Origin of the sequence: Pseudomonas sp. P9_35 (assembly GCF_034008205.1) — a bacterium.
Lineage (GTDB): Bacteria > Pseudomonadota > Gammaproteobacteria > Pseudomonadales > Pseudomonadaceae > Aquipseudomonas > Aquipseudomonas kilonensis.
Genome location: NZ_CP125373.1, coordinates 2,854,720 through 3,316,092 on the forward strand (window position 1 = coordinate 2,854,720; position 461,373 = coordinate 3,316,092).

Below are 461,373 nucleotides of genomic sequence, written 5' to 3' on the forward strand. Positions count from 1 at the left end.
TCTGTCACGCAGGTGCGCCCCAGGGTCTGCGGGCAGACGTACCAGGCGTTGGCCGGCTCGCTGCCCGGTGGTGCGGTGTTGGCGCTGATCTGGGCTTCGCTGAGCACCTCTTGCACCAAATGGCCGGGTTGGCTTTGCGACCAGTACAGGGCAAAGCGACCTTTTTCATTGCCGGCCAGATCGCGTTGGCCAGTGAAAGCGGCATCTTCACCGACCAGCGCGTCGGGCAGCAGCACCACGTAGAAACCGAGGACTTTTTCGCGGTTCTGAAGGGCTTGGCGGGTTGCGGCGATCAGGTCCCGGCGCAGTTGCCCTGGCGTCAGTCGCCCGTTCCACGCTTGGGCGCGCAGTTGCAAGACTTGCTGGGCAAAGCCCTCCCCATAGATCGCCGTTTCGCTGAAAAAGCGTTCCACCCGCTGACCATGGGCCAGGCCCTGTGCCTGCAAACCTTCCAGGGCCGAGCGCCCGAGCAGTTGACTGCTTTGCTGCTTGAGCAGCGTTGCGCCTTGTTGGTTCTGATACAGGGAGGCACCGGTCAGTGCGCCGACGACGGCGAGCAAGCACAGGCCACTCAAGAGCGTGATCCGCCATTGGATAGAGAGACGAGCGAAGAACATGCTGAAGTTTCCTGCGCTTAGGGGCTTTTATTGTTTTGGGCCCAGCGCTGTCTGAGCGGTGGGCGAGGTTATCTTGCGGCAGGAGGAATTTTCCCGTTATCCCGAATCGGCAGCCGTTGTGCGCCCGGTAGGAGCTGTCGAGCGAAGCGAGGCTGCGATCTTTTGATCTTGATCTTTTCGCTTGAGACTCAATGGTGCTGAAAAGATCGCAGCCTCGCTTCGCTCGACAGCTCCTACAGCGCCAGTCAGGTCCAGCGGGAGTAATCCCTCGCTGGGCTGACCTGTTTTGGGGCGCGGCTTTGGATGCTGCCGTTTTGGGATAGCGAAGAGTTTTGGCAACGGCCTAGCATCGAATCCAGCGTGCAAGCAGAACAATAAGCTTTTGGAAGTCGGCGAAGCTGGCGTCTGCGATCCAGCAACAACTGCCTCATACAATAAGGTCAAGAACAATGAGCGTATCTTTCCCGATCAGCAGTTCGACGGAGTTGAAGCGCGGCGCCTTGGGTGTCGGTTTCATCATCTTCTTTGTGATTTCGGCGGCGAGCCCCTTGAGCGTCATCGCCGGCGGTTTCCCCATTGGCATCATGCTGGGCAACGGCGCTGGCACACCGGCATTGCTGATCCTGGCCTTGCTGGTGTTACTGGCGTTCTCGGCGGGCTACACCGCCATGTCCCGGCACATGACCAATGCCGGCGGTTTCTATGCATTCACTGCTCGCGGTTTGGGTGGCTTGGCCGGCGGCGCGGCGGGGGTGCTGGCGATGTTTGCCTACAACATCCTGCAAGTCGGGTTGTATGGCATGTTCGGCGGCGTGGTCAGCGGCACGATGGCCAGCGTCTTTGGCCTGGACTTGCCCTGGTGGACCTATTCGCTCCTGGCGATGGCGAGCATCGCGATTCTTGGCTATCGCAAGATCGACCTGTCGGCCCGGGTGCTGTCGGTGGTGGTGATTGCCGAGTACCTGGCGATCCTGACGCTGGATTTCGCCATTCTCAAGACCGGTGGCGATAGCGGCATCAATCTCGATTCGTTCGATCGCAGCCATGTGTTCAGCGGCACGCCGTCCATCGGCTTGCTGTTCTGCTTCGCCGCGTTCATCGGCTTCGAGGCCACCACCATCTACGGCGAGGAGGCGAGGAACCCGCACCGCACGATTCCCATCGCCACCTACAGCTCGGTGCTGTTGATCGGTGGTTTCTATGCCCTGTCGGTGTGGGCGATGGTGATTGGTGTCGGGGCCGACAAGATCGTGCCGACCCTGCAGGCGCTCCAGGATCCAACGACGTTCATCTACGGCATGTCCGATCACTTTGTCGGCCCGCACCTGACCCAGATCATCCGCGTGCTGTTCATGGTCAGCATCTACGCCGGGCTGCTGGCGTTCCACAACGCCGCGGCACGTTATTTCTATGCCATCGGCCGCGACGGTTTGCTGCACAGCCGGTTGGGCACCACCCATCGCGTTCACCAGAGTCCGCACATGGGCTCGGTCCTGCAAAGCCTGATCGCGGCGGTGGTGGTGCTGATCTTTGCTGCGCTGGACGCCGATCCGATCCTTCAGCTGTTCGCCTGGTTTTCCAACCTGGCCACGCTGTGCGTAATCCTGCTCATGGCGCTGACCTCAGCGGCGGTGTTTGTCTATTTTCGCGCTCACCCGGAGCTGAAGCTGGGGCTCTGGCGCGGTCGGATTCTTCCGGTCTTTTCGTGCCTGGCATTGCTGGCGGTCCTGGCCCTTGCGGTGATTCATTTCGACGTGCTGACCGGCGCCAGCCAGCTCCTGTCCTATGGCCTATGCGCGGTGATTCCCGCCGCGCTGATCGTCGGCGTGTTCCTCGCCGCTCGATTGCGCAAGGCATCCCCCGAGCGATTCATGGCGCTGGGAAGCCACAAGCTCTAAGGCGCCAGGCACAACGTCAATCCACCCAGAAAACAAGTCCGCTGTCGTTCGGGACGATTCGTCAGCGCGTGAAAGGAAGGTTCTATGCACGATTATCAAATGCTCATCAATGGGGTTCGGGTCGACGGTGAAAACGGGCACTTTGATGTGCTCAATCCGGCGACCGGCAAGGTGTTCGCTCGATGCGCGGCCGGTTCCCTGGCCCAGCTGGACCTCGCTGTCGAAGCGGCGCAATCGGCCTTTGTCGAGTGGCGACACAGCACCCATGAAGATCGCCGCCAGCGCCTGCTGAGCATCGCTACCGATCTCGAACAGGAAGCCGATGCCTTGGCCCCGCTCATTGTCCTGGAACAGGGCAAGCCGCTGGAATTGGCGTTCTCCGAAGTGATGGGCGCGGTGGCCTGGACGCGCTATGCCGCCGAGCAGCAGATTCCCGTGGAGTTGGTGGAAGAAACCCCGACCCAGCGTATTGAACTGCACCGCAAGCCGTTGGGTGTGGTCGCGTCGATCACGCCTTGGAATTGGCCGTTCATGATCGCTGTCTGGCACATCATGCCGGCGTTGCGGGCCGGTAACTGCGTGATCAGCAAACCGTCGAGCCTGACCCCCTTGAGCACCCTGCGCCTGGTGGAAATCATCGCTCGCCACGTGCCTCGGGGCGTGATCAATAGCGTGACCGGTGAACAAGGGTTCGGCAGTGCGATCACCGCCCACGCCGGGATCCAGAAGATTGTCTTCACCGGCTCCACCGCCACCGGCCAGAGCGTAATGCGCGGCGCCGCCGGCAACCTCAAGCGCCTGACCCTGGAGCTGGGCGGCAACGATGCCGCCATCGTGCTGCCAGGCACCTCGGTCGAGGCGGTCGCCGAAGATATTTTCCAGGCCGCATTTCTGAACATGGGGCAGACCTGCGCCGCCCTCAAGCGCTTGTACATCCACCAATCCCAGTACGAGGCCTTTGCCGAGGCCCTGACCCTGATCGCCCGGCGTCAGGTGGTGGGTGACGGCCTGGCGCCCGGGGTCACGTTTGGCCCGGTGCAGAACCTCGAACAGTTGAAGCTGGTTGAGGAACTGGTGGCCGATGCCCGTGCCCAGGGGGCGCGTGTGTTGTGCGGCGGTGCTCGTCTGGACCGCCCGGGCTTTTTCTATCCGCCGACGCTGGTTGCCGATGTGACCGATGGGCAGCGCCTGGTGGATGAGGAGCAGTTCGGGCCGGTGTTGCCGCTGATTGCCTACCAGGATGTCGAGGATGTCCTGCGTCGCGCCAATGCGGGCGACATGGGCCTGGGTGGATCGGTCTGGGGACGCGACAGCGAGCAGGCACAGGCCCTGGCCAGTCGCCTGGAATGTGGCATGGCCTGGGTCAACTGCCATGCGCAGATCCAGCCGAATACGCCGTTTGGCGGCAGCAAGATGTCCGGGTTCGGCGTTGAGTTCGGCCTTGAAGGGTTGCTGGAGTTCACCGGCCAGCAACTGCTGTACGTACGCAAGCGTGAAACAGAGTGAGGAGTGCAACCATGTACGAGCAATACAAGACAGCACAAAAAAAATTCTGGCACCCGATGAGTTCTTCGGCGCCGGCGAACCGCTCCAAGACGTTGATCATCGCCCGTGGCGACGGTAACTACATCACCGATATCGAAGGCCATCGCATGCTCGATGGTGTCGGCGGCTTGTGGAACGTGAACGTGGGCCATAATCGGGCTTCAGTGAAGGCGGCCATTGCCGCGCAGCTGGACGAACTGGCTTATTACCAGACCTTCGACGGCATCGCCCATCCTCGGGTGTTCGACCTGGCCGAGCGGCTGACGTCGATGTTCGCCCAGGAAAACATGACCCGAGTGTTGTTCAGCTCAGGCGGTTCCGACGCGGTCGAGACGGCCCTGAAAATGGCCCGCCAATACTGGATCGCCAGCGGCGAGCCAGGGCGCACGCGCTTTCTCTCATTGCGCAATGGTTACCATGGCGTGCACGTGGGGGGGACCTCGGTGGGCGGCAACGGCGTGTATCACTACAACCACGGGCCGCTGCTGGCTGGCTGTCATCTGCTCGACACGCCGTGGCTGTACCGCAACCCCTGGGACTGCCGCGATCCGGAAGAACTGACCGCTCACTGCATTCGTCAGTTGGAAGACCAGATCGCGCTGCTCGGCCCGCAGACCATTGCTGCGCTGATCGCCGAACCGGTGCAAGGCGCCGGCGGCGTGATCGTGCCGCCGGCGTACTACTGGAAGAGGCTGCGCGAAGTCTGCGACCGCCACGGCATCCTGTTGATCGCCGATGAAGTGGTGACGGGTTTCGGCCGCACCGGCTGCATGCTCGGCAGTCGTGGCTGGGGTGTCGCCCCCGACGTACTGTGCCTGGCCAAGGGCATCACCGCCGGTTACATCCCCATGGGGGCCACGGTCTTCAACCAGCGCATGGTCGATGCCATCGAGAATGGCCCGGGCTTCAGCAACGTCATCATGCACGGCTACACCTACAGCGGGCACCCGACTGCCTGCGCGGCGGCCCTGGCGGTGCTGGACATCGTCGAGGCCGAGGATTTGTCAGGCAACGCCGGGAAGGTCGGTGCCCAGTTGCTGGAACAACTGCAACCGCTGACCGAGCGTTATGCAGTGGTGGGCGAAGTGCGCGGCAAGGGCCTGATGATCGCCGTGGACCTGGTGGCGGACAAGGCCACGCGCGAGCCGCTTGACCCTGCTACGGGCCTGGCCTCGCGCATTGCCGAGCAGGCGCGCCTGGCCGGCGTATTGATGCGCCCGATAGGCAACAAAATCGTGATGTCGCCGCCGCTGACCCTCACCTCTGACGAGGCGACCATGATGGTCGGTGCGTTGGACAGCGCGCTCGCCGACTGCCGTTAGCCCAGCCAGCCGGCGCCGCCTGCGGTGCCGGCTCCTGAATATAAAAACAGCCTATCAAGGGCGCACCAAAAGGAGCTCTAGCCATGCGGAACCTATCGCGTATGGGAATTTTCGGCAGTGGCCTTGCCTGTACGCTGGCGCTCTGCGCTGCGAGTCAGGTCCAGGCCTATGAGTTGTATGCCGATGACGACACTCACCTCAACGCCGACATGCTGGCCGTGTTCGGTCTTTTCAACAGTCGCAAGAATTACGACGGCCGGCCAGGTGGTTCAACCTGGCGCGAAGGCTTCATCAAGTATGGCGTCAGCGCAGACCAGGGCCTGGCCGGCCATGGCACCGCCTACGGGGCGTTCAGCCTGGTCAGTTCCGCCACCTGGGGCGATGGCGACGCGGCCGGCAATACGCTGGGCAGCGAGCGCACGACGAAGATTGAAGACGCTTACCTGGGCTGGCGTTCCGCCGATCTGTTTCCCGTGCTGGGGCAGGACGGCGTCGATATTTCCGGCGGCCGCCAGGTGGTCAAGCTGGGCAGGGGATTCTTGATCAACGATGACGGGCCGAACCTGGGCAAAGGGCCTGCCGATGGTCGCTTGAATCGCGGTGGCGCCTATTACCTGGCTGCCCGGCACGCGTTCGATCAAACCGCCGTATTACGTCTGGGCGGGCAGGATGGGCTGCATGGCAGTGTGGTGTGGCTCAAGTCCGATAACCGCGCCCAGGCCGAAACCGAACTGGCCGCCGGCACGCTCGATTACACCGCCAAGGCGGGCACGTTGGGGCTGACCTGGATACATGGCCTCGACGTGAACGAGCAGTGGGCCAGCGATTTCCAGAAGCAACGCAAGGGCATGGACGTCTACAGCATTCGTGGTGAAGGTGACGCGGGCATCGAGAACGCCAGCCTGGCATTCGAATACGCCTGGCAGGACAAGGACGCCGGCCCGCAGAACGCCTGGTACGCCGAGGCCGGCTACACCTTTGCCGATCTCGCCTGGGCCCCGAAGCTGACGTATCGCTACACCCGTTATTCGCAAAAGTGGGACTCGCTGTTCACCGGGCTCAGCACGGGCTACGGCACCTGGTTCCAGGGCGAAGTCGCGGGCAATTATGCCGGGCCCTTCAACAGCAACACGGGCATTCATCATGTCGGCCTGACAGCCAAACCGTTGGAAAATCTGACCCTGGGTGCGCTGTACTTTGATTTCAACACGGTACGCAAAGATAGCGCCCTGAACCTGGATGCCCGCGAGCTGGATCTGTATGCCGAGTGGGCGGTGAACGAGCACTTGATCATCACGCCGTTGATAGGCCTCTACAAGCCGGATCGGGATGCAACGACCGGGGGCAATCAAGTGGCGGGCAATGGCACTAACGTGTACAGCCAGGTGACGGTGGCCGTGCCGTTCTGAAGCAGGGGCTGTTCGATAAACCCTGTGGCGAGGGAGCTTGCGCCCGCTGGACTGCGCAGCAGGCCTAAAAAGAGGGGCCGCTGCGCGACCCAGCGGGAGCAAGCTCCCTCGCCACAGGTTCAGTGTTTTTCTTAAGTTATCGGTATGGCGCAACATCGCTTTCTAGTTGGTAGCAGGCGGATTCTGCATCCGCTCGGCAATCCGCCGGGTGGTGTCCATCACCATTTCAACCACGGTTTCCTGGCGCAGCAGTTTGAAGCTGTCGGTGCTGCCGACGGCTGAAAGGCTGCCTACCACCTCGTCGAGCCCGGGGTTGATGATCGGCGCCGCGATACCGGTGAGCCCCAGGTTGAGTTCATCGTGGGTCAGGCAATAGCCGTCCTTGCGGATCTTTTTCGCCGCTTTGGAAAAGCTTGCCCAGTCATAGCCGTTGTCGGGGTCGTTGGCCATGTGTTCTTCGAACAGGCGTTGCAGGCGCCGTCCCTTTTGGAAGGCGATCAGCACCTTGGATTGCGCACCGCGAAAAAACGGCAGCGGCTGGCCGCGACCGAATGCGAACTGGTAGGTGTCATTGGGTTCGGCGATGTAGGTGTTGATGATGTGGCCGTCATAGAAAACGCTGGCGAACACCGCCAGGCCAGTGGCCTCGGACAGCTGGTGCATCAACTCGCGACCCGCCACGAGGATCGGGTCGTACTGACGCATCATCCAGTCGAGCTCGATGATCCGCGGCCCCAGGCCGTAGCTGCCGGCATCCACCCGGACCAGCAGGCCGGCATCACACAAATCCTTGACGTAGCGGTACACGGTCGCCCGTGACAGGCCCATGCGCTCGGCGATGGTGTCGGGGTCGATCTTCAGCGTTGCCGGGTCGAACAGGTCCAGCACACTCAGCATTTTGCTCAGACTGCTCATTTCGCTCCTAAAGGGGGGAATGGCGCGTAGGTGGTCGTTGGGTGAGCACTATAGGTAGGTGCGCCGATGATGAAAAGCCCGCTCGCTCGGCGAACAGGGCGTTGCCACGATACGCCAGTGCTTGAGAAAAACATACGGATTGAAGGCGTTATTCTCATCATAAATTTGCATAAATCTCAAAATAAGAGCTTTTGTGAGTAAAAAGTACTTGAGTGGAGGGTTCTTCTATGTGATAAATCTCAGCCACTGCAAACGCTCGATCAAGAGGGTTGGAAATGAATGGTGCGCAACTGATAGTGAAAGCGGCGGTGGCGAGCGGTATCGAATACTGCTTCGCCAATCCCGGAACGACTGAAATTCCCCTGGTGGCAGCCATGGCCAGTGCGCCAGCCCTCAAGCCGGTGTTGTCCTTGTTCGAAGGGGTGTGCACCGGTGCCGCGGACGGCTACGGCCGGATTGCCGGCAAGCCGGCGATGACCCTGACTCACCTGGGACCAGGCTTTGCCAATGGCATTGCCAACCTGCACAACGCGCGTCGCGCCAACACCCCGATCGTCAACGTCATCGGCGATCACGCGTCCTGGCACGTCAATTACGATCCGCCGTTGGCCAGTGATATCCAGGCGTTGGCCGGCAGCGTTTCCATGTGGGTACGTACCTCGCGCACGGCATCGGGCGTTGGTGAAGATTTTCAAGAGGCAGTGCGTGCCGCCTGGCAAGCCAATGGACAGATCGCCAGCCTGATTCTGCCGATGGACCTGCAAGCCAACACGGTGCAGCACGAGAAAGCCTTCACCGCATTGCAGGCCCCGGTTCGGCGTTTTGCCGGTGACCGGATCGAGGCGGTCGCCCAGGCACTGCGTGATGGCCAGCGCCTGGTGTTTATCGTCGGCGACCAAGGCTTGTCGGTCGCCGGGCTCGAAGCGGCGGGGCGCCTGGCCCAGTTGCCGGGCGTGCGCCTGTTCGCCGAAACCTTTCCGCGCCTGAGCTATCGCGGCGGTGGTTTGCCTGACCTGGATCGCCTGCCTTACTTCCCCGAAGTGGCCATCGAGATCCTTGACCAGTACGACGCGGTGGTGTGCGCCGGCGTGCCGGACCCGATCAGTTATTTCGGCTACGAAGGCATCGCTTCTCGCCTGGCCGAACGTGAACGCCTGCTCTGCCTGGCACAAGTAGGGGACGATGTTGCCGGCGCGCTCACTGCGCTCGCCGATGCGCTTGAAGCGCCGGCTTATGTGCCAACGCCAACCGGCATCGAGCTGCCGCCAAGCGAAGCTACGTTGACCCCGCAATCCGTGGGGCAGGTGCTGGCTGCGTCGCTGCCCGACGACTGCATCGTTTCGGTGGAAGGCGGGACGTGCGGCTATCCATTCTTCACCGCTTCGGCCCATGCCGCACGGCATCGGGTCTTGACCAACACCGGTGGGGCCATCGGCCAGGGCATCCCGGTGGGCTTTGGCGCCGCCATGGCCGAGCGTGGCAACAAGGTGTTCTGCCTGCAATCGGACGGCAGTGCCCAGTACACCATCCAGACCTTGTGGAGCATCGCCCGCGAGCAACTGCCCGTGGTGATCCTGATCGCGGCCAACCATCGCTACGCCATTTTGCAGAACGAGCTGCGCCGCTTCGGCATGACCGAGTTGGGCCCCGAGGCCCTGAGCCTGACGGTACTGGACCGTCCACGCATCGATTGGAAGGCCTTGGCCAAGGGCTACGGCTTGCCGGCCAGCACTGTGCACACCAACGGTGAGTTGCAGCGCGCCCTGGCCAACGCCAAGGCCGATGGCGGTCCTTGCCTGATTGAAATGGCACTGTGAAGGAGCGGATATGAACCCGATTCAATTGTTACCTGCCGTCGAGAAGTTCCTGTCCCAGCCCGGGCGCCTGTTTATCGGCGGGACCTGGCAGGACGCCGCCGACGGCCGTCGGTTTGCCGTGGAAAACCCGGCCACTGAGCACATCCTGGCGCAAGTCGCCGAAGGTGGCGAACGCGACGTGGATGCCGCCGTCGCTGCCGCCCGCGCGGCCTTCACCGGGCCCTGGGCGCAGCACTCACCGGCCCAGCGCGGGTTGTTGCTGTTTCGCCTGGCGGAACTGCTCGACCAGCATCGCGAAGAACTGGCGCAACTGATCACCCTGGAAAACGGCAAGCCGATCGGCGCGGCCCGGGGCGAAGCGGCCAGTGCGGCCAATATCATTCGTTATTTCGCTGGCTGGCCGACCAAGATCGAAGGCAGCACGCTGCCGGTATCGCCGTCCAGCGGCGCACCGATGCTCAACTACACCTTGCGTGAGCCGGTGGGCGTCTGCGCCTTGATCGTACCGTGGAACTTCCCGCTGACCATGTGCGTGTGGAAGCTTGGTCCGGCGTTGGCGACCGGTTGCGTCGCGGTGCTCAAGCCCGCCGAGCAGACGCCCCTGGTTGCGATTCGCCTGGTGCAGTTGATCGAGGCCGCCGGTTTCCCGGCCGGGGTGGTCAATCTGCTCACCGGTCTTGGTGCGCATACCGGCGCACCGCTGGCCCAGCACCCGGACGTGGACAAGATCGCCTTCACCGGTTCGACCCAGGTAGGGCGGCTGATCGCCCAGGCGGCCACCGGCAACATGAAGAAGGTCTCGTTGGAGCTGGGTGGCAAGTCCCCCAACATCATTCTTCCGGACGCCGATATCGTCCGTGCCGCCAAGGGCGCCGCCGACGGTATTTTCTACAACCAGGGGCAGGTCTGCACCGCCGGATCGCGTCTGTACGTGCACGCCAGCGTCCTCGATCAAGTGCTTGAGGAACTCCAGCGCCACGCCGCCGCCCACGTGTTGGGGCCAGGCCTGGATCCGGCCAGCAGCATGGGCCCGCTGGTCTCGGCCCGGCAATTGGGCACGGTGCGTGGCTACCTGCAACGGGGCCAGGAAGAAGGCGCCGAGCTGATCTGCGGCGGTGATCGGCCGGCCCACCTGGAGCGCGGCCACTTCATCCGGCCCAGCGTGTTTCTCGACCGTGCCGAGCGCGCCTGTGTCGCCCGGGAGGAAATCTTCGGGCCGGTGCTGACCGTCATGAGCTGGACCGAGATCGATGAACTGGTGCTGCGCGCCAATGACTCGCCCTACGGCCTGGCCGCCGGTCTCTGGACCCGTGACTTGCGTTCCGCCCATCGCGTGGCCGCCCAGTTGAAGGCCGGCTCGGTGTGGATCAACTGCTGGAACGTCGTCGACCCGGCCTCGCCATTTGGTGGCTACAAGCAATCCGGCTGGGGCCGGGAAATGAGTAAGAACGTGATCGATGCCTACACCGAAACCAAAAGTGTCTTCGTCGATCTCGCCTGAGCCGAACAATCACAAGAGGAACTGCTATGGATCTGGAATTACAAGGCCGCGTGGCGATCGTCACCGGCGGTGGCATGGGCATCGGCAAGGAAGTCGCGCGCTTTCTGTCCCAGGAAGGTTGCAAGGTGGTGATCTGCGCGCGGCGCATGGAGTTTCTCCAGCAAGCCGCCGAGGAAATCACCGCAGAGACCGGCAACGAAGTGCTGCCGCTGTTCTGTGACACCAACCAGATGTCGGCGGTGTCGGACATGGTCGAGGCTGCGCACAAGCACTTTGGCCGCATCGACATCCTGGTCAACGGTGCCGCGGCCCCGTCCGGTGTGGTGCGCAACGACATCGAGCATGCCGGCGACGATGAATTGCTCTCGGACCTCAACACCAAGGTGATCGGCTATTTCCGTTGCGCCAAAGCCGTGACCCCACACATGAAGGCCGGCGGCTTCGGTCGCATCATCAATATAGGTGGCCTGACCGGGCGTGGCAGCAAGGTCCTCTCGGGCATGCGCAACCTGGCCATCGCCCACATGACCAAGACACTTTCCGACCAACTGGGCCCTTCCGGCATCACCGTCAACCTGATCCACCCCGGCGTCGTGGACACCCCGCACATCCAGGAGCTCTACGAGCGCGAAGGGATCAAGCAGGGCAAGACGCCCGAGCAGGTGGAGCAGGGCTACATCGACGCGACGCCGATCCGCCGCACCTTGGCGCCCATCGAAATGGGCTGGCTGATCGGTTTCCTCGCATCCCCCAAGGCCGGTGCGGTGACCGGAGAATCGATTGGCATCGACGGCGGCTTGACCCGTGGCATCTTCATTTGAGGAGCAGCAGTGATGAGTAACGGAACCCTTTTGGTCGCCACCGTAGGGCAAGCGGTGATCCGCAGCGCCGACGATGGCCGTACCTGGCACCGCCTGGGCCTGGGCCAGGACCTGGAATTCGACGCGATCACCCGCTCCCTGAGTTTCCATCCGGGGACGCCTGAGGTGATCTACGCCGGCACCGATGTCGGCCTGTGCATCAGCCGTGATACCGGCGGCCATTGGCAGCGGGTGGATTCGCCATTCAACGGCCAGACCGTCTGGAAGGTGGCCGTGGACCCGCAGGATGCACAGCGTATTTTCGTCGGCACCGGTGCGCCGTCGCGCGCCGTGCTATGGCGCACCCACGACGGTGGCCAGAACTGGGAACGTGCCCCGGTGGAGATCCCGGAGTTCTGCGACGGCGTCAGTCGTCCGCGCTTGCTGGCCTTCGCCTACGACCCGACCGATCGCAACCAGCTCTGGTTCGGTCTGGAAGAGGGCGGGTTGTTCCACAGCCGTGACGGTGGCGATAGCTGGACCCGTGTCGATGACCGCCTGCTGTGGGACTACAACTCGGATGTGCACAACATCGTGGTCCTGCCCAACCATGGGCAAAAGGTCATCGTGGTGGTGTGCGTCAACGCCGTTTACCGCAGCCTCGACGAGGGGCAGACCTGGACCGGCATCGTCGCCCGGGAAACCTTCGGCCTGTACTACGTGCGCGCCATGAATGCCGCATTGGGCAGCGAGGATACGCTCTACCTGAGCATTTCCGACGGCACCCCTGGCACGACCAGCAAGGTGCTGGTGTCCCGGGATGCCGCCGTCAGTTGGGAAGTGCTGCCGCTGCCGCAACAACCCAACTCCTGTGTCTGGGCGATTGCCTTGAACCCCGCCGACCCTCGCCAGATCGTCGCCGGCACCAAGTACGGGCATCTGTTCACCTCCGAGAACGGCGGTGACGGCTGGCAGAAGCAGTGGCGTGAATTCAGTGAAATCGCTGATGTGCTCTGGACGCCCGCCGTGGCGCAAATCAAGTCCGGGCATCAATCCATCATCAAGAAGAACTGAGGTATCGCGCGATGAAAGTCGAAGTCGTTCGTACTCACCTGTCGCTCTCCGTGAGTGACCCTGAAGTGTCGGCGCGTTGGTACGCCGACGTGCTGGGCATGCACGAAAGCGCCCGGGGTGAAAGCTGGATCATGATGGCCTTCGGTGCCAAGCACCACGACATCGCGTTGCTGCGCGCAGCACCCGGGGCCCACCAGGGCGGCCTGGGGCTGCAGCACTACGGGCTGGAGATCGCGGGCGACATGACCACCCTGCGCAAGCTCTACGGCATGTTGCTGAAGAAGGGCGTCGAGGTGGTGAAGATCACCGACCACGAGATCGGCAACGGCGTGTATTTCAACGACCCCGATGGCAATCGCCTGGAATTCTTCCTCGAGTCCGAACACGACGATGCACGCGGCAAGGCCCGCTTCAAGGCCGCTGGAGCGCCCAGCCGGCATTTCGATCTCGACCCACTTTGAAAGAGACTGCTCTTATGAAAACCGCAAATTTCGCCAGTTACCACATCCGCAAATGGTACACCTTCGTCGAGGAAACCCTGGCCAACGAAACGGGCCAGTTGGCCGATGGTGAGCCGCTGTTCAAGTACGCCATTGGCGCCGTGATCGCCAACCCTTATGCCGGCCGTTTCAGTGAAAGCCTGGCCGAGCTGATAGAGCCGTCGCCCTTGCTGGGCCAGGAGTTTGGTCGGCGCATCCGGGTACTGGCGGGCCAGCACAAGATCGTCAGCTACGGCAAGGCGTGCCTGGTGGGCAGCCAGGGCGAGTACGAGCATGGCAATGCATTGTTGACCAACCCGGCGGCGGATCCGATCCGCGTCGCGTTGGGCGGCGGCAAGTCCTGGGTGCCTTCCACGGGCAAGCGTGGCGGGCCTGGCGTGACCATCGATGTGCCGCTGGCCCACAAGGATGCGCTGTATGTCCGTTCGCACTACGACAGCATTTCGTTGTCGTTCGGTGATGGTCCGGCGGCCGACGAATTGATCATCATCTGGGCCTTCGCCACGCGTGGGCGCTTGCATGCGCGCCTGGGTGGCCTTGAGGCTGCCGACGTCAAGGGTAATGACGGCCTGTATTGAGGTACGGATCGTGGGAAGCGAACGAATGTCTGCAAACAGCCAGTTCTTCACCAATCGATCGGGGCTGCGCCTGCATTACCTGTCCTGGGGCAACCCATCGGGCATTGCGGTGGTGCTGCTCCACGGGTTGCGCTCCTATGCCCAGACCTGGGATGGCCTGGTCAATGCTTTGGGCGAGCGGTACTGCTGCTATGCCCTTGACCAGCGTGGTCGTGGCCACAGTGACTGGGCGGATGCCGCCAGTTACCGGACCGAGGCCTATGTCAACGATCTTGAAGATCTGGTGGCGCATCTGGAGCTGCGGCGTTTCGTCCTGGTGGGGCATTCCCTTGGCGGCACCAATGCACTGGAGTATGCGCGGCTCAATCCGGGACGACTGCAAGCGTTGGTGATCGAGGACATCGGCCCTGGTTCTTCGGTCAGCGGTGACGGCGCCGAGCGGATTCGGCGCGAGATGAGCCAGACACCGCTGTTGTTTCCTGACTGGGAGAGCGCCGCCCAGTTCTGGCTGCAAGCGCGACCTGGCCTCTCTCAGGAGGGGCTGGCTTCCAGGTTGATGTATTCCATGAAGGAAACGCTGGCTGGAATCGAATGGCGTCACGACCAACAAGGTATCGCCCAGGCGCGCCTGAGTATTACCCCGACTGACCTGTGGCCGGCGGTACGGGCGCTGGATTGCCCGACGCTGTTCATTCGTGGCGCCCGTTCCGATTTCCTGCCCCAGGCGACCCTCGACTCGATCACGCAGGCCAATAAGTGGGTGCGCACAGAGGAAATCGCCGACGCCAGCCATTACGTCCATGATGACCAGAGCGAAATGTTCAACCTTGTCGTCATGGACTATTTGTATGACCAGTGCCTACAACCACAACAACAAAGCGGTGAATAGCGATGAAGCAGGAGAAAACCCAGGTTGTCATCGTGGGCGGCGGCCCGAACGGGATCACGGCCGCTCATTACATGGGGCTGTACGGCATCGACTGCATCGTCCTTGAGTTGGCTGACGGCGTCCTGCCGTATCCGCGCGCGGTGGGCATGGATGACGAGGCGCTGCGTGTGTTGCAGGGCATCGGCATCGCCGAACTGGCCGCGCGCGACATGATCTGCAACGTGCCCCTGCGCTACTACAATGCGCGAGGCGTGTGTTTTGCCGAGGTCAAGCCGAGCACGGCGAACTATGGCTGGCCGATGCGCAACATCTTCATGCAACAGTTGCTGGAAACGACATTGCGCGAGCAACTGGGCAAGCACGCCAGTGTCGAGTTGCGCCAGGGCCATGAAATGCTCGATCTGGAGCAGGATGCCGAGGGCGTGACCTTGCAGGTGCGCGATGCCCGGGGCGAGCTCTATCAATTGCAGGCGCAGTATGTGATCGGCGCCGATGGCGGACGTTCCAGCGTGCGCAAGAAACTCGGTATCGAACTGCTGGGGCTGACCCATCCGCGCAAATGGGTGGTGATCGACACGGCCAACGACACCCTGGATGCACCGTATACCGCCCTGCATGCCGACCCTCAGCGACCCTTCGTCTGCATCTACCTGCCGTATCAGCAGCGGCGCTGGGAGTTCATGCTCCTGGAGGGCGAAGACGAGACTCGGATGTGCGAAGAGGCGACGATCCGGGACTTGATCCGCGGGCATATCGGCGATGCGGTCGATCAACTGGAAATCATCCGGATTCGCGCCTACACCCATAACTCTCGGGTCGCGGCCCGCTTTGTCCAGGGCCGTGTGGCATTGGTGGGCGATGCGGCGCATATTTCCCCGCCCTGGGCCGGGCAGGGGCTCAACTCCGGCCTGCGTGATGTCGCCAACGTCACCTGGAAGCTCGCCGCGATCCTCCAAGGGCGAGCGTCGCCGGCGATTCTTGCCAGTTACGATCAGGAGCGCCGTGGGCATGCGACCGACCTCATTGCGTTGGCCGACAACATGGGCGCCGTCCTGGGGCTGACCAACCCGTTGATGGCCGGTGTGCGGGACTGGTTGTTCCAGGCCGTCAACAGCGTCGACAACCTGCGCTCGCACTTGCTGGAGTTCAAGTTCAAACCCAAGGCAACCATCACCAAAGGCCTGGTTCATCAGGAGCGCGCCGAGCTGCATGAGGATGATCTGGTCGGGCAATTGTTCATCCAGCCATCTGTCGAGGACGCCCAGGGTCAGCGCCGGCGTCTGGACGATGTGCTGGGGCATTCTTATGCGGTGCTGGGCTATCGGGTCAACCCGAGCGAACAGCTCAGTGAAGAAACCGCCGCTTGGTGGGCGCGCTGGGAGACGCGTTTCATCCAGATCAATCGCTCGCGCAGTGGCGTGGGGCGCAACCAACCCTTGTCCGCCAGCGGCGCCATTTGCGTCGAGGACGTCGATAACCGCTTGGGCGAATGGTTTGCCAAGGTGCGTGACTGCGTGGTGGTGGTGCGGCCGGATCGGTTCGTTGCCGCGATCACCACACCCGAGCGGCTCGAAGGCGTGCTGCGCAAATTGGCGGAGCAGCTCTCATGAGGCGCGAAGACGATCTTCTGGTCCGGCTTCAGGATGCCGCGCAGGCCGTCCACGCCTTGCCTTCGTTGGAGTCTCAGGCCGTCGTCCTGCAGGAGGGCTACACCTTGCAACGCGAGGCGCTGCGTCGGCGCCAGGCCGCTGGTGAGCGGTTGACCGGATGGAAAGTGGCTTTCGCCGGCCGCGCCGCCCAGGACCGTTTCGGTATCGATGAACCGGTGTTGGGCGCGCTGACCGATGCCATGGCAGTGGAACCCGGCAGCACGGTGCCCCTGGCACGGCTGATCCAGCCCAAGCTGGAAATCGAACTGGCGTTTGTCCTGGGGCGTACGCTGGTGTCAGGTTTCTACAGTGACGAGGACATCCTCGCCGCCGTTTCCGAGGTCGCGCCAGCATTCGAAATTGCCGATTGTCGCTGGCAGGGCTGGCGTTTCGGCGTCGGGGCGTTTCTTGCCGACAATGCCGCCGCAGGGCTGTATTGCCTCGGGGCGAGGGTGGGGTTCGATCCGGATCGACTGCCCGAAGTGAACTATCGCCTGGCGCATGACGGCGTGCCCTGCGGTGAAGGTAACGTCCTGGCGCGCGAGGATACCCCTCTGGCGAATCTGTGTTGGCTGGTCCGGCGGCTGCTGGCCGACGGGCAGCGCGTTGAAGCGGGGCAGGTGGTGCTGTCCGGGGCGTTGTTGGCGCCGATGGACGTCAGGGCAGGTGAATATCGTTTGCACATGCTTGGCACGGAACTGGCTTTGGTTTTCCGGCGATAAACACTGTTCACCGTAGGAGCTGCCGAAGGCTGCGATCTTTTGATCTTTTGATCTTTTGATCTTTCGCTTGAGATTCAAGTGTCTGGGGAAAGATCGCAGCCTCGTTGCACTCGACAGCTCCTACACAGCGTCCGACACAGCATCGGCACAGCGTCTGGCACAGCTTTTATACAGCACCGGGTAATAAGCACAGCACCACCGAGGAACAATGATCATGTTCGCCGAAGTCCGTACCTTCAATGATCCTCAGCAACATGCCGGTTCGATCCTGGGCTGGCAACAGGTCTATGACCAACTCGGGCGTGGCTGCCTTTCCAGCGAACTGCGGCAAGTGTGCGCCGAGCGTTTCCAGATCTTCCAGGAGGTGCTGGATAAACGTGTGGTGCAGCGCGGTTGCGCGCCAAAAGGGCGCTTGTGCATTGCCATGTCGCTGGGCGGTGCGCCGGTGGTCCAGGGGCACCAGGTGGGCGCCCACAGTGTCGTGCTGTTGCGCGATGGCGAGGATTTCGTCTTGCACGCCCCGGAAGGCATGCACTTCTTCGCGGCTAATGTCGACACGGTGCGGTTCGCCAAGCTGGCGGCCTACGAGCTGTCGAGCGAGCAGCTCAAGCGTCTGAAAAGCGTGTCCCAGGTCAGCGTGGATGAGGCGGTGCTGCGCCGGGTGCAGCAAAGGATCCACCCACTGTTTCGTCACCTTTTGGAACAGGCGGACGCGATCAATCCGGCTTCGGAAAAAATCCTCGAGGATGTCCTGCTCAACGCCTTTCTCGATCTGTTCAGCCACGCTTCGGATGAGGTGCGTGGCCGGCGCGGCAATTTTGCCGTCAGTGCCTATCTGGTCAAGCGTTGCCAGGAGCTGGTCGTCGCCAGCGCCGATGTGCCCTTGAGCATCCTCGATTTGTGCGAACAATTGCGGGTCAGCCGCAGGACCCTGCAGAACAGTTTCCAGGCGGTCACCGGAATGCGTCCGGTGGAGTACCTGCGTAACCTGCGGCTCAATGCCGTGCGCCGGCGTTTGATCACGACCCGTGCGGCGGCACTGAACGTCAGTGAAATCGCCGTGGCGATGGGTTTTTTCCACCTGAGTCATTTTGCAGCCCATTACCGGGCGTTGTTTGGCGAGTCACCCTCGGATACGCCTCGGGCGCCGGCATGATGGGCTGCCGCCTGCAGTGTTACCGAAGCGTCATCCTGCACACATAAAGGGCAGCCACTGAGCTGTTTGGTAGCACAGGTGTGCGGCTCAGCCTATGGCCAGGCTTAAAGGCCAGCCGTCGTTTTCCCCGGCAAATCTCTTCAAATCAAACGCTTGCACGATTATGCGTGAGCTTGGCACGTATTCTGCTTTTTTTGAATTCATGGATAATTGGATACAAAAATGCAGAAGGTGCTGCCATGCAATTTGCCCCGACTTACGCTGAACGCCCACCGATGACTGCCGAGGAGGAGGCCTACAACTTCCTGCTCGATGCGATTTGTGGCGGTCGGTTACGCAAAGGCGACCGGCTGATTGCCGAGGACATCGCCAACGAAATCGGCATGAGCCGAATGCCGGTGCGCGAAGCCTTTCGTCGTCTGGATGCCCAGGGCCTGGTGACCCTGCGACCCAATCGCGGGGCGATTGTCAGCGGCCTGGACATCGATGAGTTGCACGAAGTCTTCGAGATGCGCAGCGCCCTGGAAGGCCTGGCAGTTCGTGTCGCGACAGCCAGGATTGGCGAGCGCCAGTTGGCTGCCTTGGAGCGACTGCTGGACGAGATGGACGATTACCGCGAGGAAAGTGCCGAGTGGGTCAGCCGCCATCGCGCGTTCCATGAATACCTGTGCAGCCTCAGCGGTCGCCCGCGATTGCTCAAGCAGATCAGCGCGCTCTATTCCCTGATCGAAGCGCCCATGCGCCTGTGGCTGCAGCATGTGGAAAAGCCCCTGAGTGCGCGCCAGGAGCACATGCTGATCCTCGACGCCCTGCGTGCGGGCGATGCCGAGAAGGCCGAGGCGGTGGTGCGTGCGCACATCGAAGGCACCGTTCCTGAATTGATCGAGTTCCTGCAATCGAAAAAATAACGAGAGCAGGTTTCGAATCTGCCCGTGTTCTGACTTTGAGTACTGCCGTCATTTACTGAACTGGAGTGTCTGGTCATGCATAAGCCTCGCCTGTTGGTTGCCGCTTTATCCTTGGGTTTCTGTGCACAGTGGGCGGTTGCCGCGCCCGTTGTCCCGGAGCGTTTGCTCAAGGTCGATAAACTCGTCTACTGCTCGGGCATGGATTCGCCACCGCTGGTGTCCTTCGATGAAGCGCAGAAACCCAAGGGACTGACCGTGGACCTGGGTCTGGAGATCGCCAAGCGCCTGGGCGACAAGAAGGTGGAGTGGCGGGTCATTCCCTTTTCCGGATTGCTCCCCGCGTTGCTGGCCCGCCAGTGCGACATGATCGTCGACCAGTTGTTTGATAAACCCGAGCGCCGCGAGGTGATCGACATCGTCAACTACATGTATTCCAGCCAGGCGGTGGTGGTGCCCAAGGGCAATCCAAAGGGCCTCAAGACACTGCCGGATCTCTCCGGAGACAAGGTCGCCGTACTTAACGGTTCCACCATCAAGACCCTGCTCGACGCCGAGAACGAGACCCTGGCCAAGGCCGGCAAGCCGGCGATGAAACTGGTGGTCTACAACACCGACACCGATGCCTTCCAGGCCCTGCGCATCAAACAGGTCGACGCCTACGGCACCACCGTGGAAACCGCCGGCTATTACGCCACCATGGCGCCCGACCTGTTCGAGGAAGGAGTGCCGGCCTTCAGCCGGATTCTCACCGGCCTGGGCATTCGCAAGGACGATCCGCAACTGACTGCGGCTGTGCAGCAGGTCATCGGCGATATGCGCAGCGATGGCAGCTACAGCCAACTGCTGGGCAAATGGCATGTCGCCAGTGACACGCTTGATTGAGGTGAACCACCGATGAATTTCAATTGGGATGTGTTCTGGCAGTACCTGTTGCAGCCCAGTGGGGTGTACCTCACCGGGCTCTGGCTGACCTGCCTGATCAGTGTGCTGGCGATGCTGCTGGGCTGTGCCCTCGGGCTGGCCGCCGCGCTGTTGCGGTTGTCGAAGAACCCGTTGCTGCATTTGCCGGTACGTTTTTACGTATGGCTGATGCGCGGTACACCGTTGCTGGTGCAGATCGTCTTTCTCTACACCGCGCTGGCCGCTGGCGGGATTTTCCGCTTCGAAGACATCGACCTGTTTGGCCTGGTGATCCCCGGCAATATCCAGGCGGCGATCATTGCCCTGGGCCTCAACGAGGGGGCCTACATGGCCGAGATCATCCGCGCCGGCATCGGTGCGGTGGACAAGGGCCAATACGAGGCCGGGCGCTCGCTGGGCATGACCTTCGCCAAACTGATGCGCCGCATTGTGCTGCCCCAGGCGTTCCGGGTCATCGTGCCGCCGCTGGGCAACGAGTTCAACGTGATGCTCAAGAACACCACGCTGGTCAGCGTGATCGGCGTACAGGAGTTGTTGCTCAGTACCCAGATGGTCACGTCGGCGACGTTCCGGGTGTTCGAACTGTATCTGGTGGTGGCGATCTACTTCCTGTTGCTGACCACGTTGTGGGGCTTTTTCCAGCGCTGGCTGGAGGCCCGTTTCGGTCAGTCGGACCGGCCCTCGTCACCGCCGCCGGCTTCGACGCGGATGTTCGGTCGCAGCACCCTGAACCTGCTGAGGGCACGTTAACCATGGCGCATAAAAGCGAAGAGCTGATTATCGAGGCGCTGGATGTCCACAAGTCCTTCGGCGAGCTGCAGATTCTCAAGGGCATCTCCCTGCAAGTGCGGCGCGGCGAAGTGGTGGTGCTGATCGGCGCTTCGGGCTCCGGCAAGACCACCTTCATCCGCTGCATCAACTTGCTGGAGGACATCCAGGGCGGGCGGATCCGCGTCAACGGCCGGGCCATGGGCTATCGCGAGCGGGCCGATGGCAGCCTGGTGCGTGAGTCTGAGCGCAACATCGCCCGTCAACGGCGGGACATCGGCATGGTCTTCCAGCGCTTCAACCTGTTTCCTCACATGACGGCCCTGGAGAACATCATCGAGGCGCCGATCCAGGTGCTTGGCGTGACTCGCACCGCTGCGCTGGAGCAGGCCCGCGGCCTGCTGGAGCGGGTCGGCCTGGCGGACAAGGCCGATCACTACCCGTCGATGCTTTCCGGTGGCCAGCAACAGCGGGTGGCGATTGCCCGGGCCCTGGCGATGAAACCCCAGGCCATGCTGTTCGACGAACCCACCAGCGCCCTCGACCCGGAGACTGTCGGCGAGGTGTTGCAAGTGATGAAAGAGTTGGCCGAGGAGGGGATGACCATGGTCGTGGTGACCCATGAAATGGGCTTTGCCCGGGAAGTGGCCGACCGGGTGGTGGTCCTGGACCAGGGCGAGCTCATCGAGCAGGGGCCGCCGGAGCAGATTTTCTGTCACCCCATTCATCCTCGTACCCGGGCTTTTCTCAGTCGCGTGTTATGACCTTTCCCGGCCACTGAATTCCTGTATCGAAGAGCCTTCACCATGCTGAAATTTTCTGCCCACGAATATCCTTATCCGTCGCAACGCCAAAGTGTTTTCGCCCGTCGAGGCATGGTCGCCGCGTCCCAGCCCCTGGCTGCCCAGGCGGGCATCGAGATCATGCAAAAGGGCGGCAATGCCATCGACGCCGCCATCGCCACGGCAGCCGCACTGACCGTGGTCGAACCCACCGGCTGTGGCATTGGCGGTGACGCCTTCGCGCTGGTCTGGTGCAAGGGCCAGTTGCACGGCCTCAACGGCAACGGCCATGCACCGGCTGCCTTGAGCATCGAGGCGGTCAAGGCCGCTGGCCATGAGCAGATGCCGCTCTATGGCTGGACACCGGTGACCGTCCCGGGCTGCCCGTCGGCCTGGGCCGAGTTGTCCCGACGCTTTGGCAAGCTGCCCTTTGCCGAACTACTGCAACCGGCGATCAGCCTGGCCCGGGATGGCTTTGCGCTGTCGCCGGTGGTTGCCCATCAATGGCAGGTCGCGGTGAACGAGTTCACGCCCCATCGTGATGCCGTCCTCGAGGCCTGGTTCGAGACTTTCCTGATCGAAGGCCGGGCACCACGGGCCGGGGAAGTTTTTCGCAACCCGGCCCAGGCGCGCACCCTCCAGGAATTGGCCGATACCCGCTGCGAGAGCCTGTATCGCGGTGCGTTGGCCGAGCGCCTGGACGCCCATTCCCGGGCCAGCGGCGGCTATCTGCGTGCCTCGGACCTCAAGGATTATCGCGCCCAGTGGGTGGACCCCATCCACGTCAATTACCGAGGCGTGGATGTCTGGGAAATCCCGCCGAGCGGGCAGGGCCTGGTGGCCTTGATGGCGTTGAAGATATTGGAAGGCTTCGACTTCGATCACCGTGACAGCCAACAGACCTGGCATCGCCAACTGGAAGCGATGAAGTTGGCCTACAGCGACGGCCTGCACTACATCACCGATCCTTTGCACATGCGTGTGGCGGTGGCTGACCTGCTCAGCGATGACTACAGCGCCCACCGTCGTCGGCAGATCGGCGAACAGGCCCAACCGCCCGCGCCCGGCGACCCCCACGCCAGCGGCACGGTGTACCTGGCGACCGCGGATGGGGAGGGCAACATGGTCTCGTTCATCCAGAGCAACTACCACGGGTTTGGCTCCGGCGTGGTGCTGCCCGACAGCGGTATTGCCTTGCAGAACCGTGGGCAGGAATTCAGCCTCGATCCGACCCACGCCAACTGCCTGGCCCCAGGCAAGAAGACCTTCCACACCATCATTCCCGGTTTCCTCACCCGCAATGGCGAGGCGCTCGGCCCCTTCGGCGTGATGGGCGGCTACATGCAGCCCCAGGGGCATGTGCAGATGGTCATGAACCTGGTGGATTTCGGCCTGAACCCGCAAGCGGCGCTGGACGCACCGCGCTGGCAATGGCTGGGGGGGATGAAGGTCGGGATCGAGCACGGGGCCTCACGGGACCTGGCCAATGCCTTGGCGCGACGGGGGCATGAGGTTCAGATCGCCAGCGACCTGACCGACTATGGCCGCGGCCAGATCATTCTGCGCGACCCGGCCAGCGGGGTGCTGTGTGGTGGTACCGAACCTCGGGCGGATTCGCACATTGCTGTGTGGTGATGAACGGTTTCACTCAGCGGCCACTCCTGAGTGGACCTCGATGACGACCTTGCCCTTCGATCGCCCTTGTTCGACATAGCTCAGGGCATCGGCCGTCGCATCGAAGGAGAAGGACCGATCAATCACCGGCTTGATGCTGCCGGCCTCGACGAGCGTGCTGATCTCACGCAATTGAGCACCGCTGGCACGCATGAACACGAAGGCGTAGCTCACACCTTTTCGGCGGGCCTTGCGGCGTATACCGCTGCTCAACAGGCCCATGATCAGTCTCAGCACCCAGGAAAATCCCTGGGCCTGGGCGAACTGTGGGGTGGGTGGTCCGGAGATGGAAATGAGCTGGCCGCCAGGTTTGAGGATCTTCAGCGATTTCTCCAGCTCATCGGCGCCGAGGCTGTTCAACACGACGTCGTAGTCCTGCAGAACGCTTGAGAAATCCTGTTGCTTGTAATCGATGACAACGTCCGCACCCAGGGCTTTGACCCACGGCACATTGGCGGTGCTGGTGCTGGTCGCAACGAAGGCGCCGAGGTGCTTTGCAAGCTGGATGGCGAGGGTGCCGACGCCACCTGAACCGGCCTGGATGAAGACCTTTTGGCCTTGCTTCAGTCGGGCGGTTTCAACCAGTACCTGCCAGGCGGTCAGGGCGACCAAGGGCAGGGCGGCGGCTTCTTCCATGCTGATGTTTGCCGGTTTTACGGCCAGGGCATTTTCGTTCACTGAAATCTGCTCGGCGAAGGTGCCGATGTGCCCATCCGGGGCGCGGGCATAGACTTCATCGCCCGGCTTGAATTGCTCGACACGGGATCCCACGCGGACCACGACCCCGGCCACGTCATGCCCCAATACCAAGGGAAACGAGTAGGGCAGGATCAGCTTGAACTCGCCTTTGCGAATCTTTGAATCCAGGAGGTTGACGCTGGCGGCGTGCACGCGGACCAGAACGTCGTGGTCAGCCACTTCAGGAGCCGGTACCTCGCCAATACGTCCAGCGTGCGTGCCGTAGCGGTCGATTAAAAATGCCTTCATGGTGCTTTGTTCTCATAAGGGGGGCAACAGGCTGGTCAGGTGTCCTGAAATGCCGGCGCTGTCCTTCGCGCCGGCGTCCGCTAGACGATGATCACGCCGGGTCTTGATAGCGCTCGGCAACATGGGACTGCCGGATTTGCCCGAGCAGGCCTTGACGTGCGGCCTGCAAGGCATCCCAGCGAGCCTCTTCATGCAGGGGCGGGATGGTCACTGGCTCGCGACGATCAAAACCGACCAGCGCGGCATCGACCAGATCACCGACTTCCATGATTTCATTCAGGGTGTTGATATCGATGCCCGCGCGTTCCCAGATCTCGGTACGGGTGGCCGCTGGCAGGACGGCTTGTACGTAGACGCCTTTCGGGGAGAGTTCCAGGCTGAGTCCCTGGGAGAGAAACAGCACGAACGCCTTGGTCGCGCCGTAGACCGACATACCGAACTCCGGCGCCAGGCCCACGACGGAGCCGATGTTGATAATCGCGCCGTCACCCGCTTTGACCAGGCGTGGGGCGATGGCGCTGGCCAGCCGAACCAGCGCGGTGGTATTGAGCGCCACGAGGTGCGCGACGCTGTCGGTCGACTGTTCGATGAAGGTGCCGGATTGGGCGGCACCGGCGTTATTGACCAGGATGCCGATGTTGGCGTCATCGCGCAGCCGGGCTTCGACGGTTGTCAGGTCGTCGATCTGGGTCAGGTCGGCCTGGAGAATATCGACGGCAACGTTGTGTTCGCTGCGCAGCTTGGCGGCCAGCGCTTCCAGGCGCACGCTGTCGCGGGCCACCAGGACGAGGTCGTGTCCGCGTTGCGCAAAGCGCTGGGCATAGACAGCGCCAATGCCGGTGGAGGCGCCAGTGATGAGAACGGTTGTGCGAGTGTCCATGGAGATTCTCTTCTTCAAGGTATTGATGAGCGAGTCGCGCGCTGTTGTTCAGGCGCGCAGTCGGGTCTGGCCGGTGTTACTGCGCGCTGGATTCAGCGAGCGTTGGATAATCGATGTAGCCCGTCGCACCACCACCGTAGAGGGTAGCGGGATTGAATGCCGACAAAGGCGAAGCGGTTCTGAGCCGCTCCACCAGGTCCGGATTGCCGATGAACGGCCGGCCGAAGGCGATCAGGTCAGCCTTGTCTTCGACGAGTCGTGAGGTAGCCAGGTCCAGGTCGTAGCCGTTGTTGGCGATGTAGGTGTTTTTGAAGCGCTGGCGCAAGGCAGCAAAGTCGAAGGGCGCAACGTCGCGCGGCCCACCGGTCGCGCCTTCCACCACGTGCAGGTACACGATGTCGAGGGCGTTGAGCTGGTCGACCAGGTAGTCGAACTGGGCCTGTGGCGCGCTGCTGGACACACCATTGGCCGGCGAGACCGGCGAGATGCGCAGGCCGGTGCGGTGGGCGCCGACTTCGTCCACCACTGCCGCAGTCACTTCCAGCAGCAGGCGCGCACGATTTTCAATCGAGCCGCCGTAGGCATCGGTGCGCACGTTGGCGCCGTCCTTGATGAACTGGTCCAACAGGTAGCCGTTCGCGCCGTGGATCTCCACGCCATCAAATCCCGCAGCAATGGCGTTCGCCGCTGCCTGGCGAAAATCGTTGACGATCCCCGGCAACTCGCTGATGTCCAGCGCTCGCGGTTCGGAAACGTCCTCGAAACTGTTGTTGACGAATACCTTGGTTGCCGGACGCAGAGCGGAGGGGGCCACTGGCGCGGCGCCGTTCGCTTGCAGGTCGACGTGGGAAACGCGGCCGACATGCCACAGCTGCAGGAAAATCCGCCCGCCTTTGGCATGCACGGCCTCGGTGACCGTGCGCCAGCCGTCGATCTGCGCCTGGGTGTAGATCCCGGGTGTGTCCTGATAGCCCTGTCCTTGCTGGGAAATCTGTGAAGCCTCGGAGATCAGCAGGCCGGCCGACGCTCGCTGGCTGTAGTAAGTGGCAGCGAACTCGCTCGGTACAAAACCTTGCCCCGCACGGTTACGTGTCAGCGGCGCCAGGACCACTCGGTTGGAAAGCGTGAGATCACCCAACGTGTAGGGCGTGAACAGGATCTGGTCGGTCATGACGTCTTGTTTCCGTAGGTTTGGATTAAGGGAGAGCGTGCAGCCTGGCGAGGTGAGCACGGCTTTTCATTAGGATGATGATCGAAATCTAAACTGTCAACGAATTTGATTATGCTCGACATCTATGTATGATGTGGGCATGATTTTCGAGCAGCACGAGGGAGTGGAAAATGAGGGTGACCAAGGCCCAGGCCCAGGCAAACCGGGAGCACATCGTCGAGACGGCCTCTGTCTTGTTTCGCGAGCGCGGCTTTGACGGCGTGGGTGTGGCGGACTTGATGGCGGCCGCCGGCTTCACCCATGGCGGGTTCTACAAGCATTTCGGCTCCAAGGCCGACCTGATGGCCGAAGCGGCAGCGAGCAGCCTTGCGCAGTCGCTGACCGACAATGCGGGCATCGACGTGGCTGCTTTCGTCGATCTTTACGTGTCCAGGGATCACCGCGACGGCCGGGGTGGCGGTTGCACCATGGCGGCACTGTGTGGCGACGCTGCCCGTCAATCGCCCGAACTGAAGGCTACCTTTGCCAACGGTATCGAAAACACGCTGGCCGCGCTCGAAAGCCGATACGAGGCCGGACAAGACGCGCCGCAGGAAGCACCGCAGGAAGCGATCAGGGCAAAAATGCTCGACATGTTGGCGCATGCCGTCGGGGCGATCATGTTGTCACGGGCTTGCCCGGACGATTCCGCACTGGCCGATGAAATCCTCGAGGTGTGCCGCGTTCGGATCATCGCGGCGCTGCCGCCGTCGCCCGCGAAACAGCCTGAGTGATCATAATGCTGTTCACTTAAGAAAAACGGTGCACGCGTGGCCAGAGATTGCTCCCGCTGGGTCGTAGGAGCTGTGTAGGAGCTGTGTAGGAGCTGTCGAGTGCAACGAGGCTGCGATCTTTCCCCATACACTTGAATCTCAAGCGAAAGATCAAAAGATCAAAAGATCAAAAGATCGCAGGCTTCGCCAGCTCCTACAGAGCCGAGCGGGAGCAAGCCCCCTCGCCTCGGGTTTGTCGGCGGTCTATAGCGACGCCCTGACCACCAGCGGGCAATCCACCGGCTGGGCGCCCGATACCTCGAGATTCTCGATCAGGTGCCGGGCCGCCTGGCGACCGATCTCGTAGTACGGCAGTTGTACGGTGGTCAGTGGCGGGATGAACAGTTCGGCGATGCCGATCATGTTGTCATAGCCGAGCACCGCGACATCGTCGGGAATTTTCAGGCCGCGACCCAGCAACAACTGATAGGCGCAAAAGGCGATGCGGTCGTTGCCGCAGACCAGGACGTCGAATTGCGGACGGCCGTCAACGATATGCCGGTCGAGAATGGCAGCGGTTTCATCATAGGCGTCGTGATCGGAAAGGTCGTACTGCAGGAGTGCTTCAGGTGCCAGCCCGACGGCTTGACAGGCGCGTTGCAAGCCTTGCTGGCGCAGGCCCCAGGCAAGACTCTTCCTCGGCAAATTGATACACAGCGGGCGCCGATAGCCTTGGCTCAACGCATGCTGCATGGCTCGATGCTGCCCGGCTTCATCATCCGGCACATAACTGACCAGGTGGCTGTCATCGGCCAGGCAATTGGCGAGCACCAGCGGTTTGCTCTTGAGTCGTTCGGGAATGCTCACCTGGCGCAATCCCATGGCACTGAAAATCAACCCGTCGGGGCGGTGCGACAGCATCAGGTCGATGTTCTGGTCGGTGGGCGGGTTGCTCAACAGGTTGAGGATGAAGACGTTCCAGCCTGCCTGCTGCGCGGTCTGTTCGATGGACAGCAGCAACTCGACGGCAAACGGCGTGGTCGCGGTGTCCAGTGCGAACACACCGATGGTGCGCGCCTGCAGGTTGTCGCCGCGCATCCTGCGCGCCGACAGGCTCGGTACGAATTGCAGTTCCTCAATGGCGCGACGTACCCGCTGAAGGGTTTCGGGGCTCAGTTTTTCCGGCGTGTTGAGCGCGCGCGAAACCGTCATCAGGGATACGCCGGCCAGCTGTGCAACGTCTTTCACGGAAGTCATGCGAAGTGCGGCCAGTCAGGTTGACGCAGAATCATGACACAGGCCTTGGGCTTCTCGCGACTCGAATGACGGTACTCACAGCCAGCCCGAGTCCAGAGGCCAAGCCTTGGGAATGGCGACGCGCCCGCCAGTCCCGTTCGCCAACAGTTTCACCCCGAGGCTGTCGGGCCGCGGATAGAGGCGGCTGCTGAAGCTGAAGCGGCCGTTTTCCTCAAACACCTCGATGGACGAGCGATCGAGAAATACCCGCAGGTGCAGTTGTGTTTGCGTCGGCTCGATCGACACGCTGCGCTGACCGCTCACTTGCGCACCCGAGCGGCTGCGATCGAGCACCAGGCGTTGTAGTGACGCGTCGTAATAAAGCAGGGTTTGTTCCTGCTCATCGGCGCTGCAGCGCAAGGCGACTCCCAGGTGGCCTTCGGTGCAGCCGAGCAGATCCAGATGCACATGGATTTCGAGCCTGTCGCCTTTCACTTGCGGCACCCAGCAGCTGCCCGACTCGCCCCACGGTGCGATGCTCGGCAGCGGCGCCTGGCGCAGCGCTGTCAGTTCCCGTGCCGGAAACACGCCAAGGCGATCGCCCTGCAGTTCAAGCTCGCGGGGCAAGCCGAGCATGCCGCACCAGTGATGGGCCTGGCTCGGCATCGGGCTTTCCCACATGTCCAGCCAGGCCCACACCAGGCGCCGACCATCGGCGGCCTCCAACGTTTGCGCGGCATAGAAATCGTGACCGTTATCCAGTTCGATGAACGGCCCGCCGGTGAAGTGCCATTCGCTGTCGAGCCGGCCAATGCGATAACCGGTCTGGTACTTGTTGAGGCGTTCGTAACCTTCGGGTTGCATGCCCTGGGGGGAATACAGCAGCACGTCGCGCCCGTCGAGGCGAAACAGGTCCGGGCATTCCCACATGTAGCCATCGCCCTCATTGCCACTGGACACGTAGTCGAGGAACTCCCAGGTGTGCAGGTCGGTGGAGCGGTACAGCGGCAGCAGCGGCTTGTCGCCCAGGCGCGCGCCAGCAATCAGGTACCAATAACCGTCCTCCTGCCAGACCTTGGGGTCGCGAAAGTGCATGATCGTTTCTTGCGGCGCGTTCTCGATGACGGCGCCATGCTTGACGAACCGGATGCCGTCGTCACTGGTGGCCAGGCACTGGACCTGGCGGATAAAGCGCTCGTCACCCACTTCTCCCAGCCAGGTGTGCCCGGTGTAGATCAGCGCCAAGGTGTCGCCACACACCACCGCGCTACCGGAAAAACAGCCGTGGCGGTCAAAGTCATCGCCTGGCGCCAGGGCAAGGGGCAGATGCTGCCAATGGACCAGGTCGGCGCTCTTGGCGTGGCCCCAATACATCGGACCCCATTTGGCATCGAAAGGGTGGTGTTGGTAGAACACGTGATATTCGCCACGGAAAAACACCACCCCGTTAGGGTCGTTCATCCAGCCCGCGACAGGCGCCAGATGATAGTCAGGGCGATAATCGCCGATGAGACGAGACTGACCTTCATTCAGCGCCTGCTGCGCACGTTCAAAGGGGGAGGGCATGGGTGTGTTCATGGCATTTACAGACACAGTCATAGGGCGCCTGCTTTTGGCGAGCGCTGCGGGACGTCCTCCGGGAGGACTTCAATAACAGCAGGATGGCGTCTCAAGGCCGTGCCATCCGCGTCGAACAGATGCATGCTGCCGAACGCCAGTTGCAGTTCAACCCGATCGCCCACTCGCCATCCGGCGTTGACTTCGCAGCGACAGATCAAGGGTTCATCCTCGCCTGACTCCAGGTGCACGTAGGTTTCGCTGCCCAGGTATTCGACCCCGACCACGACGACCCCAGCGCTGCCTTGCGCCGCTTTGAGCGACACGTGTTCCGGGCGAATTCCCAGGGTCAATGGGCTGTTCGCCGCCAGGTGGGTGCTGTCGAAAGGAAGGGGCGTCATGCCCAATAGAGGGCTGTCGATCTGGCTGGTTTCACCTGGGGTGTGCAGGCGTGCCGGCAGAAAGTTCATCTTGGGCGAACCGAGGAAACCGGCGACAAAGCGGCTGGCCGGGTGCTCATAGAGTTCGCGTGGCGAGCCGACCTGCTCGATGCGGCCGCCATTGAGCACGACAATCTTGTCGGCCAGGGTCATCGCTTCAACCTGGTCGTGGGTCACGTAGATCATGGTCGAGCCCAGTCGCCCGTGCAGCCGGGCGATTTCGTTGCGCATCTGCACGCGCAGGGAGGCGTCGAGGTTGGACAGCGGCTCGTCGAACAACAAAATGTCCGGTTCCCGCGCCATGGCCCGGCCCATGGCCACCCGCTGGCGCTGTCCACCCGACAGTTCCCGTGGCTTGCGTTGCAGTAGCTTGTCCAACTGCAGGATTTGTGCGGTTTTCAGCACTCGCTCGCGCAGGGTGGTTTTTTCGGTCTTGGCCAGTTTGAGGCCAAAGCTGATGTTGTCGTAGACGCTCATGTGCGGGTACAGCGCATAGGACTGGAACACCATGCCGACGCCACGCTCGCGCGGCTCCAGGTCATTGACCCGGCGTCCGTCGATCAGCAGGTCGCCGTCGCAGATCGAATCCAGTCCGGCGATCAGTCGCAGCAAGGTCGACTTTCCGCAGCCCGAAGGGCCGACGAAAACCACGAATTCACCTGCCGAGATTTCCAGGCTGACGTCGCGAAGAATGCGTGCGCCGCCCAATTGTTTGTTCACGTTGTCCAGCTTCAACTTGATCACGATGCTGTTCCTTTCTTATCTGTGTTGGGCCTCAACCCTTTAACGCACCGGCAGTGAGGCCGGAAACGATGCGGCGCTGGAAGATCAGCACCAGAATCACCAATGGGACCGTGACCAGCACCGACGCCGCCATCAACAAGCCCCAAGGCAATTCATGAGGGCTGCCGCCGGAAATCAGCGCGATGGCGACCGGGACCGTGCGTTGCGAGTCGGTCAGGGTGAAGGTCAGGGCAAACAGGAACTCGTTCCAGGCGGCGATGAAGGCCAAGAGCCCCGTGGTGACCAGTGCCGGCCAGAGCAGCGGCAACAGCACGCGGGTCAGCGTGACCCAGGGTGACGCACCGTCCATGATCGCGGCCTCTTCCAGCTCATGAGGCAGTTGCCCCATGAAGGTGGTCAGCACCCAGACGGTGAAGGGCAGGGTGAAAATCGTGTAGCTCAGGATCAACGCCCAGGATGTGTTGTACAGGCCCAGGGCACGGATCACTTCGAACAATCCCGACAGCACCGCGACTTGTGGAAACATCGAGACGCCCAGGACCATCATCAACACCACGCCGCGTCCGCGAAACTTCACGCGGCCCAGGGCATAGGCGGCGGTCAGACTGAGGAACAACGCCAGCGCGACCACGCTCAGCGCGACCACCAGCGAGTTGCCGATGGCCCGCAGGAACGAGGCCTGGTTCAGCACGGCGGCATAGTTGGAGAAGTCGGGGTTGTCGATCCAGTAGCTCACCTGGAACAAGGCGCTGGACGGCTTCAGCGACGTGACGATGGCGTAGTAGAACGGGAAGACCGCATACAGCAGCAAGATCCCGATCAGGCACCAGAACCCGGCGCGCAGCAGGGCTTTTTTCAGTAGGCGCGGGCTCATGAGCGAACCTCCAGCTGACGGCGTCCGAGGTACAGGTAAGCCATGGCGATGACCGCCACGACCAGGAACAGCAAGGTCGAAGCGGCGCTGCCGTAACCGACGTCCTGGAATTCCACCAAGTGCTGGCGGGCATAGACCGACATGCTCATGGTGCTCGATGAGTTCGAGGTCAGCACATAGATGACGTCGAACACCCGCAAGGAATCGAGGATGCGAAAGATCGCCGCCACCAGCAATGCCGGCATCAGCAGCGGCAGCGTGACCCACCAGAACACTTTCACCGGGTGAATGCCATCGACCCTGGCGGCTTCGTAGCAGTCGCTGGGCAACATCTGCAAGGCCGCCAGCATCAGCAGCGTGACGAAAGGCACGGTCTTCCAGACGTCGACGACGATCACTGCCCACATCGACAGGTCCGCGTCGGCTGTCCAGGCCAGGGGCGCATCGATCAGGCCGAGGCCGAGCATCATGTGATTGATGATGCCGAACTGGTCGTTGAGCATCCATGACCAGATTTTCGCCGAGACGATGGTCGGGATCGCCCAGGGAATCAGGATCAACGCCCGCACCAGCGCGCGTCCGGTGAACTTGACGTTCAGCAGCAACGCCACCATCAGCCCCAGTACGATTTCCAATCCCACCGACACCACGGTGAAATGCAAGGTGTTGCGCACCGCATTCCACCACTGTGGATCGACGAGGATGCCCGACCAGCCAGCACTGCTGTGAAACAGATAGTTGCTCAAGCCGACAAAGCTTGCATCGCCCGTGTCGGCCAGGCTGGCGTCGGTCAGGCTGAACCAGAATGTGCGCAGCAGCGGCCAGGCCGCCACCAGGGCCAGGCACAGCAGCATCGGGCTCAGGAACAGCCAGGCGGCGCGAACGCGACGGCGTTGTACCGGCGTTTCCCGAGTGAGCAGGTGCTCGTCGTCGCCGGGGGCGAGTGTAGTGGAGACAGACATGGTGATTTCCTTCCTTGTGGCTTACCAGTTCCTGCGTTTGATGCGCGTGAGTTCGCTTTCCAGTTCGGCCAGCGCCTGGTCGACCGGCCGTTCGTCCGCCAGCACGCCGTGCACTTGATCGAAGAACGCATTGGAGACCCGTGGATAGCGGTCGGCGGTGATTGAAGCAGGGCGCATGACCCCATCATTGAGGATGCTGCGCAGTTGGCTGTAGTACGGCATGGCCGCGAGCAGCTCGGGATCCTGATACAGCGATTCGATCACCGGGTTGTAGGCACCCACCAGGGCGCGATGTTTCTGCTGTTGGGCGCTGCTCAGGTAGCTCACCAGTTCTGCGGCGAGCTTGGGGTTGGCGCTGTAGCGCGACACCGCCAGGCCCCAGCCGCCGAGAGTGGACGCATGGGTGCCCGTCTCGCCGCCGCGGGGCAGGGGAGCGACGCCGACCTTGTCCTTCACGACGCTGTCCTGGCTTTGCACCAGGGCCCAGACATAAGGCCAGTTACGCATGAACAATGCATTGCCCGACTGGAAGACGCCGCGTCCTTCTTCCTCGGTGTAGTTGAGTACGCCACGCGGGGAGATGTCTCCCACCCAGCTTTTGGCCAGGGTCAATGCGGCCCTTGAGGCCTGGCTGTTGACCACGATGTCGCCTTGCGGATTGACCAGCCCGCCTTGCGGCTGGCTGCTGATCCACTCCAGTGCGTTACACGTCAGGCCTTCGTAGGCGCGCCCTTGGAATACATAACCCCACGCATTGGCGTTCCCTGCATCGCGTTCGCCCTGCTGGACAGTCTTGGCGGTAGCCGTCATTTCTTCCCAGGTCTGGGGCACGGGCTTGTTGTACTTCTCGAGCAGGTCCTTGCGGTAGTACAGCAGCCCCGAGTCGGTGAACCACGGCATGGTCACCAGGCGCCCGTTTACCGTGGCGTTGTCCACCTGGGCCTGGAAGTAACCCTGGGTCGCGTTGGCAGGAAGCACCTCGCGCAGGTCCATCAAGTGTTTGGCAAGCATCCCCGGCCACACCATGTCGATCTGGATGATGTCGATGTCGCTGGATTGCGCACTGAGGATCTGTTGGTAGAACGACAACCGTTCGGTTGCCGAGTTAGGTGTGGAAACCACTTCGACGCTGTTGCCGGTCTGCTTCGACCACGCCTCGACGGCCTCCTTGCACAGTTGCAATTCAGCACCCACGGCACCGCAGGAAATCGTCAGGCTGGCGGCTGTGGAGAGGGATGGAAACCCGACGCACAGGCCGAGCAGTGCTGCTGGAAGGATCGATTTGAGCTGTTTCATAAAGCCCTCTTTATTTTTGTTTTTAGAAAAGTTAACGTTAACATCGCCAAATGTAGCAGTGTATTTGCGATGAGGCATCCTTTTTTTCCTTTGGTTTGACAATTCGGAACCTGGGCGAAAAAGGTCGGTCGCGGCAGCAGAACAATAAAAACAAAACAGGGAAAATCCATATGCAGAAAGCATCAAGCTGGCTACTCGCAGGCGTACTCGGCGCCGCGGCGACCACTTCTCAGGCCGCGACTCTGGAAGAGCGCATGGCCGCGTTCGAGGCGCGTGCCAGCGCAGCGGAAAAACGCGCCGCCGCCGCCGAACAGCAAACCCAGGCACTCGCCAGGGAATTGCAGCAACTCAAACTCGCCACGCCCACCATGCAACCGGTGGCGTCCGCCGCTACGGTCCCCACGCTCGATGCTCGCTTGGCAAAACTCGAAGCCAGCCAGCAAAGCACAGAGAAGCAGGGCAGTGGCGCACATCTTACCGACGGCTTCAGCTTCAAGGGCTATGCCCGCTCCGGGTTGCTGATCAATGATGCGTTGGGCGGTGGTCGTGGCGGTCCGTACACCACTCCAGCCGGTTCTGTGGGGGGCGCTGTCGGGCGACTCGGCAACGAGGACGACACCTACATGCGTATCGACCTGTCGAAAGAGCAGTACGCGCAGAACGGCACCCACTCCAAGTTCACGGTGTCCATCGCCGATGGTGTGGAGAGCTCCAACGACTGGACCGCCGATGAAAGCAACCTGAACGTGCGCCAGGTGTTTACCGAACTCGATCACCTCGCGGCATTCAAAGGCAACTCGATGTTCGAAAACTCCACCCTGTGGGCCGGCAAGCGCTTCGACAGGGACAATTTCGACATCCACTGGCTGGACTCCGACGTTGTCTATCTGGCCGGCACCGGTGGCGGTATCTACGATATACAGATGAACAAGAACTGGCGCTCGAACTACTCCTTGATCGGTCGCAACTACGGGGATTTCAGTGAGGGCGGCGTCAATGCCGATGTGGAAAGCTACATCCTGACGTCCAACCAGTTTTTCGACGGTGGCCAGTGGCAGTGGATGTTCAACGCCATCGGCTCGAAGAAAAACGACTTTGCGACCCGTACCAATGAGGCGGGGCTGACGCCGGCCGATTCCGGCTTGCACAGCATGATCGCCAATCACCAGAAAAACTTCTTCGGCCGCGAAGGCTTCTTCAAGACGGCGCTGCTCTATGGGCAGGGGTTGGGGGCTGAGGTCAAGAACGTCGGCTCGGATGGCGAGCTGATTGACGACGCCCGCGCTGTGCGCCTGGCGCTGTACGGCGAAACGCCCCTGGCGTCCGACTGGCGCATTGGCCCGAGCCTGCTGGCTGAGCAAAGCAAGGACCGCTACGTCAAGGGCGACGATTACCGTTGGATGACCCTGAACGTGCGGTTGGCCAATGAAATCAACAGCAATTTCGAGATGGCCTACGAGATGAGCTGGCAAACCATGAAGCTGGACCCCAAGGGCTACCTGCAACGCAATGCGGTCGACGGCAACTTCTGGAAGTTCACGGTCGCCCCGACCTTCAAGCCCGACCTGGGCGATCTGCTCACGCGTCCTGAGCTACGCCTGTTCGCCAGCGTCATGAACTGGTCGTCGGACCTGGACCGGTATAGCACCACGGACTCCTTCGGCAAGACTGACTTCAACGCCGGCGGTGTCTGGCAGTACGGCATCCAGATGGAAACCTGGTTCTGATGCTGGCCAGTTGAAGCCTGAGATGGTGGGGTGTCAGTCGACATGGATTTTGTTGACCGGGTACATATCCGTTGCTGCGGTAACGGCTACTTAGGGGGCCGCCCTTGCGGCGGCTCACTTTTTTTCAGACGCCAAAAAAGTAAGCAAAAAAGGCTTGCCCCACCACTCGGTGCCTCGCCTAGGCTCGGCATTCCTGAACGAAGGCATTGCTCCGTGGGCCGCCGCGAAGGGCCATCCATGGCCCAGCGCGGCTATCCCGGCATCCATGCCGGGATGCCCACTCCACAATGCCTGTGTTCGGCCATCGTGGTTAACGGGGCCTCCAGATCAAAAGCAAAAGCGAGGCGGCCTGACAGCCGACCTGGCTCTTTTCGGTCGTACACCCATCCGAGCTGTGGGAGCAAAGCTTGCTCGCGAGGCGGCCTGACAGCCGACCTATCTCTCCTGCCGTACCCCGCACACAATGGTCCTGCGCTGAATGCAAAGCTCATGAACACCCAAGCCCCCTGTGTCGAGGGAGCTTGCTCCCGCTCGGCTGCGAAGCAGTCGTGAACCGGCGGGTGCGGTGTGTCTGATGCTGCGCATTCGGCAGGTTTTGGGGCCGCTTCGCGGCCCAGCGGGAGCAAGCTCCCTCGCCACGGGGTTGTCGACGGCCATTACTGCGCATGCCAGCCCAACTGGCTTGAGATCTGTTGGGTGGCTTGCATCAGTTGCTTGACGTAGTCCAGCTTCAACTCTTCCCTGAAGCGAAAACAGGGAAATGAAACGCTCATCCCGCCGATCACATGGCCAAAACGGTCGCGGATCGGTGCGGCCAGGCAACGCATGTTGTCTTCGAACTCTTCATGGTCCTCGGCATAGCCTTGCTGGCGAACGGTCTCCAGTTCTTGCAGATACGCCTCGGCGCTGGTCAGGGTATTGGCCGTACGGCGCTCGAAACTTTCCAGCTCCAGATGAGCGAGCAATTCGTCTTCTTCAAGCCAGGCCATCAGCACCTTGCCGATGCCAGTGCAGTACAACGGCGCCCGCCGGCCGATCCGCGAGTACATGCGCAGGTTGTACTTGGAGTCGATCTTGTGCACGTAGACGATGCTGCCTTCGTCGAGAATCCCCAGGTGGACGGTCTCGCCGGTCAGCTCGTTGATCCGTCGCATGCCCGGCTCCGCTTCCCGGACGATGTCCAGGTGGGGCAAGGCCTGGGCCCCCAGTTCAAACAGCCGGACGCTGAGGCGATAGCGATCCTCGGCGTCCTGCACCACATACCCACGTGCCTTGAGCGACTGCAAGAAGCGATAGACCGTCGCCTTGGACATGTCCAGCTTGTTGGCGATTTCCGAGACGCCGCTTTCTTCCGGATGCTCGGCCAGTGCCTCGAGCACGGCCATGGTCCGGCCCACCGCCGACACCAGATCGTTGTTTGGAATGACGCTGTTGTCCATGAAGGCTCCAACGTGAAAGTAAAACCCAAGGATATACGCAAGCAGAACAAAACGCTGTTTCATTTTTGCTTGACGAGGCGGCAAATCTGACTAGACTCGGGCCTTGAGATAAAAATGAAACGCCGTTTTAAAAACAAGAAAGGCGCGTTGATTATGGATGTAACGCTTAACCATGGCCCAGAGACCCGCTTCGCCCGCCCGCTGAAGGTGGCGTTGGTGGGGGAATGCATGATCGAGATGCGCGGTGAACCGGGTGCCGCGATCATGCAGACCTTCGGTGGCGATACGCTCAACACCGCGGTCTACCTGGCCCGATTGAATTTGCGTGGCGCAGTGGCCGTGGACTACATGACGGCCGTGGGCAGCGATGCATTCAGCGTTGCCATGCGCCGGTCCTGGCTGGATGAAGGGATAGGTGATGCCCATGTCCGCGTGATCGAAGACGCGCTGCCGGGGCTGTATTTCATCCAGACCGATCCCCACGGCGAGCGGCGTTTCCTCTACTGGCGCGGGGAAGCGGCGGCGCGGCGCATGTTCGAGGGCCCCGAGGCAGAGGCCATGCTCGATGCGCTGGCCGATTACGACTACGTCTACCTGAGCGGCATCAGCCTGGCGATCCTCACGCCAGAAGGGCGCCAACGCCTGATCCAGGCCTTGCTCCTGGCGCGCCGAGCCGGCACGCGCATCGTCTTCGACAACAACTACCGCCCCCACCTTTGGCCCGATCCTGAAACGGCCCGGCAGGCCTACCGCGACCTGTTGCAGCTGACCGACCTGGCCCTGGTCACCTGGGAAGATGACGCGGCCCTGTTCGGCTATCCCGACACGCAGGCCTTGTTCAATGCCTACGCCCATGCGGGAATCCGCGAAGTGGCCCTCAAGCGCGGCGCCGCCAGCTGCTTGATCCAGTGCCCGACAGGGCGTTTCGAAGTACCCGCGCAAACCGTTACCCATGTCATCGACACCACCGCTGCCGGTGATTCGTTCAACGCCGCCTACCTGGCCTGCCGCCTGCGCGGCGGCGATCCAGAGCAAGCCGCCCGCTGGGGCCATCGCCTGGCTGCCCAGGTCGTCCAGTACCGGGGGGCGCTGATTCCCCTGGCGGCGATGCCGAACATGGGCACGTCCTCACTCCCTTCTGTTGCACAGGTCTGACTTTATGAAAATTGTTGAAGCGCGCGTCATCGTGACCTGTCCGGGTCGCAACCTGGTTACCTTGAAAATCGTCACCGATGAAGGCCTCTACGGCATTGGCGATGCGACGTTGAATGGCCGCGAACTGGCGGTGGTCGCGTATCTGGAGGAGCACGTGCTGCCTGCGCTGATCGGTCGCGACGCCCACCGCATCGAGGACATCTGGCAGTACCTGTATCGCGGTGCGTACTGGCGCCGGGGGCCGGTGACCATGACCGCCATTGCCGCCGTCGACGTGGCGCTCTGGGACATCAAGGCCAAGGCCGCGAACATGCCGTTGTACCAGTTGCTCGGTGGCAAGAGCCGCGAGCGGGTGATGGTCTATGGGCACGCCACCGGCAAGGACATCGAAGGGTGCCTGGACGAAGTCGCCCGTCACGTCGAGCTGGGCTATAAAGCCGTGCGTGTGCAATGCGGTGTGCCCGGCATTGCCACCACCTACGGCGTCGCCAAGCGCAGTGGCGAGCGCTACGAGCCGGCCGACAGCGACCTGCCCGCCGAACACGTCTGGGACACCGCCAAATACCTCAACTACGTTCCCAAGCTATTCGCCGCCGTGCGCGAACGCTTTGGCGACGACCTGCATATCCTCCACGACGTGCACCATCGCCTGACGCCTATCGAAGCCGGGCGTCTGGGCAAGGCCGTGGAGCCGTACAACCTGTTCTGGCTGGAAGACTGTACGCCGGCCGAAAACCAGCAGAGCTTTCGCCTGATTCGCCAGCACACCACCACACCGTTGGCCGTTGGCGAGGTGTTCAACTCCATCCATGACTGCCGCGAGTTGATCCAGGAACAATTGATCGACTACATCCGCACGACGCTGGTGCATGCCGGCGGCATTACCCACGTGCGGCGTATTGCCGATTTCGCCGCGCTGTTCCAGGTGCGGACCGGCTTTCACGGCGCCACCGACCTGTCGCCGGTGTGCATGGGCGCGGCCCTGCATTTCGATACCTGGGTGCCCAACTTCGGCATTCAGGAACACATGCCTCACGAAGACCGCATCGATGAAGTCTTTCCCCACGCCTATCGCTTCGAGGATGGCCACTTCACGCCGGGCGAAACACCGGGGCATGGCGTCGACATCGATGAAGACCTTGCCCGCCAATACCCCTACAAGCGCGCCAGCCTGCCGGTCAACCGTCTTGAAGACGGCACGCTGTGGCATTGGTGAAACGGTTTTAACCCTTTGAGCAAACGGGGCGAATGTCCCGTCAGGAGTGACCCGATGAAAGCGTTCCAGGTAAGAGCACCCTTCGAGTTCGGGCTGGCCCAGGTCGACCGACCGCAGATCGCCCATGGCGAGGTCCAGGTCGATGTGGCTTACGCCGGCATCTGTGGCTCGGACATGCACATCATTCATGGGCAGAACGCATTCGTGCGTTTCCCCCGTGTCACCGGCCATGAGTTCTCCGGGGTAGTCCGGCAAGTCGGCGAGGGCGTCGACCACCTGCAAGTGGGTGACCGGGTGTGCGTCGATCCGGTGATCAGTTGCGGCACCTGTTACCCCTGTCGGATTGGCCGACCGAATGTCTGCACCCGACTGCAAGTGATCGGCGTGCATCGCGACGGCGGCTTCAGCGAGCAGGTTTGCGTACCGGCCGAGAACGCCCACCGCTTGCCCGATTCGATGTCCCTCAGCCACGGCGCCCTGGTTGAGCCATATTCCATTGCCCTGAACGTGCTCGATCGCATGCAGCCCCATCCGGGCGACAGCGTGTTGATCTACGGTGCCGGGGTGATCGGCCTGACCCTGGTGCAGATGGCCCGGGCGCTGGGATTGACCGACATCACCGTGACCGATGTCATCGACAGCCGCCTGGAGACGGCGCGGGCCCTGGGTGCCAGCCGAACCCTCAACGGCCAGCAAGTCGACGTCGAGGCCACGATGCGTGAATTGACCCAGGGTGAAGGCGTGCCGCTGATTGTCGACGCTGCCTGCATCCCGGCCTTGATGCCGCAGATGGTGCGCCTGGCTTCGCCGGCCGGGCGCATCGGGTTGCTGGGCTTCAATGCCACGCCCAGTGATCTGGTGCAGTTGGAAATGATCAAGAAGGAACTCACGTTGGTGGGCTCGCGGCTCAATAACCGCAAGTTCCCGCGGGTGATCGAACTGATCGCCAATGGCAAGTTGCAGGTCCAGGACCTGATCAGCCATCGCGTCAGCTTCGACGAAATGCCCGGCGCCATCGACCTGATCGAAAAACATCCCGAGCAAACCCGAAAAGTGCTGGTGGAACTGACGAACGCCCATCCCTGAGCCGTCTGTACCCCCGGTTTCATCGTGCCTGTCATGGGCACCCTCACCGAATAAACACAACAAGCGGGAGGTTCCACCATGTTTGGTCAAGGACGTAGCTTAATCATCATCATGCTGTTCCTGGCCGGGGTCATCAATTACCTCGACCGCTCGGCATTGTCTGTGGCGGCGCCTTTCATCCAGAAGGACTACGGTCTGAGTACGGGTGAGATGGGCATGATCTTCAGTAGTTTTTTCGTCGGTTATGCTGCTTTCAACTTCATCGGCGGCTGGGCTGCCGACCGTTACGGCGCCAAGACCACGTTGCTGTTGGCGATGGTGCTGTGGTCGCTGTTCAGCGGTCTCACCGTGTTGACGGTGGGCTTCGCTTCGCTGGTGCTCATTCGCATCCTGTTCGGCATGGGTGAAGGACCGCTGAGTGTCACCACCAGCAAGATGGTGAACAACTGGTACACCCCCAAGCGCCGGGCGCGGGCGATTGGTACGTCGATGTCCGGCACGCCGCTGGGTGGGGCGATTTCCGGCCCGGTGGTGGGCTTTATCGCCGTCACCTACGGCTGGAAGATGTCGTTCATCATCATCATGGTAATCGGTCTGGTCTGGGCCGCGGTATGGTTCAAGTTCGTCAAGGAAAGGCCAGAAGGCGAGGGCGCCGAGGAGATTCTGCGGGCCGAGGGGCAAAGCGAGTTGGCGGCACAACCGGTGTTCCCACTGCGCTTCTACCTCAAGCAGCCAACGGTGCTGTTCACCTCCCTGGCGTTCTTTTCCTATAACTACACCTTGTTCTTCTTCCTGACCTGGTTCCCCAGCTACCTGACCATGGCCCACGGCCTGAACGTCAAGGACATGAGCATCGCCACGGTCATTCCCTGGGTGCTGGGTTTCCTCGGCCTGGCTTTGGGCGGTTTCATCTCCGACTTTGTGTTCAAGAAAACCGGAAAGATGATGTTCTCCCGCAAAGTGGTGCTGGTGACCTGCCTGCTGGCCTGCGCCGTTTGCATCGCCTGTGCGGGGATGGTCAAGACCCTGTATCCGGCGGTCATCCTCGTCGCTTTGGCGGTGTTCTTCCTATACCTCACCGGCGCCATCTACTGGGCGATCATCCAGGACACCGTCCCGGCGGCGCGGGTGGGCGGCGTCAGCGGTTTCATGCACTTTTTGGCGAACACCTCGGGCATTGTCGGCCCGACCCTGACGGGTTTCCTGGTGCAGTTCACCGGCTCGTTCACCAGTGCATTCCTGCTGGCGGGGCTGCTGACCGTGATCGGTGCCGTGTGTGTGGCGCGCTACGTGAAACCGCTGTCGGTGGCCGATACCGGCAAGGCGGCGGAACAAAACCCGCAACCCGCTTCGGCCCTGGGCCATCCCTGAACAGAAGGAGTGAGTCGATGCCTGTTGTGAAACGTGTACCTTGCACCGGGACTGCAACGCAGATCGGTATCGTGCACCTGGGCCTGGGCGCGTTTCACCGCGCGCACCAGGCGGTCTACCTGCAACGCCATCTCAATCGCCATGGCGAAAGTGACTGGGGATTGTGCAGTGCCAACCTGCGCTCCAATCGCACCTTGGTCGAGCAAATGCGCGAGCAGGACGGCCGCTACCATGTGGCCGAGTACCGCGACCGTGAGCAGGTGACGCTGCGTGAAATCGGGGTGTTGCGCCAGGCTTTGTATGTGGGCGAGGGCGGTCAAGAGCTGGAGCATTTGCTGCAACGCATGGCCGCGCCGCAAACGCGGATCGTCACGCTCACTGTCACAGAAAAGGGCTACTGCCTGAGCCCTTCCTCCGGGCAGTTGCGCCGCGAAGATCCGACGATTGCCCATGACATCGCGCATCCACAAACGCCGCGCTCGGCCCCCGGCATTGTCCTTGAAGCCCTGCGCCGCCGTCGCGCGGCAGGCATCCCGGCCTTCACAGTATTGTGCTGCGACAACATGCCCGATAACGGCCAGCGCACCCGCCAGGCGGTCAGCGCCTTGGCCGCATTGCAGGATGAGGCGTTGGCGCAGTGGGTCGAGCAGCAGGTGGCGTTTCCCAGCTGCATGGTCGATCGCATCGTGCCGGCCATGGACGACGAGTCCTTCCGCCGGTTGGAGCAACAACTGGACTGCCACGACCGTGCGGCAGTGGTCTGTGAAAGCTTCAGCCAGTGGGTGATCGAGGATCACTTTCCCCTCGGCCGCCCGGACTGGGAAGTGGAAGGCGTGCAGATGGTCGACGACGTGCGTCCGTTTGAAACGATGAAGCTGCGCATGCTCAATGGCAGCCATTCATTGCTGGCCTACGTGGGGCTGCTGGCCGGCCATGAGTCGGTCTTCGAAGCCGTCAGCGACGTGAAGCTGGCGCGCCTCATCGAACGCTACATGGCCGAGGAGGCCGCACCCACCCTGGACATGCCGGCCGGCATCGATCTTTCGATGTATGCCCACGACCTGCGGGCGCGCTTTGCCAACGACAGCTTGCAACATCGCTTGCGCCAGATCGCCATGGACGGCTCGCAGAAACTGCCGCAACGCTGGTTGCTCGGCGCGCAGCAATTGCTCGACCAAGGGCGCAGCATTGACTGTACCGCCCTGGGCATTGCGGCCTGGATTCACTACTGCACGCAGCCGTTGCCTGGTCAGTCGATGCACGTGATCGACGACCCGCTGAGCGCAACCTTTGCCGATCTTGCGGGACGTTTCGAAGGCGCATCGCGGGTGAATGCTTTCCTCGACCTGGATGAGGTCTTCCCGCCGCAGCTGGCGGCTCGCGCAGAGTTTCGCGATGCCGTGCACCGTGCCTATCGCACCCTGGTCCGCGATGGTGTGGACAGCCTGTTGCCCCCCCTTGCCGCACCCAACTGATAACAAGGAGAAGAACATGGAACAGACATGGCGTTGGTTTGGCCCCAAAGACCCGATCTCCCTGGCGGACGTTCGCCAAACCGGTGCGACCGGCATCGTCACCGCGCTGCACGAAATCCCCAATGGTCAGGTTTGGCCAGTGGAGGCCATCGCGGCGCGCAAGCAGATGATCGAAGCGGCCGGCTTGAGCTGGTCGGTGGTGGAAAGCATTCCGGTGCACGAAGACATCAAGCGCGGCTGTGGACGGCGCGACGAGTACATCGCCAACTACCAGCAAAGCGTGCGCAACCTGGCGAGCTGCGGCATCGATATCGTCTGCTACAACTTCATGCCGGTGCTGGACTGGACCCGTACCGACCTGGCCTATGAACTGGCGGATGGTGGCTGGGCATTGCGTTTCGATCAGACCGCATTCGCCGCCTTCGATCTGTTCATCCTCCAGCGCCCCGCTGCGCAGGCCGAATACAGCGCCGAAGATATCCAGCAGGCCAGGGCCTACTTCGAACAACTGACGCCGGCCCGCCGCGAAGCTTTGGTCAACACCTTGATCGCAGGCTTGCCCGGTGCCGAGGAACACTACAGCCTGGACAACTTCCGTGACTTGCTGCGTACCTACGCCGACATCGACGAGGCCACGTTGCGCGTACACCTGGGGTATTTCCTGCGCGCGGTGATCCCCGTCGCGGAGGAGGTGGGTGTGCGCATGGCGATCCACCCGGACGACCCGCCCCGGGCGCTGCTCGGCTTGCCCCGCATCCTCTCCACTGCCGAAGACGCCCAGTGGCTGCTGGACGCAGCTCCAAGCCCGGCCAATGGCCTGACGTTCTGCACCGGCTCCTATGGCGTGCGTGAAGACAACGACCTGGTGGCGATGGCCAAGCACTTTGCGCCGTTCATCTACTTCACCCATCTGCGCTCAACCCGCCGGGAAACCGACCCACGCAGCTTCCATGAAGCCCATCACCTGGACGGCGACGTCGACATGGTCGGCGTCATCGCTGCCCTGGTGGCTGAAGAGCACCGACGTGAGCGCGAAGGCGGCCCGCGCTTGCCGCTGCGTCCCGACCATGGGCATCAACTGCTGGACGACCAACAGCGCAAAAGCAATCCCGGCTACTCACTGATCGGCCGTCTCAAGGGCCTGGCGGAAATCCGCGGCGTGGAGCTGGCTGTGCGTCGACAACTGAGTCAAGTAGCGCACTAACCCCGTGGCGAGGGAGCTTGCTCCCGCTGGGCTCTGTAGGAGCTGGCGAAGCCTGCGATCTTTTGATCTTGATCTTTCGCTGGAGATTCAAGTGTCAGGGGAAAGATCGCAGCCTCGTTGCACTCGACAGCTCCTACACAGCTCCTACGGGGCGCAACCCAGCGGGAGCAAGCTCCCTCGCCACAAAAGCCAAACCGCAGGCTTAGTCGCGGTTGTCTTCCGGTTCCAGCGCTTGCAGCCAACGGTTCTCCGAGCGGCTCAGATGCTGGCGCATCGAGGTTTGGGCGCCGAGCACATCCTTGTTGGCTACGGCGTGCAGGATCGCCTCATGCTCGATGACCGCAGCTTCCCACGTCAGGGCGTTCTCCGAGTGTTTGCTCAGGTGAGCCGAAATCGGGTTGTGTCGTTCATCAAAGAGTGCAGTGATGATCCGGACCAGGGCGGAGTTGCCGCTCATCTTGGCCAGGCGCTGATGGAATCGACGGTCATCCTCCAGCGGAGGCAGGCCATTGGCAATGCTCGCGCGCATGGCATCGATACATTCCTGCAGATAGCGGTAGTCGCTTTTCTTGCCGTGCAAACACGCCAGGATCACCGTTTCACCTTCGATCAAGGCGCGCGCCTGCATCAGTTCCGACGGGCTCTCGCCCAAGGTCATGCTCGGGTTTTTTCCGTCCTTGGGCTTGGCGCGCACATACACGCCGGAGCCCATCTTGATCTCGATGTCACCGTCTATTTCCAAGGCAATCAGCGCCTCGCGCAGCGACGGCCTGGAAACCCCCAGCAGTTGGGTCAGGTCACGCTCGGGGGGAAGCCTGGAGCCTGCCTTGAAATCCCCTTGGGCGATGTAGTTGCGCAGTTGATCGGCGATTTTCTGGTACGGCTTGCGCTCGGCGGCGTTGATCGGTGAGACCATGGGAGGGCGTCCATCGGAGAGTCCGCAAAGGCTACCATAGGCGCTTGATGGTGTTCATTTATGTGGGAGCGAGCTTGCTCGCGAAGGCGGTGGGTCAGCTTGCATCAATGCTGAATGTACCGCCGCTTTCGCGAGCAAGCTCGCTCCCACAGGGGAAGGGTTGCAGTGACTCCGTCATTCACATCACCGCGCCGATTTGCCAGGGCAGGAACTCGTTATCGCCCAAGCCGTTTTCCTCGCTGCAAGTGCGGTGTCCGGACGCCGTCTCCAGCATCAGTCGGAACAACCGCTCACCCGCCTGCGCCACCGACTCCAGGCCATCGACAATGCCACCAGCGTTGAAGTCCATGTCCAGTTCCATGCGTTGGAACAGGCGAGTATTGGTGGCGATCTTCAAGGAGGGCGTGGGTTTGCAGCCGTAGGTCGAGCCACGGCCCGTGGTGAAGCAGATGAGATTCGCGCCACCCGCCACCTGGCCGGTCGCGGACACCGGGTCATAGCCGGGCGTGTCCATGAACACCAGGCCTCGGGCATCGACCGTTTCAGCGTATTGGTAAACACCCATCAGCCCGGTCGCACCGGCTTTCGCCACGGCGCCCAGGGATTTTTCCAGGATGGTGGTGATGCCCCCGGCCTTGTTGCCCGGCGAAGGGTTGTTGTTCATATCACCGTCGTTGTGGCGCACGTAAGCTTCCCACCAGTGGATCCGCTCCATCAATTTTTCCGCGATTTCGGCAGACGCCGCGCGGGCCGTCAGCAAGTGTTCGGCCCCATAGATTTCCGGCGTTTCCGAAAGAATCGCGGTGCCGCCATGCTGCACCAACAGGTCCACGGCCGCGCCGAGTGCCGGATTGGCCGTAATGCCCGAGTAACCATCCGAGCCGCCGCATTGCAAGCCGACGCATAAGTGGCTGGCGGCGACGGTCGACCGTTGGTATTGGTTGATGACAGGCAGCATCGCTTCAATATGGGCGATGCCACGGCGCACGGCTTCGCGAGTACCGCCTTCCTCCTGAATGATCAGGCTGGCCTTGAGCACAGCGCGGCGATCCCCCAGTTCATTCATCAACGGGGTCAGTTGGTTGACTTCGCACCCCAGGCCGATCAACAGCACGCCGGCGAAGTTGGCGTGATCGGCATAGCCGCGCAAGGTGCGCTTGAGGATGTCGATGCCTTCACCCTTGGCGCCCATGCCACAGCCGCTGCCGTGGGTGATCGCAACGACGCCATCGACATTGGGGAAGTCTTTCAGGCTTTCCGGAGAAAATGCGTTGGCGATGTGCTTGCAGACGGTTGCCGAGCAGTTGACGCTGGAAATGACACCGATGTAATTGCGTGTACCGACGCGCCCATCCTCACGGACGTAGCCTTCGAACGTAGCGGGATCATTGCTCAACGAGGTGGGCACATAGACGTTCCGTACACGGTGTTCGGCATTGGTGGCGGGCATGTCCAGGTTGTGCACGTGGACGTAATCGCCGGGCTCGATGTCCCGGGTTGCCTGGCCAATGGTCTGCCCGTACTTGAGCAGCCGTTGGCCGGCCAACACCGTGCGCAGGGCGATCTTGTGGCCGGACGGAACCGGCTGCCGGGCGGTCAGGGTGATGCCGTCGGCACTCACGTGCTGACCTTCGGCGATATCGCCCCGGGCCACTGCGACATCATCACCCGGTGCCAGCACAAGCAAAGAAGAAGGCGGGTTCATGCGACGTCCTCCGATTCCTAGCACTCGATGATGGCTTTGACGACGCCCTGGCTGGGGTCGAGCAATGTGGCGAACGAATCGGCCACGTCGCCCAGCGTCAGTCGGTGGGTGTTCAGGGCCGCATCCGGAATCAATCCGTCGCGCAGGCATCGCTCGACGTGGCGGAAGTCTTCCTGGGTGGCGTTGCGGCTGCCCATCAGCGTGGCTTCGCGCTTGTGGAATTCAGGGTCGGAGAAGGTGATGGAGTCCCGCACCACCGAAATCATCACATAGGTACCGCCGTGGGCGATGAACTCGAACCCGCGTTCCATGGCCCGTGCGTTACCGGTGGCATCGAATACCACGTCGAAAAAATCACCCCCTGTCAGTTCAGCCAGGGTCTGCTTGTCGCCTTCGCCGATGTGCACGGCGGCGTGGATATCCAAGTGTTGCTTGCAGAACGCAAGACGATCCTCACGGGTATCCAGGACGGTGACTTGTGCTCCACGCAGGCTGGCGAAGATTGCCGCCGCCATGCCGATCGGGCCGGTGCCGACCACCAGCGCGCGTTTATCCGCCTGGACATTTGAGCGCCGCACCGCGTGCGCGCCGATGGACAGGAACTCGATCATCGCCGCCTGATCAAGGGAAACACCCACAGCCTTGTGCACGAATTCGTGGGGAACGCTCAGGTACTCAGTGAACGCGCCATCGCAATGAACGCCCAGCACTTGAATGCGGGTGCAGCAGTTGGTCTTGCCCTGGCGGCAGGCGATACATGTCCCGCAGGAGAGGTAGGGCATCACATAGACAACATCACCGATGGCGAGGTCGCTGGCGCTGTCCGTCTCGTCGACTACCCCAGAGAACTCGTGGCCCATGACGCGCGGATACTCGAGGTACGGCTGATTGCCGGTGAAGATGTGCAGATCGGTGCCGCAGACCCCGACGCGCTTGACCCGGATGAGGATCTCCCCCGGTTTCCTGAGGGGCTTTTCACGTTCGATGGCGGTTAACGAGCCGGGTTCGTTACAGATGACAGTCAGCATGTCGATGCTCCTTGGCTGGCGTGCAGGCAGTGGCTGCCTGCAGGCGGGAGGAGGGTTATGAGCGCACGGCTGCCGGGACCGGGGCTCTCTTTTTTGTTGTAGGCGGGCAGTGACCTGCACCGATGACCTTGCTCCGAAACTACAGGCCGGAAAAAATATTGGCAAGACCAATTAATAAAAAAATAGATTGGACTGACCAAATGTAATCTGAGCGTCGCCCGGCACTGCATCATTGAGTGAACCCAGGCCCATTCCGGCAGGTCACTCGTGTGTCAGGAACAAAAACAGGATGGACCCTCTGATGCGATCTATTGACCTCGCCAGCCTCTCTTTTGCCGCGCTGCTGTGCGTGGCGTGCTCAAGTCAACCGCCCGCAACATGGAGCTACGCAGACGCCCAAGGACGGGCCAATCTCCCCCCCGACCAGGCCTATCCCGAGCTCTTTGAAGCGGTGCAACGCGAGCAGGTGTTCACTGACCAGAAGCATTTCGTGGACGCACTGCCCAACCGTGATCCAGCGCAGATCCGCGCCGATTACCTGGTCCGACGTAACCGCGATGGCTTCGATATCAAGGCTTTCGTGAAAGACAACTTCATCGAATCCGGCGAAGCCGAAAGCCCGGCTCCCAAGCCCGGCGCTCCGATCGAGGCACACATCGACAGCCTCTGGCCGGTACTGAGTCGATCCTACAGCCAGGTGCCGGCCTACAGCAGCTTGTTGCCCCTGCCGCAGCCCTATGTGGTGCCCGGCGGACGTTTTCGCGAGATGTATTACTGGGATTCGTATTTCACCATGCTGGGGCTTGAGCAGAGCGGTGATAAGGCCCAGGTCCGGCAGATGACCGACAACTTTGCCTACATGATCGACACCTACGGCCACATTCCCAACGGCAATCGCACCTACTACTTGAGCCGGTCGCAGCCGCCATTTTTTGCTTACATGGTGGAGTTACAGGCGCGTATCGAGGGCGACCAGTCCTATGGACGATACCTGCCGCAGTTGCAGAAGGAGTATGCCTATTGGATGGAGGGCGCCAAGTCACTCAAGCCCGGCACGGCTGAGCGGCACGTGGTCAAGCTCGCCGATGGCAGTGTGCTCAACCGCTATTGGGATGCCAGCCCGACGCCTCGAGAGGAATCGTGGTTGCAAGATGTCCGCACTGCCGAGCAGGCGCCGGACCGGGCCAGGGAAGAGGTCTGGCGAGACCTGCGCGCTGGCGCCGAAAGTGGCTGGGACTTCAGCTCGCGCTGGTTGGACGATGGCCAGAACCTGGCGAGTATTCGCACCACGGCCATCGTGCCCGTGGATCTGAATAGCCTGATCTATCATCTGGAAAACACCATCGCCAAAGCCTGCGAGACGGTGCAGAACAACCCCTGCGTCCAGGCTTACGGCCGGCGCGCCGAACAGCGCCAGCGGGCCATCGAGAAGCACTTGTGGAATGCCGACAAAGGTTTCTACGTGGACTACGACTGGCAACGCAACCAGCCACGCCAGCAGCTTACGGCCGCGACGCTATTCCCGCTGTATACGGGGCTGGCGTCTGTCGAGCATGCCAATCGCACTGCCGATGCGGTACGTGACGGCCTGTTGCGCCCCGGCGGCATCGCCACCACCCAGGTCAGTAATGGCCAGCAATGGGACGAGCCCAATGGCTGGGCACCGTTGCAATGGGTCGCGGTGGAGGGGCTGGACCGCTACCAGCACACCGCCCTGGCGCAGCAAATTGGCAGCCGCTTCTTGCAGCAGGTCGAGAACCTTTACCGCAGGGAAAACAAGCTGGTGGAGAAATACGATCTGTCCGGGCGCGGAGACGGCGGGGGAGGCGGCGAATATGAACTGCAGGACGGCTTCGGCTGGACAAATGGGGTGACGCTAAAGCTGCTGGGTAAATATGGCGAAGCTTCCCCAGGGCTTGTGGGTGAGTAAATGCCAACGGCCCCTGTGGGAGCGAACGCTGTGTAGGAGCTGTCGAGTGCAACGAGGCTGCGATCTTTCCACTGCCAATTGAGTCTGAAGGGAAAGATCAAGGTCAAAAGATCGCAGGCTTCGCCAGCTCCTACAGAGCCCAGCGGGGCGGTGCGACGTTTCGTAAAATCCCCTCGCCACAGCGAGCCGTTGTGGCCTGGCTATTCATGCACCGTCACCCGATTGCGCCCGGTCTTCTTCGACGTATACAGCGCCTGATCCGCCCTGGCGATCAGGTCGGCGTGGTCGTTCGAGGGCTGGCTCAGGTCGGCCACGCCCAGGCTGATGGTGAAACGGATGGTCTGGTCGTTGTACACCACCTCCAGCGCCTCCACGGAGTGCCGCATGCGTTCGGCGAAAGTGAGTGCACCGCTGCTGTCGGTATCTGAAAGCACCACGCCAAACTCTTCACCGCCATAGCGCCCGACCACATCGGAGTCGCGCGCATGTTCGAGCAGCAGCCTGGCGACTTGCTCGATGACCTTGTCGCCGGCCTGGTGACCGTAGGTGTCGTTGACCCGCTTGAAGTGATCGATATCGAGCATCACCAGGCTCAACGCATGGCCGTAGCGCTGGTGCCGGGCGTAGGCGGCTTTCAGGTTGGCCTCCCAATGCCCGCGGTTGTACAGCCCCGTCAGTCGATCAGTGCTGGAGAGTTGTTGCAACTGCGCGTTGGCGGCCTGGAGCTGATGCCGGTTGGCGGCGACGTCGGTGACGTCATAGATCACCAGGCAGATGTGCTTGATGGTGTTGTCAGGCGAGCGTAGCGGCAGCAGCGTGGTGTTCTGGTACATGAACGCTTCCTGGCCGGTGATCGGCTGGTAGCTCTTGAACCGAATCAGGTACGGGCGCTGCTCCCAGACCGTGAACGCTGGCGTGCCCAGGGTCGCGACACTTTCCACCTTGCGGCTGAACCACTGGCGATCGATTTCAGGGAACAGGCTGAAAAAATGCTGATTGTGGGCATCCTTGGGCTGCACCCCGGAGCGGTTCTCCATGAAGGTGTTCCAGACCTGCACGCGGTACTCGCGGTCGAGCACCACGACACCGACGTCGATGCTCTGAACGATGGCCAGCAACCAGTGAAATTCGTTCAGATCGATGGGATCGTTCATGGCTCAGCTCATCAGGTAGGCGAGTTTGTGGGTCAACCGTTCGATGGAGTCTTCCGTGAACAGCAGCAACAGGTCGAAGCGAATATCGTGTCCTTCCAGGCTGTAGCTGATTTCCACCGCCAGGGTCTTTTTCCAGTGCTTGCGGTTGACCTGGATCAGGTCCTCGATGGCCGCGTGCTGGCCGAGGATCTGCGGATGGCCCTGGGAAAACACCACATCGATCTGTTCGGCAATGCTGCTCAGGCACGCACCGATCAAGACACTGGAAAGGTCCAGCAACATTTCCAGGTCCGAATAATCGGCGCTCTCGCGCTGCATCAGTTGCGCGATGTCGGCGATTTCCGAGTCATGGAATATCAGCAGGGCTTCACCGGCGATGCCGCTGCCAATGAAACCCTGGCAGATGGCCGTGAGTTGCTGGGAGCTGCCGACGTCGTTGAGCGCCATATGCAGTTCCCCGACCTCGAGGATGTTCACGTTCGGCACCGGCAACTGCACGAAGACCCCCAATACCTTGGCGATCAGGGCCGCTGCCCGGCCGATGGCCACGTTGACCGTCTCGCGGAACACATCGTGAAAACTGATGGCCGTGTTCGTGGCCGAACGATTCTGCAGCGGCACCTGGCTGGCTTGGGCCATTAGCCCCAGCCGCTCCAGTGTCTGGCGCAGGTCGTTTTCGTCGAACGGTTTTTTCAGGAACGCCAGCGCGCCCAGCTCAAGCACGCGGCGCACCGCCTCGTCCTGGACGTCACCGGAAATCACGATGACTTGCGCCTTCAAGCCCTCGGCGCGCAAGGCGCTCAACACCTGGTAGCCATCCATTTCCGGCATGGTCAGGTCGAGCAGCACCACTTGCCCCAGGCCCTGGCGTATGGCGTCCATCGCCTGGCGCCCGTTGACCGCCTCGGTGACCGAAACCGGCCAGTCTGCAGGCAGCGCGCGCAACACCTGTTTGCGCGCCATGTTGGAGTCGTCACACACAACCAGGGGAATCAACGGCACAGGGGCATCCATTGGCGTTCAATGGTAGGGGAGGTCCTACGTACATCATTCATAGGCTGGCAGGGGCCCTTTGATTAACGAACAGGATTTATCAGGCATTGCGTCCTGCATGAAAGGCTTGCAGGGCACTGTTGTATTAAAAACTGGACCAATAAGTCAGGGGAGTCAACTGCACTTCGTCATTACAACCAGCGCAAAGCCACGGTCGGCGTGCCGATTGGTATTGGCAGGCACAGTTTGTGGTCTATAGTTTTCTGCAGGTCCGGAACCCTTCAGTGCCGGCGGCCAGGAACCACGGACGCCTCGCAGCGTTGCCGCGTCGGATACCCGCAGGCCGTCAGCAGTGAACAACGCAGGGAGCACACCATGGCGATCCAACGGGCGAGTGTACTGACGTCGGCCCAGGATGTCGCCCCTCGTGACAACACCTTGTCCGATGCGACAAGCGATCTGTTTCGGCGCCGCTTCGACCAGGTCAAGGAAGCCTACATTCTGTTCCCGCTGTTGGCGGTTCTCCTGCTATCGGTCATCTGGGCGGGCACCCTGTACCTGCTCAAGGTCGAACAGACCCGCGCGCAGCAGGGCATCGCCGAGGCGAGCCTGGAAATCGGCGCCACCTACGAAGCGCAGATCCTGCGGGCGGTGCGTGAAATCGACCAGACCCTCAAGCTCGTCAAGTACACCTACGAGTCCGAGCGCGAGGCAAACCCGCTGCCCAAGCTCAAGGCACGCGCCTTGCTGCCTTCACCTTATTTGTTTGATGTCAGCGTGGTTGATGCCAGTGGTCTGGTCGTGGCCAGTACCCAGTCGAGCGAGGTCGGAGACCGGCTCGCCAAGGATGAGCTGCAAACGGTGGAGCGTGACACTGCATTGTCGATCAGCCGCCCGTGGAAAAGCCCGGCGAAGGGGGAGTGGAAGTTGCGTTTCAGCCGGCGGCTCGACACGGGGGCTGGCGCATTCGCCGGGATCGCCATGGTTGAAGTCGATGCGGCCTATTTCGTCAGCAGTTATGACACCTCGAAGCTTGGCAATCAGGGCTTGCTCGGCCTGCTGGGCATCGACGGCGTCTTTCGGGCACGGCGCAGCGGGGAAGCGATATCGGCCGGCGATGAGGTTGATTACGCCGCCGTGGTGCCGGACACCGAAAACACTGACGCCGTACGCTTGATCAACGGAATGGACGGCGTGCGGCGCTACACCAGCGCCCGTCAGCTCTACGATTTTCCGCTGGCGGTGATCGTTGGGTTGTCCGAAGAAGAACAACTGGCCACAGTGACGCGACAAGCGCAGACCTACCTCTGGCGCACGGCCGGCGGCAGCCTGTTGCTGGTGTTGTTGGCGGGGCTGCTTGCCCGGATGAGCTGGCAGCTGGTGCAAAGCCGTCTGCGCGCAGGCGAAGCGAAAATTGCCTACGCCGAAAATGTCGAGTATCTGGCCTATCACGACGGCCTTACGGCGTTGCCCAATCGCAGTCTGTTCAGCATTCTGTTGAGCCAGAGCATCGGCGAGGCAAGTCGTTATCATCGGCAACTGGCGGTGCTGTTCCTTGACCTCGACCGCTTCAAGCAAGTCAACGATACGCTTGGGCACGATGCCGGCGATCAATTGCTCAAGGAGGTCGCGCTGCGACTCATGGCGTGTCTGCGCACCAGCGATACGGTCGCCCGATTGGGCGGCGACGAATTCGTGATCCTGCTGCCAGAGCTGTCCGATGACAAGGACGTGGCAACCACCGCCCAGAAGATCCTTGGCGCCGTTGCCCGGCCTTTCAACCTCCAGGGTCAGGAGTTCCGGGTGACCGCCAGCGTCGGCATCAGTGTCTTCCCACAGGATGGCCTGGACGAGCAGACGCTCAAGAAAAACGCCGATATCGCGATGTACCAGGCCAAGCAATGCGGCAAGAACAACTTCCAGTTCTACTCCGCGAAGCTGAACGCGGACTCACTGGAACGGATGACGCTGGAGCTGAGCTTGCGCCACGCGCTGGAGCGCCACGAGTTCCAGCTTCACTACCAGGCCAAGCGAGATATCGGCAGTGGTCGCATTACCGGCATGGAAGCGCTCCTGCGCTGGAATCATCCGGACCTGGGTATCGTGGCACCGATGCAATTCATCCCGGTAGCGGAAGAGACCGGTTTGATCGTGCCGATCGGCAAGTGGGTGCTCAAGACCGCCTGCCAGCAAAACGTGGCGTGGCAGCAACAGGGATTGCCGCACCTGGGGGTCGCCGTGAACCTCACGGCACGGCAGTTTGCCGATGAGAACCTGCTTGCGGACCTGGCTGAGATATTGGCCGAAACCGGTATGGATGCACGTCTGCTGGAGCTGGAAATCGCCGAGAGCCTGCTCATGCAGGACGTCAAAAGAGCGTTGAGCGTGTTGACCGGGCTCAAACACTTGAAGGTCCGCATCGCCGTCGATGATTTCGGCATTGGCTATTCTTCGCTCTCTGCCCTCGAACAGTTTCCGCTCGACGTCATCAAGATCGACCGCTCGTGTATCTGCGATACCAGCAGCGTGTCGGAAGACAAAGCCTTGACCGAAGCCATTATTGCCATGGGCCGGACCCTCAGCCTGACCGTGGTGGCCCAAGGTGTGGAAACCAAGGAGCAGGCCGATTTCCTGCGCGACAATGCCTGCGACGAATTCCAGGGGTTCTACTTCAACAAACCGGTTCCTGCCGATCAGTTCAAGGTGTTGCTACAAGCCCAGGCGGCTGGCACGGATCTCGATAACTAAGGCCCGCGCTTATTGCGGGTCAAGCGGCAGTGCCCTGACGCTGCCGTCTACCTCCCGGGCATCGATATAGCCAATGGTGCCGGGGTTCTCTGCAATACGCTTCTTGACCTCCGCACTGCTTGAAACAGCCTGGGGCGGTTGGCCTCTGCCGGTAAAGATGATTTTCGACCAGTGCGCCTTGAGCTGGGCGGCGGACTTGCTTGTGAACGTTGTGTAGAACTCGTCGCGGGTCGGCGAATCTTCCGTCAGGTCAATGGGAGTTGCCTGTCCGCCGTCGGGGAAACGGCTGGTCTTGCCGAGGAAAATATCCGCCACCTGATTGCGCGCGAGCGCTTTCACCGGGCTGGACGTGGCGACGACCACGACCACGTCGGCCTTGACGGCGGCGCTGGCTGCGCACAGGGCGAGCCCCGCTACGGTGAATCCGATGAGCCTCACAAACCCCATGGCCCGCTCCATCAGAATACAAAATCGACAGCTAGGCTGATGACGTTGAGCGAGCCCCCCGACGTGAAGTCCGGTTGGGGATTGATCAACGGACCGACCGAGTTGCCCTTGAAACGTGTGTGATCGTATTGCAGTTTGGCGTCCATGTTCTTGGTGAAATCCCAGCGCACGCCAAGGGACACGGTCTGCTGGCCTTCGTTTGAGCCCAGGACAGAGTTGAGTGCACCGTTGAGCTGCTCGGCAACCCCCGCCAGGGCCGGTGGCAGGGCCGAAGCCGTCAGGCCCGGGCTGGAGACTTCTGTTTCGGTCTTGGACCGAGCGTAGGTGACATAGGGGGTGAACGCTGCAACGCGGTACCCGCCGCTGATGTACCAGCCACTGGTCCTGCCCAGGCCGGAACGGCTATCCAGACGTCCCCATTCGCTCATGACGAACCAATCGCCCGGATCATAGCTGGCGCCTACTCCAAAGAATTCGACGGGCGTGTCATCGGAGTCGTAGCGATCGGCGATGGCGATGCCTTCTGCACCGAACTCCCTGAACGTATCGAAGAGTGAATTGAACGGCTCCAGTGTCAGGTCGGCTTTCATGAAGGTGATGCGCGTGGTCAGGACGCCGAACTCGGTGGTGTTGGTGACCCCCCAGAAATTTCTCGTCAGTGCCTTGCCGGCGCCGTCAGGCTGACGGGTGTCGTTCTGGCCGTAGTGCGCCTGCACGGTATTGGTGATTTCATCGACACGAAACCGGTAGCTGCCATCGATGCCGTCGCTGCTGGAAATCGGCATCAGGCTGTAGACCTCCATGGGCGCCCGCACCCAGGGCAGGGTGTAGCCCACTTTTCGAGTGTCGGAGACCAGGAAAGTCGGCAATACGGTACGGCCAATGCGTGCGTTGAAGTCCGGCGTGAACTGGTACTTGATGTTGGCCCACTCGACAAAGGGGCGGTAGCTGTTGTCGTAGCGCTGCTCTGAAATGACCTGCACCACGGCCGACAGCTGCGGGGTGAACGTGGCGGTCAGTTGGGCACCGATCAGGCTGTCGACATCGGCGCTCCAGTTCCGTGAATGACCGGCGCCATTGGGTTTGAAGATACTGGAGGTGAAGTCGGCTCTTTTTTCGCTGGAATGGACGATCCCCACCGTGCCGAAACTGCTTAACGAGAACATATCGGCGGCGTCGGCGCTGGCGCCGCCGGCATACAGCGTCATGACGGCCAGGGCCAGTGTCTTGGGTCTTGTCGCCATAGGGTCAACGTGACCTCGTTGCATGGATCGCCATTCGTCTGTTCCTTGTAACGTTGGCTGAAGCTGCGCGCTACCACCCACCGAAGCGTAGTCTAGATCGCCAATTTGAGCGTAAAGGTTGCCCCTGTTCCCGGGCCATCGCTGTGGGCTTCCAGTGAACCGCCCATCTCCATGGCCGCCAGGACGCAGCTGTGCAAACCAAAACCATGGCCATCCTTGCGCGTGGTAAAGCCATGGGCAAAGATTCGCGTCAGGTTCTCGGGCGCGATGCCTTCGCCATTGTCGATGACCTTGATCACCAGGGTGTCTGCCTGGGGCATCTCACTCTGAAGGATGATTTGATGAGCAAGCTCCGGCTTCTCATCCATCGCCCTGCTGGCGTTTTTTATCAGATTGACCAGGATCAGCAGCACCCGGTGCTTGTCCAGCAGCAGCAAGGGCGTTTCGGCAAAGTTTCGTACCACGGTTATCTGGCGCGCCGCGATGATGCTGGCGTTCATGCGCAAGGCATCCTCGATCAGTTCCTTTATCTGCACGGTTTCGGCAATGGTAGAGGTGCCCGCATACGATTGCTGGGCGGAAACGATTTCCTTGATGTGGTCAACGCTTTTAGTCAGCTGGCCAAGTTCCTCGGTCATGCTCTGTTGCTCGACCGCTAGCGCGTCCACCAGTTGGTTCAGGTAGCCGGGCAGCAGCTTGCCTTTTTCGTCGTGGGAGATGAAGTCGCCGAGGTCCTCGGCATGCTCGTTCATCATTTGCACCGCCTTGCCGAGCCCCAAGGCCTTGCTGGTACGCAGCTTGCGGGTGACCATGTCGGCGGAGATATTCACGCTGTTGAGCACATTGCCCACGTTGTGCAGGACGTTGGTGGCTATTTCGGCCATGCCGGCCTGGCGGGCGGCCGCGGCCAGTTGCGTCTGCGCTTCGGCGGCGCGCAAACGGCTCTGCGCCAGTTGCCAGCTCATCCGGGCGAGCAGGCTCACCAACAACACCAGCACCAGGCTGCCGCCCGCGGCGCGCCAGAGATAGGTACGCGCTTGCTGGTTCACCGCAGCCAGTTGCTCTTGCTCGGACAAGCCGACAATCACCGCCAACGGAAAGTCGTAGAGCTGGCGGGCACTGGTGTAGCGCCGCACCCCGTCCCATCCGTTGACCGAGAGCACGGCGTCGGTGTTTTCGGCGTCTGGCACCACGGCGCTGTAATCGACCGTATCGCCGGCCAGTACCGTTTCCCCGGTGCGCCGTACGCGGAAGATGCCGTCGGTGCCAAGGAGCCCGAGCGCACCCTGGTCGCCGAGTTTCGAGGCGTCGTAGCTGCTGACGAAGTAGGCGGCATCGACTTCGACCCTGGCGATCCCGGAAAGCCCGCCATCCGCGGCGTCGAGTCGCCGACTGAAGCGCAGGCGCCATTCCCCGGTGACAGGGCTTTTCCATGGGTGGCTGATGGACAGCGAGTCACCATGGCGCAGCGTTTGTTGCTCATCCGGGTCCGCGATATTTTCCCGCTCGTTGACCCGCGTGCTTGCCACGAGCCTGCCGTCCGGGCTGACCACACTGACGTCAAACACCAAGGCCGGCGGCAACAAGGCCCGCTCCTGGAGCCGGCGCAAGGGGTTAGGCTCACCTTCAGCTTCGTAGGTGTATTTGACCAGTTTGAGGGTTTGATCGATTTCGTGAATGGCGCGCAACATTTGCGCTTCGTAGGTGGCGCCCATCTCCATACTTGCCGTCGCGGCGCTCTGCTGCGCGCGGACATGTTCAACCTTGATCAGGTACAGGGTCGCGGTCCAGATGGCCAGCAACAGAAGCGCGGCCAGCAACGGGAACAGAATGTAGGCTTCCTTGGCCTGTTCGATGCCGAACCGAAACACGCCGGCCTCGGTATCGCCATCAATCTCTGCATGATGGGCAGGGCCAGGGGCCAACCTCAGTGTCTCAGGCCGCTGGATCGGCATGGTGTGCTCCCTGCATTATTCACTACCGAAGGCTGGTGGGCATCCGACACGGTTACGGCTCGAGGGGGTGTTGCTCCTATGGCCCGAGCGAAACTCTGGATCTGTCAGGAACTATAGACCACAAACTCTGCATACCAATGGGCGAGCAGGGATCTGTCCACGGAGCAAGGGGAACACGTCGACCCCGTGGCGAGGGAGCTTGCTCCCGCTGGGCTGCGCAGCAGCCCCATAGCCGGCCACGAAGGTGTATCAGGAAGCTGTCATCAGCTTCATGGGGGGGCGCTTCGCACCCCAGCGGGAGCAAGCTCCCTCGCCACAGGAGCACTTTTGCATGCGCTATTGCGTAGGCGCGGAATGCGGGCTCACACCGCTTGCCTGACCTTGCGCTGCACCCACTGCGCCTCGTCCCGCAATTCAAGGACTTGCCAATGGAAGTGCTCCAGGGAGGCGCTGTGCCCGACACTGATCAGGATCGTGTCCGGCAGCGTTTGCTTTAGCAGTTGATAGCAGCGCGCTTCGTTTGCCGCATCCAGCGCCGAGCTGCTCTCGTCGAGAAACAGCACCGTAGGGCGGGTCAGCAGGGCCCTGACGAATGCACAGCGTTGCTGTTCGCCGACGCTGAGGGTCTGCGCCCAGTCCCGTTCCTGCTCCAGTTGATCGGCCAGGTGTTGCAGGCCGACTTGCTCCATGATCTGGCGCAGCGCCGCATCTTCTTCGCGGCGGGGCGGTTTGGGGTACCACAGCGCCTCGCGCAGGTTGCCCAACGGCAGGTAGGGTTTTTGCGAAAGTGTCAGGGCGCGCTCACGGTCATAGCAACTTGAACCGCGAGCGTGATGCCAAAGCCCGGTAATCGTGCGGATCAGCGTCGATTTGCCATAGCCGGACGGCGCGCTGATCATCAGGCTGTCGCCAGGCTTGAGGGAAAGGTTGAAGCCTTTGAACAAGGGCCGGCCGTTTGGCAGCCAGATGTCCAGGTCCTTGATGTCGAGGCCGCTGGCCTGTTGCTCGTGCCTGACCTGGGACTTGACCTCGACGTTATCCAGGCGCTCCTGGAAACCGACCAGCCGGTCGATCACCGACTTCCATTCCGACAGTTCCGGAAATACCTCCACAAGATAGGCAATGGCTGCGTGTACTTCACCGAAGGCGGCGCTGATCTGTGTCAGCCGGCCGAGGGGGAATGCGCCCGCGAAGAACTGTGGTGCCATGATGAACATGGGGATGACCGTGGCGCTGCGCAAATAGAGGGTTGAGTAGCCCATGATCAGTTTCTGTTTTTTCACCAACGCCCAGAAGTTCTCCAGCGCCGCTTCCAGACGCAGGTTGAACCGTTGTTTTTCTGCGGCTTCTCCACGGTATTGGGCCACTGAGTCGGCGTTTTCCCGCAGGCGGATGAGCGAGAAACGAAAATCTGCTTCACGCCGTTGTTGCATGAAATTGAGGCTGGGCAGCGCACGTCCCAGCCAGAATGCGACACCGGTTCCTGCGATTGCGTACACCAGGGCCACCCACACCAGTAGCCCTGGGATGACGAATGACTCGCCGTTGAATGGCACGCTGACGAGGCTGGAGGCCTGCCAGAGGATGTGCAGGAAAGAAAACAGTGACACCACCGACGTCAGCAGCCCCAAGCTCAACTTGAGGGATTTTATGATGAAGAGGTCAATGTCTTCGGCGATCCGTTGATCCGGGTTGTCGACGTCGGTCTCGCTCAGTTTCAGCTTATGGTAGCGCTGGTTGTCCAGCCACTGATCGAGCATGTTGCGCGTCGCCCAACGACGCCAGCGCAGCGTCAGCTTCTGTTGGAAGTGAAACGCACCGACGGTAAACGCGGCGGTGCCGATCTGCAGCAGGATGAACTGCAGGCTGCCGATCAGAAAACCGTGGTAATCCAGGGCCTGCAAGGCGTTATAGAAATGCAGGTTCCAGAAATTCGTCAGGATGTTGATACCGACCATGCACAGGGTCATCAGCACAGTGGCGAACAACAGCAGCAGGGCCGGATACTTTTCCTCGGATGTCCAGAAAGGCCGTGCGAGACGCCAGAAATTGCGGAGTGTATGCATGTGGTCTTGGTGAGCCCGGTCGCTGACGACGTTGAGTTTGCAGGGGAGGGAGGATAGGATCAGCCAATGCTAATCGTTTGCATTAATTAGGGAAAGCCACGGGAGCCCTGTTATCGAATTTCCAGAATGGCTTAACCAGGCCTGGCCGCCAATAACACGGGTCATTCGGCAAGCACCTGGCGATCAACCGTCTATTGGGTTAAGTCATGTTGCCGACCCTGCCGTGCTGAAACCGTTGCTGTCTCGATTTGCCCTGCAATATCCGGGGGTGAATCGCGCGGCTGTGGTTTCGCAGTGGTCGATGAACTACATGAGCATTGCCCTGCCGGCCGCCCTGGCGTGCGTGCTCACGCGTCAGGGCGCGATCGATTTCTGGGGCGATAAGGCGGTGTTGTTTCATGCTGAGGGCGAGCCCATGGCGTTGGGCTTGAATGCCCGGCTGATGGCGCTGTCCGCCGAGGGGCGTGCCGACTACTGGAGTCGGCTGATTCATGAGCACCTGGCGCCGTTGTTCGTAGCCTTGGCTGCCGCCGGTGGCCTGGCACCGAAAATACTGTGGGCCAACATGGTCGCCATCTGGGACGGTGCTTTCGCCAGGATGGACCCCGACCTCTCAAGAGCGGGGTTCGCCGAGGCGCACCAGTGGCTGGAGCAGGTCACGGTGAACGACGGTCGCCTGAGGCTGCGAGGCCTGCAGCGCATGGTGGAATCACCCGCGCCGCTGATTTGCCCCCGTCTGCCACTGCGCAAGCATTGTTGCCTGCATTACCAGTTGCACGAAGCGGTTGAGGGCCAGATGCCGGTGCTCTGTGAGTCCTGCCCCAAGCTGCACCGCCTGCCTGTGGATGTGCAGGTCAGTTACCTGCACTCCATCTATCAGGACGACTAGCCATGGGGCCGATCAACCGTTCCGATCCAGGACAGTGAGAAGCCCCATCAGGCGCAGGCGGCTTGGGTTTCGACTTGGGTAAGACGGCCGTTCTCGACTTTCAATACCCGGTCGGCCTGGGAGAAGTAGGCGTCATCGTGCGTGATCACAATCACGGTCTTGCCCCGGGCCTTGAGCTCCGGCAACAACTCCATGTAGAACACCCGCTTGAAGGCCGGGTCCTGGTCGGCCGCCCACTCGTCGAACAGGTAAAACGGTTTGTCGTCCAGATACGCTGAGACCAGCGCCAGTCGTTTGCGCTGGCCGGTGGAGAGCTCCACCGTGGAGAAGCGATCATCGACGATGCTGACCTTGTGCCCCAGGCCCAGCGCCTTGACGTAGCGTGTCGCATCGGCCGTGCGCTGTTCGGCACCCGGGCCATCATCGCCCAGCAAGTGTTCAAACAAATGGAAGTCGGCAAACACGGCAGCAAAGTGCTGGCGGTATTGTTCACGGTTGTCGTCGTCCACCTCCACACCGTTGAGTACGACGCAGCCGGATTCCGGCGCATACAACCCGAGCAGCAGCATGGACAGCGTCGTCTTGCCGCTGCCGTTGCCGCCGACGACAAACACCAGCTCGCCCTGTTCCAACGTCAGATCGATTGGCCCGAGCAGGAAAGGGTGATCCTCATGTTCGCCCGGATAGCGGTGACAGACGCCATTAAGCAGCAGGCGCGTCGGTCCCTGGCTGGCAAACGCGTTACCGACCGGTGCAGCCATCTGGGCTTCGGTGCTCAGTTCGGCATCCAGTTGGCGAATGCGGCTCAGGGCGATACTGGCCTGGCGCAGAGAGGGCAGCGCAATCATCAGGTCGGAGATCGGTCGCACCAGATAGAGCAACGTCACCGTGAAACTGGTGAGCACGGTGATTGACTGCGGCAGCCAGAACGGCACGACAAACAGCAGTACACCCAGGTTGAGGTAAAACAGCAGGGTGCCAAGGTTGGCCACCACTGAATACCCGGCCATGCCGCGCAAAAATCGCACCCGGAACTCATCGGCGCCTGGACGAATGACGCGCTCGACGAACGCTTCGCCACGGGCATTGCTCAATTGCAGTTCCTTGCTGCCTTCGATCAGGCTGCGAAAGTGCTGGTAAAGCACGTCTTTCTGTTGTCGCACCCGTTCCAGGTGGCTCAGCGGTCCGCGTTCGGCCAGGTGGAACGCGATCAGGCCGACCAGCAGGAACAGCGCCAGGATCAGCAGCAGTGACCACGACAGCCAGGCCAGGTAGGCGAAACACGCCAACGTCACCACGGCGTTGACGAACAGCAGCGGCACCCACTCGAACGCAGCGGTGAAGGTGTGCACGTCTTCAGTCAGGATCACCAACAAGCGGTGCTTACCCATGGTTTGCAGGCGCTTGAGCGGGGTGGCGAGCAGTTTGCGCGACAAGTCGATGCGCATCTGGAAGATGGCGCTTTGGGTCAGATGCAGCAACGACAGTTCCGAGCAGAGTTTGCACAGCAACATGCCCGCACACAGCCCGAAGAACCCAAGGGCCAGTTCCGGCAACTGATGCGGGTTGGCCAACCCACGGTTGATCAGGATCACCAGCCCTGCGCTCGCCAGGCCGCCCAGGGCGCCGCTGATGGAAGCCAATGCCAGCAGGCGTGCCGATTGGCGGTAAAGATAAAGAATCAGGTTCATGCGACGGTTTCCGTCGAGGCCACAGCCAGCGACTTGTTGAGTTGTTCATGGAAGGCAGACTGCCCGAGGAGCGTGTCGTGATCGGCAGCGACCTGATGATGACAGGTTCGCTGGCTGATGGCGTCCCACTGCGCAGGCAGGCTCGGGCGCTCGACCAGGGTCTGTTCGGCCCACCACAGGTGCAGGGTCGCCTGCACGGTGGGCACTGAATAGCCGTTGACCCAACGACGTGCGTCGGCCATCACGTCCAAGACCTGCTCAACGTACGCCAACGGCGCATTGAGGCTCAGGCCGTTGGCAAGTGTCCATTGCAGCAGGGCGAAACGCAATTGCGCCACGCGATCGAGCTTGGCCGTGGCCGCGCGCAATTGTGTCAACGGTTCCGGGGCGAGCGTGGCCAGGCGCTGGCGGCTGTCGCTGCTCAATTCTCGCTGCACGGTGGCATACAACGCATCCCAGGCCAGCGCTTCGTCCTCGGCGTGGAACGTGCTGTCGAACAACCCCAGCCATTCGACCGTTTGCCCAAGTGCTTCCAATTGTCGAGTCAGCTCCAGCGCAAGCAATCCCCCCATGGACCACCCGCCCAGGCGATACGGACCCTGCGCCTGAATCTGGCGGATCTGCGGCACATAGGCGCTGGCCAATGCGACGAGGTCCTGGTCGCGTAACGACTCGGGCAACGCGATGCCGTAAACCGGCATCGCCTGCGACAAGCCGGCGACCATCGGCAAATAGTGATGAACCCCGCCCGCCGGCTGATGCAGGCAGAACAGGGGGGGCTGGCCTGCCACGCCGGGCTGCAAGGCGATGACGGCTGAGCGGTCGTGCGGCTGGGCGATCTGCTCGGCAAGCTGGATCAGCGTCGGGTGCTGGAAGATCACGTTGACCGGCACTTCGATGCCGAGCAGGGCGCGCAGCCTGGCGGTCATGCGCACCACCAGCAACGAATGGCCGCCGAGGGCGAAGAAGTCGTCGTGGCGACCGATGATCTCGACCTCCAGCAGCTCTTGCCAGACCGCCGCGAGCACCTGTTCGACATGCCCCTCGGGCGCGGCATAAACCGCGACGCGGTGGTTCGGCTGCCGGGCCAGCAAGGCGCGATGATCGACCTTGCCGTTGGCGGTGCGTGGCAGTTGCGTCAGCCACTGGATATCGGCGGGGATCATGTGTGCCGGCAACAGCGTCGCCAGGGATTCGCGCACGAGACCGGCCTGAAGCTCGTTAGCCGACTCGACGAAAGCGCGCAAGCTGGGTTCGGCTTGGGTCGTATCCAGCAAGACCACCGCCAGCCTGGCGCCACTGACCTTGCACAGTGCGGTTTCGATTTCGCCGAGTTCGATACGGTAGCCGCGCAATTTGATCTGCGAGTCGGTACGTCCGAGGAACACCAATTGCCCGTCCAGATCCCGCCAGGCGAAGTCGCCGGTGCGGTACAGGCGTTGGCCATGGAGTGCCGGATGGTTGGCCTGGATAAACTTCTCGGCGGTCATCTGTGGCAGCCCCAGATACCCTTCGGATAATCCAGGCCCGGCGATATGGATCTCGCCCTTGAGCCCCCGGGCAACAGGCGCGCCGTCGCTGTCGAGCAAATACACCCGGGTATGGGCAATCGCTCGGCCGATGGGCACGGGGCTCGTACCCCTCTCAGGTTGGCAGAGGGCGACGGTGCTCCACACCGAGGCTTCGGTCGGGCCGTACTCGTTGTACAACTGCGCGCCGGGGTGGCGGCGATAGTGATTGTTCACCAGTGCCGGCGGGCAGCTTTCGCCGGCGACAATCGCCGTGTTCAGCGGGCTCGGGCTATCGCCCAACTCGTCCAGCAACAACGCATACAACGAAGGCAACGCCAGCAGGTGCGACACAGTGTGGCTGCGGATCAACCGGGCCAGCTGCAGCGGATCTTTCTGCTCGGTTTCACTGGCCAGGTGCAGGCAACCGCCCTGGGCCAGGCTCCAGAACAGCCCGGCGATGGAGCTGTCGAAGGCGAACGACGACAGCAGCAGGAAACGTTGCACGGGGTGTGGGTAGCCCGACAGCCGCGCCGCCAGCGAATGCAGGGCGTTGGCATGACTGATGAGCACGCCCTTGGGCTGGCCGGTACTGCCCGAGGTGTAGATCAAGTAGGCCGGTTGATCCCGTGCGACCTGCGGCTCGTCCTGTGGCGGCACCGCCGACATCGCCTGATCGATGGCCAGCGCACTCGGTTGCCAGTCTGTCGGCAGGTCTTGCACGCGGGCGCGGTGGGTCAGCACCAGGCGTGCCTGGCTGTCACGCAGAATATGTTCGATGCGCTCGGTGGGGTAGCTCGGGTCGATCGGTACGTAGCAGGCACCGGCGCGCAGAATCGCCACCAGTGCCACCACCGCATCGATGTCGCGCGGCAGGAAATGCGCAATCCGCGCACCAGGCGCCAGGCCTTGGGCGAGCAGTTGCTGGGTCAGGGCGCGGGCGCGCTGATCCAGCTCGGCGTAGCTCAAGGTGCCGCTGGGCCCGCTCACGGCCGGGCGCTGGGCCCGGTCGGTGGCGTCGAGGGTGAAGCAGGCGGCCAGGTTGGGCAGCGCGAAGATGGCGGCATACCGCTGTTCTTGCCCCGGACTCTGGGGGGGCGAAGCCGCCAGCGCGCCGGTGACACGCTGCTGCTCGGCGGCGCTGCAGGTCGTCAATTGGTCCAGCCGGGCAGAGGGCTCATGCAGGCTGTGCTCGATCACACTCAGCAATTGTTCGGCGAGGATTTCGACGTGGGCCGACGTGTAGAGCGCGGCGTCGAAGTGCAGCGACAATCCATTGGATGACGACGGCTGATATTGCAACAGCAGCGCGCAGCCGGCACTGGCACTGGTTGCCTGTTCGATCCGCCAGCCGGCATCGTTCAGGGCACTGTCGGGCGTTGCCGCGAGTTCGCGAAAACCGACACCCGTCAGCGATGGCGCGTGGCTCAAGTGGCTCGGGTAGCTGTCGCGGGCATCGTTGAGCAGGCCAACGCGTTCGCTCAGTTGTCGACACAGTGCGGCAAACGACAACCCGGACGAGGTATCGAGTGTCAGTGGCAGCGGTTCGCAGAACAGACCGAGGGCATCGCCCAGTACGTCAGGCCGTACCTGGTTTTCGTAGGCGAGCGTCAGGCGTTCGGCTTCGCTGTAGCGTTGCCACACGGTGACCCAGGCGCCGAGCACGAAAATGCCAGGGCTGACGCCGAGGTCGTTCGCTTGCCGTTCAAGGCGCTGCCGGGTCGAGTCGTCGAACTGTAGTTGCATGTGCTCAGGGGCGACAGCGGCGCCGGATGCCGGGTTCTGCCGATGCCAAGGTAACGGCACGTCCGTGATCACGGCGTTGAACTGCTCATCCCAGAATCGGCGGCCTTGCTCGTCCACCGACTCCAGGCGCCAGGCCGCGTAGTCGGCGTATTGCAGCGGTGGCTCCTGGGGTGTGGCGTGCAGATAGCCCAGCGCCCATTCTTCGCCGAGATACCCCAGGCTGGTGCTGTCCAGGTGCAAGGCCGGCAAGTGCAACGTGGCCGACTGAGCGTCCACGTGCAGTTCGATGCCCAGCGCCTGCCAATCAGCGGCGCAATCGTCGATCACCTGCATCGGCAGCAACAGCCCCGGCAGTTGCGGGTAGCGGGTGCGCAGGATCTCGTGGCGTTGCAGCAGCGTCGATAAACTGTTGGTCAGCCGTGCACCGTCCAACGGTGTTTCACTGGCAATACGCAGCGTGGCTCGCTGCGCTGTCGCCGAGGCCAGGCTAGTTTGCTGCAAGCGCCACAGATGGGCCTGTTGCGGTGACAGTTCGAAACCTTCAAACGACGTGTCTTCGTGAGACTGAGTCATGCTGAGACCTGTACAAAAAGGTGGGGAATGAGCGCGAGGGACACTGAGTCGATGGCAATCATTGCTCGGCGTCCTTCACGACATTGCGACGACGGGCCTGGCCCAGGGTGCTCTGACGTGCGCTACCGGCTTCACGCAGCGCGGCCTGCGCCTGTTCCCGGCGGGTCTGTTGCAGTTGATTGAGTGGCAGCAGCAACTGGGCGACGTCGGTGTCGGCGTTCAGGCTCAGTTGCTCCAGCAGGCACACGAACAGGCTGTCGAACAGTTCGATGCAGTCACGGGTATAACGGCCGGTGTCGTAGTCGTACACCACCAGCAGTCCTGCGCCGTCATCCACGACGTTGATCAGCAGGTCCACATCCGAGGCCTGTGGCTCCAGTTCCCGTTCACTGATCGCCAACCCCGGCAGATGCAGGTCCTGCTGACGGGTGTTCTGCACCACCAGTTTGACCTGGAAGAACGGCGTGTACCGCGCGTCTCGCTGTGGCAGCAGATCAGCCACCAGCGCGTCGAACGGCAAGTCCTGATGGGCAAAGGCATCCAGCGCCACGCGTCGAGCATCGCCCAGCAATTGGGCAAACGTCTGCTGCGGCGTGACCCGGCAACGCAGCACCAATTGATTGACGAAGAAGCCGACCATGTCTTCGGTCTGCTGTTGATGGCGGTTGGCGATGTCGGTGCCGACCAACAGGTCTTCCCGTCCGGTTTGCTGATGCAGCACGACATTCAGCGCGCTGTGCAGCACCATGAACGGCGAGGCGTCGCGAGCTTTCGCCAGGTCGTTGACGGCCTGGGCCAACGATGCCGGCAGGCGACTGCGATGCCGCGCGCACCCGCCAAGGTCGCGGGTCTGGGCGCCCGGTAACAACAGCGGTGCCGGGCTGGCTTGCAGTTGTTGACGCCAGTAGGCCAATTGTTGCTGCCAGACCGGGCCCGGCAGATGCTTGCGTTGCCACACGGCGAAGTCGGCGTATTGCAGCGGCGGAGTGTCGATGCGGTTTGCCGGGCTGCCAAAACCGACATAGTCGCTGGCCAGTTGATCGACCAATTGCGCAATGGACCAGGCGTCCACGGCAATGTGGTGCAGGGCAATGGCCAGCACATGGGTCTGCGTGTCCAATTGCAGCAATCGTGCGCGAATCAACGGCGCTTGGGTCAGGTCGAACGGCTGGCCGAAGACCTCGGACAAGTGCACCTGGATCGCCGGCTCACGCTCTTGCGCGGGTACCTGTTGCAGATCGGTGACCGGCAGCGCGAATGCCTGCGCCGTTTCGATCCGCTGCCAAGGCTCACCTTGATCGCTGTGCACGGTGCTGCGCAGCACTTCATGACGGGCGACCAATTGCTCGAAGGCCAGGCGCAGGGCTTCGACATTCAGCGTCCCGGTCAACGTCAGTGCGAACGGAATGTTGAAACCGCTGGAGCCAGGGTTCAACTGTTCGAGGAACCACAAACGTTGCTGGGCAAACGACAACGGCAGGGCCTGCGAGCGATCCGCCCGGATGATGGTCGGCAGGGCCAATGGCGCTGTCTGCAAGCGCGCGCTGTCGATGGCACGGGCCAGGTTTTCCAATACCGGGTGATCGAAGACTGCGCGCAGCGGCAGGTCCACCGCGAGCTGGCTGCGAATGCGCGAAACCACCAAGGTCGCCAGCAAGGAGTGCCCGCCGAGGGCAAAGAAGTTGTCGTCGGCACCGATCGCCGGCACGTTGAGGATTTGCGCCCAGATCGCGCCCAGTTGCTGCTCGGTATCGCTGCTCAGTGGACGTTGTTCGATCAGGTGGCTGTCCAGCGTTCGAGACGTCAGTTCCTTGCGGTCGACTTTGCCGTTGGCGTTCAACGGCAAAGTCTCCAGCTGTTGCCAATGGGCCGGCACCATGTAGGACGGCAGGCGTTGGGCCAACCATTCGCGCAGTACTGCCACCGGGGTGTCGTCGCCTGTCCAGTACGCGACCAGTTGCAGATCGCCGCGCTGGTCGGCATTGACGATCACAGCCACGGCCTGCACGGCGGGATGACGACCCAGGTGATCTTCGATTTCCCCCAGTTCGATACGGTGGCCACGGATCTTCACTTGCTGATCGCGGCGACCGAGGAACTCGATCACCCCATCTGCGCGCCAGCGCCCCAGGTCACCCGTGCGGTAGAAACGGGCCTCGGGTTCGAACGGGTGCGCGACGAACGCGGCCCGGGTTTTCTCCGGGTCGTTGAGGTAGCCGCGACCGACCCCCACGCCACCGACGCAGATTTCCCCCGGCACGCCCACCGGCACCGGACGCAGTTGCGCGTCAACCAGGTACAGATGATTGTTGGCGGTAGGCCGGCCAATCGGCATGGCATTGCCATCTTCGTCCGGTACGCGGGTCAGCGGGTGGAACGCCACATCGTCGGAGCACTCCGCGGGGCCATAGGCGTTCATCAACGGCACATGGGCAAAACGGCCCAGCCATGCTTGGGCCAGGGCCGGGGGCAGGGCTTCGCCGGTTGGCAGCAACCAGCGCAGTGCCGGCAGTTGCGTGTCGGCACCCGCGAGGTCGAGCAGGGCGCGGATCATCGTCGGCACGGCTTCGAGCACCGACAGCTGTTGGGTTTCCAGGGCCGCCAGCAGGCGCTCGGGATCATGGGCAATCATGTCCGGCAGGATGTGCACGGTGGCGCCGAGAATCGGTGCGGCGAGGAACTGCCAGACCGAAATGTCGAACGCCGGGGAGGCGGTCTGGGCAATTCGGTCGGCGCTCGACAGACCCAGCGTCGGCACCTTGCCGAAGATGTTGTTGAGCATGCCCCGTTGTTCGATCATCGCGCCTTTGGGGGTGCCCGTGGAACCTGACGTGAAGATCACATAGGCCAGGTCGTCAGGGCTGCCTGCCATTTGCAATGGCGTCGCATCATCACCCAGCCAGAGCGCTTCGGTGCGCAAGCGTCGCGGTGTTGCGGTACACGCGGCCAGTGCCGGGTCGATGACCGAATCGGCGCTGTCGCTGGTCAACAGGATCGTCGCCCCGGACAGTTCGAGAATTTCACCCAGGCGTTGGGGGGGATGCTTGATGTCCAGCGGCAAGTAGGCGGCACCGGCCTTGAGCACGGCGATCATCATGCTCAGCAGCGGCAGGCCGCGTTCGCCGGCCAGGGCCACCAGGGTGTCACGACCGGCGCCGGTTTCCACCAGTGCCCGGGCCAGGCGATTGGCGCGCTGGTCCAGCTCGGTGTAGCTCAGGCTCTCGGCGCCACACACGGCCGCGATGCGCTGTGGATGCGCGGCCACCTGGCGGGCGAACAGCTCGGCGTAGGTTTGCTCCAGCGGGAAGTCGAGTTCGCTGCGGTTCCAGTCCACCAGCAAGGTCTGGCGTTCCTCCGGCGTCAGCAACGACAGCGACGCCAGTGGTGCGTCAGGCCGGGCAACCATTTGCGTCAGTAGCTGGCGCAAGTGGCCGAGCATGCGTTGCACGGTCTCGGTGTCGAACCTTGCGGCGTCGTAAGTCAAGCGAATGCCCAGGCGATCGCCGGGGTAAAGCACCACCGTCATTGGATAGTTGGTGTGCACCCGGTCTTCGTAGATGTCGACGTTGAAGTCGACCTGGCGATCCGACAGGCCGGCGTCGAACGGCGCGTTTTCGAACACCACCAGGCTGTCGAACAGCGAGCGACCATGCTCGATTTCACTCCAGCGCTGAATATCCACCAGCGGTGCGTGTTCGTAGGCACGCAGCTCGACGTTGTGTGCGAACAGCGCTTGCAGCCAGGGCACCACGGTGTGTTCATCGTCAACCTTGACCCGCAACGGCAGGCTGTTGATAAACAGGCCGACGATGTCTTCCACGCCGGGCAGGTCGGTTGGACGGCCCGACACCGTGACGCCGAACAAGACGTCATCGCTGCCACTGTAGCGCGATAGAAGCAGGGCCCACGCGCCTTGGATCCACGTGTTGGGCGTGAGTTGGTGCTGTTGGCACAACGCGGTCAAGGCGCGGGTGTCGGCAATCGACAAGGTGACGTCAAGGTTGGCGACGGTCTCGACCGCTTGCTCGGTCGTGGCCGGGCGATCCACCACCAGCGGTGTCGGCGCGCTGAAACCGGCCAGTTCGCGGGTCCAGAATTGTTCGGTGATGGACGTGTCCTGGCATTGCAACCAATGGACGTAGTTGCTGAACGACGGCAGCAACGGACGCGCCACCGGCTGGCCGAGTACGCGCGCCTGGTAGTGGGCGAACAGGTCGGCCATCAACAGGCCGAAGCACCAGGCGTCGGTCAGGATGTGGTGGAAGCTGCGCACGATCAGGAACTCCCGGTCAGCCACCTGGAACACCCGCAGGAACGTCAACGGTGGCCGGCGCATGTCGAAGCCCTGACGGCATTCAGCGTCCAGCACAGCGTCGAGTTGACGCTGGCGGCTCGCCTCGTCGAGGTGACGCCAGTCGTACCAGACGAAGGCCGGATCGGTGTCGTGGTAAACGCATTGCAGCGCAGCCTTGCCGTCCTGCCACCAGAAACCGGTGCGCAGCATCGGATGTCGGGCCAATTGTTGTGCCCAGGCGTATTCGATGGCGCTGCGGTCCAGCTCACCGTCCCAACGATAACGTTGCTGCATCAGGTAAATGCCGCTGTTGGGACGCAGCAGGGTGTGCAGCAACATGCCTTCCTGCATCGGCGACAGGGGCAGCAAGTCGTCGATGCCGGCCCAATCGAAGTTCGAGCCCAAGGCGCTGAGCTCGTGTCCGGCTGCGCGACACAACGGGAAGGCGTGGGCACCGGGAATGGCTTGCTCGGCGTCGGCAGCCAGGATGGCCAGACGCTGCTCCAAGACCTCGGCCCAGCGCTCTGCGCCGGCGCCACGGCAATCGATGTGCAGTTGACCGTGTCGGAGGCTGACGGACAGGGTCAAGCCAGGCGCATCGATCGACGCGCTGCCGGCGATGACGTCGCCCAACGGCCCCTCAAGGGTCTGCCACTCGCCGGCCATGACGATATGCACGGTCGGCTGTGGCAGGCTCAGCAGCGGTTCGCGCAAGTAGTCGTTGTCGGCCAAGTAACGCAACACGCCGTAGTCATCACCGGTGTCCGGGGCGGTGGCCAGTTGTGCGTCAACCTGCGCAAGCATTTGTGCGGCGCTGGCCGTCGGCGTCAGGCTCAGGCGCAGGGGAACGGCGTGGCTCAGCGCGCCGATGACCGTGGCCGGATCGAAATCGGTGCGGCTCAAGGCGCTGGTGAGCGGTAAACGAGCGCGCTCGCAGCGACCGCGATCCAGGCTTAGCCAGACGTCCTGGCTGGCACTTTGTTGTGCCAGTTCCGCTGCGACGGCGGTAGCTACCAGTGATGCCCACGGCGCGTGGCTGCGGCGTTGCAGCACATTCAGACGGGCGCTGAGAGACGACGAAATCCGCACGCGGCGCTCAGTGGCCGGCCCCTGCGGTTGCGGGGCGGACGGCAGGGCTTCACCAGCGTATTGCAGCCAGTATTCCCACGCCGGCTCCAAGCCGTCTTCATCCTTGGCGCGGGTAGTTTGGTATTCAGCCCATTCATCCAGATTGCCACCGTGACGCGGCAATTCGATTGCACGGTCGTACTGCGCTTGCGCCACGGCCAGCGCCAGGTCCGTCATCAGCAAAGCCCATGAACTGGCGTCCAGGCGCAAGGCATGCGCCACCAACAGCACGGCGTCGCCCTGTTCGCAAAGGCAGGCATGCCAGCCTTCGCCGGCGGCGTGGTCCAGCCTGGCCAGGGTGGTTTCAGCCAGCTCGGCCAATGCGTTGGAATCGCCAGTGTTCAACGACTGGCGACTGGCGCTGACCGGCTTAGGTGTAGCCGGCAGGGTTTGCACCCAGGTGCCGTCAGCCTGTGGGACCAGGCCCACTTGCAGCGCCCGGTGCTGTTGTTGCAGGGCCAACACGGCACGGCTCAATACCTCGACGCTGATCGGCGCATTCAAGGCCACACAGCGCCAGTCCGCCGCCAGCGGGCCGGCTTCGAGGCGGGCATGCTGACCCGCTGTCAGCGGCACATTGCGCGCCACGCTGCTGGTCTCGCGGCTGTAGTTCGTGCCTTGGCTGATCACCGCGGAGATTTCGGCGATGGTGCGGTTTTCGAACAACTGCTTGGGCGTCAGCTTCATGCCGCGCTGGTGGGCGCGAGCGATGATCTGCAGGTTGAGAATCGAATCACCGCCCAGGGCAAAGAAGTTGTCGTGGATACCGACGCGCTCGACCCGCAGCACATCCTGCCAGATCTCGACAAAGGCGCTTTCCACCGCATCCCGTGGGGCTTCGTAGGTGTCCTGACGGGTCGGGGCGTCGGGCAAGGGCAAGCGGGCAATGTCCGGTTTGCCGTTGGCGTTCAGCGGGATGGCATCCAGCGCGATGAAGTCCGCTGGCACCATGTAATCCGGCACGCGCAGCGCCAGGTCATGGCGCAGCTTGTCGGCAGACATGGAGGTACTGGCCACCAACCAGGCGACCAGGCGTGGCGTCTCGTTGGCCGGCTGCACCACATGCACCAGCACTTGCTGGATGTTGCTCGACAGGCGTTTGATCTGTGCTTCGACTTCGCCCAATTCAATGCGGTAGCCGCGCAGCTTGATCTGGTTGTCGACGCGCCCAAGGAATGCCAGCTCGCCAGTCTCTAGCCAACGCACACGGTCGCCAGTGCGGTAAGCGCGGGGCAGGTCGGCGACGGCCGTGAAGCGCGCAGCGGTTTGCGCTGGATCGCCGAGGTAGTCGATGGCCAGGCCTTCGCCGCCCACCCACAGTTCCCCCGGCACACCGACAGGCACTGGGTGACCGTGGTTGTCGAGTACCCGCAGTTGCCGGTTCGGCTGCGGGCGGCCCAGCGGTTGCACACCGGCCAGAGGCTGGTCGATGCGCGACAGGCAAATGCCCACTGCGCTTTCGGTCGGGCCGTAGTGGTTGTAGACCGCGAGGTCCGGACGCAGCGCCCGGAGGGTGTCCAGCAATGTGCCTTGCAGCGCTTCGCCACCCAGCAACAAGGCGCGGCGCGGGAGCAGATCGGCGTCGGGACGAGCGGCGAGCAGACCGTGCAAGTGATTGGGGGTGAGCTTGACCAGATCCGGGGTGAACTCGGCAAAACACTGCGCCAGTGCGTTCGGGTCGGCACGTGTGTCGTCGTCCACCAGCAACAGGCTGCCACCGCTGACCAGCGCGCCGAACAACTGGGTGTACCCAAGGTCCGCCGCCAGGGTCGAGAGCAGCGCATGGCGCCAGGGTTGTTTCGCCTCGGCGCAACCCAGTTCGGCCAGAATGCCGGTGATATAAGCGACGATAGCCCGATGAGACAGGCGCACGCCTTTCGGCGTACCGGTGGAGCCGGAGGTGTAGATCACATAGGCGCAGGCCTGTTGATCCGCCGCTGGCAGGTCGATGCCGGTGGCGCGGGCCGAGGCCTCGATCACCTGCACGCAGGCGCTTTCGAAGGCCGGTGTCCCGATGATGAAGTCCACGTCGGCACTGGCGATCAGTGCACTCAGGCGCGAGGCCGGTTGGCCCAGGTCCAGCGGCAGGAAGCAACCACCGGCCTGCATCACCGCCAGCAGCGAGATGACCGCGTCGTTGTTGCGGGGCAGGGCCAGCGCGACTCGATCACCCTGTTGCAGGCCCCGCTGGCGCAAGGCGTTGGCCAATCCGGTCGATGCTTCAAGCAGTTCGCCGTAACTCAAGGCGCCGTTGGCGTCGCGCACGGCTTCGCGCTCGGGATGACGGCGGGCCTGGATGGCGATCAGTGCGTGCAGCGGCGCATCAGGCAATGGGAGGGGCGCACCGTTGCCCCAGTGGCGGGTCAGCTGCAGCTCTTGCACCGGGCACAGTGGCACGTCGGCCAGGGGCCGATTCGCGTCAAGGCTCAGTTCCTCGACGAGCACGGCCAATTGCTGCAACAGGCGCGCGCCGGCCGCGTCGGACAAGCGTTTGCGTTGATGCACCAGGTGCAGTTGCAAGCAGTCGCTTTCCATCGACGCGATCAGCGACATCGGGTAGTTGTTGCGCCCGCCCGTGTGGCGCAAGGGCGCGGCGTGTTCGGCGTCCGGTAGACCGAACAGGCCATCGTCGATTTGATCCAGCTCCCGGGGGAATGGGAAATTTTCGAATACGATGATCGCTTCGAACAATTCGCCACCCGGCGGCAGCGCGGTCAATGCCCGCAGACTGGCGAGTGGGGTGTGTTCGTGCTCGCGCATCTCGGCGTTCCAGTCCTGGATGCCCGCCAGCCATTGACCCACGGTCGGTGCATCGTCCCAACGAACGCGCAGTGGCAAGGTGTTGATGAACAGGCCGACCATGCGCTCGACACCGCTCAGACGCTGTGGGCGCCCGGCCACGGTGACGCCGATCAGGCTTTCATCAGAGCCATTGTGACGACCCAGCAGGTAAGCGTAAGCCGCTTGCAGCAAGGTGTTGACGGTCAGGTTGTGGTTCCGGGCGAAGCCGGCCAGGCGAGCGGTGGTTGCGGCATCCAGCCTCAGGGAATGCTCGGTGCAGGGCAGGCGAGCGTCTACCGGGTCGGCGACCAGGCCGCGCGGGTCCGATTCGGGCACGCGGGTGGTGTTGGCGAAGTCTGCCAGGCGGCTGTGCCAGAAGTCGTCTGACGAAGGGCGTTCACTGAGGTAAGCCACGTAATCCTGGAACGGTCGCACCGTTTCCAGTGACGCGTGCTGGCCACGCCGTGCCGCACGATACAGATCACGCCAGTCCGCGAGCAGCGAGCCGACGCTCCAACCGTCGAGCAACAGGTGATGGTGCGTCCAGACCAGCGACCACTGTGCTTGGCCGTTTACATCGTCCAGTCGTGCCAGGGTCAGGCGCATCAACGGGGCGGCACCCAGTTCGAACGCCTGTGCGTGATCTTCTGCCGCGAGGGCTGCCAGCCCTTGCGAGTGACCGCGTAGATCGACTTCACGAAGGGGCAGGTCGACTTCCTTGAGGATGACCTGATAGGCGTCGTCCAGCTCCTCCCAGAGAAACGCCGTGCGCAACACTGCGTGGCGTTGCATCAGGGCCACCCAGGCCAGGCGGAACGCAGCGAGGTCGAGCTCACCGGCCAGGCCGATGTTCATCTGCTGGTAATAAACCCGGGATTCGGGCGCATAGGCCTCGTGGTACAGCAGGCCTTTTTGCAGCGGGGTCAGCGAATAGATATTTTCGATTTGGTCATGCATGGCGGCGGTGTTCAATCCAGAAAAACGAGGAGACACGTGCGCCGCGAACGGCGCACTGCTAAGTCAAATAGAGGTCGTGCCGGGGCTCACTTCTTCGGCCCCAGGCGTTTGAGCAAGGTGTCGAGGGTCGCCTGGTTCATGCCTTTGGCCAGCGGGAAGTCCGCAGGCATCAGCGAACCGGCCTGCGGGTCGAGGCAGTGTTCGACCAGCGCCTGCAAACGTTCCAGCAGGCGAGCGGGCAAACGGCTGTCGGCATTCGGCGTGACGCTGTGCCATTCGACACGCAACACGCCGTCCTCCAGCCAGGCAACCACTTCTCGGGCATGGGTCACTCGGTTCACCGGGGCCACGTCCGGCGGCGGGGTCAGGCTGCTGGCGCGCAACCAGCCCGCTGGCGTTTGCTCATGCCCCAGGTAGTTGAACAGCACATCACCGTGGCTGGCCGGTAACTCGCCGCGCTGGCGCAGCAAGCCGTAGCCGAGGCCCAGGCCAGGTACGTCACGCAAGGCTTGCTTGGCGTTGCGCACCTGATCGCCCGCGGCGCCGCTGGCATTCACTCGCAGTGGGTAAAGGGTGGTGAACCAGCCGACGGTGCGGCCGACGTCCAGCCCGGCAAACGGTGCGTCACGCCCGTGGCGCTCCAGGTCCACGACGATGTCGCTGCGCTGTTCGGCCTCGGCCAGGGTCGCGGCGAGGGCGGCGATCAGCAGTTCTTCCGGTTGGGTGCGGTAAGCCGCCTGGGATTCGGTCAGCCATTGGTGCGTGCGGCTGGCATCCCAGCGAGCCGACAGGGTCTGGCGTTCGGCGACCGTGGCCATGGGCGGCTGGTTTGCGCCGATCTGGGCACTCCAGTAGCGATGCTCGGCAGCGACCTTGGCGGCATGGGCTTGCAGGTGCTCGCTCCATTGACGATACGAGGTGGTTTTCGCCGGCAACGTCGGGCTCTCGCCACGCTCCAGTGCCGGGTACAACTGCTGGAAGTCTTCCAGCAGCGGCGTCCAGGACAGCGCATCGACCACCAGGTGATGGGCCACCAGGTACAGGCGCTGCGGGGTGCCTTCCAGCAGCGCCGCGGCAAACAGCGGGCCGTGTTGCAGGTCCAGGTTCTGGGCGACTTGCAGCAGTTGTTCCGGGTGCTCGCAGCAGGTCAACTGGGCCGCAGCCAGCGGCGCGATGTGCGCCTGCCATTGGCCGTCGACGTCGGTGAAACGCAGGCGCAGGGCGTCGTGGTGGGCGACCAGCCGATCCAGCGTGGCTTGCACGATGGCCGGCTCCAGGCGACGGTCGCTGTCGGCCAGCACCGATTGGTTCCAGTGCGCGGCCTGGACCTGTTGCTGGTCGAAGAACCACTGGTGCAATGGCATCAGCGGCATCGGTCCGGTCACGTCACCTTGTTCGGCCTGGGTCAGCAGCGCCGTGGTCACATGGGCCAGGGCCGCCGGGGTCGGCGAACGGAACAAGTCCCGTGGGGTGAGCGAATAGCCCTGTTCACGCAAGCGCGAGATCAGTTTCAGGCCAAGGATCGAGTCACCGCCCAAGGCGAAGAAACTGTCCGAGGTGCCGACTTCACGGCCGCCGGTCAAGGTGTCGCCGAGCAGTTCGCCGAACAACTGGCAGAGCAGGCGTTCCAGGTCGGTGCGCGGTGCCGCGTAGTCTTTCTGGGTGTTTGGCAAAGGCAGGGCGGCCAGGGCCTTGCGGTCGATCTTGCCGTTGGTGCTCAGGGGCAGGGCCGGGATTTGCACCCATACCGCCGGCACCATGTAGGCCGGCAGCTCGGCCGCGAGCTGGGTGTCGAGGTCCGGTTGCGCGGTGCTACTGCTGTAGAACGCCACCAGGCGGTTGTCGATGACCAGGGTACAGGCACCTGTGATGGCCGGCAGGTTCAGCAGGGCTGCGTCGATTTCCCCCAGCTCGATGCGCTGGCCGCGCAGTTTCACCTGATGGTCGAGACGTCCCAGGTATTCGATGTTGCCATCGGCCAGGAAGCGGCAGCGGTCGCCGGTACGATACAGGCGATCACCGGCCACGAACGGGCTGGCGAGGAAGCGTTCCTCGCTCAGGTCCGGACGTTTCAGGTAACCCCGGGCCACACCGACGCCGCCGATGTACAGCTCGCCGATGCTGCCAATCGGCAACGGTTGCAGGGCTTCGTCGAGGATGTACAAGCGCAGGTTGGCGATGGGTTTGCCGATCGGCACGATTGCATTGTCCGCCGAGCAGCGCCAGACCGAGACGTCGATGGCCGCTTCGGTCGGGCCGTACAGGTTGACCAGCGCCGCCGGGTGTTGGCCCATGAAGCGTCGCACCAGGTCCACCGGCAAGGCTTCGCCACTGGCGAACACCTGGCGCAGGCTCTGGCAGTCGACCAGGCTCGGCTCTTCGACAAAGGCCCGCAGCATCGACGGTACGAAGTGCAACGTCGTGACCCGTTCCTGCTGGATCAACTGGCTGAGGTAGGCCGGGTCGCGATGACCGTCGGGACGGGCAACCACCAGGGTCGCGCCAGTGATCAGCGGCCAGAAGAACTCCCACACCGACACGTCGAAGCTGTACGGGGTCTTCTGCAAGACGCGGTCGTTCGGGCCAATCGGGAAGGCGTCCTGCATCCAATGCAGACGGTTCATCAAGGCGCCGTGTTCGTTCATCACGCCTTTGGGTTGGCCGGTGGAACCGGAGGTGTAGAGCACGTAGGCCAGGTCGTGGGCCTCGACGCTGATCGGCTCGAAGGCTTCAGCGTTGGGCAACGCATCCAGCGTCCAGGCGTCATGCCCGGCTGGCAGGCGCGACAGCCATTGCCCTTGGGTCAAGGTGACCCGGGCGTCGGCGTCTTCGATCAGGAACGCCAGGCGCGCGGCAGGCAACTCCGGATCCAGCGGCAGCCACGCGGCGCCGGCATGGACGATGCCGAGCAAGGCCACGACCATCTCCACCGAGCGCTCCATGCACACCGGCACGATGCTGTCGGTGCCCACGCCGGCGGCACGCAGGGCGCGGGCAACGGTTTGTGCCCGTTGGTCCAGCTCGGCATAAGTCAGGCGCTGGCCTTCGAACACCAGTGCCGGGGCGTTGGGGCTCAGGGCGGCTTGTTGGCTCAGGGCGGTGTGCAGGTTGGTTGGGCCGCTGTAGTGGCGGTCGGTGGCGTTCCAGCGGTCCAGTTGCTGCTGATCCTGCTGTTGCGGGAACAGTTCGACCAGAGTGCGTCCAGGGCTTGCCACCAGGGCGTCAAGCAGCGCGCACCACTGCGCGCTCCAGCGGTGCATCGTCGCTTCGTCGTACAAGGCCGATTGGTATTCCAGCGCCAGCGTCATGTCGCTGCCGTCGTCCTGGATTTCCCAGCTCTGTTCAAACTTGGCGTCGATCACCGGCAGCATCTGTTCTTCGACGTTCAGCCCAGGCCATTGGCTGCTGTCCACCCGGCCATAGTTGAGGGAGAACAGCACCTGGAACAACGGCGTACGGTTCAAGTCGCGGTTTTGCGCGACGGCGCCGACCAGGGTGGCGAAGGGCAGGTCAGCATGGGCTTGGGCTGCACGCAGGTCGGCCTCGAGGCTGGCCAGCAGTTGCTCGGCCGGGGCCCGTTGGTCGACGTCGCTGCGGATCACCAGGGTGTTGACCAGGCAGGCCAGCAATGTCTGGGTTTGTGCGTGGTCACGCTGGTCCGCCGGGGTGCCGAGGCGAATCTCCCGCTGGCCGCTGTAGCGGGCCAGCAGCGCGCTCAGGGCCGTGGCCAGCACCACATAAGTGGTGGTGCCGCGCTGACGGGCGAACTGCCGGATGGCTTCGGCGCGCTGGGTGCCGAGGCGCACGTTCAGTTGCCGGGCGCGACGATCGGCTTCGGCGCCGCGTGGATGGTCGAGGGGCAGGTCGAGCTGATAGTCGTCCTGGCCCAGGTGGTTTTTCCAGTAGTCCAGGCTGTCACTGCGCCGCGCCTGGGTGTCCGGGTGCTGTTGCCACAGGGCGAAATCGACGTAGTCGATCTCCAGCGGCGTCCAGGCGGGCGACTGCCCGTTCAGGCCGGCGGCGTAGGCCTGGGTCAGTTCGTCGATGAGCAACTGCATGGCCCAGCCGTCGGTGGCGCTGTGGTGCAGGCACACCAGCAACCGGTGTTCGTCGCTGCCCTGGCGTTGCAGCAGGTGCGCACGCCAAGGCGCGGCGGCGGCCAGGTCGAACGGTGTCATCAGCTCGTCCTGGGCATTGGCGCAGGTCGCGGCCCAGTCCTGGGTTGCAACGCCAGTGACCGCGAGCGCCGGCCCGTGGTCGTCGATCAGCAATTGCGGCTCGCCGTCGACTTCGACGATACGGCTGCGCAGCACCAGGTGGCGCTGGCTGACCTGCGCAAAGGCCTCGCGCAAGACCTCGACCTGCAGCTCGCCGCGCAAGGTCAGGGCGAATGGCATGTGGTACTCGCGGGACTCCGGCACCAGGCGGCTGAGCATCCAGAACCGGCGTTGAGCCAGGCCCAGGGGCAATTGCGCCGGGCGCGGTTGCGCGCTGATCGACTCACCGGGCATGGCCGCGCGCAGATGCTCGGCCAAGGCCGCTACCGTCGGTTGGGCGAACACCAGCGGCAAGGGCAGGGAAACCCCAAGGCGCTCACGGACCCGGCTGACCAGGCGGGTAGCCAGCAAGGAATGGCCGCCGAGTTGGAAAAAGTTGTCCTCGATGCCAACTTGCGAACCACCCAGCACTTCGCTGAACAGTTCGCAGAGCACGGTTTCAGTGACATTGCGCGGCGCGGTGCGCGGCTGGTCGCTTTGGCTTTGTGGCAGCGGCGTGGCGGCCAATGCCTTGCGGTCGAGCTTGCCGTTGCTGTTGAGCGGCAGGTTATCGATCTGCACCAAGAGGCTTGGCTGCATGTGTGCAGGCAGGCTGTCGTTCAAGTAGGCCCGAAGGGTCGCCTCATCGGCGTCACCGCACCAGAAACTCACCAGGCCCTGGTCGAGCAACAAGGTGGCGGCATCGCGAACACCGGCCTGGGCCAGCAACGCAACATCGATTTCCCCCAGCTCGATGCGCTGGCCGCGCAGTTTCACCTGATGGTCGAGACGTCCCAGGTATTCGATGTTGCCATCGGCCAGGAAGCGGCAGCGGTCGCCGGTACGATACAGGCGATCACCGGCCACGAACGGGCTGGCGAGGAAGCGTTCCTCGGTCAGGTCCGGACGTTTCAGGTAACCCCGGGCCACACCGACGCCGCCGATGTACAGCTCGCCGATGCTGCCAATCGGCAACGGCTGCAGGGCTTCGTCGAGGATGTACAAGCGCAGGTTGGCGATGGGCTTGCCGATCGGCACGATCACATCGTCCGCCGAACAACGCCAGACCGAGACGTCAATGGCCGCCTCGGTCGGGCCGTACAGGTTGACCAGCGCGGCTGGGTGTTGGCCCATGAAGCGTCGCACCAGGTCCACCGGCAAGGCTTCGCCACTGGCGAACACTTGGCGCAGGCTCTGGCAGTCGACCAGGCTCGGCTCTTCGACAAAGGCCCGCAGCATCGACGGTACGAAGTGCAACGTCGTGACCCGTTCCTGCTGGATCAACTGGCTGAGGTAGGCCGGGTCGCGATGACCGTCCGGACGAGCGACCACCAGGGTCGCGCCGGCGATCAGCGGCCAGAAGAACTCCCACACCGACACGTCGAAGCTGTACGGGGTCTTTTGCAGCACACGGTCGTTCGGGCCAATCGGGAAGGCGTCCTGCATCCAATGCAGACGGTTCATCAAGGCGCCGTGTTCGTTCATCACGCCTTTGGGTTGGCCGGTGGAACCGGAGGTGTAGAGCACGTAGGCCAGGTCGTGGGCCTCAACACTGATCGGCTCGAAGGCTTCAGCGTTTGGCAATGCCTCCAGCGTCCAGGCGTCATGCCCGGCTGGCAGGCGCGATAGCCATTGTGCTTGGGTCAAGGTGACCCGGGCGTCGGCGTCTTCGATCAGGAACGCCAGGCGCACGGCAGGCAACGCTGGGTCCAGCGGCAGCCACGCGGCGCCGGCATGGACGATGCCGAGCAAGGCCACGACCATCTCCACCGAACGTTCCATGCACACCGGCACGATGCTGTCGGTGCCCACGCCGGCGGCGCGCAGGGCGCGGGCGACGGCTTGTGCTCGTTGGTCCAGCTCGGCATAAGTCAGGCGCTGGCCTTCGAACACCAGCGCCGGGGCGTTGGGGCTCAGGGCGGCTTGTTGGCTCAGGGCGGTGTGCAGGTTGGTTGGGCCGCTGTAGTGGCGGTCGGTGGCGTTCCACTCGATCAACTGGCGATGACGCTCTACCGCCGGCAACGGTGTCCAATCCCTGAGGCGGGTTTGTGGCGCTTCGAGCATGGCCTCCAGCAGTTGTTGCCACTGTTCCAGCCAACGCCGGGCGGTGGTTTCGCTGAACAGCGCGGCGCGGTATTCCAGCAACACCGACAGCACCTCGCCGTCATGCACTTCCCAGTTCAGGTCGTACTTGGTGGCCTGGGCGGTCACGGCGCGTTCGCTGACTTGCAACTGCGGCCATGGCTGGCTCGACGAATCGGCGTTCTGCATGGCGAACAGCACTTGGAACAGCGGCGTCTGACCGAGGCTGCGCGAAGGTTTCAAATGCTCGACGACCTGGTCGAACGGCACGTCCTGATGCTGCTGGGCATCCAGCACACGGTTGCGCACCTGGCCCAGCAAACCTTCGAAATCCAACGCCGGATCAAGGTCGGCACGCATGACCACGGTGTTGACGAAGCAGCCGATCAGCGGCTGCAGCTCAGCGAATGGACGCTGGGCCACCGGGCTGCCAACGCGCACATCGCGCTGGTTGGCGTAGCGGCCCAACAGCAACTGCGCAGCGCCGAGCATGAGCATGTACAGCGTGGCACCACGCTGTTGGGCGAACTGCCGCAGGCGTTCCACCAGGGCAGGCGGCAATTGCAGTTGCACCGCGCCGGCCGCCGGGGCGAGCTGGTTTGGCCGGCCCTGTTCGGTTGGCAGGTCCAGCAGGTAGTCGCCGTCCTCCAGTTGGTTGCGCCAGTATTCCAGTTGGCTGCTGAACGCGGTCTGTTGAGCGGGTTCGCGCTGCCAGAGGGCGTAATCGGGGTATTGCAGCGCCAGCCCTGGCAGTGCCGCCGGGGTGCCCTGGCACTGGGCGGTGTAGAGCTGTCGCAGTTCATCCAGCAGGTTCTGGCTGGAGGCGTCGTCGGTGGCGCAGTGGTGCACGCTGAGCAACAGCAGCGACTGTGCAGCGCCGCTGCGTTGCAGCAGCATGGCACGGACCGGCACTTCGGCGGCGAGGTCGAAGCGGCGGCCGGTTTCTGCGTGGATCGCCGCGTCGGTCAGTTGTTGCCATTGCTCGTCGCTGGTCGCTTGCAGTGCCGTTACCTGCACACTGATATCGACCTGCGGTTCGATCACCAGCGCCAACTCGCCGTCGCTATCGCGCACGATGCGGCTGCGCAGGATCTCGTGGCGTTGGACCACGCTGTTCAGGGCCGTGCGTAGGGCCTGGACGTTGAGTTCGCCGTCCAGTTGCACGGCGCTGACCACGTTGTACTCGCCGCCGCCGGTGCTCAGTTGTTCAAGGAACCACAAGCGTTGCTGTTCGAACGACAGCGGTAGGCGCGGCGGACGCGCTGCCGGGACAAAGGTCGCCGCCGGGGCGTGCAGGGGATCGCCCAGCAGCGCGGCCAAGGCGTCGAGGGTCGGGTGTTCGAACACCGCCCGCAACGGCGGCACGCTGGCGAACTGTTGGCGCAGGCGGGCAAACAGCGTCGCCGCCAGCAGCGAGTGGCCGCCGAGGTAGAAGAAATGGCTGTCTCGGCCGATCTGCGACGACGGCATCTTCAGCAGTTCGGCCCACAAGGCCGCCAGTTGCTGTTCGGCGGCGCTGCGGGGCGGATCGAGGGCGTCTGGCGCGGCTTGGATGTCCGGGGCCGGTAAGGCCTTGCGGTTGAGTTTGCCGTTGTCGGTCAGCGGCAGTTCATCGAGCAGCACGAATGCCGAGGGCACCATGTAGTCGGGCAGGCCGGCGCCAATGGTTTTGCGCCAGGCGTGGATGTCGGCTTGCTGGTCGCACGTCACGTAGGCGACCAGGCGCTTGTCGCCGGGCACGTCTTCCCGGGCCAGTACCACGGCCTGGCGCACACCCGGTTGGGCGCCGATCAAGGTTTCTATTTCCCCCAGTTCGACACGGAAACCACGGATCTTCACTTGATGATCCATGCGTCCCAGGTATTCGAGCTGGCCGTCGGGCAACCAGCGCACCAGGTCGCCGGACTTGTACATCCGTGCCCCGGCCACCGCTGAGAACGGGTCTTCGATGAACACCTTCGCGGTCTGTTCGGCGCGGTTGAGGTAACCCAGGGTCACGCCGGCACCGCCGATGTGCAGTTCCCCCGGGACGCCCACCGGCATCGGGTTGAGGAAGGCGTCGAGCACGTAGGTGCGCACGTTGGCGATAGGCCGGCCGATGATCGGCCGCAGCGGGAAGTCATCCACCGCGCAACCGGTGGCATCCACCGTGCATTCGGTCGGGCCGTAGGTGTTGAAGAAGCGGCTGCCGGCAATCGACGGCAGGCGTTGCCACAGCTGTGCGTCCACCGCATCGCCACCGAACAGCACGAAGCGCGGCAGGTACACCTCGCCACGCCGAACGCCGTCGCTTTCAAGCAGAGCCTTGAGCTGTGCCGGGGTGCATTCGAAGGCGTCCAGGCGGGTGTCGCGGAAGAAACCGGCCAGGGCCTCGGGGTCGTAGCGCACGTCTTCCGGGGTCAGGTACAGGCTGTGGCCGTCGAGCAACAGGATCAGCTCGGCCACCGAACTGTCGAAGGCGAACGAGTAGTTGAAGCTGGTGCGCATCGGCTGGTCGGTGTAGCGGCGATACAAGCCATGGATACGCGCCCAGGCCAGGTTGACCACCGAACCGTTGGTCACCAGGGTGCCCTTGGGCTTACCGGTCGAACCGGAGGTGTACATGATGTAGGCCAGGTCTTGCGGCCCGGCGAGCGGGGCCGGGTTGCTGTCCGGCTGGTTGGCGAACGGGGCCGCGTCGCTGTCCAGGCGCAAGCGCGGCAGTTCGGCGCCCAGCTGTTCCAACAGGCCTTGCTGGCCGAGGAACAGTGCCGGTCGGGCGTCCTCGAGCATGTACGCCAGGCGATCCACCGGGTAGGTCGGGTCCAGCGGCACATAGGCGCCACCGGACTTGAGGATGCCCAGCAGGCCGACCAGCAGTTCCAGCGAACGCTCGACACACAGCGCCACCGGGCTGTTGGCGCCGACGCCGCGGCTGCGCAGGTAATGCGCGACCTGGTTGGCGCGTCGGTTGAGTTCGCCGTAGCTCAGGCTGCGGCCTTCGAAGCACAGGGCGTCACGTTCCGGGGTGCGTTCGGCCTGTTGTTCGAACAACTGGGCGAAGGTCAGGTGCGTCGGCACCGCCATCTCGGTGCGGTTCCACTCGACCACGGTGCGTTGCCATTCCGCTTCCATCAGCAGCGGCAAGGCCGCGACCGGACGCTGTGGCTCGGCGAGCATGTGTTCGAGCAGGTGTTCCAGGCGTGCCAGGGTCTGGCGGGCGCTGTCGGCGACGAACAGGTCGAGGGCGAACATCAGCTCCAGCTGGATCGGCGCATTGGCCGGGCACAGCACGTGCAGGTCCAGGTCGCATTCGGAGTGCCGCAGCGGCGTGTCCAGGGCTTCGAATGCCAGCCCGGGGAAGCGCAACCGCGACTCCATGGCCAGTTGCTGGGCGACCATCACCTGGTACAGCGGCGCATGGCTGAGGCTGCGTGGCAGTTGCAGGCTGTCCACCAGTTGCTCGAAGGGCAGGTCCTGGTGCAGCAGGCCACTGCGCAGACGTTCGGCCACCTGTTTGACCAGGGCGGTGAAGCCGGCTTGCGGCTCGAAGTCCGCACGGATCGCCAGGTTGTTCAACAAAATGCCCAGCAGGCCTTCGGTGCCAGGCTGTTCACGGTGGGTGACCGGGGTGCCGACCAGCACCGTGGCATCGCCGCTCAAACGGTGCATCAGCACGGCGAAGCCGGCGAACAGGACGGTGAACGGCGTGGTGCCGAGGCGACTGGCAAAGGCCTGTACCCGGGCGCTGAGGTCGGCGCTGAGTTCACGCTGCACGATCCCGGCGCGGTAGCTTTGCACCGAGGGCCGGGGATGATCGGTGGGCAAGGCCAGCAACGGGCTGGCATCGCTGTCGCGCCGGTCCAGGGTGGTGGTCCAGTAGTCGAGTTGGCGCTTGAGTTCGGCGCCTTGCAGGTGTTCGCGTTGCCAGAGGGCGAAGTCGGCGTATTGCAGCGCCAGGGCCGGCAGTTCGGCGGGAGCGCCGTTGCAACGGGCTTCATAACCCAGGGCCAGCTCGCGCAGGGCTATGGTGGCTGACCAGGCGTCCGAGACCAGGTGATGCAGGGCGATGCCGAGCACGTGCTCGCCCGGCGCCAGGCGCAGCAAGCGCGCACGCAGCAGCGGTGGGCAGGTCAGGTCGAACGGCTGCTCGAAGGTGTCTTGCAGGGCATTGAACTGCGCGCCGGCGCGAGCGGTGGCGGTCAGCCCCGACAAGTCTTCGAAGGGCAGCGCGATGTCCAGCGCTGGGCTGATGCGCTGGCACGGCACGCCGTCGGTGCTGTGGATGCCGGTGCGCAGGATTTCGTGGCGTACCAGCAGGTCGTTCAGGCTGGCGTGCAGCGCCTCGACATTGAGTTCACCCTTGAGGTGCAGGGCGAACGGGATGTTGAACAGGGTGGTGCCCGGCGTCAGTTGCTCGATGAACCACAGGCGTTGTTGCGAGAACGACAGCGGCAGCAACGTCGGGCGTGGCTGGGCCTTGGGCACGCTGATCGCGCTGGCTTGCGGTGCGGCGGCCTGGGCCTGGCGAGTGGCGATGGCCACGGCCAGCAAGGCCACGGTCGGCTGTTCGAACAGTACCCGCAACGGCAGGTCGAGCTTGAATTGAGTGCGCAGGCGGGCAACGATCTGGGTCGCCAGCAGCGAGTGTCCGCCGAGGGTGAAAAAGTTGTCTTCCACGCCCACCGTGTCGCGCCCCAGGACCTCGGCCCAGATGGATGCCACGGCGGTTTCCAGCGCGTTGCGCGGGGCGATGCTTTGCTGGGTGTCGGCCTGCCAGTCCAGCTCCCGGGCGGCCAGGGTCTTGCGATCGACCTTGCCGTTATTGTTCAGGGGCAGTTTGTCCAGGCAGACGAAGGCCGCCGGCACCATGTACGGCGGCAGTTGCGTGCGCAGGTGTTCGCTCAGGCCGTCGCTGCCCTGGGTCTCGTCATGGGCCGACCAGTACGCCACCAGCCAGGCTTCGCCGACGGTGTTTTCCCGCAGCAGGACGGCGGCTTCGCGTACGTTGGGGTGCTGGGCGAGACGGTGTTCGATTTCCGTCAGTTCGATCCGGTGCCCGCGCAGTTTTACCTGCTGGTCGCGGCGGCCGAGGTATTCGATCACCCCGTCTGCACGCCAGCGTCCCAGGTCACCGGTGCGGTACAGGCGACCCTCAAATTGAGGGTGGTCGATAAAGGCTTCAACGGTGCGCTGCGGGTCGTGCAGATAACCGCGGCCAACGCCGACGCCGCCGACACAGATTTCCCCGGCCACGCCCACCGGCACCGGACGCAGGGCTTCGTCCAGCACATACAGGCGGTTGTTGGCCGTCGGTTGGCCGATGGGCATGTGGCTGACCTCGGCCCCCGGTGCTGTGAAGATCGGCTGGAAGGCCACGTCGTCGGCGCATTCGGCCGGCCCGTAGGCGTTCATCAGGGCGATGTCGGGGAACCGTGCGAACCAGTCGCGGGCCACGGTCGGCGGCAGGGCTTCGCCGGTAGGCAACACCCAGCGCAGGTCCGGCAGTTGCAAGTCGCACGGGCACAGCGCGAGCAAGGTGCGCATCAGGCTCGGGACGATTTCCAGCACGTTCAGGCGCTCGCTGGCGAGCACTTGCAACAGGCGTTGCGGGTCGTGGGCGACTTCATCCGGAAGAATGTGCACCGTGGCACCGAGCACCGGCGCGGCGAGGAACTGCCACACCGAAATGTCGAACGCCACCGAGGCGGTCTGGGGAATCCGGTCGGTGGCGCTGAGCCCCAGGGCCGGTACTTTGCCGAAGATGTTGTTGAGCATGCCGCGCTGTTCGATCATCACGCCCTTCGGCGTGCCGGTCGAACCCGAGGTGAACAGCACGTAGGCCAGGCTGTCGGGGTTTGCGAGCACCGGCAGTGGCGCGTCGTTGCCGGACGTCCAGCAGGCTTCGGCGAACAGCGCCTCGGGTGCCTGGTCGAGGCCGCTGAGCAGTTGATCGAGCAGGCCGCTGCAGGCTTCGCTGGCGACCAGGAGCGGGGCGCGGGACAGCCCGAGGATTTCCCGCAGGCGCTCGGGCGGGTGATTGACTTCAAGGGGCAGCATCGCCGCACCGGCCTTGAACACGGCCAGCATCATGGTCAACAGCGCCAGGCCACGGGGGGCCACCAGCGCAACCAGTTGGTCTTCACCGGCCCCGGCCTCGCGCAGGGCGTGGGCCAGGCGTGTGGAGCGCAGATCCAGCTCGGCGTAGGTCAGCGACTCCCCGTCGCAGGTCGCGGCGACCTGATCACCGCGCTGGGCGACCTGGGCGGCAAACAGCTCGGCGTAGCTTTGCTCCAGCGGAAAATCGTGGGGGTTGAGTGCCCATTCGCCCAGCAACTGCTGGCGTTCGTCGGCGGCCAGCAGCTCAAAGCTGGCCAACGGTGCCTCGGGGGCGGCGAGCATGCTGCGCACCAGGCTGGCGATGTGGCCCAGCAGGCGTTGCACGGTGGCGGCTTCGAAACGTTCGCGGTCATAGGACACGCGGATGCCCAGTTGTTCGCCCGGCAGGATCACCACGGTCAAGCCGTAGTGGGTGTGCACGCTGTGGTCCATGCCTTCGAGGCTGAACTGGAAGCCGCCTTCGAGAATCTGTTCGTCGATGGGCGCGTTTTCGAACACCAGGATGCTGTCGAACAGGGTTTCGCCCCGGGGGAAATCGCTCCAGCCCTGGATGTCGGTCAACGGTGTGTGCTCGAAGTCGCGCATGTCGACATTGAGCTTTTGCAGGTCGCCCAGCCAACTGCCGAGCGCGGCGTTCGGGTCCACCGAAACCCGCAGCGGCAGGGTGTTGATGAACAGGCCGATCATTTCCGCAACGCCGGTCAGGTCGGCCGGACGCCCAGCCACGGTGACGCCGAAGACCACGTCCCGCTGCCCGCTGTAACGTGACAGCAGCAGCGACCAGACGCCCTGGAAGAACGTGTTCGGGGTGATCCGGCGACTGCGGCAGAACGCCGCCAGTGCCTGGGTTTGCTGTTCGTCGAGGTGGATCAGTTGGTCGTCCACCAGCACCGCATCGGTGTAGCGGTCGCGGGTCACGCCGTTGTCCACGGTCAGTGGCGTGGGGGCATTGAGACCTTGCAGCTGGCCGCGCCAGAACTGTTCGGCCTTGCCCGCATCCTGGCGTTGCAGCCACTGGATGTAATCGCGAAACGGCCGCGGGCGTTTCAGCTCCGGCGTGCGGTCGTTGCACAGTGCTTCGTAGACTTTGAGGAAGTCCACGGTCACCAGGGAAATGCACCAGGCGTCCATCAGGATGTGGTGGAAGCTGCGAATGAACTCGTAGGACTCATCGCCCAGGCGCACCAACCGGAAGCGAATCAGCGGAGGCTTGGACAGGTTGAAGCCGACTTTCTGCTCGTCTTCCAGCAGCGTACGGATCCGCGCTTCCTGCTCATGGGGGGCGAGTCCGCGCAGGTCGAGGGTGTCCAGCGGCACCTTGACCTGGCGATGGATCACCTGCACCGGTTGCTTCTGGCTTTTCCACTGGAAACTGGCGCGCAGGGAAGGGTGCAGCGCCACCACCTGGCGCCACGATTCGAGGAACGCCCCTTCATCGATGGCCCCGCCGATGCGGTAGCGATCCTGCATCAGGTACACACCGGAGTCTTCGTGCAGCAGGGAGTGGAACAGCATCCCTTGTTGCAGCGGCGACAGCGGGTAAATGTCTTCGATCGGGTTGCCGGTGGTTTTTTCGGTGGTCATTGAAAGCGTCCTGCGTAAAAAGGGGCAACGGTGATGGCGGGGCGACGGGACGAGCCGCTCACAGGTCGGCCTCGTCCAGTTCGGCCATCAGCGCTTGCATTTCGTCATCGGACAGGCCCGAGGCGCTGAACTCGGTGCTGTCGGCTTGCGGCTCGGCGGCGCTCGGCGCCAGCGGTTGCGCGACCTCGGCCATGGCCGCGATGGTCTGGCGTTCGAAGACTTGCTTGGCCGACAGCGCGATGCCTTGCTCGTGAGCCTGGGCCACCACTTGCAGGCTCAGGATCGAGTCGCCGCCGATGGCGAAAAAGTTGTCGGTGACGCTCACCGTCGAGAGCTTCAAGACCTTGGCGACGATGGCTTGCAGGGCGGTTTCCATGGCGTTGCGCGGCGCCACGTGGGCGCTTTCGTCGAACGAGTCGGGGTCGGGCAATTGGCGGGTGTCGAGCTTGCCGTTGGGCGTGCGCGGAAAGCTCGCCAGGGTCAGCACCAGGGTCGGCACCATGTATGACGGCAGGCGCTCGCCGAGGAAACGCTTGATCGCTTCCGAATCCGGTGCGTAGCCGTGGGCGGCCAGGATGTAGGCGAGCAGGCGCTTGCCGGCGGCGTGTTCCTGGACGATCACCGCGGCTTCGCGCACGTCGCTGTGGCTGCACAACTGGCGTTCGATTTCACCCAGCTCGATGCGGTAGCCGCGCACCTTGACCTGATGGTCCTTGCGCCCCAGGAACGCCAGGCGCCCGTCGGCCAACCAGCACGCCAGGTCGCCCGTACGGTAGGCGCGGGTGCCGTCGGCCAGGGTGACGAAGGCCTTGGCGGTTTCTTCGGGTTTGTGGCGATAGCCGCGGGCCAGGGTCGGGCCGGCGAGGACGATTTCCCCTGGCTCGCCGATGCCGCAGGCGCTGTCGAATTCGTTCAGCAGGCGCAGGTCCATGCCGGTGATGGGACGGCCTATGCTGACGTTGCGGTTGGGCTCCAGCACCTCATAGGTGGCCCAGACGGTGGCTTCGGTAGGACCGTATTCGTTCACCAGCCGGGCGTGGGGCAAGGTCTTGCTGTGTTGCGCGATCAGCGATGGCGGGCAGGCTTCACCGGCGACGATCCAGCAGGCGAGGCTGTCGGTGCCTGGGCTGCGCTGCAATTGATCGAGCAGGGCTTGGTACAGCGATGGCAGCGACAGACCGTGGCTGACCTGATGCTGGGCAATCAGTTGCGCCAGGCGGGACATTTCCAGCTCTTCCCCTGGGGCGGGCAAGACCAGGCGTCCGCCTTGGGCCAGGGTCCAGAAAATCCCGGCGACCGAGCTGTCGAAGGCGAACGACGACAGCAGCAGGTAGGCGCGCACCGGGGTGTCATAGGTGGTCATGCGCACCTGGGTCGAGAAGCTCAGTGCGCCGTGGCTGATTTCCACGGCTTTCGGCGCACCGGTAGAGCCCGAGGTGTAGATCAAGTAGGCGAGGTCGTTCGCGTCCGGCAACGGCAGCGCCGGCCAATCGCCAAGGTCCGGCGCTGCCAGGTCATCCAGCACGAAACGTTGCAGGTTGGCCGGCACGCTGTCGGCCAGTTCGGCGCTGACCACGATGTGGGCAATGGCGCTGTCGGCGAGCATGTAGGCGCGGCGGTCGGCTGGGTAGGTCGGGTCGATTGGTACGTAGGCGCCACCGGCTTTCAACACGGCGAGCATGGCGACAATGGCCGCGTTGCTGCGGGCGAACAGGATGCCGACGGGCACGCCAGGACCGATCCCGGCGGCGACCAGTCGATGGGCCAATTGCGTGGCGCAGGCGTCGAGGCGGCTGTAGCTCAGGTCACCGTCCTGGTCGCTGAGGGCGATGGCGTCCGGTTGCTGGCGAACCTGGCGGGCAATCAATTCCACCAGCGTCACCGGTTCGACGGCCGGCACGCTCGTGCTGGTGCCGATCAACTGCGATTGCAGCGTTCCACCCAGGGGCAGTTGGGCCCAGGCCCGTTGCGGTTCCGCCACGGCGCCTTGCAGCAGTTGCAGCCATTGCTCGGCGAGGCAGCCGGCGGCTTCGGCGCTGAGGAGGTGGCGGTCGTAAACCAGCTGCGCGTGCAGGCTGTCGGGCAACTGGCGTACGTTCAGGCACGCCTTCAGCGGGTTCATCACCGCGCTGGCATGGCGCTCCAGGGCATCGCCCGAGCGCCAGGCAAAGGCATAGCCGGCGTTGAGGTGGCCGGTGTAATAGTCTTGCCAGCCGACTGCCCGTTCCAGGGTGGCGGCCACTTGCGAGCTTTGCTCCAGCAGGGTTGCCTGGGCATCCAGTTCGATGCTCACGGGCAGGCACTGCTCGAACAGGCCCAGGGTGCTTTCCAGTTCCGCGCCGCGACTTTCATGGATCAGGGTGAGCGGCACCTGTTGCTGGCCGGCCAATCGTCCCAGTACCGCAGCCCACGCCGCCAGCAGCAGCTCCGGGGTCAGGGTCGGGTGACGGGCGAGGGCGCTCGGCAGGCTCAGGTCCAGTCGGGTCGGCGCGAACCCGCCATCGAGGGCCACTTCGAGCGGCAGCTGCAAGGTGGCCTGTTCGGTTTCGCCCGAGGGTTTCCAGAAACTCACGCCCGGATGGTCCGGCGTGTCTTCAACCAGGCTCCAGCGCCATTCGGCGTAGTCGGCGTACTGCAAGGTCTCGGCCAGGTCCGTGGCGATGTCTTGCTGCAATGCACCGGCCAGCCACTTCAGGCTGGCGAGGTCGAAGTGGCTGCTGGCCGCCGCCAGGTCCAGGACCGCTTGTTCATCAGACAGGCGCACCAGGGTCACCCATAGTGGCGTCGTCCAATCGCGGGGCTGGTCGGCGAGCCGGGCCAGCGTGGCGTCCTGGTCGGCACGGCTGTGCTGGCGCAGGTCCTGGAGATTCACCGCCAGCGGAGCGGTTTCGTCGATCACCTGCACCGGGTGGCGCAGGCCGGGCACGGGCATCAGGCGCGTGCGCAGGATTTCACTGCCGGCCACCAGGGCTTGCAAGCGGTTGTTCAGTGCAGCGACGTCCAGCGGCTGTGACAGCGACCATTGCAAATGGCAGCTGAACGGGTGCTCCGCCGCGCCGTTGATGTGGGGGTAAACCGATGCCTGTTGCGGCGAAATACGAAAACCTTGAAGTCCGCTCATGTTCATCTCGACTGGAAAAGGGCTTGAGCCTGGATCACCGCACAGACGTCGGGGCTTGCTGGACACGTGTCAGGCAAGCCTCCTGCGAACGGCGGGTGGCCCCGTTGAATGTCAGACGGCAACGTCGCTCGACAGCAGGGCTTCAGCCATGCCGGTCATGATGGCGCGCTTGCCGGTAAAGGGTTCGCGACCGTGCACGGCGAGCATGTTGTCGATGAACAACACGTCCCCCTGTTGCCAACTGAACCGCACCAGCGAGTCGAGGTAGGCTGTACGCAGCGATTCCAGGACCTGCGGCTCGATGGGTTCGCCGTCGCCATAAAAGGTGTTGGTGGGCAGGTCGAGGTCGTTGAAGTTGCTTTGCAGCGAATCGCGGATTCGCTCAGGCAGGGTGCTGATGTGGAAGAACGTGGCGTGGTTGAACCAGACCTCTTCGCCGGTGCGCGGGTGGCGCACCACGGCCGGCCCGCGTTGGCGGGTGCGCAGGCGATTGTTGTCTTTCCACTCCACTTCGATGCCAACGCTGGCGCAGTAGGCCTCCACTTCGCCGCGGTCTTCGGACTGGAACACGGTCTGCCAGGGCAGGCCGAAACCGTCGCCGTAGTTGCGCACGTACAGCACGCCTTTTTCCCGGAACCGCGCTTCGATCTGCGGGCTGATCCTGGCCTTCACGGCGCGGGTCGAACCAATCGGTGTTTCACCACCGGTCTCGGACGGCAGTTGGCAATAGAAGAACAGCCGCAGTGGAAAGCGCGGCGAATAGGAGTGCTCGTTGTGGGGGAAAATCATCTGGTCGGCCGGGTAGTCGGTCGAGGTGTAGATGTTGCCGCCGACCCGTGTCCGGGGCGAGGCGCGGAACATGTATTCCAGAGCGCCGGGAGAGAGGGCGGCGATCACCTGGTCGAACTGCTCGACGGACGCGACGTTGAAGCCGCGAAACAGCAGGGCGCCGTACTGCAGCAGTTTCTGTTCCAGCGACTCGCGTTCCCGGGCGGCCCAGGCGATCAGGTCGACGCCACTGACCGCCGGTTCGATCACCAGGGGCAGGGCGTGGTCCGGGCTGAGCAGGCGCTCGGTGACCAACTGTTGTTCCGAGACGCTCATGGCTTTGCGACGCACGGCGCCAAGGGCGCGTGGCGATGGGGGCACGATAGACATAATTGGCATCCGACTCGGTTAAAGGGACAAGGAGCGACGTTTGGCTTGCATCATCTGGCTGCGACCGGCCAGCGCCTGTGACTGTTGTCGCTCACGGGCAAAGGCCTGGTCCCAGGTGTCGATGCGCTCGGCCAATGCCGGCAGCGGCTCGTCCAACAGGGTGTGTAGCTGTTCCAGCAGGCCCGTCCACAGGTGTTGCAGGCGCAGGGCACGCTGCTGGTCGAAGTATTCGCCGCGATACTTGAGGGTCGCGGCGAGGCCTTCGCTGCCGTGCACGAGGTCGAGCACCAGGTGGAAATCTCCCGGTGCCTGGGCCACGTCCAGCGCGGACAGTTGCGCGCCGGCGATGGCGGTCGGGGTCACCCGTGACGGTTGATAGTTGAGCTTGACCTGGAACAGCGGCGAGTGACCGGGGCGGCGTTGCGGCGCGAGGGCCGAGACCACCAGGTCGAAAGGCAGGCCTTGATGGGCATAGGCCAGGCGTGCCTCATCGCGAACCCGCTCAAGGAAACCGGCCAGGGTCGGTTCGCCACGCAAGTCGCAACGCAGGGTCAGCTGGTTGACGAAGAAGCCGATGACGTCGCTGTGCTCGGCCAGTGGCCGGCCGCTGACGTCGGTGCCCAACAGGAATTGCTGCTGGCCGCCCAGTTGCTTGAGCACCAGTTGGTAGCTGGCCTGCAACAGCATGAACAAGGTCATGCCTTGCTCGCGGGCCAACTCAGCCAAGCGCTCGCAGCGGGCCTGGGGCACGCTGAAGTCCAGGCTGTGTTCGCCCGGGGCCTGGCCGTTGCCACCGAGTTCCAAGGTTTGCGGCATGTCGGCCAGGTGTCCGCGCCAGAAGTCCTGCTCGGTGGCGATCCGTTGTTCGCTCCAGTACCGGGCTTCCCATTGGGCGAAATCGAGGTATTGCCCCGGCAGCCCCACGTCCGTCGAGCCAGCCAGTTCCGCCAGCAGCACTTGCGCCGAACGCCCATCGAAGGCGATGTGGTGCAGGGTCAGCAGCAGGTCATGCTGTTGCTCATGTCGGCTAAGCAACTGCGCTCGCAGCAGCGGGCCGGCTTGTAAATCGACAGGGGTGGCGTGCTCGTGGGCCAGGTGCTCGCTCAGCGCCCGCTGTTGCTGCGCTTCATTCTGTTCACGCAGATCATGATGGATCAGTGCTACCGCTGTGGCCGGCAACACCTGTTGCTGCGGGCCATCGACACCGTCGCGGTACACCGTGCGCAACACGCCATGCCGCTCGACCAGCGTGTTCAAGCGCAGGGCCAGCGTCTCGATGTCCAACGGCCCTTGCAGGCGCAGATGCAGCACTAGGTTGTGGCGGGTGTCGTCCGGGTTCAGTTGGCGCAGGAACCACAGGCGACGCTGGGCGAACGACTGATGGCCCTGGCTGAGATTAGCCTGCTCGGTCGAGGCTTCGGCCGTGGGCGCCGGTTCATTCAGGAAACCTTGCAGGGCCAGCGCCCATTGCCCGAGGGTGGTGTCCCCGAACAGGCTTTGGGTATCGAGGTTCCAGCCCTGGTCCCGGTGCAGGCGCGCAGCAAAGTCGGCCACGCCGATGGAGTCCAGGCCCTGGCCGATCAAGCTGCGTTCGAAGTGGGCCGACAAATACGGGTTGACCGCGTGCAGCGTCTGTTCCAGCCATTGGCGGCAGGCGACCTGGGCCTGTTGCGGCGTTTCGGCCACCAGGTGCTTGAACTGGGCGAGGTCAAGGGTCTCTCCGTTCGAGGCATGCTGGCCACCGCTCTGGGCGATGATGCTCAACGTGCCCGCGGCCAGTTGTTTGCGTGCGCCTTGACGGGCGATCTTGCCGCTGGTGGTCATCGGGATGGTGCCGGCTTGCACCAGCACAATCTGGTCGATGCCGCAGTCGGCGGCTTCGCGCACGGCGTTTTGCATCGACGCGAACAGCGCCGGATGATGCGCCGGGTCGACGAACTTGCGCTGCGGCTCGGCGACGATCACCAGTTTCTCGCGGCCCAGGGCCGGGTCCATTTCCGAGAAGGCCGCGATGCGGCCGGTGCGGATGCCTGGCTCGGCGTCGGTAATGGCGAATTCGATGTCGTGGGGATAGAGGTTGCGTCCGTTGAGAATCAGCAGGTCCTTGAGGCGTCCGCAGATCACCACCTGGCCTTCGTGCATGAAACCCAGGTCGCCGGAGCGCAGGTAATGCTCCGATGAACCGACAATCCGTGCTTCAAAGGCTTCGCGAGTGGCCTCGGGGTTCTTCCAATAGGACTCGGCGTTGCTCGGGCCCTTGAGCCAGACTTCGCCGATGCGGTCTGCGGCGCAGCGCTCAAAGGTGTGCGGGTCGACGATGGCGATGCTATGCAGGGCTTGCGGGTAACCGCAGGCGACGAACTCCACGGCGGCGGCATCGGCCATCGCCAGGGCCACGCGACCGGTTTCCAGCACGGCCTTGTCCAAGCGCAGCACCACCGGCAGCGCATCGGCCGGCGTGGCGCTGACGCACAGGGTCGCTTCGGCCTGGCCGTAACCGGGGCTGATGGCCAACGGATTGAGGCCACACGCGGCAAAGCGCTGGGCGAACGCTTCCAGAGTGCCAGGATGGATCGGTTCGGCGCCGTTGATCGCGTGTTTCCAGGCGCTCAGGTCGAGCTGCGCGATCAGGTTGTCGCTGACCACTCGGTTGCACAGGGCATAGGCGAAGTTGGGGGCGAAACTGGCGGTGGCGCGGTAGCGACTCAGCGCCTGCAACCAGGTCGACGGCGCATTGACGAAGGTCTGGGACGCCATCAGGTAGCACGGCATGCCGCTGTAGAGCGGGGCCAGCATGCCGCCGATCAGGCCCATGTCGTGGTACAGCGGCAGCCAGTTGACCATGGCGCCGTGCTCATCGAACGCGTAGGCCTGGCGCATCAGCTCGACGTTGGCGATCAGGTTGCGTTGACGCACCTCGACGCCTTTTGGCGAGCCGGTAGAGCCCGAGGTGTATTGCAGGAAGGCCACGGTCGAACCGTCGATGACCGGGCGTTGCCACTGGCTGGCCGGTGGCGTGCCCAGGTCCTGGACGGTCAGCACATCGACGCGGCCCTCCACCAGTTCCAGCAAGCCTTCGCAATAGTCTGCCGGTGCAAGAATCAGCGCCGGTTCGGCATCCACCACCACGTTGCGGACGCGATCGAGGTGGCGCGGCTTGCGCGACGGCGGTGGAAACAACGGCACGGCAATCAGCCCCGCATAGAGGCAGGCGCAGAAGGCGCGGGCGTAGTCGAGGCTGCTGGGCAGCATCAACAGCACCCGATCACCCGGTGCATAACGCGCTTGCAGCGCGGCCGCCAGGGATTGGGATTGCTCGTGCAGTTGGGCAAAGGTCAGGGTTTCGCCGATCTCTACGCCGTCCGGCAGAAAATGCAGGGCGGCACGCTGAGGGAAGTGCTGGGCGTTGGCTTCCAGCACGTCGATCCAGTGTTCGAATGAAAACATGTGCAATTCACGCCATGGCCACGATGACTTTGCGGTCACCGGTGAAAGGATTGCGACCGTGTGCAACCAGTCGGTTGTCGAGCATCAGGATATCGCCGGGCTGCCAGGGGAAACTGATGGCAGTCTCGCGGTAGACCTCGCGCACGGTGTCGAGCATGTCGTCGGCAATCGGCGAACCGTCGCCGAAATAGACATGGCGCGGCAGGTTCTCTTCACCCACCGCCGCCAGCAGGCTGGCGCGTACGCTAGGTTCGATGGCCGAGACATGGAACAGGTGCGCCTGGTTGAACCAGACCCACTCTCCAGTCTCGGGATGCTGCTGCACGGCGGCGCAACGCTGGCGGGTGCGCAGGTCGCCATCGGCTTTCCATTCCCACTCGATGTCGTTGTCCTGGCAGTAGCGTTCGACCTGGGCGCGGTCCTGGGTGTTGAAGACTTTCTCCCAGGGCAGGTCCAGGGCGCCACTGTAGTTGCGCACGTAGAGCAACTCGCGGCTGGCGAACAGCTCGCGAATCTCGGCAGGCATGCGCTGGTAGATCAGGCGGCTATCGGCAATCGGGGTCTCGCCGCCGGTTTCACTGGCCTTGATGCAGTGGAACCAGATGCGCGAAGGCCAGGGACGGGTGTAGGCCTGTTCGTTGTGCAGCGGGATGAATTGATGGGCCGGATACTCGGTGGAGCTATAGACCCCGGCGAAGACTTTGCTGCGCGGTGTGGAGCCGAATTCGTAACTGGCCAGCGGTGCACCGAAGCTGGCAGCGAAGCGCTTGAAATCAATGGGCGTGGCGACGGTGAAACCGCGAAACAACACGCCGCCAACGGTACTCAGGAGATGGGCCAGGCTGTCGCGGATCGAAGTGTCCAGATCGTGGATCGACTGCCCCGATGTCCCCTGCACCAGCACGGGTAGCGACTGGGCGCTTGCATCCGTGGGCGCCATTGAAAAAAGCTCGGAACGCCCGTTCAGGTGTTCGATTGAGGTCATCCTTGTGCATCCTCTTTTGTCTTCTTCGACCAGTCACAAGACCATGAAAGCAGGGCAGCGGTCAGTGTTGTAGGACTTGTCTGTAATGTATGTAAGGCAATACAAGACGACATACTAGGTACAAATGAGATGGATTATCAATACTATTTATTTAAATTTTTTTTTGGATTAGACTCCGCTCCGCTGGCGCCAAGCAGCCTTCGGCCAGTTAAAAAAACCTAAAAATATCTGTCGCAGGGGAGCGGGGCGTGAATTTCAAAAAGAACACAATTGCGTTGGCTGTAGGGTCGGCCATCGGCCTGAGCAACGGCGCATGGGCGGCTGAAGAAACCGGCAAGATGGAGATCGCTCCGATCACCGTGACGGGTGAAAAAATCGACCGCACCCTCGAGAAGACCCAGTCCAGCGTCGTGGTCGTTACCGACAAGAACCTGCGTGAACACGGCGACAAGGACCTGGTGGATGTGTTTGCCCGCACGCCCGGCGTCTTTAGCCAGGCCGGCAATGAGAACTGGGGTATTCGTGGCGTGCCGGTGTCCGGTTTTGACGACCAGGGCCCGGCGACTCTCAACGGTGCGGTATCGGTGTATGTCGACGGCGCCGTGCAGCCAAACCGTGCGCTGACCCTCAGCCCGGTTCCGCTCTGGGATGCCGAGCAGGTCGAGGTTTTCCTTGGCCCGCAATCCACCACCCAGGGCCGTAACTCCCTGGCCGGTGCGGTGGTTATCCAGACCAAAAACCCAACCTTCGAACCGAGCTTCTCGGCGCAGACCAACGTGGGCAACTACGGTGAGCATGGTGCGGCCGTGGCGGGTGGCGGGGCCATTGTGGATGACAAGATCGCCGGCCGTATCGCCGTGGATTATTCCGACGGTGACGGCTACATCCGCAACACCACGCTCGATAAAGACGCCAACCCGCATCGCACCAGCAACGCCCGCGGTAAATTGCTGATCCTGCCCAATGACGACACTGACGTCTTGCTGACTTATGCCCATAACGAACATCGCCAGGGCGACCGCTCGACGATGCGCGGCACCGATGGCAAACCGAGCTATTACGACATCGCGTCCAACACCGAGGCCTTCGACAACCTCAAGCAGGACACCCTCAGCGCCAAGGTGGACTACCGGCTGAACGATGCCTGGTCGTTGACGAGCATGACTGCCAATACCAGTACGGACTACAGCGCCCGTCTGGACTTTGACCAGACAGCCGTGGACGACCAAGTCGTTTTGCGTAAACAGGATGGCAACCTGTTCAGTCAGGAACTGCGTTTGAATTACGCGTCCGACACCGTCAAGAGTTTCGTCGGTGCCTACTATGGGCGTAACACCAACGACTTCCATGACCGCTTGTTGTTCGATGGCGCGCTGTTCGGCACGGTCAAGGGCGATACCACGATCGAGAACAAGGCAGTGTTCGGTGAAGTCAACTGGACGTTCGCACCGCGCTGGACCTTGATCACCGGCCTGCGTTATGACCACGAGACGAACGACACCGACGTCGAGCAGGATGATTTCTCCGAGCCGGCCAAAGTCAGCAAGTCTTTTGATGCCGTACTGCCGAAACTCGGCATCGACTACGAACTGGCCACCGACCAATACCTCGGCTTCATGGTGCAGAAGGGCTATCGCGGTGGCGGCGTCAACCTGCGCTCCGGCAGCGGTCACCAGGCCTACGACCCGGAATACACCACCAACTACGAGTTGTCCTACCGCGGTTCGTTCTTCGACAAGACCCTGCGTACCCGCGCCAACCTGTACTACACGGATTGGAAAGACCAGCAGGTCAGTGTTCGGCGCAACGGCAGCAACTTCATTGATGTCTTCAACGCTGGTCGCAGTGATATCAAGGGACTGGAAGTTTTCGTCGAAAAAGACGTTACCGAACAGCTGACCTTGAACGTCGGCGGGGCCATCACCGATGGCAAATATAAGGACTTCGTTGCTGACAATGGTCAGGACAGGAGCGGCGAGTCACTACTTTACTCGCCTAAGTACAAGATGTCGGTGGGTGGTGTCTATCGCTTCGATGACCGTCTGATATTCGGCACGGACGTTGTCTACCAGAGCGCCGCGCCAACGGAATACGAGTTCGATGCCAGCGGCAAGGTCACCGGCGAGCGCCGGAGCGACAACTACGTGCTGGTGAACTTCAACACCGAGTACAAAGTCACCAAGAACGTCGCGGTGTCCGCCTACGTGAAGAACGCGTTCGACAAGGAATACGTCACCAACAACCGCAACGACACCATCATTGACGTCGGCGCACCGCGCACGGTGGGGATGATCCTGCGCTACGACATGTAACCCATGGGCGCGGGGAGGCAATCTCCCCGCGTCTGCTCTGCAACGTTTCGGATGTTTGTTTCCAGGCTGTTCGTTCCCTTCCAAACCCAGCCTCCATGGAGGAAATCATGAGTGCTTTTTCGAATGTCACAGCAGGTGGCGCGCAACAGCTACGCCTGTTGCACACCGGTCTGTCGAGTCCTTACTGTCTCGATTCGACGCCGTTGCTGGAACGTCAGCAACAGCAGGAGTCCAACGCCCGCAGTTACCCGCGACGCATTCCCCTGGTGCTTGAAAGGGCCCATGGCATTTATGTGCAGGACAGCCGAGGGCAAGTGTTCGTCGATTGCCTGGCCGGTGCCGGGACCCTGGCGCTGGGGCACAACCACCCGGTGATCATCGAAGCCATCACCCAGGTCATGGCGGCCGGTGTGCCGATGCATACCCTGGATCTCATGACCCCTGTGAAGGATGCATTCGTCCAAGAGATTTTCGCTTGCCTGCCCAGCGAGTTCGCTCGCCATGCACGCATCCAGTTCTGCGGCCCGAGCGGGGCCGATGCGGTCGAGGCCGCGCTCAAGTTGACCCGTACCGCCACCGGGCGGCATTCGGTCCTGGCGTTCGAAGGGGCCTATCACGGGATGACCCTGGGCACGCTGGCCATCAGCGGCAACCTGTCGCCGAAAAATGCCCTCGGCGCGCTGATGCCCGGCGTGCAGCGCCTGCCGTTTCCCCACGATTATCGTTGCCCGTTCGGGGTGGCCGGCGATCAGGCGGTCACCTTGAACGTGCGCTACCTGGAACACTTGCTCAACGACCCGGAAAGCGGGGTGACCGCACCGGCGGCAATGATCCTGGAGCCGATCCAGGGCGAGGGTGGGGTGATTGCCGCGCCGGACCGCTGGCTGCAGGAGTTGCGCCGGTTGACCCAGGCCCACGGCATTCCGCTGATCGTCGACGAGATCCAGTGCGGCATTGCCCGCAGTGGACGGATGTTCGGCTTCGAGCAATCGGGCATCACGCCGGATGTCATCACCCTGTCCAAAGCCATCGGCGGCGGGTTGCCGCTGTCGGTCATGGTCTACCATGAGTCGCTGGACGTCTGGCAGCCGGGTGCCCACGCCGGCACATTCCGCGGCAATCAACTGGCGATGGCGGCGGGTACTGCGACCTTGCGTTTTATTCGTGATCAAGGCCTGGTCCAGCACGCTGAAACGGTGGGCGCCCACCTGCAGAAACAATTGCAGGCGCTGCAAAACGAGTTCGCCTGGATCGGCGACGTGCGTGGACGCGGCCTGATGCTCGGCATGGAAATCGTCGACCCGCACGGCACCCCAGACGTACAGGGCCATCCGCCGGTGGACACCGCCCGGGCCAAGGCGTTTCAGCAGGCTTGCCTGAAGCACGGCTTGATCGTTGAACTGGGCGGACGCCACGGCGCGACCGTACGCTTCCTGCCGCCGCTGATCATCACCGAACAGGAAATCGATTTCGTCGCGAAAATCCTGTTCCAGGCTGCGAGCACAATCAACGAGCACCCCGCAGGCTGATCATCCAGGTCCGGACCAGCATCCGGACCCAACACCAAACCCTGTGGGAGCGAGCTTGCTCGCGAAGGCGCCGGCCCATCCAACATCACCACAAGCTGACCCACCGCTATCGCGAGCAAGCTCGCTCCCACAAGGGATTACGGGTGCCCACAGCATCCGGCCCCAACACCAAACCCTGTGGGAGCGAGCCTGCTCGCGAAGACGCCGGCCCATCCAACATCACCACAAGCTGACCCACCGCTATCGCGAGCAAGCTTGAACTGGTCAAGTAAATCCGGACACCAGTTACGGTGTTTATGCTGCTTTTTGCTCCATGGCTATTGGCGATAGGTAGTCGTTGTAGCTGTGGAGCCTGGTGCGGTTGTAGTACATGAAGAAGCGCACCATATCGGTTTGTGCTTCCTCGCTCGTGCTGTAACCGTTGCGAGGGACCCATTCTGACTTCAGGGTGCCGAAAAAACGTTCTGTTGGAGCATTGTCCCAGCACTGCCCGCGATGACTCATGCTTTGCAAAATGCCATTGCGCATCAACTCTTCTTGAAACTTGCGGCTGGTGTACTGACAGCCCTGATCCGAATGAAACATCAATCCAGGTGGGCATGTTCGAAGCTCTATCGCCATGCGTAACGCCTTGCTGACCAGGTTGGCGTCATTGACCAGCGAAAATGCCCAACCAATGACCCGGCGAGCAAACAAGTCGATCACGATGGCCAGATGAACCCAGCGTTTACCCACCATCAAGCTTGTAACGTCGCCACACCAGACCTGATTGACCACGGTCGGCTTGAAATTACGCTTGAGCAGATTGGGTGCGACAAATGCTTCAACTCCTTTGGACCTGAATGGATGAGGCTGGCGTTGTTTACTGACAATGTTGGCTTCCCTCATCAGTGTTCTAACAAGGCTTCTGCCGACCGCTATGTTTTGGGCCTTCAGATGCTTGCTGATCGTTCTGGACCCCATGGCTTCCCGGCTTTCGCTGTGCAGTTCAACCACCTTCCCCTTGAGTTCTTCGCGCTCGATCTTAGGCCGCGAGAGCCGCTGTAGCCATTCGTAAAAGCTGCTGCGCTTCACATCGAAAACGCGACACAGGATGGCGGTCGGGAATGACTCTCTTAGCTCCGCGATCATCGAAAACGATCGGGATCCGACATCAAGAGAGCGGTAGCCTTTTTTAAGATTTCGGCTTCCATTTCCATGCGTTTGATCTTGGCTTTCAGATCCTGAATCTGCCGTTGATCCTCAGTAATGGCCTTGGTGCCTTGAACTGGCTGACCTTTTTGTTCCTTGCGAACCTGGTCCACCCACCGTCGTAACGCGGTAGCACTGATGTCCAGCGACGCGCAGACTTCCTGTACTGAACAGTTGTCATCAATCACCATGCTGGCCGCACGATGTTTGAACTCGCGGGAAAAGACTCTTCTTTCTTTCATGGAACCTCCAAATTGGCGAAATCATATCGCCCTTAAGAGGTGTCCGGAATTATTAGGCCAGTTCAGCTCGCTCCCACAAGGGACTACGGGTGCCCACAGCATCCGGACTCAACACCAAACCCTGTGGGAGCGAGCTTGCTCGCGAAGGCGCCGGCACATCCAACATCACCACAAGCAGACCCACCGCTATCGCGAGCAAGCTCGCTCCCACAAGGGATTACGGCTGCCCGCAGCATCTGGACTCAGCACCAAACCCTGTGGGAGCGGGCTTGCTCGCGAAGGCGCCGGCCCATCCAACATCACCACAAGCAGACCCACCGCTATCGCGAGCAAGCTCGCTCCCACAAGGGATTACGGGTGCCCACAGCATCCGGACTCAACACCAAACCCTGTGGGAGCGAGCTTGCTCGCGAAGGCGCCGGCACATCCAACATCGATGCAAGCTGACCCACCGCTATCGCGAGCAGGCTCGCTCCCACAAGGGATTACGGGTGCCCATAGCATCCGGATTCAACACCAAACCCTGCAACAGTTGCTCAAGCACTGGCGTGAGTCAGCCCCGTCAAGGTGTCCGCGATGGCCTTCGTGCGTTGTGCGGTGCCTTCGGTGGTGCGGCTCGAGTCTTCCAGGGCATCGAGCATCTCGCGCAGGGCGCTGACGGCGACGGACTGGTCTTCGATCTGTTGGGCGACGCCTTGGATCTCCGTCGAGAGCAAGTCAATGTCCACGCCGATTTCCGCAGCATTTTTGCGGGTGATTTCCGCGAGCTTGCGGACCTCATCAGCCACCACCGCAAACCCTCTGCCCATCTCACCGGCACGCGCTGCTTCGATGGCGGCGTTGAGGGCCAACAGGTTGGTCTGTCCGGCGATTTGCTGGATGACCTGTACGATCGACTGAATGCGCAAGCTTGAACTGGCAAGCGCACGGGCGCCGACCACCGCTTCACCCGCTTGGGTGGCAAGCTGTTCGACGGTCGTACCGGCCTGCTCGGCGACGCTGTTTTGCCGGTCGATCGTGCCCGTGAGGTCATCCATCGACAAGTGCAGTTCGCCAGAGTAGTGCTTGATTTGCGTCGCCATCTGCGCCTGCTGCTGGCTGGCCTGGGCCAATACCTGCCCCAGATCGGTCAGGCCGTCGAACACCGGCAGGATGGTGTTGTCCAGGCCGCGAGTGTCCAAGGCACTGCTGAAATCATTCATCTTGAACGCCATGATCTGCTTGACCACGACATGGTTCAGGCCGGCCAGCTTCTTGATCTGGCGGCGCAGGAAAAACGCCTTGAACTCGCCATAGTGGGCGATGAAGTTGTCGACGTACTCATCGACAAAATTGGCGCCCTTGGTGACTCTGAAGAAGAAAATCGCCGTAAGGGTCTGGTTAAGGTTCAAGCCGAGGATTTCACCAAACGTCGAGAACCCGGCCAGAGGCACATCGCCGAAAATGCCGGCCATGCTACCCAGGTCGCTGCTGTTGTTGAGTCGCCGCAGGATGCAATCGTTGAGAATGGCGGCCACCGGACGGCCGCCTTTGCCCTTGAGGAATTTCTCGTAGTCGAGTCGGGTCGCCTCGCGAAGGGGCGTGCGCTTGACCATCACCAGCTCTTCGCCGGGCGCCACGTCGCAGAACAGCTGGATGATCTGCTGCTGATAGTCGATACGGGCAATGGAGCGCACGAACAGCTCATCGCCCACACGGATGGCGAATGAATGATCGGCCAGCTTCTTTTCCAGTGCCTGCGCACTGCACTCGAATGCATCGCACAGCGCCTGGACCATGCTCTTGATGTTGCCACGGCTGTCGATGACCTGGTCGATGGTGCGGTCTTCGACCGACGCGGTCAGCACGCTGAACGTCAGCCCGGCAGGTTGGAAGTTCTGGCTCTTGAACACCCCGAAGCGCACATCCGCCGCGGTTTTCAGGAAGACAATCTGCGCGTGGTTCTGATAACTGCGCTGCCCATCACTGATCAGGGTCTTTTTGAAATCCGTCTTGCCACCGGCCGAGCCGCCGACGAACAGGCAGGGGAAACGTCCCGATTCATAGAGCGCCTCCATAAAGAACGACTCGGAAGCCGAAAGACCATCGAACACCACGTAGGCCAGGGTATCGCGATGATCAATGGGTGTGCTTACTTGCGCCTGCTTGATGTTAGCCACCAACCTGGCGATTCGCTCACGCATGGCCAAGCGCTTGCCGCCACCGCGAATGTCCTCGCACTCCAGCGGCACCATCACCACCTCGGCCGACACAATCACACTGGCGTCAAACAGCTGCAGCACCACTCGATCCCAGGTATCGCCGGTCTGGCAGTACAGCGTGTTCGCGCCGTTGCACAGTTCGCCCGACGTCGTGCACAGGCTGATGGCGCTGTGGGCGAAGTGCTTCTTGACCTTGGCGGCGATCTGGTCGATGTCCAGGTGTGGGGAGATGAACCCGGTGATCAATACCGGCGTGATGCGCACGCTGGCCAGCGCCTGATCAAGTTCAGCAGAGGTGCAGACCACGCTTATCGCGCCTTGAGTCTGGGCGCGGGCCTTGTTGAATAGATTCAGTAGGTTCATGGCTGGACTCGGTTGAGCGCGACGTGACGCGTACGCGGTATGCGTGCGGAGTCCCTTCTCTGTAGCGGTCACGGCTGGGGGCTTGTATGGGCGTGAGCTTGTGCTATTTGCGGGGGCGGCCCATAGGGGCTTTTGGTTGGGGTTTACTACGTCTGTTGGTTAGCGACTTTCGTATAGGTCCAGGGGAGGTCTATAAAAAAAATCAGCTCCATGACGCCTGGACGGCAAACCGACACCCGCTATGCTATCGACGATGGCGTCTTGCCATTTTCCACGCCCACCCCAACCAACCCCAGGCGCGAGACGAGAACCTGCCCGTCATCGCCCTTTGCAGAGACAATCCATGAATACATACAAAGCCGTGTCCGGAGTGGCCTGGGGTGTTTTGTTGGGTTGCATCGGCCAGGCCAACGCTTTTCAGCTTTCGCCGGATGGCACCTTGGCTGAGCGGGAGATGGCCAAGAAATACGGGGTTTCCTATAAGGCGACGGTGCCTTTCGCCAGTTTTGCGCTGCACAATTTTTCCGATCCTGCCCATGAGGCGCTGACGCAGAAGATCTATGGGTGCGACGGGGATTGGCAGGAGTGCAGCAACCCCAACCTGGAGAATGCCGGTGCCTACATCATTGCCGGGGTTCGCTGGAACGATGATCCGGTGTTCATGCCGGGCGCGGAAGATGCCAAGACCAAGGGCTGCGATGGGCGTTATTCGGTTGGTTTTATCTCGCAGACGCGGTGCTGGGTAAATCTCTTCGAGAAAGCCGAGAGCAAAAGCGCTTCTGATCCGATGGCGTTCATGGGCGCGGGGAACTACATCTCTCGTTCGCATTTTGGCGACCTGCAGTTCTTGCATTCCATGGCTTCCCAAGAGGGCGCCACGCCAGAGCAGACCAAGCGTGAAATCATGATGTGGGCCGAGTTCGCCTGGGGTGTTGCCGATGGGACCTATCCCATCAATACCTATTTGAAAGACATCAAGATCGAAGGCTGGGAGCAGCATTTCAATAACGGGCAGACCGTGCAGGATCTTTTTGCCGTGGGGCGTCCATGGCTGCGGGCAAATGTGAACCAGGTGGCGTTTGGCAGCTTGCTTCACCTTGTCCAGGACAGCTTTGCCGGTGGGCATGCGCAGCGACGCGAAGAGGTGCTGGGTGACAAGTGCATGGGCGGTGCCGAGGCTGTGCTGGGGCGAATCGAGGAGTTTCATTCTTACGCCCGGCAGGATCATGCCAAGCACAAGGCCGATGACGCCAGTTCAGTCGCCAGGATCATGCTGATGGCCCATGAACCGGACGTCGTGGATGCGGGCAAGAAGCTGAGAGGGTTTATCGCCGATCACAGGAAATGGGCGGATGTCAGGCCTTATCTGGATGAGTGTGTTTTTGCGCTGGCCAATGAAACGACTCCGGCGTCGGCGGGTGATGGATATAAGCTGGAGACCAGCCGCTGAGCACCTGACGAAAAACTGGTGGGAGCGAGCTTGCTCGCGATAGCGGTGTGTCAGGCAACTTCGATGTTGATGGTCATGACGCTATCGCGAGCAAGCTCGCTCCCACACTGGGTTAGCAGTGGGACCTCGGCTTTTCGACTTGCACAGCACTCTGTGGGAGCGAGCTTGCTCGCGATAGCGGTGTGTCAGGCGACTTCGATGTCGACGGTCATGACGCCTTCGCGAGCAAGCTCGCCCCCACAGTAGCCGCAGAACGATGTGCCTTACTTACCCGCCGGCCGTTCGTTGACATTCGGCCTTCCTCGACCATCATTAAGTGCCTCCAGAGTCATCATTCCTCCAGAGGCACGATCATGGCGCAAACGGACATTCTCATTGTGGGGGCCGGCCCTACTGGATTGGTCCTGGCTTTGTGGCTCACCCGGCAGGGGCTTGCTGTCAGGATTGTCGACAAGAGCAGCGGGCCGGGGGAAACCTCGCGTGCCATGGCCGTCCAGGCCCGCACACTTGAGCTGTATCGCCAGCTTGGCATGGCCGGTGCGGTCATCGACGCTGGGTACAAGACCCCGGCCATGAACATGTGGGCCCGGGGGAAACGCAAGGCGCGGATTCCCCTGGTGGACGCTGGCGGGGATGTATCGCCTTATCCTTTTGTCCTCATATACCCCCAGGATCGTCATGAGCGGCTGTTGGTCGAGCAGCTTCAGTCCCTGGGCGTCGAAGTCGAGCGGCAGACCGAACTGCTGTCCTTCGAGGACCGTGGCGATCACGTTACCGCGCGCTTGAAACACGCCGATGGTCGCGAAGAAACGCTGACGACCGCTTACCTCGCAGGTTGCGATGGCGCGCGGTCGCTCGTGCGTCATCAGGTGGGAAGCGGCTTCGAGGGCGGCACCTACAAGCAGTTGTTTTACGTGGCAGACGTGTCTGCCAGCGGTTTCGAGCCTGCGGAGGAGGCCCATATCGCCTTTGATAAATCCGAATTCGTGTTGGCGTTTTTCTATGGCGAAACTGGCCAATATCGCCTGATCGGTACGGTTCGCGATGAACGCGCAGAGCATCCAGAGACGCTCACGTTCGAGGACGTTGGCCATGACGCCATCAACGGCCTGAACATCAGGATCAATGGCGTGAATTGGTTTTCCACCTACCGGGTCCATCATCGCGTCACGGATCAGTTCCGCTGGGGCAGGGCGTTTTTGCTGGGGGATGCTGCGCACGTCCACAGCCCGGCCGGTGGACAGGGCATGAACACCGGCATCCTCGACGCGATCAATCTGGCCTGGAAACTGGCGGCGGTCGTGAAGGGACAGGCACCAGACGCGTTACTCGACAGCTACCAGGTCGAACGCCAGGCGTTTGCGCAAAAGCTTGTGGAAACGACGGACCGGCTGTTCACCTTTGCAACCGCCCAAGGCAATTTTGCCGACTTCGTGCGCACGCGCATCGCACCGCTTTTTGCGAGTGTTGCCTACAAAAGCGAGAACGTGCGTGAGTACCTGTTCCGGATGGTGTCCCAAACCACCTTGAATTATCACGAGAGCCCGTTGAGTGCCGGCAAGGCGGGTGACGTGCTGGGCGGTGACCGTTTGCCCTGGGTACCGGTGCCAGGCGCTGACAACTACGAACCGCTCGCATCCATCGGCTGGCAGGTGCATGTCTACGGCGAGGCCGGGGCGGAGCTGAAAGCCTGGAGCAGCCAGCACCAGATCCCTCTGCACACGTTCACCTGGCGGGATGAGCATCATAAAGCCGGGTTGTGTCGGGACGCCGCCTATCTGCTGCGTCCCGATACCTACGTCGCCCTGGCGGATCCCCAAGCGTCTGCGGCAACGTTGAGCCGCTATTTCAGCGACCGGGGCCTGACGCTGCCGGCTTGAGCGCGTCAGGTGTGGCGATCGGCCCTCAGCCCAAATCCCCAGCCTCATGCCGCTCCGGCACTTGGCTCGCCTCATCCCCCCACGTACGGTTGACCCGCTGCCCGCGCTGGACGGCGGGGCGCTTGGCAATGTCTTCGGCCCAGCGCTGCACATGGGTGTATTCGTGGGCACTCAGGAATTCGGCGGCGCCGTACACGTTGTTGCGCACCAGTTGGCCATACCAGGGCCAGACCGCGATGTCGGCGATGGTGTAGTCATCGCCCACCAGGTATTGGCTTTCGCCGAGGCGGCGATCCAGGACGTCGAGTTGACGCTTGGCCTCCATGGTGAAGCGATTGATCGGGTATTCGAATTTTTCCGGTGCATAGGCGTAGAAATGCCCGAAGCCGCCACCCAGGTACGGGGCAGAGCCCATCTGCCAGAACAGCCAGTTCAGTGTTTCGGTGCGGCCTGCCAGGTCGGTGGGCAGGAGGGCGCCGAATTTTTCCGCCAGGTAGAGCAGGATCGAACCGGATTCGAAGACACGGATGGCAGGCTCCACGCTGCGGTCCAGCAGGGCCGGGATCTTGGAGTTGGGGTTGACCTCGACAAAACCGCTGGAGAACTGGTCACCTTCGCTGATGCGGATCAGCCAGGCGTCGTATTCCGCGCCCGTATGACCCAACGCCAGCAGTTCCTCCAGCAGGATGGTCACCTTCACGCCATTGGGCGTGGCCAGGGAATAGAGCTGCAACGGGTGCTTGCCAATCGGCAAGGTTTTTTCGTGAGTCGGCCCGGCGATAGGGCGGTTGATGCTGGCGAACTGGCCGCCAGACGGGGCGTCGTTTTTCCAGACCTTGGGCGGAACGTAGGACGCTTGGCTCATCGGGACATACCTCATCGTTTGCTTGTGGTGTGATCCCCCAGAGTCTACCGCTGTTCGTTCATGATCCGCGCCACTTCACCGGAAGCCTTGAGCTGCTCGAAAGCGCGCTGGGCCTTGGCGACGACTTCGTCAGGTGTGCTCAGGCTGAACGCCAGGTGGACCTTGTGGGGTTGCTCGTCGAGGGTATAGACCTCTTCCAGCGAAGTGAAATCCACTTGGGCATCCTTGCTCATCAGGCGCGCGGTGTTCTCCGGCAGCGGCAGCATTTGGATCTGGTGATTCAGCAGCTTTTGAAAGTTGTCGTGGTTGTTGGCCGAGATGACCAGCCGGGTAAACCCACGCTGTTGCAGGTAAATCTGCTTGGCGTCATTTCGCACCACGCCGATGCTGTACTGCTTGGCATCCTCAAGGTTGTTGACGGCGATGCCCTCACTGTCTCGCATCTTGTAGAGCCGGCTCGCCACCCGGTGTATTTCACCGACCCATTTGAACAATTGCTCGCGGGCCGGGGTGCGGTCCAGCGGGAAAATCAACACGTTAGGCTCGTGCAGCGCCTTTTCGTAGGCCCGGGCCCACGGGTACAGCGACAGGCTGTAGTCGGTGAGCTGGGCGTTTTTCAGCGTTTCTTCGGCGATGCGACTGCCCGGCCCGACGACCTTGTCATCACGCTGGTAGGCATAGAGGGAATCTTCGGTCACGACTTCGATCGTCTCGGCGTGGCTTTGCAGGCTGATCGAGGTGAGAAGCAGGCACGAGCAGAGTATCAGGCGATAGTGCATATACAGACCTCATGGCACGCGATGGTTTACAGGGCGACGCAATCGCGTCCCTTGTGTTTGGCCCGGTACAGCGCCTGGTCGGCGCGTTGCAGCAGTTGATCGAAATGGTCCATGGTCTCCGGGTCCAGCTCGGCGACGCCGATGCTCACGGTGACAAACGACGAGACCTTGGAACCGCTGTGGGGCAGTTCACGTTCCGCCAGGCTTGCACGGAAACGTTGGGCGGCCTCGCAGGCCTGGGCGGCATCGACGTTGGGCAGGACCACGACGAACTCTTCGCCGCCGACGCGCGCGGTCAGTTCGCCAGAGCGGCCGAACACGCTGCGCAGGGTCTCGGCGATCTCTTTCAAGCACAAGTCGCCCTGCATGTGGCCGTAGGTGTCGTTGTAGATCTTGAAGAAATCGACATCGCACATGAGCACGGCCAGCGGGGTCTTGTGGCGGATCGCCCGGCGAAACTCGATGTCCTTCAATTCGTCGAAATAGCGACGGTTGGCCAGCCCCGTCAAATCGTCGTGACGTGACAGGGCTTCGAGGGCCTGGTTGGCCGCCTTCAATTCTGCGGTGCGGGCCTCGACCAGTTCGGCCATTTGGTCGCGGCTGGCGGCAAGCACCAGCTCGTCCGAATGCTGGCGTTCCAGATGGGCGCGCAGATTGTCCTGGAGTGTATTGACCTGGTGTTCGAGCAGGCTCAGTTCGTCCTGGCGCTGCACCGCCCGTTGCAGCTTGAGGTGCCGCTTGAGGGTTTGCGGCGCCAGTTCGCCCAGGTGCCGGGCGATGTGCACCACATGCACGGTCACCAGCCGGTTGAACACGGTCATGATCAACCCGGCCAGCAGCAAGGACTGGATGAGCTGGGTGATGACGATGCTGCGTGCTTCGCCCCAGAGGCGCTCCCACAGCAGGTTATTGTCGCCTTCGATGGTCAGCTCGCCGACTTTTTCATGGGCCCCGGCATAGGGTTGTGCGATGAGTTGGCGATGCAGCACCGGCACCACGCCCGATTGACCGACGGGGTATCGATTGAGCTCGATGACTTCAGGCGCTTGCCCGGGGCGCAGGATGTTCAACACCAGGCGTCCCACGGGCGCTGCCATGGCGACGCTGGCGATTTGCTGGTCGAGGGATTCACGGTCCAGTTCCCAAATGGCATGGGCCAGGGTGTTCTGGAACACTTGGTCGATCAGGGCCAGCTCCGAATTCATCTCCGCCAGGTTGTTTTCCCAGGCCATCCAGGTGCGCCAGGTGACCATCACCAGGGTAAAGAGCAGGCAGAACAACAGCGTTGCCAGTACCAGGCGACGTCCCAGGGAGCTGAACGCCTTGGCCTGTGGTTGTAAGGAGGACGCCCTACGGAAATTGGCATCCATGTCATAACCATTTGCGCAGGATGGCATCGTAGACGCCATTGCGCCGGATGGTCTCCAGGCCCGCACGGAACTTCGCCACCGTATCGGCCGGCGTCTTGCGGCTGAATGCCATGCTCAAGCCGTCGGTGCTGCTTAGCTCGGGCAGCGCCAGCGAGCGGATCAGCAACTTGTCCGGGTCTTCGCCATTCTGGCGCGTCAGGTACAGCGCGTTGAGCTCATTGGAAATCCACAGCTCCACGTGATCGACCTTGAGCTTGCGGTAGTTGTGTTCGTACTTGGTGCTCGACTGCAGTTCTTCGCCGATGCGAAAGCCCTTCGAGACCAGGTATTGCTCACCCACGTCCTGATTGACCGTGGCGATCTGGTGCCCATGGGCATCGGCCAGCGAGTTGAGTTTCACCGGCCGGTCCGCCAGCGAGTAGATGTACCACTGCGTCGGGCCGATGCTGCCGACCCACTGGAAAAGCGGTTCGCGTGCAGGCGTGCGGACGATCGAGTAGATCAACACGTTGCTTTCATTGAGCGCCAGTTCGTAGGCCCGGGCCCACGGCATGGAATGGATAGGCGCGTCCATGCCGACCTCCTTGAGCACGGCCTGGACCACCTCGGTGCTCATGCCGGTCATTCGGCCGTTCTGCGTCATGTTGTAGGGCGGTAGCTCCTCCGTCACGATGCGCAGCGGCGCCTCTGCCGCACAAGCGCTTGCAGCGAGGAACATCAGGACGCCCCACATCAGCAGGCGATTCAGCGGCCAATCCATTGATCATTACCCTATGCAACTGGCAGAACCCGGAGGTCTGGGAGCTATTATTGTATAGGGTTATCGGCTGGGCTGGGGCCTGCTTGAGTCCGGCCTGTCGAAACTGCCAGCCCAGCCGAAGGATCAACCGTTCAACAACGTCATCGTTTGCGCCTGGTATCGGTCGCCCGCCACGGCACCTTCGCCTGCGAAAATCCCGTCCAGCTGGGCCAATTCACCAGCGCTCAACACCACTGAAGAAGCTGCCACGTTGCTTTCCAGGTACTTGCGCTGCTTGGTGCCCGGGATCGGGATGACATGGTCACCCTGGGCCAATACCCAGGCCAAGGCCAATTGCGCAGCGCTGATGCCCTTGTCCAAGGCCAATGCCTTGACCCGCTCTACCAGCACCAGGTTGCGATTGAAGTTGTCGGCCTGGAAGCGCGGGTTGAAGCGGCGATAGTCATCGGCGGCGAAGTCCTCCGGTGATTTCAGCTCGCCGGTCAAAAAGCCCCGGCCCAAGGGACTGTAGGCGACGAATGCAATGCCCAGTCGCTGGCAAGTCGCGAGCACGCCATTGTGTTCAGGCTCACGGGACCACAGCGAGTATTCGCTTTGCACCGCTGCCAGGGGATGCACGGCGTGGGCTCGCTGGATGGTCTCGGCGCTGGCTTCCGAGATCCCGATGTGGCGGACCTTGCCGGCCTTGACCAGCTCGGCCATGGCGCCGATGGTTTCTTCGACGGGCACTTCAGGATCGATGCGGTGCTGGTAGTAGAGGTCGAGGTAATCGGTATCGAGACGCTTGAGGCTGCCGTCGACAGATTGCCGGACGTAGTCGGGGCGACCATTGACGCCGCGGGCATGGGGATCGCTGCTGCGCACCAGGCCGAACTTGCTCGCCAGGTACAGGTTTTCACGCTTGCCACGCAGGGCCCGTCCGAGCAGTTCTTCGTTGGTATGCGGTCCGTACATGTCGGCGGTGTCGAACAGCGTCACGCCCAGTTCCACGGCGCGGTGGAGCGTGGCAATCGCTTCGCGCTCGTTCACACCCGTGGTGTAGAAATCCGACATGCCCATGCAGCCCAGGCCGATGGAGGAAACGTGAGGGCCGCGATGGCCGAGTTGGCGAGTCTTCATGCTGATAGCTCCTGGAAATGAACGACCTGTGCAGTCTCTATCAAGCGGTTTCCTGGATAAATCCATGATTATTGGTTTAACTATTCGTGATATCTAAATAGTGAGGCGCGAGATTGGACCGATTACAGGCCATGCAGGTGTTCCGGCGCATCGTTGAACTGGGCGGTTTTGGCAAGGCGGCCGATGACCTTGGGCTGCCCCGGGCCACTGTCAGCCTGCTGATCCAGCAGTTGGAAGCCCATCTGGGCGTGCAACTGTTGCAACGCACCACCCGACAGGTGCGCGCAACGCTGGATGGGCAAGCGTATTACCAGCGCAGCGGCCAGTTGCTGGACGACCTTGATGACCTGGAAAGTTCGTTATCGGCGCAACGCAGCCAGCCGCGCGGCACCTTGAAAGTGGACATGCCCATCGCCTTTGGTTGCACCTGGATCGTGCCGCGCCTGCCGGATTTCTATCGCCGCTACCCGGCGTTGCAACTGGACATCGGTTTTCATGACCGCCAGGTCCATCTGCAGCGCGAGGGCGTGGATTGTGCAATCCGCGCCGGCAATGTCGTCGACCAGGCGCTGGTGGCGCGGCCCATTGTGCGCCTGCATCAACTGACGTGCGCCAGCCCTGGCTATCTGGCCCGCGCCAGCACGCCCGGGCGGTTGGAGGATTTGACGGCGCACCGGGCCATAGGGTTTGCGTCTGGCAATGGACGGTTCTTCCCGTTCGAATTCGAGGTGGCGGGGCGGGTGCGTGAAATGCAATTGCCCAGTGACTTGAACGTCAACAATGCCGACGCCTATGTGACGGCCTGTGAAGCGGGATTCGGCCTGATCCAGGTGCCGCGCTATCACGTGCAACGGCAATTGGCCGAAGGCCGGTTGGTTCAGGTACTTGAGGATTACAACGTGCCAACGTGGCCGATCTCAGCGGTGTACCCGCCCCATCGACAGTTGTCGCCCAGGGTGCGGGTGTTTATCGACTGGGTGATCGAGCTGTTGCAGGGAGAGGCGGATGCCCAGCAGACGCTGATGGAGAGGGTGTAGGCCGAGCTGTTGATCGTTCCCACGCTCCGCGTGGGAATGCCTCTACGGACGCTCCGCGTTCGGCTTTTGAGTGGACGCAGAGCGTCCATGGCTGCATTCCCACGCAGAGCGTGGGAACGATCAATGTGGGAGCGAGCTTGCTCGCGATAGGGCCCTATCAGCCAATAGGACCTCAAGCCTTGACCCAGCGCTGGCGACTCCAGCTGCTCAACGTATCGACCGCGAAAACCAGTAGCAACATCGCCAGGATCACCGTGCTGCCTTGGGCTTCCTGGAACAGGCTGAGGCTGACGTAGAGCATTTGCCCCAGGCCCCCGGCGCCGACGAAACCGAGCACGCTGGCCATGCGGATATTGTTTTCCCAGCGGTACAGGACATACGCCAGTAGCTGGGGCAGGAGGTTGGGCAGCGTGCCGTAGCAGAACGCCAATACCGCATTGCCACCTTGCAGGCGGATGGCGTCGGCCGGTTCGGACGGGGTATTTTCCAGGGCTTCGGCGAACAGCCGGCCGAGCACGCCCGTGGTGTGCAGGGCCAAGGCCAGGGTGCCGGCATTGGGGCCGAGCCCGGCGGCCAGGACCATCAGCGCCGCCCACACCAGTTCTGGAACCGCGCGCAAGGCATTGAGTACCAGCCGCGAAGCGCTCTGCAGGGGCCAGCCGAAGCGCCCGGCCGCAGGCAAGGCCAACAGCAGGCCGAAGACCGCTGCGAGCAGGGTGCCAAGGGCCGACATGGCGAGGGTTTCCAGGGCGCCGTGGCCGATCGCCTTCAGGTGGCCCAGGCTCAGGTCCGGGCTGAGAAAGCGCTGCGCATAAGCGCCCATTCGGTGCAGGTTGCCGCTGTCGCCGAGCTCGCCCAGGTCGATGCCCAGGTAGACGAACGAGGCGACGACTGCCGCACCGATGCCCAGGACAATGACCGCGTTGATCAGGCGATTCATGCCAGCCTCCAGCGCAGCAGGCGGCTGAGTTGATCGGCGAGCAGCACCAGCATCAGGAACGTCAGCAGCAGGCTGGCCACTTCACCGCCAGCGAACATTCGCAGCGACAGGTCCATTTGTTGGCCCAGGCCTCCGGCACCGACGAAGCCCATCACCACCGAGGCGCGGATGGCGCACTCCCAGCGATAAACCGTGTATGACAACAGTTCCGCCGCGACATTGGGCAGGATCCCGTAGCAGAAAGCGGCGAGCCGGCTGCTGCCCGATTGCAGGAGCGCATGGGCCGGACGTTGGTCGACTGACTCGTAGATTTCCGCGTAGACCTTGCCCAACATGCCGCTGTAGGTAATGGCGATCGCCAGTACGCCGGCCGTGGGGCCGAGGCCGACGGCACGGACGAAGAGCAAGGCCCAGACGATTTCCGGGACGCTGCGCAGGAAGATCAGCAGGCCGCGCACCGGCCAGCGCAGCAGTTGACCCCAATAGCCCGGGTGCCCGGCACGGGAGGCCGCCGACAGCGACAGGGCGCGGCTGGCCAGCAGGCTCGCGGGCACCGCCAACAGCAGCGCCAAGGCCATGCCGGCCGTGGCGATCGCCAGCGTCTGCAAGGTGGCCTGCCACAGCAGCTCGACAAATTCGTCGCCATGGGCTGGAGGCCAGAAGGCCGCTACAAACCGGCCCATTTCGCTCTGGCTGTCGCTCGCCACCAGCACGCGAAGGTCCAGTTCGCTGAACTGGATGCCCGGCCACAGCAGGACGAGGGCCAGCAGAGTGAGCAGCAGGCGCGGGCGGGTAGCGGGGTCTCGGGTATCGCGTGTCAGCATCGGGGGATCTGCACGCTCAAGGACGAGGGGGGCGTCGGCGAAGACTGTAGCTGTTCGTTGGCGTAGAGCGTGTCGAGCAACTGACGGTCCACGGCTTCGGTTGGCAGGTCGAACAGGATCTGTCCATCGCGCAGGCCAATGACCCGGGAAAAGTGTGCCAAGGCCAGTTCCACCGCGTGCAGGCTGGCGACCAGGGTCACGTCGTGCTCCCGAGCATGGCGGCACAGCACCGAAAGCGTGTGCTGGGCCAATACCGGGTCCATGGCCGAAACCGGCTCGTCGGCCAGCAGCACCTCTGGCGCCTGGTACAACACCCGGGCAATGCCTACGCGTTGCAGCTGTCCGCCCGACAGCTGCTGGCATTGCGCGAACAATTTGTCGCCCAGGTCCAGCCGGGCCAACGCCGCCCTGGCGCCTGGAATATCCAGCGGATGCAGCAGGTTCAACAGGCTTTTGCCGATACCCCACTGACCGAGCTTTCCCGCCAGGACCGCGGTGACCACGCGTTGACGTGGCGGCAGCGGCGGCGATTGGTGGATCAGGCCGATGCGCGCACGCAGGCGCTGACGCTGGCGGGCAGACAGCTGCCAGGCGCGCTCACCGAGCAACTGCAGCTCGCCGCTACCGGGGCGCAGGGCGGTGGCCAGCAGGTTGAGCAGGCTCGACTTGCCCGCGCCCGATGGGCCGATGATGGCGACCTGCTCGCCGGTGCCGATGTGCAGGTCGATGCCCCGCAGCGCCTGGACGCCGTTGGCATGGGTAACGCTGACCTGGGTCAGTTGCAGGGTCATTTGAGCAGTTCGGCGGCGCGTGCGGCTTCCTCGATGCCCTTGTAGTTCTCAGGCTTGGTTTCGATGAAGCGGCTGGCGGCCTGCAGATCGAGGATTTCCTTGTCCTTCGGGTTGGCCGGATCGAGTGCCAGGAAGGCTGCCTTTATCTTGGCCGCCAACGCTGGGTCGAGGGTACCGCGCACCGTCCAGTTGTAGTCGAAGTAGGCTGGGGTGGTGGCGAAGACCTTGACCTTGGTCGTGTCGACCTTGCCGGCAGCGACCAGTTTTTCCCAGACACTGGCATTCAGCACGCCAGCGTCGACCTTGCCGGCCTGGACCCAGGCGACGGTGGCATCATGGGCGCCCGAGTAGCCCACGCGACTGAAGTAGCTTTCAGGCTTGATGCCGTCCTTGAGCATGAAATAGCGTGGCATGAGGCTACCGGACGTCGACGACACCGAACCGAAGGCAAAGGTCTTGCCCTTGAGGTCGGCGAGGGATTTGACGGCCGGGTCGGCGGTGATGAATTTACTGGTGAACTGGGCGTCCTGTTCGCGCTGGACCAGGGGGATGGCGTTGCCGGTTTTCAGGCGTGCCTGCACGAAGGTGAAGCCGCCCAGCCAGGCCATGTCGATCCGGTCGGTGGCCAGCGCTTCGACCACGGCGGGGTAGTCGCTGACGGGTACGAACTCGACTTTCATGCCGGTTTGCTGTTCCAGATAGGCACCCAGCGGCTTGAACTTGCGCAGCAGCTCGGTCGGGGCCTCATCGGGAATCGCACTGACTTTCAAGGTGTCGGCGGCCTGGGCCAGCAGGCTGCTAAGAGACAGGGCAACGCCGACGGCCAATGCCAGGGAACGCTTGAGCATGGAGGATCTCCGATACATGAAGGCAAGGAATGGTGAAGCATCACGCCCACGTGGATGGCGGTACGCCGCTCTGTGAGGGTAGACGAAGGAGAGGGATGTTAACCGTTTCTGGCCTTGAACTCACTCATTCACCCGTGGCGAGGGAGCTTGCTCCCGCTGGCCTCTGTAGGAGCTGCCGAAGGCTGCGATCTTTGATCTTTCGCTTGATACTCAACCGGCTTTGAAAAGATCGCAGCCTCGCTTCGCTCGGCAGCTCCTACAGCGCAGCCGAGCGGGAGCAAGCTCCCTCGCCACAGGTTCTGGGTTGTCTGGGTTGAGGCTATCGCGAGCAAGCTCGCTCCCACAGGGGGGGTGAGGCGGGCGGGAGAACCGGGGCCTCGTCGGGTGAGGCCTCGGCGAATGAGAGGTCAGAACAGCTTGGTGAACAACCAGTAGAGGCTGCCGGAAAGGATGATGGCAGCAGGCAGCGTCAGTACCCAGGCCATCACCAGGTTACGGATGGTGCGCATCTGCAAGCCAGAGCCGTTGGCGACCATGGTGCCGGCCACGCCGGAGGACAACACATGGGTCGTGGACACTGGCAAGCCGAACATATCGGCGGCGCCGATGGTCAGCATGGCGACGGTTTCGGCCGAGGCCCCTTGGGCATAGGTCAGGTGGGTCTTGCCGATTTTCTCACCCACCGTCACCACGATGCGCTTCCAGCCGACCATGGTGCCCAGGCCGAGGGCGATGGCCACGGCGATTTTCACCCACAGCGGAATGAACCGCGTGGAGTTGTCGATCTGCTGCTTGAACAGCTGCAGCTTGGCGGTGGTGTCGGCGTCGAAGTTGCCGACTTTGTTCTTGTCCATCAGGCGAATGGTTTCGCTGGTCAGGTACATATCGTTACGCACGTTGCCCACGGCTTCTGCGGGTACCCGGGCCAGCGAACCGTAGCCCTTGACCTCGGTACCGATGCTGCCCGCCAAGGCGGCAAGGGCCGGCACCAATTGTGGCGTCGCTTCCTTGCTGCCTACATAGGCAGAAAGGATCGCTCGCGGATTTGCCGGGGCCGGTAACGGTGAGCCTTTGACCAAGGCTTGTTGAGTGACTTCGGCCACGGCGGCGAATTGCAGTGCCTGGTCGGCCGGCATGGTGCGGTTCAGCGCATACGCCATCGGCAGGGTGCCGACCAGAATCAGCATGATCAGGCCCATGCCTTTCTGGCCGTCGTTGGAGCCGTGGGCGAATGACACGCCGGTGCAGGTCAGGATCAGCATGCCGCGAATCCACCAGGGCGGCGGCGTATTGCCTTCCGGGGCCTTGTACAACGAGCGGTTCTTGACGAAGGCCCGCAGCGCCAGCAGCAGCAACGCAGCGCAACCGAAGCCCACCAGCGGTGACAACAGCAACGCATAGCCGATCTTGGTCGCCTGGGCCCAGTCCACACCGCTGGTGCCGTCACGCCCGTGCATCAGCGCATTGGCGACACCCACGCCGATGATCGAGCCGATCAGCGTGTGGGACGACGACGCCGGCAAGCCCAGCCACCAGGTGCCCAGGTTCCACAGGATGGCGGCGATCAGCAGGGCGAAGATCATCGCGAAGCCGGCAGAGGAGCCGACTTGCAGGATCAGTTCCACCGGCAGCAGGGCGATGATGCCGAAGGCCACGGCGCCGCTGGAGAGCAGCACCCCGAGGAAGTTGAAGAAGCCCGACCAGGCCACGGCGAAGTTCGGCGCCATGGAGTTGGTATAAATGACGGTGGCCACGGCGTTGGCGGTGTCGTGGAAACCGTTGACGAATTCGAAGCCAAGGGCAATCAGCAGCGCTACGCCCAACAGCAGGAACGGCGTCCAGGTGGTCACCACGGTGCCGAGTTCGTTCATGTCGTGCATCAGGCTGTAGGCGGTAAACAGCAAACCGCTGCCCAGTACGGCGAAAAACACCACCAGGGTGATGACGCTCGGCTTGCGGTTGAGTTGCGGTCTTGAACTGGGGGCGATGGCACTCGATGAGTCCATGACCAGGGTCTGGTTTGTCATGATGAAATCCGATTCAGTGAGCGGTGGAAGGGAGAGGCTCGGTGCCGGGCGTCCCTGCCTGGCTGGCCTTAATAGACCCGGGGCACGATGAGCTCCGGTGGCGTCGGACTGCGGGAGTAGTCTTGTTGTCGCACCCGCTGCGGCAGTTCGATGGCCGGCAGTTCCACCTCTTCATAGGGCATTTGCCCAAGCAGGTGATGGATGCAGTTGAGCCGGGCTTTTTTCTTGTCGTCGGCGTGCACCACCCACCAGGGGGCCTCGCTGATGTGCGTGCGTTCGAGCATGATTTCCTTGGCCTTGGTATAGGCCTCCCAGCGCCGACGGGACTCCAGGTCCATGGGGCTGAGCTTCCATTGCTTGAGCGGGTCATGGATGCGACTGAGAAAGCGCAGGTGCTGTTCCTGGTCGGAAATGGAGAACCAGTACTTGATCAACTGGATGCCGGAGCGGGCGAGCATCCGCTCGAATTCCGGCACGGTACGGAAGAACTCTTCGTACTGGTCGGCGGTGCAGAACCCCATGACTTGTTCGACGCCGGCGCGGTTGTACCAGCTGCGGTCGAACAGCACGATTTCACCTGCCGCCGGCAGATGCGAAACGTAGCGCTGGAAATACCATTGAGTCCGTTCGCGGTCGTTGGGAGCGGGCAGGGCGGCGACGCGGCAGACCCGCGGATTGAGTCGCTGGGTGATGCGCTTGATCACGCCACCCTTGCCGGCGGCGTCGCGTCCTTCGAACAGGATCACGACCTTGTGCCCGGTCTTGACCACCCAGCTTTGCAGCTTCACCAATTCGCCTTGCAGGCGGAACAGTTCGCTGAAATACCGTCGGCGGATTTCCTTCTCGCTGCTATCCGGGGCGTGTTCATCGAACAAGGCGTTCAGGTCATACCCGTCTTCGGATAACTCCAGCTCCAGTTCTTCGTCACTGTGATCGAGCAGTTCGCGGTGGATGCGCTGTACCAAGGTGTCCTGGGTTGAAAGCATGATGGAAAACTCGGTCGTGGAGGCGCCATCCACGCTAGTTGCATTTTGTTACATAGTAGTGACGGTCATCTGTGCTTCATGGGCCCGTCGTAGGCTAAAACAGGGAGTGTCATCCAGGTGTCATCGAAGCCATGGCAGGATCCTCGCAAACCATCGTGGGAAGTCCGGCAGCGCTTGTGCCTGCTGGCTGATGAATCAAGGAACACCGCTATGAAAGGCGACGCCCCCCTGTTCGCGGCCATTGACTTGGGCTCTAACGCCTTCCGCTTGATGATCGGCCAGTCGGTCAGGCGCAATCGACAGTTGGTGATTCAGGAAGTGAAGACCCTGCGTGAGCCGGTCCGATTGGCCGAGGGCCTGCAGGCCGGGGCTTTGGACGAGCTGGCGCTGGATCGGGGCTGGCAGGCGCTCGCCCGATTCGGCAAGAAACTGCGTGGCTTTGAAGCTGGAAGGGTGCGGGCGGTGGCGACCAGTGCCGTACGCGAAGCGGCGAATGCCCAACTGTTCCTGGCCAGTGCCGAGCGGCACCTGGGGTTTCGGATCGACGTGCTGTCCGGGCATGAAGAAGCCCGGCTGGTGTATGCCGGTGTTGCCCATACGGTGCCCGGTGTCGAGCACACGCGGCTGGTGGTGGACATCGGCGGCGGCTCGACCGAACTGATCCTGGGGCAGGGCGCTCAACCGCTGCTGACGGAAAGCATCGCCATCGGCAGTGGCACCTTTGGCGCGCGTTACTTTCGGGGCGGATGCATCACCGCCCAGGCGCTATTGGAGGCGGAGCGAGTGGCTGTCCTGCAGTTTGAAAAAGTCGCGGCAGGTTATCGCGCCCAGGGCTGGCAGCAGGCGATCGGTTCTTCCGGTACGGCGCGGATGTTGGCCAAAGTGCTCAAGGCCAATGGTTTCAACGATGCTGGGCAAGGCGGCATTACCTACGGTGGATTGTTGCGTCTGTCGCTGCGGTTGCTGGAAGTCGGCCATGTCGACCAGCTCAGGTTGGCCGGCTTGCAAAGCCATCGCCTGGGCATCCTGCCCGGTGGCCTGGCGATCATGCTGGCGGCATTCAAGGTCTTTGGTATCTCGCAGATGATTGCTTCCGAGCCGGGCCTGAGGTTCGGCGTTCTGCATGGCCTGATGCATCAGCACTGATCACGGACGGTTGTTGCCCATTGCCGTCCATCAGCAACGGCTCGATTTCGAGCATCGACGCCTCTTCGGCGACCCCTTCTTTATCCGATCATCCTGCATTTCATCGCCTGGGCAGTCGGTACGTCCGGTTATCGCAAAGCGTGGGCCTGGATCAGGGTGATTGCGTGAACGGGGCTTTTCGCTCTTTCGATATGCAGTGAGTGAAGGCACAATGCGCATCCTTTTTTGGCTCGCCTTGCCCGGAGGCCTCGAAAATGATCAAAACGCCGTACTACCTCATCGACAAACAAAAGCTGCTGGCGAACATGCAGAAGATCGCCTATGTGCGTGAGCAGTCCGGGGCCAAGGCCTTGCTGGCGCTCAAGTGCTTCGCCACCTGGTCGGTGTTCGACCTGATGCAGCAGTACATGGACGGCACCACGTCGTCGTCGCTCTATGAGCTCAAGCTCGGCCGGCAGAAGTTCGCTGGCGAGACCCATGCCTACAGCGTCGCCTGGGCTGACGATGAGATCGAGGAGATGCTCGCCAACTGCGACAAGATCATCTTCAACTCCATCGGCCAGTTGCAGCGCTACACCGAGGCGTCGGCCGGCAAGGTCCGCGGCCTGCGGGTCAATCCGCAAGTGAGCAGCTCCGATTACCTGCTGGCCGACCCGGCGCGACCGTTCAGCCGCCTGGGCGAATGGGATCCGGTGAAAATCGAGCAAGTCATCGAGCATATCTCCGGCTTCATGTTCCACAACAACTGCGAGAACGGCGATTTCGGTTTGTTCGACCAGATGCTGGGCACTATCGAAGAGCGCTTTGGTCACTTGCTGCATAAGGTCGAGTGGGTCAGCCTCGGTGGTGGCATTCACTTCACCGGCGAGGGCTACGCCCTGGACGCCTTCTGCGCACGGCTCAAGGCCTTCTCGCAAAAATATGGCGTGCAGGTCTACCTGGAGCCGGGCGAGGCCGCGATCACCCAGAGTGCATCGCTGGAAGTCACCGTGCTCGACACGCTCTACAACGGCAAGCACCTGGCCGTGGTGGACAGCTCCATCGAGGCGCACATGCTCGATCTGCTGATCTATCGCCTGGACGCCAAGCTGGCACCGAGCGAGGGCGAACACACCTACATGGTGTGCGGCAAGTCCTGCCTGGCCGGAGACATTTTCGGCGAGTACCAATTCGATCGTCCGCTGTCCATCGGCGATCGGCTGTCGTTCATCGACGCAGCGGGCTACACCATGGTCAAGAAAAACTGGTTCAACGGCCTGAAAATGCCGTCCATCGTAGTGAAGCAGCTCGACGGCAGCGTCGAGGTGGTTCGCGAGTTTGTCTACGACGACTATCTGTCCAGCCTGTCTTGAGCTGGCGGAAGGAGAAATGAAGAAATTGAAGAAGAACGTACTTATCATTGGTGCAGGAGGTGTCGCCAAGGTGGTGGCCCACAAGTGCGCGCAGCACAACGACGAACTCGGTCGTATTGCTATCGCGTCGCGCAACATCTCCAAATGCCAGGCCATCATCGACAGCGTCAAGGCCAAGGGTAGCCTCAAGCAACCCGCCGACATCAAGGCCTTTGCACTGAACGCTCTGGATGTCGAAGCGACCAAGTCGCTGATTCGCGAAACCGAGTCGCAGATCGTCATCAACGTCGGCTCTGCCTTTCTCAACATGTCGGTGCTGCGTGCCTGCATCGATACCGGCGTGGCCTACCTGGACACCGCCATCCACGAAGAGCCGGGCAAGGTCTGCGAAACGCCGCCCTGGTACGGCAACTACGAGTGGAACCACCTCCAGGAGTGCCAGGAAAAGAACATCACCGCCATTCTCGGTGTGGGCTTCGACCCGGGTGTGGTCAATGCCTATGCGGCACTGGCGCAGCAACAGCATTTCGACCGCATTGATTCGATCGATATTCTCGACGTCAATGCCGGCTCCCATGGCAAATATTTCGCCACCAATTTCGACCCGGAAATCAATTTCCGCGAATTTACCGGACAGGTGTGGAGCTGGCAGGACAGCCAGTGGACCAGCAACACCATGTTCGAGGTCAAGCGCACCGACGACCTGCCGGTCGTGGGCTCGCAGAACCTGTACCTGACCGGCCACGACGAAGTGCACTCGCTGTCGAAGAACCTCGACGTGCCCAACGTGCGTTTCTGGATGAGCTTCGGCGAGCACTACATCAACGTGTTCACCGTACTGAAGAACCTCGGCCTGCTCTCCGAGCAACCGGTCAAGACTGCTGAAGGCCTGGAAGTCGTGCCGCTGAAAGTGGTCAAGGCCGTGCTGCCTGATCCGAGTTCGCTGGCGCCGGGCTACACCGGCAAGACCTGCATCGGCGACCTGGTCAAGGGCGTCAAGGATGGCCAGCCGCGCGAGATGTTCATCTACAACGTGGCCGACCACGAGGACGCCTACGCCGAAACCGACAGCCAGGGTATTTCCTATACCGCAGGCGTGCCACCCGTGGCCGCAGCCTTGCTGGTAGCCCGTGGCGAGTGGGATGTGCAGCGCATGGTCAACGTCGAGGAGCTGCCTGCCGAGGCGTTCCTCGAGGCGCTGGATGTGATGGGCTTGCCGACGCGCATCAAGGACGAACATGGAGACCGTCCCTGGAACCAGAACGCCTGAAGGACGCCAGGCAGGTTCCGTTCCGACTCCCCGATAGGAACTGCAGAATCCCTCTGAATTCTGCAGGCGATTGAACCAGGAGACTCACCGTCGCGTGAATACCTGGCAATCCGTGGAAGTCTTGAAGAAATGCTCCGTATCGAAAGGTACGGAGCATTTTTCGTTTAGGGTCCCCATCAAAATGAACCCTGTGGCGAGGGAGCTTGCTCCCGCTGGGGCGCGCAGCGGCCCTGAAGCTTGGCCCTGTGGCGTTTCAGGCAGACCGCATTGAGCTTTTTGGGGCTGCTGCGCAGCCCAGCGGGAGCAAGCTCCCTCGCCACGGAGTTGTGTTTGGCTGCGGAAGGAGTGAATCATTCAACTCCCCCGCATGAACCAAACTGTGGCGAGGGGATTTAGCGAAACGTCGCGCCGCCCCGCTGGGGCGCGCAGCGGCCCTGAAGCTTGGCCCTGTGCGTTCCAGGCAGACCGCATTGAGCTTTTTGGGGCTGCTGCGCCGCCCAGCGGGGATGAATCCCCTCGCCACAAAAACCTTTCGGATTTCCCCATCTATCTGTTCTCTCGGACGCATCTGTGTCGCTTTTTGTGGCGAGGGAGCTTGCTCCCGCTGGGCTGCGCAGCGGCCCCAACACAAGACCGCTCAAGCAGAAATCCTCGCCATGAACCATCACTCGACCTTACGATTGCGCTTCAGCCCCGGGAGAAGCAATCAGTGACACCATTCAGGATTCGCGAGCTGGAGAATACCGACGTCGAAGCGTTGCTGGCCTTCGAGATCCAAAACCGTGAATGGTTCGAGTCGCATATCGACGCCCGCGCCCCAGCCTTTTATTCACGGACGGGCGTCACCGATCACATTGAAAGCTATCTGGCCGATTTTGCCGAGGGCGCCTGGCACCCGTTTGTGATCGAAGATTCCAGCGGGAGAATCATCGGGCGAGCGAACCTGAAAAGCATCCACTCACCACTCGGTTGCGCCGAGGTGGGCTATCGCATTGATCAACGTGTTTGTGGGCAGGGGCTGGCAACGCAGGCCCTGAAACACCTGATCGAAGTGGCACGGATGCGTTGGGAGCTTACGCAACTGGTGGCTTATGTCTATGAGAGCAACGTCGGCTCAAGGAAGGTCCTTGAACGGTGCGGGTTTGTGCCTGACGCGCTGTGGGGTAGCGAGGAAATCGAAGGTGGAGGCCGCTTTGTGCTGTCGATCTAGAAATTTGATTCACGCAGGGCAGTGTTAGGTCAGCGTGATGATAAATCGACGCCTGGCCAAGGCCAGGCGCCAATCCATCCAGCGCTTACATCCAGTACCGCAAACCGAGCATCAAGGACTGGGCGTTGTATTCGGTTTCCACATCAGCCGGGGGCAGGCCCTGGATCTTGCCGAAGTTCGCTTCGCCGGTCTTGAAGTAGCGATAATCCAGGGACATGGACCAATGCTCGCTGAGCTCGTAAGCGACGCCGGCGCCGAGCTGCCAGGCCGTGACGGTGTCGCGATGGGTGCCGCCGAACTCGACGCCGCCCGCTTCCAGGCCCTTGATGGTCAGCACCGCGTAGCCCAGGCCACCGCCTACATAAGGTGTGAAGCGGCTGAAGGGGGCAGGCAGGTTCGAGATGTCATACCAGAGGTTGGCCATGAGGCTGCTGGCTTCCTCTTCGCCTTTGCCCTCGATGCTGCTTCCGCCCTCGTAGATCCGGTTATTGAACTGGTCCATGGTGTTGCGGCGGTAGCTCAGCTCCAACTCGGGTCGTAGCCCGACCGGGAACCGCCAGCCCATTGCCAGCCCGGTGGCGTAGCCCGAGTGCAGCGGTTGATTGTATTCCATCTCGACGAATTCGTTGTTGTTCTGGGTCAGGTCCTGATTAGAGACCCAGTTCAGGCCACCCATGCCACTGACATAGGGGCCGAGGTTGTCGGCGAAACTCGATGCTGGGGCAATGGCCCCCAGGCCAACGATTGCCATGAGCAGATACTGGGTGTCTTTCTGTAGGTTCATGCTAGATCCGAAATGTACTGTTATCGATAAGTAAGCAAAGCGAGTCCGGGAAGGCGCGTTCTGCACGCGTGCTTCCGGGAGGCATTCACACGAGGTGCAAAGGCGTCGCGGTTTTCTCGTGTCCTGGGGCGCCGATGGCCCGCTGTTCAGCCAGCTTGCACAGGTTGTCCAGTGCCGTGGTCATCGCTGCGGTCAACGCTTTGCGCAGCAGTGCGCGATACAGGAAACTCAACGGCCCGGAAATTTTCGCGCTATGGATGACATGGGTTTCATCGGGAGAAATCCTGCGCATCTGATGATCGAATTCGAGGTCGATCCACAGCAGCCGTGCACTGTTGCGATAGCTTTCGTGCAGGCTCACGGCTTCCAGTTTCAGTGGCATGTTCAAGCCGTTCTTGAGGACACATTTGCCGTGTGTCCCCGCCTGGAAAGGACCATCGAGTTGACACCGGCGAACGTCGGTATCCCATAGCGGCGCTTCTGCAAAATTGCTCCAGATCTTCCAGATTTCAGAAGGGGGCGATTTGACTATGACTTGCACTTTGACATCGTTCACGGCGACACCTTGGTTGTGGGGGGCACGGTCATGCTGGAGGGCAGATCCATTCAATGCTCAGGCCGCCGGTGCGGATTGACTCAGCACCTGGGCGGTAATGCTCGCTTGACCGATTTTTTCGCCCCGGTTGAACAGGTCGATATAGATGCGGTTGGTCTTGAAGGCCTGGAGCGCCGCATCAAAGCCGGCTTGCGGCGCCAATGACAGCGGGCTGTTCCTGGGGATGGGGCGATCCAGGGTGAAGCTCAAGGCCAGCAGATTCATCGGGGTATTGAGTGGAATCCGCAGATGGCTGTGGGCGATCTGCATGTAGCACTGGCGAGCGACTTCGAGGAAATACACCATCGAATAGTGCTCGGGATCACCGGCCTGGAAGAAGTGTTCCTGCGGCAGTTTCAACGTGTCCACGCTCAGGCCCTGGGCGACGCTGCTCATCTCGCTGACGATGACGTTCTCCTCCCTGGCCTTGTGCAACAGGGCCTTGTTACGGCAGGGCGTGGCGGTGAATTCGCTGGCTGGCAATGTCTCGAACGCCGAGCTGTAGCCCATCCCCAGGACGCAGGTGCACATCACTTTTCCACCTTGCATGACCTTGGCATTGAACACCTGGTGATCCTGGCCTTGCTCTACATGCAGATCGATCACGCCCTGCTTCTGCACGTATTGCTGGAACTTGATCGTCAGGCTCTTGATGTAGGCGACCCGTCCGCTCAGAGGCGGCATCGCCAGTTCGATCAGTTGCAGCACGCCCTCGAGCAGCAAAATGCCCGGGACGTGATCCAGGGGATGATCGAAGAAGTACGGGTGCGCTTCATCCACCACGAGCTGGGCGTACAGCGACTGTGGGCTGCGCTGGGCGTTGGCGATCACGATATGTTCCGCGCTGCGCTGCCAGTGCGTCGGGCGCTGGGTTGTGTCGCCACGGTGCAGGGCGAACAGGCTTTCCATGGCGCGAACTCGCACGCGAAGCCCGGAGAGCAAGGTGCTGGTGAGCATGTCGCTGAGTTGCTGCACGTCGACGCCATCGTTCTGCGGTTCGCGAACCACGCTGACAGGCCGGGCTGGCGTGATGACCTGCTGCAGTTCGTGGGATGACGAATGGGCAAAGCGCAACATGAAGGGATGCTTGATGGGCGAGCTGGCTTCGGCCGCCGCCGGGCTCCATTGGCGAAGCTTTTCGGTAAACAGCCACATCACCGTCTTGCCGGCGTCGCGCACCTCGATCACTGAATGGGTCGCGCCCTTCAACATCACCGCCAACAGGGTCTCGATGCCACTGGCTTCAGCCAGGAAGCCGGTCATCTCCTGCAGTGATCCGCTGGCAGGCGTCGCAGCAGGCTGCAACTCACAGACGTCAACGTTCGAATAGTCGCTCGGCGCTTTGCCCAGCCGTTGGCAAGCTTCTTCCAACGAGCCGGCAGCGTGGGCGAGGACCGCCGCGCGGATCACCAGCAAGGGTTTGTCAGCGGCATCCGGTTGATAGCGACGCAGCGCGATCAGCCCCAGTCCTTCACCTTGCGTGATTGTGCTGCTCCGGGCGCGCTCGACCTCGATTTCACCGCTGACAAAACGCCCTGCGCCGAGCAGCAGCGTGGTGATGCCGTCGTTGAACCATTGCGGCGAGGCCAGCAAGGTTTGCCAGAACAGTCCGGCCGTGCCGACCAGGGTCTGATGGAAACCCTTGAAGTCAAAAATCTGCGCCGGGTAGCCGGACAACATGTTCGGCAGCATGGTTGCCACGTCCGTCACCTCGACGCCCGGTGCCGTACCTTGCGCCCGGGAGTAGAAGGTGTGGGCGCTGCTGTAGGCATTGCTGAAGCGCTCGCCGCCCATGTTGCAGCACATGACCATCGCTGTGCCGGGCGAACCGGCCACGCCTGGCAAGCGTCGCAGCAGATGATTGACGCGATCGGTGATCAACAGCTTGAACGGGTCGACATGAGCCAATGGCTTGGGACCCATGCCAAAGCCATCGATATCGATGACGTGGTCTTGTGCGAGGAATTTGCCCAGCAACGGTTGGCCGGGCGCCGGGGTGTAATCAACGAAGCGCCCATAAGGGAACATGACCGAGGGGGCGGCGGGTTGATCGAGTTGCTGCTGGAATGACTGCAAGGAACGGTGGCTGCCCAGCGCTGCTTCAGCCTCGACAATGGCAAGGTCGAGCATGACCACGCCACTGGCGCTCGCCGGGGGCGTGGCAGGGCGGTCGGCGGGAATGTATTCGTCCACCACCAGGTGCGCGTTGGCGCCGCCGAAACCAAAGCTGGAGATGCCAATGCGGATTGCAGACTGACGCTGCTCCAGCGGGTGTACCTGCTGGGTGGCGAGTCGCAGGCAGGTCTCGTCGACCTTCGTGCTGGGGCTGTAACCGGGCTGCGGGGGGATGCCTTTATGGCGCAGTATCATCAACGCCTTGGCGAGCGAAGCACCACCGGCAGCGGCCAGGGGATGGCCGATGACCGACTTGATCGAACCGATGGTGATTTTCTTGCCGTCCGGACGATGGGGGGCAAAGAAGCTGTTCAGCGAGGCCAGCTCCGTTGCGTCCCCCAGCGGTGTACCGGTGCCGTGGGTCTCGATGTAGTCCACATCGCGTGGATCGAGGCCGCGATAGGCACGTTGGTAGGCCGAGTACTGGGCCTGTTTGCCTGGCGCGAACACCGAGCCTTCGGCGCCGTCGGCGGACATGCCCAAGGCGCGCAGCACGCCCAGGGGACGGCGCTGCGCCGTCAGGGCCTGGGCAACCGGTTCGACCAGAAAGGCCACCGCACATTCGCCCGGCACGATGCCGTCGGCGTCCTGGCCGAACGCTTCCATCCGCGCGCGGGCGGAAAAAGCCGTCAATTGCGAGAAACCCAGGAACAGCGCGGGTGGCAGCACGGTGTTGAGGGCCATGACAATCGCGTTGTCCGCCTGGCCACTGTTGACCAGCGCCTGGGCCATATCCAGGGCATAGGGGAACGAACTGCACGCGGTGTCTACTGATAACGCCGGCCCGCCCAAGGCAAAGGCCGCCGCCAGTTCCGCTACTTGTTCGCCCGGTGTAAAACCCTGCGGTGTGTCGGTTTTTCCGGACATGCCGGTGACGAAATAGCTCTCGTCACTCCAGGAGGTCGCGACCACCAGCGCGGTGCGCTCCCTGTTCAGCGCCGAGCCTTGTCCAGCGAGTTGGGTGAGCAGCGCCTGGAGCACTTTCTTGCCGATGGCGACCTGTCGTCCTTCGTGCCGTGATGGGGTCGAGGCGTCGTCGGTCAGACAAAAAGCGCTGTCCAGGTAGATGCGATCCTTTTCCCCGGTCGTGCTTGAATAGATCGACGCCTTGTCCAGTTCCCAGCGTGCCGGCATGGATTCGATCGGTGCGATCTGTCCTTGCGAGAGCAACTGCCAAAGCGCATCCGTGGACGGCGCCCCCGGAAACTCGCCCGCCATCGCGCTGAAGCAAAAATCGCCCGTTGTTGTTACTGCGCCACTCATACCCTGTCTCCCTGATCGCAAAAAAGCTGGGTGACCTGTTCGATCACCCGGATTCCATTCCTGTCGCTCGTTACCGGTCAGCTCAGCCTGGCGAGCAACGACAGGGCATCTTGGGGCGTGCGACGGGACATCAGCGCTTCACCGGCAAACTCGCTGGCAGAGCACTGTTGCGCCATGGATTGGCAGAGCGCCTCGCGGGCAAAGCCGTTGAGGCCCAGTTGTGCGAATGGCGTCTGGATATCGATTGACTGCGCGGTGTCCGGGATCAACGGAGACAGGGCGTTGAGCAGCAGGTTTTCTTCCTGCCCTTGAGTGTCCGTCGTGGCCGGTGAAGGCTCGTCGCCAGGCACCGCCTGCGGCTGGGGATCGGCCAGGGCGGCTTGAATCAGGGCGATGGTTGCCTGCGGGAACTTGGCGTTGGCCAGTTCGGAACTGTGGGCCTTGAGCTGAGGCCACATGGCGACTACCGACTCCAGGAAGTCCAGCTGCACCAGCGAATCCAGGCCCAGGCTTTCATAGCTTTGTGTCGGGTCGATCTGCTCGACCGTAAAGCCGGTGATGGTCGCCAATTGCTCGAATACCCACGCTTGGACGTCCACCGCTGGCGCCTGCGGATCGGCTTCAAGCCGCGCCAGCAAAGCGGTTGGGGTAGGGGCATCGAAGAGCTGCGAGGTCAGGTCTTTCTTTTCCGGGAAGTGCTGGGCCAGGGATTCGAAAATATCGACCAGCCCCAGCGAATCGATCCCCAGGCTCTCGAAGCTCTGATCGAAGTCGATCTGTTGTGCCTGGAAGCCGGTGACCTTGCTGATTTCCGCACGCAACCATTGCCCGTAGCTGAGTGCATTTGTCTCTTCGACGGCTGCGGCGGCTTCGACGACAGGCGTCGACGCCAGTATGGTCGGGTTCGAATGAACCGGTTCCAGCACGGGAACACTCTTGTTGACGGCAGCTTCGGTCCCATTGGCATAAACGCCTTCAAGGACTTGTTGATGAGCATTGAAATAATGCGCAGTGACCGTTTCAGCCTGTTCCAGGAGTCGCAGTAATATCGACTCTTTGGCGATATTGGATTCGCACAGTGAATCAATAATCTTTTCGGAAAGAGAGAAATAGCTATGGGCTATTCTCCCATTGGACACAATGAATTCCTGTACAACATCGTTAAGTTGCAAGCGCATAAAGTTCTCCTAACCAAGTCGGTCGACATTTCTTTAAGTAAGAAAGATCAAAAATCATGGCCCAGGGCAGGGCCTTGTTTATATCAAATCATCAAACTGGCAGTAGCCATGGAGCGACTTAAAGTTGGAGTTCCACTGCTTCGGTCTCGCAAGACATTGTTTTTCTGGCGCCCTTGAGTAACCCGGACCTTACATTCAGATACGTCATCAGCGTTATTGCATCGGCGCCGAGGAAAGCGATATAGCCGTCAGGGCGAATCAGCATCATCGTGCCTTCCTTGGCGTGATAACGCTTATGCAGTCGCCAATCGGGGTCCAGCAACGTCGAGTGCCAAGCCGGCAGGCCGGCGCTGCTCAGGGCGTCGATCACGCAGTAGGCCTTGATGCCTGGGTAGTCCTTTTCCACCGACTTGGCCAGCGTGTAGTAGCCTGGCAACAACGGCGAAAACTGATCGGCCGCGCTGAAAATCAACAGCGTGAATGTCCCGTGGAACAAGTCGATCAAGCGTTTTGCTGGCATCCCTTGCAGTTGCCACAGTTCGACATCGGGCGCCAGTTGCCCGGCGCGAGGCGGTGCGGTCTGGAACTCGGGTTTTTTTCCTTTCTTGCTCCAGTTCTTGCGCTGCTTCTTCGTCAGCGATTCTTGAATGTAGTCACTTTTCTCATAGTGATATTGATGACCGGAAATCATCGATGGCAGTTTGCGCTGGGCCTTTTTGCGGTTGCTCAACAGCGGCAGGACGTTGTCGCGAAGCCACACCAGGGCGCGACGCTGGACTGTAATCAGCCCCGTCAGCCGGTGTGCGGTGTTCTCGACTTCCAGGGCAACCGGGTAGCGCTCTTCGTTGTAGCTGTCGAGCAAGGACGGATTCGCCAGGCCCTGATCGACATAGGCCATTTTCCAGGCCAGGTTGTAGGCCTCGGAAACCCCCAGGTTCATCCATTGGCCACCGATGGGGCTGCCGATATGCGCCGAGTCCCCCAGCAGAAACACGGAGCCTTGTTGCATCGATTGCACGCGGCGATGCTGGAAGGAGGCGATGGTGGTCGATGAAATGTTGGACAGCGTCATCTTTTGCCCGCGCCCTTCGCACAAGCGCTGGAAGTTTTCCAGGCTCAAGGATGGGCGCTCGCCTTCTGGCGGCAGGTTGTAGGGCATTTCGATGAACAACCGATAACGCGATTGAGCACTGATCGGTGCAACGGCTACATAACCGTCCTGCGCACCCAGGAAGAATGCGCCCTCATCCTTGCTTCCGGACCACTCGATATCGGCATCGGCGAGCATGAAGAAGCGGTCGTAGGACGAGCCTTCGAAGGTCATGTCCAGGCGTTTTCTGATGTTGCTGCGAGCACCGTCGCACGCGGCCACCCAACGACTGGTGAAGTGTTCGTCGGTGCCGTCGGCATGCTTGAGCGTCATGCTCACCGAGCCCGGCAGGTTTTCGATGTCCACCAGTTCGGTATTCCACTCCACCTCGGCACCCAGCGCCTTGAGCCGCTCCAGGAGAATTTTCTCCGTTTGCGGCTGTGGCAGGCTCAGCAGCAGGGGATAGGGCGCGTCCAGGTAGGAGAAGTTGTAGTTCAGTACCCGCTTGGCATTCGACTGCACCGAAAACTGGTTGATCGTGAAGCCGTCGCTGATGGCTTGCTCGGCAACGCCCAGGTCCCGAAAGATTTCCAGGGTCCGGGAATGGATGGCCATCGCCTTGGTCGCCGTCGAGGGACCGGCGTTCCTTTCAATGATGCGGAACGACACGCCCCATTTCTTCAACAGGATTGCCAGGGACAGGCCAACAGGACCGGCACCGACGATCATGACGGTCGGGGCGCTGCCAGGTCGCTTGAAATGCTTGGGGGCCAACGTGCTCAGAGTGTTCATCGATCAGTACCAGTTTCTGTAGAAGGGAGAGTTGGCAATGCTGAGCAGGGCATCGTCGCCTGATGAATCGCCGTAGGCATAAATGTAAAAATCATCAAGGTTGCTCAAGCAGCCCTTGAGCCGCGTGACTTTCTCTCGCTCTACACAGTTGGTACCGGATATTCCGCCGGTCAGCTTGTTCTTTGCCGTTGCCAGGCGTGTGCCGCACACATAGTCAAAACCTGCGGCCTGGCCCCAGGGGATCAGGTAGTTCTCCGGCGAATTGCTCACCAGTGCGGTGACGTGCCCCATGGACTGATGCCATTGCAGCCGCCGCATCGCCTCGGGCCTGAGCCAGAGCGGCAGCAGCTCGCTGATGAAATACTTGGCGTGCTCGCGCTCTTGCTCCACCGACAGGCCGCCCAGGTAGCAGGCAATGAACGCCAGCCGTGCTTGCATCAGCGGGGTGATGCCGATGATCACGCTGAGCATCTTGGGCAGCAGGGGAATGATCCGCAGCCAGAACGAGCGGGTGCCCACGATAAAGCGCATGTAGCGCCAGAACGTGTGCCGGTCGGTCAATGTGCCGTCGAAGTCGAAAACGGCCAGGACCGGTTGTGTGCTATTAGCGTGCATGTGCCTTTTCCTTGAGAGAAGTAATCTCGATGGTCTTGGGCAGCTTGAAGCCCGATAAGTAGCGCGAAAGCAGGGTGGACAGCGCGTTCTGGGTCAGCTCACCGGTCCCTTCGACGCACAGGTGCAGCACGTTGACTTCCTTGTGGTCCGGGACGATATAAGCCTTGGCGCGCACCACGTCGGGGTGCTTGAGGGCGACGGATTCGATTTCCACCAGGTCGACCATCTGCGCCTTGATCTTCGAAATTCGCAGGCGTTGGCAATAGAAAAACACATGCCCATCGTCGTCCTGCCAGACCAGGTCACCGCTGTGGAACCAGCCATCGCGGAAGAACCGCGCATTGGTGTCCTCGGCATCGTTATAGCCGTCGATCACCATCGAGCCGCGTATAAGCAATTCGCCGATACGCCCAGGCGCTACGTCCTGGCCCTGGGCATCGACGATGCGCAGTTCCACACCGCTGATCGGCTGGCCCATGGCGCCACGGTGGACCGTGCCAATCGAACTCTGGACGATCACGGGCATGCTTTCGGTCAATCCATAGCCCTGCAGCACCGGATTGCAGCCCAGCAACCTCCCCAGTTTCTCGGCTTCATCGGCCGGCAGATGGCTGCCACCCGAGTAAATCATCAGTTGCGGGTGCAGCGGCAACAGCGCGCCTTTGCGCTTGGCCAGGCGTGTATTGAAGTAGCGAATGACGTCGGGCACCAGGCAGGCGAAGGTGACCTGATGCTCGGACAGGACTTCAGCCAGGTCTCGATTGAGCAGGGTGTTGGTCATCAGCAGGGTGGCGCCAATGCTCAAGGGAAACACCATCATCACGGACAGGCCGAAGATGGCATACAGCGGCAGCGTCACCAGATGAACGGATCCAACGCCTTGCAGATGAAAGTGCTCATGCAGCCCGTCGCTTGATTGCGTCAGGTCGAGATAACGGTGAGAAACCGCCAGGGGCCTGCCGATGCCACGATAGGTGAATTGTACCGAGACGATCGGATTGCCCTCGGGCAACACCAAGGGTTCGATCTGGCAAGGTAGTTGAGAGAGGGTCGTTGCGTTGGCGGGCAGGGACGATGACGGCTCGCTCCCACCATCCAGCACCAGGGAGTGCCTGACACCGTTGTCAGCCTGGAATACCTCACTGTGTTGCACCCATAGCGCTTCGGTCGTGACCACGAGCGTCGGCCTGGCGAGGCTGACGACATTGGCCATTTCGAAGGGGGTCAACTTGTAGTTGAGGATGACCGGAATGGCACCTCGCCCGATGATCGCCAAGTAGTAAGCGATGAATGCCACCCCATTGGGCAGCACCAGCGCTACTTTGTCGCCAGGCAATACACCAAGCGCTGTAAGAGCGCCATTGCATTGTTCAGCCTTGATGTGCAACTCTCGGTAAGTAACGGTATCTTCTTCCGTGTCCAGATGCCGAATAGCAACTTGCTCGGGGAACGATTCCGAAAAACCGACAAAGCGATGCAGAAAACCTTCTTTAGATGAAGGGCTTTTCATTTACCAACCTCTCTCAATCCTTGGGTATATGGCTAGTCAAAAAAAGTACTACAGAGGCAGGCTATATATGAATTGTTTCAATTAAGCATCTGTGTAGTTGTTAATCCGATACCAATCCAGGGTATCGGTCAGGGTTTCAGCAACAGGGCGGAACTTGCACTCCAACTCCCGTGAACTTTTGTTATGGCTGAAATGAGTACGGCCCTGTTCTTGCTCCATGAGCTTGACCGTGGAGGTACTGATGAGCACCGGTTTTTTGGTGATCCGGTAGTAACCTTCATAGATAAGCGCGATGACTCGCAGCATGAACAGAGGCACTTTTCGCTCTGGGGCTTTTATGCCACTGACGCTGGACAGCGCCTGGAAAATGCTCTTCATGTCCATGTGATTGCCGGCCGCCAGGTAGCGCTCGCCGGACCTGCCACGGGTGATGGCTGCGATTTGATGCTCGGCCACATCCCGGGCATCGACAACGGAAAAGCTGCCGGGAAGTACACCGGGCAATTTTTGTCCGACAAAGTCGAGCAGGAACTGTCCTGAGGAAGTAGGGCCGATATCGCCGGGGCCGAACATCCACCCGGGCAGGACCATGGCGATAAACATGTCCGGGTGCTGGGCCAGGAATTGCTGGACCTTCTGTTCGGACAATATTTTGCTCAAGTAGTAATCGTCAGCCTCCAGTTCACTGCGAGACATGGTTTCATCGATTACTTGATCCCGATTGCCCTTCAATACGGCAATGGAAGAGGTGTGGACTGCACGACGGATACCGGCGTCATAAGCGGCTTGCAACAAGCGCTCGGTGCCGGTCACATTGGTGTCATACAGTTTTTGCCAATGTTTCCCGCCTTTGTAACTGTCGCGGAAATAGGCCGCCGTATGAAACAGGGCATCACAGCCTTGCAGGGCGTGGGCGAAGGCCTCGACATTGAGCATGTCGCCTTCGACAAACTCCACGGGCAGGCTGCCGAACTGTTTCCTGGCTTTCTCTACGGAACGAACCAACGCTTTTACTTTGATGTTCCGCTTTAACAGCGCACGAACGACATTATTCCCGAGCAGGCCAGTAGCGCCTGTAACGAAGGCATATTCCATTAAAATCCCGCTCCTGTGAGGTGACCTGGCATTGCATCGAGAGTGGTGTCACTGACTCGATGCGCTGATCAGGCGTTGGGCTCCACCAACGGCGCAAGTAAAAACCATTCGGTATCTGAAAATCAAGTGGTATTTCGTCGGATCGACGAGCTGATGGCTCTGCATCGGGCTTCGCGCACGTTTTTTCAGGCTCCGGTGCATGGTCGAGGGCAGGAAAATTTCCGGTTTGGCCGCTCAAAGGGACGGCAAGGACTCATCAAGGAGAGCGAAACGAAGACTGTGATTCACTCCTGTCCCGGCAAAAACGGTGGCCGGCAGCCCATCTAGGGTGCCTTTGCGGCTGTTCCAACTACGTGGCACATACATGGCATTTTTTGAAAGTTAAAATGTAAATGATTGAACAGGGCGCGTATAAGATATGATGGCGAAAACGGGTTCCGTACAGTGAGTAATCGATTCGTTGCATTCAGTTACACATAGCTATCTTGTTTGGCCAAAGGAGCCGAGGGCGTGATTAAAAAGAGACTAGGTCGAGAAGAGAGCCAGCAAGTAACAAGAGACAAATTGTTCGACACAGCCACTGAGCTGATGATCCGAAAGGGCTTTCATGCCGCCAGTGTCAACGTTATCGCCGAAGAGGCGGGCTTTTCCAAAGGCGCCTTTTTCTCAAATTTTTCAAGTAAATCGGACTTGCTGCTGCAATTGACTCAACGCTTCAAGCGAGTTGAGATCGACCGACTGAGTACGACCCTGGCATCGGGATATTCGGCGGAGCAGTTGAGCCACGGCTTGAATGCCTATATCGATACGCTGAAGAACAATACCCGCTGTGCGATCCTCGATGCCGAGTTGCAATTGATCGCCTTGCGCGATGAAGAATTCTCGCCGCATTACTACGACTTGCATGAGGAAAACAGCGAGGCCTTGGGCAAGTTGATTACCATCATATTCAATCACGCTGGCAAGAAGCCGCCGCTGGCCTACGCCGCGCTTGCCAAGACCTTCACCGCCCTGGCGGAAGGCCTGATATTGCAAGGGCATAAAGACCCGGCTATTGAAATCAAGCTGGTGTTGAACTCGCTCATCCAGACTGCAGAACCCCTGTAGTCCTCCGCTCTCCTTGCTGATAGGCCCGCGACGGGTGTCCAGCATCTGGTTCGCTAATACCGCTGCCTGGATCGACGGTCCCATGAATCGATATTGACCGTACAACCGTCATCGCGAGCAAGCTCGCTCCCACAATGGTCCAGCGCTGAATGCAACGTTCATACCCCCCCCCAGATCCCCTGTGGGAGCGAGCTTGCTCGCGAAAGCGGTGGGTCAGCTTGCATCAATATTGACTGTGCCACCGTCATCGCGAGCAAGCTCGCTCCCACAATGGTCCAGCGCTGAATTCAATGTTCATAAACACCCCGGATCCCCTGTGGGAGCGAGCCTGCTCGCGATTGCGGTGGTCCAGCTGGCAGCGATGTTGGGTTAGGGCCAAACCTGATTTTTTTAACTGCTCGGATTCGATTTGAAAACACCGCTGAGGATGAAGGCATAGCGTTCCGGGCGGATGAAAAACGTCGTGCGGTCGCAGCAGCGGCCGTCGGCAAAATAGGACGTGCGCTCCATGACCAGCAGCGCGGCGCCGCGTTTGACCTGCAACGCGCTGGCCAGGCTTTTGTCGGCTTCCTGCGCACGGATCGCCAGGTCGGCACGGGTGACCGCCAGGCCGGTAATCGACTCGAGAATGGAGTAGATCGGCTGATGTTCGACTTCAGCCCAGGCCACGCTGGCCAGCGCTGCCGGTAAGTGGCTGCGTCCCAACGCGATGGGTTCGTCATCGACGAAGTGCAGCCGCTCCAGGAGCAGGCAGTCGTCTGCTTCCTCAAACAAACCCCGCAGGGTCTCTGGAACGGGCTGCAGGGCATGGCTGACCACCTGCATGCTCGGTTGCAGCCCTTGCAGCAACAACGCCTCATGAAAACTGCGCAACGCATCCAGGCCGTGGCGTACCTGCTTGGCCGCCACGAAGGTGCCTTTGCCTTGTTTGCGCTCCACCACGCCGTCGTCGCTGAGCTTGCCCACCGCCAGGCGAACCGTGACGCGGCTCACCCCGAACCGTTCGCCCAACTGTGCCTCGGACGGCAGCTTGCCGCTGGGTTCGTAGTCGCCACGTTGGATTTCCTCCAACAACTGATGAGCGATCTGTTCGTAGAGCGAGGTGGTGCTGTCGCGAAGAATGGACGTGGACACAGTCAGCTTCCATGGCCTTGAGCGGGGCAGGGTGCCTTCACTTCTAAGGTTATAAAAATAGGTTATTGGGACTACTTGTATTAATACGTATTATGTCAGGCATTCCCATTGTAAACGACCTGACGACACTTGCCATGCTCAAAACCTTTCCTTACGCACAGCCGCAAGCCGATGCCCTGAGGGTCGATGACATCAGCTTCAGTTACCCCAATGGGCACCCCGTGTTTTTCGCTTTCAGCCTGAATGCCAAGCCTGGCGAGTTCGTCGCGATCCTGGGGCCATCGGGTTGTGGCAAAACCACCTTGCTGAACTTGTTGTCGGGGTTCGTGCAACCGCAAAGCGGCCGTATCACGATCAACCAGACAGCGGTACGTCCGGAGCGTTCGGAATTGGGCTATGTGTTCCAGGCACCGCAACTGTTTCCCTGGTTGAGCGCGTTGGAAAACGTCCGTTTCGGTCTGCGGATGAGTGCCCGCACCGACGCATCCCAGCAGCGCGCCCAGGCGTTGCAGTACCTGCGCCTGGTCGGTCTGGAGAATGCGGCGCATCGGCTGCCGCACCAGCTGTCCGGCGGCATGCAACAGCGCGTTTCCCTGGCCAGGACCCTGGCACTGGAGCCTAGCGTGTTGCTGATGGACGAACCGTTCGCCGCGCTCGATGCGATCAGCCGCAACAGCATGAACGAAGAGACGTTGCGCATCTGGGCCGAACTGGGCCAGACGGTGTTGTTCATCACCCACGACATCGACGAAGCGGTGTTCCTGGCCGATCGGGTCGTTGTGCTCAACATCGCGCCGGGCGGTATTCATAGCGAGCTGGAGATCCACCTGCCGCGCCCCCGCAGCAACCTGCAAACCCGCCGCCTGCCGGCCTTCCTGGATTACCGCAATGAACTGATGACGCGCATTGCCCAGGTGATGGACGCGTCCCAGGCCATTGCTCACCCCACCCCTCGACTTGAGCTGACAGCATGATCAAACGTTCGCTGCTTGCCTTTACATTGTCTGCTGCCACGTTGGCAGGCAGCGCATTCACCGTGGCGGGCGAGGAGAAACCCTTGCGTGTGGGGTACGTCTTCGCCATGGCCAACGCCCCGGCGCTGATCGCCGACAAACAGGGTTACTACCGCGAGGAAGGCTTGAACATCGACCTCAAGGCGTTGGGCGATGGCCCGGTGATCCAGCAGGCACTGGCCGCCGGTGAACTGGATGTGGCCTACGTCGGTACGCCGCCGGTGTACCAGTGGTTTTCTCGCGGTCTGCAAAGCCGGATCCTGGCGAAGGTCAACTACGGTCAGGCTGCAGTGATTGTCGACGCCAAGAGTCCGATCACCAGCCTGGATGCGCTCAAGGGGAAGAAACTGGCCGGGGTCAAGAAGGGCAGCGGCATGGATGTGCTGCTGCGCGGTTATGTCCTGAAGGAGAAGGCCGGGCTCGATCCTGACAAGGACCTGGACATCATCGACATGCCGCCGGGCAACATGAACGCGGCCCTGGAACGCGGTGTCGTCGACGCGGCATTTTCCTGGGAGCCCTTCGTCAGCCAATCGGTGTTGCGTGGCTCGAGCCGGATCCTGCTGGACGTCAACCAGGCGCTGCCCCAGTACCCGTGGTACGTGGTGATCGCCCTGCCGAAAACCTTGCAGGAGCGCCCGGATGATGTGGTGAAGCTGCTGCGGGCCCATCGCAAGGCCATCGCCTTCCTCAATGAGCATCCCGCCGAGTCCAACCGGCTCATCGCCGAGGCCTTCAAGCTTGAAGCGGTGCAAGGCACTGACGGCAAGACCATCGCCCCGGACGCCATCGTCGCCCAGGCCCGTACCCGGCTGGGCTGGTCGGCGGATTTACAGGCGTCGGACATCCAGTTCATCCAACGCCTGATGGATTACTCCCACGACCTGGGCTTTATCGAGACCACGCTCAAGACTGATCAGATCGTGGATACCTCCTACCTCGAAAAAGCCGCGCACTGAGTCCGTCATGTCCTTGCCAAAACCGAATTGGGGATGGGCGTCGCTGCCATTCCTGCTGTTGATCTGGATCGCCCTGGCGGGCCGCTTTCCCAGCTACATCCTGCCGCAGCCCTGGGACGTTGCCCGCGAGGCGGTGCGCTGGCTGGGCGACCGTTCGTTGTGGCAACACCTGCGGGCCAGTGTGCTTGAAGAGGTGGGCGGCTTTTGCGCGGCGGTGATCGTTGCGATTGCCCTGGGCACTGGCGCTGGCCTGTCCTCGCGTTTTCGCGACTTTATCTCGCCGCTCAACAGCCTGTTCATGGCCATCCCGCCGATTGCCTGGGCGCCGCTGATCATGATCATTTTCGGCCTGGGTTATGTGTCCATCGTGCTGGTGATTTTCATTGCTGCGATGTTCCCCATGGCGGTGACCATCCAGGAGGGCGTGCAGAGTATTCGCGGCGGTGAAGTCCGCGCGGCACGCACCTTGGGTGCCAACGCCTGGCAACTGTTGGCCCACGTCTACCTGCCGGCCTCGTTGCCGTTCGTGACCGCCGCCTTGCGCATTGGCTTCAGCCAGGGCTGGCGGGCACTGGTCGCGGCGGAAATGATCGGCGCCTCCCAGGGCATCGGCTGGATGGTCTCCACAGGCGGCCAGATCGGCAACAGCAGCCAGGTGCTGCTGGGCATTGTCGTGATCGGCCTGATTGCCTGGCTGATGGAGAGCTTTGTATTCCGGCGCATCGAGCGTCACTACCAGAAATGGCGCGTGCAATAAGCGCTGCCTGCTTGTCTTCGTCCCCCTTTCAAACCTTCAGTGGACCACTGCACGAGGTGTCATGTGAGTAACGTTTTCGATCCCCGCGAAGCCGGGCATTACATCGCCCCGCAAGGCCTGTACGAGCGCAACAAGAAACGTCCGTTCCTGGGCAGCGTCCACTGTGACCGTGACACGCTGGTCGCCGGGCAGTGGGATGAGATCACCCTAGTCTACGAGGTCGGTGGCAGCGGCCTGGCCGACGGTGCCTGGCTCAAGCTGGCCTTCAAGTTCTACTCCGACTGGGCCTTGTTCCAGACCTCGAACCCGGCTGGCCCCAACTACGTCAGCGCCGAATACCAGGCCGGTGAACGGGTGCCCGGCCAGAGCCAGGCCACGGTGCAGCACTTGAAAGTGCGCTTCGACCAGAAGGGCCATGAACGGCCGTTCCAGAAAGCGATCATCATCGACATCATCGACGGTTACCTGAACCCCGGCGACAAAGTCATCATTCGTCTGGGCGACCGACGCCAGGGCGGGGCGGGGACGCGGGTGCAGAGTTTCGTCGAGAAGGACTTCCGTTTCCGTCTGTTCATCGACCCGTTGGGCAGCTCGAAATTTGCCGAGGTGCCGGGTGATCCCTTGCTGGACATCGTGCCGGGACCGGCGCGGAGCGTGCAGTTGATCATGCCTCGATTGGTCAGTGCCGGTGAGGCGTTCGATGTCCTGTTGCGGGTGGACGATGCCTGGGGCAACACCTGCCGAAACTTGCCGCTCAACGGTGTCTTGACCCTTGTGGATCCTGAAGGCAACGAGCGCCAACAGCTGTTCACGTTGGCGGCCGAAGGTTGGGCCACGGCCCGGCTCGAGGGGCTTGATCTTGGGGCCGTGGGCGAGTGGCGTTTGTCCGCCAAGGTGGCAGAGCCTTTTATCGACGGCGCCCAGGCCTTTGTTACCGTCGACCCGGCCGGTACAGCGTTGCGCCCGCTCTACGCCGACCTGCATGTGCATTCCGATGACACGGTGGGCACCAACGACACCCTCTATAACCTCAGCTACGGTCGCGATGTCGCCGGGCTCGATGTACTTGGCTACACCGCCAACGACTTCAATATCACCGAGCAACGCTGGGACCAGGCGGTCAAGCTGATCCACGAACTCAACGAACCGGGGCGATTTGTTTGTTATCCCGGCACCGAATGGTGCGGCAATTCTTGCGCCGGCGGCGACCGCAACGTGGTGTTCCTGCATGACCGCAAGCCCGAGTTCCCCTTCGACAACCAGGGGCGGCTGGTGCGCTCCTTCGAATGGAACGAGTTCACCGCCGGCACCATCAAGCCGGGCGCCTGGCCGGTGGACGAGTTGTACGCCGCCTATGCCAAGGACCCCGAAGGCCATCTGATGATGCCCCACGTCGGCGGGCGCCGTTGCAACCTCGACTGGCATCACCCGGAGCTCGAGCGGCTGATCGAGGTCGGTTCGGCCTGGGGCCAGTTCCATTGGGTCTACGCCGAAGCGCTGCAGCGTGGTTATCGGGTGGGCGCCGCGGCGAACAGCGATGAACACCAGGGCCGCTGCGGTGGCGGCGTGCCGGCCACGGCGGTGTTCGGTTCCCGTGGCGGGCTGACCGGCGTTGTCGCCGAGGCTTTCGACCGCGCCAGTGTTGGCAAGGCCTTGCGCGCCCGCCGCACGTTTGCCACGACAGGCGAACGTTCGTTCGCCAGCTTGCGTCAGGGCAGGCACTTCATGGGTGAAGTCTTCACTGCTGATTCGAATGCAACCTTGGACTATCGACTGCTGGGCGAGGCGGGCTGGGAGCAGGTCGATCTGTTCGATGGCGACAAGCTGATCTGGTCGCGCAACCTGCATCAGGAGCTGGGTTTTAGCACGCAACGCATTCGCCTGCGCCTGGGGGGCGCACGGATCAAGGACCGTTATCGCGGCGCCTACTGGACCGGCGAAATCCGCATCACGGGCGCGGTCATCAATGGCTTCCGCGCGTTGGGCCTCGACCATCCCGAGCAGACCGTATGGCGCAAGGATGCGACGGTCCTGGCATTTCGCACCGACACCAACGGCGATACCGACAGCATCGAAATCGACCTGTCGCAACTGGCCGGCGCGACGCTGCAGGTCCACAGTCGTATCGACAACTACGTCAAGGTCGGCGACCCGTCCGAACCGCAACCTTACGTACACGCGCCGACGGTGTTGATGGCGCTGTCCGGCGAACAATTGTTGGCGCAATCGCAAGTGGTCGAAGAGTTGCCGGGCGCGGAGTTGAAGGTGTCCCTGGAACGGGTGACCGCCGCAGCGCTGCCCCGTGAGTTGCAAGGGACAATCGAACTTGCCCGGTTGGGTCTTGAGCCAGGTCGTGAACACCCGTTGTTCATCTGCGCCCGCCAGCGGGATCAATCACGGGTCTGGACCTCGGCACTGTTCCTGACTCTGTAGGAGCTGTGTTGAGCTGTGTAGGAGCTGTCGAGTGCAACGAGGCTGCGATCTTTCCCCAGCCACTTGAATCTCAAGCGAAAGATCAAGATCAAAAGATCGCAGGCTTCGCCAGCTCCTACAGGGCCCAGCGGGGGCGACCCCTGGCCACGTTTCGCGCAAAACCCCGACAGTCCCAGCAAGCCTGAGGAAGCCCGGCAATCGCCGTTGCTGCCCCCGGCCGGTGTTTTTGTCAGAGCTGCACTCGACGAAGTCTGCCGCGTAACGGCACCGCGCTTCCATCTGGCGTAGGCAGTGGCCGCCCGACCAGCCCCATGCCTTCGCTGACCAGTACCGCGTCGGGTAACAGGCACAGGTTGGAAGGGGTATCCAGGTCGCGGGCGAGCACGGTGACCTGGGCGGTTTGCAAGTCGCAGCTCAGCAGCCGCCCACTGAACCGGGTAAAGCCGCCATGCAGGGGTTCGCCGTTCCAGTCAGGGAGTAGCGGTTGTTGCAGGCGCTCGCAGAGTTCCAGCACCAGCAGCTGGCCGTTGGGGCGCAGCGCCAGCCCGGTGGGCAGTTGCAGGCCGCGAATCAGGATGTCGATCCTGGCGCTGGCAGGCCAGACCCGGATCACCTGGCCGGCCTTCTCGGCGAAGTCGATGCCCTTGCGGCTCGGGTCGCCGTGCAGCTCGCCCGAGAACAGGCTGATCAGCACGGCGTCTGTCGCCGGTTCGTACACCAGGGTCACGGGAACGGCTTCCTGGCCTTGATCCAGTTCGGGCAGTTGGGCCAGCACGCGCTCTTCCTGGCCTGTGACGAACTCCACCAACTGATTGGTATCGGGCTTGACGGCCAGCCAACTGCGGCGGGTCGGGTGGTAGCACAGCGCATTCAGGTTGCCACGGCTATGAAAGACCGGTTCGGGCGGTGTGAATTGCAGGTCCAGCAGTTTGGAACCGGCGACGTAATCGGTCTGGCTGACCAGACAGCGTCCATCACCACAGGCGATGTCCGACACCCCCATGATTTCATCGCGCAGCATGCGCGCCTGCATGTTCATGGCGCGAAACCCTTGCGCCAGGGTTTCGCGGGGCAGGTAGGTGCCGGGCCGCTGCGGATCCGGTCGCAGTCGACTGATACGACCGCTGAAGGGTTGGTCGGGCAACCCCGAGCCTGCTTCGGTCAGCAGCAGGCTGCCATCGGCTTGCAGGCAAAGGCCGCGAGGGTTCAGCAAGTCCTCGGCGACCAGGGTGCTGGGGCGCAGGCTTTCCCCAGGGTGTGCGGGGATCTGAAGGGGAACGGGCATAGGCTCTCTCCGTGAATGAGAAGGGGATACGGTCATTGCGGCGGCTGCCACGGTTCACCGGTGAGATAGGCCCGCAGCAACGCCCGTTGGCAGGGCGACATCGAGCGCACCACGGGCATGAACAGCGTGGTGCCTTTGTAGACGTCCGAGGTGCGGGCGAGGATGGGGTTCTTGGCGCCCATGACGGCGTCGGGCTGATTCAGCGGGATATAGCGCGACATGGCGGGGAACGCGAGGTAGTGAAAGCGCAGCACGTTGGGGTACATCAGCGGCCAGGTGATGGTGGTGCCCTGGGGAATACCGAAGTCGGTCTGGGCGTACTTGCGAAAGTTGGTGAAGTAAGCGCTGCTGTCGAGGCCATTGGCCGTGCAGGTCAGGGCGACGAAACCGGCCTGGGCGGCGCTGCCCGGCTTGACGGTGACGGGAAAGCTGACAGACAGCTCGCCACTGCCGACGGTCAACGAATCAGGGAAGTCGAGGAAGTCCCAATATTGTGGTTGATCGTAGACAGCGGGAGCCGCCGCTTGCAGGCCGATTTCGGTCGTACTGGGGACCGCCCCGCCCAGGTACCTGACCTGCAGGGTGATCGACAGGCCGTTGGGGTAGTCCTCCAGGTACACGTTGCGCTGGTCGGCATAGATCCGATAGGTCGACTCGGTGGCTTGCAACGTGGTGCCGGCGACCTTGCCCGGTGCGTTGATCGCCAAGGCAGAGGTGCGTACTGCCTGTAGCTGGTCGGCGGTCAGGGGCAGGTCGACGATGCCGCCATACACGTAGTAGTCGAATAAAAAGCGGCTGGTCGGCTCCAGGGTCGTCAGGGTGGTGGCGCCGGCGCTGATGGTCACGGTGCCGTAATCGGCGTTGGGGCCGATCGGGCTGGTGATGTCGTCCCTGACGGCGCGGAAGGTTTCCTTCGGAATGACGTTCACCATGTCGATGCTCAGGTAACCGGTGTTGTCCAGGTCGGCATAGCCGGCATTGCCGGTACTCTGGTTGACCAGTTGCCGGCCCGGCTGGCAGTTCAGCGGCTCGTCGGCGAAGGCCGGGGCCAGTGTGCCGATGACCCGGCCGATGCTCGGGTTGGGCGTGTACTTGCCGGCGGCGTAGTCGGCGTCCAGTTGTTCGGTGGTCATCGTCGGGCACATTTCGAACATGACGAAACGCAGGACGATGCCTGTCGCGCCCGGTGCCTGGATGATCGAGCGCAGGCCGCTGCTGTTCTGGTTCCAACTGACAATGCTGCTCAAGGGGAAGGTCAGTTGAAACGTGCCGCTGGCGTGGAAAGAACCCGGCGCGTCCATTTTTTTCGGCAGCAGCACACGTCCCGCCACGTCGAAACTGCTGCACACGGTATTGCTGCGGATCAGCAATTGGATGTTGTCGTTGCCACCGATTTGCAGGCCGCCGACGAAGATTTGGGTGGTCGTCGAGGCGGTGGGGTCCAGGTCCACCATCATCGGGCCGGAAACGGGCCCCTGGCCGGTCACCGGGTCCACCGAACCGAGCAAATAGACGGCCTGGCCCACCAGGTCGCCGGTGGTGTTGATGCTGCCGGGGATGCCCTGGGAGCTGATCAGGGCGTTCTGCATGTCGACGACATGCTGCCCGTAGTGATTCCAGCCACCGGCGGTGTAGTAGTCGCCGGTGGGGGCATTGATCATGTTGTTCAACTGGTCGTCGGAGTAGGACTCGGCGCTCGGTGCCAGGGTCGAGGTAGTCAGGTCGAAGAGCGGCCAGTCATCGTTGCCATCGTAAGGAATGGTCGGGGAGTTGTTCGGCAGGCTGACGTCTGTGCGGATACCGCCCCAGAAGTTCAGCCGTGGTCCGTTCAGGATACTCATGAGTTATTCCTCGTCCTTGATGGTTTTGCCGACAGGCGAATTGGCGAATTTGAACAGGTAGGAGTAGTCGGATTTGTAGGGACTCTTGACCGGTGTCGCCATGGAGTGGCAATTCATGCAACTGCTGTTGGGCTGGATGTAGCTTTCCATGGTTACGTTGGCCGAAAGGGCGGGGGTCGGCTGGCCCAGCGGGTTGCTGGGGTTGTCCGGCATCAGCGGGCGCTGGGTGGTGATGAGTTGGTAGTACTTCAATACGCTGCGTTGCAGGTCCGGGTCGCTGCGGTAACGGGCGTTGACCTCGTTGGTGATCTCGGCGATCGGCGTGAAGCGGTTCAACGGGTTCGGGGTCTGGAAGGTGGTGCCAGGCTTGGGCACGCAGACCAGGTGCGCGCCCTGGGTCTGCCAGTCGCAGGGCGACTGGTTGAGCGTGGCTGCCGGGGCGCTGGCGTTGAAGTAGGAATAGGCCGTGCCGGAGGTCGGCTGGTCGACCCATACACCGTTCACCCGTGTTTTGGGCGGAACGTTGTCGATCTGCTCGAAGGTCGACCAGATCCACTGCGCATAGCCGTTCACCTTGGTGATGACGTGCAGCCCCACCAGGCCCAGGTAGGCCTCGGTGACGCCGGTGCGCTGGCCTTGGTCGTCGAACGTGGCCACGCGCGCAAGCATGGTCAGGTAGCGGCTGGCATTGTCATTGGGGGTGAGGATGCGCCAGCTCGATTTGACCTCGATGACCCCATAGGGAAAGTTGATGTTGTTGGCTTTGGAAACCACATCGGCGTTATAGAACTGGTTGGCGACGATGTAGTTGTAGGAGGTCTCGTTGGCCGAGATATCGTAGTAGGTCGGGTTGCCGGCCTGGTCGATCAGCCAACCGCCGACGGCCTGGTCGACGGCATTCACCTGGGAGCTGTTCTTCAGCGCGGCGATGTTGATGATGCCCAGGCTCTTGGCAAGCTGCGGGGTGTTCCAGGGACCTGGATCGGCCCCCCGTGGCAGGAAGGTTTCTTCCACGGTCTTGTAGGTCTGCCAGACGGTGTAGCCAGGGTCTCCCGGTTGTTTGCTGCAATCGGGATCACCGCGCTGCCCCGCCTGGGCGGGCCAGTTCACGGCGATGAACAGCTGCCAGCTGTATTGATCGAACAGGTCCTGGCTGGCGTTGGCCGCTGGCGCGGTGCTGGGGGGCTGGCAATTCAGGCTGGTGGCCTGCGCCTGTTGCAAGGCTTGCTCCTGGGATTGCTCCAAGGCCTGGGCTGGAAGGTTCGCCAAGCCCAGTAGTACCACGGTGAGGCGGATTGAAATGTTCATGGCGATCCTTCGTCATTGGTCAGGGTTTGCGCTGCATGAGCTTGTTCCACTGCGCTTTTTGCCCGTTACTCTGTGAAGCCGGTGGCTCGAACAATTGGCAGGGCGGTGGGTTCGCCGGGCACATCGCGGCCACTTGCGCCCAGGTCTGGGCAGGGTCCGGTTTGGCGATGCGGAAGTTGGTGTAGTTCTGGCTGACGATGGGGGCATTGGCGACGCTGGTGTCACCGGAAAAAAAGAACGATTGGGGCTGCCGGTAGGGCGGTTGCCCCGACATCTTTTTGTAGAAGGCATAGCCGAACAGGATCGGACCCTGCGGCGATTGAAGGTCCAGCGCGTAGGCCTGCACGCTACCGTCGAGGTTTTTGCTGCGCTCGGCGCTGTAGGGCAGGTGCTGGATGAAGTCTTGCCGCGGCGGATGATTCATCGGCGAAAACATGCAGCAGGCCGGCATGTCCTTGGGGCGATCCTGCGGGTAGGTCAGGAAGTAGGCCTTGTTGCCCAGGGACACGAAGGAGCAGGTGTAGTTGTTGTTCTTGATCGGGAAGATCGGCAGGCAGTACTTCTCATAGTGCTCCATCATCGCACCGAAACCGTCGCCATCGGCCGGGATATAGGCCGTGTCGTAATAGCTGGTCCCTCGAGAGACGGTGTAGTCCGCCGGGGTCAGGGTGGAGGGCGGATTGCTGTAGGGCGGCGGGTTTTTTTCATAGTTGTGCATCACCCGGTACATGGTCCAATCGCTGATCCAGAACGCCGGGAAAAACGGATCGGAAGGATCGTCCGGGGCACGCTTGGCGATGCAGTTGCCGTTCTGTTCGTTGCAGCCCTCGGTGTTGTGCACGCCCATGGTGAAGTACACGGCACCGCTGTCCTGGGCGAACAGAGGCGGGCTGAACAGCAGGATCAACAGCAACAACCGGTTCAAGAGACTGGTTTTCATAGGTCATTCCTTTGAAAAGTACCGAGTGACACTGTGGGGGGCTGTGGGAGCTGAGCTTGCTCGCGATGAACGATAACGCGGTCATTAGAAAGACCGAGGTGCCTTCATCGCGAGCAAGCTCAGCTCCCACACAAGCTCGCTCCCACAGTGCTTTATCCTCCTTGGGTGAACAGCATTACGGTCAGAGGTTGTCGTAATCGCTCATCTTGAGTTGTTGTGGCGGATAGTTGCGCTTCACCAGTTTCTGGGCCCACAGCTCCAATACCGCGCGGCGGCTCTGGGACATGTCACGGGTGATGGGCATCGAGAGCGTGCTTTCCTCCTGGTAGGGCTTGCTGATCAGCACAATCAACTGGTCGATGGCGCCCTCGACGCGCGCCTGGGAGTTGAGCGGCATGTACTTGTTCATGATGGGGTACAGGTAATAGAAGGTCTGCAGGATGCGTGGGTAGAGGAAGCCCTCCCACAGCTGCGTGGCGGCGTTCTGATCCTTGTAGACAGTGTTCCAGTAGTTGATGAAGTCCCTTTGCAGCTGCATGTCCAAGGGCAGGACGCGGAGCGGGGCGAGGAAGTCGATGTAGGCTTGGGGCAGCGGGAAGCTGAAGGGAATGACCGGATCGCTGGTGCCGTCCTTGACGAAAAAACGCAAGGTCGGAAAGCCCGGGGCCACAGCCCTGAAGCTCACCTGGGCGATGCCGTTGGCGTCGGTGGTGGTGGTGACATAAGAGTAATCCACCGGCGTGGCGTGGACATCGTCGCTCAGGGTTCCGGTGGCGTAGACGCCGGCATCGAATGCCAGGCAAGGGTGCAAGTCGATCGTGACCGGTTTGCCGTCGCCCTGCAGGAATTGCTGATAACCGATCGGGTCTCCACTGGACAGGTCAGTATTGCGCAGCGCGGTCAGTCGGCGGCCGCTGCCTTCGGCCAGATAGTTTTGTACGGGCGGCGCGTTATTGAAATTCGGCAGATTGGCCTTGTTCAGGTTGGGGTTGCCTGGGTGGTCGAAGAACAGCGTGAAATTGGCCGCGTTGCTGGAGGCCAGGTAGTAGTCGCTGGTGGTCACCATGTAGGGGTTGCCATATTCCGCCACCCACAGCGTGGTATTGGCCGCCGGCTGACCATTTTTCTGCACCATGATGGTCAGTGTCTTGTGGTCGCCCACGTCGATGAAACTGCCGCTCTCCACCACTTCGGCGGTCCAGGTCTGTTGGGTGGCGGCGATCACCGGTGTCGGGGCGGCTGTGGGCTTCAGTCGCAGCTCCAATGGATGACCTGGTTGTAGTTTCGTCAGGTCCGCGTCGCTGAGGGGGAAGTCCTGCAGGCCGGAGCGTTTGTCGAAGGCTGCCTGGTTATATCGGTCGAAACCGAAGTCCACGACCGGCGTGAATTGATCACCTTCGCGTACACCCAGTTGATAGTCGCCGGCCTGGAATTTTTCGGCGGTCAGGATGGGGGCATCGGGCTCTACCGGATAGAACGGGAACGTGTTGGCCAGATCCAGCGACAGGGTGTTGCCGGTAATCTGCACCGAAGTCACGCCCAGTGTGGCGTTTTGGGGAGCCCCGCCTGGTTGAACAACAGATACGGCCTTCGCGGGCACCAGGCGCAGGCCGGCGGGGGCGGTCGGGTATTCGTCGGCGAACCAGAGGCCCAGGGTCGCGGCGGTGCGGCTGTAGGCGGGGTTGAAGAAAATGCCGGAAACGTTGTCCAGGCCTTTCTGATACATCGCTTGCAGACGAGCCGTATCCGAGGGGGCATTGGAACGGGTGTTGACGTACGGGAAGTCGTTGAAAACACCGTTCCTGTCGTAGCAGGTCAGGTAGGTGGAGAACCTGAACATCAGGCCCTTCGCCCCTTGCAGCTTCATCTGCTGCTGGAGGTTACTCAGCAGCGCCGAATCGCCGATGACCCATTCCAGGTTTTCCTGGGGAAAGCAGGACTGCCAGGTGGTGGTGACATACACCAGGCCACCGAAGGCGCCCCAATTGAAATTCAGGAACCGGTCCATCATCCGATACTGGCGATTGAGGGTCAGGCCACAGGTGGTATCCCCCAGCATCAGCTTGTCGAAATACAACGCGGTGAAGGTGTTCTGCCACGGGCTGACGTCCACGAAGCGCGCGGCAGTCGGAGCGTTGCTGCCAAAGGGATTGCCGAGCAGCTGGTAGTCCCTGCCAACCAACGCATCCTCGGTGATGTAGGTGTTGGCCTGCAGCTCGCCAGCGATGATCGTTGAGCGAGTACCTTTGTAGCTCACCGTGCCGCAGGCGTTGTCGCCAAACAGATCCCATTCGGCGGGCATGTACGGGTAGGTTTTCGGGTTGGCATTGGTCGGTACCTGCAGCATATAGGCCGGCAGCTCTGCCATTGTCAGGGGCTTGATGGCCCAGGGCATCAGTAGGGTGGGGGCGTTCGCGGCGTTGATGTCGAAGTGGCTCATGAACGGCCAGTTGATGTCCGCGTTGACCGCGTCATACAGCGGATACACGTCATTGTTATTGGCCGTTGGCGGGTTCCAGAACATATGGCCGTTGAGGTAGATACGGGGGAAATTCAATACGCTCATGTCATGCTCCTTAGCGTTGCCACTGGGCGCGTTTCAGCGACCAGACAAAGTCCAGTTTTTTGTAGCCATCGAATGCCGAGGGCGGCAGCGGGGTGGTGGGATAGACGATGCCGCCCCCCTGGTTCAGAGCGAAATTGAAGTAGCCTTTGTCGTTCGAGTAAGCGGCGGTGCCGTGGCAGGCCAGGCAGGACGAGGTGTTCTGGAACGCCGATTCCAGTTGTGAGTTGGCCAGTACCTGGGTGATGGGTTGGAACTCGACCCCGATCAACTCGTACTTCGACAGGTTCCGGTTGTTGGCCTGGAAGCTGGCATTCACCGGCTTGGCGGCCGGAGTCGGCCCCGTGGTGTTGGTCATCGGCGCAGGCGGGGCGGCATTGGTGACGGTGTATTTACTGTTGTTGATGTTTTCGAAGGTGGTCCAGACCCAGTCGGCATTCAGTTTGTTGACGACATGCAGGCCGCTCAATGCCACATAGCCGACCTGGTAAGTACCGTCGTCCTGCCGGTAGTAGGCCTGGGCAATGTAGTAGCCGTCGTTCACCAGGGTTTGTCGGTAGGTCGTGTCCGTGCCGATCCACAGCCACGCGGCTTTCAACTCCCAGGCGGTGGGGGGGAAGTCCAGGTCGTTGGCCAGGGCGGCCTGGCCATTCATGTTGTAGACCTGCTTCTTCACGACGTAATCGAACGTGTCCTTGCCCATCAGCAACTGAAAGCGTACCGGATGGCCTTGTTGGGGATCGGGCACGGCACCGCCCATTTGCAGGATCAGGCCATCGACCTGTTGGGTGGCATTGATGTTATGGAAGGATCGGGACAGGTCCATGCCTTGTGCCTTGGCTTGCGTCACCACCGCGTCCGGGAGCGGCGCGGAGCTGTCATAGGTGCCCGGTGGAGCGCCGTTGGGCAGGTAGACCTGGTCCGAGGGCTTCATCATCTCCCACACGAGATTGCTGCTTTGCGCGGTACTGGGTTGGTTCAAGCAGACGAACCAGTTCCAGGCCATGGTCTCGGGGCTCTGGGCAAACGCGGTCCGAGTCTGGTTGATGTCTGCTCCAAACTGCAGGAAGTTGCTGCAATCGAAGTTGTTGGTGTCCTGTGCCTGGGCCAAACCGGCCAGGGCACTGAGAACAGTTATGGAAATGGCTCGCCGCATGGAAGCTCCTTGGCATTCGCCGTATCGGCATGAGGGTGCCCCCGGAAGTGTTCCAGGAGCAGTTGCTTCACCGCCGTGGCCGCAAGGTGCGGCGGCAACGACAGATCACAATTGGTGATGAGCAGCGGGCCGGTCTTCTCGCTCGCGGGCAGCCGGCCATGGCTGCCGCGGACCAGGCGGGTGTCCAGCGGAATCAGGTCCATGTAGTAGCGAAAGCCGAGCTTTTTCTGGAGCAGGCGGCGCGCCACTTTCAATTTCGGGAAGCGAATGGCCGGGTCGATGAACAGCTCGAGCGGGTCGTAACCTGGCTTGCGATGAATGTCCACGGTGCGGGCAAAGTCGGGAGCCTTGCGCTCGTCGAACCAGTAGTAGTAATCGAACCAGTAACCGGGCGCGGCCACGGCCACCAGCTCGCCGCTGCGCGGATGGTCCAGTTGCCAGGCCTGTTGTTCGGTTCTATCCAGTACCCGTTCGATGCCGGCCTGGCGTTGCAACAGCGCCTTGACGCGGGGGATGTCGCGCGCTTGCTTCACGTAGATGTGCGCGACCTGATGATCGGCCACGGCAAACGCTGCACTGGCGCCGGGATCGAGCAACTCCCAGGTCAGCGATTGGCGTACCTGCAACAAGCCCTCGGCACGTAACAACCGGTTGATGGAAACGGATTGGGTGACGGCTTCGATCCCGTATTCGGACAGCAGCATCACCGCAGCGCCTTGGGCTTGGGCAAAGTCCAGCAGACGCCCGACTTCGCTGTCGATGGCCCGTACCTCGTCGGCAATCGCCGGGTGATCGGGCCCCAGGCGTTGCAGGCTGTAGTCGAGGTGGGGCAGGTAGATCAATTGCAGGTCGGGACGGTTGAGCTGGAATTCGGCGATGGCACAATCGACGATCCAGCGACTTGAGGCGATGCCGGCCGCCGGTCCCCAGAAGCTCGGAAAGGGAAACTCGCCAATCTGCTGTTCGATACGCTCATGCAACGAGGCCGGCGCCGAATACAGGCCGAACATCTTGCGGCCATCAGCCGGGTAATGCGGCCGTGGGGTAATGGCGGCGTCCACGTCGGCATACATGTTGTACCACCAGAACAACTGGCTGCAGCGAAACCCGGGGTACTGACGCTTGAGGGTCTGCCAGACCTTTTCCCCCTGGATCAGTGCATTGGGTTGCAGCCAGAAACGTACCTCGGCCTGATCGCGAAAATACCAGCCGTTGCCGACGATGCCGTGTTCCGATGGTGGTTGTCCGGTGAGGATCGAGGCCTGCACGGTCGAGGTGACCGCCGGGAACACCGGCTGCAGCGTGGCCATCTTGGCCGTTTTCAACAGGGCATTGATGCAGGGCGTCGCGGCACCCAGCAGCGCGGGCGTCAGGCCGACCACGTTGATCAGCAGCAGCGGCTGGCGCGCAGGATCAGAGCGCATGGGCATGGGCCTCCAGCGCTTGAGGTTGCAGCAAGCGGCGCTGTAGCAATTGATCCTCGACCCAATGCAACTCCGCCGCGATGCCCTGGAGTTGGGCGTGCTCGGTCGTGGGCCGCAATTGGCTGGGCAGGACGCCCCAGCTGTAGGTTTCCACTTCCAGTACGGGGCGAAAATCCTCGTGGTCGGCCAAAAAGTCGAACGTCTGCGACAGGGCAACCTGGCTGCCGCTGAGTTCGGGCAGCAGCAACTGCTCGCTGAACAGCGGAATGTGGAAGTGAATCCTCAGTTCGGGATGAGAGACGCGGTTCTGCTCACAATCATCCAGGGCCGCGGGGAGGTCGGCCCAGGCCGATAGCTGATCGTGCCCAGCGCGGGCCTTCACTTGATGCAGGTAGGTGGGCTCGGCAAAACCGCTCAATGTCTTGAGCACCTGTTCGCGCCGATGCTCGTCCTCAGGCAGGCGACAAATCAGCGCATTGGATAACTGGATCTTGCCGATGGGGACCCGGGCCTGACGCAATCGGTCCAGTGATTGATAGCAGTCTTCGAACATCACGGCCTGGTGGCAAACGTCAAAGCACAGCGCCAGGTGTTCATGGTGCGGGTCCGTGGCTTGCCAGTGGCGGAAGAAGGCGATGGCCTGGTCGGTGTTTTCCAGCACGCAATCGGGCTCCATCTCCAGGCAGACCACGATCTTCTTGCCCGTTTCCCGTTGCAGCCGGGCCAGCCCGGCAGTGAGCTCGCGCAGTTGCTGCTCGGCACATTGCTGTAGCGTCGGGCTCCAGTGGGCGGCATAGCCCAGCGGCAGGCTGGAGATCACCCCCTGGGCACAGTCCGCTGGCAGGGCCTGGGCGAGAAATCGAGCCAGGTCCAGGCTGTACGCCAGCCGCTGCGGATCGGCCCAGCTGGGCAGGTAGACGTCGGCTTTCACCGCGCCCTGGTGAAATTGGCCGTAGGGAAACCCATTGAGTGAGGTCAGGCGTAGCCCGCTGCGTTGCAGCAGGTCGAGGAAATCCGCACGGGTCGGCGCTTGTTGCAGTTCGGCGGCGGCGAGGGCGCTGATCCACAATCCACTGTCCTGCGTGTCGAGCCCGCGCAGTGTGCGTACGGTGTGGAAATGCCGTTCGACGGAAGCGCGCAGCCCGCCCAGGTCATGGGTCGGGTGCACGTTGCTGCAATAGCCGATCTGCGTGGCCGTCCAACCCGTGCGGGCACTCATTTGATCACCGGTTCCTGGCCCCGCAGGGCGGAGTTGTCCTGCCATTGCCGTCGCTGATCGATGGGCAGGGGCGTGCTGACCAGGGCTTTGTCCAACTGGCCGCTCTGGGCAAAAAAGTCCACCGGGTTGTGGAACAGCACTTGTTCGACCTGGGCTTCACTGAAACCTGCGGCCAACATTGCCTGGCCGGTCTTGGGCACCTTGAGCGGGTCGCTGATGCCCCAGTCGGCGGCGCTGTTGACCACCATTTTTTCCGTGCCGTACTGCTGCAGCAGCGCGACCATGCGCTGTTCCGACATCTTGGTGTTGGGGTAGATGGAGTGGCCGCGCCAGCAGTCGCTGTCCAGCACCAGGGGCAGGGTCAGTTCGTTGAGGTGGTCAATGATCACCAGGTGTTCGGCAATGCCGACCTCGCGAATGACCGCGAGCGTGCGTTTGGTGCCGCCGATCTTGTCACGGTGCGGGGTGTGCACCAGCACCGGCAGATTGAATTGCTTGGCCAGCTCCAGTTGCGCGGCGAGAAAGCGATCCTCTTCCGGGGTGATGTCGTCGTAGCCGATTTCACCCACCGCCACCACGCCGTCTTTCACCAGGTAGCGCGGCAGAATCTCCAGCACCTCATTGGCCACCGACAGGTCATTGGCCTCCTTGGGGTTCAGGCCAATGGTGCAGAAATGATGGATGCCAAACATGCTGGCGCGAAAACGCTCCCAGCCCAACAACGTGTCGAAGTAGTCGATGAAACTGCCGACACTGGTCCTGGCCTGGCCCTGCCAGAAGGCCGGCTCGATCACCCCGGTAATGCCGGCGGCCGCCATGTTCTGGTAATCGTCGGTGGTGCGGCTGACCATGTGGATATGCGGGTCGAAGTACTTGAGCATGGTGAATCCTCGTCAAAAAAAGGGGGCGGTGGGGAATCAGTTCGGCGAAACGCCGCCCAGGTGCTCGTGCCATTGCGCCGGCAAGCGTCGTTGCTGGCCCAGGCCGGCCAGGCGCTGGCGTTGCGCCGGGCTCAGCAGGGCGAAGGCAATCACGTGGGGCAGTCCGGCGGACACCGTTCGTTCGGCGGCGAGTTGTTCGTCCAGCAGGTCGAGGGCCAACTGGTTGAGGGTGACGCTGTGTCGTTGCGTCAGGCCGATCAGGCGTCGTACGTCGAGGCCCATGCCCAGCGCTTTCAACACCAGTTGGTTGAAGGCCTGTTCGTTGTAGTGATGCGACGGGTAGGCAGTGTCCAGGGCGAGGGCGGCGAACACCTGGCTGTTGCTGGTGCGCCCGGCCTGGCGTGCAAGCTCCACGCACGCCCCGCGGCTATCGAGCCAATCAAGGGCTTTCAAGGTGGCGACCTTTTCCTGGTCGTCGCCCCACAGGAACAACTGGTGCAGCAGGGCGACTTGCCCGGCGGCGGGCTGCTGTTCCAGCACCTGGGCCAGCAGCAACGCCCGCGCCATTTGGACGTTACTCCAGCCGTCGATATCGGGCAGTGCTCGCTCCTTGAGGTTGCGCTTGCACTGGCTGCTCAAGAGCGCCGAGGTATTGGCGTCCGGGCGCTGGGCAAGTTGCTCCTGTGCCTGGCGCCACCATTGCCGCTCGGGTTCTTCGAGCTGACGAATGAAATTTTGCCGTTGTTCGTTCAGGCAGTCGTGGCGCATGTCGAGGGCCGCCGATGCCGCTGCAGTAACGTCCGTGTTCATGTTGGTTTGATCCAGCGCTGGAAATGAGGAAGCAGGAAAAACACCAGGACACATAACAGGCTGCCCAAGGGCTGGTTAGCCACGGCCAGCACCAGGGCATCGAACAGCGGCAGGGCTGCCAGGCCGGCGCCGATAAAGGCGCGGACCTGCCGTTGCCGAGGGTTGGCCAGGTTGTGCCAGTAATGCCAGCCCAACCAGCCAAGCCATAACAGCAGCACCGGCCAGAACCAGGCGCTGCCTGCGTAGATCGCCAAGGCCAGTGGGCTCAGCATCAGGAGCAGGGGGAGACGGCTGATCAGTTGGTTGCGGTGTTCCTGGCGAGCCAGGTAGGTCAGGCCGCTGATGTAGACACCGAGCAAAATGGCGCAGAGCCAGATCGGTCCCGGTGGCAGCGCCAGGCTGGCCGCTGCGGTGAGGTAGAGCGCCGAGCGGCAGGCGCCCATCAGCCAGACGCTGTGGGCGTATTTCTTGTGCAGCAGGTTGTAACCGAGAATGCAGCCCACCAACAGGGTGGCGCTTCCCAGCAGCCAGTGCGGCTGCTCGATCATCCGGCTCAGGCCCAGCAGCGAGGCCGCGGCCAGCAGCAGCAACAACGCAGTGGCCAGTCGCACTTGCTGGCGGCTGACCAGGCCCAGGGTAATGGGGCGGGGGTTGTGGTGTTGCTGGTCCCAGTCGGCGTCCAACAGGTCATTCAACAACATGCCGGCCAGGTACAGCAGCGACAGTGCCGCCAGCAGCAGGAGCCACACCAGGGAAGACGGCGGTGCCAGGGCCCCGGCGCTGCTGGCGAGCAGGGCGGCGGCCAAGGTGTTGGTCCATACCGTGGGCAGGTTGGAGACACGGCCGAGGGTCAGCCAGGTCTTGAGGTTCGGCGCCGTCTGGTTCATTGCGCACAGCTCTGGTTCAGGGGCAGGGCAAGCTCGACCTGGGTTGCCAGCCGCTGCAACGCCTGCTCCATTCGCGCGGTATCGATTTCATGCAAGTCCACCGACTCGCCGATCCGGCTGAGCATGGGAATGGAGAGTTGCCCGCCCAAATGCTGGCGGAACTCCTCCAACCCCAGCAAAACCTGCGAGCGCCCCAGTGGATCTTTCAAGGTCAGTTCCGGCGGGTTCAGGCAGAAGCCGAGCTTGAGCAGCAGGTTCAGCACCCGTTCGGTGTCGCTGTCGCTCAACAACCCCAGGGCATTGGCATAAAGCCCATCCAAGGCCATGCCCACCGCGACGGCTTCACCATGGCGCAGTCGATGCTGACTGAGATTTTCCAGTTTGTGAGCGGCCCAGTGGCCGTAGTCCAAGGGCCGCCCGTTACCGCGTTCGAAGGGGTCGCCGGCACCGGTGATGTGCGCCAGATGCAATTCGGCGCAGCGACGGATCGCATAGCGGCTGGCCCCATGTTCGAAGTGGGCGAGGGCGTCGGCCTGTTGCTCCATCCACTGGAAGAACGCCTGGTCCTTGATCAGCGCCACCTTGACCGCCTCGGCCAGCCCGGCGATCTGGTCGCGTCGGGTCAGGCTGGTCAGCAATTGAAAGTCGTTGATGACTGCGGTGGCGGGATAGAAGGCGCCCAGCAGGTTCTTCTGGCCGAAGGCGTTGATGCCGTTTTTTACACCGATGCCGGCGTCGTTTTGGGCGAGCACGGTGCTGGGGATGCGAATCAGGCGAATGCCGCGGTGGAAGGTGGCGCAGGCGTAGCCCACCGCATCCAGCACCGCGCCGCCACCGAGGGCCAGCACATGGCAATGCCGGTCCAGGCCATGTTTCAGCATGTCGGTGTACAGCCGCTGCAACACCTGTGAATCCTTGCTCGACTCGCCGGCCGGGACCGCGATCGGCGGCGCTTGCAGATGCAGGTCTGGAAAATGGCTGGCGAAGTAGGCGTTGATCTGTTCCAGCAGGTGCGGGGCGCTGTGCAGCAGTTGTTCATCGGCGAATATCAATACCGTGACCGGGCCCCTGTGGCCGGCTATGAGCTGACGGTGCAGGCAGGGATTGAGCGGGTCGAATACATGATCGGTGAACACCACCGGGTAGTCGTAGCTGACCTTGAAGCGCCCGTGCAACGGTTGCTCCGCGTCGTGCCGGCGAAGGCTCTTGAACAGGCTGTACCCAGCGATGAACAGCCCGGGCAATACCGTGCTGGCGAGCAGGGTCACCAACAGCGCGTTCTGCTCGACGAGAAAGGTGCCAATGGCGCTGTAGGCCAATGCGAGGCCGGCGTTGGCCAGGGTGGTGACCAGGATGAACGCGCGCAGCGGGTAGCGTTGCATACCGGCGGCGACGACCGACGTTTCCGCCAATACCGGGACCCCGCGCAGGCAGATCAACGACAGTGTGCCCAACCGGTACGCCAGTTGCCCCGGCTGGCGCTGATGCAGGCCGAGGCGGCCGGACAACAGACGCAAATAGCCGGCTCCCAGGGCATAGCCCAGCCCGGCGCCCAGGCACAGACCGACGAAAATCGCCAGGTAACCCCCCACGCTGCCGAGCATGGCCACGGCCAGCAGCGCGACCATGCTCGACGGCACTGGCAGCACCACGTCCAGCGCCAGCAGGGCGATCAGCAGCAACGCCAGGTAGAGTTTCTGCGCGGGCGTCGAGGGCTGGTACAGGTTGAGATGGGTCAGGAAGTCCTGGATCTGTTGTTCGAACAACAGGAAGCTGGCGATCACCAGGGCTGAAAAGCAAACCAATGACAGCCAGAAATGTCCGGCTGCTCCTTTTTGCGAGAGCAAACGATACCCACGGCCATGCTTCATCAAGCATCCCTCTTGTTGTTATTGACTGATTCCGTGTCAGTAATTGAAAGCAACGCCAAGTGTGTGTTTTAGGCCAATAGACGCTCTCGCCCGAGGGGCTGTTATGGGTGGTGGGTGATGTGGTCGGAGACAGGTTTGAATCTAGACGGCCCGGGTGTTTTTGCAAGGCGATCTGATGGCAATTTGATTTAGGGTGCCACTTCGCGTTTCAGGTACCCGTACCCGCGGCTTGTCCCGCCCGTTCAGGGCCTCGAGTACCCGCGCAACTGCGCCGGACTGACGCCAAGGCGTTGCTTGAACAGCGTGGTCATGTGCGCCTGGGAGTTGAAGCCGCAAGTGTGGGCGATATCGGTCAGGCGGGCGGTTGAATCGCGCATCAGCGCCCGTGCCTTGGCCAGGCGCCGGTCGATCAGGTAGCTGTGTGGGCTCTTGCCGGTGGCATTCTTGAATGCCCGCATGAAATACCCTTCGGACAAGCCAAGCAGGCCGGCCATTTCCTTGACCCCCAGCGGACCGTCGAGACCGGCATCGATGAACTCGTCGAGCAGGCGCATTCGCCCGCCGGTGATGGACCCTTGTACGGGAGCCGAAAACGTCTTGTGCGCCTTCACCCGTTCAGCCAATCCCAGCGTCCAGGCCTCCCAGTCATCCTCTGCGGTGGCATGCAGCAATGCGCTGCGCATTCTCAGGGCGAGGGTGATGGCCTGCGGGTCCATACGATTGTTGAACGCCTGTTCCCCCGGCAACGCCATACCGTCGGTGCGCACGACCCGCAGGTATTCACCGCCCCTGGGGGATTCGGAGAACACGTCGCATTCGGCGGGGACGAATGCCAGGCCGTTGGGGATCGCTTCGAAGGGCTGTACGCGGTCGCTGCCGATGGCGTGCAGGCCGCGCTGGCTGTCGAAGGCAAAGCCGATCGCCGACTGGGTGGCGACATAGCGGGTGGCGTAGGCGCAGCCGGGCAGCAATTCGATCGCCCACGGTCCTGCCTCGATGCGACGGACCGGTTCGGACTGGGGCGGCTGTTGGCGGTTTCGAGGGTTCATGAACAGCATAGTAGTGAAGAGAGGACCAGAAAGTCAGGTCAGTTTTCTGAAAGCCCGTCGGTGGTGCCCTGATTAGACTGGGCAAAACCCGGAGGCCCATCATGCACACACTGACTCGCGACGATATCGAACAAGCTGCCCGTCACTTATACGAAGTCATGCCCGCCACCGCCCAGTACGCCTGGCCCTTGTTGGCTGAACGGCTGGGTTGCACGGTGTGGGTCAAGCACGAGAATCACACCCCGACGGGGGCCTTCAAGGTACGCGGCGGCCTGACCTTCGTGCGCTGGCTCAAGCGCGAGCATCCCGAGGCAAAAGGCATCGTCACGGCGACTCGCGGCAACCACGGCCAGAGCCTGGCGTTGGCGGCCACTGCCTTGGGTTTGAAGGCGTTGATCGTCGTGCCGCACGGTAACTCGGCGGAGAAGAACAACGCCATGCGCGGTTTTGGCGGTGAGGTGGTCGAATATGGCCGCGATTTCGATGAGGCCCGTGAAGAGGCCGCTCGCCTGGCCCAAGCGCATGGCCTCTTCCTGGTGCCGCCGTTCCATCCCGAGTTGGTCAAGGGCGTGGCGACCTATGGGCTTGAGCTGTTCAACGCGGTGCCGGACCTGGACACCGTCTATGTGCCGATAGGCTGTGGCTCGGGGATCTGCGCGGTCATCGCCGCCCGCGATGCCTTGGGCCTGAAGACCCACGTGGTGGGCGTGGTGTCCACCGAGGCCGTCGCGGCGAAGTTGTCGTTTGAAGCGGGCAGGCTATGCGAGACCGCTTCGGCGAATACCTTTGCCGACGGCCTGGCGGTGCGCAGACCCGTTCCCGAGGCCTTTGCCATCTATGGGGCCGGGGCGGCGCGAATCGTAGCGGTCAGCGATGCTGAAATTGCCGGGGCCATGCGGGCGTATTACACCGACACCCATAACCTCGCTGAAGGTGCCGGCGCGGCCGCCTTGGCAGCGCTGATGCAGGAGCGTGAAGCGATGCGGGGGAAAAGGGTGGCGGTGATTCTGTCCGGTGGGAATATCGACCGGCCGGTGTACGCGAATCTGATTGGCTGAATCCAGGCTTGCCGTTGTGGCAGGCGTTTCCATGCGACAAGTTTAGATCGATTATTTCTTACGGTTATTTATATAGGTTTGGATGGCATATCCATGACCGGAGAATCGAAGCTGTCGTGGGGGAAGCGTCTGCAATGAAAGCGCAGGGCATGCAGCAGCAGACGACTCTGCGCGCGTCACTCCGGTAAGCCTGCTTGAACGTTCATTCCTGCTGTTCGACCGTCATCTTGTCGGGCCGGGGCCAATCCTTAGAATCCGCCCCATCAGCCTCTTCCGACTCTCGAACCTACAGGGAACACCACCATGATGAATGCCATGCAGATGCCGATGAACGCCAACATGCCGATGATGCCAATGATGGGCATGCCGATGATGATGGCGACCATGACCTGCGAAATGATGGATGACGGCATGCTGTGCAAAATGATGCCCGCTGCCGGCATGGACATGGCCATGTTCAAGAACAGCGCCGACATGATGCAGATGATGATGAACTGCGGCATGCCAATGATGATGCACTGCGGCAACATGAGCATGATGTGTATGTCCCCGGCGAGCATGGCCATGCCGATGGCGAGCATGATGATGCCAATGCCGATGATGGGCATGCCGATGCCGTCGATGAAGTGTGTGATGGAATGTACGGTGATGGCTGACTGCATGATGTGCAAAGTCATGCCGATGGCCGGCATGAACATGGACATGATGAAAAGCTGCTGCGCCTTGATGATGAAGATGATGAACGACTGCAGCATGCCGATGATGATGAGCTGCAACGGTATGCCGATGATGTGCTGCACCTGCTGATTCGTTGCTACGGTCCGTTTGCGGAGTTGGTATTTCGTTTTGAGGTATGTGTCAGGGGCGGTGTGTATATCCGTTGCTGCGGTAACGGCGGCTAATGGTTCCGCTCTTACAGCGGCTCACTTTTGAGAAGCTCGGGAGCCGGCCCAGTCAAAAGTAAGCAAAACGCTTCTGCCCCACCACTCGGCACCTCGCCTAGGCTCGGTGTGCCCTCACTCCGGCATTGCTCCGTGGGTCGCCGCGAAGGGCCATCCATGGCCCAGCGCGGCTACCTCGGCATCCATGCCGAGGTGCCCACTGCGCAACGCCTGCGTTCGGCCATCGTGGTTAACGGGGCGCCCGAGATCAACGTCCACCCCGAGGCGGCCTTATAGCCGACCTGGCTCTCCCGGTCATACCCCCGTCAGTTCTGTGGGAGCAAAGCTTGCTCGCGATGAGGCCGGCACATTCAACATCTTCATCGACTGAACCACCGCCATCGCGAGCAAGCTCGCTCCCACATTGGATCTTCAGCAGACTGAGCTGGTCTAATAGTCCCGGACACCTCAATAGGTGAAACTACACCTATTGAGGAATATTCCATGACCAAGAAGTACAGAAAATTCGACGCCGCTTTCAAGCTAAGAGTCTGCAAGATGATTGTTGACCAGGGCCTGAGCGTGAACTCCGTTTGTACCGATTTAGACTTGAGTGACACGGCCGTGCGCCGCTGGGTCCAGCAGTACCAAGCCGAGCAGTTAGGTGGTACAGGGATTGGCAAACCGTTAACCAGCGAGCAACAGCGTATTCGTCAGCTTGAGCAGCAGATCCGCGAGCTGAAGACGGACAACGACATATTAAAAAAAGCTACGGCCTTCTTTGCCCGCGAATTGAAGTGATCCACCAATTGGTTCACCAAATGCAATGCAAGGCCTACCCGCTAATACGTATCTGCCGGGTTTTGCGGATCAGCCGTTCGGGGTTCTATGAAGCTCGTCAGCGGTCTTTTAAGCCAAAAGCTGTCTGTCCGATTGCAGCTCGGGTCAAAGCTACGTTCATGACCAATGAGCACTGTTATGGCAGTCGTCGGGTGATGAAAGCGCTGCGTAGCGATGGTGTATCCATTGGGCGGCACAAGGTCCGTCGGCTGATGAAACAACAGGATTTACGCCCGATCTGGAAGCGCAAGTTCGTTCATACCACCGACAGTAATCATAATTTCCCGGTAGCTGAGAACCTGCTCAACCGCCAGTTCAATCCCGAGCAGATCAACCAATCATGGGTTGCTGACATCACTTATATTCGCACCCGAAGCGGCTGGCTGTACTTGGCGGCTGTCATGGATTTGTATTCACGCAAGATCGTGGGCTGGGCCATGGCACCGCATATGCGCGCAGAGTTGGTGTGCGGCGCTATGCAACTGGCCATCACACAGAGACAGCCTGAACCGGGTCTGATCGCGCACTCAGATCGGGGCAGCCAGTATGCAGGCGTTACTTACCAAACCTTGCTGACACGACATGGCTTGCGCTGCAGCATGAGCCGCAAGGGCAACTGCTGGGACAACGCAGTCATGGAGCGTTTCTTCTTGAACCTGAAGATGGAGCGCGTTTGGAGGAAAGACTATGCCAACCATGATGAAGCAATCAAGGACGTCACGGATTACATTGTGCGGTTCTACAATGAACGACGAATGCATTCATCGTTAGACTATTTGCCGCCCAATCAGTACGAGCGGCAAACAGCCTGAAAACACCGATTGAGGTGTCCGGAAAAAGTTGACCACCTCAGACACAATATTCGTGTACACCCGAAGTCCCTTTGTGGGAGCGAGCTTGCTCGCGATGAGGCCGGCACATCCAACATCATCATCGACTGAACCACCGCCATCGCGAGCAGGCTCGCTCCCACATTGGATCTTCAGCAGACACAATATTCGTGTACACCCGAAGTCCCTTTGTGGGAGCGAGCTTGCTCGCGATGAGGCCGGCACATCCAACATCATCATCGACTGAACCACCGCCATCGCGAGCAGGCTCGCTCCCACATTGGATCTTCAGCAGACACAATATTCGTGTACACCCGAAGTCCCTTTGTGGGAGCAAAGCTTGCTCGCGATGAGGCCGGCACATTCAACATCATCATCGACTGAACCACCGCCATCGCGAGCAGGCTCGCTCCCACATTGGATCTTCAGCAGACACAATATTCGTGTACACCCGAAGTCCCTTTGTGGGAGCAAAGCTTGCTCGCGATGAGGCCGGCCCATTCAACATCTTCATCGACTGTGACACCGCCTTCGCGAGCAAGCCCGCTCCCACAGGAGGAACGCGGTCACCCAGAGCCAGGTCGGCTATCAGGCCGCCTCGCGGTGGACGTTGATCTGGGGCGCCCCGTTAACCACGATGGCTGAACGAAGGTGTTGCGCAGTGGGCACCTCGGCATGGATGCCGAGGTAGCCGCGCTGGGCCATGGATGGCCCTTCGCGGCGGCCCACGGAGCAATACCTTCGTTCAGGCATGCCGAGCCTAAGCGAGGCACCGAGTGGTGGGGCAAAGCGCTTTTGGTTACTTTTGGCTGGTCCGGCTCCCGGCTCTTCCAAAAGTGACCCGCTGTAAGAGCGGAACCGTCAGTGGCCGTTACCGCAGCAACGGATATACACACCACCCTGCCTTTCAGTCCAGGCGTTCCGGATAGGTAACCACCAGATACGCCACCGCTTCACTGTCGGCCGGGTTGCGATAGCGGTGAGGCTGGTCGGCATAGAACAGAATCGAATCGCCCGTGGAGAGCAGGTAGCGCTCGTCGTTGACGCTGATCTCCAGCACACCTTGGGACACCACCAGGTTTTCCTGGACGCCGGGCCCGTGCCCTTCGGACTGGTCCTCGCCCAAGGGGCTCAGGCGCAGCTCGTAGAATTCCGACTGGCGTGCCACATCGAACGGAAACAAGGCGCGGCTGACGAACGCACCATTGGCGCTGACCAGGCGTTTGCTCTGGCTGGCCGACAGCACCGCCACCCCTTCGAAAGCCCGGTGTTCCAGGAACGCGGCGACCGACACCTTCAAGCCCTTGGCGATTTTGCACAGCACCTTGATGGACGGCACGCTGCGTCCGGATTCGATCTGCGCCAGCATGGCCCGGCTTACCCCGCACTGGCGGGCGAGGGCGTCGAGGGACAGGTGTCGTTTGCCGCGCAGGCGTTGCAGGTTCTGCGCAACCCGTTCGCAGATCGGATCCTCATCCAAGGCTTCCAGGTGATTGAGGTCCACTTCGGGTTCATCGGTACTCGCCAAAAAGCGCGAGGGTTCCTGGGCGCTCACGCCTGGTACGTCCTGGTCGGCTGGGACGCCTGGATCCACTGGAACGCCTGGTAACCGGCATTACGCGCGTACATTTCCCACATGGCCCGGGCCAGTTGCTGGGCCTGCTTGCGTTTGCGGAATTGGACGAAGTCGATAACGTTGTCAGTCGGTTTCATAAGGCACTTCACTGTCGTGACCAATGGGACGGGATGAGCTGAGAGTACGTGGTTATGTTTATAACCATAAATACTGATTGTTTATTTATTAATGCTATTGTGTTCTTAGCGAGACGCCTGATCAAATCACGTGGGCGCGGTGCAATTCGGTCAGGGCCAGCGCCTTGAGTCGGGCCAGCAACGGGTCGCGCCGGTCACGCGGGTGGTCCAGTTGCACCGCCAATTCTTGGCGAATGCGGCTGGGGCGGTCATCCATCACCAACACCCGGTCGCTCAGGTACAGCGCCTCGTCGATATCATGTGTCACCAGCAACAGGGCGATGGCGTGCCGCTCGGCCAGTTGCAGCAACAGGTCCTGCAGTTTCATCCGGGTGAAGGCATCCACGGCGCTGAAGGGCTCGTCCAGCAACAGCACCTGTGGTCGCGAGTACAGGCCGCGGGCAATCGCCACCCGTTGCGCCATACCGCCGGACAACGCCTTGGGCAAGGCATCGGCAAAACCCGTGAGGCCGACTTCCTCGATCAACTGCGCGACCCAGGCCTGGTCGTAATGGTCGTCATCGCTGAAGCCTATGTTCTGCTGCACCGTCAGCCAGGGCATCAACCGCGGTTCCTGGAACACAAAGGCCAATTGTTCGGTGTGGCTGAGCAGTTGCCCTTCAAAGTCCTTTTCCAGGCCGGCGACGATGCGCAGCAAGGTGCTTTTGCCGCAGCCGCTGGGGCCCAACAGGCTCACGGTTTCCCCTGGCTGCAATTGCAGGTGGATGTGATTGAGCACGGTGGTGGCGGCGAAGGTCTTGCGCTCGACGTGGATCTCCAGCAGGGCTTGGGTCATGGCTCACTCCTCGGTGCCGTTAAAGGTGTCGCGCCAGGCCAGGAAGCGTTTCTCCAGGCCGGCAAGCAGGCCGTCGCTGAGCTTGCCCAGCAGGGGGAGCACGATGATCGCCGCCAGCACAATGTCTGGGCGCGAGGTTTCGCGGCCATCGCTGAGCAGGTAGCCCAGGCCTTTGGTCGCGGCGATCAGTTCGGCGGCTACCAGGAACATCCAGGCCAGGCTCATGCCGCTGCGCAAGCCGGTGAACAGGCCGGGCAGGGCGGCCGGCAGGAGAATCCGGCGCACCAGACGGCGGCGGCTGAAGCCGTACATGTGGCCGACCTCCACCAGTTTGCGGTCGATGTTGCGAATCGCCGCCACGCCATTGAGGTAAACGGGAAAGAACGCGCCGATGGCGATCAGTACCACTTTCGAGGTTTCGTCGATGCCCAGCCACAGCAGGAGCAATGGCACCCAGGCCAGGCTGGGGATCGAGCGCAGGCCGGCGAAGGTCGGCTCCAGATAGGCTTCGGCTTCCCGGCTCAGGCCAACCCAGGCGGCGAAGATCAAGGCCAGGCCAGCGCCGATGGCAAAGCCCAGCAACACCCGCAAGAGGCTGGCGCTGATGTGTTTCCACAGCGCACCTTCGGCCAGGTCGCCGAGGGTCAGGGCAATCTCGCTGGGGGCCGGCATCTGGTAGGCGGGCAGCCAACCGATGCGCACGATGATTTCCAGGAACACGATGATCAGCACCGGCAGGGCCAACCCCTTGAGGCGCAGCCGCCAATGGTCGGGATTGAACAGCGGCGCTTTGCCTGGTGTGGACAGAGCCAGGCGCGGGCTGGAGAGGTCTTTGCTGTTGCTGCTCATGGCGGTTCTCCGGCAACGCCGAATCCGCGCCAGGCGCGGATCGGTTGTCGCTTGGGCAAGGGGTTATTGGCGGGCCACGGCCTGCTGGCGGCCGGTGTCGAGCAATTGATCGATCACCTGGTCGACATTAACCCCGCGACGTACCAACTCTTCGGAGACCAGGATCGGCGCGGCAGCCTTGGAGGCCAGCACATCCTTGGCACTCAACTGCGGACTGCCCAGATCGGTGCGCGACAGTTGCAGCTTGGCCACTTCCAGCGGCAGGCCGGATTCGTCGGCCAATAATTCAGCCAGTTCTTGCGGATGCTCCACCGACCACGCCCGGGCCTGTTCGTAGGCCGCGAGCACGGTGTTGATGGTCTGCGGATGCTCCTGGGCATATTTCTCCGTGACGCTGACCACGCCGTAGCTGTTGAAGGCGGGGTTGCGATACAGCAGGCGCGATCCGGCCTGCACTTCGCTGGCGGCCATGTGCGGGTCAAGACCGGCCCAGGCATCGACGTCGCCTTTTTCCAGGGCGGTGCGTCCGTCCGGGTGCTGCAGGTGCACCAGCTCCACATCGTCTTTTTTCAGCCCGGCCTGTTGCAGGCTGCGCAGGGTGAACAGATAAGGGTCGGTGCCTTTGGTGGCGGCGATTTTCTTGCCCTTGAGGTCGGCGATCGTCTGGTACGGCGAATCCTTGCGCACCACCAGGGCGGTCCATTCGGCGCGGCTGTAGACATACACCGACTTGATGGGGCTGCCGTTTGCCCGGCTCAGCACCGCGGCGAGGCTGGCAGACGAAGCGAAGTCGACGCCGCCACTGTTGAGGTATTCCAGGGAACGGTTGCTGCCCTGGCTCAGGACCCAGCTGACCTTGGTCTGGGGCAGGGCTTTTTCCAGATAACCGAAGTGCTTGAGCACCAGGCTGACCGGTGAGTAATAGGCGTAGTCCAGGTGCACTTCGGCCGGAGGGCTTTCTGCGGCCAGGACCAGGGACGGCAGGCCCAGCGCCAGGGCGCAGGCGCTGATCAAGTATCTGGCGCGGGCCAGGGAGAAGCGGACGTCGGGTTTCATGGAACAGCTCCAGACAAGGCGGCGAGAAGGCAATGTTCTTATTTCCGAAAGATCGGACAGCGGAAGAAAATACCGCCTGAAAGGAATATTGCAGGCTCTGTGCCATAGCCGGCGAAAGGGCGTTTTTCGGGGGGGCGCCATGGGGCAAAGGCTTCAAGGCGATGTTGCCCAGCCAACAGTCTGTTGCGGCACTGTTGCGCCCTGGACACTGGCTGCTTGTGACTATGAGCTTATGCGTTAAAAGAATTTCGAATGTGAATTACAAGAGCGTTATGTTCTATGAAACTCATTCAGGAATGTCTTCATGAAGTTCGCCCGATCCCTGCGCCGTCTGTTCCTCAGCACATTGTTCGCCGCCCCTTTGGCCCAGGCTAGCGAGCCCTTGGTACTGCACGTCGGCGACCAGAATTATTACAACGTACGGGCTTCGGTGGAGGCTTCGGGTGTGCTTGAGGGCGCACCTTACCAAGTCGACTGGAAACACTTCCAGGCCGCCGCGCCCCTGGCCGAGGCGCTGAGTACCGGCGACCTGGACCTGGGTTTTCTCGGTGATTCGGGTTTTCTGTTCCTGGCTGCCAAACAGGCACCGGTGAAATTGATCGGTGTCTCGCGGCAGAACCCGGACACTATCGCGCTGTTGGTGCCCAAGGACTCACCGGTCAAGACCATCGCCGACCTCAAGGGCAAGAAGGTCGCCTATTGGCCGGGCGCCTGGAGCCAGCAACTGACCTTGCGCGCCCTGGAACAGGCCGGTTTGCCAGAGAACCATGTGGCATTCATCAAGCTGATGCCGATCGACGCGGCGGCGGCCTTGCCCCAGGGCAGCATCGATGCGTTTCCGGTGTGGGAGCCCTACATCTCGCAACAGATCCTGTTCTCCGGCGCCCGGCCGATCCTGACGGCGAAAAACCTCATGCCCGGCCTCAGCGCCATTGCCGCTTCGACGCCGGCCATCGACAGTAAGCGTGAAGCCATCGCCGACTTCCTCGGGCGTGTGAAACAAGCCCGCGCCTGGGTCGACAACCACACCGACCAATACGCGGACCTGTGGGCGAAAAAGGCCAATCTCGACCAGAACGTCTCGCGTCATTGGTTGCGCCAGGCACACATGAGCGTCGGTCCGGTGGACCAACAGGCTGCCGCCGACCTGCAAAGCACGGCGGACTTCCTGTTCAAGGTCAAGGCGCTGCCGGCACCGCTGGCCACTGCGGGGATTATCGACACGTCCTTCAACCAGGCCTTGAGCGAATAAACCGAGCCCCGTCCGCAGGCCTTTGTGGGAGCGAGCCTGCTCGCGATAGCGGAGGGTCAGCTTGCAAGGATGTTTAATGTGCCGCCGCCATCGCGAGCAAGCTCAGCTCCCACAGTTTTCCGGGGTGATCGTGAAATTCGAGCCACACCCCGAATCCCGGTGGGAGCGAGCTTGCTCGCGATAGCGGAGGGTCAGCTTGCAAGGATGTTGAATGTGCCGCCGCCATCGCGAGCAAGCTCAGCTCCCACAGTTTTCCGGGGTGATCATGGAATTCGAGCTCCACCCCGAATCCCGGTGGGAGCGAGCCTGCTCGCGATAGCGGAGGGTCAGCTTGCAAGGATGTTGAATGTGCCGCCGCTATCGCGAGCAAGCTCAGCTCCCACAGTTTTCCGGGGTGATCATGAAATTCGAGCTACACCCCGAATCCCCTGTGGGAGCGGCTTGCTCGCGATAGCGGAGGGTCAGCTTGCAAGGATGTTGAATGTGCCGCCGCCATCTCGCGAGCAAGCTCAGCTCCCACAGTTTTCCGGGGTGATCATGAAATTCGAGCTACACCCCGAATCCCCTGTGGGAGCGAGCCTGCTCGCGATAGCGGAGGGTCAGCTTGCAAGGATGTTGAATGTGCCGCCGCCATCGCGAGCAAGCTCAGCTCCCACAGTTTTCCGGGGTGATCATGAAATTCGAGCCACACCCCGAATCCCGGTGGGAGCGAGCTTGCTCGCGATAGCGGAGGGTCAGCTTGCAAGGATGTTGAATGTGCCGCCGCCATCGCGAGCAAGCTCAGCTCCCACAGTTTTCCGGGGTGATCATGAAATTCGAGCCACACCCCGAATCCCGGTGGGAGCGAGCTTGCTCGCGATAGCGGAGGGTCAGCTTGCAAGGATGTTGAATGTGCCGCCGATGGCTACGCCGCCTCCGCCGCCATGGCCGCTCGGACGCTGGGGCGTGCGGCGATTCGCGCCATGAACGCCGCCAGCGTCGGCCAGTCCTCGATCTGGATCTTGAACAACGGCAGCCAGTTCAGGACGGTAAACAAATAGCCGTCGGCCAGGCCAAAGGTGCCCATCAGGTAATCCTGTTGTTCAAGGACCTGGCTGAGGTAATCCAGGCGCCTGAACAGTTTTGCTCTGAAGATGGCCTTGGTCGGCTCTGCAATATCGGCGTTGAACAGCGGGGCACATCCGCTGTGAATCTCGGAGGCAATGAAGTTCAACCATTCCTGCAGGCGAACCCGCTCCCAGGTGCCATTGGCCGGCGCCAGCGTGTTTGCGGGGACCAGGTCGGCCAGGTACTGGACGATGGCGGGTCCCTCGGTCAGGACATCACCGTTATCCAGCACCAAGGCTGCCACGTAGCCCTTGGGGTTGATGGTCAGGAAATCGAGCCCATCGGCAGTTCGCTTGGTCTTGTTGTCGACCCGAATCAATTCAAAGGGCAAGCCCAGTTCCCGCAACACGATGTGCGGGGACAATGAGCAGGTCATGGGGGCGAAGTACAGTTTCATGGTTTCCTCAAGGTCGGGGGACGTGCCGCCAGAATCCGCGAGGGCCGGAACATTTTCAAAGGACATCTTCAGTGCTAGCGTATGACAAAATCTCATGAGCAAGCCAAACCCAATGGCCACAAGAATCCCTTCCCTAAATGGCCTTAAAGCATTCGAGTCGGCCGCTCGGCACATGAGTTTTACCAAGGCTGCGCAAGAGCTGAACGTCACTCAAACAGCCATCAGCCATCAAATTCGCCGGCTCGAAGAGGAACTGGGCGTGCGCCTGTTCTTGCGGCTCAAGGACGGCCTGGCCCTGACAGACGAAGGCCATGCCTATTTTCCAGGCGTTCGTGCGGCGTTCCATGAGTTGCGCTATTGCACCGAGACGTTGCTGGAGAGCCGCAACAACAGCGTCCTGACGATCAGTACCCTGGTTTCATTTGCCTCCAAATGGTTGTTGCCGCGACTGGCGTCATTCCAGCAGGCGTTTCCCAACATTGACGTGCGCGTTACGGCATCCACCGAACGGGTGGATTTTCGTAAGGGCGGCGTCGATGCGGCCATTCGTTACGGTTCCGGGGACTGGAAGGGGTTGCGGGCCGACTGGCTGATGGCCGATGAGATCTTTCCGGTGTGCAGCCCCAGGCTGCTGCAAGGTCCGAAAGCCCTGGGGAATCCGGGCGATCTGGCCCGGCACACCTTATTGCAGGTCAGTGGAGTGACTCACAACGACTGGAGTGCCTGGTTGAGTGCCGCCGGCCAACCGAAAGAACTGGCCGAAGGCAGCCGGTTGACATTCGACCTTGCCATGATGGCCGTTCAGGCTGCGGTTGACGGTCTGGGTGTCTGTATCGGGCGTTCCACCTTTGTCGAGGATGACCTGAAGGCCGGGCGATTGGTTGCCCCCTTTGATCTGCGATTGAAGTCTGATCTCGGCTTTTATTTCGTCAGCCCGCATGAAACAGCCGACGCTCCAAAAGTGCAGGCTTTTAGAACCTGGTTGATGGATTCAATGGGTTTTGGCGCCAAAACATAATTACAGCGTACCGTTCAGCCCCCAGCCAGCGAGCCGATATGAACAGAAGGTCCGCTTACTTTCAGGGTTCATCGAGGGTACGTCATGTTTAATAAAACACTAAAAAATGAACTCACGGCTAGGACGGCCGAATTGGCAACATACAAAGGACTGGTCGGCTCCCTGGAGCGGTCGATGGCTGTCATCGAGTTCAGCCCCGACGGCAAGGTCCTTCGGGCGAACGAGAATTTCCTCGCCACGATGGGCTACCGTGCGGATCAATTGGCCGGTCTGTCCCATCGGGATTTCTGCACGCCTGCGCTGGTGGGCAGCGCCGAGTACCGTGAATTCTGGAACCAGTTGCGCGCCGGTCAATTCGTTTCCGGCACGTTTCAGCGCCGCAGCGCGCAAGGGCAGAACGTGTGGCTGGAAGCCAGCTATAACCCGGTAGTGGACGAGCAAGGCCGCGTCGTGAAGGTGGTCAAGTACGCACTCGATGTCACCGCCAAGGTTGCCGCCGAGGCAGAAACTCGTGGTCGGCTGGCGGCACTTGATCGTGCCATGGCGGTGATCGAGTTCGACTTGGGCGGCAACATCCTGACTGCCAACGACAACTTCATGAATGTCATGAATTACTCGCTGGCAGAGCTCAAGGGCAAGCACCACCGGATGTTTTGCGAAGCGAGCCTGGTAGGTAGCTCGGAGTACAGTGATTTCTGGCGGCGTCTCAATGCGGGTGAGTTTTTCAGCGGCCAGTTCAAGCGCCTCGGCAAAAACGGCAAAGTCGTCTGGCTGGAAGCCAGCTACAACCCGGTCTACGACGCCGAAGGCAAGTTGTGCAAGATCGTGAAGTTCGCCAGTGACATCACTGAACGGGTGGAGAAATTCGAAGAGGATTCGCGTGGCGCTTCCCGTGCGTACCATATCTCCGCCGAGACCGAGCGAGTGGCCGAACAGGGCGCCCAGGTGATCCACCAGACTGCCAAGGAGATGCGCGAGATCGCCGACAACATTGGCTCTTCCGCGCGTCTGGTTGGGCAGTTGGGGGCGCGTTCGGAAGAGATCACGGCCATCGTCAACACCATTCGCGGCATTGCCGACCAGACCAACCTGTTGGCCCTCAACGCGGCCATCGAGGCCGCGCGGGCCGGAGACCAGGGGAGGGGATTCGCGGTGGTGGCCGACGAGGTCCGGCAACTGGCCGGGCGCACCAGTCGCTCCACCTCGGAGATTGCCGAAATGATCGGCATGATTCTCTCCGAGACCCGCGAAGCCGTCGCCAGCATGAACGTGACCCATGAAGGCGCATTGCGCGGCGTCACCCTGGCAGACCAGGCCGGCTCGGTCATCGTGCAGATCCGGAACGGGACCACGGATGCCCTCGATGCGGTGAGCATGTTTGCGTCCAAGCTCGACGAGTCCGAGGTGATTCCCAAGACGGCTATCGGCTGGGTGGGTTGAGGTGAGTTGAGTCCTCGCCCTTGCGACCGCCGGAGTTGCGGGCGACCTTGCTCGAGCTGACCAAGAACTTTGCCAGCGTCAGGACCTGACCTCCGTTCGGGCCATTCCTCGTGCTTCCACCGTTCCATTTTATGAAACGGTGGATTGCAGTTTGTGCGTATTCCAGCGCCGCCGCTTTGGGCAGAAGATAACCCCCAGCCACTTGCACAGCCGTGCAAACGATGGCGGAGAATCCCCAACCGTAGCGCACTGGCGCAGGCGTTCAGGCTGCGAGCGCGAGGAGTAGCTGATGGACGAAGCCTTGCAAGCAAAAAACTCGCCCTGGCACGAAGGAGAGCTGGCCTTGCAGCGCTCCGTCGGGGCAGTCGACATGATGGCCGGTGTCGGTCAACGGCAACTGGCGCGTACCTGGATGCCGGACCAGCATCGGGAGTTCTACGCCCAACTGCCTTTCGTGGTGCTGGGGGCGGTGGATCGGCAAGGCGATGTCTGGGCGACCCTGCGCGCGGGGCAACCGGGCTTCATGAACTCGCCCGATCCGCAGACCCTGCACATTAACCTCGAGCCTGAGCCTGACGACCCGGCCCAGGCGGGCATGGGCGAGGGCGATGCCATCGGGATGCTGGGGATCGAGTTGCACACCCGCAGACGCAACCGCATGAACGGTGTCGTGCGTCGTCAGCTCGACCCGGGGCTCGAGATTTCAGTGAGCCAGGCGTATGGCAACTGCCCTCGCTACATCAACCTGCGCCAGTACCACTTTGTCGACGCGCAGGCCGTTGCGCCGCGTCAACTGACCGTGTCCGACCCGCTGGTGCGGCGCCTGGTGACGGCGGCCGATTCGTTCTATATCGCCACCTACGTAGTACGTGATGGCGAGCGGCAGGTCGATGCTTCCCACCGTGGCGGCAAGCCGGGGTTTGTGCGCATGGATGAAGACGGATCGCTGACCATCCCGGACTTTTCCGGCAACCTGTTTTTCAACACACTGGGCAACATCCTGCTCAATCCACGGGCCGGGCTGGTGTTCGTCGATTTCCAGACGGGCGATCTGCTGCAAATGAGCGGCTCGGCGCAAGTGCTGTTGGACGACCCCGAGATCAGCGCGTTCCAGGGGGCCGAGCGGCTGTTGCGCTTTACCCCGCAACGCATCGTGTATCGCCCGGCGGCCATTGCGCTGCGCTGGAAAGACCAGGACGAAGGCGACTCGCCCAATTCAATGATGACCGGCAGTTGGGAGCAGGCCGCCGAGCGCTTGCAGGCCGAGGCGCTGCGTAGCCGCTGGCGTGCATTGCGGGTCGCGCGGGTGGTGGATGAGAGCCCCGACATTCGTTCGTTCTACTTGCAGGCGAGCGATGGCTTGGGTTTGCCCCGGTTTGAAGCCGGGCAACATTTGCCGGTGCGGATCTTGTTGGAAGGGCAGAACGCGCCATCGATCCGGACCTACAGCGTATCCAGTGCGCCGTCGGATGATTTCCTGCGTATCAGCGTCAAGCGCGATGGCTCGGTGTCGTCCCACTTGCATGATCAGGTGCAGGCGCTGCACGAGATTGAGGCGCGGGCGCCCCAGGGCCACTTCACCGTCCAGGCCACCGAGCGGCGTCCGTTGGTCTTGCTGGCAGCCGGGGTAGGCATCACGCCGCTGTTGTCGATGTTGCGCGAGGTGGTTTACCAGGGCCTACGCATCAGCCGCATGCGCCCGGTCTGGCTGGTGCAAAGCGCTCGTTCGGTGGCCGACCTGGCTTTCCGTGACGAGATCGACGAACTGGCCGCCCGTGCCGGCGACAAGCTGGAGGTTCTGCGCATGGTCAGCCAGCCGCCCACTGATGGAGGGGGCGCTGAGGGCTATAACCTGGCGGGCAGGATCGATGTGGAACTGCTCAAGAAGCTGCTGCCGCTCAACGACTACGACTTCTATTTGTGCGGGCCGGGCAGCTTTACCCAGGCGCTGTACGACGGGTTGCGTAAACTGCGCATCCCTGATGATCGCATCCACGCGGAAACCTTCGGGCCCTCGACGCTTGTGCGGGATCTCGAAGTGAGCATGCCGGGGCCAGAGCAAGTGCCGGCCGCGAATGAAGCGGTGAAGGTCTTGTTCGCCAGCTCTGGCAAGGAGGCACGTTGGGAGCCGGGCAGCGGGACGTTGCTGGAGCTGGCCGAAGCGCGCGGCCTTAATCCGGAATTCAGTTGCCGCGGCGGTTCCTGCGGCACCTGCAAAACTCGCTTGAGCCGCGGCCAGGTGCATTACCTGAGCCAGCCGGCCGAACCGGTTGGCGACGGTGAGGTGCTGATCTGTTGCGCGGTGCCGGCCCAGGGGAGCGAGCCGTTGGTGCTTGAGGTCTAGATCCCTCGACGCACCCGTCCTGGCGCCTCACCGTAGATTTCCTTGAATTTCTTGCTGAACGCAGCCTGGGATTGGTAGCCGACCTGCACGGCGATATCGCTCAGCCCCAGGTGCGAGTGGCTGAGCAGGCTGAAGGCCAACTCCATGCGTACTTGCGTCAACAGCACCCACGGCGAGACGCCGGCCACCTTGACGAATGCGCGCATGAAATTGGCCCGGGACATGCTCGCGATGTCCGCCAGGCCTTGAATGGTCCAGTCGTGGGCAGGGTCCGCCAACATGGCCTGCCAGGCCCGACCCAGACGTTTATCGCCGAGCAGGGCCAGCGAGCTGCTGTCCTGCCCCTGGCTGGCCAGATGCGCACGCAGAATCAGGGTGAACAGCGCCTGTGACAGGGCATCAAGCAAGAAGCGCGCGCCGACCTTGTCCCCATCCGCTTCTGCGCGCATGACTTCCACCAGCGCCGGCAACGGCCCATTGGCCGGTAATGCGCCGCTGGGAATCACCAGGTATTCGGGCAAGGCACCGAACAGCAACGAAGCCCGGTTGAAGTGAAAGCCCCCACAAAGCATGTCCAGCTCCGCGCTGGCGCCGCCAACGCGATGAATCGGCAAGGTGCCCCCGGTCACGACCCGGGGTGAGATCGGCGTTACCGTTTTGCCAGGGCTGTGCATGACGTGAGGGGCACCGCGCGGCAACAGCAGGATGTCACCGGCACGCATGGGCAAGCGCTGCCCATCGGCAAGCTCGACGCGGCATTCGCCGGCCAGCACGATGTGATAGGGCGCTGTGCCCAGGGCTTGCTGTCCGTGATCCAGGGCCCAGTCACCCTGGAACTGACAGCGCAGGTCCAGGCTGCCGCGCACGTTGGCCAGGCTGATGAGTTTATCGATCGCATTCATTTGAGCGTTTCGCCAAAAAACCTGAGCGCATTGAGCAAACCCGAGTGGCGCCAGGGTGAAAAACTGAGGGCGTCAAAACAGTACACCCAACCCACTCAGGAGTTAATGCCATGTTCAATAACTGGTCCGAATTGTTGCCCACCATTCAGAAAGCCTTTGGCGCGCTGGGCCGCAGCAACCCGAAAATGGTCAAGGCCTATATGGCGCTAGGGGAGGCTGCCAGTGAAAACAATGTACTCGATGCCAAGACCCGCGAGCTGATCTCGATCGCCATCGCCGTCACCACCCGCTGCGACGGTTGCATCGCCGCCCACACGGACGCGGCGATCAAGGCCGGCGCGAGTCGCGAGGAGGTCGCGGCGGCCCTGGCAACTGCGATTTCGTTGAATGCGGGGGCGGCCTATATCTACTCGCTGCGGTCGCTTGAGGCGTATGACATGCTGAAAGCGCCGGTGTGATTTGTATGGGGGCATATCCGTTGCTGCGGTAATGGCGGCTGGCGGTTCCGCTCTTACAGCGGGTCACTTTCGAAAAGCCCGGAAGCCGGCCCAGTCGAAAGTAACCAAAGCGCTTTTGCCCCACCACTTGGTGCCTCGCCTAGGCTCGGCATCCATGCCGGGATGCTTACTGCGCAATACCTAGCGTGGTTTAACGGGGCGCCCGAGATCAACGTCCACCACGAGGCGGCCTGGTAGCCGACCTGGTTCTTGATGGGGACCGCGTTCCTCCTGTGGGAGCGGGCTTGAACTGGCCTAATAATTCCGGACACCTCTTAAGGGCGATATGATTTCGCCAATTTGGAGGTTCCATGAAAGAAAGAAGAGTCTTTTCCCGCGAGTTCAAACATCGTGCGGCCAGCATGGTGATTGATGACAACTGTTCAGTACAGGAAGTCTGCGCGTCGCTGGACATCAGTGCTACCGCGTTACGACGGTGGGTGGACCAGGTTCGCAAGGAACAAAAAGGTCAGCCAGTTCAAGGCACCAAGGCCATTACTGAGGATCAACGGCAGATTCAGGATCTGAAAGCCAAGATCAAACGCATGGAAATGGAAGCCGAAATCTTAAAAAAGGCTACCGCTCTCTTGATGTCGGATCCCGATCGTTTTCGATGATCGCGGAGCTAAGAGAGTCATTCCCGACCGCCATCCTGTGTCGCGTTTTCGATGTGAAGCGCAGCAGCTTTTACGAATGGCTACAGCGGCTCTCGCGGCCTAAGATCGAGCGCGAAGAACTCAAGGGGAAGGTGGTTGAACTGCACAGCGAAAGCCGGGAAGCCATGGGGTCCAGAACGATCAGCAAGCATCTGAAGGCCCAAAACATAGCGGTCGGCAGAAGCCTTGTTAGAACACTGATGAGGGAAGCCAACATTGTCAGTAAACAACGCCAGCCTCATCCATTCAGGTCCAAAGGAGTTGAAGCATTTGTCGCACCCAATCTGCTCAAGCGTAATTTCAAGCCGACCGTGGTCAATCAGGTCTGGTGTGGCGACGTTACAAGCTTGATGGTGGGTAAACGCTGGGTTCATCTGGCCATCGTGATCGACTTGTTTGCTCGCCGGGTCATTGGTTGGGCATTTTCGCTGGTCAATGACGCCAACCTGGTCAGCAAGGCGTTACGCATGGCGATAGAGCTTCGAACATGCCCACCTGGATTGATGTTTCATTCGGATCAGGGCTGTCAGTACACCAGCCGCAAGTTTCAAGAAGAGTTGATGCGCAATGGCATTTTGCAAAGCATGAGTCATCGCGGGCAGTGCTGGGACAATGCTCCAACAGAACGTTTTTTCGGCACCCTGAAGTCAGAATGGGTCCCTCGCAACGGTTACAGCACGAGCGAGGAAGCACAAACCGATATGGTGCGCTTCTTCATGTACTACAACCGCACCAGGCTCCACAGCTACAACGACTACCTATCGCCAATAGCCATGGAGCAAAAAGCAGCATAAACACCGTAACTGGTGTCCGGATTTACTTGACCAGTTCAGCTTGCTCGCGAAGACGGTGTGTCAGTTTACGGTGATGTTGGATGTGCCGGCCTCATCGCGAGCAAGCTCGCTCCCACAGGTTTTTGTGTCGTGTGCAGATGCTATGAACACCCGCAAATCTATGTGGGAGCGGGCTTGCTCGCGAAGACGGTGTGTCAGTTTACGGTGATGTTGGATGTGCCGGCCTCATCGCGAGCAGGCTCGCTCCCACAGGTTTTTGTGTCGAATGCAGATGCTATGAACACCCGCAAATCTATGTGGGAGCGGGCTTGCTCGCGAAGACGGTGTGTCAGTTTACGGTGATGTTGGATGTGCCGGCCTCATCGCGAGCAGGCTCGCTCCCACAGGTTTTTGTGTCGTGTGCAGATGCTATGAACACCCGCAAATCTATGTGGGAGCGAGCTTGCTCGCGAAAGCGGTGTATCAGTTTGCAGTGATGTTGAATGTGCCGACGCCTTCGCGAGCAGGCTCGCTCCCACAGGAGAAACGCGGCCCCCATCAAGAACCAGGTCGGCTACTAGGCCGCCTTCGGGCACACCGAGCCTAGGCGAGGTGCCGAGTGGTGGGGCAAAGCGTTTTTGGTTACTTTTGGCTGGTCCGGCTCCCGGCTCTTCCAAAAGTGACCCGCTGTAAGAGCGGAACCGCCAGCCGCCATTACCGCAGCAACGGATATGCACACCAAAAAAAACACCCCTCTCGGAACGGAATATCAAAACCTCGGTAAGCCTTTTTTGTTCAGTCAGCTGCGATTGTTTCCGATTACGCAATCAAGTCATGTAATTCCTGGGCATTCTCTAAAAACCGTCCGCCAGTGAAACTGATCCCAGAAGCGATTGACCGTTTCGGGTCGTCGCAGCGTTCTCCATCCATCGGGAGATTCCCATGATCGACACGACTTGCACCGGCAACCTTCGGCCCGATACCTCCGTTGCGACTTACCAGGAGCACGAAAGCGGATTCCTGTTGCCCCAATTGATGGGCGCCTTGGCAAGCGAGTCCGTAGGTTTCGTCTCGAACGACCTGTGTCAGCCGCGCGCGCACGGCACTTTGCTGGCGAAGGCTGGCGCCTTGGTGATGCGGGTGCTGAAGCTAACGCCGATCGGCTAACGCAGAGCCCGTGGCTAGGCAGAAAACGAAAGCGGGCCATGCATTACGATTGACTAAGTCGACACCGAATCATGGCAGCAGACGCAAAGCTTGTTGCCATCGAGATCTCGAAAGTAGGCACCGTAATAATCAGGGTGGTAGTGGGGTCTCAAGCCGGGTTCTCCCTCACACGTCCCGCCCAGTGCCAGCGCCGTCGCGTAGCTGTTCCTCACGGCTTCCCGGCTGGGGGCAAGCAGAGCCACCATTTGTCCGTTGCCGGGTTGGTGCACCTTGCCGTCAAAGGGTTTTCCAATCACGAAGATCGGGCGCGGTGAATGCTCGGCAATCCAGCCCGCCCAGCCTTTGTGGGCGTCGCTGAATTTCAATGTCAGGCCCAGCCCGGCCATGACCTTTGAATAGAACCCGAAGGCGCGATCAAAATCGGCGATACCTAGAAAAACATGCGAGATCATGATGACTACCGTTTTGCCGTGGGCGCGAGGGTTGTTTGAAATTCCAGCCTACGCTGCCACAGGAATCATCGCGCTGCCAAGTCCGGGCGTCACACGGTGATGAGGCCGTGGACCTGCTTTCCCGTGCCATGCAACAGTGTTTCCGGCTGTAGAACCGGTCTAGGGACTGCTGCGCAGCCCAGCGGGAGCAAGCTCCGTCGCCACGGGGTTGCGCCCGTACTCAAAAATGAAGTCGAGCGCTGCTTTTGTGGCGAGGGAGCTTGCTCCCGCTGGGCTGCGTAGCAGCCCCAAACCAAACCCGCCAAACGATCAAGCCGACAGCGGCGGCGTCCGCGGCGGGACCAGGCGTTTTGAACCGATTGATTCAAACGCCGAAGCCAGTCGCAACAACGCCGAATCGTCATAGGCGCGGCCAGCGAACGTCAGCCCGACGGGCATGCCGATGTCCGCCATGACGCCCATCGGCACCGTGACGGTGGGCACGCCCAGATGGCGGATGGCGAGGTTGCCGTTGGCGACCCAGACGCCGTTGCTCCAGGCGATATCGGCAGACACCGGGTTGATGTCCGCATCGGCCGGCCCGACGTCAGCGACGGTCGGGAAGATCACCGCGTCCAGGCCCAGCCGCGCCATCCAGTCTTCCAGATCGATTCGACGTGTCTCTTCAAGCCCACGCAGGCCGTCGGGCAGGGTCGGGATCTGCTCCCACGGCGTGATGCCGCGCTGGGCCATCTTCACGTACTCATCCATGCCAGCGGCCAGATCATCCTCTCGGTTGGGCAGGGTGCCCGAGTCGTGGGGGAAGATCTTCGGTCCGTCGACGTCGGCCAGGCGATTCAACTTCGGATCGCCGTTGGCCCGCAGGAAATCATCGAATGCCCAGGCCGACAGGTCCCACAACTCATGGTGCAGGAACTCTTTGGAAACCAGGCCGCGGGTGAATACCGTGGGTGCGCCAGGACGATCGCCCTCGCAGTTGGACACCAGAGGGAAATCCACCTCGACCACTTCGGCGCCACAGGCCTCAAGCGCCTTGCGCGCTTGCTCCCAGAGCTCGATCACCGAAGCGCGGGTGATGATTCGCTGCCCCGTCGGGCCGCCGATGCCGGGGGCTTCGGCCGTGCCTGCTTCAGGGTCGGCGTTGATGTACATCCGAGGAACGCCGAACCGAACGCCTGCCAGCGCACTTGGGGTGCTGGCAAGGCTCGGATACGAGGCTGGACGAACCGAGTCGACGCTCGGAATCGGCACCCAGGGTTGCAGGCGCCACAGGTCGCCACGGGTGTCCGGGTCCTCGGCGACCACCACGTCCAGCACTTCGAGCAGGTCGGCCATGGTCCTGGCGTAGGGCACGACGACGTCCATCGTCGGCGTCAACGGCCAGTTGCCACGCACCGAGATCACTCCGCGCGACGGCGTATACGCGCACAAGCCATTGTTCGACGCCGGACCGCGTCCACTCGACCAGGTTTCTTCGGCAAGGCCGAACGCCGCGAAACTGGCGGCAGTTGCCGTGCCCGCACCGTTCGAAGAGCCCGAGGCAAACGGCGCGGTGAGGTAGTCGCCGTTGTACGGGCTCTCGGCACGGCCATACACCCCGCGCTGCATGCCGCCGTTGGCCATGGGCGGCATGTTGGTCTTGCCCAGGCAGATCGCCCCGGCGGCGCGAAGCCGTTCGATGGTGAACGCATCGCGATAAGCAACCAGGTCCTTGAACGCCGGGCTGCCGGAAGCGGCAGTGAGCCCCTTGACCAGGTAACTGTCCTTGGCCGTATAGGGGATGCCGTCAAGCGGCCCCAGGGTCTGGCCGCTGGCCCGACGGGCATCGCAGGCCTGGGCCTCTTTCAATGCATCGGGGTTGCGCACCACCACCGCGTTGAGGGCAGTGGGCGTATCGGGGCCGTCGTAGGCATCGATCCTGGCGAGGTAGGCCTGGACAAGCGCCACCGCGGTCGTCTGGCCCGACTCCAGCGCAGCGCGCAATTGGGCAATGGAGGCTTCGGTGATTTCGATCATGCTGTTAGCGCCGCGGCAGAGGGATTGCGGGGTGTTCGGGTCCATTGAAGTTGCTCCTGAGACTTCAGGTCATCTCAAAGTGGATATTTATCGGACTTGCGCACTGTACTACGGAATAGCGATCAAGGGCAGTTCAGGTTTGACCAGACTACCTTTCGTACGAGCCAAAATTTTCCACCTTCAGACTTCGTTAAGAAACGGCCTCGATACTTTCTCCCAATAGCCCGAGGGAGAACGTTGACCCATGCCCGATTTCGACTGGAACATCCATCTGCCGCTGGCCTTCGGTGACGCCGGCCCGCCGGTTCGCCACTTGCACCGGGCGTTGCCGGGACAAGCTCGGCGAGCTGAGTTCGAAGCGTTCATCCAGCAGCGTTTTCGCCAGGTTCACGGTGCCGATATTCGTCACTTCATGCCGGAGCTGTTCGGGCTCGACGATGTCCACGGCACGCTCTGCGCAGCCGCTGGCGTGCGACGCGCCGCCCAGGGGCCGCTGTTCCTCGAACATTATCTGGACAGCCCCATCGAGCCCTTGATCAGTGCCGCCGCCGATCGTCCGGTGGACCGCGCCGGCATCATCGAGGTTGGCAACCTGGCCGCCAGCGACACGGGCAGCGCCCGGCTGAGCATCATCGCGATCACTTATCTGTTGGCCATGGGCGGCCTGGAGTGGGTCGCGTTCACCGGCAACATCGGCCTGGTCAACAGCTTCCATCGCCTGGGCCTCAAGCCTGTGACGCTGTGCCCGGCCGACCCGCAGCGCCTCGGCGAGGACCGTCATCTCTGGGGCCGCTACTACGAAAGCCAGCCGTGGGTTCATGTCGGAAACATCCGCGCCGGTTTCATTCATCTGCGCAATACCGGCCTGTTCAATCGCCTGGGACTGCCAACGGACCTCGGAGAAACCAGCCATGTCGCCTGAAATGGAACGTTTCAAGCGCACCCTGCGTGGTCATGCCGAGCGCAGGGGCCACGCCGTGGCACTGTGGGGCGACGGCTCGCAACTCGACTACGCGACACTTTATTCCGAAGTGGTGTACCGCCAGCAACGCCTGCGTGATGAACACATCAGTGTTGTCGCCCTGGCCCTGGACAACGGCATCGAAGCGATGCTCTGGGACCTTGCCGCACTGTTCGAAGGGCTGACCTGCGTCATCCTGCCCGGTTTTTTCAGCCAGGCTCAACGTCGGCACTGCCTGGAACAGAGCCAGGCCGAGCGAGTGATTGCCGAGCCCGCGTTCGAAGCGCAACTGCAAGCTGCCGGGTACCAGCACAGTGGCGAGTTCTGGCGACGGCACTTCGACGGACCGAGCCGTTTGCCGGCAGGCACCGCCAAGCTGACGTTCACCTCCGGCACCACCGGCACGCCGAAGGGCGTCTGCCTGAGCGCCGACAGCCTGTTGCGGGTGGCCCGTGAACTGGAGCAGGCCAGCCAACCGGTCGAGGCCAGGCATCACCTGGCGTTACTACCCCTGGCGATTCTGCTGGAAAACCTTGGCTGCTATGCGGCGTTGTATGCCGGTGCCATGCTGAGCCTGCCCAGCCAGAAGACCCTCGGCATCCAGGGCGCCAGTGGGGTCGACCCGACGCGGCTGCTGGGATGCCTGGCCGAGCGTCGGGCGCAGAGCCTGATCCTGGTTCCGCAGCTGCTGTTGATGTTGGTCATGGCTGCCGAACAGAAGCTGTTCCACCCGCACATCGTGCGATTCGCCGCCGTTGGCGGGGCACGGGTGTCCCACGATTTGTTGCAGCGTGCCCAGCGTGTTGGCCTGCCGGTGTTTGAAGGTTATGGGCTGTCGGAATGCGCCTCGGTGGTCTGCCTCAATCGGCCACAGGCTCATCGCGCCGGCAGTGTCGGCCAGCCGCTGCCCCATGTGGAGATCCGCTTGGCCGATGACGGCGAAGTCCTGGTCAAGGGCTCGACGCTGCTCGGTTACCTGGGTGAGCCACCGCACGCCAGCGAATGGTGGCCCAGCGGCGACCTGGGTGAGTTCGACGAAGACGGTTTCCTTTACCTGCGCGGTCGCAAGAAGCACCAGTTCGTGACCAGTTTCGGTCGCAACGTGAACCCCGAATGGGTTGAAGCCGAGCTCACCCAGGGCGGTGACATTGCCCAGGCCTTCGTTTATGGCGAAGCCATGCCGCACAACCATGCGCTGCTCTGGCCCGCCCGGGCCGACTGCACGGATCAAACCCTGGAGCTGGCCGTGGCCAAGGCCAACGACACGCTGCCCGACTACGCGCGGGTCCATCACTGGACGCGCCTGGACCAACCCTTCAGTGCTGCCAACGACATGCTCACCGCCAATGGCCGGCCACGCCGGGAGGCCATCGTCGAGCATTACCGCGCGCAGCTCACTTCATCTGTCTTGTCCGAGGAATCCCCATCATGAGTTTTTTTGACACGTTGCAAGAAGCCACCCAGCAAGAGCGCCAGACCCTGTTCAATCTGCCGATCATCCGCGACGCCCTCAACGGCCAGGTCAGCCTGGCCAGTTACCGGGGGTTCCTGATCCAGGCGTATTACCACGTGCGCCACACCGTACCGTTGATGATGGCTTGCGGGGCGCGCCTGCCAACGCACCTGGAATGGCTGCGCAAGGCCGTGTGCGAATACATCGACGAAGAGTACGGCCACGAGCAATGGGTGCTGGATGACATTGCCGTGTGCGGTGGCGATAAGGAAGCGGTGCGCAACGGTCAGCCTTCGTTGCCCATTGAGCTGATGGTCAGTTACCTCTACGACTTGATCGCCCGAGGCAACCCGGTGGGCCTGTTCGGCATGGTCAATGTGCTGGAAGGCACCAGTATCGCCCTGGCGACCCATGCCGCCGACAGCATCCGCCAGCGCCTGGAATTGCCGCCCACGGCGTTCAGCTACCTCAGCTCCCATGGTTCGCTCGACATTGAGCATATGCAGACCTATCGCGGCCTGATGAACCGGCTGGAGGATCCGGCGGACCAGGCTGCGGTGATCCATGCCTCCAAGGTGGTGTACCGGTTGTACACCGACATGTTCCGCGGCCTGCCGCGTGACGGGGAGCATGAACATGCACCTGTGTGATGCGCGTGTCGTGCTGACTGGCGCCAGTGGCGGAATCGGCCAGGCCATCGCCGCCGCGCTGTGCGCCAGTGGTGCGCGAGTGCTGGCCGTGGCCAGGCATCGCGAAGCCTTGCAGCCGTTGCTGGAGCGTTATCCGCAACACTTGAGCTGGGTCGAAGCCGACCTGACCTTCCTTGCCGACCGGCGCAAAGTGCTGGTCGCCGCCGAGGCCCTGGGCGGCATCAACCTGTTGATCAATGCCGCCGGCATGAACCACTTCGCCATGCTCGAACAACTCGACGACAGCGAGATCAACGCCATGTTGGCGCTGAACATCAGCGCGCCGATCTGCCTGACCAAGCTGCTTTTGCCACTGCTCAAGCAAGCTGACAGTGCGATGGTGGTCAACGTCGGCTCGACCTATGGCTCGATCGGCTACCCGGGCTATGCCAGCTACTGCGCCAGCAAGTTTGCCTTGCGCGGTTTTTCCGAAGCCTTGCGCCGAGAGTTGGCCGATACCCGTGTCGGGGTGCTCTACGTAGCGCCCCGGGCCACCCGTACCTCGATGAACAGCCCAGCGGCGGATGCGCTCAACCAAGCCCTCAAGGCCAACGTCGACGACCCGCAAACCGTGGCGGCGGCGGTGATCCACGCGATTATCGGCGACCGACGCGAGTTGTATCTGGGCTGGCCCGAACGCTTTTTCGTCGGCCTCAACAGCCTGCTGCCCAACCTGGTGGACCGTGGCCTGCGCAAGCAATTGCCACTGGTACGCCGTCTCAGTCACAAACCCGAAAACGAGCATCCCAAGCCATGAAAAAAATCCTCGCTTGCCTGTTGATCGGCACCCTGAGCCAAAGCGTCTGGGCGTTGGAGGCGGCCGACCAGCAACGTCTCAGCGACATCCAGCAGAGTTGGGCCCATATTCAATATGAAGTGCCCGAAGGCCAACGCGCCGATGCATTCGAAAAACTCGCCGTCCAGGCATCGGCGTTCAAGCAGGAGCGCCAATCGGTGGCCGAAGCATGGATCTGGTCTGGCATCGTCAACAGCAGTTGGGCCGGTGCCAAGGGTGGGATCGGTGCACTGGGCAAGGTCAAGGATGCCAAGGGCGACCTGGAAAAAGCCCTGACCCTGGACCCCAAGGCCCTGCAAGGCTCGGCCTACACCAGCCTCGGCGCACTCTACGACCGGGTGCCGGGCTGGCCCCTGGGTTTCGGCGACTCCGACAAGGCCGAGCAATTGCTCCAGCAGGCGTTGCAACTCAACCCGAACGGTATCGACAGCCTGTACTTTTGGGGCGATCACCTCTACCGTCAGAAGCGCTATAGCGAAGCCAAGGCAGCGCTGCAAAAAGCCTTGCTGGCAGCACCGCGGCCGGGTCGGGAAACGGCCGATGCCGGGCGCCGCAAGGAGATCGACGCATTACTGGTGGATGTGAACAAGAAGCTGAACTGACAGGAGAGGATGTGCGTTTATTACTGATCGAGGATGACGTGGCCCTGGGGGAGGGCATCCATCAGGCCCTGAGTCGCGAAGGTTATACCGTCGACTGGGTGCAGGACGGCAGCAGCGCCTTGCATTCGTTGCTCAGTGAAACCTTCGACCTGGCGGTGCTCGACCTGGGGCTGCCACGCATGGACGGCTTGCAAGTGTTGCGGCGCTTGCGTGACAGTGGCTCCAACCTGCCGGTGCTGATCCTCACTGCCCGCGATGCCACCGAGGATCGCATCGCCGGGTTGGACGCCGGGGCCGACGATTATCTGGTCAAGCCCTTCGATCTGGCGGAACTCAAGGCCCGGCTACGGGCCTTGTTGCGCCGCAGCGCCGGCCGCGCCCAGGCGTTGATCGAACATGCCGGCATCAGCCTGAACCCTGGCACCCAGCAAGTCAGTTACCAGGGCAAGCCGGTGGCGCTGACACCCAAGGAATATCAGCTGCTCCATGAACTGCTCTCGCCGCCGGGCCGCGTCATGACCCGCGATCATCTGATGCAGTTGCTCTACGGTTGGAGCGAGGAGGCCGAGAGCAACACGCTGGAAGTGCACATCCATCACCTGCGCAAGAAATTCTCCACCGACCTGATCCGCACCATTCGCGGTGTCGGTTACCTGGTGGAGGAGCGCCGATGAGTTCGATCCGGCGTCGTACCCTCACGTTGATTCTCGGCCTGCTGTTCCTTGGCCTGTTGATCATCACCGTATTCAACCTGCATGACAGCAACCACGAAATCGCCGAGGTCTACGATGCCCAGTTGGCGCAGAATGCCCGGCTGTTGCAGGGCGTGATGCGCATGCCGATGGCGAGCAAGGAGCACGCCGAGCTGTATCAGGCGTTCAATTCGGCGCTGGGGCAAGCGGTTCCCAGGGGCGATGGCCATCCCTATGAAAGCAAGATTGCTTTCCAAGTCTGGAACTCACAAGGTTCGGTGTTGGTTCATACCTCCAGCGCACCGTCGTTCACCTCACCGCCGGGTGCGCCCGGTTTCAGTGAGGTCGTGGACCAGAAGAACCGTAAGTGGCGAGCGTTCGTCCTGGACGACGCGCAATACGGTTTGAAGATCTGGGTGGGGGAGCGTGACGACGTGCGTGCCGACCTGGTCGACCGCATTGTTCGTCACACCGTCGTACCCAATCTGATCGGCAGCGTGGTGCTTGCTGCAGTGATCTGGCTGGCCATCGGCTGGGGGCTCAAGCCCCTGGTCGATATGGCGGCGAAGTTGCGGGCCAGGCATCCCGGCTCACTGGAACCCCTGCAAATGATGCCGCTCCCTACGGAGCTTGAGCCCATGCAGGCGGCCCTCAACCGCGTCTTGGCGCAGATCCAGGAGGTGATGGGCCGTGAGCGGCGTTTCATTGCCGACGCCGCCCATGAGATGCGTACGCCCTTGGCCGTTCTGCGGGTGCATGCACAGAACCTGATGGAGGCGGGGAGCGAGCAAAGCCGTCGCGAGTCCCTGGAACACCTGATCGCTGGCGTCGATCGCACCACGCGTTTGGTCAATCAACTGCTGACCATGGCGCGGCTCGAACCGCAGGCAGGTGTTCCGACGCCTGCGGTCATCGACCTGCCCACCACGGTTCGTGCGAGCCTGGTTCAACTGACGCCCTGGTTGTTGAGCAAGGGGCTCGAGCCGGTGCTGGATGTCAGCGACGACATCGGCCCGGTTCGAATCGACCCGGTGGCCATCGACATCGCCTTGAACAACCTGGTGACCAACGCGGCCAATTTTTCCCCGGCCAACGGCACGATCACCGTACGCCTGGCCAGGAAGGGCGATCACTACGAGCTGTCAGTCGAAGACCAGGGGCCGGGTATCGACGAGGCCGAGCGTGAGCGGCTCTTCGAACGGTTCTACAGCCGCGGCAATGACCAGGGGGCGGGGTTGGGGCTGACGATCGTGCGCACCATCGCGGATCGTCTGGGAGGGCGCATTCGCTTGGAAAATCGCACCGAGGGTGGGCTGTGCGCGACCTTGGAAATAGGGCGCTTTTAAATGACGTTCCCGGCGCTTGCTCCCGCTGGGCTGCGGTGTAGGAGCTGCCGAAGGCTGCGATCTTTTGATCTTTCGCTTGGGACTCAAGTGTCATGGGAAAGATCGCAGCCTCGCTTCGCTCGGCAGCTCCTACAAGCGGGAGCAAGCTCCCTCGCCACGGATTTATCTACTTTCTTACTGTGAGCGGGGCATAACGGTGAATTCACGATCAGCGGTTGCGCCGGGTTTCCAGCGCGGTGAACAACAACATGCCCGCCAACATGGCCAGCATGAACACAAAGGCTTGCCAGTGCCCGGTCAGCAGGATGGCCACGGCAGGGCCTGGGCAGATACCGGCGATGCCCCAGCCGATACCAAACACCAGGCTGCCACCGATCAGGCGTGGGTCCAGTTCTCGCTTGACCGGCAACTGCATGGGGCTGCCCAGCAGCGACTGAGTCTGTTGGCGCGCCCAGGCCAGGGGGGCGATGGCGGTGCCAATCGCCCCGATCATCACCAACGCCAGGGAGGGATCCCAGGCGCCGGCCAGGTCCAGGAAACCCAACACTTTTTTCGGGTTGGTCATGCCTGCCAGGAGCAGTCCTAAGCCAAAGAGCAGGCCAGCGATGAATGCCGTCAGTTTGCGCATGTTCAAATCCCCATCACGTGACGCAGGACAAATACCGTAGTGAAACCACTGAGCATGAAACACGCCGTGGCGACCATCGAGCGCGGTGAAAGGCGCGATAGGCCACACACGCCATGGCCACTGGTGCAGCCCGAACCGTAGCGAGTGCCGACACCCACCAACAGGCCCGCGACAGTGAGGCCGAACCAGCCGTTCTGGAACTCGATCGTCGGCAAGCTGGCAAACACGCCCCATAACAGCGGCGCGACGAGCAGGCCCAGGAGAAACAGGGCCTTCTCGCCCAGCCCTTCGCTGCCACGCTGCAGCAGGCTGCCGATCAGCCCACTGATGCCGGCGATCCGGCCGTTGGCAACCACGAACAGGCTGGCCGCCAAGCCAATCAACATGCCGCCGGCCAGGGATGACCACGGCGTAAAGTTGAGCCAGTCAATATTCATCAGCGTTCTCCGCCACACATCGATGATTTTCCACCCGGTTTTTCAACCCAGGACCTTTACCAGCAGGGCGATCGCTACCAGCGTCGACACCAGGGCGAAGCCTCTTTGCAGATAGGGTTCCGGCAACCTGGCGGCGACCAGGCGTCCGCCGAGCATGCCGACGATGGCCCCGATGGAAAAGGGTAGCGCTATTGGCCATTGCAGGTGGCCCATCGCCGAACTCGCCAGCACCCCTGACATGGAAACCAAAGCGATGACGGTCAGCGACGTGGCGAGCACCGACTGCGTAGTCAAATTGGTGTACCGCTGGAGCGCCGGAACCATGACGAAACCACCGCCCACGCCGAGCAGCCCGGAAAGCACCCCGGCGACCATGCCCGAAGCCGTGAGCGCCCACGCGCAAGGGCCGGTCCAATTCAGCTTGCCGCGATTTTCGTCCAGGACACAGGGCGGCGGTTTGCGCGTGGTGGATGCCTTTGCCCAGGCATGAGAGGGCAGTGATTTTTGCAATGCCCGGAACGCCACGTACATCAGCAACAAGGCAAACAGGATCGTCAACGGACGGTTGGGCGTGCGCTGCGCCAACCAAAGGCCCAGCGGCGAGCATATGACCCCCGCACTGGCCGTCACCAGTGCAGCCTTGTAGCGCACGATGCCGTTGCGCAGGCCCATCACGGCGCCCAGGGTGGCGGCCAGGCCCACCGCAAGCAAACCAATGGGCCCGGCTTCGGCCATGCTCAAACCCACGCCAAAAACCAGGAACGGGACGGCAAGTATGCCGCCGCCGGCACCGGTCAGCGCCAGGATCACGCCCACCGTAAAGCCCAGTACCAGGACTGTGATCATCTCGGTCCCCTGGCGGTGAGGTTTGATTTCATAGGTCCGCCAATTCAGGTTTCGCCAGCCATTCGCGGCCCTTGAGCATGGCTTTCCAGTACAGCGGAGGAAGAATTCGCTCTTTAAGTAGCCAGGCGAGTCTTGAAGGCCGAGTACCGTCGATCAGCCAGGACGGGAAGCTGGGGGCGAGCTTGCCGCCGTAGGTGAATTCAGCGAGAACGACCTTGCCCCGTTCCACGGTCAGCGGGCAGGAACCGTAGCCGTCGTAATGGGCGCTACCCTTGGCCTTGCCCATGGCCGCCAGCACATTGTGGGCGACCACGGGTGCCTGCTTGCGCGCCGCCGCTGCGGTTTTTGCGTTGCTGGTATTGGTCGCATCGCCCAATGCGTGAATATTCGCCCAGGTCTTATGCCGCAAGCTGTCGGGATCGACATCGATCCAGCCCGCCCCATCGGCCAGAGGGCTTACGCGGATAAAATCCGGCGCAACCTGCGGAGGTACCACATGCAGCAGGTCGAAGTCGTGCGTCACCAGGTGAGTACTGCCATCGGCCTTGACGCAGCTGAAGGTCGCAGTCTGTGCCGGTCCATCGACAGACGTCAGCGTACTGCCGAAATTCAGATCGATTCCATAGGCGTGGACGTACTCCATCAGGGCCGGCACGTAGTCGGGAACGCCGAACAGGACTGTCCCGGCGCTGCAGAAGTCGATCTCGATATCGCCGAGTACCTCTTGGCGTCTCCAGTGGTCGGCGCACAGGTACATCGCTTTTTGAGGGGCCCCGGCGCATTTGATCGGCATGGGGGGCTGCGTGAAAATCGCCCGGCCACTGCGCAGTTGCTGCACCTGTTCCCAAGTGTAGGGGGCCAGGTGGTACAGATAGTTCGAGGTGACGCCGTTGCGCCCCAGTGTCTGCGGTAAGCCTTCTATGGCATGCCAATCCAGTTTGAGGCCCGGGCACACGATCAACTGCTCGTAGCGGACCACGCGGCATCCATCGAGAATAATGGCATCGTTTTCAGGTTCGAAAGCAGCGACAGCCGCTTTGATCCAATGCACGCCCCGGGGAATGGTCGCGCCCATCGTGTGGGCCGTTTTGTGCGCGTCGAAGACGCCACCGCCGACGAGGGTCCAGCCGGGTTGGTAATAATGCACATCCGCCGGGTCGATAATGGCAATGTCCAGGCCCGGCTCGCGGGCCAACAGGCTTGAAGCTGCCGCGATGCCCGCCGCGCCGCCGCCGACAATGACCACCGCATGCCGGGCTTCGGCGACGCCAACGGGCGTGCGTCCCTCGTTGGCAATTCTGCGAATGACGCCTTTCACGTCGAAGCCGGCTTTGCTGGCTGTTTCGACAATCCGTGGCAAGGGCTGCTGGCCGGCCTGGGACAGTGCCCACATCGTGGTCGAGCGCATGCCGGAGCGGCAATACGCCAACACGGGCTTGGGCAAGGACTCGAACAATTTGCCGAAGGCAACGCCCTGTTCATCGGTCACCTTGCCGGACTCTGCAGCGAGGTAGTGCGCTTCGATGCCCATTGCTTGTGCCGCACGCTGGATGTCGGCAAACAAAGGTTGATCGCTGCCTTCACCATCAGGGCGGTTACAGATGATGGCGCGAAAGCCGCCGGTTTTGATCTCACTCATTTGGTCGGGATGGATCTGCCCTGATATCGAGAGGCCGGACGCAAGGTGGCGGATGTCCATGACTGTCTCCGTGATGACTGTTTTCTTATGGGTGCGGGGGCGTCAGAGCCGATTGAGCGGGATTTTCAGGTAGCGCGTGCCGTTCGATTCCGGCTCCGGGAAATGCCCGGCCCGCATGTTGACCTGGACCGATGGCAGGATGAGCGTCGGCATGTCCAGCGAGGCATCGCGCTGGGTGCGCATCGTCACGAATGCTTCTTCACTGATGCCGTTACGGACGTGGACATTGTCGGCACGTTGCTCGGCGACGGTGCTGGAAAATTGCACCTCGCGGCCTCCGGGTTGGTAATCGTGACAGGTGTAGAGGAGGGTGTTGGCTGGCAGGCTCAAGACCTTGTTGATGGATCGGAACAAGGTATGCGCGTTGCCACCGGGGAAGTCACACCGTGCGGTACCGTAGTCGGGCATGAACAAGGTGTCGCCAACGAATGCCGCCGTTTCCTGGCCGTGGCTGATGACATACGTCATGCAGGCGGGGGTGTGGCCCGGTGTGTGGAGCGCACGGCATTGCAGCGTTCCGACGGTGAACGACTCGTCATTGACGAACAGATGGTCGAACTGACTGCCATCGCGGGGCATCTCCCCACCGGTGTTGAACAGCGTGCCAAAGACTTCTTGCACGGCGGTGATCTGGCTGCCGATCCCTATCGTGCCGCCGAGTTTTTCCTTCAGGTACGGGGCGGCGGTGAGGTGGTCGGCATGAACGTGGGTTTCAAGAATCCATTCGACCTTCGCCCCCAGTTCGATCACCCGGGTCATCAGCTTGTCGGCCGAGGTGGTTGTGGTACGGCCTGATTCGGGATCGTAATCCAGGACGCTGTCGATCAATGCGCACTGGCGGGTCGTTTCGTCCAGCACCAGGTAGCTGACAGTGTGGGTCTCAGGATCGAAAAATCCTTCGACGTAGGGTTTTACGGTCATGAACGGTCTCCTTCGGGCTCTCATCGAGCTGCTTGAAGAACAGACACAGCAATAATGCTGCCATGTGGATGTGGTGTCTGTTTTTATGGCTAACCATATGATTTTATGGGTTTAAATTGATAAGTATCGATCGGGCATTTTCCGCGGTCCCGACAATTAAACTGCCATTGGCAGTGTTTATTGGCATAGTGGCAGTGTCACCCTTGCTGAATGAATCACTGGAGCCGCGATGACACACAGCCTGCCGCCCACCCAAGACCTGCTTGCGCATCCAGACCAGGTGCAGTCCCTGGTCTCGTTTCTGGAGCACGAGCCCCAGCCGATGATCGTCCTCGATCCCGATTACAACATCCTGGCGGCGAACACGGCTTACCTGCGTCAGTTTGGCAGCGCCGACAAACCTTTCATTGGCCACAAGTGTTATCGGATTTCCCACCACTACGATGTGCCTTGTGACCAGGCCGGTGAGCACTGTCCGATGAAAAAGGCCAGGGAGATGCGCAGCCCGGATCGGGTCTTGCACATTCATCACACACCGCGCGGGCCCGAACACGTCGACGTGGAGCTGCGCCCGATCCTGAATGAGCATGGCGTCATCACCGCTTATGTGGAACGTCTTACCCAGGTGCGTAGCGCATCGGCCCGGCCCAGTAACGAGGGGCTGGTGGGCAGTTCGCCGGCCTTTAATCAGGCGCTGTTGGAACTGCAGCGGGTAGCGCCCTCGACGTTACCGGTCCTGTTGCTGGGAGAGTCCGGCACCGGCAAGGAGCTGTTTGCCCGCGCCGTCCATGAAACCAGTGAACGGGCCGCGGGGCCTTTTGTGGTGGTCGATTGCTCCGGGCTGACCGAAACCTTGTTCGAGAGTGAACTGTTCGGCCACGAGAAGGGCGCATTTACCGGCGCCACCCTGCGCAAGGTGGGCCTGGTAGAGACGGCCCAGGGCGGTACGCTGTTTCTCGATGAGATAGGCGACGTTCCCCTGGCCATGCAGGTGAAACTGTTGCGACTGATCGAGTCTGGAACCTATCGCCGTGTCGGCAGTGTGGAAACCCTGCACGCGGATTTCAGGTTGGTGGCCGCGACCCATAAGCCGTTGGAGAAAATGCTCGAGAAAGGCGAGTTCAGGCAAGATCTGTACTACCGCATCAGCGTTTTTCCCATCCATCTGCCGCCCTTGCGGCATCGCCTTGAAGACATCGGCCTGTTGGTGGATTCGTTCCTGCAACGTTCCGGGATCGGTAAGCGTCGGCTGACCATCGATCCCGAAGCGCTGATGCAATTGCAGCGTTTTTCCTGGCCGGGCAATATCCGCGAGCTGCGCAATGTCCTGGAAAGGGCTGCGCTGTTTGCCGATGACGGTGTCATTCACGCCTTGCATCTGCCCGCGACGCCCGTGGCGTTGTCCGCCCCAGCCTTGACGCCTGCGCCCGATAGCAGGGACCTTGGACAGCTCGTGGCCACTTTCAAAGGCACCCGCCGCGAACTGGCCAGGCACCTGGGCGTGAGTGAACGCACGTTATACAGGCGGTTGAAGGAGCAGGGCCTGGCCTGATCGCCGGGAGACAGAGCTAGCGAGCTTGCGTGCCCATTTGTTTCCAACCCATCATCGGGCCTGCCTTCAACCCATCTGCTGCGGCGCAATCACCCACACGCTGCAGGGCATCTTGTACAGCAGGCCTTCGACGGTGCTGCCGATCAGCTTGTCCAGGCTGCCGTAGCGCACGCGGCCCATGACGATGACATCAATGTCATTGGACGCGGCGTAGCTCGCCAACACTTTGGCCGGGTCACCCATGATCATGCGTCGCTGGTCCGGGGCGATGCCATTGCGTTCGGCCAGTGCATCGAAGGCCGCGCCTTGGGACTCGTAGAGCTGACGGGCCAGGGTCGAGGAGAAGAACATCGAACCGTTGCCAAAACCGTATTCAGCGGCGGTAATGGACGAAAGGTCATAGGCGTAGATGACTTCCAGCGTCGCGTCGCAGCTGCTGGCCAGCTTGTTGGCTTCGCTCAGGATCCGGTCATTGAGGCCTTCGTAGCGTCCGTCCTGATGGAACGGGTCGATGGCGGCCAGAATCTTGCGCGGGCGGGCGTGGGTGACCTTGTTGACGAAGTGCAGCGGAACTTCGCATTCGCGCAGCAGATGCACGTCCAGCGGCGTGAACATCAGTCGGGAAAACCACGACTCAGGGTCCACCGACTTGATCAGCGCATCCATCGGCGCTTCCTTGAGGTGGACCAGGATTTCCTGCAAGGGGCGCTCGACCCACGTCACTTCCGTCGTGACCTCGATACCGAGGTTGCGCAGGGGCCTGGCCTGTTCCTCCAGCCACTGCCGATGGCGCTCGATGTAGCCCAGGCGCATCTGCTCCAGTGCCTGCTCGTTGACCAGGCCGGCCGTGGCCAGGCCTTCGAGGTAGTCAAACGCGACAATATGCAGCGCCGCGCCTTCGGCCCTGGCCAGTGCGGCGGCCCGGTCGAACGCCGGGCTGTGTTCCATCAGTGGCGAGACGACCAGCATCAAGCGTGATTGCGTAGACATGACAAACCTCCCGGGCAAGGACCTGTTGGCGCCGGGCGATGTTTCGCGCGGCGTGGTGTCTGTCATCGATCATGAGCGTCATGGAGCCCGGTAACTTGATTTGCATCAAACACGCTGCAAAGCGTTGCATCGAAGACGGCAGCGGCGAGGCAATCGCGCTATGTTTGAGCATGATCAGTCGCCCCAGGGCGCCAGAGAGCCGTAACCATGACTGAAACCCTGGCCTTCGCCAATGCCGCCGCCGCGCTGGGAATCGGCCTGCTGGTGGGGCTTGAGCGCGAACGGCGCAAAGGCGAGGGCGACCGGCGCGACTTCGCCGGCCTGCGCACCTTCGCCATCACGTCCGTGCTCGGCTACCTGGCGGTCCAGGCGGGCGGTCCCTTGTTGCTGGGGGGCATGACCCTTGCCCTGGGCGCCTTGGTCACCGTGGCCTATTGGCGAAACCTCGATAAGGACCCGGGGATTACCAGCGAGGTGGCCTTGTTCGCGGTATTGGCACTGGGCGCTCTCTGTGCGAGCGCCCCGGGCCTGGCGACCTCGATTGGGGTGGTGATGGCCGGGCTGCTCGCCAGCCGTCAGGCGTTGCACCACTTTGCCCGCAACCAATTGACGGCCACCGAGATGCGCGATGGCCTGGTGCTGTTGATCGCCGCGCTGGTCGTGCTACCGCTGGCGCCGGATCGCTTCCTCGGGCCTTATGACGCCATCAACCTGCGCAACCTGGGCACGCTCACCGTTATGCTGATGGCCGTGGGGGCGCTGGGGCATGTCGCGGTTAGGACCCTGGGGACCCGCTACGGCTACGCCCTCAGTGCGATTGCCTCAGGATTCGCCTCCGCCACAGTGACGGTCGCGACCATGGGTGGTATCGCGGCCAAGGAGCCGATCAATCTCAAGGTGGTGAGCGCCGCGGCGGTGTTATCCAACCTGGCGACGGTGGTTCAAATGGGCCTGATTCTCGCGGCCGTGGACCCCGCGCTGCTGCGTTGGATGTGGGGGCCGTTGGTGTGCGGGATGCTGATGGTATTGCTCTATGCCGGCGTGCTGATGTTTCCCCAGCCAAGGGCGCGGGCCGATGAAACCATCAAGCACGGCGGCGCCTTCAGCCTCAAGCTGGCGGTGACGATGGTCCTGGCGATGACCGCTATCACCGTCCTCTCGTCGGCAATGCTCGATGCGTTTGGCCAGGCCGGGGTGACCGTCACCGCGATTTTCAGTGGCTTGCTCGACGCCCATGCCTCGACAGCCTCCATCGCTTCCCTGGCCAAGGGCGGGTTGTTGCCCTTCGACGGCGTCGCCGTGCCGGTCCTGATGGCGCTGAGCAGCAACTCCCTGAGCAAGTGCGTGGTAGCGTGGCTCAGTGGCGGGCGAAGGTTCGCCGGGTATGTGATTCCCGGCCAGGTGCTGGTCACGCTGGCGATGTGGGCGGGGCTGTTGCTCCCGAGTTTGTCAGCCTGAATGAATGATGGCTGTTTGATGAAGATCAAGTCCTGTTTCTGGCAGGCGTCCATTCTGGAACCCTCAATCCTTTAAGTGGCTGTCGCCACGTGCCGAGGTGTTCCATGTCTCAGACTCAACGTTTGTTGCTAGTGGCGCCCGACGCCATGATCCGTACGCCGGCGTTCGACCGGGCCACCGAGTTGGCCCTGGCGCTGGACCTGCCCCTGCACATCGTGGCGTTCGACTACCTGGAGGTGCTCTCGGTGGCCGGTCTGTTCGCCCCGGACCAGGTCAAGCAAGCGCGTGAGGGCTATCTGCAAACCCATCGGCATTGGCTGTGGCAACAGGCCGAACTGGCGCGCCGGCACGGCGTCGAGGTGACCAGCGAGGTGGTTTGGAGCAAGGATGCCTTCCAAGCCTTGCAGCAATACGTCAAGGAGATGCCGATGGCGTTGATCATCAAGGACGCGCAGCCGGAACCGGCGATGAAGCGGGTGTTTTTCACGCCCCTGGACTGGCGCTTGCTGCGCGACTGCCCGGTGCCAGTGCATCTGGTCACGGATTCGCGTAACCCCCGGCCTCGGCGGGTCCTGGCGATTGTCGATGTGCTGCGCAGCGAGGAGCAGGACCTGGTATTCAACGACCAGATCGTCGACGCCGCAGTCAAACTGGCCGAGCAATGCAACGCCCAGGTCGAGTTGGTGCACGCCTTCGATTGGACGGCCGTCTACGCCTCGGACATGGGCATTGGTGCGCTGCCCTTGGCCACCGGGCTCTATGAAGCGTTGGGCCAGGCACAACATGAGGTGTTCGAGTCCCTGGCCGAGCGGCATGGGGTCGCACCGCAGCAGCGCCACTTCATCGAAGGGGCGCCGCTGAACAGCATTTGCACGTTCGCCACCGATCACCAGATCGATGTCATCGTCATGGGTACCACGGCACATCGTGGCCTGGACAAGCGCCTGGGCACCACCGCCGAGTTACTGCTGCAACGGGCGCCTTGCAGCGTGTTGGCGATCAAGCCGCAAGTGTGATTGGAGCAACGCTGCGCGAGGCCATGTCAAGGCCTCGCGCAGCGTCCGGAGCTAAAGGTAGAGCCGGTGGATGACCTGCCGGGTGTCATCAGGATCGCTGTGGGTTTCAAAACCCAGGCTATGGGCCAAGTCCCGCATCGGGGCATTGCTGGCGGCATCGACGGAGTACATCTGGCGGTAGCCGTTTTTACGCGCGGTGTCGATCAGGTGCTCCATCAACAACGTCCCCAGCCCCAGGTGTTGCCAAGGGTCAGCGACGGTCACCGCAGACTCGCATTCGTGTTCCTGGGTCGCGCAATAGCGACTGACCCCGATCTCGATCAACTCGCCGTTGTCATGGACCAGGGCGATGTAGGCCATGCGCGTCTTGCAGTCGACATCCATCAACTGATCGAGCAGCGCCGCGCCCGGCTCATTGATCTGCGCCAGGAAGCGCATGTGCCGGGACTCCGGTGACAGGCGCATGATGAAGTCGTATTCGCGCTGGCGATCCTGGTCCCTGAGCGGGCGGATCAAGACATGCCGGCCGTCCTTGAGTGCCTGGATCCAGTGCTTGCCACTGATGCTGGCATACAGGGCAGCGGCGCGTTCGTTGTGGTCTTTGACAGTGAGCATGGTGCGATCCTCCCTCGGATGTGCACGTGCGGTGCGATAAAAAGCTGCGCATTCGATACTGTTCTACGCCCGCCACGGCGATCGATTCTGATCTGGATCAGTGCCCGCGTATTCGTCCGTCGATTGTCCTGCCTTTGATTCAGATCAAACCGTCCGGGGCCTTGATGGGCGCACGCTGAAGATCGCGTCGGAAAAGGCCGATGCAAGGTTCTGGATTTCGTGTGGGCAATCCGATGGAGGTGTGCGATGGGGCAATACCAGCGTCTGCTATTGATCGTCGAACCTGATCTGCACCCCTGCGCAGCGATGCGCAGGGCCTGTGCCCTGGCCCGGGCCAGCGGCGCGGCGCTGCATTTGTGCGCGTTCGTCCAGCCACCGGCGCGCACCCACTTATGGGGTGAAAAAACCGATGAAGCGGGTGTGCAGCGCTATTTGCACCGCTACCGTCGCTGGATGGTGGAGGAGGCGGAGCTGCTCAAGGAGGAAGGCCTGGATGTGACGACTCACGTGGTGTGGACGCTCCATCCGTTGCTGGACATCCTGCGCTACGTCGAGCAGTTCCAGCCTGACCTGCTGATCAAGGACGTCACCCTCGAACCGTTGCTCAAACGCGTGTTTGCAACACCCCTTGACTGTCATCTGTTGCGCGACTGTCCGGTGCCGGTGCACCTGGTCAACCAGGCGGTGCACGGCTTGCCGCGCCGGGTCGTGGCGGCGGTGGACCCCTCGGACCCCGAGGCCAATGCGTTGAACGAGCGCATCGTCCAGACGGCCACCGCGCTGGCCCGGCAATGCGACGCCTCGTTGCATCTGTTGTACGCCTGCGACCTGTCGCCGGCCTTCAATGGCGAAGCCTCGTTGCTGGCCGGGGCTTGGGATGATGACTTTGCCGACGCCCTGCGCGAATCGCTGCATGCGGCGTTTATCAGCCTGGCCGAGCGCTGTGGCGTACCGGCGGAACGTCGGCACTTTGTCGTTGGCCTGCCGGTGCCGGTCATTCAGGAGTTCATCGACGAATTCGAGGCCGACGTGGTGGTGATGGGCACTGTGCACCGCGCCGGTCTTGAGCGTTTGATTGGCAGCACGACAGAACGCGCCTTGTACTCGGTGCCGGGCAGTGTGCTGGCGGTCAAGGGATGAGTACCGCCACGTTGCGCGGTCCGGTGCTCCAGGGCTTGGTTTGCCTGGGCTGAGGGAGGGCAGATTGCAGACTCGCACCTACAGGGGATTTTCTGTGATGGGGGGGGCCGCCCCCGCCGGACTTGTGCTCACCACGACCCCATGTGGGAGCGAGCTTGCTCGCGAAGGCGGCGGCCCAGCCGAATCAAAGCCAACTGACCCGCCGCTATCGCGAGCAAGCTCGCTCCCACAGGGGATTTTCGGATTGAAAAATGGGGGGAGTAATAGGAGAAAAAAAAAAAATATAAATATTTAAATTTTTTGTAGCCGCCGGACTTGTGCTCACCACGACTCCATGTGGGAGCGAGATTGCTCGCGAAGGGGCCGGCAGCTTCAACGATGCATCACAGTTCCGCATGACGATGGCAACCGGCGACTTTTTGCTTGAGGCCGGGCAAGTCCAGAATGGTGACATTGCGCCCATGCATGTCTACCAGTTCTTCCTGGCGCAGGTGGGCGATGCCCCTGCAGATGGTTTCCAGGCGCAGACCCAGGTAGGAGCCGATGGCCTCGCGGCTCATGCGCAGGACAAATTCCCTGGAGGAATAACCACGCATGTTAAGCCGTTGGGAGAGGTTCAATAGAAAAGCCGCCAGGCGTTCGTCGGCGTTCATGTTGCCGAGCATCAACAACATGCTGTGGTCGCGCACGATTTCCCGGCTCAGGAGCTTGTTCAGGTTGTGCTGCAACGACGGTAAGTCGTGGGCCAGTTTTTCCAGGAGGTTGAAAGGCAGCGGGCAGACTTCGCTGTCTTCCAGGGCAATGGCATTACAGGCGTAGTGATCGGTACTGATAGCGTCCAGGCCAAGCATTTCGCCTTGCATCTGGAAACCGGTGACCTGTTCGCGACCGTCTACCGAAAGGACGCTGGTCTTGAAGAAACCCAATCTCACGGCATACAACGAGCGCAGCGGGTCGCCGGTGCGATACAGCGCTGCGCCTTTCTTGACCTTCACCCGCTGGGCGATCAGCGTGTCGAGGCGCTCGACTTCACCGCCCGTCAGGCCAATGGGCAGGCACAGTTCAAGCACGCTGCAGTTCGAGCAAGCAGCCTTGAGGGAGTGCACGTGTAGAAGTCGGGCTTCGGGCTCGAGCACAGGGATGAACTCCTTTGAGTGAACCAAGCATAGAAGAACTATCCCATTGCGCCTTTTTTTCTCGGCTAAAGCCATACCCTCGGTCGATTCGTCGTCAAGCTGGGGCAGTAAATGGGTTATTTCGCTAGGTGTCAGCTTTATGCGGGAAGTTCGCTCCACAATGTTTCTGTATTTTTGAAGCCGTATTGTTTTGCCGTGATTCGTTCAATGATCTTTTCGCTTGAGGTCGGCTCACTCAAGTCGATGATCGAGGGGGTGACGTAGGTGTTTAAAGAGGTGGAGAAGAAGGTATTTACTTTTGGGTTCAATAACGAACATGGGTTCTGCTCAGTGACCACGCCGATAGCGCCGCCGCTGAGGCGAACGATGGAGCCAACCGGATAAATACCGACTGACTTCACAAAGGCCTGGAATACCGTTTTATCGAAATGTCGATTCCATCCCGACATTTTTTGAATGGCAATGGCGGGGGACCAGGCTTCGTTGTAGGGGCGATCCGATGTGACTGCGTCATAGACATCGCAAATGGCCGCCATGCGGGAAAAGAGGCTTATCTGCTCACCGATCAACCGATCTGGATAGCCAGACCCGTCCACTTTTTCGTGATGATGCAGGCACACGTCAATCACCGCTTCGCACAGTGGTGTCGAGGTTCGCAATATTTGCGCGCCTAGCCGCGGGTGTTGACGAATGACTGCGAATTCATCATCGGTCAGTTTTCCCGGCTTGTTAATAATGATACCGGGAATGGCCATCTTGCCAATGTCATGCAATAAACCCGCAAGTCCAGCTTGATGAACAAGCTCTTCAGGAAAATCCAGTTGTTGAGCCACGGCAATCATCAGGGCGCTGACGGCGACTGAATGCATATACGTGTATTCTGTCGCCGTTTTAAGTCGGGCCAGGCTGATGAAAGCACTTGGGTGACGCATGATTGAACGGGCTATATCTTCGACGAGTTTATCCGCTTGGTCGATGGAAATGGCACGCCCCATTCGTGCATCACTGAACATCGCAACGACTGCCGACTTCGATTGGAGACAGAGTTTCCTCGCCGTGATCAACTCTTCGTTCAGCGTCGTAGAACTCACCTGGATATTGGCAATATTTGCCTTATCGATCGAGGTGCAATTTCCATCATTTACCTGCGGGTCCAGGGAATGGGAGGCGTGCGAGGTGTCTTGATGAGGGAGTTGACCGTTCCAATAGGGGGACTCGGAACGTGAGCGACAGGGCTCGATAGTGCTATTTATGCAACGTTCGTCGGTTTCTTTATCGTTCGACATGGCCTTTACTCTTTTGGAGTCGCGGCGTCCCTTTTACTCAGGACGTCCTTGGCTTTGTTTTCAGCATTCCCGGAGTGGCGCTTGCTTGAGCATAGGGGAGTATGCGCCGTTATGATTGATATCACAGTGATGTCATTGTAATCCGCTTTGTATAGGTCTGTACCTGTTTTGTACAAGGTTGCCAGGCGCGGATCGCGCCAACCTTTGGGCAATGAGGGCCGTCAAAGAAGTCGCAGCGCTGCCACCGGGCGCTTGATCGGTAGGAACGGTGCAAATCTTTCAGGGGTCAGGGTTTCCCTTTCCAATAGCAGACGGACCCCGGTGTCCACCAAGAAGTGGATGCCCGACTGGAGTCGGCGGCAAATAACGCCGCAACGGCAAGGCTCCGGGCCACTCGGATGCCGGACAAGGCCACGCGCAAGTAATCAGCGGATGAAGGAGGCATTTCTATCAGGAACAGTGGACGTCAGAATAATACGAACTGCCATCACCACCCCCACCAGCACGCCAGCAAGACCTGACGCTTCTAGAAGCGTTGGCAACCGGTGATGAAACAACACGCCCAGCAGTGTGGCAAATAGTGATTCCAGGGCTATCAACTGCCCGGAAAGCACCATGGGAAGGCGACGGGACGCTGCGTTCCATGCCCAGGCCCCGATGACTGACGACATCAGCGCAATCACAAGACCCCAGGTATACAAGTGTCCCGCCAGGGAAACACTGAAACCCACGCTTGGCAGCTTGAGAAGATCAAACGCTTGCGCCGCCGGTAACAAGCACAAGGTGCCGATCCCTGCGCCGACCATCATGAGGCCGGTCCAGGCCCCCGAAGCGCTGGCCGACAGGTTGACCAAGGCGCCCTGGTTCAACCAACTGAATACGAGCCACAAGAGCACCGCACCGATCGAGAAAAACACACCCGTCAACCATGAACCGTCGTCGCTCAGGGGCTGCTGGATGCTGCTGATGTTCGACAGCAATAGCCCTCCCGTTAAAAAAGCCAGGGGTATCGCCAGCCTTCGCCATGGAAGGGTTTTGTGGGTGGCATTGCCGAGCAGTGCTTGCAAGACCGGCACCATGCCAATAAACGCCGGGGTCAGTACCGGCCCGGCAAACATGACGCCTGCGGCAATGCAACTGCTGTAACCGAGGTACCCGATGACTCCCAGGCTTGCGCCAAGCAGCAGTTGGCTGCGGCGCAGGTGCCGAAGCTGGGTTCGATAGCCCACCACGACAGCCATACCCAGCGCCCCGGCGATCAGGAACCGTATGATCATCAGATCGTGGATCGTGTAGGCACCGACGACGTAAGGCGCAATGAAATTCAACGCCCAGCTCAGTGTCGCGACGACGGCAAGGCTCACGCCGGCGAGGGTGTTCGAGTAGGCATTGGGCATTCATGCATATCCTTAAGGCATTGAGCTCATGTTGCACAGCGTCGCAGCTATGCTACAAACGAGTTCTCGCCCTGGATGCATTACCTCTGATTATGAATACCCTTGGGAAATCATTGCCGCCGCTTGCCAGCTTGTTGCCCTTCGAAGCGGCTGCGCGCCTGGAGAGTTTTTCCAAGGCCGCCGAGGAACTGCACATCACCCAAGCGGCGATCAGTCGGCAGATCCGTGGGCTCGAAGAGGACCTGGGGCTGAAGCTTTTCTGCCGTCGTAACCGCGCCGTCTTCCTGACCCCACAAGGGCGTGAGTTGGGACGTGTGGTGAGTAACGCGTTGCAAAGTATCAGTGCCAGTGCTGTCAGCCTTCGTCAATCGCCAGGTAAAAATCGCGTCGTTTTGCTGTGCCAATTATGCGAAGCGTTCTACTGGTTGATGCCGCGGCTCTCGACGTTCCACCAGCGATACCCGGAAATCGAGATCCAGGTGGCCACATCCACCGGGCCGCTGACTGAGTTCAATGAGCATTTTGACGTGGCCCTGCAAAGCACAGGACGGCCCAGCGGCGTCCATGGCTTGATGTTTACCGCCGCTGATGAAGTGTTTCCCGTATGCAGTCCTCATTACCTGCGTACCCACGAAGTGTTGCAAGTCCGTGACCTGAAGTCCCACACCCTTTTGCACTATCACGCTACGCCGCCTCATTGGATGCAGTGGGGTGCCTGGTTCCAGGCGTTTGGACTGTCGCTCGACGACGCTCCCAAGGGCTCGGTGTTCGATAGCTATCCCTTGATGCTCCAGGCGGCGGTCGAGGGGCATGGCATCGCGTTGGGGTGGCGGCGCACCGCCCAAGGGCTGCTTGAGAGCGGTGCGTTGGTGAGACCTTGCGTAGAAAGCGTCCCTTTGCCTGATGCGATATCGGTATTCAGCCGGCCGGGCGGGGAAGGTCGGGTTGAGGTGGGCGCACTGCTCGACTGGCTTGAAGGTGAATTGGGAAGTGATAGCCAGGCCGGCTTCGGCCAGTCGCGGTTAAACCGGTGAAGCCACCATGACGGATAAAGTTTTGGGTATCCATTGTGGCAGGGTCAGAACGGCCCCAGCTTGAGGGGGTACTGGATGACGATATACAGCCGGTCGATGTCATCGCCGCCCTGACTGCTATTGGCGCGATGGGTGACGTGGGACAGTTGCAGCGACAGGTCCTTGGCCGAGCCTGACTGCACGATGTAGTGCAGGTCCAGGTCGCGCTCCCAATGGCGTCCGCCAGCGCCTTGTTGCGGACTGTAAGTACCGGTGTCGCTATCGAACGGGTTGTAGGCACCGCCTTGGGGAGCATGGCTGCCGTCGATCCCGCGTCCAGTCACATAGCGGGCCATGAAGCTCAGGCCGGGGACGCCCAAGGTGCCCAGGTCAAGGTCGTAGCGCGCTTGCCATGAGCGCTCGCCCGGGCCGTTGAAGTCGGCATATTTGATCGAGTTGGCCAGGTAGATGGAGTCGCCGCCGACGAAATCGAAGGGCGTGTCGCCGTTGATTTTCTGATAGGCCAGGGTGAACGCCTGGGCATTGAGCCGGTATTTGCCACTCAGGCTATAGGCCGTGGTGTCGATGGTCCCGGCGTTGGCCTTGCCATAGTCGCGGGTGTGATACAGGTTGCCGTCAAGGAACAGTTCGCCAAGGGTGGCATGCAGGTTGGCATAGTACTGGCGCCAGGTATCGCTCAGTTCGGAGGCGTAGAGCGCGCCGCCCAGGGCTTGGCCGGTGAACAGGTCGGCGCCGATGAAGTCGATGGCGCCGTGGCGCGTCGTCGCCCCATACCCGGAAAAGTCACCCTTGCTGGTCGAGGCGTCCTGATTCTTGAACGCACTGAAGTGGCCCGCCTGCAGGTCGATCCCTTCGAACTCGCGGCTGGAGAGCAGCAGGCCGCTGGCGTATTCGGGTTGCAGGCGCTTGTCTGCGGTGTCGAATACCGGGCTCTGCACGGTCATTTCGCCGACCGCCAGGGTGGTGCGTGAGGTGTTGAGTTTCAGCGCGCCGCCCGCACTGTAGTAGTGGTCCTCGCTTCGCCCGTTCTCATCCAGCGGCAATAATCCCGTTCCGGAGTGCCCCTTGCCGCCGTCCAGTTTCCACCCCAGGAACGCGTGGGCATCAATGCCTATGCCGATCGTGCCGGGGGTGAAGCCGGACTCGAACGAGGCGATGAAGCCCTGGGCCCATTCCTGTTTGTAGCTTTTGCCTGCCGGGGTTGGGGTGCGATAGTCATTGTTGAGGTAGAAGTTGCGGCTGAGGACTTGCAGCGTCGCCCCGTCGAGAAAGCCAGGCGTGCTTTGCGCGAGTTCCGCTGCCATTGCCGGTGCGGCGCTGCCGTTGAGCAGGGCAAGCAGCCAGAGCGGTTTCAGGGCGGCGGTTGAGGGGTGTGGTGCAGGCAACATGCTTCATTTCCATGTGAAATTGGGCGGGCGAAGGAGGGCTTTCGCGCCAGGAAGACAAGAGCTTCATTCTTGGGCGTGGGACGCGCGCGCGCGAGTTAAACGTTGTTAATTGCGTTCAGCTGTTTTGGCCCTATCGCGAGCAAGCTTTGCTCCCACAGGGGCAGCGTTCAGGTGCAACACCGGACGCTGCACTCACTCAGCACATGACTGCAAGGTTTGCGCTGTGAGGTGGGTGCATGATGACCTCCGGCTGGTGCGTGAGTGGTCGTTCTTCTGACTCAACACCCGAGCGTCGGCGTCAGCGCGTTTGGACCTGAGCCTGCAACTGTCCGCCGACTATGGATATTTCCTTGAACTGCAAACCGTCGCGCACGACGAACAATGCGTCCATCCCGCGTTCTTGTGCCAGGTGGGGGCCTTGGGTTTCGCCCAGTACCATCAGCGCTGTGGCCCAGGCGTCGGCGAGCATGCATGAAGTCGACACCACCGTGACGGCTGCGAGCGGGTTGCACAGGGGGGCGCCGGTGGCTGGGTTCATCGTGTGGGCGTAGGACTGCCCCCTGACGTCGACCCAATGTCGGTAATCCCCGGAGGTGGCGATGGCGGCGTCGCTGAGTTCCATCACCCCCATGACCTCACGCACGCCTCGACGGGGCTTTTCCATGGCCACGACCCAAGGCTGCCCATCAGGTTTGCTGCCGCGCGCGCGCATCTCGCCGTCGATGCCTACCAGGTAGCGTGTGATGCCAAACCTGTCCAGGCAACGGGCCAGCTCATCGACACCAAAACCTTTGGCAATGCCGTTCAAGTTGAGGTTAAGCGGTGCCTGTTTGCGCACCTGGTTGCGTTGTGAATCAACGACCAGCGCTGCACAAGTCGAGCGTCGAGTGGGCGCAGGCAATCTATCGAGCGCCGGTTCGGTGATGGACAGCTCGCCGGGACCGAAGCCCCAGGCGTCCACCAGATCACCAACGGCGATGTCGAAGGCGCCGCCCGATTGCTGGCTGACGCGCAGCGCAGCAGACAATACCGTGGTCAGTTCCTCGGGCAGCGCTATCCATTCCTGCAACGGTGCGTTGTTGAGGCGATTGAGATCCGAATCGGCTTTCCAGGTCGACATTTGCTGGTCCACCCGGCCCACGGCATGCGCCAGGCTGTGACTGATCGGGTGGGTGTCGAGTTCGGTTTCGGCATAGAACAGGGCGGTATAGCGCGTGCCCATGGTTTCGCCGCTCAGGCTGTAGCGTTGCAATTCAGTAGACGTCTTCACGATAGCGTCCTTGTGCCTTGAGGGTCTGCACATTCAGGTTCAGCGGTGCCAGTACTTCGTCCAGGGCCAGCATCACCCCCTTGGCCATCTCGCGACCGCCGCATACCAATACCTGGGCGCCTTTTTCGATCAGCCGACGCAACATCAGGGCGTCGCTGATCAGCCGGTCTTGCACGTAGGAACGGTCCATGACCTGGGAAAAGGCCGCGTGCAACGCCGTCAGGCGCCGGTCAGCCAGGTAATGGTTGAGCTCGGTTTCGTAGAGGAAGTCCGAGGCCGGGTTACGCCCACCCCAATACAAATGCATGGGGTGGTGGGCCTTGTTGTTCCGGATAAAACCGGCTAGCGGGCCGATGCCGGTACCGGCGCCGATCAGGATCACTGGGTGCGCGCCCGACGCTGGGCGAAATTGTGGGTTCGTTTGGATAAAGGCGTCGATGGTCGCCCCGATCTCCACGCTGTGAAGGAATGATGAGCACAGACCGCCTTTGTGTTTGCGTACGCAGATCTCCAGCACGCCGTCCTGTGAGCTGCTGGCCAGCGAATAGAACCGAGGGAGAGGGTTGTCAGGGGGCAGGATGCCGACCAGATCACCGGCTTCAAAGGCCGGTAATGTCCCTGAGGCTTTGAACCGCAGCACGTGGGTGGGCGCGCCGACTTGTTCACCATAGGCAATGCGCTCGACCAGGATCAGTTGATGGGGGCGGGGCGGCTGTGCGGTGTGGATCAGCGTCAGGTCTTGCCCCAGCACCTCACCCACGGCGTGGCCCCAGCGAGCAAATTCCTGGGATGACTGGCGGTTTATGGTTTCCAGTCCGATCAACGGCGTGCCACTAGCCTGCAACAAGGCTTCCTGTACCTGATGGGCAAACTGACAGAACTGCGCAAACAGCCGGTCGCCAAAACCCAGCACGGCAAACGGCTGGCCAGGTTTCAGGCCGGCTTCGGCCAGCCGTGCCAGGAACTGCGAAGCCGAGGCCGGGGCATTGCCGTCACCGTGGGTCGCGGTGAGGATGAACACGCGTTGAGCGTTGCCGTAGTCGTTGGCGTATTGATTCATTGCCGCGCTGTGAACGTGATGGCCGGCTTGATGCAAGGCTTCATGCAAGGTGTTGGCAAAGCCCCAGGTGCTGTTGGTTTCGCTGCCGACCAGGATAACGGTGTCGGCGGATTGCGCTGCGCTGTTGTGGCGGATATTCGGCCCGGCCTGGCGGCGACGCCACCAGATCAGGATGCCGGTGATGCTCATCACTGGCACGCCGAGGGCACAGAGGCCCAGCAACAGGCCCAGCCACCAGAGCCCTTCACCGGTGTGCAACTGATAGATCAACTCGTAGACGTTGCGCATCGAGTCGTGAGCTTGATAGGACAACAGGGCGCCGCTGACCGGGTCCACGTAGCCGTCGCCCTGGGCCGTGCGCAGGGAAAACACGTCTTGCGGATTATTCGGGCTGGGATAGACGAGCTCGCGCAGATCAGTCAGATCGGTGGCCTGCAAAGCTTGCAGGCTCGCCACGGGCGAGGCCGAGCCTGCGCTGATGTGGTCGGGGAATGCCGGCTCGCTCTGACTGCCATCGGCGATGAAGTCGAAGGTCGTGGCGCACATATAGAGCCCGCTCAGTGCCGATAACAGCAGCCCAAGCAACGCTAGACGACCGACCTCAGCGTGCCAGCGCTGGCTGAAGTTGCCCCGCAATGGCCGCAGCAGGTTGCGCCAGCCGCCGACCCGCCGGACCAGCAACAGCGCCCCGGACACCAACAGCATCAGCATGACCAGCGCGCCGGCCCCCGCGACCCCATGGCCCGGCGAACCCAGGAACAGCGAGCGGTGCAGGTCTTTCATCCAGCGAGAGAAGGTGCCGGGCTCGTACGGTGCCAAGCCTTGACCGGTCAGTGGGTCGACTTCTTCGGCACGGACCTGGCCGTCACGGTTGTAGTAGACGATGACCGTGCCGGACGCCGTACGCTGGATCTGCTCCACCGCTGGAAAGTGCTCGGCGACGCGTCCCGCCAACTGGGCGACATTGACCTGCCCGAGCGCAGTGGACGTGTTGTTCAGGCGTTCAAGGGCCGGATCGACAGACAATATCGCGCCGCTGACGGCCAGTAGCATGACCAGCAGGGCGGCGATCAGACCGGGCAGGGAGTGGAGCTGGCGAAGCATGTTCGGCCTCCGCAAATGGCAGGTGCTACAGGTCGTAGGTAAAGGATTCGACGAAGGTATTGCCCGTCGCTGGCTTGCCTGCGCCTTGCGAAGTCAGGGCCACGCTGACGTCTGCCCGGGCATCACGCTTATCCTCGACGGCGCTATCGATGCGAATCTGATACCCGGCATCGATCAGGGTGTCTGCCAGCTCGACGCTGACTTTGAGGGTGTCGCCGCTGCCAACGCTGGCGCCGCTGACGCCGTCGTACTCGCTGGGGCTCATCTTGCTTCCACGGGCCCAGTCGGCCAGGTGCTTGTAGTACTTGGCCTTTTTGCCGGCCACCCAGAGGGTTTTCTGGTACTGGCCGCTGGCGTCGGTGACGTAGATCGCCAGGTACGCATCGTTGCCGCTGTAGCGCTTGAGCTGGGTCGTGAGGGTTATTTCACGGGCTTGAGCCAGCCCCGGCAGGATGATGGCGCCGGCGAGGCAGGTTGTGGCGATGATTTTTTTCATGGGAGGTGTCCTTTTGATCGTTGGGGCGAGAGCCTGGACCTGCTTGCTGACAGCAACCTGAATGGCAGGATCAACGCGTCGAAATGTCACGGTGCGGGAGCAGGGGCGAGGTAGGCGCTGGCATCGTCATCGTCCCGGAAGTAGATCTCGAGCTTGCGCAGGTGCAGCGACGCCGGGGCGTAGCGGGCTTCGATGACATTGCCCTGGCGGTCCAGGCCCTTGAGCTTGTAGCAGCCGTCGTCGACCTTGATGCGCTGCACCGTCCAGCCGTACCGCTGTTCCACCTGCAGGCGCAGGGTTTCCCGTGGCTGCCAGTCGTTGACTGGTTCGCCGCAGTCGTCATCGGCCAAGGCGTAACCGTTGGCCAGCACACTTATCAGCGCAGTGCTGGCGATAAAACCTGATTTCATGATCTGTCTCCCGCCGGGGGCTTCGTTGTGGGCATACCCTACGGTGCATTCCTGACAGCCAGCTGAATCTTCAGATTCACGTCAGGTAAGGCCGCTAAGGTGCGGCACACCACGATTACAGGAGCTGCCCGATGCGGGTTTTATTGGTTGAGGACTCGCCAAGATTGGGGGATGCGGTGCGCGAACAGATCGCCGATGACGGCCATGCCGTTGACTGGGTGCAGAACCTTGCCCAAGCACGCAGCAGCGTAAGCACGACCGCTTATGACCTGATCCTGCTTGACTTGATGTTGCCGGACGGCCGAGGGCTGGATTTCCTGCGTCAGCGGCGCAGCGCAGGTGACGCGACGGCGGTGATCATCCTGACGGCCCAGGACCAGATCTCTGATCGAATCGCCGGCCTCAATGCCGGCGCCGACGATTACCTGGTCAAACCCTTTGATCTGTTTGAACTGTCGGCCCGTGTGGCTGCGGTGGCTCGTCGTTACAGCGGTAACCCCAATCCCCAGATCAGGCTCGGTGAGCTGCACGTCGACATGACGGCCCGTACGTTGCATCGGGCCGGCATGGCCGTGGACCTCACTGCTCGGGAATGGGCGCTGTTGGAGGCATTCATCCAGCGTCCAGGCGCGCTGCTGTCCAAGGGGCAACTCGAAGATCGGCTGTACGCCTTCGGCGCCGAAATCGAAAGCAACACGATCGAGGTCTATATCAGTCGATTGCGAAAGAAACTTGGGCGCGACCTGATCGAGACCGTGCGGGGCATGGGTTACCGGATGGTGTCGGCATGAAGACGACCTTCAGTCTGCAAAAGCGTCTGGGCCTGGGACTGACGCTGGGCATGACGTTGCTCTGGCTGGTGGCGACAGTCGGCACTTGGCGCGGGGTACGACATGAGTTGAACGAGGCCTTTGACAGCGCACTGGAGGAGACCGCCCAACGCATCTTGCCCCTGGCCGTGCTGGAAATCAGCAACCGGGAAAACCCGGGCGAGGCGCAACAGGTTGCCACCCTGAAGATGCACAAGGAGCACCTGAGCTATCTGGTTCGCGATGCCGGGGGCAAGGTCCTGATGCAGTCCCACGATGCCAACCCGAAGGTATTCAGCAAACATCCGATTGAAGGTTTCTCCACGACTGGAAAGTACCGTCTGTATGGCGCCAGTGCGCTGCGTGAGACGGTATTCATCGAAGTCGCCGAGCCGTTGCGCCATCGCCGCGAGGCCGCACGACAGGCCTTGTTTACCTTGTTGTGGCCGTTATTGGCGCTGGTCCCCATCAGCCTGTTGGGGACCTGGCTATTGGTGCGCATGAGCCTGGGCAGCGTGCTGGCCTATCGTTACGCGGTAGAGGCCCGCGGCGTGGGTGATCTGTCGCCGATCAAGGTGTCGCGCCTGCCGGCAGAAATCAACCCCTTGGCGGATGCGGTAAACCGCCTGCTGGAGCGCTTGCGCAAGGCCCTGGAGGCCGAACGCAGCTTCACTGCCAATAGCGCACATGAGCTGCGTACACCCTTGGCCGCAACATTGGCGCAAGTCCAGCGGCTGTACCAGGAGGCCCCTGAAGGTCCGTTGCGTTTGCGTGCAAAAAAGATCGAAAGCGCTTTGCGCGAATTGGCCCGGTTATCGGAAAAACTCATGCAATTGGCCAAGGCTGAAGGGGGCGGACTGCTCTCGCAAGCGCCCCAGGACCTGGTCCCATTATTGGCTCACGTGGTGGATGAGTGGCGGCACAACAACACCTGTCAGATCGCGCTGCAACTTCCTGCCCAGGCGCATGTGTATTCGACTGTCGACCCGGACGCCTTCGGCATTCTGTTGCGCAATCTGATCGAGAACGCATTGAAGTACGGTGCGATGGATCAACCCATCGAAGTCACCCTCACGGACCAGGCACTGCTGCGGGTGATCAATGCCGGACCGGTGGTGCCGGTAGCCGTCCTGCAGCACCTGACCGAACGTTTCGTGCGCGGCCAGAGCGAAATCAGTGGGTCGGGATTGGGGTTGGCGATCGTCAAGACGATCGTGCAGGGGATCAATGGGCGCATCGAACTGTTGTCTCCGGCAAAAGATCGGCAGGAGGGGTTCGAGGTTCGGGTCTGGCTACCGCTTGCCACTGTTGCCGCCGGCCATTCGTCAGCCAGCTAGCCCGGGCATTCTTGACAAGCAATCGACCTTGAGCAAATACTCGCACCCATATTCATATATATGACTAGATAACAAGGTGAATAGGGTCAATGAAATCTCTCTCCAGTGATGCCCGTCTGCCGCTGTATCAACGTTTACGCGACCAATTGGCTGAACAGATCGCCAATAATCGCTGGCGTCCGGGGGAGGCGATCCCTACTGAGGCGGCACTTTCAGCCGAATACCAGTTGTCTACCGGCACGGTGCGCAAGGCCATCGATGCGCTGGTCAGCGAGGGCGTCCTGGAGCGCCAGCAGGGGCGCGGAACCTTCATTCGCCGGCCGCAATTTCAATCGTCGTTGTTCCGTTTTTTCCGCTTTCAAAGCGCTTCAGGCGAACGCCGGGTTCCCGAGAGCCGGATCCTGTCCGTGGAGCCGGTGTCCGCGCCTTCGGCGGTGGCCCAGGCGCTGGGGCTGCCGGCGGATGCGCCGGTGATTCGCATCGTGCGGGTGCGTTTGTTGGAAGTAGCGCCGGTGCTCGCCGAAGAAATCTGGCTGCCCCGCAACCGTTTCCAACCCTTGCTCGAGATCGACCTGAGTCAAAAAGGACCGCTGCTTTATCCCATCTATGAAGAAACCTGCGGTCAGGTGGTCGCCTATGCCGAAGAAACCCTCACCGCCGAATCGGTGAATGAGGTGTACGCGCGATTGCTGCAAGTACCGGTCAACAGCCCGGTGGTGGTGATCGAGCGTCTGGCGCGGGACTACGCCGGCAATCCCCTGGAGTGGCGACGCTCGCGCGGGCATGCCGAGCATTTCCGCTACCGCGTGGAAATCCGCTGACCCCACCGGGCTAGCGGCGAGTCGGTCGCCGCAGCCCTTATCGTTTTGTTTGCCATGACTGGCCCTGTAGCGGCGCGGTTCGCTCTCGGCTGCCTTTCGTTCCACCCATAAGGATAAAAATCATGTTCAGTTGGTATCGCCAAGTCACTGCGCGGGAGCGCAAAACGTTCTGGGCCTGTTTCGGCGGATGGTCGCTCGATGCGCTGGAAGTACAGATGTTCGGCCTGGCGATACCGGCGTTGATCGCCGCGTTTGCCCTGACCAAGGGCGATGCCGGGCTGGTCAGCGGCGTGACCCTGGTCACTTCGGCCATTGGCGGCTGGGTCGGCGGGACGCTGTCGGACCGTTACGGGCGGGTGCGCACGCTGCAGTGGATGATCTTGTGGTTTTCCTTCTTTACCTTCCTGTCGGCGTTCGTCACCGGCTTCCACTCGTTGTTGATCGTCAAGGCGCTACAGGGCTTCGGGATCGGCGGGGAATGGGCCGCCGGTGCGGTATTGATGGCCGAGACCATCAACCCCAAGTACCGCGGCAAGGTCATGGGCACGGTACAAAGCGCCTGGGCGGTGGGTTGGGGGCTGGCGGTCGGCGTCTTTACCTTGATCTACTCCCTCGTGCCGCAAGACATGGCCTGGCGGGTGATGTTCATCGTCGGCCTGCTGCCGTCGTTCCTGATCATCTGGGTGCGCCGCAACGTTGAAGAGCCCGACAGTTTCCAGCGTCTGAAAAAAGAAAACGTCATCCCGCAGAGTTTCTTCAAATCCCTGGGCGGTATCTTTCGCCCCGAGCTGATCCGCGTGACCCTGTTTGGCGGGCTGTTGGGTTTGGGGGCGCACGGTGGTTACCACGCGGTGATGACCTGGCTGCCGACCTTCCTCAAGACCGAACGCAACCTGTCGGTGCTCAACTCCGGCGGCTACCTGGCGGTGATCATCTTCGCCTTCTGGTGCGGCTGCGTGGTCAGTGGCTTGTTGATCGATCGCATTGGCCGTCGCAAGAACATCGTGTTGTTCGCGCTGTGCTGCGTGGTGACCGTGCAGTGTTATGTGTTCCTGCCGTTGAGCAACACCCAGATGCTGTTCCTGGGGTTTCCGCTCGGCTTCTTTGCAGCGGGCATTCCGGCGAGCCTCGGGGCGTTTTTCAACGAGCTGTACCCGGCGGATGTCCGCGGCGCCGGCGTGGGGTTCTGCTACAACTTTGGCCGGGTGCTCTCGGCGGTGTTCCCGTTCCTGGTCGGTCACATGAGCGATTCGATGTCCTTGGGCTCGGCCATTGGCATCGACGCCGGGATTGCCTACGGCGTGGCGGTGATCGCGGCGCTTTGCCTGCCGGAAACCCGCGGTCGCAGCCTGGAAGCCACTGCTGCATCGGCCTCTGTGGTTGAGCGTGATAGCCAGGGCGCCCGGGCCTGATTTTCCTTATTTTCGATAGATGAAACCCATGGTTGATACCCGTACTACGCCGATCACCGGCATTGACTGTCACGCCCACGTATTCAGCCGCGGGCTGGAACTCGCGGCTATCCGGCGCTACACACCCGACTATGACGCCACGCTCGCCCAGTACCTGGGCCATCTGCACGCCCACGGCTTGAGTCATGGCGTGTTGGTGCAGCCGAGTTTTCTCGGCACGGATAACCGCTATTTGCTGGCCGCGCTACGGCAAGCGCCAGAGCGTTTGCGCGGGGTCGCGGTGGTGGCGCGAGACGTCAGCCGGGCCGAGCTGGACGACATGGCCCGCTTGGGCGTGGTCGGTGTTCGCTTAAATTTGATGGGCGAGGCCTTGCCTGATTTTCGCGACCCTACCTGGAAAGGCTTTCTGGGCCACATCGCAGAGCTGGATTGGCATGTCGAGTTGCATGCCAACCTGGCGGACTTGCCGGGGCTGATGGGACAACTGTTGCCATTGGGCATCAAACTGGTGGTCGATCACTTCGGTCGCCCGGATGCGCGTTTGGGGCTGGATCAACCTGGCTTTGCCCAATTGATGGAACTGGGGCAGGGCGGACAGGTGTGGATGAAGGTGTCCGGCATCTATCGATTGGGCGCAACGGCCCCGCGGAACCTTGAGTTCGCCCGCGCCTCGTTGACGTTGCTGGAACACCACTTCGGCCCCGAGCGCCTGGTGTGGGGCAGCGACTGGCCGCACACGCAGCATGAAGAACATGTCGGTTTCGAAACGGTGATGGGGCAGTTGCGCGCATTGGAATGTGCGGCGCCACTTAAGCGGGCGTTAATGGTCCAGGCACCCCAGGCACTGTTCAAGTTTTGAGGCGCGAGGCTGTGACGTCGATTTTTCCTGAACTCGCCCGGTGAATAGGGATCTAGACTCCATTGATGCCCTGTGAAAGGTTTCAGCCAGGCGGTTTGAGGATGACTGATGTCGAACATTGAAGAGCTTTCCAGGGAAACGCGTACACCAAGCGAGTACGAAAGCTTGATCGCGATGGGGACGAGCGCACTCGATGCCATCCCCAGTGCGGTGTACCTCTGTGATCGCCAGGGGTGGCTCGTCAGGTACAACAGCGAGGCGGCCGAGCTGTGGGGAAGGGCGCCGGCACTTGGAGAGAGCGGTGACCGTTTCTGCGGCGCTCATCGACTGTTCCTGACCGACGGCACACCGCTGGCATTCGAACACTGCCCAACAGCGTTGGCGCTCAATACCGGCATTGCCTCGCGCAATCAGGAAGTGCTCATCGAGCGCCCGGATGGCTCGCGGTTCGTGGCGCTGATGAACATCCGCGCCCTCAGGGATTGCCGAGGCGTCATTCAAGGGGTGATCAACTGCTTCCAGGACGTCTCGGCGCACCACGCCATGGCCGAAGAGCTTCGCCGCAAGAGCGCCGACCTGGAAGACTTTTTCGAGAACAGCGCGGTGGGCCTGCATATCGTCAGCGGCGAAGGCATCATCCTGCGCGCCAACAAGGCAGAGCTGACGCTGCTGGGCTATTCGGCCGACGAGTACATTGGCCGCCACATCACCGATTTTCATGTCGACGAGCCGGTCATTGGCGACATCCTCACCAAGCTGGGCAGCGGCGACTGCCTGGAAAGCTATCCGGCGCGACTGAGGGCAAAGGACGGCTCGATCAAGCATGTCATGATCACTTCCAATGGCCGGTTCGAAGACGGAAAACTCTTCAATACGCGCTGTTTCACCATCGACAGGAGCGGTGTCCATGCGGCCGAGGCGGCGCGCCAGGACAGCGATGACCGGCTTTCGGCGACCTATGAAGCGGTGACCATCGGGATTTCCGAGGCCGATATCGACGGTCGCTTGCTCCGCGTCAACGACGCCCTGTGCAACATGCTGGGCCGGTCGCGGGAAGAGCTCCTGTCGATGACATTCCTGGACTATACCCACCCCGATTGCATCCCGCAGGACGCGGGGTTGTACGCCCGTCAGGTGGCCGGTGAGCTGGATAACTACGTGCTGCGCAAGCGCGCCCTGAAGCCAGATGGCGAGGTGGTTTACCTCGACATCCACAGTTCCTCGGTGAGGGACGCCAGCGGTACGTTTCGTTATGGCGTGCGAGTGTTGCAGGACGTCACGCTGGCGCGGCGGATGGAAAACCAGGTCCGCGAGAGCGAACGGCACATGCGCAATCTTCTCGAGGCGTTGCCTGCCGCGGTGTACACCACCGACGCCGATGGCCGCATCACCTTCTACAATCGCGCAGCTGTCGAACTGTCCGGGCGCACCCCTCGGCTGGGCGACCAGTGGTGCGTGACCTGGAAACTGTTCAACACGGACGGCAGTTTCCTGCCCCACGACCAATGCCCGATGGCGGTGGCCCTGAAGGAAAACCGGCCGATTCGCGGCGTCGAGGCCGTTGCAGAGCGGCCGGACGGTAGCCGTGTTCCGTTCACGCCTTATCCCACGCCTTTGCATGATGCCGATGGAAACCTGGTGGGCGCCATCAACATGCTGGTCGACATCTCCGAGCGAAAGCAGGCGGAATATCGACAGAAGACGCTGATCGATGAACTCAATCACCGGGTCAAGAACACCCTGGCCACGGTGCAATCGCTGGCAGCCCAGACGGCGCGCAATGCCGAGGATGCGAAAGACGGCTACAGGCGTTTCGAGGCGAGGCTCCTGGCGTTGTCGCGGGCACACGATCTCTTGACGAAACGGCATTGGGGGCAGACGCCGCTCGATACCCTGGCCCACGAAGTGCTGATGCCGGTGTTTGGGCATGAGCCTGGCCGCATCGTGATTGAAGGCCCTTCTGCAGACGTCGGCACTCGCGTGGCGCTCAACCTTACGATGATCCTCAATGAATTGGCGATCAACGCGTTGAAATATGGGGCGATGTCGGTCGAGACCGGGACGCTTGCCGTCACTTGGCACCTGCAAGCCCAGGCGGACGGAACGTTGCTGACCCTCGACTGGCGCGAACAAGGAGGACCACCGGTATCACCGCCGGAACGGGAAGGGCTGGGTTCGCGCTTGATGCAGCGCTGCATCGAGCGCGACTTGGCTGGCAAGTTCGACCTCACCTACGCTCCGCAAGGCGTTTGCTGCCGCTTTTCGTTCCTGATTGGGGTGACCGGGGCATGAGCCCATTTGCTGGCGTCAGGGTGCTGGTCGTCGAGGACGAAGGCGCGGTTGCGCTGTTGATCGAGGACATGCTGGAGGAGTTCGGCTGCGAAGTGGTGGCCTCAGTCGCCCGGCTCGCTGCAGCACGTGACAAGGCCGGCTCGGTGCAGGTTGATCTCGCGATCCTGGACGTCAACCTGGCTGGCGAGCGCGTTTTTCCGGTGGCCGACATTCTTCGCGGTCGCCGTATTCCCTTCCTGTTCAGCACCGGATATGGCGCCAGCGGACTGCCGGCCGAATACGCCGGCTGCCCGGTCCTGCACAAGCCATTTTCGCAAAGTGAGTTGCAGCAGAAAATTGCCGTTACGCTGATGGGGGCTCGCGAAAGCGCCTTGTCTGCCAGCACCGATGTCGACTGACCCGCCGCCATCGCGAGCAGGCTCGCTCCCACATTGGATCAGCGGTGGAGCTTGATTGAGTGACCACCGCAAGTCCCCTGTGGGAGCGAGCTTGCTCGCGAAAGCGGTGGTTCAATCAACTACGATGCCGACAGGTCCGCCGCCATCGCGAGCAAGCTCGCTCCCACAATGGATCTTGGGTGTGACCACGATCTGAATCAATCCAGCATCCCCCTGTGGGAGCGAGCTTGCTCGCGATGGCGGCCCGACATTCAGCACCGATCCCCACTGATCCAACACCCTCCTCAGCAAGCCCAGTCCCGGTGTTCAAGCAGCCCTCGACAAGACGTTGCCCCTGGACTGTGCTAAATCTCTTACCGGCAACCCACCTCTTCAAACCCATTCAAGGAGTGATCATGAGTCTCCACGGTCATTACGATCCGCAGAACATCTTTGCGCTGATCCTTCGCGGCGATGCGCCGTGCTACAAGATTTACGAAGACGCCGATGTATTGGCCTTCCTGGATCTCTTCCCCCAATCGCGCGGCCATGTCCTGGTCATCCCCAAGGCCTCCCAGGCGCGAAATATCCTCGAGGTCGAGCCCGCCGTCCTGGGCGCGATGATGTCTGCCGTGCAGCGCCTGACGCGGATCATCGTGGACGAATTGCAGCCGGATGGGGTCCAGGTCGCGCAGTTCAATGGTGCTGTGGCCGGGCAGACGGTCTACCACATTCACATGCACATCATTCCTCGTTGGGACGGTGAGGCGCCCGGTGTGCATGGCAGGGGCAAGGCGGATCCCGAGGAGCTGGAAATACTCCAGGCGCGTCTGGTCGAGCGCATTCGCTCGCAAGCCTGACGCTGGGCAAGCACTCATCAGGGGCAACGGCGCATCAGTTCCCGTGCCCCTGGCTGTTGCGGATCAACTCATATGCCCGACGCACCAATGGGTTGACGGTATTCGGCCGAATCCACAGGTGATAAGTCACGTCCGGCAGCCGCGGTAAACCATCGTTTTCGCCCAATACCCGCATGTCCGGACCGAGCATTTCCATGCTGCGGGGCGTGACGCCCAAACCCGCCCGGGTCGCGGCCTTGATGCCGATCAGGTTCGAGGCCAGGTAGGCCTGGCGCCAGGGAATATTGGCGCGTTCGAGTGCCTCGAGGGCATAGCGGCGATAGATGCTGGGCTCGTCCACCAGGATCAGCGGCAACGGCTCGCCGGGGTTGTGAAGGTACTGGGCCGAACAGATCCACCACACCGGCGAGGTGCGCAAGGCGAAGCCTTCAAGGCTCGGGTCCTGGCGGGTGGAAATGATCATGTCGACCTTGCCGCGATGCAGGTCATCCATCAGGAACGGGCTGCGCCCGACATCGATTTCCAGGCGCAGGCGCGGTGCCGAGCGGGCGATGTGGCTGAGGATCGGCGGCAGGATGGTGTCGGCGATGTCGTGGGGCGAACCGATGCGCAGCACGCCGCTGAGGCTGCTTTCACGCAGGGAACTGAGAGCGTCATCGTTGAGCGACAGCATCTGCCGCGCATGCCGCAGCAATTGCTGGCCCGCTTCGGTGAGTTGTTTTTGTCGCCCGCGCTTTTCGAACAGGCTCACCCCTACCTGCTGCTCCAGGCGTTGCATGTGCTGGGTTACCGACGATTGAGTGCGGGACAGTTGGGCGCCTGCTTCGGCAAAGCTGTGGTGATCGACCACGGCGATGAAGGTGCGCAGCAATTCGAGATCGAGGGTCGACATTGGAGGTGGCTTCATATCAAGGGTGCAAACCTAAACATTACAGATTTTTATGCATCGAGGGGAGGTCTACGGCTCATGGTTTGCTGTGGGCCAGTAAAACAGCGGTTATACGTTTTTTGCCTGGAAACAAAACCCTGAGAGTTATAACGATATTAGATATTTGAATTTCCTTTGCCTCTAAGCGCTACCTAGGATGCCCACTCATCAGGCCGGGAGACGCCGGCCATCCATGAGGGGAAATCCATGTTGCTCGAGCGCTCACCCGTAAAACGATTGCTGCCTGTCATGCTGGGCGCCTTGATCGCATTGTCGGCCGTCAATATCGCCCGGGCCGATGCCACCCTGGACAAGATCGAGCAACGCCACGAACTGGTGGTCGGAGTGCTGCTGTCCGGTGGCCCCTTTGGCGGCATCGACCCCGCCAGCCAGAAACCACGCGGGTTTAACGTCGACCTCGCCCAGGAATTGGGCCGGCAACTGGGCGCCGAGGTACAACTGGTACCGGTATTGCCCGCCAACCGCGTGCAGTTCCTGCAGCAGGGCAAAGTCGATGTGCTGATTGCCAATATGGAATGGACCGCCGAGCGCGGTGAAATCCTCGGGTTCGTGCCCACGCCGTTCTACCGCGTCGGAGGCACCGCAGCGGTACTCAAGGACAGCACGATCAGCCGCTGGGAAGACCTGAAGAATCAACCGGTGTGCACCTCCCAGGGCAGCAGCTACATCAAGCCGCTCACTGAGTTGGGCGCCCAGATCAAGGCCTTCAAGAGCTCCTCGGAATCACTCCTGGCACTGCGTGGCAACAACTGCATTGCGGCGGTGCACGACGCCACGCTGATCAATCCACTGATTGCCGACAACGCCGAATGGCAGGGCTACCGCGCGCTGAGCCCGGAGCTGAACCCGGCCCCCTCGGTGATCTGGACGCGCAAAGGCGAAAGCGATACCCAGGCCAGGCTCGATCCAATCATCAAACAGTTGCACCGCAGCGGTTGGCTGATCGACGCCCAGACCCGTAACCGCATCACCCCGGCGTCGCCGGCCCTGGTGGAGTTGCAGAAACAGTTCCAGGCCAACGGCGCCTGAGGGGCGTCCCGCCTGCCTTTTCTCTCAACGACCGACGCTCAAGGTAATCGCCCATGACTTCATTTTTCACCCCACGAACCCTGGTGAGCCTGTGCCTGGCGTGGTCCGTCGGCTGCGCTGCGAGCCTGGCCCAGGCGGATGCCACGCTGGACCGGATCGAGCAACGCCATGCCATCAGCGTCGGGGTGATGCTCAGTGGTGCGCCGTTCGGCACCATTGACCCCAAGACCGGCGAGCACCTGGGCTACAACGTCGAGTTGGCCCAGGGCATCGGCAAGGCGCTGGGCGTGGAGGCCCAGACGGTGTCGGTGCTGGCGCCGAACCGCGTGCAATTCCTGCAACAGGGCAAGGTCGACATCCTGATCGCCAACATGCAGTTCACTGAAGAGCGTGGCGAGATTCTCGATTACGTGCCGACGCCTTATGAAGAGGTCGGTGGCGCGGCGTTGATTCGCAAGGGCTCCGGCATCAGCCAGTGGGCCGACCTCAAAGGCAAACCGGTGTGCGTGTCCCAGGGCAGCAACTTCATCAAGCCCTTGCAGGAAACCTACGGCGCACAGATCAAGGCGTTTCGCAGCCAGTCCGAGTCGCTGTTGTCGTTGCGCGGCAATGGCTGCGTGGCAGCGGTGCATGTGAGCCCGACCCTGCATGCGCTGTTGAGCGAAGCTGAATGGGCAGGCTATGAAATTCCGCTGCCGGGGGATCTGATCCCGTCGAATTCGGTGATCTGGCTGCGCAAGGGCGAGCACGATACCCAGGCAAAACTCGATGCCATCGTGCGCGAGTGGCATCGCAGCGGCTGGTTGATCGAACTGGGCGAGCGCACCGGTATGGCGCCGTCCCAGGCCCTGCGTGATCTGCATGCCAAGTACAGCAATGCCGCCCCCTTGGCCGCGCAACCATGAGCCAGTCGTTGTTTGTGGCATTGCAGGCACTGGTCGGCACCAGGCATGTGCAGAGCAGCGAAGACGCCGCGCCGTACCTGACCGACAAGCAGGGTCGTTACGTCGGCCAGGTGATTGCCGCCGTACACCCGGCCAGCACCGAAGAGGTCGCTGCGGTAGTCCGGGCTTGCGCTGCGGCCGATACGCCCGTGGTGGTGCAGGGCGGCAACACCGGACTGATGGGCGGCGCCACCCCGGACGCCAGCGGCCGCGCCGTGTTGCTGTTGCTCGACCGAATGAATCGGGTTCGCGCCGTGGACACCGACAACGACACCCTGACCGTCGAGGCGGGCTGCATCCTGCAAGCCGTCCAGGACGTTGCCCGCGAAGCCGGACGTCTGTTTCCCTTGAGCCTCGGCGCCGAAGGCAGTTGCACCCTCGGCGGCAACCTGGGCACCAACGCTGGCGGCACCGCGGTGCTGCGCTATGGCAATACCCGCGAACTGACCCTGGGCCTGGAAGTCGTGACTGCCCAAGGTGAGATCTGGAACGGCCTGCGCGGCTTGCGCAAGGACAACACCGGCTACGACCTGCGGGACCTGTTCATCGGCAGCGAAGGCACCCTCGGCATTATCACCGCTGCGACCCTGAAGCTGTTTCCACTGCCCAAGGCCCAGGCTACCGCGCTACTGGCGTTCGACTCGTTGGAGCAGGCAGTGGCCTTGCTGTCCCACGCCCGCGCCGGTTTTGGTGCCAGCCTGACGGCGTTCGAGTTGCTCAGTGCCGAGTGCCTTGCGCTATTGCACGAGCAGTTTCCCGACGGGCCGCGACCTTTCTCTGGCACTCGCTGGCCTTGGTTCGCGCTGTTGGAACTGTCCGATAACCACAGCGAAAGCCATGCACGGGAAGTCTTCGAGCAGGTGCTGGGTGAGGCCTTCGAGCAGCAGCTGCTGGCCGATGCGCTGATCGCTGAAAACCTCGTCCAGAGCCAGGCGTTCTGGCAGTTGCGCGAAAACATGAGCGATGCGCAAAAGCGCGCCGGTCGAAACATGAAACATGACATCTCGGTGCCGATTTCCCAGGTCGTGGCGTTCGTTGCCCATACCGATGCGCTGCTGCAAGAGCATTTCCCCGGCGTGCGGCACTACACCTTCGGACACCTGGGCGACGGCAACCTGCATTACAACGTTGCCCATCCGCTGGACTCCACGGTTGATGCGCACATGGCCCATTACCCGGCGCTCAGCCAGCTAGTCCACGACAGCGCCCATGCCCACGGTGGCTCGATCAGTGCCGAACACGGTATCGGCCAGCGCAAGGTGAATGTACTGGGGCGCTACAAAAGTGCGGTGGAACTGGATCTGATGCGTCGGATCAAGCAGGCGCTGGATCCGCGCAACCTGCTCAACCCGGGCAAGGTCCTGGAGAACATGCGGCCATGACCCTTTACCTGTCCAAGCGCGTGCAACGGGTCTCGTTGTCAGCCAATGCCGCCGCCAAGTCCCGGGCCACGGCCTTGCGCGAGGCCGGTCGCGACGTCCTCGACCTGACCACCGGCGAGCCGGATTTCGATACGCCAGCGCACATCAAGCAGGCCGCCTATGCCGCCATTGCCGCTGGCGCCACCAAGTACACGCCGACGCCGGGCGTGAAGGCCTTGCGTGTGGCCGTGCAACGCAAGCTGCGCACGGAAAACCAGTTGGGCTATCCGCTGGAGTCCATCGTGATTGCCAACGGTGCGAAACAGATCATCTTCAATGCCTTCGCCGCCACCCTCGATGACGGCGACGAAGTGTTGGTGCCGACGCCGTACTGGCCGTCCTTCCCGGACAGCGTGCGCTTCAACGGTGGTGAGCCGGTGTTCATCGAGTGCGGGTTGGAGCAGGGCTGCAAGCTCACGCCGCAACAGCTTGAGCAACACATCGGCGAGCGCACGCGCTGGCTGGTCCTCAACAGCCCCGGCAACCCCAGTGGCGCGGTGTACAGCGAGGCCGAACTGCAAGGCTTGGCCCAGGTGTTGCGGCGCCATCCCCACGTGCTGATTCTGCTGGATGAACTCTACGAGCACATTCGTTTCGACGGGCGTGCGGCCCAGAGCCTGCTCAACGTCGCGCCGGATTTGCAAGCACGCTGCCTGCTGGTGGGCGGGGTGTCGAAGACCTATGCCATGACCGGCTGGCGCGTCGGTTTCGGTGCCGGGCCGCAGGCGCTGACCGATGCCATGAGCGTGGTGCAATCGCAATCCACCTCCGGGGCCTCCTCGGTCGGCCAGGCGGCGGCGTTGGCGGCGTTCGAGGGTGGGCTGGATTTCCTCCCGGAACAGGTCGCGGCCTATCGTCAGCGCCGTGATGTGCTGGTGAGCGCATTACGCAATATCGAGGGCCTTGAAGTCCTCGAGCCTCAAGGCGGTTTTTTCGTGTTTGTGTGCTGTGCCGGGTTGTTGGGGCGCTATCGCCCGGACGGTCAGCGGCTGGAGCACGATGCCGATGTCGTTGCGTACCTGCTGGACGAGGGTGTCGCTGGCGTCGCGGGCAGTGCCTATGGCTTGTCGCCGTGGTTTCGCCTGTCCATCGCCACGGCGACCGAAACCGTCGCCGAAGCGGGCCGTCGTATTGCTTTCGCCTGCGGGCAATTGAGGGGCGAGCCATGAGCCATTGGCTGGAACAATTCGTCCATTGGAGCGCCGGGCTCGGCCTCAACTACAACTTTTTGCTCGATGCCTATCAGCGCGGCACATTGGAGCAGGGCGCGTTGACCACGGTGCAGTTGTGCCTGCTGACCATCGTCGGCAGCCTGCTGGCGGGGGTCGGTCTGGCGGCGCTGTTGACCTCAGGCAAGTCCTGGCTCGCCAGGCCTGCGCGGGTGTTTGTCGAAGTCACTCGCAACACGCCGACCTTGGTGCAGCTGTATTGCGCCTTCCTGGTGCTGAACATGTTGCTGACCGAGGCCGTCGGTGCGGCCAACCCGCTGACACCCTTCGCCTGGGTGGTGATCGTGATCTCGCTGCACAAGGGTGCGTTCCATGCCGAGGCGCTGCGGGCCGGTATTGAAGCGGTGCCCGCGGTGACTCTGGAGGCGGCGAGTTCGCTAGCCTTCAACAACCGCCAATTGTTATGGAACGTGCAACTGCCCCTGGCCTTGCGTTTTGCCTTGCCGTCGCTGATCAACAACCTGATCGACCTGGTGAAGATGACCGCGGTGGCCTCGGCTATCGCCGTGGGCGACATCACCTACGCGGCCATCATGATCTGGACCCAGAGCGATAACGTGCTGGAGCTGATGATCCTGATCCTGGGGTTTTTCGGCCTGTTGAGTTTCACCGTCAATTGCGTGGGGCGCTACCTCGAAGCGCGCCTGAGGATGCCCGGCTATGGCCATTGATTCGTCCGTTATCGCGCCGCTGACTTGGCCGCGTCGACATTTCGGTAAAGTACTGCTGGGGGTGGGGGCGCTGTCCTGGCTGGTATATTTCGCCCCGCACAGCCCGGTGCTCAAGGCGTTACTGCAATGGTCGCCGGCCTTGGCCGCAGGGTTCGGCCAGAACATTCTCATCAGCCTGCTGGCCATTGGGCTGGGTTCTGTCGCGGGGCTGTTGGTCGGCGCGATGGTGCTGTCGCCCCTGCGCCTGCTGCGCTGGCCGGCGCGGATCTGGGTGCAGATATTCCGCAACGCGCCCTGGCTGGTGCTGATCTATTTCACCACGTATGTGTTCCCGTTCGAGATTCGTATCGGCAGTGCCTATGTCGCGTTCCCCGATTGGGTCAAGGTCACCCTCGGCCTGGCCTTGCCGGCCAGCGCCAATGTCGCGGAAGTCTTCCGTGGTGCTATCGCCTCGATCCCCAGCACCCAATGGGAGGCAGCGCGGTCCCTGGCGTTCACCCGTGGGCAGATTTTCCGCTCGATCATCCTGCCGCAGTGCTTCAAGCGCATGTTGCCGCCATGGATGAACCTCTACGCGGTGATCACCATGGGCACCGCGCTGGCGTCCCTGGTGGGCGTGCATGACGTGATCGACACCGCGCAGATCGCCAGCAACACCGTGAACCTGACCGGCTTCACCGTGGTGATCTACCTGAGCCTGCTGGTGCTGTTCTTTGCCTATTGCTACCCGATTTCCCGTCTTACCCAATACCTGGAGCGACGTTATGCCTTCTATTGAAACCGTCGCCGAACCCCTGGTCAGCCTGCGCGACCTGCACCTGTCGTTCGGCAGCAACCCGGTGCTCAAGGGCATTGACCTGGATGTGCGCCGTGGCGAGGCCGTGTCGATCATCGGCCCGTCCGGCTCGGGCAAGTCGACGATCCTGCGCTGCATCACCGGCCTGTTGCAGCCCCAGCGGGGCAGTATCCGCGTCGGTGCCACCGAGGTTCACGCGCTGGCTCAGGAAGCCCAGCGTATCGAACTGCGCAAGCGCGTCGGGTTTGTGTTCCAGCAGTACAACCTGTTCCCGCATCTGTCGGTCTTGGAGAACCTGGTGATTGCGCCGCGTAAGGTCCTGGGCCGCAATCGGGCCGCCGCCGAAAAAGACGCTCGTGTCTTGCTCGCCAAGGTGCGCATGGAGCACAAGGCTGACGCCTACCCGGGGCAGCTCTCGGGTGGCCAGCAACAACGGGTGGCGATTGCCCGCGCCCTGGCGATGCGTCCGGAGCTGATCCTGTTCGATGAAGTGACCTCGGCCCTGGATCCGGAAACCGTTGGCGAGGTGCTGACGGTGATTCGCGAGCTGACCGAAGAGGGCATGACCTGCGTACTGGTCACCCATGAAATGCGCTTCGCCGAGGAGATCAGCGATGTCGTCTATTTCACCGAAAACGGCGTGATCGTCGAGCACGGTAGCGCCGCGCGGATTTTCCAGCACCCCACCAGCGAGCGCACCCGGGAGTTTCTGCGTCATGCCTTGGGTGACCCGGGGCGACGGCCGCCCATCGCCGATGATCCTTACCTGTTGAGCAACCTGAGTCGCTACAGCCTGTCCGTCTGACTTTTTGTAAAAAATGGAGCCCGCCTCATGAGTATTTTCAACCGCCCAGATGTCATCGAAGACTTCCTGCAGAAAGTGCGCGTCATCCACCAGCGCGGTGTCGACCGCGCCGCGCTGACGGAGATCGTCGCCCTGCTGGAAGGCCTGGCCGAGCGCCGCGACCTGTTCAACTTCGACACCTTCCCCGCACCAGTGCCGGGGCAGGGCAGTACTGCGTTTCGCTATCGCCTCAATGACGACGGCGACACCCCGACGCTGTATCTGAACTCGCTGTTGCCGGGCAAAAGCACGCTGCCTCACAACCACGAAACCTGGGCGATCATCAGCGCCGTCGAAGGCCAGGAAATCAACTACGTCTACACCCGCGACGATGAAGGTCGCGAACCTGGCTACACCACGTTGCACCTGGAAAAAGAAGTGGTGGTGCAGCCCGGTACGTCCATCGCGTTCCTGGGTGACGACCTGCATGGCATTCGGGTCGCAGGCGAGCAACCGACCCTGCATTTCCATCTCTATGGCTTGCCACTGGAATCGCTCAACGGCCGTTACGGCGTCGAAACCGACGGGCGCATCCTCAATTACAACGCCTCGCAAATGGCGCCGTCGATCAAGGCCTACGCCCACTGACGTCACCTCGCGTTCCAGTCATTCCATTTTTCCAGCGGGACTCCCATGAGCCAGACCCTAACGCCCCAGCAGTTGCAGCAGTGGTTGTTCGACGGGCAGGAAATCGCCCTGTTTGATGTGCGCGAGCACGGCCAGTATGGCGAAGCCCATCTGTTTTTCGGGGTGAACCTGCCCTATAGCCGTTTGGAGTTGGAAGCGCGGCGGCTGGCGCCGAACCGCCAAGTGCGGTTGGTGCTCCATGACCAGGATGGCGCAGGCCTGGCGGCACGTGCGGCGCAACGCCTGCAAGCGTTGGGCTACGCCAATGTGCACATCCTGGAAGGCGGCGCCGATGGTTGGCAGGCCGCCGGCTATCAGCTGTTTGCCGGTGTGCACGTGCCGTCCAAGGCCTTTGGCGAACAGGTGGAGGCAGTCCGGCACACGCCTCACGTCAGCGCGCGCCAACTGGCGCAATGGCAGGCCCAGGGTGAACCGCTGGTGATACTCGACGGCCGACCGTTGGAGGAGTATCGCAAGATGACCATTCCCGGTTCGATCTGTTGCCCCAATGGCGAACTGGGCTACCGCGTGCACGACCTGGTGCCGGACGAGCAGACGCCGATCGTGGTCAATTGCGCCGGCCGGACCCGCAGCATCATCGGCGCCCAGACGCTGATCGACCTGGGCTTGAAAAACCCGATCTATGCCTTGGAAAACGGTACGCAAGGCTGGGACCTGGAGGATCTGCAACTGGAGCATGGCAGCGAGCGTCGCTATGCCGACCAGGTGTCGAGCAGCACGCTGCCGGGGCAGCGTTTGGCGGCGACACGACTGGCCGAACGGGCCGGTGTGCCTACCGTCGAGGCTGCCCAGGTCGAGCAGTGGGCAGCGGACACGGGGCGCAGTCTGTTTCTCTGCGACGTGCGCACCGCCGAGGAGTTTGCCGCCGGCACGCTGCCGGGAGCGCAACACACGCCGGGCGGACAGTTGATTCAATCCACCGACCTGTATGTTGGCGTGCGTCAGGCGCGGGTGGTGTTGTTTGACAACGACGGCGTTCGCGCACCGATCATCGCCAGTTGGCTGCGGCAGTTGGGGCATGAGGCTTTTGTCTTGTCGGGTGGGTTGAGCAGTGGCTTGGCACTACCGGTTCCAGCAATCGTCACACCCGAAGAACTGCCGCTGATCAGCGTACGGGCCTTGGCCGATGCCCTGAAGGATGACGCGGTGACATTGATCGACCTGCGTTCGAGCAGGGCGTATCGCAAGGGGCATATTGCCGGGGCGCGCTGGTCGATCCGGCCGCTATTGGCCCGTGCGGTGGCGGGGGAGCAGCGGCCGCTGGTGTTGGTGGCCGATGATCCCCGACTCGCGGCCCTGGCGGCCCTGGAGTTGCCTCACGCTGAGGTCCGTTTGCTGGACGGTGGTCCAGATGCCTGGCGCTCGGCGGGCCTTGCGCTGCAAGAAGGCGCCGCCACATTGCCGGATGCACAGTGCATCGATTTCCTGTTCTTCACTCACGACCGCCACGCTGGCAACAAGGACGCGGCGCGCCAATACCTGGCTTGGGAAATCGGCTTGTTGGCGCAAATGAACGACGAGGAAATCGCCAGCCTCAAGCCACTGCACGGAACGCTTCAAAGCACCGTCGAAGAGCGACTGCGCACCCGTCTGGTCCATGGCGCGCGCACCGGAAAGGGCGCCGGTGCCAGGGCCGTCAACGTACCGGTCAGCCGCCTGAGCACGGTGCTGTTCGACAACCTGGCACAGATGCGTGACGCCCGCTCCCGGCGCGACAGCGAGCGAGTCCTGAGTTATGGCGCCCGGGGCAATCCGACGGCCTTCGCCCTGGAAGACCTCGTCACTGAGCTGGAAGGTGGCTATCGCACTCGGCTGTTTGGCACCGGGTTGGCTGCCGTGGCGCAAACCTTCCTGGCCTACCTGCGGCCTGGCGATCATGTGCTGATCACCGATGCGGTGTATGCCCCGGTACGGCGTGTGGCCCGGGACTTCCTCGAAGCCTTCGGCATACAAGTCGGCTACTTCGCCCCCGATGGCAGCGACCTGCCCGGACGGCTGCAAGCCAACACTAAAATGGTCTACACCGAAGTGCCCGGTTCATTGCTGTACGAGCTCTGCGACTTGCCAGCTATCGCCGCACTGTGCAAGCCGCGGGGCATCCTGCTGGCAGTGGACAATACCTGGGGTTCGGGCGTGCTGTACCGGCCGCTGACATTGGGCGCCGACATCTCGATCATGGCCCTGACCAAATACCTGAGCGGACACAGCGACGTGGTCATGGGCAGTGTGTGCACTCGGCAGCAGGCTTGGCCGGCACTGGCGGCCATGAGCGACACCTTCGGCAACACCGTCAGCCCCGACGACGCTTACCTGGTCCTGCGCGGCGCCCGCACCCTCGCGCCACGGCTGGACACGCATGAGCGCCAGGCACTGGAAATCGCCCGTTGGCTGCAGGCGCAGCCGCAGGTGAAACGGGTCTTCCATCCGGCACTGCCCGAGCATCCCCGTCATGCGCTGTGGCAGCGGGATTTCAAGGGTAGCAATGGGTTGCTTTCCTTTGAACTACGCGAAAATGACGACGCCTACCTGGAGCGATTCATCGACGCATTGCAGGTGTTCGGGTTGGGTGCATCCTGGGGTGGGTTCGAGAGTTTGGTGACTGTCGCTGATACCAAGGACCGGAACAGTGCCGAGGATCGGGCGTTGAATCCTGTGGTGCGCTTGCATGTGGGGTTGGAGGATGTCGATGTGTTGGTTGAGGACCTGCGGCGGGGGTTTGCACAGGCTGCTGCCAGTGCAACGATGACTTGAAGCACCGTGGTGGTAAGGCATCCAACATCGATTGCGAACTGACCCACCGCCATCGCGAAAAGGGGAATGGGGGTGGGGAGCAAGCTCGCTCCCACAGGGATTTCGGGTGGATAGGGAAAATGGCGGTTGTCCCGGGACCCTGTGTGGGAGCGAGCTTGCTCGCGATGGCGGCAATACATCCAACCTCAATGCCCACTGACCCAGCGCTTTCGCGAGCAAGGTTGTGCACCCCACCACAAAACCTATCAACAATGGGCTACCAAATCCCTGGCCAACCGCTACCATTGCGCGCTGATCTCCCAATACCCCCGGACCTCACTTTCATGAAATTGCGCCTGCTGACCGCCGCCTTGTTTTTCACCTGCACCCTGGCTCACGCCGCTGAATCGAAACCCGTTCCGAAAGCCCTGGAAGTACAGATCGGGCACTTGGTAGCGCTCATCAAGGACAGCTATGCCACCGGCTATCCTGAAGCGACGCTGGTGCAGACGCTGGACACCGGCGAGGACAGCCAGGTCACCCTTGCGGTCTTTACCGTCGAGGGTTTCGGTATGGGCAACAACTACAGCCAATACCTGGCGGCCTTTACGCCCGAAGAGAACGAGGAGGGCGTGCCGCATTACAGTCTGTTGGACGTGATGCGCATCGGTGGCGACAGCTGGCGTGCCATCGACAAACTGGATGCCAAGCTGGTCAGCGATCCGACCGGTGAGCAGACCCTGATCGACATTCCCGTGATGGAGAATACCGACGAGGACGCGCCGAACTTCCCAAGCAAAGCCGCGGTGATTCACCTGTCGCTGGACGGATCACAGGCAGTGCGGTTGGTTGAGATCAAGTAAGTCGGATTTATGTGATTGCGATATGAGTGCTATGTAATTGGCATGGTTTATCGATTAATGCAGCAAGGTTAATTTGTTTCTCTACGTATCAATCGAGAGGAAAGCCAAATGACTCTGCGTTCAACCGGTAGCCTTTGTTTTGCGCTATGCGCGGCGGCGCCTTTTGTCGACGCCGCCAGTACAGAAAGCACCAGCGAGTCCCGGACTTCGCAACAGATCAGTCGGGCCGGCAGCCAAGCGTCGGCCGCAGGTCCGGCGGATTATTTCACCGGGCGAGTGCGGGTCGATCCTCTGTTCCCGGCAACCAATGAAATCAATGCCTCCGGCGCCTACGTCAGCTTCGAACCGGGCGCGCGTTCGGCCTGGCACACCCATCCCGCTGGGCAGCGCTTGGTGGTGGTTTCCGGTGTCGGCCTGACGCAGGAATGGGGCAAGCCCGTGCAGCAGATCCGCCCGGGCGACGTGATAGTCTGCCCACCAGGCATCAAGCATTGGCATGGCGCCGCGCCGACGAGCGCCATGACCCACCTGGCCGTGACCGGTACGGTGGAGGGCAAAAACGTGGAGTGGCTGGAGAAGGTCAGCGAAGAACAGTACGGTGCCGCTGGAACGGCTACGCCATCGGCCAAGCCGGAGGCCATGGCGGTTTCGCAAACCCTGTCGGCCCAGCAGCAAGCCATCCCGTTGATTGCCGCCGCCATGGCGACGAGCAACATGCCAAGCCTCAATACGGCCTTGAATCGAGGGCTGGATGCGGGCCTCACCGTCAGCGAGGCGAAGGAAGTCCTGGTGCAGCTTTACGCCTACAGCGGCTTTCCCCGCAGCCTCAACGCCCTCGGCGAATTGATGAAAGTGGTGGAGGCGCGCAAGCAACGCGGCGTCCAGGACAACCCGGGGCGCGAGCCCGCTCGCCTGATTCCTACCGGCGATGCGCTGCTGGCGGCGGGCAGGGCCAATCAGACGCGCATTGCCGGTGCGCCCGTCCAGGGACCGTTGTTCGACTTCGTCCCGGTCATCAACCAGTACTTGCAGACGCACCTGTTTGGCGACATTTTCGAGCGTGACAACCTGGACTGGCAAAGCCGTGAGCTGGCGACAGTCGCCGCGCTGGCGGTCACCCCCGGCGTGGAGTCACAACTGCGCTCGCACATGGCCGCCAGCCTGCGCGTCGGCTTGAGCGCTGCGCAACTGCGGCAACTGATCCAGCTACTGGGCGAGCAGGGCGACGCCGCCGCGGCCAAGCGCGCCGCTGAAGCGTTGGACACCGTCCAGGCCAGTCAACCCTCGTAGCGCAAGGCTTCGCGCAGCAGCGTGAAGGCCGGTGAGCTTTGGCGGCGACTGGGGTAGTAGAGGTGGTAGCCGGAAAACGGCTCGCACCAATCTTCCAGCACCCGAATCAACCGGCCTTGCGCGACAGCGTCCTGCACCAGGTCCTCCGGCATGAAGGCCAGTCCCAAGCCTTGAAGCGCGGCCTCCAGGCGCATCGCGATGGTGTTGAACACCAACTGGCCTTCCACCCGGACTTTCAGCTCCTGTCCGTTTTTCTCGAACTCCCAGACGTAGAGGCCGCCATGGGTCGGCATGCGCAGGTTGATGCAATTGTGCGCCGTGAGGTCATCTGGAATGACCGGCTTGGCATGCCGGGCGAAATACGCGGGCGAGCCCACCACCGCCATGCGCATGTCAGGGCCGATACGCAGGGCAATCATGTCCTTGGCCACCTGCGGACCCAGCCGCACACCGGCGTCGAAACCCTCCGCGACGATATCGGTAAAGCCGTAGTCGACGATGATTTCGATGTTGAGGTCGGGATGATCAGGTAGCAGCCTGGCAAGAACGGATTGCAGGATCGTGATCGCGGAGTGCTCACCGGCAGTGATGCGCAACTTACCCGCCGGCTTATCACGAAACTCACTGAGCATCGCCATCTCGTTATCGATCTCTTCGAACCGCGGCGCGACCACCCGCAGTAGGTGTTCACCGGCTTCGGTCGGGGCGACACTGCGAGTGGTGCGCGACAACAACCTGACCCCCAGCCGCTCCTCCAACTGACGCATCGCCCGGCTCAGCGCCGGTTGCGACATGCCCAGCTTGGCCGCTGCGCGGGTGAAGCTGCGCTCCTGGGCGACGGCGGCGAAGATGGCGAGTTGGTCGTAGCGTTCGGTGGTCATTGATCCGTCTCAGGTATGAGCAGGGAGGGATTATGGCATCTGCCGGATTAATTGGCTGAGCCATGGTTGTGGTCTTCCAATCACATCGCACCCGTCGCGCAGCGCAGCGTTTCGGTGGTGGAAGGGTTGTACGAGCTTCTCGTAGGAATCGACGGAACGAATATTTCCCATTGACTTGCAGGACATTTCCTAGAAAATTCCAGCCTCTTGCGCCTGCTGATTTCGGTGCCTAGTCTTTGTCCACCGCTGCCATTCAGCGGTCGGGTTTAGCAGCTCGGAATCACGTTAGGCGCACGGCAACTGCCTTCAGTGCGGGCATTTTTATTGCTCGAATTCTTATGGCGGCTGTGCGCAGGGCATCCTCGGGTGCGCCGGTTTCCTAACGTACCGGTCTGCTAACCTGCGCACGGCTGCCACCCTCTCGTTTAGCAGCGAACGTGGCGGCTCCCACTTACGTTAGGAGCATTCCATGGACAAACTCATCCCCGACCCACCCGTTCCACCGCTGCACCTGGACATCGCGGCCGACGCCAACGCCGAACGTGTCATCGATTCCTATCTGAACCCCAAACCCGCCCAGCCTGACAAGAAGCCACCTCCGGACCAGCTATTCACCGTCGTGGAGGGCGTCGATGCTGAAAGCCTGTTGGCCAACCTCAGCGAAACGTTAGCCTCCGCCAATGCCATGGCCGGCGATTTGGCGTTCGATCTGGAGGATTCTCGACGGCATGTTGCACTAGGGCTGCAACAATTGATTGAACTAGGTCTGCTATTGGCAAACCGGGCGCTGGATGTCATCGACCCTAGATAAGCGTCCGGTGGAATAGATTCCATTTTTCCCAAGATGGATCGGGTCGGAAGCGAAGGGCTGCTTCCGACCCTAAGCAGACGGTACCCACTTAGTGTCAGCTAAGCTGAAAATTTGCCGCTCAGAAGAACTGCCAAGCTCTCCGAAGATAAGCTCCACTTTAGTTGTTGGCTTTTGTAGAAAATCCAGGTTTTGGATATGCGGAAGGATGACGGCCAATAGCTGTTTTGCATCCAAGCCTCGAAATATAGCCTCACAGCCGCCGCCATCGATTGCCATGTCATCGCTATCGAATTGACCTACGCCACTCCGAGCAAGCTGTGGCTTGAGTTCTTCAATAACGTTGCACCACGGGACAATGTCCTCGATGGAATGAGTGAAATGAAGGATCAGATGTTGCATCGGTTATTCCTGAAGTTCTGATGGTGATAGGAGCGCTGGTTTTTTTCTTTCCTTTAAAGTTTCGCCGATGGAAACTCCTATTTCGAGGAATTTCATCCTTCATAGCGAGGCTTGCTTAAGCCTAGCTTGATTCCTCAATCACGGGCTGGCTGCTTTCGAACTGAAGACGCCCATGCGACTCACATCATGCAGCTAAGCAACGGCTGACTCCGGCAGCTATCGGCCAATAGCGGTCCTTGGTTGCGCGCGCGCGGTACGCGAATCGACCCGAAGGAGCTCTCAAGTGGCGATACAGTCGAATCGCACCTACCATGAGCCACTAGAATCAGTAGATTGGTTTCCGCTAGACAAGGAGGGTCGAAGTGCATCTTGTGCGTGTTCGCGTCCGGAACTTCAGAGGCATCGCCTACGGTGAGGTCCACCTCAATGGACACACTGCTTTTATTGGTGACAACAACGCCGGCAAGTCCACATTGCTGGAAGCGGTGGACCTGGTACTTGGCCCGGAGCGCCTGAGTCGCCGTCCTGTAATTGATGAGCACGATTTCTATGCAGGTACGTACGTAGATCCGGCCAAGAACGAGGTCGTCCCAATCCAGATCGAGGTTATTGTCGCTGGACTCTCTGATGAGCAGCTGCGGCATTTCCGCGACCATATCGAGTGGTGGGATTCACAGGCAAAGACATTGCTTGTGGGGGCACCCCCAGAGGGAACAGACGCCCCCCATGTTGGTGCAGCAATACGCGTCTTCTTCAACGGCTGGTATGACGTAGAAGAGGACGACTTCGCTGGGGATACCTTTTACGCCACTCCCGAAATGCCGGATGGCTCCTACCTGCGGTTCTCTGCGCCCGACAAACGAAAGTGCGGTTTTCTTTATCTTCGCACCCTACGAACCGGCGCCCGCGCACTCAGCCTAGAGCGAGGCTCTTTGTTGGACGTAATCCTTCGGCTGAAGGAGACACGACTGACAATGTGGGAAGACTTGCTCGACCAACTGAGGGCATTGCCAGTTGGAGAGACCGAGGATATCGGCGAGTTACTTGTCGCAGTCCAGGATGCAGTACGGCACTACGTACCATCCGACTGGGCAGAGCAACCCCACATGCGGGTTTCGGACCTCACCCGCGACATGCTCCGTCGAACCCTGACTGTCTTCATGGGCACTGGCGCAAAAAGGCCGGACGGCTCTGTCTACTCCGCCCCATATCAGCACCAAGGCACTGGCACGATTAACACGCTGGTATTGGCTCTGCTGTCTATCATCGCCGAACTCAAGCAAAGCGTGATCTTCGCGATGGAAGAGCCAGAGATCGCGCTTCCGCCGCACACCCAGAAACGAATTATCAATTCACTACGCCAGAAGTCGGCACAGGCCATCTTCACCTCCCACTCACCCTACGTGCTGGAGGAGTTCGATCCTGCCCAGGTGGTGGTTCTCAAGCGCACGGCCGGTGTTATGACCGGAGTCCCTGCAACATACCCACCAGCAGTCAAGCCCAAGGCTTATCGCACAGAGTTTAAAGCTCGGTTCTGCGAAGCTCTACTTGCCCGCTACGTACTTGTGCTTGAGGGCCGTACGGAGTTCGACGCATTGCCTGCCGCCGCCCGCCGGCTCGCCGAGCTGGATCCCACGCGATTCAAATCTCTCGAAAACCTTGGAGTGGCTATCGTCGATGCTCGCGGCGAGACCAATGTCGCTCCTCTGGGTGCATTCTTCCGGTCTCTCGGCAAGATCGTGTTCGCGGTGTTCGACAAGCAATCACAGGAGGCGCTCGCAACCATCACTGCCTCGGTCGATCATGCCTATGAGTCCGCGACTAAGGGCTTCGAAAACCTTGTGTTGTATGGCGTGTCTGAGGTCGCACTCCGCAGCTATGCTGCTGTTGTAGTTGCTGGCGGCGATTGGCCGCAGCATCTCGCGGCAAGGGCGCCAACGCCCGCAACGCCGCTGGCCGATCTGCAGGCGGCTCTGTCGAGCTATTTCAGCTGGGCCAAGGGTGGTGGCGACGCCGGCGACTTGCTCGCCTCCTGCCCAACCGCCAATGACATGCCTGAATACGTGAGAACCGCGCTGGCAGCCATCAAGAACGTCATTGAGCCACCTCCGCTGCCTCCACTACCTCCCCAGCTAGCCGGCGTGCCCCCTCTCCCAGAAGCGGCAGCCAAGTCGCCGCAATTGGCAGCCGCCTATGGGAAGTTCCAACCGTCCCCGACCCAGCCTCTGTCATGACGGAAGTGTGGAGCGATCAGAAGCGCGACTTTCTGGAGTGCGCCAGGCACGCCCTGGCGCTAGGTGGCCCTGGTGCCGGCAAAACACACGTCGCGCTGGTCAAAGCTCGCAATGAGATTTGCTCAGGAATACTCAAGCCAGGCCAGAAGGTCCTCTTCTTGAGCTTCGCCAGACCGACCGTAGCGCGCATCATCGAAAAGGCTTCTGAGCTGATTTCTCGCGAGGATCTGAAGCAACTAGAGGTCAGCACGTACCACGGTTTCGCATGGAGCATTCTCCGAAGCCATGCCTATCTGTTGAATGGCAGACCGAACCTGCAGCTTCTACCACCGCCCGAAGCAGCAGCGCATTTGGCAGATATCGATAAGGCCCAGCACGAAAATGAGAAGCGACGCCTTTTCGAACAGGAGGGTCGCCTGCATTTCGACTTGTTCGCAAGCTTGGCCAGCGAACTGCTGAGCCGCAGTGATCGGTTAGGCGCCATCTTCTCCGACACCTATCCCATCATCATCCTCGACGAGTTTCAGGACACAAACAGTGATGAATGGACGCTAATCCAGCAGCTTGGAAAGCGCAGTCGCCTCATTGCACTGGCCGACCCCGAACAGCGGATCTATGAGTTTCGAGGTGCTGATCCCAGGCGGGTTGTAGACTTTCTGGAGAACTTCGGCGCCGCCCATTTCGATTTCGCGGGTGAAAATCATCGCAGCAGCGGTACCGATATCACGGCCTATGGGAATGACCTGCTCACTGGCGCAAACAAGGGCAAGGCCTACCAGCAGGTCAAAATCACGCGTTACGACTTCATGTATGGCAAGAGCCTGCACTTCACCGCCAAGGCCGCGGTGTTCTCGGCGTTGGATCGCCTCAAAAAAGTACCTGACAAATCGATCGCGATCCTGGTGCCATCCAGGCGGCTGATGCTCGAGTTTTCTGACTACCTTTCTTCTGCAGCTGATGGTCTGCCAGCGCTACATCACGATGTCGCAATGGATGCTGAACCGCCGGCTCTAGCCGCTGGCGTTATCGCCACGTTACTGGCGGGAGGTACCGCTGGCGATGTGGCGAGCCGCATGCTCGGCGCACTTCACTCACACATTCGCGGACGGCGCGGGGGCAGGCCTACCCCACAGACCGAGCTTGACCTGGCGGGTGCTCTTAGCGGGTTCCTTTCCTCGGGAAAGATCCGCGGTTCCAAGCGCCTGTTGATTGTCAGCGAAGTTCAGCGCATCTCAGAATTGCGGCGGCAACTGCAATTAACGGGCGACCCTGAGGAAGACTGGTTACACCTGCGCGGCCTATTGGCATCGTCCACTGCGGAAGCCTTGAAGCAAGTAGCAACAGATGCTCGCTACCTACGACTGCTGCACCGAGGCTCAGTATTGCGAACCAATTTGGGTGCGTTGTGGCGTGCCCAGGGAGAGTACATGGGTGCTGAAGAGGCAGTCCGGAGTGCCTTGATGCAGGAGCATTTCGCTGCAGCTCAAAAGGACTGGCGTGGCATCCATCTGATGACCATACATAAGTCCAAAGGGAAGGAGTTCGACGAGGTCATCATCTACGACGGCCTTTACCAGCGCATTGCCAAAGCCCCGCAGGATCCAAAAATCTGCGCCCAGGATCTTTTAGTACTGCGGGTGGGCGTGACTCGGGCGATACGTCGGACCACCATTGTGACTCCGAAGCGCGATCCCTGCCCTTTACTGTGAATCAAGACTTCCCCTGCTTACACTCTCCCCGCTAATCCGGCCGCAGCTGAAAGCGGTCGTAGGCGCGCCTATCTGAAGAGGTAAAGAGCTCCTCAGTCCCAAAAGAATGGTTCACGTTAGTCCGTTTTTGGCCGAAAGCTGCCCGTTGTGAAGGACAGCTGACGACCCAAAACACCCACGTGCAGATCACCCCAGGCCATCCACGCTCACACCTGATCCATCGCCTCGCTCACCCACCGATCTTCACCCAGGAACCCACCACTCTGATGGTGCCACAGCCGCGCATAAATGCCGTTCTTGGCGAGCAATTCAGCGTGGGTACCCTGTTCAATAATGCGCCCATCATCCATGACAATCAGTCGATCCATCGCCGCAATTGTCGACAGCCGATGGGCGATGGCGATGACAGTTTTGCCCTGCATCATTTCATCGAGGCTTTCCTGGATGGCCACTTCGACTTCCGAATCCAGCGCGCTGGTCGCCTCGTCGAGGAGTAGGATCGGAGCGTTCTTGAGCATCACTCGAGCAATCGCGATGCGCTGGCGCTGGCCGCCCGACAGCTTGATGCCGCGCTCGCCCACCAGGGTGTCGTAGCCGGAGTGACCTTGGCGGTCGCTCAGTTGGCTGATGAACTCATCGGCCTGGGCATTGGCCGCGGCACGGCGGATTTGCGCGTCGCTTGCATCGGGGCGGCCGTAGGCGATGTTGTCTCGAATGGAGCGATGCAGCAGGGATGTATCCTGGGTGACCATGCCGATGGCGCTGCGCAGGCTGTCCTGCGTCACGTGCGCAATGTCTTGCCCGTCAATGCGAATCTGCCCGCTGTCGACGTCATAGAAACGCAGCAGCAAGTTGATGAGTGTGGATTTGCCCGCGCCGGAGCGGCCCACCAGGCCGATTTTTTCGCCCGGGCGAATGTTCAGGCTCAAGCCATCGAGCACCTGGCGTTCACCGTTGTAGTTGAAGCTCACCTTGTCGAAGGTGACCGCTCCGCCAGAGGTCACCAGCACCCCGGCGTCCGGCGCATCCTGCACCTTGGGGCCGCGGGTCAGGGTGGCCATGCCGTCCTGCACGGTGCCGATGCTCTCGAACAGCGAGGTCATTTGCCACATGATCCAATGCGACATGCCGTTGATACGCAGCGCCATGGCAGTGATCGCCGCCACGGCACCGGCGCCGACTTCGCCCTGGTGCCACAGCCAAAGCGCATAACCGCCTGCGGCCATGATCAAGCCCACCACCAACGCTTGGTTGACGATCTCGAATTGGCTGACCAGGCGCATCTGGCGAAAGCCGGTCTGTTTGAAATCCTCCATGGCCGCGCGCGCGAAGTGCGCTTCACGATTGGAATGGGAGAACAGCTTCACGGTCGTGATGTTGGTGTAGGCGTCCGAGATACGTCCGGTCATCGAAGAGCGGGCATGGGCCTGTTCCTGTCCGACTTTCCCCAAGCGGGGCACGAAGTAGAGCATCGCCAGCCCGAACAACACGATCCAGGCCAGGAAAGGCAGCATCAGCTTCAGGGCGAAGCCGCCGGCCAGTGCGATGATCGCGATGAAATACACGCCGATCCCGGGTGCGATCTCGATCAGGGTGAACAGCACGTCGCGCACGGCCAGCGCCGTCTGCATCACCTTGGTGGTGACCCGGCCGGAGAACTCATCGGAAAAAAACGACAGGCTTTGCCGCAGCATCAGGCGGTGGAAGTCCCAACGCAGGCGCAACGGCAAATTGATCGCCAGTACCTGGTGCTGCACCATGGTTCGCAACGCCACCAGCCCGATGCTGGCCACCATGACGATGCCCATGCCCCACAGCACGCGACTTTCCTGCGCCGCCGCCTCACCACCGGCTTGCCAGGTCGAGAGCAGATCCACGACCTGACCGAGAAAAGAAAACAGCCAGGCTTCGTAGATCGACACACCGGCGCTGAGCAGCGCAAACGCAAGGATGTAGCCGCGGGCGCCCCGTGTGCACGCCCACAGAAACCGAGCCAGGCCTTCGGGTGGCGGCGGTACCTCGTCGGGCGGGAAGGGGTCGAGTCTTTGTTCAAATACGCGAAGCATGGTGGTCTCCGAAACGATCATTCTGCCATTTAACGGCGGCTTTGAGGCTTATGTGGCGCTGTGGTCGAATTGACCACCTTCAGGGATTGGAGCTCATCCGGCCCCGGATCGCCATGCGCAGACAACCCCAGGCAATGAATCCGATGATCAACACCTCGGCCATGCCCACCAGCAGGTTGAATGAAAAGGTGAGCGGTTGCTCGGCCCAGTAGAAGGTGGTCGTGCCCGTTCGAAAGCCGCCGACGCGCAGCCGCCCGGTAAACAGCGCGGGCACCAATGCGATGACGTGAGTCAGCTCCAGGACTGCCAGGAAAACACCCAGTAGAACGAGTAGGGCGCGTGCGGGCGTGCCGAGTTTTTCGGTGGCCTCATGGGAACGCGTGAGCCCCTTGGCTTTGCGCTGCCTGGCTTCCCTCACCGCTTTACCGCTGGTTGGGGCTGGAGCAGGCCTATAGGTTGCCTTCTTCACACCCGCCGCCGAGCCCACCACGACTTCGGTGGGCACTGCCACGTTCAGGTAGTCGGCCAGCTCACGCAGCCATACGTTGGTGCGTTGATTTCCCGGCACTACCGGAACGTTGTCGGTCGTCAGGCGGTGCTCGGTGCCATCGCGCATCACCAGCCACAGCTGGGTGTAGGCCGGCTCGGCATCTTGGCGGCGGCGAAGTTCGAGGCATTTGGGGGGATCGATTCTAAAGACCGAATGCACACGCTCGCGGCGCCCAAAAAAGTTTCGGGTGCGGCGCTTGCCTTCACCGTCGCGTCGCGATAACAGCAAGGTCTCGTGGATGCCGGTGTACACCATCAGGAGCAGGCCGAGGGCCGGAATCAGCAGCAGCCCGAGCACGATCAGCAGTGAAGTCAACGGATCCAGGTCAGTCAGGGGCGAGCCTTCATCAGCGATCACAAACACGGCGAACGCCACCGGCAAGATGAAGGCCAGCGCGCCTGTCAGCAGCACGAAGGCGCTCTGCACCCGGTTGCGCGAGTGGATGTGCAGGTCATCCTGTGCGGTGCGCTCGAAGCGATGTCCAAACAACATGCAGACCTCCTGGTGCGCCGCTTTTAGATCGATCAAGGGGACGTGACAATCGGTTGCACGTCGCAGGCCTGGATCGTGTTTTACGCCGCGCAGAATACCTCATGCCCAGACAAAATCACTCCGCACTCAACTCCCACAACACATCCAGCACATGTTGCGTAGGCCGTTCGATGTCCCGACTGCGGTGGGCAATACCCAGTTGACGCCACAATAAGGGTTTTAATGGGCGCATGACGATTCTGTTATCGAGCAATGGCGTGGCCGCTTCATGGGGCAACAACGTCGCACCATATCCTGCCGCCACCAGGCTTTTTATCGCGTCGTTGTAGTTCAGTTGGATACGCGGCGCAGGCTGCTGCCCATCACTGGCGAACCACTCCGCCGTCAAGCGCGAAAGACGGGTGGTGGCGTCATTCAGAATCAACGGCTGAGCGGCCAACCAAGCGGGGGTCACAACCTCCGGGCATTCCCAGCGAGCCGGCAGGAACGCCATGACCGGGTCCCGTCGCCACGGCTCGATCCGCAAACCCTTCACCGGGGACTGCGGCAGCGCGACCAAACCAACCTCCAAAGCGCCCTCGGCAAGTTTCTTCAAGGTTTCCTGGGAGGTCAGCACCGCGACTTGTACATCGATCGCGGGGTGGCGTTGGCTCAAAGACTCCAACGCATGCGGCAGCAACTGTGCGATGGCCCCTGTGGAGGCGCCTAGCCGCACACGCCCGGCCAATCCTTGAACCTGACGTTCGACGTCTTCAAGTGCCTGCTCTGCGTCTGCCAATAGGCGCCGCGCGCGTTCCACCAATGTGTTCCCTATCGCTGAAGGTTGAACGCGCCCGCGCGTGCGCGACAACAGCTTGCCGCCCACGCGCGCCTCCAGGTCGGCGATATGCAGACTGACGGTGGGCGGCGCAAGGTGCAGCGCACGGGCCGCTTCGGCAAACGATCCCAGGTCGGCAATCGCTACCAAGGTGCGCAGACGGTCCAGGCTGATTTCGCGCATGAGGATTTCCTTGTTCAGAAAAACTGAATTTCATCGTTTATAAATTCAACTTTTCCTATCTTAGAGCGTCGCTGAAGATTGGGCTCCTGATTTCCAATGTCCGAGAGCATTCCATGGCAAGTTCCCTTGTATTCATCGATGGCGACCAAGGCACCACCGGGCTGCAAATCCACCAACGTCTGCGCGAGCGCAGCGATCTGCGGCTTTTCACACTCAGCCCCGAACATCGCAAGGATCCGCAACGTCGCGCCGAAGCCATCAACCACTGCGACATCGCCATTCTGTGCTTGCCCGACCAAGCCGCACGCGACGCGGTAGCGACCCTCGAAAACTCCGCCGTTCGGGTGATCGATGCGAGTTCGGCGCACCGCACCCATGCAGACTGGACCTATGGATTCGCAGAGATGAATCCGCAACAAGCCCAGCGCATCGCCGCTGCGCGGCGGGTCAGCAATCCCGGTTGCTATCCAACGGGGGCGATCGGGTTGCTGCGCCCATTGCTGGAGGCCGGATTGGTGCCCAGGGATTACCCGCTGAACATTCATGCCGTGTCGGGTTACTCCGGAAAAGGACGGGCCGGTGTGGAGGAGCATGAGGGCGCGGGCGCAGCAGAGGCGTCGGCGTTTCAGGTCTATGGGCTGGGGCTGGCACACAAGCATATTCCGGAGATTCAGCAGCAAAGCGGGCTGACGGAGCGGCCGATGTTCGTGCCGGCCTATGGCGCTTTTCGGCAGGGGATCGTGCTGACCATACCCTTGCAAACCCGGTTGTTGGCGCCAGGCGTGAGCGCGGTGCAGTTGCATGGGTGTTTGATGCAGCACTACGCCGATGCGCGGCATGTACAGGTGATGTCGATGCAAGAAGCGAAAGCGTTGACGTCCCTTGATCCTCAAGCGCTTAACGGAACTGATGATTTGCGCTTGTCGGTGTTTGAGAATGATGAGACCGGGCAGGTTTTGTTGGCTGCGGTGTTTGACAATCTTGGGAAGGGCGCCGCTGGCGCGGCGGTGCAGAATCTGAACTTGATGCTTGCAGGCGCATGACCGAGCAAATCAGCCCGATGCCCTGACTTCAATGGGTAGCGGGAATATTCTGTTTGGGCATGAAGAATCGAGCAAATAGCTCAGATTGCGACTTGATATTTAATTTTGCGTAAATGTTGCGGCGGTGGACTTTTATGGTCTCCGCCGAGAGGGACAGCTTTCCGGCTATTTCCTTATTGGAGAAGCCGCTGAGCAATAAGCGGAGTACGTCACTCTCGCGTGCTGTTATTTGGGTGCCAAGCTGATTGACCGTTTCTGGCCACAGAGGCGGTTCAGCCGGAGTCTTCTCTACGTCAATTTCGAAACCCATGCGCTGATGCATCAATGCAGTCACCCACGGCTTGATGATATCCAGCATGGTTATTTGTTCTTGGCTAAAGCGGACTTTGCTGCCGATGGAAATGCATAACGTTCTGTCGGGGTCGAGTTGGACATTGTACTGCGCCTCATCCATGGAGATGTATTGTGCAAAATACTTGTGGTAGTACTCGGTTTCAAGAAAGTATTCCGGTGCAATATCCAATAGGTGGAAGAAGCCACTTTGTGGGTTTTCTCGATTGGCTATATAAAACGGGTCCAGCAAATAAAGACCTTTCACGTAGCGATGAACGAATGCGTCGACTTCTTCCGCATCGGCTACTTCAGGAAGGCTGACGACCTGCACGTGTTGATTGCTGAAAATCAATACAACCCAATTATCGATTTGTACATATTCATTTAAGGTGCGAACAAGTGAACTCCAGAAATCTGGACGATTCAGCTGCATGATCAGCTTCCCAATCGATCGATGCCAAGCCAGGCTGTGGAGGTCAAACGGCATTTTCTACCCCTTTAGGGTTAGGGATTCGCAGGTCAAGGGTAAGTATTCGTAGGTATTTACTATTCGGTAACACCCGGTATATTCGCTGCCAGGGTTAACGATGGCCATGAGGGCATATCGTCTTGACAAGGATGTTGCATGAGAAAGTCACATTTGCGAACCATTTTTTCCGCCTCGCTTCTCTGTGCAGGGATAAGCACATCAGTAGCGGCTGTAGAGCCCGGGATGTATCTGTATAACTGGTTCGGGTTGCTTGCGCCGGAGACGCCAAAGGAGTTTGAACAGGAAACTGGCACGAGCGTGCATATGGATGCGTTCGACAGCGCCGAAATCATGCAGAGCAAGGTCATGGCTGGGCGCACCGGGTATGACGTGGTTGTGGCGACCTCCAATGTGTTGCCCAGCCTGATCCAGGCGGGAGTCCTCCAGCCGTTGGATCGTAGTCAACTGAGTAACTTTTCACACATCGATCCTGAGCTCCTGGCCCAGCTCGCGGTCAATGACCCTGGTAACCGCTACGCCGTACCTTATCTATGGGGCACTACCGGCATTGGTTATGACGTTGACAAAGTCAGGGGCGCGTTGGGTGATAGTGCTCCGGTGAATAGCTGGGACCTGATCTTCAAAGAAGAAAACATTAGTAAGCTACAGTCGTGTGGTGTGGCAATGCTTGATTCTCCAAGTGAGATCATTTCCATTGCCTTGAATTACCTGGGACTCCCTAGCAACAGCAAGAACCCGGATGATTACCAGAAAGCCCAAGCCTTGCTGTTGAAAATTCGTCCTTACGTTCTCTATTTCGACTCCTCCAGAATCGACGCCGACCTGGCTGACGGCAATATCTGTGCAGTTGTGGGATGGGCTAATGGTGCCCTTGCTGCACAGGCCAGCAACGAGAAGGCCAACACCGGGCGCACGATCGCCTACAGCCTTCCTCGCGAAGGCGCGCTGTCCTGGTCGGAGAATCTGGTTTTGCTGAAAGATGCTCCCCATCCCAAGGAAGGTATGGCGTTCATTAATTATATGATGCGACCAGAAATTATCGCCAAGACCTCAAACCACACGCTATACCCTAACGCCAATAAGGATGCCGCTGAGTTCGTCGAGCAGAAGCTGCGAGACAATCCTTGGATTTATCCAGACAAAAAAACGGTCGCAACACTTATTCCACTTGAGCCGCTGCCATTGAAGTTGGAGCGGATCCGCACGCGGATCTGGACCAAAGTGAAGAGTGGCGTCTGATCTGACTTGATTTGTATGTCTGGAAAGTAAGACGCAAACGCCGATATACAGGCACGCTGGGCGGGTGGGTTAGTACCTGTTAATCCATCAACCCAGTATTGCTCGGGGTCTTCCGGTCCATTGCGCCGCCTTATGTAAGAAGAGAACAGCGGATGTTCAGCCCAGCCAATCAAACGCACTTCAGTTTGACCATCGACGGTTTTGAGCACGATTTTCAAGTGCTCGCATTCACTGGAGAAGAGGCGATCAGCAGGCCTTACCTCTTCAACGTGGAATTTGTTAGCGAGCGGTCTGACCTTGATCTCGAGAGCCTCTTCGACGTAGAGGCTTTTCTGACCTTCGACTCGAAGGGCAACGGCATTCATGGACGGGTCTACCACATCGCTCAAAGCAATAACGGTGAGCGTTTGACGCGCTACAGGCTGGCCCTCGTACCGCACCTGTCCTACTTGCGCCATCGCATCAACCAGAGGATCTATCAACAGTTCTCGGTGCCGAAAATCGTCGCCTTGATACTGGAAGAGCACGGCATTCTGGGCGACGCCTATCGGTTTCATCTGGGGGCGACCTACCCCGAGCGTGACTACTGCACCCAATACGACGAAACGGATTTGCACTTCATTCAGCGCTTGTGCGAAGAAGAGGGTATCCACTTTCACTTCCAACACAGCACTCAAGGCCACGTGCTGGTCTTTGGCGATGATCAGTCGGCTTTTCCCAGTCTTGGCCAACCCACTGCTTATAGGCATGAGAGCGATAGGGTGGCCGACGAGCCACTGATCAAGCGCATCAACCTGCGTTTGGGTCAGCTCACCAGTCGTATCTCGCACCGCAACTATTATGATTTCGAGCAACAGCTGGACATTGAAAAAGATGACAGCCCGGAGCGTTTTACCGGTCACGAGCACGGCAAGCAAATACGTCTTCGGACTATGGAGCGCCGCCATGCGGCCTATCGACAAGCTGAAGGGCAAAGCGACCAGACTCGGTTAGTCAGCGGCCATGTGCTGGAAATCTCAGGCCATCCGCGCCAAGAGTGGAACACCCTATGGCTACTGACCCAGGTCATCCACGAAGGCCGGCAACCACAGGTATTGGGTGAGAACGTCGCCAGTGGCAACACTGCGAACGACGATGACTTTCATCAGGGCTACCGCAACCGCTTTGTCGTTCTTCCGTGGAATGTTGCCTATCGTCCGCCGTTGGCTCACAAGAAACCTCAGGTGCCAAGCAACCAGGCTGCTGTAGTCGTCGCTTTAGAAGGCGAGGGGAGCCAGAGTGATCGGCGCTTTGGGCGGATCAAGGTCAAGTTCCCCTGGGACCGCGAAGATAGATTTGACGACAAGAGTCATTGTTGGTTGAAGGGAGCTTCCGATTGGAGCTGTGAGATGGGGCCGCCCCGGACGGGCATGGAAGTCGTGGTCACATTTCTTGAGAACGACCCGGATCAGCCGGTGGTCAGCGGTTGCTTGTGTTGTCGTTGAGGGGGGCGCTTTTTACGTCTTAGGCATGGGGCGCCGATCCAGTAGAGACGCTACTCAAGGTTTATGCAGACCTGTTCGAACCAAGCGGCAAAAGTTGGCCAGCTTTCGTTCGTGCTTCCGTTGTGCGACCAGTATCGGACGGCACCAGCCTTTGATATGCAGTAGTAGTCGCTGTTGTCTTCAATGAAAGGCAACCAGTCCCGGGGGACGCCCTGTGCCCAAGCGGTTTCAGCAATTTCGAAAATGTCCAGATAACTGCTGCTTCCCACTATCACTGCCGCTTCGAACACGGCGTTTGCGACATCGCTGCCACCTTTAAGGAACTGAACATACTGGTCGGGAAAGCGAAAGTTGAGCTTGCTCTCTGCGTCAGCGATTTCAGCGTCTGTTGGGATACGAAAAGGCTCGTCTGTCATTTGTTTAAACCTGAGTGCTGCTTCGTTTCGTGCGGCGGGTTATAGGCTACTCAAATCGACGGGGTAGATGTCGGCTTTCGACTGTGGATTCAACCGGTCGATGCAACAGATTGGCTAAATCGTTCTGTCGGTGTTTCGTAGCCTAGTGTTTTCCGAGGGCGGGTTTTAGCCCATCCCAGTGAGCGAGGCGAACTGTTTGAGCCAGTTGTTATGCATGTTTTATTAGTCGCTTCTTTAAATGATACAGGTTAGTCCCGATTGGTCGATCCTCAAGAACACCATAAGTCTCATACCCATGCCGCTCATAGAACTGTTTAGCGTCAACAGTTTTTAAGAATGCAACGACTGCCCCATTGTTGGCGCCAATCGTTTCTGCTTTTTCCAATAGCATAGAACCTATTTTTTTACCGCGATGAGATTCCTTAACCCAAAAGGTATCAATTTCTAAGCCGTCCCAATAACAATTGCAGCTTATTGCACCGATGTAGTCGCCTGCTTCATCGTGTGCAACCACAATAAATATTTTATCTTCCGATTCGCGCGGTAGGTTTGGATATTGAATTCTAAGATATTCTGAAAATCTATCATTCAGAACCCCTTGATCCTTTTTTGTTGGGGAATCCAATATGTCAATCTTGATTTCCACTTTATTGCTCCTGTCATTCAACTTTGAGGTGCCGTGCGGCTTCTGGCACAACAATTAATTTTGCAACATGCGACGTTGAATAATATTCCATGTTCATGCGTAATCCCTTGAGCAATCAAGAAAATCGAGTCTATAAACGCGACATCAAGAAGGGGGGGCGGCATATTTTTTTGCACATTACTGACGTATTAGCTGCGCGTCCATGGTCTGTTTTTGGCCGATTTCCGCCGGTCGCGACAGGCAGCTTTGGGTCGTTTTTTGCCTGTTGCGAAAGGCAGAAACCAACTCTTGGCAGTCTGTGAGCATTGGCTGAAATTGGCCCGGGCGGTTCGAAAGCGCAGGCTAACAGATTAACGACGTAGGCTAGAAATCTGCCTCGTATCGCTATTTGCCACCGAGACTTCCTCCACCATCGACGCTGATCACTTGGCCCGTCACGAAAGATGCTTCCGCACTCAACAAGTAGGTAATCAGAGAGGCAACTTCTGATGGCGTTCCCAGTCTTTGCATCGGAATCGTGGACAGTATTTGACGCTCACCATCACTTCCCACGGGTTTGGTTTTTCGAAAAAGCTCAGTTTCTATAGGACCAGGTGCGACTGCATTTACCGTAATTCCAATGGGCGCCAACTCAAGCGCCCACGTACGGGTGATACCCACTAAAGCGCTTTTTGCGGCAGCGTAAGCTGTTCTGTCCCGGGCTCCAAAAATGGCACGGCTGCACACATTCACTATGCGTCCCGCAGGAGACCGCTTAAGCGACGGCAGGCAAGCCTGAGTAACTTGCACCGAAGCTCTGACATTCAGGTCAAAAACTTTTTGGAGCGTTTCAAGATCAAGAGTTTCAAGGCTTTGCGGAGCCGCTACGCCAGCGTTATTGACGACGGCATCAATAGACGTCCGCTCTAGCAGTTTCTCAAGCATCTCGCCCGTCTCCTGAGTGTTGGCTAAATCACAGAGCAACAGCTTCCCGGGAAAATAGTCAATCGGATGCCTGGCAATGCCGACCACATCCCACCCTGACTGATTCAACTGGGTACTGAGCGCGAAACCAATCCCTTTGGTTGCACCCGTCACCAGTGCAGTTCGGCTGTTGTTCATGGTTAACCCCTCATCATCTGACTCAAAGCCCTATTGATAACACAGGCCACTCGACGCTTGTTCTTCGTTACAACGCCAATGCACGAGTTCACTTTGGTGTGAGGCCAATTGGTTTTGCCGAGAGCTGTCCTGGGCAACAGTTGCCATGGGGTCGTGAAGATACAAAATTCGACCGTCTGCTTTTGGCTGATTGCGGACATTCAGTGTAGCCAAGGATAGGGCGGCCTCTCTATTTCATATTCAGAAAGTGCAGCAGCGACACAACACCGTTCCCCCAGTGCGGTAGCCCACTCCCATCCGCCTTTGACCGGACATCAAAAACCTGCACAATTGCCGGATTTTTTCGCGATAGGAAGTCCCCATGCAACGGATTGTGATGCTGGGCAATGCCAGTAGCGGTAAATCTACCCGCGTCCGCCCCCTCGGCAAACGCCTGAGCTGCGCCTGCCCATAGGACCGGACATTCCCTCTGTGCATTTGCGCGGCAGCCGGCAGGTTGCCGCATTTCTCAATAGCGTGCCCCCAACGTCTTAAGTCTGCCTTGAGTAAGGTGAATGCCATCCCGGCAGTCGAACCGCGCATTGAGCGTTAGCCCAGTGCCTGGGGCTCAAGAGTGGGAAGAACAACTTCAAATGCGAGTTACCGATAGGTCTGCGAAGATGAAGAAACTAACCCGGCTCCCAACGTTAGCCCTCATTGCACTCGTGTTCTGCGCGGCGCTATGGGCCGTTTCACAGTGGTGGGAAAAGGCTCTGGCGAAGCCCGTCGGCGCAGCCAGGATCAGTCCCAATGGCTGCTACCGAGTTCAGGAGTTCAAACCTTTTTGGTTACTGCCCGGCCTCTTTCACCCCCAGTCGCCCCCGGATGAACCAGAGCAGCTACAGTGGTTTGCTCGCTGGGAGATTCCAGCCTTTTTTCGCTTGTACGATAATCGCAACGGCCAGCTGATTGGCGAAAGCGCGATCTACGATCTGGTGAATTATGGGGGACCTCTGTCTTGGGGCTTCGGTAGCCACCCTACAGTTTCCGTCGAAATGATCACGATTGGCACCGACCTGCCTGCCTGTGCAGGTAATCAGCCGGACTAGCGGGGTGGCATGAATCGCCTCCGCGTTTGTATAAATACATTGGAACGCTTGTTTCTGGCCGATAACTGCCGGTGTCGGCCGGTTGCATCCACATCCGAAAAACAGGCATTCATTCTTGAAGACCAAAAAATCGATAGGATTGAATATGAGCGAGCTACCGAGGTCCGGCGCGGGCCATGATGATGCAACACGGAAGAAAATCCATGCTGCTGTTGCGACAAGAAACTTGGCAAGTGCATCGAACAATACCAAGTGGGATGAGCTGATCAACCATTTTCGTCAGCGTCAGGGTTGGCGTCCGTCTTACCGCTCCAAGTCCGTCACTGGATATGTCTCAGAGTGGGATGTCGAGTGGTTTTACCATCTGCCGTTTCCATTTGCGTCCGTCGAATGGTTCGACATTGGCTTGTCAGAAGCCGCCCCCTCAAAAGGAAGGTTGCTTGCACGTACGACCATTGACCATACAGAAGAAATATCAAAGGTAGTCGCACAAATTGGATTCGAGTTTGAGGTGCGCGCTGACGTTCTGAGAATTTGGGGATACTTCCCAAAATCGTATGAAGATTTTCCGCCGGTACAATAGCCTGAGATCGGTCAGCCGCCGCGCATGAACAACTGCTTCTGAAATGAATGATGGCAGGGCCAATTGCTGATTATATGACCGACTGGCAGCTTTGGCTGAAATTGGCCGATTGTGGTCTGCTATGAAGCAGCTATCCGACCAAAATCAAAACGTTGTTAGCACAACAGCTTCTGGTAATAGAGCCGGGTATGTCCCGGTGGATAGTCTGCCAGGCGTCCGAATTCGGAGTAGCCAAGTTTTTGATAGAACCCGGGGGCCTGAAAGCTGAAGGTCTCCAGCCAGATACCGGTGCAGTGCTTTTTCTGCGCGACTTCTTCGGCCATGCGCATTAGCCGTTCACCAATACCCTGACCACGCATCGACTCGGGAACGCTGACAAGATCGATGAGCAGCCATCGATAAGAGACCTTGCCGTACAGCCCGCCAATGACTTCGTTGCTGTCAGGGTCTCGTAGCAACAGAGCAAATGTTTCATGGGCATCGTCTCCACCGTTGGCTAGGTTATGGGCCAGCAACGGGGTCAAAATTCCTAGTCGTTCTGCTTCAGTCGCATTTTCCGAAAGCTGGATTTCTACCGACATGGCCCTCTCCCTGAGCTATGAATAGATGGGGCAACAAGGTAGCCCATTTCTGTCACCCCATGGCGAATCAGTAAATGCATCAATCGTCCGTTTTTGATGGGCTGGACTGCTGCTCTCGGCCGAAAGCCACCAGTCGCGAACGGCACCAACCGGCCCAGAAGCTGCCATTGCGCGCCAGGATTCAGGCATTGGATGATCCAGCATGTCTAGACAGTAAAGCGCCTCAAAAACATGCCGGCTTGGACAGCGTGGATCAACTTAAATACCCTATCGCTCCCAGAGCCTCAATCAAACGCAACAATGCTGGTTTTTCGGCTGGTTTTTCGCCGATGCAACACACGTCCGGATCGCTGAGAGAGCACCAAACCGACACCGGGTCGCCTACCTTCAGCCCGTATGAGGCTTTACGCAGAGTTGCAGTTGACCAAGCGTCAATGGTTTCGTTGAGAGACTTTTGAAAACGCTTCCCATTGGCGCTATAACTGAAGCTCATGAACTGAGCTCCGATCCACGGCTCCTCACTTCCTACAAATGTTACGTAGCCTTGTACCACTTGTCCCACAGGTACATCGCCAGCGCTCATCAATTATCTCCTGATAATGTGCCCGACATGCGGGACGACGTGATCACCCATGTTCCGCTGCCAACATTGACCTGAACTGAGAATGCTCTCTGAAGATAGCCCGGCACCTTCAAACACTGCGCAGGTGAATTTAACGGGGAGATGCCCGTAACATATGACGACAACAAACAGACATCAAGGGCTGCTTCGGGCCGAGTGCCGCCGGTGGAGAAGGCAGCAGTCGACCCATAGCTATCATTGTTGTATGAAGGTAACGAAGCTGGTTTCGATTTCGACGCTGGCGGGGGGAAACGTGTTGACCAACATGACGGCATTGTCACCTTGGTTAAGAAAAATCAGAAAGTCCCCGGACTCAAACTCGACTCTAAATCCCACTAGCCGGGACTCCTGGCCGTTGAGGGAGTCGAGAATTCCCTCAACCTCGCAAATTTTTTCGCCTTCGAGGTAGGATGCTGATAAAGCTACCAGGAGGTTTTCCTTCTTCCAGGAGCACATGGCGTTAGGCTCAATCTCGAAGGCGTCTGGCGTATTGATGGGAAATAGGTCGGTCCCTACGCTCTCACCATCACTCAAGAGGTACATGGATATCATCTCTTGCTCGCCGAAACGCCATTCAATGGAACCGACATCTCCCAGACTCTTCTCTCCGTTGAAATAGTACTGGTCATGCATCAGCACGCTCAGTCTCTTACCTACCAGTAAACGTGCACTGTTTAGGTCTTGGGCTGTTCTCGTAACTGAATAGGAATAGCGGCTATCCAATAGGCACCTCGGTACTCGGACTGGGGTAGATATTACACAAGCGTTGTGATGTCCGCTTTTGGCTGATTTCCGTCTATCGCTGCTGTCAGCTGCACTACTCACCTTAGTGGGGTTCCCGCTCCAGGCAGTCGGCCCATTTGCCCGCAAACCGGTAGAGGGGGGCGAATGCTTCCGATAGCTCTAGGCCAAGTGGCGTGAGGCTGTAGCCGCCGTCGACTCTTTCGACAATGCCCGCGTCGCGCAGCTCATGGATTCTGCTTTGCAGCACAGTGGGAGAGATGTCTCCCGCCGCACTTCTTAAAGCCCTGGAACTCATGGCTCCATCGCGTAGTTCCCAAAGGACTCTAAGCGCCCATTTTTGTCCGAGTAAGTCCAGGAGAGCCATAATTGGCCGGCGTCCCCTGAGTATTGATGAAACGCGGCTCTGGCTATCATTCATCGTTATTGACCTTGCTTGCTACATATTTAGTAGCGAGCATCCTTGCTACATATTTGATAGCGGAGGATACGCGATGTCACGAATCAAAGCACTCGGTGAACCCTACCCAGCCGAGGTCAGGGCGACATTCGACAAGATAATGGGAGTAGGAGTACCACCGCTGGTTCTATTCTCAACCATTGCAAGCAGTGATCGTGCGTGGCGAAAATTCACGGGCGGTTCTCTGCTGGATGGATCGTTGCTGACACTTCGCCAGAGAGAACTCGTCATCGATAGGGTTTGTGCTCGCACGGCGTGTGAATACGAGTGGGGGGTACATGTGATGGCCTTCGCACAGGCTGCCGGGCTTTCCAAAGAAGAGGTGGCCGGCACGTTGGAACATCCTCTTCGGCCGGAGCATTGGAAGGAGGAAGAGGCCATTCTCCTCACCGCGATCGATGCGCTTCATGATCGAGCAACGTTGAGCGATGAAGAATTTTTGAGCCTCGGAAAGCACTTCGACGACGATCAGGTGCTGGAGATTTTGATGCTCGCGGGCTTTTACCGTACGGTCTCATACATTGCGAATGGCCTTGCATTACCGCTCGAGCAAAATGCAGCCCGCTTCAGTGAATATCAGAAGGGGATGACTGCAAAAACTTGAGGTAGCCCGACATTGATTGCTTCTGGCCGCAAGTCTATCTCTGGTTCAACGAGAGCTACCCCACAACAAGGAGCTACAAATGCCCACCGCCCACGTCTTCATCGCCACCAGCCTGGATGGCTTCATCGCCCGCTCCGACGGCGACATCGACTGGCTTCTACAGCGCGACGACCCGTCCGAAGACCACGGCTATCCAGCCTTCATCGCCGACAAGGACGTGATCGTGATGGGGCGCGGGAGCTATGAAAAGGTGCGGACCTTCGACACTTGGTTCTACGACCGGCCCGTGGTGGTGCTGTCCGAGCAGTTGGCCGATTCGTCGGTGCCCGAGGCGTTGAAGGGCAAGCTGCGTTTCTCCAACCGGGCCCCCAAGGATTTGCTGGCGGAGCTGGAGAGTCAGGGCGTGCAGCGTGTCTATGTGGATGGTGGTCGGGTGGTGCAGTCTTTTCTGCGCGATGGGTTGGTCACCGATATGGTGATCACCACCGTTCCCGTGTTGATCGGCTCGGGGCGGCCGTTGTTTGGCGGGCTTGAGCGGGATGTGGATTTGAAACTGGTATCCAGCCGCAGCTTTCCTTCGGGGCTGGTGCAGTCCACCTACCGATTGGTTCCATGATTGAGGCCGTGTAGCCCTGCGGCACAACCGGTGGGGCTTGACAGCCCTGGGATACTGAAAGGGTAGCCGCGTCCATTGCGGTACATCCCGTCACGACGCAAAGGAAGGTGCTCTCCATGCGCAATGAAGAACTCAAGGCCTTATTCGACCAGCAGGCCGCCAGCTACGATAAGCAATGGGCGGGAATGGCGCCCATTCGTGATGCCCTGTACACCCTGCTCGACGCCGTGTTCGCTGACTTACCGGAAAATGCCCGGATACTCTGCGTCGGCGTAGGCACTGGTGCGGAACTGGTCCATCTGGCCAAGCAGAACCCCGGCTGGCATTTCACCGCCGTTGACCCCTCGGACGCCATGCTCGATATCTGTCGGCAGAAAGCGGCACAAGAAGGCTTCCTTTCGCGTTGCAGCTTTCATCAGGGTTACCTTGACGTGCTACCTGCTGAGCCTGACCACGACGGTGCCACCTGTTTTCTGGTGTCTCAGTTTTTGCTCGAGCCACAGGCCCGTATAACTTTCTTCCACGAGATCGCCCGCCGGCTTAAGTCGGGCGCAATACTGGCAAACGCCGACCTCGCCGCTGACATCGAATCACCTGCCTACGAGGCGCTACTGCGCAACTGGATGACGCTGATGTCCTCTGCAGGCGTACAGCCGGAGATGCTGGTCAGGGCTCGTGCTGCCTACGCCCGCGACGTGGCTATCCTGCCGACACAGCAGGTCGCCGGTCTCATCGAGACCGCTGGGTTCGAGGCTCCGATACAGTTCTTCCAGGCGGGGCTGATGCATGGGTGGTTTTGCCCGCGCAAGGCAGACATTGTCTTGAGTTAGACGTGACCTTGACTTTCAACGCACGCGGTCGCGGCTTTGTGCGGCCAGGTCCAGGGCCTTTTGCATGTCCAGTCGCGCCGAGCGGCCGACGTCTTTGTCGTTGAGTTGGAAGCGGCGTTCCGACGGCAAGATGGGCGCGGTGAGGTCTTCGGCGTCCATCTGTTCGAAGTCGTGGTTGTCGCCGATGGTCATGGCGCTGCGGCGTAGCAGCATGCGCAGTTGCTCGGGTTGCAGTTGCGGGTTGATGGACAGCATCGCCGCCAGCAGTCCCGCGACCATGGGCGTGGCGTAGGACGTGCCGCAATGCACTGCGCCTTGCTGGCCGGCGTTGGTCGTCGAGGCATGGGCGCAAGCGGCGGCAGTGATGTCGACGCGCATGTCGATGTTCGAGGAGCTGCGCTTGACCGCATAGGCCGGGTCGTCGACGGCGACACCGGTATGCTCGCTGCGCTGGTGCCCGCCAACCACCAGCAATTGCTCGGTGATGAAGGAGGAGGGCAGGCGGTATTCGTCGCTGCCCGAGAACGAGGCGCCATTGCCGGCGGAGTTCACCACGATGACGTCGGAATGTTCCTTGCGCAGCCAGAGGAAGAACTCCTCCAGCAACTCCTCGTACCCGCCCATGGCGATGCCCGAGCGCAGCAGCGAGTCGACGTTATCGCCTTTGACGTCCTTGGCGCCGACGCGGTGGATGCCCCAGCTCCAGTTGAGCACGCGTACACCGTCCTCCACGAGGTTGACGGAGGCGGCGATGTTGGCGGTGATCCCGGCATCGGAATTACGTTCGACGATGACCTCGAAGCCGCCGCTCGTCTTGTCCAGCCCGCGGAGAAAACCGGTGTTGCCGCTGTCGTCCCAGTGCGCGGCGAGAATGCCGGCGACGGTTGTGCCGTGGTTGTCCGGCTTGTCTGCATCGCGGGCGTAGACGCAGGTGCGCGGTGGTGAGCAGGCGCCGAGGTAGTCTGCGAAGTCCGTCGTGTCGAAATCCACATCGCGCTCGATCAGGCCGATGCGCACCGGTTGCGGCTGGATGGGCGGCTGTCGTCCGGGGATGCGTCGTTGGTAATAATTCACCGCGTCGAGAAAGCGATTCGCGGCCCACTCATCGGAGTCCAGGGCTGGCTTCTTCGGTTCTTCAGGATGGGCTGCGGCTTGCTCGGTCTCTTCGGCCGAGGACTCTTCGATGACCACGGCGTCCACGCTGGTCTCGCTGCCCAGGCGCAGCACCAGGGCGTCACGCTGCACCAAGTCCTTGGCCGGCAGGCGAAGTTGGTACAGGTTCAGTGGCGCGATGCTGCCGACCACCGTTGCCCCGTATTTGCGGGCCAGGCGCTCGGCTTCCTGACGGCCGTCACGGTCTTCCTCGATCAGCACGCTGACCAGGTCGACGTAGGTGGTCAGGCCATCCATGTTCTTCGCTACTTCGTCCGCTCCGGCGGCCAGTACGTGACTGTTGCGCAAGGTCAGCCAGGCGGCATTGCTGGCGCGTGGGCCGGCCTGCAGCCAGAGCGGGCCGCTCTGGTAGTCGGCGCTGTCCAGGCGCAAGCGCAGGTTTTCCCCTTCGCGCTGGATCGTGTCCGCGGGTATCACCTTTGCGCCCAGTTTCAGTGGCGGCGTTGTCTGGCCCAGTCCGCGTACGGTCAGGCACCAGTCCTGGTGCTGGCTTTGTAGCAGGTCGCCGCAGCGTTTCAGGCTTTCCAGACGCAGCGGTTCAGGCACAGCGGCTGCCGTGCTGGCAGCCAACGAGAACAACGTAGCGAGGGCAGCGGATCGTAGGGGCATGAGCCAGGTTTCTTTGCCGAGGGTCTTGTTGCTCCGACTGTTACGTTGCTCGCTTCGTTCAGCGGGATAACGCTACCCAGCGATGACGCTTCTTCGTTCAGAAGCTATCGAGGCGCACGCCCAACATGAACGCGATACCTGATATCCCGATCAAAACTGTCTTCCGGGTTTTCATAAGCTTCCAGTGTTTCCAAGAACCCTGTGCGCTCAAGACTCACCAGATCCTCAAGGGTCCAATCAAAGGGGAAGTCGCTGGAAAAGCTTTCACCCTGATGTTCAACCCATTGAAAAACCGGGAAGGGCAGGTAACCGAGCCACTCCGACCGATAGGTGATCTCGTCGGATTCGCTACTCGTCACGATGGCGTGGATCTTGTTCTTGATGGTTGCTTGGCGTTCATCCATGGTGTTTCGATCCTGGTTGTTGATTGACCTACCGCTAGCTTATGGCCGATTGCTTTGCGTCGAGCAACGAAGTTGTTCGGCTGCTGGCAATCATCGACGACATGCCTCGCATCCTGTGTAGAATCCGGTTTTTCCAGATTTCAAAGGATTGAGGCTCGTGATCACTGATAACGTTCCGTTCCTGATTGAGTCGATTTTCGGGCGTTTGAATCAATGACCAAAGACCTGAGCGATGCCGATCTTCATGCCGTGATGCTGGAAGCCATCGAAGAAGGCTTGAACATCAACGTGCACGCCATCTGTGTGCGTCTGCAGATCGATGTTTGCAGTCTCTTGAATCAGGTCGCGATTGCGGTGGCTGAGGGTTTCATTTCAAATACTCAGGACTTTGAATTTTGCGATGAGATCATGAATGCGTTGTTCGTCGCTATCGTGGACGTATCCATGCATGCGCCGATGCCAGAGCCGGCATTTTCGATATACAGAGCATTTGACGCCGGAGAGTACACGCACAGCGGTGATTCTACGAACGTGTGCCCTTGGGAGAAATACACTCGGCCAGAGATAGAACGGATTCTGCACAGCACTGGGAGAGGTCTGCCGACACTAGCCAGTTAGGCATTGACACCATGGCAGATTGAATAAATGAGACGAGTAGAAATGGACAGGAACCCAAAACTGGAAATCGAGTGCGCCACCTACAACGATTTTCTCAGCCTCTGGGATCAGGGAACGTTTGCTGATCGGCGCAGCAAGCCCGAAGAAACGCTTCAACGGCGAAGAAAAAGCAGGCTATCGGCGTACGGATCAACTGGCTATTGATGAATGTAGATCTGAAATGTTGAAGCCGTCGCCGCTGCAACAGGTAGTGTCGGGGTTTTACTGCGAGCATTGTGGCATCGGCTTTGTCAGGGATAGTCTGGTCCAAGGAAGTTAACGACAGAGTTCTGCTGGAGAGATGCGAGATTTCGCATCACCCCCGATACGGACATCAAAACGACACGGAGTGTCACAACATGAAAACCATTGATCGTGCTTTGCTAGGCTGCGGAATACTGATCCCATTCTGGCTGTTTTTGGGTGTCACACTGACTGCGCGGGCCTATCCAGGCTACAGCCATCTGGATCAAGCCATGAGCCAATTAGGTGCCATTGGCGCGCCAACCCACAGCTTCTCTGCTTGGGTGAACAATTTTCCGCTGGGTGTGATGTTCGTGCTTTTCGCAACAGGTGTGGCGAGACGGTTCAAGGCATCGCCGATGGCCTTGCTTAGCGCGGCACTGATTCTCATCCATGGCTTGGCAAGCTTTACGGCCGGCTATTTTTCCTGCGACCAAGGCTGTGCGCCGGCTCAACCGTCGGTCTCGCAGCAGAGTCACAATCTTGCGGGGCTGGTGATGTTCATTTCGCTCACTCTGGCGGGAGCGCTGTGGACGTTCCTTGGCAAGTCGCTGCTTTTATCTGCCAGGTTCGCCATGTTCTCGGCGATCTGCGTAGTCCTGGCCATCGTGACGGTTATGCTGATGGCGACGGCATTGGCCGACGGTCATTTGTTCGGCCTGTACCAGCGACTCAATTACGGGGTTTCGGTGGTCTGGATTGCCTCATTGGCCTTAGCTGCCCTACAGGACGAGGCCGACGTGAAAGCAGCTTACGTCCGTTAAATGCCTACATCACACTGAAGAACCTATCACTATCGCCGCGCCTAGATAGACCTCTGGTTAACGCGTTTGGAGAGCGCTTCGGCGCTTTCCTTGCGCTCGGAGTAGCGGTCGACCAAATAGGTTTCTCTGCCGCGTACCAGCAAGGTGAACTTCATCAGTTCCTCCATGACATCGACGACCCGGTCGTAATAGGACGATGGCTTCATGCGCCCGGCTTCGTCGAACTCAAGGAAGGCTTTGGGGACGGAGGATTGATTGGGGATCGTGACCATGCGCATCCAGCGACCGAGCACGCGGAGTTGGTTCACGGTGTTGAAGGACTGCGATCCGCCGCATACCTGCATCACCGCCAATGTCTTGCCTTGGGAAGGACGAACCGCGCCCAGCGCAAGCGGGATCCAGTCGATCTGCGCCTTGAACACCGCCGACATCGAGCCATGGCGTTCTGGCGAGCACCAGACCTGGCCTTCCGACCACATCACCAATTCGCGTAGTTCCTGCACCTTGGGGTGATCGACGGGCGCATCGTCCGGTAGCGGTAGCCCGGACGGGTCGAAGATCGCGGTTTCGGCGCCCATGAGCTTCAACAGGCGCGCCGCTTCGCGGGTCAGCAGCTGACTGAAAGAGCGCTCGCGGGTTGATCCGTACAGCAAAAGTATGCGCGGTTTATGCTCTGGTTCTGCGCTCTTTGCGAGTTTTTCCGCTGTTGGTACGTCGAAGAGTGACAGGTCAAGATTTGGGAAGTCATGCGGGGTTTCGCTGGAGAACTCAGTCATTACACAGCTCCAATCCGGTCCAGAACATAGGGAAAAGCATATTCGTATTTCCATATGTTTATCGCAAGTCGCAATTGGCTGACCGCGCAAAACGTTGCCGATGGAAACAGATATTCCTTGCGGGAATGCTGCGCATAAAATTAATGAATTTTTATTATCTCCAAGCGAGGCGTAGCTTGATTTCAGGACACGGAGAACTGCGCTTTGAAATCATCCTCGTTTAATTCAGCGGAAAAATTTGATACTTCACGGGCCAATGAGTACGGCCGGCAGAGCCGCATTGCGCTCGCTGGATACGACGCCTGCCAGGACCTGGCGGCGTGCATGCTGGCGGCGACCCTTGGGAACGTGGGTTCGGCGAATATACTGGTGGTGGGCGCTGGCGGTACGGCGCAAGAGATCATTGCAATGGCCAAGCTGGAGCCGGGTTGGCGCTTCACTGCCGTCGATCCGTCCGGGCCAATGCTGGAGGCGGCGAAGCAGCAATTAGCCGCAAACAACTTGCTCGGAAGAACCGCCCTGCATCTTGGGCATGTTGAAGACCTGGTAGCCAACGGGTCGTACGATGCTGCCACCTTGATCGGTGTACTCCATCATCTCGATGGGGATGAAGCCAAGTTGAAAATATTACGGTCCATCCAGGCACATCTAAAGCCGGGAGCGCCGCTGATTGTCGCCGGGAACCAATATGCGTATGCCAGCCAGCCGCTACTCCTCGCGGCCTGGGGGCAACGGTGGCGACAGCATGGCGCCAGCCCGGAAGAAGTGACGGTCAAGCTTGGCAAGATTCTTCAAGGCGCCGACCCTCCACATTCCGAGGCTGCGGTTCAAAAACTGTTGAGTGATGCAGGATTCGGCAGTGCTACCCGGTTCTTCAGCAGTCTTTTCTGGAGCGCCTGGCTAACGTGCAAAACGGCCTGAGGACGGACCTTCAGCGACGTGGCTCAGCTTTCCGGCGGCGTGATGGGGGCGTCGCTGGCTTCAGCCGCCAGCTTCAGTCGGTCGGCTTTGCTGATGTATTGAGTCTTGTTTTTGGGTGCCAGCTTGGCACTGGCTTTTTTGGCGTTAGCCTTCAATAACTGGTTTATTTTCTTGCGGCGATTCATGTTGTTCTGCTCGGCATGTCAATTTTCCGGATGGTATCAGTTTTCCGTTTTCTCAGGATTTTTCCTCATTTTTGCAGTGGGCTTCACACGGCGTTCGATAATGATCGAGTCATTCGGGATCTCCAACCGAATCGCCGTTTCCTCGGCGTGCATTTCAATCAGCGTTGAATTGCCTACGCCTCGGAAAATCACCGTCGCATCTTCAAATTTTTTGTAATCTTCCAGCGGTGAATCCTTGGGGGCTGGCAATAGATTGGCGTAAGGCGGTTTCACCAGAATCGTTGCTCTTTCTATACGTATTTGCGCGAAGCTCATGGCTGCTTGCAGCAAGTCCGAAGTCACGCCCCCCATGAGAAGGGGCGTCAGGAGGATTACCCCAACGATCACTGCCCTGGTTCTCTTCAAGGGTTTCATTTCGGCGTGAGGATCCTGGTCAGGATGCTCGGAATCGACGACTTCAGGTGCCGATGGCTGCGCTGCTTTTATTTTTTTGTTCTGCTCCAGATAGGCGGAGTAAACGATGTACTGAAAAATGGGCAGAAGGATGAGCTGAATGTGTTCCAAGGGGCTTTTATGGGTAAGGAAATAAATGGTCACCGCGCCGCATATTCCAAAAAACACCGAGAGGAAGGTTATTTTTGGTCGTTTGAATTCCAGTATGGGTTTTTTACCGGTGATTTTTCCATGCAGCCAGACGAAGCTTCTAAGCACGGGTATGAAGAACGGCGAAAGTAATACCCCTACAGCCGTGACGGAGACTGAAAAGTAAACACACACCAGCCCGAAGCAAAATGCAGTGACTAGAAATAACAAACTGTCTCCAACGGATACGCCTTGTGGGTAATGACCGTTGCTCAATAAATAACTGACGATGCACGTGCCGCCAATCAGCAATCCGATTCTTGCCGACAGGGAGAGTAGTTTTGTAGCGATCTCTATCTGTTTTTCGAGTCCGGTGGTTGCTTCCCGCATCATAGAATCCTCCTTGATATTAAGCAGCAGATGGTCGCTTCCCGGACGCATCTATTCGTAGAGAGCATAGCGATGCTTTGGTTGTTCGTGACGTGTGAGTGCGCGCAAAGTTGGGGCGAGGCTGGCGAATGCTTCCCATGAGCCTCTGGAGGTGATCGCGGTTCGCACTGGGTAGCAGCGTCTAAAGGTAAAAAAAACGTCTTGAAATGTCGGTCTTCAGACTGCCTTAAGACTTTACCTGCAGGTTGGCAGCATCGCTTCCCAGCGATCGGATCGTGGCTGCCGAATGAGTCGGCAGCCCGTCAGACTTTCACGAGGCGCGTTATGACCCGCGATATTGCCGTAAACCGTTATGGAAAACTGTCGATCACCCTGCACTGGTTGATGCTGGCGCTGTTCGTCGGTGTGTATGCCTGCATTGAAATCAAGGGTCTGTTACCCCGTGGCAGCACCGGGCGAAGCCTGTTCCTGGGGTTGCACGGGCTCTTCGGGCTGAGCATTTTTGCACTGGTTTGGGTCCGTCTGTTCGGGCGCTTGACACCGCGCCCGCCAGTCACACCCGCGCCGCCGGCCTGGCAGACGGGTGTTTCCCACTTAATGCATGCGGCCCTGTATGGCCTGATGATCGCGACACCGGTGCTGGCCTGGTTGATGCTGGCCGCCGGAGGTAAGCCCGTGCCGTATTTCGGGTTCTTCTTGCCGGCACCGGTGGCGGTGGATCCCGATTTGGCCAAACAGCTCAAGTATTGGCACGAATTGCTCGGCAGCAGCGGCTACTGGCTCATCGGCCTGCATGCGGCGGCGGGGCTGTTCCATCATTACTGGGTGGGTGACAATACCCTGGCCCGGATGCTGCCGGGGCGAAACCGCTCTTGATGGACGAGTTCTGCCTGGTAGCAACCGGAATTCGGCCGGACGCTACCCCACGTAGTACTTATCCCAAAGTTTGTTCCGGAATCGTTTGCCTGGATCGAACCGTGCCTTGAGTGCAAACAACCGTTGTGCACCAAGGTAGGCACGCGAGAATTGCTGTCGCGTCGCATGCAATTGATAGGGCAGGTAGTAAGTGCCCCCGAACGCCAAGGCAATATCGATCAGCTCGCGTGTCCATACGCCGACCTTCTCGCGGTCGGCCACGCCGACGTGTTGCCAGTAATAAAGTACGAATGAAAAGACTTCCTCGCGTGCCCAGGACAGGTACGTATGAGGGGCGGGCGGCGAGTGTCGGATGGAGATGTTGATGGCATCAACGTCATGGGCCTTCAGTAGATTGGCCATTTGTATTGCAAACGCGTTGAAGTGGGCTACCGGTACGAAATATTCCTGCAGCGCGTAGGTACTGTTGTGGGTAGCGATCGGCCCGAGCGAGGCGACGTCCCTGCTGGCCTCGTAATTGCGGCGTACCACTGGGTGGCTGAGGTAGCGCAATGGGTCGATGACATCCTTGCGAATCAGCGAGCCACCGGGGAGTCTGGCCACGCCCCACATGATGGTTTGATCCAGGGCGTACGATTGCCCCGGTGCGACCAGCCGATCTTCGACGGTCAGCTCTTTTTCCGTGGTGCACCAGGTGATGGCGGTGGCTTGGTCAAAGTGGGGCGGCGCCAGATCGGCGTTGTGCAGGATTGCCTGGTCGTTTCCGCGGATCTGGTCATTGAAGAACTTGGGGTAATCGGCAACCGGCATAGGATGTACTTGGCGCTCCATCGTGACGTTGGGTGCCAGGTCCAGTTCGATCTCTGTGATGACCCCCAACGCGCCATAGCTACCGATGGCGGCGTGAAACAGATCGGTATTTTCGGAGCGAGAGGCTTCCACTACAGAGCCGTCGGCGAGCACCAGTTGCAGGGCGCGTACCGAGTTGCTCATCGGCCCGGCGCCGACGTAACGCCCATGAGCATTGACTGACAGCGCCCCGCCGACCGTGAAGTTGGCATAGCTCTGCATGATCTTTACCGAAAGGTCATCCGGGTCGATGACGGTCTGCAGGTCGCGCCAGCGCATTCCTGACTGCACGCGTATGACCTTGTTTTCAGGCGAATAGCGGATGACCTGATTGAACTGACGCATATCGAGATGCAGGCTGTCTTCAGTGGCAATCTGGCCGCCCATGCTATAGCGGCCACCACCGATGCTCACCGGGCCCGTCCACAGGGTCAACGCCTGGCATATCTCATAGGTGGTACGTGGAGCACACAGACGGCTCACCCAGACCGGGTTGAGCAATGTCACGTCGTTAACCAGCACGCCCGAAGGTGCTGCCCATGCCGACCAGGGGGACAGTACGCCGAAGGCAATCCCGGTCATGCCAGCCTGAAGCAGGCTGCGTCGGGTGAGACAGGGCGACAATCCTGAAAGGGTGGGCGCTCGCGCGTCGTTGATCATGCAGTGCCACTCAATTGGGAATCGAAGACCACGCGTACGTGCGGACAATGGTCACTGGAAGACATCGTATCTGACTACTGCGTGTCAAAAGCCGAGTGCATCAAAAAATTGTTGGTGTTGGAGCGGATGGGCCTGGCGGACCTGAAGGCGGGGAATCGCATCAGGTTGCTGGTTGCGCGGGATTTCGATTGGCTGCCGGACGGCCCTATCCGAGGGTTCTTCCTGCGACAGGGGCTGCCGGATTTCATGGCGAGCCGATTCGACGTCCCCGATGAAACCCTGCACTTTGCCCATGGCATGCTGACCAAACCCGCTTACGCCCAGTTGCAAGTCGAAATCCACAAGTTACGCAGCAAACTGGCGGCGCTTCACAACGAATCGTTGAGCGCACCGCTGTCCGAAAAACGTGGGACTGCGCTGTTGCTGGCGATGCGAGTTTGGGAGCCGCAGGTATTCAGGAAGCTTAAGCGGGGGTAGGTCGATAGGTCACTCGACTGGGCCTGATATTACTTCAGATTGCTCTGGAAGAAGCTCGTCAGCTTATCGAACGGAATGAGGTCGACCCGATCATAAAGATCGACATGGCCAGCCCCAGGAATGATGACCAGTTCCTTGGGTTGACCGGCGAGCTTGTAAGCCTCTTCGCTGAACTCCCTGGAGTGCGCATCGGCGCCAGCAATGAATAACATCGGATGAGGCGAAATGGTCTCGATGTCATTGAGCGGGTAGAAATTCATGAACTTGACGTTGCTTGTCAGCGTCGGGTGCGTGGTCAGGTCTTTGGACGAGCTCGATGGCGTGAACTCACCGCGTGGGGTGCGGTAGAAGTCATAGAACTCACGTTGGATAGGATGGGTGTTTTCATCCAACTGATGCACCGTACCGCTGGTGTAAAGCGTTTCACCGCCCGCGAACTCCACATTACGCTGCTGTGTGGCCTGCGCGATGATAGCCCGGCGCTGTTCAAGCGTTTGGGAGTGTTTCAATCCGTTGCGATTGACGCCACCCATGTCATACATGCTCACCGTTGCGATGGCTTTCATGCGTGGGTCGATCTTCGCTGCGCTGATCACGAAGCTGCCACTGCCGCAGATGCCGATGGCGCCAATCCGCTCTTTATCGACAAAAGGCTGGGCGCTGAGAAAGTCCACTGCGGCGCTGAAGTCCTCGGCGTAGATATCCGGCGAGACTGCGTTGCGCGGCTGCCCCTCGCTTTCGCCCCAGAATGACAAGTCCAGGGAGAGGGTGACGAAGCCTCTTTCCGCCATTTTCGTGGCATAGAGGTTGGCGCTCTGCTCCTTGACCGCGCCCATCGGGTGGCCTACGACAATCGCCGGATTTCTGGCCTTGCCATTGAGTTTCTTCGGAATGAACAGGTTGCCGGCTACGTTCATTTGATACTGGTTCTTGAAATTGACCTTTTGTACGGTCACGTCGTCGCTGGTATAGAAGTTATCTGCGCCGTTGGACATATCGGCTCCTATTGCTGAGAGCGAACTGATAAGAAGGGTTAATAAAACGATGATCTTTTTCATTGGGAATCCTGTCGATGCGGAGTAATCAGTTTTTTGGAAAACGTCACTTGCACACCCCGCCGACCCAGCGCTTGAGCCAGTTTCGCGGTGTCATCCACTTGCCCCAGACGGGTGTAGGCGTAGGTAGAGTTGAAGTTCGTGTAAAAGACGACCAAGGTGTCCGGCCCGTACAGCATCAGGTCGCCATTGCTGATCGTTCCCGGCCGGTTTGCTTTGGCAGGTAGCGCTTGGGGAAGGGGGGCGTATTTCTCGTTATGGTTGAGATCGTTCATCTCCAACGTCAGCGGCAACAACGTGACAAACGCGCGGGTAGCCGCGTTGTCGGCCAAGGTGATGGCGAAGCGTTGTTCGCCGACGGTCATCCACATCACGGTTTTCTCCGTTTTCGAAGATGCCGATGCGGCACCATTGATCGTTGCGTAGCTGCCAAGAACGAGCATTACCGTCAGCAAACCAAGCCGGGCCGATTTCATCGCAGTTGCGCATTTATTCCTGTTCATGGCGTTGATGGTGACTTGGGAACGGTTATGCGACTAGCTAATGAATGCTTAACAAGGCTATAAGCAAGGCTAATCAATTGGCTTAGATGTGTTTCACCATGATCAAAAGAAATCTCAATGACCTGCTGTCTTTCGTCACGGTCGCGCGCGAAGGTAGCTTCACGCGCGCTGCCGGGGCATTGGGTGTCACACAATCTGCACTGAGCCAGGCCATCAATGGCCTGGAAGCACGCTTGCAGATCCGGTTATTGACGCGGACCACTCGGAGCGTTTCGCCGACCATCGCGGGTGAACGGCTGCTGCAAGCGATAGGCAATCGCTTCGATGAAATAGAAGCGGAGCTGGATATGCTGACGGAGATGCGAGACAAGCCCGCAGGCACCGTACGCATCACCTGCGGCGATCATGTCCTGCGCACGACCTTGCTCCCCAAACTTACCGGGTTGCTGCACGACTACCCGGATATAAACGTTGAATTTGACGTGTGTTACGGCTTTCGAGACATCGTGGCGGATCGGTTTGATGCCGGCGTGCGCCTGGGCGATACCATCGACAAAGACATGGTTGCCGTTCCGATAGGCCCTCCATTGCGGATGGCTGCCGTCGCTTCGCAAGCGTATTTCGCTGCCCACGCCATTCCCAGGAGTCCGCGCGACCTGATGACCCATCGCTGTATCAACCAGCGCATGCAGACATCGGGCGGGCTCTATGTCTGGGATTTCGAACGGCGAGGCAAGCAGGTGAACGTGCGAGTTGACGGCCAGCTGATTTTCAACACGTCGACGCATATCGTGCAGGCGGCAGTGGCCGGGCTGGGCGTTGCGTACCTGCCAGAAGAAGAGTTTGAACCGTACCTGCAAGAAGGCCGACTGGTGCGCGTGCTGGAAGATTGGTGTCCGCCGTTTTCAGGCTACTATCTGTACTACCCCAGCCGACGACAGCCTTCGCCTGCATTTACACTGGTTGCCAATGCATTGCGCAAAACCATCTAAGAAAGTAGTCGCTTTCAGAACACGTTTCGTCGTCCATGTGCAATCGCCAACCCCCGGTAGTGGCAAGCTGTGAGGATGCCCCGGACCAGGTGCGCCAAAGACACCTGGCCGGAGAGCGAGAATGGCGATCGGATGTGCCACGCGACCGTGACGTGGGCCGGACGCCGCAGCCAAGACTCCGGACGGCTGCCGCTATGCGGTGGTGTCGTTCGAGATGCCGAGGTACGTTTATGCCCGATGAGACGCTTCACCTGCCTTTGATCCACAGCGTGCTTGCGCGCGAAAAGGACACCCCTGGTGCCCTGCTGCCTATTCTCCATGCCATCCAGGCAGGCTGCGGGTATGTCCCCGACAGCGCCGTCCCGGAGATCGCCCACGCCCTCAACCTCAGCCAGGCTGAAGTGCGCGGGGTCATCAGCTTCTACCACGATTTCCGCACCACGCCGCCGGCGCGCCATACCCTGCGCCTGTGCCGGGCTGAGTCCTGCAAGAGCATGGGCGCCGAGACCCTGGCTGCGCAGTTGCGCGAGCAACTGGCGCTGGACGATCACGGTACCAGCGCCGATGGCAGCATCAGCCTGCGGCCGGTCTATTGCCTGGGTGCCTGCGTCTGCTCGCCGGCCCTGGAGCTGGATGGGGAGTTGCATGCGCGGATCACGCCTGAGCGTCTACGTCAGTTGGTCAATGATTGCATGGAGGAGGGCGCATGCTGACGCTCTGTATCCCCCGCGATTCGGTAGCCCGTGCCGTGGGCGCGGACAAGGTGGCCGATGCGTTGGCCCGTGAGGCTGAACGTCGACAGCTGCCGTTGACGGTGTTGCGCACCAGTTCCCGTGGCCTCTATTGGCTGGAACCGCTGGTGGAGCTTGAAAACGCCGGCGTCCGGTTGGGCTTTGGCCCTGTCACACCGGCCGATGTGCCGGGCCTGCTGGATGCGCTGGCAGGCGATCCCGGCAGCCATCCGCTGGCCCTGGGCCCGGTGGAGGAGATTCCCTATCTCAAGAGCCAGCAGCGCCTGCTGTTCGCGCGCGCCGGCATCACGCAACCGCTGTCCCTGGACGACTACCGTGCCCAGGGCGGCTTCCAGGGCCTGGCCCGGTCCATCCAGATGGATGGCGCAGATGTGGTCGCCAGCGTGCTGGATTCCGGCCTGCGCGGTCGGGGCGGTGCGGCGTTCCCGGCGGGCATCAAGTGGCGCACGGTGCGCGATGCCGTGGGTGCACAGAAGTATGTGGTGTGTAACGCCGATGAAGGCGACTCAGGCACCTTCGCCGACCGCATGTTGATGGAGGGCGACCCCTTCCTGCTGATCGAAGGCATGATCATCGCCGGCCTCGCCGTAGGCGCGACGATGGGCTACATCTACGTGCGTTCGGAATACCCGGCCGCCATCAGTACGCTGAACGAAGCGCTGCGCATCGCTCGCGACGCCGGCTATCTGGGGGCGAACGTGAGCGGTAGCGGCTGCGCCTTCGACATTGAGGTTCGTGTCGGGGCCGGCGCCTATATCTGTGGCGAAGAAACCGCACTGCTGGAATCCCTCGAGGGCAAGCGCGGCACGGTTCGCGCCAAACCGCCACTGCCGGCGATTCAAGGCCTGTTCGGGCTGCCTACGCTGGTGCACAACGTGGTGACCCTGGCCTCGGTGCCGGTGATCATGGAGAAGGGCGCGCAGTTCTATCGCGACTTCGGCATGGGCCGTTCCCTGGGCACGATGCCGTTCCAACTGGCCGGTAACGTCCGTCACGGCGGCCTGGTGGAGCGCGCCTTTGGCCTGAGCCTGCGTGAACTGGTGGAAAGCTATGGTGGCGGTACCGCCAGCGGTCGGCCCCTGAAGGCCGCACAAGTGGGCGGGCCGTTGGGTGCCTGGGTGCCGCCTGCGCAATTCGATACGCCGCTGGACTACGAAGCGTTCGCCGCCATGGGCGCGATGCTCGGCCACGGTGGTGTGGTGGTCGCCGACGACAGCCTGGACATGGCCCAGATGGCCCGGTTCGCCTTGCAGTTCTGCGCCGAGGAATCCTGCGGCAAGTGCACGCCGTGCCGGATCGGCTCCACCCGTGGGGTGGAAGTGGTGGATCGCTTGATCGCCAGCACCGAAGCCGGTGCCCGTCAGGAACAGGCCCTGCTGTTGCAGGATCTGTGCGACACCCTGCAATACGGTTCGCTCTGTGCCCTCGGTGGGATGACGTCCTACCCCGTCGCCAGTGCCCTCAAGTATTTCCCCGCCGACTTCGGTCTGGCGACCACGGAGGCCGACCAATGATCAACATCTTCGATCCCAGCAGCGATATCGACCTGGGCACCCCGGCGCGTGAAAGCGACGTGCAGGTCAGCCTGACCATCGACGGGCGTGAAATCAGCGTCGCCTCCGGCACCTCGGTCATGCGTGCCGCGGCCTTGCTCGGCACCACCATCCCCAAACTCTGCGCCACCGACAGCCTGGAAGCCTTCGGCTCCTGCCGCATGTGCCTGGTGGAGATCGACGGCATGCGCGGTTATCCCGCGTCCTGCACCACGCCGGTAACCGAAGGCATGGTGGTTCGCACGCAAACCTCCAAGCTCGCCACGCTGCGGCGCAACGTGATGGAGCTGTACATTTCCGACCACCCGCTGGACTGCCTGACATGCCCGGCCAACGGCAACTGCGAATTGCAGACCGTGGCGGGGCAGGTGGGCCTGCGCGAAGTGCGCTACGGCTACGAAGGTGCCAACCACCTGGCCGAGGCCAAGGACGTTTCCAACCCGTATTTCGACTACGACCCGAGCAAGTGCATCGTCTGCAACCGCTGCGTGCGTGCCTGCGAGGAAATCCAGGGCACCTTCGCCCTGACGATCACCGGACGCGGCTTCGATTCCCGGGTGGAAGCGGCCGGCGGCGACAACTTCCTCGATTCCGAATGCGTTTCCTGCGGCGCCTGCGTACAGGCGTGCCCGACGGCGACCCTGATCGACAAGAGCGTCGTGGAGATCGGCCAGCCGGAGCGCAGCGTCATCACCACTTGCGCCTACTGCGGCGTGGGTTGCTCGTTCCGCGCCGAGATGAAAGGCGTACAACTGGTGCGCATGGTCCCGGACAAGAACGGGCAGGCCAACCACGGCCACTCCTGCGTCAAGGGGCGCTTCGCCTGGGGCTACGCCACGCACCCGGACCGCATCACCAAGCCGATGATCCGCAAGCACATCGACGACCCGTGGCAGGAAGTCAGTTGGGACGAGGCGGTCACCTACGCCGCCAGCGAATTGCGCCGGATCCAGCTCAAGTACGGGCGCGACTCCATCGGCGGCATCACCTCCAGCCGCTGCACCAACGAAGAAACCTACCTGGTGCAGAAACTGGTGCGCACCGCGTTCGGCAACAACAACGTCGACACCTGTGCCCGTGTCTGCCATTCGCCTACCGGTTACGGCCTCAAGCAGACCTTGGGCGAGTCCGCCGGCACCCAGAACTTCGACTCGGTGATGAAAGCCGACGTCATCCTGGTGATGGGCGCCAACCCCACTGACGCGCACCCGGTATTCGGCTCCCAGCTCAAGCGCCGCCTGCGCCAGGGCGCACGGCTGATTGTCATCGACCCACGGCGCATCGACCTGGTGGATTCGCCTCACGCCCGCGCCGAGCTGCACTTGCAATTGCGTCCGGGCACCAACGTGGCAATGCTCAACGCGTTGGGCCATGTGATTGCCACCGAAGGCTTGATTGACCAGCCTTTTGTCGAGGCACGCTGCGAGGCGGCGGACTTCGCTCGCTGGCGTGATTTCGTCAGCCTGCCGGAAAACTCCCCCGAGGTCCTGGGCCCGGTGTGTGGCGTGCCTGCAGAGCAGATCCGCGCCGCGGCACGGCTCTACGCCACCGGCGGCAACGCGGCCATCTACTATGGCCTCGGCGTCACCGAGCACAGCCAGGGCAGCACCTCGGTCATGGGCATCGCCAACCTGGCCATGGCCACCGGCAACATCGGTCGCGAAGGCGTCGGGGTGAACCCGCTGCGTGGCCAGAACAACGTCCAGGGCTCCTGCGACATGGGCTCGTTTCCCCACGAGCTGCCGGGCTATCGGCATATTTCCAACGAAGCGGTACGCGCCGAGTTCGAACAGGCGTGGAACGTGACCCTGCAACCCGACCCGGGCCTGCGCATCCCCAACATGTTCGAGGCGGCCCTGGACGGCACCTTCAAGGCGCTTTACTGCCAAGGCGAGGACATCGCCCAGAGCGACCCCAACACCCAGCATGTGACGGCCGCGCTGTCCGCTTTGGAATGCGTGATTGTCCAGGACATCTTCCTCAACGAGACGGCCAAGTTCGCCCACGTGTTCCTGCCGGGCAGCTCGTTCCTGGAGAAGGACGGCACCTTCACCAACGCCGAACGCCGCATCTCCCGCGTTCGCAAGGTGATGGACCCGTTGGCCGGCAAGGCCGACTGGGAAGCCACCATCGCCCTGGCCGATGCGCTGGGCTACAAGATGCACTACAACCATCCTTCGGAAATCATGGATGAAATCGCCCGCCTGACGCCGACTTTCACCCGTGTCAGCTACGCCGAACTGGATCGTCACGGCAGCCTGCAATGGCCCTGCAACGATGCCGCGCCGGACGGTACGCCAACCATGCACATCGATCAGTTCGTGCGGGGCAAGGGCCGTTTCATGCTCACCGGCTACGTGCCCACCGAGGAAAAGGTCAACGGCCGCTATCCACTGTTGCTGACCACCGGACGCATCCTCAGCCAGTACAACGTCGGCGCCCAGACCCGGCGTACCGACAACGTGGCCTGGCACGAGGAGGACCGGTTGGAGATTCACCCAACCGACGCCGAGAACCGCGGGATCGTCGACGAAGATTGGGTGGGTATCGGCAGCCGTGCCGGGCAGACGGTGCTGCGCGCGAAGGTGACCGAGCGGGTGGCACCGGGGGTGGTCTACACCACGTTCCACTTCCCGGAGTCGGGCGCCAACGTGATCACCACCGACAACTCCGACTGGGCCACCAACTGCCCGGAATACAAGGTCACGGCGGTGGAGATCGTGCGGGTCAGCCAGCCTTCGGAATGGCAGAAGCGCTACCAGGCCTTCAGTGATGAACAGGGACGCTTGCTCAGGGAACGTCGCCATGCCGAGAAAGCCGAGGTGCGTCGATGAGCTCTGACAGCTTGATCAAGATGGCCAACCAGATCGCCCAGTATTTCGCCAGTGAGCCGGATCACGCGGTGGCGGTGCGGGGCGTGTACCAGCACATAAAGAGCTTCTGGACGCCGACCATGTATCGCGACTTGATGGCCTGGCAAACGAAACATCCCGACGCTGTCCTGCACCCGTTGGTGCTGGCGGCATTGATGGAGTTTGAAAAAGCGGCTTAGGAAGGAAATGCAGTAGAACCTGCACACAGCCCCGGCCGGCGCCCTCGTCAACGACGAAGGGAACCGACCGGGGCTGTGTGCATTTCAGTTATTGATTATTGACGGTGATGTAGGGGTCCCATGTGTTGTTCGGGCCGATCTGGTTCAGGTTACGGTCCAGCAGAACGAAGACGATTTGGTACCAGAGCTTTCCCGGGCTCAGCGCAGTGGACTGCCAGACGGTATAGGTCACATCGGTCTTGGCAATGCCTCCGGGGGCACCATTGTCCAGATACGGCACTGGAATGCCGGGGATATTGAAAGATTGCGGGGTCGAGATGGTGCCCTTGTAGTCACCGCCCTGATGAGGGTCGCCGATCACGACGTTTTTGATCAATGCGATGCGGTCGAAGTTGCGCGACAGCGTGGTGGCGCGCCAGCGAATGATGTCGCCGGGTTTTACGTCGAACCACAACTCGTTCCCGCCTTCGCCTTCGCCACTGGAGATGTTGGCGTGGCTGTCGATGGCGCTGCGGGTCACCAGCATGGCAATCGCACCGCCTACGTCATTGGGGTGGGCGAGCAGGTAATCGGCGTCAACATTGACGAGCACATCAATGGTTTGGGTCGCTCCAGACATGTTGTTGCTCCTTGAGGGTAATGACAGTGACGACCGCCCTTCAAAGGGTGTCCGGGCCACCCGGTCCCTGGGTGCGGTCTCGGGAGGAACGATAGGTGATGGCGTTGTAGTGTCAAATTTCCAATTCTTGACGCTGGCGAAACGGAGCGAAGCGCAGCACAACCAAGGCGTTGATTTACCTTTGTCGTGGTCGATCTCTTAATGGGCTTTTGGTTATTTTCCGAGGGCATCAGTGGGCAAAGGCGCACAACCGTTGTCGGTGACTGCTTCTGATCCTGCGGAGGATGGGAGCCATTACCGACTGCGGTTCAGTTGGGGGACTGATTCGCCGTCCAGCGCTTCATTTCTTCGGCAATGAAGTGATGCACCAGGTCGCTGTACATCTTCTCGATGGCATCCGGGTTCAAGCCTTCGGCCTCTGCCCACACGCGTCGTGTCGCCAGCATGGCCTTGAAACGCTCCGGTGCCTGCACCGAAGCCGCCGAGGTCTTGAATTTAGAGGCCGCGAGCACGTATTGATAGCGCTTGCCCAGCAGCGTGATGACCGCTTGGTCGAGGGCATCGATTTCGCGTCGGATGTCCTCCATGTTTGCGCATTGCGAGGGTTGCAACGGGTCCATGCAGTGAGCTCCGCTTGTTGAACAAGACCGGCCCGACGTGAGCCGATCTTGTGATGGAGTTTAGAAGCACCAGTCCTCAGCGCGAACGACACGACAGAAGGCGCCTGCCAGGGTTGCGTTGTGATGGGCGACGATCATTTCTGCCTTCAATTCAGGCGTGTCGGAACAGGTATGGCCGTCGGCGATCAGGACCGCGTCGAACCCCAGGTCCCGCGCGGCTCGGCAGGTGCTGTCGATACAATACTGGGTTTTCATACCGGTGATGACCAGGCCTTCAGCATCGCAAGCCTTTAGCCGCTCTGCCAGGCCTGTCTGGGTGAAGGCGCTGGGGCGGGTTTTTTCGAAGATGACTTCATCACCCTCCAACTGCAGTTCCTGCACCAGTTGGGTCAGTGGGCTTGCAGGCTCGATGGGCGAGCCTGGCGGGCCTACGTGGCGAACCAGGAAAATCGGTGCCCCGGCCTTCCGGGCTTTGAGCAGCAAGCCATTCAACGTGTCCAGCAACGCTTCGCCGGCCCAGGGTTTATCCGGGCCGTGAAACAACCCAACTTGCATATCGAGAATCAACAGAGCGTGCATGGTGCTTTCCTTGCGTTTTGGCCAGCGACGCAAGGGCAAAAGAAAAGGCCCTTACCATCGCTGGCGGGCCTTTGAGATACGTGTGTTATTGACTCACGACACCTCACGACCCGCCTTGGCGGTCGTGGTTGTGGTGGTCGAGGCAATCTGTGGCAGGTTCATGGTGCTGACAGTAGCTTCCGGTCATCAGGTTTGGCAAGTGGGTATGTCAGCTTGCTTGCGAAAGCGGCGGGTCAGCTTGCGCAAATGTCGCTCCTGCCGCCGCCATCGCGAGCAAGCTCGCTCCCACATTTTGATCGGTGGAGCGTCTCGATTTTGCGGCCGGCCCAAGTCCCCTGTGGGAGCGAGCTTGCTCGCGATGGCATTCGATCAGTCAACATTGATGTCGGCTGACAGGGCGCTATCGCGAGCAGGCTCGCTCCCACAAGTTTTTAGCCTTCGAGCCCGCGCTGTTCGATCACGCCGAACACATCCGCCACATCCTGCACCAGGATCCGGGCGACGTTGGTGATGGTGTTGATGTCGCTCGTTGCTGAGTCACGCAGGCTGCTGCACGCCACCAAGGTCAGGTAATCGAGCGTGGCGTGCAGGCGTTCGCTGGCACAGGCGTGGAGTTCGGGGAGTGGGGCTTGGGTGTCGATCAGCAGGACAGGGTGGGTGGTGGCGGTTTGGGTCAGGGGGGTGAAGCGTTGATCCAAAGGATTCTGGCGCATAGTTACTAATTTCCTCATATCAAGAAAGATAGCTACTGCAATTCGCTGCGAAACGAACGGGTGGTAGCTGCATGTGGGTTCGCAGACCGAGGATACGAGGAACTCGGCAGACCCGAAGATCTCCCACACACAGCCACCATAAGTGACGTTGAACGCCAAACGCGCCCATTGTTACTTTTATGATGCCTGGTTGCCAGCGTATCTATCGGGCTGCGAAACCCAGCCACCGGCCAAAGCCAGCGACGACCCAACTATAGAAGTCGATCCCGGCACCCACAACCGACCTGTAGGACGCACGCTCCCCCTGTGGCGAGGGAGCTTGCTCCCGCTCGGCTGCGCAGCAGTCGCAAAACCGGTACCTGCGGAGTACCTGGCGAAAAGAGGTGCCTGGTTTGGGGCCGCTTCGCGCCCCAGCGGGAGCAAGCTCCCTCGCCACGGGAGGTAAATTCCTACGAGATTTTCGGACCACCGTTGGCCGCGCTCCAAAGCGCATAAGGCATCTCCCGGCTAACGCAATTCCCCTGTGGGAGCGAGCTTGCTCGCGATGGCATTCGATCAGTCAACATTGATGTCGGCTGACAGGGCGCTATCGCGAGCAAGCTCGCTCCCACAATGGGTTAGCAACCAATCAACAAAAACCTGCGTCTCAGCCACCGCATCCCTGGACACCCCGTAGTAATAGCGGGCTAACGGCAGGCGCAACGACGGCAGTGGACAGGTCAGCCGCTCGTTGGACAAATCCCTGCCCAGCAGCGAAGCCGGACACAGCGCCACGCCCAGCCCATCGACGGCGGCCTGCAGTACGAGGTGCATGTGATCGAATTGCAGGGTCGGCAGGTTGTTCAATGGCTCGATCCCTGCGTGTTCCGCCCAGTCTTGCCAATCGCTGCTGCGCGTCCTGCCCGATAACAAGGTGTGCCGGGCCAGGTCGGGCATGCTTTCCAATGGCATGCTGTGCAACAACGACGGTGCGGCGACCAGCAGCAGGTCGTCTTCCAGCAGCACTGTGGGCTGTACGTGGGGCGACCAGCCGGCGTGCCCGCGGCGGATGACCACGTCGAACGTTTCCCGTGATGGATCGGGAGGCCGGGTGCTAGTGACGACGTCGGGCTTGATGTCCGGGTGGCGCGCCATGAAGTCCGGCAGTCGCGGGATCAGCCAACGCACCGCGAAGGAGGGGCGCACGTTGATGGTCACTTTGCGCTGGGCAGCACTGCGCGTCAGTGCGGTGGCGGCGTTGGCGATCTGGTTCAGTGCCTCATTGACCTGTTCGTAGAAAGCCCGGCCGGCCGGGGTGAGCAAGGACTGGCGGGTTCGACGTTCGAACAGCAGTACGCCCAAGCGCTCTTCGAGCAACTTTACGTGGCGGCTGACGGCGCTATGGCTGACGTGCAGTTCTTCGGCGGCGCGGCTGAAACTCTGGTGGCGAGCGGCAGCGGCGAAGGCGCGTACGGCGTTCAACGGGGGCAGGTTGGCGATCATGTGTCTAATTTAGTCACATATGCGCTGTAATTAAAGCGTTTGTCAGCGTCCCGGTGCCACGCCACCCTGAAGGCCACAGCAATTCGCCTTCAATGTGGAGTGATGCATGGCCAGTTACGGACTTTTTCTGATCCTGGCGACCCTGACGGTGCTCAGCCCGGGCCCCGGTGTGGTGCTGACGATTTCCAATGCCTTGCGCCATGGCTGGCGCGGTGCGCTGCCGGGCATCTTCGGGATCGCCTCGGGCGCGTTTATCGTGGCGGGTATCTGCGCCAGCAGCTTGGGGTTGATCCTGGCCGCCTCGGCGACGGCCTTCACGCTTTTGAAATACATCGGCGCGCTGTACTTGTTGTACCTGGGCATCAAGATGTGGCGTACCCAACGCTTCGTGCCCGAACTCACGGTCACGTCCACGCGCCCGTGGCGGCGCTTCGGCGAGGCGCTGTCGATCCAGTTGCTCAACCCCAAGGCCGGGTTTTTCTTCCTCGCCGTGTTCCCTCAATTCATCAAGCCGGAGGGCGATTACTACAGCCAGTTCTTCTTGCTGGTGTCGTCCTATAGCGTGCTTGTGGTACTGGTGCATTCTGGTTATGCGCTGATGGCCAATGGCGCCAGGGGCTGGCTCTCGTCGAGCCAGGGCGCCAGGATTGTCGGCAAATTGTCGGGCATCACCTTCCTGGGGTTCGGCGTGCTGATGGCGTCTGCCAGCAAGTGACGGGTACAGGTCAGCGCCGCCCCGTCCGCGTACTCACATCCACCCACACCGCCAGCACCAGAATGCTGCCTTTGACGATCATCTGCCAATAACTGTCGACGTCGAGCATGGACATGCCGTTGTCCAGGCTGGTGATGACCAGCGCGCCGAGGAGGGCGCCGTAGACCGTGCCGGAGCCGCCGCGCATGGAGGTGCCGCCGATGAAGCAGGCGGCGATGGCGTCGAGTTCGCCCATGTTGCCGGCCGAGGGTGAACCGGCGGCCAGGCGTGCGGTGTTGACCACGCCGGCGAGGGCGCACATCACGCCCATGATGCCGAAGATCCACAGCTTCACGGCCTGCACGTTGATGCCGGACAGGCGCGTGGCTTCCATGTTGCTGCCCACCGAATAGACACGTCGGCCGAACACGGTCTGGCTGGTGACGTAGCTGAATACGCCCAGCAGGATCAGCAGGAGCAGCACCGGCACCGGGATGCCGTCGTAACTGTTGAGGGTATAGACGAACCCGGCCAGCACCGCGCCGATCACCACCACGCGCAAAACGTCGCGCACCAGGGAGTGGGCCGCGAGGCCATGGAGGGCACGGTTGCGTCGCTGTTTCCAGGTCAGGAACAGCGTCAGGGCGAACAGCAGGATGCCGAGCCCGGTCCCGACCGTGTGCGGCAAGTAACCCTGCCCAACGTAGACCAGCTCCGGTGACACCGGGGCAATGGTAGTGCCGCCGGTGACTCCCAGCAGGACGCCGCGAAACGCGAGCATGCCACCCAACCCGACGATGAACGACGGGATACGCAGGTAGGCGGTCATGTAGCCGTTGCCCAAGCCGATCACCAAGCCGCACAGGGCCACCAGGCTCAGGTTCGCCAGCAGCGGGATGTGATAGACCACGTCGAGAATCGCCGCCAGGCCACCCAATAGCCCAAGCAATGAGCCCACCGACAAATCGATTTCGCCACTGATGATCACCAGCACCATGCCGCAGGCAAGGATCCCGGTGATGGACATCTGCCGCAGCAGGTTGGAGAGGTTGCGCGGGGTCACGAACCCACCTTCGGTCTGCCAGCTGAAGAACAGCCAGATCAGCGCCACGGCGATCACCAGCGCGAGCATTTTGTAGCGGGAAAACAGCTGTTTGACCTGATTCATCTACGCGGACTTCCGATCATTATTGTTATGGCCATCGGGATGGCTGAGCGCGGCGGCGAGCACCTGTTCCTGGGTCAGTTCGTGGTTGATGAAGTCGCCGCGCAACTGGCCTTCGCCGATCACCAGGACGCGGTCGGAAACCCCCAGCACCTCGGCCAGCTCCGAGGACACCATGATGATCGACACGCCTTCGGCCGCCAGCGCGCCCATCAGCTTGTAGATCTCGTACTTGGCACCGACGTCCACACCACGGGTCGGCTCATCGAGAATCAGCACGCGGGGTTTGGTCAGGAGCATTTTCGCCAGCACGGCTTTTTGCTGGTTGCCGCCGGAGAGACTGGTGATCGGCAGGAACGGGCTCGCGGTCTTGAGGTGCATGCGCGCGATTTCCTTGTCGATGCTGCCCAGCTCGGCTTCGGCGTCGATGCGGGTCAGTTTCGAGTAGTTGTCCAGCACCGCCAGGGTAATGTTCTGGCCCACGCCCAAGTCAGGAATGATGCCTTGGCGCTTGCGATCCTCGGGGACCATGCACAGGCCGGCGCGGATCGACTTGAGCGGTGTGCGCGTGTCGATTTTTTTGCCGCCCAGCCAGACTTCACCTTCGTAGCGGCCGGGGTAGGCGCCGAACAGCGCTGACACCAGTTCCGTGCGGCCGGCGCCGACCAGCCCGGCGATGCCGAGGATTTCCCCACGCTTGAGAACCAATGAAATGTCGTCGACCCGTTTGCGCCTGGGGTTGTCGACGTCGTAGCAGGTGAAGTGGCGCGCCTCGAAAATCACTTCGCCGACGTCATGGGGTTCGGTGGGGTAGAGGTTGCTCATTTCCCGTCCGACCATCTGGGTGATGATCTTCGGGATGCTCATGTCCGTCATCGCGGTGGTGGCGATGTGTTTGCCATCGCGGATCACCGAGATGGTGTCGCATACGGCGGCCACTTCATCGAGCTTGTGGGAGATGTAGACGCAGGCAACGCCCTTGGCCTTGAGGTCGCGGATGATGTCCAGCAGCACCTCGATTTCCGAACGGGTCAGGGCCGAGGAGGGCTCATCGAGGATCAACAGCCGCGCCTGCTTGTTCAGCGCCTTGGCGATTTCCACCAGTTGCTGGTAGCCACCGCCGTACTGCGAAACCGGCAGCGAGACGTTCATGTCCGGCACTTTGAGTTCACGCATCAGGGCTTCGGCGCGATGGATCATCGCCGGGTAGTTCATGCGTCCGCCGGGCAGCGTGAGTTCGTGGCCCATGAAGATGTTTTCAGCCACCGACAGGTCGGGGACCAGGGTCAGCTCCTGGTGAATGATGACGATCCCGGCGGCTTCGGTTTCGCTGATGGACTGCGCCTCGAGCGGCTGGCCGTCCCAAAGAATCTCGCCCTCCCAAGTGCCATAGGGATAGACCGCCGACAGCACCTTCATCAGCGTGGATTTGCCGGCGCCGTTCTCACCGCACAGGCCGACACATTCCCCCGGCCTGACCTTGATGTCGATGCCGTTCAGGGCTTTGACGCCGTCAAAGGTCTTGACGATGCCGTTCATTTGCAGCAGGTAGTCGGACATGGCAAGGACTCATGGAAAAGGGCTCACACATCAGCAGTGGGGCAGGCAGTCAAGCCATGTGACCTGTGTGGGAGCGAGCTTGCTCGCGATGGCGGCAGTACATCCAACATTGATGCAAGCTGAACCACCGCTATCGCGAGCGAGCTCGCTCCCACAGGTTTTTTGCTTGATTGCCTGGTCAGATCACTGCCCGGCGATCTGCGCCTTGGTGTAGAACCCGTCCTTTTCCAGCAGGTCGATGTTGTCCTTGGTCAACGGCGTGGGGGTGAGCAGGATGGTGTCGACTTTCTTGCTGCCATTGTCGTACTGCGAGCTGAAGCTGGGCTTCTCGTTGCGCGCCAGTTGCACCGAGAGCTTGGCGGCTTCGGATGCGATCAGTTTCAGCGGCTTGTAGACGGTCATGGTCTGGGTGCCATCGATCACCCGCTTGACCGCTGCCAGGTCAGCGTCCTGACCCGAGATCGGCACCTTGCCGGCCATTTTCTGGGCGGCCAGGGCCTGGATGGCGCCGCCGGCGGTGGCGTCGTTGGAGGCGACGATGCCATCGATCTTGTTGTTGTTCCGGGTCAGGGCGTTTTCCACGATGCTCAGGGCTTCGGTGGGGTTCCATTCCTTCACCCACTGCTGGCCGACGATCTTGATGTCACCCTTGTCGATGGCCGGTTGCAACACCTTCATCTGGCCTTCGCGCAGGACCTTGGCGTTGTTGTCCGTCGGCGCGCCACCGAGCAGGAAGTAGTTGCCCTTGGGCGCAGCCTTCAGCACGCCGCTGGCCTGCATCTCGCCGACCTTTTCGTTATCGAAGGAAATGTAGGCGTCGATATCGGCGTTGAGGATCAGTCGGTCGTAGGACACGACCTTGATCCCGGCCTTCTTGGCTTCGGCGACGGCGTTGGTCAGCACGGTGGCGTTGAATGGCACGATGACGATCACATCGACGCCACGGGAGATCAGGTTTTCGATTTGCGAGATCTGCTTCTGCTCGTTGGCATCAGCGGACTGGACGAAGACCTTGGCGTCGAGTTTTTCCGCCGCCGCGACAAAGTAGTCACGGTCCCGCGACCAGCGTTCCAGGCGCAGGTCATCGATGGAAAAGCCGATCTTCGGATGGGCCGCATCGGCCATGACCGGAAGCGAGAGCAGGGCGAGGGCGCCGGCGAGCAGGGTACGTTTGAATGTATTCATGTGGTGCGTCCTTTTATTGTTGTTTGAAAGACACTGCCTGACGATGAGCGTGATACCGGGTAGAACTGTAGAGCGTTGCAGAGCGCCGTGGGCACAGATTTGTCGCGCGAATGTAACAGCCCCTGCGCCCCGACCATTGCCCGTTGTCAGGGGTAGATGAACCGATTGACCACGTTCTCGAGCATCTCCTGGCGACCGCTGACGGCTTGGGGATTCAGGTCGTTGGTGAAGGCATGCTCGGCCAGTGATTCAAGGCTGAAGTCACCGGCCAGTAGCGCTTTGCCAAACGGCTGCTGCCAGCCGGCATAGCGCTGGTCCTTGAACTGTTGCAACTGATCGTTCTGCACCATGGCTGCCGCGCGCTCCAGGGCGAGGGCGAGGACGTCCATGGCGGCGACGTGGCCGTGGAACAGGTCGATATCGTCCACGCTCTGGCGCCGGACCTTGGAGTCGAAGTTGAACCCGCCATTACCGAAGCCGCCGGCCTTGAGGATTTCATAGGTGGCCAGGGTCATTTCCTCGACGCTGTTGGGGAACTGGTCGGTGTCCCAACCGTTCTGCGGGTCGCCGCGGTTGGCGTCGATGCTGCCGAAGATGCCCAGGGAGACGGCCGTGGCAATCTCGTGATGGAAGCTATGTCCGGCCAGGGTCGCGTGGTTGGCTTCGATGTTGACCTTGATCTCGTTTTCCAGGCCGAACTGTTGCAGGAAGCCGAACACGGTGGCGCTGTCGTAATCGTACTGGTGCTTGGTCGGTTCCTGGGGCTTGGGCTCGATCAGCAGGTCGCCCTTGAAACCGATCTTGTGCTTGTGCTCGACCACCATGCGCATGAAGCGGCCCAGCTGTTCGCGCTCGCGTTTCAGGTCGGTATTGAGCAGGGTTTCGTAACCTTCACGGCCGCCCCACAACACGTAGTTGGAGCCTTTGAGACGCTGGGTGGCGTTCATGGCGCTGAACACTTGCGCGGCGGCGCAGGCGAATACTTGCGGGTCTGGGTTACTGGCGGCGCCTGCGGCGAAACGCGGGTTGCTGAAGCAGTTGGCGGTGCCCCACAACAGTTTGATCCCGGTCTCTTCCTGATGGCGCTCCAGGTGGTCGACCATCTGGGCGAAGTGTTCGCGGTACTCTTTGAGCGAACTGCCTTCCGGGGCGACATCGGTGTCGTGGAAGCAGTAGTAGTCGATGCCCAGCTTGGAGAAGAACTCGAAGGCCGCATCGGCTTTGCCGATGGCAAGCTCCATGGGATCCCCAGCGTGCTGCCACGGGCGCTTGAAGGTACCGGCACCGAACACATCCGACCCCGGCCAGACGAAGGTATGCCAGTAGCAGACCGCCATGCGCAGGTGCTCGCGCATGGGCTTGCCGAGCACCAGTTTGTTGGCGTCGTAGTGACGGAAGGCAAGCGGCGAATCGCTGGCGGGGCCCTCATAGCGAATCTTGTCGACAGCGGGGAAGTACGACATGGGCGAGTTCCTTTTTATTCTTGGCGGTGTCTCGATACTAACGCCGGCCCCGTGGCTGCTGATTATGAAAATCACCAACGGGCAGTTCGATTTTGAGTATTGAGATTCGCTGGCCGCGCGCCTAGTCTGTATCGATCGGCACAGGGTTAAACCAATGAAAACCGTCCCGCCCGTTCACCGCATTGCACTGTTGTTCAACGGCAGCAAGATCTACGACCGCGGCATCATCAGTGGCATCGGCAACTACCTGAGCAGCACGCGCGCGTCCTGGGACTTGTTCCTCGAGGAAGATTTTCTCTGTCGCTTGAAAGGGATCGAACGCTGGCAGGGCGACGGGATCATCGCCGACTTCGACGACCCGCTGATCGGCGAGGCGCTGGCCGGGATCAAGCTGCCGGTGGTGGCGGTGGGCGGCTCCTATCAGGATGAACGCGCCTACCCGAAGGGCATTCCCTATGTCGCCACCGACAATGATGCGTTGATGACGTTGGCCTACGAGCACCTGATCGAGGCCGGATTGACGCGTTTTGCCTGTTTCAGCCTGCCTGAAGCACAAGCCAATCGCTGGGCCCAGGAACGGGAAAAAGCCTTTCGCCGGCTGGTGCAGCGCGATGGCCTGCACGCCGAGGTCTATCGCGGCATGGGCACCAGCGCACCGCTGTGGGACAGCGCCGTCGAACAGCAGATCGCCTGGTTGCAAAGCCTGCCCAAACCCATCGGCATCATCGCCGTCAGCGACGCCCGCGCCCGGCAGTTGCTGCAAGCCTGCCTGACCGCCGGGATCGCCGTGCCCGAGCAAGTGGCGTTGATTGGCATCGACAACGACCCCCTGACCCGCAGCCTGACGCGGGTGCCGTTGAGCTCGGTGATCCAGGGCACCGAAACCATGGGCCGCACCGCCGCACGCCTGCTCCATCAAATGCTGCACGGCATGCCGTCCACCGGCACACAGATTCTGATACCGCCGGACGCGATCAATGTGCAGGTCTCGAGCCTGCATCAACCGTTGGGCAACCCTTATGTCATGCAGGCACTGCTCTTCATCCGCCAATACGCCTGCCAGGGCATTAAGACGGCCCAGGTGGCGGCCTATGTGGGAGTGTCGCGCTCATCGCTGGAATCGCACTTTCGCAAGGAGCGGGGTTGCAGCGTCCACGACGAAATCCTGCGCTTCAAACTGGCCGCCGCCGCCAACGGATTGGAAAACACCAACTCGCCGATTGCCGACATCGCCCAGAATTGCGGCTTCAAATCGGCGCAATACCTGCACACCGTGTTTCGCCGCGAGTTCGGCTGCACCCCTCGGGAGTATCAGCAGGAGACCAATGCGACCGCTCACTGACTCACAGCCGAACCGCTCCTGATGAGCTGACACACCACCCAATAGCTCTTGTGGCGAGGGAGCTTGCTCCCGCTGGGGCGCGAAGCGGCCCTGAAACCTGGCACCCTGGTGTGTCAGGCTAATTGAGTTGACGACATGGGCTGCTGCGCAGCCAACGGGAGCAAGCTCCCTCGCCACAAAGGGACGGTGACCCACCGCAGGGGGTACACCACCGCGTCTTCCTTGTGGCAAGGTTGCGGGCTTCATCGAATATTTAGGGAAGGATGGAATGACGCTCAGGGTGATGGTGGTCGGTGGGTATGGAAACTTCGGCAGTATCGTTTCCAGGCACCTGGTGGTGATGCCAGGCCTACAGTTGGTGATTTCGGGGCGCGACGCCCAGAAACTGCAGCGCAAAATCGCTGAGTTGAACGCTCAATCGGGCGCTGTGTGCGAAAGCTGGTGCGGCGACGCCATGGGGCCGGGCTTCAAATCCGTCCTGGGCTTGATGAACATCCAATGGGTCATCCATACTGGTGGCCCATTTCAAGGGCAGTCCTATGCCGTTGCCGAGAGCTGCATCGAAGCGGGCGTGAACTACTGCGACCTGTCCGATTCCAGAGCCTTCGTCACCGGCATTAGCGCACTCGACGCCCGGGCAAAACAGGCAGGCGTCGCGGTCCTCAGTGGTTGCAGCTCAGTGCCGACGCTCTCGGCTGCCCTCATCGATCAGCAGCGGCATCGCTTTAAACGTATCGACACCATCGAACATGGTATTTCCTCTTCGGCCAAGATGCCGGGGTTGTCCACTGTCGAAGGCGTTCTGGCCTATGCAGGCAAGCCGATCAAGCAACTCAGGAATGGCCGGGGACATGAGGTCCTGGGATGGCAGGACCTGACGCTTCGCAGAATGCGCTCTATGGGCACCCGGGTACTGGCCAATGTCGACGTGCCGGACATGGATATCTTCGCCAGCCGCTATGGGGCCCAGACCCTGAGCTTCAAGGCCGGCTCAGGCCTGAAGCTCGGCGGCATTGCCAACTACCTGCTGGCCCAGGCAATGAGGATGGGGATGGTACGTGACCATGCCCCTTGGGCCGCCAGGCTTCATCGGTGGGGGCTCTGGTTCGAACGATTTGGCGATGGCAAAAGCGCAATGTACATCGACGTCCATGGCATGGGGGCCAATGGCGAACCATTGTCGATGAACGTGCAGCTCACCGCCATGAACGACAAGGGGCCGGAGATTCCCAGCTGCGCAGCCGTTGCCTTGGCGGCAAAAGTCGCCCAAGGGTATCGGCCCGAACCCGGTGCTCGGGCCTGCGTGGGTGAAATCACCGTCGACGAATACATGGCCGCCATCAACGACCCCGAAAACTTGAACCTGTCCGTTCATTTCTCTGAGGAGCAGGGCTGACAGATGCTCTATCTTTGCCTGAAGTACCTCCACATCATTGCTGCCATTTTCCTCTTCGGCTTCGGCATGGGGTCCTATCTTTACCTGATCGCGGCCAGCCGCACCGCCAACCCTCAGGTCATTGCCCACGTGGCCAGGATGGTCGTCCAGTTCGACACTTGGATTACCACGCCGGCGGGCTTTATTCAGATAGCGACGGGTTATCTGTTAATGAGACTGGCCGGACTCCCCCTGACCACGGAATGGATAATGACGTCGTTGATCATTTTCTTTTGCGTGGGGGCGCTGTGGCTTCCTGTGCTGGTGCTCCAGAAGCGTTTATACGTGATGGCTTCGAGCGCGGTTGGGGACGGGCGGGCGCTCGATGATCGATACTCATCCGTGTATCAAAAGTGGTTCTGGATGGGCGTTTTTGGATTTTTGGGGATGTTTGTCATTGTGCTGATCATGGTGACGAAGATGACGCCACCTCAGTGGATCGAGCTACTGGCGGGCTAAGTACCGATCCGTTCCACCGGATTGCTCCCAGGCGTTGGAGCCTTCAAGAAACGCCGCTCATGATCCGGGCTCGGCAAAAGGCACACGTCGTATTTGCCAAACAGCCGATAACGATTCAGGGCAATGCGATCATAGGCCCAGTCCCGAAGCCTGCGAGGGACGTAGCGCAGCAGCTTCACCGGGCGCCAGGCCCAGGGCAGCAGGGCTACGACTTCAAGAATCGCGTCCGAACGCACCCAGTAATGTTGATCGCGAACCACGGCCATGGTGTCGAACTGCTGCAAGGGCAGGCCCGCCCAGGCAAGTAGGGCTTGCCCTTCGGGTGATTGTACGGAGGCCAACCGCACGCGGCGGGCGTGGTCATGGCGGATCAGGAATTTCGCCCAGCCATTGCACAGTTTACAAACGCCGTCGAACAGGACCACTGTCTCGCCTGGCTTGAGCAAGGGCGCGGGTGAGGGTCGAGTTTGGGAGATGGGCATGAATGGGTGTCTACATGGCGCCTGGTTATCCGGATAATACGCCTGTTCCAGCGTCAAGGGGCGACCCGAAGGGCTGCTCGACCATGATGATTTCAAGGGCATGATCCGATCCATGAGCGATGACACCTACAGCCTGTATATACGCTTCCAGACACCCGATCCTGACATCGCCCCACGGGAACGGGCGCCGATGCTTGCTGAGGAGCTGGCCTGGGCGCGTGATCGCGCGACCATGCATCGCTTCAGCTGGATCATGGTGCTGGTGCCGCCGTTGTGCCTGGGCCCGGTGCTGCCGGGCATCGCGTTTCTGCTGGGGCTGCTGGTCTATCAAGGCTTATCCGCCCCAGGCGTCGACCTTGACCGGATCGCCGAGGCCTCCGTTGGCTGGCTGGGGCTCGCCACCTTGCTGTTCATGGCTGCCTGGGTCCTGCATAACTACTTGCGCGATAAGCGCGATCCGACCAAGCGTTATTGGCAATCGATGCCCGATCAAGGGCTGGTCGAACTCGAACGCCACACCCTGGTCTCTGGCATCAGCCTGTGGTCCAACGACTATGATCCGGACTGCAACACCCTCATGCAGTGGTCCAACGGCAAGTTGAAGTGCGTGCAAGACAGCGGTGTATCCCAATGGATTCTGGCCAAGACCGCGGCGGGGCACTGGCTGGTGCTCAAGGAACAATTTTCGGGCGACTTCAGCTACGGGCGAGTAGGGCAAATGCCCGCAACGAACAAGCTGCTGCAACCCCGCCAGCAACTGGCGATCGCTTTCGCCCCCGGCACGAACCTGCAACTGGGCCGACGTTTCGACGGCGCGCCGATGCCATTGGTGGAGACGCCGTACTGGCTGTCTGCCGATGAACTCAAGCGCCTGGACGAGGCCGCCCATCACTGGAATTTTCTACCGCCGAATCGCTATGGGGTGGTCAATGACGAGGATGCCGCGTGGGTGCAACGGTTGCTGAACAGGGCGCAAGCCAGCGTTGGGCCTGTAGGAGCTGTCGAGCGAAGCGAGGCTGCGATATTTCCCGGACATTTGAGCCACAAGTGAAAAGATCGCAGCCTTCGGCAGCTCCTACAGCGCAGCCCAGCGGGAGCAAGCTCCCTCGCCACAATGAATCGAACACATTCCTGGAAGTCCGGCCTGTCCTTGGCCGGGCGCTAAAGCCACGTATTCACCACCCGCCGATCCAGCTCCTCCCAATCCGCCATGCCCAGTACCCGAGTGGTGTTCAACCCGCGTAGATAGCCGCGCAGTTGATTGGCTGTGGCGCGTCTGAGCTCCGGGTCGGGTTCGGTGCTGCTCAACAGCACGCTTTCGTACTGGATCAGGTAATCAGCCACCCGCTCACGGAAGTCGGGCAATACCGCGTCGCGAATCAGATCAAACGTTCTCATGGCTATACCTCATCAATCTTTCTCGGCTTGCAACTATTGCTAGGAGTAATAGTGACCATTACGAAATGCAAGTTTTGCTTTGCCGGCAATCATTGGAAAATCAGCGCCATCAAACACGCAGCCCATTATTTTTGTTTTCAGGACCCCACCCATGCGCCCTTTATTTTTGCTTCCCCTGGCGTTTTCCCCCTTGTTGCTGGCCGGTTGTGCCTCGGCACCGAACGATCCGACCCTGACCTTGCAGACCAACAAGACGCCGGCCCAATACGCTGAATGCGTCATACCGAAATTGCAGGGCAGTGCCTTGAACCCGATGGTCTCGCAGACCCAGCGCAGCTACCGCATCGTGGTGCCGAGCAAAGTCTCGGCGGACAACGTGCTGGAAGCCTACAAGGCCGGCAGCGGCGGCAAGGTGTTCATCTACGAGCGACATTTGCTGGCCTCCAACCTCATGCCTTCAAGTTTTGAACGCGCCGCGCAGGAATGCATCTGACCGGCCCGTAAACGTTTTTCACTGTGCTCCTTTGGTTGGCCGCAACCAACCAATTCCCTTGCCCCGCACCGTCCTCGGTCGCGGGGCTTTTTTTGCCTGCCGGTTTCAGGTTGGCCCATCATCCGCCCGGATGAACTCGATGAACGCCTTCAGGACCGGTGGCACATGGCGTCGGCTGGGGTAGTAGAGAAAAAATCGGCTTGGCGGTGCTTTCCATTGCGCAAGCAGTTCCGTGAGCTGCCCATTGCGGATGTCATCGCGCACCAGCTCCTCGTAGACGTAGGCAATCCCGGCGCCATCTTTTGCTGCCTGGATCATCAGCGCATCGTCTTCAAGAATGAGCGGGCCGGTGACGGACAAGCGCATCGGTTGCCCTTGTGCCTGATACTCCCAGGCATAGAGTTTGCCGCTGGGAAAACGTCGGGCGATACAGGCATGGTCGAGCAAGTCGCGTGGGGCCTGGACGATCCCCTTTGCGGCCAGGTAAGCCTGTGAAGCGACGGTCACGAACGATTGAGGGGGGCCGACAGGGACGGCGATCATGTCGCCGGCCAGGCTTTCGCCAAAACGCACGCCAGCGTCAAACCCGCCGTTCACGATGTCGGTCAAGCCATCATCGGTGACCAGGTCCAGTTGAATACGTGGATACCTGGCCACGAATGGCGCAAGCACTTTCGCAAATACCGCCCGCGCCGCCGGACGCGCCACGTTGAGGCGAAGCTTGCCGGCGGGCACTTCCTGCATCGAGGTCAGTTGCGCCAGCGCATCGGCAACCTGCTGCAGGGTCGGGGCCAGCGTTGCCAATAGCTGGTGGCCGGCCTCGGTCGGGGTAACGCTGCGTGTGGTTCGATTGAGCAGCCTGACACCCAGGCGCGCTTCCAGTGCACGCATCGCGTGACTCAATGCAGAAGCCGAAACGCCACGCTCGTCGGCGGCCTTGCGAAAGCTGCGGTGGCGAGCGACGGCCGCGAAGGCATCCAGTTCGGAAAGATCGGGGTGCTGACTCATGAGTACGGTTCAGTAGTTCAAATACGATTACCTATCTTATCGTCATGAGATTGCTCGCGGATACTGGCCACCATCATCTGTGGAGAACTCGCTATGCAAAAGAATCGTCTTGGATCATCGGATCTTCTGATTTCGCCCATTGGCCTGGGAACCTGGGCCATTGCTGGCACCGGCTGGGAATACAGTTGGGGCGCGCAGGATGACGAGGACAGCCTCGGTGCCCTTGAATATGCCGTCGAACGCGGTGTGAACTGGATCGATACCGCGGCGGTTTATGGCTTGGGCCACGCCGAGCAGCTGGTTGGGCAGTTGTTGCGTCGGGTGCCAGCTTCACGGCGTCCGTTGGTGTTCACCAAGGGCAGTCTGGTCTGGGACCCGGTCACCAAAGCGATCTCGCACTCGCTGGCGCCTCAATCGCTGCTCGCCGAGGTCGAGGCTAGCTTGCGCCGGTTGCAAGTCGAAACCATCGACCTTTATCAGATCCACTGGCCGGCCTTTCCTGCCGACGGCAGTAGCGAAGGAATCGAGAGGGCGCTTTCGGCGTTGGCCACTGCGCGCGAACAGGGAAAAATTCGCGCTATCGGCGTGTCCAATTTCGATGTCGCGCAACTCCAGCGGGCCCAGGCGGTGACCGAGATCGTCTCTCTCCAACCGCCTTATTCCGCCCTGATGCGAGACATCGAAAAGAACGTCCTGCCATTTTGCGAGGAGGTGGGAATGGGCGTCCTGGCCTATTCCACCCTTCAATCGGGACTGCTTTCCGGGAGCATGACCCGCGAGCGCATCGCCCAATTGCCCGATGACGATTGGCGCAAGGCCCGAAGCGCGGATTTCCAGGAGCCTCGTTTGAGTGCGAACCTGGCGCTGGTCGAGGTTTTGGCGGGTATCGGCGAACGACACGGGGTGAGCGCGGCGGCAGTCGCCATCGCCTGGGTGCTGCGCAAGCCGGTGGTGACCGGTGCCATCGTCGGAGCCCGCCGTCCCGGGCAGGTCGATGGACTGATTGCCGGCGCACAGCTGCGTCTCAGCGCCGAGGAAATCGACGAGATTCAACCTTTCCTGCCCTTGGGTATGGGCACGAATGTCCCTGGGAACGCTTGACCTTTATCGTTTGGCCGCCCACTTGAACGAGCGGGTTTGACGCCTCGCTGCATAAGCGGCACTATTTGCTCGTTTGTGATCATTAGTGCTCGTTTATGCAGGTTGTAGTGTCATGACTTCTCCTCACGAAGCGTTCCCCGGCGAACGCCAGCAATTGATCAGCCAGCGTCTCGCCCGGTATGGCCGGGTGATCGCGGCCGACTTGGCCAGCGAATTCAATGTGTCCGAGCACTCGATACGGCGTGATTTGGGCGCATTGGCAGCGGCGGGGGTGTGCAAACGCGTTTATGGCGGCGCGATACTGTTGCCCGCTCCCGAAGGGCCGATGGAGGCACGCGTGCGCAAGGACCCGGCGCGCAAGGGCAGTCTCGGCCAAGCGGCCGCTGCACTGCTGCGCGCGGGCCAGCACGTCTTCATCGACGCCGGGTCAACCAACCTGGCCGTGGCCTGCGCCATCGATCCGCAACTTCGGCTGACCCTCACCACCAATTCGCCGTTGATTGCGGTTCAGTTGATGAAATTGCCCCGTGCCGAAGTCATTCTGTTGGGTGGCCGCTTGAGTCCAAACGCGGGGGGTGTGATCGGGCTGACGGCTGTCCAGCAGTTGCGTCAGTTCAGTTTTGACGTGTGCTTGCTCGGTGCCTGCGCCATCGATCCGGACAATGGCGTCACGGCGTTCGGCCTGGACGACGCGGAGTTCAAGCGCGCGGTGGTCGCGGCAAGCGGGCAGGTGATCGCGGCGGTGACCAATGAGAAGCTGTCCAGCGTTGCCCACTACCAGGTGGCCTCCTGCGAAGAAGTCACCGCCCTGGTGGTGGAGCACGATGCGCCGCGGGAGCGGCTGGAGCCCTTCTTCGGCCGGGTGACCAACGTCGTGACGGCAGCCAGTGAGCCGCGGCAAAGCTGAGGTCTTTGCTGCACGGCTGTTGCCCAATTGCGCAGGACAATCGTATAGAGACTGCACGACCCCCATTGTCCGCCGGGCGATTTGCGTCTAGTTTGCTGGCCGATCACAAGTACAAAAATCAGGAGTCATCGATGCAACCGATTCGTCTCGGGCTGGTGGGCTACGGCAAGATTGCCCAGGATCAACATGTTCCAGCCATCCACGCCAACCCCGCGTTCCAACTGGTGGCTGTCGCCACGCAGGGGCAGCCTTGCGCCGGGGTGGAGAACTTCCGCTCCCTGGGCGAACTGCTCGAAAACGGTCCGCAGGTCGATGCCATTGCGTTTTGCACTCCGCCACAAGGTCGATTCGCCCTGGTGCAACAGGCGCTGGCGGCTGGCAAACACGTGCTGGTGGAAAAACCGCCGTGCGCCACATTGGGTGAAGCCATGGCGTTGGTGGAGCAGGTCCGCGAGCAAGGCGTCAGCGGCCTGTTCGCCTGGCATTCGCGTTACGCGCCGGGCATCGAAGCCGCCCGTGACTGGCTGGCGAGTCGCACCTTGCAGAGCGTGCAGATCGACTGGAAGGAAGATGTGCGCAAGTGGCACCCCGGCCAGGCATGGATCTGGCAACCCGGTGGCCTGGGCGTCTTCGATCCGGGTATCAATGCCTTGTCGATTGTGACCCATCTGCTGGCGTTGCCGCTGTTCGTGGAGTCCGCCGAGTTGCGCGTGCCGGACAACTGCCAGTCGCCGATTGCCGCCAGCATCAAGATGGCCGACGCGCGCCACCTCGATATTCGTGCGGAATTCGATTTCGACCATGGTCATGACGAGCTCTGGAGCATCGAGATTCGCTGCGCCGAAGGCGTCCTGCGCCTGGACAACGGCGGTGCGTTGTTGAGCATCGACGGCGTGGGCCAGGCGGTTTCCGAGGAGGGCGAATACGCGGCGGTATATCGACATTTTCAACAACTGATTGCCGACCAAACCAGCGACATGGACCTGCAGCCGCTGCGGTTGGTCGCGGACAGCTTTTTTGTCGGCAGTCGGACGGCGGTCGAGCCGTTCTACGATTAATCCAGGGAACTGCAGTTGAACGAACAGACATTGTCCATGCGCCTGGAGCGCGTGGCGGCGCATATGCCGGCGGGCGCGCGACTGGCCGATATCGGCTCGGATCACGCTTACCTGCCGGTGGCCTTGCTGCGCCGTGGTGCCATCGCGATGGCGGTGGCGGGCGAGGTGGCGCTGACGCCGTTTCGCGCCGCCGAACGCACCGTGGGGGAGAACGGCCTGGAGCAGCAGATCAGCGTGCGCCTGGCCAATGGCCTGGCGTCGATCGAGCCGGAAGACGGGATCACGGCGATCAGCCTCTGTGGTATGGGCGGCGAGACGATCCGCGACATCCTGGACAGCGGCAAAGCGCGGTTGAGCGGTCAGGAGCGCCTGATCCTGCAACCCAACGGCGGCGAGCAGCCACTGCGCCAATGGCTGATGGAGAACGACTACCGCATCCTCTGCGAGGAGGTGCTGCGGGAAAACCGTTTCTACTACGAGATCATCGTCGCCGAGCGCACCGGGCCGGTGACGTACACCGCCGAGGAGCTGTACTTCGGCCCGCTGCAGCTGCAAGCCCGCACCCCGATCTTCCTGGCCAAGTGGCAGCGCCTGCTACGCCAGAAGCAAAAGACCCTCACCAGCTTCGCCAAGGCGCGGCAAGCCGTGCCGGAAGAGAAGCTGCAAGACATAGCCCGGCAGGCCCGCTGGATCACTGAGCTGTTGGCTTGAGTCGCATTGAGGTTGGCTGTGCCGACGTCATCGCGAGCGAGCTCGCTCCCACAGGGGTGCGCAAGGCCTTTCTGTGGGAGCGAGCTTGCTCGCGATGAGGCCATCAGCTAAATGCCACGGTCTCCAGCCGCCTGACTATCGACCCATCACCGGGTAGTGCTTGATACGACATGCATACGAGTTGCCGTCGCCTTTACAGACGCCATCCAGGTAGCGGTAGTCGACCTGTAGTGACTGTCCTTTCCGGGGCCATTGCCGGCGGGGGAGCGTGGCTTGGTAGTCCGGGGTTTCCGGGGTGAAGGTGAGCGATGAGCCTTGCGTTGGACACTCCACTGAGGCGGATTTCGGCCTGGCTTTCACGATCTTCGCCTGAAGCTGCGGGTAGGGTTGTTTCAGGACCTCGACGATACGCAGCTCCAGGTGGCAGATTTGCCACGTCGAGGCCTGGACGGGCCCACTCAGGAAGGCGAGCGTCAAGACAAACAGTCCGAGGCACGCTGCGTGAGCGTTCATGGTTGCCCTTGTTTGAGGTGCTGACGTTTGCGAAATCATAGCGTGGCATTGCGTCTTTGCCTGATTCAACCGTAAAGCCCCATCAGAGAGAAGGATTTGTCAGTGCTCAGAGCAACCATTTCGGCCAGCGAATGCAGGAGCACCGGCACCAGCAGGCCACCGCTGACCACTCTTGCGATAGCGAATATGCCTCCACAGGCGAAGATCAGCACGACGGTGATCCAGTTCCCGTATTGGATGTGCATGCCGGCGAAGATCGCTGAGGTCACGATGATCGCGATCCATGTCCAGGCCCGGCTGTTCTCGTAGGGAAACAGCCGCAGCATGTAATGGCGGAAGAACAGCTCTTCGGCGATGGGCGGCAGCACGATCAGCGAGGCGATCTTGATCGTGGCCTGCCAACCGTTGAGCCCGTCCAGGAGCTCGGCCATGAACACCTCACGCGGCAACCCGAGCACGAGGACGGCGACCCCGAAAAGCAGGTAGGCCCCGATAGTGCCGATCGCCCCCCACTGCAGGGGTTTGCGAACGGCATGACCACGCCACTGCGCGCGCGGATCGGTGCGGTATTGCCAGGCGAAGAGGGCGAGGAGAACCAGCGCGGTGATGCCCGAGGTAGTCGTGAACGTCAGGTAGGCCTGCATGTCCGCGGGGACGAAAAGGACTTCGGGCACTGCAGCCAGAAAGACTATCAGGGTCGCAAGCGCAAACATCCCGAGCCGGGGAAAGAAGCGGTAGGGCGGTAAAGTGGCGGCGGGAGCAAATTCAGGGGCGGCACAAAGATTCGTCACAGTCACTCCATGAGTGCAAGGAAAAAGGCATGATGCCAGTGTTTTGGGGGCGTCAGGTACGAGTTCCTGGTGGGTTGATGGCGTCGTGATTCAATCCAGGCGGCGACATGAATAAGCGTGGGTCTGATAAGGGAACTCGATGTGCTTGCGCCCGCGCAGCGCCGGATGGCTCTGAATCAAGGCCCGTAGTTGATCCGCTACCCGTTTCTTCTCTGCGTCAGGCAGCGCTGCGATGAAGCTCACGGACAGAAAGCGATCCAGGATGACTGTCTCGGGGCTGCCTGCGTGGGTGTAACTAAAACAGGTCAGTTCGGGTTCCGAGAAGTAACGTCCGTTGAAGGGGCGTCGCCAGTTTCCAGTATGAAAGCGTGGGGTATCGCCTTCGAAGGGGGTGATGATTTTAGTGATGTCGGCCACCCAGTCCACTGACTCATCACGCACGTTCCAGATCAGGCCGAGCCGGCCGTCCGGTTTGAGTACTCGGTGAATCTCTTGGAGCGCGGTTTCATTCGCGAACCAGTGGAAGGCTTGGGCGCATACGAGCGCCTGCGCCGTCCCTGCCTCGAGGGGAATGGATTCGGCCGTTCCCTCCAGAATCCTGGTGTTCGGCAGATGCTTGGCAAACTCGATTCGCATCGCCTCGACCGGTTCGATGGCGATGGCGTTGATCGCCATTGAGTCCAGCAGGCGAGTAAATTTACCGGTACCGGCTCCTAACTCAATGACTGTCGATCCTGGGCTGATTTCCAGTGCACTGCTGAGCCATGCCGGTATTTCGCTTGGGTAGTCTGGGCGCCCTTGGGTATAGGTGCTGGCTTCTGCTGAGTATCCTATCTGAGCGGCCTTATGGATAACTGTCATCTTCAGCGACCCTTCGGGTGGATGGGGGTAGATGGATTATGCGGTGTGTTTAGGTCGTCAGCTAGTTGATCCTTTTTGTGCTTGGTCTCGTGTGTTTGCGTTGGGGTAGATCGTTTATCGGGATTTTGGGATTGGTTGGTGTGTATATCCGTTTCTGGGGTAACGGCTGCTTATGGTTCCGCTCTTACAGCGGGTCACTTTTGAAGAGCGCAAAAGTAACCAAAACGCTACATGCCCCACCACTTGGCACCTCGCCTAGGCTCGGTGTGCCCTCACTCCGGCATTGCTCCGTGGGCCGCCGCGAAGGGCCATCCATGGCCCAGCGCGGCTACCTCGGCATCCATGCCGAGGTGCCCACTGCGCAATGCCTGCGTTCGGCCATCGTGGTTAACGGGGCGCCCCAGATCAAGATCAAAATCGAGGCGGCCTTATAGCCGACCTGGCTCTCCCGGTCATACATTCGTCAGTTCTGTGGGAGCAAAGCTTGCTCGCGAAGAGGCCAGCACATCCAACATCTTCATCGACTGAACCACCGCCATCGCGAGCAAGCTCGCTCCCACAAGGGGTTTGTGGCGAGCACAGGATTTTTGAACGCTCGAGAACCCTGTGGGAGCGAGCTTGCTCGCGATAACGGCAGCACAGCCAACATCACCGCCAACTGACCCTCCGCTATCGTGAGCAGGCTCGCTCCCACATGGATTTACAGGTGTTCACAGCCTCTGTACACGACACAAAAACCTGTGGGAGCGAGCTTGCTCGCGATGACGTCAGCACCGCCAACATCACCGCCAACTGACCCTCCGCTATCGCGAGCAAGCTCGCTCCCACATGGATTTACAGGTGTTCACAGCCTCTGCACACAACACAAAAACCTGTGGGAGCGAGCTTGCTCGCGATAACGCCGGCACAGCCAACATCACCGCCAACTGACCCTCCGCTATCGCGAGCAAGCTCGCTCCCACAGGAGGAACACGGTCTTACCAAGAGCCAGGTCGGCTGTTAGGCCGCCTCGCGGTGGACGTTGATCTCGGGCGCCCGTTAACCACGCTGGCCGAACGCAGGCATTGCGCAGTGGGCATCCCGGCATGGATGCCGGGATAGCCGCGCTAGGCCATGGATGGCCCTTCGCGGCGGCCCACGGAGCAATGCCGGAGTGAGGGTATGCCGAGCCTAGGCGAGGCACCAAGTGGTGGGGCATGAGCGTTTTGCTTACTTTTGACTGGGCCGGCTCCCGGGCTTTTCAAAAGTGACCCGCCGTAAGGGCGGAACCCTAAGCCGCCGTTACCGCAGCAACGGATATACACACCAACCCATCTACTCAAAGCTGCTTGGACCCCCCGCCAATCTGCCAAACATACGGCGGCTCCGTACCATTGATTTCCCAATCACCAATAATGCGCTCCTTGTAGATCAACGGATTATGCGAAGCAGCAGTGCGGGCATTGCGCCAGTGACGGTCGAGGGCTTTGCTGGTGCTGGTGGCCGAGGCACCCAGGGCATTGAACAGATCACTGGTAGCGCGTAACACCAGGTCGGAAATCACCACCTGGGCCTGGGCCGATTCCAGTTCGGCGGCGATGTTGGCGGTGTGTTCGGTCTCGGCGTTCTGACTGAAGCGGCTTTCGTAGGCGCGTTGGGAGGCGCTCGCGGCTCGCAGGGTGGTGGCTTCTGCGGCATAGACCTGGGCCGAGGCCCTACCGACCACTTGCTGCACCTGCACATCCTGGCTCACTTCGCTGGCGTTGCCGGTGCTGAAGACCCGCGTGCGTTTGCGCACTTGCTCGGTAATGTCATGAACCGCCGCGCGGCCGGCACCGGTCAGCACGGCCAGCAACACCAGTTGATAAAACGCGGTCTGGTATTTGAAGCGGGTAGAGAAGTCGATGAGATTTTCCGCCTCGACCAACGCATTCTCGAACAGCGACGTGCCGCTGCCGGTGGTGCGTTGGCCAAAACCGTCCCAGTCATCGCTTTGCTTGACGCCCGGCTGATGCACACGCACAGCGGCAATCACGTCGGCGCCGTTGTCGTCGCGTTGGGCATACACGTCGATCCAGTCGGCGAAGATACTGCCGGTGCTGTAGTACTTGGTGCCGTTGACGACCCACTGATCACCCTGGCGAGAAACCCGAGTAACGACGTCGCCGATTTTCACGGTGCCGACTTCCGTCCAGGCATTGCCCACCAGTTCACCCTCGACGAAGCGCTTGAACCAGATGTCTTGTGGGCTGCTGGCGTGGGCGTTGAGACGGTCCTCGACAAATGCAAAGTGCCCGCGCAGCGCCTGGGGCAGGTTGGAATCGGCTTCGGCCAGTTCGATCAGCAGTTGCAACAGCTGCGGCAACGAAGCCCCGGCGCCGCCATATTCGACCGGTACGCGAATGGCACCAAAGCCTGCTTCCTTCAGCCATTTCACCTGTTCAAAGGGCAGGCTGCGCGTCTGCTCACGCTCCAGGGCGCCGGCCTGGATGCGTGCAAAGATCGGCCGAAAGCGTTCGGCCAAGGGCTCATAGTCGGTGCCGGTGGACAGTATCGGCGGCAGGTGTTGTTGCTGTGCGGTCATGGTGATGTTCCTTCTTATGACGAATAGGTGGGCAGGGGAGAAACCTGCCGGTGCCAGCGGCTATTGCACAGTCCATGCCTGAGGCCCAACGCCCGTAAATACGGGCCTGTACAGCGCTCATCAGGGAAAGGGCTGCCCTCGCTGCGAACAATCTGTTGCGCAACTGTGTGCCCGGCAACAGTTGCTGCCACACACATCGACGCGGCGAATGTTCGTCAGGCAACAGTGGATCAACAGCTTGTCCGTCAAGCGACAGTGAGATGATCCGGAAAAGCTCCTAAGACATTGATTAATAAATGAATATTCAAATGGCACGGTTGCTGCTCTACACCTTGTGCAGACGCTGAGGTGGCGTCTCCAGGCATGGGGTAAACGATGAGCAAGCAATTCAAAGTGGTGGCGGTGTCAGGCAGCGTGCAGCACCCGTCACGCACGCTGGTCCTGCTCCAGGCATTGGTCGACAGGCTCGGGCAGCAACTGCCGATCGAGCTGCGTCTGATCGAACTGGCCAAGGTCGGCCCCCAGTTCGCCGGGGTCTTGCGTCGCGAGGCGTTGCCGGCTGCCGTGCAGGATGACCTGCAGGCCATTGAGTCGGCTGATCTGTTGATTGCCGCCAGCCCGGTGTATCGGGCTTCGTACACCGGCCTGTTCAAGCACCTGTTCGATTTCGTTCATCACGAAGCCCTCAAGAATGTACCGGTGCTGCTGGCCGCGACGGGGGGCTCGGATCGCCATGCCTTGATCATCGATCACCAACTGCGGCCCCTGTTCGGCTTCTTCCAGGCCCTGAGCCTGCCGGTGGGGGTCTATGCCAGCGAAACCGATTTCACCCAATACCAGATCTCCAGCGCACAGGTGCTGGAGCGTATCGAGCGCGCCGTCGAGTCGGCGTTGCTGAGCCTGGTCCCGAGCGTTCGACGCGACGCCAGTGCCGCCTGATCAATTTCTTCTTTCAAAACGAGCCGTGGAGTACATGCAATGAGCCAGGACACGATCAAATTTGCCTACTGGGTGCCCAACGTCAGTGGCGGGCTGGTGGTCAGCAAAATCGAGCAACGCACCGACTGGGGCATCGACTACAACCGCAAGCTGGCGCAGATCGCTGAAGCGGCCGGCTTCGACTACGCCCTGTCCCAAGTGCGCTTCACCGCCGGTTACGGTGCCGAATACCAGCATGAGTCCGTGGCGTTCAGTCATGCCTTGCTGGCCGCCACCACGCGCCTGAAAGTCATCGCCGCAGTGTTGCCTGGGCCGTGGACACCCTCGGTGTTGGCCAAGCAGATCGCAACCATCGATCACCTGACCGGCGGGCGGGTGGCGGTCAACATCGTGTCGGGCTGGTTCAAGGGCGAGTTCACCGCCATTGGCGAGCCATGGTTGGAACACGATGAGCGCTATCGCCGTTCCGAAGAATTCATCACCGCCCTCAAGGGCATCTGGACCACCGACAACTTCACCTTGCGCGGTGACTTCTACCGCTTCCACGACTACACCCTCAAGCCAAAACCACTGCAGCAGCACCCGGAGATCTTCCAGGGCGGCAGCTCGCGGGCGGCGCGGGACATGGCGGCCCGGGTATCGGATTGGTACTTCACCAACGGCAATACCGTGGAAGGTGTCAAGGCGCAGATCGATGACCTCCAGGCAAAAGCCGCGGCCAACAATCACAAGGTCAAGGTCGGTGTAAACGCCTTCGTCATTGCTCGTGACACCGAAGAAGAGGCGCGTGCGGTCCTTGCCCAGATCATCGACCAGGCCGACCCCGAGGCCGTCAATGCCTTCGGCGATGCGGCGAAGCAGGCCGGCAAGTCCAGCCCGGAAGGCGAGGGCAACTGGGCCAAGTCCAGCTTCGAGGACCTGGTGCAGTACAACGATGGCTTCAAGACCAACCTGATCGGCACACCGCAGCAGATCGCCGAACGCATCGTCGCGCTCAAGGCCGTGGGTGTGGATCTGGTGCTCGCCGGCTTTCTGCACTTCCAGGAAGAAGTCGAGTATTTCGGCCGTAAGGTCCTGCCGCTGGTGCGTGAGCTGGAGCAACGCAAAGTGGCAGCCAAAACGGCGGCAGTCGCTTAGGCGCGGGAGGCAACATGGGCACGTTCACCGACACTCTCGACGCGGCACCGGCCAGCTTGCCCCAGTGGTTGCAGCAACAGGCGCATCGGCATGGCGCGGATGTCGCGCTGCGCCATAAGTACCTGGGTGTCTGGCAGGAGCGGACCTGGGCGCAAGTGGCCGATGAGGTGCGCCGTTTGGCGAGTGCCCTGCAAGCCCGCGGTTTTTCAGCGGGCGCGACCCTGACGATCATCAGCCGACCCAGGCCGCAGGCGCTGCTTGCAGCCTTGGCCGCGCAGTGGCTGGGAGGCGTGGCGAGCCTGTTCGACCCGTTGGAGGCATCGGCCGAGCAGGTGCTATTGCTCGGCACGCTGCAGCCGGATTTCGTCCTGGTCGAAGGCCTGGAGGAGATGCTGCGTCTGCGTGCGGCGCAGGTGGTTGCACGTGTGCTGGTTTATCTCGACAAGCGTGGCCTGGCCGATTCGACGCCATTCGTTCAAGCGCTGGATTACGCCGCGCTGGTTGCCGAGCGACCAACCGATGAACGGGCACCGCAAGGGCAAGTGCTGCAAACGGCCTTTGTGTTTTATCGCGGGGCTGGGCAGGCGATTGAAGAGCAACGCGTCAGCCACGCCGAGCTGCTGCAGGAGGGCCAGCGGTTGGTGACGCGCGAAGGCCTGGGACGGCAGGAAGAGGCATTGTCCGCCCGGGCGTTCGCCTCGGGCGGACAAGCCCGCTATCTGCTGGCGCCTTGGTTGATAGCCGGTTTTCGCCTGAATTTTCCAGAAAACCTGGCGACCCGTGATCGCGACCGCCGCGAGCTGGGCCCGACGCTGGTGGCTGGAACGCGCGAAACCTATGAGCGTTTGTACCGTTATGCGCTGGAGCGTTTGCCGGTGCCGGGCAGTTGGTCGCGTGGGCTGGTGGACTGGGCGTTGGCGGCCCATCCCGACGTCTTGCAACGGCATTTGGGTGACTGGCTGGTGCGCCGGCCTTTGCGCGACGTGCTGGGGTTCTCCCGGACCCGCGCGCCGCTGCTGGTGGGCGATGCGTTGCTGCCCCAGACCCAGGCGTTTTTCCAGGCATTGGGTATCAGGGTTCGCCAGTGGAGCGATGCGGCCCACTGGGAAGCGCCGACGCATCTTGTGCAGCAAACCACCGATGACTGGAGCGGGCTCCAGTCGCAACTGGCCTGAGAGGAGACGCGCCATGACCCAGACGGCCACCGCGCATTTGCTGGAGCTGGACCATATTTCACTGTCATTCAAAGGCGTCAAAGCGGTCACGGACATCAGTTTTCGTGTCGCCACCGCAGAGATCTGCGCCTTGATCGGCCCCAACGGTGCAGGCAAGAGCTCGCTGCTGAATGTCATCAGCGGCGTGTACCAGGCCCAGGAGGGGCATATCCGTTTTGATCGACAGGAGCGGCGCCGGATGCGCCCCCACGATGTGGCGGTACGCGGCATCGCCCGCACGTTCCAGAACATTGCGCTGTTCAAGGGCATGAGCGTGCTCGACAACGTGCTCACCGGACGCAACCTCAAGCGGCGCAGCACTTGGATCGAGCAGGCGCTGCGCATCGGTCGCGCCAGGGCCGAGGATGACCGCCAGCGCGAAGCGGCCGAGCGCGTTATCGCGTTCCTGCACTTGCAGCCCTGGCGCGACACCCTGGTGGGCACGTTGCCCTATGGCTTGCAGAAGCGCGTGGAGCTGGCCCGGGCGCTGGCGGCGGAGCCTCGGCTGTTGCTGCTGGACGAACCCATGGCCGGAATGAACGCCGAAGAGAAGCAGCAGATGAGCCGCTTCATCGTCGATATCAATCGTGAACTGGGCACCACCGTGGTGTTGATCGAGCACGATATCGGCGTGGTCATGGACATCAGCGACCACGTGGTGGTGCTCGATTACGGTCGCAAGATCGGCGACGGCTCGCCCGAAGACGTACGGCAGAACCCCGAGGTCATTTCGGCCTACCTGGGCACTCGCCACTGACACCGGATATTCGACGCCTTCCCGCTGGGCTCTGTAGGAGCTGGCGAAGACTCGGGCCGCGTTCGGACGATCTTTTGACTTTTCGCTTGAGACTCAAGTGTCTGGGGAAAGATCGCAGCCTCGCTCCGCTCGACAGCTCCTACAGGGGATCGCCTGTGTAGGAGCTGGCGAAGCCTGCGATCTTTTGACTTTTCGCTTGAGACTTAAGTGCCTGGGGAAAGATCGCAGCCTCGCTCCGCTCGACAGCTCCTACCGCGCAGCCCAGCGGGAGCAATCTCTGGCCACAGGATCCTCGTTTGTATTGACCGAACAGTATTAGGAACAGCGATGGAATTTTTCTTTGAAGTATTGATTGGCGGGCTGTTGGCGGGGGTGATGTACGCCTTGGTGGCCATCGGTTTTGTGCTGATCTACAAGGCCTCCGGGGTATTCAATTTCGCCCAGGGCGCGATGGTGCTGTTCTCGGCGCTGACCTTCGTCAGCCTGCTGGAACGCGGTGTGCCGTTCTGGCTGGCGTTCCTCATCAGCCTGGCGGCGATGCTGCTGATCGCCGTGGCCGTGGAGCGTGTGGTACTGCGCCCTTTGGTCAACCGTTCGCCGATCACGCTGTTCATGGCCACCCTTGGCCTGTCCTACGTCATCGAAGGGTTCGCCCAGGCGCTGTGGGGCGCCCAGGTGCATGGCCTGGAGCTGGGCATCAGTGACGAACCGCTGGAGCTGGGCGGGATGTTGTTGTCGCAGTTCGACATTTTTGCCGCGTTGACGGCGGCGTTCCTGGTGCTGCTGCTGTCCTGGCTGTTCAACAAGACCCGGCTCGGATTGTCGTTGCGGGCGGTGGCCGATGACCCGCTGGCGGCACTGGCCGTGGGCATCCGCTTGCAGCGAGTGTGGGTGGTGGTGTGGGCGGTGGCAGGGTTTGTCGGGTTGGTCGCCGGGCTGCTCTGGGGCGCTCGCCTCGGTGTGCAGTTCTCGCTCTCGCTGGTGGTGCTCAAGGCCTTGCCGGTGCTGATCATCGGCGGCTTCACCTCCATCACCGGCGCGATTGTCGGCGGCTTGATCATCGGCGCCTCGGAGAAGCTGGCGGAGGTTTACCTCGGGCCCTTCATCGGCAGCGGCATCGAGAACTGGTTTCCCTACGTGCTGGCGCTGCTGTTTTTGCTGGTGCGTCCGGCGGGGTTGTTTGGCGAACGGGCCATCGAACGGGTTTAGGGGAGCGCATGATGTTTTATCGAGAAGCAGGCCAGTTCAACACCCGCTATGCCCAGGACCGCCGAGTCTTCGCGCTGCGCCAGGACCGTCATGGGCTGATCGCGTTGCTGCTGTTTGCCTTTGTCGTGGTGCCCTGGCTGGGCAATGACTACTGGTTCAGCGCGATCCTGATTCCATTCCTGGTGCTGTCCCTGGCCGGGTTGGGGCTCAATTTGCTCACTGGTTATGCCGGGCAACTGTCCCTCGGTTCTGCGGCGTTCATGGCGGTGGGCGCCTTTGCCACTTACAACCTCGAAGTACGGGTCGCCGGTTTGCCGTTGTTGGTCAGTATCGCCCTGGGCGGGTTGACGGCGGCGTTGGTGGCGGTGCTGTTCGGCCTGCCGAGTTTACGCATCAAGGGCTTCTACCTGCTGGTCTCGACCCTGGCGGCGCAGTTCTTCGTGACCTGGGCGCTGACCCGGTTCAGTTGGTTTTCCAACAACAGCGCCTCGGGCGTGATCAGCGCGCCGCGCCTGGAGGTATTGGGGGTGAACCTCGACGCGCCGGCCGGCCGCTATCTGCTGACCCTGACGGTGGTGGTGGCGCTGTTCTGGCTGGGCAAGAACCTGGTGCGCAGCGAGTTGGGGCGCAACTGGATGGCGGTGCGCGACATGGACACCGCCGCCGCGGTCATCGGCATTGCATTGGCAAAAACCAAGTTGCTGGCGTTCGCCATCAGCGGTTTTTTCCTCGGGGTGGCCGGCGCGCTCTGGGCCTTCGCTTACCTGGGCACGGTGGAGCCCCACGGGTTCGACCTCAATCGGTCGTTCCAGATCCTGTTCATCATCATTATCGGCGGCCTCGGCAGCCTGCTGGGCAACTTCCTCGGCGCGGCCTTCATCGTGCTGTTTCCGGTGTTGCTCTCGAACCTGGTGTCGCTGCTGCCCGGCGGGCTGGTGGACGCCGGCCAGGTGGAGAACCTGCAGAAGATGATATTCGGCGCCCTGATCATTCTGTTCCTGATCAAGGAGCCAGAGGGCCTTGCGCGCCTCTGGCAGAGATTTCGCCAGCGCGCTCGGCTGTGGCCGTTGCGCTACTGAGCGATGCGCACGGCGCGGGTTTGCGGTTCCATTTTGTTGGCTTACCTATGGCTTCATAACAAGGAAAATCCGATGTTCAAACGATCATTCGCCAGCAGCCTGGCACTGGCCCTGAGCCTCACCGCCGCGGCCTTCACCGTCCAGGCGGACAACGAACAATACTTCCCGCTGCAAAGCTATCGCGTCGGCCCTTATGCGGCCGGCGGCACCGGTTTTTTCGGCGGTTTCATCGACTACCTCAAGTACGTCAACGCCAATGGCGGCGTGAATGGCGTCAAGTTGACCTGGAGCGAGTGCGAGACCGAATACGTGGTCGAAAAAGGCGTCGAGTGCTACGAGCGCCTGAAGAAAGGTTTGAACGGCGCGCCAGCGGCGGCCACCAACCCACTGTCGGTGGGTATTGCCTACGCCACCCTGGAGCGTTCGACGGCCGACAAACTGCCGCTGATCACCATCAACCACGGTCGCACGGACTCCACCGACGGCAGCGTGTTTCCCTACGTCTTCCCGTTGCAGTTGAACCCGTATTCCGAAGTGTCGGCGATCATCAACTACATCGGCCAGAGGGCCGGGGGGCTGGACAAACTCAAGGGCCTGAAGATCGTCACCCTGTATCACGGCTCGCCCTACGGCAAGGAAACCAACGAGGTGCTGCAAACCCTGGCCGACAAGTACGGTTTTGCGCTGACCTTGCTGGAGGTGCCGCACCCGGGCAACGAGCAACAATCGCAATGGCTGAATATCCGTCGGGAAAAGCCTGATTGGGTGATCCTGCGCGGTTGGGGCGTGATGAACCCGGTGGCGCTGAAAACCGCACAGAAAGTCGGTTTCCCGGCCGACCACATCATCGGCAACATCTGGAGCAATTCCGAGGATGACGCTGCACCGGCCGGTGCCGCGGCCAAGGGCTTCATCGCCATCACCACGCACCCTTCGGGCACCGATTTCCCGGTGTTGCAGGGCATCAAGAAACAAGTGGTCGACGCCGGCCATGGCGACCTGGCCGATCCCAAGCGTTTCGGCACGGTGTATTACAACCTCGGCGTGGTCAACGGCATTCTCAACGTAGAAGCGCTGCGCATTGCCCAGCAGAAATTCGGCAAGCAACCCCTGACGGGTGAGCAGGTGCGTTGGGGCTTCGAGAACCTCAAGCTCGACGATGCACGACTCAAGGAACTGGGGGCGTTGGGCCTGGTGCAGCCGTTGCAGTTGTCGTGCTCGGACCATGAAGGCGGTGGTGCGGTGCGCTTCCAGCAATGGGACGGTACGCAGTGGAAGCTGATCAGTGACTGGGTACAGGCTGACCGCGCCTTGCTGCGACCGATCATCGAAGCGTCTTCGCACCAGTACGCCCGGGAAAAAGGCATTACCCCGCGTGATTGCAGCAAGCAATCCTGAGGCGTCACGGCGACCGGGCGTGCGTGTCCGGTCGCTACTTGAAAAAGGCGAAACAGCATGACGACGAACGTGCCGATCCTGCAGATCGACGATATTGAAGTCCTCTACGAACAGACCATCCTGGCCGTGCGCAGCGTGTCGCTGGAGGTCGCAAAAGGGCAGGTCGTGGTGTTGCTGGGCGCCAACGGCGCGGGTAAAAGCACCACCTTGAAAGCCGCCTCCAACCTGGTGCGTGCTGAACGGGGCGAAGTGGTGCGGGGGCGGATCGTCTACCAGGGACGGGAGGTGACCCACAGCGCCCCTCACACCTTGGCGGCGAACGGCTTGGTGCAAGTGCTCGAAGGGCGACATTGTTTTGCCCAGTTGACCGTGGAGGAAAACCTTCTGGCCGGCGCCCTGGCGCGCCAGGTGCCGCGGCGCCAGTTGCTGGCTGACCTGGAGTTGGTCTATGGCCATTTTCCGCGGCTGAAGCTGCGGCGCAAAAGCCTGGCCGGCTACACCTCGGGCGGCGAGCAACAGATGATCGCGATAGGCCGTGCACTGATGGCCAAGCCGCAACTGGTCTTGCTCGACGAACCGTCGATGGGCCTGGCGCCGCAGATCGTCGAGGAAATCTTCGAGATCGTGCGCCAACTCAATCAGTACGAAGGCGTCAGTTTCCTGATTGCCGAACAGAACATCAACGTCGCCCTGCGCTACGCCCACTATGGCTACGTGTTGGAAAGCGGTCGTGTGGTCAGCGAAGGCAGCGCCGAACAACTGGCGGCTCGCGGCGATCTGCAGGATTTCTACCTGGGAGCGCGAACGAGAGGCCAGGAAACGGCCGGGAACGAAGCACCGCGCTCCCCCTAATTGGGCCACTGTCTGGGTTCTGTAGGAGCTGGCGAAGCCTGCGATCTTTTGGTCTTTCGCTTGAGGCTCAAGTGTCTGGGGAAAGATCGCAGCCTCGCTCCGCTCGACAGCTCCTACCGTGTCCCCAGCGGGAGCAAGCACCCTCGCCACGGAGCCCTTTGGAACTCAGGTCGACAGGTTGATCACCCGGCCATCCCGGGTGTCCAGTGCCGGGCGGCGTCGATTGACCACCAGTTCGCCGATCCTGATCAACAACGTGCGGGTGACATTGCGGCTCAGGCCCAACAGGCTGGCGGTGTGGACCTGATTGCAGTTGGCGTAGCGGTAGGCGGTGCGCAGCAACTCGGCCTCGACCTTTTCATACAAGTCGCCATGCTCTTGCTCGAGCAGTTTCTCGAAGGCTTTCTGCAAAAGCGTCTCTGCGCTTTGAGGGGCCGACTCCTGCGAGTTGTCCTGGCGTTCGATACGGAAGTTCGACAGGTGCAGGTCCTGCACGCCGATCACGTTGTTGCGGCAAATCAACAGGGTGTGGTGGATGACATTTTCCAGCTCGCGGATGTTCCCCGGCCAGGAATAGTCGAGCAATTTGCGCTGTGCCTGGGCATCCAGCGTCACCTCGCCGTGCCCGAGCCTGCGGCTGTACTCGGCAATGAAGTGGCGGATCAGCGGCAGGATGTCACCGGGGCGTTCGCGCAGCGGCTTGAGCACCAGGCTGACCACGTTCAGACGGTAATAGAGGTCTTCACGAAAGTGCCCGGCATTGATGGCTTTTTCCAACTGTACGTTGGTGGCCGCCAACACGCGCACATTGATCTTGATGCTCTTGCGCGAACCCAGCCGGACCACCTCGCGCTCCTGTAGCACCCGAAGCAACTTGACCTGGATCGGCAACGGCAAATCACCGATTTCATCCAGAAACAGCGTGCCGCCGTCCGCTTCCTCGAACCATCCGGCCTTGGCTGTCAGTGCGCCGGTGAACGCGCCTTTCTCATGGCCGAACAGCTCGGCCTCCACCAGGGTTTCGGAAAACGCCCCGCAGTTGACCGCAACAAACGGTTTGTGGCGACGGGCGCTGAGGTTGTGTACGTGGCGCGCCACCAGTTCCTTGCCGGTCCCGGTCTGGCCGATGATCAGCACGCTGGCGTCACTGGGCGCGACTTGCTGCAAGTGAGCCAGCAAAGCGCGGGAGGTGGGGTCTTCGAAGACCTGGGCCGTGGCACGAATCGAGGTGGCCAGGCCAGGGGAGGGAGGAAGCGTTAGAAGCTGCATGACGGTGGCCCGTTAATGAGATTGCCGTGACTGAAAATGGGTAAATGCCAACGTTCTTGAGGCAGTACCACGAAGCCATTGGGCTTAAGGCTTAATCTAAATGATCTAAAAAACAGACAACAAATAACCTTTAGTTATTTGCTTAGGGCTTCACCTGCACATAGCGAGGGGATCTGTCCTACCGGGTTCTGTAGGAGCTGGCGAAGCCTGCGATCTTTTGATCTTTTGATCTTTCGCTTGCGATTCAAATGTCTGGGGAAAGATCGCAGCCTCGTTGCACTCGTCAGCTCCTACACAACCCAGCTCGTCACAAAAGCCCTGATGGATTTATTCACCAATACGGATATGCGGTGTGACGGACATCCCCACGCGCAGTTTCGCCGCCCCGGGCTGGTCGGGGTCGATGCGAATGCGCACGGGCAAGCGCTGGACGATCTTGGTGAAGTTGCCTGTGGCATTGTGCGGGGCAATGGTGGAGTAGCTGACGCCGCTGGCCGGCCCCAGGCTTTGCACCGTGCCTTCCAGTGCCTGGCCCGGCAAGGCATCCACTTCGATATCCACGGTTTGTCCGGTCTCTACGCGCGCCAGTTGCGTTTCGCGAAAGTTGGCGGTGATGTAGACGGCGTCCAGTGGCACGATTGCCAGCAAGGGTTTTCCGGCATTGACGAAAGCACCGACGCGTATCGATTTCTCCCCGACGGTGCCGCTGATCGGTGCGGTGATGCGGGTATAGGAAAGTTGCAGTTGCGCGATGGCTTGCGCCGCCTCGGCATGGGCGAGGGCCGCCTTGGCCTTTTCCAGATCGGCCTTGAGGATATCCACGTATTGCCGGGCAGCCTGCAACCCCGCCTGGCTCTTGTCCCGGCTGGCCAGTTGGACGCTCAATTGCGCTTCGGCCTGCTGCTGGGCCTGCACGGTGCCCGACCCGTCGGTGGCCAGGTTGCGATAACGGGCCTGATTGACGCTGGCCAGTTTGAGCGCCGCCTCGTCTGCGGTTACCACCGCTTGGGCCTGACGTATGGTGGTTTCCTGTTGGATCAAGTGCGCTTGCAGGCTGGCGATGCCGGCCCGGGCGCTGGCGACCTGGGCTTGCGCCGCGTTCACGGCAGCGACGAAATCGCGGTCGTCGATGGTTGCCAGCAGGTCGCCTTTGTTCACCGGTTGGTTGTCGTCGACCAATACTGTCTCAACTGTGCCCGACACTTGCGGCGCTACCGTGGTGAAGTCGGCGTGGACGTAGGCATCGTCCGTAGACTGTATCGATGCACTGGATTCAGGACGATTGAAATAGAACGCCGCGCCGATGGCCACTGCGAGCAGTGTGGCGCTGATGATCTGGGCTTTCTTCGGTAATGCCATGATGAGTCACCCGTGTGAGGAGGAAGGTGATGAGGCTGCGTGCATGACAGGGGCGGGGATGTAGGTCAGTCGCAACACCAGAGGAATCAACAGCAGCGCCAGCAGGCCCAACACGCGATAGGCATCGGCGATCGACAGCACCAGCGATTGCTGGCCGAGGAGACTCATCAGTTGCGTCGGCTCAGGCACAAACGCCAGGCTGTTACCGACCAGTGCTCCCTGGTCCAGCAACATTTCTCCATGGAAGCGACCGCGCACGGTGATGAGCTGGGTAACCGCCGCTGCACCGGCCAGCGATCCGAAGGCGCGCAACGTGTTGATCGTGCCGGACACATAAGGCCCTTCAGCAGGCTGCACCACGCTGGTGATCAGGAACAGCATCGAGACCACCGCCATCGGTTGTCCGAGGGCCTGCAGGGTCTGCGCCATGACGAACTGGTCGCGGTTCCATTCGCTGGTCAGTTGTGAGCCGGCCAGACACGCCAGCGCGATCAAGCACAACCCCAGGGCGAACACGACACGCGCATCGATCTTTTTCTGGTACAGCAGCAGCGCCACCACGGGCCCCAGGACCAGTTGCGGCAGCGCGACGATCAGGCCGACCGACGCCATCTGGAAGGGGCGATAGTCCTGCAGTGCGCCGAGATAGTTGGCCGGTAGCAGCGAGCTGGACATCAACACCACCAGCAGCGCGAAGAACAGGGTGCAGCCCAGTCCCAGGTTGCGACGCCCGAGGATCTGCAACTTGATAAACGGTGATGGGTGATACCACTCGGTCAACAAATAGACCGCCAGCAAGGCCAGGCCAACCAGCAGCGAAGACGTGATCAGCGGTGAATGAAACCAGTCCAGCCGCACGCCTTGGTCCAGTGCGACAGTGATCAAGCCGAACGCCGGCACACCGCAGGCCATGCCAAACCAATTGGCCTGCCGAAAACGTGGGACCTGAACGGGTTCCTTCGCCAGCCCCCAGGCGATCAGGCCTGCGGCGATGAGGGCGAGGGGAACGATCTGCCAGTACACCCAGCGCCAGTCCTGCACCCCATCCGTCCAGCGCCCGGCCAACCAGATGGACAGATTAGGCGCGAAGGTCGCGGTCATGGCATACAGCGCCAGGCCATACAGCCGTATGGGGGGCGGCAGGAATTTGAGCGCCGCCATCATCAGCAGCGGGATGGTGGTGCCGCTGGCAATGCCTTGCACAAAGCGCAAGGTCAGCAAAAGCTCCAGGTCGTGGATAAAAGGCAGGATCAAGGCGAGTAGCGTACAACTGCCGAGCATCCACAATTCCAATCGACGAACCGAGAGCGTGATGGCGAACCACGCCGAAAAGGGCATGGCAATCAACTCGCCGGCGCTGTACACGGTGGTGAGCCAGGAGCCGTCGTCGAAGCCCAAGCCCATCGCGCCTCGCACATCTGCCAGGGCCAATGCGCCGACCCGGGTATTCAACCCCGCCATCATGGCGGCGAGAAAAATGCCGACCAGGCCGACCATCGAGCGTTTCGAGGACGAGGCCTGAGGCCCTGCGCTGGCCGCGACGTGCGCTGGCGACAGTGCGACGCTGTTCATTGGGCAACCTCCGGATTCCAGCCGCCACCCAGGGACTTGTAGAGATTGACCACGGTCAGCGTGGCGTCGGTCGTGTTGGCATTGAGGCGGGTTTGGCTGGCAAGCAGGTTGGACTGGGCCGTCAGTACACTCAAATAGTCGGCGGCGCCTTGCTGATAACCTCGCTCGGCGGCATGCAGCGTCTGCTTGTTCTGTTCATAGGACACCAGCAGCTCATCGTGTTGACGCTGTTGGGCCCCCCAGGCATCCAGGGCGTTGTCCACTTCATGCCAGGCTCGCAAGACGGTCTGGCGATAAGCGAGTGCCGCGGTTTTTTGCCGTGACTCGTTCAGGGCCAGGCGTTGCATCAAGCGTCCGCCCTGGAAGATCGGCAGGTAAACCGTGGGGCCGATGGAGAAGAACCGGGAATCCCAACTGGCGAGATCGCCACTGTCGAAGGCTTGCACGCCGATTTGTCCTTTCAGGCCAATGCGCGGATAGAAATCAGCCTTGGCCACACCAATGGCAGCCGTGGCGGCATGCAGCTGGGCTTCGGCGCGCAGGATGTCGGGGCGCCTGTGGGCCAGTTCAGAGGGGACACCAACCGGGACCCCGGAGGGCAGGGCAGGCAAGGGCAGTGCCTTACCCAGCTGCCCATCGAGGGCACGGGGCTGCTCACCCATCAGCAAGGCCAGTGCGTTCATCTGGGCGTTGCGACGTTGGTCCAGTTCAGGAACCATGGCCTTGATCGTGGCCAACTGCGCCCGGGCGGAGGAGGTTTCGAAGCGTGTCCCGACGCCGTTACGCTCGCGGCTTTCAGCCAGGCCGAGGGTGCGCTCCGCGACCGTCAGGTTTTGTCGGGTGATGTCCAGTTGCGCCTGGGTTCCGCGCAATTGCAGGTAGGTGCGTGCCACTTCGGCGGCCAGGGCCACCTGTGCGGCTTCGCGATCATAAATCGTGGCTTCCAGCGTCGCGGCAGCGCCTTCGCGGCCCCGTTGTGCACGGCCCCACAGATCGATCTCCCAACTGGCATCGAAGCCCAGTTGCCAGAAATTGTTGGGCCCGGTCGGAGCACCCAGGGCTGCGAACTTGCCATGTTCGCTGAGGGTTTCCCGGGTGTAGCTGGCATTGGCGCCCACGTTGGGAAGTAATTGCGACGCGGCGATGCCCAGTTGGGCGCGGCTTTGCTCGATGCGTTCGGCGGCCATCTGCAGATCAAGGTTGCCCGCCAGTGCGCGCGATTGCAGCCCGGTGAGCACGGCGTCATTGAACAGTGTCCACCACTGGGACGGCACCGCGGCAGTGGACGTCGGGATGACGCTTGCGTGCTCTTGTCGGGGTGACAGTTGCACAGCATCAAGCCCGCTCTCAGGTTTCACGAAGTCTGGGCCTACCGTACAGGCGGTCTGGAAAATCGCGCCGATGAGCGTCAAAATGTGTCGAGGTATTCCGAAGAAAGCCGACATAGCCAGTTCCCCGTAAGGTTGCTGCGTCGCTCGACGAGCGCACGCCTGGGGTCAATGAATCAGCGATTGGCTCGCTGTGAATTCATGGTATTGGGGGACGTTTCCTGGCGCACTTCTACATCGGTTCAGCGAAACCATACGTCAGTGGCGGGGGATCTATACGAAGGTGTGGGGTCGGTGGCGTGATGGAAGCATCGTGGCGAGGTGCTGCTCCCGTTCGACGGCTGTAGGAGCTGGCGAAGCCTGCGATCTTTTGATCTTTCGCTTGAGATTCAAGTGTCGGGGGAAAGATCGCAGCCTCGTTGCACTCGACAGCTCCTACACAGCTCCTACACAGCTCCTACACAGCTCCTACTGGCGCAGGGCAGTGTTGATACAGGCCAGCAGTTTGTCGGCATCACAGGGTTTAGGCAGGCAGGCGATCAGCCTTGGTATGTGCGCCCCAAGGTCCGGGTAAGCGGTAATGAAGATGGTAGGGATCTGGAAGCCCATGGCGTCGAGCTGTTCATGCAGTTCCAGGCCACTCATCCCCGGCATCTGGATATCGGAAATCAGGCAGTGGGTAGCCGCCAGGGCGTTTGCGTCGAGGAAGTCCATGGCGCTGCAATAGGTTCGCACGTCATAACCGCTGGACCGTAACAGGCTTTTGAGGGCGGCCCGAACGGATTCGTCATCATCGACAACGGCAATCGTCGTCGTATTGCGCATCGGGGTGTCATGCATATCGGGTCGCTCGCACAAGCGCCTGTCGTCGTTACAAGATACGCGGTCTCCTGGGGCGCAAAAGTATACCTAGGTATAGCGCGCTAAGACCAAAGGGTTGGCGTTGGATACAACGGTTTGTCCCAGGGCTGCTTCCACTGTACGCAGGTACAACTGACCTGGGCTGACGGCTCACCTAGACTGGCACGCATCGTTCCCCCGGGGTTCAACACCAAACCCCTATGGCGCGTTAATTCGCTGTTCCTCTATGAAATCACTTGAAGGGCTTTCATGAGGGGTTAATCTAGAGATCGGCAACACGACCCGTTCTGGATCCCGACAGAGCCCATCCTCATCGGGCGGCCAGCGCAGCCACGGACGTCGCCCCAGCGCGACGATATCGGCCATGCGACGTGACACTGGATGCCAGCCCGACGGCAACGTGCGACGGATAACTCACTACAAATTGCTCGCGTGCCGATGGAAAACCACATGCAGATTTTATGGGACGATGGTGAACGTGTCTTCTGCCGGGAACTGCGTCCGGGTGTCGAGGGCGATTGCAGCGTACTGGTTGCGCGGCCCGCTGCCGAACAACCGCGTCCCGGCTGTCTTGGCCGTCTGGCCCACGAGTTTGGCCTGAAAGACGAACTCGATGGCACCTGGTCGGTGCGACCGTTGGAGATGGTGCGCGAAGGCGCCCAGACGCAGCTGGTGCTTGAGGATCCAGGCGGCACGCCACTCGTGCAATTGCTGATTGCGCCCATGGAGACGGCCACGTTCTTGCGTCTGGCGGTGAGCATCGCCGTGGCCCTGGACAAGCTCCACCAGCGCGGTCTCGTCCATAAAGACATCAAGCCCAGTCATATTCTGGTGAACTGCTTCGACGGACAGGCCAGGCTCACCGGGTTCGGCCTCGCCTCACGGCTGCCACGGGAGCGGCAGGCGCCCGAGACCCTCGCGGGGACGCTCGCCTATATGGCACCCGAGCAGACCGGCAGGATGAATCGCTCGATCGATTCACGCAGTGATCTCTATTCCTTCGGCGTCACGCTGTACCAGATGCTGACCGGCTCGCTGCCGTTCACGGCATCCGACCCGATCGAGTGGGTGCACTACCATATCGCCAAGAAACCCTTGCCACCTCGCGAGCGGGTTGGAACCATCCCCGAGGTGCTGTCCGACATTGTCATGAAGCTGCTCGCCAAGACGGCCGAGGAGCGTTATCAGACCGCCGCGAGTGTGGAATATGATCTGCGGCGCTGCCTCGCCGACTGGCAGCAACAGCACCACATCAATGCCTTTGCGTTGGGCGAGCATGGCCCGTCCGATCGGTTGTTGATTCCCGAGAAACTTTATGGTCGCGAGCATGAGGTCGACACCCTGGTCGAAGCGTTCTCACGGGTCGTTGCAAGCAGTGCGCCGGAGCTCGTCCTGGTCACCGGCTATTCCGGTATCGGCAAATCCTCGGTGGTCAATGAGTTGCACAAGGTGCTGGTTCCGCCGAGGGGACTGTTCGCCAGCGGCAAGTTCGATCAGTACCGCCGCGACATCCCCTATGCGACGCTGGTGCAGGCCTTCCAGAGCCTGGTGCGCACCCTGCTTGGCAAGAGCGACACGGAACTGGCGAGTTGGCGTGACGCGCTGCAGGAGGCGCTGGATGTCAATGCGCGGCTCATGACCGACCTCATTCCCGAGTTGAAGCTCATCATCGGTGAACCACCACCGGTTTCGGCACTTGATCCACAGCAGGAGCAACGTCGCTTCCTGCTGGTGTTCCGGCGTTTTATCGGTGTGTTCGCCCACGAAGATCATCCGCTGGCGCTGTTTCTCGACGATTTGCAGTGGCTCGATGCGGCCACGCTCGATTTGCTGGAGGATCTGTTGACCAGCGCTGATGTGCGACACCTGTTGCTGGTGGGCGCTTACCGCAGCAACGAGGTGGATGTCACCCACCCGCTGACAGGCAAGCTCCAGACCATTCGGAACGCGGGAGGCAACGTCGTCGAGATCATGCTGGCGCCGCTCGCCAAGGTGCACATCGAGCAGTTAATCGTCGAGGCGCTGCATGACGAGCGGGCCCGCATCGAGCCCCTGGCGCAGTTGGTGCTGGACAAAACCGCCGGCAATCCGTTCTTCGTGATTCAGTTCCTGCAAACGCTCGCCGACGGGCAACTGCTGGCCTTCGATCATGACGCCCGGCAGTGGTGGTGGGACCCGGACCGCATTCATACCGAGGGCTACACCGACAATGTCGTGGACCTGATGGTCGGCAAGCTGGTGCGCCTGCCGGGCGAGACGCAGCAGGCGCTACAGCAGCTGGCTTGCCTGGGTAACGTCGCCGGGATCGAGGCGCTTTCGACCGTGCTGGGCATTCCCGGGACGCAGGTCCGCGGGGTGCTCTGGGAGGCGATTCGCCTGGAACTGGTCGAGCGGCTGGACGACGCTTATGGTTTTGTCCACGACCGTATTCATGAAGCCGCTTATTCGCTGATCCCCCAGGAATCGCGCGCCGAGACGCACCTGCGAATCGGACGATTGCTCGCCGCGCAGACATCCGCGCAAGGGCAGGAAGAGGCGATTTTTGAAATCGTCGGCCAGCTCAATCGCGGCACCGTGTTGATCACCGACCCGGCTGAGCGGGAGCAGTTGGCTGCGTTCAACCTGATTGCCGGCCAACGCGCCAAGGCGTCGACGGCTTATGCGTCGGCGCTCAACTATTTCACCACCGGGACGCAGTTGTTGGGCGAGGACTGCTGGGCGCGTCGCCATGGGCTGATTTTCGCGCTGGAGTTGAATTGCGCCGAATGCGAGCTCCTGACCGGGCAGCTGTCTGCCGCCGACGAGCGTCTCACGGCGTTGTCGGATCACGCCATGACCGTGATCGAGCGGGCCAATGTCGCGTGCCTGCTAATGGATGTCTACTTGCTCCTGGATCGCAGTGACGGTGCGGTTGCGGTCTGCCTGGCCTACCTGCGGCATGTGGGGATCGAGTGGTCGGCTCATCCGAGCGACGATGACGTGCGCAGCGAGTACGACCGCATCGCAGCGTTACTGGGGGACCGGGCAATCGAGGACCTTATCGACTTGCCGTTGATGGAGGATGCGACGTCCCTGGTGACCGTCAATGCGTTGGGGAAACTCTTCGCGCCGGCCCTGCAGAGTGAAGCGAACCTGGCGGACCTGTTGATCTGCAAAGCGGTCAATCTGAGCCTTGAGCATGGCAACTGCGATGCTTCATGTTTGCTCTACGCCAATTTATTCAGGGTCGCCGGTCGCCGGTTCGGTGATTACCAAGTGGGCTTCCGATTCGGTCAGCTTGGCTGCGAGCTCGTTGAAAAACGTGGTTTGGCTCGATTCGAGGCGAGCACCTATCTTTGCTTCTCGTGCTTTGCCGTACGCTGGATGAAGCCTGTGGAGCAATGCCGCGACCTGTTGCGTCGTTCGTTTACGGCGGCGAATCGAATCGGCGATCTACCGTATGGGGCCTACGCGGGCAACAACCTCACTGCCGATCTGCTCTTCGCCGGCGAGCTGTTGTCCGATATACAAGGCGAAGCCGAGCGGGGTCTTGTTTACGCCAGGAAAGTACGCTTCGGGTTGGTGACTGATTTCATCATCACGCAACTGGCGCTGATCCGGATGCTCCGAGGCTCGACGCTAACCTTTGGTCGCCTGGACGACGGCGAGCTAATCGAGCCAGGCTTCGAAACCCACTTGACCAGCAACCCGGATCTGGTACTGGCTGAGTGTTTGTACTGGGTCCGAAAATTACAGGCTCGCTACATGGCCGACGATGCTGAGGCGGCATTGGAGGCCGCTGCAAAGGCGCAGCGTTTACTCTGGGTTTGCCAGTCGTTCTTCGAGGAAGCCGAGTTTCATTTCTATGGCGCCCTGGCCCGGGCCGCTCGCTGCGATAGCCTCCCTGTAGACGAGCATGGGCAGCACTTGCTGGCGATAGTTGCCGATCAGCAGTGGCTCCAGACCTGGGCGCAGCAGTGTCCGGAAAATTTCGCCAGCCGCGCCGCGCTGGTGGATGCCGAAATCGCCCGTGTTGAAGGGCGCGTGATCGACGCCGAGTTGCTTTACGAGCAGGCTATTGATTGCGCGCAAGAGAGTGGCTTCGTGCACATCGAGGCGCTTGCCAATGAACTCGCGTCGCGCTTCTACGCGGCGCGGGGCTTCGGGAAAATTGCTCGGGTCTATTTGCAGGATGCCCGTTACGGTTACCAGTGTTGGGGTGCCGATGGCAAGGTGCGGCAACTGGAGAACAAGTACCCATCGTTGAGGGCCGAAGCGCCTGAACTCGGCCCGACGACAACGATGGCGACACCGGTCGAACACCTTGACCTTGCCACTGTACTCAAGGTCTCCCAAGCCGTATCGGGCGAAATCGTCCTGGAAAAGCTGATCGATATGATCCTGTGCACGGCCATCGAACAGGCCGGCGCCGAACGCGGGCTGTTGATCCTGTCCGATGGCGGCGAGCACCGTGTCGCGGCGCAAGTGACTACTGGCGGCAAAACAACGCAGTTACGCGATGAGCGGGTGAGTGCGGCGCTGTTGCCCGAGTCGATTCTCTATCATGTGCTGCGCACCCGAGAGAGCGTTTTCCTTGACGATGCCGTGGCCGAGGCGCCGTTCGCCGCAGACCCCTATATCCGGCAGCAGCGGGCCCGTTCGATTCTCTGCCTGCCGTTGATGAACCAGGCCAAGCTCGTCGGCGCGCTCTATCTCGAAAACAATCTGGCGGCCCGTGTGTTCAGTCCGACCCGGATCGCCGTGTTGAAGCTGGTGGCTTCACAGGCTGCCATCTCGCTGGAAAATGCTCGCTTGTACCGTGAGGTCGCGGAACGCGAAGCGAAGATCCGGCGCCTCGTGGACGCCAACATCATTGGGATCCTCGTGTGGAACGCCGACGGCGAGATCATCGAAGCCAACGATGCGTTCCTTCGTATGCTGGGATACGAACGAGCGGACCTTGCCTCGGGCCATCTGCGCTGGACAGACCTGACGGTCCCTGAGTTTCGAGAACTCAGCGAACGCAGGTTGGCTCACGCTTTGCTGACCGGGCATGCTCGACCCTACGAGAAAGAATATTTGCGCAAGGATGGCAGCCGACTGCCGGTCATCGTCGGCCTGGCGATGTTCGAAGCCGGCAGCAGGGAAGGGGTCGCCTTTGTGCTGGACCTGACCGAGCGCAGGCAGGCGGAGGAAAAGATCCGCGAAAGCGAGCGGCGCTATCGCGAAGTACAGACCGAGCTGGCCCATGCCAACCGTGTCGCGACCATGGGGCAGTTGGTGGCTTCGATCGCCCATGAGGTCAACCAACCAATTGCCGCGGCCATCCTCAACGCCAATGCCGCATTGCGCTGGTTGAACGTGCAACCGCCGGAGATCGGGGAGGTCCGGCAGGTGCTGGACCGCCTCATCTTCGATGCCAACCGAGCGGCGGACGTGCTGGGTCGCATCCGTGGACATATCCGCAAGGCACCACCGCAAAAGGGACCGGTAGACATCAACGCGGCGATCAGCGAGATGATCGACTTCACCCGTGGCCAGATCAGCAAGAGTGGCGCCTCGATACAGACGCAGCTCATGGACGGTTTGCCCGCCATCGAAGGTGACCGTGTAGAGCTGCAACAGGTGTTGCTCAACCTGATCATGAATGCGCTCGAGGCCATGAGCGGTGTCAGCGAAGGCAAGCGGCAGTTGCTGATCTGCACGGTGCGCGATGATGCCGGGTGCATCGTGGTGAGTGTCAGTGACACCGGGCCGGGGTTCGCCTCGGACAGTACCGACCTGGTCTTCACTTCCTTCTACACCACCAAGCCTACGGGCTTGGGGTTGGGGTTATCGATCTGTCGTTCGATCATCGAATCCCATGGCGGCAGTTTGAGGGCAAGCGTCAACCCACCCCGCGGTGCCACTGTTCAATTCACGCTGCCCATCGCAGTCTTGAGCTCAACGACAGCGTCTTGATTAATACTTAGGTTTAAGACCTGTATATCAACCGCTCATTGAAATCAGTCCCATGTACAAATGAAACTCCGCAACCCCGGCGATACAGTGTTTTCAAGGGTTGCGGAGTCTCTTCTCATGAATAATCTAACTGCCCATGCCGTGGATGAGTTTTCATCACTGCGTTCCGTTGTGCTTATTTTCCTGGCACTGATGACAACGAATGTTTGCTATCGCTTGAGTGCGCCCACGTCCCTGGGTCAACTGCCGAAGGACATGTCGGATGTCTCATTGAAACCGGTCAACATCGAGCAAGCCCTGGGCAGCGTGCCCATAGGCGCCCACCTGGTCAGCCCTCGCCGGTTCTACCTGCATCACGGCATATACCTTGGCGGCGCAGAAGTTGCCCATTACTCGGGGTTCAGCGGTTCCCTCAAGTCGGGGCCTATCGAAGTGACCGATCTTGAGCATTTCGCCAAAGGCAAGCCCGTGTGGATAGTTGACGAGCACTGTGAATATTGCGCCGAAGAAGTGGCCCATCGGGCGCGTTCGCGACTAGGCGAAGACCAATACAGGGTCTTATCCAATAACTGCGAGCACTTTTGCAGTTGGTGCACCACCGGGGAAAGTTACAGCAGCCAGATCAATGCATACTTGCATCGGCCTCGTCATCTTTTTGCACTGATATCAGCGCTGCATCCCCAGCTCATTGCATAGCGCCTACATCACGGTTCGGGCCATTGCTACCGTACTTTCCGGGCCGAGGCGCTGTGCTACAATTTTTTTCCGCCCACTCCCCAAGAGGATCGTGCATGAACGGCAATTCCCCATCCAATGACCCGAGCAGCAAGGATTCAATTGTGTTCGTGGTGGATGACGATGCCTCAATGCGCGATGCATTAAGCAACCTCTTGCGCTCGGTCGGCATACGCGTCGAGACGTTCGCCTCCACGGCGGACTTTCTCCAACAACCCAAGACCGAAGGTGCCAGTTGCCTGGTGCTCGATGTACGGCTTCAAGGTAGCAGCGGCCTGGACTTTCAACGTCAGTTGGCGGGGTCGAACGTCACTATCCCCATCATTTTCATCACCGGCCATGGCGACATCGAAATGTCGGTCAAGGCAATGAAAGCCGGTGCCGTGGATTTCCTGGCCAAACCCTTTCGTGAACAGGATTTGTTGGACGCGGTGTCAGCCGCACTCCAGGCCGACGTCAAGCGCCGGGCCGTCGAGGGTCAGCTTGCGGACCTGCATGCCCGCTACGAAACGCTGACGGCCCGTGAAAAAGAGGTGATGACGTTCGCAGCCAAAGGCCTGATGAACAAACAGATTGCCGGGCAGATGAACCTGAGCGAAATCACCGTGAAAATCCACCGCGGCCACGCGATGAAAAAAATGCACGCCAAATCCTTCGCTGACCTGGTGCGGATGGCGGAGTCATTAGGTGCCGGGCAGGGCCACTGAACAGAGCGACAGGCCTGCATGAACGCCAGTTCCTGGACTTGCGACGCCGCGCAGGCGGCGACGGCTAGCTAATTGCTGATAAAAAGATTTATTGACTAAAGAATTACATCGAGTAATTATTTCCCTGCATCTGCTTTCACGCAGAGTCATTTTGCAGGGGCAACCCGATGAATCAGAACACCGTGCCTTCACTGGCCAGTCTTTACGTCGAGACTCACGAATCGCCATTTGACGCACGCCTGGCGCCTTCGCTCATGCAAGGCTTTCCCGCCGAACCCCACCGCCGCGTCACCTGGCACAACTGGATGAGCCCACCGTTCAGCCAATGGGGTTTCCGCAACCTGGCGCGCTTGCGTCCTTCCATCGACGTGCAGGCCGGCAGCGGGCCGGTCAGCGCGTTCAAGCAGGCGCTCCAGCCGCTGGATGAGCTGCACTTCGACAGCGAGTGTGGCTTGAGCATCAGCGTGATCGATCACCTGGTCGCCAGCCAGACCGATGCTTTCCTGGTCCTGCAGGGCGACACCGTCCTGTTTGAGCGCTACTTCAACGGCCAGTGTCCCGAGGACCGACACATCATGTTTTCGGTGACCAAGTCGCTGATCGGTGCCTTGGGCGAGCAACTGGTCTGCGAAGGCCTGCTGGACCCTACGTTGACCGCCACCCATTACGTACCGGAACTGGCGGGCAGCGCGTTCGGCGATGCGACCGTGCGCCAGTTGTTCGACATGGCGGTGGCCGTCGATTACAGCGAGGTCTATGAGGATCCGGATTCAGAGAGTTCCCAATACGGTTACGCCTGTGGTTTCCAGCCGGCGCCAGCGCAGTACGCGACCTTCGAATCCCTGTATCAGTACTTGCCCTCACTGAGGAAACGCGGCAGTCACGGCGGCTTTTTCCATTACGTGACGGCCACCACCGAGGCGTTGGCCTGGGTCATGGAGCGGGCGTCTGGCAAGGCTTGTCACCAGTTGCTGCAAGAGGTCTGGAGCCAGTTGGGTTGTGAGCGTGACGGCTACTTCCTGGCCGATCCCTGGGGCCGCAGCGTCGCCGGTGCCGGTTTCAGTGCGACCTTGCGTGACATGGCGCGCTTCGGTCGCCTGCTGGCCAACGATGGCCGCCAGGGTGGGACACAACTGCTCTCGGCCGAGGCCCTCGCCGGCATCGCCGCAGGGGCCGACCCGGCGATCTATGCCGCATGCGCCGATTTCTCGAGCTGGACCCCAGGCGCGTCCTACCGCAGCCAATGGTATGTCTTCAACGACCACAGCCAGGCGCTCATGGCCGGTGGCATCCATGGTCAATACCTGTTCATCGACAAACCGTCCGGCGTGGTGATCGTCAAGCAGTCGTCCCTGGGCGAGGCTGTCAGCCCATTCGACGGCGACAGCGTGCGCATGTTGCGCGCCATCGCGGCACACCTGACGCCCTGACTTCACCCGATAAACACAACAATTTTGCGTTCCGCTCACCTGGCCCCACCAGGTGTTGGCGCGGGTTTGCGCCGCCATTTACTGCCCTGTAACAACAATAATCACACAGGAGCTCCATATGGTTTCCATGATGCGTTTGTCCCGAACGTTCCTCGTGCTCGGGTTACCCTTGACCGCCCAGGTTGCCTGGGCGGGCTACACCTTCGAGGAGGGCAACCTCAAGGGCGAAGTCAACTTAACGGCCGGTGGCGCAGCCCTGTCCACCCGCAACGTCAATTTTGGCGGCGGCGTGGTGGACATGCGCAGCGGCAAGAATGGCGGCACGAAAATCGACTGGCAGGAGTTCTACGTCAAGCCGGGCATCAAGTTGGAATACGCCGTGCAGCCGGATTTCAGCCTGTTGGCTGGCGGCTCCCTGGTGGGCGCGACCACCTTCGGTGATGGCGATGCCGGTGGCTTCACCCGTAGCTCCGACGGCAAGGTGTCGACCGAAGAGTTCTATGGCGGTTTCCGGGCCGGGGAGTGGACGGTCACGGGCGGTCGCCAGAACTACATGATCGGCAACGGTTTCATCGTGATGGATGGCAACCTCGACCAGTTGAACGACGGCGCCTACTGGCTCGCCCCACGCACCGCCTTCAAGGATTCGGCGGTGATCGCCTGGGACCATGGCGCGTTGAAGGTCCAGGGCTTCAGCCTGGGCACCGACAGCGACCTGGGTGATTTCCGCATGAGTGGCGTGAACCTGGACTACAACCTCGACGACCAGGTGACGCTGGGCGCCACCGCGTTGAAGGTCAAGGCCATGGGGCCCAAGGGCAGCACGTTGCCGCGCCGCCGCGATGGCATGCTGGTGTACAACGTCAGGGCGTTGAACGCCAAGCTGCCGGGCATCGCGGACCTGACCCTCAATGCCGAATACGCCCTGGAGCGAGGCAGCGGCGAAGGCGTGGATTACGACGCCAAGGCCTGGTACGGCCAGGCGGATTACACCTTCGGCACGCTGCCGTTGACCCCGGTGATCGGCTACCGCTACGCGAGCTTTTCCGGCGACGACAACCTCACGGACAACCGACAGAAAGCCTGGGATCCGTTGAGCAAGGGCTTCGTCGACTGGAGCACCTGGCTGATCGGTGATGTCGTCGGCAACTACCTGCTGTTCAACAGCAACGAAAACGTCCAGCAGTTCTCACTCAAGACCCACCTCAACGAAACCCTTACGCTCGGTGCGATCCACTACCAGTTCTGGCTCGACGAAAAAAACTACATGGGCACCGCCGTCAGCGACAAACGGTTTGCCGACGAGAGTGTAGTCTTCCTGGATTGGGCGCCTTCGAAGTCGCTGTCCACCTCGCTGTCCTATAACTGGGTCAAGCCGATGGCAGCGGCCAAGCAAATCTTCGGCGACGACCGGAAATTCAGCGCGCTGGAACTCTACTTCACCTACCGCTATTAAGTGCCGCGAGCCTTCGCGGCCGCGCTGGAGTGTTTGATCATGCGTACATCTTTGCGTAATACCTTGTTGGGCGCTGTCGTTTCGATGCTGGTCAGTGGCGCAAGCCTGGCCGAAGAGCGGACGGTGCGAATCTACAACTGGATCGAGTACCTGCCGCCTGAAATCCTCAAGAGTTTCGAGGAGGAAACCGGCATCCGTCCCATCTACGATGTGTTCGACAGCGTCGAGACCTTGGAGTCCAAACTCCTGACCGGCAACTCCGGGTATGACGTGGTCTACCCGAGCAGTTCCAACGTCAGCCACCTGATTGCCGCCGGTGCCGTCCAACCCCTGGACCGCAGCCAACTGCCGAACTGGGAGCATCTGGACCCCGAGTTCATGAAGTCCCTGGAAGCGGTGGGCGACCCGGGTAACCGCTATGCGGCGCCGTACCTGTGGGGCACGACCCTGATCGGCTACAACGTCGACAAGGTGCGCCAGGTGCTGGGTGCCGATGTGCAAATGAACACCTGGGACATCCTGTTCAAGGAAGAGAACATGGCCAAGCTGGCCAGTTGTGGCGTGGGTCTGCTGGACGCCGCCAACGAGATCGTGCCCATTGCCTTGCACTACGAAGGGTTGGACCCCAACAGCGAGAAACGTGAGGATTACGCCAAGGCACAGGCAGCCATGCTCAAGGTTCGACCGTACATCACCTACTTCAATTCATCGCGCTATGGCATGGACCTGGCCAACGGTGAGATCTGTGTCGGGGTGGGTTGGTCCGGTGGGGTGGCCCTGGCCAAGCGACTGGCCGAAGACGCAGGGAAGGGGGTCAAGGTGGAGATGGCGCTGCCCAAGGAAGGCGCACCGATGTGGTCGGACGTGATGATGGTGCCCACCAATGCGCCTCATGCCAAGGAGGCTTACGCGTTCATCAACTACATCTTGCGTCCCGACGTCATTGCCCGGATCAGCAACAAGATCGGTTACCCCAACCCGAACAAGGACTCCACGACGCTGGTCAATGCTGAAATTCGCAACAACCCCGCCATGTATATACCGGACGAGGCGCGCAAGACTCTGTTCGCGTTGGAGCCGGTGCCGGCGGCGGTGGAGCGGATCCGCACCCGCACCTGGACCAGCATCAAGACGCATCGCTGATCAGTGTGACCCGGCGTTGCGGCGCCGGGTCCGTATCGGTGGAGTGTTCGTATCGGTGAAGTGTTCGCTCAGGCGCGCATGCCCAGGAAGAGCAATTCGGTGATACGTCGGACCTGGGTAGAGTGGGCCTCGATGTCCGGCTGTTCCTGGTTGACCAACCTGAACAGCTGCAAGTGCGAATAGTCGTTCAACAGGAAGGCGGCGAGGTCGACGTCGAGGTCGGCGCGCAGCTTTCCGGCCTGTTGCAATTCCCTGATCAGCCCACTGATTTCGGCCCTGAGCGCATCGTTCATGGCGCGATAACCCTCGGGCAGCCCGTTGTCGCCGCCAAACAGAATCAGCGGCAGCAACTCGCGCCAAAGGCTCGGATGCATGACCTCCAGCGCGTAACCGGTCAACAGTCGTTCCAGATAACACAGTGCTTCGACCGGGTCTTCGATTTCAGGGATCTGGTTGCGGGTGTCCGTGAGTGCGCGCTGGTCGGCGTCGTGCAGGATCTCCAGGATGATCTCCTGCTTGTTGCCGAAGTACTTGAAGACGGTAGGCGCCGATACACCGGCCTGGTTGGCGATCTGCTCGATGGTGGTGTTCTGGAAACCCTGGCGCTCGAACAGTTCGACCGCCGCCTTGCTGATGGCTTGGCGGCGTTCGGCTTTTTGACGTTCACGCAGTCCGCTCACGGGAGGTCCTTGTTGGAAAGCAGCGATTAAAGGCCTTGGTACACCAGCCCTGTGGGAGCGAGCTTGCTCGCGATAGCGTTGGATCAGTCGCATTGAAGTCGACTGAAATACCGCCATCGCGAGCAAGCTCGCTCCCACAGGGTTCCTGGTTAACAACAGACCGGGCATAGGCATGCAAAATACTTAACCCAGTAAAGTTTTTAAAGGGTTTATTTCATGGCTCTCCCTCAAGGACGGGGCTGAATGCCGCGATCCAGACGCCTGGCATGAGGCAAAACGCCATTCCTACTTGGCGAAATCAGGCACGGGGATGGCGCGTTCAGGTAACTAACTCGGGAGGGAAGACAGGTAACGTGGCGCGACTTTTCAACGGCCATGCACACGTTCGCGACGGGGACCGTCTTCAGGAGAGGATGAAATCACAAGCACCGACCGTCCCTAAGCGCGTCTCAATGTTCGATCACAAGAGAATAAGAAAATGACCAGCCCCAGCTTCAAGGATTCGAACGGCCATTTGGCACAGGGCTTCAAGCCTCGTCACGTCACCATGCTGTCTATTGCCGGAATCATCGGTGCGGGTCTGTTCGTGGGATCGGGCCATGCCATTGCCGCCGCCGGCCCGGCCGTCATGCTGGCCTATCTGTTCTCCGGGCTGTTGGTGGTCCTGGTCATGCGCATGCTGGGCGAGATGGCGGTTGCCAATCCGGACACCGGCTCCTTCTCCACCTATGCCGACCAGGCCATCGGACGCTGGGCAGGCTTCACCATCGGTTGGCTCTACTGGTGGTTCTGGGTGCTGGTGATTCCCATCGAAGCGTTGGCCGCCGGTCATGTGCTGAACCAGTGGTTTCCCGCCGTTGATGCCTGGCTGTTCGCCTCGGTGTCGATCGTTCTGTTGGCCGTGACGAATCTGTTCAGCGTGTCCAAATACGGCGAGTTCGAGTTCTGGTTCGCCATGGCCAAGGTCGTGGCAATCATCGGCTTCATCTCCCTGGGTTTCGCGGTGCTGATGGGGTGGATTCCCGAGCGTGAAGCCAGCGGCCTGAGTCGCTTGATGGAGGAGCATGGCGGGTTCGCCCCCAATGGCCTGTCGGCGGTGGTGGGCGCGTTCATTACCATCATGTTCAGCTTCATCGGTACGGAGGCAGTGACCATCGCAGCAGCCGAATCCGATAACCCTGCGCAGAACATTGCCAAGGCCACCCGTTCGGTGATCTGGCGCATTGGTGTGTTCTACCTGCTGTCGATCTTCGTGGTCATTTCCGTGGTCCCCTGGAACGATCCGCTCCTGGCTTCAGTGGGTTCCTACCAGCGGGCGCTGGAGCTGATGAACATTCCCCACGCCAAATTCCTGGTGGACGTGGTGGTGTTGATCGCCGTGGCCAGTTGCATGAACTCCTCGATCTACATCGCCTCGCGGATGCTGTACTCCCTGGGGCGCCGCGGCGATGCGCCAAAGGCACTGAAGGTCACGTCCTCGGCCGGTGTGCCACGGTCGGCGGTGATTGCCAGTACCGTGCTGGGCGCGGGTGTCACCTTGTTCAGCTACTTCATGCCCGCCGGCCTGTTCCAGTTCCTGCTCGCCAGCTCCGGCGCGATCGCCTTGCTGGTGTATCTGGTGATCGCCATCTCGCAACTGCGCATGCGCCGGATGTTGCAACGGCAGAATATCGAGCTGCCTTTTCGCATGTGGTTGTTCCCCTGGCTGACGTGGTTGGTCATCGTGTTCATCTCGGCGGCGCTGGCGGTCATGATGGTCACGCCCGAGCACCGCAGCGAGGTCAGTACCACCCTGGGCCTGGCGCTGATCATTTCCTTTATCGGCCTGGCAACATCGCGGCATTCGCCCCAGCCTGAGAGCGTCGCCTCCCTCGGTTAGCCTGTCATTTCTGCCCTGTTGACGTCACGTTACTGGCGTCAACAAAACCGCCTTTTCAGCCCATTCAGGACGCAAAAACCTCCGTCTTGAAGCGCGGCCCGTCCGCCTGTCACCCACTTGCAAGCACACCCCTGCAAACCGGCACTAACCCGCGCCTGCGTTGTCAGTAATTGGCGCCTGTAGGGATGAGGATCGCCCCTGATAACAGCACGCCAGCTGGATTAGTTTTTTCTCGATCACTCTCGGGAAAAAAGCCTTGCGATGGATTGCGTCCTGGACCGACCATTTCTCTTGCAGGCGATTTCCCATGGGGTTTCTACTCGATCCGCGTCATGACATTGATGCTGCCTTATTGAGCTACCGCCGGGTGTTCTGGGCGCTGGCATTGTTCAGTGGCGTGATCAATCTGCTGGTGCTGGTGCCGTCGCTCTACATGATGCAGGTCTACGACCGGGTCCTGACCAGCCGCAACGAAACCACCTTGTTCATGCTCACCTTGATGGCCCTGGGGCTGTTCATGTTCAGTGCCCTGATCGAGTGGGTCCGTGGCGAGGTGATGATTCGCATGAGCGCGGGGCTGGACGAAGCCTTGGGCGAGCGGATTTTCGACGCCGCTTTTGCCCGCAGCCTGCGCGAGCACAACGCCAACCCGGCGCAGGTGCTCACCGACCTGGCGACGTTGCGCCAGTTGATCACCGGGCAGGGTTTGATCGCGTTGCTCGACGCCCCTTGGCTGCCGATCTTCCTGCTGGTGGCGTTCATCTTTCATCCCTGGTTCGGCGTGCTGACGCTGGTGCTCGCCCTGGTGCTGATCGGCTTGGCGCTATGGGGTGAACTGGCGACGCGCACGCGCCTGGGCGAAGCCAATCGCCTGGGGGTGCAGTCGTCGATCTATGTCAACAGCACGCTGCAGAATGCCGAAGTCATCCAGGCCCTGGGCATGCTTGGACCATTGCGCCAGCGCTGGAGCTTGTTGCAGCAGCGCATCATTGCCGCCCAGGCCCATGCCAGCGACCGCGGCGCGCGCATCACCTCGGCGACGCGGTTCGTGCGCATCTCCGGGCAGTCCCTGTCCCTGGGCCTGGGAGCCTTGCTGGTGCTCGAAGGCCAACTGTCGGCGGGCATGATGATTGCGATGTCGCTGTTGCTGGGGCGGGCCCTGGCGCCCGTGGAAATCGCCATCGGCTCGTGGAAACAATTCAACGCCGGGCGCCAGAGCTACCAGCGCCTGAGCCAACTGCTGGCCCAGCACCCGCGCGAGCGCCTGCGCATGCCGTTGCCACCGCCCACCGGCGCGGTGCGCCTGGAACAGTTGTATGTCGGTCCGCCAGGTGCTTCGCAGCCGATCCTGCGCGGGATCAATTTCAGCCTCGCCAAAGGCGATGTGCTGGCGGTGGTCGGGCCCAGCGCCAGTGGTAAATCGACACTGGCGCGCGCCTTGGTCGGGGTCTGGCCGGCCATGGGCGGGTCGGTGCGGCTGGACGATGCCGAGATCAGCCAGTGGTCCCACGACGCCTTGGGTCCCTACCTTGGATACCTGCCACAGGACATCGAGTTGTTCGATGGCACGGTCGCCGACAACATCGCCCGCTTCGGTGAGCAGGACGCCGACAAGATCATCGCCGCCGGGCGTCATGCCGGCATCCACGAAATGATCCTGCGCTTTCCCAAGGGCTACGACACGCCGCTGGGCCCTGGTGGGCTTGGCTTGTCCGGTGGGCAAAAACAACGCCTGGGCCTGGCTCGCGCGCTCTACGGGCGGCCATCGCTGATCGTGCTCGATGAGCCCAACTCCAACCTCGATGAAGCCGGAGAATTGGCGCTTGTGCAGGCCATCAGTACGCTCAAGGCGGCTGGCAGTACCGTGGTGTTGATTACCCACCGTCCCAACGTACTGGCGGTGGTCGATCACATCCTGGTGCTCAAGGACGGTACTCAACAAGCGTTCGGCCCTCGGGACCGGGTGCTCAAGGCATTGATGCCGGGGCCGAGACCGGCCGCGGTCAGGGAGGCGGGCGGCGATGCGTGATCTGACTCCGGGGGCGCAAGCGTATAGCGAGCAAGGGCTGAGCGTGCGCAGCACCACGACGCTGCCCAGCGCCAGCACCGACGCCGGGAGCGCGGCGCGTTATGGCGTGGGATTCCTGGTCCTGACGCTGGGCGGTTTCCTGCTCTGGGCCTGCCTGGCGCCGCTCGACCAAGGGGTGGTAGGCAGTGGCACCGTGGTGGTGGCGGGGGAGCGCAAGGCCGTGCAGTCGCTGGTCGGCGGAGTAGTGGAAAAGCTACTGGTCAGCGACGGCGACCGCGTCACCCAGGGGCAATTGCTCGTGCAGCTCAATACGGTGCAGGCGCAATCGCAACTGGACGTGACCCTGGGCAAGCTTCTCAATGATCGCAGCATCGAAGCGCGCTTGATTGCCGAGCGCCTGGGCAACGCCGAGATCCAATGGCCCGCGGACCTGCTGGCCCACGCCGACGAACCGCGAGTCAAGGCGGCCATGGCCTTGCAGAGCCAGTTGTTCATCACCCGCCGCGCGGAGCTGGGCAGCCGCTTGCAGATCATCGAGCACGAAGCCGCGGCCTTGCAGCAGCAATTGCTTGGCTACGAAGGCGTCAAGCGCAACTACGACGCGCAGATGCGCTTCCAGCAGCAGGAGCTCGAAGGCCTGCGTGATTTGGCCCGGGAGGGCTACGTTCCGCGCAACAAACTCTTCGAGGCCGAGCGCAACGCAGCCCAGTTGGCGGGGCAGATCGCCTCGGGGGTGGGTGATGTCGGCAGGACTCGCCAGGCGATCAACGAAAGCCGGCTCAAGGCCTTGCAGACGCAGCAGGAGTTCCGTCGCGATGCCGAAACCCAGCTCAGCGAAGTCTCGGCCGAGGCCGCCGGTTATGCCGATCAGATTCGTGCCTTGCAGTTTGAAGTCGACAACGGTGCGATCCGTGCGCCGGTGGCCGGGCAAGTCATGGACGTGAGCATTCATACCGTCGGCGGTGTGGCACAGGCCGGCCAGACCCTGATGCAGGTCGTGCCGCTGGATGCACCAATGGCGATCACCGCGCGTTTCGAGCCGCTGATGGCCAACAAACTGCGCCCGGGCCTGCCGGTGCATGTGCATTTCACCGCGCTGCAACGGGTGGATACGCCGACGGTGACCGGCACGGTGACGACGGTGTCGGCGGACCAGTTGATCAATGAGCAGACACACCAACCGTACTTCTCCGCCAAGGTCGAGATTCCCGCCGACACCGTGGTTGCGTTGCAGAGCGCCGGCCTGCTGGTGCGCCCGGGCATGCTCGCCGACGTCACGGTGGTGACGGGCGAGCGCACCTTGATGAATTACCTGATGAAGCCTTTGCGTGAACGCTTGCTTGCAGCCTTCAAGGAGGAATGAGCATGGTCGATCGTTGTCGCTACCGTTTGCGCGTATTGCTGAGCCTGTGTGCGGGTTGGGCGGCGCTCAGTCCGGTGTGGGCCGCCGAGGGAGGCCTGAGCCTGACCGCCGCCTATGATGCCTCGCGCCTCAACGATCCGACCGTGCAGTCGGCTGCCCACGCTTTTGAAGCTTCGCGGCATGAAGAGGACATCGGGCGTGGCGGCCTTTACCCGCAAGTGTCGCTAAGCTCGCGCTACGGCTACGGCGGGCGGACCGACGGCGGTGACGACAACACCTACGTCAACAGCAACGATTACCAGGCGAACAACGTGACCCTGGCGGCGCAACAGCCACTCTACGACAAGGCACGCTGGGCGGCGTATCAGGAGGGCAAGGCGCGCGGTCAACTGGGCACCCAGGTGTTCGATGTGGCCGGCCAGACCCTGTATGACCGGGTGGCGAAGGGGTATTTCGATGTCGCTCGGGCCGAGAACGAGATCAAGTTGATCGTCCAGCAGAAGAGCGCCATCCAAGGTTTGGTCGTTCAAAGTAAAAAGCTTTATGAAGGCGGCCAAGGCGCGATCACCGATATCGACGAAGCCCAGGCGCGGCTCGACCTGGTGCAAGCCCAGGAGGCTGAAGCCCAGGCGCGTCGCGTGGCGGCGTTGCGGGCCTTGTCCGGGCGTGCCAGCGTGCCCATCGATGACATCCTGCCGATGCGCGAAGAACTGGCCGCCGGTAGTCCGATCCCGCCGGAGCAGGACTTGCCGTACTGGACGGCGATTGCCCGTGAAGCCAGCCCCGAGCTGGCTGCCCGGCTGGCGGCGGTGAAAGTCGCCGAGGCCCAGGCTGACAGCCAGCGCGCCGGGCATTATCCAACCTTGTCGCTGACCACCCAGTTGACCCGCCGGGAAACCCGTCAATACCAGGAACTCGACCCGCGCCAGGACACCTACTACGTGGGTGTGCAATTGGATATTCCGTTGTACCGCGGCGGGGCGGTACGGGCCTCGGTGGCCAAGGCCGAAGCGCAACTGGCCGGCGCCCAGTCCGACTACGACGTGCAACGCCAGCAACTGGCCGAGGATATCGAGACCGATTACCTGGGCGTCGTCGCCGGGTTTACCAAGAGCAAGGCCATGCAGCGGGCGGTGGAGTCGAATCAGCGAGCACTGACCTCGACGGAAAAAGGCTTCCAGGGCGGTGTGCGCTCCACGGTGGATATTCTTGACGCGCAGCAGCGGCTGTTCCAGGCCCGTCGAGACCTGCTCAATACCAAGCTCGACATGCTGCAAAGCTATGTGAGCCTGCACACCCACACTGGCCAGATGAATCGTGCGGTGCTGGAGCAGGTACAAAGCTTGTTCTAGACCATCAGTGCTCAAGTTTGCACTTATCCCTGTGGCGAGGGAGCTTGCTCCCGCTGGGCTGCGATCTTTTGATCTTTCACTTAACACTCAACAAGGCCTGAAAAGATCGCAGCCTCGCTTCGCTCGACAGCTCCTACAGCGCAGCCGAGCGGGAGCAAGCTCCCTCGCCACAAAAGCGGTCCGGGCCCAGTGCTTGCCTTCAGCACAACACGCCCCCCTGTGGGAGCGAGCTTGCTCGCGATGGCGGAGGGTCAGCCAGCATCAATGTTGAATATTCCGAGGCCTTCGCGAGCAAGCTCGCTCCCACAGTTTGATCTGTGGTTGTCCTGGAATTTTCTGGCACAGCACGACCCTGTGGGAGCGAGCTTGCTCGCGATTGCGGTGGGTCAGTCAGCATCCTTGCTGAATGTGCCGCCGCTATTGCGGGCAAGCCTGCTCAGGGGGCAATCAGGCGGTGAAGTCGCTGGCGTGCAGCTCCTTGACGCCGACCAGTTCGAATTCGAACTCGGGGGCGGCGTTGGCGTTGGTACTGCCGGAGAGGATGCCATCGGCGAAGCGCAGCTGGCCGGTGGCGTTGGTGGGGTCGAAGGCGTTGCTGCCAATGAACGTGAAGGCATCGACTGTGGCGGTCAGCGGGTTGGCGTCCAGGCCGGTGAGGTCCAACTTGTCGAACTCCGCGCTTTTGAAGCCGCTGATCACATCGCGCAGGGCCCCGACGCCCATGTCCGACAGCGCACCAAACGCGTAGGTGTCCGCGCCAGTGCCACCGTTGAGGTTGTCGGTGCCTGCGCCGCCGATCAATCGGTCATCGCCCGAACCACCCACCAGCGTATCGTTGCCGGCCCCACCGTCGAGGACGTTCGCCGCGCTGTTCCCCGACAGCGTGTCGGCGTAGGCGCTTCCCTTCAGGTTCTCGATGAACTTCAAGGTGTCGAGCCCGGACCCCACGGTGTTCTGTTGCGCCGACGTCGAGAGGTTGACGGTCACGCCGGACAGCGCGCGTTCGAAGCTGGCCGTGTCAATGCCATCGCGTCCATCCAGTACATTGTTGCCGGCCCCGGCGAACAGCGTATTGTCCAGCGCATTGCCGGTGCCATTGGCGGCGCCGGTGCTATCGACATACAGGTTCTCGACGTTGTTGCCCAAGGTATAGGCCGCCAGGCTGCTGTGTACGCTGTCGATCCCGCCGGTCACGGTGTTGCTGTTGGTCTCGATCACACTGTCATCGGCATTGTCGACAAAGTAGCTGTCGTTGCCATCGCCACCGCTCATGCTGTCGGCCCCCGCAGCGCCGTCGAGTACGTTATGGGCGGCATTGCCGGTGATGAAGTTGCGCCGTTCATTGCCGGTGCCGTCGATCTCCGACACGCCGGTGAGCACCAGGTTTTCCAGATTGGCGCCCAGGGTCCAACTGACCGAGGCTTGCACCGTGTCGATCTGCGACGTCGAGGTGTTGGTTTCCACCACGCTGTCGAAGGCATTGTCGACCACGTAGATGTCGTTGCCGTCGCCACCGGTGAGGGTGTCGGCGCCCAGGTCGCCGTTCAGCGTGTCGTTGCCCGAACTGCCCACCAGGGTGTCGTCCTGGTCGGTACCGGAGATCATCCCGCCCTGGTTCTGGGCGTTGTCGAAGATGTCCTGCACGCTGTTGTTGTCGTTGGGATTGCCATGGAAGCCCAGGTCATCGGCAATGTAGTCCGCCAGGCGTTGACCGACGATTTCCGCCGACTCCTCGTGCAGGTGCCAGACGTCATCGGGATACACCAGCGGGTCGACTTCGTAGCGCAAGGGCAGGTCGGTGTAGTCCACCGCCAGCTTGACGTCGGCGCGCTCGGCGGCCATGGCTTCCTGGGCGGCGCGCACATAACCGACGCCCTCGACGATGGACGCGATCTTCTCTTCCGAATATCCCCGGGCCCGAGCCGCGTCTTCTGAGTAATGACCGGTTTCCATCAGGTACACACTGAAATTGCCGAACTGGGCGTGCAGGTAATCGAAGACTTTCAGGGTCGCGGCCTTGTACGCCGCCGCAGCTGCGGCTTTGTCCGTGGCGCGGGCGATTTCCTGGGCGGCTTCCTCGCCCTGGCCCCAGATGATGCCCATGGTGACGTTATCGATCGCCTGCAGTTCGGTGCGCTGGTCGCGCAGCAATGTCACCGCGCGCAACAGCGCCTGCCCGGGTTGGTTGGTGTCGGTCAGCCACCAGCACAGCTTGAGTTCTTCGGCGCTGAGTGTGGACAGGCCGTTGACCGTGCTGCCGCCCACCGCGATGTCGATGCCGTTGCCGTCGGCATCGGTGAACTGGCTGCGCACGTCATAGGTGGTATAGCGGTCCAGGTCGTTGACCAGCATCGAGGTGCCGGATTGGTTGTCGTCCTCGGTCATGCGCAGCAGGCGCGCGTTGGATTGGCCGAGGGTCGGCAGGTAGAGAATGTCCTGCTGGGCGCGCTCGCCGAAGACGAAGTCGCTGGCGGTGAGGGTGTTGAGGTAGTTGCCGTTGAGGGCGATTTCGAAGCGATTGCCGTCGGCATCGGCTTCGGCGGACTTGATGTAGGTCTTGTCGCCGGCCGCGTTCAGGGTCATGTACAGCGTGCCGTTGCTGCCATCGCCGAGGCCGAGAAAGCCCAGCCCCGAGACGTTGATTTTGTCGACGCCGACGGTGAAGTCATAAATCGTGTCGGTGGCCGTGACGCCCCCGGTGTCGTAGTCGCGGTAGCTGTCGAGCAGGTTGCTGTAGCGGAACGTGTCGGCACCGTCGCCGCCGTACAGCGAGTCGCGTCCGGCACCGCCGTCGACGATGTCCGCACCGGTGCCGGCCTTGATCGTGTCGTTGCCGCCCAGGCCAAGGATCAGGTCCGCGCCGGTCGTGCCGTTGAGGGTCTCGGCATTGTTGGTGCCGGTGATCGTGTTGGCGGGCGCATCGGCCACCACCAGGGCGAAGTTGTCACTGACCGAGGCGCCCGACGGGTCGGTGGCCTTGACCAGCACGTCGTAGTTGCCTGCCGCAGTGCTGGTCGGCGTGCCGCTGAAGGTCAGGCTGGTGGCATTGAAACTCAGCCAGGCGGGCAGGGCGCTGCCGTTGGCGAGGGTCGCGGTGTAGGTCAGTACATCCTGGTTGGCGTCGGTGAAGCTGTTGCTGGCCACGGTGTAGCTGAACGGTGTGCTTTCACTGGCGTTCTGGTCCAGCAGCGGGGTGGCCACGACCGGCGCCACGTTGGTTGGGGTGTTCTGGTCGGCGAAGACAAAGTGACTGGCCGTCAGGCTGCTGAGGAAGTTGCCTGCCATCGACACCTCAAACCGGTTGCCGTTGGCATCGACCGTCAGGTCCTTGAGGTAGGTGCGGTTGGTCGACGAACTGTAAGTGACCTGCAGGGTGCCGTTGAGCCCGTTGCCCAGGCCGGTATAGCCAAGCGCCGACACATCGATCTTGTCCGCAGTCAGGTCGAAGTCGAGGATCTGGTCACTGGCGCTGGTGGAACTGGTGCGGTAGCTGTCGAGTTTCGAGGTGTAGCGGAACACATCGGCCCCCGTGCCGCCGGTGAGCTTGTCCACCCCGGTGCCGCCGACCAGAATGTCGTTGCCGGCGCCGCCATTGAGGGTGTCGTTGCCCGCGCCACCGAACAATTGCTCATTGGCTGCGGTGCCGGTCAGCGTGTCGTTGTTCGGCGTGCCATTGATCACAATGGCGGTGGGAACGTCCTGCACGGCGAGGGTAAAGCTGTCGCTGACGGTGGCGTTGCTGCCGTCGCTCGCAGTGACCTGGATGGCGTAGGTGCCCGACGCGGTGTCGGGTGGCGTGCCGCTGAAGGTACGGGTGGCGGCATCGAAGACCAGCCAGCTGGGCAGGGCGCTGCCGTTGGCGAGTTTGGCGGTGTAGCTCAGGCTGTCGTTGTCCGGATCGGTGAAACTGGTGGCCGGCACCACGTAGCTGAACGGAGTGTTTTCGGTCGCGTTCTGGTCCACCAGCGGCGTTGCCAGTACCGGCGCCTGGTTGGTCGGCGAGGTGGTGGCGAAGACGAAGTTGGCGCTGGTCAGGGTGTTGAGGTAATTGCCATCCAGCGCCACTTCGAAGCGGTTGCCATTGGCGTCGGCTTCCAGGGACTTGATGTAGGTCTTGGTGCCGGCACTGTTGAGCACCAGGTACACGGTGTTGTTCTTGCCGTCCCCCAGGCCGGTGAAGCCCATGGCCGAGAGGTCGATCTTGTCGGCGCTGATGTTGAAGTCGGTGATCAGGTCGCCGAGGTTGGCGCCGCCGGTGTTGTAGTTGCGGTAGCTGTCCAGGCGGTTGGCGAACACGAAGGTGTCCGCCCCGGCGCCCCCGGTGAGGGTGTCCATGCCAGCACCGCCGTCGAGCTTGTCGTCGCCGGCGGCGCCACTGAGGCTGTCATTGCCCGCCAGGCCGAGCAGGGTGTCGGCCGCATCGCTACCCAGCAGCGAGTCGCTGCCGCTGGTGCCGGTGATCACGCGATTGAAGATGAAATTACTGGCGGTCAGGGTACTGGCGAGGTTGCCCGTGAGGATCAGTTCGAAGCGGTTGCCACTGGCATCGGCGTCGAAGTCCTTGATGTAGGTGCGGTTGTTGCTGGCGCTGTAGCTGACCTGCAGGGTGCCGCCACGGCCGTTGCCCAGGCCGGTGAAACCGAGGCCGGCGAGGTCGATCTTGTCCTGGGTGACGTCGAAGTCGGTGATGGTGTCATCGAAACTGGTGGTCGCGTTGCGGTAACTGTCCGACTGGGCGACGAACCGGAACGTATCGGCACCGGTGCCGCCGGTGAGTTTGTCGATGCCGGCGCCACCGACGAGGATGTCGCCACCGGCCGCGCCATTGATCGTGTCGTTGCCCGCGCCGCCATAGAAAATCTCGCTGGCGGCGCTGCCGAGCAGGGTGTCGTTGCCCGCCGTTCCTTGCACGGTGGTCATCGGCACCGTCGCACTGACGTAGCTGCCGTCGCCATAGACCAGCGTGGCGCCATTGCTCGTGTGGCTGATGGTGTTGGCGATGATCGCGTTACGGTCGGTGCCGTCTTCGTTGCGCTCTGCAACGCCGTAGGTCGACAGGTTGCTGCCGCTGATGATGTTGCCCTGGATGGTGTTATCGCTGCCGTTGAAGTACTTGCCGGACACGCCCAGGGTGTCGTCGTAGGACTGGATGATGATTTCCGGTACGGCGCCGCCCAGGGAATTATTGTTGAGGGTGTTGTCGATGATTTCGACGTGGTTGCTGCCGTAGATGCGGATCCCGGCGCTGCTGTTGTCGTGGATGTCGACGCCGGTGACGGTCACTTCGCTGGAGAGCTTGATCAGCACGCCTTCGGCGCCGTTGCCATACACCTCGCCGCCGGTGATGGTGATGTTGTTGGGCGAGGGGATGTCCTCGCTGCCGCGCTGGATCACGATGCCATTGCCGCCGTTGTCGTAGGCGACGTTATTGGTCATGGTGAAATCGTGGGTGCTGGTGACGACGTTGAAGCCGTGGCGGTCGTTGTCGTAGGCGACGTTGTTTTCGAAGGTGCTGTCGCTGAGGAAGTCGGCGACGAAGCCGTCCAGGCCGTTGCCGTGGGACACGCTGTTCTTGATGACCATGTTGACGGTTTGCTCGTGGGGGTCGAAACCGTACCCGGAGCAATCCTTGATCTCGACGCTGTCGAGGGTGACGTTGGAATCGTAGCCTTCCTGGCCTGGAATGTAGCCGTTGAACCAGCCGTCGACCTTGCCGGTGGTGCTGTCACGGTTGCCGTCGATGGTGAGGTTGCTGACGCCGAAGTCGTGGGTCTCCTCGCCGTAGGCCGAGCGGATGATGCCGGTGATCTTGGTGTCGGAGCCGTCGACCAGCTTGACCGTGGTCTCGCCCATGCCGTCGCCGTACAGATAGACGTTGCTCTTGAGCATCAGGCAGCCATCGGAAGGTTCCACTCCTCCCGAAACGATGTAGGTGCCGGTCGGCATGTACACCTGCCCACCGCCGGCCGCGGCCGCCGCATCAATCGCACTTTGGATGGCTGCCGTGTCGTCGGTGATGCCATCTCCTTTGGCGCCAAAATTTTGTACGTTGAAAATCATGAGCTTATCTCCGTATCAGGCTTAAACCTAGGTAGACGTCAACATTCCATCGACGACCTTCGTGTTATGACCCAACGGAGCGCAAAAGTTGTGACCGCATATCGGGGAAAGTGTCAAAAAGCCGGACTAACTGATCAGCGGTTGTGTATGGGTTGCGCAGGCGCAACGTTCCGTTGACGCTTTCTCAACGCCGACGATGCTCTTTCCTGTGGGAGCGAGCTTGCTCGCGATAGCGGTGCACCAGTCAACCTCGATGTAACTGATCCGACGCTTTCGCGAGCAAGCTCGCTCCCACAGAGTTCGTGCTATGCCAAAAATCCAGGACAACCACAGATCAAAATGTGGGAGCGAGCTTGCTCGCGATAGCGGTGCACCAGTCAACCTCGATGCAACTGATCCGACGCTTTCGCGAGCAAGCTCGCTCCCACAGGGTTTGGTGGTGTGGCAGGCAGTGCGGTTTCCTTGATTGGCATCAACCCCACTTTCGGGATGGCGCGATAACCTCGAATAAACCATCGCCCCACTGAAGAGGGCGACTGAGGAACCCCATGAGTTATCCGCTGTTTCTGACCTTGCACCTGTTTGCCGCGCTGGTTTTCATCGGCACGGTTTTCTTCGAAGTCCTGTTCCTGGAGAGCATTCGCAAGCAATTGCCTGCCAAGGTCATGGTGCTGCTGGAGCAAGGCATCAGCCAACGCGCCCGGCAGTTGATGCCGTGGGTGCTGCTGGTGCTGTTCGGCGCGGGCATTGGCATGGTCTGGCTGCGCTATTGGCCGGTGCTCTCGTCACCGTTGCAATCGTCCTTCGGTTTGCTGCTGGGGCTCAAGATCCTGTTGGCGGGCAGTGTGCTGGGCCATTTCCTCTGGGCTATGTGGCTGTTCAGGAGCGGGCGCATGAACGCCCGCTACGTGCACATCATCCATACCAGCGTGTTCCTGCACATGGTCGCGATCGTGCTGCTGGCCAAGGCCATGTTCTACGTCACCTGGTAAGCGCCGGTGACGTGGTTCCAAGGCGCTTGATACAGGTCAAGGTGACCCGGCGGGTTACCCCGCAAACTGCTTGCGCACAGCCACTCGGAGATTGTCATGTTCGACCCGTTCCATACCCTCGGTGAGCGACCTTCGGGCCGTGCGCCTGTGGTGGCTGATTTCGATTGTCCGGTCGGTACACGTAGATTCCACACAGGCATCGGTTCACTCGACCTGCTTCGAGGGTTGCGCAGCAGCCGTCAGAAACGACGGCCCCTATCCGTGGCGGTGCACCTGCCTTCGCGCTTGCGGCTGGCGTCGTGTTCGCCCCTGGCCAGTGACTGCCGGTGCGGCGAGATCGAGGGCTACCTGCAACGCCTGACGTATGAGATGGGGCTGGTCGGTTGCCACTTGGGCGCAGGGCGGCACGTCGAGCAGTTTTGCCTGACCGGTGGCACACCGGTGATCGCTCATCTGCAGAAGTTGATGAGTGACCTGCGCAAGCGCTTCGACTTCAGTGAATACGACGGCGGCGACCACAGCATCGAGGTGGACCTGCACCACACGGATTGGTCGACCATGGGCCTGATCCGTGACCAGGGTTTCACTCATGTCAGCATCGGCGTCCCCGACATTGGCGTCGACAGCGACCTGTCGGTCGATTGCTACCAGAATCCGGCTCCGATCCATTCGTTGATCGATGCGGCGCGCACCTTTGGTTTTCGCTCCATCAACATTGACCTGGGCTACGGTCACGCTTGGCAGACGCCCAGCAGTTTCGCCCTGAAACTGGCGACGCTGATCGAACTGGAACCGGACCGGCTGCACGTTTTCGACTATGCCCGTGCGCCTTATCGTTACCGCTCGAAGAACACCGGGATGGCTGGCGCGTTTTGCAGCCCGGCCGACAAGGACGCCATGCGGCGGATCTGCTGCGAGCAACTGATTGGCGCCGGTTATCACTACATCGGCCTGGGCCAGTTCGTCAGGGCCGACGATGACCTGGCGGTGGCCCAGGAGCACGGACGCCTGCATCGCAATTGCCAGGGTTTTACCCGTCACGGTTGCTGCGATCACGTGGGCTTCGGGCTGTCGGCCATTACTCAGATCGAGCACCTGTACGTACAGAACACCGACGACCTGCATCAATATTGCCAACAGCTGGACGCCGGGCAGTTGCCGGTGCGTCGCGGCTGGCGCTGTGACGCGCAGGATCAGGTCAAGGCGAGCGTGACCGAGCAGCTGTCCTGTGACCTGGAGCTGGATATCCTGGCCATCGAGGCACGCTTCGGCCTGGTGTTTCGCGAGCATTTCGCGTCCGTCTGGCCGTCGCTGGAAGTGTTGCATGACCAGGGATTGATCGAACTGTCGAGCCGGTTTATCGGCATCCTGCCCGCCGGGCGCTTGAACGTGGATGCGATCTGCAATCTGTTCGACTCAGGACTGGATGACGCAGGCCCACACCCTTTTGAAAAGTTGAACCCATCATGAATGCTGCATCCGGTTTCAATCGTGCCCTGGTGGAGAAATACGACCGCCCGGGGCCGCGCTACACCTCTTATCCGACGGCGCCGCAGTTCCACCAGGCCTTTGCCATGGACGAATACCAGCAGGCTGCCCAGCGCAGCAACCAGGCGCCGCAGCCCAAGCCATTATCGGTGTACATCCATATCCCGTTCTGCCAGAGCCTCTGCTATTACTGCGCATGCAACAAGATCATCACGCGCAAGACCCATCGTGCCGTCGAATACCTGACCTACCTCAAGCGCGAAATTGCCCTGCAGGCGGGCTTGTTCGATCGCTCGCGCAAACTGACCCAGCTGCATCTGGGCGGGGGCACGCCGACTTACCTGACCCATGAGCAACTGGCCGACCTGATGGACTGCCTGCACCAGTCGTTCGACATGGACGACAGCGACGCCCATGAGTTTTCCATCGAGGTCGATCCGCGGACCATCGATGCGCAACAGATCCAAGGCCTGCGTCAGCTGGGGTTCAACCGCCTGAGCTTCGGCGTCCAGGATTTCGATGCCCAGGTGCAGATCGCCGTCAATCGAGTGCAAAGCGAAACCCAGGTCGTCGAGCTGGTGGAAGCCGCGCGCCTGGCGCGCTTCAAGTCGGTCAGCGTCGATCTGATCTATGGCCTGCCTTTGCAGACCGTCGCCAGTTTCGATGTCACCTTGAGCAAGATCATCGCCCTGCGTCCGGACCGGATCGCGGCCTACAGCTACGCCCACCTGCCGCAACGGGTGCGGGCGCAACGGATGATCCGACCAGAAGACATGCCGCCGCCAGAGCGCAAGCTGGAGTTGCTCGAGCTGACCATCAATCGCCTGACTGAAGCCGGCTACGTCTACATCGGCATGGACCACTTTGCCTTGCCGGATGACGAACTGGTGCGCGCCCGCGCCCAGGGCAGCCTGCAGCGTAATTTCCAGGGTTATTCCACCCACGCCGACTGCGACCTGATTGGCCTGGGGGTCTCCTCGATCGGCAAGGTGGGCGACAGCTACAACCAGAACGTCAAGGAGCTTTCCCAGTATTACGCCCGGTTGGATCAAGGCTTGCTGGCGGTGCAGCGTGGTTATCGGCTGAGCGACGACGATCGCCTGCGGCGCGAGGTCATCAGCGAATTGATGTGTCACGCACGCATCGATTTCGGCCGGATCGAGAGCGCCCACGGAATTCGATTTACCGAGTACTTCGCCGATGCCCTGGAGCGGCTCCAGGAGCTGGTGCGCGACGGGTTGTTGGACCTTCGCGACGACGAGCTGGTGTTGTTGCCCCAGGGGCAATTGATGATGCGCAACGTGGCCATGGCTTTCGACGCGTACCTGGGGGCGGACCAGACGGTTCAGTATTCGCGTACGGTCTGAAAACCGCTCTTGTGGCGAGGGAGCTTGCTCCCGCTGGGCTGCGTAGCAGCCCCCAGGCCAGTCACCGAGGTGTATCAGTTTGATGTCGTCAGCTTCATTGGGGGCGCTTCGCACCCCAGCGGGAGCAAGCTCCCTCGCCACGGGGGATTTGAGCCAGGTTTTATCTTCCAGGCTGCAAAGCCCTTTTCAGAAACTCCGCCGTCCGGCTTTCCCGGCAGGCCGCGACTTCCTCCGGAGCCCCGCAGGCCACGACGTTCCCACCTTGGGAACCCGCGCCCGGGCCGATGTCGATGACCCAGTCACTCTGCGCCACGACGCGCATGTCATGTTCCACCACAACCACCGTGTGACCGTCCTCCACCAGGCGATTCAACTGCACCAGCAAGCGATCCACGTCTTGGGGATGCAGCCCATTGGTGGGCTCATCCAACACATACAACGTCGCCCCCCGGGCCTTGCGCTGCAGTTCTGTCGCCAGCTTGATCCGCTGGGCTTCGCCGCCGGACAGCTCCGTGGCCGGTTGGCCCAGGCGCAGGTAGCCCAACCCGATATCCTGCAGCACCTGCAATGAGCGCCTGGCCGCCGCTTGCTCGGCAAACACCTCGAGTGCCTGGTTTACGGTCAGTTGCAGCACTTGGGAAATGTCCAGGCCTTGCCAGTTCACCGCCAGGGTCTGCGGGTTGTAGCGCGCACCGTGGCAGGTGGGGCAGGGCGCGTACACGCTAGGCATGAACAACAATTCCACGCTGACGAAACCTTCACCTTCACAGGTCTCGCAACGACCCTTGGCGACGTTGAAGGAAAACCGTCCGGCATCGAACCCCAGTGCTTGCGCCTGCGCTGTCGCGGCGAACAGTTTGCGCACGTGATCGAACAGCCCGGTGTAGGTGGCGAGGTTGGAACGCGGGGTGCGGCCGATGGGTTTCTGGTCCACCTGCACCAGCCGCCTGACCGCTTCAAGCCCAGCGGTAACGCGCCCGCCGCTGGTTTGCACGGGTTCGTCTTCCAGGCTTTGCTCATCGGGTTCGGCGCTGGGGCTGGCTTGGCCCAGGTGGGCGCCGACCAGATCCAGCAGGGCCTGGCTGACGAGGCTGGATTTGCCTGAGCCGGAGATGCCGGTCACGGCGGTGAAGCAACCCAAGGGGAAGGCCGCGCTCAAGTTGTCGAGGTTGTTGCGGGTGATGCCTTCCAGGCGCAGCCAATCCCTGGGCGTCCGAGGGCTGCGTGCCGTAACGTGTTCCTCACCAAAGAGGTAGGCGCGGGTGCGTGATTCCGGCACTTGGCCAAGGCCTGCTGGCGGGCCGCTGTAGAGGACTTTCCCGCCTTGTTCGCCGGCGTCCGGGCCGACGTCGATGAGCCAGTCGGCGCGGCGCATGGTATCGAGGTCATGTTCGACCACAAACACCGAGTTGCCCGCTGCCTTGAGGCGTTGCAAGGCGCCAAACAGCGCCTCGCTGTCGGCCGGATGCAGGCCGGCGGAGGGTTCGTCCAGCACGTAGATCACCCCGAACAACTGGGAATTGAGCTGGGTCGCCAGGCGCAGGCGTTGCAGTTCGCCGGACGAAAGCGTCGGCGTGCTGCGTTCCAGGGCGAGGTAGCCCAGGCCCAGGTCGATCAGGGTGACGATCCGTTCCAGCAGCTCGGCGGCGATGCGTTGGGCGGCCAGGCGTTTCTCCAGGGAGAGATTGGGAGTGTGGCGCGCGTCGGGCCCACCCGCGTGCGGGTTGTCGCCCCTGGCGGCGCGTTGCTCGCGGGCTTCTCGGGTTTGCTGGTGGCTGAGGACGTCCCCGGTTTCTTCGGCCTGTTCCAGGTAGTCGGGTGCCAGGACGCGCTTGAGCACTTCGGCCAGTTCAAGCAACGGCAGGTGCGACAGTTCGGCGATGTCCAGGCCGGCAAAGGTCACGGTCAACGCCTGGCGCTTGAGGCGCTTGCCTTCGCACACGGGGCAGGGGCTGGCGCGCATGTATTGCGCCACGCGTTTGCGCATCTGCGCGCTTTGGGAGTGCATGAACGTGTGCAGCAGGTAGCGTCGGGCGCCGCTGAACGTGCCCTGGTAGCTCGGTTCGAGCTTGCGTTTGAGAGCAGCGCGGGTCTGGGCCGGGGTGAGCCCGGCGTATACGGGAACGGTAGGGGTTTGTTCGGTGAAGAGAATCCAGTCCCGCTGCTTCTTCGGCAGTTCGCGCCAGGGGATGTCGACGTCATAGCCCAGGGTCACCAGGATGTCCCGCAGGTTCTGGCCCTGCCAAGCCATGGGCCAGGCGGCCACGGCGCGCTCGCGGATGGTCAGCGACGGGTCCGGCACCATGGACGCTTCGGTCACCTCATAGACCCGGCCCAGGCCATGGCATTCCTGGCAGGCACCTTGTGGCGTGTTGGGCGAGAAGTCTTCGGCGTAGAGCATCGGCTGGTCGGCCGGGTAGCTGCCGGCGCGGGAGTAGAGCATGCGAATCAGGCTCGACAGGGTGGTGACGCTGCCCACCGATGAGCGTGCGCTGGGGGTGCCGCGCTGTTGCTGCAAGGCGACTGCCGGCGGCAGGCCCTCGATGCTGTCCACGTCCGGCACGCCCACCTGATCGATCAGGCGTCGTGCATAGGGTGCGACGGACTCGAAGTAGCGACGCTGGGCTTCGGCGTAGAGCGTGGAGAAGGCCAGCGACGATTTGCCGGACCCCGACACACCGGTGAACACCACCAGGGCATCGCGGGGGATGTCCACGTCGACGTTCTTGAGGTTGTGTTCGCGGGCGCCACGCACCCGGACGAAACCGGTGCCTTGCGGCACGTCAGCGGTTGAAGCGGGGGCGGAGCGTGGGGGCATCGGGCATTCCTTGTGGACGTTGGTGCAACGCTTCAGGGCGTTATGGCGCTGCATTATGGCGATGGCAGAGTGGACTGGATCACAGCGCTGACAATTATGCGACCGGGTTCAACCGTTCGCGTGCGATAAAAATTTACTCCGGGCGCAAGAGATGAGAAAAGCTCTGCAGATTTTTCCCATGGATACGGACGCCTCATGCCTCGATCGAAGTTGTTCTCCACACTGTTCGTCGCGCTGCTGGCCGGTGCCGCGCTCTGGTACATCTGGATGATTGCCAGCGCCAAGCTGGAGTTGGGCGGCGACAGTCCTGACGAGCAACAAGTCGGTGAAGTGAAGGACACCGAGTTGCGAGCGATGACCTCGTATTGCACGGGCGTGACGGTGACGCCACAGGGAACCTGGCTGGTGGCGCGCCTGGAGAGGGAGGCCCGGGAGCTCGAACCGTCCGCGGAGGTGTTGGACCTGGATGCGCTGGTCTATGGCCAGCCGAAGCAGCCCAATGAACCGGAAGAGTCTGGAACCTTTGCCGGTTTGTTTTCTCATGGTGACAAGGAAACCACCTTCATTTCCCGCCTGGACGCCCAAGGGCAATTTCAGCTGGTGGCACATGTCAGCGGCAGCGCTTGTATGGTGGCCAGCCCCGACGGCACCAGTGTGTTCCTGCTCACGGGCCTTCGTCGGCCTGAAACGGCGAATACCCATGATCCCGATCAGACCGTGGTCTTTCGCACGGATGATCAAGGCCAGCGCTGGACCTGGTTGACCAAGGGCTGGTTTCCCGAGGCCGAATCGTTGGCCTGGAGCCTGGCTCCCTATTTCCACGGCTCGAATGAAGTCTGGGCCGTGGGCACGCCGGACGCGGTGGATGAAGGCGGCGATGAAGAGAAGCCGACTGCCGTTTCCACCGGTGTCTTCTACTCGGCTGATCGGGGGGCGAACAGCGCGCCGATAATGGCGCCCGAGTCGCTGCTGGTGCCCGCCAAATACGCCCACGGCAAACGCCCTGACATCACTGACTGGGGCACGAATACAGATGAACATGGGGAAATCCAGACCAATATCCTGCAACTGGATGCACAGACGGCCTTTATCTGGGTGTCCCAACGCTTCTGGGGCGTCCATCCGGATGGCGTCAGCGACAATATCGCGATCAACGTCACCACACGGGCCCGGTTGCAAGCCAAGGCCGGGCATTGGCAGGTGGCCGACGTACAGCGTGCCGACAACCTGTTTGTGAGCAAGCTGATACAGAACGACGCCGGGCGGGTGATTGGGCTGATTGAGCAGGGTGACCGCGGGCGAGATGTTGTCGCCGAACTGGATACCGCCGCGCTGACCTGGACGACCATGGGTGAGCTGCCCAGTGTGTTTTCACCCCTGGCATCGCAGACCCAGGTGCGCGGCGACAATCTCTGGCTGGGCCAGAACACCCTGCTGATCAACACGACCAGCGATCACCATCCACCGCGCTGGCTCTACTGGTGGTCGGACGCGAACATCTCCGCCGATGGGGTGTTCTATTCCAAGGATTGGGGGCGCTCCTGGCAGCGCCTCGCCATCGACGGTTACCTGGGCATTCTCGGCTTTCAACCGGCGCAGGACCGGGTGTTCTGGGCCAATGGCAACTGGTACGACAATAATGACGGCCGTATCTATTCCTATGGGTTGCGTTGAGCACAGATAGTCCCTGACACACGCACCGCCGAACCGCTCTTGTGGCGAGGGAGCTTGCTCCCGCTGGGCTGCGGTAGGAGCTGCCGAAGGCTGCGATCTTTTGATCTTTTGATCTTTGACTTAACACTCAACAAGGCCTGAAAAGATCGCAGCCTCGCTTCGCTCGACAGCTCCTACAGCGCACCCCAGCGGGAGCAAGCTCCCTCGCCACAAAAGCAGTTTTCATCTGCTGGACGTCCGCGTCTGCTTACGGATTCAGGGTTAAGTCTCCCAAGTTGATTTCAATCAAGGGCCGAAGAAGGGGCCGGCCCCTACCATGATCGCCAAGATCCTGTCTTTAAGCCCTGGCGTCCATGACCCGTTCCTCTGTGATGTTGTACCCATCCCGCTCCTGGCTCCCCGGGCTGTTCGTTTTCCTGCTGTTGTTCACGGGCCTGGCCCAGGCCAAGGACTACGGCGACACCCCGCAACAGCGCATCCACCACGTCCTGAACCAGACCGACTCGATCTCCGAGCCCGAGGGGCGGTTCAAGGTGCGCACGCTGTCCGCTGCCGGCAAGGTCCTGGGCTATGTGTTCCAGAGCCTGGACGTGGTGGACATTCCCGCCTATTCCGGCAAGCCGATCAACGTCCAGGTCATTCTCGATCCGGCGGGGGTGATCCTCGATGCCTATGTGCTCGAACACCATGAGCCGATTCTGCTGATCGGCATCGCCGAAGAAAAACTCCACGCGTTCAGCGCGCGCTACAGCGGCATCAAGGTCAACCAGCGAGTGGTGGTGGGGCATTCCAGCGACCCGAATGCCGTGACCGTGGATGCCATCGCCGGGGCTACCGTGACGGCAATGGTGGTCAACGAAGTCATCATGCGCGCCGCCCACGATGTCGCGGTGTCCCTGGGCCTGGTCAAGGGCGATGCGGGGTTGGCCGTGGCGCCGGCGCGTGTGCGCGAGGACATCTACGAGGCCGCCGACTGGAAGACCCTGACCGGCAACGGCGCTATCCGCCGTCTGCTCCTGACCCGCGGCCAGGTCGATGCGTCCTTCAAGGGCACCGAAGCCGAACAGGTCGAGACCGCCAGCGGCGAGCAGGTGAATGACACGTTCATCGACCTCTATGCCACCCACCTCAATCCACCCACCATCGGCCGCAACCTGCTGGGCGAGGCGCAATACCGCACACTGATGGCCGAGCTCAAGCCGGGCGAGCAGGCCATAGCGGTGATGGGCAGCGGTCGTTATTCCTTCAAGGGCTCGGGATACGTGCGTGGCGGCATCTTCGACCGGGTGCAGCTGCGTCAGTCCGGCGACACCATCAGCTTTCGCGACTTGGATTTTCAGCGCCTGAATGACGTGGCCCTCGATGACATGCCGGACTTCGATGAAATGGCGATTTTCATCATCCGTGCCTCCCACCGTTTCGACCCTGGCTCACCCTGGAACCTGGAACTGCTGGTGCGCCGCCAGACCGGACCGGTCAGCGGCACCTTCAGCAGCTTCGAGCTGGCCTATCAGTTGCCGGAGCCCTACCTGGAGCGCCCATTGCCCACCGCCGAGCAACTGGCGGCCGCCGAAGAAGCCAGCCGGCCGATGTGGCTGACGCTCTGGTATCAGAAAAGTGTCGAAATCAGCGTGCTTGGGGCCGCGTTGCTGGTGCTGACGGCGATCCTGTTTTTCCAGGATTCACTGGCCCGGCGGCCGACGCTGTTGCATTGGCTGCGGCGTGGTTACCTGGTCTTCACCGTGGTGTTTCTCGGCGGCTACGCCTTGGCCCAGTTGTCGGTGGTCAACGTGCTGACCTTCGTCCACGCCTTGTTCGAAGGCTTTCGCTGGGAGCTGTTCCTCACCGATCCACTGATCTTCATCCTCTGGGTGTTCACCGCCGGCAGCATCCTGCTGTGGGGGCGTGGGGTGTTCTGTGGCTGGCTGTGTCCGTTCGGCGCGTTGCAGGAGTTGATCAACGAACTGGCGCGCAAGCTGAAGGTGCCCCAATACGAGTTGCCGTTCGCCGTGCATGAGCGGCTGTGGGCGATCAAGTACATCATTTTGCTGGTGCTGTTCGGCGTCTCGCTGGAGTCGATGGCAACCGCCGAACGGCTGGCCGAAGTGGAACCCTTCAAGACCGCCATCACCCTCAGGTTCGACCGCCAGTGGTGGTTCGTGGCGTACGCCGTGGGCCTGCTGGTGATCAATATCTTTACCCGCAAAGTCTATTGCCGCTACGTCTGCCCGCTGGGTGCGGCCCTGGCGATGCCGACCCGGTTGCGGCTGTTCGACTGGCTCAAGCGCCGCAAGGAATGTGGCAACCCCTGCCAACTGTGCGCCAAGGAATGCGAGATCCAGGCGATTCATCCCGATGGCCGGATCAATGCCAACGAATGCCATTACTGCCTCGACTGCCAGATGACCTGGCACAACGAAAACAAATGCCCGCCGCTGATCAACAAGCGCAAGAAGCGCGGCAAGGCAACCGCGACCGATCCGCAACTGATTCCCGTGGTGCAGGTGAACCCGGCGCCTTGAGGCACCCCAATGGCCTGTCCCTTGACCGTTTCATTCTTCATGGAGCACACAGCATGAGCGACAAAAAAAACCAGACCCCAGGCTCGGTGGAAGAACCCAGGGGTGTCAGCCGGCGCAGTTTTCTCGGCACTGGCGCGGTAACCGGTGCCGTACTGGCCGGCGCGACGGCGCTGGGGGCCGGGACGTTCACTCGTGAGTCGTGGGCTGCGGCGGCCAAGGAGGCTAAGTCCAAGATCCACGTCGGGCCTGGGGAGCTGGACGAGTACTACGGTTTCTGGAGCGGCGGCCACCAGGGCGAGGTGCGGGTGCTGGGCGTGCCGTCGATGCGTGAGCTGATGCGCATCCCGGTGTTCAACGTCGACTCGGCCACCGGTTGGGGCCTGACCAACGAAAGCAAGCGCATCCTGGGCGACAGCGCCAAGTACCAGAACGGCGATTGCCACCACCCGCACATCTCCATGACCGACGGCAAGTACGACGGCAAATACCTGTTCATCAACGACAAGGCCAACTCCCGGGTCGCGCGCATTCGCCTGGACATCATGAAGTGCGACAAGATCCTCACCGTGCCCAACGTGCAGGCCATCCACGGCCTGCGCCTGCAAAAGGTGCCGTACACCAAGTACGTGTTCGCCAACGCCGAGTTCGTGATTCCGCACCCCAACGACGGCCACACCTTCGACCTGCAGGACAAAAACAGCTTCACGATGTTCAACGCCATCGATGCCGAGAAAATGGAAATGGCGTTCCAGGTGATCGTCGACGGCAACCTGGACAACTCCGATGCTGACTACACCGGCAAATACGCCGCCAGCACCTGCTACAACTCCGAGAAGGCCTACGACCTGGGTGGCATGATGCGCAACGAGCGCGACTGGGTGGTGGTGTTCAACATCCCGCGTATCGAGGCGGCGATCAAGGCTGGCAAGTTCATCAACCTGGACGGCTCCAAGGTGCCGGTGGTCGATGGCCGCAAGACCGATGGCAAGGACTCCGAATTCACCCGCTACATTCCCGTGCCGAAGAACCCCCACGGGCTCAATACCTCGTCGGACGGCAAATACTTCATCGCCAACGGCAAGCTGTCGCCTACGGTCTCGATGATCGCCATCGATCGCCTGGACGATTTGTTCGCCGACCGCTTCAAGGACCCCCGCGAAGTGATCGTCGCCGAGCCGGAACTGGGGCTCGGGCCGTTGCACACCACGTTCGACGGGCGCGGCAATGCCTACACCACCTTGTTCATCGACAGCCAGGTGGTGAAGTGGAACATGGACGAGGCCATCCGTGCCTACAAGGGCGAGAAGGTCAACTACATCAAGCAGAAACTCGACGTCCAGTACCAGCCTGGCCACAACCATGCGTCTCTCACCGAAACCAGCGAGGCGGACGGCAAGTGGCTGGTGGTGTTGTGCAAATTCTCCAAGGACCGCTTCCTGCCCACCGGCCCATTGCACCCGGAAAACGATCAGTTGATCGACATTTCCGGTGAAGAAATGAAGCTGGTGCACGACGGCCCGGCGTTCGCCGAACCGCATGACTGCATTCTCGCCCGGCGCGACCAGATCAAGACCCAGAAAATCTGGAACCGCAACGATCCGTTTTTCGCCGACACCGTGGCCCGGGCGAAGAAGGACGGCATCAACCTGGAAACCGACAACAAGGTCATCCGCGACGGCAACAAGGTGCGGGTGTACATGACGTCGATGGCGCCGGCCTATGGCCTGACGGAGTTCACCGTCAAGCAAGGCAACGAGGTGACGGTGACCATCACCAACATCGACCAGATCGAAGACGTCACCCATGGTTTTGTCATGACCAACCACGGCGCGAGCATGGAGATCAGCCCGCAACAGACCTCGTCGATCACCTTCACCGCCGACAAGGCCGGTTTGCACTGGTACTACTGCAGCTGGTTCTGCCACGCCCTGCACATGGAAATGGTCGGGCGCATGCTGGTTGAAAAGGCCTGAGTCATTCACTAGGGAGACAGGCGCAATGACCGGGAATATGCAGCATCCAAACGTTCGTCGACTGGTCATTGCCCTGGTGTTCAGCCTGTTGTCGGGCGGCGCGCTCGGTGCGCCGCAGCCGATCACCGATTTGCCTTTGCAGGCCGAGGGCGACCAGCAATGGCGCCTGCCTGCGGGCCAGTACCGGGGCTCGTTCAGTATCGACCAGCCCATGACCCTCACGTGTGCGCCGGATGCGGTATTCCAAGGGCAGGGCGAGGGCAATGGGCTGATCATTCGCGCCCCGAACGTCCAGGTCCAGGGCTGTACCTTCCTAGACTGGGGCCACGACCTGACGGCCATGAACGCGGCCGTGTTCATCCAACCGGTCGCCCAAGGAGCAGTGGTGCGTGGCAACCGGATGCAAGGCCAGGGCTTCGGTATCTGGGTCGATGGCACGCGGGACGTCAGCCTGATCGACAACCGCATCCAGGGCGACCCCAGCCTGCGCTCCCAGGACCGTGGCAATGGCATCCATTTGTATGCCGTACACGGCGCCCGGGTCATCGGTAACCAGGTGCATGAAACCCGCGACGGTATCTACATCGACACCTCCAGCGGCAATCTGCTCCAGGGCAATGTCCTGGAGGACCTGCGCTACGGCGTGCATTACATGTTCGCCAACGATAATCGCCTGCTGGATAACGTCACCCGGCGTACCCGCACCGGGTATGCCTTGATGCAAAGCCGCCAGTTGACGGTCATCGGCAATCGCTCCGAACAGGATCAGAACTACGGGATCCTGATGAACTACATCACCTATTCGACCCTGCGCGACAACTTCGTCACCGACGTGCGCGACGGGTCCACCGGCGACACCATGATCAGCGGCGCCGAGGGCAAGGCCCTGTTCATCTACAACTCATTATTCAACCGCATCGAAGGCAACCATTTCGAGCGCAGCGCCGTGGGTATCCACCTGACGGCCGGCTCGGAGGACAACCGCATCGCCGGCAATGCCTTCGTCCACAACCAGCGCCAGGTCAAATACGTGGCCACGCGGTTGCAGGAGTGGTCGGTGGATGGCCGCGGCAATTACTGGAGCGACTACCTGGGCTGGGATCGCAACGGCGACGGCCTGGGCGATGTCGCCTATGAGCCCAACGACAACGTCGATCGCCTGCTGTGGCTGTATCCCCAGGTGCGCTTGTTGATGAACAGCCCGGGAATCGAACTGCTGCGTTGGGTGCAGCGATCCTTCCCGGTGATGAAATCCCCCGGGGTGATGGACAGTCATCCGCTGATGGAAACGCCTGTCCAGCCCCCGTCACGCAACAGTGCCCAGGAGGACGCGTCTTGAACGTCGTCGAGATCGAAGGGGTCAGCCAGCGCTATGGCGATGTCACCGTGCTGCGCGGGTTGGACTTGAACCTGGCCCAGGGCGAGGTGCTCGGCCTGTTCGGGCACAACGGTGCGGGCAAGACCACCACCATGAAGTTGATCCTCGGTTTGTTGCAAGCCAGCGAGGGCGAGGTGCGTGTCTTCGGTCGCGCGCCCAGCGACCCGAGGGTGCGGCAGATGCTCGGGTACCTGCCCGAGAACGTGATGTTCTATCCGCAGTTGAGCGGGCTGGAAACCTTGCGCCATTTTGCCCGGCTCAAAGGTGCCGCGCCGGAGCAGGTGGAGCGCTTGCTGGAAGAGGTCGGGCTGGCGGCTGCCGCGACACGGCGCGTGAAAACGTATTCCAAGGGCATGCGCCAGCGTCTCGGTCTGGCCCAGGCGCTGCTCGGCCAACCGCGCCTGTTGTTGCTGGATGAACCGACCGTGGGCCTGGACCCTATCGCTACCCAGGACCTTTATCAGTTACTCGACCGCCTGCGTTGGCAGGGTACCAGCATCATTCTCTGTTCTCACGTCTTGCCTGGCGTGGAAGCGCACATCAACCGCGCCGCGATTCTCACCCGGGGGCGGCTGTTGGCCCTGGGCAGCCTGGCCCGGCTGCGCGAGGACGCCGGGTTGCCGACGCTGATCCGCGCCTCGGGCCTGTCGCGGGCCGACTGGCTTCGCCAGCATTGGCGCAGTGAAGGGCACGCCACCCAGGGCTGGGGCGCCGAAGGGGTGCAGGTGTCCGCGCCGGATGGCAGCAAGCTTAAATTGCTGCGCCAGTTACTGGCCCAGGATGATCCGTCGGATGTCGAGATCAAGCCGCCGTCGCTGGAGGATTTGTACCGGCATTACATGGTCCGTGCCGCGGCCGAGGAGACCAGCCTATGAATCCGGTCTGGAACATGGCCCGCAAGGAATTCAGCGATGGCCTGCGCAATCGCTGGTTGTTGGCGATCAGCCTGTTGTTCGCGGTGCTGGCGATCGGCATCGCCTGGCTCGGCGCGGCGGCGTCCGGTCAATTGGGGTTCACCTCGGTGCCGGCCACGGTGGCGAGCCTGTCCAGCCTGGCGACCTTCCTGATGCCGCTGATTGCCTTGCTGTTGGCCTATGACGCGATTGTCGGCGAGGACGAGAGCGGCACCTTGCTGCTGTTGCTGACCTACCCGTTGGGTCGCGGCCAATTGTTGCTGGGCAAGTTTGTCGGGCACGGCTTGATCCTGGCCCTGGCCACCTTCATCGGTTTTGGCTGCGCGATGCTGGCCATCGCCCTGTGGGTGGACGATGTCCAGTTGAGCCTGCTGCTCTGGGCCTTCGGTCGGTTCATGGTGTCCAGCACGCTGCTGGGCTGGGTGTTCCTCGGGCTGGCCTATGTGCTGAGCAGCTTGTCGGCAGAGAAATCCACCGCGGCCGGATTGGCGCTGGGGGTGTGGTTTTTCTTCGTGCTGGTGTTCGACCTGGCCTTGCTGGCGTTGCTGGTGCTGAGCGAAGGGCGCTTCAGCCCGGAACTGTTGCCATGGTTGCTGCTGTTCAACCCCACCGACGTGTATCGGCTGATCAACCTGTCCGGGTTCGATGCGGCGTCCAGCGGCGCCGCGGTACTGACCTTGGGCAGCGACCTGCCGGTGTCGGCGCCTTTGCTCTGGCTGTGCCTGGGCCTGTGGATGGCGGTGCCGTTGTGGTTGGCCTATCGGTTGTTCAATCGCCGGTGCCCGTGAATTTCAATCTTGATAAGGGAGCATGCAACGATGAACAGGGTGTATTTCAAGGCGGGTCGCCTTTGGGTCGGGGTGTTGATGTGCCTGGCACTGGCGGCCTGCGGCAAGGCCGAGCCACCTGCGGCCAGCGAGGCGGCGCTGGCGTTCCATCCCAGTGACGAGTGCCATGTGTGCGGGATGGTCATCACTGACTTCCCCGGGCCCAAGGGCGCGGCGGTCGGGGCAGGCGGCGTGAAGAAATTCTGCTCGCCGGCGGAGATGCTGGGCTGGTGGTTGCAGCCGGAAAACCATCGGGCCGACGTCAAGCTGTATGTCCACGACATGGGCCGCAGCCATTGGGATACGCCGGATGACGCCCACCTGATCGACGCCCGGACCGCCTACTTCGTCATCGGCAGCGGGCTTAAAGGCGCCATGGGCGTTGTCCTGGCCTCGTTCTCCGACCCCCAGGCGGCACAAAAACTCGCCAGCGACACCGGCGGCCGGGTGCTGCGCCTGGAAGACATCGACCAGAAACTGCTGGGGCAGGCGACTGCCATGGCGCCGATGAGTCACTGATATTGCCTGTTCGGCAAACCACGCTTGTGGCAGGGGCGCTTGTGGGAGCAAAGCTTGCTCGCGAAACAGGCGCCTCGATTCTGCCAGACCGCATCGCCTCTATCGCGGGCAAGCCTTGCTCCCACATAGAGGGAGCAATCTCATCCCATGGAAGCGTCCACCCGCTACCCAAGTAGCATTCGTCGACCCGGCGCGGCTTCGTACACTCAGGGCTCCTATCACGCACCTGTCGGAGGCGAAGATGCAGCAGGCCCAGAGCGAAGGTGTGGTGAGCGCCATGTCCCAGGCGACGGACGTCCAGCAGGTGGCCCAGGCGTTGGCGCGGCAGTTGTTGCACCCGCACTTGGGCTTCGTGCTGTTTTTCTGTTCCGCCGAATACGACCTGCCGGCCCTGGGCCAGGCGCTGTCCCAGAGTTTCGGTGGGATTCGCCTGGTGGGCTGTACCAGCGCCGGTGAAATCACCGCGCAAGGTTATGGTCGCAACTGCGTGACGGCGGTGGGGTTCGATCACCGGCACTTTTCCATCGCCGCCGAACTGATCGGCGAAATGGAGCACTTCAGCCTGATCGATGCCCAGCAAATGGTCGAGCGCCTGGCGAGCGGCTGTCGCAGCAACGCCTTGGCGCCGATCAAGGGCCACAGTTTCGCCTTGACCCTGCTCGATGGCCTGTCCAGCCGCGAGGAAATGGTGCTGGCGGCCTTGAGCGCTGCGCTGGGGGACATCCCGCATTTCGGCGGTTCGGCCGGCGATGACAACTACCTGACCCACACCCACGTGTTCTTCGAAGGCCAGTTCCACAGTGGCGCGGCCGTGGTGGTGTTGATCAATACCTGGCTGGAATTCGAAGTCTTCACTACCCATCACATCCTGCCCCGGGAGGAGAAACTGGTGGTGACCGGCGCCGACAGCGCCTCGCGACGGGTCTACGAGCTCAACGCCGAACCCGCCGCCGAAGAATACGCCCGGCACATCGGAGTGCCCGTGAGCGCCCTCGACTACCGGGTTTTCGCCGCCCATCCACTGGCGGTGCGCATCAACGACCAGTACTACGTGCGGGCGATCCAGCAGGTGCACTCGGACCTGAGCCTGAGTTTCTACTGTGCGGTGGAGAACGGCATCGTTCTCACTGCGATGACCCCCGGGCCCTTGCTGCACAACCTGCAAACGCTGTTCGACGGTTTGCAGGCACGCCTCGGTGACCTGTTGCTGACCATCGGCTGCGATTGCTTTCTCCGGCGCCTGGAGCTGGAAGATCGCGGCGGCCTGGAGCAGATCGGCCAGTTCCTGCGCGAAAAACGGGTGATGGGGTTCAACACCTATGGAGAACAGTTCAATGGCATGCACATCAACCAGACGTTCACCGGAGTTGCCATTGCCCGAAATCGCGTCCCCGGCCATCGCTGAGCTGCAGGCCCAGCTCGCTGCCCTGCAGAATGAAAACCGCAAGTTGCGGCGTATCAATGAGGCGCTGATCGAGCGGGTGGAGTCCGGCATAACCCGGGGCAACGACCCGTATGCGGCGTTCCAGCACTCGGTGGTGCTGGCCGAGCAGGTGCGTGAGCGCACCGATGCGCTGAACCAGGCCATGGCTGAACTCAAGGCCGGCAATCACTTGTTGGGCGAGGCGCGGCTGCGGGCGGAAACGGCCCACCGGCACCTGATCGACGCCATCGAAAGCATCTCCGATGCGTTTGTGCTGTTCGACGAGCAGCAACGCATCGTCCTGTTCAATAGCCGCTTCAAGGCCTTCTGGGCCAACAGCCGGGTGCGCATCATCGCCGGCATGCGCCTTTCCGAGGTCAAGCGCTTGATGACCGCCAACGGGCTGTTCAGCGAAGAACCCCGGGGCCAGGCCGACGAGCATGTGCTGTATCGCTTGCAGAACGGGCGCTGGTTGCAAGTCAGCGAGCGGCCGACCCAGGAGGGCGGCCGGGTAATTCTGTTTACCGACATCACCGACGTCAAACTCAGCGAAACCGTGCGCCGCGAGCAGGCCATCGCGCAGAAATCCCACCTGTTGCAGCGGGCGGTGGACAACCTGTCCCAGGGCGTGGCGATGGTCAACGCCCAAGGCGTGCTGGAGTTGTGGAACCGACGCTTCCTCGAACTCAGCGGCCTGGCACCGGTAGCGGCACACCGGCCATTCAATGAAGTGATCGGCGACAGTGAATTGCAACTGCTGACCCCGGCCAGTCGCGACAGCAACGGCCGGCTGATCCACGAATCCGAGCAGCGCCTGTCCGATGGCCGGGTCCTGGAGATCCGTACGCATCCCTTGCCCACTGGCGGCTACGTCAACACCTTCACCGACATCACCGAACGCTACCAGCACGCCGAGGCGCTGAGCGAAAGCGAACGCTGGATTCGCCTGATCACTGACCATGTGCCGGCATTGATCGCCTACCTCAACGCCGACCTGGTCTACGAATTCACCAACAAGGTCTACGAGCAGTGGTATTGCTGGCCCCGTGGCGTGATGCTCGGCCAGAGCCTGCGCGAAGCCCATAGCGAGCAGCACTACCAACGCCTGGAAGCCTACGTGGCGCGGGCGTTGGCGGGTGAGAGCGTGACGTTCGAGTTCGCCGAGACCAACATCAACAACCAGGAGCGCTACATGCTGCGCTCCTATGTGCCCAACCGCTTGGCCAACGGCGAAGTGGTGGGGATTTTCGTGCTGATCCGCGACATCACCGAACGCCGGCGCACCGCCGAGGCGCTGCACCAGGCCTACCAGAACCTGGAACAGCGGGTCCAGGAGCGCACGGCCGAACTGACCACTCTCAACGACCAGTTGCTGCGCGAGATTGACGAGCGCAGCCGGGTGGAGTTGCGCCTGCGCGAAGCCAAGCGCGAGGCCGAGCAGGCCAACCTGTCGAAGACCAAATTCCTCGCAGCGGTCAGCCATGACCTGCTGCAACCGCTCAACGCCGCTCGGCTGTTCACCAGTGCCTTGCTCGAGCGCCGCGAGCCGGTCGCCAACGCGCAACTGGTGCGTAACGTCAGCCATTCGCTGCAGGACGTGGAGAACCTCCTGGGCACTCTGGTGGACATCTCCAAGCTGGACGCCGGAGTGATCAAGGCCGATGTCGCGCCGTTCGCCCTCAGCGAGCTGCTCGACAACCTGGCCGCCGAATACGCCCAGATCGCCGGCAGCGAGGGGCTGGCACTGCACTTTGTCGGCTGTTCGGTGTTGGTGCGCAGCGACATGCAATTGCTCGCGCGTATCTTGCGCAATCTGCTCAGCAACGCGATTCGCTACACCCCCAGCGGCCGGGTGGTGCTCGGTTGTCGGCGACACCGCCAGCGCGTGTCGATCCAGGTCTGGGACAGCGGCATCGGCATTGCCGAGAACCGCCTGGAGGAAATATTCCAGGAGTTCAAGCGCGGCGACGTGCAGCGCCCGAACCAGGACCGTGGGTTGGGCCTGGGCCTGGCGATTGTCGAGAAAATCGCCGGGATCCTCGGGCACCGGATCCAGGTGCGCTCCTGGCCGGGCAAGGGCTCGATGTTCTCTATCGACGTGCCGCTGAGCGCCACCGCGCCCAAGCCGCTGCCATGCCTGGACATGAGCGAGCCGATGCTCGAACGACTGCGTGGGGCGCGGGTCTGGGTACTGGATAACGATGCGGCGATCTGCGCCGGCATGCGTACGTTGCTGGAGGGCTGGGGTTGCCAGGTAGTGACCGCGTTGTCGGAACAGGACCTGGCCCGCCAGGTGGACAACTACCATGCCGAGGCCGACCTGCTGATCGCCGACTATCACCTGGACAACGATCAGAACGGCGTCGATGCGGTGGCCCGGATCAACGCCCGCCGGGCCTCACCGATCCCGGCCATGATGATCACCGCCAACTACAGCAACGAACTCAAGCAGCAGATCCGCGAACGCGGGCATACACTGATGCACAAGCCGGTGCGGCCGATGAAGCTGAAGATTGCGATGAGTCATCTGCTAGGCCAGACCCAGGAGCATTGAGCGAGCGCTGTTGTGGCGAGGGAGCTTGCTCCCGCTGGGCTGCGAAGCAGCCCTGTCCTGAATAAGCCTGAGACACCTAGGTGCCTGGGTTTGGGGCCGCTTCGCGCCCCAGCGGGAGCAAGCTCCCTCGCCACAGGGGTGTCCACCCTATCCCTGTAGTGTTCAGCGGTTCAACGCCGCAAATAAGCCCCGAAATCAATATCCCCGGCACTGAGGATCGCCTGCACCCGGTTGTGCACATTGAGTTTGCGCAGGATTGCCGAGACGTGGGCCTTGACCGTGGTTTCGGCGATGTCCAGGGTGTAGGCGATCTGTTTGTTCGACTCGCCCTTGGTCATGCGTTCGAGTACCAGCAGTTGCTTGCGGGTCAAGGCCTGGAGCAGTTCCGGTGGGAAGCTCGGGTTTTCGTTCAGGCGCCGGCCCATCGGGCTTCTTTGCGTGCGAATGATGTCGGGCGGCAGGTACACGTTGCCGTTGAGGATCTGCTCGATGGCGTCGGTCATCTGCGAGCGTGGCGAGGATTTGGTGATGAAACCCACCGCGCCATAGGTGATGGCCTGCAGCACCACCTGTTTGTCCTGCTCGGCGGAGACAATCACCACGGGGATGGTCGGTGCCTCGTTGCGCAGGTTGATCAGGCCATTGAGTCCGTGCATGCCGGGCATGTTCAGGTCCAGCAGGATCAGGTCCAGGTCGTCGTGCTCGGCAGTCAAGGCCAGGGCACTGTCCAGGTCGGCGGTCTCCATGACCTCGCTGCCAGGAAAACCGTCGCTGATGACGTTGTGGATGGCTTCGCGAAACAGTGGGTGATCGTCGGCTATCAGGATTTTATACATGGCCATTCACCTCGTTATTGTCGTGTGGGGCAGGGCAGTTGCACGCACTTCTTGCAAGATCAGGGAAAGGGTTCGGGCCGGGCCGCTTGCAGGGGCAGGTTGGCCGCCTCCCAGGCATCGAGGCCATCGCGATACCAGTACACATGGTTATAGCCCATGGCAGCGGCGCGTTTTACCGCGTTCCAGCTCAGCCAGCAATCGGCGCGGCAATAAAAGACCAACGGCGAATCCAACCGCCCGCCGGTGGCCGTGCGCAGGTGATGGCTGAAGTAGTCCTGCCAGGTCGGGTCGAGGTCGCCGTCACCGGTATTGGCCAGCCACAGGCTGCCAGGAAGGTTGGCATGGGGTTCGTTGTCGATGAAACGCCCTTGGACCCACGGCCTGCGATAAACGTCGATCAGCACTGGGGGCGAGGCTTGGCCGAGCAGACGTTGCAGGGCCTGGGTGTCGAGGGTCTGGGCGCCGTCGACGGTGGCGGGCGTCGGGCTGCGGTATTGGGCGATGCGATAACCCTGCGCTGAAAACAGCGCGGTATCGGCCTGCGCGACATTCAGCGCCAGGCCCAGCAGGAGGATCGCCAGCAAACGGGGCATAGGATTTATCCTTTTTGTTATGCGCCCATTACATGCCAGGGTCGAGGTCTTGTGAATGCGACCATAGACAGGAAAACCAGTACTAAAGTAGTAATTTCGGCCATGGGCCCTGTACAGAAACCTTGTGGAGAACCTTGTGGGAGCGAGCTTGCTCGCGATAGCGACGGATCATTCGGCAATGATGTTGACTGATACACCGCTATCGCGAGCAAGCTCGCTCCCACAGGGGAGTCCACCCACAGGGGAATTGTGTCAGACAGTTCAACTGGCCTTGCGCAATGCCGCATGCTGCGGATTGAACGTCCACACCGCCAACAGCGCGAATACCAGGGTCAACCCCACGCACACCGCCATCGCCAGCAGGTTGAACTGCTCGTACAGCGCAAAACGCACCAACTCCACGCCGTGGGTGAACGGGCTGACCGCGCAAAGCCAGTACAGCCAAGGGCTGGCTTCCTGCATTTTCCACAGCGGGTACAGCGCCGAAGACAGGAAGAACATCGGGAAGATCACGAAATTCATCACCCCGGCGAAGTTTTCCAGTTGCCGGATGGCATTGGACAGCAGCAAGCCCAGGGCGCTGAGCATCAGGGCCACCAGTAACAGGGCCGGCAGGGCCAGCAGCAGGCCCATGGTCGGTGGCTGGATGCCGTACAGCCAGGCGATGGCGAGAAAGGCATAGACCTGCAACAGCGAGATCAACGACGTCGCCAACAACTTGCTCGCCAGCAGGAACGCCCGGGGCAGGGGACTGGTGAGCAACACGCGCATGCTGCCCATCTCCCGGTCGTAGACCATCGACAGCGAGCCCTGCATGCCGTTGAACAACAGGATCATGCAGGCCAGCCCGGGCACGATGTACACCTCGTAGGGGATGTAGGTGTCGTAGGGCGCGATGATGGCGATGCCCAGCGCCGCGCGAAAACCGGCGGCGAACACCAGCAGCCACAGCAGGGGCCGGACCAGGGCACTGAGCAGCCGGGTGCGTTGCAGCACGAAGCGCAGCCATTCGCGCGTCACGATGCCGCTGAAACATTGCCAGTACGCATTCATGGCCGGACTCCCGAGGTGGTCAAGCGGGTGAAAGCCGAGCCGAGGCTGCCCCCGTGTTCCAGGCTCACCGCGTCGGCCTGGCCGCTGGCGACCAGACGGCCCTGGTGCACGATCAACAGGTCGTCGCTGGGCTGTACTTCGTCCAGCAGGTGAGTGGTCCAGAGCACGCTGATGCCTTGCTCGCTGCACAGTTGCCGGATGTGCAGACCCAGGGCGAGGCGGCTGGCCGGATCGAGGCCGACGCTGGGTTCGTCGAGCAGCAACAGGCGCGGTTCGTGGAGCAGGGCGCGGGCGATCTCGACCCGGCGGCGATGGCCACCGTTGAGGTCGCGCACCCGTTCATGGCGCCGCTCGGTCAGGTGCTGGCGGGTCAGTTCAGCGTCGATGCGGGCGCTGCCCTGGCGCCGCGAAAACCCGTGCAGCGCCAGGTGATAGCGCAGGTTCTGTTCAATGCTCAGGTCCAGGTCCAGGGTGCTCTGTTGGAACACCACGCCCAACTGGCGCAGGGCCGGTCTTGGTGATTTCTGCAGGGAATGACCACCGATGCGGATCTCGCCGCGTTGCAGGTCGTACAGGCGTGTGAGCAGGGCGATCAGCGTCGACTTACCAGCACCGTTGGGTCCCAGCAGCGCGGCGAAACGTCCGGCCGGCAAGCTGAAACTCATCTGCTTGAGGGCTTCGCGCGCGCCATAGGCAAAGCTCAGGTCGCTGACCTCCAGGGCGTTCATGGCGTGACCACCACGCCCCAAGGGTAGCGCCCGACTTTCACCGACTTCAGGACCTTGCGGCTCTCTACATCGATCACCGAGACATCGCCGCTGACGCCGTTGGTCGCCAGCAGCTGCTTCTGGTCCGGGGTGAACGCCAGTTGCCAGACCCGCCGGCCCACCAGCAGGTAATCCAGCACTTCGAAGGTCTTGGCGTCGATCACCGCCACATGGTTCGCCGGGCCCAGGGCGACGAACGCCAGCTTACCGTCGGCGCTGAGCTTGATGCCCACCGGTTGGACCTTGTCCGGGTGCACGCCCTTGATCTGGAACGTCAGCGTCTTGAGGATCTTGCGCGTCGCCACGTCGAGCACGGTCAACGTGCCGCCGATCTCCGCCGAGGCCCAGAGCTGCGTCCCGTCGCGATTGAACTCGACGAAACGTGGCCGCTGGTCCACCAGGGTGTTGTCGGCCAGGGTCTGGGTACTGGTGTCGATCCAGTGCAGCATGTTCGTGGTTTCACTGGTGTTGACCGCCCATTTGCCGTCAGGGCTGACGGCCATGCCCTCGGGTTCGACACCCACGCCGATCTGGCCGAGCACTTCGGAGGTCTGGGTGTCGATCACCGTGACCAGGGCATCGTCTTCGTTGGAGACATACAGCCAGCGGTCGTTGGGGTGCAGGGCGAATTGCTCGGGGTCCTTGCCGGAGGGCAGTTCTTTGATGATCTTGCGGGTGGCGACGTCCATCACCTGGACCCGGTCCGAGTCGCTGGCGCAGATGTACAGCAGGCGATTGTCGTGGGACAGCAGCAGGCCCCGGGGGCGCTGGCCGACCGGCAGGGTCTCGATGACTTCCAGGCTCTGCATGTCGATCAGGCTCAGGCTGTTGTCTTTCTCGTTGGAGACCCAGGCGATGCTGGCGGCGGCGGGGCCGGCGCCAAGCAACGCCGCGCCCAGGGCGAGGGCTTTGCATAACCGGGTCGGGCAGAGCCGGGCCGGGTGAATCAGGGAGCGGCGCATGGCGGTTTCCTTATTGTTGTTATCGATCAGGGGTAACGGCAGCTCACTTCGGGCTGGTCATAGCCCAGGCTGTCCATTTCATTGGAAGGGTGCAGAAAACCGTCCTGGGGCGAGGTGCTGACCAGTGCCCGAGGCTGGACCAGCGCAATGGGTTGGCGCAACTGGCCGTTCCAGGGCCGGTAGCTGAGCTTGCGACCCTTGAAGCCGTCCAGGGGCAACTGGTCGCTGAGGGCCAGTTGGCGGATGGCGAGCGGGTCGTCCTGACGCAATTTGCCCACGGCGCTGGCGATGCTGCGCACGGCGATCCAGGCAGCAAAGTCGCGGTCGTTCATCCAGCGTCCGGCCAGGGCTTCGAAGCGTTTTTGCAGTTGCGCCGCGCCGTAGGTTTCCACGGTCTTGTGCCAGCCGGTGGGCGTCAGCCCTTGGGTGCCGGCCACCGGGCGTGGGTACCAGGTCTGGTAGGGCAGGTATTCACCGAAGTCGCCGCGCTCGTCGGCCACCAGCACCACGTCGTACTCGGCGGTCTGGGTGAACAGCGGCATGTCGGCCTGGGCGCTGCGGCGCTGGTCGTTGTCGAACTGCCAGGCCTTTTCGGCGACGATCTTCATGCCGAAGCGTTTCATGGCCCGGCGCAATGCGGCGGCGTAGGCCTGGTCCTCGGGCGTCTGGCCGACGATCAGCAAGGCCCGCTGCCATTTGCGCACGACGCTGAACTGCACCAGGGCATCGGCGAGCATGGCGCGGTCGGGCAGGCTGTGCAGCACGTTGCCCAGGCAGTCGGTGGTGCGCAGGCTGTCGTCGGGGCTGCCGGCGTTGAACAGTAGGCTGTCGGGCAGGGCGGCGCTGAGTTGGCGCAGGCTGGCGGCCGGTGCGTTGACCACGAACAGCCGCAGGCCCTGGTTGTGTTGGGCCCGGGCGGCCTGGAGCAGCGCCTCGGGCGTGTCGACGCTGGCGCTTTCCAGGCGGTAGTCGTGCTTGAGGAAACGCCCGGTGCTGTTGCTGTCGACGATCGCCAGTTCAGCGCCGCGCAACCCGGCATCGGCCGGTTCGGCAATGACGTTGGACAGCAACGGCCCCGGATCGGGACGATAACCCAGGTAGCCGATGCGCACTTGCAGCGGTGTGGTATCGCCCGCGTGAGCGGTTGCCGCTGCCAGCAGAGAAACCAGGGCGTAACTGACGAGCCGGCGCATGACATCCTCCATTGCAGGTAGCGCCAGCATAGGAAGCCCAGGGGCATGGGGAAATATGCAGAAAGTACCGCCGGTGCAGTACCAAGGTAGTAACCCACCGCCGGTGTTGGGGTTTTACGGTACGGGAAATGGTCATTCATCAGGAGTGGACAAAACCTGCAAACCGCCGCAACCCCAGGTGGGAGCGAGCCTGCTCGCGAAGGCGGCGTTACATTCAGCATCTCAGTGACAGGTGCTCCGCCATCGCGAGCAAGCTCGCTCCCACATTTGATTTCATTGAACACCGATGTTGTGTACGGCACAGATCCCCTGTGGGAGCGAGCTTGCTCGCGAAGCCGTCGGCACATTCAACATCACTGCCAGCTGAGCCACCGCCATCGCGAGCAGGCTCGCTCCCACAAGATTTATTGGCGGGCCGCCTACAACGACACGGCGGCGCCGTAGCCAACTGCCGGGAAGACTTCCCGAGCCGCCTGTCTTTACGACTTGCATCGGATGGCCTGCTACCAAGGAACTAGACCCCGACCACCAAAGCAGCATTCGGCTGGGGCAAGGGGGTTCCTAAGATGACGGCACGGCTTCTTCACAGAGGTCTGCGTGCAATCTGAGAGGGCATAACAATGACAACAAAACGCAACGCCATCATCGCTACCGCATTACTGATGGGGCTGACCGGCGCAGGCTCCGCATGGGCCCATGGCAACGTAGTGCCCCAGGCAGTGGAAACCAAGGGACTGACCCCGATCAAGGACACCGGTGTCGCACTGGACGGTGACGGCTGGGCCACGGTGAACCCTTACCGCACCTCCCCCGAACACGACCGGGCGCTGGAGATCGGCTCATCGGCCTACAACCAGAACTGCGCGGCCTGCCATGGCCTGGAAGCCAAGTCGGGCGGCATCGCTCCGGACTTGCGCATGCTCGACGCCGCCGACGCCGGTGATGAGTGGTTTGTCGAGCGCGTACGTCACGGTGCGGTGCGCGACGGCCGGGTCTACATGCCGAAAATGGCCGACTACCTGAGCCAGGAAGCCTTGTGGGCGGTGCGCACCTATCTCGATAGCGTGCACGTCGAGGAGTGATCGCCATGCGCCTGTTCGCGTGGGTAATGTGCAGCCTGCTCCTGTGGGGCCAGGCGGTACAGGCGCAGGTGCGCAGCTACGACCAGATGATCGCCGCCGGTGAGTTGAAGGTCGCGGTCTACAAGGACTTCGCGCCCTACAGTTTCGAGGACCACGGCCAACCCAGGGGCGTGGACGTGGAACTGGCCCAGGCCCTGGCCAAAGCGCTTGGCGTGCGCCTGCAATTGATGTGGGCACCGCCGGGCGAAAAACTCGATGACGACCTGCGCGATTACATCTGGCGCAGCAGTCCGTTGCACGAGCGGCAATTGGCCGACTTGATGATGCGTGTCCCGTACGATCACGACTACGTGCAAAGGCGCAACGACGTTGGCGAACTGGCAAACGCCCAGGTGGTGATGTTCGGCCCTTACCAGCAGGAATGCTGGCAAGTGGCATTTGACCGCCGCCGATTGGATTCGGTGGGCAGTGTCGCGGTGTTCCAGGAGCATCCCATTGGCGTTGAAGTCGACAGCGTGCCGTCGTTCTACCTGACATCGGTGTTCAACGGCATGCTCAGCGCCAGGACCCACCATTACCCTGGTGTCAGCCAGGCCTTCAAGGCCATGCAGGCCGGGGAGGTGGACGCCGTCATGGCCATGCGCGGTGAGGTCGATTGGCAAGTGCACGAGGCGGCTGATCCGCAACTGGCGCTGGCGGAAAACGCCTACCCGAACATGGGCAAGCAACGTTGGGAAATCGGCATGGCGGTGCATGAAAGCAACCGTCAGCTGGCCTATGCGGTGGAAGAGGCGCTGGAAGGCTTGATCCGCGACGGCAGCGTCAAGACGGTCTATGCCCATTACGGCCTGCGTTACGAAGTGCCGGAGATGTATCAATAGGAGCGCAGGGATGAAATGGGCCATGTGGTGCCTGCTGTGGTGCGGCCTGCCGACGATTGCGCTGGCGGCGGTCGAACCGGGGAAGGACCCGGTGCCGTCGGTGATGTGGGCCTTCTATCACAAGCAATTGCTGGGGGACGCGCCGTTCGTTTTCGATGACCGGGTGCGGCTGCTGGCGCCACCCTTTGCCGAAGACGCACGCCAGGTGCCACTGGAGATCGATGCCCGGGCCTTCACCGGCGACGTCGTGCGGGTGCTGGCCTGGGCCGAACTGAACCCGTTGCCGAAAATCGTCGACTTCCAACCAGGGGAGCGGGTGCTGCCCTGGCTGTCGATCCGCATTCGCATCGAGCAAGCCACGCCGTTGCGCGCCGCCGTGCAGACCCGCGATGGCCTGTGGCACGTCGGCTCGACCCTGATCGACGCGGCCGGTGGTGGCTGCACCGCGCCCAGCGTGGTGCGCACCCAGCCGGGTTGGGAAGAACACTTGGGCGAGGTGCTGGGCGCCCGCTATCCCCGGGGCGATTCGAGCCGCCTGCGCCTGCAGGTGGCGCATCCGATGGATAACGGCCTGGTGAGCGGCATCCCGGAGTTTTTCCTCAACCAGGCGCAACTGCTGGACGCCGACGGTCAGGTGCTGGCGCGACTGGAGCTGTTCCCGGCGGTCAGCGAAAACCCCAACCTGGGCTTCGACATCCGAGGCCCGGGCCAGACCCGCCTGCTGCTGCGCGACAACAGCGGCAATACGTTCGAGGCGGCGATCCCCTGACCACAAGGAGCGCGCCATGCGCTGGTTGTTGCTGATGTTCCTGAGCCTGTGCTGGCCGACGTGGGCCGGTACGGACTACGCACTCAAGCCCCGGCAGATCGCCGAAGGCACCTGGCTGCTGGAAGGCAGCACCGAGAATTTTGCCAAGGCCAACGGCGGCAACATCGTCAATACCGCGTTCATCGTCACCGATGCCGGCGTGGTGGTGATCGATACCGGGCCGTCGAAGCGCTACGGCGAGGCGCTGCGCCAGGCCATTGCCGCGACCACCGATACACCGGTGATCCAGGTCCTGCTGACCCATCACCACCCCGACCATGTATTGGGCAACCAAGCTTTTAGCGACGTGCCCATTGGCGCCTTGGCGGGCACCACCGATCTGCTGCGACAGCAGGGTGATGCGCTGGCGGAAAACATGTACCGGCTGGTGGGCGATTGGATGCGCGGCACCGAGGTGGTGTTGCCGACCCGGGAGCTGGCGGCCGGGACGTTGAAGGTGGGCAATCATTCGTTGCGTCTGCTGCAACTGGCCGGGCACACCGGGGCCGACCTGGCGATTTTCGACGAAACCACCGGTGTGCTGTTTGCCGGCGACCTGGTGTTTTACGAACGCGCCCTGACCACCCCCAACAGCCCGGGCCTGGAGGTCTGGCTCCAGGACCTGGACACCTTGCAGGCCTTGCCCTGGAAGCAGATCGTGCCCGGCCACGGCCCGGTCGCGAACGACGCCCGGCCTTTTACCCAGATGCGCGACTACCTGGGCTGGCTCGACCAACTGCTGCGCAACGGCGCGGCCCGGGGCGACGACATGGCCGAGATGATCCGCAGCCCCATTCCCGAGCGCTTTGCCGGGATCAGCTTGAGTCGGTATGAGTTGATTCGCAGTGTCAGTCATCTCTATCCACGTTATGAGCGGGCGGGGATGAAACGGGTGGATGCCCACGACCCTGACTGAACACATACCCCGTGGCGAGGGAGCTTGCTCCCGCTGGGCTGCGCAGCAGCCCCTATGTCAGTCAACCTGGCTATCAATGTTGGCTGGGCTATTTTTAGGGCCGCTGCGCGCCCCAGCGGGAGCAAGCTCCCTCGCCACGGGGGTTGGTGTCACCAGCAAAGAAGCTGGATGCGACGACTCCACATGTGTACCAAGGAACTAGAAAACTCAACACAGCGGGCAATTGTTGGCAACGGCTCCGAGCCCAAGAATCTGTGGCAGACCGGGAAAAATTCCCGGGTATAACAATAACCGCAGAGGTAGCCGTCATGAGTCATCCCGCACGTCGCCAACCCTTCGCCGTGAGCCTGCTGCTCAGTGCCATGCTGCTGTCCGGTTCGGCCCTTGCAGCCGTGACCGATCAGGAAATTCTCCAGGACCCGAAAAACCCGCAGCAGATCGTGACCAACGGCCTGGGTGTCCAGGGCCAGCGCTACAGCCCGCTCGATACCCTCAATGTCGATAACGTGAAGGACCTGCGACCGGTCTGGGCGTTCTCCTTCGGCGGTGAAAAACAGCGCGGCCAGCAAGCCCAGCCGATGATCAAGGACGGGGTGATGTACCTCACCGGTTCCTACTCGCGGGTATTCGCAGTGGATGCGCGCACCGGCAAGAAGCTGTGGCAATACGATGCGCGCCTGCCCGATGACATCCGTCCTTGCTGCGACGTGATCAACCGTGGCGTGGCGTTGTACGGCGACCTGGTGTTCTTCGGCACTCTCGACGCCAAGCTGGTGGCCTTGAACAAGGACACCGGCAAGGTGGTGTGGAGCAAGAAAGTGGCCGACCACAAGGAAGGCTATTCCATCAGCGCCGCGCCACTGGTCATCAACGGCAAGCTGATCACCGGGGTGGCCGGGGGCGAGTTCGGTGTGGTGGGCCAGATCAGTGCCTACGACCCGAAGAACGGTGACCTGCTGTGGACCCGCCCGACGGTGGAAGGCCACATGGGCTACGTCTACAAAGATGGCAAAGCCATCGAGAATGGTATTTCCGGCGGCGAGGCGGGCAAGACCTGGCCGGGCGATCTCTGGAAAACCGGCGGTGCCGCGCCTTGGCTGGGCGGCTACTACGACCCGGAAACCAACCTGCTGCTGTTCGGCACCGGCAACCCGGCCCCCTGGAACTCCCACCTGCGTCCTGGCGACAACCTCTATTCGTCGTCGCGCCTGGCCCTGAACCCGGACGACGGGACTATCAAGTGGCACTTCCAGAGCACGCCTCACGACGGCTGGGACTATGACGGCGTCAATGAACTGATCTCGTTCAACTACAAGGAAGGCGGCAAGGACATCAAGGCGGCAGCGACTGCTGACCGTAACGGCTTCTTCTACGTGCTCGACCGCACCAACGGCAAGTTCATCCGCGGCTTCCCGTTTGTCGACAAGATCACCTGGGCCACTGGCCTGGACAAGGATGGGCGGCCGATCTACAACGAGGCCAGCCGTCCGGGTGCGCCGGGCAGCGAAGCCAAGGGCAGTTCGGTGTTCGTCGCACCGGCGTTCCTCGGCGCGAAAAACTGGATGCCGATGGCCTACAACCAGGACACAGGCCTGTTCTACGTACCGTCCAACGAATGGGGCATGGACATCTGGAACGAAGGCATCGCCTACAAGAAAGGCGCGGCGTTCCTCGGGGCCGGCTTCACCATCAAGCCGCTGAACGAGGATTACATCGGCGTGCTGCGGGCCATCGACCCCAAGACCGGCAAGGAAGTCTGGCGCCACAAGAACTACGCGCCGCTGTGGGGTGGGGTCCTGACCACCAAGGGCAACCTGGTGTTCACCGGCACGCCTGAAGGGTTCCTGCAGGCCTTCAACGCCAAGACCGGGGAAAAGGTCTGGGAATTCCAGACCGGCTCCGGCGTGCTCGGTTCGCCCATCACCTGGGAAATGGACGGCGAGCAATACGTCTCCGTGGTCTCCGGCTGGGGCGGCGCGGTGCCGCTGTGGGGTGGCGAGGTGGCCAAGCGCGTGAAGGACTTCAACCAGGGCGGCATGCTCTGGACCTTCAAGTTGCCAAAGGATTTGGTGGCCAAGCGCTGAGCCAACTCTGGCAAATGCAGAACCTGTGGAAAATGTAGCACCTGTGGGAGCGAGCTTGCTCGCGATAGCGGTCGATCAGTCACCCTCCATGCTGGATGTGCCGACCTCATCGCGAGCAAGCTCGCTCCCACAAAAAAAGCCCGGGTCATCCTCGGATCGCGGCAAAACCTACGACCAAATAACGAGAGTCCCCCCTGCCAACGACGCATTCGTCCGGCAGGCGGGGCTCTCTACCATCGGCCTATCGCCTGTCCTGTGACAGGCATCGACCAGGCAGAGGCCCCATCATGATCTATGCACAACCCGGAACCCCAGGCGCCGTCGTTTCCTTCAAACCGCGCTATGGCAACTTCATCGGCGGCGAATTCGTCGCGCCGGTCAACGGCGAATACTTCACCAACACCTCCCCGGTCAATGGCGAAGTCATTGCCGAATTCCCGCGCTCCAGCGCCGCCGACATCGACAAGGCCCTGGATGCCGCCCATGCCGCAGCCGATGCTTGGGGCAAGACTTCGGTGCAGGACCGTTCCCTGGTGCTGTTGAAAATCGCCGACCGTATCGAGCAGAACCTGGAAATCCTCGCTGTCAGTGAGACCTGGGACAACGGCAAGGCCGTGCGCGAAACCCTCAATGCCGACGTACCGCTGGCGGCCGACCATTTCCGTTATTTCGCCGGCTGCATCCGCGCCCAAGAGGGTGGGGCGGCCGAGATCAACGAACTGACCACGGCCTATCATTTCCACGAGCCGCTGGGTGTGGTCGGGCAGATCATCCCGTGGAACTTCCCGCTGCTGATGGCCGCCTGGAAACTCGCCCCGGCCCTGGCTGCCGGTAACTGCATCGTGCTCAAGCCGGCTGAACAGACGCCGCTGTCGATCATGGTCTTCATCGAGCTGGTCGCCGACCTGCTGCCGCCCGGCGTGCTGAACATCGTCCATGGTTACGGTCGCGAAGCCGGTGAAGCCCTGGCCACCAGCAAGCGCATCGCCAAGATCGCCTTCACCGGGTCCACCCCGGTGGGCTCGCACATCATGAAATGCGCCGCCGAAAACATCATCCCGTCTACCGTGGAACTGGGCGGCAAGTCGCCGAACATCTTCTTCGAAGACATCATGCAGGCCGAGCCGGCCTTCATCGAAAAAGCCGCCGAAGGCCTGGTGCTGGCGTTCTTCAACCAGGGCGAAGTCTGCACCTGCCCATCTCGCGCCCTGGTGCAAGAGTCGATCTACGTGCCGTTCATGGCCGAGGTGATGAAAAAGATCGCCAAGATCAAGCGTGGCAACCCGCTGGACACCGAAACCATGGTCGGCGCCCAGGCGTCCGAGCAGCAATTCGACAAGATCCTCTCGTACCTTGAAATTGCCCAGCAAGAGGGCGCCGAGCTGCTCACTGGCGGTGCTGCCGAGCGACTCGAGGGGGATTTGTCGAGTGGTTATTACATCCAGCCGACCCTGCTCAAGGGCCACAACAAAATGCGCGTGTTCCAGGAAGAGATCTTCGGCCCGGTAGTGGGCGTGACCACCTTCAAGGACGAAGCCGAAGCCCTGGCAATCGCCAACGACACCGAGTTCGGCCTTGGCGCTGGTCTGTGGACCCGCGACATCAACCGCGCCTACCGCATGGGCAGGGCGATCAAGGCCGGTCGCGTCTGGACCAACTGCTACCACCTGTACCCGGCGCACGCCGCGTTCGGTGGCTACAAGAAGTCTGGTGTGGGTCGTGAAACCCACAAGATGATGCTCGACCACTACCAGCAGACCAAGAACCTGCTGGTGAGCTACGACATCAATCCACTGGGGTTCTTCTAACCCTGGGAGATAGCAAGCAGGGCAGTTGCTGTGACCCTGTAGGAGCTGGCGAAGCCTGCGATCTTTTGATCTTTTGATCTTTTGATCTTTTGATCTTTTGGTCTTTTGATCTTTCGCTTGAGATTCAAGTGTATTGGGAAAGATCGCAGCCTCGTTGCACTCGACAGCTCCTACACAGCTCCTACACCGCATCTACACAGCTCCTGCAATTTAGGGGGAGCAAGTGCTCGCTGCTCCAGTAGTACCAACGCACCCCACCCACCGCTTCGAAAGTAGCATTCGAGCCCCAGGCGTGGCGTGCATTAATGACCTTGCCGGAATCGCCCGGTACAAGAAGAGGAAAGACCCATGTGGACTAAACCCGCGTACACCGACCTGCGTATTGGCTTTGAAGTGACGATGTACTTCGCCAACCGATGAGTGCCGGCCCGGCCTGACGCGTTCAGGCCGGGCTACCCATTGGTCTGATTGCAATCACGGTGGGATGCTTTAGGCTCAAGGTATCCCAAGACAATAACAACAGGCTTACCGATGAGCCACGTACCTGAAAAGATGAGCCTCAGCCCGCTGCGCAAGTTCGTTTCCCCTGAAATCATGTTCGGTGCCGGTTGCCGGCACAATGTCGGCAATTACGCCAAGACTTTCGGTGCACGCAAGGTGCTGATCGTCACCGATCCCGGGGTCATCGCCGCCGGTTGGGTGGCTGACGTCGAAGCCAGCCTCCAGGCCCAAGGCATCGACTATTGCGTCTACAGCGCGGTCTCGCCCAATCCTCGGGTCGAGGAAGTGATGCTCGGCGCTGACCTTTACCGGGAAAACCATTGCGATGTCATCGTCGCGGTGGGCGGTGGCAGCCCGATGGATTGCGGCAAAGGCATCGGCATTGTCGTTGCCCACGGCCGCAACATCCTCGAGTTCGAAGGCGTCGACACCCTGCACGTACCCAGCCCGCCGCTTATCCTGATTCCCACCACGGCGGGGACGTCGGCTGACGTGTCGCAATTCGTGATCATTTCCAACCAGCAAGAACGCATGAAGTTTTCCATCGTCAGCAAGGCAGCGGTGCCGGACGTATCGTTGATCGACCCGGAAACCACCCTGAGCATGGACCCGTTCCTGTCCGCCTGTACCGGCATCGACGCCCTGGTGCATGCCATCGAGGCGTTCGTGTCCACCGGTCATGGCCCGTTGACCGACCCCCATGCGCTGGAAGCGATGCGCCTGATCAACGGCAACCTGGTGCAGATGATCGCCAACCCGGCAGACATCGCCCTGCGGGAAAAAATCATGCTGGGCAGCATGCAGGCCGGGCTGGCGTTCTCCAACGCAATCCTCGGCGCGGTGCACGCGATGTCCCACAGCCTGGGTGGTTTCCTCGATTTGCCCCATGGGTTGTGCAACGCGGTACTGGTGGAGCACGTGGTGGCGTTCAACTACAACTCGGCGCCGGAGCGTTTCAAGGTGATTGCCGAGACGCTGGGCATCGACTGCCGGGGGCTCAACCACCGGCAGATCCGCACTCGGCTGGTGGAACACCTGATTGCCCTCAAGCGCACCATCGGTTTCCACGAGACCCTGGGCCTGCATGGCGTGAGCACCTCGGACATTCCGTTCCTGTCGCAGCATGCGATGCACGACCCGTGCATCCTCACCAACCCTCGGGAGTCGAGCCAGCGGGATGTCGAGGTCGTCTATGGCGAAGCCCTCTGACGAGCAGCAAAAAGCCCTGGAAGGGCTGCTGGGGCTGGGCAATCACTCGACGCGCAAGAGTCACTATCCGGAACTGGCGGCACGCCTCGATGAGCTGGAGCAGGCCCGGCAACACTTGCAACAGCTCAATGACCAACTGGAACAGCGGGTGGCCGAGCGCACCGACGCGTTGCTGGAGGCCAACCACAACCTGCAGCAGCAGATTGCCCAGCGCGAGCTGGTCGAACAGCAATTGCGCGATGCCCGGGACGTCGCCCAGGCCGCCAACCGCAGCAAGGACAAATACCTGGCCGCTGCCAGCCATGACCTGTTGCAGCCACTCAACGCGGCCCGCTTGCTGATCGCCACGTTGCGTGAACGCGAACTACCTGCCGCCGAGCACGTGCTGGTGGAACGCACTCATCAGGCGCTCGAAGGGGCCGAAGACCTGCTCACCGACCTGCTGGACATTTCACGGCTGGACCAGGCCGCCGTCAAGCCCGACCTGGCGCCGTATCGGCTGGATGAGTTGTTGGGGCCGCTGGTTTCCGAGTTTCAATCGGTGGCCGGCGCCGCGGGGTTGGAGTTGCGGGTACGGTTTGGCGACGAAGCGGTGCTGACCGACCTGCGATTGATCAGCCGTATCCTGCGCAACCTGCTGAGCAATGCCTGCCGCTACACCGCTCAGGGCGGTATTCTCCTGGCGGCCCGGCGCCGGGGAGGGCAGTTGAGCATCGAGGTCTGGGACACAGGGCGTGGCATCGCTGCCGATTGCCTGGAGTCGATTTTCCTGGAATTCAACCAGCTTGACGTTGGCCGGGCGGCGGATCGCAAAGGTGTGGGCCTGGGGTTGGCGATTGTCGAACGCATCGCCCACATCCTCGGTTACCGGGTCCAGGTGCGTTCTCGGCCGGGACGGGGCTCGGTGTTCAGTATCGAGGTGCCGTTGTCCAGCGAAAAACCCCTGCCCGTGTCCCTGGTTCCGGTACAGGCGGTCGCCGGCAACCCGCTACCGGGGCGCCGTTTGTTGGTGATCGACAATGAATTGAGCATTTTGCAAAGCATGGCGGCGCTGTTGGGGCAGTGGGGCTGTGAAGTCTTGACCGCCACCGACGAAGCGGGCGCCCTTGATGTGCTGCAAGGGCGTGCGCCGGAGCTGATCCTGGCGGATTTCCACCTGGATCACGGGGTCGTGGGCTGCGAAGTGGTCAAGCACCTGCGCGAGCATTTTCACCAGGCGATCCCGGCGGTGATCATCACCGCCGACCGCAGCGACCAGTGCCGCCGCGCCTTGCGCAAGCTGGATGCACCGCTGCTCAACAAACCGGTCAAGCCTGGCAAGTTGCGGGCGGTGTTGAGTCAGATGCTTGGGTAGGTTGGTGCTGTAGATACTCTGTAGGAGCTGTGTAGGAGCTGTCGAGTGAAACGAGGCTGCGATCTTTTAATTCATTCGCTTAAGACTCAAGCGGCCAGGGCAAGATCGCAGCCTCGCTGCACTCGACAGCTCCTACACAGCTCCCACTCAGCTCCTACGCGAATCGGTCCCGTGGGCCATTAAAATGCCGTCATTTGGTCGGCGTTTTTGCCAGGAATGTAAAAAGACGCTTCGGTCTGTTTATTTCCTTATGTAAACTCCCCCTGGCTGCGACAATCGGGCACGGCCATGTCAGGCCCGATGAACACCGTTGCAGCGTCCCTCACCCCAGCTGAAGCCAAGACCTACAAGAAGTCAGCGCCGGAGAGACATAAACGAGAGGCCGACGTATTGCTCGGCCCTGTAGGTCCATCCTCCGGTCCTTCTCGATAGCCGCCCAGCTGGCGTTGCCGGCCATGGACGTGGGCTATCCTTGATCAGGACAGGTGGACGGAATGGCGTTCATCCTAGGGATACACACATGTTGAAGAAAACACACACGGCGCTACTGGGCCTGGCGATGGCGATGGGTCTTGCGACCACGCACGCCGCCGAGCCAAAAAAAGTGGATGTCTTGCTCATTGGTGGGGGCATCATGAGCTCGACACTCGGCGTCTGGCTCAATGAGCTGGAGCCGGGCTGGACCATGGAAATGGTCGAGCGCCTGGACGGTGTTGCCGAAGAGAGCTCCAACGGCTGGAACAATGCCGGTACCGGTCACTCCGCGCTGGCCGAGCTGAACTACACGCCGGAAGACAAGAACGGCAAGGTCGATATCTCCAAGGCCATCGAAATCAACGAAGCCTTCCAGATCTCCCGTCAGTTCTGGTCCTGGCAGGTCAAGAACGGCGTGTTGAAGAACCCGCGTTCGTTCATCAACTCCACGCCGCACATGAGCTTTTTGTGGGGCGACGAGAACATCGTGTTCCTGAAGAAGCGCTACGAAGCCCTCCAGGCCAGCCCGTTGTTCGCCGGCATGCAGTATTCCGAAGATCGCGAGCAGATCAGCAAGTGGGTGCCGCTGATGATGCAAGGGCGTGACCCGAGCCAGAAAGTCGCGGCCACTTGGAGTCCACTGGGCACCGACGTGAACTTCGGCGAAATCACCCGCCAGTTCGCGACTTATCTGCAAACCAAGCCGAACTTCTCCCTCAAGCTGTCCAGCGAAGTGGAAGAGATCACCCGCAACGAAGACGGCACCTGGCGCGTTTCGTACAAGAACCTGAAAGACGGTACCGAAACCGAGACCGACGCCAAGTTCGTGTTCATCGGCGCCGGCGGTGGTGCCTTGCACCTGCTGCAGAAGTCCGACATCCCGGAAGCGCGTGAATACGCAGGTTTCCCGGTGGGTGGTTCGTTCCTGGTCACCGAAAACCCGACCGTCGCCCAGCTGCACCTGGCCAAGGCCTACGGCAAGGCTTCGGTGGGCGCACCGCCGATGTCGGTTCCGCACCTGGACACCCGTGTGCTCGATGGTAAGCGCGTGATCCTGTTTGGCCCATTCGCAACCTTCTCTACCAAGTTCCTGAAGAACGGTTCGTACTTCGATCTGCTGACCAGCACCACCACCCACAACGTGTGGCCGATGACCAAGGTTGGTATCGAACAGTACCCACTGGTCGAGTACCTGGCCGGTCAACTGATGCTGTCGGATGAAGATCGCTTCAACGCCCTGAAAGAGTACTTCCCGGAGGCCAAGCAGGAAGACTGGCGCCTGTGGCAGGCTGGCCAGCGCGTACAGATCATCAAGCGTGACGAAGAGAAGGGCGGCGTGCTGAAACTCGGCACCGAAGTGGTCGCGTCCCAGGACGGCAGCATCGCCGGCCTGCTGGGTGCCTCGCCAGGCGCTTCGACCGCTGCACCGATCATGCTGACCGTGCTTGAGAAGGTCTTCAAGGACAAGGTCGCCAGCCCGGCCTGGCAGGAAAAACTGCATCAGATCGTGCCAAGCTACGGCACCAAGCTCAACGACAGTCCTGAGCGCGTTGCCCAGGAATGGGCTTACACCAGCGATGTCCTGCAACTGGACCCGCCACCGGTGATCGGCAAGCCAGGCGCTACCGCTGCACCGGCCAAGCCGGCGGCTGCCCCGCAAGCGAATCCAGCGGCTGACATGGCGCTGTAAGCCGGACGCTGTCTGGTGAGGTACAAGAACGCTGCGCATTGAGCGTAATGCTGTTCACTTAAGGATACGGCGCTTTTTCCGAGGGAGGGGAAGGCGCCGTTTTCTTTGGTGTTGGTGTTGGTGTTGGTGTTGGGTTGGATTGGATTGGATTGGGTACATATCCGTTGCTGCGGTAACGGCGGCTTAGGGTTCCGCCCTGACGGCGGGTCACTTTTGGAAGAGCGCCAAAAGTAACCAAAAGCGCTTTGCCCCACCACTCGGTGCCTCGCTTAGGCTCGGCATGCCCTCACTCCGGCATTGCTCCGTGGGCCGCCGCGAAGGGCCATCCATGGCCCAGCGCGGCTACCTCGGCATCCATGCCGAGGTGCCCACTGCGCAATGCCTGCGTTCGGCCATCGTGGTTAACGGGGCGCCCCAGATCAAAAAGCGAGGCGGCCTAACAGCCGGCCTGGTTCTCCCGGTCGTACACCTGTCAGCTCTGTGGGAGCAAAGCTTGCTCGCGAGGCGGCCTGACAGCCGGGCTATCTCTTCGGCCGTACCCGATCTTATTGTGGGAGCGAGCTTGCTCGCGATAGCGGTGTGTCAGTCAATATTTGAATTGAATGATGAATTGCAATCGCGAGCAAGCTCGCTCCCACAGGAGAAGTACCCACAGGAGAAACGCGATCACCCAGAACCAGGTCGGCTGTTAGGCCGCCTCGCGGTGGACGTTGATCTCGGCGCCCCGTTAACCACGCTGGCCGAACGCAGGCATTGTGGAGTGGGCATCCCGGCATGGATGCCGGGTTAGCCGCGCTGGGCCATGGATGGCCCTTCGCGGCGGGCCCACGGAGCAATGCCGGAGTGAGGGCATGCCGAGCCTAAGCGAGGCACCAAGTGGTGGGGCATGAGCGCTTTGGTTACTTTCGCGCTTTTCGAAAGTGACCCGCCGTCAGGGCGGAACCATTAGTCGCCGTGACCGCACCAACGGATATACACACCGCCCCCAAACGCTTGACGCACCAGTGCCTGGACCTCATCAACCGCATCCATCAGCACCGCATTCACCGCTTATTCACACCTGTACCGCTCCAGTCGCCACGGCAAAGGCGAGCATCACCAGGCTGACGCCCCAGGCCCAGAAGAACGTATAGGCGATGTGCTTGCGCAGCTCTACACCAGACAACGCCAGCGCCAGGTACACGCTGGGCACCACCGGGCTGATGGAGAATCCGGTGTTCTCACCGATCAGCATGGCCCGGGCCACGGCCTCGAGGGGGACACCCGCGGCGGCGGCCACGTCCCTGATCACCGGTAGCAAGGCGAAATAGTAGGCGTCCGGTGAGAAGATCATCCCCAGGGGGACGCCGAAGAAGCCGACGATCACATGCAGATATTGGGCAGAACCGGCTGGCATGATATCGATCAGTGCCAATGCCATGCCGTCGGACATCTTTGCGCCAGAGAGCACGCCCAGCAGAACGGCGGCGGCCATCATCACCAGGACCATTTGCAGCGCATCGGCCGCATGGGCCTTGAGGCGTTCGGCCTGGGCGTCCAGGGACGGGAAGTTCAAGGGCAGGGCGATGCCCAGTCCCACCATGAAACAGGCATACAAGGGAAAAATGCCGGTGAACAGGCACGCCAGGATCCCACCGGTCAGCGCCACGTTCAGCCAGTAACGCAGTTCTCGTGGGGAGAGGGCGAATTCACGGTCTTGGGGTTGCAGGCTGTCCATGTCACAGGTTGCAGCCGCGCCCAGCGACATCGGTTGGCGACGCTGGGCGCGCAAGCCCAACACGGTCGCGATAACGAGCATGCACGTCAGGCCCACCATCTGCACCGGCAGCAAGCCTAGCCACAGTTGGGTGGCATCCAGCCCCGACACAGCGGCGGCGCGGGCAGTCGTGCCACCCCAAGGGACCATATTGATCACGCCGGCCGTGGTGCCGACCAGGCACAACAGCATCGCCGGGCTCATGTTCAGGCGTTTATACAAGGGCAGCAGGGCCGGGATGGTCAGCAAGAATGTGGCGGCGCCGACGCCGTCGAGATGGACCACTGACGTCACCAAAACCGTCACCAGTGCCACGGCCAGGGGCTTGCCGCCCGTGCTGCGGATCAGCAGATTGACCAAGGGATCGAACAATCCCCGGTCACGCATGATGCCGAAGAACAGAATGGCAAACAGAAACAGTGCTGCGGTCGGGGCCACCGTGATCAGGCCGGCCTTGATGAATTCGCCGATCTGCCCGAGATTGAAACCGGCCAGCAGGCAAACGATCACGGGAAGGGTGGTGAACGCCACCACCGGGCTGATCCTGCGTAGCAATATCAATCCGATAATGGCGAGCATCATCAGGAAACCCAGGGTTGTAATCATGTTGCAGCCTCTCTTTTTATTGTTGTCGAAGGTTCGTGGGCGGTGAGTCGATCAGCCATGCGGTCCGGGCAGGCGCAAGGCCAGAAGCAGGTAACTCAGGCTCTTGCCGTGACGATCAAGACCGCAACTGCGGTTCACACCGCCCTCCAGGGCGTCCTCGAGCACGAAATTCAGCGCATTCAGGTTCGGCAGTTCATAGCGATGCACCTTGGAAGGCTGTCGCGTCGCGAATTGCTCGGCCACTCGGGCGCAGGTCAACTCCCGTAGCAGCCATGGATAGTGGGACGGATCGTGGGGGAACAGGGCGATGCTGAGAATGTTGCCCTTGTCGCCAGCACGGGCATGGGCATAGTCGGCGAGGGTGACCAGGTTCATCAGTACCACTCCAGGGTTGTATGGATTTCATCTCGCGGCAGCAGGAAGCTGCGGGTGGTAACGGTCTCGGCGAGGTGTCGCCGGACGCCACCGCCGCCCGCCGGCCCGTTGGTGTAGAGCGACTCGACCTCTGCCAGCAGGGCCTCCACCAGCTGTCGGTCGGTGTGAGTCAGGCCGATCCGCACGCGCACATCCTCCAGGGCGGGCGCCTGGACCAGTTGCTGTTGCAGATATCGACCGGCCTGGTCGTTGAAGAGGCTGGCGACCCCGGACAGGTCGATCCAGGGCTGGACCCCGGGTGCCAACAGGTCGAAGCGCTGCAGCAGGATTTCCCGCGCCAGCGCGGCACGCGCCACGGCGCCGGGGCCGGCGTAGGATATTTCTGCCTCGCCGAACCAGAGGCCGCGCACACCCGCCAGGCCCTTGAGCGTGTCGGGACGCGGATGACCCAGCAGGCCACTGATTTCAACACGGTCATCGCCCAAGTCCTGTACACGGGCCTGGCCCAGGTCCAGGACCACGTCTGGCGTCAGGTAGCGTCGAGGGTCGTGCACTTCGTAAAGGAGCTGCTCCTTGACGGTCTGTTCGCTGACCCGTCCGCCGCAGTGGCGGGTCTTGCCGATGATCAGGCGGCCATCCTGATGGATTTCGGCAATGGGGCAGCCGAGATTGGCCGGGTCCGGAATGTCTTTCATTCCAGGATGGGCAAAATAGCCCCCCGTGACCTGGGTGCAGCACTCCAGCAGATGGCCGGCCGTGGTGGCGATGGCCATTTTCTGCCAATCGTCGGCCGACCAACCCAACCCATGGCGGATCGCCCCCACGGCCAGCGACGGATCCGCGACCCGGCCACACAGCACGATGCCAGCGCCCTCGGCCAACGCCTGGGCGATTCCGTCGGCCCCGGTGTAGACGTTCACCGACACGGGGAGCTCCAAAGGCTCCGAGGACAGCCATTGTTCGTAACGGGGCGGTGTTTCTTCCAACAGATCATCACCCAGCACGCAGGCGATTTTCAGTGCAGGGAAGCGGCCCGCCAGCGTCTGGCGCAGCCGTTGCGCGGCCGCCCTGGGATTGGCGGCGCCGCCGTTGGTGATGATCGGGATGCCAGCCTCGATGCACAGGTCCAGCATGGGCTCGAGAAAATCGAACAGGCGCGCGGAGTATCCCGCTTGTGGATCCAGGCGCTTGCGTAGTTGCGCCTCGGCCAGGGTCCGTTCAGCCAGCAGTTCCAGCATGATGTAGCGCTGGCCGCCGCGTTGTGCCAGGTCCTGGGCCAGGCGCAGGGCGGCGTCGGGTCGATCATTGGCGAAACCGGCGCCGCAGCCGACGAGAATTGTTTTTGTCATGTCGCTTTCCACTGAGGGGTGGCACTGAAGAGTGGCCCCATAGTGGAGAGGCTGGATTATTCTGTGAATTTTAAAGATAGAATCAATTGATTCATTAATTTTATGAGTGGGTCATGAACGTTTCTTTTCGTCAGCTTCGTGCCTTCATCCTTATTGCCGAGACTTCGAGCTTTACCCGCACGGCCGAACAGTTGCACCTGTCCCAGCCAGCGCTGAGCTATAGCGTCCGCAAACTGGAAGAGAGCATGGGGTTGCAGTTGCTCGCGCGTAACACCCGCAGCGTCGAGCTGACGCCCGCCGGTGAGCATTTTCTACCCCAGGCCCGGCGCATGCTGCGGGACATGAACGACGCCGTGCGCGATGCTCGCGACACCCTGAGCCTGAGCCGTGGCACGCTCCGATTGGCAGCCTTGCCCACCGCTGCCGCGTCGTTCCTGCCGATCGCCATTGCTGCTTTCCAGCGTGAAAACCCTGGTGTGACGGTGAGCTTGTTGGATGGCCGCGCCGGGGAAATCATGGGCTGGGTGCAGCGAGGAGAGGTGGACGCCGGCATCAGCTCGTTGCCTGACGATCTGTCCGGACTGAGCTTTGTGCGCCTGTTGGATGACAATCTGGTGTTGCTGAGCCACAAAGACCCGCAGCGTGACGGCCAGGACGACTGGAAGCGGCAACCCTATATTGCCCTCACGCCGGACACCAGCATCCGGCCCCTGGCTGACGCTGCGTTGCGCTATTTGAACATCGACCCTGTGCCGGCCTGGGAAGTGGCGCACATGAGCACGGCCACGGCCCTGGTGCGCGAAGGCTTGGGATTTTCTCTGTTGCCGGCCAGCTGCACGGCGGTGTTCAACATCGGTGAGCAGTGTGCTGTCACCACCATCGACCAGCCGGCGAAGCGCTCGATCGGCCTGTTGCAACGCAAGCCGGTGGCCCAATCACCTTCGTTGAGTCAGTTCATGCAGCATTTGCGGCAGGTGCTGCTCAGCCACGGCCACTGAGGTTGATGGAGCAATGGCTATCGCGAGCAAGCTCGCTCCCACAAGGTGGCGCGTCATGAACATCACTCGCCCCCTGTGGGAGCGAGCCTGCTCGCGAAAGCGATGGCCTGGCCACCGCGCTATTGAGTGCCAAACATCGCCGTCCAATAGATCCCGGCATCGCTTTTCGGATCGCTCGCGTACCCGGCGCCCAATTCGCGGAACTTCGGGTTCATCAGGTTGGCGCAGTGCCCCGGGCTGGCCAGCCAGCCGTCCACCACCTTGAGCGCGGTGTCCTGTCCGGCGGCGATGTTCTCGCCGATCAACTGGCCCAGATAGCCGGCCAGTTCGGCGCGGTCGCCCGGCATGCGGTTGTCGCGGTCCTTGTGGTCGAAAAAATTGTTGTTGGCCATGGCCCGGGTGTGGGTCACAGCGGCCAGGGCCAAGGTGGCGTTCCAGGCCAGCGGCGTGGTGGCGGCGAAGGTTTCGGTGCCACAGCGACGCGGCTGGGTGCGGGCACTGTTGATCAGCTTCAGCAGCTTCTGGCCCTCGGCTTGCCAATCACCCAGGCGCGCCGACAGCAGTGGGCGCGCCAGCACGATGCGCCATTCGCGGTCCAGGCGGCTGACGCCGATGTCGACGAACTGCGGGTCGAGTACTACCTGGCAGAAGCTTTCCTGGACGGCTTTCATGGCCGATTGCGCGTCGCGCGGCCCGGACAGGCTGATGGCCTGCACGTTGACCATTGGGTAGGCCGCCCGCGCCAGCGCCTGCTGCAGGTCGCCGATGCCATTGGCCGACAGGATCAGCCGGGAATCCATCGCCAGCGGTGGCAACTCCAGCGAGGCCTGGCCGGCACAGCTCTGGGACTGGCTGCGGTAAAGGTTGATGGACTCGACCAGTTGTGTCTCTTCGGTGGCCGTGGCACTGGTGGCGAACACCAGGCCCAGCGACAGCACGACAAGACCCACGACGGATGAAATGGCACGCATGTAAATCTCCCTTGAGCGGACGGCGCCTATGATGCGCAATTTTTGCCCCGCTGGGGCAACGGTATTCACGCTCTTTTGAAATCCCTTTGAACGGCACCGTTGGGTAGCGTTCGGGATGATCCTCAAATAGTGGGATCAACTTTCAGGCGAATAAGTCCATTTCCGTCGTTTCAAGGCCATAAAAACCCAGATTATCAGCTCATCCAGTTCCCGCCATCGACGTTATAGGTCTGCGCCACCACGTATTCGCTCTCCGCCGAGGCGAGGAAAATCGCCATGCCGGTGAGGTCCTCCGCAGTCCCCATCCGGCCATAGGGCACCTGTTGCCCCACCTGGCGCTTCTTTTCCCCCAGCGGCAGCTTTTCGTGGCGGGCGAACAGCGCGTCCACACCGTCCCAATGCTCGCCATCCACCACGCCGGGGGCGATGGCGTTGACGTTGATCCGATGCTTGATCAGATCCAGCCCGGCGGACTGGGTGAGGCTGATCACCGCTGCCTTGGTGGCGCAATAGACACCGACCAGCGCTTCGCCACGGCGACCGGCCTGGCTGGCCATGTTGATGATCCGGCCGCCATGGCCCTGGCGGATCATCTGCCGCGCCGCCGCTTGCAGGGTGAACAGCGTGCCGGCGACGTTGATGGAAAACAGCCGCTCGTAGCTCTGGCGGGTGATTTCCACGATGGGCGCCAGGTCGAACAGCGCGGCGTTGTTGATCAGGATATCCAGCTTGCCCACCCGGGCCACCACGGCCTCGATGGCCTGGTCGATCGAAGCCTGGTCCGTCACGTCCATTTTGACCGCGTAGGCGCTATCGCCCAGTTCGGCGGCGGTGGCCTGGGCCCGCTCCAGGTCGATATCGGCGATCGCCACTGTGGCGCCCTCGTTGATATAGGCTTGGGCGAACGTCCTGCCGATACCACGGGCGGCACCGGTCACCAGGGCACTTTTTCCTTCCAGTCGTTTCATGGGGTTGTCCTTTTCGAAGTACGAAAAAAGTCCTGTGGGAGCAAGGCTTGCCCGCGATGAAGCAAATGCGGTCACTCAGAAATCGATGTGCCTGTATCGCGAGCAAGCTTTGCTCCCACAGAGGGGTAAACCTTCTAGCCGCAGGGCCGGTGCCAATCATTATTGCTTTGGATACCCGGCCCGCTTCATTTCCCGCTCGGTACTCGATTGCGCCGAGGCCAGTGCCTGTTCCACCGTGATCTGTCCGGTGAGGGCGGCCGTAAACAGCTTGCCGACGGCGGTGCCGATGGCCTGGAACTCTGGAATCGTCACGTACTGGATGCCCACATACGGCACCGGTTCGGCGGTGGGATGGGCCGGATCGGCGTTCTGCATCATTTTCAAGGTGATCCGGGCGAACGGTGCGGCGTTCAGGTAGGCGTCGCTGTAGGTGGACATGCGCGTGCCGGGCGGGACATTGCTGATACCGTCCTGCTGGGCGACCAATTGGATGTAGTCCTTGGACGTGGCCCAGGCCACGAACGCCTTGGCGGCGTCCTTGTGCCGGGAGCTGGTGGGAATCGCCAGTGACCAGGCATACAGCCAGGAAGCACCTTTATGGGTTACTTCGATGGGGGCGGCAGCGAAGCCCACACGGTCGGCGACCTTGCTTTGACTGGTGTCGGTGATGAAGGAGCCGGCGACGCTGGCATCGACCCAGATCGCACATTTACCGCTGTTGAACAGCGCCAGGGTTTCGTTGAACCCGTTGCTGGTCAGGCCCGGCGGGCCGTATTTTTTCAGCGTATCGACGTAGAACTGCGCGGCGGCCTTCCATTGCGGGCTGTCGAACTGCGGTTTCCATTGTTCATCGAACCAACGGGCACCGAAGGTGTTGGCCAGGGTGCTGAGCAGCGCCATGTTCTCGCCCCAACCGGCCTTGCCCCGCAGGCACAGGCCGTACTGGCCCTGGTCAGGTTGGTGCAACTTGGCAGCGAATTCACCGAGCTGGCTCCAGGTCGGTTGCTCGGGCATGCTCAGGCCGGCCTGCTTGAACAGGTCCGTGCGGTAATAGGTGACGGTGCTTTCGCCGTAGAAGGGCAGGGCGTAAAGCGTGTCGTTGACCGAAAGGCCTTGGCGAACGGCAGGGAAAATGTCCTCCAGGTCATACTCGGCGGGCAGGTTGGTCATCGGTTCGAGCCAGTGCTTGGCCCCCCAAAGAGGGGTTTCGTAGGTGCCGATGGTCAGCACGTCGAACTGCCCGCCCTGGGTCGCGATGTCGGTGGTCAGGCGCTGGCGCAGGACATTTTCTTCGAGTACCACCCAGTTCAACGTGATGTCCGGGTGCTCGCTCTCGAAGGTGTTCGAGAGTTTCTGCATGCGGATCATGTCGGCGTTGTTCACCGTGGCGATGGTGAGGGTCTCGGCGGCGTGTCCGGCCAGGGCAAAAGACAATCCCGCGAACATGACAAGCGCCTTGGGCACTGTTTTCATGAGCTTCTCCAGAGCTGCGCCTGGGCGCAGAATTATTATTGTTGTGGGGGCCGTGGCGTCGAGCTGGGCGGTTCGTCGCCAATGGCAGGCCGATTACAGCAGCGCCCGTGGAGGCCGACAAACGCAGGGAGGATCGTGCGCTGATACTTTTTTAACGCCCTTGAGTGCGACAGGATCGGGTTAAAAAAGTATCAGTGGCCGGTCAGGCCGAGGCTGGCGAAGCGCTGCGCACTCGGCGTAAGGTGCCCGCTATAACGATAAAAGAGGCGCGACATGCCTGATCACCGAACGCCGCTGTTCGAGCAGCGACCAGCCGAACTGGAAGTCATCCTGCCCGAGGCCGAACACAGTTTTCGCTGGTACGAACATGACTACCCGTACCCGATGGCGCGCTGGAACCATCACCCTGAATTTGAAATCCACCTGATCCGCCAGGGCAGCGGCAAACTGTTGGCGGGCGACTACATCGGTCCGTTTGGCCCTGGCCATGTGGCGATGATCGGCCCGGACTTGCCCCACGACTGGATGGGCGACCTGGCGCCGGGCGAGCACCTGCCCGGGCGTGACGTGGTCTTGCAATTCGACGGTGCAACGCTGCTGACCTTGCGCCGAACCCTGCCCGAACTGGGCGATCTGCAGGGCCTGTTCGAACGCGCCCGCCGTGGCTTGGCCTTCGATGGCAACACCGCGCGGCAGGCCGCGCACCTGCTGGAAGCCATCGGTCCGGCCCAGGGACTGGCGCGGTTGGCGCTGTTCCTGGAACTGCTGCACACCCTCAACCAAGCCCCTGGCGACGAGGTCTTGAGCCTGGCGAGCCCTTGCTACGCGCCAAGCCTCGATGCGCGCAGCTCCGAGCGCATCCATAAAGCCTTCGAATACTTGCAAGCCGAACTCACCGGCGACCTGCGCCTGTCGGTGATCGCCCGCCAATTGGACATGAGCGAGCCGGGCTTCTCGCGGTTCTTCAAGCGCATCACCGGGCACGGCTTCATTGACCTGATGCGCAAGCTGCGGGTCCAGCGTGCCTGTCGCTTGCTGCTGCAGAGCGAAATGCCGGTGACCGATATCTGTTTTGAAGTGGGCTACAACAATTTGTCCAACTTCAACCGGCATTTTCGGATAGAGATGAACCAGACCCCCAGCGAGTACCGGCGGGGCGCTTTTTCCCCTGCTTGATGGAGACGGTCATGTTGCGCATCGTGGAACAGCAAGCCAGTGCATCCCTGCGCCAGCGGATGGAAAAGGCCGGTTGCGCCTTCGATTTCCTGGTGCTTGTGCCCGAGGCGAGTGATGCCGCTGATGAGGTGCTTCATCGTCAGGCTGTGGACCTGTTGTTCCAGCACCTCAAGGCTCAATGGCTGGAGCGTCATCGCCAACTGACCCAAGACCCTCGCTATACCGAGGCTGCGCCCCCCACCATGGATTGGGATTTGAGCAAGGCCGTCGCCAAGCCGCTGAGCCGGGACGAACGGGCCCGACTCATGCGGATCGACAAAGAGGATCAGCACACTTATGCCTTGTACGCGGCCTTCTGCGACCCGCCCTATGGCACCCGTTTCAGCGACGACACCCCGCAAGCGCTGTTCAGCGAATGGCTTGACCTGCTGGGGCTCGAGGACGGCACTGATGGGGTGGTGTTGAGCTGGGTCGACAATTTCAACCTCAACTGGACGGCCAGCGACGAGTACGATCAGGCACGGGAACCCTGGAGCGATTATTTCGACGATGGCCTGGAGTGGTGGGGCGTCTGGTGCCTGAGCATCTGGAACCCGAAGCGCCGAACGCTTGCCGTACTGGCGGCGAGCACGACGGATTGAGTTGCCGTCAATACGAACCCCTGTGGGAGCGAGCTTGCTCGCGATGGCGTCAGCAAGCCGACATCAATGCCAACTGAGCCACCGCCATCGCGAGCAAGCTCGCTCCCACAGGGGGATTTGTGGTGGACACAGACCTTGCAGTCACCCAGAAACTAATGTGGGAGCGAGCTTGCTCGCGATGGCGTCAGCACAGCCAGCATCAATGTCAGCTGACCCACCGCTATCGCGAGCAAGCTCGCTCCCACAGAGGGATTTGTGATTGACCCGTTAGTCGGGGACACCCCGTTGATGCTTCTTCAACCGATAGGCGAATTGTGCCCGGCTCAGCCCCAATGAGCGGGCGGCCGCTGCCAGGTTGCCGCTGCTCAGTTGCAGGGCTTCGTTGATCAGCCGTGACTCCAGGCCGTCAATGGAGAAGTCCGAGTCCAGTTGGCTGAGGGACTGGAGCAGCGCCGGTTTTTCCGCAGCGTCGTTGGCGGCCTGGCCCATCGGCGAGAGACCGCCGTGCAGGTCCACGGAATACGCGTCCACTGGCAGTTGTTCATTGCGAAACAGGTGGACCAGGTCAATCGCCTGGCCTTCTTCGCTGGCGATCAGGCCGCGCTCGATGAGGTTCTGCAATTCCCGCACGTTGCCCGGAAAGTCATAGCGCAGCAGGACCTTCAACGCGCGCATGGTCAGGCCCATCGGGGTGCGGCCGTATTCCTGGCAAAAGCGCTTGAGGAAGGCATTGATCAGCAGCGGTATGTCATCGCGACGCTCGCGCAAGGGCGGCAGGGCGATGGGGTAGACGTTGAGCCGGTAGAACAGGTCTTCACGGAACGCGCCGTCGGCCACGGCCTTGCGCAGGTCGATGTTGGTGGCCGCCACGACCCGCACATCGACCTTGATGCCGTGGCCACCGCCGACCCGTTCGATTTCCCGTTCCTGCAAGGCGCGCAGCAACTTGCTTTGCCCGGCCAGGCTCAGGCAGGTGATCTCATCCAGGAACAACGTGCCGCCATGGGCTCGCTCGAAACGCCCGGGGCGTGAATGGGTGGCCCCGGTATAGGCCCCGCGTTCGACGCCAAACAGTTCGGCCTCGATCAGGTTGTCGGGGATGGCCGCGCAGTTGAGGGCGATGAACGGACCATCACGTCGGCGACTCAGTTGGTGCAGCTGGCGGGCGAACATCTCCTTGCCGACGCCGGATTCGCCGCTGACCAGCACGGTGGCGGGGGTCAAGGCCACCCGTTGCAGGGCCTGGGTCGCGGCGTTGAAGGCGGCGCTGGCACCAATCAGCGGCTGTTCGCTGTCCGGCAGCGGGGCGGTGCCGGCAACGCTGTCGGACTGGCTGTCGGTGCGCGCGACGACTGCTGGCGGTGAGGCGTTGAGGTAATTGAGGTCCTGCTCGACATCGCCCCATTGCTCGGCGGTCTTGCCGACGACACGGCAGCGTTCATGCCCCATGCCTCGGCATTCCACTTCGCGGAAGATCACCAGTTGCCCGAACAATCCGCTGACGAAACCGATGGCGTAGCCCAGTTCGGTCCAGCACACCGGATCCTGCCCGGTGCCATAGGCGGCGACATGCTCGTCGGCTTCACAGGAGTGGTGCCAGAGAAATTCCCCTTCATAGAACCCGGAGTCGGCATCGAACTTGAAATGCAGCGGCTCGACCTTGGTCATGCCTTCAAGGGTGTGCAGATGCGTGCCGGCGCGGAATACCGCCGCGGCATCGGCGTGGGGCCAGCGTTCGCGAATCAGCCGGGCATCGCGGGCACCGGAGGAATAGCCGGTGCGGGTGAGCATCCCACGGGCCTGTTCAAGCCCCTGGCGTTCGATGATTTCCCGGCGCAACGCACCGAAGGATGAACTGTGCAGCAGCAACATGCGCTGGTCGTTGAGCCAGATACGGCCGTCGTCGGGGGAGAAAAACAGACACGCGGTGAGTTCTGCCGTCGTGGGTGAACTGTTGTCGGTCAGCTCGTTGCTGTCACCCCGTGGACGGAAGTGCTCGGTGGTGATCCGGTGATCCGGCAACTGGCAGTGGGGATTATTCATTGTTATGCCCCTGATGGCGGGTGATCGAAATGATCATCTGGCGAGATAGTTATTAAGCATAACTTTATCAAATGAACAAGCGGCAGCTGGCCAACGGCCACGTCGGCAGAGGCTGCCTGAGCCTTGTACTCGATGCAGAGTATTGATCCAGAGCCCTGCGCCAGGTTTATCAAGGTCCGCAGGCAAAACCGGCACAGCGCTTGCTCAAGCACTAGCACGGCGTTTGCGTCGATACCTTCCAGGTGCGGCAAACGATGACAACAACAAAGAGCCGGGAGTGTTAAATGTCTGCATCCAAAAGCCACCTGTTGTCCCAGGTGATCGAGTCGGAATGTGTCTTCAACGGTGACTGGGTGCCTGCGTCGGGTCCGCTGCAATCGATCATTGAACCGGCCACCGGTGAGCGGCTGATGCGCTGTGCCACGGCCGACTCCGCCGACATTGCCAAGGCCAGCCGCGACGCAGCCCTGGCGCAGCCGGGGTGGGCGGCGCTGGGCCCGCGGCAGCGCGCGGCGATCTTCCGCAAGGCCGCCGACGTGGCTGAGCAGTCCTTCGAAGAACTGGCGCTGTACGTGGCTCGGGAGACCGGCGCCGCGCTGTTCAAGGGCCAACATGAAGTGCGCGAAGCCATCGTGCTGTTGCATCAGGCCGCCGGCCTGCTGTCCCAGGCCCATGGGGTGGTCCTGCCTAGCGAGGCGGGGCGCCTGTCCTATGCGCGGCGCCAGCCCCATGGTGTGGTCGGCGTGATTTCGCCCTTCAACTTTCCCCTGGTGCTGTCCATGCGCTCCGTTGCGCCAGCCCTGGCGGCGGGCAACGCCGTGGTGCTCAAGCCGGATCCGCAGACCCCGGTGAGCGGTGGTTTCCTCATTGCCCGGTTGTTCGAGGTGGCAGGGCTGCCCAAGGGTTTGTTGCAAGTGTTGCCCGGCGCGGCGGATGCCGGTGAGGCGCTGTGCCGCGACCCTAACGTGCGCATGATCGCCTTTACCGGTTCCACTGGTGCCGGTCGCAAGGTCGCTGAAGTCGCCGGGCGCAACCTGAAGAAGGTCGCGCTGGAGTTGGGTGGCAAGAACCCGCTGATCATTCTTGAAGACGCCGATCTCGACCTCGCCGCCCGCAACGCGGCCTGGGGCGCCTGGCTGCATCAAGGGCAGATCTGCATGGCCACCGGGTTGATCCTCGCCCATGAATCCATCGCTGAAGAACTGACCCGTAAGCTGGTGGAAAAAGCCCGGGCCTTGACCGTCGGCAACGCTGCCCAGGGCGAAGCCGCGTTGGGGCCGCTGATCAATCAGCGGCAACTGAAACGGGTGCATGACATCGTCAGTGACTCCGTGCGCGCCGGGGCTAGGCTGGAGGCAGGCGGCGAGCACGATCGACTGTTCTACCAGGCCACCGTGCTCAGCGGCGTGAAACCGGGCATGCGGGCCTTCGACGAGGAGGTCTTCGGGCCCGTGGCAACGGTGGTCAGCTTCGCCACCGATGATGAAGCTGTCGAGTTGGCCAACCGCACCGAGTACGGTTTGGCGGCGGCGATCATTTCGCCGTCGGTGGGCCGGGCCATGGCCATCGGTGAGCGGTTGCAGTGCGGCATGTTGCACATCAATGACCAGACCGTCGCTGATGAGTGCATCAACCCGTTCGGCGGACGCGGCGCCTCGGGCAATGGCGGCAGCGTCGGCGGCCCGGCGGACTGGGACGAATACACCCAATGGCAGTGGGTGACGGTCAAGGACAAGGCGCCGGTCTATCCTTTCTGACAGGCAGGTTTACAGGGCCTGATGAGCTGAGGGCCCTGCGAGTACACAAAAATAATAAGAGGACTCAACATGAAACTCGACAACAAGATTGTGCTGGTCACCGGTGTCTCGTCAGGCATTGGTGCTGCCACGGCAAGCCTGCTGCGCAGTCATGGCGCCCACGTGATTGGCGTCGACCTCAAGGCGCCGCACATGACCCTGGACGGTTTTGTACAGGGCGATTTGAGTAGCGCCGAAAACATCGAACGGTTGCTGCCGCAGCTACCCGCACGGCTCGACAGCCTGTGCAACATCGCCGGGGTGCCGGGCACCGCAAACCCGCAATTGCTGGCGCGGGTCAACTACCTCGGGTTGCGCCACTTGAGCCGTGCGCTGCTGCCGCGCATCAACGCTGGCGGCAGCATCGTCAATATCGCCTCGATCCTCGGCGCCGAATGGCCGTTGCGCCTGGAACAGCACAAGGCGCTGGCGCGCATCGAAGATTTTACCGCCGCGCAAGCCTGGCTGGCCGACCACCGGGTGCCGGACCAGACCTGCTACCAGTACTTCAAGGAAGCCTTGATCGTCTGGACCTATCTGCAGGCCCAACCCTGGTTTCTTGAGCATTCGGTGCGCATGAACAGTGTTGCGCCAGGCCCGGTGTTCACGCCCATCCTCGACGACTTCGTGAGCATGCTCGGCGAGGCCCGGACCCAGGCCGATGCCCATCGCATGAAACGTCCCGCTTACGCCGATGAGGTGGCGGCGGTGATCGCTTTCCTGTGTGCCGACGAGTCGCGCTGGATCAACGGCGTCAACCTGCCGGTCGATGGTGGATTGGCCTCCACCTACATCTGAATGCGCATCCGTAGAACGCGGTGCAAGCCGCTACCCGAGCGTGTTGGCTGCAAAGCCATGCCAAAAAATAACAATAATGAGAAGCGTCCATGGATAACCTCAAAGATTGCTTTGGTTTCAAGCATTGCGCCCTGTTCCTGGCGTTATGCAGCACCGGTGTGATGGTCGAAAGGGTCCAGGCCATGCAAATGGACCTGGGTGACTCCGACTGGAAACTGCGCTGGGACAACACCATCAAGTACAGCCAGGCCTGGCGCCTGCATGGGCAGGACAGTCGCTTGGTCAACGCGCCAACCGCCAACGGCCTGTACCCCTCGATCCAGAGCCAGGGCGACAAGAATTTCAGCAGTGGCCTGGTCTCCAACCGCCTGGACCTGTTTTCCGAAATGGACCTGAGCCGGCAAAACTATGGGCTGCGCGTGAGCGGCGCAGCCTGGTACGACGATATCTACAACCAGGACACCGACAGCAGCGAGCAACCGCATTTCCTCAGTGAAACCCGCAAGCTCCATGGTCGCGACGCGGAAATTCTCGATGCCTTCGTGTTCTTGCGCGGGGATCTGGGTGAAGACTCCCAGGGCGTGGCGCGCCTGGGCCGACACAGCCTGATCTATGGGGAAAGCCTGTTCTACGGTGGCAACGGCATTGCCAATGCCCAGGGCCCGACCGACGTCGTCAAGTTGCTCAGCGTGCCGGGGACTCAATTCAAGGAGATCCTGCGCCCGGTCAATCAGATCTCCGGGCAGTTGCAGATCAACCCGCAACTGTCGGTGGGCGCTTACTATCAGTTTGAGTGGGAGCGTTCCAATCTGCCCGGCGCCGGCAGCTACCTAAGCGACGTCGATGCCATCGGCTACGGCAGTGGCCCTCTGCGCGAAGTGTTCGGCAACGACACGGTCAATGGCGGCGATTTGAAACCGCGCAATTCGGGGCAGGGCGGCATGCAGATCCGGTTCAAGCCGACCGGCACTGAGCTGGAGCTGGGTTTCTACGCGGCCCAGTATCACGATAAAGCGCCGATCGGGCTGTACGCGTACCTGGACGGTCCGGCGTCTGCGGCCACTGGCTTGCCGATCCTGGGTTCCTATCGCCAGGTCTACGCCGAAGACATCAAGACTGCCGGCGTCAGCTTCTCCACGGCCTACGGTCCGTTCAACTTTGCCGGTGAAACGTCGGTGCGCTGGAACGCGCCGCTGGTGAGTAATCTGCAAGTAGTGACCCCCGGCATGGCGGCCGATGGTGGCGACAATGAGTTGTTCGCCAGGGGCAAGACCGCCCACGCCAACCTGTCGGCGATCTACCTGTTATCGCCCACCGCGTTCTGGGACGGCGGATCGGCCCTGGCCGAACTGGCCTGGAACCGCACCCTGAGCGTGACCAAGAACGCTGCCGCGCTGGACTCCAACACCACCCGCGATGCCACCGCGCTGCGGGTACTGATCGAGCCGGCGTACTTCCAGATTGTCGACGGAATCGACCTGACCGTGCCGATCGGCATGGGGATAGTGCTTGATGGGCGCTCATCGGCGGTCAACAAATCCGGCTTCGGCAACACCCATTCCGGTGACTGGAGTGTCGGGCTCAAAGCCACCTATCTGCAACGCTGGGATGTCGGCCTCAACTACGTGAACTTCTTCGGCGCACCGAAAGCCGGGCTGCGCGAGGACGGCAATTTCAGTTACGGACAGTCGTTGGCCGACCGCGACTTCGTCTCGCTCTACGTGAAAACCTCATTCTAATAAGGTGGATTCGCCATGCAGAACACAACATTCCTGAACACCTGCGTCCTGACCCTGGCCCTTGCCGGCATGGGATTGGCGCAGGCGGCGGTGTCGCCTGAACAGGCCGCGCGCTTGAAAACCGATCTGACCCCCCTGGGTGGCGAGCGCGCCGGCAATGCCGATGGCAGTATCCCGGCTTGGCAGGGCGGTTATACCCAGGTCACGCCTGGCTACAAACCGGGTGACAAGCGCCCCGATCCATTCGCTGGCGAGAAGCCGCTGTATTCGATCAAAGCCTCGAACATGGAGCAGTACGCCGGCGAATTGGCCGAAGGGACCAAGCTGCTGTTGAAGAAATACCCGGGCTATCGCCTGGACGTGTACCCGACCCATCGCTCGGCCGCCGCTCCGCAATGGGTGTATGACAACACCAGCAAGAACGCCACCCGCGCCGCGCTGGACGTGGACAGCGAGAAGGTCTCCAACGCCTACGGCGGCATTCCGTTCCCGATCCCGGAAAACGGTGCGCAAGTGCTGTGGAATTATCGGTTGTCCTGGCAGGGCGGCGACACCATCAGCGCGCCTTTCGATACCTGGCTGATGACCGCCGGTGGCAAGAAAGTCCAGGCGACCCGGGCCCAGTTCTCCTATCAGTTTCCCTACTACTTCGAAGGCGGCAGCCTGGAAAACTATGCGGGCAAGTACCAGGTGGGCAAGCTGTTGACTGAGTTGCCGTCATCCAAGGCCGGCGAGGGCCTGATGACCCATTGGGACATGGACCCGGCCAATCGGGCGGCCTGGCAGTATCTGGTCGGCCAGCGCCGGGTTCGCCGGGCGCCAAACATTGCCTATGACACGCCGGACTTCGTGACCTCTGGCGTCGGCCTGTTCGACGAAGCATTCATGCTGTTCGGGCCTACCGATCGCTATGACCTCAAGCTGGTGGGCAAGAAAGAGCTGATCGTCGGCTACAACAATAACCGCGCCGCGCTGGCCAAGAGCGACGACCTGGTCAAGGAAAACTTCCTCAATCCTGATCTGGTGCGTTGGGAGAAGCACCGTGTCTGGGTGGTCGAGGCCACGCTCAAATCCGGCAAGCGCCATGTCGTGCCGCGTCGGACCTACTACGTCGACGAAGACTCCTGGCAGATCCTGATGGCCGACGGTTATGACGCCCAGGGCAAACTCGGCCGGCAGATGTATTCACTGACGCTGCTGGCGCCGGATATGCCGGTCCTCACCGCACAGGTCATGTGGGGCAGCTACAACCTCGACACCGGGGCCTACTTCCTCAACGCATCGAGCAATGACCTGGCGGTTCAGTACCAGAAGATCGCGAGACCTTCGGCGTCCTATTTCACGCCGGATGCCATGGCCAACGAAAACATGCGTTGAACCTGTGGCGACCGTGGCGAGGAGGAGGTTCGCCGCGGTCGCTTACGATTTTCCAGGCGGAATAACGATATGAACGTTGAAAAATTTTTTGCGCGCCGCAGTCCGCTGTGGGGTGTTTGCGCCTTGGTGGGGAGCCTGTTGGTGAGCGTGCCCTTGGTTGCACAGGCCACGACATTGGCCGTGCTGCAACAGCCGGCATTGCCGACCGCCAAGGCGCAGCGCTCGGTGTTGCTCGGGCTGGCCCGGGCCGGCGAGCGTCTGGTGGCGGTCGGTGAGCGCGGGATCGTGCTGCTCTCCGATGACGCTGGAGTCAATTGGCGCCAGGCCAAGGTGCCAGTCAGCGTCAGCCTGACGGCGGTGCAGTTCGTCGATGCCGAGCAGGGCTGGGCGGTCGGTCATCTGGGCGTGGTGCTGCACACCCAGGACGGCGGGGAAACCTGGCAGAAGCAACTCGACGGTCAGCGTGCCATCGCCTCGGCGGTGCAGTTCGCTGAGCGCGATGTCAATCAACCCGACGGTTCCAGCCACTTGGCGCAGGCACGGCGCATGCTCGATGACGGACCGGATAAACCGTTTCTCGACCTGTACTTCAGTGACCGCCTGCACGGCTACGTCGTGGGCGCCTACAACCAGATCTTCCGTACCGACGACGGCGGGCTGAGCTGGCAGCCGTGGATGCGGCATGTGGACAATCCGCAGGGCTTGAATTTGTACGGCATCCGCGCCTTGGGCAACGATCTGTGGCTGGTGGGGGAGCGCGGTTTGCTGTTGCGTTCGACCGACGCCGGGCAGTCATTCCAGGCCTTGAAGTCGCCGTATGAGGGCAGTTTCTTCGGTTTGCTCGGCACCCGCGACGGGGCCTTGGTGGTCTATGGCTTGCGCGGCAACGCCTGGTGGTCCGGGGATCGTGGCAACACTTGGCGACGCCTTGACACCGGTATCGAGTCGACGCTGGCGAGCGCCCTCCAACTGCGCGACGGCGGCCTGTTGTTGGCCAGCCAGAGTGGTGAACTTTTATTCAGCCATGACCAAGGGCGAAGCTTTGACAAGCGTCAGAGCCGCAGCGGCGGGACGCTCGCTGCCGTGCAACAGGCGGTCGACGGCAGCCTGACCAGCGTCGGTTTGTCCGGTGTCGCCGCTGACCAGGATCCACGGGCCGCGGGTAAACCTTGAAACTTCACGGTGTAGCGCTATCGGGCCAAGGCTCGTGCAACAGGAGTCAAACTTGAAAGACGACAGAACCCAAACCGTGATCGGCCGCCAGGAAGACTTCGACCGGGCGTCAGGCAACTTTGCTGAGCGGGCGATCTTCAACCATCGACCGCTGGTGATCCTGCTGTGTCTGTTGGTGACGTTGGTGCTCGGTTGGCAAGCCACGCGCATCGGCATCAATGCCAGCTACGAGAAGACCATCCCCACCGGGCATCCCTATGTCGCCAATTTCCTGGAGAATCGCAAGGAACTGAGCGGCCTGGGCAACTCGCTGCGCATCGCCGTGGAGGTCAAGCAGGGGAGTATTTTCACCAAGGACTACCTCGACACCCTGGCCAGGCTCAACGATGAGCTCTATCTGCTGCCGGGCGTCGACCGCCCCTACATGAAATCGTTATGGACCCCGACCACGCGCTGGACCGCCGTGACCGAAGACGGGCTCGACGGCGGCACGGTGATCCCCGACGACTACGATGGCTCGGCCACCAGCCTCGAGCAGGTGCGGACCAACGTGGCCCGCTCCGGGGAAGTCGGGCAATTGGTCGCCGGCAACTTCAAGTCCAGCGTGATCTTCGTGCCGTTGCTGGAAATCAATCCGCAGACGGGCAAGGCGCTGGACTATGGCGAGTTCTCCCGGCAACTGGAGGCGCTGCGAGACAAGTACCAGAGCGATGACCTGCGGATTCATGTCACCGGCTTTACCAAGATCGTCGGCGACCTGATCGAGGGCATGACCCAGGTATTGCTGTTTTTCGTGGTGGCGGTGCTGGTGACTGTATTGGTGCTGTTTGGCTACACCCGTTGCGCGCGAAGCACCTTGGTGGTGGTGATCTGTTCACTGGCGGCGGTGCTTTGGCAACTGGGGCTGCTAGCGCTGCTCGGTTATGAACTGGACCCTTACTCGGCCTTGGTGCCGTTCCTGGTGTTCGCCATTGGCATGAGCCATGGCGCGCAGAAGATGAACGGCATCATGCAGGACATCGGCCGTGGCACCCACCGGGTGGTCGCCGCGCGCTATACCTTCCGCCGCCTGTTCGCCGCCGGTATCACCGCTTTGCTCTGTGATGCGGTGGGCTTCGCGGTGTTGCTGCTGATCAACATTCGGGTGATCCAGGACCTGGCAATCACCGCCAGCCTCGGGGTGGCGGTGCTGATTTTCACCAACCTGATCCTGCTGCCGATCCTGCTCAGCTATATCGGCGTCAGCCCTGCGGCGGCGCAACGCAGCCTGAGTGCGGAAACCACCGAGCAACAGGCGCAGATCAAGCATCCCCTGTGGCGTGTGCTCGATTTGTTCACCCAACGGCGCTGGGCCACGGGCGCCATGTTGACTGGCTTGCTGTTGGCCGCGTTTGGTTTTGCCGTGAGCCTGCACCTGAAAATCGGCGACCTGGACCCCGGCGCTCCAGAGTTGCGTGCCGACTCGCGGTACAACCGCGATGCGTTGTTCATGACCCAGAACTATGCGGCCAGCTCGGATATTTTCGTGGTCATGATCAAGACCCCCGAGGATCAATGCACCCGTTACGCCAGCCTGTCCGCGGTAGACGCGCTGGCCTGGCAACTGGAGCAATTGCCCGGCGTGGAATCGACCACCTCGATGGCCGCGCTGAGCAAGATCGCCACGGCCGGGTATAACGAAGGCAACTTCAAATGGTATGAACTGATCCCCAATGACGGCGCACTGGGTGCCGTGCAAACCCGTGCCCCGCGAGAACTGTTCAATCAGGGCTGCTCGATGTTGTCGCTGTACGTTTACCTGGCCGATCACAAGGCTGACACCTTGAACCGGGTGGTGGAGGCCAGTGAGCAGTTTATTGCCGGGCACCAGATGCCAGAGGTCAAGTTCATGCTCGCGGCCGGCAGTGCGGGGATCGAAGCGGCGACCAATATCGTGGTGAAGAAGTCCATGCGCGAGATGCTGTTCTGGGTCTATGGCGCAGTCAGTCTGCTGTGCCTGGTGACCTTCCGCAGCTGGCGCGCGACCCTGTGCGCGATGCTGCCGCTGATGCTCACCTCGATCCTGTGCGAGGCGCTGATGGTGGGGCTGGGCATGGGGGTGAAAGTCGCGACACTGCCGGTCATCGCACTGGGTGTGGGCATCGGGGTCGATTATGCGCTCTATGTGTTGAGCGTGATCCTGGCGCGAATGCGGGCAGGTGATACCTTGGCCCAGGCGTATTACCAGGCACTTTTGTTCACCGGCAAAGTGGTGTTGTTGACGGGTATGACTTTGGCTGTGGCGGTGTCGACCTGGGCCTTTTCGCCGATCAAGTTTCAGGCTGATATGGGGATTTTGCTGGCCTTCATGTTTTTGGTGAACATGCTGGGGGCCTTGATCTTGCTGCCGGCGTTGGCTTGGTTGCTGTTGCCGCAGAGGGTGTTTTTAAAAAAGCCTGAGTTGAGTCGGCAGGGGCGGTGGGTTCGGGGCTGAGGGCTTTTGGGGTGAATATCCGTTATTTAGGTAACGGCTACTTATGGTTCCGCTCTTACAGCGGGTCACTTTTGGAAAAGCGCCAAAAGTAACCAAAAGCGCTTTGCCCCACCACTCGGTGCCTCGCCTAGGCTCGGCATGCCTGAACGAAGGCATTGCTCCGTGGGCCGCCGCGAAGGGCCATCCATGGCCCAGCGCGGCTAACCCGGCATCCATGCCGGGTTGCCCACTGCGCAATACCTTCGTTCAGCCAGCGTGGTTAACGGGGCGTCCCAGATCAAGATCAAGATCAAGATCAAGATCAAAAGCGAGGCGGCCTGGCGGGTTTCTCCTGTGGGAGCGAGCTTGCTCGCGATGGCGGTGTGTCAGTTTTTGGTGATGTTGAATGTGCCGGCCTCATCGCGAGCAAGCTCGCTCCCACAGGGTGTTGTGAACACATCACCATCCCCAGAACTGCAGCCACCAGCCATAACCCACCAGGCTACTGGCCAAGACCAGGCATGCCATGGCTGGCAATCGTTGGGTCGATGGAGCCTGCGTCTGCTGCAGGCGTTTGTAGCCCAGCCATAAACTCCAGGCTATCGCCGCTATCAGCAATACGGCCCGAGCCGGTTGTACCCATTCCAGCAGCAGTCCTTCATAGCGCAGCAGTTTGACCGTGGTGGCCGACAAGCCGAGGAACAACCCTGCACCGCCAAGGGGTGTCAGGGTGATGGCTAAGGGCGGATATTGTGTGCTGTCACCCGAGAGGCGTGCCGCCAGGCGCATCAGCAGCATCAGCGAAGTGCCTATCACCAGTGCACTCATGGCCAGGTACGCGACGATGCAAAAACCATCGAGCCAACTGAAACTGTCATTGAGTTGCGGATAGTGCGTCAACAGCCACCAGGGCGCGTTGTCCTGGAGTGCCCAGAGCCAATCATGACTGACCAGCCATTGGGCCAGGCTTTGCTTGAGGTCGATGAACCATGGGCTGACAGTCCACTGGAAGGCGCCCATGGCCAGGCCGATGACACCGAACAACAGCAAGCGAACATCCCAGGGCGAGAGGGTGTCAGCCGTTGAGTGCAGGATTTCCTCGCTGCTGGAGCGGGCAATCAGTCGTACCGCATCGCGCTGGCCGCTGCAGCGACCACAGGCGTGGCAATCGGCGGCGCCGCGCATGCGGCGGATGTCCAGCAAGGGCGCGCAGTTGGGAGGAGGGCGACGCGGTGCCGGGTTTTCCAGCCAGCGTTGTTCGTTCACCTGAAAGTGCACCGGCGCCAAGCGAGCGAGCAGGGAAAAGACGCCACTGACCGGGCACAGGTAACGGCACCACACCCGCTTGCCCCGGGCGAACAACAGGCCGACGATCACCGCGGCGACGGTCGAGCCGCCCAGGATCAGCAACGCCGCCTGGGCGTAGTCGTAGACGCTGATCAGTTGACCGTAGAGGGTGGTCAGGCAGAACGCCAAGGTCGGCCAGCCAGCCCAGCGCAATCCGCGCGGCACCCCGAAGCCCTTGCCGTACTGGCTGGCCCATTCGCTCAAGGCGCCTTCCGGGCACAGCACGCCACACCAGAGCCGCCCGAACAACACGATCGACAGCAACACGAACGGCCACCACAGGCCCCAGAACAGAAACTGCGCCAGCAGCGTGAGATTGTCGAACAGGCGTGCCTGGGCGCTGGGCAATGGCAGCAGGGCCGGCACCACCAGTAGCACCGCGTAGAACAGCACCACCGCCCATTGCACGGCACGAATGGTTGCACCGTGGCGCCGCATACCGTCGCCCAGGCGTTGGAGCCAGGGGTTCAGGTCGGGCATGGCAGGTTTTCCGTCTTGCGCGGCCGCAGCCAGCCCGCAACGACGCCCCAATAACCCAGCCACACCAGCAGCGTCATCGCACTCGGGCTGGCCCGATAGCCGGTGAAGTCCGCCAGGAACCCGCCCAAACCATGACCGTCGTCGAGTATCGTGCTGCTGTCCCACAGCGCGTCGCCAATGCCGCGATACACCGCCTCGGGCCAATCCATCGCGAGCAGTTGCCCGCCGACCCGCTCGATACCGCTGACCAGCAACGCTGCCCCCAACAGCAGCAGGATCGCTTCGCTGATGGCAAAGAAACGCGGCCATGAGATGAACCGGCGACTGCTGTGCAGCAAGGAGACGGTCAGCAGCGACAGCACCAGCCCGGCCAGCGCGCCCACAGCGAACAAGCCCAGTTGCGGCCCTTGCAGGCGCGCACCGGCACCATACAGGAACACCACGGTTTCACTGCCTTCGCGGCTGACCGCCAGCAGCGCCAGCACCAACAGCCCCAGGCCGCCCTGGCGGCTCAGGCGCTGGTCGGCGTGGCGTGTCAGGTCATGTTTGAGCGTCCTCGCGTTTCGATGCATCCAGCCGACCATCTGCACGATCAGCAGGCTGGCGACCAGCGCCAGCGACGCCTGGAACCATTCATTGGCCGTCCCGCTCATGGCCTCGCCGGCCAGCAGGATCAGGCCGGCCAGCACACCGGAAAGCAACAGGCCCAGCGCCGCACCGGTCCATACATAGCGCAGCAGTTGGCTGGCCTGTTGTTGCCGGCTGACCCAGGCCTGGAGAATCCCGATCACCAACAACGCCTCGACGCTTTCGCGCCAGACAATAAACATCGATTGAGTCATGCAAACGCCTCCTGCTGACCGATTACTGGGCGAGAATCCCGCCCTCGGGCAGTTGCGGATTGAATTCGTCGAAAAACGGATAGCGCCCGGGGCGCAACGGGTGGATGACCACGAAGGTCGTGACGCCGGGCGAGAGCACTTTCTCGACGCGCAAAGGCGTGCTTTCGAACTCCGCCGGGCCCTGGCCGATGTTTTTCAGCACGATCTTGAACCGTTGCCCGGCCGGCACTTCCAGTTGCGAGGGCGTGAAATGCCCGTCGCGTATGCTCAGTTCGTAAGTCGGCAATTCGGCTTGGGCGATCGAGGGCAGCAGCAAACCGGCCAGCGTCAACCAGGCCAGGTGTCGATGAGGCGCGACGTGCCGTGGGCAGGATGAGCGGCGCATGCTCAGTACCCGCCTTTTTTACCGATCCCGGCGTAGACGAATTCGTAATGCAGTTCGCAGCGTTCGAACCATGGCGCCACGCCGGTTTCCTTGTCGGTATGACGGCCGAGCGAGCCATGGCCGCCAGGCGGCAGGAGGGTGAACGTCAGTTGATATTTGCCAGGGCCGAGCAGCTTGACGTTGTCGCCATAGTGCGGCCCGTCGTTGGCGACCATGGCGTGGAAGTCACCCTTGAGCTCGGTGTCGTTGCCTTGTTTCTTCAGTTGGAACGACACATTGAGGTAGGGCACGAAACTGCCTTCCTGGAAGCCCTGCTTATTGTCCGCCGTGGCGCGGATATCGGCTTCCAGATGCACGTCGGAATCGGCCGTGGCTCGCATCATCCCGGCCGGGGCCATTTCAATCGGCTGCAAATACACCGCACCGACCTCCAGTCCTGGGCACAGTTGCGGTTCGCCGATGGGGTATTCCTTGGCCTGGGCCAGCGGTGCGAGAAACAGCAGGGCCAGAGGCAGAGTTGCAAGTGTGCGCATGATGACTTCCTGGTTGGCTAAATAATGGCGCCGAGTCTAGGAAGCTTTGCTGCGAATAGTAATGATTCTTGTCAATTTTTAGCGCGAATTTTCCCACAACGAATGCCGACTCGTTCCTGCACGGTTGTTCTTGATCGGGATCAAGGGGCACGGCGCCCCGACGCGGTAAGGTGCGGGCACACCCATCAGTTATACGGGGTCGTCATGGCAAAGCCCTTTCCCATCAGTCCCAAACATCCCGAGCGTATTTGCTGGGGGTGTGATCGTTACTGTCCGACCAGTGCGCTGGCCTGCGGCAACGGTGCCGATCGAACGATGCACCCGGCCGAGATGATCGGAGAGGATTGGTACCTGCACGGGGATTGGGGGTTGGAGCTGGTCGATATTACCGCCAAGGTCATCGATCCAAGCGCCACTCACCCGAAGGTGTAGGAGCTGTCGAGTGCAACGAGGCTGCGATCTTCCCAAAGACACTTGAATCTCAAGCGAAAGATCAAAAGATCGCAGGCTTCGCCAGCTCCTACAGAACCGAGCGGGAGCAAGCTCCCTCGCCACAATGGATCACACGCGCCTTAGAGCTTCGGCAACTGCCCGATCCGCCCCATCATCTCGGTCACGATCTGCAAGTCCAACAGGAACTGCTCGACCGTCTTGAACTCGTTGTCGTTGTGACCGGTGTACTTGACGTCGGGCATGGCCAGGCCGAACTGCACGCCATTGGGCAAGTCATGAACCGAAGTGGCGCCGGCAGAGGTGCCGTACTTGTGTTCCATGCCCAGGTTTTCACTTGCCACGGCCAACAGTGCCTTGACCCATTCGCCCTCAGGGTTGCGGTACATCGGCTCGTCAATGGAATAGTCGAAGGCCACCGCAACGTGGGACTTCTTGCTCCAGGCGGCCAGTTTGTCGGCGATTTCAGTCTTGAGGACTTCTGTGCTCTTGCCCACTGGCACCCGCAGGTTGACCGCCAACTTGAAGGTTTTCTCATCCATGCCGACGTAGGTCAGGGACGCGGTCAGCGGGCCCATGAACGCATCGGAAAAACCAATTCCCAGTTTGCTGCCCAGATAGTCCAGGCCCCAGTTGTCGGCGGCATAGCGGGCGGCGTCGGTGATGTGGTTGCGTTTGAGCGCGACCTTGCCGTCCAGGCTGTTAATGAAGTCCAGCATCCTTGCCACCGGGTTGACGCCTGACTCGGGTTCGGAGGAGTGGGCGGACACGCCAGTGAAGGTCAGTTGGACGTCCTTACCGACGACCTGGCTGGCCACCTCGAAGTTACCGCCATTGCGCTTGGCATAGTCGTTGCCGGCCTTGAGCAGGCTGGTGGCCAGTTCGGCGGGCTTGTCGCTGGCGAAGGTGGCAACGGACGTCGACGGAATCTGATTGGTCGCCAGGCCGCCCGTCAGCGCGGTCATTTCTGCCCCCTTGCCCTGTGCAGCGCGCCGGGTGAAGTTCGCCATGACGGTGCCATAGCCTTTCTCGGCAATCACTACGGGGTAGCCGCCATCCAGCGCCAGGTTGTAGTTGGGCGTCGGGTTGCGTTCGAAATAATAGGGGATGGCGTCGCCAGTGGTTTCCTCGGTGGTGTCGACCAGCAGCTTGAAGTTGCGCGCCAGCGGCAGTTTCTCTTCCTTGATGATTTTCATGGCATAGAGCGCGACCACGATGCCGTTCTTGTCGTCCTCGGTACCGCGGCCATACATGCGGTCGCCCACCAGGGTGACCTTGAACGGGTCGAGGCGGGTGCCATCTTTCAATACCCAGTTTTCCGGGGTTACCGGCACCACGTCGGCATGGGCGTGAATGCCGACGACTTCGTCGCCGTTGCCTTCGAGGGAAATCTCATAGACGCGGTTGTCGACATTGCGGAAGTTGAGGTTGAACGCCTCGGCCAGGCTTTTGATCTTGTCGGCTATCTTGAGGAATTCCGGGTTCTCGTGCTGGGCGACGCCGTCCTTGCGAAAAGTCGGGATGGCGACCAGTTCCTTCAGCGTCTGGGTGGCCGCCTGGCCGTATTTCACTCGGGCATAGAGGCCCAGCAGGCGATGGATTTCATTCTGCTGTTCAGCTGAAAGGGTTTTGTTGCCTTGGAACGCGCTGATGGCCGGGCCGAGGTTGGCGGTTTTGCCCAGGTCGCTCTTGGCCACGTCGGCCAGGAACTGCCTGAAATCGGTGACTGAGGTGTTGGAGAAGGTTTTGACGATGGCTGCGCCCTGTTGGGCGGTGATGTTGGCGAATGCTGGTGTGGTGATCGAAGCGAGACTGGACAACAGCAGGGTGGTTACGGCCAGGTGTTTGAGCGAGAAGTCCATTGCTGGGCATTCCTTTGCAGGCGGTAGGAGGAAAGTGTCTGATTTGAGGCACAAACGCTTGCAACCTAACACCGCGAGGAAGTGGCGGGGGAGTCCTGTAGGAAAATCTGTCGCACAGCGAAGCAAAAACGGCGCAGAAATGAAAAATGGCGCAGGGCCATCAACCACCTGATATTCAACATCAATGCAAGCAGGCCCACCGCTATCGCGAGCAAGCTCGCTCCCACAGGGGATCAGTGGCGGGCCCAAGTGCCGTGAACACCCGCAACCCACTGTGGGAGCGAGCTTGCTCGCGAAGGCGGCGATACATTCAACATCAATGCAGGCAGGCCTACCGCTATCGCGAGCAAGCTCGCTCCCTCAGGTGCGCATTGCTCAATGCGGCGCGCGGGGGATCGTCTTGAGCAGGTCTTCAGGGCTGATGTGGCCGACCACGGGCTGCGCTGTGCTGCCGGGCAACGGCAGGTCCAGGATGTGCCCCTTGATCTTGCCGACCACATGCATTTCGCAGGGTTTGCAGTCGAACTTCAGTGTCAGCACTTCATCACCGTGGATCAGCTGCATCGGTGCCACTTTGGTGCGCACGCCGGTGACGCCCTTGGCCTGCTTGGGGCAGAGGTTGAACGAGAAGCGCAGGCAGTGCTTGGTGATCATCACCGGCACTTCACCCGTTTCCTCGTGGGCCTCGAACGCCGCGTCGATCAGCTTGACGCCGTGACGATGATAGAAGTCCCGGGCCTTCTGGTTGTAGACGTTGGCCAGGAACGACAGGTGCGATTCCGGGTACACCGGCGGCGGGTTGGTCTCGGCCTTGCGGCCACCGCGTGGGTGGGCTTCGATGCGGGCGGCGGTCAGGGCCTCGATGGCTTCGCGGCGCAAGGCCTTGAGCTGCGAGTTGGGGATGAAGAACGCCTGGGGCGCATCCAGCTCGATCGCGGTGGCGTGGTATTCGGTGGTGCCCAGTTGGCCGAGCAGATCGTGCAACTGCTCCAGGGCCTGTTCCGGCTTGTTGGCCACGCCGAACGGCCCATCCAGGGCGACGCTGGCGCTGATGCCTTCCTCGCTGGTGGCGGTCAGTTCCAGGCGCTCTTCACGCAGGCGTGCAACCCAGGCCAGGCCGACGCGGCGTTCGGAGGAGGTCTTGAGCAACGCTTGCTGCCAGTTGTGGTCCAGGTTGCGGCTCAACGGGTGGTTGGGGCGCAACTGGTACATGCCGGCCGGCATTTCGTTGGGTTCGACACGGTAGCGATAACGCTTCTGGCCGTCCTCTTCGAACTCACCCTTGGGCTCGGCGATGTTGGCGCGGAAACCGACGACTTCGCGCTTGACCAGCACATTGAGGCCGTCGCCGTTGGACAGCGGATCGAAGGTCACCACTTGCAGGTCGCGCTTGCCGACTTTTTCCACCACGCCCACCGGCACGCCGGTAAAGGTCGGCGAATCGAAGGCGCCAATGTCGATCTTGCGGTCGCTGACGAAATAGTCGGTGCTGCCACGGTGGAAGGTCTTGTCCGGGTCGGGGACGAAGAAGTGTGCGGTGCGGCCGCTGGACGCGCGGGCCAGGTCCGGGCGGTCTTCGAGGACATCGTCCAGGCGCTGGCGGTAATAGGCGGTGATGTTCTTCACATAACCCATGTCCTTGTAGCGGCCTTCGATCTTGAATGAACGCACGCCGGCTTCGACCAGGGCGCGGATGTTGGCGCTCTGGTTGTTGTCTTTCATCGACAGCAGGTGTTTTTCGTAGGCGACCACCCGGCCCTGGTCGTCCTTGAGGGTGTAGGGCAGGCGACAGGCCTGGGAACAGTCGCCACGGTTGGCGCTGCGGCCATTCTGGGCGTGGGAGATGTTGCACTGGCCGGAAAACGCCACGCACAGCGCGCCGTGGATGAAGAACTCGATGGCCGCGTCGGTCTCATCGGCGATGGCGCGGATTTCCTGCAGGTTCAGCTCACGGGCCAAGACCAGTTGCGAGAAACCGGCCTGGTCGAGGAACTTTGCTCGGGCCAGGGTACGGATGTCGGTCTGGGTGCTGGCGTGCAGCTCGATGGGTGGAATATCCAGCTCCATCACCCCCAGGTCCTGGACGATCAGCGCATCGACGCCGGCATCGTACAACTGGTGGATCAGTTGGCGGGCTGGCTCCAGCTCGTTGTCGTGCAGGATGGTGTTGATGGTCGTGAACACACGCGCGTGGTAGCGATGGGCGAACTCCACCAGCCGGGCAATATCACCCACTTCGTTGCAGGCGTTGTGACGCGCGCCGAAACTCGGGCCACCGATGTACACGGCGTCGGCGCCATGCAGGATGGCCTCGCGGGCGATGGTTACGTCGCGGGCGGGGCTGAGCAATTCCAGATGATGTTTGGGCAAGGACATTTGTTTTTAGTCAGGCTGGTCACGGTCGAAGCGAGCATTGTAGCCGCCAGGCGCCTTGCAGGCACCTGTGGACTTGGGTTTGCCCGACCTTGACCGATGCGCGGCGGTCCCACGGGGTTCACCCAGGTGTCGAGTCGGCGCTGCACCAACGGTTGCGCCCGGTGTTCTTGGCCAGGTACAAGAAGGCATCGGCGGCCCTGATCAGCATGGCCGGGGCTATGTCCTCTCCGCTCGGCTGGCAGGTGGTGACACCTGCGCTGATGGTCACGATGCCCAAGGGATGGTCGCCATGTTCAATGTTCAAGGCCCTGACGGCTTCGAGGATTTGCTGCGTGACCTTGGCGGCACCAGCGCTGTCGGTGTTGGGCAGCAACACGGTGAACTCTTCACCGCCATACCGGACCGCCAGGTCACCAGGCCGCTTGATCGTTTGCCCAATGGTACCGGCAATCGTGCGCAGGCAATCGTCCCCGGCAGCATGGCCGTATCTGTCGTTGAAGCGCTTGAAGTAATCGACATCGAGCATGATCAACGCCAGGGAAGAACCCTGGCGCTTGGCCAGGCGTATCTCGTCGGCCAGGGCGATGTCCAGCCGCCTGCGGTTGCCCAGCCCGGTCAGGCTGTCGGTCAGCGCCATGTCGCGCATGGCCTGGTGCGCAGTGCGAATCTGTTTCTCCATGGTCATCCGGTAGCGCAACTGGCTCAGCACGATGAGCCCGAAGCCTACGAGGATCACGATCAAGAAAATCAGCACGAAGCTGGTCTTGAACAGGTCGCGGCGCCAGGGGGCGATGATGGACTCGCGCGACAACCCGGCTTCCACCACCAATGGATAGGTGGTCAAGGCCCGATAGCCATACAGGCGCTCGGTATCGTCGACCACGGCCCTGGCTTCCGCGATGCCCTCGTTCGACGTGGGCAGGTAGTTCTTGAAGATCACGCTGTTGATCAGGCTCTTGCCGATCACAGATTCGACGAAGGGGCGCCGTACCAGAATGGTCCCGCTGCGTGTGGCCAGGACCAGCGCCCCCTTGTCGTCGATCTTGAAGTCGCCGTAGTAGTCGACGAAATAGCTGACCTTGACCGTTCCGAGCAACACACCGGCGAACGAGCCGTCGGGATTGTTCAAGCGACGGGACACCGGAATGATCAGGTCGTTGGTGGACCGGCTCTTGATCACTTCGCCGATGCGCACGCCCCGGTCCTCGTGGGTACGGTGATATTGGAAGTAGTCGCGGTCGGCGTTGTTTGCCGTTTCCGGGATGACTTCCTTGTCCGTCACCAGCCATTGGCCGTCCGGGCCATAGATAAACAACCCGTGCAGTTGCGGCATGATGGCGGCCTGTTGCACCAATAGCCTATGGATGCGCGCAACGTCCATGTTCTGCAGGCCATCGCCCTCCACCCGTTCACTGAGGGCGGCGGTGACCACATCCACTTGTCGGATGGTATCTTCGGCGTGCTGGGCCGTCGCCCGTGCCAGGTTCGTCACCGAATCCTGGGCGGACGAAAAGGCCGCGCGATAATCCCGCCAGGTGCGCCAGCCTTCGACGGCCAGAAACGCGATGATGACCGCCACCATGAAACTCACGGTCAGGCGCAATGCCGCTCCAGCCCGTGCGCTCTGGGGAGAGAAGTGCTCATCAGTGTTTTCGATCTTTGGCTCTGGCCGTTTGCGTCCGAGCATCAATATTTCCTTTTACGACGGGTCTGCGCATTATTGATGCGCAGCCTATCTTATTCGATTTCAGCACGTTAGCTCGCTACGACGAGGCAGGTACAGCCGGCGACACACGATTGGGGAGAAAGATTTCATGAAAGTTGGCGTCATTTCCGACACCCACGGTCTGCTCCGCCCGCAAGCGCTGACAGCATTGCAAGGGTGTGAGCGGATCATCCATGCCGGTGACATCGGCAGCCCCGGGATTCTGGATCAATTGGCGTCGATTGCGCCATTGTACGTGGTGCGCGGCAATAACGACCTGGGGGCCGATTGGGCTGGGCCGCTCGCTGACCGCCTGCAATTCGACCTGTGTGGATGGCAGGTCTTGCTGGTTCATGACATCGCCGATGTACAGGACTCGCTCGACCCGGGCGTGAAGTGGGTGATCAGCGGCCATTCCCACAAGCCGGGCATCGAATGGCGTGGCGACCGGCTGTACCTGAACCCTGGCAGCGCCGGCCGGCGGCGGTTCACGCTGCCGGTGACGCTGGCGTTGGTCGAGGTGAGTGCTGGCGCGATCGAGCCGCGGCTGGTCCGGTTGCTGGAGTGATGGAGACGCTTACTTGAAGTATTTGTCGACGTAGGACTGGATTTCCTTGCGCATGAAGCGCCCGGATTCATCCGCCCGTTCTTCCCAGCCGAACACGCAAGCGGTGACGATGCCGTCGAAGCCGGTCTTGGCCAGTTCACTGAAGAACAGGTCCCAGTCGATCTCGCCCTGGTGCATGTCCATGTGCTGGTGGACGGTGACCTTGGCGCCGGGCGGGTTGACGATGTAGCGCAGGCCGGACGAGGCCTTGTGGTTGTAGGTGTCGGCGATGTGGACATGGGCGATCATCGACCCGGCCTCGGCGATCATGGCTTTCATGTCATCGCCGAAATAGAAGGTGTGCGGCGTGCAATAGAGGAACTTGACGTTGTCCGAGCCGAGGGTCTTGAGCATGTCGAGGGCCGGATTCAGGGTTTCGCACCAGTCTTCGGGGTGAGGTTCGACGTTCAGCGTGACCCCCTCGCTTTCCAGGATCGGCACCAGTTCCTCCATCGAACGCCACCAGGCCGCTTCGCTCGACTCATGGCTATGCACGCCACCGCAGCAGCTGACTTTATGCCCGCGATCAGGCGACGGCCCACGGCCAAACTCCGAGTTCATCGTCGTGCAACCCATTTCCACGGCGATCTGGATGGCCTCCTTCCAGTAGTTCACCGCTGCCCGGCGTTCGTCTTCGTGGGGGCTGGCCCAGCGATACATCGGCAGTAGCGAGGCCAGTTGCAGATCGTGGTCGCACAGGGCTTTCTTGAACTCGGCGATGCGTTCCTTGTGGGCGCGAGGGCGGACCCACCAGGGCAGGAAATCTTCCCGTGGCGACAGTTCGAGGTATTCGAAACCGAGCTCGGCGGTCTTGCGGCACAGGTCCGGCAGGCTCAGGTGGCGATGCATGTAGGGGTCGAGGGCGATTTTCATTGTTGTTCTCCGTTAAGCAACGCTTATTACCGTGGCCAGAGATTGCTCCCGCTGGACTGCGTGTAGGAGCTGTCGAGTGAAACGAGGCTGCGATCCTTCCCCAGACACTTGAGTCTCAAGCGAAAGATCAAAAGATCGCAGGCTTCGCCAGCTCCTACAGGTCCAGCGGGAGCAAGCTCCCTCGCCACAGGGTTATTTTGACTGACTGGCGTCGGGTCAATAGGCGACCCAACTTGAATCCTGGTTGGCTGATTCCACACAGCGTTCGACCCAGCGCACGCCTTCCACGCCGGCGTCGATGTCGGGGTAGCGCAGGGCGGCCAGCGCCTCGCTGTCGCCACGGTTCGCCGCATCCATGGCCAGGGCGAAGCGGCGATAGAGATTGGACCAGGCTTCGAACAGCCCTTCGGGATGGCCGCCACCGATGCGGTCGTCCTCCAGCGCGTCGGCGTGCAGGTAGCCCATGCCGCGTTCCAGGGTCTGCGCGGGTTGGCCCTGGATTTCGAAGCTCAGCTGGTTGGGCCGCTCGTCCCACCATTCAAGGCTGGCCCGGGAGCCGATCACGCGAATCTTCTGCCCGTGCATGGCGCCGGCATTCACAGCGCTGGACCAGACCATGCCCATGGCGCCGCCTTCGTATTCCATCAAGGTGTAGGCGTTGTCTTCCAGCGGGGCGCGGCTGGCGACGAAGCTCTGTCGGCTGCACATCAAGCGTTTGATCTGGAGATCGGGCAGCATCACCTTGGACAAATACAACGGGTGCGTGCCGACATCCCCCAGCACGTAGCTGGGCCCGGCCTGGCGCGGGTCGACGCGCCATTGCGTGGCCTGGTTCCGGGCCTCCACCGGCGCACTGTGAAAACCATGGGCAAACTGCATGTGCACCATGCGGATCTCGCCCAGTGCCTGCTCCGCGATCATCGCCCGGGCCTGTTCGATCAACTGGTGCCCGGCGTAGCCGTAGGTCAAGCCAACGATGCGTCCCTTGGCGTGCGCCAGGCTGCGCAGGGCCTCGGCCTGTTCGAGGGTAAAGCACAGCGGCTTTTCGCAGACCACATGCAGCCCGGCTTCCAGGGCGGCCCGGGTGATGGCGTAGTGGGTGCCGTTGGGCGTGGCGATTGACACCGCTTCAATCCCGTCGGGACGTTGTGCTTCCAGCTCGAACAGGCTGAGGTAGTCCGAATAGCAGCGCTGGGGCTCGATACCCAGTTGCTCACCAAAGGCTTGGCCGCGTGCAGGGTCGATATCCAGCGCCGCGGCAACCAGTTCGAAGTTCCGGTCGCGCAGGGCGGCCGAGCGGTGGATGTAGCCGATCTGGCTGTGCTCGCCGCCACCGACCATGGCCCAACGGATGGGCCGCGTGATTGTTTTGCTGCCGTTGATCATGACGTTGTCCTTGTGTGATCAGAAACCGATGCGGGCCAGGTAGGTGCGGCTGGCGGCCACGTCGTCGAGGCTACTCCCGGCGTTGCGCGGGTCACGCTCCTGTTCGACGGTGATGCAGCCCACATAACCCAGTTCATGCACCAGGCTGTGCAGCGCCGGGTAATCGATGACGCCGCGCCCGATGGGGCACATCACGCCCCGGGCGCAGGCGGCGAAGAAGCGGATGCGTTCGTTCAGCACCTGGTCGAACACCACCGGGTCGATGTCCTTGAAGTGCAGGTAGTCCAGGCGATGGGCGTAGGTGCGCAGCGACGCGACCGGGTCCATGCCCGCGTAATAGAGATGCCCGGTGTCCAGGCACAGCCCGGCGACTTCATCGGGAATGTCGTCCACCAGGCGCGCCAACTCGTCGGCGAACTCGATGTAGCCACCGGCGTGGGGATGGATGACGGCGCGAATGCCGTATTGATGCCAGGCAATGTCAGCGATGGCGCGGATGTGCGCCATCATCGTGTTCCAGCGAGCATCGTCCAGGCGCGGGGCGCGGTCCGAGTGACCGGCTGCGTAGTCGCGCGCCTCGTGGCCCCAGTCGATGATCACCAGATAAGGCCCGGCATGGCGCTGGCCGGATTGCTGCGCCATGGGCGGCAGTTGTTTGAGCAGGGCGCAGATGTCGTGAGTCTGGCGCAGCAATTCAGGCAGGTTGGCGGGGTTGACCAAGTCGTCGAAAATCGTCCCGGCGACGATCTGGAGATCGTGTTCAGACAAGGCCTGAACAAGGGTTCCGTCCAGCGGCAGGTAACCATAAGGCCCCAGCTCGATGCCGCGATAGCCAGCCTTGGCCGCTTCGCCAAGCACCCGGCGCCACGGTGGCAGGAACGGGTTCTTGACGTCGTCGACGCCCCAACAGCAGGGCGCTGTGCAGATGTGGATCGCCATGGAGGTACTCCGGCTGTGTTTATTGTTATGGGCTGGGCCTGATGCTATTGCGTCGCCGGGGAGGGGGCCATGGGGCAATGGCTAAATCTGTCAAAACCCCTCATCATGGTCGGAAGAGGTGTCAAGACATGTCAGAAAAACCACGGCGAATGCTTCGCCCCACCATGGCCGATGTCGCCCGGGAAGCCGGGGTCAGCTTGTCTACCGTCGACCGGGTGTTGAACCTGCGCGCCGACGTGCGCGCCGACACCGCCCAACGCATTGCCGCGGCGGCCGCGCGGTTGGGGTTCCATGCCAAGGGCGTTATCGAACAGCGGGTGCTCAACGACCGCCCGACCTTGCGGCTTGGCTTCCTGTTGCAGAAAAGCGGCGTGCCTTTTTACCAAGGGCTTGCCCACGCGTTGTCGAACGCTGCCGCGACCTGCACGCGAGCACGGATTCGCGTGGTCATTGGCTACTTGGACGACCTCGATCCGGTCATCGTGGCGCAACGCATCCTGGCCCTGCGCGATCAAGTGGACGGGCTGGGCGTGGTGGCGGTGGATCATCCCCGGGTCCGGGAGGCGGTTGCGCAATTGCGCGAGACAGGTGTTTCGGTGGTGGCGCTGCTGTCGGAGTTGTCCAGCGCCAGCGGCACGGGGTATGTCGGGTTGGACAATCGACTCACAGGCCGCACGGCAGGCTGGTTCATCAGTCGTCTGGCGAGTCGCCCCGGGGCGGCGGCCGTCATGCTCAGCAGCCAGCGTTTCCAGTGCCAGGAATTGTGTGAGCTGAGCTTTCGCAGTTATCTGGCCGAGCACTCCAGCGAATGGGAGCTGCTCGCGTCGCGCCTGACGCTGGAGGACGATGAGTTCGCGTATGGCAACACGCTGGACTTGCTCACCGCAGAGCCTGACCTGGTGGGGCTTTATGTGGCCGGTGGTGGCATCGCCGGCGTATTGCGGGCCTTGCGCAGCCTCCAGGAACAGCGGATTCGCTTGCCGGTGGTGGTGTGCCACGACCTGACGCCGTTGACACGCGAGGCGTTGAAGACGGGCCTGGTCCAGGCGGTGCTGTCGCATCCTGTCGCGGCGTTGGCTGGGCAGGCCGTCGATACGTTGGTCGAAGCCGCGACAGCCACGCCACCCGGACCGGCACCGAAACGGGTGGTATCACTTCAGATCGACGTACCTGAGAGCGTCTGAGCCGACAGACACAAAATCCTGTGGGAGCGAGCTTGCTCGCGAAGCGTCGACCCATCCAGCATCACCGCAAGCTGACCCACCGCTATCGCGAGCAAGCTCGCTCCCACAAGGGGCTTGCGCCAACTGGAAGATCCGGGAGGACCAGAATCAAATGTGGGAGCGAGCTTGCTCGCGATGGCGCCGGGTCAGTCGGTATGGCCGGTGACGATACACCGCTATCGCGAGCAGGCTCCCTCCCACAGGTACCGGGTATTAAGCTTCTTGGCCTGCTTGAGCGCCGGCCAAGGTCGGATAGTCCGTATAACCACGCTCGTCACCCTGGTAGAACGTCGATGCGTCAGGGGTGTTCAGCGCCTGGCCTCGCTTGAAACGCTCCACCAAATCCGGGTTTGCCAAAAACGGCGTGCCGAATGCCACCAGGTCAGTTTCTCCACGGCTGATGGCAGTGGCGGCGCGTTCGGCGCTGTAGCCGCCATTGGCAATGTACGTCCCGCCGAAGCGACGCTTGAGTTCCAGGAAGTCGAACGGGCCTTCGCCCAATTCCACGATGTGCAGGTAAGCCAGGCCATAGCGGCTGAGCATCCTGGCCGTGTAGTCGAATGTTGCTTGCGGGTTGCTGTCGCTCATCGAGAAGTAGCTGAAGATCGGCGACAGGCGAACGCCGACACGGCTGGCGCCGAAGACTTCGATCACCGACTCGACCACTTCCTTGAGCAAACGTGCACGGTTCTCGATCGAGCCGCCGTAGGCATCGGTCCGTTGGTTGGTACCGTCACGCAGGAACTGGTCGATCAAGTAGCCGTTGGCACCATGAATCTCCACGCCGTCGAAGCCGGCCAGCTTCGCGTTGGCCGCGGCCTGGCGGAAGTCGGCGACCACACCGGGGATTTCATCGAGCGCCAGGGCCCGTGGCAGTTCATAGGGCTTGAGGCCTTCGGGGGTGTAGATCTCGCCATCGGCCTTGATTGCCGAGGGGGCTACGGGTTGGGCGCCGTTGACCTGCACCAACGGATGGGAAAGACGGCCTACATGCCAGAGCTGCAAGAAGATCTGCCCGCCCTCGGCGTGGACCGCGTCGGTCACCTGTCTCCAGCCGGTGATCTGCTCAGGGGTAAAGATCCCTGGCGTTCTCAGGTAGCCCTTGCCTTGGGCCGACACCTGGGAGCCTTCGCTGATGATCAGGCCGGCGCTGGCCCGTTGGCTGTAGTACTCGGCCATCAGGGGCGTCGCTGCATCGCCAGCGCCCGCGCGGCTACGGGTCATCGGTGCCATGATCATGCGGTTTTTCAGGGACAGCTTGCCGACTTGAGTGCGGGACAACAGAAGATCGAGACCGATGTCAGTCATGATTCACCTCTAAGGGATCGGGTATGAATTAGGGATTGAGTCGAGGGGCGGTCAGGCCAACCGACCCTCTTGTTGCAAAAGGGCGCCGATGCGCTGGATTTCCTTCTCGCCTTTTTCCAGGGCTGCCTCGCTGGTGTGCACCGAGTAGTAGCCCATCACCAGGTCATGGGGATGCTTGACCGCCGAACCGAGCACGAAGGAGGTCGCGCCCCGGGCAACGATGTCGATGGCCTTGCCGGACGCTTCGAATACCACCATCTCTGCGGCATTGACGTGGCCGCCGGCATCCAGGCCGCCGCTGTTGACCGCCAGCCAGGCGACGGTGTGCCCGGCCGGCGGCGTGTAGCGCCAGTGCTCGTTGTCCTGCAACTGCACGGCGAGGTAGTTCATGCCTGCTGGCGCCGCAACATTGCTGCGGGCTGCGCCGTATTGGCCGAGCAACACCAGCGCCGGACCTTCACGGGGGATCTCGGAGGGGGCCAGGTAGACGCTGCGGGCCGGGGCATTTTCTTCTGCCGCCGGCAGTGCAACCCAGAGCTGGAAGCCTTGGATCGGCGAACCCGCAACCGGTCGGGCGGTGTGCCATACGCCGTTACCGGCTTGCATCCACTCCATGCCGCCGCTGGGCAGCGTGCCTGACTGCCCCGTGGTGTCTTCGTAGATCACCTGGCCTTCGATCATGTAGGTCAGCGTGGCGATCCCGGAATGAGGGTGCATGCCGAAGCCTCTTTGCATGGCATCGGCGTTGAAGGCGAAGTGATCGAGAAACACGAATGGCTTGCAGAGCTGGCCCAGGTCACCGGGACTCATGAGCCGGGTGATCGGCCCATGCCTGTTGCCGGAGGTGCGATGGACGATGGCGCGGGGCGGGGCTGCGACGATGCTGTTCATTGGGTGCCTCCAAGTCTTGGGCGGTGGGCCTCGATGCGAGAAGGATAAGTGCCTGCCAATAGATTGATTAGTCGATACAATCGGATTGAACTCATCCACAAAACGAAGGAATGTGCGCGCCATGCTCGATCTCAACGATGTTGCGCTGTTCGTCCAGGTGGTCCGCAGCGGCAGCTTCGCCGAAGCCGCCAGGCGCTTGGGCATGCCTTCCAACACCGTCAGCCGACGGGTCCAGCAGTTGGAGGCGCAGCTTGAATCGCGACTTCTGCAGCGCTCGACCCGCAAACTCACGCTGACCCATGCGGGCCAGGGGTTTTATGAACGCTGCGTGGATGCGGTGGACGGCCTGATGGATGCCGGACAGGAACTGATGATGGGCAGCGAGGAGCCCAGCGGCCTGGTGCGCATCGCGGCGATGGCGGATTTTTTCGATTTCTTCCCGATGGAGTGGGTGGCCGACTTTTTAGCCGCGCATCCGCGAGTGCAGCTTGATTTCGTGCTCAGCGATGCCCGGGTCGATCTGATTGCCGACCGCATCGACGTGGCCTTTCGCGGCGGTCCCTTGCAGGACTCGGGGTATGTCGGTCGCCAACTGCTCAAGAACGACGGTGACGGCATGGTTGCCAGCCCCGCGTACATTGCCGCGCGCGGCGCACCGCTTTCGTTGCAGGACCTGGCTCACCACGACGGCGTGAGTTTCGCTCATCCCGGCGGCATGACCCATTGGCGATTCGTTGGCCCGGACGGCATCGAGGAACAGGTGCAGATCGCCAGCCGATTCCACGCCAACACCGCCCAGGCACTGCGCAGGGCGACCGTCGCCGGCCTGGGCATCGCCGTGTTGCCGGGGGCGCTGAGCAGCCTCGACCTGGAAGCCGGAAGGCTGGTGCGGGTGCTTCCGCAATACCAGCGCATCGGCTTCGGCCTGAATGTGCTCTATCCGAGCCGGCGGCAGTTGCCGCTGGCGGTTTCGGCATTCATCGGGTTGGTGATGGAGAAGCTTGAGCTCAAGGCGTTTCCGGCGCGGATGATGTAGACAAGCCTGGGTGCTCCATTTTGCATTTTTCATCCCCACGGCTAGTCTCACCTGCGTGTTCTGAGGCGCCCTTGAAACTCTGGACGAGTTCAGCTGTGGCCCCATGTCAACCCGATCAAGACAGGGATAATCTTATGCCGGTTGTTTTGCATCAGTTCACCGTGGCCATGGGCGGCGTCATGAACCCAGGTTATCTCGAAGCGTTGGAACTCGCCCGGCAATGCGCGACGCATGCCCATACCCAGGCCCTGCCGGGAGCTGGCATTGCCCACGGCTCCTGTTGGGCCGCATTGGCAACGGTGTCCAATCCGGGCGCAGGTTTTCCCTTGGGGAATGCGGTCGCGGGCGGGGCGGCCCTGCCTTATGGCGTGGTATTTGGAAATTCACGCTTTTCAATCGTTGGCGCCTTCGCTGTTGTGCCCGGCGCGCCTGCGGTCGGGTTTTCCGGTCATGCGGAGCGTAACGCCTTGGTGGTGGCGGGCGGCAATGGCTTGGTGCCCTATGGCCTTGTCGCGCCAAATGCCGGGGATTGGGTGATGTATGTTCAACTGCATCCCTGCCAATACTGCTTGCCATGGCTGCAAGGCGCCGGAGGCGGCGGACTGCTCAATCCTTTTGCGGGGCTGATCGCCGGGGCCCAGAACCTTCATGTCTGGTATCGGTGGGCACACAACCCGGTCGGGTGCGCAGCCAAGGACACTTGGAACGGCCTGCCCCTGGCGACCAAGCTCGCGCAGATCAATACCTGGTGAACAGACGCAGCGATTAGAGAAACAGGTGGGAGTGAGCCTGCTCGCGATGACGGCGGATCAACCAACATCAATGTTGATTGACACACAGCTATCACCAGTAGCCTCGCTCCCATCGGTTTGGTGCTGGTTTTTCATCAAAAAAACGCCCGCCGAAGAATCATTGACAGGCGTCTGGGAAAGACCGGCGCAGAAAGGAGAGACTGGCCGGGGTAGGCAGTAAGGGTCAGGCCACCGGAATCAACGGGTCAGCCGCCGCCAGGGCCGCGGTGCGGTCAGCAGCGGGCGGGTAGATCCACACGCTGTTGATCTGGGTCTTGAGATCCTTGGCTTCCTGCCCGACCAGCTTGAGTTGGCGATCCCAACCTTCGGTATACACCGCACCCCAGGCGCCCAGGTCCAGGCAGGTCACGTACTTGGGTTGGCTGTAGGGCATCGGCGCCACACCCAGCAGGTCGGCCGCGACGTTGTTGCCGGCGTAGCGACCCAGGGATATGGCGTGCTGGCAAGACATCGCCGCGTAATTGCCCAGTGTGTCGGTGGCGGCATAGGCCACGTCACCGGTGGCGAATATGTCGTTTTGCCCCAACACTTTCAGATGGCCGTCGACGTGCAGGCGACCCTGCTGATCGCGGGTGCCTGGCACTTGCTGGGTCAGTGGGTGGGCACGGAAACCCACGGTCCAGATCACGGTATTGGACTCGATACGCTGGCCGTTCGACAGGGTGACACCGCCGGCATCCACCGAATCGACTGAAGCATTGAGGATCCACTCGATGCCCAGGTGATCGGACGCTTCGATCACGGAGGGGCGAATACCGTCGCCCAACGATGCGCCGATCTGCGGCGCGCGATCCACCACGATGACCCGGATGTTCGCGTCCTCACCCAGGGCTGCCCGCAGGCGAGTTGGCATTTCGGTGGCGGTTTCGATGCCGGTGAAGCCGCCGCCGGCCACCACCACGGTGTTGCGGGCAGGGCTGTCCGGCAGGTTCTTGAGGGACTTGATGTGGGCTTCGAGGCGCGTTGCCTGTTCGATTTCATCGACGTCGAAGGCATGTTCGAGCATGCCTTTGAGATCGGGGCGAAACAGTTTGCTGCCTGCCGCCAGTACCAATCGGTCGTAACCCAGGCTGCCCTGGGTGCCGAACACGTCCACGTAGCCGACCTGTTTACCCTCGACGTCGATACTGCTCGCCGAGCCCTGTACGAACTTCACGCCCACTGCATCGAACAGTCCGTCCAGCGGAGCCAGCATGGTGTGGACGTCCGGCTCATAGAAACGAGGCCGGATGCGCAATTCCGCCTGGGGCGCCAGGACAGTAATCTGCACGTCATTTCGATCATGCTGGTCCAGCAGGCGGGCCGCGCTCAATGCGCTCCATACTCCGCCGAAGCCAGCACCAATAACCAGAATTTGCTGTTTCATGATTTGCTCCCGAAGACAAAATCGATACGTTGAATGAATTGAACTGTTCAGCGTGACCGTGGCGCGAAGTACCCAAAAGTGTCTGGCTCAATGATTGAGCATCAAGCACCTTCAACTTTGGTTCGCTGTAGAAGATCGTATGCGCCGGCGCAACATCCGACACTTCTACGTAAGGTCAGTGGTGATATGTCTGGGTATGACGGATCTATACGAAGGTATTAAGGCCAGGTGATCGGCATTGCGGCATCACGTCGGACGATTGAGGACTGATTCGAGACAAGCGATCAGTTCTGCACAGTTGAACGGCTTTGGAAAAAACGCCACTGGCTCCACCGCGTACGCCCTTGTTCTTGGCGGCGCGCTGGGGTGGCCGGTGATAAAAATGGCTGGGATATGAATGCCCCGGGCAGACAGTTCATCGTACATCTGGAGGCCGGTCATTCCCGGCATCTGGATATCCGATATCAGGCAGGCTGTGTTTTCAAATCCGGGTGAAGCCAGAAAGTCGATGGCACTGGCATAAGTTTTAACGCGATGGCCGTGGGAGCGTAACAAACCATCCAATGCAACTCGAACCGATTCATCATCATCAATAATTGAAATAATCGCAGTGTGGGACATTTCGATACCTGGTGGTGATAGCAGGTTGCCGTACAGGCGCCGCTATTACTGCAAGATACGCTGTCCAATAACTCCGCCAAGTATACCTGGGTATGAATTTTTACTGATGACGGCGAACTCCCTGAACCCGCTGGTAGTTCAGGCCGCACACGATTGTGCAGGATCGTCCTGCATACCGAAGTATCAGTGAACCTGCCTAAGGCATGAGTTGGGTGTCCCTACGTACGACAGACATCGGCCTGTCACGGGAATAGCCTTTCAACCATCCCATCGCTGCTGCGCCTTGATGAGGGCTCAAGCGATGATCCTGTCCTTTCCTGATTCAATGGCCTGGCGCCTGGGACGGCTATCATGATGAACAGAAATGACCTGCGTCGTGCTGACATCAATCTGCTGGTTGTCTTCGAAACCATGATGCACGAGCGAAATGTCACTCGCGTGAGCGAAAAGCTTTTTCTCGGTCAGCCAACGATCAGCAGTGCCCTGGCGCGCTTGCGGTTGATGTTCGATGACCCGTTGTTTATTCGTGCAGGCCGGTTGATGGAGCCGACGTCCCGGGCACAGGAGATCTTTTCCAATCTGTCTCCGGCGCTGGACGGCATCGCCGCGGCCTTGAGTCGTTGTCAGGCGTTCGACCCGGGCACCAGCGAGGCGACCTTTCATATCGGGCTCTGCGACGACGTCGAATACGCGTTGTTGCCCGATCTGTTGCGGCGCCTGCGAGTCGAGGCACCGGGCACGACCTTGGTGGTGCGTCGGGTCGATCAATGGCAGATGTCCCAGTTGCTGGCCTGCGGGGATATTTCACTGGGGATCAGCCACACCTTGGAGCTGCCGGCCAATGCCCGACGCAAGGCCCTGCGTTCGATTCGACCGATGTTGTTGCGGGCCGATGCGCAGCCTGGCGAACTGACCTTGGACGAATTCTGCCGCCGACCCCATGCGGTGGTCTCATCCATGGGCAATGTCATTGATGACTCGGACCGCGCCTTATGCCTGATGAACCGGCAACGCCGGGTGGTGCTGACGGTGCCTCAGTTCAGCGCCTTGCCAGTGTTGCTGGCCCGGAGCGACATGATCGCCATCGTGCCGGATTACGTGGCGCGGGCGATGGCGGTGGGGACAGGTTTGCGGGCCGAGCCGGCGCCGATATGCTTGCCCGAGCACGAACTGTCCATGGTCTGGCGCGGCGCCTCGCACAATGACCCGGGGGAACGCTGGTTGCGCGACCGTTGCAGCACGTTCGTCGCCGAGCATGCCGACTCGCAGATAGAGCCCAGGAAGGCTCCGCTGCACACCGATGCGGTGCGCCAGGCCTTGACGGCGGCCACACGCAGCCAGTCCAACAGATCGACACCATCGATCAGCGCCTGACGGATGTTCGGCGCGCCGCGCACGATCAGCGTGTGCGGTTAGGGAGCCGATTAGCGATTCGGTACTTGTCGGAGGCGTTGGAGTGCACTGAATATTTAAGTGCTATTGATATTCCATACCAGTATTTAAATTAATTTTTTTATAGCTTTAAAGTCAGCCCCCTCGGTTTCTTTCATTTCCTGTGAGGTTTCCATGGCTATGGCTTTCAAGCGTTCTGCGCTCACGGTGTGGTTCGTCTCCCTGGCGGCAGCGGCATTGCTCGGTCCCACGGCCCAGGCAGAGGGCAAGATCAGCATCGCCCAGCAATTCGGTATCGGCTACCTGATCCTCGACGTGGTGCGTGACCAGCAGTTGATCGAGAAACACGGCAAGGCCCAGGGCCTCGATATCAAGGTGGACTGGAACAGCATTTCCGGCGCAACGGCGATGAACGAAGCTTTGCTGACCGGTGCCCTGGATGTGGTCTCGGCCGGCGTTCCGCCGATGCTGACGATCTGGGATCGGACCCGCGGCAAGCAGAACGTCAAGGCCATCGCCTCGCTGGGGTCGATGCCCAACTATCTGTTGACCAATAACCCGAACGTGAAGAGCCTCAAGGACTTCACCGACAAGGATCGGATCGCTGTCCCGGCGGCGGGCGTCGGGTTCCAGTCACGCACGCTGCAGATCGAAACCGCCAAGGTGTTCGGGAACGATCACTTCAAGAAGTTCGATGATATCTCGGTCAGCCTCCCGCACCCGGATGCGACGGCGGCGCTGATCGCGGGTCAGTCGGAAATCAATTCGCACTTCTCCAGCCCACCGTTCCAGTACCAGGCACTGCAAAGCCCCAACGTACACAAGGTGCTCAGCTCCTATGATGTGCTGGGCGGGCCGGCGACGTTCAACGTGCTCTACACCACGGAAAAATTCCACGACGAAAATCCCAAGACCTACAAGGCGTTCTACGACGCCCTGGTGGAGGCGCAAGGCATCATCAAGGCCGACAAGCCGGCCGCTGCCCAGACCTACATCCGCGTAGAGCAGTCCAAGTTGCCGCTGCCACTGGTGGAAAAAATCGTCACTGACCCCGAAATCGACTTCACTGTCGTCCCGCAACGCACCTACATCTATGCCAAGAAACTGCACGAACTGGGCGTGCTGAAAAACCAGGCCGACAGCTGGAAGGACTATTTCTTTGAAGAGGCCCATGCCGACGCCGGCAGTTGAGTCCTGAGCGATTATCCGTTTTCGGCACAATTGCCCGACCGGCCCACGGGGCGGAATGGAACTTGCCTGAGCTTTGACCCGTATGCCCTGGAATCATCAAAGGTCGGGTCAATGAACAACTCCAACATAGCGCAGCCAGCGATCTCGTCGGACCTGTTGCCGACGCTGCCGATCAATCGGTTCCGTACCGCGGACATCGACGAGCACGCCCGCAACATGGGCGGCTGGCAGGTTTGCTATGACCAGTTGACCCCCGGGCGTTTCGAAGGCGAGTTGGTCGAGTTCCGCTCGGACTGGATGCAACTGGTGCGCGACCGCTCTAATCAGGCACTGACCAAGCAAGGCATGGCCTGGGAGGGTGCCATCACCTTCAGCGTGCCACTGAGTGCCGATGGGCCGGTCTTTTGCTCGGGGCACCCGATTATCGAGCCCAGCCTGTTGGTCGCCCGTGGCCAGAACCTGCCCGAACTGCGCACACCCCAGCATCTCGACCTGCTCAGTGTCGCCATCGACGAACAGGCGTTGGAGCATGTGCTGGAACGACAGGGCAGTCGCTTTCGAATTACCGATCTTCCCAAGTGTTACCGTCTCGGCAACTCGACGCTGCCCGCCGAGCTGGCGGCGTTGTTCGATGAGCTTGAAGGTGGCGAGCAGGGGCGTGACTCGTTACTGGGTTACGAGTCGATCCGCCGTGGCCTGCGTGACACGGTGATGCTGCACATACTGGAACTGGTGGCACCGGATGAGGCGCCGCCGCTCAACCCCACGGCGCGCAAGCGCATGGTCGACCGCGCCCGGGAATATGCCTTGACCCATGTCGATGAGCCGCTGTCGATCCTCGACCTGTGCAACCACATCGGTGCCAGCCGGCGAAAACTGCAGTATTGCTTCCAGGAGACGCTGGGCATCAACCCCGTGGCCTATTTGCGGGCGTTGCGCCTCAATGCCGTGCGTCGTGAACTGCGCAGCGGCGGCCATGCCCAGGGTGTACAGGAGGTGGCAGCACGCTGGGGCTTCTGGCATTTGAGCCGGTTTTCCAGCGACTATCGAGTGCTGTTCGGCGAGACACCTTCACAAACCCTGCGTCGCACGCATCTGTGCTGAAAACGGATAACGGCTGACTGGCCGGCTCCCTAGGATGACCCCTACACCACATGGTCGGGAGGGGCATTCGATGAATCAGAAGAATAAAACCAACGTCTTGCGCTGTACTGGGCTAACCCTGGGATTGATCGCTGTCTGTGGCGCTGCCCATGGCACCGAAAACGGCGCGCCGACCACGGCGGTCGGGGTCTACGATTTCGGCGCGGGCATGATGCCGCCGGCCACGCCCTTTGGCACCGTCGGCCTGCGCACCGCCTTCTATTCGGCCAACGTGCAGAAAGATCGTCACGGCAAGTCCGTGGACAACAATTTCTCCCTGGATGTCTTGTCCATCGGCGTCGCCTACATGCGCATGACCGATTACACCGTGCTGGGCGCCAAGTACGGTTTCGGCGCCGTCGTGCCGTTCTTCCAGATGGACGCTTCGCTACAAGTGCAGACGCCTGTCGGTCCGTTGGACCTTGCGGCCGATCCGTTTCGCATGGCCGATATGCAGGTGCTGCCGGTGATCTTGCAATGGACCCTGTCGCCGAATTTGTTCGTCAACGCGCAGTTCCAGATCCAGGCCCCCACAGGCGATTACGACAAGGATCGCTTGATCTCGCCGGGTCTCAACCACTGGACCTTCTCGCCGATCCTTAACGCCACCTACATCTCCGACAGCGGCTTCGAGGTGTCTTCCAGTTTCGAAGCCGACATCAACACCCGCAACCACGCCACCGACTACAAGAATGGCGTCGAGTACCGCCACGAATTCGCCGTGGGTCAACACGTTGGCCCGTGGACCGTGGGTGTGGGCGGCTATTACTACCGGCAATTCACCGATGACGATGCGCCGGGCCTGGAAGCAGGCAATCGCGCCCGGGTGTTGGCGGTCGGGCCGGCAGTGAGCTACTTCAAGCCCGGCATCCCCCCGGTGTGGCTGCATGTCTACAAGGAGCTCGATGCGCGAAACCGCGCCGAGGGCTACACCGCGGCGCTGCGTATTTCTCAAAGTTTCTAAAAGGGGCTCGCCATGAACCAATCACGTTCCGTTTCAACCGCGGCCACCCCGTCCCGCCAGGCCAGTTGGCGTGAAGGGCTGGTGCTGATGCTGGGCAGCAGCCTGACGATCATGGGGGCGGTGATGGTCACGCCCATCCTGCCCAGGTTGGGCGCCGAATTCGGCCCCCTGGAGCCGCGCGCCGATCTGCTGGTGCCGTTGGCGATTACCGGCCCGGCTTTGGCGATTGCCGTGTGCGCACCGTTGGCTGGCTGGTTGGCCGACCGGGTTGGGCGCAAGGCCTTGCTGGTGATTGCCACGGTGCTCTACGCCTTGCTCGGCGCGTTGCCGGCGCTTCTCGATAGCCTGCCTTCGATTGTCGGTGCGCGGCTGTTGTTCGGTTGTACGGAGGCGGCGGTGATGACCTGCTGCGCAACCTTGATCGCGGACTATTGGCAGGGCGAGGAGCGGTTGCGCTACGTCAATCGGCAGGTGGTGACCATTGGCCTGGTGGGGGCGCTGTTTTTCGTGGTGGGCGGGGTGCTCGGCGAGCACTCGTGGCGCACGCCGTTCCTCCTGTATTTGCTGCCATTGCTGCTGGTGCCGGCCATGATGAAAGTGCTCTGGGAGCCGCCAGTGGCGAAGCTGCAGAGGGTCGAGCAGAGCATCGATGAACCGGGTCCGGCCAAGGTCGCCGTGCTGCAACTGATGGTTGGCTACCTGATGATCCTGGGCGGCATGGTCCTGACGTTCGTCATGCCGATCCAGGCGCCGATGCTGTTGGTCAGCCTGGGGATCACCTCCAGCACGATGATCGGCCTGGCCGCGGGGTTGAGCCTGTTGGCGACCCTGGGCGGTTCGCTGATGTGGCCGTTGCTGCGCCGCCGCTTCGGCATCGCTGGTTGCAACGCACTGTTGCTAGGCCTGATGGGCCTGGGGCTGTGGCTGCTGATGCGCGGGCAGAGCTACAACGCCGTGCTGGTGGCGGTGTTCATCCAGGGCCTGGGGGCCGGGTTGCTGGTACCCAACGTGATGGCGCCGGTGATGAATGCCCTGACCGCCAGCACCCGCGGCCGAGGCTTGGGCGGGTTTACCTCGTGCCTGTACATCGGTCAGTTCGTCAGTCCGCTGGTGGTGGCCTCGGTGGTTGTCTTCGCCGGCGACCTGCGTCACGCCATCCAGTGGCTGTCCCTGGCCAGTCTTGCCTTGGCGCTGCTCTGGGTCGTGGCCGGCCTGCGAGCACGGGGCCAGGGGCAGGCGAGCACTCTCGGATCACATCAATCGTCATGACATAAGGAACCTGAGACATGGGTATGCAAGACATCCACCACTTGATGGACATTGAAGATGCCACGGCGCTGGCCGAGTGGGTCAGGCGTGGCGAGGTTCAGCCCGGCGAACTGCTGGAGACGGCCATCGAACGCCTGGAGCGGGTCGAGCCGCAGCTCAATGCGGTGGCCGAGCGCTTGTACGATTCGGCCCGGGAGGCGGCGCGCAAGCCTCAGGCTGGACAAGGCCTGCTGGCCGGTGTGCCGACCTTGATCAAGGACCTGTTTTCACCGGTCAACGGCACGGCGATGACTAATGGTTCGCGCGCACTGGGCGACTGTCGTGCGGATTTTGATTCGGAAGTCGTCGCGCGGTTGCGGCGTGCCGGATGCCAACTGATGGGCACCAGTACTTCTCCGGAGTTCGGCACCTCGTACTCCACTGAGTCCGTGCGCTTCGGCGCCACCCGCAACCCTTGGAGCACCGATCATAGCGCCGGTGGCTCCAGTGGTGGCGCGGCGGCACTGGTGGCGGCCCGCGTGGTGCCGTTTGCCCATGGCAACGACGGTGGCGGTTCATTGCGCGTGCCGGCCTCTTGCTGTGGCGTGTTCGGGTTCAAGCCCAGCCGTGGCCTGATGCCGTCGGGGCCGATAATGGGCGAGGGCTGGGCCGGGATGGGCACGCCTCATGCGATCACCTTGTCGGTGCGTGACAGTGCAGCTCTGCTGGATGCCACCGCTGGGATGGACCTGGGCGCGCCGTACGCCGCGCCGATCCAGGCGTTGCCGTATGTGATGGCGGTGCAGGCTGATCCCAAGCCGCTGCGCATTGCCCTGGTCGAGCAACTCGAGCCCTGGTCTACGTCACCCCAGAGCCTTCAGGCGGTGGGCGAGGCCGCGCGGTTGTGCGAGTCCTTGGGGCACCGTGTCGAACCGGTGAGCCTGCCGGTGGGGTTGCTGGAGTTTCTCGACCACGTGTTCAGCATTATTGGTGCAAGCACCCGTCGCTATGTCGATCTGCTGGGCCAGATGCGTGGGTTCGCCGTGCAGGCGGAAGAACTGGAGGTGCGTACCCGGATCATCCTGCGGGACAAGGGCAACGTCAGCGGCGCCCAATATGTCGCGGCGGTGGAATGGATTCATGCGCTGGGCCGGCAGTTGGCAGTGTTCATGCAGGACTACGACGTGATCCTGACCCCGGTCCTGACCCGTGAACCGGTGCCGATTGGCGAACTGGATCTGCAGGATGTGTGCATGAGCCTGGATCAACTGCTTGAGCGCTACCACAGCTATTCGCCGTTCACCGCGCTGTTCAACGCCAGCGGTCAGCCGGCGATGTCAGTGCCGTTGTCCTGGAGCGCCAATGGCCTGCCAATGGGGGCGCACTTCGCCGGTCGCTTTGGCGAGGAAAGCACCTTGCTGGCCCTGGCCGCCCAACTGGAGCGCGCCCAACCCTGGCGTGGCCGAGTCCCACCGGTCAACGCCTGCCGGCGTTAAAACTATGGGAGCGAGCTTGCTCGCGATGGCGGCGTCAGATTCAGCATCATGGTTGGCTGATAGTCCGCTATCGCGAGCAAGCTCGCTCCCACAGGGGATTTGTGTTGGTCGCGGATGCCTTGGGCGACTCGGAAAAAAAACTGTGGGAGCGAGCTTGCTCGCGATGGCGGCGTCAGATTCAGCATCATGGCTGGCTGATAGACCGCTATCGCGAGCAAGCTCGCTCCCACATGGGGGCTCTGAAGGGGGGCCAGAGCCTTTGAAGGTCAGTAGCGGATCATCACCGACTTCAGTTCGGTGTAGTCGTCGATGAATGCACTGCCGAATTCACGGCCTATCCCTGAAGATTTGCTGCCGCCAAAAGGCACCGCCGGGTCGAGCAGGGTGTGCATGTTCACCCAGACCGTGCCTGCTTCGATGGCGGGGACCATGCGCAGGGCTTTGCCCAGGTCGTTGGTCCAGAGGCTGGCGCTCAGGCCGTAGGGGGTGTCGTTCATCAGTTCCAGCAACTCCTCCTCAGTGTCGTACGGGAAGAACGTGGCGATCGGGCCGAAGGTTTCTTCGTTGAGCAGGCTGTCGTCGCGGCGATTGGCGAGGATGATGGTCGGCTCGACATAGCAACCCGGTCCATCGATCAGCTTGCCACCGTGGACGATGGTGTTGTTCTGTGCGCGGGCCTTGGCGAAGAATTCCGCGAGTTTGTGCTGGTGCTGGCGGTTGGTTACCGGGCCGAATTCGGTGCGCTCGTCCAGGGGCGAGCCGATGGTGAGTTTGCTCAGGCGCTGGGCCAGTTTGTCCATGATCGACTCAATCTGCGAGCGATGGACAAAGAACCGTTCCGCTGCAGCACAGATCTGTCCCGAATGCAGGAAGCCCGCCTCGATGATGCCGTTGACCGCTACCTCGGGATCGATATCTCGCAGGAACCCCGCCGCATTCTTCCCGCCCAGTTCCAAGGTTGCACGGGTCAACCCGGCGCCCATGGCCGCTTGGCCCACCGCCAGGCCGGTGGGCACGGAACCGGTGAATGAGACCTTGTTGGTGCCCGGGTGTTCGATCAGCGCTTTGCCCACCAGACCGCCGCCGGTCAGCACATTCAGGGCACCGGCTGGAAGACCGGCCTCGATGGCCAGTTCAGCGATGCGCAAGATGGTCAGCGGGGTGAACTCGCTGGGCTTGATGATGATGCTGCAACCGGTCACCAGGGCTGAGGCCAGTTTCCAGATGGCGATCATGGTGGAAAAATTCCACGGCACGATACCGACTACCACTCCGACCGGTTCGCGCAAGGTGAAGGCGGTGTAGCGTTCGCCAGCGAAGGAGGGCAGTGATGGGGTGATCGTCTCGCCGTTGATCTTGGTCGCCCAGCCAGCGTAGTAACGCAGGAAATGAGCGGCCTGGTCGACTTCGAAGGCCCGGGAGATGTGGATGATCTTCCCCGATTGGCAGGTTTCGATCTGCGCCAGTTCTTCGCGGTTGCGTTCCAGCAGGTCCGCCAACTTGAGCAGCACATGGCCACGGACCGCGGGTGCCGTTTGGGACCACTGCTTGAAGCCGCGGCGGGACGACTCCACCGCCACATCAATGTCGCCGGGAGTGGCGTCGCTGACCTGGGCGATGACTTGGCCGGTGGCGGGGTTGACGACGTCCAGCGTCTGGTTGCTCTGGCTTTCGACGTAGCCACCGTCGATGAACAGGGCGTGATGTCTGCCGAGGAAGGCTTCGACCTGAGGCAGCAGGGCAATATCGCTCATGAGGGTTTCCTGATCACGAATAGGGAAAGCCCCGAGGGTAATCCCGGCAGGACCGTCCAGCTTGACTGTGCCTGCCGCGCCGTATGTCTGTGGCTGCCAGCCTGGGTGGTTGGCAGCCAGGAGCAAGGCCCCGTGCAGGCAGGGACAAGCCAGCCTGGCCGGTTTGCGATCAGATCCGGGTTTCGACTTGATGGCATAGGGGCGGGCGATGTTTCTCCAGACCAACAAACAGAAACGGGCGTTGATCGCACAGGTGCAGCGCGTACTGGCCGGCGAAACGGAGGACACGCCGCTGCTCGACGCGTATCCGCCACTGCGCACCGTCCTTGAGCAGCATGCACGGCAGATGGCGAGCGCGACTGCACACCTGCATCAGGTCGAGGCACAAGTGGAAACGCAAACCCTGCGCTGGCAGCAAAGCGAGCATGAGTTGCACAAGGTTCGCCAGCAATTGGAGCAAGCCCACGAGCGCGAGCAGGTGCTTGAAATTCGCTTGGGCGAACTCAGCCAGCAGCTGCAGCAACAACGCCGGGATGCGCAGATCTGGGAGCTGCTGCAGTCGACCCTGACAGAAGGCTGCTGGGATATCACGGTCGTCAACGGTGACCTCCAGCACCCGGCCAGTGGCATGCGTTTTTCCAGTCAGTTCCGTGCGCTGCTGGGCTACGGGCCGGATGACTTGCCCGATGGCTGGGATGCCCAGGTCGGCATCACCCACCCGGACGACTTGCCCAAGATCATGGCCATTTTCGACCGGGAAATCCTAGGCTTCCAGGGCAGTGGTGAATACGTCTTCGAATACCGGATGCGCCACAAGAACCGGGATTACATCTGGTGTCGTGAGCGCGGTCGGGCGGTACGCGACTCGCATGGGCAACTGGTGCGGGTCATTGGTGCGGTGCGCGATATCAGCGATGAGCGTTCGGCCCAGTCCACCCATCAGCGCATGCTCGAACAGAACCAGGTGACCTACGCCCAGATTGCCACGGTGGTGGGGGTGATCAAGGGCATTGCCGACCAGACCAATCTGCTCGCCTTGAACGCCGCCATTGAAGCCGCCAGGGCCGGAGATGTCGGGCGCGGTTTCTCAGTGGTGGCCGATGAGGTGCGCAAGCTGGCGCAGAGCACCCGGCAGGCGACCCATCAGATCCAGACCATGTTGCACCAGCACAGATAACAGACCAATCGCTATCCCGTAGGACCCGCGTAGGACCCGCGTAGGAGCTGCGTAGGAGCTGTGTAGGAGCTGACGAGTGCAACGAGGCTGCGATCTTTCCAAAGACACTTGCATCGAATGCGAATGCGAATGCGAATGTGAAAGCGAAAGCGAAAGATCAAAAGATCGTCCGAACGCGGCCCGAGCCTCCGGCAGCTCCTACGGTCGGCCTGTCAGAAAGGAACCGCCACCACCAACTGGCTATAGACGTTGGTGCCATTGCCTCCGACCTGATTGCCACCGCTGTCCGCATCCTTCTCAGGCTTGTACAGGCCCACCAGCGGCGTGACGATCAGGTGTTCATTCACCGCCCATTCCACGTACAGGTCCAGCTCCTGCGCATCGAGGTTCAGCGCGTCACGGGTATGCAGGGTCTGGTAGTCGAAGAACAGTGCACCAATGGTCACGGTTTCTGCCGGCTTGAGCTTGAGGCCCACGTGCTGGATGGCGGTGTTGCTGTTGAACGGGCCGGCATAGTTGCCCGCCACCTCACCCTGGAACCAGGTGCCATAGCCGCGGTTCTGGCCGTTGAACATCGAGTCCCAGTCTTTGGAATAGCGGCTGTAGCGATAGGTCAGGTCCGGCGTCCAGGGCAGGTCGGCGAAGGTGTAGCCGGCTTCGGTGTACCAGGCTTTCTCCGGTCCCGCGTCCTTGTCCTGCCAGGCATACTCGAAGGCGAAGTGGGCATTTTCGATGCCGGCATTCCCGGCGCCGCGCAGACTGTAGATGTCCATGCCTTCGCGCTGTTTCTGGAAGTCGCTGGCGTAGCGGTCATCGACATTGATGCCGTGGATGTAGGTCAGCCCCAGGGTGCCAGGCGCGGCGGTGTATTCCAGGGTGCTGGCGGCCATCTCGGTGTTGGCTTGGGCGCGGTTGTCGGACTTGATCCACATCAGGCTGCCATGCACGCCTTCCTTGCCGCCCAGGCGCACGACAGCGGTTTCGTCGAAGGCATGCCGGGCCGCCAGGTAATAGGCGCCGCCACGGTTGAGCTCGCCATCGGCCACGCCTTTGCCCAGGTTCAAGCCATCGTCGTTGATGATGAAACCGTCCCCCAGGGTGATCACCTGGCGGCCGTAGGACAGATCGACACCGTCCTTGCCCAATGCCGGGAACAGATCCCCCGAACGCCAGCCGGCAAAGGCTTCATCGAACTTGGTGGTGCGTTCCGAGCCGTCGCTCAAGCCGGCTGCGTCGCCATCGCCCCAAGTGCCGGAGCTGACCAGGTTGGCCGTCCCGTAGACACTGCCCAGGCCGCCGAGTGTCTGGTCGATACTCAGGCCATACTTGATGAAGCCTTCGCGCCAGCTCGAACCACCGGCGGTGCCGTCGTAGTTCTTGCGGCTGTTGAACAGCCCGTAGACCGCCAGGAAGTTGCCGGTGATGGTGGTGTCTGCGTCGGTGTAAAGCTCATAGGCCTGGGCCGATGAATCGGCGACCAGCAGGGCAATGCCCAGGCCGATGGCGTTGCGCAGCAAAGGTGTACGGCGTGTGTGCTCCATGGTGGATTCCCCAGTGTGATAGGACAGCAGAGCGCGCATTAAGGGGAGTGGTACCCGGGGAAGTCTTTCACCTGCCTGCCATGGAGTTGACTCAGGCCGCCAGCGCCGCGGTGTTGGCAGGCAGCAACAAAACCGGCGGCAGACATGGGCAAGACGCCCGGGGCGGGGCGGCGCAGAGTAAGGCTGCACGCAACGCCGTTTCGATCAGGGACTGGTTGGGGAAGGCATGATCGCCGGTTCCTGGACGGCTGTGGCATCCATACTAAAAATCCGCTTTCGAGGACCTTGCACCATGTCGATCAATGACAGGCTCACCGAGCACTTGAACCGGGGGGCGGTGGGTTTTCCCACCGCGTTGGCCAGCACCATTGGCCTGATCATGGCAAGCCCCGTGATTCTCACCGCGACCATGGGCTTTGGCATTGGCGGCAGCGCCTTTGCCGTGGCGATGCTGATCGCCGTAGTGATGATGCTGGCCCAGGCGACGACGTTCGCCGAGGCCGCGTCGATGCTTCCGACCACCGGCTCGGTCTACGACTACATCAACTGTGGCATGGGCCGTTTCTTCGCGATTACCGGGACGTTGTCGGCCTATCTGATTGTCCATGTGTTCGCCGGCACCGCCGAGACCATCCTGGCCGGGGTCATGGCCCTGGTGAACTTCGAACACCTCAACACCTTGGCCGAATCGGCAGGCGGCTCCTGGTTGCTGGGCGTGGGGTTCGTGGTGGTGTTTGGCGTACTCAACGCGTTCGGCGTCAGTGCCTTTGGCCGGGCCGAAATCATCCTGACGTTCGGCATGTGGACCACCCTGATGGTGTTCGGCGTGCTGGGCCTGATCGCTGCGCCGGCGGTGGAGCTGGAGGGCTGGTTTGGCGCGTCCGTGGTGGGCACCGATCTGGTCACGGTGTTGTCGCTGGTGGGCATGGCCATGTTCATGTTTGTCGGCTGCGAATTCGTCACACCGCTGGCGCCGGACCTGCGCAACTCTGCGAAAACCATGCCCCGGGCGATGATGCTGGGCTTGTTCAGCGTCGCCACCTGCATGTTCATCTACGGCGCGGCGATGAAGCGCCAGGTGGAAAACGTGCTGCTTGATGCCACCAGCGGCGTTCATCTGCTCGACACCCCCATGGCGATTCCACGCTTCGCCGAACAGGTCATGGGCGATATCGGCCCGATGTGGCTGGGTATCGGCTTTCTGTTTGCCGGTGCGGCGACCATCAACACCCTGATGGCCGGTGTACCGCGGATTCTCTACGGCATGGCGGTGGACGGTGCGTTGCCGAAGGTCTTCACCTATCTGCACCCGCGCTTCAAGACGCCATTGCTGTGCATCCTGGTGGCGATGCTGATTCCGTGCCTGCATGCGTTGTGGCTGGGCGGCAATACCGACAACATCATGCACCTGGTGCTGGCTGCGGTGTGCGCCTGGAGTTTTGCCTACCTGCTGGTGACCGTGTCGGTGGTCAGCCTGCGGATTCGCCGCCCTGATCTGCCTCGGGCCTATCGCTCGCCGTGGTTCCCGTTGCCACAGATCCTGTCCAGTGTCGGCATTGTGTTGGGCATGTGGTTCATCACGCCGCCCGGCATGAACCCGGCAGACATCTACGTGCCCTTCGCGGTGATGCTCGGTGGCACGGCAGCGTACGCCTTGTTCTGGACCCTGGTGGTACAGAAGGTCAATCCATTCAAGCCAGCGTCGGTAGAAGACGTGCTGGCCAAGGAGTTCTCCCATGAGCCAGGGCAACCTGCGGGCGAGTTTATCGACCCTGCTGCAAAAACTGTCTGAATTGTTCAGCGCCCAGCGCGCCCCGGCCGGTTATCGGCCTGGGGCAACCCTGGAACACCTGCGGCGCAACCTGGCGCTGGCGCGATTCGAGGTGGCGGGCCCGGCTACGGCCACGGCAGCAACCGACGACGGCAGCTTGCAGTTGGAGATTGTCGAACGCACCGAGTCGCAGCTGTTGATGCACCTGGTGATGACCGAGTTCGTCCTGCGCGTGCCTGCCTCCCGAGAGGGCACGGCGCGCCTGGAACTGCACCACGGCGGGGCTGTTCGGCGTAGTGGCATTCGTTGCCGGCAGCGGGACGGGCGCAGTGACCTGGCGGCCCGGTTGCAGGCGGCCGTGGAGCAGGATCTTGTGCTGTATCAGGCCCTCATGCCGCTGGATTTCAAACGTCTGCGCATCGATCTGCAAGGACGCCAGTGGTGCGTGCGCCTGGAACACATGGGCGGTAGCGAAGTGGTCAATCGCATGCCGGCCTTTCGTCGCTATATCCCGTTGAGCCGGGAGCAGCGCACCGTCTTGCTGGCGACCTTGAGCGGCCTGCAGCGGGTGTTGGCAACGCTCTGATTCCTTTGTCCTGCCCTGGCATCATTCCTGCTACTGCTCTGGCGATCAGGTACTTGTTGCGTGCATATAGATAACATGTTAACTATTGCCGCACAAAAACAATAAGCCACTGCGGAGAATGCCATGAGCATGCAACAGGTAGGGCAGGACGGTCTGGACACCTGGAACCGGGATCTGCGGGCAACTTGCGGCCACTTCGATACCGAGTTGGCCTTCAATCGTGCGCTGTTCATTGGTGAAGTGTCGAACTTCCATCGGGGGGGCCTTGCCCTCGCGAACCTGCGCACCAACGCCGGTAACATCAAGCGTCACTCGCCCAACGCCGATCACGATGATGACCAGGATTGCCTCCTGGTCAGCCAGCGCAGTGGCCACTGCCGCATTACCCAGAACGGTCGGAGTATCCAGTTGGCGCCCGGTGAATTGTTGTTGATGGATTCCGTTGGGGCGCTTGAAATCACCCCGTTCGGCCTGATCGAGCACGCGGTGCTGTCCTTGTCGCGCCAGGACGTGTCGAGGCAACTGGGCGGGGAAGCCAAGACCTTCGGCAAGGTGTCGTCCAGCAAGGCGTGTGGGCGGATGCTGCATGTGTTGATGGACCAACTGTGCAAGGACACACCGGATGGCGAGGGCGCGGCGGGAGAGGGTGAAGCCTTGCAGAGTGCCTTCGTTTCGCTGTTGGGCTCGGCCCTGGAACAGGATAGTGATGGCCGTGACGAAGGGGTGGCGTTGCAGGGTAGTCACTTGCGCAGCTATGTGCAGAAGGTCATCGACGAGTCGCTGACCCAGCCGGGCCTCAGCCCGGTGGGCCTGGCCAATCGGCTGAATATTTCGGTGCGGCATCTGTATCGCTTGTTCGAAGAGCAGGATGACAGCGTTTGCCGCTACATCCAGCGGGCCCGGCTCAAGCGCAGCGCCGATGACCTGACCAACCCGTTCCTGCGGGACGAGTCCATTACCTCGATCGCCTACAAATGGGGCTTTACCGATTCGGCGCATTTCAGCCGTTCGTTCAAGAAGCAGTTCGAGCTGTCGCCCAAGGAATTTCGTTCCAGCCGTTTGCAGGTGGGGCAGGGAGTGGCTTGAACAAGGTCGTCGCTGGCTGGACGACCGCTACCGCGAGCAAACTCGCTCCCACAGCGAGGGCTGATGAGGTGGATAAAATGTGGGAGCGAGCTTGCTCGCGATGACGGTGGTCCATCCACCCTCACCGCAAGCTGACTCACCCCCACACAGGTTCAAACCTCCGGCAAGGTCGAACCCCCATCGACCACCAAGGTCTGCCCGGTCACATAACTGGCCAGGCTCGATGCCAGGAACAGCATGGCGCCAGCGATGTCGCTCGGTTGGCCCAATCGACCCAGCGGCACCCGGCGGGCGATGTCCTGATTGACCACATCGTCGCCAAGATTCGCCATGGCCGGTGTTGCAATCATGCCCGGCTCGACGCCATTGACGCGGACATTCTCGGCCGCCAGCTCCAGCGCGGCATTGCGAATGAAACCATTGACCCCGGCCTTGGAGGCCGCGTAGTGGCTGAGCCCTGGATACGCCACCCGCGGGCCGGTAACCGAGGAGGTCACCAGCACGCAGCCTTGGCCCTGGCGCCGGAACATCGGCAACGCCGCCTGGGTCAGCCAGAACAGCGCCGACAAGTTCACCGCCAGCGTTCGCTCAAGTATCGACGGGGTGATCTCGGCGAACGGTGTCAGCGGAAAATAGCCGGCGTTGTGCACCAGGATATCCAGCCTCCCCAAGCGCTGCTCCAGCTCGGCCATCATCCCGAAGACCGCCGTTGCGTCGGCCAGGTCAACCCCCACCGCTTGCACCTGACAGCCCTCGGCGGTCAATTCGCTGGCCACTGCTTCGGCCCGGGCCAGGCCCAGGTCGGCAATGACCACGCGAGCCCCGCGCAGGGCAAACGCTTCGACGATGGCCCGGCCAATGCCCTGGGCGCCGCCCGTGACCAGTACGGTTTGGCCGCTGAAATCCAGATCCTCAGGCATTGCTGGCCTCCATCCGGCTGAAGGCCAGTGTCGGTACGTCGACAATGCTGGAGCCACCATCGGCCACCAGCGTCGCCCCGGTGATGATCGATGCATCAGGCGAGGCCAGGAAACGACAGGCGTTGGCGATTTCCTCGGCGCTGGCAGCCCTGCGCAACGGCACATCGGCGCAGACCCGGTCGTACGCCTGTTGCAACGTTTCGCCATGGAACTGCATCAATGCCTGCATTTCTTCATCGGCCATGGGCGTGCGGACCCAACCTGGGCAGACTGCATTGACCCGTACGCCGTGAGGCCCGTAATCCCTTGCCAGGGAGCGGTTGAGGCCCAGCAGCGCATGCTTGGCGGTGGTGTAGCCGCACACGTGCGGGCCTGCCGCCAAGGAAGCAATGGAGGCGATCAGCACAATGTTGCCGGCGCTTTCCTGCAGCAGCGGCAGGCACGCGCGGGAGCTGTAGAAGGCGCTGTCGAGATTGCTGCGCAGGGCCGCTTCCCAGGCCGATGGCTGAGTCTCGGTGGCGCTGCCCATGCCCAAGCCACCGGCACAGGCCAGCAGCACGTCGAGTCGGCCATAACGCGTGCGAATCTGCTCGACGAAGCCGTCCCAGGTGTTCGGACAGGCCGCGTCGCCCACCAGCACCAGGCCGCCGATGTCCTCGGCGAGTGCTTCCAAGGGCTCGCGGCGTCGACCGATCAGCACCAGGTTGGCGCCTTCGGCGGCATACAGGCGGGCGCAGGCCGCACCGATACCGCTGCCGGCGCCCGTGATCACGACGGTGCGTAATTCAGGCATCGGGATACTCCGTCTGGTTGAGCACCTGGCAGTACGAACTGACCGGGAAATTGGAGAACTCATCGAACGACGTACCGGCGTAGCCGAAGATCTTGCCGTCGCTGCGATGCTGTTGCAGGTCGATCAGCACCAGGCCCAGGGTCGGGATGATTTTTTCCCGCCAGACGAACAGGTACAGCTGATCGGCGATCTTGTAGGTGTCGCAGCGATCGGTGTCGCACAGGCCTTGTTCAACGCCTTTGAGGCACTGCCACGAGTAGAACTGGTCGTTGAGGTAAATGTGTTCGTAGACTTCGCTCGGGCTGTAGCGATACAGGTTGCGCAGCCCCACCAGTTCGGTGGTCGGTGCATGCGGGCACAAGCCAGGCTGCCAGGGACGATCGAGGCTGCCGTGCAGGAACTGCGCTTGTACCGAGGTCAGGGGGTTGCCGGCCAGCGCCCGGCTGTAGAGGCCTTCACCGGTTTCTTGCTGGCTTGGCATGCGGCCAATCACGGCGGTGAAGGACGCGCTGGCGGTATCGAGCACCAGGCTTACCGACAGCGTCAGCTCGCCTTCGCGCTTGATGAAGTCCACCAGGTACAGGCCCGGGCGTACGGATGTCGCCCGGTAGGGCGCGGTGCCGCTGGAATGCCCATCGGCGGCGTTCCAGGACGAGGCGTCCTGCTCGAAGCGATGCTCGATCTGCCAGCCGTTGGCGAAATGCAGGGTGAAGGTCTTGCCGTCCAGGTCAGCCAGGTTTGGCAGGATGAAGGCTTCGGGGGCAAAGCCATCGGCCAGGGCGCCGACGGTGATCCAGTCTGAAGAGGTGCTCATTGCAAGGCTCCGGTGGTTGAATTAGCCACTCGGATCATGCGGTGCCGGGCAACGGCGGCCTATCAACCAAATGGTTGATCAGAGGAACAGTGCGCTGACCAACTCGGTACGGCTGCTCACGCCAACCTTACGGAACAGGTGGATCAGGTGCGTCTTGATGGTCGGCAAGCCCACCTCCAGCTCCCGGGCCAATTGCTTGTTGCTGACGCCTTGGCGCAGCAGCCAGGCAATCTGGCGCTCCTTGGGCGTCAAGTCGCCCAGTGGGTCCTCATGGTTAGGCAAATGGGCCACGGCCAGTTGCAGCAAAGCCTGCAACGCACTGAGTTGACTCAACTGCTGACTGGTGAAGACACCTTGCTCGGCAGTGCGCAGCAACGAAATCGCGGCTTGGGGCTGACCGTCCCGATGGGCGAAGACCTCCACAACGTCGACCACGCCGTAGCGCTGCAGGAAGTCGTGATAACGATGGTTGTCACGTCGCGGTTGGCGGCTCATCGCCAGGCTCAACGGCACCACGGAAAACTCGCTGGACACGCAGTGGCGCGGGTGCAGCGGGTCGAATTGGCGATAGTTGTCCAGGTAGTCGCGGTGCATCTCGCCGCTCATCCCATGCAGGCTGAAGTCATGGACCTGCAGTTGCCGATCAACGCAGTAGAACGCCGCCCGGCTGACGGGAACAAGCTGGGTAAAGGCGTGCAGGCACTGGCCGGCGATGTCCTGGGTGGGGATGACGTTCATGCTCGCACCTTCGCCGAGAGGGCTGCCGGTGGGGCCGGCAGCCAAGTCCGATCAGGCTACCGCGAAGTAGTGTTTGACGAAACTCTCGCTGACCACTTCCCACAGCACCGGCGTGCCCTTGGTCACGAACCAGCTGTCGCCGGCCTTGTAGCGGGTGCTCTGGCCGGTGGCCTCGTCGGTGAGCACTACTTCACCGGTGACCACGGTGGCTTGTTCGGCGAAGGGGTAGACCATCCGGAACTTGCCTTGGGTGGTGCCGAAGTAGGCGCTGCTGACGGGATCGGTCGGTGCGCCGAAGGTCATCTTGCCGAAGGCTTTGACTTCGCCTTCGAGAATCTGCGAACCGAGATCGGCGACGGTGCCCCAGGCGTCCAGGTCGGACAGCTGGATGTCTTTTTCGAGGGTGATAAGGGGCATGGCAGTGACTCCTGATGATTGAAAAATAGTGAAGTTGGGTGGCGTGCTGTAGGAGCTGGCGAAGCCTGCGATCTTTTGATTTTGACCTTTCGCTCTAGACTCAATGGTCAATGGAAAGATCGCGGCCTCGTTTCACTCGACAGCTCCTACGGCAGCGCAGCGGGATAAATCCCCTCCCTCAGCGACGGCCGTTCCAGTAGCCCGACAGCTGATGCCAGGACTTGCCGGCGGTCAGCAGCAATGGACGAATGGCGTCTTTGCCGATGATGGTCGGGCGATGGATCGAGCTGACCAGGTCGTAGCGCGCCGAGCCTTCGCTCATGCCTTCGGCCAGCACCTTGCAGATGATGTGGCTCGGCGTGACGCCAAAGCCTGAGTAACCCTGGACGAAAAACGCGTTGCTGCGGCCGGGAAGGGTGCCGATCTGCGGGAACAGGTTCGGGCTGCACGCCATCGGGCCACCCCAGGCCAGGTCGATCTTCACGTCCTTGAGGTACGGGAAGATTTTCAGCATCAGGCGCCGGTTCCAGGCCTTGAGGTCCTGGGGGATGTGCTCCACCAACGGCGTCGCGGCACCGAACAGCAGGCGGTTTTCGTTGGTGACGCGGTAGTAGTCGATCACCGGGCGAATGTCACTGTAGGCACCGCGAATCGGGCTGATGCGCTGGATCAGTTCGTCCGACAACGGCTCGGTCATCATCTGGAAGGCGTAGGTGTTGATGGTCGAGCGGTGCAGTTCCGGTTCCAGCTTGTTGAGGAAACTGTCGCAGGCCCACAGCAGCTTGCTGGCCCTGACCGAGCCACGCCCGGTACGCACGGTGATGCGCTCGCCATAACTGACTTCCAGGGCTGGGCTGTTCTCGAAAATCCGCACGCCGTGGCTGACCAGGGCCTTGGCCTCACCCAGCAGCAGGTTCAACGAGTGCACATGCCCGCCGCCCATGTGCAGCAAGGCGCTGCCGTAGGCCTTGGAACCGATGATCTGCTGCACGTCGGAGCCGCCGAGAAAGCGGATCTCGTGTTTGCTGTTGACTGACTTGAAGTCTTTTTCCCAGGCCCGCAGGGTTTTCTCCTGGCGCGCGTTGAAGCCCATGTAGCCGTAGCCGTGGCAGAAGTCGGCGTCGATGGCGTACTTGGCGATACGGTCCTTGATGATGTCGGCGCCCAGGTCGCTGATCTCGAAGATCTGGCGCAGGCCGTCTTCACCCACGTCCTTCTTGATCTTTTCCAGGTCATGACCGATGCCGGCCATGATCTGCCCGCCATTGCGCCCGGTGCCGCCGAACCCCAGGTAACGCGCCTCCAGCACCACGATGTTGGTGATGCCTTTTTCGGCGAGTTCCAGCGCGGTATTGATGCCGGAGAAACCGCCGCCAATGACCACGACATCGGCGTCCACGTCCTGTTCCAGCGTGGGGAAACTGAGGTTGTATTTCTTGGTGGCCGTGTAATAGGTGGGCGTTTCGATATTGATCATGACGCAACCTGACAAAGTGAAAGGAAACTCCGTTGCAATGCCTACGCAAGGCATTGCAGGGGATGGCCCTATTAAGAGCCCGGATGGGGGCGCGTGTCTTGATCATCCGTGCCGGGGTATTTGACCGAGCGCGCCATGGAGCCGAAGCCTGCCCACGAAAAGTACAATCTTGGATCTGGAAGGTGCATTTTTCACCCGCCGGTGATTGCCCATACTGGACTGGCCTTAATCACTGATCCCGTTGTTTGTGCAGCCTCAGGTTGCCGGGCAAAGGCGGGATTGGCAGATGCCAATAATAAAAGAGCCTGTCCATGAAAAAGCCAAACCCGCTGCTCGAAGACCTCAAGCCCATCCTGCCGGTCATTGCCGCCAATGCCTTCCAGGCGGAGAAAGACCGTACCGTCCCTGCCGAGAATATAGCCTTGCTCAAAAGCATCGGCATGCACCGGGCCTTCCAACCGAAACCGTACGGTGGCATGGAGATTTCCCTGCCGCAGTTCGCCGATTGCATCGCGCTGCTGGCCGGAGCCTGTGCCAGCACGGCCTGGGCCATGAGCCTGTTGTGCACCCACAGCCATCAGTTGGCAATGTTCCCGGCCAAGGCCCAGCAGGAAATCTGGGGCGATGATCCCGATGCCACCGCCAGCAGCAGCATCGCGCCGTTTGGCCGCACCGAGGACGTCGACGGCGGTGTGATGTTCAGCGGTGAAATGGGCTGGAGCAGCGGCTGCGATCATGCCGAATGGGCGATCGTGGGGTTTCGCCGTAAAAACGCCGAAGGCGCCCAGGACTATTGCTTTGCGGTGCTGCCGCGCAGCGACTATGCGATTCGCGATGACTGGTTCGCGGTGGGCATGCGCGGCAGTGGCAGCAAGACGTTGATCGTTGACAACGCTTTCGTGCCGGAACACCGGATCCAGAAAGCCAAGGACATGATGGAGGGCAAGTCCGGCGGATTCGGCCTGTACCCCGACAGCAAGATCTTCTACTCGCCGTACCGGCCGTACTTCGCCAGCGGTTTCTCCACGGTCAGCCTGGGCGTGGCCGAGCGCATGCTGGAGGTCTTTCGCGAGAAAACCCGCAACCGCGTGCGGGCCTACACCGGCGCGGCAGTCGGTGCCGCTACCCCGGCGTTGATGCGCTTGGCCGAGTCGACCCATCAGGTGGCGGCGGCCCGTGCCTTCCTGGAGAAAACCTGGCAGGAGCACGCCGAACATGGCGAGCGCCACGAGTACCCCAGCCGGGAAACCCTGGCGTTCTGGCGGACCAACCAGGGCTACGCCACCAAGATGTGCATCCAGGCCGTCGACCGTTTGATGGAAGCGGCCGGCGGCGGTGCCTGGTTCGAAAGCAATGAGTTGCAACGGCTGTTCCGCGACGCCCACCTGACCGGCGCCCATGCCTATACCGACTACGACGTCTGCGCGCAGATTCTCGGTCGTGAGCTGATGGGCCTTGAGCCTGATCCTTCCATGGTTTGACCGCCTGTCCTTAGAACAATAATCGAGGCCGTCCCTTGAGGCGGCCGGGAGTCTTGCATGTCCAGTCTTTGTGCTACCGCTTTCGATACCCGCGCGTTCCGCCGGGCCCTGGGTAACTTCGCCACCGGCGTGACCGTGGTCACCGCTGCCACTGAAGATGGCCGCAAGGTCGGTGTGACGGCCAACAGTTTCAACTCGGTGTCCCTGGATCCGCCGCTGATCCTGTGGAGCATCGACAAGCGTTCTAGTAGCCATGAGGTGTTCGAAGCTGCCAGCCATTTTGCGGTGAACGTGCTGGCCGCCGACCAGATCGACCTGTCGAACAACTTCGCACGACCCAAGGAGAACCGCTTCGCTGAAATCGAATTCGAGACCGGCGAAGGCGGCGCCCCGGTGTTTGTCGATTGTTCGGCGCGTTTTCACTGTGAAAAATTCCAGCAGGTCGATGGCGGCGATCACTGGATCATGATCGGCAAGGTCGTGGCGTTTGATGATTTCGGACGCTCGCCGTTGCTCTATCACCAGGGCGCCTACTCGATGGTGCTGCCTCACACGCGCATGACCAAACGGGAAGAGGGCCAATCCCCCAGCAGTCACTTCCAGGGACGCTTGAGCCATAACCTGTATTACCTGATGACCCAGGCACTGCGGGCCTATCAGGCCAGCTACCAGCCGCGTCAGTTGTCCACCGGTTTGCGCACCAGTGAGGCGCGAATGTTGATGGTGCTGGAGAACGACGCCGGGCTGAACCTGTGCGACCTGCAGCGGGAAGTGGCGATGCCGGCGCGCGAGATCGAAGAAGCCGTGGCCAACCTCAAGCGCAAGGGCCTGGTGAGCGATGAAGGCGAGCGGGTACGCCTGACCGCCAAGGGTATCGATGAGACCGAAGGGCTCTGGGCGATTGCCAAGGAGCAGCAGGACAAGGTGTTCGACCCCTTCAGCGAGGAACAGGTCGAGCATTTCAAGCAAGTGCTCAAGGGCGTGATCAAGGGCGCTTGAGTTCGCAGCGATACCTTCCCTTGCCCCCCGCTGGGCTCTGTAGGAGCTGGCGAAGCCTGCGATCTTTTGATCTTGATCTTTTCGCTCTCGACTCAATTGTCTGGGACAAGATCGCAGCCTCGTTGCACTCGACAGCTCCTACACCGCTCATACAAGCGTCCTTGTCACAGGGCCATCGCTTGATCCAGATTCTGTGAACGGATGGTCCGGCAGGGGTTGGAAGCTGTTAAGATTTAGTTAACTCATTAACTAAATCTTTCTCGCGAACACAACTCATGCCCAAGCTGCGCCAATCCTTGACCCTGACCCTGCTCCAGGCCCGTGAAGCGGCCATGGGTTTTTTCCGGCCTTCCCTCAATCAACATGGCTTGACCGAGCAGCAATGGCGAGTCATCCGTATTCTCAGCCAGCACGATGAGCTGGAGATCAATCGCTTGGCCGAATTGGCCTGCATCCTCAAGCCCAGCATGACCGGCGTGTTGGTGCGCATGGAAGCGGCGGGCATGGTGGTGCGGCGCAAGGCTGAACAGGATCAGCGACGAGTGCTGGTACGCCTGGCGCCGCAAGGGCAGGCGAGCTTCGATTCGATGAGCCAGAGCATGGAAGAGAATTACCAGCGTCTGCAGGACAAGCTAGGGGAGGAAAAATTGCAGACGCTGCTGGGGTTGCTCAATGAGCTGAAGGCGATCAGGCGCTGACGTCTGCGGAAGGCATAGGGCTTTTGTGGCGAGGGAGCTTGCTCCCGCTGGGCCTGTAGGAGCTGTCGAGCGGAGCGAGGCTGCGATCTTTCCAAAGACGCTTGAATCCCAAGTGAAAGATCAAGATCAAAAGATCGCAGGCTTCGCCAGCTCCTACAGAGTCCAGCGGGCGCAAGCTCCCTCGCCACAGAGAAATGTGATGTTGTTCAGTACACGCCGCCAACCGCAGGCTTCGGTGTGTCCTTGAACATCGCCGCCAGTGTCTGCAAGCCCCGCATCAACACCGTAGTATCCACGCCCACCGCGACAAACGCCGCGCCGAGTTCGATATAGCGCCGGGCCAGTTTTTCATCGGCGCTGAGAATCCCGGCGGCCTTGCCGGCCTGGCGGATGCGGGCGATGGCGTCTTCGATGGCCGCTTGCACCTCCGGGTGACCGGGGTTGCCACGAAAACCCATGGACGCGCTCAGGTCCGCCGGGCCGATAAAGACCCCATCCACACCTTCCACTGCCGCAATTTCATCCAGGTTGGCCAGGCCTTCGCGGCTTTCGATCTGGACCAACAGGCACATCTGCTCATCGGCCTTGTCGAGGTAACCGGGGATGCTGTTCCAGCGTGATGCCCGGGCCAGTGCGCTGCCGACACCGCGGACGCCATGGGGCGGGTAGTGGATGGCGCGCACCAGTTCGCGCGCCTGCTCGGCGCGTTCCACCATCGGCACCAGCAGGGTCTGCACGCCAATATCGAGCACTTGCTTGATCAGCGCCGTGTCACCGATCACCGGGCGTATCACCGGCTGGCTGGGGTAGGGGGCCACGGCCTGGAGCTGGCCGAGCAAGGTGCGCAAGTCGTTGGGCGCGTGTTCACCGTCGATCAGCAGCCAGTCGAAGCCGGCGTTGGCCGCCAGTTCCGCACAGTAGGCATCGGCCAATCCCAGCCACAGGCCGATCTGCGCCTCGCCGCTGCGCAGGCGTTGCTTGAAGGTATTGATGGGCATGTCCATGAAACGGTCTCCGATCAGACGAAACGGCAGGCGATGGAACCGAGCATGTCGTAGTCGACATGGAAGGTATCGCCGGGGTTGGCTGCCACGGGGCGGGTGAAGGAACCACCGAGGATGATCTGTCCCGGTTGCAGGGTGACGTCATAGGCCGCCAGTTTGTTCGCCAGCCAGGCCACGCCTTTGGCCGGGTGATTGAGCACCGCCGCCGAGACGCCGGACTCTTCGATCACGCCGTTGCGGTAGAGCACCGCCGGCACCTTGCGCAGGTCGATCTCGGTCGGGCGTACGGCGCGACCGCCCATGACCACGCCGGCATTGGCGGCGTTGTCGGAGATGGTGTCGAAGACCTTGCGGGTCGCCTTGGTCTGCGGGTCGATCTGCTGGATGCGCGCATCGATGATTTCCAGCGCCGGGATCACCCATTCGGTGGCGTCGAGCACGTCGAATACCGTCACGTTCGGGCCTTTCAATGGCTTGCCGAGAATGAACGCCAGCTCCACTTCTACCCGCGGCACGATGAAACGCTCGAACGGGATGTCGGTGCCTTCGTCAAAGAACATGTCGTCCAGCAGCGCGCCGTAGTCCGGCTCGGTGATGTTCGACGACACCTGCATGGCCCGGGAGGTCAGGCCGATCTTGTGGCCGACCAGCTTGCGGCCGTCCTTGATTTTCTGCGCGACCCAGGCGCGCTGGATGGCGTAGGCATCCTCGATGGTGATGTCCGGGTGATCGAGGGAAAACTGCCGCACCTGTTCGCGGGAGCGTTCGGCATGGTCGAGGCGGGCGGCGGCTTGCTGGATGAGGTTCTGGTCAAGCATGGCAAGGGTCTCTTATTGAGGGTTGACGATGGCGGCCCGGGTGCGCAGCACCAGCAAGCCGCCAAGGGCGATGAGCAGGGCCAGCACATACAAGGCGAGGCTGGCGCTCTGGGTGGTGTCGCGCATCCAGCCGATCAGGTAGGGCGCGAAGAATGAGGCGATGCTGCCGAAGGAGCTGATCAGAGCGATGCCGGCAGCCTGGGTGCCGTTGGACAGGAAGGCCGGCGGCAATTGCCAGAACATCGGCAACGCCGCACTGGCGCCCATGCCGGCGACAATCAGGCCGCTGAGCACCAGGGTCGGATTGCCGGGTGAGAGCCCGGTGACCGCAATACCCAGCGCTGCCATCCACAGCGGCACACACAGGTGCCAACGGCGTTCGCGGTGGCGGTCGGAGGAACGCCCGCAGCCGATCATGAAGAAACAGCCGGCCAGGTAGGGCACCGCGCTGAGCAGCCCGACCTTGCCGTCGCTGCCGATGCCGGCGCCATGGATCAGGGTCGGCATCCAGAAGGCCAGGGTGTTCACCGCCAGCATCACGGCGAAGTAAACCGCCACCAACAACCAGACCTGCGGATTGTTGAGGATCGCCGAAAACGAGGTGATGGATTTGCGCTGTTCTTCAAGGCTCAGTTGTTCGCGCAGCTGCTGCTTGGCGTGCGGTGTGAGCCACCTGACCGTCTCGAAATTGTCCGGCAGGCACTTGAGCACAACAAGGCCGAGCAGGATCACCGGCAGCCCTTCGATGACGAACATCCACTGCCAGCCGCGCAAACCGCCAACATCATGGAAGTGCTCGAGAATGCCGCCGGACAAAGGCCCGCCAAGCACCCCGGCCATCGGCACGGCGATGGCGAACAACGCGGTCACCTGGGCCCGGCGCCGGGCCGGATACCAGCGGTTGAGAAAGACCAGGATGCCAGGAAAGAAACCGGCCTCGGCCACGCCCAGCAGAAAGCGCAGCACGTAGAAACCGGCGGCGCTGTCGATAAGGAACATGCCGGTGGACAAGGCGCCCCAGACCACCATCAGCGTGGCGATCCAGCGCCGCGGACCGACCCGGTCCAGGGCCATGTTGCTGGGCACCCCAAACAGCGCGTAGGCGATGAAGAACAGCCCTGCGCCGAAGCCGTAGACCGTATCGCTGAACTGCAGGTCGGCGCTCATCTGCATCTTCGCGAAGCCGATGTTGATGCGATCCAGGTGGGCAAAGAGGTAACAGACCAGCAGCAGCGGCATCAGCCGCCAGGTGATGGTGGCGTGGGTGCGGTCGTGCGCGATGGTGCCGGCCGTGTTGGCGGTATTGGCTGTGCTCATGATCTTGTACTTTTTGTCAGAGAGGCCGATGGGGAACGCGAGGCAGACGGATTCAGGTGGCCTGGCCCTTGAGGAAGGCGTGGACGTTGTTGGCCTTGAAATTGAGCAGTTCGTGCAGCTCGATCATCTCGAACGACAGGGCCAGCAGGCGTTGGGCCTGGAGCTCGGCGAAGTGCGCGGTGATCACCTCGAAGAGTTTTTCCGCGACTTTCTGGCGCGTGGCCAGGTCACGGCCGTGGCCGACTTTCAAGGTCATGTGTACGAAGGCGTAGTCGTGCTTGCCGTCGGCCATGCGCCAGGTGTCCAGGCGCACGCCGCGGCTGCGGATGCCGCCCAGGGGGAACACGCCGCTGTCGCCCAGCAAGGCGTGGACCTTTTCAAACAGGCCGGGCAGGTCGGCTTGTTGTTCGATGTTGTCGGTGTATTCAGCGATGAAATGCGGCATGAACGGCTCCTTCAGGCCGCACGGAAATGCCATGCGGCCGCAGTATCAAACAGGGAAGACAGCGTTGATCTGTCCGGTGCCGGAGCTGCCGAAAGGCTCGGTGATGATTTCGGCAGGTTTGTCGTAGTCCGGCCCGCCGAGCAACCCCAGCAGCATCGCCGTGTCATGCATCTTGCCTTCGCCGAAGCAGTGTTCGGCGTAGTCCGGGAGCATGGCGCAGAACTCTTTCCAGCGGCCTTGGCGCCACATCTCGACGACGTGCAGGTCGACTTGCTTGTCGAACTCCCGCGTCCAGTTGTGGATGTTGGCTTCAGCGTTGCGATCGTCGGAAAAACGGTGCGACAGCGACCCGGAGGCGAGTACCAGCACCTTGCGGTCGCTTTTTTCGATGGCCCGGCGCACGGCGGCGCCGAAGGTGAAGCTGTCTTGCAGGCGGTGCCAGGCGCACCAGGCGGCAATCGACACGACGTTGAATTTCTGTTCCTGAGGGACATCCATGTGCATGTAGCGCATGGGCACCAGCGTGCCGTATTCCAGCTCAAGACTCGGGATGTTGTGGGCCAGGGTGCGCACGTCGGCGGCATTGGCCTCGGCGGCGATCAACTCGCCCAGTTCCGGGGCGCCTGAGTATTCGTACTCCATGTTCTTGATGAAGTGCGGCAGCTCGTTGCTGGTGTAGATGCCCTTGAAGTGCGCGCCGCTGTTGACGTGATAGGCGCTGTTGACCAGCCAGTGCACGTCGAACACCACGGCGGTATCGGCCCCCAGTTCCCGGGCACGGCGACCGATTTCCTTGTGGCCGGCAATCGCGGCGGCGCGGCAACCGTGGTGCTTGCCGGGCAGCTCCGACAGGTACATCGAGGGAACGTGGCAGATTTTGGCAGCCAGGACGACTTCGCCCATGATGATTCTCCTGAAAAATTGTTCTTGTTGAATCTTGGATAACGGGTGAACCGGGTCTCGATGATGAACCGTGGCGAGGGAGCTTGCTCCCGCTCGATTGCGCAGCAATCGCCAGGAAAAGCGGGGCCGCTTCGCAGCCCAGCGGGAGCAAGCTCCCTCGCCACAGGGTGTATCTCTTGCCACAGATGCATCACCTGCTACAGACGGATTACCCGACCTGGGTCATACACCCCACCGCGGTATGTGATGACTGCCCATGGAGATGCAAACGTTCTTGATCTCGGCAAACACTTCAAAGCTGTACTGTCCGCCTTCGCGGCCGGTTCCGGAACCCTTTACGCCGCCGAAAGGCTGGCGCAGGTCGCGCACGTTCTGGCTGTTGATGAACACCATGCCGGCCTCGATGCCATGGGCCAGGCGATGGGCCTTGCCGATGTCCTGGGTCCAGATGTACGAGGCCAGGCCGTATTCGGTGTCGTTGGCCAATTGCAGGGCTTGGGCCTCGTCCTTGAACGGGATCAGGCACACCACCGGGCCGAAGATTTCTTCCTGGGCGATGCGCATGTTGTTGTTCACGTCGGCGAACACCGTTGGCTGGATGAACTGGCCGCGGCTCAAGTGGGCAGGCAAATTGGCCGGACGCTCCAGGCCGCCGGCCAGGAGGGTGGCGCCTTCTTCGAGACCGATCTTGATGTAGCCGGTGACCTTGTCGTAGTGGGCCTGGGTAATCATCGAGCCGACCTGGGTCTTCGGGTCCTGCGGATCACCGACGATCAGGCGCTTGGCGCGGGCGGCGAACTCGGCCACGAACTGCGGGTAGACGCTTTCCTGGATGAAGATCCGGCTGCCAGCGGTGCAGCGTTCGCCATTGAGGGAAAAAATCGTGAACAGCGCGGCGTCGAGGGCGCGTTCGAGGTCGGCGTCTTCGAAAATCAATACCGGCGACTTGCCACCCAGCTCCATCGAATATTTCTTCAACCCGGCGGTCTGCATGATTTTCTTGCCCGTGGCGGTGCCGCCGGTGAAGGAGATCGCCCGCACATCCGGGTGGCGCACCAGCGCATCGCCGGCGGTTGCGCCGTAACCCTGGATCACGTTCAACACGCCATTGGGCAGGCCAGCCTCGACCGCCAGGCGACCCAGCTCGTTGGCGGTCAGCGGCGACAGCTCGGACATCTTCAGCACGGCCGTGTTGCCCAGCGCCAGGCACGGCGCGGTCTTCCAGGTCGCGGTCATGAACGGTACGTTCCAGGGCGATACCAGCGCGCAGACACCCACCGGTTGGTACAGGGTGTAGTTGAGCATCTGGTCGTCGACCGGATACGTATGGCCGTCCATCCGCGTGCAGACTTCGGCAAAAAAATCGAAGTTGTGGGAGGCACGCGGAATCAGCACGTTCTTGGTCTGGTGGATCGGCAAGCCCGTGTCGAGGGTTTCCAGTTCGGCCAGTTTCGGCACGTTCTGCTCGATCAGTTCACCGAGCTTGCGCATCAGCCGGGCGCGTTCCTTGGCGGGCGTATTGGCCCATTTCGGAAACGCTTCCTTGGCCGCCGCGACCGCTTGGGCGACTTCCTCGGCGCCGCCGCTGGCGACTTCGCCGATGGCCTCGCCCGTGGCCGGGTTGTAGTTGACGAACACGTCTTTGCTTTCGACCTCACGGCCGTTGATCCAGTGTTTGATCATGCTGCTCAAGCCTCTTTACGGGATGCGAAGAACTCGGCTTCGCTGACAATTCGATTGACCAGACGGCCGACACCTTCCACTTCCACCACCACTTCATCGCCGGGCACCACGTCCGCCAGGCCTTCCGGGGTGCCGGTGGCGATCATGTCGCCGGGGTGCAAGGTCATGAAGCTGGACAGGTACTCGATCAGGTACGGGATATCGAAAATCATGTCCTTGGTGCTGCCTTCCTGGCGCAGTTCGCCATTGATCCAGGTGCGCAGCGTCAGGTTGCTCGGGTCCGGCACATCGGCCACATCGACGATCCATGGGCCGACGGGGGTGGTGGCATCACGGTTCTTCACCCGCAGGTTGGGGCGGTAGTAGTTTTCCAGGTAATCGCGGATCGCGTAGTCGTTGCACACGGTGTAGCCGGCCAGGTATTCCAACGCATCCTCGCGCTTGACGTTGCGCGCCGCTTTGCCGATGACCGCCACGAGCTCGCACTCGTAGTGCATGTAGGCGACGTTGTCGGGACGCCAGGTCGCCTGGTTGTGGCCGGTGTAAGTGCCGGGGGACTTGATGAATGCCAGGGGCTCGGTCGGCGGCTTGAACGCCAGTTCGGCGGCGTGATCGGCATAGTTCAGGCCCAGGGCGAACATGCTGCCGGTGGCCGGTGGCAGCCACCGGACCTGGTCCTCGGCCAGCAGGCGACCGTCGGCCAGGCGTACAGCGTTGTGAGCTTCAACGGTGACGGCTTGATCCTGGCCTTCAAAACGAATGCGCGCGTGTTTCATGAGCCTGCTCCTGTTTCCTCGGCCACGATGGTATTGACCAGACGGCCCAGGCCGCTGATGTCCACTTCGACACGGTCACCGGGCAGTACGTCGACCCGGCCTTCAGGCGTGCCGGTGATCAGCACGTCGCCGGCATGCAGGGTCATGAACTCGCTGATCTCGGCGATCAGTTGGGGAATGTTGCGAACGAAGTTGGCCGTGCTGTTCTGCTGGCGAACCTCGCCGTTGACGTACAGCGTGATCGCCAGGCTGTGCGGGTCGGGCACCTGGGCGGTGGGCAGAAGTTCCGGGCCGATGGCACAGAAACCGTCCCGGCACTTGGCCTTGACGGCGGGGCGGTAATAGCTGTCTTCCGGGAGGCTGAATTCGTTGACGATGGTGTAGCCGGCCACGTAGTCGAGGGCTTCGGCGGCGCTGACGCGACTGGCTGACTTGCCCATGACCACGCCAAGCGCCGGCCCTGGTTGCAGTGTTTCGCCGCGACCGGGGTGAACCACCTCGGCACCGTGCCAGTTGCGGGTGTTGGGGGTCTTGATGAACAGCACGGGCTTGAGCGGCGGTTTCTGATAGGGCGGTTGCTCGAACTCGGCGAGGCGCTGTTTCAGCAGCCCCTGGTAGTTCAGCGCGACCCCGAACAGGGTGCCGGTCGCGACGTCATGCAGGGCACGGCTCATGCTTGTCTCCTGGCGATGCAGAGAGGTGAGGGCTCTGCGGTTATTGTTAATGTGTTAACAGTTATAATTAAGATGTTAACTATCGTCAAGCGTGACAGAATGAGCGGGCACTGGTTGCCTTGCCGGATTCGGTGCAGGATGGGTGCGGCAGGTGCCTGGACCAGAATAAGAAAACGAGTACTGCGTGATGACTGACCGTCAGCCGATCCCCAACATCAACATTGGTCAGGTGTACGACCAGCGCTACAGCGACGCCGAAGTGCATTACGACCGACTTGCCAACCTGGCGGATTTTTTCGGCCGCAACATGCCGGTTCATCGCCACGACCGGTTCTTCCAGGTGCACTACGTCAAGAGCGGCACCGTGCGGGTGTATCTCGATGACCAGCAGTACGTCGAATCCGGCCCGATGTTCTTCCTCACGCCACCGACCATTCCCCATTCCTTCGTGACCGAGGCCGACAGTGACGGACATGTGCTGACGGTGCGCCAGCAATTGGTGTGGCAGTTGATCGACGCCGACCCGAGCCTGGCGCCGGCGGGCGTGCAAATGCCGGCAGCCTGCGTTGCGCTGGCGCAACTGGGGCCCGGGCAGGCGGGGGAGGTGCGGCGGTTGGAATACCTGTTCGAGGAATTGAGCGAGGAGGTGACGCCCGGGCGCCCGGGGCGTAGCGCAGCACTGGACGCTTTGACGCGGCTGATCATGATCAGCCTGCTACGGTTGTGTTCCAACTCCCTGGAGGCCAGGCCAGCCCGGCATGAAGACCTGAAGATCTTTCACCGCTTCAACGAGTTGATCGAGGCCCACTACCTGCAGCATTGGCCGTTGTCGCGCTACGCCGAAGGCATCGGCGTGACCGAGGCGCGCCTCAATGACGTGTGCCGACGCATCGCCGACCTGCCTTCCAAGCGCCTGATCATGGAGCGGCTGATGCAAGAGGCCAAGCGCCTGTTGTTGTTCACCGGCAGCTCGGCCAATGAAATCTGCTACCAGCTCGGGTTCAAGGACCCGGCGTATTTCAGTCGGTTTTTCCAGCGTTACGCCCAGCTCACGCCGGGGGAGTATCGCCAGCGGCAGTCGGGGTTGCGCTGAATGGTGGGGAGAGGGATTTCTGTGGGAGCAAAGCTTGCTCGCGATGCAGGCGTCTCAATTTCTGAAAGACCGCATCGCCAGTATTCGCGAGCAAGCTTTGCTCCCACACAATCCCCTTCCACAGTGACATAGCGCGGCCATGCTTCTTGCAGCAGCCTGGCTGCCCAACTAAGCTGCCGACTCGCCCATCCACACAGTTCGAACATGGCCAACCCCAGACCCTCATTGACCCTGACGCTGTTGCAAGCCCGCGAAGCGGCGATGGCTTTTTTTCGACCTGCGCTGAACCAACATGACCTCACGGAACAGCAATGGCGGGTGATCCGCATCCTGCATCAGCAAGGGGAGCTGGAAAGCCATCAACTCGCCCACCAGGCGTGCATCCTCAAGCCGAGCATGACCGGTGTGCTCAGTCGCCTGGAGCGTGACGGCCTGGTGCGGCGGCAGAAGTCCAGCCAGGATCAGCGACGGGTCTTTGTCGGGCTGACCGAGCGCGGCCAGCAGTGCTTCGTGTCCATGAGCGAGGGCATGGAAAGCAACTATCAACGGATCGAAGAGCAGTTTGGCGAGGAAAAGATGCAGCAGCTGCTCGCGTTGCTCAATGAGCTGAAGAACATCAAGCCCTGAGCCGACCTGTCAGGCAATCACAGCGAGGACGCGCTGTAGGAGCTGACGAGCGAAGCGAGGCTGCGATCTTTCCACTGCTCATCGAGTCGAAAGCTCAAGATCAAAAGATCGCAGGCTTCGCCAGCTCCTACAGAGCCCAGCGGGAGCAATCTCTGGCCACAAAAACACTTCACACCGCGCTGTGCTCACGCAACTCCTGCAACCGATCAGCCCCACCTTCAGCCACGCGATTCTCGAGCAACCGATCAGAACCGCCTTCAGCCACGCGATTCTCGAGCAAACGATCGGAACCGCCTTCGGCCACACGATTTTCCAGCAAGCGATCAGACCCGCCTTCAGCCAGCTGTTGCGCCTGGTCGTGAGTCGATGCACTGGCGGCGGTGGCCGAGGCGACATTGGCCAGGCCGACACCGCCAACCAATGTCAGGGCGATAGCCAGGGACGATACTTTCGAGAAATTGAACATGGTGATTTTCCTTGCGCTTGATTGAGTGGGTCCGTGGCAGCGAATGTGTTGCTGTCCGGTGATCACAGTTAAACGCGCGGATGTATCGACGATGTGTGCCAGGAGAGGGTGAGATCCATTGTTTCGTATCGGTCCGCATCTCAGATACAGACCGATACAAACTCAGTAAGCGATGGCAAGCGAATGGCTTTGAGCCCTGATCAAGGCAGGGCCAGGGCTTGTTTCAACTGGTCCACCAAGGTTGGCGTCATGTAGTGCGGCCCGTCGAACAGGTAGAGCGGATAGCCTGCATAGGCCGCCAGTTGTGGCTTGAGCTCCTCGACCGTGGCGGAGCGGAAGCCACCGCCGTATTTGGGGCGAAAGGCTTCGACGATGATCCGCACTCGATTCTGGCCGAGCCGATCACGCAGGGCGTCGGCGTAGTTGCGGGCAACCGGGGCGGTGCGGGCATAGACGCCAACGCCGTCCTGGAAGAACACGCCGATGTCGTTCGGCAACCATTGCTTGAGCCAGTCTGCGGTAGCGGCGGGGCCGATGTTGGCGCCGTCATAGACGCTGATCCACAGTGGGCGTGGCAGCTTGGCCAGCAAGGCCGGCAGCTCTGTGGCGCCCGACCAGCTGGGGTCGACCTCAGCCGGAAAGTACCAACCGGTGACATGCAATGGCGTCGGCAACCCGGCAATGCGCTCCGACAGCGTCGCCAGTTGCTTGATGTTTTCTCGTGAGCGGTTCTCGCTGAAATAGCCGGCCAGCCCGAGGATGACATCCTGGGCCCACGGCGTCTTGGCGATGCGCGCCCAGTCGGGCAGAACCGGTACGCTGGGCAGGCCGGTGCCGGGCACGAAGGCCTGGTCGTCCACCACCGTCCATTGCACGAGCAGCTCGTGCACCCCCAGCTTTTCCCAATTGCCGCTGATGCCGACGGTCTGGTTGTCCGGCTGCCAGGCGATGCCGACGATGTTCGGTGTCGTGGTGGTCATTATGTAGTACGTCCCTGTACCTGCGCTGAGGAGTGCGGCCACAAACAGCGCCGCGATGGTCTTGCGATTGATGAACTTTGCGAAGCTATTCAAACAAGTCCCTTCTGGATGCAGTGTAGTCGCGGCTCGGCAAAGCGAGCCGCTTTTCGTACGGACGAACCGAATATCCCACCAACGTCCTCAGTAGGAGTAGGTCAGGCGCGCGAACACGCCTTTGGCGCGATCCTCGCCAAACACCCTGGCCCGGTATTGCAGGGACAGGTCCACATAGGAGCGTGGCGCGTTGTAGACGTCTTCCCGGAACCAGTAACGTACGTTGTTTCCTATCCCGATTCCCCCGGCGTCGCCGGAAGAAAAGCCGCCGCCGGCTTCGCTCTTCATCTTGGAATCGTAGTCGATCGCTGCGACAACATGGGGGAAGGTCACCCAGCGCGAGCCGGTTCCACCGATGGCATAGCTGCGGCCCACTTGCCATTCGCTGTTGAAGTAGTCTCGCGAGTCGTTGATGTAGTGGCCGACCTCGGCGTACAGCTGCGAAGTCCACCAGCTCGGCACATCGACCCGCAGATCGGTGCCGATGCTCGAACCGTAGCCCAGTCGCACCAGCCAGTCGCCGTCGACATTGGAAGAACCCAGCGGGAAGGTCCGTTCAAGGGCGGCCATGATGTTGACCGAACTGAAGGGCTTGACCCGCACGCCGAGGGCGCCTTGCAAGGCATCCGCGCCCGTGTCCGAATCGCTGTTCTTGCTCCATAGGGTGTCGGTGATGCGTCCGTAGAGTTCGACAAAGCGGCCATTGCGATAGCCCAGCGGACGCCACGACAGTTCGGTGCTGTTTTGCAGCAGGTCATTGCTTTCGCTGCCGCTGCTGCTGGTGCCCGGGGCGGCGCTCAGGCCACTGGAACTGTTGCCGCGATAGCTGGTGGTGCTGGTCAGGCCGATAGTGCGCGAAACATCGCCCACGGTGCGACGGGTATCGAACAGCTGTTGTGCAGACAGCGGAGTCTCCGCGGTTTTTTGCCCATCGATGACACGCTTGAAGTACCCCACGGCTTCGTCGTCTTCATGCAGGCGCATGGCGTTGTAGGCGGCGTCCTGGGCCGCCGTCGTGGTCAGTGGCGTGCTGGCGTCGGCCTTGCGGAACGCCGCGTGGGCCGCCTCGTCGTCGCCGGCCTGCATCGAGAGGTAGGCGACCTGCAGGTCACTCACCGATGCCAGTTCGCCGCTGGCCCGGGCTTCTTGCAGGCGTTCGCGGGCGGTGCGGCGCTGGCCGATGGCGGCATACAGCCCGGCTTCTTCGTAGGCCGGCAGGCTGCCTAGCGCCAGGGCGCGGGTAAAGTCATCCCGGGCACCGGCATCGTCCCCGGACTGCTGGCGCAGGCGTCCACGCATGACCAATAGCCGCGCGTCGTCGCCATGGGTTTGCAGGCCTTCGCTGGCGGCGCTGATGGCTTCGGGCAGATGTTTTTGCTCCGTCAGGGCGCTGACCAGCAGGTGCCGATAAGCCGGGTTCTGCGGCGCGCGCGCCACGGCCTGGTTCGCCAGGGCGACTGCGGTCGCCGGGTCTTTGCGGGCGAGGGCGGCATAGGCCTGGGACGCCAGCGCAGTACCGGCATCATGGGAGCTGCCCGGCCAGATCGCACAGGTCAGGCCGAAGGTGCTTTCCTGGCACTCCAGGGGCGGTGGTGGAAATTGGGCCAGGCTGTTCGGGCCTTTGTTTTTCTGGCGCAGCGCTGCACGGGCTGCACCGCTGCGACGGGTCACCTCATCGCTGTCGTCGTTGCCCAGCGTCTGTAACTGCTCCAACGCGTGCTGAGGCTCACCGCGTGCCAGGGCGGCGTCGACGGCAAAGAGACGGATGTCCCGGCGCTCGCTTGGCGACAAGCCGGGCAGGGACAGGGCTCGGTTCAGATCGGCCTGGGCTGGCTGTAACTTGCCCTGGCGATCCCGGGCATAGCTGCGCAGGATCCATGGCGCGGCTTGGCGATCGTCCAGCGCCAGCGAGCCCGCGGCAGCCTGTTCGGCAGCGGGGTAATCCTTCGCCGCGAGCAGGGCACTGATGAGCAGTTGCTGGTTGGCGGCGATCTCTGGCGCCCAGGCCACGGCTTTGCGCGCCTGGTCCACGGCCAGGGCTGTATTGCCTTGCTCCAGGGCGCGATAGCCCTGGATCGCCAGTGGCACGGCCAGTTGACGGCGAATGGCTTTGCGGCGCATCAACAACGTGTTGTCGTTGGCAAAGACGCCAAGGGCATCGCTGGTGGCCCGGTCGGCTTCTTCCAGGCGTTGCTGGCGCTGCAAGGAGTCGATCAGCAACAGGCGATATTCACGGCGACGGGGTGCTTGAGTGATTGCCTTGCGGGCCGATTGCGCGGCCAGGCCGAACTGTTCGCGGTCATAGGCCTTGAACCCCCGGGACGCGGCGACAAAACCCGGTGCCGCGCTGGCGGGGCGAGACGCTGCCAGGGGCTGGGGTTGGTCGCGCAGTTTCTTGTCCCGCTCGGCCAACTCAATCAGGGTGTTCAGGCGTGTTACGTCGGCACGTTGGCGCAGGGCTTCGCGTGCCTTGGCGATGGCCAGGTCGTAGTCCTTGCGTTCGTAGGCGCTGTAGGCTTCGTTGGCGGCGGTATAGGCCGGACCGGACAGTGGCAGCGGCAACGTTTCGGCAAGTGCAAACGCTGGTATCAGGCTCAGCCCCGTGGCCAAAAGGGTCAGGAAGGGGCGGTTCATGCCGGGAGCTCCGTTGGGTAGAGGTCGTGCTGACGGGCCACGGCCTGTTCGATCGTCGGACGTGGCAGCACACCGCTGTCGACCAGGTAATCGCCGATGCGGCCGTGGTGTTGCGGCCGGTACTGGAGCATGACGCGACTGAATTCGTCGCGATCGAGCAGGCCCATTTCGATCAACAGGTCGCCCAGCAGCGGCGCCCGGGCATTTGGCACAGTGTGGCCGTTGCGTACAGGCAGCTTGCGCAACAGCGCGAGAATTTCGCTTTCCCGGGCGATCAGTTGCACCGGCTCGCTGCCCAGCTCGGCGCTGACCTGTTGCAGGCCTTCATCGGGCAAGGGGTTGGCGACGGCGATCTGTTCGCAGCCTTCGCTATTGCGTCCCAGGGGCACGACCCGCCAGCGCAAGGCAAATTCGGGGCTCAACGAGGACGTCGAGGCAGCGGCTTTCTCGGCGACATCAAAGACCCGGGGCAGGTCATTCTGGAACGCGATGGCTTCGGCCAGGGTTTCATCGTCCAGCCAGCCGTTATTGAGCAGAATTCGCCCTAAAGGCACGTTGCGCGACTTTTGTTCGTCGAGCGCGCTTTGCAGGGCCGTGTCGCTGATGGCCTGCCAGGACAGCAACACGCTGCCCAGGCGGCGTGGCGCGATGGCGACCAGGTCGGTGGAAGGAAAGTCGTGCATGGTCTTGTCCCAGACCAGCTTGCGATTCATCACCTTGCCCACCAGGAACATGCGCCAGGCCCGGGAGGCGGCCATGAAGTTGACGAAGTTGCCCACCAGCATGCGGGGCATGGACAGCAAGCCATGCTGCCAACCGTACAGCACGGTGGTGAAGTAATAGCGGTGCAGGATGCGCCAGGCCAAGGCGACGCCGTTGGCCAACAGCAGGTATTTGACCAGGCCATTGGTTTCAAACGGGGTGG

General features: G+C 61.5%; 368 protein-coding genes and 6 pseudogenes (2 of these 374 cut by a window edge). 189 read left to right on the forward strand and 185 right to left on the reverse strand.

Annotated elements, in window-relative coordinates; translation table 11 throughout:
- Nucleotides 1-617 (reverse strand): annotated as a pseudogene (locus QMK47_RS28735) (HAMP domain-containing protein) (its annotated part extends 577 nt beyond the left edge of the window); the annotation flags it as partial.
- A gap of 449 nt (nt 618-1,066) precedes the next feature.
- Here QMK47_RS28735 and QMK47_RS12615 point away from each other — a divergent pair.
- The 4 genes from QMK47_RS12615 (at nt 1,067) to QMK47_RS12630 (ending at nt 6,791) form a co-directional block, all read left to right on the forward strand.
- Nucleotides 1,067-2,515: an APC family permease gene (locus QMK47_RS12615; protein WP_253473761.1), complete on the forward strand. Its 1,449-nt coding sequence runs from the start codon at nt 1,067-1,069 to the stop codon at nt 2,513-2,515.
- A gap of 84 nt (nt 2,516-2,599) precedes the next feature.
- Nucleotides 2,600-4,021 carry an aldehyde dehydrogenase family protein gene (locus tag QMK47_RS12620; protein WP_320390298.1) on the forward strand — a complete coding sequence of 474 codons (1,422 nt, stop codon included), beginning with the start codon at nt 2,600-2,602 and terminating at the stop codon, nt 4,019-4,021.
- An 11-nt stretch (nt 4,022-4,032) separates the two neighbouring features.
- A complete protein-coding gene (locus QMK47_RS12625; protein WP_320390299.1) occupies nt 4,033-5,382 on the forward strand; it encodes an aminotransferase class III-fold pyridoxal phosphate-dependent enzyme in 1,350 nt (449 codons plus the stop codon).
- 83 nt (nt 5,383-5,465) lie between these two features.
- On the forward strand, nt 5,466-6,791 hold the full coding sequence (locus tag QMK47_RS12630; RefSeq protein ID WP_320390300.1) for a hypothetical protein: 1,326 nt from the start codon (nt 5,466-5,468) through the stop codon (nt 6,789-6,791).
- Nucleotides 6,792-6,953: 162 nt separating this feature from the next.
- Here QMK47_RS12630 and QMK47_RS12635 read toward each other — a convergent pair whose 3' ends face one another.
- On the reverse strand, nt 6,954-7,706 hold the full coding sequence (locus tag QMK47_RS12635) for an IclR family transcriptional regulator (RefSeq protein ID WP_253473771.1): 753 nt from the start codon (nt 7,704-7,706) through the stop codon (nt 6,954-6,956).
- Between the two features lie 275 nt (nt 7,707-7,981).
- Between QMK47_RS12635 and QMK47_RS12640 the strand changes: the two genes are divergently transcribed.
- The 15 genes from QMK47_RS12640 to QMK47_RS12710 all read left to right on the forward strand — a co-directional run bounded on the left by QMK47_RS12640 (nt 7,982) and on the right by QMK47_RS12710 (nt 23,406).
- Nucleotides 7,982-9,523, forward strand: a complete 1,542-nt coding sequence (locus tag QMK47_RS12640; protein ID WP_320390301.1) for an acetolactate synthase large subunit — start codon at nt 7,982-7,984, stop codon at nt 9,521-9,523.
- 10 nt (nt 9,524-9,533) lie between these two features.
- Nucleotides 9,534-11,024, forward strand: a complete 1,491-nt coding sequence (locus QMK47_RS12645) for an aldehyde dehydrogenase family protein (RefSeq protein ID WP_214509296.1) — start codon at nt 9,534-9,536, stop codon at nt 11,022-11,024.
- Nucleotides 11,025-11,050: 26 nt separating this feature from the next.
- Nucleotides 11,051-11,845, forward strand: coding sequence for an SDR family NAD(P)-dependent oxidoreductase (locus QMK47_RS12650; protein ID WP_024619778.1), 795 nt, complete (start codon nt 11,051-11,053; stop codon nt 11,843-11,845).
- Nucleotides 11,846-11,857: 12 nt separating this feature from the next.
- A complete protein-coding gene (locus QMK47_RS12655) occupies nt 11,858-12,898 on the forward strand; it encodes a VPS10 domain-containing protein (RefSeq protein ID WP_214509297.1) in 1,041 nt (346 codons plus the stop codon).
- Between the two features lie 11 nt (nt 12,899-12,909).
- Complete coding sequence (locus QMK47_RS12660) at nt 12,910-13,359, forward strand: VOC family protein (RefSeq protein WP_003200799.1); 450 nt, start codon at nt 12,910-12,912, stop codon at nt 13,357-13,359.
- 14 nt (nt 13,360-13,373) lie between these two features.
- Complete coding sequence (locus tag QMK47_RS12665) at nt 13,374-13,976, forward strand: amino acid synthesis family protein (protein WP_013693046.1); 603 nt, start codon at nt 13,374-13,376, stop codon at nt 13,974-13,976.
- 25 nt (nt 13,977-14,001) lie between these two features.
- Nucleotides 14,002-14,865, forward strand: a complete 864-nt coding sequence (locus QMK47_RS12670) for an alpha/beta fold hydrolase (RefSeq protein WP_253473776.1) — start codon at nt 14,002-14,004, stop codon at nt 14,863-14,865.
- A gap of 2 nt (nt 14,866-14,867) precedes the next feature.
- Complete coding sequence (locus QMK47_RS12675; RefSeq protein ID WP_320390302.1) at nt 14,868-16,475, forward strand: bifunctional 3-(3-hydroxy-phenyl)propionate/3-hydroxycinnamic acid hydroxylase; 1,608 nt, start codon at nt 14,868-14,870, stop codon at nt 16,473-16,475.
- The gene (locus QMK47_RS12680; protein ID WP_253473782.1) at nt 16,472-17,236 is read left to right on the forward strand and encodes a 2-keto-4-pentenoate hydratase; all 765 of its coding nucleotides are present in this window, start codon (nt 16,472-16,474) and stop codon (nt 17,234-17,236) included. Before QMK47_RS12675 ends, QMK47_RS12680 begins: the two co-directional genes overlap by 4 nt.
- A 214-nt stretch (nt 17,237-17,450) precedes the next feature.
- Nucleotides 17,451-18,392, forward strand: coding sequence for a helix-turn-helix domain-containing protein (locus QMK47_RS12685; RefSeq protein ID WP_320390303.1), 942 nt, complete (start codon nt 17,451-17,453; stop codon nt 18,390-18,392).
- A 239-nt stretch (nt 18,393-18,631) separates the two neighbouring features.
- Nucleotides 18,632-19,300, forward strand: a complete 669-nt coding sequence (locus QMK47_RS12690) for a GntR family transcriptional regulator (RefSeq protein ID WP_214509303.1) — start codon at nt 18,632-18,634, stop codon at nt 19,298-19,300.
- A 75-nt stretch (nt 19,301-19,375) separates the two neighbouring features.
- A complete protein-coding gene (locus QMK47_RS12695; RefSeq protein ID WP_253473788.1) occupies nt 19,376-20,182 on the forward strand; it encodes an ABC transporter substrate-binding protein in 807 nt (268 codons plus the stop codon).
- Nucleotides 20,183-20,194: 12 nt separating this feature from the next.
- Nucleotides 20,195-20,971 (forward strand): amino acid ABC transporter permease, encoded by a 777-nt coding sequence (locus QMK47_RS12700; RefSeq protein ID WP_014337982.1) that lies wholly within the window; start codon nt 20,195-20,197, stop codon nt 20,969-20,971.
- 2 nt (nt 20,972-20,973) lie between these two features.
- Nucleotides 20,974-21,753 carry an amino acid ABC transporter ATP-binding protein gene (locus tag QMK47_RS12705; RefSeq protein WP_003200817.1) on the forward strand — a complete coding sequence of 260 codons (780 nt, stop codon included), beginning with the start codon at nt 20,974-20,976 and terminating at the stop codon, nt 21,751-21,753.
- A 42-nt stretch (nt 21,754-21,795) separates the two neighbouring features.
- Nucleotides 21,796-23,406, forward strand: coding sequence for a gamma-glutamyltransferase family protein (locus QMK47_RS12710; protein ID WP_320390304.1), 1,611 nt, complete (start codon nt 21,796-21,798; stop codon nt 23,404-23,406).
- A gap of 9 nt (nt 23,407-23,415) precedes the next feature.
- Here the strand turns inward: QMK47_RS12710 and QMK47_RS12715 are convergent, their stop codons facing one another.
- The 3 genes from QMK47_RS12715 to QMK47_RS12725 all read right to left on the reverse strand — a co-directional run bounded on the left by QMK47_RS12715 (nt 23,416) and on the right by QMK47_RS12725 (nt 26,483).
- Entirely contained in the window at nt 23,416-24,432 is a 1,017-nt protein-coding gene (locus QMK47_RS12715; RefSeq protein ID WP_320390305.1) for an NADP-dependent oxidoreductase, read from the reverse strand.
- 91 nt (nt 24,433-24,523) lie between these two features.
- Nucleotides 24,524-25,312, reverse strand: a complete 789-nt coding sequence (locus QMK47_RS12720; RefSeq protein ID WP_320390306.1) for an SDR family oxidoreductase — start codon at nt 25,310-25,312, stop codon at nt 24,524-24,526.
- A gap of 76 nt (nt 25,313-25,388) precedes the next feature.
- Entirely contained in the window at nt 25,389-26,483 is a 1,095-nt protein-coding gene (locus tag QMK47_RS12725) for an alkene reductase (protein ID WP_320390307.1), read from the reverse strand.
- 170 nt (nt 26,484-26,653) lie between these two features.
- On the opposite strand from QMK47_RS12725, the gene QMK47_RS12730 reads away from it, so the two are divergent.
- On the forward strand, nt 26,654-27,256 hold the full coding sequence (locus QMK47_RS12730) for a TetR/AcrR family transcriptional regulator (RefSeq protein ID WP_253473803.1): 603 nt from the start codon (nt 26,654-26,656) through the stop codon (nt 27,254-27,256).
- Between the two features lie 243 nt (nt 27,257-27,499).
- Here QMK47_RS12730 and QMK47_RS12735 read toward each other — a convergent pair whose 3' ends face one another.
- The 6 genes from QMK47_RS12735 to QMK47_RS12760 all read right to left on the reverse strand — a co-directional run bounded on the left by QMK47_RS12735 (nt 27,500) and on the right by QMK47_RS12760 (nt 34,344).
- Nucleotides 27,500-28,492 carry a LacI family DNA-binding transcriptional regulator gene (locus QMK47_RS12735; protein ID WP_253473805.1) on the reverse strand — a complete coding sequence of 331 codons (993 nt, stop codon included), beginning with the start codon at nt 28,490-28,492 and terminating at the stop codon, nt 27,500-27,502.
- 75 nt (nt 28,493-28,567) lie between these two features.
- A complete protein-coding gene (locus QMK47_RS12740) occupies nt 28,568-30,070 on the reverse strand; it encodes a glycoside hydrolase family 32 protein (RefSeq protein ID WP_253473808.1) in 1,503 nt (500 codons plus the stop codon).
- Entirely contained in the window at nt 30,067-31,212 is a 1,146-nt protein-coding gene (locus tag QMK47_RS12745) for an ABC transporter ATP-binding protein (RefSeq protein WP_253473812.1), read from the reverse strand. The genes QMK47_RS12740 and QMK47_RS12745 overlap by 4 nt, the downstream gene beginning before the upstream one ends.
- 31 nt (nt 31,213-31,243) lie before the next feature.
- The gene (locus QMK47_RS12750) at nt 31,244-32,086 is read right to left on the reverse strand and encodes a carbohydrate ABC transporter permease (RefSeq protein ID WP_320390308.1); all 843 of its coding nucleotides are present in this window, start codon (nt 32,084-32,086) and stop codon (nt 31,244-31,246) included.
- Complete coding sequence (locus QMK47_RS12755; RefSeq protein WP_253473828.1) at nt 32,083-33,048, reverse strand: carbohydrate ABC transporter permease; 966 nt, start codon at nt 33,046-33,048, stop codon at nt 32,083-32,085. The genes QMK47_RS12750 and QMK47_RS12755 overlap by 4 nt, the downstream gene beginning before the upstream one ends.
- A 21-nt stretch (nt 33,049-33,069) precedes the next feature.
- Complete coding sequence (locus QMK47_RS12760; protein WP_320390309.1) at nt 33,070-34,344, reverse strand: ABC transporter substrate-binding protein; 1,275 nt, start codon at nt 34,342-34,344, stop codon at nt 33,070-33,072.
- 170 nt (nt 34,345-34,514) lie between these two features.
- Between QMK47_RS12760 and QMK47_RS12765 the strand changes: the two genes are divergently transcribed.
- Nucleotides 34,515-36,071 carry a carbohydrate porin gene (locus tag QMK47_RS12765; RefSeq protein ID WP_253473831.1) on the forward strand — a complete coding sequence of 519 codons (1,557 nt, stop codon included), beginning with the start codon at nt 34,515-34,517 and terminating at the stop codon, nt 36,069-36,071.
- A gap of 656 nt (nt 36,072-36,727) precedes the next feature.
- On the opposite strand, the gene kdgR is transcribed toward QMK47_RS12765, so the two are convergent.
- Nucleotides 36,728-37,510: a DNA-binding transcriptional regulator KdgR gene (gene kdgR, locus QMK47_RS12770; RefSeq protein ID WP_320390310.1), complete on the reverse strand. Its 783-nt coding sequence runs from the start codon at nt 37,508-37,510 to the stop codon at nt 36,728-36,730.
- Nucleotides 37,511-37,663: 153 nt separating this feature from the next.
- On the opposite strand from kdgR, the gene QMK47_RS12775 reads away from it, so the two are divergent.
- From QMK47_RS12775 to uxuA, 6 genes are all read left to right on the forward strand, one after another.
- On the forward strand, nt 37,664-38,665 hold the full coding sequence (locus tag QMK47_RS12775) for a sugar kinase (RefSeq protein ID WP_320390524.1): 1,002 nt from the start codon (nt 37,664-37,666) through the stop codon (nt 38,663-38,665).
- Between the two features lie 4 nt (nt 38,666-38,669).
- A complete protein-coding gene (gene manD / locus QMK47_RS12780; RefSeq protein WP_060742694.1) occupies nt 38,670-39,881 on the forward strand; it encodes a D-mannonate dehydratase ManD in 1,212 nt (403 codons plus the stop codon).
- A gap of 54 nt (nt 39,882-39,935) precedes the next feature.
- Nucleotides 39,936-40,967 (forward strand): Zn-dependent oxidoreductase, encoded by a 1,032-nt coding sequence (locus QMK47_RS12785; protein ID WP_320390311.1) that lies wholly within the window; start codon nt 39,936-39,938, stop codon nt 40,965-40,967.
- Between the two features lie 78 nt (nt 40,968-41,045).
- Nucleotides 41,046-42,338 (forward strand): MFS transporter, encoded by a 1,293-nt coding sequence (locus QMK47_RS12790; RefSeq protein ID WP_253473838.1) that lies wholly within the window; start codon nt 41,046-41,048, stop codon nt 42,336-42,338.
- Between the two features lie 17 nt (nt 42,339-42,355).
- Nucleotides 42,356-43,813, forward strand: coding sequence for a mannitol dehydrogenase family protein (locus QMK47_RS12795; RefSeq protein ID WP_320390312.1), 1,458 nt, complete (start codon nt 42,356-42,358; stop codon nt 43,811-43,813).
- A gap of 16 nt (nt 43,814-43,829) precedes the next feature.
- Entirely contained in the window at nt 43,830-45,017 is a 1,188-nt protein-coding gene (gene uxuA, locus QMK47_RS12800; protein ID WP_320390313.1) for a mannonate dehydratase, read from the forward strand.
- 202 nt (nt 45,018-45,219) lie between these two features.
- Here the strand turns inward: uxuA and QMK47_RS12805 are convergent, their stop codons facing one another.
- From QMK47_RS12805 to QMK47_RS12815, 3 genes are all read right to left on the reverse strand, one after another.
- Nucleotides 45,220-45,933, reverse strand: coding sequence for a FadR/GntR family transcriptional regulator (locus QMK47_RS12805; RefSeq protein ID WP_320390314.1), 714 nt, complete (start codon nt 45,931-45,933; stop codon nt 45,220-45,222).
- A 178-nt stretch (nt 45,934-46,111) separates the two neighbouring features.
- Nucleotides 46,112-47,638 carry an altronate dehydratase family protein gene (locus tag QMK47_RS12810; protein WP_320390315.1) on the reverse strand — a complete coding sequence of 509 codons (1,527 nt, stop codon included), beginning with the start codon at nt 47,636-47,638 and terminating at the stop codon, nt 46,112-46,114.
- A gap of 17 nt (nt 47,639-47,655) precedes the next feature.
- A complete protein-coding gene (locus QMK47_RS12815; RefSeq protein ID WP_320390316.1) occupies nt 47,656-48,666 on the reverse strand; it encodes a zinc-binding alcohol dehydrogenase family protein in 1,011 nt (336 codons plus the stop codon).
- A gap of 301 nt (nt 48,667-48,967) precedes the next feature.
- Between QMK47_RS12815 and treA the strand changes: the two genes are divergently transcribed.
- Nucleotides 48,968-50,596, forward strand: a complete 1,629-nt coding sequence (gene treA, locus QMK47_RS12820; protein WP_320390317.1) for an alpha,alpha-trehalase TreA — start codon at nt 48,968-48,970, stop codon at nt 50,594-50,596.
- Nucleotides 50,597-50,796: 200 nt separating this feature from the next.
- Here the strand turns inward: treA and QMK47_RS12825 are convergent, their stop codons facing one another.
- Nucleotides 50,797-51,750 carry a GGDEF domain-containing protein gene (locus QMK47_RS12825; RefSeq protein WP_253473852.1) on the reverse strand — a complete coding sequence of 318 codons (954 nt, stop codon included), beginning with the start codon at nt 51,748-51,750 and terminating at the stop codon, nt 50,797-50,799.
- Between the two features lie 3 nt (nt 51,751-51,753).
- Nucleotides 51,754-52,764 carry a response regulator gene (locus QMK47_RS12830; RefSeq protein ID WP_214509328.1) on the reverse strand — a complete coding sequence of 337 codons (1,011 nt, stop codon included), beginning with the start codon at nt 52,762-52,764 and terminating at the stop codon, nt 51,754-51,756.
- A 354-nt stretch (nt 52,765-53,118) separates the two neighbouring features.
- On the opposite strand from QMK47_RS12830, the gene QMK47_RS12835 reads away from it, so the two are divergent.
- Nucleotides 53,119-55,491 (forward strand): putative bifunctional diguanylate cyclase/phosphodiesterase, encoded by a 2,373-nt coding sequence (locus QMK47_RS12835; RefSeq protein WP_258690957.1) that lies wholly within the window; start codon nt 53,119-53,121, stop codon nt 55,489-55,491.
- Nucleotides 55,492-55,500: 9 nt separating this feature from the next.
- On the opposite strand, the gene QMK47_RS12840 is transcribed toward QMK47_RS12835, so the two are convergent.
- From QMK47_RS12840 to QMK47_RS12855, 4 genes are all read right to left on the reverse strand, one after another.
- Nucleotides 55,501-55,938, reverse strand: a complete 438-nt coding sequence (locus tag QMK47_RS12840) for a substrate-binding domain-containing protein (protein WP_214509330.1) — start codon at nt 55,936-55,938, stop codon at nt 55,501-55,503.
- A gap of 11 nt (nt 55,939-55,949) precedes the next feature.
- On the reverse strand, nt 55,950-57,182 hold the full coding sequence (locus QMK47_RS12845) for a porin (protein ID WP_253473861.1): 1,233 nt from the start codon (nt 57,180-57,182) through the stop codon (nt 55,950-55,952).
- Nucleotides 57,183-57,274: 92 nt separating this feature from the next.
- Nucleotides 57,275-59,137 (reverse strand): ATP-binding protein, encoded by a 1,863-nt coding sequence (locus tag QMK47_RS12850; protein ID WP_320390318.1) that lies wholly within the window; start codon nt 59,135-59,137, stop codon nt 57,275-57,277.
- A 362-nt stretch (nt 59,138-59,499) separates the two neighbouring features.
- Nucleotides 59,500-61,203, reverse strand: coding sequence for an ABC transporter ATP-binding protein/permease (locus tag QMK47_RS12855; RefSeq protein WP_320390319.1), 1,704 nt, complete (start codon nt 61,201-61,203; stop codon nt 59,500-59,502).
- Nucleotides 61,204-61,429: 226 nt separating this feature from the next.
- On the opposite strand from QMK47_RS12855, the gene fhuF reads away from it, so the two are divergent.
- Nucleotides 61,430-62,092, forward strand: coding sequence for a siderophore-iron reductase FhuF (gene fhuF, locus QMK47_RS12860; protein ID WP_253478502.1), 663 nt, complete (start codon nt 61,430-61,432; stop codon nt 62,090-62,092).
- A 47-nt stretch (nt 62,093-62,139) separates the two neighbouring features.
- On the opposite strand, the gene QMK47_RS12865 is transcribed toward fhuF, so the two are convergent.
- The 8 genes from QMK47_RS12865 to QMK47_RS12900 form a co-directional block, all read right to left on the reverse strand.
- Entirely contained in the window at nt 62,140-63,783 is a 1,644-nt protein-coding gene (locus tag QMK47_RS12865; protein WP_253473870.1) for a cyclic peptide export ABC transporter, read from the reverse strand.
- Complete coding sequence (locus tag QMK47_RS12870; RefSeq protein ID WP_320390320.1) at nt 63,780-67,610, reverse strand: amino acid adenylation domain-containing protein; 3,831 nt, start codon at nt 67,608-67,610, stop codon at nt 63,780-63,782. Before QMK47_RS12870 ends, QMK47_RS12865 begins: the two co-directional genes overlap by 4 nt.
- A gap of 58 nt (nt 67,611-67,668) precedes the next feature.
- A complete protein-coding gene (locus tag QMK47_RS12875) occupies nt 67,669-76,770 on the reverse strand; it encodes a non-ribosomal peptide synthetase (RefSeq protein ID WP_320390321.1) in 9,102 nt (3,033 codons plus the stop codon).
- A gap of 86 nt (nt 76,771-76,856) precedes the next feature.
- On the reverse strand, nt 76,857-90,791 hold the full coding sequence (locus QMK47_RS12880; protein ID WP_320390322.1) for a non-ribosomal peptide synthase/polyketide synthase: 13,935 nt from the start codon (nt 90,789-90,791) through the stop codon (nt 76,857-76,859).
- A gap of 58 nt (nt 90,792-90,849) precedes the next feature.
- Nucleotides 90,850-93,912 (reverse strand): amino acid adenylation domain-containing protein, encoded by a 3,063-nt coding sequence (locus QMK47_RS12885; RefSeq protein ID WP_320390323.1) that lies wholly within the window; start codon nt 93,910-93,912, stop codon nt 90,850-90,852.
- A 111-nt stretch (nt 93,913-94,023) separates the two neighbouring features.
- Complete coding sequence (locus QMK47_RS12890) at nt 94,024-95,070, reverse strand: TauD/TfdA family dioxygenase (RefSeq protein WP_253473885.1); 1,047 nt, start codon at nt 95,068-95,070, stop codon at nt 94,024-94,026.
- Nucleotides 95,071-95,088: 18 nt separating this feature from the next.
- Nucleotides 95,089-98,517, reverse strand: coding sequence for a condensation domain-containing protein (locus tag QMK47_RS12895; RefSeq protein WP_320390324.1), 3,429 nt, complete (start codon nt 98,515-98,517; stop codon nt 95,089-95,091).
- 7 nt (nt 98,518-98,524) lie between these two features.
- A complete protein-coding gene (locus tag QMK47_RS12900) occupies nt 98,525-99,502 on the reverse strand; it encodes a TauD/TfdA family dioxygenase (RefSeq protein WP_214511846.1) in 978 nt (325 codons plus the stop codon).
- A gap of 248 nt (nt 99,503-99,750) precedes the next feature.
- Here QMK47_RS12900 and QMK47_RS12905 point away from each other — a divergent pair, with 248 nt between their 5' ends.
- Nucleotides 99,751-101,814 carry a TonB-dependent receptor gene (locus QMK47_RS12905; protein ID WP_258690967.1) on the forward strand — a complete coding sequence of 688 codons (2,064 nt, stop codon included), beginning with the start codon at nt 99,751-99,753 and terminating at the stop codon, nt 101,812-101,814.
- Between the two features lie 107 nt (nt 101,815-101,921).
- Complete coding sequence (locus QMK47_RS12910; RefSeq protein WP_320390325.1) at nt 101,922-103,343, forward strand: diaminobutyrate--2-oxoglutarate transaminase; 1,422 nt, start codon at nt 101,922-101,924, stop codon at nt 103,341-103,343.
- Nucleotides 103,344-103,637: 294 nt separating this feature from the next.
- Here QMK47_RS12910 and QMK47_RS12915 read toward each other — a convergent pair whose 3' ends face one another.
- The 4 genes and pseudogenes from QMK47_RS12915 to QMK47_RS28745 form a co-directional block, all read right to left on the reverse strand.
- Nucleotides 103,638-104,474 (reverse strand): IS3 family transposase, encoded by an 837-nt coding sequence (locus tag QMK47_RS12915; RefSeq protein ID WP_253470111.1) that lies wholly within the window; start codon nt 104,472-104,474, stop codon nt 103,638-103,640.
- Nucleotides 104,471-104,776, reverse strand: coding sequence for a transposase (locus QMK47_RS12920; RefSeq protein ID WP_038858942.1), 306 nt, complete (start codon nt 104,774-104,776; stop codon nt 104,471-104,473). The genes QMK47_RS12915 and QMK47_RS12920 overlap by 4 nt, the downstream gene beginning before the upstream one ends.
- A gap of 536 nt (nt 104,777-105,312) precedes the next feature.
- Nucleotides 105,313-105,990 (reverse strand): methyl-accepting chemotaxis protein, encoded by a 678-nt coding sequence (locus QMK47_RS28740; protein ID WP_371914685.1) that lies wholly within the window; start codon nt 105,988-105,990, stop codon nt 105,313-105,315.
- Nucleotides 105,991-106,185: 195 nt separating this feature from the next.
- Nucleotides 106,186-107,340, reverse strand: a pseudogene (locus QMK47_RS28745) (FIST signal transduction protein); the annotation flags it as partial.
- Nucleotides 107,341-107,701: 361 nt separating this feature from the next.
- On the opposite strand from QMK47_RS28745, the gene QMK47_RS12930 reads away from it, so the two are divergent.
- Together QMK47_RS12930 and QMK47_RS12935 are read left to right on the forward strand one after the other, a co-directional pair.
- Nucleotides 107,702-108,790, forward strand: coding sequence for a hypothetical protein (locus QMK47_RS12930; protein WP_320390327.1), 1,089 nt, complete (start codon nt 107,702-107,704; stop codon nt 108,788-108,790).
- 353 nt (nt 108,791-109,143) lie between these two features.
- On the forward strand, nt 109,144-110,670 hold the full coding sequence (locus tag QMK47_RS12935) for an FAD-dependent monooxygenase (protein WP_320390328.1): 1,527 nt from the start codon (nt 109,144-109,146) through the stop codon (nt 110,668-110,670).
- A 25-nt stretch (nt 110,671-110,695) separates the two neighbouring features.
- On the opposite strand, the gene yghU is transcribed toward QMK47_RS12935, so the two are convergent.
- From yghU to QMK47_RS12960, 5 genes are all read right to left on the reverse strand, one after another.
- The gene (gene yghU / locus QMK47_RS12940) at nt 110,696-111,535 is read right to left on the reverse strand and encodes a glutathione-dependent disulfide-bond oxidoreductase (RefSeq protein ID WP_320390329.1); all 840 of its coding nucleotides are present in this window, start codon (nt 111,533-111,535) and stop codon (nt 110,696-110,698) included.
- Between the two features lie 44 nt (nt 111,536-111,579).
- Nucleotides 111,580-112,314: a substrate-binding periplasmic protein gene (locus QMK47_RS12945; protein ID WP_214511840.1), complete on the reverse strand. Its 735-nt coding sequence runs from the start codon at nt 112,312-112,314 to the stop codon at nt 111,580-111,582.
- Between the two features lie 26 nt (nt 112,315-112,340).
- A complete protein-coding gene (locus QMK47_RS12950) occupies nt 112,341-113,684 on the reverse strand; it encodes a diguanylate cyclase (protein ID WP_258690979.1) in 1,344 nt (447 codons plus the stop codon).
- Nucleotide 113,685: 1 nt separating this feature from the next.
- A complete protein-coding gene (locus QMK47_RS12955; RefSeq protein ID WP_258690980.1) occupies nt 113,686-114,444 on the reverse strand; it encodes a substrate-binding periplasmic protein in 759 nt (252 codons plus the stop codon).
- A gap of 123 nt (nt 114,445-114,567) precedes the next feature.
- Nucleotides 114,568-115,563, reverse strand: a complete 996-nt coding sequence (locus tag QMK47_RS12960) for an aldo/keto reductase (RefSeq protein ID WP_320390330.1) — start codon at nt 115,561-115,563, stop codon at nt 114,568-114,570.
- Between the two features lie 113 nt (nt 115,564-115,676).
- On the opposite strand from QMK47_RS12960, the gene QMK47_RS12965 reads away from it, so the two are divergent.
- The gene (locus QMK47_RS12965) at nt 115,677-116,600 is read left to right on the forward strand and encodes a LysR family transcriptional regulator (protein ID WP_320390331.1); all 924 of its coding nucleotides are present in this window, start codon (nt 115,677-115,679) and stop codon (nt 116,598-116,600) included.
- A 172-nt stretch (nt 116,601-116,772) separates the two neighbouring features.
- Here the strand turns inward: QMK47_RS12965 and phnE (QMK47_RS12970) are convergent, their stop codons facing one another.
- From phnE (QMK47_RS12970) to ppk2, 6 genes are all read right to left on the reverse strand, one after another.
- On the reverse strand, nt 116,773-117,540 hold the full coding sequence (phnE, locus tag QMK47_RS12970) for a phosphonate ABC transporter, permease protein PhnE (protein ID WP_258690983.1): 768 nt from the start codon (nt 117,538-117,540) through the stop codon (nt 116,773-116,775).
- Nucleotides 117,537-118,364: a phosphonate ABC transporter, permease protein PhnE gene (gene phnE / locus QMK47_RS12975; RefSeq protein WP_258690984.1), complete on the reverse strand. Its 828-nt coding sequence runs from the start codon at nt 118,362-118,364 to the stop codon at nt 117,537-117,539. The genes phnE (QMK47_RS12970) and phnE (QMK47_RS12975) overlap by 4 nt, the downstream gene beginning before the upstream one ends.
- On the reverse strand, nt 118,358-119,155 hold the full coding sequence (locus QMK47_RS12980; RefSeq protein WP_320390332.1) for a phosphonate ABC transporter ATP-binding protein: 798 nt from the start codon (nt 119,153-119,155) through the stop codon (nt 118,358-118,360). Before QMK47_RS12980 ends, phnE (QMK47_RS12975) begins: the two co-directional genes overlap by 7 nt.
- On the reverse strand, nt 119,152-120,003 hold the full coding sequence (locus QMK47_RS12985) for a putative selenate ABC transporter substrate-binding protein (RefSeq protein WP_253473927.1): 852 nt from the start codon (nt 120,001-120,003) through the stop codon (nt 119,152-119,154). The genes QMK47_RS12980 and QMK47_RS12985 overlap by 4 nt, the downstream gene beginning before the upstream one ends.
- A 407-nt stretch (nt 120,004-120,410) precedes the next feature.
- Complete coding sequence (locus QMK47_RS12990; RefSeq protein ID WP_320390333.1) at nt 120,411-122,030, reverse strand: inorganic phosphate transporter; 1,620 nt, start codon at nt 122,028-122,030, stop codon at nt 120,411-120,413.
- Between the two features lie 68 nt (nt 122,031-122,098).
- A complete protein-coding gene (gene ppk2, locus QMK47_RS12995) occupies nt 122,099-123,016 on the reverse strand; it encodes a polyphosphate kinase 2 (RefSeq protein WP_320390334.1) in 918 nt (305 codons plus the stop codon).
- A gap of 210 nt (nt 123,017-123,226) precedes the next feature.
- On the opposite strand from ppk2, the gene QMK47_RS13000 reads away from it, so the two are divergent.
- The 4 genes from QMK47_RS13000 to QMK47_RS13015 all read left to right on the forward strand — a co-directional run bounded on the left by QMK47_RS13000 (nt 123,227) and on the right by QMK47_RS13015 (nt 127,994).
- On the forward strand, nt 123,227-124,162 hold the full coding sequence (locus tag QMK47_RS13000; protein ID WP_214511830.1) for a Ppx/GppA family phosphatase: 936 nt from the start codon (nt 123,227-123,229) through the stop codon (nt 124,160-124,162).
- A 254-nt stretch (nt 124,163-124,416) separates the two neighbouring features.
- Nucleotides 124,417-125,514: a carboxynorspermidine decarboxylase gene (locus tag QMK47_RS13005; protein WP_058545429.1), complete on the forward strand. Its 1,098-nt coding sequence runs from the start codon at nt 124,417-124,419 to the stop codon at nt 125,512-125,514.
- 25 nt (nt 125,515-125,539) lie between these two features.
- Entirely contained in the window at nt 125,540-126,784 is a 1,245-nt protein-coding gene (locus tag QMK47_RS13010) for a saccharopine dehydrogenase family protein (RefSeq protein ID WP_018603827.1), read from the forward strand.
- 709 nt (nt 126,785-127,493) lie between these two features.
- Entirely contained in the window at nt 127,494-127,994 is a 501-nt protein-coding gene (locus QMK47_RS13015; protein WP_258690988.1) for a GNAT family N-acetyltransferase, read from the forward strand.
- 85 nt (nt 127,995-128,079) lie between these two features.
- Here QMK47_RS13015 and QMK47_RS13020 read toward each other — a convergent pair whose 3' ends face one another.
- From QMK47_RS13020 to QMK47_RS13055, 8 genes are all read right to left on the reverse strand, one after another.
- Complete coding sequence (locus QMK47_RS13020) at nt 128,080-128,778, reverse strand: outer membrane protein (RefSeq protein WP_253473939.1); 699 nt, start codon at nt 128,776-128,778, stop codon at nt 128,080-128,082.
- An 85-nt stretch (nt 128,779-128,863) separates the two neighbouring features.
- Nucleotides 128,864-129,334 carry an SRPBCC family protein gene (locus tag QMK47_RS13025; RefSeq protein WP_214511826.1) on the reverse strand — a complete coding sequence of 157 codons (471 nt, stop codon included), beginning with the start codon at nt 129,332-129,334 and terminating at the stop codon, nt 128,864-128,866.
- Nucleotides 129,335-129,391: 57 nt separating this feature from the next.
- Nucleotides 129,392-132,811 carry a beta-ketoacyl synthase N-terminal-like domain-containing protein gene (locus tag QMK47_RS13030; protein WP_258690989.1) on the reverse strand — a complete coding sequence of 1,140 codons (3,420 nt, stop codon included), beginning with the start codon at nt 132,809-132,811 and terminating at the stop codon, nt 129,392-129,394.
- A 77-nt stretch (nt 132,812-132,888) separates the two neighbouring features.
- Nucleotides 132,889-133,989, reverse strand: a complete 1,101-nt coding sequence (locus QMK47_RS13035; RefSeq protein WP_258690990.1) for a phosphopantetheine-binding protein — start codon at nt 133,987-133,989, stop codon at nt 132,889-132,891.
- 118 nt (nt 133,990-134,107) lie between these two features.
- Complete coding sequence (locus QMK47_RS13040) at nt 134,108-135,871, reverse strand: FAD-dependent monooxygenase (protein WP_253473945.1); 1,764 nt, start codon at nt 135,869-135,871, stop codon at nt 134,108-134,110.
- Nucleotides 135,872-135,874: 3 nt separating this feature from the next.
- Nucleotides 135,875-136,486: an HAD-IB family hydrolase gene (locus QMK47_RS13045; RefSeq protein WP_214511822.1), complete on the reverse strand. Its 612-nt coding sequence runs from the start codon at nt 136,484-136,486 to the stop codon at nt 135,875-135,877.
- Nucleotides 136,476-137,996, reverse strand: a complete 1,521-nt coding sequence (locus QMK47_RS13050; protein WP_320390335.1) for a class I adenylate-forming enzyme family protein — start codon at nt 137,994-137,996, stop codon at nt 136,476-136,478. Before QMK47_RS13050 ends, QMK47_RS13045 begins: the two co-directional genes overlap by 11 nt.
- A gap of 81 nt (nt 137,997-138,077) precedes the next feature.
- Nucleotides 138,078-139,091, reverse strand: a complete 1,014-nt coding sequence (locus QMK47_RS13055; RefSeq protein ID WP_258690992.1) for an SDR family oxidoreductase — start codon at nt 139,089-139,091, stop codon at nt 138,078-138,080.
- Nucleotides 139,092-139,601: 510 nt separating this feature from the next.
- On the opposite strand from QMK47_RS13055, the gene QMK47_RS13060 reads away from it, so the two are divergent.
- Nucleotides 139,602-140,198, forward strand: coding sequence for a TetR/AcrR family transcriptional regulator (locus QMK47_RS13060; RefSeq protein ID WP_253473951.1), 597 nt, complete (start codon nt 139,602-139,604; stop codon nt 140,196-140,198).
- A 390-nt stretch (nt 140,199-140,588) separates the two neighbouring features.
- Here QMK47_RS13060 and QMK47_RS13065 read toward each other — a convergent pair whose 3' ends face one another.
- On the reverse strand, nt 140,589-141,332 hold the full coding sequence (locus QMK47_RS13065) for a GntR family transcriptional regulator (protein WP_253473954.1): 744 nt from the start codon (nt 141,330-141,332) through the stop codon (nt 140,589-140,591).
- Nucleotides 141,333-141,466: 134 nt separating this feature from the next.
- On the opposite strand from QMK47_RS13065, the gene QMK47_RS13070 reads away from it, so the two are divergent.
- From QMK47_RS13070 to QMK47_RS13085, 4 genes are all read left to right on the forward strand, one after another.
- Nucleotides 141,467-142,306 (forward strand): ABC transporter ATP-binding protein, encoded by an 840-nt coding sequence (locus QMK47_RS13070; RefSeq protein WP_253473957.1) that lies wholly within the window; start codon nt 141,467-141,469, stop codon nt 142,304-142,306.
- Entirely contained in the window at nt 142,303-143,304 is a 1,002-nt protein-coding gene (locus QMK47_RS13075; protein ID WP_253473960.1) for an ABC transporter substrate-binding protein, read from the forward strand. Before QMK47_RS13070 ends, QMK47_RS13075 begins: the two co-directional genes overlap by 4 nt.
- A 7-nt stretch (nt 143,305-143,311) precedes the next feature.
- Nucleotides 143,312-144,061, forward strand: coding sequence for an ABC transporter permease (locus QMK47_RS13080; RefSeq protein ID WP_320390336.1), 750 nt, complete (start codon nt 143,312-143,314; stop codon nt 144,059-144,061).
- A 63-nt stretch (nt 144,062-144,124) separates the two neighbouring features.
- Complete coding sequence (locus QMK47_RS13085) at nt 144,125-146,494, forward strand: hypothetical protein (protein WP_320390337.1); 2,370 nt, start codon at nt 144,125-144,127, stop codon at nt 146,492-146,494.
- A 229-nt stretch (nt 146,495-146,723) separates the two neighbouring features.
- Here QMK47_RS13085 and QMK47_RS13090 read toward each other — a convergent pair whose 3' ends face one another.
- From QMK47_RS13090 to QMK47_RS13150, 13 genes are all read right to left on the reverse strand, one after another.
- The gene (locus QMK47_RS13090; RefSeq protein WP_253473970.1) at nt 146,724-147,779 is read right to left on the reverse strand and encodes a hypothetical protein; all 1,056 of its coding nucleotides are present in this window, start codon (nt 147,777-147,779) and stop codon (nt 146,724-146,726) included.
- Between the two features lie 32 nt (nt 147,780-147,811).
- Entirely contained in the window at nt 147,812-149,620 is a 1,809-nt protein-coding gene (locus tag QMK47_RS13095; protein WP_320390338.1) for a hypothetical protein, read from the reverse strand.
- 3 nt (nt 149,621-149,623) lie between these two features.
- On the reverse strand, nt 149,624-150,928 hold the full coding sequence (locus QMK47_RS13100; protein WP_258690996.1) for a hypothetical protein: 1,305 nt from the start codon (nt 150,926-150,928) through the stop codon (nt 149,624-149,626).
- Nucleotides 150,929-150,947: 19 nt separating this feature from the next.
- A complete protein-coding gene (locus QMK47_RS13105) occupies nt 150,948-151,868 on the reverse strand; it encodes a hypothetical protein (protein ID WP_320390339.1) in 921 nt (306 codons plus the stop codon).
- Between the two features lie 181 nt (nt 151,869-152,049).
- Nucleotides 152,050-154,434 carry a hypothetical protein gene (locus QMK47_RS13110; protein WP_320390340.1) on the reverse strand — a complete coding sequence of 795 codons (2,385 nt, stop codon included), beginning with the start codon at nt 154,432-154,434 and terminating at the stop codon, nt 152,050-152,052.
- Nucleotides 154,435-154,444: 10 nt separating this feature from the next.
- On the reverse strand, nt 154,445-155,587 hold the full coding sequence (locus tag QMK47_RS13115) for a hypothetical protein (RefSeq protein ID WP_258690999.1): 1,143 nt from the start codon (nt 155,585-155,587) through the stop codon (nt 154,445-154,447).
- On the reverse strand, nt 155,566-157,011 hold the full coding sequence (locus QMK47_RS13120; protein WP_258691000.1) for an alkaline phosphatase family protein: 1,446 nt from the start codon (nt 157,009-157,011) through the stop codon (nt 155,566-155,568). The genes QMK47_RS13115 and QMK47_RS13120 overlap by 22 nt, the downstream gene beginning before the upstream one ends.
- On the reverse strand, nt 157,001-158,230 hold the full coding sequence (gene eboE / locus QMK47_RS13125; RefSeq protein ID WP_320390341.1) for a metabolite traffic protein EboE: 1,230 nt from the start codon (nt 158,228-158,230) through the stop codon (nt 157,001-157,003). Before eboE ends, QMK47_RS13120 begins: the two co-directional genes overlap by 11 nt.
- Nucleotides 158,227-159,111, reverse strand: coding sequence for a TatD family hydrolase (locus QMK47_RS13130; RefSeq protein ID WP_018603866.1), 885 nt, complete (start codon nt 159,109-159,111; stop codon nt 158,227-158,229). Before QMK47_RS13130 ends, eboE begins: the two co-directional genes overlap by 4 nt.
- 36 nt (nt 159,112-159,147) lie before the next feature.
- Nucleotides 159,148-159,921: an EboA domain-containing protein gene (locus QMK47_RS13135; protein WP_258691003.1), complete on the reverse strand. Its 774-nt coding sequence runs from the start codon at nt 159,919-159,921 to the stop codon at nt 159,148-159,150.
- Nucleotides 159,918-160,808, reverse strand: coding sequence for a UbiA family prenyltransferase (locus QMK47_RS13140; protein ID WP_320390342.1), 891 nt, complete (start codon nt 160,806-160,808; stop codon nt 159,918-159,920). Before QMK47_RS13140 ends, QMK47_RS13135 begins: the two co-directional genes overlap by 4 nt.
- Nucleotides 160,805-162,679, reverse strand: coding sequence for a 3-dehydroquinate synthase (locus QMK47_RS13145; protein WP_320390343.1), 1,875 nt, complete (start codon nt 162,677-162,679; stop codon nt 160,805-160,807). The genes QMK47_RS13140 and QMK47_RS13145 overlap by 4 nt, the downstream gene beginning before the upstream one ends.
- Nucleotides 162,680-162,921: 242 nt before the next feature.
- On the reverse strand, nt 162,922-163,737 hold the full coding sequence (locus QMK47_RS13150) for an AraC family transcriptional regulator (RefSeq protein WP_320390344.1): 816 nt from the start codon (nt 163,735-163,737) through the stop codon (nt 162,922-162,924).
- 92 nt (nt 163,738-163,829) lie between these two features.
- Here QMK47_RS13150 and QMK47_RS13155 point away from each other — a divergent pair, with 92 nt between their 5' ends.
- The 4 genes from QMK47_RS13155 to QMK47_RS13170 all read left to right on the forward strand — a co-directional run bounded on the left by QMK47_RS13155 (nt 163,830) and on the right by QMK47_RS13170 (nt 167,319).
- Entirely contained in the window at nt 163,830-164,786 is a 957-nt protein-coding gene (locus QMK47_RS13155; protein WP_320390345.1) for a threonine dehydratase, read from the forward strand.
- A gap of 303 nt (nt 164,787-165,089) precedes the next feature.
- Nucleotides 165,090-165,593, forward strand: a complete 504-nt coding sequence (locus QMK47_RS13160) for a hypothetical protein (RefSeq protein ID WP_077506097.1) — start codon at nt 165,090-165,092, stop codon at nt 165,591-165,593.
- Between the two features lie 227 nt (nt 165,594-165,820).
- Entirely contained in the window at nt 165,821-165,964 is a 144-nt protein-coding gene (locus QMK47_RS13165; protein WP_258691302.1) for a hypothetical protein, read from the forward strand.
- Between the two features lie 207 nt (nt 165,965-166,171).
- Nucleotides 166,172-167,319 (forward strand): IS3 family transposase gene (locus QMK47_RS13170; protein WP_253470795.1). Its coding sequence is split into 2 segments (ribosomal slippage): nt 166,172-166,427 and nt 166,427-167,319, totalling 1,149 coding nucleotides; the frame shifts between segments, so codons are not numbered across the junction.
- A 606-nt stretch (nt 167,320-167,925) separates the two neighbouring features.
- Here the strand turns inward: QMK47_RS13170 and QMK47_RS13175 are convergent.
- From QMK47_RS13175 to QMK47_RS13200, 6 genes are all read right to left on the reverse strand, one after another.
- Nucleotides 167,926-168,066: a hypothetical protein gene (locus QMK47_RS13175; protein ID WP_258691303.1), complete on the reverse strand. Its 141-nt coding sequence runs from the start codon at nt 168,064-168,066 to the stop codon at nt 167,926-167,928.
- 178 nt (nt 168,067-168,244) lie between these two features.
- Nucleotides 168,245-168,841, reverse strand: a complete 597-nt coding sequence (locus tag QMK47_RS13180) for a helix-turn-helix domain-containing protein (RefSeq protein WP_162493997.1) — start codon at nt 168,839-168,841, stop codon at nt 168,245-168,247.
- A 47-nt stretch (nt 168,842-168,888) separates the two neighbouring features.
- On the reverse strand, nt 168,889-169,050 hold the full coding sequence (locus tag QMK47_RS13185) for a hypothetical protein (RefSeq protein ID WP_018605147.1): 162 nt from the start codon (nt 169,048-169,050) through the stop codon (nt 168,889-168,891).
- Nucleotides 169,051-169,171: 121 nt separating this feature from the next.
- Nucleotides 169,172-169,885: an ABC transporter ATP-binding protein gene (locus QMK47_RS13190; protein ID WP_320390346.1), complete on the reverse strand. Its 714-nt coding sequence runs from the start codon at nt 169,883-169,885 to the stop codon at nt 169,172-169,174.
- A gap of 3 nt (nt 169,886-169,888) precedes the next feature.
- A complete protein-coding gene (locus QMK47_RS13195) occupies nt 169,889-170,734 on the reverse strand; it encodes an ABC transporter permease (RefSeq protein WP_320390347.1) in 846 nt (281 codons plus the stop codon).
- Between the two features lie 63 nt (nt 170,735-170,797).
- Nucleotides 170,798-171,790 carry an aliphatic sulfonate ABC transporter substrate-binding protein gene (locus tag QMK47_RS13200; protein WP_253474015.1) on the reverse strand — a complete coding sequence of 331 codons (993 nt, stop codon included), beginning with the start codon at nt 171,788-171,790 and terminating at the stop codon, nt 170,798-170,800.
- Nucleotides 171,791-172,094: 304 nt separating this feature from the next.
- Between QMK47_RS13200 and QMK47_RS13205 the strand changes: the two genes are divergently transcribed.
- Nucleotides 172,095-173,042: an ABC transporter substrate-binding protein gene (locus QMK47_RS13205; protein ID WP_214511800.1), complete on the forward strand. Its 948-nt coding sequence runs from the start codon at nt 172,095-172,097 to the stop codon at nt 173,040-173,042.
- A gap of 904 nt (nt 173,043-173,946) precedes the next feature.
- On the opposite strand, the gene gstA is transcribed toward QMK47_RS13205, so the two are convergent.
- Nucleotides 173,947-174,546 carry a glutathione transferase GstA gene (gene gstA / locus QMK47_RS13210; protein ID WP_320390348.1) on the reverse strand — a complete coding sequence of 200 codons (600 nt, stop codon included), beginning with the start codon at nt 174,544-174,546 and terminating at the stop codon, nt 173,947-173,949.
- 112 nt (nt 174,547-174,658) lie between these two features.
- Between gstA and QMK47_RS13215 the strand changes: the two genes are divergently transcribed.
- The 4 genes and pseudogenes from QMK47_RS13215 (at nt 174,659) to QMK47_RS13225 (ending at nt 179,348) form a co-directional block, all read left to right on the forward strand.
- Complete coding sequence (locus QMK47_RS13215) at nt 174,659-175,564, forward strand: transcriptional regulator GcvA (protein ID WP_253478508.1); 906 nt, start codon at nt 174,659-174,661, stop codon at nt 175,562-175,564.
- A 174-nt stretch (nt 175,565-175,738) separates the two neighbouring features.
- Nucleotides 175,739-176,416 (forward strand): annotated as a pseudogene (locus QMK47_RS28750) (PAS domain-containing protein); the annotation flags it as partial.
- A gap of 114 nt (nt 176,417-176,530) precedes the next feature.
- Nucleotides 176,531-177,004 (forward strand): annotated as a pseudogene (locus QMK47_RS28755) (methyl-accepting chemotaxis protein); the annotation flags it as partial.
- Between the two features lie 289 nt (nt 177,005-177,293).
- On the forward strand, nt 177,294-179,348 hold the full coding sequence (locus tag QMK47_RS13225) for a pyridoxamine 5'-phosphate oxidase family protein (RefSeq protein ID WP_320390349.1): 2,055 nt from the start codon (nt 177,294-177,296) through the stop codon (nt 179,346-179,348).
- Here QMK47_RS13225 and QMK47_RS13230 read toward each other — a convergent pair.
- Nucleotides 179,345-180,250 carry an AraC family transcriptional regulator gene (locus QMK47_RS13230; protein WP_320390350.1) on the reverse strand — a complete coding sequence of 302 codons (906 nt, stop codon included), beginning with the start codon at nt 180,248-180,250 and terminating at the stop codon, nt 179,345-179,347. The genes QMK47_RS13225 and QMK47_RS13230 overlap by 4 nt on opposite strands.
- 110 nt (nt 180,251-180,360) lie before the next feature.
- On the opposite strand from QMK47_RS13230, the gene QMK47_RS13235 reads away from it, so the two are divergent.
- The 4 genes from QMK47_RS13235 (at nt 180,361) to QMK47_RS13250 (ending at nt 183,343) form a co-directional block, all read left to right on the forward strand.
- Nucleotides 180,361-180,708 (forward strand): carboxymuconolactone decarboxylase family protein, encoded by a 348-nt coding sequence (locus tag QMK47_RS13235; protein WP_003201101.1) that lies wholly within the window; start codon nt 180,361-180,363, stop codon nt 180,706-180,708.
- A 350-nt stretch (nt 180,709-181,058) separates the two neighbouring features.
- On the forward strand, nt 181,059-181,364 hold the full coding sequence (locus QMK47_RS13240; protein ID WP_038858942.1) for a transposase: 306 nt from the start codon (nt 181,059-181,061) through the stop codon (nt 181,362-181,364).
- Entirely contained in the window at nt 181,361-182,197 is an 837-nt protein-coding gene (locus QMK47_RS13245; RefSeq protein WP_253470111.1) for an IS3 family transposase, read from the forward strand. Before QMK47_RS13240 ends, QMK47_RS13245 begins: the two co-directional genes overlap by 4 nt.
- A 921-nt stretch (nt 182,198-183,118) precedes the next feature.
- Nucleotides 183,119-183,343 (forward strand): hypothetical protein, encoded by a 225-nt coding sequence (locus tag QMK47_RS13250; RefSeq protein WP_320390351.1) that lies wholly within the window; start codon nt 183,119-183,121, stop codon nt 183,341-183,343.
- Nucleotides 183,344-183,396: 53 nt separating this feature from the next.
- Here the strand turns inward: QMK47_RS13250 and QMK47_RS13255 are convergent, their stop codons facing one another.
- Both QMK47_RS13255 and QMK47_RS13260 read right to left on the reverse strand, forming a co-directional pair.
- Nucleotides 183,397-183,795: a VOC family protein gene (locus QMK47_RS13255; protein ID WP_003201106.1), complete on the reverse strand. Its 399-nt coding sequence runs from the start codon at nt 183,793-183,795 to the stop codon at nt 183,397-183,399.
- Nucleotides 183,796-184,104: 309 nt separating this feature from the next.
- Nucleotides 184,105-185,811 carry an amidase gene (locus QMK47_RS13260; RefSeq protein ID WP_320390525.1) on the reverse strand — a complete coding sequence of 569 codons (1,707 nt, stop codon included), beginning with the start codon at nt 185,809-185,811 and terminating at the stop codon, nt 184,105-184,107.
- A gap of 244 nt (nt 185,812-186,055) precedes the next feature.
- Between QMK47_RS13260 and QMK47_RS13265 the strand changes: the two genes are divergently transcribed.
- Genes QMK47_RS13265 through QMK47_RS13295 form a run of 7 tightly spaced genes read left to right on the forward strand, consistent with a single transcriptional unit; the run spans nt 186,056 to nt 192,350 of the window.
- The gene (locus QMK47_RS13265; RefSeq protein WP_320390352.1) at nt 186,056-186,733 is read left to right on the forward strand and encodes a thermostable hemolysin; all 678 of its coding nucleotides are present in this window, start codon (nt 186,056-186,058) and stop codon (nt 186,731-186,733) included.
- The gene (locus QMK47_RS13270; RefSeq protein ID WP_320390353.1) at nt 186,723-188,204 is read left to right on the forward strand and encodes an AMP-binding protein; all 1,482 of its coding nucleotides are present in this window, start codon (nt 186,723-186,725) and stop codon (nt 188,202-188,204) included. Before QMK47_RS13265 ends, QMK47_RS13270 begins: the two co-directional genes overlap by 11 nt.
- The gene (locus QMK47_RS13275) at nt 188,201-188,875 is read left to right on the forward strand and encodes a TenA family transcriptional regulator (protein WP_214511789.1); all 675 of its coding nucleotides are present in this window, start codon (nt 188,201-188,203) and stop codon (nt 188,873-188,875) included. Before QMK47_RS13270 ends, QMK47_RS13275 begins: the two co-directional genes overlap by 4 nt.
- Nucleotides 188,862-189,671, forward strand: a complete 810-nt coding sequence (locus tag QMK47_RS13280) for an SDR family oxidoreductase (RefSeq protein WP_320390526.1) — start codon at nt 188,862-188,864, stop codon at nt 189,669-189,671. Before QMK47_RS13275 ends, QMK47_RS13280 begins: the two co-directional genes overlap by 14 nt.
- Nucleotides 189,668-190,312 (forward strand): tetratricopeptide repeat protein, encoded by a 645-nt coding sequence (locus tag QMK47_RS13285; protein WP_214511787.1) that lies wholly within the window; start codon nt 189,668-189,670, stop codon nt 190,310-190,312. Before QMK47_RS13280 ends, QMK47_RS13285 begins: the two co-directional genes overlap by 4 nt.
- An 11-nt stretch (nt 190,313-190,323) precedes the next feature.
- Nucleotides 190,324-190,986 carry a response regulator gene (locus QMK47_RS13290; protein ID WP_003201124.1) on the forward strand — a complete coding sequence of 221 codons (663 nt, stop codon included), beginning with the start codon at nt 190,324-190,326 and terminating at the stop codon, nt 190,984-190,986.
- Entirely contained in the window at nt 190,983-192,350 is a 1,368-nt protein-coding gene (locus QMK47_RS13295) for an ATP-binding protein (RefSeq protein WP_258691018.1), read from the forward strand. The genes QMK47_RS13290 and QMK47_RS13295 overlap by 4 nt, the downstream gene beginning before the upstream one ends.
- Nucleotides 192,351-192,558: 208 nt before the next feature.
- Here QMK47_RS13295 and QMK47_RS13300 read toward each other — a convergent pair whose 3' ends face one another.
- From QMK47_RS13300 to QMK47_RS13320, 5 genes are read right to left on the reverse strand one after another with little or no spacing between them, the layout of a single operon-like run.
- Entirely contained in the window at nt 192,559-192,978 is a 420-nt protein-coding gene (locus tag QMK47_RS13300; protein WP_320390354.1) for a DUF6691 family protein, read from the reverse strand.
- A gap of 2 nt (nt 192,979-192,980) precedes the next feature.
- Entirely contained in the window at nt 192,981-193,415 is a 435-nt protein-coding gene (locus tag QMK47_RS13305) for a YeeE/YedE family protein (protein ID WP_253474052.1), read from the reverse strand.
- Nucleotides 193,416-193,457: 42 nt separating this feature from the next.
- Nucleotides 193,458-194,261 (reverse strand): sulfite exporter TauE/SafE family protein, encoded by an 804-nt coding sequence (locus tag QMK47_RS13310; protein WP_258691020.1) that lies wholly within the window; start codon nt 194,259-194,261, stop codon nt 193,458-193,460.
- 28 nt (nt 194,262-194,289) lie between these two features.
- Nucleotides 194,290-195,960: a TIGR01244 family sulfur transferase gene (locus QMK47_RS13315; RefSeq protein ID WP_320390355.1), complete on the reverse strand. Its 1,671-nt coding sequence runs from the start codon at nt 195,958-195,960 to the stop codon at nt 194,290-194,292.
- Between the two features lie 42 nt (nt 195,961-196,002).
- Nucleotides 196,003-196,881, reverse strand: coding sequence for an MBL fold metallo-hydrolase (locus QMK47_RS13320; RefSeq protein WP_214511781.1), 879 nt, complete (start codon nt 196,879-196,881; stop codon nt 196,003-196,005).
- Nucleotides 196,882-197,110: 229 nt separating this feature from the next.
- On the opposite strand from QMK47_RS13320, the gene QMK47_RS13325 reads away from it, so the two are divergent.
- Entirely contained in the window at nt 197,111-198,433 is a 1,323-nt protein-coding gene (locus QMK47_RS13325; protein WP_253474060.1) for a sigma-54 interaction domain-containing protein, read from the forward strand.
- Nucleotides 198,434-198,499: 66 nt separating this feature from the next.
- Here QMK47_RS13325 and QMK47_RS13330 read toward each other — a convergent pair whose 3' ends face one another.
- Complete coding sequence (locus QMK47_RS13330) at nt 198,500-199,423, reverse strand: universal stress protein (RefSeq protein WP_258691023.1); 924 nt, start codon at nt 199,421-199,423, stop codon at nt 198,500-198,502.
- Nucleotides 199,424-199,630: 207 nt separating this feature from the next.
- Here QMK47_RS13330 and QMK47_RS13335 point away from each other — a divergent pair, with 207 nt between their 5' ends.
- Together QMK47_RS13335 and QMK47_RS13340 are read left to right on the forward strand one after the other, a co-directional pair.
- Nucleotides 199,631-200,881 (forward strand): MgtC/SapB family protein, encoded by a 1,251-nt coding sequence (locus QMK47_RS13335; RefSeq protein ID WP_320390356.1) that lies wholly within the window; start codon nt 199,631-199,633, stop codon nt 200,879-200,881.
- A gap of 104 nt (nt 200,882-200,985) precedes the next feature.
- Complete coding sequence (locus tag QMK47_RS13340) at nt 200,986-201,897, forward strand: universal stress protein (protein ID WP_320390357.1); 912 nt, start codon at nt 200,986-200,988, stop codon at nt 201,895-201,897.
- Between the two features lie 51 nt (nt 201,898-201,948).
- Here QMK47_RS13340 and QMK47_RS13345 read toward each other — a convergent pair whose 3' ends face one another.
- Nucleotides 201,949-202,512, reverse strand: coding sequence for a GNAT family N-acetyltransferase (locus QMK47_RS13345; RefSeq protein ID WP_018602132.1), 564 nt, complete (start codon nt 202,510-202,512; stop codon nt 201,949-201,951).
- Nucleotides 202,513-202,758: 246 nt separating this feature from the next.
- Between QMK47_RS13345 and QMK47_RS13350 the strand changes: the two genes are divergently transcribed.
- The gene (locus tag QMK47_RS13350) at nt 202,759-203,652 is read left to right on the forward strand and encodes a universal stress protein (protein WP_320390358.1); all 894 of its coding nucleotides are present in this window, start codon (nt 202,759-202,761) and stop codon (nt 203,650-203,652) included.
- Between the two features lie 383 nt (nt 203,653-204,035).
- On the opposite strand, the gene fnr is transcribed toward QMK47_RS13350, so the two are convergent.
- From fnr to QMK47_RS13365, 3 genes are all read right to left on the reverse strand, one after another.
- Nucleotides 204,036-204,788: a fumarate/nitrate reduction transcriptional regulator Fnr gene (gene fnr / locus QMK47_RS13355; RefSeq protein WP_018602135.1), complete on the reverse strand. Its 753-nt coding sequence runs from the start codon at nt 204,786-204,788 to the stop codon at nt 204,036-204,038.
- A gap of 137 nt (nt 204,789-204,925) precedes the next feature.
- On the reverse strand, nt 204,926-206,074 hold the full coding sequence (locus tag QMK47_RS13360) for an HD-GYP domain-containing protein (protein WP_320390359.1): 1,149 nt from the start codon (nt 206,072-206,074) through the stop codon (nt 204,926-204,928).
- A gap of 425 nt (nt 206,075-206,499) precedes the next feature.
- Nucleotides 206,500-207,471, reverse strand: a complete 972-nt coding sequence (locus QMK47_RS13365) for an EamA/RhaT family transporter (protein ID WP_320390360.1) — start codon at nt 207,469-207,471, stop codon at nt 206,500-206,502.
- 92 nt (nt 207,472-207,563) lie between these two features.
- Here QMK47_RS13365 and QMK47_RS13370 point away from each other — a divergent pair, with 92 nt between their 5' ends.
- Nucleotides 207,564-208,505 carry a LysR substrate-binding domain-containing protein gene (locus QMK47_RS13370; protein WP_258691030.1) on the forward strand — a complete coding sequence of 314 codons (942 nt, stop codon included), beginning with the start codon at nt 207,564-207,566 and terminating at the stop codon, nt 208,503-208,505.
- Nucleotides 208,506-208,549: 44 nt separating this feature from the next.
- Here the strand turns inward: QMK47_RS13370 and QMK47_RS13375 are convergent, their stop codons facing one another.
- The 5 genes from QMK47_RS13375 to QMK47_RS13395 form a co-directional block, all read right to left on the reverse strand.
- Nucleotides 208,550-209,893: an OprD family porin gene (locus tag QMK47_RS13375; protein ID WP_320390361.1), complete on the reverse strand. Its 1,344-nt coding sequence runs from the start codon at nt 209,891-209,893 to the stop codon at nt 208,550-208,552.
- A gap of 298 nt (nt 209,894-210,191) precedes the next feature.
- Nucleotides 210,192-211,163 (reverse strand): FAD:protein FMN transferase, encoded by a 972-nt coding sequence (locus QMK47_RS13380; RefSeq protein ID WP_320390362.1) that lies wholly within the window; start codon nt 211,161-211,163, stop codon nt 210,192-210,194.
- Nucleotides 211,147-213,327: a PepSY domain-containing protein gene (locus tag QMK47_RS13385; RefSeq protein ID WP_320390363.1), complete on the reverse strand. Its 2,181-nt coding sequence runs from the start codon at nt 213,325-213,327 to the stop codon at nt 211,147-211,149. Before QMK47_RS13385 ends, QMK47_RS13380 begins: the two co-directional genes overlap by 17 nt.
- 25 nt (nt 213,328-213,352) lie before the next feature.
- Nucleotides 213,353-213,823: a DUF2271 domain-containing protein gene (locus QMK47_RS13390; RefSeq protein ID WP_253474114.1), complete on the reverse strand. Its 471-nt coding sequence runs from the start codon at nt 213,821-213,823 to the stop codon at nt 213,353-213,355.
- A gap of 86 nt (nt 213,824-213,909) precedes the next feature.
- On the reverse strand, nt 213,910-214,233 hold the full coding sequence (locus tag QMK47_RS13395; protein ID WP_253474117.1) for a PepSY domain-containing protein: 324 nt from the start codon (nt 214,231-214,233) through the stop codon (nt 213,910-213,912).
- 131 nt (nt 214,234-214,364) lie between these two features.
- Between QMK47_RS13395 and QMK47_RS13400 the strand changes: the two genes are divergently transcribed.
- The 8 genes from QMK47_RS13400 (at nt 214,365) to QMK47_RS13435 (ending at nt 223,000) form a co-directional block, all read left to right on the forward strand.
- Nucleotides 214,365-215,024 (forward strand): response regulator transcription factor, encoded by a 660-nt coding sequence (locus QMK47_RS13400; RefSeq protein ID WP_028237064.1) that lies wholly within the window; start codon nt 214,365-214,367, stop codon nt 215,022-215,024.
- Nucleotides 215,021-216,379 carry an ATP-binding protein gene (locus QMK47_RS13405; protein ID WP_320390364.1) on the forward strand — a complete coding sequence of 453 codons (1,359 nt, stop codon included), beginning with the start codon at nt 215,021-215,023 and terminating at the stop codon, nt 216,377-216,379. Before QMK47_RS13400 ends, QMK47_RS13405 begins: the two co-directional genes overlap by 4 nt.
- Before the next feature lie 89 nt (nt 216,380-216,468).
- Complete coding sequence (locus tag QMK47_RS13410) at nt 216,469-217,200, forward strand: GntR family transcriptional regulator (protein ID WP_320390365.1); 732 nt, start codon at nt 216,469-216,471, stop codon at nt 217,198-217,200.
- Nucleotides 217,201-217,322: 122 nt separating this feature from the next.
- A complete protein-coding gene (locus tag QMK47_RS13415; protein ID WP_320390366.1) occupies nt 217,323-218,612 on the forward strand; it encodes an MFS transporter in 1,290 nt (429 codons plus the stop codon).
- A 28-nt stretch (nt 218,613-218,640) separates the two neighbouring features.
- Nucleotides 218,641-219,471 carry an amidohydrolase family protein gene (locus tag QMK47_RS13420; protein WP_320390367.1) on the forward strand — a complete coding sequence of 277 codons (831 nt, stop codon included), beginning with the start codon at nt 218,641-218,643 and terminating at the stop codon, nt 219,469-219,471.
- 108 nt (nt 219,472-219,579) lie between these two features.
- Nucleotides 219,580-221,763 carry a PAS domain S-box protein gene (locus tag QMK47_RS13425; protein ID WP_320390368.1) on the forward strand — a complete coding sequence of 728 codons (2,184 nt, stop codon included), beginning with the start codon at nt 219,580-219,582 and terminating at the stop codon, nt 221,761-221,763.
- Nucleotides 221,760-222,161 (forward strand): response regulator, encoded by a 402-nt coding sequence (locus QMK47_RS13430; protein ID WP_320390369.1) that lies wholly within the window; start codon nt 221,760-221,762, stop codon nt 222,159-222,161. Before QMK47_RS13425 ends, QMK47_RS13430 begins: the two co-directional genes overlap by 4 nt.
- Before the next feature lie 395 nt (nt 222,162-222,556).
- Nucleotides 222,557-223,000, forward strand: coding sequence for an HIT family protein (locus QMK47_RS13435; protein ID WP_320390370.1), 444 nt, complete (start codon nt 222,557-222,559; stop codon nt 222,998-223,000).
- Between the two features lie 34 nt (nt 223,001-223,034).
- Here QMK47_RS13435 and QMK47_RS13440 read toward each other — a convergent pair whose 3' ends face one another.
- Nucleotides 223,035-223,892 carry a LysR substrate-binding domain-containing protein gene (locus QMK47_RS13440; protein WP_320390371.1) on the reverse strand — a complete coding sequence of 286 codons (858 nt, stop codon included), beginning with the start codon at nt 223,890-223,892 and terminating at the stop codon, nt 223,035-223,037.
- 243 nt (nt 223,893-224,135) lie between these two features.
- Between QMK47_RS13440 and QMK47_RS13445 the strand changes: the two genes are divergently transcribed.
- The 11 genes from QMK47_RS13445 (at nt 224,136) to QMK47_RS13495 (ending at nt 236,414) form a co-directional block, all read left to right on the forward strand.
- Nucleotides 224,136-224,978, forward strand: a complete 843-nt coding sequence (locus tag QMK47_RS13445; RefSeq protein ID WP_320390372.1) for a transporter substrate-binding domain-containing protein — start codon at nt 224,136-224,138, stop codon at nt 224,976-224,978.
- Between the two features lie 53 nt (nt 224,979-225,031).
- A complete protein-coding gene (locus QMK47_RS13450) occupies nt 225,032-225,883 on the forward strand; it encodes a transporter substrate-binding domain-containing protein (RefSeq protein WP_320390373.1) in 852 nt (283 codons plus the stop codon).
- Nucleotides 225,880-227,304: an FAD-binding oxidoreductase gene (locus QMK47_RS13455; protein ID WP_320390374.1), complete on the forward strand. Its 1,425-nt coding sequence runs from the start codon at nt 225,880-225,882 to the stop codon at nt 227,302-227,304. Before QMK47_RS13450 ends, QMK47_RS13455 begins: the two co-directional genes overlap by 4 nt.
- Nucleotides 227,301-228,512 carry an aminotransferase class I/II-fold pyridoxal phosphate-dependent enzyme gene (locus QMK47_RS13460; RefSeq protein ID WP_320390375.1) on the forward strand — a complete coding sequence of 404 codons (1,212 nt, stop codon included), beginning with the start codon at nt 227,301-227,303 and terminating at the stop codon, nt 228,510-228,512. Before QMK47_RS13455 ends, QMK47_RS13460 begins: the two co-directional genes overlap by 4 nt.
- A complete protein-coding gene (locus QMK47_RS13465; protein ID WP_320390376.1) occupies nt 228,509-229,243 on the forward strand; it encodes an amino acid ABC transporter permease in 735 nt (244 codons plus the stop codon). Before QMK47_RS13460 ends, QMK47_RS13465 begins: the two co-directional genes overlap by 4 nt.
- Nucleotides 229,233-230,021, forward strand: coding sequence for an amino acid ABC transporter permease (locus tag QMK47_RS13470; protein ID WP_320390377.1), 789 nt, complete (start codon nt 229,233-229,235; stop codon nt 230,019-230,021). Before QMK47_RS13465 ends, QMK47_RS13470 begins: the two co-directional genes overlap by 11 nt.
- Nucleotides 230,008-230,844 (forward strand): amino acid ABC transporter ATP-binding protein, encoded by an 837-nt coding sequence (locus QMK47_RS13475; protein WP_320390378.1) that lies wholly within the window; start codon nt 230,008-230,010, stop codon nt 230,842-230,844. Before QMK47_RS13470 ends, QMK47_RS13475 begins: the two co-directional genes overlap by 14 nt.
- Before the next feature lie 27 nt (nt 230,845-230,871).
- Entirely contained in the window at nt 230,872-231,471 is a 600-nt protein-coding gene (locus QMK47_RS13480) for a cysteine dioxygenase (protein WP_320390379.1), read from the forward strand.
- A gap of 45 nt (nt 231,472-231,516) precedes the next feature.
- Entirely contained in the window at nt 231,517-234,282 is a 2,766-nt protein-coding gene (metC, locus tag QMK47_RS13485; protein WP_320390380.1) for a cystathionine beta-lyase, read from the forward strand.
- 323 nt (nt 234,283-234,605) lie between these two features.
- Nucleotides 234,606-235,124 (forward strand): hypothetical protein, encoded by a 519-nt coding sequence (locus tag QMK47_RS13490; protein ID WP_253474153.1) that lies wholly within the window; start codon nt 234,606-234,608, stop codon nt 235,122-235,124.
- Between the two features lie 108 nt (nt 235,125-235,232).
- Nucleotides 235,233-236,414 (forward strand): cupin domain-containing carboxymuconolactone decarboxylase family protein, encoded by a 1,182-nt coding sequence (locus QMK47_RS13495; RefSeq protein ID WP_320390381.1) that lies wholly within the window; start codon nt 235,233-235,235, stop codon nt 236,412-236,414.
- On the opposite strand, the gene QMK47_RS13500 is transcribed toward QMK47_RS13495, so the two are convergent.
- On the reverse strand, nt 236,402-237,295 hold the full coding sequence (locus QMK47_RS13500; protein ID WP_320390382.1) for a LysR family transcriptional regulator: 894 nt from the start codon (nt 237,293-237,295) through the stop codon (nt 236,402-236,404). The two genes, QMK47_RS13495 and QMK47_RS13500, sit on opposite strands and share 13 nt — an antisense overlap.
- 469 nt (nt 237,296-237,764) lie before the next feature.
- Between QMK47_RS13500 and QMK47_RS13505 the strand changes: the two genes are divergently transcribed.
- Nucleotides 237,765-238,106, forward strand: coding sequence for a DUF6124 family protein (locus QMK47_RS13505; protein WP_253474162.1), 342 nt, complete (start codon nt 237,765-237,767; stop codon nt 238,104-238,106).
- A gap of 69 nt (nt 238,107-238,175) precedes the next feature.
- Here the strand turns inward: QMK47_RS13505 and QMK47_RS13510 are convergent, their stop codons facing one another.
- Nucleotides 238,176-238,505 carry a hypothetical protein gene (locus QMK47_RS13510; protein ID WP_320390383.1) on the reverse strand — a complete coding sequence of 110 codons (330 nt, stop codon included), beginning with the start codon at nt 238,503-238,505 and terminating at the stop codon, nt 238,176-238,178.
- 362 nt (nt 238,506-238,867) lie between these two features.
- Between QMK47_RS13510 and QMK47_RS13515 the strand changes: the two genes are divergently transcribed.
- On the forward strand, nt 238,868-240,739 hold the full coding sequence (locus QMK47_RS13515; protein WP_320390384.1) for an ATP-dependent nuclease: 1,872 nt from the start codon (nt 238,868-238,870) through the stop codon (nt 240,737-240,739).
- Nucleotides 240,736-242,448 (forward strand): ATP-dependent helicase, encoded by a 1,713-nt coding sequence (locus QMK47_RS13520; protein WP_320390385.1) that lies wholly within the window; start codon nt 240,736-240,738, stop codon nt 242,446-242,448. The genes QMK47_RS13515 and QMK47_RS13520 overlap by 4 nt, the downstream gene beginning before the upstream one ends.
- Nucleotides 242,449-242,654: 206 nt before the next feature.
- Here the strand turns inward: QMK47_RS13520 and QMK47_RS13525 are convergent, their stop codons facing one another.
- The 3 genes from QMK47_RS13525 to QMK47_RS13535 all read right to left on the reverse strand — a co-directional run bounded on the left by QMK47_RS13525 (nt 242,655) and on the right by QMK47_RS13535 (nt 246,556).
- Entirely contained in the window at nt 242,655-244,514 is a 1,860-nt protein-coding gene (locus tag QMK47_RS13525) for an ABC transporter ATP-binding protein (RefSeq protein ID WP_320390386.1), read from the reverse strand.
- Between the two features lie 79 nt (nt 244,515-244,593).
- The gene (locus QMK47_RS13530) at nt 244,594-245,556 is read right to left on the reverse strand and encodes a hypothetical protein (protein ID WP_320390527.1); all 963 of its coding nucleotides are present in this window, start codon (nt 245,554-245,556) and stop codon (nt 244,594-244,596) included.
- Between the two features lie 115 nt (nt 245,557-245,671).
- Nucleotides 245,672-246,556: a LysR family transcriptional regulator gene (locus QMK47_RS13535; RefSeq protein WP_214511731.1), complete on the reverse strand. Its 885-nt coding sequence runs from the start codon at nt 246,554-246,556 to the stop codon at nt 245,672-245,674.
- 113 nt (nt 246,557-246,669) lie between these two features.
- Here QMK47_RS13535 and argC point away from each other — a divergent pair, with 113 nt between their 5' ends.
- Nucleotides 246,670-247,599: an N-acetyl-gamma-glutamyl-phosphate reductase gene (gene argC, locus QMK47_RS13540; RefSeq protein ID WP_320390387.1), complete on the forward strand. Its 930-nt coding sequence runs from the start codon at nt 246,670-246,672 to the stop codon at nt 247,597-247,599.
- A gap of 28 nt (nt 247,600-247,627) precedes the next feature.
- On the opposite strand, the gene QMK47_RS13545 is transcribed toward argC, so the two are convergent.
- On the reverse strand, nt 247,628-248,419 hold the full coding sequence (locus QMK47_RS13545; RefSeq protein ID WP_024618998.1) for a helix-turn-helix transcriptional regulator: 792 nt from the start codon (nt 248,417-248,419) through the stop codon (nt 247,628-247,630).
- Between the two features lie 138 nt (nt 248,420-248,557).
- On the opposite strand from QMK47_RS13545, the gene QMK47_RS13550 reads away from it, so the two are divergent.
- Both QMK47_RS13550 and tssI read left to right on the forward strand, forming a co-directional pair.
- Nucleotides 248,558-249,661 carry a polyamine ABC transporter substrate-binding protein gene (locus QMK47_RS13550; RefSeq protein WP_253474179.1) on the forward strand — a complete coding sequence of 368 codons (1,104 nt, stop codon included), beginning with the start codon at nt 248,558-248,560 and terminating at the stop codon, nt 249,659-249,661.
- Between the two features lie 152 nt (nt 249,662-249,813).
- Nucleotides 249,814-251,145, forward strand: coding sequence for a type VI secretion system tip protein TssI/VgrG (gene tssI, locus QMK47_RS13555; protein WP_320390388.1), 1,332 nt, complete (start codon nt 249,814-249,816; stop codon nt 251,143-251,145).
- A 50-nt stretch (nt 251,146-251,195) separates the two neighbouring features.
- On the opposite strand, the gene QMK47_RS13560 is transcribed toward tssI, so the two are convergent.
- The 3 genes from QMK47_RS13560 to QMK47_RS13570 all read right to left on the reverse strand — a co-directional run bounded on the left by QMK47_RS13560 (nt 251,196) and on the right by QMK47_RS13570 (nt 253,308).
- Nucleotides 251,196-251,561, reverse strand: coding sequence for an SMI1/KNR4 family protein (locus QMK47_RS13560; RefSeq protein WP_320390389.1), 366 nt, complete (start codon nt 251,559-251,561; stop codon nt 251,196-251,198).
- A gap of 208 nt (nt 251,562-251,769) precedes the next feature.
- The gene (locus tag QMK47_RS13565) at nt 251,770-252,207 is read right to left on the reverse strand and encodes a GNAT family N-acetyltransferase (RefSeq protein WP_320390390.1); all 438 of its coding nucleotides are present in this window, start codon (nt 252,205-252,207) and stop codon (nt 251,770-251,772) included.
- A 384-nt stretch (nt 252,208-252,591) separates the two neighbouring features.
- Nucleotides 252,592-253,308 (reverse strand): SDR family oxidoreductase, encoded by a 717-nt coding sequence (locus tag QMK47_RS13570; RefSeq protein ID WP_320390391.1) that lies wholly within the window; start codon nt 253,306-253,308, stop codon nt 252,592-252,594.
- A gap of 659 nt (nt 253,309-253,967) precedes the next feature.
- Between QMK47_RS13570 and QMK47_RS13575 the strand changes: the two genes are divergently transcribed.
- Both QMK47_RS13575 and QMK47_RS13580 read left to right on the forward strand, forming a co-directional pair.
- Nucleotides 253,968-254,396: a hypothetical protein gene (locus QMK47_RS13575; RefSeq protein ID WP_320390392.1), complete on the forward strand. Its 429-nt coding sequence runs from the start codon at nt 253,968-253,970 to the stop codon at nt 254,394-254,396.
- 115 nt (nt 254,397-254,511) lie between these two features.
- The gene (locus tag QMK47_RS13580; protein ID WP_320390393.1) at nt 254,512-254,979 is read left to right on the forward strand and encodes a DUF6678 family protein; all 468 of its coding nucleotides are present in this window, start codon (nt 254,512-254,514) and stop codon (nt 254,977-254,979) included.
- 155 nt (nt 254,980-255,134) lie between these two features.
- Here the strand turns inward: QMK47_RS13580 and QMK47_RS13585 are convergent, their stop codons facing one another.
- From QMK47_RS13585 to QMK47_RS13605, 5 genes and pseudogenes are all read right to left on the reverse strand, one after another.
- Nucleotides 255,135-255,560: a GNAT family N-acetyltransferase gene (locus QMK47_RS13585; protein ID WP_320390394.1), complete on the reverse strand. Its 426-nt coding sequence runs from the start codon at nt 255,558-255,560 to the stop codon at nt 255,135-255,137.
- A gap of 253 nt (nt 255,561-255,813) precedes the next feature.
- Nucleotides 255,814-256,143: a hypothetical protein gene (locus tag QMK47_RS13590; RefSeq protein ID WP_320390395.1), complete on the reverse strand. Its 330-nt coding sequence runs from the start codon at nt 256,141-256,143 to the stop codon at nt 255,814-255,816.
- A 43-nt stretch (nt 256,144-256,186) separates the two neighbouring features.
- A pseudogene (locus tag QMK47_RS13595) lies at nt 256,187-256,290 on the reverse strand (glutamine amidotransferase); the annotation flags it as partial.
- 87 nt (nt 256,291-256,377) lie between these two features.
- Nucleotides 256,378-256,815, reverse strand: a complete 438-nt coding sequence (locus QMK47_RS13600) for a hypothetical protein (protein ID WP_320390396.1) — start codon at nt 256,813-256,815, stop codon at nt 256,378-256,380.
- Between the two features lie 193 nt (nt 256,816-257,008).
- Nucleotides 257,009-257,344: a helix-turn-helix domain-containing protein gene (locus tag QMK47_RS13605; protein WP_320390397.1), complete on the reverse strand. Its 336-nt coding sequence runs from the start codon at nt 257,342-257,344 to the stop codon at nt 257,009-257,011.
- 73 nt (nt 257,345-257,417) lie between these two features.
- Between QMK47_RS13605 and QMK47_RS13610 the strand changes: the two genes are divergently transcribed.
- The 3 genes from QMK47_RS13610 (at nt 257,418) to QMK47_RS13620 (ending at nt 259,433) form a co-directional block, all read left to right on the forward strand.
- Entirely contained in the window at nt 257,418-257,987 is a 570-nt protein-coding gene (locus tag QMK47_RS13610; protein ID WP_320390398.1) for a carboxymuconolactone decarboxylase family protein, read from the forward strand.
- 79 nt (nt 257,988-258,066) lie between these two features.
- Nucleotides 258,067-258,603, forward strand: coding sequence for a dihydrofolate reductase family protein (locus tag QMK47_RS13615; protein WP_320390399.1), 537 nt, complete (start codon nt 258,067-258,069; stop codon nt 258,601-258,603).
- Nucleotides 258,604-258,719: 116 nt separating this feature from the next.
- Nucleotides 258,720-259,433 (forward strand): class I SAM-dependent methyltransferase, encoded by a 714-nt coding sequence (locus QMK47_RS13620; RefSeq protein WP_320390400.1) that lies wholly within the window; start codon nt 258,720-258,722, stop codon nt 259,431-259,433.
- A gap of 15 nt (nt 259,434-259,448) precedes the next feature.
- On the opposite strand, the gene QMK47_RS13625 is transcribed toward QMK47_RS13620, so the two are convergent.
- Together QMK47_RS13625 and QMK47_RS13630 are read right to left on the reverse strand one after the other, a co-directional pair.
- Entirely contained in the window at nt 259,449-261,215 is a 1,767-nt protein-coding gene (locus QMK47_RS13625; protein ID WP_320390401.1) for a S8/S53 family peptidase, read from the reverse strand.
- 104 nt (nt 261,216-261,319) lie between these two features.
- Nucleotides 261,320-261,619 (reverse strand): hypothetical protein, encoded by a 300-nt coding sequence (locus QMK47_RS13630; protein ID WP_320390402.1) that lies wholly within the window; start codon nt 261,617-261,619, stop codon nt 261,320-261,322.
- Between the two features lie 213 nt (nt 261,620-261,832).
- Between QMK47_RS13630 and QMK47_RS13635 the strand changes: the two genes are divergently transcribed.
- Nucleotides 261,833-262,237: a hypothetical protein gene (locus QMK47_RS13635; protein WP_320390403.1), complete on the forward strand. Its 405-nt coding sequence runs from the start codon at nt 261,833-261,835 to the stop codon at nt 262,235-262,237.
- Between the two features lie 398 nt (nt 262,238-262,635).
- Nucleotides 262,636-263,283: a DUF998 domain-containing protein gene (locus tag QMK47_RS13640; RefSeq protein ID WP_214511717.1), complete on the forward strand. Its 648-nt coding sequence runs from the start codon at nt 262,636-262,638 to the stop codon at nt 263,281-263,283.
- Between the two features lie 41 nt (nt 263,284-263,324).
- Here the strand turns inward: QMK47_RS13640 and arsH are convergent, their stop codons facing one another.
- Nucleotides 263,325-264,059, reverse strand: a complete 735-nt coding sequence (gene arsH, locus QMK47_RS13645) for an arsenical resistance protein ArsH (protein ID WP_320390404.1) — start codon at nt 264,057-264,059, stop codon at nt 263,325-263,327.
- Between the two features lie 204 nt (nt 264,060-264,263).
- Between arsH and QMK47_RS13650 the strand changes: the two genes are divergently transcribed.
- The gene (locus tag QMK47_RS13650) at nt 264,264-264,980 is read left to right on the forward strand and encodes a class I SAM-dependent methyltransferase (RefSeq protein ID WP_320390405.1); all 717 of its coding nucleotides are present in this window, start codon (nt 264,264-264,266) and stop codon (nt 264,978-264,980) included.
- A 23-nt stretch (nt 264,981-265,003) separates the two neighbouring features.
- On the opposite strand, the gene QMK47_RS13655 is transcribed toward QMK47_RS13650, so the two are convergent.
- Both QMK47_RS13655 and QMK47_RS13660 read right to left on the reverse strand, forming a co-directional pair.
- Nucleotides 265,004-265,165 (reverse strand): DUF2986 domain-containing protein, encoded by a 162-nt coding sequence (locus QMK47_RS13655; RefSeq protein WP_080766468.1) that lies wholly within the window; start codon nt 265,163-265,165, stop codon nt 265,004-265,006.
- Nucleotides 265,166-265,201: 36 nt separating this feature from the next.
- Entirely contained in the window at nt 265,202-266,140 is a 939-nt protein-coding gene (locus QMK47_RS13660) for a hypothetical protein (RefSeq protein WP_320390406.1), read from the reverse strand.
- 321 nt (nt 266,141-266,461) lie between these two features.
- On the opposite strand from QMK47_RS13660, the gene QMK47_RS13665 reads away from it, so the two are divergent.
- On the forward strand, nt 266,462-267,013 hold the full coding sequence (locus QMK47_RS13665) for a cytochrome b (RefSeq protein ID WP_214511713.1): 552 nt from the start codon (nt 266,462-266,464) through the stop codon (nt 267,011-267,013).
- A 42-nt stretch (nt 267,014-267,055) separates the two neighbouring features.
- On the opposite strand, the gene QMK47_RS13670 is transcribed toward QMK47_RS13665, so the two are convergent.
- On the reverse strand, nt 267,056-268,522 hold the full coding sequence (locus tag QMK47_RS13670; RefSeq protein ID WP_320390407.1) for an FAD-binding oxidoreductase: 1,467 nt from the start codon (nt 268,520-268,522) through the stop codon (nt 267,056-267,058).
- 3 nt (nt 268,523-268,525) lie between these two features.
- Between QMK47_RS13670 and QMK47_RS13675 the strand changes: the two genes are divergently transcribed.
- Nucleotides 268,526-268,999 carry a hypothetical protein gene (locus QMK47_RS13675; RefSeq protein WP_320390408.1) on the forward strand — a complete coding sequence of 158 codons (474 nt, stop codon included), beginning with the start codon at nt 268,526-268,528 and terminating at the stop codon, nt 268,997-268,999.
- Between the two features lie 29 nt (nt 269,000-269,028).
- On the opposite strand, the gene QMK47_RS13680 is transcribed toward QMK47_RS13675, so the two are convergent.
- Both QMK47_RS13680 and QMK47_RS13685 read right to left on the reverse strand, forming a co-directional pair.
- The gene (locus tag QMK47_RS13680; protein ID WP_258691067.1) at nt 269,029-270,057 is read right to left on the reverse strand and encodes an alpha/beta hydrolase; all 1,029 of its coding nucleotides are present in this window, start codon (nt 270,055-270,057) and stop codon (nt 269,029-269,031) included.
- Nucleotides 270,054-270,530: a cyclophilin-like fold protein gene (locus QMK47_RS13685; RefSeq protein WP_320390409.1), complete on the reverse strand. Its 477-nt coding sequence runs from the start codon at nt 270,528-270,530 to the stop codon at nt 270,054-270,056. The genes QMK47_RS13680 and QMK47_RS13685 overlap by 4 nt, the downstream gene beginning before the upstream one ends.
- Before the next feature lie 125 nt (nt 270,531-270,655).
- Between QMK47_RS13685 and QMK47_RS13690 the strand changes: the two genes are divergently transcribed.
- From QMK47_RS13690 to QMK47_RS13710, 5 genes are all read left to right on the forward strand, one after another.
- On the forward strand, nt 270,656-271,549 hold the full coding sequence (locus QMK47_RS13690; RefSeq protein ID WP_214511710.1) for a LysR family transcriptional regulator: 894 nt from the start codon (nt 270,656-270,658) through the stop codon (nt 271,547-271,549).
- 230 nt (nt 271,550-271,779) lie between these two features.
- Nucleotides 271,780-272,262: a formate dehydrogenase subunit gamma gene (locus QMK47_RS13695; RefSeq protein ID WP_003201284.1), complete on the forward strand. Its 483-nt coding sequence runs from the start codon at nt 271,780-271,782 to the stop codon at nt 272,260-272,262.
- Nucleotides 272,256-273,815 carry a formate dehydrogenase beta subunit gene (locus QMK47_RS13700; protein ID WP_258691068.1) on the forward strand — a complete coding sequence of 520 codons (1,560 nt, stop codon included), beginning with the start codon at nt 272,256-272,258 and terminating at the stop codon, nt 273,813-273,815. Before QMK47_RS13695 ends, QMK47_RS13700 begins: the two co-directional genes overlap by 7 nt.
- Nucleotides 273,812-276,688 (forward strand): formate dehydrogenase subunit alpha, encoded by a 2,877-nt coding sequence (gene fdhF, locus QMK47_RS13705; RefSeq protein WP_320390410.1) that lies wholly within the window; start codon nt 273,812-273,814, stop codon nt 276,686-276,688. The genes QMK47_RS13700 and fdhF overlap by 4 nt, the downstream gene beginning before the upstream one ends.
- Nucleotides 276,685-276,906, forward strand: coding sequence for a formate dehydrogenase subunit delta (locus tag QMK47_RS13710; protein ID WP_018602246.1), 222 nt, complete (start codon nt 276,685-276,687; stop codon nt 276,904-276,906). Before fdhF ends, QMK47_RS13710 begins: the two co-directional genes overlap by 4 nt.
- An 88-nt stretch (nt 276,907-276,994) precedes the next feature.
- Here the strand turns inward: QMK47_RS13710 and QMK47_RS13715 are convergent, their stop codons facing one another.
- From QMK47_RS13715 to QMK47_RS13735, 5 genes are all read right to left on the reverse strand, one after another.
- The gene (locus QMK47_RS13715; protein WP_018602248.1) at nt 276,995-277,525 is read right to left on the reverse strand and encodes an AidA/PixA family protein; all 531 of its coding nucleotides are present in this window, start codon (nt 277,523-277,525) and stop codon (nt 276,995-276,997) included.
- 308 nt (nt 277,526-277,833) lie between these two features.
- On the reverse strand, nt 277,834-278,145 hold the full coding sequence (locus QMK47_RS13720; RefSeq protein ID WP_214511707.1) for an isochorismate lyase: 312 nt from the start codon (nt 278,143-278,145) through the stop codon (nt 277,834-277,836).
- Between the two features lie 60 nt (nt 278,146-278,205).
- Nucleotides 278,206-278,724, reverse strand: a complete 519-nt coding sequence (locus QMK47_RS13725) for an isochorismatase family protein (protein WP_320390411.1) — start codon at nt 278,722-278,724, stop codon at nt 278,206-278,208.
- 431 nt (nt 278,725-279,155) lie between these two features.
- Nucleotides 279,156-279,437, reverse strand: coding sequence for a fructose-bisphosphate aldolase (locus QMK47_RS13730; RefSeq protein ID WP_320390412.1), 282 nt, complete (start codon nt 279,435-279,437; stop codon nt 279,156-279,158).
- Nucleotides 279,438-279,992: 555 nt separating this feature from the next.
- Complete coding sequence (locus QMK47_RS13735; RefSeq protein ID WP_258691071.1) at nt 279,993-280,919, reverse strand: LysR substrate-binding domain-containing protein; 927 nt, start codon at nt 280,917-280,919, stop codon at nt 279,993-279,995.
- Nucleotides 280,920-281,025: 106 nt separating this feature from the next.
- Between QMK47_RS13735 and QMK47_RS13740 the strand changes: the two genes are divergently transcribed.
- Nucleotides 281,026-281,634 carry a LysE family translocator gene (locus QMK47_RS13740; RefSeq protein WP_253474266.1) on the forward strand — a complete coding sequence of 203 codons (609 nt, stop codon included), beginning with the start codon at nt 281,026-281,028 and terminating at the stop codon, nt 281,632-281,634.
- Between the two features lie 10 nt (nt 281,635-281,644).
- Here the strand turns inward: QMK47_RS13740 and QMK47_RS13745 are convergent, their stop codons facing one another.
- The 4 genes from QMK47_RS13745 to xylA all read right to left on the reverse strand — a co-directional run bounded on the left by QMK47_RS13745 (nt 281,645) and on the right by xylA (nt 286,986).
- Entirely contained in the window at nt 281,645-282,781 is a 1,137-nt protein-coding gene (locus tag QMK47_RS13745; RefSeq protein WP_003201312.1) for a sugar ABC transporter permease, read from the reverse strand.
- Nucleotides 282,782-284,338, reverse strand: coding sequence for a D-xylose ABC transporter ATP-binding protein (xylG, locus tag QMK47_RS13750; RefSeq protein WP_320390413.1), 1,557 nt, complete (start codon nt 284,336-284,338; stop codon nt 282,782-282,784). It abuts the gene before it with no gap.
- Nucleotides 284,339-284,521: 183 nt separating this feature from the next.
- Nucleotides 284,522-285,523 (reverse strand): D-xylose ABC transporter substrate-binding protein, encoded by a 1,002-nt coding sequence (xylF, locus tag QMK47_RS13755; RefSeq protein WP_253474271.1) that lies wholly within the window; start codon nt 285,521-285,523, stop codon nt 284,522-284,524.
- 146 nt (nt 285,524-285,669) lie between these two features.
- Nucleotides 285,670-286,986, reverse strand: coding sequence for a xylose isomerase (gene xylA, locus QMK47_RS13760; RefSeq protein WP_253474274.1), 1,317 nt, complete (start codon nt 286,984-286,986; stop codon nt 285,670-285,672).
- A 154-nt stretch (nt 286,987-287,140) separates the two neighbouring features.
- On the opposite strand from xylA, the gene QMK47_RS13765 reads away from it, so the two are divergent.
- The 3 genes from QMK47_RS13765 to QMK47_RS13775 all read left to right on the forward strand — a co-directional run bounded on the left by QMK47_RS13765 (nt 287,141) and on the right by QMK47_RS13775 (nt 290,222).
- On the forward strand, nt 287,141-288,328 hold the full coding sequence (locus QMK47_RS13765) for a XylR family transcriptional regulator (protein ID WP_320390414.1): 1,188 nt from the start codon (nt 287,141-287,143) through the stop codon (nt 288,326-288,328).
- A gap of 268 nt (nt 288,329-288,596) precedes the next feature.
- Nucleotides 288,597-289,724 (forward strand): saccharopine dehydrogenase NADP-binding domain-containing protein, encoded by a 1,128-nt coding sequence (locus tag QMK47_RS13770; RefSeq protein ID WP_320390415.1) that lies wholly within the window; start codon nt 288,597-288,599, stop codon nt 289,722-289,724.
- Between the two features lie 3 nt (nt 289,725-289,727).
- Complete coding sequence (locus QMK47_RS13775) at nt 289,728-290,222, forward strand: DUF2269 domain-containing protein (protein ID WP_320390416.1); 495 nt, start codon at nt 289,728-289,730, stop codon at nt 290,220-290,222.
- Here QMK47_RS13775 and QMK47_RS13780 read toward each other — a convergent pair.
- Nucleotides 290,219-290,704 carry a thiol-disulfide oxidoreductase DCC family protein gene (locus QMK47_RS13780; protein WP_320390417.1) on the reverse strand — a complete coding sequence of 162 codons (486 nt, stop codon included), beginning with the start codon at nt 290,702-290,704 and terminating at the stop codon, nt 290,219-290,221. The genes QMK47_RS13775 and QMK47_RS13780 overlap by 4 nt on opposite strands.
- A gap of 112 nt (nt 290,705-290,816) precedes the next feature.
- Between QMK47_RS13780 and QMK47_RS13785 the strand changes: the two genes are divergently transcribed.
- Entirely contained in the window at nt 290,817-291,755 is a 939-nt protein-coding gene (locus tag QMK47_RS13785) for a hypothetical protein (protein WP_253474283.1), read from the forward strand.
- A gap of 110 nt (nt 291,756-291,865) precedes the next feature.
- Here the strand turns inward: QMK47_RS13785 and QMK47_RS13790 are convergent, their stop codons facing one another.
- Entirely contained in the window at nt 291,866-292,102 is a 237-nt protein-coding gene (locus QMK47_RS13790; RefSeq protein WP_003201330.1) for a hypothetical protein, read from the reverse strand.
- Between the two features lie 151 nt (nt 292,103-292,253).
- Here QMK47_RS13790 and QMK47_RS13795 point away from each other — a divergent pair, with 151 nt between their 5' ends.
- Nucleotides 292,254-292,595, forward strand: coding sequence for a hypothetical protein (locus tag QMK47_RS13795; protein ID WP_253474286.1), 342 nt, complete (start codon nt 292,254-292,256; stop codon nt 292,593-292,595).
- A gap of 105 nt (nt 292,596-292,700) precedes the next feature.
- Here QMK47_RS13795 and QMK47_RS13800 read toward each other — a convergent pair whose 3' ends face one another.
- A complete protein-coding gene (locus tag QMK47_RS13800) occupies nt 292,701-293,603 on the reverse strand; it encodes a LysR family transcriptional regulator (RefSeq protein WP_320390418.1) in 903 nt (300 codons plus the stop codon).
- Between the two features lie 93 nt (nt 293,604-293,696).
- Between QMK47_RS13800 and QMK47_RS13805 the strand changes: the two genes are divergently transcribed.
- From QMK47_RS13805 to QMK47_RS13820, 4 genes are all read left to right on the forward strand, one after another.
- Complete coding sequence (locus QMK47_RS13805; protein WP_320390419.1) at nt 293,697-294,704, forward strand: aldo/keto reductase; 1,008 nt, start codon at nt 293,697-293,699, stop codon at nt 294,702-294,704.
- Between the two features lie 112 nt (nt 294,705-294,816).
- Entirely contained in the window at nt 294,817-295,611 is a 795-nt protein-coding gene (locus QMK47_RS13810) for a DeoR/GlpR family DNA-binding transcription regulator (RefSeq protein WP_320390420.1), read from the forward strand.
- A 131-nt stretch (nt 295,612-295,742) separates the two neighbouring features.
- Nucleotides 295,743-296,669 carry a Gfo/Idh/MocA family protein gene (locus QMK47_RS13815; RefSeq protein ID WP_014338624.1) on the forward strand — a complete coding sequence of 309 codons (927 nt, stop codon included), beginning with the start codon at nt 295,743-295,745 and terminating at the stop codon, nt 296,667-296,669.
- Nucleotides 296,670-296,684: 15 nt separating this feature from the next.
- Nucleotides 296,685-297,380: a tRNA (adenine(22)-N(1))-methyltransferase gene (locus QMK47_RS13820; protein ID WP_301300415.1), complete on the forward strand. Its 696-nt coding sequence runs from the start codon at nt 296,685-296,687 to the stop codon at nt 297,378-297,380.
- A gap of 135 nt (nt 297,381-297,515) precedes the next feature.
- Here QMK47_RS13820 and QMK47_RS13825 read toward each other — a convergent pair whose 3' ends face one another.
- From QMK47_RS13825 to QMK47_RS13835, 3 genes are all read right to left on the reverse strand, one after another.
- On the reverse strand, nt 297,516-297,893 hold the full coding sequence (locus QMK47_RS13825) for a hypothetical protein (protein ID WP_320390421.1): 378 nt from the start codon (nt 297,891-297,893) through the stop codon (nt 297,516-297,518).
- Between the two features lie 65 nt (nt 297,894-297,958).
- Complete coding sequence (locus QMK47_RS13830; protein ID WP_253474301.1) at nt 297,959-298,684, reverse strand: CPBP family intramembrane glutamic endopeptidase; 726 nt, start codon at nt 298,682-298,684, stop codon at nt 297,959-297,961.
- 90 nt (nt 298,685-298,774) lie between these two features.
- Nucleotides 298,775-299,545 carry a class I SAM-dependent methyltransferase gene (locus QMK47_RS13835; protein ID WP_320390422.1) on the reverse strand — a complete coding sequence of 257 codons (771 nt, stop codon included), beginning with the start codon at nt 299,543-299,545 and terminating at the stop codon, nt 298,775-298,777.
- 290 nt (nt 299,546-299,835) lie between these two features.
- Between QMK47_RS13835 and QMK47_RS13840 the strand changes: the two genes are divergently transcribed.
- On the forward strand, nt 299,836-299,979 hold the full coding sequence (locus tag QMK47_RS13840; RefSeq protein ID WP_253478719.1) for a hypothetical protein: 144 nt from the start codon (nt 299,836-299,838) through the stop codon (nt 299,977-299,979).
- Nucleotides 299,980-300,863: 884 nt separating this feature from the next.
- Here QMK47_RS13840 and QMK47_RS13845 read toward each other — a convergent pair.
- Nucleotides 300,864-302,108, reverse strand: a complete 1,245-nt coding sequence (locus QMK47_RS13845; protein WP_258691083.1) for an acyl-CoA dehydrogenase family protein — start codon at nt 302,106-302,108, stop codon at nt 300,864-300,866.
- Between the two features lie 375 nt (nt 302,109-302,483).
- On the opposite strand from QMK47_RS13845, the gene msuE reads away from it, so the two are divergent.
- The 8 genes from msuE (at nt 302,484) to QMK47_RS13885 (ending at nt 310,693) form a co-directional block, all read left to right on the forward strand.
- A complete protein-coding gene (gene msuE / locus QMK47_RS13850; protein WP_253474309.1) occupies nt 302,484-303,047 on the forward strand; it encodes an FMN reductase in 564 nt (187 codons plus the stop codon).
- A gap of 39 nt (nt 303,048-303,086) precedes the next feature.
- Nucleotides 303,087-304,184 carry a dimethylsulfone monooxygenase SfnG gene (gene sfnG, locus QMK47_RS13855; RefSeq protein ID WP_027911753.1) on the forward strand — a complete coding sequence of 366 codons (1,098 nt, stop codon included), beginning with the start codon at nt 303,087-303,089 and terminating at the stop codon, nt 304,182-304,184.
- Nucleotides 304,185-304,198: 14 nt separating this feature from the next.
- Entirely contained in the window at nt 304,199-305,359 is a 1,161-nt protein-coding gene (locus tag QMK47_RS13860; protein WP_320390423.1) for an AMP-binding protein, read from the forward strand.
- A gap of 13 nt (nt 305,360-305,372) precedes the next feature.
- Nucleotides 305,373-306,155: an ABC transporter ATP-binding protein gene (locus QMK47_RS13865; RefSeq protein WP_320390424.1), complete on the forward strand. Its 783-nt coding sequence runs from the start codon at nt 305,373-305,375 to the stop codon at nt 306,153-306,155.
- A 327-nt stretch (nt 306,156-306,482) separates the two neighbouring features.
- Nucleotides 306,483-307,364, forward strand: a complete 882-nt coding sequence (locus QMK47_RS13870) for a branched-chain amino acid ABC transporter permease (RefSeq protein WP_258691086.1) — start codon at nt 306,483-306,485, stop codon at nt 307,362-307,364.
- A gap of 11 nt (nt 307,365-307,375) precedes the next feature.
- Entirely contained in the window at nt 307,376-308,443 is a 1,068-nt protein-coding gene (locus QMK47_RS13875; protein ID WP_258691234.1) for a branched-chain amino acid ABC transporter permease, read from the forward strand.
- 72 nt (nt 308,444-308,515) lie between these two features.
- On the forward strand, nt 308,516-309,841 hold the full coding sequence (locus QMK47_RS13880; RefSeq protein WP_253474324.1) for an ABC transporter substrate-binding protein: 1,326 nt from the start codon (nt 308,516-308,518) through the stop codon (nt 309,839-309,841).
- Between the two features lie 57 nt (nt 309,842-309,898).
- Nucleotides 309,899-310,693, forward strand: a complete 795-nt coding sequence (locus QMK47_RS13885; RefSeq protein WP_320390425.1) for an ABC transporter ATP-binding protein — start codon at nt 309,899-309,901, stop codon at nt 310,691-310,693.
- Between the two features lie 165 nt (nt 310,694-310,858).
- Here the strand turns inward: QMK47_RS13885 and QMK47_RS13890 are convergent, their stop codons facing one another.
- The 5 genes from QMK47_RS13890 to QMK47_RS13910 form a co-directional block, all read right to left on the reverse strand.
- Nucleotides 310,859-311,962, reverse strand: a complete 1,104-nt coding sequence (locus tag QMK47_RS13890) for a sigma-54 interaction domain-containing protein (RefSeq protein WP_253474330.1) — start codon at nt 311,960-311,962, stop codon at nt 310,859-310,861.
- Nucleotides 311,963-312,289: 327 nt separating this feature from the next.
- Nucleotides 312,290-313,321: an HlyD family secretion protein gene (locus QMK47_RS13895; protein WP_320390426.1), complete on the reverse strand. Its 1,032-nt coding sequence runs from the start codon at nt 313,319-313,321 to the stop codon at nt 312,290-312,292.
- Between the two features lie 6 nt (nt 313,322-313,327).
- Nucleotides 313,328-314,893 (reverse strand): MFS transporter, encoded by a 1,566-nt coding sequence (locus QMK47_RS13900; protein WP_320390427.1) that lies wholly within the window; start codon nt 314,891-314,893, stop codon nt 313,328-313,330.
- Nucleotides 314,890-316,338 (reverse strand): efflux transporter outer membrane subunit, encoded by a 1,449-nt coding sequence (locus QMK47_RS13905; protein WP_320390428.1) that lies wholly within the window; start codon nt 316,336-316,338, stop codon nt 314,890-314,892. Before QMK47_RS13905 ends, QMK47_RS13900 begins: the two co-directional genes overlap by 4 nt.
- A 351-nt stretch (nt 316,339-316,689) precedes the next feature.
- On the reverse strand, nt 316,690-317,061 hold the full coding sequence (locus QMK47_RS13910; RefSeq protein ID WP_320390429.1) for a response regulator transcription factor: 372 nt from the start codon (nt 317,059-317,061) through the stop codon (nt 316,690-316,692).
- Nucleotides 317,062-317,532: 471 nt separating this feature from the next.
- Here QMK47_RS13910 and QMK47_RS13915 point away from each other — a divergent pair, with 471 nt between their 5' ends.
- From QMK47_RS13915 to QMK47_RS13940, 6 genes are all read left to right on the forward strand, one after another.
- Nucleotides 317,533-323,022, forward strand: a complete 5,490-nt coding sequence (locus tag QMK47_RS13915) for an AAA family ATPase (protein WP_320390528.1) — start codon at nt 317,533-317,535, stop codon at nt 323,020-323,022.
- 117 nt (nt 323,023-323,139) lie between these two features.
- The gene (locus QMK47_RS13920) at nt 323,140-323,718 is read left to right on the forward strand and encodes a lecithin retinol acyltransferase family protein (protein ID WP_258691091.1); all 579 of its coding nucleotides are present in this window, start codon (nt 323,140-323,142) and stop codon (nt 323,716-323,718) included.
- A gap of 95 nt (nt 323,719-323,813) precedes the next feature.
- Complete coding sequence (locus tag QMK47_RS13925) at nt 323,814-324,464, forward strand: response regulator transcription factor (RefSeq protein ID WP_018601909.1); 651 nt, start codon at nt 323,814-323,816, stop codon at nt 324,462-324,464.
- Between the two features lie 167 nt (nt 324,465-324,631).
- Nucleotides 324,632-325,894 carry a serine hydrolase gene (locus tag QMK47_RS13930; protein ID WP_320390430.1) on the forward strand — a complete coding sequence of 421 codons (1,263 nt, stop codon included), beginning with the start codon at nt 324,632-324,634 and terminating at the stop codon, nt 325,892-325,894.
- A 118-nt stretch (nt 325,895-326,012) separates the two neighbouring features.
- On the forward strand, nt 326,013-327,350 hold the full coding sequence (locus QMK47_RS13935; protein WP_320390431.1) for an alginate export family protein: 1,338 nt from the start codon (nt 326,013-326,015) through the stop codon (nt 327,348-327,350).
- A gap of 39 nt (nt 327,351-327,389) precedes the next feature.
- A complete protein-coding gene (locus tag QMK47_RS13940) occupies nt 327,390-328,493 on the forward strand; it encodes a polyamine ABC transporter substrate-binding protein (RefSeq protein WP_253474354.1) in 1,104 nt (367 codons plus the stop codon).
- Between the two features lie 68 nt (nt 328,494-328,561).
- Here the strand turns inward: QMK47_RS13940 and QMK47_RS13945 are convergent, their stop codons facing one another.
- On the reverse strand, nt 328,562-329,173 hold the full coding sequence (locus QMK47_RS13945) for a TetR/AcrR family transcriptional regulator (RefSeq protein WP_253474357.1): 612 nt from the start codon (nt 329,171-329,173) through the stop codon (nt 328,562-328,564).
- A 478-nt stretch (nt 329,174-329,651) separates the two neighbouring features.
- On the opposite strand from QMK47_RS13945, the gene gabP reads away from it, so the two are divergent.
- The 4 genes from gabP (at nt 329,652) to QMK47_RS13965 (ending at nt 335,796) form a co-directional block, all read left to right on the forward strand.
- The gene (gene gabP, locus QMK47_RS13950; RefSeq protein ID WP_214512255.1) at nt 329,652-331,052 is read left to right on the forward strand and encodes a GABA permease; all 1,401 of its coding nucleotides are present in this window, start codon (nt 329,652-329,654) and stop codon (nt 331,050-331,052) included.
- Nucleotides 331,053-331,359: 307 nt separating this feature from the next.
- Nucleotides 331,360-333,081 carry a type I secretion system permease/ATPase gene (locus QMK47_RS13955; RefSeq protein ID WP_253474360.1) on the forward strand — a complete coding sequence of 574 codons (1,722 nt, stop codon included), beginning with the start codon at nt 331,360-331,362 and terminating at the stop codon, nt 333,079-333,081.
- The gene (locus QMK47_RS13960) at nt 333,074-334,444 is read left to right on the forward strand and encodes an HlyD family type I secretion periplasmic adaptor subunit (protein WP_320390432.1); all 1,371 of its coding nucleotides are present in this window, start codon (nt 333,074-333,076) and stop codon (nt 334,442-334,444) included. The genes QMK47_RS13955 and QMK47_RS13960 overlap by 8 nt, the downstream gene beginning before the upstream one ends.
- A gap of 2 nt (nt 334,445-334,446) precedes the next feature.
- A complete protein-coding gene (locus QMK47_RS13965) occupies nt 334,447-335,796 on the forward strand; it encodes a TolC family outer membrane protein (RefSeq protein ID WP_253474363.1) in 1,350 nt (449 codons plus the stop codon).
- 447 nt (nt 335,797-336,243) lie between these two features.
- Here QMK47_RS13965 and QMK47_RS13970 read toward each other — a convergent pair whose 3' ends face one another.
- On the reverse strand, nt 336,244-341,856 hold the full coding sequence (locus tag QMK47_RS13970) for a putative Ig domain-containing protein (RefSeq protein ID WP_413817776.1): 5,613 nt from the start codon (nt 341,854-341,856) through the stop codon (nt 336,244-336,246).
- Between the two features lie 548 nt (nt 341,857-342,404).
- On the opposite strand from QMK47_RS13970, the gene QMK47_RS13990 reads away from it, so the two are divergent.
- From QMK47_RS13990 to hemN, 3 genes are all read left to right on the forward strand, one after another.
- Nucleotides 342,405-342,848: a CopD family copper resistance protein gene (locus QMK47_RS13990; protein ID WP_214512260.1), complete on the forward strand. Its 444-nt coding sequence runs from the start codon at nt 342,405-342,407 to the stop codon at nt 342,846-342,848.
- A gap of 96 nt (nt 342,849-342,944) precedes the next feature.
- Nucleotides 342,945-344,318 carry a coproporphyrinogen III oxidase gene (locus QMK47_RS13995; protein WP_253474366.1) on the forward strand — a complete coding sequence of 458 codons (1,374 nt, stop codon included), beginning with the start codon at nt 342,945-342,947 and terminating at the stop codon, nt 344,316-344,318.
- Complete coding sequence (gene hemN / locus QMK47_RS14000) at nt 344,315-345,703, forward strand: oxygen-independent coproporphyrinogen III oxidase (RefSeq protein WP_320390433.1); 1,389 nt, start codon at nt 344,315-344,317, stop codon at nt 345,701-345,703. Before QMK47_RS13995 ends, hemN begins: the two co-directional genes overlap by 4 nt.
- Before the next feature lie 160 nt (nt 345,704-345,863).
- Here the strand turns inward: hemN and QMK47_RS14005 are convergent, their stop codons facing one another.
- A complete protein-coding gene (locus QMK47_RS14005) occupies nt 345,864-348,521 on the reverse strand; it encodes an excinuclease ABC subunit UvrA (RefSeq protein ID WP_320390434.1) in 2,658 nt (885 codons plus the stop codon).
- Nucleotides 348,522-348,716: 195 nt separating this feature from the next.
- Here QMK47_RS14005 and QMK47_RS14010 point away from each other — a divergent pair, with 195 nt between their 5' ends.
- The 9 genes from QMK47_RS14010 (at nt 348,717) to nahK (ending at nt 362,305) form a co-directional block, all read left to right on the forward strand.
- Nucleotides 348,717-350,195, forward strand: coding sequence for a hypothetical protein (locus tag QMK47_RS14010; protein WP_320390435.1), 1,479 nt, complete (start codon nt 348,717-348,719; stop codon nt 350,193-350,195).
- A gap of 353 nt (nt 350,196-350,548) precedes the next feature.
- Complete coding sequence (gene nosR / locus QMK47_RS14015; protein ID WP_320390436.1) at nt 350,549-352,717, forward strand: transcriptional regulator NosR; 2,169 nt, start codon at nt 350,549-350,551, stop codon at nt 352,715-352,717.
- A gap of 53 nt (nt 352,718-352,770) precedes the next feature.
- Nucleotides 352,771-354,690: a TAT-dependent nitrous-oxide reductase gene (nosZ, locus tag QMK47_RS14020; protein ID WP_003201412.1), complete on the forward strand. Its 1,920-nt coding sequence runs from the start codon at nt 352,771-352,773 to the stop codon at nt 354,688-354,690.
- A gap of 25 nt (nt 354,691-354,715) precedes the next feature.
- A complete protein-coding gene (locus QMK47_RS14025) occupies nt 354,716-356,029 on the forward strand; it encodes a nitrous oxide reductase family maturation protein NosD (protein ID WP_320390437.1) in 1,314 nt (437 codons plus the stop codon).
- Nucleotides 356,026-356,943, forward strand: coding sequence for an ABC transporter ATP-binding protein (locus tag QMK47_RS14030; RefSeq protein WP_320390438.1), 918 nt, complete (start codon nt 356,026-356,028; stop codon nt 356,941-356,943). The genes QMK47_RS14025 and QMK47_RS14030 overlap by 4 nt, the downstream gene beginning before the upstream one ends.
- The gene (locus QMK47_RS14035) at nt 356,940-357,770 is read left to right on the forward strand and encodes an ABC transporter permease (protein WP_046062341.1); all 831 of its coding nucleotides are present in this window, start codon (nt 356,940-356,942) and stop codon (nt 357,768-357,770) included. Before QMK47_RS14030 ends, QMK47_RS14035 begins: the two co-directional genes overlap by 4 nt.
- Before the next feature lie 30 nt (nt 357,771-357,800).
- A complete protein-coding gene (locus tag QMK47_RS14040; RefSeq protein ID WP_253474387.1) occupies nt 357,801-358,328 on the forward strand; it encodes a nitrous oxide reductase accessory protein NosL in 528 nt (175 codons plus the stop codon).
- Between the two features lie 241 nt (nt 358,329-358,569).
- A complete protein-coding gene (nosP, locus tag QMK47_RS14045; protein ID WP_320390439.1) occupies nt 358,570-359,733 on the forward strand; it encodes a nitric oxide-sensing protein NosP in 1,164 nt (387 codons plus the stop codon).
- Nucleotides 359,663-362,305, forward strand: a complete 2,643-nt coding sequence (gene nahK / locus QMK47_RS14050) for a hybrid sensor histidine kinase/response regulator NahK/ErcS' (RefSeq protein WP_258691104.1) — start codon at nt 359,663-359,665, stop codon at nt 362,303-362,305. The genes nosP and nahK overlap by 71 nt, the downstream gene beginning before the upstream one ends.
- Nucleotides 362,306-362,475: 170 nt before the next feature.
- Here nahK and QMK47_RS14055 read toward each other — a convergent pair whose 3' ends face one another.
- The 6 genes from QMK47_RS14055 to QMK47_RS14080 all read right to left on the reverse strand — a co-directional run bounded on the left by QMK47_RS14055 (nt 362,476) and on the right by QMK47_RS14080 (nt 367,709).
- The gene (locus tag QMK47_RS14055) at nt 362,476-363,141 is read right to left on the reverse strand and encodes a response regulator transcription factor (protein ID WP_320390440.1); all 666 of its coding nucleotides are present in this window, start codon (nt 363,139-363,141) and stop codon (nt 362,476-362,478) included.
- A 59-nt stretch (nt 363,142-363,200) separates the two neighbouring features.
- Nucleotides 363,201-363,734 (reverse strand): PQQ-dependent catabolism-associated CXXCW motif protein, encoded by a 534-nt coding sequence (locus QMK47_RS14060; protein WP_253474396.1) that lies wholly within the window; start codon nt 363,732-363,734, stop codon nt 363,201-363,203.
- Between the two features lie 261 nt (nt 363,735-363,995).
- The gene (locus QMK47_RS14065) at nt 363,996-364,787 is read right to left on the reverse strand and encodes an ABC transporter permease (protein WP_253474399.1); all 792 of its coding nucleotides are present in this window, start codon (nt 364,785-364,787) and stop codon (nt 363,996-363,998) included.
- Nucleotides 364,784-365,515, reverse strand: coding sequence for an ABC transporter ATP-binding protein (locus QMK47_RS14070; protein WP_253474402.1), 732 nt, complete (start codon nt 365,513-365,515; stop codon nt 364,784-364,786). Before QMK47_RS14070 ends, QMK47_RS14065 begins: the two co-directional genes overlap by 4 nt.
- Nucleotides 365,512-366,516, reverse strand: coding sequence for a YVTN family beta-propeller repeat protein (locus QMK47_RS14075; protein WP_320390441.1), 1,005 nt, complete (start codon nt 366,514-366,516; stop codon nt 365,512-365,514). Before QMK47_RS14075 ends, QMK47_RS14070 begins: the two co-directional genes overlap by 4 nt.
- A gap of 26 nt (nt 366,517-366,542) precedes the next feature.
- Nucleotides 366,543-367,709, reverse strand: coding sequence for an ABC transporter substrate-binding protein (locus QMK47_RS14080; RefSeq protein WP_320390442.1), 1,167 nt, complete (start codon nt 367,707-367,709; stop codon nt 366,543-366,545).
- A 620-nt stretch (nt 367,710-368,329) separates the two neighbouring features.
- On the opposite strand from QMK47_RS14080, the gene pedF reads away from it, so the two are divergent.
- The 10 genes from pedF (at nt 368,330) to mqo (ending at nt 380,516) form a co-directional block, all read left to right on the forward strand.
- Complete coding sequence (gene pedF, locus QMK47_RS14085) at nt 368,330-368,791, forward strand: cytochrome c-550 PedF (protein ID WP_212796077.1); 462 nt, start codon at nt 368,330-368,332, stop codon at nt 368,789-368,791.
- Nucleotides 368,792-368,796: 5 nt separating this feature from the next.
- Nucleotides 368,797-369,672 carry a substrate-binding periplasmic protein gene (locus tag QMK47_RS14090; protein WP_320390443.1) on the forward strand — a complete coding sequence of 292 codons (876 nt, stop codon included), beginning with the start codon at nt 368,797-368,799 and terminating at the stop codon, nt 369,670-369,672.
- A gap of 10 nt (nt 369,673-369,682) precedes the next feature.
- Nucleotides 369,683-370,441 (forward strand): quinoprotein dehydrogenase-associated SoxYZ-like carrier, encoded by a 759-nt coding sequence (locus QMK47_RS14095; protein ID WP_320390444.1) that lies wholly within the window; start codon nt 369,683-369,685, stop codon nt 370,439-370,441.
- Between the two features lie 16 nt (nt 370,442-370,457).
- Nucleotides 370,458-371,396: a quinoprotein relay system zinc metallohydrolase 1 gene (locus QMK47_RS14100; RefSeq protein ID WP_320390445.1), complete on the forward strand. Its 939-nt coding sequence runs from the start codon at nt 370,458-370,460 to the stop codon at nt 371,394-371,396.
- A gap of 308 nt (nt 371,397-371,704) precedes the next feature.
- Nucleotides 371,705-373,480 carry a PQQ-dependent methanol/ethanol family dehydrogenase gene (locus tag QMK47_RS14105; RefSeq protein WP_253474433.1) on the forward strand — a complete coding sequence of 592 codons (1,776 nt, stop codon included), beginning with the start codon at nt 371,705-371,707 and terminating at the stop codon, nt 373,478-373,480.
- A gap of 287 nt (nt 373,481-373,767) precedes the next feature.
- Entirely contained in the window at nt 373,768-375,288 is a 1,521-nt protein-coding gene (locus QMK47_RS14110) for an aldehyde dehydrogenase family protein (RefSeq protein ID WP_253474436.1), read from the forward strand.
- Between the two features lie 348 nt (nt 375,289-375,636).
- On the forward strand, nt 375,637-375,708 hold the full coding sequence (pqqA, locus tag QMK47_RS14115; RefSeq protein WP_003243383.1) for a pyrroloquinoline quinone precursor peptide PqqA: 72 nt from the start codon (nt 375,637-375,639) through the stop codon (nt 375,706-375,708).
- Nucleotides 375,709-375,840: 132 nt separating this feature from the next.
- The gene (ercA, locus tag QMK47_RS14120; RefSeq protein ID WP_095963606.1) at nt 375,841-376,998 is read left to right on the forward strand and encodes an alcohol dehydrogenase-like regulatory protein ErcA; all 1,158 of its coding nucleotides are present in this window, start codon (nt 375,841-375,843) and stop codon (nt 376,996-376,998) included.
- Complete coding sequence (locus QMK47_RS14125; RefSeq protein WP_253474439.1) at nt 376,982-378,352, forward strand: hybrid sensor histidine kinase/response regulator; 1,371 nt, start codon at nt 376,982-376,984, stop codon at nt 378,350-378,352. The genes ercA and QMK47_RS14125 overlap by 17 nt, the downstream gene beginning before the upstream one ends.
- Before the next feature lie 520 nt (nt 378,353-378,872).
- Nucleotides 378,873-380,516, forward strand: coding sequence for a malate dehydrogenase (quinone) (gene mqo / locus QMK47_RS14130; RefSeq protein WP_320390446.1), 1,644 nt, complete (start codon nt 378,873-378,875; stop codon nt 380,514-380,516).
- A 1,054-nt stretch (nt 380,517-381,570) separates the two neighbouring features.
- Here the strand turns inward: mqo and QMK47_RS14135 are convergent.
- From QMK47_RS14135 to QMK47_RS14145, 3 genes are read right to left on the reverse strand one after another with little or no spacing between them, the layout of a single operon-like run.
- Nucleotides 381,571-382,878 (reverse strand): CitMHS family transporter, encoded by a 1,308-nt coding sequence (locus QMK47_RS14135; RefSeq protein ID WP_258691111.1) that lies wholly within the window; start codon nt 382,876-382,878, stop codon nt 381,571-381,573.
- Between the two features lie 51 nt (nt 382,879-382,929).
- Nucleotides 382,930-383,253, reverse strand: a complete 324-nt coding sequence (locus QMK47_RS14140; protein ID WP_253474449.1) for a hypothetical protein — start codon at nt 383,251-383,253, stop codon at nt 382,930-382,932.
- The gene (locus tag QMK47_RS14145) at nt 383,253-384,602 is read right to left on the reverse strand and encodes an acyclic terpene utilization AtuA family protein (RefSeq protein WP_320390447.1); all 1,350 of its coding nucleotides are present in this window, start codon (nt 384,600-384,602) and stop codon (nt 383,253-383,255) included. The genes QMK47_RS14140 and QMK47_RS14145 overlap by 1 nt, the downstream gene beginning before the upstream one ends.
- Before the next feature lie 113 nt (nt 384,603-384,715).
- Between QMK47_RS14145 and QMK47_RS14150 the strand changes: the two genes are divergently transcribed.
- Nucleotides 384,716-385,600 carry a LysR family transcriptional regulator gene (locus QMK47_RS14150; protein ID WP_320390448.1) on the forward strand — a complete coding sequence of 295 codons (885 nt, stop codon included), beginning with the start codon at nt 384,716-384,718 and terminating at the stop codon, nt 385,598-385,600.
- Between the two features lie 119 nt (nt 385,601-385,719).
- Here QMK47_RS14150 and QMK47_RS14155 read toward each other — a convergent pair whose 3' ends face one another.
- The 3 genes from QMK47_RS14155 to QMK47_RS14165 form a co-directional block, all read right to left on the reverse strand.
- On the reverse strand, nt 385,720-386,571 hold the full coding sequence (locus QMK47_RS14155) for a CAP domain-containing protein (protein ID WP_253474458.1): 852 nt from the start codon (nt 386,569-386,571) through the stop codon (nt 385,720-385,722).
- Between the two features lie 194 nt (nt 386,572-386,765).
- Complete coding sequence (locus QMK47_RS14160) at nt 386,766-387,539, reverse strand: L-iditol 2-dehydrogenase (protein WP_253474461.1); 774 nt, start codon at nt 387,537-387,539, stop codon at nt 386,766-386,768.
- Between the two features lie 159 nt (nt 387,540-387,698).
- Nucleotides 387,699-389,012, reverse strand: coding sequence for an ABC transporter substrate-binding protein (locus QMK47_RS14165; RefSeq protein WP_258691112.1), 1,314 nt, complete (start codon nt 389,010-389,012; stop codon nt 387,699-387,701).
- 273 nt (nt 389,013-389,285) lie between these two features.
- On the opposite strand from QMK47_RS14165, the gene QMK47_RS14170 reads away from it, so the two are divergent.
- Nucleotides 389,286-390,188, forward strand: coding sequence for a helix-turn-helix domain-containing protein (locus tag QMK47_RS14170; protein ID WP_320390449.1), 903 nt, complete (start codon nt 389,286-389,288; stop codon nt 390,186-390,188).
- An 11-nt stretch (nt 390,189-390,199) separates the two neighbouring features.
- On the forward strand, nt 390,200-390,829 hold the full coding sequence (locus QMK47_RS14175; RefSeq protein WP_253474470.1) for a hypothetical protein: 630 nt from the start codon (nt 390,200-390,202) through the stop codon (nt 390,827-390,829).
- 267 nt (nt 390,830-391,096) lie between these two features.
- Here the strand turns inward: QMK47_RS14175 and QMK47_RS14180 are convergent, their stop codons facing one another.
- The gene (locus QMK47_RS14180) at nt 391,097-392,872 is read right to left on the reverse strand and encodes a sigma-54-dependent Fis family transcriptional regulator (protein WP_253474473.1); all 1,776 of its coding nucleotides are present in this window, start codon (nt 392,870-392,872) and stop codon (nt 391,097-391,099) included.
- A 284-nt stretch (nt 392,873-393,156) separates the two neighbouring features.
- Here QMK47_RS14180 and QMK47_RS14185 point away from each other — a divergent pair, with 284 nt between their 5' ends.
- From QMK47_RS14185 to QMK47_RS14210, 6 genes are all read left to right on the forward strand, one after another.
- Nucleotides 393,157-394,629 carry a benzaldehyde dehydrogenase gene (locus tag QMK47_RS14185; protein ID WP_253474476.1) on the forward strand — a complete coding sequence of 491 codons (1,473 nt, stop codon included), beginning with the start codon at nt 393,157-393,159 and terminating at the stop codon, nt 394,627-394,629.
- 69 nt (nt 394,630-394,698) lie between these two features.
- Nucleotides 394,699-395,466, forward strand: a complete 768-nt coding sequence (locus QMK47_RS14190; RefSeq protein ID WP_253474479.1) for a coniferyl-alcohol dehydrogenase — start codon at nt 394,699-394,701, stop codon at nt 395,464-395,466.
- Between the two features lie 89 nt (nt 395,467-395,555).
- Nucleotides 395,556-397,205: a DUF1302 domain-containing protein gene (locus QMK47_RS14195; protein WP_320390450.1), complete on the forward strand. Its 1,650-nt coding sequence runs from the start codon at nt 395,556-395,558 to the stop codon at nt 397,203-397,205.
- 15 nt (nt 397,206-397,220) lie between these two features.
- On the forward strand, nt 397,221-398,582 hold the full coding sequence (locus QMK47_RS14200) for a DUF1329 domain-containing protein (RefSeq protein WP_214512292.1): 1,362 nt from the start codon (nt 397,221-397,223) through the stop codon (nt 398,580-398,582).
- Nucleotides 398,583-398,651: 69 nt separating this feature from the next.
- On the forward strand, nt 398,652-399,755 hold the full coding sequence (locus QMK47_RS14205; RefSeq protein WP_258691114.1) for a WD40/YVTN/BNR-like repeat-containing protein: 1,104 nt from the start codon (nt 398,652-398,654) through the stop codon (nt 399,753-399,755).
- Nucleotides 399,756-399,807: 52 nt separating this feature from the next.
- The gene (locus tag QMK47_RS14210) at nt 399,808-402,228 is read left to right on the forward strand and encodes an efflux RND transporter permease subunit (RefSeq protein ID WP_258691115.1); all 2,421 of its coding nucleotides are present in this window, start codon (nt 399,808-399,810) and stop codon (nt 402,226-402,228) included.
- A gap of 438 nt (nt 402,229-402,666) precedes the next feature.
- On the opposite strand, the gene QMK47_RS14215 is transcribed toward QMK47_RS14210, so the two are convergent.
- Genes QMK47_RS14215 through QMK47_RS14230 form a run of 4 tightly spaced genes read right to left on the reverse strand, consistent with a single transcriptional unit; the run spans nt 402,667 to nt 405,794 of the window.
- On the reverse strand, nt 402,667-404,034 hold the full coding sequence (locus QMK47_RS14215) for a 4Fe-4S binding protein (protein ID WP_320390451.1): 1,368 nt from the start codon (nt 404,032-404,034) through the stop codon (nt 402,667-402,669).
- Nucleotides 404,022-404,876 (reverse strand): FTR1 family iron permease, encoded by an 855-nt coding sequence (locus QMK47_RS14220; RefSeq protein ID WP_253474493.1) that lies wholly within the window; start codon nt 404,874-404,876, stop codon nt 404,022-404,024. Before QMK47_RS14220 ends, QMK47_RS14215 begins: the two co-directional genes overlap by 13 nt.
- A gap of 22 nt (nt 404,877-404,898) precedes the next feature.
- Nucleotides 404,899-405,261, reverse strand: coding sequence for a cupredoxin domain-containing protein (locus QMK47_RS14225; protein WP_253474496.1), 363 nt, complete (start codon nt 405,259-405,261; stop codon nt 404,899-404,901).
- A gap of 2 nt (nt 405,262-405,263) precedes the next feature.
- The gene (locus tag QMK47_RS14230) at nt 405,264-405,794 is read right to left on the reverse strand and encodes an iron transporter (RefSeq protein WP_063321427.1); all 531 of its coding nucleotides are present in this window, start codon (nt 405,792-405,794) and stop codon (nt 405,264-405,266) included.
- A 204-nt stretch (nt 405,795-405,998) separates the two neighbouring features.
- Here QMK47_RS14230 and QMK47_RS14235 point away from each other — a divergent pair, with 204 nt between their 5' ends.
- Nucleotides 405,999-406,226: a DUF3079 domain-containing protein gene (locus tag QMK47_RS14235; protein WP_053179517.1), complete on the forward strand. Its 228-nt coding sequence runs from the start codon at nt 405,999-406,001 to the stop codon at nt 406,224-406,226.
- Between the two features lie 140 nt (nt 406,227-406,366).
- Here QMK47_RS14235 and QMK47_RS14240 read toward each other — a convergent pair whose 3' ends face one another.
- The 3 genes from QMK47_RS14240 to QMK47_RS14250 all read right to left on the reverse strand — a co-directional run bounded on the left by QMK47_RS14240 (nt 406,367) and on the right by QMK47_RS14250 (nt 412,169).
- Nucleotides 406,367-408,106 carry a dipeptidase gene (locus tag QMK47_RS14240; protein WP_320390452.1) on the reverse strand — a complete coding sequence of 580 codons (1,740 nt, stop codon included), beginning with the start codon at nt 408,104-408,106 and terminating at the stop codon, nt 406,367-406,369.
- Between the two features lie 375 nt (nt 408,107-408,481).
- Entirely contained in the window at nt 408,482-410,482 is a 2,001-nt protein-coding gene (locus QMK47_RS14245) for a peptidase U32 family protein (protein WP_253474501.1), read from the reverse strand.
- Nucleotides 410,483-410,600: 118 nt separating this feature from the next.
- Nucleotides 410,601-412,169: a sensor domain-containing diguanylate cyclase gene (locus QMK47_RS14250; RefSeq protein WP_320390453.1), complete on the reverse strand. Its 1,569-nt coding sequence runs from the start codon at nt 412,167-412,169 to the stop codon at nt 410,601-410,603.
- Nucleotides 412,170-412,296: 127 nt separating this feature from the next.
- On the opposite strand from QMK47_RS14250, the gene QMK47_RS14255 reads away from it, so the two are divergent.
- Nucleotides 412,297-412,755, forward strand: a complete 459-nt coding sequence (locus QMK47_RS14255) for a metallophosphoesterase family protein (RefSeq protein ID WP_253474506.1) — start codon at nt 412,297-412,299, stop codon at nt 412,753-412,755.
- Nucleotides 412,756-412,764: 9 nt separating this feature from the next.
- Here the strand turns inward: QMK47_RS14255 and QMK47_RS14260 are convergent, their stop codons facing one another.
- From QMK47_RS14260 to QMK47_RS14270, 3 genes are all read right to left on the reverse strand, one after another.
- The gene (locus tag QMK47_RS14260) at nt 412,765-413,667 is read right to left on the reverse strand and encodes a sugar phosphate isomerase/epimerase family protein (RefSeq protein ID WP_253474509.1); all 903 of its coding nucleotides are present in this window, start codon (nt 413,665-413,667) and stop codon (nt 412,765-412,767) included.
- A 216-nt stretch (nt 413,668-413,883) separates the two neighbouring features.
- Nucleotides 413,884-415,053 carry a Gfo/Idh/MocA family oxidoreductase gene (locus QMK47_RS14265; RefSeq protein ID WP_320390454.1) on the reverse strand — a complete coding sequence of 390 codons (1,170 nt, stop codon included), beginning with the start codon at nt 415,051-415,053 and terminating at the stop codon, nt 413,884-413,886.
- An 18-nt stretch (nt 415,054-415,071) separates the two neighbouring features.
- Nucleotides 415,072-415,992 (reverse strand): sugar phosphate isomerase/epimerase, encoded by a 921-nt coding sequence (locus tag QMK47_RS14270; RefSeq protein ID WP_258691123.1) that lies wholly within the window; start codon nt 415,990-415,992, stop codon nt 415,072-415,074.
- Nucleotides 415,993-416,120: 128 nt separating this feature from the next.
- On the opposite strand from QMK47_RS14270, the gene QMK47_RS14275 reads away from it, so the two are divergent.
- Nucleotides 416,121-417,176 carry a LacI family DNA-binding transcriptional regulator gene (locus tag QMK47_RS14275; protein WP_320390455.1) on the forward strand — a complete coding sequence of 352 codons (1,056 nt, stop codon included), beginning with the start codon at nt 416,121-416,123 and terminating at the stop codon, nt 417,174-417,176.
- A gap of 252 nt (nt 417,177-417,428) precedes the next feature.
- Here the strand turns inward: QMK47_RS14275 and QMK47_RS14280 are convergent, their stop codons facing one another.
- Together QMK47_RS14280 and QMK47_RS14285 are read right to left on the reverse strand one after the other, a co-directional pair.
- A complete protein-coding gene (locus QMK47_RS14280) occupies nt 417,429-418,523 on the reverse strand; it encodes an alkene reductase (RefSeq protein WP_320390456.1) in 1,095 nt (364 codons plus the stop codon).
- Nucleotides 418,524-418,574: 51 nt separating this feature from the next.
- Nucleotides 418,575-419,414, reverse strand: coding sequence for a pirin family protein (locus QMK47_RS14285; protein ID WP_320390457.1), 840 nt, complete (start codon nt 419,412-419,414; stop codon nt 418,575-418,577).
- A gap of 121 nt (nt 419,415-419,535) precedes the next feature.
- Here QMK47_RS14285 and QMK47_RS14290 point away from each other — a divergent pair, with 121 nt between their 5' ends.
- Entirely contained in the window at nt 419,536-420,450 is a 915-nt protein-coding gene (locus QMK47_RS14290) for a LysR family transcriptional regulator (RefSeq protein WP_018613376.1), read from the forward strand.
- A 134-nt stretch (nt 420,451-420,584) separates the two neighbouring features.
- Entirely contained in the window at nt 420,585-421,202 is a 618-nt protein-coding gene (locus QMK47_RS14295; protein WP_018613374.1) for a hypothetical protein, read from the forward strand.
- 223 nt (nt 421,203-421,425) lie between these two features.
- Here QMK47_RS14295 and QMK47_RS14300 read toward each other — a convergent pair whose 3' ends face one another.
- On the reverse strand, nt 421,426-422,628 hold the full coding sequence (locus tag QMK47_RS14300; protein WP_258691128.1) for an NAD(P)/FAD-dependent oxidoreductase: 1,203 nt from the start codon (nt 422,626-422,628) through the stop codon (nt 421,426-421,428).
- Nucleotides 422,629-422,874: 246 nt separating this feature from the next.
- Nucleotides 422,875-423,249 (reverse strand): response regulator transcription factor, encoded by a 375-nt coding sequence (locus QMK47_RS14305; protein WP_253474531.1) that lies wholly within the window; start codon nt 423,247-423,249, stop codon nt 422,875-422,877.
- Nucleotides 423,250-423,600: 351 nt separating this feature from the next.
- Here QMK47_RS14305 and QMK47_RS14310 point away from each other — a divergent pair, with 351 nt between their 5' ends.
- From QMK47_RS14310 to QMK47_RS14335, 6 genes are all read left to right on the forward strand, one after another.
- A complete protein-coding gene (locus tag QMK47_RS14310) occupies nt 423,601-424,623 on the forward strand; it encodes a LysR family transcriptional regulator (protein WP_301300420.1) in 1,023 nt (340 codons plus the stop codon).
- Nucleotides 424,624-424,815: 192 nt separating this feature from the next.
- Complete coding sequence (locus QMK47_RS14315) at nt 424,816-425,832, forward strand: ABC transporter substrate-binding protein (protein WP_253474534.1); 1,017 nt, start codon at nt 424,816-424,818, stop codon at nt 425,830-425,832.
- 111 nt (nt 425,833-425,943) lie between these two features.
- Nucleotides 425,944-426,936 (forward strand): helix-turn-helix domain-containing protein, encoded by a 993-nt coding sequence (locus tag QMK47_RS14320; protein WP_253474537.1) that lies wholly within the window; start codon nt 425,944-425,946, stop codon nt 426,934-426,936.
- A 70-nt stretch (nt 426,937-427,006) separates the two neighbouring features.
- The gene (locus tag QMK47_RS14325; RefSeq protein WP_253474540.1) at nt 427,007-427,939 is read left to right on the forward strand and encodes a transporter; all 933 of its coding nucleotides are present in this window, start codon (nt 427,007-427,009) and stop codon (nt 427,937-427,939) included.
- Between the two features lie 12 nt (nt 427,940-427,951).
- Entirely contained in the window at nt 427,952-429,208 is a 1,257-nt protein-coding gene (locus QMK47_RS14330) for an MFS transporter (protein ID WP_320390458.1), read from the forward strand.
- A 17-nt stretch (nt 429,209-429,225) separates the two neighbouring features.
- A complete protein-coding gene (locus tag QMK47_RS14335) occupies nt 429,226-430,683 on the forward strand; it encodes an amidase (protein ID WP_320390459.1) in 1,458 nt (485 codons plus the stop codon).
- A 266-nt stretch (nt 430,684-430,949) separates the two neighbouring features.
- Here the strand turns inward: QMK47_RS14335 and QMK47_RS14340 are convergent, their stop codons facing one another.
- Entirely contained in the window at nt 430,950-432,437 is a 1,488-nt protein-coding gene (locus tag QMK47_RS14340; protein WP_320390460.1) for an aldehyde dehydrogenase family protein, read from the reverse strand.
- Nucleotides 432,438-433,065: 628 nt separating this feature from the next.
- Between QMK47_RS14340 and QMK47_RS28760 the strand changes: the two are divergent.
- Nucleotides 433,066-433,605 (forward strand): annotated as a pseudogene (locus tag QMK47_RS28760) (PAS domain-containing methyl-accepting chemotaxis protein); the annotation flags it as partial.
- A gap of 221 nt (nt 433,606-433,826) precedes the next feature.
- Here QMK47_RS28760 and QMK47_RS14350 read toward each other — a convergent pair.
- Complete coding sequence (locus QMK47_RS14350) at nt 433,827-435,155, reverse strand: alginate export family protein (RefSeq protein WP_320390462.1); 1,329 nt, start codon at nt 435,153-435,155, stop codon at nt 433,827-433,829.
- A gap of 292 nt (nt 435,156-435,447) precedes the next feature.
- Here QMK47_RS14350 and QMK47_RS14355 point away from each other — a divergent pair, with 292 nt between their 5' ends.
- The 3 genes from QMK47_RS14355 (at nt 435,448) to feaR (ending at nt 438,598) form a co-directional block, all read left to right on the forward strand.
- Nucleotides 435,448-436,947 carry an APC family permease gene (locus QMK47_RS14355; RefSeq protein ID WP_258691136.1) on the forward strand — a complete coding sequence of 500 codons (1,500 nt, stop codon included), beginning with the start codon at nt 435,448-435,450 and terminating at the stop codon, nt 436,945-436,947.
- Nucleotides 436,892-437,512: a DUF3156 family protein gene (locus QMK47_RS14360; RefSeq protein WP_258691137.1), complete on the forward strand. Its 621-nt coding sequence runs from the start codon at nt 436,892-436,894 to the stop codon at nt 437,510-437,512. Before QMK47_RS14355 ends, QMK47_RS14360 begins: the two co-directional genes overlap by 56 nt.
- Before the next feature lie 123 nt (nt 437,513-437,635).
- Nucleotides 437,636-438,598, forward strand: coding sequence for a transcriptional regulator FeaR (gene feaR, locus QMK47_RS14365; protein ID WP_214512321.1), 963 nt, complete (start codon nt 437,636-437,638; stop codon nt 438,596-438,598).
- A 152-nt stretch (nt 438,599-438,750) separates the two neighbouring features.
- Here feaR and QMK47_RS14370 read toward each other — a convergent pair whose 3' ends face one another.
- The 6 genes from QMK47_RS14370 to QMK47_RS14395 all read right to left on the reverse strand — a co-directional run bounded on the left by QMK47_RS14370 (nt 438,751) and on the right by QMK47_RS14395 (nt 443,757).
- Entirely contained in the window at nt 438,751-439,518 is a 768-nt protein-coding gene (locus QMK47_RS14370) for an SDR family oxidoreductase (RefSeq protein WP_258691138.1), read from the reverse strand.
- Nucleotides 439,511-440,311 carry an SDR family oxidoreductase gene (locus QMK47_RS14375; protein ID WP_320390463.1) on the reverse strand — a complete coding sequence of 267 codons (801 nt, stop codon included), beginning with the start codon at nt 440,309-440,311 and terminating at the stop codon, nt 439,511-439,513. Before QMK47_RS14375 ends, QMK47_RS14370 begins: the two co-directional genes overlap by 8 nt.
- A complete protein-coding gene (locus tag QMK47_RS14380) occupies nt 440,304-441,125 on the reverse strand; it encodes a molybdenum cofactor biosynthesis F family protein (RefSeq protein WP_320390464.1) in 822 nt (273 codons plus the stop codon). Before QMK47_RS14380 ends, QMK47_RS14375 begins: the two co-directional genes overlap by 8 nt.
- A gap of 78 nt (nt 441,126-441,203) precedes the next feature.
- Entirely contained in the window at nt 441,204-441,863 is a 660-nt protein-coding gene (locus QMK47_RS14385) for a helix-turn-helix transcriptional regulator (RefSeq protein ID WP_320390465.1), read from the reverse strand.
- Between the two features lie 51 nt (nt 441,864-441,914).
- Nucleotides 441,915-442,280, reverse strand: a complete 366-nt coding sequence (locus QMK47_RS14390; protein ID WP_046065473.1) for a cupin domain-containing protein — start codon at nt 442,278-442,280, stop codon at nt 441,915-441,917.
- A gap of 178 nt (nt 442,281-442,458) precedes the next feature.
- Nucleotides 442,459-443,757, reverse strand: coding sequence for an NAD(P)/FAD-dependent oxidoreductase (locus QMK47_RS14395; RefSeq protein WP_014338024.1), 1,299 nt, complete (start codon nt 443,755-443,757; stop codon nt 442,459-442,461).
- Nucleotides 443,758-444,068: 311 nt separating this feature from the next.
- Between QMK47_RS14395 and QMK47_RS14400 the strand changes: the two genes are divergently transcribed.
- The 3 genes from QMK47_RS14400 (at nt 444,069) to hpaR (QMK47_RS14410) (ending at nt 446,935) form a co-directional block, all read left to right on the forward strand.
- Nucleotides 444,069-445,238 (forward strand): p-hydroxyphenylacetate 3-hydroxylase oxygenase component, encoded by a 1,170-nt coding sequence (locus tag QMK47_RS14400; protein ID WP_320390466.1) that lies wholly within the window; start codon nt 444,069-444,071, stop codon nt 445,236-445,238.
- Between the two features lie 57 nt (nt 445,239-445,295).
- On the forward strand, nt 445,296-446,237 hold the full coding sequence (locus QMK47_RS14405; RefSeq protein ID WP_320390467.1) for a p-hydroxyphenylacetate 3-hydroxylase reductase component: 942 nt from the start codon (nt 445,296-445,298) through the stop codon (nt 446,235-446,237).
- A gap of 275 nt (nt 446,238-446,512) precedes the next feature.
- Nucleotides 446,513-446,935 carry a homoprotocatechuate degradation operon regulator HpaR gene (gene hpaR, locus QMK47_RS14410; protein WP_018613322.1) on the forward strand — a complete coding sequence of 141 codons (423 nt, stop codon included), beginning with the start codon at nt 446,513-446,515 and terminating at the stop codon, nt 446,933-446,935.
- A 206-nt stretch (nt 446,936-447,141) separates the two neighbouring features.
- Here hpaR (QMK47_RS14410) and hpaI read toward each other — a convergent pair whose 3' ends face one another.
- From hpaI to QMK47_RS14450, 8 genes are all read right to left on the reverse strand, one after another.
- Entirely contained in the window at nt 447,142-447,939 is a 798-nt protein-coding gene (gene hpaI / locus QMK47_RS14415; RefSeq protein ID WP_258691145.1) for a 4-hydroxy-2-oxoheptanedioate aldolase, read from the reverse strand.
- A gap of 14 nt (nt 447,940-447,953) precedes the next feature.
- The gene (gene hpaH, locus QMK47_RS14420) at nt 447,954-448,757 is read right to left on the reverse strand and encodes a 2-oxo-hept-4-ene-1,7-dioate hydratase (RefSeq protein WP_003201609.1); all 804 of its coding nucleotides are present in this window, start codon (nt 448,755-448,757) and stop codon (nt 447,954-447,956) included.
- Between the two features lie 12 nt (nt 448,758-448,769).
- Nucleotides 448,770-450,074, reverse strand: a complete 1,305-nt coding sequence (locus QMK47_RS14425; protein ID WP_320390468.1) for an MFS transporter — start codon at nt 450,072-450,074, stop codon at nt 448,770-448,772.
- Nucleotides 450,075-450,126: 52 nt separating this feature from the next.
- Nucleotides 450,127-450,519 carry a 5-carboxymethyl-2-hydroxymuconate isomerase gene (locus tag QMK47_RS14430; RefSeq protein ID WP_320390469.1) on the reverse strand — a complete coding sequence of 131 codons (393 nt, stop codon included), beginning with the start codon at nt 450,517-450,519 and terminating at the stop codon, nt 450,127-450,129.
- Nucleotides 450,520-450,564: 45 nt separating this feature from the next.
- Nucleotides 450,565-451,422 (reverse strand): 3,4-dihydroxyphenylacetate 2,3-dioxygenase, encoded by an 858-nt coding sequence (gene hpaD / locus QMK47_RS14435; protein WP_027911702.1) that lies wholly within the window; start codon nt 451,420-451,422, stop codon nt 450,565-450,567.
- Between the two features lie 222 nt (nt 451,423-451,644).
- Complete coding sequence (gene hpaE / locus QMK47_RS14440; RefSeq protein ID WP_014338032.1) at nt 451,645-453,105, reverse strand: 5-carboxymethyl-2-hydroxymuconate semialdehyde dehydrogenase; 1,461 nt, start codon at nt 453,103-453,105, stop codon at nt 451,645-451,647.
- Nucleotides 453,106-453,110: 5 nt separating this feature from the next.
- Nucleotides 453,111-453,881 carry a fumarylacetoacetate hydrolase family protein gene (locus QMK47_RS14445; protein WP_320390470.1) on the reverse strand — a complete coding sequence of 257 codons (771 nt, stop codon included), beginning with the start codon at nt 453,879-453,881 and terminating at the stop codon, nt 453,111-453,113.
- Entirely contained in the window at nt 453,878-454,555 is a 678-nt protein-coding gene (locus QMK47_RS14450; RefSeq protein WP_258691149.1) for a fumarylacetoacetate hydrolase family protein, read from the reverse strand. The genes QMK47_RS14445 and QMK47_RS14450 overlap by 4 nt, the downstream gene beginning before the upstream one ends.
- Nucleotides 454,556-454,742: 187 nt before the next feature.
- Between QMK47_RS14450 and hpaA the strand changes: the two genes are divergently transcribed.
- Nucleotides 454,743-455,648 (forward strand): 4-hydroxyphenylacetate catabolism regulatory protein HpaA, encoded by a 906-nt coding sequence (hpaA, locus tag QMK47_RS14455; RefSeq protein WP_258691150.1) that lies wholly within the window; start codon nt 454,743-454,745, stop codon nt 455,646-455,648.
- A gap of 204 nt (nt 455,649-455,852) precedes the next feature.
- On the forward strand, nt 455,853-456,275 hold the full coding sequence (gene hpaR, locus QMK47_RS14460) for a homoprotocatechuate degradation operon regulator HpaR (RefSeq protein ID WP_053179583.1): 423 nt from the start codon (nt 455,853-455,855) through the stop codon (nt 456,273-456,275).
- A 169-nt stretch (nt 456,276-456,444) separates the two neighbouring features.
- Here the strand turns inward: hpaR (QMK47_RS14460) and QMK47_RS14465 are convergent, their stop codons facing one another.
- The 4 genes from QMK47_RS14465 to QMK47_RS14480 all read right to left on the reverse strand — a co-directional run.
- Nucleotides 456,445-456,741, reverse strand: a complete 297-nt coding sequence (locus tag QMK47_RS14465) for a phage infection protein (protein ID WP_253474548.1) — start codon at nt 456,739-456,741, stop codon at nt 456,445-456,447.
- Between the two features lie 200 nt (nt 456,742-456,941).
- Nucleotides 456,942-457,721 carry a hypothetical protein gene (locus QMK47_RS14470; protein ID WP_253478533.1) on the reverse strand — a complete coding sequence of 260 codons (780 nt, stop codon included), beginning with the start codon at nt 457,719-457,721 and terminating at the stop codon, nt 456,942-456,944.
- 180 nt (nt 457,722-457,901) lie between these two features.
- Nucleotides 457,902-460,448 (reverse strand): NfrA family protein, encoded by a 2,547-nt coding sequence (locus tag QMK47_RS14475; RefSeq protein ID WP_320390471.1) that lies wholly within the window; start codon nt 460,446-460,448, stop codon nt 457,902-457,904.
- Nucleotides 460,445-461,373 carry the 3' portion of a glycosyl transferase family protein gene (locus QMK47_RS14480; RefSeq protein ID WP_320390472.1) on the reverse strand. 1,186 nt of this gene lie beyond the right edge of the window, so the window shows 929 of its 2,115 coding nt (coding positions 1,187-2,115); its start codon lies beyond the right edge, outside the window; the stop codon is at nt 460,445-460,447. Before QMK47_RS14480 ends, QMK47_RS14475 begins: the two co-directional genes overlap by 4 nt.

Excerpts from the sequence above, each read along its gene's own strand:
- QMK47_RS14215 (WP_320390451.1), bottom strand. The coding sequence starts at position 404,034 with ATGCCCGACCTGAACCCCTGGCTCCAACGCCTGGGCGACGGTATGCGG.
- QMK47_RS14395 (WP_014338024.1), bottom strand. The coding sequence starts at position 443,757 with ATGATCAATATCGAAACGCCCACCTATTACACGGCCACCAAGAAATAC.
- QMK47_RS13250 (WP_320390351.1), top strand. The coding sequence starts at position 183,119 with ATGATCGACACGACTTGCACCGGCAACCTTCGGCCCGATACCTCCGTT.
- QMK47_RS12625 (WP_320390299.1), top strand. The coding sequence starts at position 4,033 with ATGTACGAGCAATACAAGACAGCACAAAAAAAATTCTGGCACCCGATG.
- hpaH (WP_003201609.1), bottom strand. The coding sequence starts at position 448,757 with ATGCTTGACCAGAACCTCATCCAGCAAGCCGCCGCCCGCCTCGACCAT.
- QMK47_RS12830 (WP_214509328.1), bottom strand. The coding sequence starts at position 52,764 with ATGGATGCCCCTGTGCCGTTGATTCCCCTGGTTGTGTGTGACGACTCC.
- QMK47_RS13275 (WP_214511789.1), top strand. The coding sequence starts at position 188,201 with ATGAGTTTTTTTGACACGTTGCAAGAAGCCACCCAGCAAGAGCGCCAG.
- QMK47_RS14290 (WP_018613376.1), top strand. The coding sequence starts at position 419,536 with ATGCTCGATCTCAACGATGTTGCGCTGTTCGTCCAGGTGGTCCGCAGC.
- QMK47_RS12795 (WP_320390312.1), top strand. The coding sequence starts at position 42,356 with ATGCCTGTTGTGAAACGTGTACCTTGCACCGGGACTGCAACGCAGATC.
- QMK47_RS12685 (WP_320390303.1), top strand. The coding sequence starts at position 17,451 with ATGTTCGCCGAAGTCCGTACCTTCAATGATCCTCAGCAACATGCCGGT.
- QMK47_RS14450 (WP_258691149.1), bottom strand. The coding sequence starts at position 454,555 with ATGAGCCGTGCCCTGCATGACGTCGCGACCGGCACCCTGTTCGGGGTC.
- QMK47_RS13200 (WP_253474015.1), bottom strand. The coding sequence starts at position 171,790 with ATGAAACCCGACGTCCGCTTCTCCCTGGCCCGCGCCAGATACTTGATC.
- QMK47_RS14190 (WP_253474479.1), top strand. The coding sequence starts at position 394,699 with ATGAAACTCGACAACAAGATTGTGCTGGTCACCGGTGTCTCGTCAGGC.
- QMK47_RS13930 (WP_320390430.1), top strand. The coding sequence starts at position 324,632 with ATGAATCAGAACACCGTGCCTTCACTGGCCAGTCTTTACGTCGAGACT.
- QMK47_RS13825 (WP_320390421.1), bottom strand. The coding sequence starts at position 297,893 with ATGAACGCTCACGCAGCGTGCCTCGGACTGTTTGTCTTGACGCTCGCC.
- QMK47_RS12650 (WP_024619778.1), top strand. The coding sequence starts at position 11,051 with ATGGATCTGGAATTACAAGGCCGCGTGGCGATCGTCACCGGCGGTGGC.
- feaR (WP_214512321.1), top strand. The coding sequence starts at position 437,636 with ATGAGCATGCAACAGGTAGGGCAGGACGGTCTGGACACCTGGAACCGG.
- QMK47_RS13245 (WP_253470111.1), top strand. The coding sequence starts at position 181,361 with ATGATCGCGGAGCTAAGAGAGTCATTCCCGACCGCCATCCTGTGTCGC.
- QMK47_RS13895 (WP_320390426.1), bottom strand. The coding sequence starts at position 313,321 with ATGGCATTACCGAAGAAAGCCCAGATCATCAGCGCCACACTGCTCGCA.
- QMK47_RS13030 (WP_258690989.1), bottom strand. The coding sequence starts at position 132,811 with ATGAGTGGCGCAGTAACAACAACGGGCGATTTTTGCTTCAGCGCGATG.
- QMK47_RS14335 (WP_320390459.1), top strand. The coding sequence starts at position 429,226 with ATGGGTATGCAAGACATCCACCACTTGATGGACATTGAAGATGCCACG.
- QMK47_RS13910 (WP_320390429.1), bottom strand. The coding sequence starts at position 317,061 with ATGCATGACACCCCGATGCGCAATACGACGACGATTGCCGTTGTCGAT.
- QMK47_RS14280 (WP_320390456.1), bottom strand. The coding sequence starts at position 418,523 with ATGACTGACATCGGTCTCGATCTTCTGTTGTCCCGCACTCAAGTCGGC.
- QMK47_RS12945 (WP_214511840.1), bottom strand. The coding sequence starts at position 112,314 with ATGCACTATCGCCTGATACTCTGCTCGTGCCTGCTTCTCACCTCGATC.
- QMK47_RS13470 (WP_320390377.1), top strand. The coding sequence starts at position 229,233 with ATGGCCATTGATTCGTCCGTTATCGCGCCGCTGACTTGGCCGCGTCGA.
- QMK47_RS13625 (WP_320390401.1), bottom strand. The coding sequence starts at position 261,215 with ATGCCCCTACGATCCGCTGCCCTCGCTACGTTGTTCTCGTTGGCTGCC.
- QMK47_RS13810 (WP_320390420.1), top strand. The coding sequence starts at position 294,817 with ATGACTTCTCCTCACGAAGCGTTCCCCGGCGAACGCCAGCAATTGATC.
- QMK47_RS13040 (WP_253473945.1), bottom strand. The coding sequence starts at position 135,871 with ATGAACACTCTGAGCACGTTGGCCCCCAAGCATTTCAAGCGACCTGGC.
- xylF (WP_253474271.1), bottom strand. The coding sequence starts at position 285,523 with ATGAATACATTCAAACGTACCCTGCTCGCCGGCGCCCTCGCCCTGCTC.
- QMK47_RS12620 (WP_320390298.1), top strand. The coding sequence starts at position 2,600 with ATGCACGATTATCAAATGCTCATCAATGGGGTTCGGGTCGACGGTGAA.
- QMK47_RS13970 (WP_413817776.1), bottom strand. The coding sequence starts at position 341,856 with ATGATTTTCAACGTACAAAATTTTGGCGCCAAAGGAGATGGCATCACC.
- QMK47_RS13235 (WP_003201101.1), top strand. The coding sequence starts at position 180,361 with ATGTTCAATAACTGGTCCGAATTGTTGCCCACCATTCAGAAAGCCTTT.
- QMK47_RS14330 (WP_320390458.1), top strand. The coding sequence starts at position 427,952 with ATGAACCAATCACGTTCCGTTTCAACCGCGGCCACCCCGTCCCGCCAG.
- QMK47_RS13500 (WP_320390382.1), bottom strand. The coding sequence starts at position 237,295 with ATGACCACCGAACGCTACGACCAACTCGCCATCTTCGCCGCCGTCGCC.
- QMK47_RS12660 (WP_003200799.1), top strand. The coding sequence starts at position 12,910 with ATGAAAGTCGAAGTCGTTCGTACTCACCTGTCGCTCTCCGTGAGTGAC.
- QMK47_RS13965 (WP_253474363.1), top strand. The coding sequence starts at position 334,447 with ATGGTCGATCGTTGTCGCTACCGTTTGCGCGTATTGCTGAGCCTGTGT.
- QMK47_RS13940 (WP_253474354.1), top strand. The coding sequence starts at position 327,390 with ATGCGTACATCTTTGCGTAATACCTTGTTGGGCGCTGTCGTTTCGATG.
- QMK47_RS12705 (WP_003200817.1), top strand. The coding sequence starts at position 20,974 with ATGGCGCATAAAAGCGAAGAGCTGATTATCGAGGCGCTGGATGTCCAC.
- QMK47_RS12690 (WP_214509303.1), top strand. The coding sequence starts at position 18,632 with ATGCAATTTGCCCCGACTTACGCTGAACGCCCACCGATGACTGCCGAG.
- QMK47_RS14065 (WP_253474399.1), bottom strand. The coding sequence starts at position 364,787 with ATGAATGCGTACTGGCAATGTTTCAGCGGCATCGTGACGCGCGAATGG.
- QMK47_RS13000 (WP_214511830.1), top strand. The coding sequence starts at position 123,227 with ATGAAAGGCGACGCCCCCCTGTTCGCGGCCATTGACTTGGGCTCTAAC.
- QMK47_RS13230 (WP_320390350.1), bottom strand. The coding sequence starts at position 180,250 with ATGAATGCGATCGATAAACTCATCAGCCTGGCCAACGTGCGCGGCAGC.
- QMK47_RS12910 (WP_320390325.1), top strand. The coding sequence starts at position 101,922 with ATGAGTGCTTTTTCGAATGTCACAGCAGGTGGCGCGCAACAGCTACGC.
- QMK47_RS13815 (WP_014338624.1), top strand. The coding sequence starts at position 295,743 with ATGCAACCGATTCGTCTCGGGCTGGTGGGCTACGGCAAGATTGCCCAG.
- QMK47_RS13270 (WP_320390353.1), top strand. The coding sequence starts at position 186,723 with ATGTCGCCTGAAATGGAACGTTTCAAGCGCACCCTGCGTGGTCATGCC.
- QMK47_RS14320 (WP_253474537.1), top strand. The coding sequence starts at position 425,944 with ATGAACAACTCCAACATAGCGCAGCCAGCGATCTCGTCGGACCTGTTG.
- QMK47_RS13990 (WP_214512260.1), top strand. The coding sequence starts at position 342,405 with ATGAGTTATCCGCTGTTTCTGACCTTGCACCTGTTTGCCGCGCTGGTT.
- QMK47_RS13800 (WP_320390418.1), bottom strand. The coding sequence starts at position 293,603 with ATGAGTCAGCACCCCGATCTTTCCGAACTGGATGCCTTCGCGGCCGTC.
- QMK47_RS13655 (WP_080766468.1), bottom strand. The coding sequence starts at position 265,165 with ATGAATCGCCGCAAGAAAATAAACCAGTTATTGAAGGCTAACGCCAAA.
- QMK47_RS13870 (WP_258691086.1), top strand. The coding sequence starts at position 306,483 with ATGGAATTTTTCTTTGAAGTATTGATTGGCGGGCTGTTGGCGGGGGTG.
- QMK47_RS28740 (WP_371914685.1), bottom strand. The coding sequence starts at position 105,990 with ATGGCGTTCAAGATGAATGATTTCAGCAGTGCCTTGGACACTCGCGGC.
- QMK47_RS13995 (WP_253474366.1), top strand. The coding sequence starts at position 342,945 with ATGTTCGACCCGTTCCATACCCTCGGTGAGCGACCTTCGGGCCGTGCG.
- hpaA (WP_258691150.1), top strand. The coding sequence starts at position 454,743 with ATGACTGACCGTCAGCCGATCCCCAACATCAACATTGGTCAGGTGTAC.
- QMK47_RS14165 (WP_258691112.1), bottom strand. The coding sequence starts at position 389,012 with ATGAAAACAGTGCCCAAGGCGCTTGTCATGTTCGCGGGATTGTCTTTT.
- QMK47_RS13665 (WP_214511713.1), top strand. The coding sequence starts at position 266,462 with ATGACCCGCGATATTGCCGTAAACCGTTATGGAAAACTGTCGATCACC.
- QMK47_RS14430 (WP_320390469.1), bottom strand. The coding sequence starts at position 450,519 with ATGCCGCATTTCATCGCTGAATACACCGACAACATCGAACAACAAGCC.
- QMK47_RS13765 (WP_320390414.1), top strand. The coding sequence starts at position 287,141 with ATGAAAACCGTCCCGCCCGTTCACCGCATTGCACTGTTGTTCAACGGC.
- QMK47_RS12730 (WP_253473803.1), top strand. The coding sequence starts at position 26,654 with ATGAGGGTGACCAAGGCCCAGGCCCAGGCAAACCGGGAGCACATCGTC.
- QMK47_RS13935 (WP_320390431.1), top strand. The coding sequence starts at position 326,013 with ATGGTTTCCATGATGCGTTTGTCCCGAACGTTCCTCGTGCTCGGGTTA.
- QMK47_RS12875 (WP_320390321.1), bottom strand. The coding sequence starts at position 76,770 with ATGCATGACCAAATCGAAAATATCTATTCGCTGACCCCGCTGCAAAAA.
- QMK47_RS12850 (WP_320390318.1), bottom strand. The coding sequence starts at position 59,137 with ATGCCGATCCAGCGGCCTGAGACACTGAGGTTGGCCCCTGGCCCTGCC.
- QMK47_RS13770 (WP_320390415.1), top strand. The coding sequence starts at position 288,597 with ATGACGCTCAGGGTGATGGTGGTCGGTGGGTATGGAAACTTCGGCAGT.
- QMK47_RS12675 (WP_320390302.1), top strand. The coding sequence starts at position 14,868 with ATGAAGCAGGAGAAAACCCAGGTTGTCATCGTGGGCGGCGGCCCGAAC.
- QMK47_RS14145 (WP_320390447.1), bottom strand. The coding sequence starts at position 384,602 with ATGACAAAAACAATTCTCGTCGGCTGCGGCGCCGGTTTCGCCAATGAT.
- pedF (WP_212796077.1), top strand. The coding sequence starts at position 368,330 with ATGACAACAAAACGCAACGCCATCATCGCTACCGCATTACTGATGGGG.
- QMK47_RS12750 (WP_320390308.1), bottom strand. The coding sequence starts at position 32,086 with ATGAGCCCGCGCCTACTGAAAAAAGCCCTGCTGCGCGCCGGGTTCTGG.
- QMK47_RS13320 (WP_214511781.1), bottom strand. The coding sequence starts at position 196,881 with ATGACCGTAAAACCCTACGTCGAAGGATTTTTCGATCCTGAGACCCAC.
- QMK47_RS14385 (WP_320390465.1), bottom strand. The coding sequence starts at position 441,863 with ATGAACGTCATCCCCACCCAGGACATCGCCGGCCAGTGCCTGCACGCC.
- QMK47_RS13050 (WP_320390335.1), bottom strand. The coding sequence starts at position 137,996 with ATGAAAAGCCCTTCATCTAAAGAAGGTTTTCTGCATCGCTTTGTCGGT.
- QMK47_RS12680 (WP_253473782.1), top strand. The coding sequence starts at position 16,472 with ATGAGGCGCGAAGACGATCTTCTGGTCCGGCTTCAGGATGCCGCGCAG.
- QMK47_RS14005 (WP_320390434.1), bottom strand. The coding sequence starts at position 348,521 with ATGCCCCCACGCTCCGCCCCCGCTTCAACCGCTGACGTGCCGCAAGGC.
- QMK47_RS12635 (WP_253473771.1), bottom strand. The coding sequence starts at position 7,706 with ATGAGCAGTCTGAGCAAAATGCTGAGTGTGCTGGACCTGTTCGACCCG.
- treA (WP_320390317.1), top strand. The coding sequence starts at position 48,968 with ATGCGATCTATTGACCTCGCCAGCCTCTCTTTTGCCGCGCTGCTGTGC.
- QMK47_RS13425 (WP_320390368.1), top strand. The coding sequence starts at position 219,580 with ATGTCGAACATTGAAGAGCTTTCCAGGGAAACGCGTACACCAAGCGAG.
- kdgR (WP_320390310.1), bottom strand. The coding sequence starts at position 37,510 with ATGGACAACAGCGTCATTCCAAACAACGATCTGGTGTCGGCGGTGGGC.
- QMK47_RS13505 (WP_253474162.1), top strand. The coding sequence starts at position 237,765 with ATGGACAAACTCATCCCCGACCCACCCGTTCCACCGCTGCACCTGGAC.
- QMK47_RS13720 (WP_214511707.1), bottom strand. The coding sequence starts at position 278,145 with ATGGACCCGTTGCAACCCTCGCAATGCGCAAACATGGAGGACATCCGA.
- QMK47_RS13105 (WP_320390339.1), bottom strand. The coding sequence starts at position 151,868 with ATGAAAACCAGTCTCTTGAACCGGTTGTTGCTGTTGATCCTGCTGTTC.
- QMK47_RS13205 (WP_214511800.1), top strand. The coding sequence starts at position 172,095 with ATGAAGTTCGCCCGATCCCTGCGCCGTCTGTTCCTCAGCACATTGTTC.
- QMK47_RS13835 (WP_320390422.1), bottom strand. The coding sequence starts at position 299,545 with ATGACAGTTATCCATAAGGCCGCTCAGATAGGATACTCAGCAGAAGCC.
- QMK47_RS14060 (WP_253474396.1), bottom strand. The coding sequence starts at position 363,734 with ATGCCCCGTTTGCTGGCGATCCTCCTGCTGGGCCTGGCGCTGAATGTC.
- QMK47_RS13370 (WP_258691030.1), top strand. The coding sequence starts at position 207,564 with ATGAATACCCTTGGGAAATCATTGCCGCCGCTTGCCAGCTTGTTGCCC.
- QMK47_RS13405 (WP_320390364.1), top strand. The coding sequence starts at position 215,021 with ATGAAGACGACCTTCAGTCTGCAAAAGCGTCTGGGCCTGGGACTGACG.
- QMK47_RS14235 (WP_053179517.1), top strand. The coding sequence starts at position 405,999 with ATGGCAAAGCCCTTTCCCATCAGTCCCAAACATCCCGAGCGTATTTGC.
- QMK47_RS13890 (WP_253474330.1), bottom strand. The coding sequence starts at position 311,962 with ATGCAGCTTCTAACGCTTCCTCCCTCCCCTGGCCTGGCCACCTCGATT.
- QMK47_RS13610 (WP_320390398.1), top strand. The coding sequence starts at position 257,418 with ATGTCACGAATCAAAGCACTCGGTGAACCCTACCCAGCCGAGGTCAGG.
- QMK47_RS14125 (WP_253474439.1), top strand. The coding sequence starts at position 376,982 with ATGGCGAAGCCCTCTGACGAGCAGCAAAAAGCCCTGGAAGGGCTGCTG.
- QMK47_RS13905 (WP_320390428.1), bottom strand. The coding sequence starts at position 316,338 with ATGTCGGCTTTCTTCGGAATACCTCGACACATTTTGACGCTCATCGGC.
- QMK47_RS13420 (WP_320390367.1), top strand. The coding sequence starts at position 218,641 with ATGGTTGATACCCGTACTACGCCGATCACCGGCATTGACTGTCACGCC.
- QMK47_RS13140 (WP_320390342.1), bottom strand. The coding sequence starts at position 160,808 with ATGAACCAGACGGCGCCGAACCTCAAGACCTGGCTGACCCTCGGCCGT.
- QMK47_RS14220 (WP_253474493.1), bottom strand. The coding sequence starts at position 404,876 with ATGACTCAATCGATGTTTATTGTCTGGCGCGAAAGCGTCGAGGCGTTG.
- QMK47_RS12960 (WP_320390330.1), bottom strand. The coding sequence starts at position 115,563 with ATGAAGACTCGCCAACTCGGCCATCGCGGCCCTCACGTTTCCTCCATC.
- QMK47_RS14195 (WP_320390450.1), top strand. The coding sequence starts at position 395,556 with ATGGATAACCTCAAAGATTGCTTTGGTTTCAAGCATTGCGCCCTGTTC.
- QMK47_RS13510 (WP_320390383.1), bottom strand. The coding sequence starts at position 238,505 with ATGCAACATCTGATCCTTCATTTCACTCATTCCATCGAGGACATTGTC.
- QMK47_RS14170 (WP_320390449.1), top strand. The coding sequence starts at position 389,286 with ATGCCTGATCACCGAACGCCGCTGTTCGAGCAGCGACCAGCCGAACTG.
- QMK47_RS12615 (WP_253473761.1), top strand. The coding sequence starts at position 1,067 with ATGAGCGTATCTTTCCCGATCAGCAGTTCGACGGAGTTGAAGCGCGGC.
- fdhF (WP_320390410.1), top strand. The coding sequence starts at position 273,812 with ATGATCAACATCTTCGATCCCAGCAGCGATATCGACCTGGGCACCCCG.
- QMK47_RS13600 (WP_320390396.1), bottom strand. The coding sequence starts at position 256,815 with ATGCATGACCAGTACTATTTCAACGGAGAGAAGAGTCTGGGAGATGTC.
- QMK47_RS14360 (WP_258691137.1), top strand. The coding sequence starts at position 436,892 with ATGAGCCAGGGCAACCTGCGGGCGAGTTTATCGACCCTGCTGCAAAAA.
- QMK47_RS13955 (WP_253474360.1), top strand. The coding sequence starts at position 331,360 with ATGGGGTTTCTACTCGATCCGCGTCATGACATTGATGCTGCCTTATTG.
- QMK47_RS12810 (WP_320390315.1), bottom strand. The coding sequence starts at position 47,638 with ATGAACCCGCCTTCTTCTTTGCTTGTGCTGGCACCGGGTGATGATGTC.
- QMK47_RS13150 (WP_320390344.1), bottom strand. The coding sequence starts at position 163,737 with ATGCTGTTCATGAACCCTCGAAACCGCCAACAGCCGCCCCAGTCCGAA.
- QMK47_RS12985 (WP_253473927.1), bottom strand. The coding sequence starts at position 120,003 with ATGCTCAAGCGTTCCCTGGCATTGGCCGTCGGCGTTGCCCTGTCTCTT.
- QMK47_RS12735 (WP_253473805.1), bottom strand. The coding sequence starts at position 28,492 with ATGACTTCCGTGAAAGACGTTGCACAGCTGGCCGGCGTATCCCTGATG.
- QMK47_RS13685 (WP_320390409.1), bottom strand. The coding sequence starts at position 270,530 with ATGAAATCGGCCCGGCTTGGTTTGCTGACGGTAATGCTCGTTCTTGGC.
- QMK47_RS14175 (WP_253474470.1), top strand. The coding sequence starts at position 390,200 with ATGTTGCGCATCGTGGAACAGCAAGCCAGTGCATCCCTGCGCCAGCGG.
- QMK47_RS13080 (WP_320390336.1), top strand. The coding sequence starts at position 143,312 with ATGTCCTTGCCAAAACCGAATTGGGGATGGGCGTCGCTGCCATTCCTG.
- QMK47_RS14080 (WP_320390442.1), bottom strand. The coding sequence starts at position 367,709 with ATGCGCCGGCTCGTCAGTTACGCCCTGGTTTCTCTGCTGGCAGCGGCA.
- QMK47_RS13875 (WP_258691234.1), top strand. The coding sequence starts at position 307,376 with ATGTTTTATCGAGAAGCAGGCCAGTTCAACACCCGCTATGCCCAGGAC.
- QMK47_RS13070 (WP_253473957.1), top strand. The coding sequence starts at position 141,467 with ATGCTCAAAACCTTTCCTTACGCACAGCCGCAAGCCGATGCCCTGAGG.
- QMK47_RS14110 (WP_253474436.1), top strand. The coding sequence starts at position 373,768 with ATGATCTATGCACAACCCGGAACCCCAGGCGCCGTCGTTTCCTTCAAA.
- QMK47_RS12855 (WP_320390319.1), bottom strand. The coding sequence starts at position 61,203 with ATGCATACACTCCGCAATTTCTGGCGTCTCGCACGGCCTTTCTGGACA.
- QMK47_RS13155 (WP_320390345.1), top strand. The coding sequence starts at position 163,830 with ATGCACACACTGACTCGCGACGATATCGAACAAGCTGCCCGTCACTTA.
- QMK47_RS14160 (WP_253474461.1), bottom strand. The coding sequence starts at position 387,539 with ATGAAACGACTGGAAGGAAAAAGTGCCCTGGTGACCGGTGCCGCCCGT.
- QMK47_RS13280 (WP_320390526.1), top strand. The coding sequence starts at position 188,862 with ATGCACCTGTGTGATGCGCGTGTCGTGCTGACTGGCGCCAGTGGCGGA.
- QMK47_RS12990 (WP_320390333.1), bottom strand. The coding sequence starts at position 122,030 with ATGACAAACCAGACCCTGGTCATGGACTCATCGAGTGCCATCGCCCCC.
- QMK47_RS12710 (WP_320390304.1), top strand. The coding sequence starts at position 21,796 with ATGCTGAAATTTTCTGCCCACGAATATCCTTATCCGTCGCAACGCCAA.
- QMK47_RS13885 (WP_320390425.1), top strand. The coding sequence starts at position 309,899 with ATGACGACGAACGTGCCGATCCTGCAGATCGACGATATTGAAGTCCTC.
- QMK47_RS14340 (WP_320390460.1), bottom strand. The coding sequence starts at position 432,437 with ATGAGCGATATTGCCCTGCTGCCTCAGGTCGAAGCCTTCCTCGGCAGA.
- gabP (WP_214512255.1), top strand. The coding sequence starts at position 329,652 with ATGACCAGCCCCAGCTTCAAGGATTCGAACGGCCATTTGGCACAGGGC.
- QMK47_RS13575 (WP_320390392.1), top strand. The coding sequence starts at position 253,968 with ATGAAGAAACTAACCCGGCTCCCAACGTTAGCCCTCATTGCACTCGTG.
- QMK47_RS13795 (WP_253474286.1), top strand. The coding sequence starts at position 292,254 with ATGCGCCCTTTATTTTTGCTTCCCCTGGCGTTTTCCCCCTTGTTGCTG.
- QMK47_RS14180 (WP_253474473.1), bottom strand. The coding sequence starts at position 392,872 with ATGAATAATCCCCACTGCCAGTTGCCGGATCACCGGATCACCACCGAG.
- QMK47_RS13915 (WP_320390528.1), top strand. The coding sequence starts at position 317,533 with ATGCAGATTTTATGGGACGATGGTGAACGTGTCTTCTGCCGGGAACTG.
- QMK47_RS13090 (WP_253473970.1), bottom strand. The coding sequence starts at position 147,779 with ATGCCCGTTCCCCTTCAGATCCCCGCACACCCTGGGGAAAGCCTGCGC.
- QMK47_RS12720 (WP_320390306.1), bottom strand. The coding sequence starts at position 25,312 with ATGGACACTCGCACAACCGTTCTCATCACTGGCGCCTCCACCGGCATT.
- QMK47_RS13260 (WP_320390525.1), bottom strand. The coding sequence starts at position 185,811 with ATGATCGAAATCACCGAAGCCTCCATTGCCCAATTGCGCGCTGCGCTG.
- QMK47_RS14155 (WP_253474458.1), bottom strand. The coding sequence starts at position 386,571 with ATGCGTGCCATTTCATCCGTCGTGGGTCTTGTCGTGCTGTCGCTGGGC.
- QMK47_RS12950 (WP_258690979.1), bottom strand. The coding sequence starts at position 113,684 with ATGGATGCCAATTTCCGTAGGGCGTCCTCCTTACAACCACAGGCCAAG.
- QMK47_RS13640 (WP_214511717.1), top strand. The coding sequence starts at position 262,636 with ATGAAAACCATTGATCGTGCTTTGCTAGGCTGCGGAATACTGATCCCA.
- QMK47_RS13395 (WP_253474117.1), bottom strand. The coding sequence starts at position 214,233 with ATGAAATCAGGTTTTATCGCCAGCACTGCGCTGATAAGTGTGCTGGCC.
- QMK47_RS14200 (WP_214512292.1), top strand. The coding sequence starts at position 397,221 with ATGCAGAACACAACATTCCTGAACACCTGCGTCCTGACCCTGGCCCTT.
- QMK47_RS12695 (WP_253473788.1), top strand. The coding sequence starts at position 19,376 with ATGCATAAGCCTCGCCTGTTGGTTGCCGCTTTATCCTTGGGTTTCTGT.
- QMK47_RS13350 (WP_320390358.1), top strand. The coding sequence starts at position 202,759 with ATGGGGCAATACCAGCGTCTGCTATTGATCGTCGAACCTGATCTGCAC.
- QMK47_RS14240 (WP_320390452.1), bottom strand. The coding sequence starts at position 408,106 with ATGGACTTCTCGCTCAAACACCTGGCCGTAACCACCCTGCTGTTGTCC.
- QMK47_RS14010 (WP_320390435.1), top strand. The coding sequence starts at position 348,717 with ATGCCTCGATCGAAGTTGTTCTCCACACTGTTCGTCGCGCTGCTGGCC.
- QMK47_RS13130 (WP_018603866.1), bottom strand. The coding sequence starts at position 159,111 with ATGCTCAAGTACTTCGACCCGCATATCCACATGGTCAGCCGCACCACC.
- QMK47_RS14390 (WP_046065473.1), bottom strand. The coding sequence starts at position 442,280 with ATGCCCCTTATCACCCTCGAAAAAGACATCCAGCTGTCCGACCTGGAC.
- QMK47_RS14230 (WP_063321427.1), bottom strand. The coding sequence starts at position 405,794 with ATGCGCACACTTGCAACTCTGCCTCTGGCCCTGCTGTTTCTCGCACCG.
- QMK47_RS13455 (WP_320390374.1), top strand. The coding sequence starts at position 225,880 with ATGAGCCAGTCGTTGTTTGTGGCATTGCAGGCACTGGTCGGCACCAGG.
- QMK47_RS13110 (WP_320390340.1), bottom strand. The coding sequence starts at position 154,434 with ATGAGCGTATTGAATTTCCCCCGTATCTACCTCAACGGCCATATGTTC.
- QMK47_RS14055 (WP_320390440.1), bottom strand. The coding sequence starts at position 363,141 with ATGTATAAAATCCTGATAGCCGACGATCACCCACTGTTTCGCGAAGCC.
- QMK47_RS13865 (WP_320390424.1), top strand. The coding sequence starts at position 305,373 with ATGACCCAGACGGCCACCGCGCATTTGCTGGAGCTGGACCATATTTCA.
- xylA (WP_253474274.1), bottom strand. The coding sequence starts at position 286,986 with ATGTCGTACTTCCCCGCTGTCGACAAGATTCGCTATGAGGGCCCCGCC.
- QMK47_RS14350 (WP_320390462.1), bottom strand. The coding sequence starts at position 435,155 with ATGGAGCACACACGCCGTACACCTTTGCTGCGCAACGCCATCGGCCTG.
- QMK47_RS13710 (WP_018602246.1), top strand. The coding sequence starts at position 276,685 with ATGAGCTCTGACAGCTTGATCAAGATGGCCAACCAGATCGCCCAGTAT.
- QMK47_RS13495 (WP_320390381.1), top strand. The coding sequence starts at position 235,233 with ATGACTCTGCGTTCAACCGGTAGCCTTTGTTTTGCGCTATGCGCGGCG.
- QMK47_RS14070 (WP_253474402.1), bottom strand. The coding sequence starts at position 365,515 with ATGAACGCCCTGGAGGTCAGCGACCTGAGCTTTGCCTATGGCGCGCGC.
- QMK47_RS14035 (WP_046062341.1), top strand. The coding sequence starts at position 356,940 with ATGAATCCGGTCTGGAACATGGCCCGCAAGGAATTCAGCGATGGCCTG.
- QMK47_RS14475 (WP_320390471.1), bottom strand. The coding sequence starts at position 460,448 with ATGAACCGCCCCTTCCTGACCCTTTTGGCCACGGGGCTGAGCCTGATA.
- QMK47_RS13045 (WP_214511822.1), bottom strand. The coding sequence starts at position 136,486 with ATGCACGCTAATAGCACACAACCGGTCCTGGCCGTTTTCGACTTCGAC.
- QMK47_RS14305 (WP_253474531.1), bottom strand. The coding sequence starts at position 423,249 with ATGTCCCACACTGCGATTATTTCAATTATTGATGATGATGAATCGGTT.
- QMK47_RS12915 (WP_253470111.1), bottom strand. The coding sequence starts at position 104,474 with ATGATCGCGGAGCTAAGAGAGTCATTCCCGACCGCCATCCTGTGTCGC.
- QMK47_RS14075 (WP_320390441.1), bottom strand. The coding sequence starts at position 366,516 with ATGCGCCGCTCCCTGATTCACCCGGCCCGGCTCTGCCCGACCCGGTTA.
- QMK47_RS12935 (WP_320390328.1), top strand. The coding sequence starts at position 109,144 with ATGGCGCAAACGGACATTCTCATTGTGGGGGCCGGCCCTACTGGATTG.
- QMK47_RS12825 (WP_253473852.1), bottom strand. The coding sequence starts at position 51,750 with ATGAACGATCCCATCGATCTGAACGAATTTCACTGGTTGCTGGCCATC.
- QMK47_RS12900 (WP_214511846.1), bottom strand. The coding sequence starts at position 99,502 with ATGACCTCAATCGAACACCTGAACGGGCGTTCCGAGCTTTTTTCAATG.
- QMK47_RS14295 (WP_018613374.1), top strand. The coding sequence starts at position 420,585 with ATGCCGGTTGTTTTGCATCAGTTCACCGTGGCCATGGGCGGCGTCATG.
- QMK47_RS14445 (WP_320390470.1), bottom strand. The coding sequence starts at position 453,881 with ATGAAACACGCGCGCATTCGTTTTGAAGGCCAGGATCAAGCCGTCACC.
- QMK47_RS13680 (WP_258691067.1), bottom strand. The coding sequence starts at position 270,057 with ATGAAAAAGATCATCGTTTTATTAACCCTTCTTATCAGTTCGCTCTCA.
- QMK47_RS13345 (WP_018602132.1), bottom strand. The coding sequence starts at position 202,512 with ATGCTCACTGTCAAAGACCACAACGAACGCGCCGCTGCCCTGTATGCC.
- QMK47_RS13095 (WP_320390338.1), bottom strand. The coding sequence starts at position 149,620 with ATGAGTATCCTGAACGGACCACGGCTGAACTTCTGGGGCGGTATCCGC.
- QMK47_RS13400 (WP_028237064.1), top strand. The coding sequence starts at position 214,365 with ATGCGGGTTTTATTGGTTGAGGACTCGCCAAGATTGGGGGATGCGGTG.
- QMK47_RS13310 (WP_258691020.1), bottom strand. The coding sequence starts at position 194,261 with ATGATCACAGTCCTGGTACTGGGCTTTACGGTGGGCGTGATCCTGGCG.
- QMK47_RS14225 (WP_253474496.1), bottom strand. The coding sequence starts at position 405,261 with ATGCGCCGCTCATCCTGCCCACGGCACGTCGCGCCTCATCGACACCTG.
- QMK47_RS13020 (WP_253473939.1), bottom strand. The coding sequence starts at position 128,778 with ATGAACCTACAGAAAGACACCCAGTATCTGCTCATGGCAATCGTTGGC.
- QMK47_RS13375 (WP_320390361.1), bottom strand. The coding sequence starts at position 209,893 with ATGTTGCCTGCACCACACCCCTCAACCGCCGCCCTGAAACCGCTCTGG.
- QMK47_RS13450 (WP_320390373.1), top strand. The coding sequence starts at position 225,032 with ATGACTTCATTTTTCACCCCACGAACCCTGGTGAGCCTGTGCCTGGCG.
- QMK47_RS12740 (WP_253473808.1), bottom strand. The coding sequence starts at position 30,070 with ATGACTGTGTCTGTAAATGCCATGAACACACCCATGCCCTCCCCCTTT.
- QMK47_RS13445 (WP_320390372.1), top strand. The coding sequence starts at position 224,136 with ATGTTGCTCGAGCGCTCACCCGTAAAACGATTGCTGCCTGTCATGCTG.
- QMK47_RS13195 (WP_320390347.1), bottom strand. The coding sequence starts at position 170,734 with ATGAGCAGCAACAGCAAAGACCTCTCCAGCCCGCGCCTGGCTCTGTCC.
- QMK47_RS13560 (WP_320390389.1), bottom strand. The coding sequence starts at position 251,561 with ATGACAGACGAGCCTTTTCGTATCCCAACAGACGCTGAAATCGCTGAC.
- QMK47_RS13570 (WP_320390391.1), bottom strand. The coding sequence starts at position 253,308 with ATGAACAACAGCCGAACTGCACTGGTGACGGGTGCAACCAAAGGGATT.
- QMK47_RS13530 (WP_320390527.1), bottom strand. The coding sequence starts at position 245,556 with ATGTTGTTTGGACATCGCTTCGAGCGCACCGCACAGGATGACCTGCAC.
- yghU (WP_320390329.1), bottom strand. The coding sequence starts at position 111,535 with ATGAGCCAAGCGTCCTACGTTCCGCCCAAGGTCTGGAAAAACGACGCC.
- QMK47_RS13880 (WP_253474324.1), top strand. The coding sequence starts at position 308,516 with ATGTTCAAACGATCATTCGCCAGCAGCCTGGCACTGGCCCTGAGCCTC.
- QMK47_RS13190 (WP_320390346.1), bottom strand. The coding sequence starts at position 169,885 with ATGACCCAAGCCCTGCTGGAGATCCACGTCGAGCGCAAGACCTTCGCC.
- QMK47_RS12645 (WP_214509296.1), top strand. The coding sequence starts at position 9,534 with ATGAACCCGATTCAATTGTTACCTGCCGTCGAGAAGTTCCTGTCCCAG.
- QMK47_RS14425 (WP_320390468.1), bottom strand. The coding sequence starts at position 450,074 with ATGAGCACAGCCAATACCGCCAACACGGCCGGCACCATCGCGCACGAC.
- QMK47_RS14095 (WP_320390444.1), top strand. The coding sequence starts at position 369,683 with ATGAAATGGGCCATGTGGTGCCTGCTGTGGTGCGGCCTGCCGACGATT.
- QMK47_RS13790 (WP_003201330.1), bottom strand. The coding sequence starts at position 292,102 with ATGAGAACGTTTGATCTGATTCGCGACGCGGTATTGCCCGACTTCCGT.
- QMK47_RS12765 (WP_253473831.1), top strand. The coding sequence starts at position 34,515 with ATGCAGAAAGCATCAAGCTGGCTACTCGCAGGCGTACTCGGCGCCGCG.
- QMK47_RS14405 (WP_320390467.1), top strand. The coding sequence starts at position 445,296 with ATGTCCAGTCTTTGTGCTACCGCTTTCGATACCCGCGCGTTCCGCCGG.
- phnE (WP_258690983.1), bottom strand. The coding sequence starts at position 117,540 with ATGAATCGCCTGATCAACGCGGTCATTGTCCTGGGCATCGGTGCGGCA.
- QMK47_RS14275 (WP_320390455.1), top strand. The coding sequence starts at position 416,121 with ATGTCAGAAAAACCACGGCGAATGCTTCGCCCCACCATGGCCGATGTC.
- QMK47_RS13055 (WP_258690992.1), bottom strand. The coding sequence starts at position 139,091 with ATGGAATATGCCTTCGTTACAGGCGCTACTGGCCTGCTCGGGAATAAT.
- QMK47_RS12845 (WP_253473861.1), bottom strand. The coding sequence starts at position 57,182 with ATGGCGACAAGACCCAAGACACTGGCCCTGGCCGTCATGACGCTGTAT.
- QMK47_RS13620 (WP_320390400.1), top strand. The coding sequence starts at position 258,720 with ATGCGCAATGAAGAACTCAAGGCCTTATTCGACCAGCAGGCCGCCAGC.
- phnE (WP_258690984.1), bottom strand. The coding sequence starts at position 118,364 with ATGCTGACACGCGATACCCGAGACCCCGCTACCCGCCCGCGCCTGCTG.
- QMK47_RS13415 (WP_320390366.1), top strand. The coding sequence starts at position 217,323 with ATGTTCAGTTGGTATCGCCAAGTCACTGCGCGGGAGCGCAAAACGTTC.
- hpaR (WP_018613322.1), top strand. The coding sequence starts at position 446,513 with ATGCCCAAGCTGCGCCAATCCTTGACCCTGACCCTGCTCCAGGCCCGT.
- QMK47_RS13430 (WP_320390369.1), top strand. The coding sequence starts at position 221,760 with ATGAGCCCATTTGCTGGCGTCAGGGTGCTGGTCGTCGAGGACGAAGGC.
- QMK47_RS13145 (WP_320390343.1), bottom strand. The coding sequence starts at position 162,679 with ATGAAGCATGGCCGTGGGTATCGTTTGCTCTCGCAAAAAGGAGCAGCC.
- QMK47_RS13340 (WP_320390357.1), top strand. The coding sequence starts at position 200,986 with ATGTCTCAGACTCAACGTTTGTTGCTAGTGGCGCCCGACGCCATGATC.
- QMK47_RS12700 (WP_014337982.1), top strand. The coding sequence starts at position 20,195 with ATGAATTTCAATTGGGATGTGTTCTGGCAGTACCTGTTGCAGCCCAGT.
- QMK47_RS13160 (WP_077506097.1), top strand. The coding sequence starts at position 165,090 with ATGATGAATGCCATGCAGATGCCGATGAACGCCAACATGCCGATGATG.
- QMK47_RS13920 (WP_258691091.1), top strand. The coding sequence starts at position 323,140 with ATGAATAATCTAACTGCCCATGCCGTGGATGAGTTTTCATCACTGCGT.
- nosZ (WP_003201412.1), top strand. The coding sequence starts at position 352,771 with ATGAGCGACAAAAAAAACCAGACCCCAGGCTCGGTGGAAGAACCCAGG.
- QMK47_RS13300 (WP_320390354.1), bottom strand. The coding sequence starts at position 192,978 with ATGCGCAAACTGACGGCATTCATCGCTGGCCTGCTCTTTGGCTTAGGA.
- QMK47_RS13695 (WP_003201284.1), top strand. The coding sequence starts at position 271,780 with ATGCCCGATGAGACGCTTCACCTGCCTTTGATCCACAGCGTGCTTGCG.
- QMK47_RS14140 (WP_253474449.1), bottom strand. The coding sequence starts at position 383,253 with ATGAACCTGGTCACCCTCGCCGACTATGCCCATGCCCGTGCTGGCGAC.
- QMK47_RS13295 (WP_258691018.1), top strand. The coding sequence starts at position 190,983 with ATGAGTTCGATCCGGCGTCGTACCCTCACGTTGATTCTCGGCCTGCTG.
- QMK47_RS13365 (WP_320390360.1), bottom strand. The coding sequence starts at position 207,471 with ATGCCCAATGCCTACTCGAACACCCTCGCCGGCGTGAGCCTTGCCGTC.
- QMK47_RS14285 (WP_320390457.1), bottom strand. The coding sequence starts at position 419,414 with ATGAACAGCATCGTCGCAGCCCCGCCCCGCGCCATCGTCCATCGCACC.
- QMK47_RS12870 (WP_320390320.1), bottom strand. The coding sequence starts at position 67,610 with ATGACTCAGTCTCACGAAGACACGTCGTTTGAAGGTTTCGAACTGTCA.
- QMK47_RS14370 (WP_258691138.1), bottom strand. The coding sequence starts at position 439,518 with ATGCCTGAGGATCTGGATTTCAGCGGCCAAACCGTACTGGTCACGGGC.
- QMK47_RS13615 (WP_320390399.1), top strand. The coding sequence starts at position 258,067 with ATGCCCACCGCCCACGTCTTCATCGCCACCAGCCTGGATGGCTTCATC.
- QMK47_RS13005 (WP_058545429.1), top strand. The coding sequence starts at position 124,417 with ATGATCAAAACGCCGTACTACCTCATCGACAAACAAAAGCTGCTGGCG.
- QMK47_RS14400 (WP_320390466.1), top strand. The coding sequence starts at position 444,069 with ATGAAAAAGCCAAACCCGCTGCTCGAAGACCTCAAGCCCATCCTGCCG.
- QMK47_RS13860 (WP_320390423.1), top strand. The coding sequence starts at position 304,199 with ATGGGCACGTTCACCGACACTCTCGACGCGGCACCGGCCAGCTTGCCC.
- QMK47_RS13475 (WP_320390378.1), top strand. The coding sequence starts at position 230,008 with ATGCCTTCTATTGAAACCGTCGCCGAACCCCTGGTCAGCCTGCGCGAC.
- nosP (WP_320390439.1), top strand. The coding sequence starts at position 358,570 with ATGCAGCAGGCCCAGAGCGAAGGTGTGGTGAGCGCCATGTCCCAGGCG.
- QMK47_RS13960 (WP_320390432.1), top strand. The coding sequence starts at position 333,074 with ATGCGTGATCTGACTCCGGGGGCGCAAGCGTATAGCGAGCAAGGGCTG.
- QMK47_RS14205 (WP_258691114.1), top strand. The coding sequence starts at position 398,652 with ATGAACGTTGAAAAATTTTTTGCGCGCCGCAGTCCGCTGTGGGGTGTT.
- QMK47_RS14375 (WP_320390463.1), bottom strand. The coding sequence starts at position 440,311 with ATGCCTGAATTACGCACCGTCGTGATCACGGGCGCCGGCAGCGGTATC.
- QMK47_RS13735 (WP_258691071.1), bottom strand. The coding sequence starts at position 280,919 with ATGATCGCCAACCTGCCCCCGTTGAACGCCGTACGCGCCTTCGCCGCT.
- QMK47_RS14380 (WP_320390464.1), bottom strand. The coding sequence starts at position 441,125 with ATGAGCACCTCTTCAGACTGGATCACCGTCGGCGCCCTGGCCGATGGC.
- QMK47_RS13740 (WP_253474266.1), top strand. The coding sequence starts at position 281,026 with ATGGCCAGTTACGGACTTTTTCTGATCCTGGCGACCCTGACGGTGCTC.
- QMK47_RS13715 (WP_018602248.1), bottom strand. The coding sequence starts at position 277,525 with ATGTCTGGAGCGACCCAAACCATTGATGTGCTCGTCAATGTTGACGCC.
- argC (WP_320390387.1), top strand. The coding sequence starts at position 246,670 with ATGGCAAGTTCCCTTGTATTCATCGATGGCGACCAAGGCACCACCGGG.
- QMK47_RS12885 (WP_320390323.1), bottom strand. The coding sequence starts at position 93,912 with ATGAGCGGACTTCAAGGTTTTCGTATTTCGCCGCAACAGGCATCGGTT.
- hpaI (WP_258691145.1), bottom strand. The coding sequence starts at position 447,939 with ATGGACATGCCCATCAATACCTTCAAGCAACGCCTGCGCAGCGGCGAG.
- QMK47_RS12670 (WP_253473776.1), top strand. The coding sequence starts at position 14,002 with ATGTCTGCAAACAGCCAGTTCTTCACCAATCGATCGGGGCTGCGCCTG.
- QMK47_RS14355 (WP_258691136.1), top strand. The coding sequence starts at position 435,448 with ATGTCGATCAATGACAGGCTCACCGAGCACTTGAACCGGGGGGCGGTG.
- ercA (WP_095963606.1), top strand. The coding sequence starts at position 375,841 with ATGAGCCTCAGCCCGCTGCGCAAGTTCGTTTCCCCTGAAATCATGTTC.
- QMK47_RS13775 (WP_320390416.1), top strand. The coding sequence starts at position 289,728 with ATGCTCTATCTTTGCCTGAAGTACCTCCACATCATTGCTGCCATTTTC.
- QMK47_RS12865 (WP_253473870.1), bottom strand. The coding sequence starts at position 63,783 with ATGAACCTGATTCTTTATCTTTACCGCCAATCGGCACGCCTGCTGGCA.
- QMK47_RS13335 (WP_320390356.1), top strand. The coding sequence starts at position 199,631 with ATGACTGAAACCCTGGCCTTCGCCAATGCCGCCGCCGCGCTGGGAATC.
- QMK47_RS13440 (WP_320390371.1), bottom strand. The coding sequence starts at position 223,892 with ATGTCGACCCTCGATCTCGAATTGCTGCGCACCTTCATCGCCGTGGTC.
- QMK47_RS12725 (WP_320390307.1), bottom strand. The coding sequence starts at position 26,483 with ATGACCGACCAGATCCTGTTCACGCCCTACACGTTGGGTGATCTCACG.
- QMK47_RS13135 (WP_258691003.1), bottom strand. The coding sequence starts at position 159,921 with ATGAACACGGACGTTACTGCAGCGGCATCGGCGGCCCTCGACATGCGC.
- QMK47_RS12760 (WP_320390309.1), bottom strand. The coding sequence starts at position 34,344 with ATGAAACAGCTCAAATCGATCCTTCCAGCAGCACTGCTCGGCCTGTGC.
- QMK47_RS14245 (WP_253474501.1), bottom strand. The coding sequence starts at position 410,482 with ATGTCCTTGCCCAAACATCATCTGGAATTGCTCAGCCCCGCCCGCGAC.
- QMK47_RS13550 (WP_253474179.1), top strand. The coding sequence starts at position 248,558 with ATGAGAAAGTCACATTTGCGAACCATTTTTTCCGCCTCGCTTCTCTGT.
- QMK47_RS14040 (WP_253474387.1), top strand. The coding sequence starts at position 357,801 with ATGAACAGGGTGTATTTCAAGGCGGGTCGCCTTTGGGTCGGGGTGTTG.
- QMK47_RS13780 (WP_320390417.1), bottom strand. The coding sequence starts at position 290,704 with ATGCCCATCTCCCAAACTCGACCCTCACCCGCGCCCTTGCTCAAGCCA.
- QMK47_RS13660 (WP_320390406.1), bottom strand. The coding sequence starts at position 266,140 with ATGATGCGGGAAGCAACCACCGGACTCGAAAAACAGATAGAGATCGCT.
- QMK47_RS13745 (WP_003201312.1), bottom strand. The coding sequence starts at position 282,781 with ATGAATCAGGTCAAACAGCTGTTTTCCCGCTACAAAATGCTCGCGCTG.
- QMK47_RS13630 (WP_320390402.1), bottom strand. The coding sequence starts at position 261,619 with ATGGATGAACGCCAAGCAACCATCAAGAACAAGATCCACGCCATCGTG.
- msuE (WP_253474309.1), top strand. The coding sequence starts at position 302,484 with ATGAGCAAGCAATTCAAAGTGGTGGCGGTGTCAGGCAGCGTGCAGCAC.
- QMK47_RS13385 (WP_320390363.1), bottom strand. The coding sequence starts at position 213,327 with ATGCTTCGCCAGCTCCACTCCCTGCCCGGTCTGATCGCCGCCCTGCTG.
- hpaE (WP_014338032.1), bottom strand. The coding sequence starts at position 453,105 with ATGATCAAACACTGGATCAACGGCCGTGAGGTCGAAAGCAAAGACGTG.
- QMK47_RS13435 (WP_320390370.1), top strand. The coding sequence starts at position 222,557 with ATGAGTCTCCACGGTCATTACGATCCGCAGAACATCTTTGCGCTGATC.
- QMK47_RS12880 (WP_320390322.1), bottom strand. The coding sequence starts at position 90,791 with ATGACCACCGAAAAAACCACCGGCAACCCGATCGAAGACATTTACCCG.
- QMK47_RS13240 (WP_038858942.1), top strand. The coding sequence starts at position 181,059 with ATGAAAGAAAGAAGAGTCTTTTCCCGCGAGTTCAAACATCGTGCGGCC.
- sfnG (WP_027911753.1), top strand. The coding sequence starts at position 303,087 with ATGAGCCAGGACACGATCAAATTTGCCTACTGGGTGCCCAACGTCAGT.
- QMK47_RS12655 (WP_214509297.1), top strand. The coding sequence starts at position 11,858 with ATGAGTAACGGAACCCTTTTGGTCGCCACCGTAGGGCAAGCGGTGATC.
- QMK47_RS12640 (WP_320390301.1), top strand. The coding sequence starts at position 7,982 with ATGAATGGTGCGCAACTGATAGTGAAAGCGGCGGTGGCGAGCGGTATC.
- QMK47_RS13520 (WP_320390385.1), top strand. The coding sequence starts at position 240,736 with ATGACGGAAGTGTGGAGCGATCAGAAGCGCGACTTTCTGGAGTGCGCC.
- QMK47_RS13525 (WP_320390386.1), bottom strand. The coding sequence starts at position 244,514 with ATGCTTCGCGTATTTGAACAAAGACTCGACCCCTTCCCGCCCGACGAG.
- QMK47_RS13585 (WP_320390394.1), bottom strand. The coding sequence starts at position 255,560 with ATGTCGGTAGAAATCCAGCTTTCGGAAAATGCGACTGAAGCAGAACGA.
- QMK47_RS13730 (WP_320390412.1), bottom strand. The coding sequence starts at position 279,437 with ATGCGCCAGAATCCTTTGGATCAACGCTTCACCCCCCTGACCCAAACC.
- QMK47_RS13315 (WP_320390355.1), bottom strand. The coding sequence starts at position 195,960 with ATGGACATCCGCCACCTTGCGTCCGGCCTCTCGATATCAGGGCAGATC.
- QMK47_RS13535 (WP_214511731.1), bottom strand. The coding sequence starts at position 246,556 with ATGCGCGAAATCAGCCTGGACCGTCTGCGCACCTTGGTAGCGATTGCC.
- QMK47_RS14090 (WP_320390443.1), top strand. The coding sequence starts at position 368,797 with ATGCGCCTGTTCGCGTGGGTAATGTGCAGCCTGCTCCTGTGGGGCCAG.
- QMK47_RS13215 (WP_253478508.1), top strand. The coding sequence starts at position 174,659 with ATGGCCACAAGAATCCCTTCCCTAAATGGCCTTAAAGCATTCGAGTCG.
- QMK47_RS13925 (WP_018601909.1), top strand. The coding sequence starts at position 323,814 with ATGAACGGCAATTCCCCATCCAATGACCCGAGCAGCAAGGATTCAATT.
- QMK47_RS13255 (WP_003201106.1), bottom strand. The coding sequence starts at position 183,795 with ATGATCTCGCATGTTTTTCTAGGTATCGCCGATTTTGATCGCGCCTTC.
- QMK47_RS12920 (WP_038858942.1), bottom strand. The coding sequence starts at position 104,776 with ATGAAAGAAAGAAGAGTCTTTTCCCGCGAGTTCAAACATCGTGCGGCC.
- QMK47_RS13115 (WP_258690999.1), bottom strand. The coding sequence starts at position 155,587 with ATGCGGCGAGCCATTTCCATAACTGTTCTCAGTGCCCTGGCCGGTTTG.
- hpaD (WP_027911702.1), bottom strand. The coding sequence starts at position 451,422 with ATGGGCGAAGTCGTCCTGGCTGCCAAAATCTGCCACGTTCCCTCGATG.
- QMK47_RS13100 (WP_258690996.1), bottom strand. The coding sequence starts at position 150,928 with ATGAACATTTCAATCCGCCTCACCGTGGTACTACTGGGCTTGGCGAAC.
- manD (WP_060742694.1), top strand. The coding sequence starts at position 38,670 with ATGAAAATTGTTGAAGCGCGCGTCATCGTGACCTGTCCGGGTCGCAAC.
- QMK47_RS13465 (WP_320390376.1), top strand. The coding sequence starts at position 228,509 with ATGAGCCATTGGCTGGAACAATTCGTCCATTGGAGCGCCGGGCTCGGC.
- QMK47_RS14470 (WP_253478533.1), bottom strand. The coding sequence starts at position 457,721 with ATGACCACCACGACACCGAACATCGTCGGCATCGCCTGGCAGCCGGAC.
- QMK47_RS13325 (WP_253474060.1), top strand. The coding sequence starts at position 197,111 with ATGACACACAGCCTGCCGCCCACCCAAGACCTGCTTGCGCATCCAGAC.
- QMK47_RS13390 (WP_253474114.1), bottom strand. The coding sequence starts at position 213,823 with ATGAAAAAAATCATCGCCACAACCTGCCTCGCCGGCGCCATCATCCTG.
- QMK47_RS13410 (WP_320390365.1), top strand. The coding sequence starts at position 216,469 with ATGAAATCTCTCTCCAGTGATGCCCGTCTGCCGCTGTATCAACGTTTA.
- QMK47_RS13360 (WP_320390359.1), bottom strand. The coding sequence starts at position 206,074 with ATGTCGAACGATAAAGAAACCGACGAACGTTGCATAAATAGCACTATC.
- QMK47_RS13330 (WP_258691023.1), bottom strand. The coding sequence starts at position 199,423 with ATGTCTACGCAATCACGCTTGATGCTGGTCGTCTCGCCACTGATGGAA.
- QMK47_RS12755 (WP_253473828.1), bottom strand. The coding sequence starts at position 33,048 with ATGTCTGTCTCCACTACACTCGCCCCCGGCGACGACGAGCACCTGCTC.
- QMK47_RS14150 (WP_320390448.1), top strand. The coding sequence starts at position 384,716 with ATGAACGTTTCTTTTCGTCAGCTTCGTGCCTTCATCCTTATTGCCGAG.
- QMK47_RS13490 (WP_253474153.1), top strand. The coding sequence starts at position 234,606 with ATGAAATTGCGCCTGCTGACCGCCGCCTTGTTTTTCACCTGCACCCTG.
- ppk2 (WP_320390334.1), bottom strand. The coding sequence starts at position 123,016 with ATGCTTTCAACCCAGGACACCTTGGTACAGCGCATCCACCGCGAACTG.
- QMK47_RS13120 (WP_258691000.1), bottom strand. The coding sequence starts at position 157,011 with ATGCGCTCTGATCCTGCGCGCCAGCCGCTGCTGCTGATCAACGTGGTC.
- QMK47_RS12715 (WP_320390305.1), bottom strand. The coding sequence starts at position 24,432 with ATGAAGGCATTTTTAATCGACCGCTACGGCACGCACGCTGGACGTATT.
- gstA (WP_320390348.1), bottom strand. The coding sequence starts at position 174,546 with ATGAAACTGTACTTCGCCCCCATGACCTGCTCATTGTCCCCGCACATC.
- QMK47_RS13075 (WP_253473960.1), top strand. The coding sequence starts at position 142,303 with ATGATCAAACGTTCGCTGCTTGCCTTTACATTGTCTGCTGCCACGTTG.
- QMK47_RS13035 (WP_258690990.1), bottom strand. The coding sequence starts at position 133,989 with ATGCGCTTGCAACTTAACGATGTTGTACAGGAATTCATTGTGTCCAAT.
- QMK47_RS13900 (WP_320390427.1), bottom strand. The coding sequence starts at position 314,893 with ATGAACAGCGTCGCACTGTCGCCAGCGCACGTCGCGGCCAGCGCAGGG.
- QMK47_RS13480 (WP_320390379.1), top strand. The coding sequence starts at position 230,872 with ATGAGTATTTTCAACCGCCCAGATGTCATCGAAGACTTCCTGCAGAAA.
- QMK47_RS13725 (WP_320390411.1), bottom strand. The coding sequence starts at position 278,724 with ATGCACGCTCTGTTGATTCTCGATATGCAAGTTGGGTTGTTTCACGGC.
- QMK47_RS14250 (WP_320390453.1), bottom strand. The coding sequence starts at position 412,169 with ATGCTCGGACGCAAACGGCCAGAGCCAAAGATCGAAAACACTGATGAG.
- QMK47_RS13185 (WP_018605147.1), bottom strand. The coding sequence starts at position 169,050 with ATGAAACCGACTGACAACGTTATCGACTTCGTCCAATTCCGCAAACGC.
- QMK47_RS12980 (WP_320390332.1), bottom strand. The coding sequence starts at position 119,155 with ATGACCCTGCAACTGACCCAGGTCAGCGTTACCCATGCCAACGGCGTC.
- QMK47_RS14465 (WP_253474548.1), bottom strand. The coding sequence starts at position 456,741 with ATGTTCAATTTCTCGAAAGTATCGTCCCTGGCTATCGCCCTGACATTG.
- QMK47_RS14325 (WP_253474540.1), top strand. The coding sequence starts at position 427,007 with ATGAATCAGAAGAATAAAACCAACGTCTTGCGCTGTACTGGGCTAACC.
- QMK47_RS13635 (WP_320390403.1), top strand. The coding sequence starts at position 261,833 with ATGACCAAAGACCTGAGCGATGCCGATCTTCATGCCGTGATGCTGGAA.
- QMK47_RS12665 (WP_013693046.1), top strand. The coding sequence starts at position 13,374 with ATGAAAACCGCAAATTTCGCCAGTTACCACATCCGCAAATGGTACACC.
- QMK47_RS14270 (WP_258691123.1), bottom strand. The coding sequence starts at position 415,992 with ATGGCGATCCACATCTGCACAGCGCCCTGCTGTTGGGGCGTCGACGAC.
- QMK47_RS14315 (WP_253474534.1), top strand. The coding sequence starts at position 424,816 with ATGGCTATGGCTTTCAAGCGTTCTGCGCTCACGGTGTGGTTCGTCTCC.
- QMK47_RS14265 (WP_320390454.1), bottom strand. The coding sequence starts at position 415,053 with ATGATCAACGGCAGCAAAACAATCACGCGGCCCATCCGTTGGGCCATG.
- QMK47_RS13590 (WP_320390395.1), bottom strand. The coding sequence starts at position 256,143 with ATGAGCGCTGGCGATGTACCTGTGGGACAAGTGGTACAAGGCTACGTA.
- QMK47_RS13545 (WP_024618998.1), bottom strand. The coding sequence starts at position 248,419 with ATGCCGTTTGACCTCCACAGCCTGGCTTGGCATCGATCGATTGGGAAG.
- QMK47_RS12785 (WP_320390311.1), top strand. The coding sequence starts at position 39,936 with ATGAAAGCGTTCCAGGTAAGAGCACCCTTCGAGTTCGGGCTGGCCCAG.
- QMK47_RS14255 (WP_253474506.1), top strand. The coding sequence starts at position 412,297 with ATGAAAGTTGGCGTCATTTCCGACACCCACGGTCTGCTCCGCCCGCAA.
- QMK47_RS13305 (WP_253474052.1), bottom strand. The coding sequence starts at position 193,415 with ATGAATATTGACTGGCTCAACTTTACGCCGTGGTCATCCCTGGCCGGC.
- nahK (WP_258691104.1), top strand. The coding sequence starts at position 359,663 with ATGGCATGCACATCAACCAGACGTTCACCGGAGTTGCCATTGCCCGAA.
- QMK47_RS13845 (WP_258691083.1), bottom strand. The coding sequence starts at position 302,108 with ATGACCGCACAGCAACAACACCTGCCGCCGATACTGTCCACCGGCACC.
- QMK47_RS14100 (WP_320390445.1), top strand. The coding sequence starts at position 370,458 with ATGCGCTGGTTGTTGCTGATGTTCCTGAGCCTGTGCTGGCCGACGTGG.
- QMK47_RS12955 (WP_258690980.1), bottom strand. The coding sequence starts at position 114,444 with ATGGATTGGCCGCTGAATCGCCTGCTGATGTGGGGCGTCCTGATGTTC.
- QMK47_RS13460 (WP_320390375.1), top strand. The coding sequence starts at position 227,301 with ATGACCCTTTACCTGTCCAAGCGCGTGCAACGGGTCTCGTTGTCAGCC.
- QMK47_RS13670 (WP_320390407.1), bottom strand. The coding sequence starts at position 268,522 with ATGATCAACGACGCGCGAGCGCCCACCCTTTCAGGATTGTCGCCCTGT.
- QMK47_RS13225 (WP_320390349.1), top strand. The coding sequence starts at position 177,294 with ATGGACGAAGCCTTGCAAGCAAAAAACTCGCCCTGGCACGAAGGAGAG.
- QMK47_RS12890 (WP_253473885.1), bottom strand. The coding sequence starts at position 95,070 with ATGTCTATCGTGCCCCCATCGCCACGCGCCCTTGGCGCCGTGCGTCGC.
- arsH (WP_320390404.1), bottom strand. The coding sequence starts at position 264,059 with ATGACTGAGTTCTCCAGCGAAACCCCGCATGACTTCCCAAATCTTGAC.
- QMK47_RS14105 (WP_253474433.1), top strand. The coding sequence starts at position 371,705 with ATGAGTCATCCCGCACGTCGCCAACCCTTCGCCGTGAGCCTGCTGCTC.
- QMK47_RS13605 (WP_320390397.1), bottom strand. The coding sequence starts at position 257,344 with ATGAATGATAGCCAGAGCCGCGTTTCATCAATACTCAGGGGACGCCGG.
- QMK47_RS12775 (WP_320390524.1), top strand. The coding sequence starts at position 37,664 with ATGGATGTAACGCTTAACCATGGCCCAGAGACCCGCTTCGCCCGCCCG.
- QMK47_RS13690 (WP_214511710.1), top strand. The coding sequence starts at position 270,656 with ATGATCAAAAGAAATCTCAATGACCTGCTGTCTTTCGTCACGGTCGCG.
- mqo (WP_320390446.1), top strand. The coding sequence starts at position 378,873 with ATGTTGAAGAAAACACACACGGCGCTACTGGGCCTGGCGATGGCGATG.
- QMK47_RS12805 (WP_320390314.1), bottom strand. The coding sequence starts at position 45,933 with ATGGTCTCACCGATCAACGCCGCCGAGCGCAAGCCGTACCAGAAAATC.
- QMK47_RS14025 (WP_320390437.1), top strand. The coding sequence starts at position 354,716 with ATGACCGGGAATATGCAGCATCCAAACGTTCGTCGACTGGTCATTGCC.
- xylG (WP_320390413.1), bottom strand. The coding sequence starts at position 284,338 with ATGTCCGACTACCTGCTGCAAATGAACGGCATCGTCAAGACCTTTGAC.
- QMK47_RS13700 (WP_258691068.1), top strand. The coding sequence starts at position 272,256 with ATGCTGACGCTCTGTATCCCCCGCGATTCGGTAGCCCGTGCCGTGGGC.
- QMK47_RS12840 (WP_214509330.1), bottom strand. The coding sequence starts at position 55,938 with ATGGGGTTTGTGAGGCTCATCGGATTCACCGTAGCGGGGCTCGCCCTG.
- QMK47_RS12790 (WP_253473838.1), top strand. The coding sequence starts at position 41,046 with ATGTTTGGTCAAGGACGTAGCTTAATCATCATCATGCTGTTCCTGGCC.
- nosR (WP_320390436.1), top strand. The coding sequence starts at position 350,549 with ATGACCCGTTCCTCTGTGATGTTGTACCCATCCCGCTCCTGGCTCCCC.
- hemN (WP_320390433.1), top strand. The coding sequence starts at position 344,315 with ATGAATGCTGCATCCGGTTTCAATCGTGCCCTGGTGGAGAAATACGAC.
- uxuA (WP_320390313.1), top strand. The coding sequence starts at position 43,830 with ATGGAACAGACATGGCGTTGGTTTGGCCCCAAAGACCCGATCTCCCTG.
- QMK47_RS13805 (WP_320390419.1), top strand. The coding sequence starts at position 293,697 with ATGCAAAAGAATCGTCTTGGATCATCGGATCTTCTGATTTCGCCCATT.
- hpaR (WP_053179583.1), top strand. The coding sequence starts at position 455,853 with ATGGCCAACCCCAGACCCTCATTGACCCTGACGCTGTTGCAAGCCCGC.
- QMK47_RS14135 (WP_258691111.1), bottom strand. The coding sequence starts at position 382,878 with ATGATTACAACCCTGGGTTTCCTGATGATGCTCGCCATTATCGGATTG.
- QMK47_RS12630 (WP_320390300.1), top strand. The coding sequence starts at position 5,466 with ATGCGGAACCTATCGCGTATGGGAATTTTCGGCAGTGGCCTTGCCTGT.
- metC (WP_320390380.1), top strand. The coding sequence starts at position 231,517 with ATGAGCCAGACCCTAACGCCCCAGCAGTTGCAGCAGTGGTTGTTCGAC.
- QMK47_RS12895 (WP_320390324.1), bottom strand. The coding sequence starts at position 98,517 with ATGTTTTCATTCGAACACTGGATCGACGTGCTGGAAGCCAACGCCCAG.
- eboE (WP_320390341.1), bottom strand. The coding sequence starts at position 158,230 with ATGAGTGCCCGCACGGGTTGGACGGCCACGCAGATCGGCTATTGCAGC.
- QMK47_RS13265 (WP_320390352.1), top strand. The coding sequence starts at position 186,056 with ATGCCCGATTTCGACTGGAACATCCATCTGCCGCTGGCCTTCGGTGAC.
- QMK47_RS14300 (WP_258691128.1), bottom strand. The coding sequence starts at position 422,628 with ATGAAACAGCAAATTCTGGTTATTGGTGCTGGCTTCGGCGGAGTATGG.
- QMK47_RS12815 (WP_320390316.1), bottom strand. The coding sequence starts at position 48,666 with ATGCTGACTGTCATCTGTAACGAACCCGGCTCGTTAACCGCCATCGAA.
- QMK47_RS14185 (WP_253474476.1), top strand. The coding sequence starts at position 393,157 with ATGTCTGCATCCAAAAGCCACCTGTTGTCCCAGGTGATCGAGTCGGAA.
- QMK47_RS14310 (WP_301300420.1), top strand. The coding sequence starts at position 423,601 with ATGATGAACAGAAATGACCTGCGTCGTGCTGACATCAATCTGCTGGTT.
- QMK47_RS14260 (WP_253474509.1), bottom strand. The coding sequence starts at position 413,667 with ATGAAAATCGCCCTCGACCCCTACATGCATCGCCACCTGAGCCTGCCG.
- tssI (WP_320390388.1), top strand. The coding sequence starts at position 249,814 with ATGTTCAGCCCAGCCAATCAAACGCACTTCAGTTTGACCATCGACGGT.
- QMK47_RS13785 (WP_253474283.1), top strand. The coding sequence starts at position 290,817 with ATGAGCGATGACACCTACAGCCTGTATATACGCTTCCAGACACCCGAT.
- QMK47_RS12835 (WP_258690957.1), top strand. The coding sequence starts at position 53,119 with ATGGCGATCCAACGGGCGAGTGTACTGACGTCGGCCCAGGATGTCGCC.
- QMK47_RS13285 (WP_214511787.1), top strand. The coding sequence starts at position 189,668 with ATGAAAAAAATCCTCGCTTGCCTGTTGATCGGCACCCTGAGCCAAAGC.